General features: G+C 68.3%; 402 protein-coding genes, 5 pseudogenes and 3 riboswitches (1 of these 410 only partly in view). Of the genes and pseudogenes, 200 read left to right on the forward strand and 207 right to left on the reverse strand.

The window, feature by feature from the left end; all coding sequences use genetic code 11:
* The 4 genes from CFB41_RS23655 to CFB41_RS23670 all read right to left on the reverse strand — a co-directional run.
* Positions 1–714: the 5' portion of an ABC transporter ATP-binding protein gene (locus tag CFB41_RS23655; RefSeq protein WP_089458085.1), read on the reverse strand. Its footprint begins 354 nt before the window's first position; the window shows 714 of its 1,068 coding nt (coding positions 1–714); it begins with the start codon at positions 712–714; its stop codon lies off the left edge, out of view.
* Positions 707–2,479 (reverse strand): iron ABC transporter permease, encoded by a 1,773-nt coding sequence (locus CFB41_RS23660; protein ID WP_089458086.1) that lies wholly within the window; start codon positions 2,477–2,479, stop codon positions 707–709. The genes CFB41_RS23655 and CFB41_RS23660 overlap by 8 nt, the downstream gene beginning before the upstream one ends.
* 120 nt (positions 2,480–2,599) lie before the next feature.
* Positions 2,600–3,700, reverse strand: coding sequence for an ABC transporter substrate-binding protein (locus CFB41_RS23665; RefSeq protein ID WP_089458087.1), 1,101 nt, complete (start codon positions 3,698–3,700; stop codon positions 2,600–2,602).
* A 218-nt stretch (positions 3,701–3,918) separates the two neighbouring features.
* On the reverse strand, positions 3,919–5,409 hold the full coding sequence (locus CFB41_RS23670) for a PLP-dependent aminotransferase family protein (RefSeq protein WP_089458088.1): 1,491 nt from the start codon (positions 5,407–5,409) through the stop codon (positions 3,919–3,921).
* A 102-nt stretch (positions 5,410–5,511) separates the two neighbouring features.
* Between CFB41_RS23670 and CFB41_RS23675 the strand changes: the two genes are divergently transcribed.
* The 3 genes from CFB41_RS23675 (at position 5,512) to CFB41_RS23685 (ending at position 9,162) form a co-directional block, all read left to right on the forward strand.
* Positions 5,512–6,750, forward strand: coding sequence for a multidrug effflux MFS transporter (locus tag CFB41_RS23675; RefSeq protein ID WP_089458089.1), 1,239 nt, complete (start codon positions 5,512–5,514; stop codon positions 6,748–6,750).
* A gap of 131 nt (positions 6,751–6,881) precedes the next feature.
* Positions 6,882–7,562, forward strand: a complete 681-nt coding sequence (locus CFB41_RS23680; protein ID WP_089458090.1) for a response regulator — start codon at positions 6,882–6,884, stop codon at positions 7,560–7,562.
* Positions 7,563–7,743: 181 nt separating this feature from the next.
* Entirely contained in the window at positions 7,744–9,162 is a 1,419-nt protein-coding gene (locus tag CFB41_RS23685; protein ID WP_089458091.1) for a sensor histidine kinase, read from the forward strand.
* Between the two features lie 84 nt (positions 9,163–9,246).
* Here the strand turns inward: CFB41_RS23685 and CFB41_RS23690 are convergent, their stop codons facing one another.
* The 8 genes from CFB41_RS23690 to CFB41_RS23725 all read right to left on the reverse strand — a co-directional run bounded on the left by CFB41_RS23690 (position 9,247) and on the right by CFB41_RS23725 (position 17,391).
* Positions 9,247–10,113 carry an MOSC domain-containing protein gene (locus tag CFB41_RS23690; RefSeq protein ID WP_089458092.1) on the reverse strand — a complete coding sequence of 289 codons (867 nt, stop codon included), beginning with the start codon at positions 10,111–10,113 and terminating at the stop codon, positions 9,247–9,249.
* 88 nt (positions 10,114–10,201) lie between these two features.
* Entirely contained in the window at positions 10,202–11,155 is a 954-nt protein-coding gene (locus CFB41_RS23695) for an ABC transporter substrate-binding protein (protein WP_089458093.1), read from the reverse strand.
* 37 nt (positions 11,156–11,192) lie between these two features.
* Positions 11,193–12,377 (reverse strand): c-type cytochrome, encoded by a 1,185-nt coding sequence (locus CFB41_RS23700; protein WP_089458094.1) that lies wholly within the window; start codon positions 12,375–12,377, stop codon positions 11,193–11,195.
* A gap of 50 nt (positions 12,378–12,427) precedes the next feature.
* Positions 12,428–13,255 (reverse strand): ABC transporter ATP-binding protein, encoded by an 828-nt coding sequence (locus CFB41_RS23705; RefSeq protein ID WP_089458095.1) that lies wholly within the window; start codon positions 13,253–13,255, stop codon positions 12,428–12,430.
* Complete coding sequence (locus CFB41_RS23710) at positions 13,249–14,355, reverse strand: ABC transporter permease (protein WP_089458972.1); 1,107 nt, start codon at positions 14,353–14,355, stop codon at positions 13,249–13,251. The genes CFB41_RS23705 and CFB41_RS23710 overlap by 7 nt, the downstream gene beginning before the upstream one ends.
* A 4-nt stretch (positions 14,356–14,359) precedes the next feature.
* Positions 14,360–15,400 (reverse strand): ABC transporter substrate-binding protein, encoded by a 1,041-nt coding sequence (locus CFB41_RS23715; RefSeq protein ID WP_089458096.1) that lies wholly within the window; start codon positions 15,398–15,400, stop codon positions 14,360–14,362.
* Between the two features lie 32 nt (positions 15,401–15,432).
* Complete coding sequence (locus CFB41_RS23720; protein WP_089458097.1) at positions 15,433–16,272, reverse strand: class II aldolase/adducin family protein; 840 nt, start codon at positions 16,270–16,272, stop codon at positions 15,433–15,435.
* 33 nt (positions 16,273–16,305) lie between these two features.
* Positions 16,306–17,391 carry an LLM class flavin-dependent oxidoreductase gene (locus tag CFB41_RS23725; RefSeq protein ID WP_089442602.1) on the reverse strand — a complete coding sequence of 362 codons (1,086 nt, stop codon included), beginning with the start codon at positions 17,389–17,391 and terminating at the stop codon, positions 16,306–16,308.
* A 305-nt stretch (positions 17,392–17,696) separates the two neighbouring features.
* On the opposite strand from CFB41_RS23725, the gene CFB41_RS23730 reads away from it, so the two are divergent.
* Positions 17,697–19,049 carry an acyl-CoA dehydrogenase family protein gene (locus CFB41_RS23730; RefSeq protein ID WP_089458098.1) on the forward strand — a complete coding sequence of 451 codons (1,353 nt, stop codon included), beginning with the start codon at positions 17,697–17,699 and terminating at the stop codon, positions 19,047–19,049.
* A 73-nt stretch (positions 19,050–19,122) separates the two neighbouring features.
* On the opposite strand, the gene CFB41_RS23735 is transcribed toward CFB41_RS23730, so the two are convergent.
* Positions 19,123–20,097, reverse strand: coding sequence for a LysR family transcriptional regulator (locus CFB41_RS23735; protein ID WP_179250143.1), 975 nt, complete (start codon positions 20,095–20,097; stop codon positions 19,123–19,125).
* A gap of 17 nt (positions 20,098–20,114) precedes the next feature.
* Between CFB41_RS23735 and CFB41_RS23740 the strand changes: the two genes are divergently transcribed.
* Positions 20,115–20,681, forward strand: a complete 567-nt coding sequence (locus tag CFB41_RS23740) for a cysteine dioxygenase (protein ID WP_089458099.1) — start codon at positions 20,115–20,117, stop codon at positions 20,679–20,681.
* 116 nt (positions 20,682–20,797) lie between these two features.
* A complete protein-coding gene (locus tag CFB41_RS23745; RefSeq protein ID WP_089458100.1) occupies positions 20,798–22,426 on the forward strand; it encodes a rhodanese-related sulfurtransferase in 1,629 nt (542 codons plus the stop codon).
* A 64-nt stretch (positions 22,427–22,490) separates the two neighbouring features.
* Here the strand turns inward: CFB41_RS23745 and CFB41_RS23750 are convergent, their stop codons facing one another.
* Positions 22,491–23,633, reverse strand: a complete 1,143-nt coding sequence (locus CFB41_RS23750; protein ID WP_089458101.1) for a glycerophosphodiester phosphodiesterase — start codon at positions 23,631–23,633, stop codon at positions 22,491–22,493.
* A 375-nt stretch (positions 23,634–24,008) separates the two neighbouring features.
* Between CFB41_RS23750 and CFB41_RS23755 the strand changes: the two genes are divergently transcribed.
* Both CFB41_RS23755 and CFB41_RS23760 read left to right on the forward strand, forming a co-directional pair.
* Positions 24,009–25,073, forward strand: coding sequence for a phytoene/squalene synthase family protein (locus CFB41_RS23755; protein ID WP_089458102.1), 1,065 nt, complete (start codon positions 24,009–24,011; stop codon positions 25,071–25,073).
* Positions 25,074–25,563: 490 nt separating this feature from the next.
* Complete coding sequence (locus tag CFB41_RS23760; protein WP_089442597.1) at positions 25,564–26,778, forward strand: porin; 1,215 nt, start codon at positions 25,564–25,566, stop codon at positions 26,776–26,778.
* A gap of 224 nt (positions 26,779–27,002) precedes the next feature.
* Here the strand turns inward: CFB41_RS23760 and CFB41_RS23765 are convergent, their stop codons facing one another.
* The 8 genes from CFB41_RS23765 to CFB41_RS23800 form a co-directional block, all read right to left on the reverse strand.
* Positions 27,003–28,499, reverse strand: coding sequence for an efflux transporter outer membrane subunit (locus CFB41_RS23765; RefSeq protein ID WP_089458103.1), 1,497 nt, complete (start codon positions 28,497–28,499; stop codon positions 27,003–27,005).
* A gap of 10 nt (positions 28,500–28,509) precedes the next feature.
* Complete coding sequence (locus CFB41_RS23770; protein ID WP_089458104.1) at positions 28,510–29,664, reverse strand: ABC transporter permease; 1,155 nt, start codon at positions 29,662–29,664, stop codon at positions 28,510–28,512.
* Positions 29,661–30,620 (reverse strand): ABC transporter ATP-binding protein, encoded by a 960-nt coding sequence (locus CFB41_RS23775; RefSeq protein ID WP_089458105.1) that lies wholly within the window; start codon positions 30,618–30,620, stop codon positions 29,661–29,663. The genes CFB41_RS23770 and CFB41_RS23775 overlap by 4 nt, the downstream gene beginning before the upstream one ends.
* Complete coding sequence (locus CFB41_RS23780; protein ID WP_089458106.1) at positions 30,617–31,591, reverse strand: HlyD family secretion protein; 975 nt, start codon at positions 31,589–31,591, stop codon at positions 30,617–30,619. Before CFB41_RS23780 ends, CFB41_RS23775 begins: the two co-directional genes overlap by 4 nt.
* Positions 31,588–32,295: a TetR/AcrR family transcriptional regulator gene (locus CFB41_RS23785; protein ID WP_089442592.1), complete on the reverse strand. Its 708-nt coding sequence runs from the start codon at positions 32,293–32,295 to the stop codon at positions 31,588–31,590. Before CFB41_RS23785 ends, CFB41_RS23780 begins: the two co-directional genes overlap by 4 nt.
* 254 nt (positions 32,296–32,549) lie before the next feature.
* Positions 32,550–32,972, reverse strand: coding sequence for a cupin domain-containing protein (locus CFB41_RS23790; RefSeq protein ID WP_089458107.1), 423 nt, complete (start codon positions 32,970–32,972; stop codon positions 32,550–32,552).
* A gap of 10 nt (positions 32,973–32,982) precedes the next feature.
* Positions 32,983–33,420, reverse strand: a complete 438-nt coding sequence (locus tag CFB41_RS23795) for a carboxymuconolactone decarboxylase family protein (protein ID WP_089442590.1) — start codon at positions 33,418–33,420, stop codon at positions 32,983–32,985.
* Positions 33,421–33,515: 95 nt separating this feature from the next.
* Positions 33,516–35,000, reverse strand: coding sequence for a PLP-dependent aminotransferase family protein (locus CFB41_RS23800; RefSeq protein ID WP_089458108.1), 1,485 nt, complete (start codon positions 34,998–35,000; stop codon positions 33,516–33,518).
* A gap of 317 nt (positions 35,001–35,317) precedes the next feature.
* Between CFB41_RS23800 and CFB41_RS23805 the strand changes: the two genes are divergently transcribed.
* Positions 35,318–36,235, forward strand: coding sequence for a LysR family transcriptional regulator (locus CFB41_RS23805; protein ID WP_089458109.1), 918 nt, complete (start codon positions 35,318–35,320; stop codon positions 36,233–36,235).
* Between the two features lie 171 nt (positions 36,236–36,406).
* Entirely contained in the window at positions 36,407–37,156 is a 750-nt protein-coding gene (locus tag CFB41_RS23810; RefSeq protein WP_089458110.1) for an SDR family oxidoreductase, read from the forward strand.
* A gap of 97 nt (positions 37,157–37,253) precedes the next feature.
* Here the strand turns inward: CFB41_RS23810 and CFB41_RS23815 are convergent, their stop codons facing one another.
* Together CFB41_RS23815 and CFB41_RS23820 are read right to left on the reverse strand one after the other, a co-directional pair.
* Positions 37,254–38,891: a glycoside hydrolase family 32 protein gene (locus CFB41_RS23815; protein ID WP_089458111.1), complete on the reverse strand. Its 1,638-nt coding sequence runs from the start codon at positions 38,889–38,891 to the stop codon at positions 37,254–37,256.
* A gap of 151 nt (positions 38,892–39,042) precedes the next feature.
* Positions 39,043–40,641, reverse strand: a complete 1,599-nt coding sequence (locus CFB41_RS23820; protein ID WP_089458112.1) for a glycoside hydrolase family 68 protein — start codon at positions 40,639–40,641, stop codon at positions 39,043–39,045.
* Between the two features lie 172 nt (positions 40,642–40,813).
* On the opposite strand from CFB41_RS23820, the gene CFB41_RS23825 reads away from it, so the two are divergent.
* From CFB41_RS23825 to CFB41_RS23845, 5 genes are all read left to right on the forward strand, one after another.
* Complete coding sequence (locus tag CFB41_RS23825; protein WP_089458113.1) at positions 40,814–41,842, forward strand: substrate-binding domain-containing protein; 1,029 nt, start codon at positions 40,814–40,816, stop codon at positions 41,840–41,842.
* A gap of 404 nt (positions 41,843–42,246) precedes the next feature.
* Positions 42,247–42,933, forward strand: coding sequence for a type 1 glutamine amidotransferase domain-containing protein (locus CFB41_RS23830; RefSeq protein WP_089458114.1), 687 nt, complete (start codon positions 42,247–42,249; stop codon positions 42,931–42,933).
* A 142-nt stretch (positions 42,934–43,075) separates the two neighbouring features.
* Positions 43,076–44,185, forward strand: a complete 1,110-nt coding sequence (locus CFB41_RS23835; protein WP_089442582.1) for an NADH:flavin oxidoreductase/NADH oxidase — start codon at positions 43,076–43,078, stop codon at positions 44,183–44,185.
* Between the two features lie 128 nt (positions 44,186–44,313).
* Positions 44,314–45,384 carry an AI-2E family transporter gene (locus CFB41_RS23840; RefSeq protein ID WP_089442581.1) on the forward strand — a complete coding sequence of 357 codons (1,071 nt, stop codon included), beginning with the start codon at positions 44,314–44,316 and terminating at the stop codon, positions 45,382–45,384.
* A gap of 214 nt (positions 45,385–45,598) precedes the next feature.
* Positions 45,599–45,973, forward strand: a complete 375-nt coding sequence (locus CFB41_RS23845) for a hypothetical protein (RefSeq protein ID WP_089442751.1) — start codon at positions 45,599–45,601, stop codon at positions 45,971–45,973.
* A gap of 27 nt (positions 45,974–46,000) precedes the next feature.
* Here CFB41_RS23845 and CFB41_RS23850 read toward each other — a convergent pair whose 3' ends face one another.
* Complete coding sequence (locus CFB41_RS23850; protein WP_089458115.1) at positions 46,001–46,795, reverse strand: SDR family NAD(P)-dependent oxidoreductase; 795 nt, start codon at positions 46,793–46,795, stop codon at positions 46,001–46,003.
* A 175-nt stretch (positions 46,796–46,970) separates the two neighbouring features.
* On the opposite strand from CFB41_RS23850, the gene CFB41_RS23855 reads away from it, so the two are divergent.
* The gene (locus CFB41_RS23855; protein ID WP_089458116.1) at positions 46,971–47,816 is read left to right on the forward strand and encodes an AraC family transcriptional regulator; all 846 of its coding nucleotides are present in this window, start codon (positions 46,971–46,973) and stop codon (positions 47,814–47,816) included.
* Positions 47,817–47,826: 10 nt separating this feature from the next.
* Here the strand turns inward: CFB41_RS23855 and CFB41_RS23860 are convergent, their stop codons facing one another.
* The 7 genes from CFB41_RS23860 to CFB41_RS23890 form a co-directional block, all read right to left on the reverse strand.
* The gene (locus CFB41_RS23860; RefSeq protein WP_089442578.1) at positions 47,827–48,414 is read right to left on the reverse strand and encodes a LysE family translocator; all 588 of its coding nucleotides are present in this window, start codon (positions 48,412–48,414) and stop codon (positions 47,827–47,829) included.
* A gap of 104 nt (positions 48,415–48,518) precedes the next feature.
* Positions 48,519–49,958, reverse strand: a complete 1,440-nt coding sequence (locus CFB41_RS23865) for a heavy metal sensor histidine kinase (RefSeq protein ID WP_089458117.1) — start codon at positions 49,956–49,958, stop codon at positions 48,519–48,521.
* Positions 49,955–50,650 carry a heavy metal response regulator transcription factor gene (locus tag CFB41_RS23870; RefSeq protein WP_011355331.1) on the reverse strand — a complete coding sequence of 232 codons (696 nt, stop codon included), beginning with the start codon at positions 50,648–50,650 and terminating at the stop codon, positions 49,955–49,957. The genes CFB41_RS23865 and CFB41_RS23870 overlap by 4 nt, the downstream gene beginning before the upstream one ends.
* Positions 50,651–50,678: 28 nt before the next feature.
* Positions 50,679–52,199: an efflux transporter outer membrane subunit gene (locus tag CFB41_RS23875; protein ID WP_089458974.1), complete on the reverse strand. Its 1,521-nt coding sequence runs from the start codon at positions 52,197–52,199 to the stop codon at positions 50,679–50,681.
* 5 nt (positions 52,200–52,204) lie between these two features.
* A complete protein-coding gene (locus CFB41_RS23880) occupies positions 52,205–53,434 on the reverse strand; it encodes an efflux RND transporter periplasmic adaptor subunit (RefSeq protein WP_089442575.1) in 1,230 nt (409 codons plus the stop codon).
* 36 nt (positions 53,435–53,470) lie between these two features.
* Positions 53,471–56,638, reverse strand: coding sequence for an efflux RND transporter permease subunit (locus CFB41_RS23885; protein WP_089458118.1), 3,168 nt, complete (start codon positions 56,636–56,638; stop codon positions 53,471–53,473).
* 228 nt (positions 56,639–56,866) lie between these two features.
* The gene (locus tag CFB41_RS23890; RefSeq protein ID WP_179250145.1) at positions 56,867–57,622 is read right to left on the reverse strand and encodes a Crp/Fnr family transcriptional regulator; all 756 of its coding nucleotides are present in this window, start codon (positions 57,620–57,622) and stop codon (positions 56,867–56,869) included.
* 168 nt (positions 57,623–57,790) lie between these two features.
* Between CFB41_RS23890 and CFB41_RS23895 the strand changes: the two genes are divergently transcribed.
* Entirely contained in the window at positions 57,791–59,446 is a 1,656-nt protein-coding gene (locus CFB41_RS23895) for an acyl-CoA synthetase (protein ID WP_089458119.1), read from the forward strand.
* Between the two features lie 36 nt (positions 59,447–59,482).
* Here CFB41_RS23895 and CFB41_RS23900 read toward each other — a convergent pair whose 3' ends face one another.
* The 4 genes from CFB41_RS23900 to CFB41_RS23915 all read right to left on the reverse strand — a co-directional run bounded on the left by CFB41_RS23900 (position 59,483) and on the right by CFB41_RS23915 (position 64,062).
* Positions 59,483–61,465: a methyl-accepting chemotaxis protein gene (locus CFB41_RS23900; RefSeq protein ID WP_089458120.1), complete on the reverse strand. Its 1,983-nt coding sequence runs from the start codon at positions 61,463–61,465 to the stop codon at positions 59,483–59,485.
* Positions 61,466–61,623: 158 nt separating this feature from the next.
* Positions 61,624–62,055 (reverse strand): YqaA family protein, encoded by a 432-nt coding sequence (locus CFB41_RS23905; RefSeq protein ID WP_089458121.1) that lies wholly within the window; start codon positions 62,053–62,055, stop codon positions 61,624–61,626.
* A gap of 61 nt (positions 62,056–62,116) precedes the next feature.
* Entirely contained in the window at positions 62,117–63,292 is a 1,176-nt protein-coding gene (kch, locus tag CFB41_RS23910) for a voltage-gated potassium channel protein (protein WP_089458976.1), read from the reverse strand.
* A 122-nt stretch (positions 63,293–63,414) separates the two neighbouring features.
* Positions 63,415–64,062: a LysE family translocator gene (locus CFB41_RS23915; protein WP_089458122.1), complete on the reverse strand. Its 648-nt coding sequence runs from the start codon at positions 64,060–64,062 to the stop codon at positions 63,415–63,417.
* Positions 64,063–64,344: 282 nt separating this feature from the next.
* Between CFB41_RS23915 and CFB41_RS23920 the strand changes: the two genes are divergently transcribed.
* The gene (locus CFB41_RS23920) at positions 64,345–64,827 is read left to right on the forward strand and encodes an Lrp/AsnC family transcriptional regulator (RefSeq protein WP_021159229.1); all 483 of its coding nucleotides are present in this window, start codon (positions 64,345–64,347) and stop codon (positions 64,825–64,827) included.
* 848 nt (positions 64,828–65,675) lie between these two features.
* Here the strand turns inward: CFB41_RS23920 and CFB41_RS23930 are convergent.
* Positions 65,676–67,325, reverse strand: coding sequence for an IclR family transcriptional regulator (locus CFB41_RS23930; RefSeq protein ID WP_089458124.1), 1,650 nt, complete (start codon positions 67,323–67,325; stop codon positions 65,676–65,678).
* Positions 67,326–67,502: 177 nt separating this feature from the next.
* On the opposite strand from CFB41_RS23930, the gene CFB41_RS23935 reads away from it, so the two are divergent.
* The 3 genes from CFB41_RS23935 to CFB41_RS23945 all read left to right on the forward strand — a co-directional run bounded on the left by CFB41_RS23935 (position 67,503) and on the right by CFB41_RS23945 (position 71,416).
* Entirely contained in the window at positions 67,503–68,462 is a 960-nt protein-coding gene (locus CFB41_RS23935; RefSeq protein WP_089427583.1) for an MBL fold metallo-hydrolase, read from the forward strand.
* A gap of 179 nt (positions 68,463–68,641) precedes the next feature.
* Complete coding sequence (locus tag CFB41_RS23940; protein WP_089458125.1) at positions 68,642–69,991, forward strand: MFS transporter; 1,350 nt, start codon at positions 68,642–68,644, stop codon at positions 69,989–69,991.
* A gap of 87 nt (positions 69,992–70,078) precedes the next feature.
* Positions 70,079–71,416 (forward strand): MFS transporter, encoded by a 1,338-nt coding sequence (locus tag CFB41_RS23945; RefSeq protein WP_089458126.1) that lies wholly within the window; start codon positions 70,079–70,081, stop codon positions 71,414–71,416.
* A 34-nt stretch (positions 71,417–71,450) separates the two neighbouring features.
* On the opposite strand, the gene CFB41_RS23950 is transcribed toward CFB41_RS23945, so the two are convergent.
* The 3 genes from CFB41_RS23950 to CFB41_RS23960 all read right to left on the reverse strand — a co-directional run bounded on the left by CFB41_RS23950 (position 71,451) and on the right by CFB41_RS23960 (position 74,808).
* Positions 71,451–71,747 (reverse strand): hypothetical protein, encoded by a 297-nt coding sequence (locus tag CFB41_RS23950; protein WP_089458127.1) that lies wholly within the window; start codon positions 71,745–71,747, stop codon positions 71,451–71,453.
* 114 nt (positions 71,748–71,861) lie between these two features.
* On the reverse strand, positions 71,862–73,682 hold the full coding sequence (locus tag CFB41_RS23955) for a sensor domain-containing diguanylate cyclase (protein ID WP_256941149.1): 1,821 nt from the start codon (positions 73,680–73,682) through the stop codon (positions 71,862–71,864).
* 325 nt (positions 73,683–74,007) lie between these two features.
* On the reverse strand, positions 74,008–74,808 hold the full coding sequence (locus CFB41_RS23960; protein ID WP_089458129.1) for an SDR family oxidoreductase: 801 nt from the start codon (positions 74,806–74,808) through the stop codon (positions 74,008–74,010).
* A 136-nt stretch (positions 74,809–74,944) separates the two neighbouring features.
* Between CFB41_RS23960 and CFB41_RS23965 the strand changes: the two genes are divergently transcribed.
* Together CFB41_RS23965 and CFB41_RS23970 are read left to right on the forward strand one after the other, a co-directional pair.
* Positions 74,945–75,904, forward strand: coding sequence for a GlxA family transcriptional regulator (locus CFB41_RS23965; protein WP_089458130.1), 960 nt, complete (start codon positions 74,945–74,947; stop codon positions 75,902–75,904).
* A gap of 75 nt (positions 75,905–75,979) precedes the next feature.
* Positions 75,980–77,135, forward strand: a pseudogene (locus tag CFB41_RS23970) (epoxide hydrolase family protein).
* A 93-nt stretch (positions 77,136–77,228) separates the two neighbouring features.
* Here CFB41_RS23970 and CFB41_RS23975 read toward each other — a convergent pair.
* A complete protein-coding gene (locus CFB41_RS23975) occupies positions 77,229–77,720 on the reverse strand; it encodes a 2,4'-dihydroxyacetophenone dioxygenase family protein (RefSeq protein WP_047850045.1) in 492 nt (163 codons plus the stop codon).
* Positions 77,721–77,888: 168 nt separating this feature from the next.
* Here CFB41_RS23975 and CFB41_RS23980 point away from each other — a divergent pair, with 168 nt between their 5' ends.
* The 3 genes from CFB41_RS23980 to CFB41_RS23990 are packed head-to-tail and all read left to right on the forward strand — an operon-like array spanning position 77,889 to position 79,975.
* Complete coding sequence (locus tag CFB41_RS23980; protein WP_089458131.1) at positions 77,889–78,359, forward strand: MarR family winged helix-turn-helix transcriptional regulator; 471 nt, start codon at positions 77,889–77,891, stop codon at positions 78,357–78,359.
* A gap of 45 nt (positions 78,360–78,404) precedes the next feature.
* The gene (locus CFB41_RS23985; protein ID WP_089458132.1) at positions 78,405–78,740 is read left to right on the forward strand and encodes a hypothetical protein; all 336 of its coding nucleotides are present in this window, start codon (positions 78,405–78,407) and stop codon (positions 78,738–78,740) included.
* Entirely contained in the window at positions 78,737–79,975 is a 1,239-nt protein-coding gene (locus CFB41_RS23990) for an MFS transporter (RefSeq protein ID WP_089458133.1), read from the forward strand. Before CFB41_RS23985 ends, CFB41_RS23990 begins: the two co-directional genes overlap by 4 nt.
* 90 nt (positions 79,976–80,065) lie before the next feature.
* Here the strand turns inward: CFB41_RS23990 and CFB41_RS23995 are convergent, their stop codons facing one another.
* Positions 80,066–81,016, reverse strand: coding sequence for a LysR family transcriptional regulator (locus tag CFB41_RS23995; protein WP_089458134.1), 951 nt, complete (start codon positions 81,014–81,016; stop codon positions 80,066–80,068).
* A 105-nt stretch (positions 81,017–81,121) separates the two neighbouring features.
* On the opposite strand from CFB41_RS23995, the gene CFB41_RS24000 reads away from it, so the two are divergent.
* Complete coding sequence (locus CFB41_RS24000) at positions 81,122–82,477, forward strand: aspartate aminotransferase family protein (RefSeq protein WP_089442555.1); 1,356 nt, start codon at positions 81,122–81,124, stop codon at positions 82,475–82,477.
* A gap of 48 nt (positions 82,478–82,525) precedes the next feature.
* The gene (locus CFB41_RS24005) at positions 82,526–84,043 is read left to right on the forward strand and encodes a CoA-acylating methylmalonate-semialdehyde dehydrogenase (protein WP_089458135.1); all 1,518 of its coding nucleotides are present in this window, start codon (positions 82,526–82,528) and stop codon (positions 84,041–84,043) included.
* Between the two features lie 153 nt (positions 84,044–84,196).
* On the opposite strand, the gene CFB41_RS24010 is transcribed toward CFB41_RS24005, so the two are convergent.
* A complete protein-coding gene (locus tag CFB41_RS24010; protein WP_089458136.1) occupies positions 84,197–84,571 on the reverse strand; it encodes a hypothetical protein in 375 nt (124 codons plus the stop codon).
* A gap of 236 nt (positions 84,572–84,807) precedes the next feature.
* Positions 84,808–85,743, reverse strand: a complete 936-nt coding sequence (locus CFB41_RS24015) for an AraC family transcriptional regulator (protein WP_089458137.1) — start codon at positions 85,741–85,743, stop codon at positions 84,808–84,810.
* A gap of 87 nt (positions 85,744–85,830) precedes the next feature.
* Between CFB41_RS24015 and CFB41_RS24020 the strand changes: the two genes are divergently transcribed.
* Together CFB41_RS24020 and CFB41_RS24025 are read left to right on the forward strand one after the other, a co-directional pair.
* A complete protein-coding gene (locus tag CFB41_RS24020; RefSeq protein WP_089458138.1) occupies positions 85,831–87,261 on the forward strand; it encodes a cytochrome P450 in 1,431 nt (476 codons plus the stop codon).
* Between the two features lie 233 nt (positions 87,262–87,494).
* Complete coding sequence (locus CFB41_RS24025; RefSeq protein WP_089458139.1) at positions 87,495–87,806, forward strand: panthothenate synthetase; 312 nt, start codon at positions 87,495–87,497, stop codon at positions 87,804–87,806.
* An 81-nt stretch (positions 87,807–87,887) separates the two neighbouring features.
* Here the strand turns inward: CFB41_RS24025 and CFB41_RS24030 are convergent, their stop codons facing one another.
* Together CFB41_RS24030 and CFB41_RS24035 are read right to left on the reverse strand one after the other, a co-directional pair.
* Positions 87,888–88,358 carry a hypothetical protein gene (locus tag CFB41_RS24030; RefSeq protein WP_256941151.1) on the reverse strand — a complete coding sequence of 157 codons (471 nt, stop codon included), beginning with the start codon at positions 88,356–88,358 and terminating at the stop codon, positions 87,888–87,890.
* Between the two features lie 49 nt (positions 88,359–88,407).
* Positions 88,408–89,208, reverse strand: coding sequence for a helix-turn-helix transcriptional regulator (locus CFB41_RS24035; RefSeq protein WP_089458141.1), 801 nt, complete (start codon positions 89,206–89,208; stop codon positions 88,408–88,410).
* A 141-nt stretch (positions 89,209–89,349) separates the two neighbouring features.
* Between CFB41_RS24035 and CFB41_RS24040 the strand changes: the two genes are divergently transcribed.
* Together CFB41_RS24040 and CFB41_RS24045 are read left to right on the forward strand one after the other, a co-directional pair.
* Positions 89,350–90,756: an APC family permease gene (locus CFB41_RS24040; protein ID WP_089458142.1), complete on the forward strand. Its 1,407-nt coding sequence runs from the start codon at positions 89,350–89,352 to the stop codon at positions 90,754–90,756.
* 71 nt (positions 90,757–90,827) lie between these two features.
* A complete protein-coding gene (locus CFB41_RS24045; protein ID WP_089458143.1) occupies positions 90,828–91,937 on the forward strand; it encodes a P1 family peptidase in 1,110 nt (369 codons plus the stop codon).
* Between the two features lie 132 nt (positions 91,938–92,069).
* Here CFB41_RS24045 and CFB41_RS24050 read toward each other — a convergent pair whose 3' ends face one another.
* Together CFB41_RS24050 and CFB41_RS24055 are read right to left on the reverse strand one after the other, a co-directional pair.
* A complete protein-coding gene (locus tag CFB41_RS24050) occupies positions 92,070–92,282 on the reverse strand; it encodes a hypothetical protein (protein ID WP_089442544.1) in 213 nt (70 codons plus the stop codon).
* A gap of 137 nt (positions 92,283–92,419) precedes the next feature.
* Entirely contained in the window at positions 92,420–94,603 is a 2,184-nt protein-coding gene (locus tag CFB41_RS24055) for an FUSC family protein (protein ID WP_089458144.1), read from the reverse strand.
* A 200-nt stretch (positions 94,604–94,803) separates the two neighbouring features.
* On the opposite strand from CFB41_RS24055, the gene CFB41_RS24060 reads away from it, so the two are divergent.
* Complete coding sequence (locus CFB41_RS24060) at positions 94,804–95,751, forward strand: LysR family transcriptional regulator (protein ID WP_027791525.1); 948 nt, start codon at positions 94,804–94,806, stop codon at positions 95,749–95,751.
* 123 nt (positions 95,752–95,874) lie between these two features.
* Here the strand turns inward: CFB41_RS24060 and CFB41_RS24065 are convergent, their stop codons facing one another.
* Positions 95,875–96,177, reverse strand: coding sequence for a DUF4148 domain-containing protein (locus CFB41_RS24065; RefSeq protein ID WP_089458145.1), 303 nt, complete (start codon positions 96,175–96,177; stop codon positions 95,875–95,877).
* Positions 96,178–96,393: 216 nt separating this feature from the next.
* Positions 96,394–97,536, reverse strand: a complete 1,143-nt coding sequence (locus tag CFB41_RS24070; protein WP_089458146.1) for a porin — start codon at positions 97,534–97,536, stop codon at positions 96,394–96,396.
* Positions 97,537–98,037: 501 nt separating this feature from the next.
* On the opposite strand from CFB41_RS24070, the gene CFB41_RS24075 reads away from it, so the two are divergent.
* Together CFB41_RS24075 and CFB41_RS24080 are read left to right on the forward strand one after the other, a co-directional pair.
* Positions 98,038–99,372 (forward strand): chloride channel protein, encoded by a 1,335-nt coding sequence (locus tag CFB41_RS24075; RefSeq protein ID WP_089458147.1) that lies wholly within the window; start codon positions 98,038–98,040, stop codon positions 99,370–99,372.
* A gap of 209 nt (positions 99,373–99,581) precedes the next feature.
* On the forward strand, positions 99,582–100,904 hold the full coding sequence (locus tag CFB41_RS24080; RefSeq protein WP_089458148.1) for a TIGR00366 family protein: 1,323 nt from the start codon (positions 99,582–99,584) through the stop codon (positions 100,902–100,904).
* Between the two features lie 65 nt (positions 100,905–100,969).
* On the opposite strand, the gene CFB41_RS24085 is transcribed toward CFB41_RS24080, so the two are convergent.
* From CFB41_RS24085 to CFB41_RS24100, 4 genes are all read right to left on the reverse strand, one after another.
* A complete protein-coding gene (locus CFB41_RS24085; RefSeq protein WP_089458149.1) occupies positions 100,970–102,298 on the reverse strand; it encodes an MFS transporter in 1,329 nt (442 codons plus the stop codon).
* 222 nt (positions 102,299–102,520) lie between these two features.
* Entirely contained in the window at positions 102,521–103,453 is a 933-nt protein-coding gene (locus CFB41_RS24090; protein WP_089458150.1) for a 3-keto-5-aminohexanoate cleavage protein, read from the reverse strand.
* Between the two features lie 35 nt (positions 103,454–103,488).
* Positions 103,489–104,295 (reverse strand): SDR family oxidoreductase, encoded by an 807-nt coding sequence (locus tag CFB41_RS24095; RefSeq protein WP_089458151.1) that lies wholly within the window; start codon positions 104,293–104,295, stop codon positions 103,489–103,491.
* A 72-nt stretch (positions 104,296–104,367) separates the two neighbouring features.
* Positions 104,368–105,078, reverse strand: coding sequence for a GntR family transcriptional regulator (locus CFB41_RS24100; RefSeq protein ID WP_089458152.1), 711 nt, complete (start codon positions 105,076–105,078; stop codon positions 104,368–104,370).
* 290 nt (positions 105,079–105,368) lie between these two features.
* On the opposite strand from CFB41_RS24100, the gene CFB41_RS24105 reads away from it, so the two are divergent.
* Positions 105,369–105,869 carry a type VI secretion system amidase effector protein Tae4 gene (locus CFB41_RS24105; protein WP_089458153.1) on the forward strand — a complete coding sequence of 167 codons (501 nt, stop codon included), beginning with the start codon at positions 105,369–105,371 and terminating at the stop codon, positions 105,867–105,869.
* The gene (locus CFB41_RS24110; RefSeq protein ID WP_089458154.1) at positions 105,866–106,318 is read left to right on the forward strand and encodes a type VI secretion system amidase immunity protein Tai4; all 453 of its coding nucleotides are present in this window, start codon (positions 105,866–105,868) and stop codon (positions 106,316–106,318) included. The genes CFB41_RS24105 and CFB41_RS24110 overlap by 4 nt, the downstream gene beginning before the upstream one ends.
* A gap of 54 nt (positions 106,319–106,372) precedes the next feature.
* On the opposite strand, the gene CFB41_RS24115 is transcribed toward CFB41_RS24110, so the two are convergent.
* Positions 106,373–107,164, reverse strand: a complete 792-nt coding sequence (locus CFB41_RS24115; RefSeq protein ID WP_089458155.1) for an IclR family transcriptional regulator — start codon at positions 107,162–107,164, stop codon at positions 106,373–106,375.
* Positions 107,165–107,325: 161 nt separating this feature from the next.
* On the opposite strand from CFB41_RS24115, the gene CFB41_RS24120 reads away from it, so the two are divergent.
* The 5 genes from CFB41_RS24120 (at position 107,326) to CFB41_RS24140 (ending at position 111,717) form a co-directional block, all read left to right on the forward strand.
* Positions 107,326–108,102 carry an ABC transporter substrate-binding protein gene (locus CFB41_RS24120; protein ID WP_089442532.1) on the forward strand — a complete coding sequence of 259 codons (777 nt, stop codon included), beginning with the start codon at positions 107,326–107,328 and terminating at the stop codon, positions 108,100–108,102.
* 88 nt (positions 108,103–108,190) lie between these two features.
* Positions 108,191–108,847 (forward strand): amino acid ABC transporter permease, encoded by a 657-nt coding sequence (locus CFB41_RS24125; protein WP_089458156.1) that lies wholly within the window; start codon positions 108,191–108,193, stop codon positions 108,845–108,847.
* Positions 108,844–109,599, forward strand: a complete 756-nt coding sequence (locus tag CFB41_RS24130; protein ID WP_089458157.1) for an amino acid ABC transporter ATP-binding protein — start codon at positions 108,844–108,846, stop codon at positions 109,597–109,599. Before CFB41_RS24125 ends, CFB41_RS24130 begins: the two co-directional genes overlap by 4 nt.
* Positions 109,596–110,906, forward strand: a complete 1,311-nt coding sequence (locus tag CFB41_RS24135) for an FAD-binding oxidoreductase (protein WP_089458158.1) — start codon at positions 109,596–109,598, stop codon at positions 110,904–110,906. Before CFB41_RS24130 ends, CFB41_RS24135 begins: the two co-directional genes overlap by 4 nt.
* 79 nt (positions 110,907–110,985) lie before the next feature.
* Positions 110,986–111,717, forward strand: a complete 732-nt coding sequence (locus tag CFB41_RS24140; RefSeq protein ID WP_089458159.1) for a class I SAM-dependent methyltransferase — start codon at positions 110,986–110,988, stop codon at positions 111,715–111,717.
* 28 nt (positions 111,718–111,745) lie between these two features.
* On the opposite strand, the gene CFB41_RS24145 is transcribed toward CFB41_RS24140, so the two are convergent.
* Entirely contained in the window at positions 111,746–113,167 is a 1,422-nt protein-coding gene (locus CFB41_RS24145; protein WP_089458160.1) for a cytochrome-c peroxidase, read from the reverse strand.
* A gap of 95 nt (positions 113,168–113,262) precedes the next feature.
* Complete coding sequence (locus CFB41_RS24150; RefSeq protein ID WP_089458161.1) at positions 113,263–114,936, reverse strand: phospholipase C; 1,674 nt, start codon at positions 114,934–114,936, stop codon at positions 113,263–113,265.
* A 349-nt stretch (positions 114,937–115,285) separates the two neighbouring features.
* Between CFB41_RS24150 and CFB41_RS24155 the strand changes: the two genes are divergently transcribed.
* Positions 115,286–116,197 carry an EamA family transporter gene (locus CFB41_RS24155; RefSeq protein ID WP_089442525.1) on the forward strand — a complete coding sequence of 304 codons (912 nt, stop codon included), beginning with the start codon at positions 115,286–115,288 and terminating at the stop codon, positions 116,195–116,197.
* A 30-nt stretch (positions 116,198–116,227) separates the two neighbouring features.
* Here the strand turns inward: CFB41_RS24155 and CFB41_RS24160 are convergent, their stop codons facing one another.
* Positions 116,228–116,701, reverse strand: coding sequence for an Lrp/AsnC family transcriptional regulator (locus CFB41_RS24160; protein WP_039367332.1), 474 nt, complete (start codon positions 116,699–116,701; stop codon positions 116,228–116,230).
* A 319-nt stretch (positions 116,702–117,020) separates the two neighbouring features.
* Here CFB41_RS24160 and CFB41_RS24165 point away from each other — a divergent pair, with 319 nt between their 5' ends.
* The 6 genes from CFB41_RS24165 to CFB41_RS24190 all read left to right on the forward strand — a co-directional run bounded on the left by CFB41_RS24165 (position 117,021) and on the right by CFB41_RS24190 (position 121,399).
* Entirely contained in the window at positions 117,021–118,406 is a 1,386-nt protein-coding gene (locus CFB41_RS24165; RefSeq protein ID WP_089442524.1) for an amino acid permease, read from the forward strand.
* Between the two features lie 46 nt (positions 118,407–118,452).
* Positions 118,453–119,655, forward strand: a complete 1,203-nt coding sequence (locus tag CFB41_RS24170; protein WP_089458162.1) for an amino acid aminotransferase — start codon at positions 118,453–118,455, stop codon at positions 119,653–119,655.
* Between the two features lie 153 nt (positions 119,656–119,808).
* Entirely contained in the window at positions 119,809–120,207 is a 399-nt protein-coding gene (locus tag CFB41_RS24175; protein WP_089458163.1) for a DUF488 domain-containing protein, read from the forward strand.
* Positions 120,208–120,345: 138 nt separating this feature from the next.
* A complete protein-coding gene (locus tag CFB41_RS24180; RefSeq protein WP_089427535.1) occupies positions 120,346–120,636 on the forward strand; it encodes a DUF1488 domain-containing protein in 291 nt (96 codons plus the stop codon).
* Positions 120,637–120,652: 16 nt separating this feature from the next.
* Positions 120,653–120,892, forward strand: coding sequence for a UDP-glucose 4-epimerase (locus CFB41_RS24185; protein WP_089442521.1), 240 nt, complete (start codon positions 120,653–120,655; stop codon positions 120,890–120,892).
* 156 nt (positions 120,893–121,048) lie between these two features.
* On the forward strand, positions 121,049–121,399 hold the full coding sequence (locus CFB41_RS24190) for a metal ABC transporter ATPase (protein ID WP_089458164.1): 351 nt from the start codon (positions 121,049–121,051) through the stop codon (positions 121,397–121,399).
* A gap of 45 nt (positions 121,400–121,444) precedes the next feature.
* Here CFB41_RS24190 and CFB41_RS24195 read toward each other — a convergent pair whose 3' ends face one another.
* The 3 genes from CFB41_RS24195 to lhpI form a co-directional block, all read right to left on the reverse strand.
* Positions 121,445–122,224: a helix-turn-helix domain-containing protein gene (locus tag CFB41_RS24195; RefSeq protein ID WP_089442519.1), complete on the reverse strand. Its 780-nt coding sequence runs from the start codon at positions 122,222–122,224 to the stop codon at positions 121,445–121,447.
* Positions 122,225–122,240: 16 nt separating this feature from the next.
* Positions 122,241–122,645 (reverse strand): response regulator transcription factor, encoded by a 405-nt coding sequence (locus tag CFB41_RS24200; RefSeq protein WP_089442518.1) that lies wholly within the window; start codon positions 122,643–122,645, stop codon positions 122,241–122,243.
* Between the two features lie 168 nt (positions 122,646–122,813).
* Entirely contained in the window at positions 122,814–123,749 is a 936-nt protein-coding gene (lhpI, locus tag CFB41_RS24205; protein ID WP_089458165.1) for a bifunctional Delta(1)-pyrroline-2-carboxylate/Delta(1)-piperideine-2-carboxylate reductase, read from the reverse strand.
* A gap of 262 nt (positions 123,750–124,011) precedes the next feature.
* On the opposite strand from lhpI, the gene CFB41_RS24210 reads away from it, so the two are divergent.
* From CFB41_RS24210 to CFB41_RS24235, 6 genes are all read left to right on the forward strand, one after another.
* A complete protein-coding gene (locus tag CFB41_RS24210; RefSeq protein ID WP_089458166.1) occupies positions 124,012–124,749 on the forward strand; it encodes a FadR/GntR family transcriptional regulator in 738 nt (245 codons plus the stop codon).
* Between the two features lie 121 nt (positions 124,750–124,870).
* Positions 124,871–125,992 (forward strand): branched-chain amino acid ABC transporter substrate-binding protein, encoded by a 1,122-nt coding sequence (locus CFB41_RS24215; protein WP_089458167.1) that lies wholly within the window; start codon positions 124,871–124,873, stop codon positions 125,990–125,992.
* Positions 125,993–126,057: 65 nt separating this feature from the next.
* Complete coding sequence (gene lhpH / locus CFB41_RS24220) at positions 126,058–127,065, forward strand: trans-3-hydroxy-L-proline dehydratase (protein ID WP_089458168.1); 1,008 nt, start codon at positions 126,058–126,060, stop codon at positions 127,063–127,065.
* A 175-nt stretch (positions 127,066–127,240) separates the two neighbouring features.
* Positions 127,241–129,835: a penicillin-binding protein 1A gene (locus CFB41_RS24225; protein WP_089458169.1), complete on the forward strand. Its 2,595-nt coding sequence runs from the start codon at positions 127,241–127,243 to the stop codon at positions 129,833–129,835.
* A gap of 79 nt (positions 129,836–129,914) precedes the next feature.
* Entirely contained in the window at positions 129,915–130,805 is an 891-nt protein-coding gene (locus tag CFB41_RS24230; protein WP_089458170.1) for a PilZ domain-containing protein, read from the forward strand.
* Between the two features lie 222 nt (positions 130,806–131,027).
* Positions 131,028–131,357 carry a DUF4148 domain-containing protein gene (locus CFB41_RS24235; RefSeq protein ID WP_089458171.1) on the forward strand — a complete coding sequence of 110 codons (330 nt, stop codon included), beginning with the start codon at positions 131,028–131,030 and terminating at the stop codon, positions 131,355–131,357.
* A 132-nt stretch (positions 131,358–131,489) separates the two neighbouring features.
* On the opposite strand, the gene CFB41_RS24240 is transcribed toward CFB41_RS24235, so the two are convergent.
* From CFB41_RS24240 to CFB41_RS24250, 3 genes are read right to left on the reverse strand one after another with little or no spacing between them, the layout of a single operon-like run.
* On the reverse strand, positions 131,490–132,383 hold the full coding sequence (locus CFB41_RS24240) for a DMT family transporter (RefSeq protein ID WP_089458172.1): 894 nt from the start codon (positions 132,381–132,383) through the stop codon (positions 131,490–131,492).
* 8 nt (positions 132,384–132,391) lie between these two features.
* On the reverse strand, positions 132,392–133,180 hold the full coding sequence (locus tag CFB41_RS24245) for a DUF2182 domain-containing protein (RefSeq protein WP_089458977.1): 789 nt from the start codon (positions 133,178–133,180) through the stop codon (positions 132,392–132,394).
* Positions 133,181–133,203: 23 nt separating this feature from the next.
* On the reverse strand, positions 133,204–133,806 hold the full coding sequence (locus tag CFB41_RS24250; RefSeq protein ID WP_089458173.1) for a DUF1326 domain-containing protein: 603 nt from the start codon (positions 133,804–133,806) through the stop codon (positions 133,204–133,206).
* Between the two features lie 348 nt (positions 133,807–134,154).
* Here CFB41_RS24250 and CFB41_RS24255 point away from each other — a divergent pair, with 348 nt between their 5' ends.
* Entirely contained in the window at positions 134,155–134,559 is a 405-nt protein-coding gene (locus CFB41_RS24255) for a lysozyme inhibitor LprI family protein (RefSeq protein WP_089442510.1), read from the forward strand.
* A 99-nt stretch (positions 134,560–134,658) separates the two neighbouring features.
* Here the strand turns inward: CFB41_RS24255 and CFB41_RS24260 are convergent, their stop codons facing one another.
* Both CFB41_RS24260 and CFB41_RS24265 read right to left on the reverse strand, forming a co-directional pair.
* Positions 134,659–135,306 carry a response regulator transcription factor gene (locus tag CFB41_RS24260; protein ID WP_039367385.1) on the reverse strand — a complete coding sequence of 216 codons (648 nt, stop codon included), beginning with the start codon at positions 135,304–135,306 and terminating at the stop codon, positions 134,659–134,661.
* Entirely contained in the window at positions 135,303–137,411 is a 2,109-nt protein-coding gene (locus CFB41_RS24265) for a PAS domain-containing sensor histidine kinase (RefSeq protein ID WP_089458174.1), read from the reverse strand. The genes CFB41_RS24260 and CFB41_RS24265 overlap by 4 nt, the downstream gene beginning before the upstream one ends.
* A gap of 323 nt (positions 137,412–137,734) precedes the next feature.
* On the opposite strand from CFB41_RS24265, the gene CFB41_RS24270 reads away from it, so the two are divergent.
* From CFB41_RS24270 to CFB41_RS24295, 5 genes are all read left to right on the forward strand, one after another.
* The gene (locus CFB41_RS24270) at positions 137,735–138,205 is read left to right on the forward strand and encodes a universal stress protein (RefSeq protein ID WP_089442508.1); all 471 of its coding nucleotides are present in this window, start codon (positions 137,735–137,737) and stop codon (positions 138,203–138,205) included.
* Positions 138,206–138,573: 368 nt separating this feature from the next.
* Complete coding sequence (locus CFB41_RS24275; RefSeq protein ID WP_089442507.1) at positions 138,574–139,080, forward strand: cupin domain-containing protein; 507 nt, start codon at positions 138,574–138,576, stop codon at positions 139,078–139,080.
* Between the two features lie 186 nt (positions 139,081–139,266).
* Positions 139,267–140,292 (forward strand): DedA family protein/thiosulfate sulfurtransferase GlpE, encoded by a 1,026-nt coding sequence (locus tag CFB41_RS24280; RefSeq protein ID WP_041493311.1) that lies wholly within the window; start codon positions 139,267–139,269, stop codon positions 140,290–140,292.
* Between the two features lie 443 nt (positions 140,293–140,735).
* Positions 140,736–142,118: an amino acid permease gene (locus CFB41_RS24290; RefSeq protein ID WP_089458175.1), complete on the forward strand. Its 1,383-nt coding sequence runs from the start codon at positions 140,736–140,738 to the stop codon at positions 142,116–142,118.
* A gap of 218 nt (positions 142,119–142,336) precedes the next feature.
* Positions 142,337–143,272: a universal stress protein gene (locus CFB41_RS24295; RefSeq protein ID WP_089458176.1), complete on the forward strand. Its 936-nt coding sequence runs from the start codon at positions 142,337–142,339 to the stop codon at positions 143,270–143,272.
* A gap of 559 nt (positions 143,273–143,831) precedes the next feature.
* On the opposite strand, the gene CFB41_RS24300 is transcribed toward CFB41_RS24295, so the two are convergent.
* Complete coding sequence (locus CFB41_RS24300; RefSeq protein ID WP_089458177.1) at positions 143,832–144,266, reverse strand: hypothetical protein; 435 nt, start codon at positions 144,264–144,266, stop codon at positions 143,832–143,834.
* A 562-nt stretch (positions 144,267–144,828) separates the two neighbouring features.
* Here CFB41_RS24300 and CFB41_RS24305 point away from each other — a divergent pair.
* Both CFB41_RS24305 and CFB41_RS24310 read left to right on the forward strand, forming a co-directional pair.
* Positions 144,829–145,083 carry a DUF3562 domain-containing protein gene (locus CFB41_RS24305; protein ID WP_089442503.1) on the forward strand — a complete coding sequence of 85 codons (255 nt, stop codon included), beginning with the start codon at positions 144,829–144,831 and terminating at the stop codon, positions 145,081–145,083.
* Between the two features lie 341 nt (positions 145,084–145,424).
* Positions 145,425–147,224 (forward strand): methyl-accepting chemotaxis protein, encoded by a 1,800-nt coding sequence (locus CFB41_RS24310; RefSeq protein WP_089442502.1) that lies wholly within the window; start codon positions 145,425–145,427, stop codon positions 147,222–147,224.
* 30 nt (positions 147,225–147,254) lie between these two features.
* On the opposite strand, the gene CFB41_RS24315 is transcribed toward CFB41_RS24310, so the two are convergent.
* Positions 147,255–148,229 (reverse strand): sigma-54-dependent Fis family transcriptional regulator, encoded by a 975-nt coding sequence (locus tag CFB41_RS24315; protein WP_089442501.1) that lies wholly within the window; start codon positions 148,227–148,229, stop codon positions 147,255–147,257.
* Positions 148,230–148,687: 458 nt separating this feature from the next.
* Between CFB41_RS24315 and CFB41_RS24320 the strand changes: the two genes are divergently transcribed.
* A complete protein-coding gene (locus CFB41_RS24320) occupies positions 148,688–150,673 on the forward strand; it encodes an ATP-binding protein (RefSeq protein ID WP_089458178.1) in 1,986 nt (661 codons plus the stop codon).
* Between the two features lie 105 nt (positions 150,674–150,778).
* Positions 150,779–151,390, forward strand: coding sequence for a DUF4142 domain-containing protein (locus CFB41_RS24325; RefSeq protein WP_089458179.1), 612 nt, complete (start codon positions 150,779–150,781; stop codon positions 151,388–151,390).
* A 13-nt stretch (positions 151,391–151,403) separates the two neighbouring features.
* Here CFB41_RS24325 and CFB41_RS24330 read toward each other — a convergent pair whose 3' ends face one another.
* The 3 genes from CFB41_RS24330 to CFB41_RS24340 form a co-directional block, all read right to left on the reverse strand.
* Positions 151,404–151,919: a PRC-barrel domain-containing protein gene (locus tag CFB41_RS24330; protein WP_089458180.1), complete on the reverse strand. Its 516-nt coding sequence runs from the start codon at positions 151,917–151,919 to the stop codon at positions 151,404–151,406.
* 59 nt (positions 151,920–151,978) lie between these two features.
* The gene (locus CFB41_RS24335) at positions 151,979–152,410 is read right to left on the reverse strand and encodes a CBS domain-containing protein (RefSeq protein WP_089442497.1); all 432 of its coding nucleotides are present in this window, start codon (positions 152,408–152,410) and stop codon (positions 151,979–151,981) included.
* Between the two features lie 376 nt (positions 152,411–152,786).
* Positions 152,787–153,035, reverse strand: coding sequence for a hypothetical protein (locus tag CFB41_RS24340; protein ID WP_089458181.1), 249 nt, complete (start codon positions 153,033–153,035; stop codon positions 152,787–152,789).
* A gap of 141 nt (positions 153,036–153,176) precedes the next feature.
* On the opposite strand from CFB41_RS24340, the gene CFB41_RS24345 reads away from it, so the two are divergent.
* The 5 genes from CFB41_RS24345 (at position 153,177) to CFB41_RS24365 (ending at position 159,283) form a co-directional block, all read left to right on the forward strand.
* Positions 153,177–153,476: a hypothetical protein gene (locus CFB41_RS24345; RefSeq protein WP_089442745.1), complete on the forward strand. Its 300-nt coding sequence runs from the start codon at positions 153,177–153,179 to the stop codon at positions 153,474–153,476.
* 323 nt (positions 153,477–153,799) lie between these two features.
* Entirely contained in the window at positions 153,800–154,111 is a 312-nt protein-coding gene (locus CFB41_RS24350; RefSeq protein WP_089442496.1) for a hypothetical protein, read from the forward strand.
* 205 nt (positions 154,112–154,316) lie between these two features.
* Positions 154,317–155,195, forward strand: a complete 879-nt coding sequence (locus CFB41_RS24355) for a MipA/OmpV family protein (protein WP_089442495.1) — start codon at positions 154,317–154,319, stop codon at positions 155,193–155,195.
* Between the two features lie 96 nt (positions 155,196–155,291).
* Positions 155,292–156,986: a VRR-NUC domain-containing protein gene (locus CFB41_RS24360; protein WP_089458182.1), complete on the forward strand. Its 1,695-nt coding sequence runs from the start codon at positions 155,292–155,294 to the stop codon at positions 156,984–156,986.
* Positions 156,983–159,283 carry an ATP-dependent DNA helicase gene (locus CFB41_RS24365; protein ID WP_089458183.1) on the forward strand — a complete coding sequence of 767 codons (2,301 nt, stop codon included), beginning with the start codon at positions 156,983–156,985 and terminating at the stop codon, positions 159,281–159,283. The genes CFB41_RS24360 and CFB41_RS24365 overlap by 4 nt, the downstream gene beginning before the upstream one ends.
* 105 nt (positions 159,284–159,388) lie before the next feature.
* On the opposite strand, the gene CFB41_RS24370 is transcribed toward CFB41_RS24365, so the two are convergent.
* On the reverse strand, positions 159,389–160,159 hold the full coding sequence (locus tag CFB41_RS24370; RefSeq protein ID WP_089458184.1) for an IclR family transcriptional regulator C-terminal domain-containing protein: 771 nt from the start codon (positions 160,157–160,159) through the stop codon (positions 159,389–159,391).
* A 152-nt stretch (positions 160,160–160,311) separates the two neighbouring features.
* Here CFB41_RS24370 and CFB41_RS38735 point away from each other — a divergent pair, with 152 nt between their 5' ends.
* Complete coding sequence (locus CFB41_RS38735; RefSeq protein WP_256941154.1) at positions 160,312–160,461, forward strand: hypothetical protein; 150 nt, start codon at positions 160,312–160,314, stop codon at positions 160,459–160,461.
* Between the two features lie 87 nt (positions 160,462–160,548).
* On the opposite strand, the gene CFB41_RS24380 is transcribed toward CFB41_RS38735, so the two are convergent.
* Entirely contained in the window at positions 160,549–161,850 is a 1,302-nt protein-coding gene (locus CFB41_RS24380) for a UDP-N-acetylglucosamine 1-carboxyvinyltransferase (RefSeq protein ID WP_089458185.1), read from the reverse strand.
* A 217-nt stretch (positions 161,851–162,067) separates the two neighbouring features.
* The gene (gene shiA / locus CFB41_RS24385; RefSeq protein ID WP_089442492.1) at positions 162,068–163,375 is read right to left on the reverse strand and encodes a shikimate transporter; all 1,308 of its coding nucleotides are present in this window, start codon (positions 163,373–163,375) and stop codon (positions 162,068–162,070) included.
* A gap of 358 nt (positions 163,376–163,733) precedes the next feature.
* Between shiA and CFB41_RS24395 the strand changes: the two genes are divergently transcribed.
* On the forward strand, positions 163,734–164,861 hold the full coding sequence (locus CFB41_RS24395) for a 4-hydroxyphenylpyruvate dioxygenase family protein (protein WP_089458186.1): 1,128 nt from the start codon (positions 163,734–163,736) through the stop codon (positions 164,859–164,861).
* Between the two features lie 67 nt (positions 164,862–164,928).
* On the opposite strand, the gene CFB41_RS24400 is transcribed toward CFB41_RS24395, so the two are convergent.
* On the reverse strand, positions 164,929–166,164 hold the full coding sequence (locus CFB41_RS24400; RefSeq protein WP_089458187.1) for an NADH:flavin oxidoreductase: 1,236 nt from the start codon (positions 166,162–166,164) through the stop codon (positions 164,929–164,931).
* Positions 166,165–166,382: 218 nt separating this feature from the next.
* On the opposite strand from CFB41_RS24400, the gene CFB41_RS24405 reads away from it, so the two are divergent.
* Entirely contained in the window at positions 166,383–167,612 is a 1,230-nt protein-coding gene (locus tag CFB41_RS24405) for a DUF2252 family protein (protein ID WP_089458979.1), read from the forward strand.
* Between the two features lie 26 nt (positions 167,613–167,638).
* Here the strand turns inward: CFB41_RS24405 and CFB41_RS24410 are convergent.
* From CFB41_RS24410 to CFB41_RS24420, 3 genes and pseudogenes are all read right to left on the reverse strand, one after another.
* Positions 167,639–167,851 (reverse strand): annotated as a pseudogene (locus CFB41_RS24410) (type II toxin-antitoxin system HipA family toxin); the annotation flags it as partial.
* Positions 167,852–168,045: 194 nt separating this feature from the next.
* Positions 168,046–169,170 carry a bifunctional 3,4-dihydroxy-2-butanone-4-phosphate synthase/GTP cyclohydrolase II gene (gene ribBA / locus CFB41_RS24415; RefSeq protein ID WP_089458188.1) on the reverse strand — a complete coding sequence of 375 codons (1,125 nt, stop codon included), beginning with the start codon at positions 169,168–169,170 and terminating at the stop codon, positions 168,046–168,048.
* Positions 169,167–170,105, reverse strand: a complete 939-nt coding sequence (locus tag CFB41_RS24420) for an alpha/beta hydrolase (protein WP_089458189.1) — start codon at positions 170,103–170,105, stop codon at positions 169,167–169,169. The genes ribBA and CFB41_RS24420 overlap by 4 nt, the downstream gene beginning before the upstream one ends.
* 281 nt (positions 170,106–170,386) lie before the next feature.
* Here CFB41_RS24420 and CFB41_RS24425 point away from each other — a divergent pair, with 281 nt between their 5' ends.
* The gene (locus CFB41_RS24425; protein WP_069251570.1) at positions 170,387–171,577 is read left to right on the forward strand and encodes a LuxR family transcriptional regulator; all 1,191 of its coding nucleotides are present in this window, start codon (positions 170,387–170,389) and stop codon (positions 171,575–171,577) included.
* Between the two features lie 181 nt (positions 171,578–171,758).
* Here CFB41_RS24425 and CFB41_RS24430 read toward each other — a convergent pair whose 3' ends face one another.
* Together CFB41_RS24430 and CFB41_RS38270 are read right to left on the reverse strand one after the other, a co-directional pair.
* Positions 171,759–172,424, reverse strand: a complete 666-nt coding sequence (locus CFB41_RS24430) for a cation diffusion facilitator family transporter (RefSeq protein WP_089458190.1) — start codon at positions 172,422–172,424, stop codon at positions 171,759–171,761.
* A gap of 203 nt (positions 172,425–172,627) precedes the next feature.
* Positions 172,628–173,935: a hypothetical protein gene (locus tag CFB41_RS38270; RefSeq protein WP_179250147.1), complete on the reverse strand. Its 1,308-nt coding sequence runs from the start codon at positions 173,933–173,935 to the stop codon at positions 172,628–172,630.
* 34 nt (positions 173,936–173,969) lie between these two features.
* Here CFB41_RS38270 and CFB41_RS24440 point away from each other — a divergent pair, with 34 nt between their 5' ends.
* From CFB41_RS24440 to CFB41_RS24465, 6 genes are all read left to right on the forward strand, one after another.
* Positions 173,970–176,126: a hypothetical protein gene (locus CFB41_RS24440; RefSeq protein ID WP_179250149.1), complete on the forward strand. Its 2,157-nt coding sequence runs from the start codon at positions 173,970–173,972 to the stop codon at positions 176,124–176,126.
* Positions 176,127–176,363: 237 nt separating this feature from the next.
* The gene (locus CFB41_RS24445) at positions 176,364–177,437 is read left to right on the forward strand and encodes a hypothetical protein (protein WP_089458193.1); all 1,074 of its coding nucleotides are present in this window, start codon (positions 176,364–176,366) and stop codon (positions 177,435–177,437) included.
* A gap of 106 nt (positions 177,438–177,543) precedes the next feature.
* Complete coding sequence (locus tag CFB41_RS24450) at positions 177,544–178,017, forward strand: GNAT family N-acetyltransferase (RefSeq protein WP_089458194.1); 474 nt, start codon at positions 177,544–177,546, stop codon at positions 178,015–178,017.
* 679 nt (positions 178,018–178,696) lie between these two features.
* Positions 178,697–179,494, forward strand: coding sequence for a response regulator transcription factor (locus tag CFB41_RS24455; protein ID WP_089458195.1), 798 nt, complete (start codon positions 178,697–178,699; stop codon positions 179,492–179,494).
* A gap of 106 nt (positions 179,495–179,600) precedes the next feature.
* Positions 179,601–180,851, forward strand: a complete 1,251-nt coding sequence (locus CFB41_RS24460) for a hypothetical protein (protein WP_089458196.1) — start codon at positions 179,601–179,603, stop codon at positions 180,849–180,851.
* 58 nt (positions 180,852–180,909) lie between these two features.
* Positions 180,910–181,341 carry an outer membrane protein assembly factor BamE gene (locus CFB41_RS24465; protein ID WP_179250151.1) on the forward strand — a complete coding sequence of 144 codons (432 nt, stop codon included), beginning with the start codon at positions 180,910–180,912 and terminating at the stop codon, positions 181,339–181,341.
* Between the two features lie 37 nt (positions 181,342–181,378).
* Here the strand turns inward: CFB41_RS24465 and CFB41_RS24470 are convergent, their stop codons facing one another.
* Entirely contained in the window at positions 181,379–182,008 is a 630-nt protein-coding gene (locus CFB41_RS24470; protein WP_089458198.1) for a GNAT family N-acetyltransferase, read from the reverse strand.
* A 223-nt stretch (positions 182,009–182,231) separates the two neighbouring features.
* On the opposite strand from CFB41_RS24470, the gene CFB41_RS24475 reads away from it, so the two are divergent.
* Positions 182,232–183,086: a methionyl-tRNA formyltransferase gene (locus CFB41_RS24475; protein WP_089458199.1), complete on the forward strand. Its 855-nt coding sequence runs from the start codon at positions 182,232–182,234 to the stop codon at positions 183,084–183,086.
* A gap of 49 nt (positions 183,087–183,135) precedes the next feature.
* Here CFB41_RS24475 and CFB41_RS24480 read toward each other — a convergent pair whose 3' ends face one another.
* The 11 genes from CFB41_RS24480 to sctU all read right to left on the reverse strand — a co-directional run bounded on the left by CFB41_RS24480 (position 183,136) and on the right by sctU (position 192,363).
* A complete protein-coding gene (locus tag CFB41_RS24480; RefSeq protein ID WP_046547806.1) occupies positions 183,136–183,591 on the reverse strand; it encodes a CesT family type III secretion system chaperone in 456 nt (151 codons plus the stop codon).
* A 123-nt stretch (positions 183,592–183,714) separates the two neighbouring features.
* Entirely contained in the window at positions 183,715–183,918 is a 204-nt protein-coding gene (locus CFB41_RS24485) for a hypothetical protein (RefSeq protein ID WP_046547807.1), read from the reverse strand.
* A gap of 93 nt (positions 183,919–184,011) precedes the next feature.
* A complete protein-coding gene (locus CFB41_RS24490; RefSeq protein WP_046547808.1) occupies positions 184,012–184,242 on the reverse strand; it encodes a hypothetical protein in 231 nt (76 codons plus the stop codon).
* Positions 184,243–184,272: 30 nt separating this feature from the next.
* Complete coding sequence (locus CFB41_RS24495; RefSeq protein ID WP_144029961.1) at positions 184,273–185,382, reverse strand: secretion protein; 1,110 nt, start codon at positions 185,380–185,382, stop codon at positions 184,273–184,275.
* Positions 185,383–185,546: 164 nt separating this feature from the next.
* Positions 185,547–186,371: a hypothetical protein gene (locus CFB41_RS24500; protein ID WP_089458201.1), complete on the reverse strand. Its 825-nt coding sequence runs from the start codon at positions 186,369–186,371 to the stop codon at positions 185,547–185,549.
* 12 nt (positions 186,372–186,383) lie between these two features.
* Positions 186,384–186,647: a type III secretion system export apparatus subunit SctS gene (gene sctS / locus CFB41_RS24505; RefSeq protein WP_046547810.1), complete on the reverse strand. Its 264-nt coding sequence runs from the start codon at positions 186,645–186,647 to the stop codon at positions 186,384–186,386.
* A gap of 11 nt (positions 186,648–186,658) precedes the next feature.
* A complete protein-coding gene (gene sctR, locus CFB41_RS24510; protein ID WP_089458202.1) occupies positions 186,659–187,309 on the reverse strand; it encodes a type III secretion system export apparatus subunit SctR in 651 nt (216 codons plus the stop codon).
* Positions 187,293–188,459 carry a type III secretion system cytoplasmic ring protein SctQ gene (gene sctQ, locus CFB41_RS24515; protein WP_089458203.1) on the reverse strand — a complete coding sequence of 389 codons (1,167 nt, stop codon included), beginning with the start codon at positions 188,457–188,459 and terminating at the stop codon, positions 187,293–187,295. The genes sctR and sctQ overlap by 17 nt, the downstream gene beginning before the upstream one ends.
* A gap of 80 nt (positions 188,460–188,539) precedes the next feature.
* Positions 188,540–189,190, reverse strand: coding sequence for a type III secretion system protein SctP (gene sctP, locus CFB41_RS24520; RefSeq protein WP_089458204.1), 651 nt, complete (start codon positions 189,188–189,190; stop codon positions 188,540–188,542).
* A 9-nt stretch (positions 189,191–189,199) separates the two neighbouring features.
* Positions 189,200–191,293, reverse strand: coding sequence for a type III secretion system export apparatus subunit SctV (gene sctV, locus CFB41_RS24525; protein WP_089458205.1), 2,094 nt, complete (start codon positions 191,291–191,293; stop codon positions 189,200–189,202).
* 8 nt (positions 191,294–191,301) lie between these two features.
* The gene (gene sctU, locus CFB41_RS24530; protein WP_089458206.1) at positions 191,302–192,363 is read right to left on the reverse strand and encodes a type III secretion system export apparatus subunit SctU; all 1,062 of its coding nucleotides are present in this window, start codon (positions 192,361–192,363) and stop codon (positions 191,302–191,304) included.
* Between the two features lie 311 nt (positions 192,364–192,674).
* Here sctU and CFB41_RS24535 point away from each other — a divergent pair, with 311 nt between their 5' ends.
* The 10 genes from CFB41_RS24535 (at position 192,675) to sctC (ending at position 202,221) form a co-directional block, all read left to right on the forward strand.
* A complete protein-coding gene (locus tag CFB41_RS24535; protein ID WP_089458207.1) occupies positions 192,675–193,247 on the forward strand; it encodes an HrpB1 family type III secretion system apparatus protein in 573 nt (190 codons plus the stop codon).
* Between the two features lie 18 nt (positions 193,248–193,265).
* A complete protein-coding gene (locus CFB41_RS24540; RefSeq protein ID WP_046547815.1) occupies positions 193,266–193,658 on the forward strand; it encodes a type III secretion protein HrpB2 in 393 nt (130 codons plus the stop codon).
* 68 nt (positions 193,659–193,726) lie between these two features.
* The gene (sctJ, locus tag CFB41_RS24545; RefSeq protein ID WP_089458208.1) at positions 193,727–194,509 is read left to right on the forward strand and encodes a type III secretion system inner membrane ring lipoprotein SctJ; all 783 of its coding nucleotides are present in this window, start codon (positions 193,727–193,729) and stop codon (positions 194,507–194,509) included.
* Between the two features lie 3 nt (positions 194,510–194,512).
* The gene (locus CFB41_RS24550; protein WP_089458209.1) at positions 194,513–195,283 is read left to right on the forward strand and encodes a type III secretion protein HrpB4; all 771 of its coding nucleotides are present in this window, start codon (positions 194,513–194,515) and stop codon (positions 195,281–195,283) included.
* Entirely contained in the window at positions 195,268–196,116 is an 849-nt protein-coding gene (gene sctL / locus CFB41_RS24555; RefSeq protein ID WP_089458210.1) for a type III secretion system stator protein SctL, read from the forward strand. The genes CFB41_RS24550 and sctL overlap by 16 nt, the downstream gene beginning before the upstream one ends.
* On the forward strand, positions 196,113–197,459 hold the full coding sequence (gene sctN, locus CFB41_RS24560; RefSeq protein ID WP_089458211.1) for a type III secretion system ATPase SctN: 1,347 nt from the start codon (positions 196,113–196,115) through the stop codon (positions 197,457–197,459). The genes sctL and sctN overlap by 4 nt, the downstream gene beginning before the upstream one ends.
* The gene (locus CFB41_RS24565) at positions 197,459–197,974 is read left to right on the forward strand and encodes a hypothetical protein (protein ID WP_089458212.1); all 516 of its coding nucleotides are present in this window, start codon (positions 197,459–197,461) and stop codon (positions 197,972–197,974) included. Before sctN ends, CFB41_RS24565 begins: the two co-directional genes overlap by 1 nt.
* Positions 197,975–197,980: 6 nt before the next feature.
* On the forward strand, positions 197,981–198,808 hold the full coding sequence (gene sctT, locus CFB41_RS24570; protein ID WP_089458213.1) for a type III secretion system export apparatus subunit SctT: 828 nt from the start codon (positions 197,981–197,983) through the stop codon (positions 198,806–198,808).
* 134 nt (positions 198,809–198,942) lie between these two features.
* Positions 198,943–200,406: a helix-turn-helix transcriptional regulator gene (locus CFB41_RS24575; protein WP_089458214.1), complete on the forward strand. Its 1,464-nt coding sequence runs from the start codon at positions 198,943–198,945 to the stop codon at positions 200,404–200,406.
* Positions 200,407–200,445: 39 nt separating this feature from the next.
* Complete coding sequence (sctC, locus tag CFB41_RS24580; protein ID WP_089458215.1) at positions 200,446–202,221, forward strand: type III secretion system outer membrane ring subunit SctC; 1,776 nt, start codon at positions 200,446–200,448, stop codon at positions 202,219–202,221.
* A 57-nt stretch (positions 202,222–202,278) separates the two neighbouring features.
* On the opposite strand, the gene CFB41_RS24585 is transcribed toward sctC, so the two are convergent.
* Positions 202,279–203,163: a hypothetical protein gene (locus CFB41_RS24585; RefSeq protein ID WP_089458216.1), complete on the reverse strand. Its 885-nt coding sequence runs from the start codon at positions 203,161–203,163 to the stop codon at positions 202,279–202,281.
* Positions 203,164–203,526: 363 nt separating this feature from the next.
* On the opposite strand from CFB41_RS24585, the gene CFB41_RS24590 reads away from it, so the two are divergent.
* Both CFB41_RS24590 and CFB41_RS24595 read left to right on the forward strand, forming a co-directional pair.
* Positions 203,527–204,372, forward strand: a complete 846-nt coding sequence (locus tag CFB41_RS24590; RefSeq protein WP_256941158.1) for a phage tail tip lysozyme — start codon at positions 203,527–203,529, stop codon at positions 204,370–204,372.
* Between the two features lie 517 nt (positions 204,373–204,889).
* Positions 204,890–205,912: a DNA-binding protein gene (locus CFB41_RS24595; protein ID WP_089458217.1), complete on the forward strand. Its 1,023-nt coding sequence runs from the start codon at positions 204,890–204,892 to the stop codon at positions 205,910–205,912.
* 137 nt (positions 205,913–206,049) lie between these two features.
* On the opposite strand, the gene CFB41_RS24600 is transcribed toward CFB41_RS24595, so the two are convergent.
* Positions 206,050–207,621 carry a hypothetical protein gene (locus tag CFB41_RS24600; RefSeq protein ID WP_089458218.1) on the reverse strand — a complete coding sequence of 524 codons (1,572 nt, stop codon included), beginning with the start codon at positions 207,619–207,621 and terminating at the stop codon, positions 206,050–206,052.
* A gap of 305 nt (positions 207,622–207,926) precedes the next feature.
* On the opposite strand from CFB41_RS24600, the gene CFB41_RS24605 reads away from it, so the two are divergent.
* The 8 genes from CFB41_RS24605 (at position 207,927) to CFB41_RS24640 (ending at position 217,822) form a co-directional block, all read left to right on the forward strand.
* Complete coding sequence (locus tag CFB41_RS24605) at positions 207,927–208,547, forward strand: TetR/AcrR family transcriptional regulator (protein ID WP_089458219.1); 621 nt, start codon at positions 207,927–207,929, stop codon at positions 208,545–208,547.
* 234 nt (positions 208,548–208,781) lie between these two features.
* Positions 208,782–209,840, forward strand: a complete 1,059-nt coding sequence (locus tag CFB41_RS24610; RefSeq protein WP_089458220.1) for an NADP-dependent oxidoreductase — start codon at positions 208,782–208,784, stop codon at positions 209,838–209,840.
* A gap of 100 nt (positions 209,841–209,940) precedes the next feature.
* Positions 209,941–210,240, forward strand: a complete 300-nt coding sequence (locus CFB41_RS24615) for a putative quinol monooxygenase (protein ID WP_089458980.1) — start codon at positions 209,941–209,943, stop codon at positions 210,238–210,240.
* Between the two features lie 135 nt (positions 210,241–210,375).
* Positions 210,376–210,831: a (2Fe-2S)-binding protein gene (locus CFB41_RS24620; protein WP_043183740.1), complete on the forward strand. Its 456-nt coding sequence runs from the start codon at positions 210,376–210,378 to the stop codon at positions 210,829–210,831.
* A gap of 1 nt (position 210,832) precedes the next feature.
* Positions 210,833–213,055 carry a xanthine dehydrogenase family protein molybdopterin-binding subunit gene (locus CFB41_RS24625; protein ID WP_089458221.1) on the forward strand — a complete coding sequence of 741 codons (2,223 nt, stop codon included), beginning with the start codon at positions 210,833–210,835 and terminating at the stop codon, positions 213,053–213,055.
* A gap of 15 nt (positions 213,056–213,070) precedes the next feature.
* Positions 213,071–214,369, forward strand: coding sequence for a cytochrome c (locus CFB41_RS24630; RefSeq protein WP_089458222.1), 1,299 nt, complete (start codon positions 213,071–213,073; stop codon positions 214,367–214,369).
* A 152-nt stretch (positions 214,370–214,521) separates the two neighbouring features.
* Positions 214,522–215,967: an NAD-dependent succinate-semialdehyde dehydrogenase gene (locus CFB41_RS24635; RefSeq protein WP_089458223.1), complete on the forward strand. Its 1,446-nt coding sequence runs from the start codon at positions 214,522–214,524 to the stop codon at positions 215,965–215,967.
* 376 nt (positions 215,968–216,343) lie between these two features.
* The gene (locus CFB41_RS24640; RefSeq protein WP_089458224.1) at positions 216,344–217,822 is read left to right on the forward strand and encodes a diguanylate cyclase; all 1,479 of its coding nucleotides are present in this window, start codon (positions 216,344–216,346) and stop codon (positions 217,820–217,822) included.
* Between the two features lie 54 nt (positions 217,823–217,876).
* On the opposite strand, the gene tagH is transcribed toward CFB41_RS24640, so the two are convergent.
* Positions 217,877–219,340, reverse strand: a complete 1,464-nt coding sequence (tagH, locus tag CFB41_RS24645) for a type VI secretion system-associated FHA domain protein TagH (protein ID WP_089458225.1) — start codon at positions 219,338–219,340, stop codon at positions 217,877–217,879.
* 44 nt (positions 219,341–219,384) lie between these two features.
* Complete coding sequence (locus CFB41_RS24650) at positions 219,385–219,771, reverse strand: TssQ family T6SS-associated lipoprotein (RefSeq protein ID WP_089458226.1); 387 nt, start codon at positions 219,769–219,771, stop codon at positions 219,385–219,387.
* Positions 219,772–220,401: 630 nt separating this feature from the next.
* Here CFB41_RS24650 and tssJ point away from each other — a divergent pair.
* The 19 genes and pseudogenes from tssJ (at position 220,402) to CFB41_RS24745 (ending at position 249,930) form a co-directional block, all read left to right on the forward strand.
* Positions 220,402–220,917, forward strand: a complete 516-nt coding sequence (gene tssJ, locus CFB41_RS24655; RefSeq protein ID WP_089458227.1) for a type VI secretion system lipoprotein TssJ — start codon at positions 220,402–220,404, stop codon at positions 220,915–220,917.
* Entirely contained in the window at positions 220,914–222,332 is a 1,419-nt protein-coding gene (tssK, locus tag CFB41_RS24660; protein WP_089458228.1) for a type VI secretion system baseplate subunit TssK, read from the forward strand. The genes tssJ and tssK overlap by 4 nt, the downstream gene beginning before the upstream one ends.
* Positions 222,333–222,347: 15 nt before the next feature.
* Positions 222,348–223,670 carry a DotU family type VI secretion system protein gene (locus tag CFB41_RS24665; protein WP_089458229.1) on the forward strand — a complete coding sequence of 441 codons (1,323 nt, stop codon included), beginning with the start codon at positions 222,348–222,350 and terminating at the stop codon, positions 223,668–223,670.
* A gap of 1 nt (position 223,671) precedes the next feature.
* Entirely contained in the window at positions 223,672–227,298 is a 3,627-nt protein-coding gene (gene tssM, locus CFB41_RS24670; protein ID WP_089458230.1) for a type VI secretion system membrane subunit TssM, read from the forward strand.
* The gene (tagF, locus tag CFB41_RS24675) at positions 227,280–227,975 is read left to right on the forward strand and encodes a type VI secretion system-associated protein TagF (RefSeq protein WP_089458231.1); all 696 of its coding nucleotides are present in this window, start codon (positions 227,280–227,282) and stop codon (positions 227,973–227,975) included. Before tssM ends, tagF begins: the two co-directional genes overlap by 19 nt.
* Positions 227,976–228,047: 72 nt before the next feature.
* Positions 228,048–230,405, forward strand: coding sequence for a serine/threonine-protein kinase (locus CFB41_RS24680; RefSeq protein ID WP_089458232.1), 2,358 nt, complete (start codon positions 228,048–228,050; stop codon positions 230,403–230,405).
* Positions 230,392–231,507, forward strand: coding sequence for a type VI secretion system protein TssA (gene tssA, locus CFB41_RS24685; RefSeq protein WP_089458233.1), 1,116 nt, complete (start codon positions 230,392–230,394; stop codon positions 231,505–231,507). Before CFB41_RS24680 ends, tssA begins: the two co-directional genes overlap by 14 nt.
* 73 nt (positions 231,508–231,580) lie before the next feature.
* Positions 231,581–232,135, forward strand: coding sequence for a type VI secretion system contractile sheath small subunit (gene tssB, locus CFB41_RS24690; protein WP_011355191.1), 555 nt, complete (start codon positions 231,581–231,583; stop codon positions 232,133–232,135).
* On the forward strand, positions 232,128–233,636 hold the full coding sequence (tssC, locus tag CFB41_RS24695; protein ID WP_089442466.1) for a type VI secretion system contractile sheath large subunit: 1,509 nt from the start codon (positions 232,128–232,130) through the stop codon (positions 233,634–233,636). The genes tssB and tssC overlap by 8 nt, the downstream gene beginning before the upstream one ends.
* Before the next feature lie 70 nt (positions 233,637–233,706).
* Complete coding sequence (locus CFB41_RS24700; RefSeq protein ID WP_027791618.1) at positions 233,707–234,198, forward strand: type VI secretion system tube protein Hcp; 492 nt, start codon at positions 233,707–233,709, stop codon at positions 234,196–234,198.
* A 16-nt stretch (positions 234,199–234,214) separates the two neighbouring features.
* The gene (gene tssE, locus CFB41_RS24705; RefSeq protein ID WP_256941162.1) at positions 234,215–234,781 is read left to right on the forward strand and encodes a type VI secretion system baseplate subunit TssE; all 567 of its coding nucleotides are present in this window, start codon (positions 234,215–234,217) and stop codon (positions 234,779–234,781) included.
* Positions 234,782–234,785: 4 nt separating this feature from the next.
* Positions 234,786–236,657, forward strand: a complete 1,872-nt coding sequence (gene tssF / locus CFB41_RS24710; RefSeq protein WP_089458234.1) for a type VI secretion system baseplate subunit TssF — start codon at positions 234,786–234,788, stop codon at positions 236,655–236,657.
* Entirely contained in the window at positions 236,654–237,745 is a 1,092-nt protein-coding gene (gene tssG / locus CFB41_RS24715; RefSeq protein ID WP_089458235.1) for a type VI secretion system baseplate subunit TssG, read from the forward strand. The genes tssF and tssG overlap by 4 nt, the downstream gene beginning before the upstream one ends.
* A 12-nt stretch (positions 237,746–237,757) precedes the next feature.
* The gene (gene tssH, locus CFB41_RS24720) at positions 237,758–240,421 is read left to right on the forward strand and encodes a type VI secretion system ATPase TssH (protein ID WP_089458236.1); all 2,664 of its coding nucleotides are present in this window, start codon (positions 237,758–237,760) and stop codon (positions 240,419–240,421) included.
* Entirely contained in the window at positions 240,418–242,622 is a 2,205-nt protein-coding gene (tssI, locus tag CFB41_RS24725; protein WP_089458237.1) for a type VI secretion system tip protein TssI/VgrG, read from the forward strand. Before tssH ends, tssI begins: the two co-directional genes overlap by 4 nt.
* 15 nt (positions 242,623–242,637) lie before the next feature.
* Entirely contained in the window at positions 242,638–243,906 is a 1,269-nt protein-coding gene (locus tag CFB41_RS24730) for a hypothetical protein (RefSeq protein WP_089458238.1), read from the forward strand.
* A gap of 12 nt (positions 243,907–243,918) precedes the next feature.
* Positions 243,919–248,517, forward strand: coding sequence for an RHS repeat-associated core domain-containing protein (locus CFB41_RS24735; RefSeq protein ID WP_089458239.1), 4,599 nt, complete (start codon positions 243,919–243,921; stop codon positions 248,515–248,517).
* Between the two features lie 197 nt (positions 248,518–248,714).
* Positions 248,715–249,026, forward strand: a pseudogene (locus CFB41_RS24740) (helix-turn-helix domain-containing protein); the annotation flags it as partial.
* A gap of 10 nt (positions 249,027–249,036) precedes the next feature.
* Positions 249,037–249,930: a response regulator transcription factor gene (locus tag CFB41_RS24745; RefSeq protein ID WP_256941163.1), complete on the forward strand. Its 894-nt coding sequence runs from the start codon at positions 249,037–249,039 to the stop codon at positions 249,928–249,930.
* Here CFB41_RS24745 and CFB41_RS24750 read toward each other — a convergent pair.
* The 7 genes from CFB41_RS24750 to CFB41_RS24780 form a co-directional block, all read right to left on the reverse strand.
* Positions 249,897–251,939 carry a sensor histidine kinase gene (locus CFB41_RS24750; RefSeq protein ID WP_089458241.1) on the reverse strand — a complete coding sequence of 681 codons (2,043 nt, stop codon included), beginning with the start codon at positions 251,937–251,939 and terminating at the stop codon, positions 249,897–249,899. The genes CFB41_RS24745 and CFB41_RS24750 overlap by 34 nt on opposite strands.
* Positions 251,940–252,448: 509 nt before the next feature.
* Positions 252,449–253,498, reverse strand: a complete 1,050-nt coding sequence (locus tag CFB41_RS24755; RefSeq protein ID WP_256941164.1) for a hypothetical protein — start codon at positions 253,496–253,498, stop codon at positions 252,449–252,451.
* 89 nt (positions 253,499–253,587) lie between these two features.
* Complete coding sequence (locus CFB41_RS24760; RefSeq protein ID WP_089458243.1) at positions 253,588–257,838, reverse strand: DUF4132 domain-containing protein; 4,251 nt, start codon at positions 257,836–257,838, stop codon at positions 253,588–253,590.
* Positions 257,839–258,006: 168 nt separating this feature from the next.
* Entirely contained in the window at positions 258,007–260,244 is a 2,238-nt protein-coding gene (locus CFB41_RS24765) for an SWIM zinc finger family protein (protein ID WP_089458244.1), read from the reverse strand.
* A complete protein-coding gene (locus CFB41_RS24770) occupies positions 260,241–261,365 on the reverse strand; it encodes a VWA domain-containing protein (RefSeq protein WP_089458245.1) in 1,125 nt (374 codons plus the stop codon). The genes CFB41_RS24765 and CFB41_RS24770 overlap by 4 nt, the downstream gene beginning before the upstream one ends.
* Positions 261,366–261,465: 100 nt before the next feature.
* Positions 261,466–263,952, reverse strand: coding sequence for a DUF5682 family protein (locus CFB41_RS24775; RefSeq protein WP_089458246.1), 2,487 nt, complete (start codon positions 263,950–263,952; stop codon positions 261,466–261,468).
* A 144-nt stretch (positions 263,953–264,096) separates the two neighbouring features.
* A complete protein-coding gene (locus tag CFB41_RS24780) occupies positions 264,097–265,203 on the reverse strand; it encodes an AAA family ATPase (RefSeq protein ID WP_089458247.1) in 1,107 nt (368 codons plus the stop codon).
* Between the two features lie 309 nt (positions 265,204–265,512).
* Between CFB41_RS24780 and CFB41_RS24785 the strand changes: the two genes are divergently transcribed.
* Both CFB41_RS24785 and CFB41_RS24790 read left to right on the forward strand, forming a co-directional pair.
* Complete coding sequence (locus CFB41_RS24785; RefSeq protein WP_089458248.1) at positions 265,513–265,968, forward strand: VOC family protein; 456 nt, start codon at positions 265,513–265,515, stop codon at positions 265,966–265,968.
* A 42-nt stretch (positions 265,969–266,010) separates the two neighbouring features.
* On the forward strand, positions 266,011–266,595 hold the full coding sequence (locus CFB41_RS24790) for a hypothetical protein (RefSeq protein ID WP_089458249.1): 585 nt from the start codon (positions 266,011–266,013) through the stop codon (positions 266,593–266,595).
* A 27-nt stretch (positions 266,596–266,622) separates the two neighbouring features.
* On the opposite strand, the gene CFB41_RS24795 is transcribed toward CFB41_RS24790, so the two are convergent.
* The 6 genes from CFB41_RS24795 to CFB41_RS24820 form a co-directional block, all read right to left on the reverse strand.
* On the reverse strand, positions 266,623–267,531 hold the full coding sequence (locus CFB41_RS24795) for an ABC transporter ATP-binding protein (protein WP_089458250.1): 909 nt from the start codon (positions 267,529–267,531) through the stop codon (positions 266,623–266,625).
* Between the two features lie 45 nt (positions 267,532–267,576).
* Positions 267,577–268,551 (reverse strand): ABC transporter permease, encoded by a 975-nt coding sequence (locus tag CFB41_RS24800; RefSeq protein WP_089458251.1) that lies wholly within the window; start codon positions 268,549–268,551, stop codon positions 267,577–267,579.
* A 64-nt stretch (positions 268,552–268,615) separates the two neighbouring features.
* The gene (atzF, locus tag CFB41_RS24805) at positions 268,616–270,523 is read right to left on the reverse strand and encodes an allophanate hydrolase (protein WP_089458252.1); all 1,908 of its coding nucleotides are present in this window, start codon (positions 270,521–270,523) and stop codon (positions 268,616–268,618) included.
* A complete protein-coding gene (uca, locus tag CFB41_RS24810; protein WP_089458253.1) occupies positions 270,520–274,113 on the reverse strand; it encodes an urea carboxylase in 3,594 nt (1,197 codons plus the stop codon). Before uca ends, atzF begins: the two co-directional genes overlap by 4 nt.
* 128 nt (positions 274,114–274,241) lie before the next feature.
* The gene (locus CFB41_RS24815; RefSeq protein WP_089458254.1) at positions 274,242–274,898 is read right to left on the reverse strand and encodes an urea amidolyase associated protein UAAP2; all 657 of its coding nucleotides are present in this window, start codon (positions 274,896–274,898) and stop codon (positions 274,242–274,244) included.
* 13 nt (positions 274,899–274,911) lie between these two features.
* On the reverse strand, positions 274,912–275,667 hold the full coding sequence (locus tag CFB41_RS24820) for an urea amidolyase associated protein UAAP1 (protein WP_089458255.1): 756 nt from the start codon (positions 275,665–275,667) through the stop codon (positions 274,912–274,914).
* Positions 275,668–275,724: 57 nt separating this feature from the next.
* Positions 275,725–275,858, reverse strand: a riboswitch (guanidine-I (ykkC/yxkD leader).
* Between the two features lie 432 nt (positions 275,859–276,290).
* Positions 276,291–276,412, forward strand: a riboswitch (guanidine-I (ykkC/yxkD leader).
* Between the two features lie 143 nt (positions 276,413–276,555).
* Here CFB41_RS24820 and CFB41_RS24830 point away from each other — a divergent pair.
* The 3 genes from CFB41_RS24830 (at position 276,556) to pal (ending at position 279,920) form a co-directional block, all read left to right on the forward strand.
* Positions 276,556–277,578, forward strand: a complete 1,023-nt coding sequence (locus CFB41_RS24830; protein WP_089458257.1) for an ABC transporter substrate-binding protein — start codon at positions 276,556–276,558, stop codon at positions 277,576–277,578.
* Positions 277,579–277,810: 232 nt separating this feature from the next.
* Positions 277,811–279,022 carry a porin gene (locus CFB41_RS24835; RefSeq protein ID WP_089458258.1) on the forward strand — a complete coding sequence of 404 codons (1,212 nt, stop codon included), beginning with the start codon at positions 277,811–277,813 and terminating at the stop codon, positions 279,020–279,022.
* A gap of 406 nt (positions 279,023–279,428) precedes the next feature.
* Complete coding sequence (pal, locus tag CFB41_RS24845; RefSeq protein WP_089442439.1) at positions 279,429–279,920, forward strand: peptidoglycan-associated lipoprotein Pal; 492 nt, start codon at positions 279,429–279,431, stop codon at positions 279,918–279,920.
* Positions 279,921–280,056: 136 nt separating this feature from the next.
* Here the strand turns inward: pal and CFB41_RS24850 are convergent, their stop codons facing one another.
* Entirely contained in the window at positions 280,057–280,521 is a 465-nt protein-coding gene (locus tag CFB41_RS24850; RefSeq protein ID WP_089458259.1) for a hypothetical protein, read from the reverse strand.
* Between the two features lie 205 nt (positions 280,522–280,726).
* Between CFB41_RS24850 and CFB41_RS38275 the strand changes: the two genes are divergently transcribed.
* The gene (locus tag CFB41_RS38275; protein WP_179243732.1) at positions 280,727–280,897 is read left to right on the forward strand and encodes a hypothetical protein; all 171 of its coding nucleotides are present in this window, start codon (positions 280,727–280,729) and stop codon (positions 280,895–280,897) included.
* A gap of 88 nt (positions 280,898–280,985) precedes the next feature.
* On the opposite strand, the gene CFB41_RS24855 is transcribed toward CFB41_RS38275, so the two are convergent.
* The 3 genes from CFB41_RS24855 to CFB41_RS24865 are packed head-to-tail and all read right to left on the reverse strand — an operon-like array spanning position 280,986 to position 285,816.
* The gene (locus tag CFB41_RS24855; RefSeq protein ID WP_089458260.1) at positions 280,986–282,245 is read right to left on the reverse strand and encodes a cytochrome c; all 1,260 of its coding nucleotides are present in this window, start codon (positions 282,243–282,245) and stop codon (positions 280,986–280,988) included.
* Positions 282,242–282,943, reverse strand: coding sequence for a (2Fe-2S)-binding protein (locus CFB41_RS24860; protein ID WP_089458261.1), 702 nt, complete (start codon positions 282,941–282,943; stop codon positions 282,242–282,244). Before CFB41_RS24860 ends, CFB41_RS24855 begins: the two co-directional genes overlap by 4 nt.
* Positions 282,940–285,816, reverse strand: coding sequence for a xanthine dehydrogenase family protein molybdopterin-binding subunit (locus CFB41_RS24865; RefSeq protein ID WP_089458262.1), 2,877 nt, complete (start codon positions 285,814–285,816; stop codon positions 282,940–282,942). Before CFB41_RS24865 ends, CFB41_RS24860 begins: the two co-directional genes overlap by 4 nt.
* 486 nt (positions 285,817–286,302) lie before the next feature.
* On the opposite strand from CFB41_RS24865, the gene CFB41_RS24870 reads away from it, so the two are divergent.
* The 11 genes from CFB41_RS24870 (at position 286,303) to CFB41_RS24920 (ending at position 297,669) form a co-directional block, all read left to right on the forward strand.
* Positions 286,303–287,853, forward strand: coding sequence for a sensor domain-containing diguanylate cyclase (locus tag CFB41_RS24870; protein WP_089458263.1), 1,551 nt, complete (start codon positions 286,303–286,305; stop codon positions 287,851–287,853).
* Positions 287,854–288,104: 251 nt separating this feature from the next.
* A complete protein-coding gene (locus CFB41_RS24875) occupies positions 288,105–288,380 on the forward strand; it encodes a hypothetical protein (protein ID WP_089458264.1) in 276 nt (91 codons plus the stop codon).
* A 258-nt stretch (positions 288,381–288,638) separates the two neighbouring features.
* Positions 288,639–289,682 (forward strand): succinylglutamate desuccinylase/aspartoacylase family protein, encoded by a 1,044-nt coding sequence (locus CFB41_RS24880; protein ID WP_089458265.1) that lies wholly within the window; start codon positions 288,639–288,641, stop codon positions 289,680–289,682.
* 103 nt (positions 289,683–289,785) lie between these two features.
* Entirely contained in the window at positions 289,786–290,082 is a 297-nt protein-coding gene (locus tag CFB41_RS24885; protein ID WP_089458266.1) for a type II toxin-antitoxin system MqsR family toxin, read from the forward strand.
* A gap of 2 nt (positions 290,083–290,084) precedes the next feature.
* Positions 290,085–290,486, forward strand: coding sequence for a type II TA system antitoxin MqsA family protein (locus CFB41_RS24890; RefSeq protein ID WP_089442431.1), 402 nt, complete (start codon positions 290,085–290,087; stop codon positions 290,484–290,486).
* Between the two features lie 321 nt (positions 290,487–290,807).
* Positions 290,808–291,368 (forward strand): GNAT family N-acetyltransferase, encoded by a 561-nt coding sequence (locus CFB41_RS24895; protein ID WP_089442430.1) that lies wholly within the window; start codon positions 290,808–290,810, stop codon positions 291,366–291,368.
* A 53-nt stretch (positions 291,369–291,421) separates the two neighbouring features.
* Positions 291,422–292,369 carry an ABC transporter substrate-binding protein gene (locus CFB41_RS24900; protein ID WP_089458267.1) on the forward strand — a complete coding sequence of 316 codons (948 nt, stop codon included), beginning with the start codon at positions 291,422–291,424 and terminating at the stop codon, positions 292,367–292,369.
* A 63-nt stretch (positions 292,370–292,432) separates the two neighbouring features.
* Complete coding sequence (locus tag CFB41_RS24905; RefSeq protein WP_089458268.1) at positions 292,433–293,482, forward strand: LLM class flavin-dependent oxidoreductase; 1,050 nt, start codon at positions 292,433–292,435, stop codon at positions 293,480–293,482.
* A 7-nt stretch (positions 293,483–293,489) separates the two neighbouring features.
* Positions 293,490–294,842: an LLM class flavin-dependent oxidoreductase gene (locus CFB41_RS24910; RefSeq protein WP_089458269.1), complete on the forward strand. Its 1,353-nt coding sequence runs from the start codon at positions 293,490–293,492 to the stop codon at positions 294,840–294,842.
* A 66-nt stretch (positions 294,843–294,908) separates the two neighbouring features.
* Positions 294,909–296,699, forward strand: coding sequence for an amino acid ABC transporter permease/ATP-binding protein (locus tag CFB41_RS38895; protein ID WP_089458270.1), 1,791 nt, complete (start codon positions 294,909–294,911; stop codon positions 296,697–296,699).
* A gap of 34 nt (positions 296,700–296,733) precedes the next feature.
* Entirely contained in the window at positions 296,734–297,669 is a 936-nt protein-coding gene (locus tag CFB41_RS24920; protein ID WP_089458271.1) for an ABC transporter substrate-binding protein, read from the forward strand.
* Positions 297,670–297,765: 96 nt separating this feature from the next.
* Here the strand turns inward: CFB41_RS24920 and CFB41_RS24925 are convergent, their stop codons facing one another.
* A complete protein-coding gene (locus CFB41_RS24925; protein ID WP_089458272.1) occupies positions 297,766–298,860 on the reverse strand; it encodes an LLM class flavin-dependent oxidoreductase in 1,095 nt (364 codons plus the stop codon).
* A 52-nt stretch (positions 298,861–298,912) separates the two neighbouring features.
* Positions 298,913–299,878 (reverse strand): ABC transporter substrate-binding protein, encoded by a 966-nt coding sequence (locus CFB41_RS24930; protein ID WP_179243733.1) that lies wholly within the window; start codon positions 299,876–299,878, stop codon positions 298,913–298,915.
* A 300-nt stretch (positions 299,879–300,178) separates the two neighbouring features.
* On the opposite strand from CFB41_RS24930, the gene CFB41_RS24935 reads away from it, so the two are divergent.
* Entirely contained in the window at positions 300,179–301,096 is a 918-nt protein-coding gene (locus tag CFB41_RS24935) for a serine aminopeptidase domain-containing protein (RefSeq protein WP_089458273.1), read from the forward strand.
* A complete protein-coding gene (locus CFB41_RS24940; RefSeq protein WP_059240503.1) occupies positions 301,093–301,524 on the forward strand; it encodes a MarR family winged helix-turn-helix transcriptional regulator in 432 nt (143 codons plus the stop codon). The genes CFB41_RS24935 and CFB41_RS24940 overlap by 4 nt, the downstream gene beginning before the upstream one ends.
* Positions 301,525–301,575: 51 nt before the next feature.
* Here CFB41_RS24940 and adhP read toward each other — a convergent pair whose 3' ends face one another.
* The gene (adhP, locus tag CFB41_RS24945) at positions 301,576–302,604 is read right to left on the reverse strand and encodes an alcohol dehydrogenase AdhP (RefSeq protein ID WP_047849938.1); all 1,029 of its coding nucleotides are present in this window, start codon (positions 302,602–302,604) and stop codon (positions 301,576–301,578) included.
* 579 nt (positions 302,605–303,183) lie between these two features.
* On the opposite strand from adhP, the gene CFB41_RS24950 reads away from it, so the two are divergent.
* From CFB41_RS24950 to otsA, 3 genes are all read left to right on the forward strand, one after another.
* Positions 303,184–305,262, forward strand: coding sequence for a TonB-dependent receptor (locus tag CFB41_RS24950; RefSeq protein WP_256941166.1), 2,079 nt, complete (start codon positions 303,184–303,186; stop codon positions 305,260–305,262).
* Positions 305,263–305,728: 466 nt separating this feature from the next.
* The gene (locus CFB41_RS24955; protein WP_089442422.1) at positions 305,729–307,348 is read left to right on the forward strand and encodes a methyl-accepting chemotaxis protein; all 1,620 of its coding nucleotides are present in this window, start codon (positions 305,729–305,731) and stop codon (positions 307,346–307,348) included.
* A gap of 683 nt (positions 307,349–308,031) precedes the next feature.
* On the forward strand, positions 308,032–309,438 hold the full coding sequence (gene otsA, locus CFB41_RS24960; protein ID WP_089442420.1) for an alpha,alpha-trehalose-phosphate synthase (UDP-forming): 1,407 nt from the start codon (positions 308,032–308,034) through the stop codon (positions 309,436–309,438).
* 16 nt (positions 309,439–309,454) lie between these two features.
* Here the strand turns inward: otsA and CFB41_RS24965 are convergent, their stop codons facing one another.
* Entirely contained in the window at positions 309,455–309,922 is a 468-nt protein-coding gene (locus CFB41_RS24965; RefSeq protein WP_089458275.1) for an OsmC family protein, read from the reverse strand.
* An 83-nt stretch (positions 309,923–310,005) separates the two neighbouring features.
* The gene (gene ftsH, locus CFB41_RS24970) at positions 310,006–311,982 is read right to left on the reverse strand and encodes an ATP-dependent zinc metalloprotease FtsH (RefSeq protein WP_089458276.1); all 1,977 of its coding nucleotides are present in this window, start codon (positions 311,980–311,982) and stop codon (positions 310,006–310,008) included.
* A 480-nt stretch (positions 311,983–312,462) separates the two neighbouring features.
* On the opposite strand from ftsH, the gene CFB41_RS24980 reads away from it, so the two are divergent.
* The gene (locus CFB41_RS24980) at positions 312,463–314,127 is read left to right on the forward strand and encodes an acid phosphatase (protein WP_089458277.1); all 1,665 of its coding nucleotides are present in this window, start codon (positions 312,463–312,465) and stop codon (positions 314,125–314,127) included.
* A gap of 109 nt (positions 314,128–314,236) precedes the next feature.
* Here the strand turns inward: CFB41_RS24980 and CFB41_RS24985 are convergent, their stop codons facing one another.
* Together CFB41_RS24985 and CFB41_RS24990 are read right to left on the reverse strand one after the other, a co-directional pair.
* On the reverse strand, positions 314,237–315,733 hold the full coding sequence (locus CFB41_RS24985) for an FAD-dependent oxidoreductase (protein ID WP_089458278.1): 1,497 nt from the start codon (positions 315,731–315,733) through the stop codon (positions 314,237–314,239).
* A gap of 264 nt (positions 315,734–315,997) precedes the next feature.
* A complete protein-coding gene (locus CFB41_RS24990; protein WP_089458279.1) occupies positions 315,998–316,207 on the reverse strand; it encodes a hypothetical protein in 210 nt (69 codons plus the stop codon).
* A 461-nt stretch (positions 316,208–316,668) separates the two neighbouring features.
* On the opposite strand from CFB41_RS24990, the gene CFB41_RS24995 reads away from it, so the two are divergent.
* Genes CFB41_RS24995 through CFB41_RS25015 form a run of 5 tightly spaced genes read left to right on the forward strand, consistent with a single transcriptional unit; the run spans position 316,669 to position 320,584 of the window.
* The gene (locus CFB41_RS24995) at positions 316,669–317,085 is read left to right on the forward strand and encodes a nuclear transport factor 2 family protein (RefSeq protein ID WP_089458982.1); all 417 of its coding nucleotides are present in this window, start codon (positions 316,669–316,671) and stop codon (positions 317,083–317,085) included.
* Between the two features lie 3 nt (positions 317,086–317,088).
* A complete protein-coding gene (locus tag CFB41_RS25000; protein WP_089458280.1) occupies positions 317,089–317,946 on the forward strand; it encodes an SDR family NAD(P)-dependent oxidoreductase in 858 nt (285 codons plus the stop codon).
* 38 nt (positions 317,947–317,984) lie between these two features.
* Positions 317,985–318,743 carry an SDR family oxidoreductase gene (locus CFB41_RS25005; protein WP_089458281.1) on the forward strand — a complete coding sequence of 253 codons (759 nt, stop codon included), beginning with the start codon at positions 317,985–317,987 and terminating at the stop codon, positions 318,741–318,743.
* Positions 318,744–318,780: 37 nt separating this feature from the next.
* Positions 318,781–319,617 carry an SDR family NAD(P)-dependent oxidoreductase gene (locus tag CFB41_RS25010; RefSeq protein WP_089458282.1) on the forward strand — a complete coding sequence of 279 codons (837 nt, stop codon included), beginning with the start codon at positions 318,781–318,783 and terminating at the stop codon, positions 319,615–319,617.
* Between the two features lie 58 nt (positions 319,618–319,675).
* Positions 319,676–320,584 (forward strand): NAD(P)-dependent oxidoreductase, encoded by a 909-nt coding sequence (locus tag CFB41_RS25015; protein WP_089458283.1) that lies wholly within the window; start codon positions 319,676–319,678, stop codon positions 320,582–320,584.
* 96 nt (positions 320,585–320,680) lie between these two features.
* Here CFB41_RS25015 and CFB41_RS25020 read toward each other — a convergent pair whose 3' ends face one another.
* From CFB41_RS25020 to CFB41_RS25045, 5 genes are all read right to left on the reverse strand, one after another.
* A complete protein-coding gene (locus tag CFB41_RS25020; protein WP_089458284.1) occupies positions 320,681–322,546 on the reverse strand; it encodes a phosphoenolpyruvate carboxykinase (GTP) in 1,866 nt (621 codons plus the stop codon).
* A 524-nt stretch (positions 322,547–323,070) separates the two neighbouring features.
* Complete coding sequence (locus CFB41_RS25030; RefSeq protein ID WP_089458285.1) at positions 323,071–323,847, reverse strand: glucose 1-dehydrogenase; 777 nt, start codon at positions 323,845–323,847, stop codon at positions 323,071–323,073.
* A 112-nt stretch (positions 323,848–323,959) separates the two neighbouring features.
* Positions 323,960–324,715: an SDR family NAD(P)-dependent oxidoreductase gene (locus CFB41_RS25035; protein ID WP_089442408.1), complete on the reverse strand. Its 756-nt coding sequence runs from the start codon at positions 324,713–324,715 to the stop codon at positions 323,960–323,962.
* Positions 324,716–324,724: 9 nt separating this feature from the next.
* A complete protein-coding gene (locus CFB41_RS25040) occupies positions 324,725–325,591 on the reverse strand; it encodes an SDR family NAD(P)-dependent oxidoreductase (protein WP_089458286.1) in 867 nt (288 codons plus the stop codon).
* A gap of 55 nt (positions 325,592–325,646) precedes the next feature.
* Positions 325,647–326,147: a nuclear transport factor 2 family protein gene (locus tag CFB41_RS25045; protein WP_089458983.1), complete on the reverse strand. Its 501-nt coding sequence runs from the start codon at positions 326,145–326,147 to the stop codon at positions 325,647–325,649.
* A 211-nt stretch (positions 326,148–326,358) separates the two neighbouring features.
* Here CFB41_RS25045 and CFB41_RS25050 point away from each other — a divergent pair, with 211 nt between their 5' ends.
* Positions 326,359–326,871, forward strand: coding sequence for a nuclear transport factor 2 family protein (locus CFB41_RS25050; protein ID WP_089458287.1), 513 nt, complete (start codon positions 326,359–326,361; stop codon positions 326,869–326,871).
* Between the two features lie 51 nt (positions 326,872–326,922).
* Entirely contained in the window at positions 326,923–327,639 is a 717-nt protein-coding gene (locus CFB41_RS25055) for an EthD domain-containing protein (RefSeq protein ID WP_089458288.1), read from the forward strand.
* Between the two features lie 211 nt (positions 327,640–327,850).
* Here CFB41_RS25055 and CFB41_RS25060 read toward each other — a convergent pair whose 3' ends face one another.
* Complete coding sequence (locus CFB41_RS25060) at positions 327,851–328,216, reverse strand: hypothetical protein (protein WP_089458289.1); 366 nt, start codon at positions 328,214–328,216, stop codon at positions 327,851–327,853.
* Between the two features lie 233 nt (positions 328,217–328,449).
* Between CFB41_RS25060 and CFB41_RS25065 the strand changes: the two genes are divergently transcribed.
* Positions 328,450–328,869 (forward strand): NUDIX hydrolase, encoded by a 420-nt coding sequence (locus CFB41_RS25065; RefSeq protein ID WP_089458290.1) that lies wholly within the window; start codon positions 328,450–328,452, stop codon positions 328,867–328,869.
* Between the two features lie 189 nt (positions 328,870–329,058).
* Here CFB41_RS25065 and CFB41_RS25070 read toward each other — a convergent pair whose 3' ends face one another.
* Both CFB41_RS25070 and CFB41_RS38280 read right to left on the reverse strand, forming a co-directional pair.
* Positions 329,059–329,976, reverse strand: a complete 918-nt coding sequence (locus tag CFB41_RS25070) for an alpha/beta hydrolase (RefSeq protein WP_089458291.1) — start codon at positions 329,974–329,976, stop codon at positions 329,059–329,061.
* A gap of 47 nt (positions 329,977–330,023) precedes the next feature.
* Positions 330,024–330,755 (reverse strand): TetR/AcrR family transcriptional regulator, encoded by a 732-nt coding sequence (locus CFB41_RS38280; RefSeq protein WP_143329504.1) that lies wholly within the window; start codon positions 330,753–330,755, stop codon positions 330,024–330,026.
* Between the two features lie 372 nt (positions 330,756–331,127).
* Here CFB41_RS38280 and CFB41_RS25080 point away from each other — a divergent pair, with 372 nt between their 5' ends.
* The 4 genes from CFB41_RS25080 (at position 331,128) to CFB41_RS25095 (ending at position 333,741) form a co-directional block, all read left to right on the forward strand.
* Positions 331,128–331,631 (forward strand): YbaK/prolyl-tRNA synthetase associated domain-containing protein, encoded by a 504-nt coding sequence (locus CFB41_RS25080; RefSeq protein WP_089442400.1) that lies wholly within the window; start codon positions 331,128–331,130, stop codon positions 331,629–331,631.
* 57 nt (positions 331,632–331,688) lie between these two features.
* On the forward strand, positions 331,689–332,327 hold the full coding sequence (locus CFB41_RS25085; protein ID WP_089458293.1) for a transcriptional regulator: 639 nt from the start codon (positions 331,689–331,691) through the stop codon (positions 332,325–332,327).
* A 61-nt stretch (positions 332,328–332,388) separates the two neighbouring features.
* On the forward strand, positions 332,389–333,363 hold the full coding sequence (locus CFB41_RS25090) for a threo-3-hydroxy-L-aspartate ammonia-lyase (RefSeq protein WP_089458294.1): 975 nt from the start codon (positions 332,389–332,391) through the stop codon (positions 333,361–333,363).
* Between the two features lie 129 nt (positions 333,364–333,492).
* On the forward strand, positions 333,493–333,741 hold the full coding sequence (locus CFB41_RS25095; protein WP_089427404.1) for a hypothetical protein: 249 nt from the start codon (positions 333,493–333,495) through the stop codon (positions 333,739–333,741).
* A 35-nt stretch (positions 333,742–333,776) separates the two neighbouring features.
* Here CFB41_RS25095 and CFB41_RS25100 read toward each other — a convergent pair whose 3' ends face one another.
* From CFB41_RS25100 to CFB41_RS25120, 5 genes are read right to left on the reverse strand one after another with little or no spacing between them, the layout of a single operon-like run.
* Positions 333,777–334,601 carry an SDR family NAD(P)-dependent oxidoreductase gene (locus CFB41_RS25100; protein WP_089458295.1) on the reverse strand — a complete coding sequence of 275 codons (825 nt, stop codon included), beginning with the start codon at positions 334,599–334,601 and terminating at the stop codon, positions 333,777–333,779.
* 5 nt (positions 334,602–334,606) lie between these two features.
* Positions 334,607–335,482, reverse strand: a complete 876-nt coding sequence (locus CFB41_RS25105; protein ID WP_089458296.1) for an SDR family NAD(P)-dependent oxidoreductase — start codon at positions 335,480–335,482, stop codon at positions 334,607–334,609.
* A gap of 31 nt (positions 335,483–335,513) precedes the next feature.
* Complete coding sequence (locus tag CFB41_RS25110; protein ID WP_089458297.1) at positions 335,514–336,506, reverse strand: NADP-dependent oxidoreductase; 993 nt, start codon at positions 336,504–336,506, stop codon at positions 335,514–335,516.
* A gap of 49 nt (positions 336,507–336,555) precedes the next feature.
* Complete coding sequence (locus CFB41_RS25115) at positions 336,556–337,188, reverse strand: Dabb family protein (RefSeq protein WP_089458298.1); 633 nt, start codon at positions 337,186–337,188, stop codon at positions 336,556–336,558.
* Positions 337,178–337,522, reverse strand: coding sequence for a hypothetical protein (locus CFB41_RS25120; RefSeq protein ID WP_089458299.1), 345 nt, complete (start codon positions 337,520–337,522; stop codon positions 337,178–337,180). Before CFB41_RS25120 ends, CFB41_RS25115 begins: the two co-directional genes overlap by 11 nt.
* Positions 337,523–337,699: 177 nt before the next feature.
* On the opposite strand from CFB41_RS25120, the gene CFB41_RS25125 reads away from it, so the two are divergent.
* The 6 genes from CFB41_RS25125 (at position 337,700) to CFB41_RS25150 (ending at position 344,803) form a co-directional block, all read left to right on the forward strand.
* Entirely contained in the window at positions 337,700–338,758 is a 1,059-nt protein-coding gene (locus CFB41_RS25125; RefSeq protein ID WP_089458300.1) for an AraC family transcriptional regulator, read from the forward strand.
* An 89-nt stretch (positions 338,759–338,847) separates the two neighbouring features.
* Positions 338,848–339,041, forward strand: a riboswitch (cobalamin riboswitch).
* 338 nt (positions 339,042–339,379) lie between these two features.
* Positions 339,380–341,308, forward strand: coding sequence for a TonB-dependent receptor domain-containing protein (locus CFB41_RS25130; RefSeq protein WP_089458301.1), 1,929 nt, complete (start codon positions 339,380–339,382; stop codon positions 341,306–341,308).
* A 237-nt stretch (positions 341,309–341,545) separates the two neighbouring features.
* The gene (locus CFB41_RS25135; RefSeq protein ID WP_089458984.1) at positions 341,546–342,115 is read left to right on the forward strand and encodes a YdeI family protein; all 570 of its coding nucleotides are present in this window, start codon (positions 341,546–341,548) and stop codon (positions 342,113–342,115) included.
* Positions 342,116–342,229: 114 nt separating this feature from the next.
* Positions 342,230–343,075, forward strand: coding sequence for a GNAT family N-acetyltransferase (locus CFB41_RS25140; RefSeq protein WP_089458302.1), 846 nt, complete (start codon positions 342,230–342,232; stop codon positions 343,073–343,075).
* Positions 343,076–343,170: 95 nt separating this feature from the next.
* Positions 343,171–343,743: a TetR/AcrR family transcriptional regulator gene (locus tag CFB41_RS25145; protein ID WP_089458303.1), complete on the forward strand. Its 573-nt coding sequence runs from the start codon at positions 343,171–343,173 to the stop codon at positions 343,741–343,743.
* Positions 343,744–343,777: 34 nt separating this feature from the next.
* On the forward strand, positions 343,778–344,803 hold the full coding sequence (locus CFB41_RS25150) for an alpha/beta hydrolase (RefSeq protein WP_089458304.1): 1,026 nt from the start codon (positions 343,778–343,780) through the stop codon (positions 344,801–344,803).
* 31 nt (positions 344,804–344,834) lie between these two features.
* Here the strand turns inward: CFB41_RS25150 and CFB41_RS25155 are convergent, their stop codons facing one another.
* Positions 344,835–345,467, reverse strand: coding sequence for a LysE family translocator (locus CFB41_RS25155; RefSeq protein ID WP_089458305.1), 633 nt, complete (start codon positions 345,465–345,467; stop codon positions 344,835–344,837).
* 116 nt (positions 345,468–345,583) lie between these two features.
* On the opposite strand from CFB41_RS25155, the gene CFB41_RS25160 reads away from it, so the two are divergent.
* Positions 345,584–346,045, forward strand: a complete 462-nt coding sequence (locus tag CFB41_RS25160; protein ID WP_089442386.1) for an Lrp/AsnC family transcriptional regulator — start codon at positions 345,584–345,586, stop codon at positions 346,043–346,045.
* A 122-nt stretch (positions 346,046–346,167) separates the two neighbouring features.
* On the opposite strand, the gene CFB41_RS25165 is transcribed toward CFB41_RS25160, so the two are convergent.
* A complete protein-coding gene (locus CFB41_RS25165) occupies positions 346,168–347,379 on the reverse strand; it encodes a collagen-like triple helix repeat-containing protein (protein ID WP_089458306.1) in 1,212 nt (403 codons plus the stop codon).
* Between the two features lie 353 nt (positions 347,380–347,732).
* Here CFB41_RS25165 and CFB41_RS25175 point away from each other — a divergent pair, with 353 nt between their 5' ends.
* Entirely contained in the window at positions 347,733–348,197 is a 465-nt protein-coding gene (locus CFB41_RS25175; RefSeq protein ID WP_089458308.1) for a cupin domain-containing protein, read from the forward strand.
* A gap of 22 nt (positions 348,198–348,219) precedes the next feature.
* Here CFB41_RS25175 and CFB41_RS25180 read toward each other — a convergent pair whose 3' ends face one another.
* The 7 genes from CFB41_RS25180 to CFB41_RS25210 form a co-directional block, all read right to left on the reverse strand.
* Positions 348,220–348,519 (reverse strand): hypothetical protein, encoded by a 300-nt coding sequence (locus CFB41_RS25180; RefSeq protein ID WP_039350755.1) that lies wholly within the window; start codon positions 348,517–348,519, stop codon positions 348,220–348,222.
* A gap of 267 nt (positions 348,520–348,786) precedes the next feature.
* Entirely contained in the window at positions 348,787–349,035 is a 249-nt protein-coding gene (locus CFB41_RS25185; RefSeq protein WP_046547929.1) for a hypothetical protein, read from the reverse strand.
* 98 nt (positions 349,036–349,133) lie between these two features.
* On the reverse strand, positions 349,134–349,661 hold the full coding sequence (locus tag CFB41_RS25190) for a transferase hexapeptide repeat family protein (protein WP_089458309.1): 528 nt from the start codon (positions 349,659–349,661) through the stop codon (positions 349,134–349,136).
* Between the two features lie 3 nt (positions 349,662–349,664).
* The gene (locus CFB41_RS25195; protein ID WP_089458310.1) at positions 349,665–350,609 is read right to left on the reverse strand and encodes an electron transfer flavoprotein subunit alpha/FixB family protein; all 945 of its coding nucleotides are present in this window, start codon (positions 350,607–350,609) and stop codon (positions 349,665–349,667) included.
* Between the two features lie 16 nt (positions 350,610–350,625).
* Complete coding sequence (locus tag CFB41_RS25200) at positions 350,626–351,375, reverse strand: electron transfer flavoprotein subunit beta/FixA family protein (RefSeq protein WP_089458311.1); 750 nt, start codon at positions 351,373–351,375, stop codon at positions 350,626–350,628.
* 38 nt (positions 351,376–351,413) lie between these two features.
* Positions 351,414–352,202 (reverse strand): SDR family NAD(P)-dependent oxidoreductase, encoded by a 789-nt coding sequence (locus tag CFB41_RS25205; RefSeq protein WP_089427384.1) that lies wholly within the window; start codon positions 352,200–352,202, stop codon positions 351,414–351,416.
* 66 nt (positions 352,203–352,268) lie between these two features.
* Positions 352,269–353,105, reverse strand: coding sequence for an alpha/beta fold hydrolase (locus tag CFB41_RS25210; RefSeq protein ID WP_089458312.1), 837 nt, complete (start codon positions 353,103–353,105; stop codon positions 352,269–352,271).
* 137 nt (positions 353,106–353,242) lie between these two features.
* Here CFB41_RS25210 and CFB41_RS25215 point away from each other — a divergent pair, with 137 nt between their 5' ends.
* The 6 genes from CFB41_RS25215 (at position 353,243) to dmpG (ending at position 360,030) form a co-directional block, all read left to right on the forward strand.
* A complete protein-coding gene (locus CFB41_RS25215; protein ID WP_089458985.1) occupies positions 353,243–354,022 on the forward strand; it encodes an SDR family oxidoreductase in 780 nt (259 codons plus the stop codon).
* A 156-nt stretch (positions 354,023–354,178) separates the two neighbouring features.
* Positions 354,179–355,744 (forward strand): DUF1302 domain-containing protein, encoded by a 1,566-nt coding sequence (locus CFB41_RS25220; RefSeq protein ID WP_089458313.1) that lies wholly within the window; start codon positions 354,179–354,181, stop codon positions 355,742–355,744.
* 40 nt (positions 355,745–355,784) lie between these two features.
* On the forward strand, positions 355,785–357,167 hold the full coding sequence (locus CFB41_RS25225; RefSeq protein ID WP_089458314.1) for a DUF1329 domain-containing protein: 1,383 nt from the start codon (positions 355,785–355,787) through the stop codon (positions 357,165–357,167).
* 119 nt (positions 357,168–357,286) lie between these two features.
* Positions 357,287–358,069, forward strand: coding sequence for a 2-oxopent-4-enoate hydratase (gene dmpE, locus CFB41_RS25230; RefSeq protein WP_089458315.1), 783 nt, complete (start codon positions 357,287–357,289; stop codon positions 358,067–358,069).
* Between the two features lie 13 nt (positions 358,070–358,082).
* A complete protein-coding gene (locus CFB41_RS25235; protein ID WP_046547936.1) occupies positions 358,083–358,982 on the forward strand; it encodes an acetaldehyde dehydrogenase (acetylating) in 900 nt (299 codons plus the stop codon).
* Positions 358,983–358,998: 16 nt separating this feature from the next.
* On the forward strand, positions 358,999–360,030 hold the full coding sequence (gene dmpG / locus CFB41_RS25240; protein ID WP_089458316.1) for a 4-hydroxy-2-oxovalerate aldolase: 1,032 nt from the start codon (positions 358,999–359,001) through the stop codon (positions 360,028–360,030).
* A gap of 109 nt (positions 360,031–360,139) precedes the next feature.
* Here dmpG and CFB41_RS25245 read toward each other — a convergent pair whose 3' ends face one another.
* Entirely contained in the window at positions 360,140–360,388 is a 249-nt protein-coding gene (locus CFB41_RS25245; RefSeq protein WP_089458317.1) for a hypothetical protein, read from the reverse strand.
* Positions 360,385–361,632, reverse strand: a complete 1,248-nt coding sequence (locus CFB41_RS25250; RefSeq protein ID WP_089458318.1) for an alkaline phosphatase family protein — start codon at positions 361,630–361,632, stop codon at positions 360,385–360,387. The genes CFB41_RS25245 and CFB41_RS25250 overlap by 4 nt, the downstream gene beginning before the upstream one ends.
* A 317-nt stretch (positions 361,633–361,949) precedes the next feature.
* Between CFB41_RS25250 and CFB41_RS25255 the strand changes: the two genes are divergently transcribed.
* Complete coding sequence (locus tag CFB41_RS25255; protein ID WP_089458319.1) at positions 361,950–362,186, forward strand: alpha/beta fold hydrolase; 237 nt, start codon at positions 361,950–361,952, stop codon at positions 362,184–362,186.
* A gap of 176 nt (positions 362,187–362,362) precedes the next feature.
* Here CFB41_RS25255 and infA read toward each other — a convergent pair whose 3' ends face one another.
* The 24 genes from infA to CFB41_RS25380 all read right to left on the reverse strand — a co-directional run bounded on the left by infA (position 362,363) and on the right by CFB41_RS25380 (position 386,038).
* Complete coding sequence (infA, locus tag CFB41_RS25260) at positions 362,363–362,626, reverse strand: translation initiation factor IF-1 (RefSeq protein WP_011355053.1); 264 nt, start codon at positions 362,624–362,626, stop codon at positions 362,363–362,365.
* Positions 362,627–363,095: 469 nt separating this feature from the next.
* Positions 363,096–363,299 (reverse strand): cold-shock protein, encoded by a 204-nt coding sequence (locus tag CFB41_RS25270; RefSeq protein ID WP_006483056.1) that lies wholly within the window; start codon positions 363,297–363,299, stop codon positions 363,096–363,098.
* Positions 363,300–363,588: 289 nt separating this feature from the next.
* Entirely contained in the window at positions 363,589–364,668 is a 1,080-nt protein-coding gene (locus CFB41_RS25275) for a Rieske 2Fe-2S domain-containing protein (protein ID WP_089458320.1), read from the reverse strand.
* Positions 364,669–364,735: 67 nt separating this feature from the next.
* Positions 364,736–367,198, reverse strand: coding sequence for an RND family transporter (locus CFB41_RS25280; protein WP_089458321.1), 2,463 nt, complete (start codon positions 367,196–367,198; stop codon positions 364,736–364,738).
* Between the two features lie 55 nt (positions 367,199–367,253).
* The gene (locus CFB41_RS25285) at positions 367,254–368,225 is read right to left on the reverse strand and encodes a YCF48-related protein (RefSeq protein WP_089458322.1); all 972 of its coding nucleotides are present in this window, start codon (positions 368,223–368,225) and stop codon (positions 367,254–367,256) included.
* A gap of 150 nt (positions 368,226–368,375) precedes the next feature.
* Positions 368,376–369,581, reverse strand: coding sequence for an acetyl-CoA C-acyltransferase (locus tag CFB41_RS25290; RefSeq protein ID WP_089458323.1), 1,206 nt, complete (start codon positions 369,579–369,581; stop codon positions 368,376–368,378).
* 11 nt (positions 369,582–369,592) lie between these two features.
* Positions 369,593–370,078, reverse strand: coding sequence for a MaoC family dehydratase (locus tag CFB41_RS25295; protein ID WP_089458986.1), 486 nt, complete (start codon positions 370,076–370,078; stop codon positions 369,593–369,595).
* Positions 370,078–370,878: an SDR family oxidoreductase gene (locus CFB41_RS25300; protein ID WP_089458324.1), complete on the reverse strand. Its 801-nt coding sequence runs from the start codon at positions 370,876–370,878 to the stop codon at positions 370,078–370,080. The genes CFB41_RS25295 and CFB41_RS25300 overlap by 1 nt, the downstream gene beginning before the upstream one ends.
* The gene (locus CFB41_RS25305) at positions 370,875–372,077 is read right to left on the reverse strand and encodes an acyl-CoA dehydrogenase family protein (protein WP_089458325.1); all 1,203 of its coding nucleotides are present in this window, start codon (positions 372,075–372,077) and stop codon (positions 370,875–370,877) included. The genes CFB41_RS25300 and CFB41_RS25305 overlap by 4 nt, the downstream gene beginning before the upstream one ends.
* A complete protein-coding gene (locus CFB41_RS25310) occupies positions 372,074–373,312 on the reverse strand; it encodes an acyl-CoA dehydrogenase family protein (protein ID WP_089458326.1) in 1,239 nt (412 codons plus the stop codon). The genes CFB41_RS25305 and CFB41_RS25310 overlap by 4 nt, the downstream gene beginning before the upstream one ends.
* Positions 373,313–373,315: 3 nt before the next feature.
* The gene (locus CFB41_RS25315) at positions 373,316–374,194 is read right to left on the reverse strand and encodes an SDR family oxidoreductase (RefSeq protein WP_089458327.1); all 879 of its coding nucleotides are present in this window, start codon (positions 374,192–374,194) and stop codon (positions 373,316–373,318) included.
* A gap of 33 nt (positions 374,195–374,227) precedes the next feature.
* Positions 374,228–375,379, reverse strand: coding sequence for an acetyl-CoA C-acetyltransferase (locus CFB41_RS25320; RefSeq protein WP_089458328.1), 1,152 nt, complete (start codon positions 375,377–375,379; stop codon positions 374,228–374,230).
* Positions 375,379–376,446, reverse strand: a complete 1,068-nt coding sequence (locus tag CFB41_RS25325; RefSeq protein WP_089458329.1) for an acyl-CoA dehydrogenase family protein — start codon at positions 376,444–376,446, stop codon at positions 375,379–375,381. The genes CFB41_RS25320 and CFB41_RS25325 overlap by 1 nt, the downstream gene beginning before the upstream one ends.
* Before the next feature lie 35 nt (positions 376,447–376,481).
* The gene (locus tag CFB41_RS25330; protein ID WP_089458330.1) at positions 376,482–377,651 is read right to left on the reverse strand and encodes an acyl-CoA dehydrogenase family protein; all 1,170 of its coding nucleotides are present in this window, start codon (positions 377,649–377,651) and stop codon (positions 376,482–376,484) included.
* Positions 377,648–378,457, reverse strand: coding sequence for an enoyl-CoA hydratase family protein (locus tag CFB41_RS25335; protein ID WP_089458331.1), 810 nt, complete (start codon positions 378,455–378,457; stop codon positions 377,648–377,650). Before CFB41_RS25335 ends, CFB41_RS25330 begins: the two co-directional genes overlap by 4 nt.
* 24 nt (positions 378,458–378,481) lie before the next feature.
* Positions 378,482–379,570, reverse strand: a complete 1,089-nt coding sequence (locus CFB41_RS25340; protein WP_089458332.1) for a nitronate monooxygenase family protein — start codon at positions 379,568–379,570, stop codon at positions 378,482–378,484.
* Positions 379,567–380,499 (reverse strand): enoyl-CoA hydratase, encoded by a 933-nt coding sequence (locus CFB41_RS25345; RefSeq protein WP_089458333.1) that lies wholly within the window; start codon positions 380,497–380,499, stop codon positions 379,567–379,569. The genes CFB41_RS25340 and CFB41_RS25345 overlap by 4 nt, the downstream gene beginning before the upstream one ends.
* An 8-nt stretch (positions 380,500–380,507) precedes the next feature.
* On the reverse strand, positions 380,508–381,305 hold the full coding sequence (locus CFB41_RS25350) for a CoA-transferase subunit beta (protein ID WP_089458334.1): 798 nt from the start codon (positions 381,303–381,305) through the stop codon (positions 380,508–380,510).
* Positions 381,306–381,315: 10 nt separating this feature from the next.
* Positions 381,316–382,209 carry a CoA transferase subunit A gene (locus CFB41_RS25355; protein ID WP_089458335.1) on the reverse strand — a complete coding sequence of 298 codons (894 nt, stop codon included), beginning with the start codon at positions 382,207–382,209 and terminating at the stop codon, positions 381,316–381,318.
* Between the two features lie 9 nt (positions 382,210–382,218).
* A complete protein-coding gene (locus CFB41_RS25360; protein ID WP_089458336.1) occupies positions 382,219–383,115 on the reverse strand; it encodes a VOC family protein in 897 nt (298 codons plus the stop codon).
* A gap of 370 nt (positions 383,116–383,485) precedes the next feature.
* Positions 383,486–384,283: an FkbM family methyltransferase gene (locus tag CFB41_RS25365; RefSeq protein ID WP_256941179.1), complete on the reverse strand. Its 798-nt coding sequence runs from the start codon at positions 384,281–384,283 to the stop codon at positions 383,486–383,488.
* A gap of 170 nt (positions 384,284–384,453) precedes the next feature.
* A complete protein-coding gene (locus tag CFB41_RS25370) occupies positions 384,454–384,870 on the reverse strand; it encodes a type II toxin-antitoxin system VapC family toxin (RefSeq protein ID WP_256941275.1) in 417 nt (138 codons plus the stop codon).
* Entirely contained in the window at positions 384,857–385,093 is a 237-nt protein-coding gene (locus CFB41_RS25375) for a DNA-binding protein (protein WP_089442454.1), read from the reverse strand. The genes CFB41_RS25370 and CFB41_RS25375 overlap by 14 nt, the downstream gene beginning before the upstream one ends.
* A 261-nt stretch (positions 385,094–385,354) precedes the next feature.
* Positions 385,355–386,038, reverse strand: coding sequence for a hypothetical protein (locus CFB41_RS25380; protein ID WP_089458339.1), 684 nt, complete (start codon positions 386,036–386,038; stop codon positions 385,355–385,357).
* Between the two features lie 82 nt (positions 386,039–386,120).
* On the opposite strand from CFB41_RS25380, the gene CFB41_RS37720 reads away from it, so the two are divergent.
* The 3 genes from CFB41_RS37720 to CFB41_RS25390 all read left to right on the forward strand — a co-directional run bounded on the left by CFB41_RS37720 (position 386,121) and on the right by CFB41_RS25390 (position 388,974).
* Positions 386,121–386,552, forward strand: coding sequence for a hypothetical protein (locus CFB41_RS37720; RefSeq protein WP_143330860.1), 432 nt, complete (start codon positions 386,121–386,123; stop codon positions 386,550–386,552).
* A gap of 219 nt (positions 386,553–386,771) precedes the next feature.
* A complete protein-coding gene (locus tag CFB41_RS25385) occupies positions 386,772–387,437 on the forward strand; it encodes a class I SAM-dependent methyltransferase (protein ID WP_179243736.1) in 666 nt (221 codons plus the stop codon).
* Between the two features lie 301 nt (positions 387,438–387,738).
* Entirely contained in the window at positions 387,739–388,974 is a 1,236-nt protein-coding gene (locus tag CFB41_RS25390) for an acyltransferase (RefSeq protein ID WP_089458340.1), read from the forward strand.
* A gap of 76 nt (positions 388,975–389,050) precedes the next feature.
* On the opposite strand, the gene CFB41_RS25395 is transcribed toward CFB41_RS25390, so the two are convergent.
* The 7 genes from CFB41_RS25395 to CFB41_RS25430 form a co-directional block, all read right to left on the reverse strand.
* The gene (locus CFB41_RS25395; RefSeq protein ID WP_089458341.1) at positions 389,051–389,824 is read right to left on the reverse strand and encodes an SDR family NAD(P)-dependent oxidoreductase; all 774 of its coding nucleotides are present in this window, start codon (positions 389,822–389,824) and stop codon (positions 389,051–389,053) included.
* Positions 389,825–389,856: 32 nt separating this feature from the next.
* Positions 389,857–391,443, reverse strand: a complete 1,587-nt coding sequence (locus tag CFB41_RS25400; RefSeq protein ID WP_089458342.1) for a FadD3 family acyl-CoA ligase — start codon at positions 391,441–391,443, stop codon at positions 389,857–389,859.
* A 39-nt stretch (positions 391,444–391,482) separates the two neighbouring features.
* The gene (locus tag CFB41_RS25405) at positions 391,483–392,544 is read right to left on the reverse strand and encodes a ferredoxin--NADP reductase (RefSeq protein WP_089458343.1); all 1,062 of its coding nucleotides are present in this window, start codon (positions 392,542–392,544) and stop codon (positions 391,483–391,485) included.
* A 15-nt stretch (positions 392,545–392,559) separates the two neighbouring features.
* Positions 392,560–393,078 carry a flavin reductase family protein gene (locus CFB41_RS25410; protein WP_089458987.1) on the reverse strand — a complete coding sequence of 173 codons (519 nt, stop codon included), beginning with the start codon at positions 393,076–393,078 and terminating at the stop codon, positions 392,560–392,562.
* The gene (locus CFB41_RS25415) at positions 393,078–394,835 is read right to left on the reverse strand and encodes an FAD-dependent oxidoreductase (protein WP_089458344.1); all 1,758 of its coding nucleotides are present in this window, start codon (positions 394,833–394,835) and stop codon (positions 393,078–393,080) included. The genes CFB41_RS25410 and CFB41_RS25415 overlap by 1 nt, the downstream gene beginning before the upstream one ends.
* Positions 394,836–394,845: 10 nt before the next feature.
* Positions 394,846–396,039 (reverse strand): acyl-CoA dehydrogenase family protein, encoded by a 1,194-nt coding sequence (locus tag CFB41_RS25420; RefSeq protein WP_089442342.1) that lies wholly within the window; start codon positions 396,037–396,039, stop codon positions 394,846–394,848.
* A gap of 163 nt (positions 396,040–396,202) precedes the next feature.
* Positions 396,203–397,342: an LLM class flavin-dependent oxidoreductase gene (locus CFB41_RS25430; protein ID WP_089458988.1), complete on the reverse strand. Its 1,140-nt coding sequence runs from the start codon at positions 397,340–397,342 to the stop codon at positions 396,203–396,205.
* Positions 397,343–397,601: 259 nt separating this feature from the next.
* Between CFB41_RS25430 and CFB41_RS25435 the strand changes: the two genes are divergently transcribed.
* The gene (locus CFB41_RS25435; protein ID WP_011355015.1) at positions 397,602–397,952 is read left to right on the forward strand and encodes a VOC family protein; all 351 of its coding nucleotides are present in this window, start codon (positions 397,602–397,604) and stop codon (positions 397,950–397,952) included.
* Between the two features lie 51 nt (positions 397,953–398,003).
* On the opposite strand, the gene CFB41_RS25440 is transcribed toward CFB41_RS25435, so the two are convergent.
* Complete coding sequence (locus tag CFB41_RS25440) at positions 398,004–398,864, reverse strand: LysR family transcriptional regulator (protein WP_089458345.1); 861 nt, start codon at positions 398,862–398,864, stop codon at positions 398,004–398,006.
* 158 nt (positions 398,865–399,022) lie between these two features.
* On the opposite strand from CFB41_RS25440, the gene CFB41_RS25445 reads away from it, so the two are divergent.
* On the forward strand, positions 399,023–400,411 hold the full coding sequence (locus CFB41_RS25445) for a DHA2 family efflux MFS transporter permease subunit (protein WP_089458346.1): 1,389 nt from the start codon (positions 399,023–399,025) through the stop codon (positions 400,409–400,411).
* Between the two features lie 9 nt (positions 400,412–400,420).
* Here the strand turns inward: CFB41_RS25445 and CFB41_RS25450 are convergent, their stop codons facing one another.
* Positions 400,421–400,801: a DUF4377 domain-containing protein gene (locus tag CFB41_RS25450; RefSeq protein WP_089458347.1), complete on the reverse strand. Its 381-nt coding sequence runs from the start codon at positions 400,799–400,801 to the stop codon at positions 400,421–400,423.
* Positions 400,802–401,158: 357 nt separating this feature from the next.
* Between CFB41_RS25450 and CFB41_RS25455 the strand changes: the two genes are divergently transcribed.
* Positions 401,159–402,352, forward strand: coding sequence for a tyrosine-type recombinase/integrase (locus tag CFB41_RS25455; protein ID WP_089458348.1), 1,194 nt, complete (start codon positions 401,159–401,161; stop codon positions 402,350–402,352).
* A 46-nt stretch (positions 402,353–402,398) separates the two neighbouring features.
* Here CFB41_RS25455 and CFB41_RS25460 read toward each other — a convergent pair whose 3' ends face one another.
* The 8 genes from CFB41_RS25460 to CFB41_RS25495 form a co-directional block, all read right to left on the reverse strand.
* Complete coding sequence (locus CFB41_RS25460) at positions 402,399–402,797, reverse strand: lysozyme inhibitor LprI family protein (RefSeq protein WP_089458349.1); 399 nt, start codon at positions 402,795–402,797, stop codon at positions 402,399–402,401.
* 160 nt (positions 402,798–402,957) lie between these two features.
* Positions 402,958–403,176 (reverse strand): YXWGXW repeat-containing protein, encoded by a 219-nt coding sequence (locus CFB41_RS25465; protein WP_089458350.1) that lies wholly within the window; start codon positions 403,174–403,176, stop codon positions 402,958–402,960.
* 62 nt (positions 403,177–403,238) lie between these two features.
* Positions 403,239–404,396, reverse strand: a complete 1,158-nt coding sequence (locus CFB41_RS25470) for a DUF1501 domain-containing protein (protein ID WP_089458351.1) — start codon at positions 404,394–404,396, stop codon at positions 403,239–403,241.
* A 2-nt stretch (positions 404,397–404,398) separates the two neighbouring features.
* Entirely contained in the window at positions 404,399–405,793 is a 1,395-nt protein-coding gene (locus tag CFB41_RS25475) for a DUF1800 family protein (RefSeq protein ID WP_089458352.1), read from the reverse strand.
* A gap of 192 nt (positions 405,794–405,985) precedes the next feature.
* Positions 405,986–406,489, reverse strand: a complete 504-nt coding sequence (locus CFB41_RS25480; protein WP_089458353.1) for a periplasmic heavy metal sensor — start codon at positions 406,487–406,489, stop codon at positions 405,986–405,988.
* Positions 406,486–406,905 carry a hypothetical protein gene (locus CFB41_RS25485; RefSeq protein ID WP_089442332.1) on the reverse strand — a complete coding sequence of 140 codons (420 nt, stop codon included), beginning with the start codon at positions 406,903–406,905 and terminating at the stop codon, positions 406,486–406,488. The genes CFB41_RS25480 and CFB41_RS25485 overlap by 4 nt, the downstream gene beginning before the upstream one ends.
* Positions 406,902–407,666 (reverse strand): RNA polymerase sigma factor, encoded by a 765-nt coding sequence (locus CFB41_RS25490; RefSeq protein ID WP_089458354.1) that lies wholly within the window; start codon positions 407,664–407,666, stop codon positions 406,902–406,904. Before CFB41_RS25490 ends, CFB41_RS25485 begins: the two co-directional genes overlap by 4 nt.
* Before the next feature lie 241 nt (positions 407,667–407,907).
* Positions 407,908–408,207 carry a YXWGXW repeat-containing protein gene (locus tag CFB41_RS25495; RefSeq protein ID WP_089427339.1) on the reverse strand — a complete coding sequence of 100 codons (300 nt, stop codon included), beginning with the start codon at positions 408,205–408,207 and terminating at the stop codon, positions 407,908–407,910.
* Between the two features lie 323 nt (positions 408,208–408,530).
* On the opposite strand from CFB41_RS25495, the gene CFB41_RS25500 reads away from it, so the two are divergent.
* The 3 genes from CFB41_RS25500 (at position 408,531) to yddG (ending at position 411,753) form a co-directional block, all read left to right on the forward strand.
* Positions 408,531–410,216 carry a metallophosphoesterase family protein gene (locus tag CFB41_RS25500; RefSeq protein ID WP_089458355.1) on the forward strand — a complete coding sequence of 562 codons (1,686 nt, stop codon included), beginning with the start codon at positions 408,531–408,533 and terminating at the stop codon, positions 410,214–410,216.
* Positions 410,217–410,313: 97 nt separating this feature from the next.
* A complete protein-coding gene (locus CFB41_RS25505; RefSeq protein ID WP_089458356.1) occupies positions 410,314–410,601 on the forward strand; it encodes a hypothetical protein in 288 nt (95 codons plus the stop codon).
* Positions 410,602–410,808: 207 nt separating this feature from the next.
* Positions 410,809–411,753: an aromatic amino acid DMT transporter YddG gene (gene yddG, locus CFB41_RS25510; RefSeq protein ID WP_144029962.1), complete on the forward strand. Its 945-nt coding sequence runs from the start codon at positions 410,809–410,811 to the stop codon at positions 411,751–411,753.
* 73 nt (positions 411,754–411,826) lie between these two features.
* Here the strand turns inward: yddG and CFB41_RS25515 are convergent, their stop codons facing one another.
* Together CFB41_RS25515 and CFB41_RS25520 are read right to left on the reverse strand one after the other, a co-directional pair.
* Positions 411,827–412,456, reverse strand: coding sequence for a LysE family translocator (locus CFB41_RS25515; RefSeq protein ID WP_089458989.1), 630 nt, complete (start codon positions 412,454–412,456; stop codon positions 411,827–411,829).
* Between the two features lie 123 nt (positions 412,457–412,579).
* Positions 412,580–413,476: a LysR family transcriptional regulator gene (locus CFB41_RS25520; RefSeq protein ID WP_089458358.1), complete on the reverse strand. Its 897-nt coding sequence runs from the start codon at positions 413,474–413,476 to the stop codon at positions 412,580–412,582.
* A 321-nt stretch (positions 413,477–413,797) separates the two neighbouring features.
* Here CFB41_RS25520 and CFB41_RS25525 point away from each other — a divergent pair, with 321 nt between their 5' ends.
* Entirely contained in the window at positions 413,798–414,646 is an 849-nt protein-coding gene (locus tag CFB41_RS25525; protein WP_089458359.1) for a sulfite exporter TauE/SafE family protein, read from the forward strand.
* A 369-nt stretch (positions 414,647–415,015) separates the two neighbouring features.
* On the opposite strand, the gene CFB41_RS25530 is transcribed toward CFB41_RS25525, so the two are convergent.
* Positions 415,016–415,972, reverse strand: a complete 957-nt coding sequence (locus CFB41_RS25530) for a LysR substrate-binding domain-containing protein (RefSeq protein ID WP_179250229.1) — start codon at positions 415,970–415,972, stop codon at positions 415,016–415,018.
* 103 nt (positions 415,973–416,075) lie between these two features.
* Here CFB41_RS25530 and CFB41_RS25535 point away from each other — a divergent pair, with 103 nt between their 5' ends.
* The 3 genes from CFB41_RS25535 (at position 416,076) to CFB41_RS25545 (ending at position 418,278) form a co-directional block, all read left to right on the forward strand.
* Complete coding sequence (locus CFB41_RS25535; protein WP_089458361.1) at positions 416,076–417,401, forward strand: D-serine ammonia-lyase; 1,326 nt, start codon at positions 416,076–416,078, stop codon at positions 417,399–417,401.
* Between the two features lie 53 nt (positions 417,402–417,454).
* Positions 417,455–417,709 carry a hypothetical protein gene (locus tag CFB41_RS25540; RefSeq protein WP_027791787.1) on the forward strand — a complete coding sequence of 85 codons (255 nt, stop codon included), beginning with the start codon at positions 417,455–417,457 and terminating at the stop codon, positions 417,707–417,709.
* 269 nt (positions 417,710–417,978) lie between these two features.
* A complete protein-coding gene (locus CFB41_RS25545) occupies positions 417,979–418,278 on the forward strand; it encodes a DUF4148 domain-containing protein (protein WP_089458362.1) in 300 nt (99 codons plus the stop codon).
* Positions 418,279–418,388: 110 nt separating this feature from the next.
* Here CFB41_RS25545 and CFB41_RS25550 read toward each other — a convergent pair whose 3' ends face one another.
* From CFB41_RS25550 to CFB41_RS25560, 3 genes and pseudogenes are all read right to left on the reverse strand, one after another.
* Entirely contained in the window at positions 418,389–420,179 is a 1,791-nt protein-coding gene (locus tag CFB41_RS25550) for a sensor domain-containing diguanylate cyclase (RefSeq protein ID WP_089458363.1), read from the reverse strand.
* Positions 420,176–421,309 carry a PotD/PotF family extracellular solute-binding protein gene (locus tag CFB41_RS25555; protein WP_089458364.1) on the reverse strand — a complete coding sequence of 378 codons (1,134 nt, stop codon included), beginning with the start codon at positions 421,307–421,309 and terminating at the stop codon, positions 420,176–420,178. The genes CFB41_RS25550 and CFB41_RS25555 overlap by 4 nt, the downstream gene beginning before the upstream one ends.
* Positions 421,310–421,470: 161 nt before the next feature.
* Positions 421,471–421,749 (reverse strand): annotated as a pseudogene (locus CFB41_RS25560) (FCD domain-containing protein); the annotation flags it as partial.
* On the opposite strand from CFB41_RS25560, the pseudogene CFB41_RS37725 reads away from it, so the two are divergent.
* Positions 421,741–421,876, forward strand: a pseudogene (locus CFB41_RS37725) (mannonate dehydratase); the annotation flags it as partial. The pseudogenes CFB41_RS25560 and CFB41_RS37725 overlap by 9 nt on opposite strands.
* 184 nt (positions 421,877–422,060) lie before the next feature.
* On the opposite strand, the gene CFB41_RS25565 reads toward CFB41_RS37725, so the two are convergent.
* Positions 422,061–423,263, reverse strand: a complete 1,203-nt coding sequence (locus tag CFB41_RS25565) for an RNA-guided endonuclease TnpB family protein (RefSeq protein ID WP_089458365.1) — start codon at positions 423,261–423,263, stop codon at positions 422,061–422,063.
* A 90-nt stretch (positions 423,264–423,353) separates the two neighbouring features.
* Between CFB41_RS25565 and CFB41_RS38285 the strand changes: the two genes are divergently transcribed.
* From CFB41_RS38285 to CFB41_RS25590, 5 genes are all read left to right on the forward strand, one after another.
* Positions 423,354–423,626, forward strand: a complete 273-nt coding sequence (locus CFB41_RS38285; protein ID WP_256941278.1) for a transposase — start codon at positions 423,354–423,356, stop codon at positions 423,624–423,626.
* Positions 423,627–423,767: 141 nt separating this feature from the next.
* On the forward strand, positions 423,768–425,201 hold the full coding sequence (locus CFB41_RS25575; RefSeq protein ID WP_089458366.1) for a PLP-dependent aminotransferase family protein: 1,434 nt from the start codon (positions 423,768–423,770) through the stop codon (positions 425,199–425,201).
* 92 nt (positions 425,202–425,293) lie between these two features.
* Positions 425,294–425,689, forward strand: a complete 396-nt coding sequence (locus CFB41_RS25580) for a hypothetical protein (RefSeq protein WP_089458367.1) — start codon at positions 425,294–425,296, stop codon at positions 425,687–425,689.
* A 202-nt stretch (positions 425,690–425,891) separates the two neighbouring features.
* Entirely contained in the window at positions 425,892–427,676 is a 1,785-nt protein-coding gene (locus tag CFB41_RS25585) for a nitrite/sulfite reductase (RefSeq protein ID WP_089458368.1), read from the forward strand.
* On the forward strand, positions 427,673–428,107 hold the full coding sequence (locus tag CFB41_RS25590; RefSeq protein WP_089458369.1) for a DUF934 domain-containing protein: 435 nt from the start codon (positions 427,673–427,675) through the stop codon (positions 428,105–428,107). Before CFB41_RS25585 ends, CFB41_RS25590 begins: the two co-directional genes overlap by 4 nt.
* 50 nt (positions 428,108–428,157) lie before the next feature.
* Here CFB41_RS25590 and CFB41_RS25595 read toward each other — a convergent pair whose 3' ends face one another.
* From CFB41_RS25595 to CFB41_RS25605, 3 genes are all read right to left on the reverse strand, one after another.
* On the reverse strand, positions 428,158–429,438 hold the full coding sequence (locus CFB41_RS25595; RefSeq protein WP_089458370.1) for a virulence factor family protein: 1,281 nt from the start codon (positions 429,436–429,438) through the stop codon (positions 428,158–428,160).
* On the reverse strand, positions 429,435–432,029 hold the full coding sequence (gene mprF / locus CFB41_RS25600; RefSeq protein ID WP_089458371.1) for a bifunctional lysylphosphatidylglycerol flippase/synthetase MprF: 2,595 nt from the start codon (positions 432,027–432,029) through the stop codon (positions 429,435–429,437). Before mprF ends, CFB41_RS25595 begins: the two co-directional genes overlap by 4 nt.
* Before the next feature lie 402 nt (positions 432,030–432,431).
* Positions 432,432–432,812 carry a hypothetical protein gene (locus CFB41_RS25605; RefSeq protein ID WP_256941279.1) on the reverse strand — a complete coding sequence of 127 codons (381 nt, stop codon included), beginning with the start codon at positions 432,810–432,812 and terminating at the stop codon, positions 432,432–432,434.
* Positions 432,813–433,005: 193 nt separating this feature from the next.
* Between CFB41_RS25605 and CFB41_RS25610 the strand changes: the two genes are divergently transcribed.
* Entirely contained in the window at positions 433,006–433,488 is a 483-nt protein-coding gene (locus CFB41_RS25610; RefSeq protein WP_179250162.1) for a hypothetical protein, read from the forward strand.
* A 25-nt stretch (positions 433,489–433,513) separates the two neighbouring features.
* Here the strand turns inward: CFB41_RS25610 and CFB41_RS25615 are convergent, their stop codons facing one another.
* Genes CFB41_RS25615 through CFB41_RS25630 form a run of 4 tightly spaced genes read right to left on the reverse strand, consistent with a single transcriptional unit; the run spans position 433,514 to position 442,054 of the window.
* Positions 433,514–437,707, reverse strand: a complete 4,194-nt coding sequence (locus tag CFB41_RS25615) for a bifunctional nitrate reductase/sulfite reductase flavoprotein subunit alpha (protein WP_089458374.1) — start codon at positions 437,705–437,707, stop codon at positions 433,514–433,516.
* Positions 437,708–437,723: 16 nt separating this feature from the next.
* The gene (gene nirD / locus CFB41_RS25620) at positions 437,724–438,071 is read right to left on the reverse strand and encodes a nitrite reductase small subunit NirD (RefSeq protein WP_089432814.1); all 348 of its coding nucleotides are present in this window, start codon (positions 438,069–438,071) and stop codon (positions 437,724–437,726) included.
* 38 nt (positions 438,072–438,109) lie between these two features.
* Complete coding sequence (nirB, locus tag CFB41_RS25625) at positions 438,110–440,707, reverse strand: nitrite reductase large subunit NirB (protein WP_089458375.1); 2,598 nt, start codon at positions 440,705–440,707, stop codon at positions 438,110–438,112.
* Positions 440,708–440,728: 21 nt separating this feature from the next.
* Positions 440,729–442,054, reverse strand: a complete 1,326-nt coding sequence (locus tag CFB41_RS25630; protein WP_089458376.1) for an MFS transporter — start codon at positions 442,052–442,054, stop codon at positions 440,729–440,731.
* A 664-nt stretch (positions 442,055–442,718) separates the two neighbouring features.
* On the opposite strand from CFB41_RS25630, the gene cobA reads away from it, so the two are divergent.
* From cobA to CFB41_RS25670, 7 genes are all read left to right on the forward strand, one after another.
* Positions 442,719–443,489 (forward strand): uroporphyrinogen-III C-methyltransferase, encoded by a 771-nt coding sequence (gene cobA / locus CFB41_RS25640; protein ID WP_089458377.1) that lies wholly within the window; start codon positions 442,719–442,721, stop codon positions 443,487–443,489.
* Positions 443,490–443,645: 156 nt separating this feature from the next.
* Positions 443,646–444,242 carry an ANTAR domain-containing response regulator gene (locus CFB41_RS25645; protein ID WP_089458378.1) on the forward strand — a complete coding sequence of 199 codons (597 nt, stop codon included), beginning with the start codon at positions 443,646–443,648 and terminating at the stop codon, positions 444,240–444,242.
* A 5-nt stretch (positions 444,243–444,247) separates the two neighbouring features.
* Positions 444,248–445,300, forward strand: coding sequence for a CmpA/NrtA family ABC transporter substrate-binding protein (locus tag CFB41_RS25650; protein ID WP_089458379.1), 1,053 nt, complete (start codon positions 444,248–444,250; stop codon positions 445,298–445,300).
* 121 nt (positions 445,301–445,421) lie between these two features.
* Entirely contained in the window at positions 445,422–446,021 is a 600-nt protein-coding gene (locus CFB41_RS25655) for a uracil-DNA glycosylase family protein (protein WP_089458380.1), read from the forward strand.
* Positions 446,022–446,080: 59 nt separating this feature from the next.
* On the forward strand, positions 446,081–446,875 hold the full coding sequence (locus CFB41_RS25660) for a YkgJ family cysteine cluster protein (RefSeq protein ID WP_089458381.1): 795 nt from the start codon (positions 446,081–446,083) through the stop codon (positions 446,873–446,875).
* Positions 446,876–446,994: 119 nt separating this feature from the next.
* Entirely contained in the window at positions 446,995–447,936 is a 942-nt protein-coding gene (locus tag CFB41_RS25665) for a helix-turn-helix transcriptional regulator (RefSeq protein WP_089458991.1), read from the forward strand.
* Positions 447,937–448,061: 125 nt separating this feature from the next.
* Positions 448,062–448,760, forward strand: coding sequence for a fumarylacetoacetate hydrolase family protein (locus CFB41_RS25670; protein WP_089458382.1), 699 nt, complete (start codon positions 448,062–448,064; stop codon positions 448,758–448,760).
* A gap of 70 nt (positions 448,761–448,830) precedes the next feature.
* On the opposite strand, the gene CFB41_RS25675 is transcribed toward CFB41_RS25670, so the two are convergent.
* From CFB41_RS25675 to CFB41_RS38750, 5 genes are all read right to left on the reverse strand, one after another.
* The gene (locus CFB41_RS25675; protein WP_089458992.1) at positions 448,831–449,370 is read right to left on the reverse strand and encodes a DUF4303 domain-containing protein; all 540 of its coding nucleotides are present in this window, start codon (positions 449,368–449,370) and stop codon (positions 448,831–448,833) included.
* 148 nt (positions 449,371–449,518) lie between these two features.
* Positions 449,519–450,730, reverse strand: coding sequence for an MFS transporter (locus CFB41_RS25680; protein ID WP_089458993.1), 1,212 nt, complete (start codon positions 450,728–450,730; stop codon positions 449,519–449,521).
* 226 nt (positions 450,731–450,956) lie between these two features.
* Positions 450,957–452,549 carry a trypsin-like peptidase domain-containing protein gene (locus tag CFB41_RS25685; RefSeq protein ID WP_089458383.1) on the reverse strand — a complete coding sequence of 531 codons (1,593 nt, stop codon included), beginning with the start codon at positions 452,547–452,549 and terminating at the stop codon, positions 450,957–450,959.
* Positions 452,550–452,924: 375 nt separating this feature from the next.
* Positions 452,925–453,827 (reverse strand): hypothetical protein, encoded by a 903-nt coding sequence (locus CFB41_RS25690; RefSeq protein WP_089458384.1) that lies wholly within the window; start codon positions 453,825–453,827, stop codon positions 452,925–452,927.
* Positions 453,828–453,914: 87 nt separating this feature from the next.
* Positions 453,915–454,181: a hypothetical protein gene (locus CFB41_RS38750; protein WP_256941191.1), complete on the reverse strand. Its 267-nt coding sequence runs from the start codon at positions 454,179–454,181 to the stop codon at positions 453,915–453,917.
* On the opposite strand from CFB41_RS38750, the gene CFB41_RS38755 reads away from it, so the two are divergent.
* On the forward strand, positions 454,180–454,398 hold the full coding sequence (locus CFB41_RS38755; RefSeq protein WP_256941192.1) for a hypothetical protein: 219 nt from the start codon (positions 454,180–454,182) through the stop codon (positions 454,396–454,398). The two genes, CFB41_RS38750 and CFB41_RS38755, sit on opposite strands and share 2 nt — an antisense overlap.
* Positions 454,399–454,804: 406 nt before the next feature.
* On the opposite strand, the gene CFB41_RS25700 is transcribed toward CFB41_RS38755, so the two are convergent.
* Complete coding sequence (locus CFB41_RS25700) at positions 454,805–456,277, reverse strand: PLP-dependent aminotransferase family protein (RefSeq protein WP_089458385.1); 1,473 nt, start codon at positions 456,275–456,277, stop codon at positions 454,805–454,807.
* Between the two features lie 217 nt (positions 456,278–456,494).
* Between CFB41_RS25700 and CFB41_RS25705 the strand changes: the two genes are divergently transcribed.
* Entirely contained in the window at positions 456,495–457,697 is a 1,203-nt protein-coding gene (locus tag CFB41_RS25705) for a GNAT family N-acetyltransferase (protein ID WP_089458386.1), read from the forward strand.
* A gap of 24 nt (positions 457,698–457,721) precedes the next feature.
* Here the strand turns inward: CFB41_RS25705 and CFB41_RS25710 are convergent, their stop codons facing one another.
* Positions 457,722–458,201, reverse strand: coding sequence for a DUF3331 domain-containing protein (locus tag CFB41_RS25710; RefSeq protein WP_089458387.1), 480 nt, complete (start codon positions 458,199–458,201; stop codon positions 457,722–457,724).
* 38 nt (positions 458,202–458,239) lie between these two features.
* Entirely contained in the window at positions 458,240–459,451 is a 1,212-nt protein-coding gene (locus tag CFB41_RS25715) for a CynX/NimT family MFS transporter (RefSeq protein WP_089458388.1), read from the reverse strand.
* A 475-nt stretch (positions 459,452–459,926) separates the two neighbouring features.
* On the opposite strand from CFB41_RS25715, the gene CFB41_RS25720 reads away from it, so the two are divergent.
* Complete coding sequence (locus tag CFB41_RS25720; protein WP_069251765.1) at positions 459,927–460,991, forward strand: 2,3-butanediol dehydrogenase; 1,065 nt, start codon at positions 459,927–459,929, stop codon at positions 460,989–460,991.
* Positions 460,992–461,373: the final 382 nt, after the last annotated feature.

Below are 461,373 nucleotides of genomic sequence, written 5' to 3' on the forward strand. Positions count from 1 at the left end.
CTCGGCCGTATACAGCGAGCGCGGCGCGCCGTACAGTTCGGCCGGCGTGCCTTCCTGCTCGATGCGGCCGTTGCGCAGCAGCAGGATGCGGTCGGACATCGCCATCGCTTCGGTCTGGTCGTGCGTGACGCACAGGGCCGACAGCCCGAGCGACACGATCAGTTCGCGCAGCCACGCGCGCGCTTCTTCGCGCAGCTTGGCGTCGAGGTTCGACAGCGGTTCGTCGAGCAGGATCACCGGCGGGTTGTAGACGAGCGCGCGCGCAATCGCAACGCGCTGCTGCTGGCCACCCGACAGCTGATGCGGAAAGCGTTCCGCGAGATGGCCGAGGCCGAGCTGGTCGAGTGCGGACTGCACGCGGCGCTTCTGTTCGGCCGGTGCGACGCGGCGCAGCTTCAGCCCGTAGCCGACGTTGTCGGCGACGGTGCGGTGCGGCCACAGCGCGTACGACTGGAAAACGAGGCCGAGCGAGCGTTGCTCGACGGGCAGATCGACGCGCTGCGCGCCGTCGAAGAACACGCGGTCGTCGAGCTGGATGCGGCCGTCGGACGGCTGTTCGAGGCCGGCCACCGCGCGCAGCAGCGTAGTCTTGCCGCTGCCCGACGCGCCGAGCAGACACACGACTTCGCCGGCCTTCAGTTCGAACGACACGCCCTTGAGGATCGGATTGGTGCCGTAGCTGAGGTGCAGGTCGTCGACGATGAGCTTATCCATGAAGTTTCACTCCGAAACGCAGGGCCACGCCGAGACCGGCGCCGACCATCGCGATGTTGATGACAGAAAGCGCGGCGACCTGGTCGACGGCGCCGGTCGCCCACAGCGACACGAGCAGCGCGCCGATCACTTCGGTGCCGGGCGACAGCAGGTAGACGGCCGTCGAGTATTCGCGCTCGAAGATCATGAAGATCAGGAGCCACGCGGCGAGCAGGCCGAAGCGCACGAGCGGCAGCGTCACGTCGAGCGACACGCGGCTGCGCGTCGCGCCGACGCTGCGGCCGGCTTCCTCGAGCTCGGGGCCGACCTGCAGCAGCGCGCTCTGGATGAGCCGCATCCCGTACGCGAGCCACACGACCGTGTACGCGATCCAGATGCTCCACATCGAGTTCTTCAGCTCGCGCAGGCCCGGGACGAACAGGAAGATCCACAGGAACGCGAGACCGGCGAGCAGGCCGGGCACCGCGCGCGGCAGCAGCACCAGGTAGTCGAGCAGCTTGGTGGCCCAGTCGGGGCGGCGGTGGCCGGCGAACGCGACGAGCGAATAGAAGCCGATCGCGAGCGCGCCGCCGATCACGCCGATGCCGAGCGTATTGATGATCGCGCGCACCAGGTTGTCCTGCTCGAACAGTTCGATGAAGTTCGACAGCGTCAGCACTTCGGCGAGCGCGACGCCTTCGCCCCAGTTGGTCACGAACGCGCGCAGCACGATGCCCGAGATCGGCACGATCACGGTCAGCATCAGCCACAGCGCGACGATCGCGAGCGCGACCCAGCGCCAGACGCCGAGCGGCAGCACGGTCGCGCGGCCGGCCTTGCCCTTCACGGTGACGAAGCGGTTCGCGGTCTTCAGCAGGCGGCGCTGCAGCAGCACGAGCGGGAACGTGATCGCGACGATGCACACGGCGACCGCGGCCATCAGGTGATACGACGGCACGCCGAGCTTGTTGGTCAGCTTGTACAGGTAGGTCGCGAGCACGAGGTGGCCTTCCGGGTCGCCGAGCACGAGCGGCAGCCCGAACACCTCGAAGCCGAGGAAGAACACCAGCACGCCGGCGAACAGCAGCGCGGGCATCGTCATCGGCAGGCTGACGTCGAGCGCGACGCGGAACGGGCGGGCGCCGGTCACGCGCGCGGCTTCCTCGACGTCCGAGCCGAGGTTGCGCAGTGCGGCCGACGAGTACAGGTACACGTGCGGCACGTGCGTCAGGCCGACGATCACCGTGATCGCGAAGACCGAGTACACGTTCCAGGGCACGCTCTGCACCCCGAACAGTTCCTTGAACCACACCGAGTAGAAGCCGACCGGGCCGGCGGCGACCACGTAGCCGAACGCGAGCACCATCGGCGACACGAACACCGGCGTGAGCAGCAGCGGTTCGAGCCAGCGGCGGCCGGGCAGGTCGGTGCGCACCATCAGGAACGCGAGGATGCCGCCAAGCGGGATCGAGATGAACAGCATCCCGCCGGCGATGATGAACGAGTTCTTCACGGCCGACCAGAAATCGGGATCGCTGAAGACGAAACGGAAGCCCTCGATGCCGAGCGTCTTGTTCGCATCGAAGAACGGCGCGGACAGCAGGCTCTGGAACAGGATGAAGCCGAGCGGCAGCGCGACCGCGATGGTCAGTACCGCGACGACGATCCAGCGCAGCATGCCGGCGAGCGGCTGCAGGCTGCTGACCGGTAGCGCGGGGATCGCATCGCGCGGGCCGGTGGCGGGCGGAACGGCTGGCACCGATCCGCGTGTGCTGGTTGAAAGCATGAGTTCGCCCCTGCGGCCATCCGGATGGCCGCCTCTAGGAAGTCGGTATGGGGAAGGGGCCGCCCGCGCGACGTGGCGGGCGGCCATTGGCGGGCCGAAGCCGATCAGCGGATCAGCGGATCAGCCCTTGATCGCCTGCTGCCATTGCTTCAGGAACGCGAGCCGCTTCGACTGGTCCAGATAGACGAGCAGGCCGGTGCCGATCTGGATCGGCTTCAACGAATCGCCGAGTTCCTTCGTGAGGCCCGCGGCCGACGTTTCGCCGGTCACGTCCGTGCGGATCGCGTACAGGTTGGCCTGGTTCGCGATCAGCGCCTGGCCGCGTTTCGACAGCAGGTAGTCGACCCACAGCTTCGCGGCGTTCGGATTCTTCGCCTTCTTCGAGATGGTGGCGAGGCGGCTCACGACCTGCGTGTAATCCTTCGGAAACACGTAGCCGATCGACTTGTCCTTCTTTGCCTTCGCGTACGCGTACGATCCGAAGATGTTGTAGCCGATCAGGTTCTCGCCCGACGAGATGCGCTCCATCATCGCGCCCGTGCTCGACTGCAGCTTCGGGCCGGTCGCGCCGATCGCCTTCACGAGTTCCCACGTGACCTTCTCGTTCAGGTGCGCGTCCTGCGTCAGCGCATTGAAGCCGACGCCGGATTTCTCGACGTCGTACGTCGTGAGCTTGCCCTTGAACTTGTCCGGTTGCGACGCGAGCAGCTTGATCAGCTCGGCGCGCGTCTTCGGCACTTCGTTCTCGGGGATCAGGCGCTTGTTGTAGACGATCGCGAGCGGCTCGAACGTCGTGCCGTACGCCTGCTTCTGGTACTGCGCCCATTGCGGCAGGTTCGCGCTTTCGGGCGAATCGTAGGACGCCATCAGGCCGTCGTTGACGAGCTTGACCTGCAGATCCATCGCCGAGCTCCACAGCACGTCGGCGCTGGTGCTGCTCGCCGCGTTCTCGCTGATGTAGCGGTTGTACAGCTCGGTGCTGTTCATGTCGTTGTACTCGACCTTCACGCCGTACAGGCTTTCGAAGTCCTTGATCAGCGGACGTACGAGGCCCGTGTCGGTCGTCGAGTAGACGATCAGCTTGCCTTCCTTCTTCGCGGCGTCGATGACGCCCTGGTAGCTCCCCGGATACCCGGCCGGAACCTGCGCGGCGGCGCTGCCGGCGGCAGTGCCCAGAACGACCGCCAGCGCGGCGGCGAGGTGCTTCGGTGCAAACGGCATGTCTTCCTCCAGTTACGTCTAGGTGTTGTTCGAGTGGAGCGGATGTTAATTGCGGCGCACTTTCAGCTCGCTTTCATTTTGGTAAGCAATCGTGTCCATCGTGTCATGGATTTCCCGAGGTCGAAGCGGCGGCGGCCGCGCGTTTTGCAGCGCGCGGCACGGTCGGGCGAGGGCGAGCGGCGGGGTGCCGCGGGGCGCGGCAACGATGACAGGCGCGGCTAGGCCGGTTGCGCGAGCAGCTTGCCGAGCAGCCGGCCGCCATGCCGCGCGTGCGCGGCCGTCAGCGCGGAATACCCGACGACGACGCCCGCTTCGCACCGGGCGGTTCGACAGAATTCGCGGATCGGCTGCAATTCGATGCCGTCCGCCTGGGCTTGCGCGACATACGTCGCGTCGTCCATCCCGGGCGGCAGCCACAGTACGAAATGAAAGCCCGCGTGCTCGCCGGACACCGTGTAACGCCCGCCCGCGTGTTTCGCCAGCTGGTCGAGCACGAGGTCGCGCCGCTGGCGGTACGCGTGACGCGCGGCGCGCAGGTGCTTCGCAAAATCGCCGTGCGCGATGAAGCGGGCCAGCGCCAGCTGCGGCGCCACGCCGACCGAGCGCGCGGTCGCATGCCACACGGCCGACAGCGCCGGCCGCAGTTCCGCGGGCACGACCATGAAGCCGATCCGCAACCCCGAGAACAGCGTCTTGTTGAACGAGCCGCAGTAGATCACGCGATCGCACGCGTCGAGCGATTTCAGCGCGGGCAGTGGGGCGGTCTGGTAGCTGAATTCGCCGTCGTAGTCGTCCTCGATGATCCACGCGCGGGTGCGTTGCGCCCAGTCGAGCAGTTCGAGCCGGCGCGACACCGACATCGTGACGCCGAGCGGCGCCTGATGGGCAGGCGTCACGTAGGCTGCGCGCGCATCGGGATGCCGCTCGAGTGACGCCGTGTCGATGCCTTCCCGATCGACCGGAACGTCGACCACGGTCGCGCCCGCGATCGTGAAGATCTGCCATGCCGACGCATAGCCGGGATCTTCCATCAGCACCGTCGAACCGGGCGCGAGCAGCGTGCGCGCGACGAGATCGATCGAATGGCGGATGCCGGTCGTGATGAAGATGTCGCCGGCGTCGCACGGGATGCCGCGGTATTCGCGCAGGTACGCGGCGATTTCGTCGCGCAGGCTTTCGACGCCTTGCGCCGGCGTGGCACCGAGGTCGTGCGCGGTCGCGGCAAGCAGGCTGGCCCCAAGCGCCTTCTTCCATTGCTGCATCGGCAGCAGGCCGGGATCGGCAAGCCGCGCGACGAACGGCACGCCCGGGCGCACGCCTTGTTCCGGCGCGGCGTCGTCGGTCGGGCGTACTGAAGCGGGGCGTGCGTCGGAAAGGGGAAGGCCGGTGGTGTCGCGCGATTGCGCGGCCGCGCGCAGATAGCTGTCCGGCACCACCGCGCATACCCGCGACCCCGACCCTTGCGTGCGGGCGATGTAGCCCTCGGAGCACAGCCGGTCGTACGCCGCTTCGACGGTCCCCCGGGCGACGCCCCAGCGCGCGGCGAGCGTACGGCTGGACGGCAGCGGGCTGTCGCCGGGCAGCAGGCGCTTCAGGATCGCGTCGCGCAGCGCGTCGGCGATGCACTCCTGCTTCGACTGCGGACTGCCCGTGGACAGCCCGGCCGGGCAAGGCAGATCAAGCGGAATCGCGGCTTTGCCACGCGGCATAGTGGTCTATTCAGTTACGGATTTAATGGCCCTTCAGCTTATATCACTTTGACCTTAGATTGCTGTCGACCCCATCAATCCAACCGGAGACGAGCTCACCGCATGAAAACGCGTTCATTACCCCAGTGGGGGTGGCTGTTCCTGTTGATGCTCGTCGTGTGCCTGCCGCGAGTCACGATCGACGCGTACTTGCCGTCGCTGCCGGCAATGGCGGACGCGCTGCACGGCACCGACGCCCAGTTGCAGCTCACGCTCACCCTGTACATGGTCGGCTACGCGCTGTCGATGCTGGTGTCGGGGCCGTTGTCCGACCGTTATGGCCGCCGTCCTGTCCTGCTCGGCGGCTTGTGCCTCTACGTGGTCGCAAGCGTCGCCTGCGCGTGGTCGGCCAGCATCACGGCGATCGTCGCCGCCCGCATCTTCCAGGCGTTGGGCGGCTGCAGCGGAACGGTGATCGGCCGGGTGATCGTGCGCGAACGCTTCCCGACCGCGATGCAGGCCACGATGCTGGGCCGCATCTCGGCGGGCATGGCGCTGTCGCCGGTGATTGCGCCGCTGGCCGGCAGCGCGGTGGCCGAATGGCTCGGCTGGCGCGGCGTGTTCGGTTTGCTGGCGGCGGGCGGACTGGTCGCAACGGCGATGGTGCTGCGCTACCTGCCGGAGACGCGCGAACGCAACGCGCGGCCGGCATCGGGCGCGGGGCTTCTGCGGACGTACGCGGGCCTGCTGCGCGAGCGCAGTTTCCTGCGCTACTCGCTCGCCATCAGTTTCGCGTACTGCACGTACTACCCGTTCATCGCGGAATCGTCGACGCTGTTCCAGCGGCAGCGCGGCGTAACGGGCCCGGTGTATGCGGCGATCTTCGGCCTGACCGTCCTCGGCTACCTGATCGGTTCGAACCTGTTCGCGCGGACCGGCACGCGCTGGAAGGCCGATTCGGTCATTGCGGCAGCGGCGGGCGTCAATCTGGCCAGCGCCGCCGTGCTGTGGATCGGCGGCGCGATCGCGCCGACGGCGGTCGCGGCGCTGGTCGTCCCGATGTTCTTCGTGATGATCGCCGTCGGGATCGCGATTCCGGCCTGCCAGTTCGCGGTGATGCAGCCGTATACGACGATCGCCGGGACGGCGTCCGGGCTGTTCTTCTTTATCCAGATGGCGATCACGGCCGCGTGCGGCGGCGTGCTGGCGTGGCTGTCGGACGGCACCGCGCGCCCGATGATCGTCGTCACGGCCGGCGCGAGCGCCGCATTCCTGACGGTGGCGGTCGGCCTGCGCGAGCGGCGCCGGGCAGACGACGGTTCGCGCTTCGCGACGCGGAGCCGGCCCGCCGCCGAGCGCTGAGCGCTGAGCGACTGCGGGCGCGCCGGCCGACGCGCGCCCGCACGGGCGGCGCAACCCGTGTTTCCGCGAGGCGTCGCGATGGAAAGGATCATGTAATGTAGCGGCCTGTCGCTGACCTTACGGAATCCCCCATGCGTGTGCTGCTCGTCGAAGACAATCCGAACCTCGCCCAGTCGCTGAACGACGCGCTGAGCGCGGCGCGCTTCGCGGTCGACCACATGGCGGACGGCGAGGCGGCCGACCACGTGCTGCGCACGCAGGATTACGCGCTGGTGATTCTCGATCTCGGGCTGCCGAAGCTCGACGGGCTGGAAGTGCTGCGGCGGCTGCGCGCGCGCCGCAATCCGGTGCCGGTGCTGATCCTGACCGCGCACGGCTCGGTCGAGGATCGCGTGAAAGGGCTCGATCTCGGCGCCGACGACTATCTGGCGAAGCCGTTCGAACTGACCGAACTGGAGGCACGCGCCCGCGCGCTGATCCGCCGCAGCCTCGGCCACGAGCATTCGCGGGTCGAATGCGGGCCGCTTTCGTACGACAGTATCGACCGCAGCTTCCAGCTTGCGGGCGAGCCGCTGTCGCTCACGCCGCGCGAGCGCTCGGTGCTCGAGGTGCTGATCCTGCGCAACGGCCGCGCGATCAACAAGGAAACGCTGTCGGAGAAGATCTTCGGGCTCGACGAATCGGTGAACGCCGACGCGATCGAGATCTACGTGTACCGGCTGCGCAAGAAGCTCGAGAACACGAGCATCGCGATCGTCACGCTGCGGGGGCTCGGTTACCTGCTGGAAGCGAAGGCGGAGACGGCTGAATGAGCCGCCGCGGCGCTCACGATCTTTGCGCGGAACGGATGAGCACGTTGACGCGCAACGCCGGATCGACACGTTCACGGCCCGCCAACGACACGCACGCCATTCACGGCAGACCGAGCGGGCGCCGAGCGGTGCGGGGTGCTTGCTCCGCCATGCCCCACGGCCCTGCCTGTCAGGGGGCCGCGTGACCCGCACGAACCTGCGCACCCAGGTTGCGCTGTGGCTGCTGCTGCCGCTGCTCGGGCTGCTCGCGCTCGACTCGTGGCTCACGTACCAGCGCGCGATGAGCGCCGCGCACGTCGCGTTCGACCGCACGCTGTCGTCGTCGCTGAAGTCGATCCGCGAAGGCGTGCGGCTCAACGACGGCGAGATCGAGGTCGACCTGCCGTATCTCGCGCTCGAAATGCTCGAGTCGAGCGACGGCGGCAAGGTCTACTACCTGATCCGCGAGGACAACGGCCACACGATCACCGGCTACCCGGACCTGCCGCTGCCGCACGGGCGCGACGCAGGCGACGGCGCGCTGTTCGTCACGCGTTACTACGACGTCGTCTATCGCGGCGAGCAGTTGCGAATGGCCGCGCTGCGCATCCCGGTGCACGACGTGCCGACCGCGCAGTCGCGCATCGTGTGGGTGATGGTCGGCGAGACGATCGAGGCGCGCCAGGCGCTCGCGCGCGAGATCCTGGTGGGCTCGCTGCTGCAGGAAGGATTGCTCGTCGTGCTGGCGCTCGGCATCGTGTGGCTCGGCGTCGGGCGCGGGCTGCGGCCGCTGAACCGGCTGTCGGCGACGGTCGCCGCGCGCAGCGAGGACGATACGACGCCGCTCGATACCGGCGCGGTGCCGAGCGAACTCGCGCCGCTCGTCGAGTCGATCAACCAGTACATCGGCCGCACGCAACGGATGCAGGTCGCGCGGCGCCGTTTCTTCGCCGATGCGGCCCATCAACTGAAGACGCCGCTCGCGGCCGTGCAGGCCGGGGTCGAGCTCGCGTTGCGGCCCGACGAGCAGCCGCGCGCGAACGGGCACCTGCGGCGTGCGAACGGTGCCGTGCGGCAGGCCGCGAAGATCGTGCAGCAACTGCTGTCGCTGTCGCGGCTCGATTCGGACAGCGGCCATGCGGTCGCGCACAAGCCCATCGCGTTGCACCGGCTCGCGCGCAGCGTGACGCTCGACTGGTCGCCGGTCGCCCGCGCGCGCGACATCGATCTCGGCTTCGAGCACGAGGCCGATCTCGACGTGCACGGGCAGTCCGACCTGCTTGGCGAAATGATCGGCAACCTGATCGACAACGCGATCCGTTATGCGGGTGATCGCGCAGTGATCACGGTGCGTGTGTCGCGCGATGGCGAGCACGCGCGACTCGACGTCATCGACAACGGGCCGGGCATTCCGGCGGACGAGCGCGACGCGGTGTTCGAGCGCTTCCATCGCGGCAGCAAGACGCAGACGGTCGAAGGGACGGGGCTCGGGCTGTCGATCGTGCGCGAGATCGCACGCGTGCATCAGGGCAGCGTGACGCTGGCGGATGCGGCTGGGGGCGGGCTGGTCGTGACGATCTGGTTGCCGGCGGCGAACGACGCCGCGCCGCGCGCTGCGTGATGGCGAGCAGGGAGGCGGGAAGCGGTGGCTGTGAGCCGCGGCTTCCCGGCAGTGAAAGGGGGCGAGCGGCTCCGCGCGCCCGGCTCAATCGCCGAACCCGATCTCCGCTTCCAGCGACTGGCCGATTTCGAGCCACGCGCCCGCGCCCTCGACGACGATCGCATTGATGCCGAACGTCAGCTCGCCGTTGAAGTTCGGGTTCGCGCGATAGGTCTGCATCGTGTCGGTCGGCTCGTGCGGCCACGCCGGATCGGGCGCGCCGGTGGCCTGGTCGATCGTCGGCATCGGGCAGCGCGTGCACGGCTTCACGAGGCGCAGCCGCACGGGCGTCGCGCCTTCCGTGTCGAGGTGTTCGACGAAATCCTCTTCGAACGCGTCGAGATCCGACACCACGATATTCGGGCGGAAGCGGTTCATCGGGATCGCCGGCGCGCCCTTCGCGGCGAGCCGCGCGTTCAGGTCGTCGAGCGATGACTGGCCGATCACGAGCAGCGGGTAGCCGTCCGCGAACTGCGTGTGCGTATCGATCTCGCCGGTCCATTTGCGGTTGCAGCCGCGGCGCGCGTCGGGCGCGAAGCGCGCGAGCTTCGTGGGCGTGCCGAGGAATTCGGTGAGCCAGGCGGCCGTTTCGGCACCCGTGTCGATCGCGTCGACGGTGTCGCGCCACACGGTCGCGGCCATTTTCGGCGTGGCGGGCGATACGTCGCCGTCGAGCGGCGTGCGGATCTCGCGCATGCCCGGCGCGTTCAGCACGAGCGCATCGCTGTCGAGCGCCGTGCGGATCAGCGCGAGGCGCGGGTGCGTGCGCTGCGTGATCATCTGCCCGGCCGGGTCGGTGATCAGCCAGTGGCGGTCGTACGCGAGGCCCGTTTCGAGCAGTTGCGCGCGCGACAACGCGATGCCGGCACAGGATTTGATCGGGTAGACGAAGAGTTCGGCGATGGCTGGCATGACGCTGGCTGGAGGCGAATGGCGAGACTGCGATTGTGCCAGATCGTGCCGAAGCCGTTTGGACGGCTGCGCGCCGTCGCGCGGCCGGTCATGCGAGCGGGAAGCCGGAGTCGAACGTCGTGCGCACGTCGAGCGGCTGGCGCAGCAGTCCCGCTTTCAGATAGAAGTCGGCCGTGCGTTGTTGTTCCGCGATGACCGTCGCGTCGATCGGCAGCCAGCGCGTGTTGCGACGCTCGAACTGCAGCTTCGCGGCCGCCGGCGGAATGCCGATGATGCGCGCGAGTGCGGCGGAATATGCATCGACGTGGCGGTACGACCAGGTCTGCGCGCGGACGACGCGCCGCAGGAAATCGTGCAGCACGTCGCGCTTCGACGCGATCGCCGCGTCGGTCGCCGCGAGGTAGCTGAGGCCCGACCACAGCCCGCGGCCATTGACGAGCACGCGTGCGCGGCCGCTCGTTTCGGCGAGCGCGGTATAGGGTTCCCAGGTCGCCCACGCGTCGATCGAACCGGTTGCGAGCGCAAGCATCGTGTCGGCCGGCGGCAGGAAGCGGAACGACACGGCGTCGGGCGGCAGGCCGGCCGTATCGAGCGCCTTCAGCGTGACGAAATGGCCGATCGAGCCGCGCGTGGTACCGATGCGCTTGCCCTTCAGGTCGGCCGCGCCTTTCAGCGTCGCATCGGGCCGCACGAGCACGGCCGTGCCGTACGGGTCGGAACGGTTCACGCCGATCACCTTGATGCGTGCGCCCGACGCGAGCGCGAAGATCACCGGTGCATCGCCGATCGGGCCGCAGTCGACGGCGGCTGCATTCAGCGCTTCGGCGAGCGGCGCGGCGGCCGGGAACTCGGTCCACGCGATGTCGTACGCAAGGCCGTTCAGCTCGCCGGCCGCTTCGAGCAGCGCGCGCAGCCCGCCTTTCTGGTCGCCGGCGCGCAGCAGCGGCCGCGTGCCCGATTGCGCGTGCAGGGCGGCCGGGGCCGCGGCGATCGTGGCGAGAGCGCTCGCTTGCGCGAGGAAATGGCGTCGGGTCGGATTCATCGTGAAGCTCGGTTGGAAAAGAAGTTCGGGGATTCAGTCAATGCGGGAGCCCGGCCTGCACGTCGCGTACGGGTTCGGTGTCGACGCGCAGCAGCAGCGCGGTCAGCGGATCGCCGATCGGTGTCGGTCCGGCCGGTCGTGCGGTGGCGTCCGAACGGCACAGCAGGTCGGCATCCGACCAGCCGGCGCTGCCCGGCAACGCGCGTGCCCGCAGCCAACCGCGGCGATCGGCGAGGAGCTGCGTACCGCCGAGCGCGTCGGGCGGGACGCCGGCGATCGTTGCGAAAGCGCGCCACGCATCGGGCGTGGAGGCGACGCAATCGGCTCGCGCGGCGCCGGTTGCCTGCGCCACGGGCGCGCCGCGTGCCGTGATGAGCAAGGTTTGCCAGCGTGCGTCTTCCGGCGGCGGTGTCGCGCCCGGCGCGAGCGCGACGACGCGCACACGCTGGCCGTCGCGCCAGCGCTCGAGCGGCTGGGGCGCGGCGGCGCCGCAGCGCACGTCGAGCGCCGGCAGCGGGACCGGCACGGGCCATGCGCCTTCCGCCTGCGCGCCGCTGCCCGCGGCGAGCGCTTTCAGGTAGTCGAGCACGGCCCAGGTGTCCTGGGGGCCGAGCGTCGCGGCGAAGCCGGGCATCGTCGACGCGCCGTGCTCGTCGCGCGTGCCGTGGCGCACGCGCCAGAACAGTTCGCCGTCGAGACGTCGGGCGAGCAGCGTGCCGGCGAAGGTCGGCGGCCAGTGCGGGAGCGTGGCCACGAGCGGCCCTTCGCCGCGTCCGTCCGTGCCGTGGCATGCCGCGCAATGTTGTGCATACAGGTGCGCGCCGCGCATCACGTTCGATACCGAAAACGGCGCGGGATCGCGCTGGAAACTCGTCGGCACGGCGGGCGAGAGCCACAGCGAAGACGGCGGCCACGGCGCGAACCACGCAACCGCCAGCGCGGCGAGCGCGGACGCGACACGCCATTTGCGCGACACAAGTGCGATGCCCGCGAGCACGACCGCCAGCGCCGTCACCGCCATGGCGAATGCGAGTTGCCGCGTGAGTCCCGCGTCGATGCGCAGCGTTTCGAGCGCGATGCGATGGGCCCACGGCCACGCGGCTTGACCGTCGGCGTCGCCCGTCAGCCCGATCGCATGCAGCACGCGCGCCAGCGCGATTTGCGCGCGATACAGGCCTTGCAGAAACATGAGCGCCCAGTCGGCGAACGTCGGCGCGTTCATCGGCGACGGCCGCGCCGCGCGGCAACCCTTCGTCGAACGGCGCCGTGCATCTACCAGCTCGCATCGAGCCCGAGGTGCCGCAGCGCGTCGTGGCGCAGTTCGGCGAGGCGCGCGTCGCCGCGATGGCGCGGGTAGGGCAGGTCGACGTGCAACTCGGCGACGATCCGTGCGGGGCGCGGCCCGAACACGATCACGCGCTGCGCGAGGAACAGCGCTTCCTCGACATCGTGCGTGACGAGCAGCGCGGAGAAGCCGTCGCGTTGCCACAGCGCGGTGAGCTCGGCCTGCATCGTGAGCCGCGTGAGCGAATCGAGCTTGCCGAGCGGCTCGTCGAGAATCAGCAGGCGCGGATCGTTGACGAGCGCGCGTGCCAGCGCGACCCGCTGCGCCATCCCGCCGGACAACTGATGCGGAAATACGTTCGAGAATTCCTGCAGCCCGACGCGCGCGAGCGCATCGTCGACACGATGCTGCGACGCACGCGCCACGCCTCGCGCCTCGAGGCCGAGCGCGACGTTCGCGCGCACACGCCGCCACGGGTACAGCGTCGGGTCCTGGAACACGACGATGCGCGACGGATCGGGGCGTTCGATCGGCACGCCGTCCTGTGCGATCGTGCCTTGCCGCGCGGTGTCGAGACCCGCGACGAGGCGCAGCAGCGTCGACTTCCCGCAGCCGCTCGGGCCGAGCAGCGCGACGAATTCGCCGGCCGCGACCGACAGCGTGACGTCGTCGAGCACCGGCAGCGCGCCGCCGGGGCCGTCGAACGCATGGCTCACGCGGCGGATGTCGATGCGCGCACCGCGCGGCGCCGTGACTTTGGGCGCAGCGGCAGCGGACGATGCAACGGACGATTCGAGTACGGCGGCGCTCACCATTTGACGGTTCCTTTCTGCCAGGCGAGCACGCGGTCGCGCACCGCGAACAGCAGCGCGATCAGCCCGGAAAACAGCAGCGCCATCACGATCAGCGCCGCATACATGTTCACGTACGATGCCCAGCCCTGCGCCCAGCTCAGGTACCAGCCGAGCCCCGACTTGACGCCCATCATCTCGGCGACGACCAGCACCGTGAACGACGCGCTCAGCCCCATGAAGATGCCGACGAACACGTGCGGCAGCGCGGCCGGAATCGCGACGCGCAGCACGAGGAAGCGCGCGTTCGCGCCGAGCGTGCGCGCGACGTCGTAATACTGCTTGTTGACGCTCGCGACGCCCGACCACGTGAGCACGGCGACCGGGAAGCCGGTTGCGAGCGCGATCAGGAACGCGGCCGCCGAATAGCTTGACGGGAAGAAGTAGAACGTGAGCGGCAGCAGCGCGGTGGCCGGTACCGGGCCGAGCACGCGCAGCACCGGATGCACCCAGTAGCCGATCCGGCGCGACCAGCCGATCGACACGCCTACGGCAAAGCCCACCGCGACGCCGTACGCAAAGCCGAGCGCGAGCAGCTTCAGCGTGTTGCCGGCGCTGCCCAGCAGGCGCGGCCAGTCGTCGACGTAGACCTCGATCAGCGCCTGCGGCGGCGCGAAGAACGGCGTGGGCAGCCAGCCGGTTTTCGCGGTGACGATTTCCCACGCGGCGAGCACGAGCGGCAGCGCGACGAGCCACGGGCCGGCCGGGCGCACGCGCGCGAGCCGCGCACGCGACGCGGGAACGAGATGGCCGAGCGTTGCGGCGACGAGCAACAACGCGGCGATCGTCCACGCGCCGACGGCGAATTCGCCGGTGTACGCCCAGTCGCTGAAACCGACGACGCGGTTGGGCCACAGTTGCGTGAGGGCACCGAGCACGCCCCATGCGAGCGCGGCGGCGATGCCGGTCGGCCAGGTACGCGCGCGGCGGGCTTCGGCGGCCAACGTGGCTTCGCAGGCGATGCACGCGACGCCGGACGCGGGTGCGGGCGCGGATGCGGCGGCACTGTCGCCGGAAGCGGCGGACGCGGTGCGTGCGGCGGGCGCGTGTTCGATCGTCGACATCGCGTCACCCCAGCACGTTCGCATAGACCTGCTGCGCGAAGCGCTGCGGGTCGGTGCTCTTCTTCAGCACGCTGATGCGGCGGAAGTCGTCCGCGTAGAACGCGATTTCCTGCTGCAGGTCGACGTTGGTCGGGTGGTGGTTGTAGGTGAGCGTCGCGTAGAGCTTGCGCAGGTCATCGGGGTTGATCTTCGGCGAATACTTCGCGAACACCTTCGCGGCTTCGTTCGGGTTGTCGTGCGTGAACTCGGTGGCCTGCACGATCGAGCGCGCAAGCGCGGCGGCCGACGGCCGGTCGTTGCGCACGAGGTCGCCGCGCGCGCCGATCACGCAGCACACCTTGCGCGCGTATTCGCCGGACAGGTTCGTCGCCAGTTCGGTGTACGCACCGTTGCTGCGCTTTTCGAGCAGATAGAGGTTCGGGTCGCCGTCGGCGATCGCGTGGATCTCGCCCTTGTCGACCGCCACGCCGAGCAGGTCGGCCGGATACTGCCGCCACGTGATGTCGCGCTCGGGATCGATGCCGTTCTTCGCGAGCAGGATCGAGAAGAAATGCTTGCCGGGCGCGGCCAGATCGCTGACGCCGACCGTCTTGCCCTTCAGCGCCTGCAGCGTCGTCACGCCGGCCGCCTTCGCGCCGACGAGCCGCACGCAGCCGCCATGCGAGCTGCCGATGATCTTCACGTCGAAACCGGCTTCGAGCGGCTTCAGCCAGCGGTGGATCATCCCGACCGCCGCATCGGCCTTGCCGGTCGCGATCGATTCGAGCAGCTGGTCGGTCGAGCCGCTGTAGTTGATCAGATCGACCTTCAGGCCGTTCTTCTCGAAGAAGCCGCGCTCCTGCGCGACGACGATCGGCGTCAGGCAGAACGCGTTCTGGTTCCACGCGAACGTGAGCTTCTTCAGCGGCGGCGCGGACCAGGCCTTGCGGCCCAGCGTGATCGCGGGCGCAGCGAGCGCGACGGCGCCGGCCGCGCGCAACAGCTTGCGGCGCTTGTCGTCGTGCGCGTCGGCGGCCACGGGTGCGGGTGCGGTGGTTCGGGTCATGTGGTCTGGTCTCCGGTCGTGCGGAAAGGCGCTCAGTCGAGCAGGTCGGGTTCGTCGGCGACGACGCGCGCGAACAGGCTGTCGAATGCGTGCAGCGCGCCGTCGGGGCCGCCGATCTGGCCGTGCGTGTGGCGCGCGGTCGCGTGATCGATCGGTTGCGGCGTGCCGGCCGCCTCGGCCAGCAACTGCGTGTGCGCGGCGTTGTCGAGCGCGATGTACCACCACGCGGCGGCCTCGACCGTCGGGCCGGCGCTCAGGATCCCGTGGTTCTTCAGGATCGCGCCCTTGTGCGTGGTGCCGTCCGGCTTCGCGAGGGCCTCTGCGATCCGTGCGCCTTCGCTCGTGTCGACGACCATCCCCGTGAAGTCGTCGAACAGCGCGTGGTCTTCGTAGAACACGCAGGCATCCTGCGTGAGCGGATCGAGCAGGCGGCCGAGCGTCGACCACGCCTTGCCGTATGTCGAGTGCGTGTGCGCGGCGGCGACGATGTGCGGATGCGCTTCGTGGATCGCCGCATGGATCGCGAACGCGGCCTTGTTCAGCGGCCGCGTGCCGATCGCGGTTTCGCCGCGCGCGTTGACGAGCAGCAGGTCGGACACCTTGATCTGCGAGAAATGCACGCCGAGCGGGTTCACCCAGAAGTGGTCGGGCAGTTCGGGGTCGCGTGCGGTGATGTGGCCGGCGAGCCCCTGTGAGAAGCCGAAGCGGGCGAACAGGCGGAATGCGCCCGCGAGCCGTTCCTGACGGTGACGGCGCTCGGCGGCGACGTCGATGCGCGGTGCCGGCGGATCGAACCAGAAATGCTGGCGTGGCGCTTCGGCGAGTTCGAGACCCGATGTCGTACGGATAGGCGAGGCAAGGACGGCGGACATGATGGCGGATGGCTCCAGTAGGCTCCGTTGGGCTCAGGCCGCGCGGCGTGCCGCGTCGCGGGCGGCGACGGCGCTGCGCACGCGCGGAATCAGTTCGCGGCCGTAGTCAATCGCGTCTTCCAGCGGATCGAAGCCGCGGATCAGGAACGTCGTGACGCCGAGGTCGTAGTAGTCGAGCAGCGCGTCGGCGACCTGTTCGGGCGTGCCGACGAGCGCCGTCGAATTCGAGCGTGCGCCGGTGAGCTTCGCGATCTCGGTCCACAGCCGCTTGTCGACGCGCGAGCCGCGTTCGGCCGCGGCGAGCAGGCGGCGCGCGCCTTCGCTCTGCTGCGGGCCGCCGGCGCCGAGGCCGGCCGCTTCGCGCAGCCGGCGCGTTTCGTCGAGGATGCGATGCGCGCGCGCCCAGGCTTCGTCTTCGGTCGCGGCGAGGATCGGGCGGAACGACACGGAGAAGCGCACCTGGCGGCCATGCTTCGCGGCTTCGGCGCGCACGCGCGTGGTCAGGTCGCGCACCTGGTCGAGCGATTCGCCCCACAGCGCGTAGACGTCCGCGTGCTTGCCGGCCACTTCGAGCGCCGCTTCCGATGCGCCGCCGAAATAGATCGGCACATGCGGCTGCTGGAACGGTTTCACTTCCGAAAAGCCCTGTTTGAACCGGTAGTGCGCACCGTCGTGATCGAACGGCTGCGCTTCGGTCCAGATTCGTCGGAGGATGCCGAGGTATTCGTCGGTGCGCGCATAGCGCGCGTCGTGGTCGAGGAAGTCGCCGTCGCGCTGCTGTTCGCTGTCCGAGCCGCCGGAGATGAAGTGCACGGCGAGCCGGCCGCGGCTGAACTGGTCGAGCGTCGCAATCTGCCGCGCGGCGAGCGTCGGCGCGGTGAAACCCGGGCGATGCGCGAGCATGAAGTGAATGCGCTCGGTCGCGGCCGCGGCGAACGCGATCGTCAGCGTCGCCGACGGGCCGGTCGAGTGGTGCGGCACGAGGATCCGGTCGAAGCCGGCCGTCTCATGGGCGCGTGCGAAGTCGCGCACGTAATCGGGATCGACGACGGGGCCGGACGCCGGATGGATTTCCGACTGCTTCTGGCTCTGGATCATGCCGATGAATTCGACGCTCATCTGGGTCTCCGGTGCAGGGACGTCCCGGCGCGCGGCCGGGCAGGAATGGAGCGCAGGTTAACGCCGGGATCATGCGAAACGGAAATAATCAATCCCGAATTGAATATCAGATTTGCATGGTTTGGGCGAAGGTGCGCTGCGCATACGCTGTGGGCTCACGAAAGATCGGGCGCGCGGGCGCCAGCGAATCCGGCGCCGCGCGTGACGGATCGCCGACTTCATGAGAAACCGCGCCGCGTGGCGATCGATTGCCGCGATTGCCGCATGCCGTATTACTTTGCGTATTGCCCAGGGAATCCGTCTCGATGTCCGCCAGCCTTGCCGCTTCCTCGCCAGCGCCGCAGCCGCGTTCGCTGCGCCTCCTGTCCACCGACGATGCCGACGCCGACGACGCACGCGTCGCCGCGCTGCTCGACCGCCTCGCGCCGGAGCTGGCCGCCGACGCGGCCCGCAACGACGCTGACGGCCGCTTTCCGCACGAGAACTTCGCGCGGCTGCATCGCGCGGGGCTGATCGCCCAGGTCGTGCCGCGCGAGCATGGCGGCGCCGGAGCGACGCTCGTGCAGGCGAGCCGGATCGTGGCCGCCGTCGCGAGCGCCGACCCGGCGACCGCGCTGGTGCTGACGATGACGTACCTGCAGCATCGCGCGCTCGGCCGCGCCGACAACCGCTGGCCGGCGCAGGTTCGGCGGGCGGTATTCGACAGCGCGGTCACCGAAGGAGCGCTGATCAACGCGCTGCGCGTCGAGCCCGCGCTCGGTTCGCCGTCGCGCGGCGGCCTGCCGGAAACCATTGCACGGCGCGACGGCGACGGCTGGCGGTTGTCCGGCCACAAGCTGTACAGCACCGGAATTCCGGCGCTGCGCTGGCTGGCCGTGTGGGCGCGCACCGACGAGCCGGTGCCGCGAGTCGGCGTGTTTCTCGTGCCGCGCGACCGCGATGCGGACGGCGATCGCATCCGCGTGATCGAAAGCTGGAATCACCTCGGCCTGCGTGCGTCAGGCAGCCACGAGGTCGTGTTCGACGACGTGCGGCTGCCGGCCGATCACGCGGTCGACGTACGCGCACCGGACGCATGGGCCGTGTCGGCGGCGACCCATGCGGATGCCGACGCGCAGGCCGACCAGCAGGCATGGATGGTCGCGCTGCTCGGCAGCCTCTACGACGCGGTGGCGCGTGCGTCGCGCGACTGGCTGGTCGGGTTCGCGACGACGCGTGCGCCGAGCGGGCTGGGCGCGCCGCTGGCGACGCTGCCGCGCGTGCAGGAAGCGGTCGGCGAAATCGAGGGCTGGCTGCATGCGAACCGTGTGCTGCTCGACGATCACGTCGCGCGCACCGACGCGGGCCACGCACCGACGGTCACGACGAGCGGCCTCGTCAAGCGGACCGTGACCGAGCATGCGATCCGCGTGGTCGAGCAGGCGTTGAAGCTGTCGGGCAATCACGGGCTGAGCCGCGCCAATCCGCTCGAACGCCACTATCGCGACGTGCTGTGCAGCCGCGTGCACACGCCGCAGGACGATGCAATCGCGGTGGCGGCGGGGCGTGCGGTACTGGAAGCGGCGAGCCGGAGCGAGACGAAGCGCGCAGCGAACGGCGAGACGGAGACGCGCGGGGCGTCGGTCAACGAGACCGAACGCGGCCGCAACGATGCGTGACGGGAGCCGGGCGGGCGCGGTCGCCAATCGGGCGGCGCGGTTCCGACGATTCCGACGCCGCCCGGTGGTCCGGTCAGGCCGCCTTGCCGTGGGCCTGCTCCGGCAACGCGAACGCGGTGCGCGCATGCGCGGCAACGGCGGCGAGCGGCGCGTCGAAACGGGCCGCATCGTGCCGGCGCAGCAGCCACAGATCGATCTGCGGCTTGAAATCGGCGAGCGGCACGATGTCGAGCGCATCGCGCAGTGGGCTGCCTTCGACGAGCGGCAGCGGCATCAGCCCGATGCCGAGGCCGTTCGCGACGCTCTGCAGCTGCAGGTCGCGGCCGTAGGTGTCGAGCGTGACCGGCATCGGCAGGCGCTGCGCGTCGAGCGCGCGCCGCAAGCCCGCGCGAAAACCGCAGCCGTCCGGGTTGAGCACCCAGCCACGCGCGTGGCAATCGGCGAGCCGGTAGCTGCGGCGCGGCCAGTCACCCTTGCGGCCGACCGCGACGAGCCGCGTGGCCAGCAGCCGTTCGCCTTCGACCTGCGCCGGCAGCACCATTTCGCGCGCGAGGAACACCAGCGCCGCATCGAGTTCGCGCCGGGCGACGCGCTCGACGAGCATGCCGCCCCAGGCGGTCGTGACCTGCGTCGCGAGCGCGGGCCATTGCGCGGCGAGTTCGGCGATCAGCGCGGGCAGCATCAGCTCGCCGAGGCCCTGCGTGAGGCCGATCCGGAATTCGCCGGCAGGCGGCTGCTCGCCGGCCGTCAGCTCGCGCAGCGCATCGACTTCGCGCAGGATCGCGCGACACTGCTCGAATACTCGCCGGCCGATGTCGGTCGGGCGCGGCGGCTTGGTGTTGCGATCGAGCAGGGTCACGCCGAGCGCTTCCTCGAGATTCTGGACGCGCCGCGTGATCGCGGGCTGCGTCATCCCGAGCTCGGCCGCGGCCTGGCTCAGGGTCTGGCAGCGGACGACCGCTGCAAAAGCGTCGATATCGCTAATTTTCATGTTTGTTCTGCATGGTCTTTCAGGTGCATCATGACGATCCATCATATTCGGCATCATATTCGAGGAGTCAGCCGATGAGTACGCTTTCGTTGCATCAGACGCCGCTGCGGCCGTTCGTCGACGGTCTGGGCGCACTGCTCGCGTCCGGCGCGAACGAGGCGCGCATCCTCGACGAGGGCGGTGCGCTGCTCGCCGCGCTCGTCGAACACGACGACTGGTTGCCCGACGCATTCGCGCAGCCCGACCCCGCGCGCTATCGACAGTACCTGCTGCATCTCGACCCGGACGAGCGGTTCTCGGTCGTCAGCTTCGTGTGGGGGCCCGGCCAGACGACGCCGATCCACAACCACACGGTGTGGGGGCTGATCGGGATGCTGCGCGGCGGCGAGTTCTCGCAGCCGTACCGGTTCGACGCGGCGGGCAAGCCGGTGCCGGCGGGCGACGCCGTGCGGCTGCAGCCGGGCGAAATCGAGGCCGTGTCGCCGCGCATCGGCGACGTCCATCGCGTGACCAACGCGTTCGACGATCAGGTATCGATCAGCATCCACGTGTACGGCGCGAACATCGGCAAGGTCGAGCGCGCGGTGTTCCTGGACGACGGTACCGTGAAGCCGTTCGTGTCGGGTTATTCGAACGCCTGATGCCTGATGCAACGCCCGCACGCGCGGCCGGTTGCCGGCACGCGCCGGCCGGCCCGAGATTCAACCGTTCCGCTTTCTTCCCCGACTTCAACGCATTCAATCAACACAGAGACACCGTGACGCAATTCGCCGACTCCACCTCCCGCTTTCCCGTCGCGTCGTACCAGGACGTGCGCGCCCGCCTGCTGGCCCGCGACGAGATCGCGCTGATCGACGTACGCGAGGAAGATCCGTACGCGCAGGGCCACCCGCTGTGGGCCGCCAACTTTCCGCTGTCGAAACTCGAACTCGACGCGTGGACGCGGATTCCGCGCCGCGACACGCCGATCGTCGTGTTCGGCGAAGCGGGCGGCGAGGATCTCGCGCCGCGCGCGGCCGCCAAGCTCGCGCAGCTCGGCTACACCGACGTGCGGCTGCTCGACGGCGGCCTCGCGGGCTGGCTCGCCGCGGGCGGCGAACTGTTCATCGACGTGAACGTGCCGAGCAAGTCGTTCGGCGAATGGGTCGAGGCCGAGCGGCATACGCCGTCGCTGTCCGCGCAGGAGGTGCAGGCGCTGATCGATGCGAAGGCCGACGTCGTGATCGTCGACGCGCGCCGCTTCGACGAATACCAGACGATGAACATCCCGACGTCGACGAGCGTGCCGGGCGCGGAGCTCGTGCTGCGCGTGCGCGCGCTCGCGCCGAACCCGGCGACGCAGGTGATCGTCAACTGCGCGGGCCGCACGCGCAGCATCATCGGCACGCAGTCGCTCGTCAACGCGGGGCTGCCGAATCCGGTCGCCGCGCTGCGCAACGGCACGATCGGCTGGACGCTCGCGGGCCAGACGCTCGAACGCGGCGCCGCGCGACGCTTTCCGGACGACATCGACGCGACGCAGCGCGCCGACGCACGCCGGGCGGCGCGCGCGGTGGCCGAACGCGCGGGCGTGCCGCGCATCGCGCTCGCGGACGTCGCCGCGCTCGACGTGCCGGGCCGCACGCTGTACCGCTTCGACGTGCGCACGCCGGAGGAATACGAAGCCGGCCATCTGCCGGGCTTCCTGAGCACGCCGGGCGGCCAGCTCGTGCAGGAGACCGACCATCACGCGGCCGTGCGCGGCGCGCGGATCGTGCTCGCCGACGACGACGGCGTGCGCGCCGACATGACCGCGTCGTGGCTCGCGCAGATGGGTTGGGACGTGCGTGTCGTCGAACCGGAGGACGGCACGGCGAAGTTCGGCGAGCGCGGCCAGCCGCCGCGCGACGTGCCGGCGACGCCGGCTGTGAAGGACATCTCGCCCGCGACGCTCGCGGGCTGGCTGAAGGAGGCCGCGCCGGGCGAGCTGGCGATCGTCGACGTGACGGCCAGCGCGAACTACGTGAAGCGGCATATCCCCGGTGCGTGGTTCGCGGTGCGTGCGCAGTTGCGCGATGCGCTCGCGGCGATTCCGCCCGCGAAGCGCTATGTGTTCACGTGCGGGTCGAGCCTGCTGGCGCGGTTCGCGGCGGACGACGCCCGCGCGCTGCTGCCGGCTTCGGCCGAGATCTCGGTGCTCACCGGCGGCACGGCCGCATGGATCGACGCCGGGCTGCCGCTCGAAAGCGGCGAGACGCATCTGGCGTCACCGCGTGTCGACCGCTACCGGCGCCCGTACGAAGGCACCGACAACGCGGCGGCCGCGATGCAGGCGTATCTCGACTGGGAGTACGGATTGGTCGATCAGTTGAAGCGGGACGGCACGCATCACTTCAACGTGATCTGACCGATACGGTGCAACCGGGCGCGACGCGTCGTGGGTCATACGTGGCGCCCGGTCAGCGCGCAGGTCAGCGCTTGAACGTATCGACGGCCGTGCGGCCGACGGCCGGATCGTCGGTGAAGAAACCGTCGATGCCCGCGCGCAGGTACGCCTGGATCTCGCGCACCGAGCCGGCCGTGTTGCGCGTGGCCGGCGTGCCGCCATCCTTCAGCGATGCGGGCAGGAAGTTGTTCTCCGGGCGGAACGTGTACGGATGCACGACGAGGCCGGCCTCGTGCGCGTAGCGCACGTACGGCGTCGGCTGCTGCAGCGTGCCGTCCGCGGCGACCGCGATGATCGACGTCTTGTACGGGCCGACGCCGTTCGCGTAGGTCGCGATCTCGCGCATGCCGTCGCGCGTCGACAGGTCGCCGTAGGTGCGCTTGTCGTTCGCCTTCACGAAGTCGTACGGGCGCTGGCCGGCTTCGTCCATCAGCTGCACGAGCTTCCAGTTCGGCTGGCTCGACTTGATCCGGTTGCGGATCGTCTTCAGGTTCGCGACCTCGAACGACTGGATGTAGACGGTCGCCGTGCGCGCCGTGTACGTGTCCTTCAGCAGCGCATCGACGAGACGGTCCTCGAGCGGCAGGCCGATCGACTGGAAATAGGTCGGATGCTTGGTTTCCGGATACAGGTGGATCGTGCGGCCGGTCTGCGCGGACATCTGCTTCGCGAGCGCGACGATCTCGTCGAAGGTCGGGATCTCGAACTGGTCGTTGTACGCGGTGTTCGCGGGGCGCACCTGCGAAATGCGCTCGCGGGCGCGCAGCGTCTTCAGCTCGGCGAGCGTGAAATCCTCGGTGAACCAACCCGTCAGCTCCGCGCCGTCGATCGTCTTGGTCGCCTTGCGGCTCGCGAACTGCGGCAGCGTCGATACGTTCGTCGTGCCCGAGATCTCGTTCTCGTGACGCGCGACGAGCACGCCGTCGCGGGTCGACACGAGGTCGGGCTCGATCACGTCCGCGCCGTCCTCGACGGCCTTGCGATAGGACGCGAGCGTGTGTTCGGGGCGCAGCGCGCTCGCGCCGCGATGGCCGACCACCTGGACCTTCGCGGAAATCGGCCGGGTGGGATCGGACGCGACGTCGTCGCCGCCGCACGCGGCGAGCAGGAACGCGGCGGCACAGGCGAACGGAACGTAGCGCAGGGAGGTCGGGCGCTTGAAGAGCATGTCGATGAACCTTCGAAACGAGAGTCGGAAAGGGGCGATCGATCCGGCGGCGCGGCTGTCGTGGCGTGTCGCACGGCGTCGAATGGGACGCGATCGTCGCACCGAATAATTACATATGTATTACTTTTGCCTTTCCGTTCTCTATTTTCAGGGCGCGATGCCTGCGGCGGGGCGATGGATTGCAGTCGGGTGTGTGGCGCATTCCGGCCGTCTCGGGCAGGCCGGCCGCCGGATGCACTAAACTTGCGGGAATTTTGCATCGCCGCGCCGGGGCCGACGCCCGCCTGACGCGCCGATGCGGCGACTCGCGGGCCGGCGCGGGCGCCCGGCGCCCGTGTGCGTCCGGGGCCCGCGCCGGCCGATTTTTCCCGACCCATGACCACTCGAACCGATTCCGCTTTCCTGCTCGGCGACCTGCTGAAGAACGTTTCCCGCTCCTTCTACCTGACGCTGCGCGTGCTGCCCGACGGCATGCGCGACCCGGTCGGCCTCGCGTACCTGCTCGCGCGCGCGGCCGACACGATTGCCGACACGGCGCTCGTCGCACCGGATCGCCGGGCCGCGTTGCTGACCGACCTGCGCGACGAGGTCGAGCGGCTCGGCGACGGCGTTGCGCTGTCGCGCGCGCTCGAGGACGTGACGCGGATGCAGACCGATTCGCACGAGCACGTGCTGCTCGGCTCGATCGAGCCGATGCTCGCGCTGCTGCGCACGCAGCCGGACGCCGACCGCGCGTCGATCCGCAAGGTCGTCGCGACGCTGACGGCGGGGATGGTATTCGACCTGCGTACGTTCCCCGACGAGCAGTCGGGGCGCGTCGTGTCGCTGCCGACGCGCGGCGAACTCGACCGCTACACGTATCTCGTGGCCGGCTGCGTGGGCGAGTTCTGGACCGACATGACGGGCATGCACACGCGGGCCGCGCGCGGCTGGAACCTGCCGGACATGTGCGAGAAGGGCATCCGTTTCGGCAAGGCGCTGCAGATGACCAACATCCTGCGCGACTGCGGGAAGGACCTGCGCATCGGCCGGTGTTACCTGCCGGACGACGTGCTGGGTGTGCATGGGCTCGGCGTCGCCGACCTGATGGCGCCCGACGCGTCGGCGCGTGCGCGCGGCGTGCTCGTCGACCTGCTGCGCGTGACGCTCGACCAGTATCGCGACGCATGCCTGTATACGCTCGCGATCCCGCGCCGCTTCGTGCGGCTGCGGCTCGCGTGCCTGTGGCCGATCATGATCGGCCTCGAAACACTCGAGTTGCTGGCCGGCAACGATGCGTGGCTCGATCCGGCGAAGCCGGCCAAGGTGCCGAGAAAGCGCGTCTACCGGATCATGGCGTCGTCGCTCGCGCTGGTCGGCTCGAACGCCGCGATTCGCGCGCGCCTGACCGCGCTCGCCGATGCCGTGAGCGCGCATCTCGCACAACCGGCCGCGCGCTGATACGCACTGAACGATGCCGGCGCGACAGATGCCGGCATCGCCCCTCGGCCCGCGTTCGCCGGGCCATCACCGTCCGTCTCTTCGCGCCTCGACTAAAAACGTTTTCATTATTTCGTGTCGCGAAACGTGGGTGTCATGAACGTCAGCGATCCTTCGCGGCGGCGTGAATCGTGATGTCAGTCACGGTCGCGCTTTTGTAAGACGTATTTTGCCGAAGGCATCTGACGACATCCGACGGTCGCGTTGCACCCGTAAAAATGTAAAGCTAGGGTTTTCACCGGGAAATGCCGGAAGGGCCCGCCGCGTAAGCGTTTTCAGGTGTTATGTAACCGCTTGGTGAACCCGTGCGTTGCGTCGATCATACGATGACCGACTGCGCATGTTGGGAAATAATCGGTAATCCGTCAGAATCCCGTCGGCATGTACTCGCACATGTGTCAGTCATAAAACCACACCAGAAAAGAAATCATTCTTTGAGGACGGAGAATCAATGAAAAAGCGCGTCGCTTTCGCCATGACGGCAGTGGGCCTTGCAGCCGCTACCGCCGCCCACGCCCAGAGCAGCGTGACCCTGTACGGTATCGTCGACAACGGTCTGGCTTGGCAGAACAACTCGTCGGCCGTCGGTGCGACCACGGGTGGTCACTCGAAGGTGCAAATGTCCACCGGCGTGTGGGCAGGCAGCCGCTTCGGCCTGAAGGGCAGCGAAGATCTCGGCGGCGGCACGAAGGCGATTTTCCAGTTGGAAGCCGGCGTCAACACGGCTAACGGCTCGTCGCAGTGGACCAATGGCATCTTCACGCGTCAGGCGTGGGTTGGCCTGACCAACAGCACGTACGGTACGCTGACGGCCGGCCGCCAGTACACCGCGTACTACACGCTGCTGTCGCCGTACAGCCCGACGACCTGGCTGACCGGCTACTACGGCGCACACCCGGGCGATATCGACTCGCTGGATACGAGCTACCGTGCGAACAACTCGCTCGTCTACATGTCGCCGAAGTTCTACGGCTTCACGGTCGGCGGTTCGTACTCGTTCGGCGGCGTCGCAGGCGCGACGAACCGCGGCTCGACGTGGAGCGCGGCGATCCAGTACCTGAACGGCCCGGCAGGCATCGCGGTCGGCTACCAGAAGGTCAACAACGCGACGCTCGGCGGCGGCGTGTGGGGCGCGAACTCGACGGTCCAGAACGGCCTGACGGCATCGGGCGATGGCAACCAGCCGGCTGTTTCGTCGATCAACAACGGCTATGCCACGGCGCAATCGCAACAGCGTATCGCCGTGACGGCGGGCTACCAGTTCACGCCGGCATGGGACATCTCGGCATCGTACTCGAACGTCCAGTACACGCCGGGCACGGGTTCGGCGTTCCGCAACACGGCCATCTTCAACACGGCAGGCGCCGTGCTGCACTGGAAGGCAGCTGCTCAGTGGGACTTCGCAGCGGGCTACTCGTACACTGCAGCAACGCAGTCGAACGGCATCACCAGCTCGGCCAAGTACCACCAGGTCACGCTGTCGCAGTACTACAGCCTGTCGAAGCGCACGGGCCTGTACGCAGTTGAGGCTTACCAGCATTCGAGCGGCAACACGCTGAACGGCGGCAAGATCATCGCTGCAACGACGTCCATCGGCGACGGCGTGGGCGCAGGTTCGAAGCAGAACCAGATCGGCGTCGGCGTCGGCCTGATCCACCGCTTCTAAATGTCGCGCGGCGCGCGAGCGCCGCTCACGACATGCGGTTGAAGAACCGGCCTTCGGGCCGGTTTTTTGTTTGCGGTACGTATTGTGCGTATTCCGGTGCCGTCGCCGGCCGGCATCGACCGGATGCGGACGGCGACGAATGCCGCGCCTGACAAGCGCACCGCTGATGCGGTGCCCGGCGTGCAGACGGCAGCATCCGGCCCGTGCCAATGTCGTCCAGCCGATCACTCCGCCGCGCCATCCGTCCAGCTTCCCGCCAGTGCCTGAAACAACGCCGCCGTATCGGCGAGCCGGTCGGCCTGCGCGCGGGTACGATCGAGCGCCGTCTGCAGCGTCTGCCGCTGCGCGTCGAGCAGGTCGAACGTGCTGATTCCGCCCGCCGCGTAACGGTCGCCGGCAATCCGGTTGCTGGCCGCCGCTTCCTGCGCGGCGGTGTCTCTCGCCTGCAATGTCGCCGCGTCGTGCTCGACCGCGCGCATGGCGTCGGCTACCTGCTGGAGCGCCTCGAGCACGGTTTCCCGGTAGCTCGCGAACGCCGCTTCGTACGCCGCTTCGGCCGCACGTTTCTTCGCGCGCAGTTCACCGCCGTGAAAGAGCGGTTGCGTCAGCCCGAGGCCGACATTCCATACGTTGAGCCCGCTCACGAGATCCGCGATGCGCGTGCGCTCCGAGCCGATTCCCGCCGAAATCGACAAGCGCGGATACAGGTTCGCGGTGGCCACGCCGACGTTCGCGCTCGCCTGGTGCAGCATGGCTTCGGCCGCGCGGATGTCGGGGCGTTCGCGTGCGAGCGTCGACGGCAGCGCGATGGGCAGCGTGCGCGGTAGCGCGAGCGCATCGAGGGTGAGGTCGGGCAGCACGGCATCGGACGGCGCCACGCCGAGCAGGATCGCGAGCCGGTGGCCGGCCTGAGCAAGGCGGGCCTCGAGCGCTGGCAGCGACGCCTGCGTCTGTGCGAGCAGTGCGCGTTGTGCATGCACGTCGGCCTGCGAAACACCACCCGCCGCGAAACGCGCTTCGACGATGCGCAACTGCCGCGTTTGCGCATCGATCAGTTGCCGCGTGAGCGCGACCTGTTGCGCGAGCGATGCGCGCAGGATCGCGGTCGCGACGACGTTGCCCGCGAGCGTCAGGCGCGCCGCGTCGAGCGTGTACGACTGGTAGTCGACTTGCGCGCGCAGCGCTTCGAGCGCACGCCGGTTGCCGCCGAACACATCGAGTACGTACGACACGCTGACCGACGCGTCATACAGCGTGAACGGCCCCGGGCTCGGCACGTTGGCGGGCAGGCCGAACGCGGTCGTATCGACTTGCTCGCGCGTGGCCGACAGGCTCGTATCGACTTTCGGCAGCATCGTTGCGCCGGCTTCGGCCGCATGGTTCTGCCGCGCTTCGTCGAGTCGCGCACGGGCCTCGGCAAGCGTCGGGCTGTTGTGCCACGCGGTATCGACGAGCCGGTTCAGCGGTTCGGAGCCGAACTGCGTCCACCAGTGCTGCGGCGTATGCGTGGCCGGTGCGAATATCTGCGCGTCGCCGTTCGGGCCGGCGGTGGCGGTCGTCGTCGCGGGCGGCTCGCCGCGCGTGTAGTGCTGCGTGGCCGGCGCGTCGGGCGCGTGGAAATCCGGCCCGACCGCGCATCCCGCGACGAGCAGCGCGACGGCCAGCGCACAGCCGCGAGCAGCAGGGCCAACATGGAAGGGGCGACGCGAAGCCGGTTTCATCGTGCGGCGCCTAGTCGAGCGTACGTCGGTAGAAGCGCAGCGCGACGCCCATCACGACGACGGTGAACAGCGCGACCGGCCACACCGACGGCCACAGGTCGCTCCAGCCGTTGCCTTTCAGCAGGATGCCGCGCACGAGGCGGTTGAAGTAGGTGAGCGGCAGCAGGTTGCCGACGAACTGCGCCCACTTCGGCATCCCGGCAAACGGGAACATGAAGCCCGACAGCAGGATGTTCGGCAGGAAGTAGAACACCGCGAGCTGCATCGCCTGCAACTGGTTCTGCGCGAGCGACGACAGCGTGATGCCGACCGTCAGGTTCGCGGCGATGAACAGCAGCGCGGACAGGTAGATCGCGAACACACCGCCGACGAACGGCACGTCGAACACGAAGCGAGCCGCGGCGACGATGATCGACACCTGGATCAGCCCGATCAGCACGTACGGGACGATCTTGCCCGTCATCACCTCGAGCGGCCGCACCGGTGTGGCGAGCAGGTTCTCCATCGTGCCGCGCTCGCGTTCGCGCGTGATCGCGAGGCCCGTCATCATCACCATCGTCATCGTCAGGATCACGCCCATCAGGCCCGGCACGACGTTGTACTGCGTGATGCCCTCGGGGTTGTACAGCCGGTGCAGCACGATGTCGAACGCGGCCGGGCGGCCGTTCAGGTAGGCGAGCGGGCCCGTCAGGTCCTTGTTCGCGACGGGCTGCACGAGGCCCGGCAGCGCACCGATCGCCGACGCGGTCGCGACGGGATCGGTCGCGTCCGCCTCGACGAGCAGCGACGGACGCTCGCCGCGCAGCAGCCGCCGCGAGAAATCGGCCGGCACGCTCAGCACGAACTGCACGTCGCCGCGGGCGAGCGCATGCCGGCCGGCCGCCTCGTCGGGCAGCGTCGCGACGATGTCGAAGTACGCGGAATTACGCATCGCGGCGACGAAGCTGCGCGCGAACGGGCTCGCATCGGCGACGATCACCGCCGTGGGCAGGTGTTTCGGATCGGTGTTGATCGCGAAACCGAACAGCGTGAGCTGGATGATCGGCACGCCGACGATCATCGCGAACGTCACGCGGTCGCGCCGCAGCTGCAGGAATTCCTTCAGCACGATGCTCCACCAGCGGGCGACCGAAAACGCATCGCGCAAGCGAGCCCACGCGTTCATGACGACGCTCCGCCGGGCGGCCCGGATGCGCGGCCCATCATGTAGATGAAGACGTCCTCGAGCCCGGTGTCGATCGGCGCGACCTGCAGCGCGGCAGGCCCGTCGCCTTGCGCCGCGACCTGCGCGAGCGTCGCGTCGAGCCGCGCCTGATCGCGGCCGCTCACGTGCAGCGCCGAGCCGAACACGACCGTCTGCTCGACGCCCGGCATCGTGCGCAGCCGCGCGGACAGTTCGCTCAGATGCGCGCCGATGATCGCGCGGGTCGCGAGCCCCTGCGACGCGACGATCTCCGTCGAGGTGCCCTGCGCGAGCAGCTCGCCGTACGCGATGTATGCGAGCTTGTGGCAGCGCTCGGCCTCGTCCATGTAGTGCGTGCTGACGAGCACCGAGATCCCTTGCGCGGCCAGCCGGTGCAGTTCTTCCCAGAAGTCGCGGCGTGCGGCCGGATCGACGCCGGCCGTCGGTTCGTCGAGCAGCAGCAGCGCCGGCTCGTGCAGCATGCAGGCGGCCAGCGCGAGGCGCTGCTTCCAGCCGCCTGACAGCGCGCCCGTGAGCTGGTCCGCGCGGCTCGCGAGGCCGAGCCCGTCGAGTGCGCGCGCGACGGCCGCCTTGCGGTCGGGCATCCCGTACACGCGGGCGACGAAGTCGAGGTTCTCGCGGATCGACAGGTCTTCCCAGTACGAGAAGCGCTGCGTCATGTAGCCGACGCGCCGCTTGATCTGCGCGCTGTCGCGCACGATGTCGTAGCCGAGGCAGGTGCCGCTGCCCGAGTCGGGCGTGAGCAGCCCGCACATCATCCGGATCGACGTGGTCTTGCCGCTGCCGTTCGGCCCGAGAAAGCCGAAGATCTCGCCGCGCGCGACGCGCAGCGACACGTCCTTCACGACGTGCTTGTCGCCGAAATGCTTGTTCAGGCGATCGACGTCGATCGCATACGGTGCGGGCGGCGCGCTCATGGCACCCTCACGGCGACGGGCTGGCCCGGATGCAGCTTTGGCGCGTCGATGGTGGCCGGGCGCGCCTCGATCATGAACACGAGCTTGGTCCGGCTCTCGTTGCTGTAGATCACGGGCGGCGTGTATTCGGCCTCGCTCGACACGTAGGTGATGCGCGCGGGGACGTCGGTCGCACAGCCGTCGCAGTGGATCGCGACCGTGCGCCCGGGCGCGAGCGAGGCGATCGCGGCCTCCGGCACGAAGAAGCGCACCTTCAGGTTTTGCGGCGGCAGCATCTGCACGACCGGATTGCCGGCCTGTACCCATTCGCCGACGCGGTACAGCGTGTCGTACACGCGCCCGGCGGCGGGCGCGGCGACGCGCTTCTGGTCGAGCTTCCATTGCGCCTCGGCGACCGCCGCCTGTGCGGCGTCGACCTGCGCGGCCTGTGCGGCGACCTGCTGCGCGCGGCCCGGCAGGCGCGCGACGTCGACCTGTTTCTGCAGTTCGCGCATCTGCGCGGCAGTCGTTTGCGCGGACGTGCGCGAATCGTCGAGCTGCTGTTTCGACAGGCCGCCAGCGGCGTACTGGCTTTCATCGCGCGCGAGTTGCGCGGCGGCTCGCGCGGCCTGCGCGGTGGACTGCGCGAGCTGCGCCTGCGTGACCGCGATTTCCGGCGGGCGCTTGCCCGTTTGCAGGTCGGCAAGCTGCGCGCGGGCGGCTGCAAGCTGGTGCTGCGCCTGCAGCAGCGCGGCCGCTTCGCTGACGGCTTCGAGCGAGAAGGCCGGCGCGCCGGCGGCGAGGGTCTGGCCGCGCGCGACCGACAACTGCGTCAGCGTGCCCGACTGCGACGACGACAGGTACACGAATTCGCCTTCGACGTAGCCCTGGTAGGTCGTGCCGTGGCTCGCTGGCCGTCCGCAACCGGCGAGCAGTGCGAGGGCGGCGACGGCGGTGGCCAGCGCGGGCGGCCGCGCGCGGGGCGCGTTCATGACGGCCTCCGTGGCGAGGGCGAGCGGGCCCGTGCGTGCGGCGCGGCGGCCGGCGGCTGCATGCCCGAACCGAGCAGCGCGCGGACGTGGCGGTGCAGCACGTCGCGCTCGATCGGCGGCAGGCCGCCGCGCGCGCTTTGCCACAGTTTCGCGGTCGCGAGCGGCAGCATCACCAGCGCGATGATCGAATGGAACAGGAACGCCGGTTCGAGCGCGGGATTCAGCGTGCCGGCCTGCTGCGCGCCGCGGATGCGTTCGGCGAAGCGCCCGACATGTTCGAGCGGAATGCGGCGGACCATCCGCTCGCGCAGCAATCCGCCCTCATGAATGATCTCGCGCAGCCAGATCGATGGCAGCCATGGCATGCGGTGCGTGACGTCGAAGAAGCGGTCGACGAGTTCGGCGACGAGCGCGAACGGATCGTTTTCGATCTGCGGCTCGGTCGGCCGCCACACGAACGCGATGGCCTGCGCGAGCCGTTCCTCGACGATCGCATCGAGCAGTTGCTCGCGATTCGTGAAGTAGTAGTGAACCATCGCCGACGTGACACCGGTGGCGGCGGCGATCTGCGCGACGGTCGTCGCGGCGATCCCGCGCTCGGCGAACAGCTGCATCGCGACGTCGAGCATGTGGTCGCGCAGGTCGAAATCGTCGACCGACGGGCGGCGCCCGCGCGGCCTGGCGACGGTGGATTTCGCGTTCATGAAATCGACGCTAATTGATGCGTTAGTTAATTTCAAGGAAGGGTTTCCGTCCGGGTTGATCGCGATCAGGCGAGCGTCGAAAGGGGACGCGGGCGGGCGAGGAGGGGACGGATGCGGCGCGGTACGGCAAGCCCGTGGCGGAGTGTAGGGAGCAGCTAATGGAGAAACGGGAGGCGTGGCTGACCCACGGTATGGAAAACCGGTCGCGAAGCGGGGGCGTGTGCCTGGACGATCGCACGCCCCCCGGAAAGCGGTTACTGATCGATCGGCGATGTCAGTGGCACGTGTTCGCCGGTCAACCCGAATACGACGAGCTGAGCCGGCTCGGTCGCGCTCGCGTTGCGCGACACCGTGTGGCGCGAGCCGGGCGCCTCGTACCAGCCTTCGCCGGCGCGGTAGCGGTGCAGCGGGCCGCCGTTCACCTGCGACAGCACCGCGCCTTTCGACACGACCGCGAACACCGAGCCGAGGTGCCGATGGGCTTCGGAGGCCTGGCCGGGCGCATAGTCGACGGTCGCGACGACCGCGAGCTTGCCGGGCGCTTCGGGCACGGCCTGCTGCAGGATCGTGTGCACGTCGTCGCCGGTGTCGTGCGCCCGGGCAGCGGCCGGCAGCAGCGCTGCGCCGGCCGCGAGCGATACGCACAGGGCGGCGCGACGGAGCGTGGCGTCCATCATCGTCGTCTCCTTACTCGGGCATCTTGCGGAACGCGATCGCGAAGCGGTTCCACGAATTGATCGTCGCGATCAGCATCGACAGGTCGAACAGCTCCTCATCGGTGAAATGCGGCTTCACGGCTTCCCAGACGGCGTCGGGCACGTGGTTGCTGGCGACCAGCGTCAGCGCCTCGGTCCATTCCAGCGCTGCGCGTTCGCGCTCGGTGAAGAACGGCGTCTCGCGCCACGAGACGACGGTGGCCAGGCGGCGGTCGGTTTCGCCGCCCTTGCGCGCGTCGGTCGTGTGCATGTCGACGCAGAACGCGCAGCCGTTGATCTGCGACGCGCGCAGCCGGACGAGTTCGGCGAGCGGCTTCTCGATCGAGCTTTTCGCGAGGAATTCCTCGGCGTTGCGCATTACCTTGATCGCATTCGGGCTGGCGGCGTAGAAGTTCAGGCGAGGTTGCATGGCAGGTCCTTTTTCGGTTGGAGCGCGCGGGTGGCGCGACAGGACCCACTTTAAGACCGACGCTGGCCTGCTTGAATGGCCAATTTCTGGAAAATTCAGGTAACCAGTGCCGAGCCGCCGACGCCATCCGAACCCAGCAGGCCGGCCAGCGTCGCGAGCGCCGTGTCGATGCGCAGCGTGTCGATCCCGCCATAGCCGAACAGCAGCCCCGCACGCACCGGCACGCCGACGTGGAACGACGAGATGCCGTACAGGCCGATGTCCTGCGCACGGGCCGCGCGGACCAGCGCCGCTTCGTCGAGCCCCTGCTTCAGGTAGGCCGCGAGGTGGATGCCGGCGGTCGGCACGATCGCGTCGAACCACGGCGCGAGTGCGCCGCGCAGATGCGCGATCAGCATCTTGCGGCGCGCATCGTAGTGCTTCTGCACGCGCTTCAGGTGCCGCGCGAAATCGCCTTCGAGCATGAAGCGCGCAAGCGCCGCCTGCGTCAGCGTGCAGGTGTGCCAGTCGACGATCTGCTTCGCCTTGGTCAGCGCGCCGCGCAGCGCGCGCGGCGGAATCGCGTAGCCGATCCGCAGCTCCGGAAAGATCGTCTTCGAGAACGTGCCGACATACGCGACGAGGCCCGTGCGGTCGAGGCTCTTCAGCGATTCCACCGGCCGGCCTTCGAAGCGGAACTCGCCGTCGTAGTCGTCCTCGATGATCACCGCGCGGCGGCGCTGCGCCCATTCGAGCAGCGCGACGCGCCGGTCCAGCGTCATCGGCATCCCGAGCGGGAACTGATGCGACGGCGTCACGTAGACGAGGCGCGCGTCGTCGGGCAGCCGTTCCGTTACCAGCCCGTGCGCGTCGACCGGGACGCCGATCACCGTCGCGCCGAGCGACGCGAACACGGCGCGGGCGGGCGGATAGCCGGGATCCTCGACCGCCACCACGTCGCCCGGTCGCACGACGACGCGGGCGATCAGGTCGAGCGCCTGTTGCGCGCCTTGCGTGACGAGCACGTCGTCCCAGCCGCACGCGACCGCGCGGCTGAACGCGACGTAGCGCGCGATCGCGCCGCGCAATTGCGGATCGCCGGCCGGGTCGTGGTAGTGGGCGGGGCCGCGCATCTGCTGACGCAGCGCGTGATGCAGGCAGCGCCGCCACGCGTCGAACGGGAACAGCGCCTTGTCGGTCACGCCGCCGCGGAAGTCGAAGCCCGGCGTATCCTGCGGCGCGGGCATCGCGAGCGCGTCGGGCAGGTCGTCCCATAGGGCACGCGCGTCGACCGCGTCGATGCGCGGCGTGTATTCGACGAGGGAGGGCGCCGACATGGCCGCGGCGTGCGGCACGCGCGCGAGGCCGTCGGCGACGAACGTGCCGTCGCCCGCGCGCGTGGTCAGGTAACCCTCGGCGACGAGACGCTCGAACGCGTCGAGCGTCGTCTTGCGCGATACGCCGAGCTGTTTCGCGAGGTCGCGCGTCGACGGCAGCCGCGCGCCGCCGGCGAGCCGCCCGTCGACGATCGCGGTGCGCAGTTGCCGGAAGATCTGCCCCGTCAGGTCGTGACGGCCTTCGATGCGGATCGCGATGTCCATCGCAGTGGTTACCTCGATTGCTGAAATTTCGTGTCGATCAGCATACCGAAGGCGACGAAAGAATGGGTGGTTCCGCGCGGCGTGACGGCTCGCGGGTTGCGCTCGATGCACGAACCGGCCGCACGGTGCACGGCATCCCGGCAGGGCGACGCGGGCGGCCGGCGAAACGGTGCATCCTGCAACGCTGGCCCGGGGGCATCCGTCAGGAGTGACGGGCGTCGTCAGACGACGCGGCCCCGTCGCGCGATTGGACCTCGGCCCGCCGCTGCCTTACGATCCACGACAGATCCACGACAACCTCACACCGGAGCGTGCCCATGCTGTCCGAAGACGAACTTGCGCTGCTCGACGCGATCCGCGCCACCGGCAGCCTGTCGCGCGCGGCCGCGCGGCTCGGCAAGGCGCCGTCGACGGTGTCGCACGCGGCGCGCCAGCTCGAAACGCGCTTCGACGCACTGCTGTTCGACCGCCGCGGCTACCGGCTGCAGCTCACGCCGGCCGGCCAGTTGCTGACCGACGAAGCGGCGCGGCTGGCGCTGGACGTCGCGCGGCTGACGCAGCGCGTGCGGCAGGTCGCGAGCGGCTGGGAAGACCGGCTGTGGATCGTCAGCGACGAGGTGCTGGAGTTCGACACGCTGCTGCCGGTCGTGCGCGCGTTCGATGCGCTCGACTCGGGCGTATCGCTGCGTTTCACGCACGAAGTGCTCGGCGGAACCTGGGAAGCGCTGCGCGATGGGCGCGCGGACCTGGTGATCGGCGCGACCAACGAGCCGCCGGCGATTCCCGGTTTCAAGTGGTTCGAGCTGGGCGCGATGGAGTGGGTGTTCGCGGTGTCGCCGCGCCATCCGCTGGCCGCCGTGAGCGGCGCGCTGACGCGCGACGCGATCGGCGCGCACCGGGCCGTCGTCGTCGCCGATTCGTCACGGCGCGCGGCCGGTCGCGCGTATGGCCTGCTTGGCGGCCAGGCCGTGCTGGCGGTGCCGTCGATGCGCGCGAAGATCCTCGCGCAGCGCGACGGGCTCGGCGTCGGCTGGGTGCCGCGCCGGCGCGTGGCGTCGCTGCTCGCCCGCGGCGAACTCGTGGAAAAACAGACGGCCGATCCGCGCGAGCCGAACCTGCTGTATGTCGCGTGGCACGGCGACCGGGACGGCCGCGCGCTGCAATGGTGGCTCGAGCAATTGCGCGAACCGCGGCTCGCGCAGCGCCTGCTCGACGGCATCGACGTAGTCGGCTGACGCGGCGCGGAACAGGACGGAATGGGACGGAACGGAATGGGGCGTCCGAATCCCTCCGCCCAAACACGTTCGAAGATTTCGAACATGTTCGTCATGCCCGTCGTACGGCATGACCGGGCGCGGCGCGCATCCTGTGTTCACGGTCAACTCACCGGTTCAAAGGAGAACATCATGCAACGCTTCGAAGGAAAGACGGTCCTCGTCACGGGTGGCAACAGCGGTATCGGCCTGGCGGCCGCCAAGGCATTCGCGGCAGAAGGTGCGCGCGTCATCATCACCGGGCGCGATGCGCAAACACTCGAGGCCGCGCGGCAAACGCTCGGCGCGGACGCGCTGGCGATCCGCAACGAGGCCGGCAGCGTCGCGTCGGCCCGTGCGCTGGCCGATGCGATCGCATCGGCGGGGGCGCGGCTCGACGCCGTGTTCATCAACGCGGGCGTCGCGAAGCTCGCGCCGTTCGCCGACAGCGACGAGGCCATGTGGGATCTCGTGTTCAACACCAACGTGAAGGGCGCGTATTTCCAGATCCAGTCGCTGGTGCCGCTGCTGAACCGCGGCGCGTCGATCGTGATCAACGGCTCGATCAACGCGCACATCGGGATGCCCGGCTCGTCGGTGTATGCGGCGAGCAAGGCGGCCGTCAATTCGTTCGCGAAGACGCTGTCGACGGAGTTGCTGCCGCACGGCGTGCGCGTGAACGTCGTGAGCCCCGGGCCCGTGCAGACGCCGCTCTACGGCAAGCTCGGGCTCGACGCGGCCACGCTCGACGCAACGGCAGAGAAGATCAAGGGCCTCGTGCCGGTCGGCCGGTTCGGCACGCCGGACGAGATCGCGTCGACGGTGCTGCACCTCAGCGCGCCGGAATCCGCGTTCATCGTCGGGGCGGAGATCATCGCATCGGGCGGGATGGGCTTGCTCTGATCGGTGCGGCTCCGGCGGGGGCTGCAACCGGCCAGCGAGATGCCGGGCGGCAGCCCCCGTCAATTGTCGGACGGACGGCGTCCGCCCATCGCATCCATCATCTCGCCGCACGGTCGCCAGGCCCATCACCACCGGCTTCGAGCTGCGTCACCGTGAGCCCGGAGAACGTCGCGCGGCCGTGTTCGGCGAACACGGCGACGCGGTCCGCGTCGAGCGGCGGGAAGATCAGGTCGGTGAGCGCGACCCGGCCGCCGTTCGCGAACACTTCCACCGAACCGCGATCGACGACGATCTCGAGCCGCAACTGCCCATGCTCGAGCGGCAGGTCCACGATGTGCTCTTTGCTGAACGTGTCGGCGAAATGGGTTTCGCCGGACTGCGAGCGGTCGAGCGTCAGCGTGCGCTTTGCCGTGTCGTACACGATCCGGGTGCCGACCGAGCCATCTGCCGAGCGCCGGACGATCAGGCCGGCACGCGCCGCGTGCTGCGGTGCGAGCGTGACCGTGATGCGCTGGACGACGCCGCGCGTCGCGGCCGACAGCGCACGTATCGTGGAATCGACCGCGAGGTCGCCTTCGTGCACGGCGGGCCTGCCGTCCGCCCAGGCGTCGAACGCGGCGGCCGGTGCGACGACGAGCGTCGGTTCGCCGTCGATCGTTTTCAGCGACAGTTCGCGCGGCAGGGTCGTCGCGCCGCGCCACGGCGCGGTCGGCGCTTTTGCCGCGTAATCCCAGTTGCTCATCCACGCGATCGCGACCGGCCGTGAGCCGGGCGCGCCCGAGAAGGTGCCGGCTGCGTAGAAGTCCGCGCCATGGTCGACCCAGCGGAATTGCGCGGGATCGGAGCCGGCGGGCGCAATGCGGTCCGGTGTAAACGTGCGGCCGTCGAAGTCGCCGACGAAGTACATCGCGCCGGAGCCGCCGGCGATCGACCACGGATTGACGTTGACGATCATGACCCACCGGATGCGCGCGGGGTCGCCGTCGAGCGGCAGCGGCACGAGGTCGGGCATTTCCCACAGCGCGCCGTCGTGCGGCACGCCCGGCCGCGTGAAGTCGCTCAGGAAAGTCCAGTGGATCAGGTCGTCCGAGCGATAGAGCTTCACGACGTGCGCGTCGGCGACGACCGTCGTCATCAGCCAGTAGCCGCCCGGCGCATACCACGACACTTTCGGATCGCGAAATTGCTTCGATTCCGGATCGAGCGTCAGCACCGGATTGTGTGCGTACGGCTGCCAGCTCGCGCCTTGATCGAGGCTGTACGCCAGCGACTGCGCCTGGACGCCCGGCGCGTGACCGGAGCCTGCCTGGTACACGCTCGTGTAAAGCGCGACGAGCGGCGTGTGGCCCGGTTGGCCCAGGCCGGACGTGTTGAGCGTGTCGGCGACGATCGAGCCGGAGAAGATTTCCTCCGTCGCGTTCGCGCGCATCGCGACCGGCTGCTCGCGCCAGTGGAGGAGGTCGGTGCTCGTCGCGTGGCCCCATGACATGTTGCCCCAGTCGCGGCCGAGCGGATTGTATTGATAGAACAGGTGATAGCGGCCGTTGTCGTAGACGAGCCCGTTCGGGTCGTTCATCCAGTTGCGCTGCGGCGTGTAGTGGAGCGCGGGCCGCCATTGCGGCGTGCCATGTTCGGCCGGTACGTTGCAAGGCGCGGCAGCGGCCTGGGAGCAGGCCACGAAGGCGAGCAGCAACCGGGCGATGCGGACGGAAAAGAGGAAAGACGTCGATATCATGCGGGGTTTCGTGCTTCGTCGTGCAAAGCGGGAAAGGAGGGCGCATGCCGCTTTCAGCGGCGATGTGCGCGATGGATGGAAGAAAAAAAGAGGCGCGCACGCGACACGCGCGATACGCGCCTCCTTAACCCCGTGCCTTTACCAGCGTTCGTTATTGTTGGTTATCCTGATTGCCCTGGCTGTTGCCGCTATTGTGGCCGCCGCCGGTCGCGGGCAGGTTCGCCGGAATGTCGCCGTAGCCGCCGAGTCCGCCGCGTCCGTAGGCGCGATCGACCGCCGTCGACGCTCCGTTGATGTTGACCTTCACCGTCGGCGCGAGCGTGCCGCCGCGGCGCGGGCCGATCGCATCGATGAACGATTCGACGAGCCCGCCCGGCATCACGTAGTGCGAATACGACTGGAATTCGCGCGGGTTCTGGTTCGGATCCTGAGAATACGGTGCGCCGGCCGGCGCGGAGAAGTCCGTCGGGTTGCCGAGCACGAGGCCGCTGCCGCCGTTCAGCGGCAGGAAGTCGCTGCGGATGCCGTTGCCGACGAAGCCGTACACGCCGTCCGGCCCGTCGACGCCGGCCGCCATCGTCGTGCGGTGGCTGATCGTGAACAGGTAGTACTTGCCGTCCTTCAGGTAGATCTGCGGGCGCTCGGTCTGGTCGTCGACGCAGTTCGCCGACAGGATCGGCGGCAGGAATTTCCACTCGGTCAATTGCGGGTTCGTCGCGATCGCGAGGCCGACATTGGCCTTTTGATACACTGCGCCCGAATTCATCACCGCGTTGAGATCTTCCTTGTACGGATCGTTCGGCGCGTAGCCGAGATCCGCGTTGGTGCAGGTGCGTGCGCCGCGCGGGCCGCCCGTGTTGCCCTCGAAGACCATGTAGGTCTTGCCCGGGTGCGCGGGATCGGTGAACACGAACGGGTCACGGAACGAGAAGTAGGTGTTCTGCTGGCCGGACTGGTAGTAGTTGCCGTCCGGTTGCAGCAGCGCCTTGTGATCGTCGAAGCCGCTGAACCAGACGTGCGTGGCGTCGGCGTGGATATGGCCGTCGGCGCGCGTGATGATCGCCTGCGGCGGCGTGATGTCGGCGCCGCCGGGCGCCGAGCGGTTGAACGACGTCGCGGTGTAGTAGAGGCTGACGTTGTCACCGTGCGTGAGCCGCGCGGAGCCCGACCATTCGGCGTTGTTGGTCATCGGCGCGGTGCCGAACACCTTGGCGCTGGCGCCGTCGGGGAACAGGTGGCCGCCCCAGGTCCAGCCGCCGTTCGCGGGGCGCTGCGACGCGGGGATGCCCGCGCGACGGTAGAAGAAGCCGATGCGCGCATGGACGTGACGGTCGTCGAACGTGTAGCCCGCATGCGGATCGGCGGTGAGCGAGAAGATCACCTCCCAGCCCTTGTAGCTGAGCTGGTTCGCGCGCAGGTCGGCCAGCGGCCACGTGTCCCATACCCACACGTTCGAATTGATCAGCGGGAAATCCTGCGGGATGTCCGGCATCGTCAGCGCCTGCGGCAGCGAATTCTTGTCGGCACCGGCGGTATGCGACTGCGCGACGATCTGGCGGATGTCCGCCCGCGTCCAGCGCATCGTGAAGTTGCCCTCGGGATCGTAGGCCTGCTGCGTATGGGGCGTGGGCAGGGGCGCGCCCGTGCCGCCGGACTGCGCATGCGCGACGGACGCGAAGGCGGCGAGTACGCCGCCAGCGAGGAACAAGCGTTGGGCCGCCGTCGGGCGGAAAAGGGAAAAGTATGTCATCTCGTCGTCGTTTCCAGGGAAAGTGAAAGTGAACGGCTGAGTGGGCATCGATGTCCAAACCGGTTTGGATGCTATTTCAAACCGGTTTGGAACGCAAAAGATATTTATTTGACGGTAATCGCTACCGAGCGGAAACAATTGCCGCCCGCTGGCATGCCGTGTGGCACATGGAATGCGAGGAACGACGGTGAAGGTGAATCTGAAGGCGCTCTCGGACGCGCTCGGGCTGTCGCGGACGACGGTCAGCCGTGCGCTGAACGGTTACGACGACGTCAGCGAGGCGACGCGCGAACGCGTGGCGCGGGCTGCGCGGGAAATGGGCTATGTGGCGGATCCGACCGCGCGCCGGCTCGCGACCGGGCGGGCGGACGTGGTCGGGATCGTCTATCCGTTCGGCGCGGGCGATCTCGGCGATCCGCGTTTCGGCGAGGTCGTCGCGGGCATCACCGAGCGGCTCGCGGAACGCAATCTCGATTTCATCATCGCGTCGGCGCGACCGAATGCGGAACTGGACACCTATCGGCGCATCGTCGACGGCAAGCTCGTCGACGGGCTGATCGTCGCGCGCACGCGGGTCGACGATCCGCGTATCGCGTACCTGCAGGCGAGCGCGTTTCCGTACGTGGCCTACGGCCGGACGCAGGTGGCCGAGCCGTATGCGTGGTTCGATTTCGACAACGAGGCCGGCGCGCGGGACGCGGTGCGTCGGCTGACGGCGTTCGGGCACCGGCGCATTGCGATGATCAGCGCGCCGCTGGCGCTGAATTTCGCCGCGCAGCGCCGCGCAGGCTATCTGTCGGCCCTGAGCGAAGCCGGTATCGAGCCGGATCCGGCGCTGATGGTCGAGTGTCCGTTTACGCACGACGGCGGATGGCAGGCGGCGCGGGCGCTGCTCGCGCGCACCGAGCGGCCGACGGCGCTGCTGGTCGACAACAACATCGCGGGCGGCGGCGCGTTTCGGGCGCTCGTGGACAGCGGGCTGCGCCTGGGCGAGGACATGTCGCTGATCGTCTACGACGGCGTGCCGCCGAACCTCGCGCATCCGTATCGCGTGACGGCGGTCGTGCAGCCGACCGGCCACGCATCGGGGCGCGCACTGGCGGAACTGATGCTGCGGCTGCTGGGCGACGGGGTTCGCGAGCAGCGGCTCGAAGCACCGGCGATCGAGGCGGGTGACACGGACGGGCCGTTGCGCGGCTAGCCGCGGCCGCGCAGGTGAAGGGCGCGGGCCACGGCAGACGCCGGCGGATCGCGCGCCACCGAAAAGGCCATGACGAATGCAGGGGTTACTAGACGACCGGTCTAATCAGGGGCTATCATTCGTTCCCATGAATGCGACGACGTCCGCGGCGCAGGCAACGAAGACGCGAAATGCCATCTGAATGCCATTTCGCGCTGCGATGCTGGTGGTGCAGCGAGACGCCGTCGTTTTATTTCGAATAATTCTAGACGACTGGTCTAATAGACGCATGTCGCATTCGGATACACGGGTCGCACGTTGACGCGTCACAGCTGACTAACCCACAGGCGTGCCGCGCTGACCAGCCGGAGTTACCGGTCGAGCGGCCCCGTTCCCGTCATCCATTTTCGAAGGAGTATCCGATCATGAAGATTCTGGTTGTCCTGACCTCGCACGACACGCTCGGCGACACCGGCAAGAAGACCGGCTTCTGGCTCGAGGAACTGGCCGCGCCGTACTACACGTTCAAGGATGCGGGTGTCGAGCTGACGCTCGCGTCGCCGAAGGGCGGCCAGCCGCCGCTCGATCCGAAAAGCAGTGACCCGACGGCCCAGACCGACGCGACGCGCCGCTTCGACGCCGATGCGGCGGCCAAGGCCGAACTCGCGTCGACGCGCAAGCTGGCCGACGTGTCCGTGGACGACTACGACGCCGTGTTTTACCCGGGCGGCCACGGCCCGCTGTGGGATCTCGCCGAGGATCTGCATTCGATCGGCCTGATCGAGCGCGCGCTGGCGGCCGGCAAGCCGGTCGCGGCTGTGTGCCACGCGCCGGGCGTGCTGCGTCACGTGAAGAACCCGCAGACCGGCGAATCGGTCGTGCGCGGCAAGCGTGTGACGGGCTTCACCAACAGCGAGGAAGCGGCCGTCGAACTGACGGAAGTCGTGCCGTTCCTCGTCGAGGACATGCTGAAGACCAACGGCGCGGCGTTCGAGCGCAGCGCCGACTGGGCGCCGCATGTCGTCACCGACGGGCTGCTGATCACGGGGCAGAACCCCGCGTCGTCGGAGCCTGCCGCCGAGGCGCTGCTCGCGCAGCTCGGCCGCCGTTGAGCCCAGGGCGCCGGCCGGGCCGGCGCCATCCCGTATCCGTCGCCGGGCGCAGGCCGGCCCGTCGACGGCCCGAATCGTTCCGTCGCGCACGTTGCGCGACGCGTTTCCAGTCGTTTTGTAGAACCAAGCAAAGGAGCCGTGGATGTCTGCCCTGTTCGAACCGTTCAAACTCAAGGATGTCACGCTGCGCAACCGCATCGCGGTGCCGCCGATGTGCCAGTACGTCGCGGAAGAGGGCGTCGTCAACGACTGGCATCACGTGCATCTGGCCGGCATCGCGCGTGGCGGTGCGGGCCTCGTGATCGCCGAGGCGACGGCCGTGTCGCCGGAAGGGCGCATCACGCCGGGTTGCGCGGGGCTGTGGAACGATGCGCAGGCCGAAGCGTTCGCGCCGTCGGTCGCGGCGATCAAGGCGGCCGGCGCGGTGCCCGGCATCCAGATCGCGCACGCGGGCCGCAAGGCGAGCGCGAACCGTCCGTGGGAAGGCGACGATCATATCGCCGACGGCGATCCGCGCGGCTGGCAAACCATCGCGCCGTCAGCCGTGCCGTTCGGCGCGCACCTGCCGAAGACGCCGCGCGCGATGACGCGCGACGACATCGCACGCGTGCAGGCCGACTTCGTTGCGTCGGCGAAGCGCGCGCGCGACCTGGGCTTCGAGTGGCTCGAACTGCACTTCGCGCACGGCTATCTCGGCCAGAGCTTCTTCTCGGTGCATGCGAACCAGCGTGACGACGAATACGGCGGCTCGGCCGAGAACCGCGGCCGCTTCCTCGTCGAGACGCTGGCGGCCGTGCGCAAGGTGTGGCCGGAGCATCTGCCGCTGACCGCGCGCTTCGGCGTGATCGAGTACGACGGCCGCGACGAGGAGACGCTCGCCGAGTCGATCGCGCTCACGCAGCGGCTGAAGCGGGAAGGGCTCGACATGCTGAGCGTGTCGGTCGGTTTCTCGACGCCCGACGCGCAGATCCCGTGGGGCCCCGCGTTCCTCGCGCCGATCGCCGAGCGCGTGCGCCGCGAGGCCGGGCTGCCGGTGTCGTCCGCGTGGGGGATCGACACGCCGCAACTCGCGAACCGCGTGGTGGCGGAGGAGCAGCTCGATCTCGTGATGGTCGGCCGCGCGCATCTGGCCGACCCGCACTGGCCGTACTACGCGGCCAAGCAACTTGGCGTCGAGCGTCCGTCGTGGACGCTGCCCGCGCCGTACGCACACTGGCTCGAGCGTTACCGGAGCGCCGACAAGGTGGCCTGAGCGGGCGGGGTGCCGGGGCGGCGCGCGCATCCCATGCGCCGCCGATCCGGCGCCGATGGATAGAATGGCGGTTCGCGCAGGCCGGTTGCCTGCGCGAACCGCCATTTTTTCTTTTCGACAGAGGTGCCATGGCCGCACATGTCCCGTCGTCTCCCGAGCCCGCCGCACGGCCGCGCACGCAGCAGATCTCCCGCGCCGTGCTGGTGGCGGCGCTGCTGGTCATCGCGCTGTGGGTGATCCGCGATTTCATTCCCGCCATCGCATGGGCCTGCGTGATCGCCATCGCGATGTGGCCGATGCTGAAGCGCTTCGAATCGCATCGGCTGTTCCGCAACCGCCCGACGCTCACCGCGGTCGTCATCACGGCGGCGATCTCGTTGCTGGTCGTGCTGCCGGTGGCCGTCGCGGCGACCCAGGCGATCGGCCAGGTGCATGACCTGCGCGAGTGGCTGCGCACGATCCAGGAAAACGGCATCCCGGTGCCGGACGTGGTCGCGAGGCTGCCTTACGGCGCGGCGCAGATCACCGAATGGTGGCAGGCCAACCTCGCCCATCCGCTGCATGCGGCCACCGCGATGCACGGCGTCAACAGCGAGAAATTCCTCGCGTTCGGCCGGCAGTTCGGTACCAAGCTCGCGCACGCGCTGCTCGAATTCGGCTTCATGCTCGTCACGCTGTTCGTGATCCTGCGCGCCGGCCACAAGCTGTCGGGGGCATTGCTGCAGGGCGCACGGCGCGCGTTCGGGCGCAGCGGCGCGGAGCTGATCGAGCGGATGGTCGCGGCCGTGTTCGGCACGGTGACGGGGCTCGTCGTCGTCGGGCTCGGCGAGGGCGCGCTGCTCGGTATCGCGTATGCGCTGGCCGGCGTCCCGCATGCGGCGCTGCTCGGCCTCGTCACGGCCATCGCCGCGATGCTGCCGTTCTGCGCGCCTGTCGTGTTCTGCGGCGCGGCGCTGTGGCTGTTCGTGCAGGGCGCGACCATGTGGGCGATCGTGGTGGCCGTGCTCGGGTTCGTCGTCGTGTTCGTCGCCGAGCACTTCGTGCGGCCGGTGCTGATCGGCAGTTCCGCGCGGCTGCCGTTCCTGCTGGTGCTGTTCGGCATCCTCGGCGGTGCCGAGACGTTCGGGCTGATCGGGCTGTTCGTCGGCCCCGCGCTGATGACGGTGCTGACGATGCTGTGGGCCGAGTGGATTGCATGACGATGCGTGCCGAGGCGGCGGCATGAAGCGGCGGTACGGATGCGCGTTCAGGCGCACATCGGCCGCCGCGACGGGTGCCGATCACGCGTGTGCCGGAGCATGCAATGCAAGGATTCGGATAAAGATCTCTACATTTCTTTTCGATCCGGACCCAAAGGTCGAGTAGCATGGGGCTTTCGATTACGCCGGCATGGCGCGGCCGATTTTCCCAAGCATGCGATTGATTACGATGTCCCGTCCCGCAGCGACGCTGTCCCTGGCCGCCAGCTGCCTGATGTTGCACGGTTGCGCGTGGTTCGACTCGTGGCTGCCGTTCTCGTATTCGCGCACGCCGCTCGCGAGGGCCGCGTCGCGGCACGGCGCGACGCGCGCCGATGTCGTCCGGGCCGCCGGCAATCCGCGCAGCGTGTGGATGGTCCGCAACGGCAACGGCGTCTGCTACAACTACTTCATCGAGCACGGCAACGATCACCGCGAGTATTTCGTCGTGTTCGACAGGGCCGGTGTCGTCACGCAATACGGCTTCGATTCCTGCATGAACGCCGACCGCAAGGGCACGCTCCAGCCGGGCAAGGCCGCGTCGCGCTAGCGCGGCGGCGGCCTTGCCCGTTCGCCGTCACGCGATCGTGTCGACCACGCCACCGTCCACCCGCAACGCGGCGCCCGTCGTTGCCGACGCGAGCGGCGAGCACACGTAGACCACCAGGTTCGCGACTTCCTCCGGCGTCGCCGGCCGCTGGATGATCGAGCTCGAGCGCTGGCTGCGCACGAAATCCACGGCCACGTCCTCGACGCTGCGGCCGGTTTCGTCGGCCGTTTCCTTCAGCAGCGCCCGCACGCCGTCCGACATCGTCGGCCCCGGCAGCACCGAATTGACCGTCACGTTCGTGCCGGCCGCGAGCTTCGCGAGGCCGCGGGCGATCGACAGCTGCGCCGTTTTCGTGAAACCGTAATGAATCATGTCGACCGGGATGTTCAGGCCGGATTCCGACGAAATGAACACGACGCGCCCGGCGTTGCGTTCGATCATCCCCTTCAGGTAATGCCGCGCGAGGCGCACGCCGGACATCACGTTCATCTGGAAGTAATGTTCCCACTCGGCGTCGTCGATGTCGAAGAACGCCTTCAGGCCGTAGATGCCCGCATTGTTGACGAGGATGTCGGCCGCGCTCGTGTGCTGCGTGACGCGCGCAACGCCGGCGGCATCGGACAGGTCGGCCGCGACGCCGTCGAAGTCCGCATCGGGGACGGCGGCGCGCAGGTGCGCGAGCGCGGACTGCACCGACGCATCGCTGCGGCCGTTGACGACGACGCGCGCGCCGGCGCCCGCGAGCCCTTCGGCGATCGCGAGCCCGATGCCGGCGGTGGAGGCGGTGACGACCGCGGTCTTGCCTTTCAGATCGATATGCATGTGCGTGACGTGAGAGAAATGAACGGAATCGCTGCGCGTGCCGCGGCGGACGGAATTCAAAGCTTAGGCGAAACGGCGCGATCCGGCATGGAAGCTGCGATCCGCCGCGCCGGTTGCGCGGCACCGCACAGTCTTGTACGGTGAGCGTTCGCCGTCCGAACCGGGAGCCCGCCGCGTGAGCCGTACCGCCAACCGATCCGTCGTCCCGTCGCCGTTCTGGCGGGATGCCGCGCTGCCGTTCATCGAAGCGCGCACCGTCGACGACGGCCGCGCGATCTGTTACGCGAAGCACACGCACGACACGTTTTCGGTGGGCGCGATCGTCGGCGGCACGAGCACCTACGTGAACGGCGCGACGAACGCGCACGTCGGGCGCGGCGTGCTGGTGATCATCGATCCGGAACAGGTGCATGCGTGCAATCCGTATGGCCCCGACGCATGGGCGTACCGGATGGTCTATGTCGACGTGCCGTGGCTCGCGCGGCTTCAGCATTCGCTGGGCCGCGATCCGAACGGCGATTTTCACGGTTTTTCGCAGAAGTTGACGCAGCGGCACGACCTGTTCGCGCAATTTGGCGGCTTCTACCGCACGCTCGTCACATCCGGCGTCGATCCGCTCGGCAAGGAGAGCGCGGCGGTCGAGTTCTTCACGGCGCTGCACGGCGCGCTCGATCGCGACCTGCCCGGCCCGCGCGCCGGGGACGACAACGCCCGGCTCGCGCGCGCGGCCGACTACATCGCCGCGCATTGCCGCGAGGGCGTCACGCTCGATGCGATCTGCGCGGCGGCCGATCTGTCGCCGTCGTACCTGATCCGCGCGTTCAACGCCCGCTACGGGATGACGCCGCATGCGTTCCTGATCGATCGCCGCGTGCAGTACGGCCGCACGGAGCTGCGCCGCGGCCGGCCGATCGCCGACGTCGCGCTGGACGCGGGCTTCGCCGACCAGGCCCATTTCCAGCGCGCGTTCCGGCGGATCGCGGCCGCGACGCCCGGCCAGTATCGCAGCGCGACGAGCTGAACGTCACGCGCTACACGTCGAGCAGGAACAGGGCGCTGCCCGCGAGCAGCAGCGCCATCAGGCGGTTGAACACGCGCATGTGCCGCGCGTTCGCCAGCCGGTGCCGCAGCGACGCGCCCGCATACGACCAGCACGCGATCGACGCGAAACAGATCACCAGGTACAGCGCGGCGAACTGCCAGACCTGCGTGCGGTCGCCATCGGCCGCATACGCGCCCATCGCGGCCACGCACGCGAGCCACGCCTTCGGATTCAGCCACTGCATTGCGGCGCCGGCCGCCGCCGACGGGCCGGCCACGTCCGGGTCGGCCGACAGCCGCCCGTCATCGAGCGCGAGCCGCAGCGCCATATACAGCAGGAACGCGATCCCCGACCACTGCGTGGCCGTCGTCAGCACCGGCCAGCGCGCGAGCGCCGCGTGCAGCCCGAGGCCGATCAGCAGGAACAGCGCGACGAAGCCGAGCGTCGCGCCGGCCGCGTAGCGCAGGCTCGCGCCGAGGCCGTGGCGTGCGCCGGCACTGAGCGCGACGATGTTGACGGGGCCGGGGGTGATCGACGAGGCGAGCGCGAACGCGGCCATCGAAACCAGCATGCTCATTGGGTGTCTCCATGCGAAAGGTCGAAAGTCGCATCGAGACTACGGGCGCCGCGCGGGCCCGTATTGAAGAAAACTGCCCTCGTTGGACGGTCGCGCGGCCGCCGTCAGTGCAGCGCGCTCGGCGCGTGCGCCGGCCGGGTCTCGTGCCGGTCGGCCGGAGGCAGCGGGCCGCCGGCGCAGGGTTTCGTCGATACCGAGAAGCCGAACGTGTTGACGCCGCCCGAACACGCGACGAATACGCTGCCGCCGTGCATCTCGGCCACGGCCTTGACGATCGACAGCCCCAGCCCGTGGTTCTCCTTGCTGTTCGCGCGCGCTTCCTCGAGCCGGTAGAAGCGCTCGAACACGTGCGAGCGCCGGGCGGGATCGATCGGCTCGCCGGGATTCGCGACGGACACTTCGACCAGCGTGTCGCGACGCACGATCGTCACGCCGACCGTCGCGCCGGGCGCCGAGTGCTGGATCGCGTTGATCAGCAGGTTCGTCATCGCGCGGCGGAACAGCGACGGATCGACGGCCGCGCGCGCGTCGCCGTGCAGCTCGGCGCGCAACTGCGCTTCGTCGAGCGGGATTTCGAGGAAGTCGAGCATGCGCCGCACTTCGTCGGCGAGCGACACGTCCTTCAGGTCGGTCGCGCGTTCGCCGCGGTCGCTGCGCGACAGGAACAGCATGTCGTTGATGATCACGCGCAGCCGCTCGAATTCCTCGAGGTTCGACTGCAGCGTCCGCTCCATCCGCTCGACCGTGCGGTCGCGGCTCGTCAGCGCGACCTGGGTCTGGCCGATCAGGATGCTGATCGGCGTGCGCAACTCGTGCGCGACGTCCGCGTTGAACGCCTCGAGCCGCGCGTAGGTTTGCTGGATACGGTCGAGCGCACCATTGAACGACGTGGCGAGATCGCGCAGCTCGGGCGGCAGCGCGTCGGTCTGTAGCCGCTGGCGGCGATTCGCGAGGCTGATCGCGGAGGCGTCCTGCGACAGCCGGTCGAGCGGCGCGAGCCCGAAGCGGGCCACCGCGCGGCTCAGCAGCAGCGTGATGATCGTCGCGATCGTGATCAGCCCGGCGAGCGTCCAGCCGAAGCGGCGCAGCATCCGCTGCGTGCGCTCGCACGAGCTGGCGACGATCAGCTTCAGCGGGGGCCGCTCGCCGTTGCCGGCCACCGTGACGGTCTTCGTCATCACGTCGTAGGTGCTGTGGTTCAGCGCGTAGCGCTGGAACGCGCCGGACGGTGCGCCGACGGGCACGCCGTCGACGGGCGTGCCGAAGCGGAAATCCGGGTTCGGGCTGTCGACCTGGTAGTGCGTCGAGCCGTCGGGCGGTTCGAGGTCGGCGAGTTTTTCCTGCATGAGACGCCCGCGCATGGCCGTGGTCGCATGCGACACGATCATCTCGGCCACCTTGGTGCGCGTGTCGAGCGTCGCGCGCAGCTCGGCGAACAGCTGGCGCTCCATGATCACGAACAGCCCGCAGCCCACCAGCGTGAACACGAGCAGCGACACGATGCCGAACATCGCCGACAGCCGCAGGACGATCGAGCGTTTCATGCGGGCCTCTCGGTGTCGCCGTCCTCGCGCGCCTCGAGCACGTAGCCCATGCCGCGGATCGTGTGCAGCAGCTTGTCGGTGAACGGGCCGTCGAGTTTCGCGCGCAGGCGCTTGATCGCCGTTTCGACGACGTTCGCGTTGCTGTCGAAGTTCACGTCCCACACGAGTTCGGCGATGGTCGTCTTCGACAGCACCTCGCCGCTGCGGCGGGCGAGCACGCCGAGCAGCTGGAATTCCTGCGCGGTCAGGTCGAGCCGCGTGCCGTCGCGCGTGGCGCGGCGGCCGATCAGGTCGACGCGCAGGTCGCCGATCGAGATCAGCGTCGATTCCTGCACGCGCGCGCGGCGCGTCAGCGCGCGCAGCCGCTCGATCAGCTCGAGGAACGAGAACGGCTTGGTCAGGTAGTCATCGGCGCCGCCGCGCAAGCCCCGCACGCGGTCGTCGACGCGGTCGCGCGCGGTCAGCATGATGACGGGCGTCTGCTTCTGCGCGCGCAGTGCCCGCAGCACGCCGAAGCCGTCCAGCTTCGGCAGCATCACGTCGAGCACGACCACGTCGTAGTCGAATTCGACGGCTTTCCACGCGCCGTCCTCGCCGTCGAGGGCTGTGTCGACGACCCAGCCTTCCTCGGTCAGGCCGCTCTTCAGGTATTCAACGACTTTCGGTTCGTCTTCGACGATCAGGACTTTCATGTGCGAATCCGTTGTCCGGGTAATCCGGTTAAGGGCTCGGGGGCGCCGCGGCCGGGGCCGCCGCCGGCGCTGCCGTGGCGACCTCGGTCGATGCGGGGCCGCCCGCGGCATGGCCATCCCAGCCGCCGCCCAGCGCCTTCGCGAGAAACACGACGAGCGCTGCGCGCTGGCCCTGGATCTGCACGGCCTGCCGCTCGCTCGTCAGCAACTGCTGTTGTGCCGTCAGCACGTCGATGAACGGCGTCAGGCCGCCCGCGTAGCGATCCTGCGCGAGCGACACGAGCTTGCGCGCGTCGTCGACGGCGGCGGACGCCTGCTGCGCCGCCTCGGCGAGCACCGACAGGCCCGTGACCGCATTCTGCACCTCCTGGAACGCGGTGAGCACGGTCTGCCGGTAGCTGGCCTGCGCGGCGACGTAGCCGGCCTGCGCGAAATCGACGCCGGCTTTCAGCTTGCCGCCTTCGAACAGCGGCTGGCTGAGCGACCCGCCGACCGACCACAGCAACGCCGGCACGGTGAACAGGCCGGCGAAGCGCGTCGCGTCCCAGCCGATATCGGGCGACAGCGTGATGCGCGGGAAATACGCGGCGCGCGCGACGCCGATCTGCGCATTCGCGGCGGCCATCGCGCGCTCGGCCGACGCGACGTCGGGCCGCCGCTGCAGCATGTCGCTCGGCAGGCCGGTCGGCAGCGCCGGCGCGTTGATCGGCACGACGCGCGGTGCGATCGAGAAGGCGGGGGCCGGTGTGCCGACCAGCGTCGCGATCGCGGTTTCGACCTGCACGCGCTGCTGGAGCAGCAATTGCGCCTGCGTGCGCGTCGCGTCGAGCTGCGCGCGCTGCTGCAGCAGGTCGAGGCCCGACACCGCGCCGAGGTCGTGGCGCGCGCTCACGTAGTCGAGCGCCTTTTGCTGCAGGTCGATCGAGCGCTTGACGACGTCGATCTCGGTGTCGAATTCGCGCAGCGCGAAATAGCTCGACGCGAGATTGGCGGTCAGCACCAGGCGCGCGTTCGCGAAATCGTCGCCGGCCTGCTCGGTGCTCGCCTGCGCGGATTCAACGCTGCGCCGCACGCGGCCGAACAGGTCGAGTTCGTAGCTGACGGCCGCGCCGACCTGGATGTCGTTCTGCACGGTCGATGCACTTTTCGTCGCGTAGTTGGTTTGCGGCCGGTCGGCGGAGATCTTGAAGCGCTGGCCGCTCGCATTCAGGCCGACGGCCGGATACTGCGCCGAGGCGACCGACGCGAGCGTCGCCTTCGCCTGGTCGTAGCGCGCGGCGACGGCTTTCAGGGTCTGGTTGTTGCGCAGCGCGTCGGCTTCCAGCGCATCGAGCTGCGGATCGCCGAACGCGGTCCACCATGCCGGGTCGAGCGGCGCGCGGGCCGGCGCGGCCGGGTGCCAGTACGCATCCGCCGGGTCGAGCCGCCACGCGGCCGGCGTGTCGACGTCGGGCCGCGTGTAATCGGGGCCGACCGTGCAGCCGGCGAGCGCGGCGGCGAGCGCAATCGACGTGATGGAGACGGCGGCAGGCCGCCGGCGGGGGCGCATCGCGATCACGACTTCGCCTCCGCGGCGCCGGAGGCCGGCTTGGCGGCCGGCGCCGTGACGATCACCGGGTCGCCGTTCGCGAGCGCGTCGCTCGGGTTGGTGACCAGGCGGTCGTTCGGCGTGAGCGGGCCGTCGACTTCGAGCGTCTGCCCGATCGTGCGCACGACCGTCACCTGCTTCAGGCGCACCTGGCCGTTCGCGTCGACGGTGGCGACCGTCGGGCCTTCGGCGCGGAACAGCAACGTATTGGCCGGCACCTGCAGGCGGCCGACCGGTGTCATCGGCAGCGTCGCCTGCACGTACGCGCCGGGCAGCAGCCGGCCGTCCGGGTTCGGCAGCGTGATCTCGATCTGCAGCGAGCGCGTCGCGACGTCGATCGCCTCCGACGTGCGCGTGACCGTCCCGTCGAAGGTCCGGCCCGGCAGCTCGGCCTGCGCGACGCTCACGTGCTGGCCGACCTTCACCTGCTGCGCGTACGCCTGCGGCACCTGCACGTAGAGGCGCAGCCGGTCGGCCTGCACGACCGTGAACAGCGAGCGGCCCGCGTTGCCGGAGCTGACGAGATCGCCCACGTCGACGTTGCGCTGCGTGACGATCCCGTCGATCGGCGCGGCGATCCGCTGGAAGCCTTTCAGCTCGGTGAGGCGGCGCATGTTCGCATCGGCCGCGGCGAGGTTCGCGGTGCCCTGGTTGAACGCGCCTTGCCGGTCGTCGAGTTCCTGCTGCGAGACGGCATCGCGCTGGCGCAACTGCTGCGCACGGTCGAACGAGGTCTTCGCGAGCGCGAGCGCGGCTTGCGCCTGCTGGCGCTGCGCGGTGGCCTGCGCGAGTTCCTGGTTCAGCTCGGGCGTGTCGAGTTCGGCAAGCGTCTGGCCCTGCTTCACGTGCGCGCCGATGTCGGCCTGCCAGCGCAGCACGTAGCCGCTCGCGCGGGCATAGATCGGCGCCTCGACGAAGCCGCGCAGCGTGCCGGGCAGCGTCAGCTTGCCGCCGGTGGCCGCATCGACCGGATGCGCGATGGTCACGTACTGGCGCGTGTTCTGCTCGGCGACCGCGTCGAGCCGGCTGTGGTTCAGCACGTTGACGACGATCGTGCGCGCCGCGCCGGCGGCCAGCAGCACGCCGATCACGACCAGGACGATTTTCCCGCGTCGCGACACCGACGACCGTGTCGGCAGGTGCATGCCGTGTTCGTCCACCTGGATGCCGACGGCGCTGTGATGTTTCTCTTCCATGAATTCAACCAAATCAACCGGGTAGTGGGACGAAAGTCAGTGGCCGGCCTGGCGCGCACGCCGGCGGGCCAGCCGCGCATGCACGCCGCCGAACACCAGCGGCACGAACAGGAGGGTCGACACGGTCGCGAACAGCAGCCCGCCGATCACCGCGCGGCCGAGCGGCGCATTCTGCTCGGCGCCTTCGCCGAGACCGAGCGCCATCGGCACCATCCCGATGATCATCGCGAGCGCCGTCATCAGCACCGGCCGGATCCGCGTCGCGCCGGCTTCCAGCGCGGCGGTGAGCGGCGGCGCGCCGTCCGCGAGGCGCTGGCGCGCGAACGACACGACCAGGATGCTGTTCGCGGTCGCGACGCCCACCGTCATGATCGCGCCTGTCAGCGCGGGCACGCTCAGGTGCGTGCCGGTGATGAACAGCATCCAGACGATGCCGGCGAGCGCGGCCGGCATCGCGCTGATGATGATCAGCGGGTCGAGCCACGACTGGAAATTGACGACGATCAGCAGGTAGACCAGCACGATCGCCATGGCGACGCCCGCGCCGAGGCCGATATACGACGTGCGCATCGTCTCGATCTGGCCGCGCATCGTCAGCTCGGTGCCGCGCGGCAGCGTCGCGTGCGCATCCGACACGATGCGGTCGATCTCGCCTGCCACCGCGCCGAGGTCGCGGCCTTCGACGCTCACGTACACGTCGATCGCCGGGCGGATGTTGTAGTGCGTGATCACGGCCGGGTTCGCGGTGCTGCGCACCTGCACGAGGTTGCCGAGCAGCTGCAGCGGCATGCCCGTGCGGCCGCTCGCCGAGATCGGCGTGCCGAGCAGGTCGTCGACCGACGCGAGGTTGTATTGCGGGGTCTGGATCTGCAGCGGGTACTGGACGCCGGTGCGCGGGTTGATCCAGAACGACGGCGTGGTCTGGGAACTGCCGGACAGCGAGATCAGCATGTTCTGCGCGACGTTCTGCGCGGAGAGGTTGAGCTGCTGCATGCGCGTACGGTCCATGTCGGCCAGCAGGGTTGGTTCGTCGTTGCGTTGGAGCACGTGCACGTCGACGGCGCCGGGGATTTGCCTGATCTTTTTCATCAGGCTGCTCGCGATAGTCATGTTACTCGCGAGATCGTTGCCGAGCACCTGCAGGTCGATCGCGGCCGGTTGGCCGAAGTTGAGGATCTGCGTGATGATGTCCGACGGCTGGAAGAAGAACTCGACGCCCGGGAAGCGCTCGGGCAGCACTTTGCGCAGCGCCTGCACGTAGTGCTGCGTCGCGCGGTGGCCGGGCTTCAGCGCGATCAGCAGCTCGCCGTCGAGCGTGCCGATCGTGCCCGCGTTGCTGTACGACAGGTTGATGCCGCTCACCGGCAGGCCGAGGTTGTCGACGAGCGCGCCGAGCTCGTCGGGCGGCACGGTCTCGCGGATCACGCGCTCGACCTGGTCGGCGAGGCGCGCGGTTTCCTCGATCCGGTAGCCGGTCGGCGCGCGCATGTGCAGCCGGATGTTGCCGGAATCCGCATTCGGGAAGAAGTCGCGGCCGAGCACGAACACGAGGCCCGTCGACAGCACGCAGAAGCCGAGGAAGCACATCGCGTAGAAGCGGCGGCGCACCAGCAGGATGCTGAGCAGCACGATGTACCACGCCCGCAGCCGCTCGAACGCCGCGTTGAACGCGTGATGGATGCGCGCGAAGCGCGAGGTCGCATGGCCGGGGCCGGTGCTGGCCTGCTGCGGGCGGAACAGCAGCATCGCGAGCGTCGGCACCAGCGTGCGCGACAGCACGTACGACGCGAGCATCGCGAACACGACCGCTTCCGCGAGCGGCACGAACAGGAAGCGCGCGACGCCCGTCAGGAAGAACATCGGCACGAACACGATGCAGATGCACAGCGTCGACACGAACGCGGGCACCGCGATCTCGCCGGCGCCTTCGAGGATCGCGTCGTGCAGGTTGGTGCCGAGATGCAGGTGCCGCTCGATGTTCTCGATCGTCACGGTCGCATCGTCGACGAGAATCCCGACCGCGAGCGCGAGCCCGCCGAGCGTCATGATGTTGATGGTCTCGCCGAGCGCGGACAGCGCGATCAGCGACGTGAAGATCGACAGCGGGATCGAGATCGCGATGATCAGCGTGCTGCGCCAGTTGCCGAGGAACAGCAGGATCATCATCGCGGTCAGCACGGCGGCGATCAGCGCCTCGTGGATCACGCCCTGGACGGCCGCGTTGACGAACACCGACTGGTCGAACAGCGGCGTGATCGTGAGCCCTTCGGGCAGCGTCGGGATCACCTTCGGCAGCAGCGCCTTCAGGTCCGACACGACCTTGAGCGTCGACGCGTCGCCGCTCTTCAGGATCGAGATGAGCACGCCGCGCTGGCCGTTCTGGCGCACGACGTTGGTCTGCGGCGCGAAGCCGTCGCGCACCGACGCCACCTCGCGCAGGTAGGTCGTCGCGCCGTTGATGGTCTGGACCGGCAGGCTGCTGATGTCGGCGATGGTGTCGGCCGACGCGTTCGTGTCGATCCGGTATTCGGTCTGGCCCATCTTCGCGGTGCCGGTCGGCAGCACGAGGTTCTGCGCGTTGACCGCGTTGACGATGTCGGCGGGCGTGAGCCCCTTCGACTGCAGCGCCTGCGGATCGAGGTCGATCGCAACCACGCGCGTGCGGCCGCCGTACGGGAACGGGATCTGCACGCCCGGCACCGTGATCAGTTGCGGGCGCAGGAAGTTGAGCGCGATGTCGGCGAGCGACTGTTCGCTGAGCGTCTTGCTCGACAGCCCGAGCTGGATCACCGGGATGCTCGACGCCGAATAGGTGATCACGAGCGGCGGCGTCGCGCCCTGCGGCATCTGCCGCACGATCGCCTGCGCGGACGAGACCGTCTGCGCGATCGCCGTCTGCACGTTCGCGCCCGGCTGCAGGAACACCTTCACGACCGCGATGCCGGGCAGCGACGTCGATTCGACGTGCTGGATGTTGTTGACGGTCGTCGTCAGGATCCGCTCATGCACGGACGTGATGCGGTTCGTCATCTCGGTCGCGGAGAAGCCGCTGTAATTCCAGATGACGCTGATCACGGGAATGTTGATCGCGGGCAGCACGTCGACCGGCGTGCGCATCAGCGCAAGCGGGGTGGCCAGCACGATCATGATGGCCATCACGATGAACGTGTAGGGGCGCTTGAGCGCGAGATTGACGATCCACATGGAGGCAGCGGGACGGGCGGTGATCAGGCGTGGATAAAGGGAACCCGAATGATAGGCGTCGGCGTGGAACGGGTTACTGTCGCGAAACTGGCGGAATTGTCAGGTTGACGCATCGCGCGCGATGGCCGATTCAGCAGAGGAAACGCGGTGCGGCGTGACGACCGGAAAACGGCCGTGATACCGGATGGAAATGCTGCGTCGATGGCGATTCCGTTCATCGGCGCGCGCTCAGATCTGCTCCATCCCGACGCGCGCCAGCGCACCGAGATCGACGACGTCGATCTGGTTGTACGCGAGCCGCAGCGCGCCGAGCTTCTCGAGCTGCTGCAGCGCCTGGTTGATGCGCTGTCGCGATACGCCGACGAGCATCCCCAGTTCCTCCTGCGAGATCGACAGCGACGGGCCGGTGTCCGGGTACAGGGCGGGGTTGAAGAGCTGCGCGAGCGCCTGCGCGACGCGTGCGTCGACGTCCAGCAGCCGGCTGTTCTGGATCGACGCGATGAACTCGCCCATCCGGTTGTTCAGCTGGTGGATCACGAAGCGCGTGAACGGCAGGCTCGTGTCGAGCAATGCATGGAACGTGTCGACCGGCACGAACAGCACGGTCGAGCGCTGGATCGCGACGATCTCGTACTTGCGCAGCTCGCGCTTGATCACGCTGCCTTCGCCGAACCAGCCGCCCGACGGCACGCCGGAGAACGTGCAGCCGCGCCCCGACGCATTGAAGATCGCGAGCTTCAGCAGCCCGCGGTGCACGCCGATCCAGTATTCGGAGGGCGCGAGCCGATGCGCGATCACGTCGCCGGCCTCGCACTGCTCGACGCGCGACTGCGCGAGCACGAGCGCCTGGTGCTCGGGTGCGAGCGTGCGGAACCACGCGCACTGGCCGAACAGCGTGGCCAGCGCCGGCAGCGGGCCCGGTTCGGGCAGGGCGTCGGCCGGGTGGGCGGGCGCGTCGGGCGATGCGGCGAGAGGGTCGTGCATGGGTGCGGGTTTGCGAGGATAGGGATAACGCGCAGCGCGTGAAAGGCACTCTGTCGTTTCGATGACAGACGGCTCACAATAGCGCCCGTTAGGCTGTCGGCAATTGAACCACATCAAAACGATCCGGGGTGGCTGCGCCCCGGTCGACAGGACACGGGAGACAGGATCATGACGCAGATGTTCGAGGCCGGACTCGGCCGCCGCGACGCGAATTACGTACCGCTCACCCCGATCGACTTCCTGGTCAGGACGGCCGAAGTCTACGGCGAGCGCCTCGCGATCGTGCACGGCGACGTGCGCCGCACCTGGGCCGAAACCTACACGCGCGCGAAGCAACTGGCGAGCGCGCTCGCACGGCTCGGCGTCGAGCGCGGCGACACGGTCGCGGCGATGCTGCCGAACATTCCGGCGATGGTCGAGGCGCACTTCGGCGTGCCGATGGCCGGCGCGGTGCTGAACACGATCAACACGCGGCTCGACGTGTCGTCGGTGCTGTTCATGCTGCGCCATGGCGAGGCGAAGGTGCTGATCGTCGACACCGAGTATGCGGAGTTCGCGCATCGCGCGGCGCTCGAGGTGCCGGGGCTGAAGATCGTCAGCGTGGCCGATGCGATGCCGGCCGATCCCGCGCGCTTCGCGGGCGCAACCGACTACGAGGCGCTCGTCGCGAGCGGCGACGCCGACTACGCGTGGACGCCGCCCGCCGACGAATGGGAGGCGATCGCGCTGAACTACACGTCCGGCACGACCGGCGACCCGAAGGGCGTCGTCTACCACCATCGCGGCGCGTATCTCGCGGCGGTCAGCAACCTCCTCGAATGGGACATGCCGAAGCACGCCGTCTACCTGTGGACGCTGCCGATGTTCCACTGCAACGGCTGGTGCTTCCCGTGGGCCGTCGCGGCGCGCGCGGGCGTGAACGTCTGCCTGCGCAAGTTCGATGCGAAGACGGTGTTCGACCTGATCCGCCGCGAACGCATCACGCACTATTGCGGCGCGCCGATCGTGCAGAGCGCGATCGCGAATGCGCCGGCCGAATTCCGCGAAGGCATCGATCACACGGTGCACGCGATGGTCGCGGGCGCGGCGCCCGCGCCGGCCGTGATCGCGAAGATGAAGGAGATCGGCTTCGACCTGCTGCACGTGTACGGGCTGACTGAGGTCTACGGCCCGGCGACCGTGTGCGCGAAGCAGTCGCACTGGGAGACACTGAGCGACGACGAGCGCGCGCGGCTCAACGCGCGCCAGGGCGTGCGCTATCACCTGGAAGCGGGCGCGACGGTGCTCGATCCCGACACGATGGCGCCGGTGCCGGCCGATGGCGAGACGCTCGGCGAGATCATGTTCCGCGGCAACATCTGCATGAAGGGCTACCTGAAGAACCCGAAGGCGACCGACGACGCGTTCCACGGCGGCTGGTTCCATACCGGCGATCTCGCGGTGCTGATGCCGGACGGCTATATCCGGATCAAGGATCGCAAGAAGGACATCATCATCTCAGGCGGCGAGAACATCTCGAGCATCGAGGTCGAGGATGCGCTGTACCGGCACCCCGCGGTGGCGGTGGCGGCCGTCGTCGCGATGCCCGACCCGAAATGGGGCGAGGTGCCGTGCGCGTTCGTCGAGCTGCGTGAAGGCGCGAGCGTGACCGAGGCGGAGATCGTCGCGCATTGCAAGGCGCTGCTCGCGGGCTTCAAGGTGCCGAAGGCCGTGCGGTTCGGTGAACTGCCGAAAACATCGACCGGCAAGATCCAGAAGTTCCAGCTGCGCAATGCGGTGGGATCGGACAAGGCGATCGATCTGGCGGGCGACGACAAGAAGTAGGCGATGGGCCGGCCTTGGCCGGCCATCCGTGCTTCGTCACGCACTCCGCTCGAGCCGGAACACGCTGACCGCGTCCGACAGGTGCGCGGCCTGGTCGCGCAGCGCGACGGCCGCGCGTTCGGCATCCGAGATCAGCATCGCGTTCTGCTGCGTCGCGTCGCCGATCTGCGTGACCGCCAGGTTCACCTGCTCGATACCGGTCGACTGTTCGCGCGACGCGGCGCTGATCTCGCCGATCAGCGTGCTGACCTGGTCGACGCGCGCGACGATGTCGCGCATCGTGCCGCGTGCGGCCTCCGCGATCCGGTAGCCCTGTTCGACGGTCGTCGACGACTCGGCGCTCAGCGCGTCGATCTCCTTGACCGCCGCCGCACTGCGCTGTGCAAGTGCGCGCACTTCGGCCGCGACCACCGCGAAGCCCTTGCCGTGTTCGCCCGCGCGCGCCGCCTCGACGGCCGCGTTCAGCGCCAGGATGTTGGTCTGGAACGCGATGCCTTCGATCGTGCCCGTGATCTCGGCGATCCGGCGCGTCGCGCGGCCGATGTCGTCCATCGTCGCGACCACGCGCTGCACCGCGGCGTCGCCGTTCGTCGCGGCGGCCGACGCATCCGCGACCAGCGCATTGGCTTGCGCCGCGTGCTCGGCACTCTGCTGCACGGCGGCGGTGATCTGTTCCATGCTGGCGGCCGTCTGTTCGACGCTGCTCGCCTGCGTCGCGATCCGCGCGGCGATGTCGCTGCTGCCGGCGGCGATGTCGACCGTGCCGCGCGCGATGTCGGCGGAGCTGTTGCGCACCTGGGCGACGATCCGCGCGAGGCCGTCGCCGATCCCGTCGACCGCCTGCACGAGCCGGCCGATCTCGTCGTCGCCCGCCTGGCCGCGCGTGGCCGCGCCATCCCGGATGCGCACGCTGAGATCGCCCGCCGCGTAGCGCTCGGAGGCCCGTGCCGCCGCATCGAGCGGCCGGCTCACGACGCGGCGTACCACGATGACGAACAGCGTCGCGAACGCGGCGACGAGCACGGCGCCGATCATCAGGAAGCGGTTGCGGGTGGCGCGCATGGTGGCGAGCAGTTCGTCGTCGAGCGCGATGCCGCCGACGAGCCACTGCCATTGCGGAATCGTCGTGAACGACACGAATTTCGCGGTCGGGCCGCCATCGTGCGCGGCCGGGTCGGTCGACGTGTACGCGAGCCGCCCCTGGCCGGCCGCGAGCATCTGCGCATACGGCGCGCGCGTGTCGTCGGCACGCTGGCCGTCGGCATCCGGATGCACGACGAAGGTGCCGCGCGACGGGCCCTGCGACGCATCGAGCACGAAGTAGTAGCCGTTGTCGCCGATCTTCAGCGCGCGGATGCCATCCTCGACGAGCTTGAGTTCGGCGCCGATGTCGAGGCCGACGAACAGCGCGCCGATCACGCGGCCGGTCGCATCGGTCACCGGCTTGTACTGCGTGATGTACGGCCGGCCGAACAGCTTCGCGAGGCCCGTGTAGCTGCGTCCGGCGACGAGCGGTGCGTACGCGGGGCCGGCCCGGTCGAGTTTCGTGCCGACGGCACGCGCGCCGTCCTGCTTCTTCAGCGACGTCGTGATGCGCACGAAATCGTCGCCGTCGCGCGCGAAGATCGTCGCGATCGCGCCGCTTTTCTTCAGGAACTGGTCGGGAATCGAATAGTCGAGGTCGAGCGGCTGGCCGCCCGCGAGCAAGGTCGGCGCGGCGACGCCGCCGATATCGACGGTGCGCGCCGGGTCGAGCGTGAAATCGGGCGGCAGGAAGCTCGCGAACAGCGACATCGAGCGGTTCGCTTCGGCGGTCAGCGCCTTGTCGAACAGGTCGACCATTGCGCGGATCGACTGTTCCTTGTCGACGATCCGCATGTGGGCTTCTTCAGCCAGTTGCTGGCCGGCGAAATGGGCGAGCGTCCACGCGAACACGGTAAACAGCACGGCGACGAGTGCGCACGCCAGCGCCGCGAGACGCGCGCCGACGCTCACCCGGCCCAATTGAGTCAATCTCATGGAACATCCTGAGTGGGGAGGGAGAGGGGGCGGAACGCACGCGTCACCGCTAGTCGTCCGGTTAATACGGCAACTTCGGCGAAATCTTTAGCGGCGCGTCGTCGATGGCAACGTTAGCCGGTGCGGCTGCCGCGCGGGCGGGCGACGGGAAGCGGGTGTCAGTGCGTCACGAGCCACGCGATCGCGAGATACCGCGCGACCTTCGCGACGGTGACGATCGTGAGGAACGACGGCAGCGGCTCGCGCAGCACGCCGGCGATCATCGTCAGCGGATCGCCGATCACGGGCGCCCAGCTCAGCAGCAGCGACCAGCGGCCGTAGCGCGCATACCAGCGCTCGGCGCGCGCGAGCGCGGCGGGCTTGACGGGAAACCAGCGGCGCTCGCGGAAGTGCTCGATGCCGCGCCCGAGCGCCCAGTTGATCACCGAGCCGGCGACGTTGCCGATGCTCGCGACGAGCACCAGCGCCCACACGGGTTCGCGCCCGGCGAGCAGCAGGCCGGCGAGCACGGCTTCGGACTGGAGCGGGAACAGGGTCGCGGCGACCATCGACACGGCGAACAGGCCGCCGTAAGTGAGCAATTCGGACATCGCGCGATTGTACCGGGCACGCACCGGCCAATCCGGGGCTCAGGGTCGTGCGGTCACACGGTCATGCGGCGTCGGCCGTGCCGAACAGCAGGTGCGAGATCAGCGATTTGTCGACGGGTTCGTCGTTGAGCGTGCTGGCCAGCAGTTCGCCCGCCAGCTGCTGCGGCGAGAACACCATGTCGGGTTTCAGCAGGCGCAGCCGCTCGAGGTTGCGCTGCTGGTTCACGAGCGCGACCATGCGTACCGACGGGGCGATCTCGCGGATCGCGAGGATGATGAAGGCGTTCTCGGCATCGTCGGAACGCAGCGCGAGCACCGCCCGCGCGGTCGCCGCGCCGGCGCGTTCCAGCACCGCGTGGTCGGTCGCATCGCCGACGATCAGGTCGGTCGCGGCCGGATAGTTGTGCTCGACGCCGGCCGGCACGACGACGGTCACCGCGTAGCCGCGCTTGCGCAGCCCGTCGTGCACCGCATGCGCGACGGGTGTCGCGCCGACGATCAGGTAATGATGCTTGCGGATCACGTTCGAAATGCCTCCCTTGACGATCCGTTTCAGATTGCCGCCGATCACGGGGCCGACGACCGCGCTGATCGACGTCGCGAACACCGTGATGCCGAGCACGATCACCGACGCGGTGAACAGGCGTGCGGTCGGCGCGTGCGGGACGATGTCGCCGTAGCCAACCGTCGACATCGACACGATCGAGAAATAGACGGCCGTGGCGAGATCGTGGACGGGCGGCGTGAATTCGTCGCCGAGATACAGCACGCCGAAGGTCGCGTAGATCAGCAGCGACACGATGCTCAGCAACGCGAACAGGCTGCTTGCGGCGACGCTCGCGCGGTCGAAGTGCCGCCAGTAATACAGCAGCGCGACGACCAGCACGGCCGTGTAGACGAACACCGCGTGGCTGCGGTAGCCGCCGAGCACGCTGATCGCGGCGGCCGCGACCAGCAGCAGGATCGACAGCACCCACGCGACGCGGGCGCGCAGCACGATGCCGATGGCCATCGTCGCGAGGCCGGCCGCGACGACCACTTGCGGCAACACGACGAGCCCGGCGTTGTCGACGAGGTTCAGCGCATCGGCGAGCCACGCGTGATGCACGCCGAGCCTGGCATGCTCGATGACGGGGCGCAGCACCATGAGCGCGTCGAGCGCGAGGAGGAGAGCGAGATACCAGTGCAGGCCGATCGGCGCGAACAGGCGCCGCAGGCGGGGAGTGAGGGGCTTCATCCAGTCGCCCGGCTGGCCGGGCATGTCCAACGAAACAGCCGCTACCCTAAAGCATTCGGCAATCGGCTGCTTTTTCGAGGGGCGTGGCGGTGGCCGCGATGAAGCCGGCCGCCCGGCCGCTGTCAGTTCCAGCCGACCATGATCGCGCCCATTCCGACGAGCAGCCCGCCCGTCACGCGGTTCATCGCGCGCATCCTTGCGGGCCGCTGCAGCGCGCGGCTCAGCCGGTGCGAGAACAGCGCCATCGACGCGACGCCGCCCGCGAACAGCACCGCGAACGTCGCCGCGAGCAGCAGGAACTGCTGGTTCAGGCTCCAGTCGGCGCCGGGGCTGATGAACTGCGGAAAGAACGACGGGAAGAACAGCAGCGTCTTCGGATTCAGGCCCGAGGTCGCCACGCCGCGCCAGAACAGCGCGCGGTGCGAGTCGGTGTCGGGCACGGCCGTTCCGGCGGGGCCGGCCGAGGCGGCGGGTGCGCCGGCCGGCGTACGGCTGAGCCATTGCTTGCAGCCGAGCCACACGAGGTAGGCCGCGCCGGCCCAGCGCAGTACGGTCAGCGCGCGCTCGTCGAGATGCACGAGCGAATTCAGGCACAGCGCGGTCAGCGCGAGTTGCAGCAGCACGGCGAGCGTGCCGCCCCAGACGCACGGCAGCGCGCGGCGCCAGCCGGCGCGTAGCGCCTGGTTCATGGTGAGGAGGTTGACGGGGCCGGGGGCGTAGACGAGAACGGCGGAAGCCGCGAGAAACGAGAGGTAAAGCCTGAACGACATGACGGGTAGGGCAGGAACAGGAACACGGGCGCCGAAGCCGCGCGGCCGGATAGGCGCGCGGGCGGCGGGGAATCGCATGCCTGCCGGCCGGCACCGCAACTCGTGATTGCGGCCGTGCGTCCCGGTGCGAAGGGTTGTCGCGGGAACGTGCCGGACAGCAGGCATGGGTAAAAATATATCAAGGGGCCGGATTAAAAGGCTTCCGCTTTTCCACACAAACCGACACAAATCCGGAATGTCGTTCAGATAGAATCCCGGTTTCCAGTAGATGATTCTTTTGCCATGGCCACACGTGAACGCTCGCCGAAAACGCTCGACAGCCAGGACCGCAAGATCCTCGGCGCACTGCAGAAAAATGCGCGTCTGTCGAACGCCGAACTGGCCGAACAGATCGGCATGTCGACCACCGCGTGCTGGAACCGCACGCGGCAACTGGAGGTGGACGGCTACATCGACGGTTACGTCGCGCTCGTCAATCAGCGCAAGCTGGGCTATGCGGACATCGTGATTCTCGAAGTCACGCTCGATCGCCACGAGGACGACGCGCTCGCGCGCTTCGGCGAGGAACTCGCCGCGCTGCCCGAGGTGCTCGAGGCCTATCTCGTGTCGGGCGAGTACGACTACTGGATCAAGGTCGCGGTGGACGGCACGGCCGGCTACGAGCGGTTCCTGCGCGAAAAGCTGTACAAGATTTCGAGCATCCGTCACAGCCGCTCGATGTTCGCGCTGCGCTGCATGAAGGACGTGCCGTCGATTCAGGTGTGATGGGGGGCGGGGAAGCGTGTGCGGCCGTCGTTGAAACGACGGCGCATGGGGCTGCGCCTTAGCGCGGAGCAAGCCGGCAATCGGGAGAGGGGCCACGCAGAGGCGCGGTTCGGCGCCTGGGCCTGCCACGCGGATGAATCTTCCGTCCGTGATGATCCGGCGGATTTACGCGCTGGCGAGATAACAGTTGCCTGCCCGGGCAACCGGCAGACAAAACCGCGCCGAGGTTGATCGGCGCGGCATCGGCTTTAAAGCAGCTTTAAAGCAACTTCAACGCGCGCCTGAAACGGGGGGCGCGCATTCAACGAGACTACCCGGCCTGTTTCCGACGACTTCCCTTGCAACCCGTTGCCCGACGCCGCGACCTCATGGCGCGCGTCCGGGCAAGCGGATCAGGCGGGGCATCGTGCGGCCAGCGCGGCTGGCGGCCGGCCGAGCCGTTCAGTGCGGCAGGCGTGCGTGTGCTTCAGCGATGACTTCGCAGTTCTCGAGGTGGAGTGCCCAAGCTTCTGCAATCAGCTCGCCCATACGTGCGAGCCAGCCAGCGGATTCGGTGGAACGGTCGGAGGTGTTAGACGTTTGCATGACGAAGCCCCATATAGGTGGCGAGTTAGGGATAACCCTAATCATAGCGAAACACCTCCGCTTTGTGAAATGCGATTTCGTTATATGAGAATTCCTGACAGTTTATGTTGCCTTGATGCAACATGGATCGCGGTCGCGCGGGGCTTCATATCGATGTCACTTGATACGGCCATCCCGCCCCGGAAAGGCCCGGCGCGCACGCGTGACGAGGCGGCGCCTCGCGGCGCGGTCTGGCAGAGCGAAGAAGAGAAAAAAGGGGACGGCTATCCGCCGATCCACCCGAACCGCCACGACAGCCGCCGCGTCGCGGCGAGCAACGCCTGCGCGAGCTCGCTGTCCGGCCCGCGCGGGAAGCCGCGCGACGAGCCGATGATCGCGATCACGAGCCGGATGCTGCCGGTGTGATCGAACACGGGCGCGGCGACCGTCCCGATGCCCGGCACCGGCGCATCGAACGCGAAATCGAGTTCGTCCGCGCGGATCGTCGCGAGCCGCGCGCGGAAGGCCGCGTCGGCCGGCGCGGCGGCGCGGCCCGCGAGGCGCACGGGCTCGTTGGCGAGCAGGTCGGCCAGTACGTCGTCGGACATGCCGGCCGCGAAGATCCGGCCGATCGCCGTGTTGACGAGCGACATCACCGTGCCGACCTGCAGGCTCACGTGCTGCGGCCGCGCCGACTCTTCGAGGCGGATCACGGTCGGGCCGAGCGGCCCCAGCGTCGCGGCTGCGACGCTCATGTCGGTCGCGCCGGCCAGCGCGACGATCTCGGCTTCCGCGTCGCGCGTCGGCGACACGCGCTGCATCGCGATCAGGCCGAGCGCCTGCCCGAGCGGGCCGCCGCCGAAGCAGCCGGCGTCGTCGCGGCTCAGCAGGCCGATCTTCTGCAGGCTGACGAGATGCGGAAAGGCCTTCGCGGCCGGCATGCCGGCGGCCGCCGCGAGATCGCGCAGCGGCAGCGCGCGGCCCGCCGACACTAGCGCGAGCAGCAGTTCGCCGGTGCTGTCGAGGGCATTGATCCCGCGCTGCGCCTTCGCATCGTCGGCCAGTGCGGGCGGCACACGCGGGGTGGCCGGGGCCGGGCCGGACGCCGACGGAGGCGCATCGTGCGCCGCGCCGAGCGATGCGGTTGCCTGAAGAGCCGCGTCGCGTAACGCTGCCGCGATCGGGCCGTCCCAGTCGACGTCGATCGAGCCCGTCGAACCGATCACCGTCAACGCGAGTTGCAGCGTGCCGTGCTCGTCGAATACCGGCACGCTCATCGCGCTGACGCCGGGGCTCGGCAGGTCGACGCCGCGCTCGATACCGCGTGCGCGGATCGCGTCGAGTTCCTGCTGCGGCACGCCGGCGTCCGGCGCGGGCTGCTCGGCGCCCGCGAGCGTGGCGCCGGCGCCGGCCTGGCTGGCCGCCATCGCATCGAGTTGCGCGGGATCGCCGAACGCGCGGAACACGCGGCCGGTGGCCGTCGTGTCGAGCGACATCACCGAGCCCACATGCAGGTTCACGTGCAGCGGATAGCCGCCGTGCTCGATGCGCACGATCGTCGGCCCGAGCACGCCCGGCACCGACACCGCGACACTCAGGCCGACCGCTTCCGCGAGCCGCGCCGCGTGCGGCAGCGCCGCGCGATAGGCCGGCTGGCGCTCGATCGACATCAACCCGAGCCGCAGCGACAACGGGCCCGGCTCGTAGTTGCCGGTGATCGCGTCGCGCTTCACGAGCGCGAGCCGCGTCAGGCTGACGAGATAGGTGTGCGCCTGCGCGGTCGACAGGTCGGCCGCCGCGGCCAGCTCGGACAGGCCGAGCGGCTTGCGCCGGCGCGCGAGCGCGTCGAGCAGCCGGCCGCCGACCTCGACACTCTGGATCCCGCGCTGCGCCTTGGGCGGCGCGTCGTCTGCGCTGACTTCGTGGTTCTGCACGCGATGATTCTTCCGTTGACGAAACCCCGCATGGTATCCGACGCCATTTATCGCGCCAGCCCGCAGGTTTACCCGTATTAGACAATAGCAAGCGACTTTGTCATTGACAAATATTCGGCGCAGGAAGATGATCCGCTCACTCCCCTCAACACATGGCTCGCAGCCACGGAACGCAACATGGCCAAAGCATTCGCCTCCCAAGCCGATCTGGAAGAGAAGAAAGTCACCTGGACGAAGCTGTCCGAGAACGCCTACGCGTACACCGCCGAAGGCGACCCCAACTCGGGCGTGATCATCGGCGACGACAGCGTGCTGATCGTCGACACGACCGCGACGCCCGCGATGGCGCAGGACCTGATCGCGAAGATCCGCAGCGTGACCGACAAGCCGATCAAGCACGTGGTGCTGTCGCATTACCACGCAGTGCGCGTGCTCGGCGCGTCCGCGTATTTCGACGAAGGCGCGCAGCACGTGATCGCGAGCCGCGGCACGTACGAGATGATCGTCGAGCGCGGCGAAGCCGACATGAAGTCGGAGATCGAGCGCTTCCCGCGCCTGTTCGCCGGCGTCGAGACGGTGCCGGGCCTGACGTGGCCGACGCTCGTGTTCGAGCGCGAGATCACGCTGTTCCTCGGCAAGCTCGAAGTGAAGATCATGCACGTCGGCTCGGGCCACACGAAGGGCGACACGATCGTCTGGATTCCGTCGCAGAAGGTGCTGTTCTCGGGCGACCTCGTCGAATACGACGCCGCGTGCTACTGCGGCGACGCGCAGCTCGAGCAATGGCCGGCCACGCTCGAGGCGCTGCGCGCGCTCGGCGCCGAGAAGCTCGTGCCGGGCCGCGGCCCGGCGCTGCTGAACCCGGCCGACGTGAACAAGGGCCTCGACTACACGAAGGATTTCGTCACGACGCTGCTCGCGCAGGGCCGCAAGGCCGTCGAGCAGAAGCTCGACCTGAAGGCGTCGATGGCGCTCACGCGCGAAGCGATGGATCCGAAGTTCGGCCACGTGTTCATTTACGAGCACTGCTTGCCGTTCGACGTGTCGCGTGCCTTCGACGAAGCGAGCGGCATCACGCATCCGCGCATCTGGACCGCACAGCGCGACAAGGAAATGTGGGCCGCGCTGCAGGACTGAGCGGCTTGCACAGGCGGGGTGTCTGGCAGGGCGCTCCGCCTTTTTTCTGAAGCGGCGACGGGCCACGGCTTCCTGCCGGCTTTCCGTCCGCCGTATCCGATCTCACAAGAAAGCAGGGCGCACGTACGCCCTGGGAGACGGCTGCGCGCGCGAATCGCGCAGCCTGTTTGGAGAGAGACATGCCCCAATCGCTTCCCGCCGAAGCGACGCTCGCGCACGCGGGCGCTTCGGTTTCCGCTGCCGCCGCCACGGACGACGCGCTGCTGTTCCGCAAGATCGCGTGGCGAATCGTGCCGTTCCTGTTCCTCTGCTACGTCATCTCGTTCCTCGACCGGATCAACATCGGCTTCGCGCAGTTGCAGATGAAGCACGATCTCGGCTTCAGCGACGCGATGTACGGCCTCGGCGCCGCGGTGTTCTACGTCGGCTACGTGTTCTGCGAAGTGCCGAGCAACCTGCTGCTCGCGCGTTTCGGCGCGCGCCGCACCTTCACGCGGATCATGCTGTTGTGGGGCATCGCGTCGACCGGGATGATGTTCGTGTCGCAGCCGTCGCATTTCTACGTGCTGCGCTTCCTGCTCGGCGTGTTCGAAGCGGGCTTCTTTCCCGGCATCGTGCTGTACCTGACCTACTGGTTCCCCGCGAACCGGCGCGCGGCCGCGATCTCGGTGTTCTTCGCGGGCGTCGCGGTGGCCGGCGTGCTCGGTGGCCTGATGTCGGGCTGGATCATGCGCGACATGAGCGGCGTGCTCGGGCTGCACGGCTGGCAGTGGATGTTCGCGATCGAAGGCGCGCCGGCGATCCTGCTCGCGTTCGCCGCGTTCACGTTGCTGGTCGACCGGCCGCAGGACGCCACGTGGCTCACGGCGGATGAAAAAGCGCGGGTCGCCGCGCTGTGCGCCGACGGTGGCGGCCACGGCCACGCGCACGACGGGCGCAGCCTTGTGGCGGCGCTGTCGAACCCGCGCGTGTACCTGTTCGCGTTCATCTATTTCTCGCTGACCTGCGCGTCGCTGACGCTCAACTTCTGGATGCCGCTGATGATCCGCGACTTCGGCGTGACCGACGTCGTGGCCGTGAGCCTGTACACGGTGGTGCCGAACGCGGTCGGCGCGGTGGGGCTGATCCTGATCGCGCGCCGCTCGGACCGCACCGGCGAGCGCCGCAAGCACTTCGCGTGCTGCACGATCGGCGGCGGACTCGCGCTCGCGGCGCTGACGCTGCACCTGCACAGCTTCGCGGCGATGCTCGCGTGCCTGTCGGTCGCGGCGACGCTGATCTTCGCCGCACTGCCGATCTTCTGGGCGGTGCCGACCCGCTACCTGTCGGGCAACGCGGCCGCGGCCGGGATCGCGCTGATCAGCAGCATCGGGATCACGAGCGGGATCGTCAGCCCGTGGGTGATCGGGATGATCCGCACGCGCACCGGCAGCATGGATCTCGCCGTGTATCTGCTGGCCGCGCTGCTGGTGGCGAGCGGCGTCGCGCTGATGCTCGGCGTGAAGGGCGAAGCCGCGCCGCGCGACTGAGCGAGCCACGGCCGGTCGCTGCTCGCGGGCGGAGGCGACCGGCACGACGTGTGAGCCCCGCACCCGAATCCAGCGAGGAGACGATCGATGTCAGCCCCTCTTCAAGCGGACGCCGCGCGTGCCGTCGCGTCCGGTATCGCTTCAACGGACGACGCACTGTACCGCCGCATCGGCGCGCGAATCGTGCCGTTCCTGTTCTTCTGCTACATCGTGTCGATCCTCGATCGCAGCAACATCGGCTTCGCGCAGTTGCAGATGCGGCAGGATCTCGGCCTGACCGATGCGATGTACAGCCTCGGCGCGGTGCTGTTCTTCGTCGGCTATGTCTTGTTCGAGGTGCCGAGCAACGCGCTGCTGCGCCGCTTCGGCGCGCGCCGCACGTTCGCGCGGATCATGTTCCTGTGGGGCGCGGTGTCGGTCGCGATGATCACCGTCGACAGCGCGAAGCATTTCTACGTGCTGCGCTTCCTGCTCGGGCTGTTCGAGGCCGGGTTCTTTCCGGGCGTGGTGTTCTACCTGACGTACTGGTATCCGGCACGCCGGCGCGCGTCGGTGCTGTCGATCTTCTACGCGGGCGTCGCGGTGGCGGGGATGGTCGGCGGGCTGCTGTCGGGCTGGCTGATGCGCGGGATGTCGGGCGTGCTCGGGCTGCACGGCTGGCAGTGGATGTTCGCGATCGAAGGCGCGCCCGCGATCCTGCTCGGCGTGATCGCGTGGTTCTGGCTGTGCGATCGTCCCGAGCACGCAAAGTGGCTGTCCGACGCCGACCGCCAGCGGCTCGCGGCCGACCTGGCCGCCGACCGCGCCGGTGCCGAGACACCGGCGCCGCATTCGCTGCGGCAGGTGCTGGCCGAACCGCGCACGTACCTGTTCGCGTTCATCTATTTCTCGCTGACTACCGCGCTCCTGATGCTGCTGTTCTGGATGCCGCTGATGATCCGCGAATTCGGCATTCACGACGTCGTGCAGATCAGCCTGTTGTCGGTCGTGCCGAACGCGATCGGCGCGGCCGGCCTGATCGCGATCGCGCGGCGCTCCGACCGCAAGCGCGAACGACGCTGGCACTTCGCCGCATGCGCGTTCGGCGGCGCGGTGGCGCTCGCGCTGCTGACGCTGCACCTGTCGAGCATCGTCGCGATGATGGCGCTGCTGTCGGTCGCGGCGATGCTGATCTTCGCCGCGCATGCGGTGTTCTGGGCCGTGCCGTCCGCGTATTTCTCCGGCGCGGGCGCGGCCGGCGGGATCGCGCTGATCAGCAGCATCGGCGTGTCGAGCGGGATGATCACGCCGTGGCTCGTCGGGCTGATCCGCACCCGAACCGGCAGCATGGACCCGGCGATGCTGATGATCGCGGCGCTGCTGGCCGCGTGCGCGGTCGCGATGCTGCTGGGTGTGCGGGCGGCGCCGCGTGCGGAATCGGCGTGACGCGGGCGGCGGCGGTGCGGCTCGGCGGTGCGGGTCAGTGGAAGGACATGAACAGCCCGGGCAGGACGATCAGGCCGTGCAGCGCCAGCGCCCATTTGATCGTGCCGCCGCGCGCCTGCTGGTCGATCGACAGGCACGCGATTGCCGCGATGACCCCGATGGCCGACAGGCCGGCCGCCCAGAAGAGCGCGGTGATGAATACGCGAAGGCCCATGTACGGATCGTCCATCGAACTGGCGAACCCATAGCCGAACAGCAGCGCCAGCAGCTCGATGAGCGCGACGACGAGAAGACCTGACGCGAGACGCGCGGTCAGTTTGGAATTGTCCATGGCAAATCGTGGTGAGGTGGGCCCGGAGCGCTAGCCTACACGATCGGTCCCGAATATGTCGCTCAATGGAGGCGGCGGGACGCCAGGCGGGGGCGGACGTCGCGCGCCCGAACGCTACGCCCGATACACCTCGATCCGGTTGCGGCCGCGCTCCTTCGCGAGATAGAGCGCCTTGTCGGCGCGCGACAGCGGCTGGTAGGCGCCGAAGTCCGACGCCCGCATCGCGTCGATGCCGATGCTGACGGTCAGCGTGACCTGCTGGTCCTCGTGCATGAGCCGCGCCTGCATCGCGCGTTGCTGCACGCGCTGCGCGAAGGCCAGCGCGCGGTCGAGGTCCGCGCCCGGCAGCACGATCGCGAATTCCTCGCCGCCGACGCGTCCGACGATGCCGTCCGGCCCGGTTTCCGCGAGCAGCAGCCGCGCGAAATGCCGGAGCGCGCGGTCGCCGACCGGGTGCCCCCAGCGGTCGTTCAGCGCCTTGAAGTGATCGAGATCGAGCATCAGCACCGCGGCGGCCTGGCCGGTCGAGCGCACGGCGCGCAGCGCGGCTTCGCTTTGCCGCATGAACGCATGGCGGTTCGACAGCTGCGTCAGGTGGTCGGTCGTGGCCATCCGGTGCAGTTCGGCCTCGATGTGCTTGCGGTCGGTCGCGTCGGTGATGAAGCCGTGCCACACGGTGCCGCCGTCGGCCGTGCGCTGCGGGCGCGCATCGCCTTCGCGCCAGCGCAGGCCCTGGCCGGGCAGCAGCACGCGATATTCGAGGCGCCACGGCGTCAGTCGTACCGCCGAGTCGTGCAGCGACAGCCGGTAGGCGACCAGGTCGGCCGGATGGATGCGCGTCTCGACCGCCGCCGCGCTGCCGGCGAGCTGCTCGGGCGTCAGCTCGTAGATGTCGGCGACACCCGCGCTCGCGTAGGAAAAGAAGCGGCGCCCGTCGGGCGCCTGGCGCAGCTGGAACACGAGCCCGGGAACCTGGTCGGTGAGGTCCGTGACGAGCGCGGCCGAGTCGCGCAACCGCGCGGCGAGCTCGCGCAGCGCGGTGATGTCCGTGGTCGTCCCGACCATCCGGAGCGCGCGGCCGCGGCTGTCGCGGTCGATCACCTTGCCGCGGCTGCAGATCCATTTGTACGAGCCGTCCTTGCAGCGGATGCGGTGCTCGACCGCGTAATGGTCGGTGCGCTGCTCGAAGTGCGCGAGCATCGCGGCCTTCACGTCGGCGACGTCGTCCGGATGCAGCCGTTCGTATGCATCCTCGATCCGCGTGCTGAGCTCGTGCGGCGCGTAGCCGAGCAGCGCCTTCCAGGCCGGCGAGTAGTGGATCTCGCCGGTTTCCACGTTGCGATCCCACACGCCGGTGCCGCTCTCGGTGAGCGCCTGCGTGGTCAACGTGCTGTGTTCCTCGACGGTGCCGAGGCGCTCGCGCAAGGTCACGGTTTCGATCGCGCGGGCAAGCGTGCTTGCAGCCAGTGTGGCGAGGTCGCGCAGCGTCGTGCGTTGCGTCGCGTCGAGCACCGGGGTCTTGTCGTCCACGACGCACAGCGTGCCGAATGTCGCGCCCTCGGGCGTGGTGAGTTCGCAGGCCGCGACGATCCGCAGTGCGTGACGCGGGCCGTCGTTGCGTGGCCCGTTGGCGTGCGTGCTCCACGGGGCGAACCGCGAACCGGCGGCCGGCGTCGGCTCGGCTTCGGGCAGCCACGCATCGGCGGGCAGCGGGTCGGGAAGCCGATCGGGCAATGCGCCGTCGGCGGCCAGCACGCGTGGCGCATCGGCGTCGGCGCGCGCGATGAACGCGCCGGCGGCGCCGGCATGCACTCGCACGACACGGCAGAGGGTGTCCAGTTCAGGCAGCGGTGGGAGCGCGGGCAGACGGACGGCCGACCTGCGTGCGGAGGCCGGCGCGTCGCCGGTCTCGGTGATGAACATACGGGCCTGCATGGTCGAATTCCGCAACGGACGATTGCCCTCGTGATCGGACGAATGCCGGTCGAACGAGGTCGCTTGGGGACTGCAATCGCAGAGCTTACTGTTGCGCGGAATGCGTGGCAAGCCAACCGGAATCGTCGGTCGGCGCGCGACATTTATGCCAACCGGGAAATAATCCGGCGCGGGTTTCCGCAGACGAATTCATCGATCCGCATCGGCCCGGAAACGTGCCGCGGAACCCCGGATGATGACGGGCGATTCGCCATGTATCACCGTGTTGCGCGGCACCTCCGGGTTCGACGTGCCTGTTGCTTTCGACCTGCGGGATGCCGCGTGCTCAGCCTGCCGTCGAATAGCGCGGCGCGGGCGTGTCGGCCGACAGGTGCGGCGCCATCGTGCGGCGCGCGGCCTCGTACGCGGCCCATTCGTCACCCGCGTGCAGCGACGGGATCGTCACGCGTTCGCCGCGATCGAAGCCGACCAGCGCCGCGTCGACCATGTCGGTCGCCGCCATCACGATTTCCTTCGGCAGGTGCTCGAGCGGCAGGCCGCCCGTCTGCCAGAAATCGGTGGCGGTCGCGCCGGGCAGCACGGCCTGCACCTGCACGCCCTGGTCGGCGAGTTCGTGATGCAGCGACTGGCTGAACGCGAGCACGAACGCCTTGCTGCCGCCGTACACGCCGTTCAGCGTTTCCGGCGAGATCGCGACGATCGACGAAATGTTGATCACCGCGCCGTTGCCGCGGGCGACGAAGCCGGGCACCGCCGCATAGGTCAGGCGCGTGAGCGCGATCACGTTGAGGTCGATCATCCGCGTCATCGCATCGACGTCGCTGTCGAGCAGCGGCGTGTGCGTGCCGATGCCCGCGTTGTTCACGAGCAGCGTGATGCTCGCATCCTGCTTCAGCTTCGCTTCGACGGCGGCGAGTGCGGCGCGGTCGTTGAGGTCGGCGTCGATGATCTCGACGCTGCGCTGCGTGTGGTTCGTGATGCGGTCGGCGAGGGCGGCCAGGCGGTCGCGGTTGCGCGCGACCAGGATCAGGTCGTAGCCGCGGCGCGCGAGGCGGTCCGCGTAGACGGCGCCGATGCCCGACGAGGCGCCGGTAATGAGGGCGGTACCGCGATGTGCTTGCGTCATGATGTGCTCCGTTGCGAGGGAAATGGCCGGATGGCGTGAAGCCATTCTGGTCCCGAATCGCCGCGACACAAATGACGTAGATGGGTATGATTCAGGACATCGGGTCGACCCATTCGCCCGGGACGGGAGAACTCACATGCACCGCATCGGCTTTCTGATCAGCGACGGCTTCCAGATCATGGCGCTCGCCGCGCAATCGGTGTTCGAGTACGCGAACATGGGCATGAGCGAGCCGTTCTACGGGATGGCCAACTATTCGGTCGACGGCGGCGACGTGCGCTCGTCGCTCGGGCTGCCGGTCGCCACGCACGCGCTGCGTGGGCGGATCGCCGTCGATACGTGGATCGTCGCGGGCGTCAACGATCCGCTCGCTTCGCCGGCGCCGGCCGGCGTCGTCGCGTTCCTGCGCCGCACCCAGGCACGCGCGCGGCGGATCGCCGGCATCTGCACGGGCGCGTTCGTGCTGGCCGATGCCGGGTTGCTCGCGCAGCGCCGCGCGACGACGCACTGGGCGTTCGGCCGCGACATGCAGCGGTGCTATCCGGAGATCCGCGTCGAGGACGACCGGATCTACATCGTCGACGGCCCGATCTGGACGTCGGCCGGGATGACGGCCGGCCTCGATCTCGCACTCGCGATGGTCGAAAAGGATCTCGGCGCCGATGCGGCCCGCTCGGTCGCGCACAAGCTCGTGATGCACCAGCGGCGCGCCGGCGGCCAGTCGCAGCACTCCGAAATGCTGGAACTCGCACCGAAATCCGACCGGATCCAGAACGCGCTGAACTATGCGCGGCAAAATCTCGGCCGCGCGCTGACGGTCGAGGATCTCGCCGAAGCCGTCCACCTGAGCCCGCGCCAGTTCAGCCGCGTGTTCACGCTCGAAACGGGGCAGTCGCCGGCGAAGGCGATCGAGCGGCTGCGGCTGGAGGCGGCGCGACTGATGATCGAGCAGAGCCGCCATTCGCTCGACGTGATCGCGAAGGAAAACGGCTTTCGCGACCGCCGGCACATGCGCGAGGCGTTCGTGCGCGGGTTCGGCGTCCCGCCGCAGGCGATGCGGCGCGACGCGCGGACGGACGAGCGGGAAGCGGGCTGATGCCCGCGGGGCGACACGCCAGCGAGCGTCGGAAAAATCGCGCAGAATCTCCGGCACGCTTCGTGAGGAGACACCATGCACGCCGAGCCGTTCGAGATTGCGATACCCGATGACGCGCTGGAGGACCTGCGTCGGCGCCTGCGCGCCCGCCGCCCGCCGCCCGCCGTTGCTCACGCCCGCCGAGCCGTGGCAGCAGGGTGTGGACGGCGCGTGGCTGAGTGAGCTGACCGACTACTGGGCCGAGCGCTTCGACTGGCGCGCGGTGGAGCGTGCGCTGAACCGGTTGCCGCAGTTCGTCGCGGACGCCGGCGGGCAGCGCGTGCACTTCATCCATCGGCGTGGGGCGGGACCGAAACCTTATCCGCTCGTCATCACGCACGGCTGGCCGGGCTCCGTGTTCGAATTCGCCGCACTGATCGAGCGCCTGTGCGATCCGGCGGCATTCGGCGGCGATCCTGACGACGCGTTCGATGTCGTCGTACCGTCGCTGCCGGGCTTCCTGTTCTCGCCCGCGCCAGCGGCACCCGGCATGTCGGCATGGCAGGTCGCCGACTGCTGGGCGGCGTTGATGTCCGGCCTCGGCTATCGACGCTTCGGCGCGCAAGGCGGCGATCTCGGCGCAGGCGTGTCGATCGCGCTCGGCGCGCGGCATGCCGACCGGGTGGACGGCATCCACCTGAACTACCTGCCCGGCAGCTACGAACCGCCGGCCGACGCGGCCGTGCCGCTGACCGACGACGAACGGGCCTTCGTGACGCAGCGCGGCGAGTGGGCCGCGCTGGAGGGCGGATACGCGCACGTGCACATGACGAAGCCGCAGACGCTGGCCGTCGCGCTGAACGATTCGCCGGCCGGACTCGCCGCGTGGATCGCCGAGAAATTCCGCGCGTGGAGCGATTGCGACGGCGACGTCGCACGGCGGTTTTCGCACGACGCGCTGCTGACCGGCATCTCGCTCTACTGGTTCACCGGCTGCATCGGCTCATCCATGCAGACGTATTGGGAAAACCGCCTGCAGCCCATGCGCTTCGCGGCCGGGCAACGCGTGACGGTGCCCGTCGCGTTCGCGCGCTTTCCGAAGGAAATCAGCCGTCCGCCGCGCAGCTGGCTCGAACGTGTGTTCGACGTCGTGCAGTGGACCGACATGCCGAGCGGCGGCCATTTCGCGGCGATGGAAGAGCCGGATCGGCTGGCCGACGACATTCGGACATTGTTCCGGCGCTTTCGGTGACGATCGGGTCGGCCGGCGACACGCATCGGCGGTCATCCGGTCGACAGGGCGCGCGAGCGCCACGCGGATCGTGACGCGACGGTGGCGCCTGCGTTACCGCGTGACGAACGGCGCGGCGTCGTCCGGCGCGGTACGCGCATGCTTGCGCTGGCGCAGCAGCGCGACGCGGCAGTTCTCGCGCGCGGTTTCGCGGCCGTCGTCGTCGAGCAGCACGAGATCGCCGCGCATCACGTTGAGCGTGATCACGTCCTCACCCGGCGCACCGAGCGTTTCCGGCGTATGCACCGAGCCGGCCGGTTCGAGCACCGTCGAGCCGGCGTGCGCCACCCAGTCGTATTCGCGATAGCGCCACGCCCCCTGCAACGTATGGACGAACACCTCGCCTTCATGACGATGGCGCGGCAGCGTGCCGCCGGCCGGCATCTTCAGCAGCGCGGTGAGCGTGTCTTCGGCCGCATTGATATGCAGGTACTTGATCGCCAGCCCCGGCAGGTCGGCGCTCATCGGCAGCCACGGCAGCGCGTCGCCGGGCAGGCACGAGATCGGCGGCAGGTCGGTGGAGAGCGGGGCGGACGGCTGCGTCATGGCGGGCGGCGGAGCGGAAATGGGGAGCCCGCATTATCGCAGAGCCGGCTCGTGCAGCCGAACGGGACGTTTCGCATCGGCTCGGGCGCATGTGACGACACGCGCCTTACAGCTTGAAATGTGCAGTTAAACTGTACAGTTTTGCTGTATATCTGCTATCTTGATTTCATGAACACGCCATTGCCTCCCTCCGACGCGCTCCCGCTGGCCGGCCTTGCCGGCGAACTTCGCATCTCGGTCGGCAAGCTGATGCGGCGGATGCGGGAGCAAATCCACCCGAACGACCTGACGTCATCGCAGAAGTCGGTGCTGTTGCGGCTCGACCGCGACGGCCCCGCGACCGTGTCGGCGCTCGCGCGCGCCGAAAGCGTCCGGCCGCAGTCGATGCGCGTGACGGTCGCGACGCTCGAGGCGCTGGGCGCCGTCAGCGGCGAGCCCGATCCCTCCGACGGCCGGCAGACGCTGATCGCGCTCACGCCCGGTTTCCGCAAGGCGCTGCAGGCCAACCGCGCGGCCAAGGACGACTGGCTGTTCCGCGCGCTGCATGCGCAACTGTCGGAGGCCGAGCGGGCCGAGCTCGCGTCGGCCGTGAAACTGCTGCAGCGGCTCGCCGAATTCCAGGAACCGCCGCGTTCGTAACCCCTGTCGACCCGCATCGACCCGTTAGCCGAAAGGACAACCCGCATGAACCTCCCGCATCTCGTGTCGTATTTCTTCGGCGGCGCGTTTCTCGCGAACGTCGTGCCGCATCTCGTCAGCGGGTTGCGCGGCGAGCCGTTCCAGACGCCGTTCGCGAATCCGCCCGGGCGCGGGTTGTCGTCGTCCACGGTGAATGTCTTGTGGGGTGTCGCGAACCTCGTGATTGCCTACGTGCTGGTGTGCAGGGTCGGCGACTTCGATCTCCGCGTCACGGCTGACGCGGCGGCATTCGGCCTCGGCATCCTCGCGCTCGGCCTGTTTCTCGCGCGGCGCTTCGGCGAGCTGCACGGCGGCAACGAGCCCGACCGGGAGCGGCCATGAGCGTGCCGGCGGCGGGCGTCTTCCGCTCGCTGCGCAGCTTCAACTATCGCGTGTGGGCGATCGGCTCGCTCGTGTCGAATATCGGCACGTGGATCCAGCGCACCGCGCAGGACTGGCTCGTCCTCACGCAGCTCACGCATCACGATGCGTCAGCCGTCGGCATCGTGATGTCGCTGCAGTTCGGCCCGCAGCTTCTGCTGTTGCCGTGGACGGGTTACGCGGCCGACCGCTTCGACCAGCGCAAGCTGCTGATGGCGACGCAGGCGCTGATGGGCGGGCTCGCGCTCCTGCTGGGGCTGCTGACGGTGACCGGCGTCGCGCAGCTGTGGCACGTGTATCTGTTCGCGTTCCTGTTCGGCTGTGCGTCGGCGTTCGATGCGCCGGTGCGGCAGACGTTCGTTGCCGAGCTGGTCGCCGATCGGGAGCTGGCGAACGCCGTCGCGCTCAATTCGACGTCGTTCAACGCGGCGCGGATGATCGGGCCGGCGGCGGCCGGCTTCATCATCGCGTCGGTCGGCACCGGCTGGGCGTTCCTGCTCAACGGACTCAGCTTCGTGGCAGTGCTGGCGTCGCTGTCGATGCTGCGCGCCGACGAGCTGCGTGCCCATGCGCGGGCCGACCGCTCGCGCGGGAGCCTGCTCGACGGGTTCCGTTACGTGTGGCAGCGCCCGGACCTGAAAGCGATCCTCGTGATGCTGTTCCTGATCGGCACGTTCGGGCTCAATTTCCAGCTGTTCATCTCGACGATGGCGGCCAGCGTGTTCCACGTCGACGCGCGCGGCTTCGGCGTGCTGTCGTCGATGATGGCCGTCGGCACGATCACCGGTGCGTTGCTCGCGGCGCGCCGCGACCGGCCGCGCTTCCGCCATCTGTGGATCGGCGCGGCGCTGTTCGGGCTCGGCTGCACGCTGGCCGCGCTGGCGCCCGGCTACTGGCTGTTCGGCGCCGCGCTCGTGCTGACCGGGATCGCGGCGATCACCTTCATGAACTCGACCAACAGCCTCGTGCAGTTGTCGACCGAGCCGGCAATGCGTGGGCGTGTGATGGCGCTGCGTCTCGCGGTGGCGCTCGGCGGCACGCCGATCGGCGCGCCGGTGGCCGGCTGGGTCGCGAATCATCTCGGCCCGCGCTGGGCGCTCGGTGTCGGCGCGATGTCCGGTTTTGCGGCGGCGCTCGTCGCGACGCATTTCATGAAGCGGATGCGTGCGCAGACGGGCACGGGCGACGGGGCTTGACCGGCAGTAAAGCCGACGCAGGCTACCCGACCGTTCAGCCGTTCAGCCGTTCAGCCGTTCAGCCACTCAGCCACTCAGCCACGACGGCCGTTAAGCGACCGGCCGCGCCGCCGCATGCGCGGCTTCCAGACACGACTGAAACAGCAACGCAGCCCGTGACGGCCGCGGCGAGCGCCGCAACAGGCTCACGAACCGGCACCGGTAATTGAACCGATGCGGCGCGATCGGCTGCATCAGCCCCTTGTTTTCGAAGCTTTCCGCGTAATGGTCGGGGAGGAAGCCGAGATAGCGGCCGGACAGGATCAGCGTCGCGATCGACTCCTGGTCCGACGCGGTTGCGCTGCGCGTGAGCTTCGCGCGGTGGCTCAGCTCCATGTTCGGCGAATGGAAGCCGAGGCCCGCGAACGCATGGTTGCGGATCGTCGTCCACGTGAGCTTGCCGTGCGGCGCATCGTAGAGCGGATGCTGGCGGCCGCAGTAGAGCAGCATCCGTTCGTCGAACAGCTCCGAATACACGAGGCTGCCCGAATTGCGGTGCGCGGGAATGATCCCGACCTGATAGCTGCCGTCGATGATGCCGCGCTCGACCTCGTTGATCGACGCGACATGCAGGTTCAGCGCGACGTCGGGCGCTTCGTCGGCGAACTGGCGGATCGCGTCGCCGAGCCGTGCGTTCGCGTTGGTGGCCGTCTTGTCGAATACCGCGATGTGCAGTTCGCCGCCCATCCGGTCGTGAATGCCGTCGATCCTGCTGCGAAATGCTTCCATCGACGCGAGCAGCCGCAGCGTCTCCTCGTACACCGTCTGGCCCTCGGGCGTCAGCGTGAAGCCCGCGCGGCCGCGCCGGCACAGCACGAGGCCGAGGCGCGTTTCCAGATCCTTCACGTGCCGGCTGATCGTCGAGATGCCGATATTCAGTTCCAGTTCGGCCGCGGCCATCCCGCCGCACTGCACGACGCCCTTGAAGACCCGCAGCAGGCGGAGATCCATGTCGCTGAGCTGCCCGAGCAGCGCGCGACTCTTCGGTTTCTTTGCTTGCATAAATGTGCAAGTGAACATTGATATTGCGATATTCAAAAGACTAATTGGCCTCCCGACAATGCGCAATATCAACATAAGGAGGAGGGGCGCCCCGCGCCGACCGACATGACCGACATCACCACCGCCCAGCACGACGAAACCACCCTCCGCACCGACGCCGCGTGGCTCGACGCGCACTGGATGCCGTTCACCGCCAACCGTCAGTTCAAGGCCGATCCGCGCATGATCGTGTCGGGCAAGGGCGCGTATTACACGGACGCCGAAGGCCGCAAGATCTTCGACGGCCTGTCGGGTCTCTGGTGCACGGGCCTCGGTCACGGCCGCACGGAAATCGTCGAAGCCGTGAGCCGCCAGATCGCGCAGCTCGACTACGCGCCCGCATTCCAGTTCGGCCATCCGAAATCGTTCGAGCTCGCGAACAAGATCAAGGACCTGACGCCGGCCGGCCTCGACTACGTGTTCTTCACGGGTTCGGGTTCGGAAGCGGCCGATACCTCGCTGAAGCTGGCCCGCGCGTACTGGCGCGCGAAGGGCAAGGGCACGAAGACGCGCCTGATCGGCCGCGAAAAGGGCTACCACGGCGTGAACTTCGGCGGCATTTCGGTCGGCGGGATCGGGCCGAACCGCAAGCTGTTCGGCCAGGGCATCGATGCCGACTTCCTGCCGCATACGCAACTGGCTGAAAACAAGTTCTCGCGCGGGATGCCCGAGCACGGCGCCGAGCTGGCCGATCGCCTGCTCGAGCTGATCGCGCTGCACGACGCATCGAACATCGCGGCCGTGATCGTCGAGCCGTTCTCCGGGTCGGCGGGCGTGGTCGTGCCGCCGAAGGGCTATCTGAAGCGCCTGCGCGACATCTGTACCGCGCACGACATCCTGCTGATTTTCGACGAAGTCATCACGGGCTTCGGCCGGGCCGGCGCGATGACGGGCGCCGACGCGTTCGGCGTGGTGCCGGACATCATGAACTTCGCGAAGCAGGTCACGAATGGCACGCAGCCGCTCGGCGGCGTGATCGCGACGAAGGAAATCTACGACACGTTCATGGCCGCGGGCGGCCCCGAGTACATGCTCGAGTTCCCGCACGGCTACACGTATTCGGCGCACCCGGTGGCCTGCGCGGCCGGCGTCGCGGCGCTCGACCTGTTGGTGAAGGAAGACGCGGTGGCCCGCGTGCGCGACCTCGCGCCGCATTTCGAAGCCGCGGTGCACGGGTTGAAGGGCCAGCGCCACATCACCGACATCCGCAACTACGGGCTGGCAGCCGGCCTGACGATCGCGGCGCTGCCGGGCGAGCCGGCACGGCGCCCGTACGAGATCGCGATGCGCTGCTGGGCGAAGGGTTTCTACGTGCGCTACGGCGGCGACACGATCCAGCTGGCGCCCCCGTTCATCTCGGAGAAGCGCGAGATCGACAACCTGGTCAACGCGCTGTCCGACGCACTGAACGAAGTGGACTGAGCCGCGGCTTGCCCTGAGCGATAACCGAATTCACGAAAGAGCCTCACGATGAAACACGACAGCAACGTAACCTCCACCGTCGGCCACCTGATCGACGGCAAGCGCGTCGACGGCGGCAGCCGCGTCCAGCCGGTGTTCGACCCGGCCACCGGCGAATCGCACAAGAGCGTCGCGCTCGCCGACAAGCTGACCGTCGAAGCTGCGATCGCGTCCGCGCAGGCTGCGTTCCCGGCCTGGCGCAATACGCCGCCGCTGAAGCGCGCCCGCGTGATGAGCCGCTTCAAGACGCTGCTCGAGGAACACGCCGACGAGCTGTGCGCGTTGATCACGGCCGAGCACGGCAAGGTGCTCGCCGATGCGATGGGCGAACTGCAGCGCGGGATCGAGAACGTCGAATATGCGACCTATGTGCCCGAACTGCTGAAAGGCGAGCACAGCAAGAACGTCGGCCCCGCGATCGATTCGTGGAGCGAGTTCCAGGCGCTCGGCGTCGCGGCCGGCATCACGCCGTTCAACTTCCCGGTGATGGTGCCGTTGTGGATGTGGCCGATGGCCGTCGCGTGCGGCAACACGTTCGTGCTGAAGCCGTCGGAGCGTACGCCGTCGTCGACGTTGCGCATGGCCGAGCTCGCGCTCGAAGCGGGCCTGCCGCCGGGCGTGCTGAACGTCGTGAACGGCGACAAGGAAGCGGTCGACACGCTGCTGACCGACCCGCGCGTGAAGGCCGTGAGCTTCGTCGGCTCGACGCCGATCGCCGAATACATCTACTCGACCGGCTGCGCGCACGGCAAGCGCGTGCAGGCGCTCGGCGGCGCGAAGAACTTCGCGGTCGTGATGCCGGATGCGGACATCGGCAACGCGGTGAACGCGCTGATGGGCGCCGCGTACGGTTCGTGCGGCGAGCGCTGCATGGCGATTCCGCTGGTCGTCGCGATCGGCGACGAGACGGGCGACCAGGTCGTCGCGGGCCTGAAGGCCGAGATCGAGAAGATGAAGGTCGGCCCGGGCAACGGCGCGGGCGTCGACATGGGCCCGCTCGTCACGCAGCAGCATTTCGAGAAGGTGACGGGTTTCGTCGAAGCCGGTGTGGCAGCGGGCGCGACGCTCGTCGTCGACGGCCGCGGCGTGAAGGTCGACGGCCACGACGGCGGCTATTACCTCGGCCCGTGCCTGTTCGACAACGTGAAGCCCGGCATGCCGATCTACCAGCACGAGATCTTCGGGCCGGTGCTCGGCGTGATCCGCCTGAAGTCGCTCGACGAGGCGATGGCGCTGATCGACGCGCACGAGTACGGCAACGGCACCTGCCTGTTCACGCGCGACGGCGAGGCCGCGCGCTACTTCAGCGACAACATCCAGATCGGCATGGTCGGCATCAACGTGCCGCTGCCGGTGCCGGTTGCGTACCACTCGTTCGGCGGCTGGAAGCGTTCGCTGTTCGGCGACCTGCACGCGTATGGTCCGGACGCCGTGCGCTTCTACACGAAGCGCAAGACGATCACGCAGCGCTGGCCGTCGGCCGGCGTGCGCGAAGGCACGGTGTTCAGCTTCCCGTCGAACCGCTGACGCGCCCCGGCTGCATGCGTCGTCCGCCTGCCTGATGGCGGGCAACGCGACGCAATGCGGCCGGCGTGACTGCGAGGAGGCCCGCCCGGACCGGCGATCCGCGCGGGCTTTTTTACGTCTGTTCGGCGAGCGCGGAAGATGGCGGAAGGACGCTTACGGCGCGACCACGTGCCACATGTCGTTGAAGTTGTCGCCGTTGCGGTCGCCCTGTTTCATGTCCTTCGAGAAGAAGTAGAGCGGCTTGCCCTTGTAGGCCCATTGCGGGCTGCCGTCGTCGCGCTTGACGATCGTGTAGGGCCCGACCGGAACGTCGGTCGCGCTGGCCTTGTACGGTGGCCAGAAGGATTCGCATTGGCCCGTGCACGCACTGGTGCCGGCGTTGGCCTTGTCCTTGTCGAACGTGTAGACGGTCATCCCGTTCGCGGCGACGAGTGAACCGTTTTCGACTTTCGTGATCGAGCCTTGGGCCGACGCCGAAGCGGATGCGATGGCGAGCAGGGCGGAGCTGACGAGCAGCGCGGCTTTCATGGGGGCCTCCTGTAATCCGGTGGGCGGCCGCGATCGTGCACGGGCGAGCGTGCGCCGGGATCGCGATGAATGGTGCCGGAACGCGGTGCCGTTACCGCCGGTGCGGCGACGCAGGGTCGAATGGCGGTGAACGGGGCGCTCCATTCACGATAGGCGGTTTTTGGCGGGGCTGCGAGGAGATCGGGGGCGTATCGGCCGCGCGTGGGCGTCACGCAACGGTGGGGTGCTACCGTGCGTCACACCCACAGCCGATACATCCAGAACGACTCGTCCTCGATGAAGCGTTGCGTGAATTCGCTCGGCGAGAAACCCGTGATGCGCTTGACCTCGCGGCTCAGGTGCGCCTGGTCGGCGAACCCTTCGTCCAGCGCCAGCGTGGCCCAGTTGAACGCGGCGCCGGCTTCGTACCGGTCGCGCGCCGCGAAGAATGCGCTTTCCGTCCTGACGAGCGTTTGCCATTCGCGCAGCGATCGGCCGCTGTAGCTCTTGATCCGCCGCTCGACCTGGCGCGGGCTATGGGTATGCCGCCATTCGCGCGCCTGCAGCGCGAGGCGCTCGACCCAGCTGCGTCCCGCATTGCGTAGCGACGACAGCGGCGTCGTGGGCCGCAACGCCTGCCAGCGACGCGCAAGATGACGTTCGATCGCCGCCAGCGCATCGGCATCGCGTTCCGCGCCGACCAGCGTGTCGAGCAGCGGATGCCAGTCGTCGCCGAGGCACGCATGGGCGTCGAGCACGCGATCGTGGATGTCCGCCAGCGCGATGCCGAACAGCGCCCGCGCCGCATCGGCGGTGAAGCAGATCATGCCGATCCGTCCGCCCGTCGGCGCCCAGGCCACGGTAGGGGCCGAGTGGCTGCCCGACAGCGTTACGGCTGCACCGAAGGGGCGCCACCGGGGCCCGTCGGCCGTGGATTCGACGAAGCCCACGTCGAGATCCCGATACCACGACACGCACACGAGCGGCGTGGCCGGAAAATGCGAGAGCCGCTGCGCGTCGCTCAAGGCGACCCCGCGCGTGTCGTGCAACACGATCGCGACCACCGCACCCTGCAGCGCCGCCGGCGCGGGGTACAGCCGTCCACGCGGCGCCCGCCCGTCGCTCGGCGCGCGAGGGGCGCGTGCGAGCGGATCGGGGCACGACAGCGGGATCGATGACGGGGCGGAGCACATGACGCTGGAGTATAGGGAGCGGCCCGACGCGTGTCGATGTCGTTTGCGTTCAAGACCGCCGGCATGCCGGTGCGGACAATCCGTCCCATGAACACGCGATCCACATCCTCATGTCCATTCCATACGGGCGCTGCCGCGGCGGCGCCCGTGCTTCACCCGCCCGGCGTATGGCCGCCGGGGCCGCCTGCCGGCCTGACGGGTTGGGGGCTGCTGCGCGCGATGTCGCGCGACCTGCTCGGCACGCTGGCCGGCTGGCAGCGCGCATACGGTGACGTCGTGCACGTGCGCGTGTGGCCCGAGCATGCGGTGGTCGTGACCGATCCCGCGCTCGTGCGCGAACTGCTGGTCACGCATCACGATGCGCTCGGGCGCTGGGAGCGTGCCGTCCGCGTGTTTGCGCAGGTCCACGGCCATAGCGTGCTGATCGCCGAAGGCGACGCGTGGCGCGACAAGCGGCAGGCGTTGCAGCCGAATTTCATGCCGAAGGCGGTACAGACGTTCGTGCCGTCGATCGCGGCGACGGCCGGACATGCGCTCGCGCAGTGGCCTGCGCGCGATCCGGACTGGCCGATCGAAAGCGCGCTGACGTCGCTGGCGATGGACGTGATCATGCGCACGATGTTCTCCGACGCGATCGGCGACGACGCACGGGCGGCCGAGGAAGCCGTGCGCGCGGTGAGCGCGGCGGCCAACGCCGATTTTTACTGGCCCGCGAGCACGCCGGACTGGGTGCCGTGGAAGCGCGGCAAGGCCCGGGCGATGGCCGTGCTGAACGGCCTGATCGACCGGCAACTGCATGCGCGTCTCGACCTGCCGGCGCGTGCGTGGCCCGACGATCTGCTGTCGCGTTTGTTGCGGCTGCATCGGGACGACGCGCGGCGATGGCCGTTGCAGGCCGTGCACGACGAATGCATGACCGCGTTCCTCGCGGGCCACGAGACGACGGCCGGGGCACTGACCTGGTGGGCGTGGTGCATGGCGACGAATCCGGCGGCGCAGGCCGCCGCGCGCGATGAAGTGTCGCGTGTGCTGGGCGGTTGCGCACCGTCCGCCGAGACGCGCACGTCGTTACGCTACCTGACGCACACGCTCGAGGAAACGCTGCGCCTGTATCCGTCGGCGCCGATCCTGATCAGCCGCCGCGCGTCGCGGCCGATCGTGCTGGGGCCGTGGCAGTTTCCCGCGCGGACGCTGTTCATGCTGCCGCTGCAACTCATGCAGCGCGATGCGCGATGGTTCGACGCGCCCGACGTGTTTCGCCCCGAGCGTTTTGCCGACGACGCGCCGGCCGCACCGCGCGGAACCTACATGCCGTTCGGCACGGGCCCGCGCGTGTGTCTCGGCCAGCATCTGGCGCTGACGGAAATGACGGTCGTCGCGGCGATGATCCTGCAGCGCTACGCGTTGTCGGCGCCGCCCGGCAGGGTGCCGCCGCGGCCGGTGCTGAACGTGACGCTGCGGCCGGACCGGCCGCTGCATCTCGCGATCGCGCCGGCGGCGGATGGGGGTTCCATGTGATGCGGTCGACGCGGCCGCGCGAGCGGGCCGCTGAGTCGACGACCGATATCGAACGCGACGGCACGCTCGGCTGATTCGCGTGTCGCGCACGCTTGCCGTTCGCGACACGCAACGCAATCGAATCGTCGGAATTTGAATGCGTGCCGGCCGCTGCGTTCGGCGCCACTGGCGCGGCATCGCGCAGCACCTATGCTTGAAGGGCCCAGGTCGGGCTCAGTTCAAGGAGGCGGGTCATGCGCATGCTTCTCAACATACGAATCCCTCACGAGCCGTTCAACACGCTGGTGCGCGACGGCAGCGTCGGCGACGTGATCGGGCGAATACTGGAAGCGGTCAAGCCCGAGGCCGTGTATTTCACGGAGCAGAACGGCGGGCGCGGGGCGGTCGTGATCGTCGACCTGAATGATCCGTCGCAGATCCCGGCGCTCGCGGAGCCGTGGTTCCTGATGCTGAATGCGGACTGCGAGTTCCGCGTGGTGATGTTGCCGGACGATCTCAAGCACGCCGGGCTCGCGCAGATCGGCGCGACGTGGAAGTCGACATAGACGTAGCGGGAATCGGCGCATGACGATACCCCTGCTCGAAACCCGGGCAGGCGGTTTGGCGCGCCGTCGTTCGCGTGCCGGCTATCGCGCGGGCTGCGACGGTTCGGCGTTCGCTGTTTGCCCGTCTTTCGGCCGCACCAGCAACAGCAGGCCGCTCAGTGCCGCGGCAGCGACGAACACGAAAAAGCACTGTTCGTTCCATCGGCGCAGGCTGTCGGACGCCACGCCGCCGTGACTCCCGGCCGAGGCGCCGGCTTCCAGCAGGAACGTGAAGACGGCCGGCACCGGCGCTGAACCGAGGTAGGCCAGGAACGCGAACTGCAGCCGGCCGCGGGTCAGGATCGACCAGACGTGCTTGCCCCTCAGGCAAGCGACCAGTATCACCGGCGGGATGAGCACGATCGATGCGGCACTGATCGCGCACAACAGCAGCCAGCCAAGTCCGATGATCGGAATGAGCGACATGAAGCGGGTTTCCTGTTGTCGGGCAATCGTGTTGTCGAAGGCATCCGCATCAGCGTTACCGGATGACCCCGGCAAGCGGCGCTTCACGGAGTGTGCCCGATTCCCTGCCGGTTGCCATCCACCGAGATCGATTCAGTCATCCGGCCGCATCTTCCCCCAGCGCCTGGATGAAGCGCGAAAACAGCTCGGGCTGCGACGCAATCCCAAGCTTCGCGTACAAATGCCGCCGGTGCACCTTCACCGTTTCGGGGGAGATCGCCAGCCGCTCGGCAATCGCCTTCGACGAATTGCCGCGCAGCACCATTCGCGCGATCGACATCTCCCGATCGGTCAGCACGCCCGCGCCGAAGCGGGCAAGCGCCTGCTCGACCCGCGCGCCGAGATCGGCATCGGGCGTCGCGCGCGCCGCGTCGCCCACCAGCCGCCAGTGCTGCCGGATCGCCGCGAGCACCCACGGCATCGCGGCCGTCAGCTTGCCGAGCGGCTCGACGTCGAACCGCGTGCCCGCTCCGAGCGACAGCGACAGCAGCGTGTCGGCGTTCGGCCGCACGAGAATCTGGATCTCGTCCTCGCCGACCGCGTCGCGGAAGTAGCTCAGGAAATATTCGCTCTGTCGGAACAGGTCGGGCGCGACTTCCTCGAGCCGGTAGCAGCCGTCGGCGAGCCCGTCGTGCGCGGCCTGCAGGAACGGGTCGAGCAGATACAAGCCGTTCAGGTAGAGCGGCACGGGCGACGCGGCGTCGGTGCCGCCCGTGTCGTATTCGTCGAGCACGAGCGGCACGCCGTCGCGGCCGATCGCGGTCGCGAGCGCGTTGTCGAACGGCGCCATTTCATTGAGCAGCAGCACCAGGAACCGCCAGAAGCGCGGCTGGCCGAGATGATCGATTGCGCGGCCGAGCGCCTGGTGCATCGCGATTTCGGAAAAGAGACGATCCATACCACCACCGGAAGGGCGTAACACGAAGGGGGAATAGCGGTCCTGAAATTGGCTTCCTAGACTGCCACGCAATCAATCGGGCCCGAGTATGGGCGTTCAAAAAAAAGTGGCAAAGGATCGACCCAAGCACAGGAGAACGAAATGGCGATGATGTCGGAATCGACGGGCACGCTGCAAGCGGCGCCTGCAACGGAAGACGCGCCGCGCGCGCTGTCGCAGACGCTCAGCGTGCGCGATGCGGTGATGATCACCGTGTCGGGCGTGACGCCCGCGAGCTCGATCTTCGTGATCGCGCCGTTCGCGATCCAGCAGGCCGGCAGCGGCGCCGTGCTGTCGTTCCTGCTCGGCGGCGTGCTCGCGCTGGCGTTCGCGCTCTGCTATGCGGAGCTCAGCGCCGCGCACCGCAGCGCGGGCGGCGAGTACGTGATGGCCAAGCGCGTGTTCGGCACGCTGCCCGGCTACCTGACCTTCATCACGGTGCTGTCCGTCAGCGTATTCATCCCGGCCGTGCTCGCGAGCGGCGCCGCGCCTTACCTGAACAACGCGCTCGGCACGCATTTCAGCAACCAGTCGGTCGCGCTGACGATCGTGCTGCTCAGCTACCTGCTCGGCATGCTGAACATCAAGACGAACGCGTGGATCACGGGCGCGTTTCTCGTCGTCGAGATCGGCGTGCTGATGCTGATCGCGGGCCTCGGCTTCGGGTCGCCGCATCGCGGCGCCGACGCGCTGATCGCGCCCGTCGTCGCGAGCGGCAACGCGCTCGTGCCGGCGACGCTCGCCGCGATCGTCCCGGCGATCGGCACGGCGATCTTCTGCTACAACGGCTTCGGCTCGGCAGCCTATCTCGCGGAAGACCTGCGCGGCGGCAACCGCAATGTCGCGAAGGCGGTGATCTACTCGCTGCTCGTGATCCTCGTCGTCGAACTGATTCCGCTCACGGCGATCGTGCTCGGCGCACCGTCGCTGACCGAGCTGACGAAGAGCGCCGACCCGATCGGCTACGTCGTGCGTTCGCTGAGCAACCCGGCGGTGTCGCGCGTAGTCAGCGGCGGGATCTTCCTGTCTGTGTTCAATGCGATCATCGCGATCGTGATCACGATGGGCCGGCTGCTGTACAGCAGCGGCCGGCACGCGCTCTGGTCGCGCGCCTGCAACCGCGCCTTCTCGACGATCCATCCGCGCTTCGAATCGCCTTGGCTTGCGACGATCGCGCTCGCGGTGCCGTCGGCCGGGCTCGTGTTCGTGTCGAGCCTCGACGAGCTGACCGCATTCACGGTCGACCTGCTGCTGCTGATCTATCTGGTCGTCGGGCTGGCCGCGCTTGCGAGCCGCTTCGTGCGTCGTGACGTCGAGCATCATTACCGGATGCCGTTGTGGCCGGTGACGCCGCTCGTCGCGGTGGTGGGCGCCGCGTATACGCTCTACACCACGCTGGCGACGGCAACGAAACCCACCGACCTGATCATCATCGCGGGGCTGCTGGTCGCGGCGCTCGTGATGTATGCGGTCTGGGCGCGCCACAGCGAAGCCTTCCGCACGCTTTGAGCGGCGGATCAAGGCTTGCCGTATCGATACACTGACACACCGAACCATTGAAAGACTGGAGGAATTGCATCATGCGCACGAGGGATCTCGGCATCCGCATCGGACTCGGCACGCCGGGCCGCTTCAACGCGATCACGGACGTTCCGGGCGTGCGGGTCGGACATTGCACGCTGAACGTCGAGAACGGCGACGCATCGATCCGCACCGGCGTCACCGTCATCGAGCCGCGCGCGGGCGCCGCGCACGATTCGCCGTGCTTCGCGGGCGTGCACGTGCTGAACGGCAACGGCGACGCGACGGGGCTCGAATGGATCCGCGAGGCCGGCCTGCTGACCACGCCGATCGCCTATACGAACACGCACAGCGTCGGCGCGGTGCGCGATGCGCTCGTCGCGAACGAGCGCGAAGCGGCGGCCGGCCGCGTGTACTGGTGCATGCCGGTCGTGATGGAAACCTACGATGGCTTGCTGAACGACATCTGGGGGCAGCACGTGAGCGCCGCGCACGTGCAGCGCGCGCTGGCCGCCGCGCAGTCGGGGCCGGTTGCCGAAGGCGGCGTGGGCGGCGGCACGGGGATGATCTGCCACGAGTTCAAGGGCGGCATCGGCACCGCGTCGCGCGTGCTCGCGGCCGATGCGGGCGGCTGGACCGTCGGTGCACTCGTGCAGGCGAACTACGGCGTGCGCGAAATGCTGCGCGTGGCCGGCTACCCGGTCGGCGAAGTGCTGCGGCACGTGCCGTCGCCGTTCCGCGCGCCAGGCGCGCAAGGCGAGGCCGGGATGGGGTCGATCGTCGTGACGATCGCGACCGACGCGCCGCTGCTGCCGCACCAGTGCACGCGTCTTGCCCAGCGCGCGAGCGTCGGGCTGGCGCGGGCAGGCGGCGGTACGGAGGATTCGAGCGGCGACATCTTCCTGGCGTTCGCAACGGGCAACGACGGCCTGCCGGCGGCGAACTACGGTAGCAAGGGCACACCGACCACCGGCGTGAAGATGGTCAACAACGATCATATTTCCGCGCTGTTCGTCGCGGCGGCGGAAGCGGTGGAGGAAGCGATCGTGAATGCGCTCGTCGCGGGCGGCGACGTCGAGTCGCGCGGGGCGCGGGTCGAAGGGCTGGGGCAGGCGCGCTTGCTGGATGCGTTGCGCGAGGTGGGCTGGCGGCCGGGGCGCGGCGCCTGAAACGGCATGCGCCGCTTCAATCGAAGCGGCGCGGAGAGGAGCGGCGATGCGGCGATCGGCCGGGCCGCCGCTCGCCCGCGCGAGCGATGCTGCGGGCGGTGCGGGCCTGGCCGTGACGACGCGGCGTCATGCTCAGCTGCCGAAGTAGATGTTGCAGAAGCTGACGGGGCCGACACACGCGTTCGGGTCTTCCTGCTTCGATTGCGAACGATCGACCCGGCCTGCGGTCGCGACGGCTTCAGCGCGGTTCGCCGGTTGCTTTGCGGCGTCTGCCGGTGCCGGCTGTGCGTGAGCAACAGCAGCGGTGAGCGACAGGGCAACGAGGGCGAGGTGCAGCGGCTTCATTTGGGTTTCTCCTGGGTGGGTGCCAGTCTCGCTGGCAGTGAGGAAACTATAGGCTCGCACTGCTTAAAGATTAATCACCGCGGCTGTAGAGCTTATTTCCATCCGGAACAAGGATCCCGTTGCGCGCGCACCGATCGTCAATGGCGGTGCCGGTTGAACGGCGCATCCTTGTCGAGCAGCGCGCTGCGGATGAAGTGCAGGCAGCCGACGATGCGCTGCATCCGGTGCCGCTCGTCGGGCACCGCGTACCACGCCTGCAGCGTGTGCTGCGCCGCGCGGATCGCCAGGTTCACCGATTTCAGCGTGCGCGCGTGGTGGCCGGGCGTCGGATCGTCGAAGAAGCGCGGCAACTCGTGCAGCACCGCGTCGATCGAACCGGTCCAGCGCAGCGTTTGCGGCGGTTTCGATGCGCAGAACGCGTTCAGTTCGTCGCGCAGGTCGATCACAGCGTGGCCGACCTCGAGCGTCGACAGCATCCAGCGCAGCGCGTCGCGATGCTGTCGCGTGCGCCGCACGAGCAGCGTGCGCAGTTGCGCCATCAGGTCGTGCGTGCTCGACTGGAAGCGCTGCGCGAGGCGCTCCGTCGGCCCTTCGCACGCCAGCGTGACCTGACGGCGCAGGTCGTGCGCGATGCGGCCCGTGAGCCACGGCATGTGGGTGGGGAACACGACCGCGAACACGAGCGAGCACGCGAGCATCGCGACGACGATCGCCAGGCCGTTGTTGATCAGCACCTCGGGCGTATACGCGATCGTGTTGTCGGGCCCCGCGAGCAGGCAGAAGAACACCGCGAAGCCGATCCCGTAGCCGGACAAGCCCGGCCGCATCGCGAGAAACGCGCCGAGGCCGAGCACCGGCGCGAGCGCGGCGCACAGCAGCGGGAAGCCGTCGATGTTCGGATACACGTAGCACAGGAACACGTAGCCGACCGCGGTCGCGAACGCCGCGCCGACGCTCATCTGCGCGACGAACTTCGGCGCGCGCGGCGACGTCGAGCTGAGCGCGCATGCAATCGCGGTGGCGATCACGGCGAGCGGGCCGCTCGGCCATTCGGACGCGAGCCAGAACGCGCTCATCGCGCCGACGGCGACGATCGTGCGCAGGAACGCGAACCCGACGAAGAACGAATTGGTCTTCACCGCGTAGTGCGTGACCGAGCGCTCGAACGCGTGATCGTCCTGGTCGAGCGATGCATAGGTGTCGGCATAGCCGAGATATTCGCCGATGAAGCGGTACAGCAGCTCGATCGCGGTATCGAAGTCGAGCAGGCCGCCGGCAGCGTGCGCCTCGATGGTTCGCCGCGATGCCCGCGCGGCTTTCGGCAACGCGCTGTGAAAGCGGCGCAGTTCGAGCAGTGCGCCGGTGGCCGGCGCGATGCCGCGCTGCCGCTCGTCGCGCAGTGCGGCGAAGCGCTGCGCGAGCGCGTCGACGTGCGGCGCCAGCGCAGCGAGCACTGCGTCCGAGCCATTGGCGCGCAGCCGCTTGACGAGCTGGTGCAGCGCATGCAGCCGCGTGCACGCGTTCATGAACTCACTGTTCAGCCGCGCGAGGCGGCGGCTGCGCGCGCGAATGTGCGGATCCTCGAACGACGCGAACGCGCGGTTGGCCTCGAAGCCGACGATGTCGTCGACGAAATCGGCGAAGCGCCGCTCGAAATCGCCACGGGCGACGTCGCCGGCGAGTGCGCCGGCCGTGAACGCCGCGAACGTCGCGTGGCGCGTGCCCAGCGAGCGCATCAGCGCCTTCGCGGAGCTGAGCGGCAGGATCAGCGCGCTGACCGCACCCGAGCACGCGATGCCGAGCGCGACTTCCGCGGCGCGCGTGAGCGCGGACTGGAACAGCGTCTGCGGGGTCATCACGGACGGCAGGCCGATCAGCGCGGCCGTGTAGCCGGCGAGCACGAAGCCGTACCAGCGGAAGTGGCGGTTGCGCACCGCGAGCGCGATACAGGTGCCGATCCACAGCGTGATGCCGGCCATGTACAGCTCGGGCTGCTGCGCGAACAGCCCGCCGAGCGCGAGCGCGGCGACGAGGCCGGCCGCCGTGCCGAGCACGCGGTAGAAGCTCTTCGCGAACACCATCCCCGACAGCGGCTGCATCAGCACGAACACGGTCGTCATCGCCGTGCGCGGTTGCGACATCTCCAGGCGCATCGCGATGCCCATCGCGAGGAGCGCCGCGAACACGGTTTTCGCGAGGTGCAGCCAGATCAGCCCGTCGCTCGCGGCCCAGTCGCGCGCCGCGTCGCCGAGTGGATCGAGCGAGGTTCTCCATCGTGCCGGTTCGATGGAAGGGCGCTCGATCGCAGGTGGTGGCTTCATGAAAAGAGGGGGCCGGTACGGGGCCTGGCGAGGTGCCTGGCGCGTCCGAACGGGTCCGTTCGACTGTTGAGGCGCCGATTGTAGGAGTGCGGCGCCCCCGCATTAACGCAGCTATGGGGAAACGATAGTTGCAGCCGGAGTAACAATCTGTCGCATCCCGTGGAGGAAAATAGCGGCTCCGCTACAGGTTGCTCACAGGAATGGATACCCTACAAAACATGCGGGTGTTTTCGCGCGTCGTCGAGACGGGCAGTTTCACCGCCGCCGCGCAATCGCTGAATTCGACGACGGGCGCGATGTCGCGCGCGGTGTCGGAACTCGAGGCGCGCCTGCGCACCCGTCTGATGAATCGTTCGACGCGCCGCCTCGCGCTCACGTCGGCCGGCGAAAGCTATCTGCGGCGCTGCCGCCAGATCCTCGCCGACGTCGACCGCGCGGAAGAAGAGGCGAGCTGCGCGCACGAACGGCCGGCCGGCGTACTGCGCATGCACAGTTTCGCGAGCGTCGGCCATCACTATGTGTTGCCTGCGCTGACGCGCTATCACGCGCAGTTCCCGGACGTGTCGATCGAACTGTCGCTGTCACAGCGCATGCCCGACCTGTTCGACGGCACGAGCGACATGGCCGTCGTGACCGCGTCGTCGCTGCCCGATTCGGAACTCGTGTCGCACCTGCTCGGCTCGACCTTCAGCATCCTGTGCGCGTCGCCCGATTACGTGAAACGCCACGGCGCGCCGGCCCGTCCGCAGGATCTCGCGGCGCACGCATGCCTGACGCTGTGCACGCCGGCGTTCCCGACGCACGAATGGGTGCTCGAAGGGCCGGAAGGCGTCGAGCAGATCCACGTCGCGGGGCCGGTGCAGACCAATACGGCCGAATCGCTCGCGCTTGCCATCCGCGATGGCATCGGGATTGGCATGCTGCCGCTTTACTCGGCGATCGACGCGCTGCGCGACGGCACGCTTGTCCGCGTGTTGCCCGCGCATATCCTGCAGAAGATGAACGTGTACGCGCTGTATCCGTCGCGCCGCTTCGTCGATGCGAAGGTGCGGACCTGGGTCGAGATGCTGCGGGCCCAGGTGCCGGGGATGATCGCGCGCGACGTCGAGATGTTGAACGCGATCGATCGCGAACCGCAGGCTGCCTGAGCGGCGGGCGCGCACCGGCGCATGGCCAGCTGCCGGCGCCTTCTCTTCAAGCCAATCAAGCGAACGCAACCGCGCCGCGCCTGCATGACATCGTTCACGCGGGCGCGGCGCTTCGTCATGCCGTTACAGCGCGGGCTTGGTCGCCACGCCCGATTCCGTCGTCGGTGCGCCGGCGTGGCCGTAGGCGGCCTGCGCGGCCTTCTGTTCCGCGAGACGCTTTTCGTGGAGTCGTTCCTGGGCCGCCATGATGTCGTCCGGATAGTTGTTGACTTCACCGCGCGCCGGGTTGTAGCCGACCGACTCGAGATCGATCAGCTCCTGCAGCACTTGCGCACGCGTGACGGGCGACTGGGCCGACTGGGCGAAAGACAGGGCCGGTGCAACGAGCAGGACGGCAGCGGCGGCGGTAACGACGAGCGATTTCACGAGGTTCTCCTGGGGACGGGGTGGGCGGCCGGTTCGACGCGCGATGCGTGACCGCGACCTTTGCAGGCAGTCTACGCAGCGCCCCCGCGCGTAAAAACCCCGATTCCAGGCAGGCTGCCTTCCAGATGGCACAACATTGATCGACGCCGCCCGCGGCCGGCGAACCCGCGTGCGAACGCAGGTTCGTGGCCGGCGGGCGGCGACGCATCGCGCCGGTCAGAAGCGCGTGCGCATGCCGATCGTGCCGACGATCTGGTTCGCCGTGCTCGATGCGCCGCCCGAGCCGTTGATGAACGCCTGGTAGCCGCGGCCCGCTGCGTGCTGATACATCGCTTCCGCGTAGACGTCCGTGCGGCGCGACAGCTTGTAGACGGCCTGCAGGTCGACCTGGTGCCACTTCGGATCGGTGCCGTGCTTGCTGTCGGGGTTCGACACGCTGGCGTCCGTGTACACGTAGGCCGCGCCGAGGCTGACGGCCGGCGTCACCGCATAGCGCACGTTCACGTCGTAGTTGTTGAACGCGACCTGGCCGGTCGAGCCGAACGAGCCCGTGTTGTCGTACTGCGAACGCGTATAGACGAAGCCGACGGTGGCCGGGCCGAACCCGTAGCTGATGCCGCCGCCGTACGAACGCATGCGGTCCGAGCCGATCGACCAGCCGCCCTGGTTCAGGCTCTTTGCTTCGGCCGTATCGGTCGCGCCGGGGCTCGCGCTCGTCGAGCCCTTCGTGCCGTTCATCTGCAGATACGCGCCGGCCAGTTTCAGCGGGCCGTTCGTGTAGCTCGCCGCGACGCTGTACGCGCGGTTCGCGCCGAAGTTGGTCGCGTTCGAGAACGCGTACATCGCGCCGACCTTGAAGCCCGCATAGGTCTCGCTCGTGTACTTCACCGCGTTGTTGATGCGCAGCGAGTGGTTCAGGTTGTCGTTGTCGAACGGGTGCGCGAAGCTCGCGTCGCCGAAATCGCCGGCCGTGGCCGACAGCGGCGCGACGAAGTCGACCATCGTGTCGTACTGGCGGCCAAGCGTCAGCGTGCCGTAGCCGTTCTCGCTCAGGCCGACGTACGCGTGGCGGCCGAACAGCTTGCCGTCCTGCCCGAGCCCGCCGTTGTTCACGTTGAAGCCGTTCTCGAGCACGAACAGCGCCTTCAGGCCGCCGCCGAGATCCTCGGTGCCGCGAAACCCGACGCGGCTGCCGTTGACGGTGCCGCTGTTCAGGCGCCACAGCGACGCGCCGTTGGCGTTGTTGGTATAGACGATGCCGGCATCGATCAGGCCGTACAGCGTGACCGAACTCTGTGCGTGAGCGAGCGGGGCGAACAGGGCGGCGACGCATGCGCCGGCGATGAGGGTTTTTTTCAAGTCAAGGCTCCTGCGTGTGGGACTGGGAACGAAAGTTCGGCGCAAGTGTAGGGGCGCATCGCGCGCGCAAGGCCGCCGGGGCGGCGAGCGGACCTTTCCGGATCCCGCAAGAGTCCTTCACAAAACTGACACGATGTGCCGCGCGCACCGAACGCCGGCGGTTTTTGCGCGATCGTGCGCGGGTGGCATTCGCGCCTCCGTGACCGGCTGTCGTGTCGTTGCAACATGCGCGGGGCGCTGCACGGCGGTTGATCGGCGTGACCGGTGCGCGGCGGATGGGGCGCTCACGCCGACGACGGGCGTCACACGCGTATCCGTGATTGACGCGGACTTTGTCGCAGGCGGCGGGTGATCCCGGTCCCGGCCATTGCTATGTATTCATGAAATGCATCAGTCGATTAGAAAAATACGTTTGTCTCATGATGGGCGCCGGCCTACGATGCGGTCCTGACGGCGGCGTGCGTGTTGCGCGCCGTCTTTTCGATTCCATTCGCCGACCCCATGCGCCCTGATCTCCCGTCCGCCCCCGCATCCTCCTCGCCGGCCAGTAGCCCGTTCGCGCGCGTGGCCATCGTCACGATCCTGACCGGCGTCGGCGCGGGCCTCGGCGGCATGCTGCTCGCACTGCTGCTGCATGCGATCCAGCATGTCGCGTACGGCTACAGCATCGCGCACGTGATCGGCACCGAGAGCTTCCTCACCGGCGTGACCGGCGCCGATCCGCTGCGCCGTCTCGCGGTGCTGGTCGTCTGCGGGATCGTCGCCGGCGGCGGCTGGTGGGCGTTGTACCGGTATGGCCGGCCGCTCGTCAGCATCCGCCGCGCGGTGCGTGCAGCCGATCCGCGGATGCCGTTCATCAGCACGACGGTTCACGCGCTGCTGCAGATCGTCACCGTCGCGCTCGGCTCGCCGCTCGGCCGCGAAGTCGCGCCGCGCGAGATCGGTTCGCTGCTTGCCGGGCGGCTTGCGCATGCCGCAGGGCTCACGCCCGACGACTGCCGGCTGATGGTCGCGTGCGGTGCCGGTGCGGGGCTCGCTGCCGTCTACAACGTGCCGCTCGGCGGCGCGATCTTCGTGCTCGAAGTGCTGCTCGGCACGTTCGAACGGCGTGCGCTGGTCGTGGCGGTCGCGACGTCGGCGATTGCAGCAGCCGTTGCGTGGATCGGCCTCGGCAACGAACACCAGTACACGGTGCCGCCGTTCGTGCTGAGCACGCCGCTGATGGCATGGTCGATCGTCTGCGGTCCGCTGTTCGGCCTTGCCGCGTACTGCTTCGTGCGGCTCACCACACGTGCCCGGGCGAACGCGCCGAAAGACGGGCGGTTGCCCGTGCTCGCGCTGATCAACTTCGCGATGATCGGCGTGCTCGCGATGGGGTTTCCGTCATTGCTCGGCAACGGCAAGGGCCCGGCGTCGCTGGGCTTCGACGGCACGTTGACGATCGGTCTCGCCGCTGTGCTGCTCGCGCTGAAGGTGCTGATCGAGGCCAGCAGCCTGCGGGCCGGTGCGGAAGGCGGCCTGCTGACACCGGGCCTCGCGAACGGTGCGCTGCTCGGCGTCGTGCTCGGCGGGCTGTGGAGCCTCGTGTGGCCGGGCGCGTCGATCGGCGGGTGCGCACTGATCGGCGCGACCGCGTTCCTCGCCGCGTCGATGCAGATGCCGATCACGGCGGTCGTGCTGCTGCTCGAATTCACGCGCGCGGATCACGACAGCCTCGTGCCGATGCTGCTTGCCGTGGCCGGCTCGCTCGTTGCGTACCGGTTCGCGCAGCGGCTGGTCGAGCGGCGGGCGAATCCGGTTGCAACCATGAGCACACCTGCGACCGCCGTGCGCTGACGCACACGCTTCCGTCCTTTTTAACGGCGGTGCCGATCGCACCGCCGGTCGCCGTTTTCCTCTCCCGTTTCCCCATCCGCGCCAGCACGCGATCGTAGCCGCGTGCTTCAAAGCGCGTCCGCCGGTTCTGTGCAAGAATCCGCGCGTTTCCGCGCCTCAACCAACAACGACACGCGCGGACGTCCCTATCAGGAAACGAGGAGCTCAAGTTGATTCAGCGCATTTCCCAATTCTTCACGCAGGTGGTCCACCGCGTGTTGCCCGACCCGTTGATTTTCGCGATCCTGCTGACGATCGTCACGTTCGCGCTCGCGTTCGGCCTCACGCCGAATACGCCCGTCCAGCTCACGACGATGTGGGGTTCGGGTTTCTGGAACCTGCTCGCGTTCTCGATGCAAATGGTAATGATCCTCGTCACCGGCCACGCACTCGCGAGTTCGCCGCCCGTGAAGCGCGTGCTCGTCGCGCTTGCGAGCACCGCGCGCACGCCGGGGCAGGGCGTGATGCTCGTTGCATTCGTCGGAGCGCTCGCATGCGCGATCAACTGGGGCTTCGGCCTCGTGCTCGGCGCGATGCTCGCACGCGAAGTGGCGCGCCGTGTCGCCGGCAGCGATTACCGGCTGCTCGTTGCGTCCGCCTACATGGGCTTCCTGAGCTGGCACGGCGGCTTGTCAGGCTCGGTCCCGCTCGTCGCGGCCACGAAGGGCAATCCGATGGAGAAAACCATCGGGCTGATTCCCGTGTCGGAGACGATCTTCACCGGCTACAACGCGTTCATCACGATCGGCCTGATCGTGATGCTGCCGTTCCTCGCGCGCATGATGATGCCGAAGCCGGGTGACGTCGTCAGCGTCGATCCGGCGCTGCTGGCCGAGCCGCCAAGCGTCGAGCGCCAACTCGGGCCCGACGCGACGTTTGCGGAACGGCTGGAGGAAAGCCGCCTGCTGTCGGTTTTCGTCGCAGCGCTGTGCGCGGCGTTCCTCGTGCTGAAGTTCGTGCAGAAGGGCTTCGCGCTCGATATCGACACCGTGAACCTCGCGTTCCTCGCAGCCGGCATCCTGCTGCACCGTACGCCGATGGCCTATGCGCGCGCGGTGGCCGGCGCGGCGCGCGGCGCATCGGGGATCATGATTCAGTTTCCGTTTTATGCGGGCATCCAGGCGCTGATGGATCACTCGGGGCTCGCGGGCGTGATCACGAAGTGGTTCGTCGATATCGCGAACGTGCACACGTTCCCGTTGCTCGCGTTCCTGAGCTCGGCCGTGATCAATTTCGCGGTGCCGTCCGGCGGCGGCCACTGGGTCGTGCAGGGCCCGTTCGTGATGCCGGCGGCCCAGGCGCTAGGCGCGGATCTCGGCAAGGCCGCGATGGCGATTGCGTACGGCGAGGCCTGGACCAACATGGCGCAGCCGTTCTGGGCGCTGCCCGCGCTGGCGATCGCCGGGCTCGGCGTGCGCGACATCATGGGGTATTGCGTGACGACGCTGCTGTTCTCGGGCGTCGTGTTCGTCGCGGGGATGTATCTGTTCTGACGGGGCGACGCGAGAGACGGGCGGCGTACACGTCCGCCTCTCGCGATCCCGAATCCGGCCTGCCGTCAGCCGTGCGACCGCGCGTCCGGCCGCTCGTGCCCGTGCCGCAACGCGAGGCTGGCGAACGCCGCGATGACGAGCGCGGCCGCCAGCAGCGTCAACCCGTTCTTCGCATTGCCGGTGGCCTGTTCGATCGCACCGACGACGGTCGGTCCGACGAAGCCGCCGAGCAACCCGCACGTATTCACCAGTCCGAGTCCGCCGGCCAGAGCGTTACCGGCGAGCCGCGACGCGGGAAACGTGAAGACGATCGACTGAACGACGAAGAACATGAATGCGGCCACGCACACGCACAGGAGCCCCGCGGCAGGCGACGCATGCGCGGCGCCGACCATCCCGGCCGCCATCACGACCAGCCCCGCACACAGCATCCGGCGCGAATGCCGCGACTCGCGCGCAAAGCGCGGCAGCGTGGCGGCGCCGCAGGCGGCGGCGAGCCAGGGCAGCGCGGTCAACATCCCGACCGCGAACGGCGAGAAGCGTCCCGATGCGCCGATGATGCCCGGCAGGAAGAAAATCACCGTGTAGATGGTCAACTGGTGGCAGAAGTACACGAAGATCGCGAGCCAGATCTGCGGATCGCGCAGCGCGGCGCCGAACGCATGGCCGCCGTGCGCGCCGGCGCCCGCATCCTGCTCGGCGGCCAGCGTGCGTTCGAGTGCGCGCCCGGTTTCCGGGGAGAGCCACGGCGCGGTGCTCGGACGATCCGGCAGCCGTGTCCACACGACGAATGCGAGCAGGATCGCCGGAATGCCTTCGACGACGAACAGCCATTGCCAGCCGTGGAAGCCGAGCGTGCCGTCGAGCTCGATCAGCGCGCCGGCCAGCGGCCCGCCGACGATGTTTGCGATGCACACGCCCAGCAGGAAATAGCCGGTTGCGCGCGCACGCTCCTCGCGGCCGAACCAGTACGTCAGGTACAGCATCGCGCCGGGAAACAGGCCGGCTTCGGCGGCCCCGAGCAGCAGGCGCATCACGTAGAACGACGTCTCGCCGCTGACGAATGCCATCGCGACCGACAGTGCACCCCACGTGATCATGATCCGCGTGATCCAGAAGCGCGCGCCGACGCGATGCATGATCAGGTTGCTCGGAATTTCGAAGAGCGCATAGGTCAGGAAGAACAGGCCCGCGCCGAGTCCGTACGCGGCCGACGAAATGCCGAGATCGACCCCCATCGAATGTTTGGCGAACGCAATGTTGGTGCGGTCGAGGAAGCTGATCACATACGCGGCGATCAGCAGCGGCAGGAGTTTACGGAACAGCAGCCGGTTCAGCGACGCGCTCGCGTCGCCGGCGGCGGAAGACAGGGCCTGGGCGTGATGAGTGGACATGCGGACGACTCCGGTAAGGGCGAACCGGCGCGCACGGCAAGCACGGTGCGCCGCGTTCGGCAGATGCCGCTGCGATGCATGCAGCGGATGGGCAGACGACGGAGCCGCGCCGGCAGCGCTCGAACGGAGCGGGGCGATGATGGGCGTCCTGGCGCCGGCCGGCTCGGGCCGGCGCCTTGTCACTGCGCTTGCGGATTCTGGTGTTGGGGCGTTACCCGGCGATCAGAAATTCACCGCGTCGCCGCCCTTGAGTGCGAGCATCGTGCGCGCCTCGGCCGGTGTCGCGATCTCGAGCGACAGGCCTTCAAGCACCTGTCGCATTTTCAGGACCTGCGCGGCGCTCGATTCCGCGAGCTTGCCCGGCGCGATCCACAGCGAATCCTCGAGCCCGACACGCACGTTCGCGCCTTGGGCCGCCCCGATCGTCGCCAGCGGAATCTGGTTGCGGCCGGCGCCGAGGATCGACCACACGTAATCGCTGCCGAACAGGCGGTCGGCCGTGCGGCGCATGTGCATCAGGTCTTCCGGGTGTGCGCCGATCCCGCCGAGCAGGCCGAACACGCTTTGCACGAAGAACGGCGGCTTCGCGAGCCCGCGGTCGACAAAATGCGCAAGGTTGTACAGGTGCGAGATGTCGTAGCACTCGAATTCGAAGCGCGTGCCGTTCGCCCCACAACGCGTGAGGATCGTTTCGATGTCGGCGAACGTGTTCTTGAACACGAGGTCGCGGCTCTTCTCGAGATGTTCGCGTTCCCACGGATGCCTCAGCTCGCGAAAGCGCTCGAGCATCGGGTACAGCCCGAAGTTCATCGAGCCCATGTTCAGCGATGCGACTTCGGGCTGGAAATGCAGGGCGGGCTGGAGGCGTTCGTCGACCGTCATGTGCGGGCTGCCGCCCGACGTGAGGTTGATCACCGCGTCGGTTTGCGCCTTGATGCGCGGCAGGAATTCGGCGAACACGGCCGGATCCTGGGTCGGCTTGCCGTCGGACGGATTGCGTGCGTGGAGATGCAGGATCGCTGCGCCGGCCTCGGCGGCCGCGACGGCGGCCGTTTCGATCTCGTGAGGCGTGACAGGCAGGTACGGCGACATCGACGGCGTATGGATCGCGCCGGTCGGCGCACAGGTGATGATGACTTTGCGAGCGTTGGCCACGGGTGGATTCCTTTCGGTGAACGATGCAGGGTGCGTCAGAGCACTTCGACGTTGCCGCAGACGGAGATCGCTTGGCCCGTGATGCCGTGCCCGCCCGGCGAGCACAGGAACAGCGCGGTCGCGGCGATCTCGGCCGGATCGGTCATGCGCCGCAGCGAGATCTTCTCGAGATAGCGCGCCTCCATTTCGTCGTAACCGATGCCGAGCTGCTGCGCACGTGCCTGGATCACGCGGCGCATCCGCGGGCCGCGCACGATGCCGGGTTGAATGGCGTTCACGCGAATGCCGAGCGGGCCGAGTTCGATCGCGAGGCTCTTCACGAGGCCGACCACGGCCCATTTGGTTGCCGCATACGGCGTGCGGAACGCGTAACCGAGCCGGCCTGCGACCGACGACAGCGCGATGATCGCGCCGCCGTGTTTCGCGTCGCGCAGCAACGGCACCGCGTGGCGCGCGAACTGGAATTGCGCGGTCAGGTTGATCGCGACGGTTTGTTCCCACTGCACCGGGTCGATTTCGTCGATGCCGCCGGTCGGACCGGCGATGCCGGCATTGTTGACGAGCACGTCAAGGCCGCCGAGCGTGGCCGATACGTCGGCGAACACGCGTTCGACGGCGGCCGGATCGGAGACGTCGGCCAGCGTCGCACCGATCGCGCCGGCTCCGGCGCGCGACGGCCGGTCGGCGAGCGCTGCAATCGCGGCTTGCGACGCGTCGCATACATGCACGTGTGCACCGCATTCGGCGAATGCGTCCGCGATTTCAAGACCGATGCCCGATGCGCCGCCCGTCACGAGGACGCGCAGGCCGTCATAGGGTTTCAGCAGGTCGGAAGCTGTCATGCCGGGTTGTCTCCATCGTTGATGTAGTCGGATCGCGGACGCTCGCGACCGGGCGCCCGCGGCAGGCGGCCGCTACGACTTCGCGTTCACGGTCCGCGGGGTCTGTTCCGCCCGCAGCGTCTCGGCGAGATCGTGTGCCGCGCCGCCGATGTCGAGCGCGATGCCTGCGCGCACGCCTGCGCCGTCGCGCCGTTCGAGCGCATCGACGATGGCGCGGTGCGCGTCCATCGAGCGCCGCATGTGCGGGATGTCGAGCGCGACCATGTTGAGGAAGGGGCCGACGCGCATCCACAGGTTCTCGACGATTGCGAGCGTGCTTTCGCTTGCACCGTGCGCATAGATCGCGCTGTGGAACGCGAAATTGCTTTGCAGGTAAGCGCGCGAGCGGCCTGCCTCGACGTGCGCCTGCATCGTCTCGCAGGTCTTGCGCACGGCCACGATCTGCGCGTCGCTCATGCGTCCGCAGGCACGTTCGGCGATGCAGCCTTCCAGTGCGATACGCACGTCGCGCAACTCGTCGAGCATGTCGAGCGTCATCGGCGGCACGACAAGCGCGCGATTCGGGCCGTCGACCAGCGCGCGCTCGGCGTGCAGCCGGGTGAGTGCGGCGCGCACGGGCATCGTCGACGAGCCGACCGCCTCGGCGACGCTGCGCAGGCTCAAAGCCTGGCCGGGCGCGAAACGGCCGCTCATCAGCGCTTCGCGCAGTTGCTGGTAGACCTTGTCGGCCATCGTTTCCTGTTCAACGGCTTTCAGTGCGGGCGTGACGATACGAGGCGCCAAGAAGAGTTCTCCGAGGTTTTATCTGTGATGTGTGATCACACTTGCAATGTGCGAAGTGTTGACGATCGAAGGCATCGAGTCAAGTCGAACGGGATCGGGGAAAACGCGGGGGAGGAGGTGTGAAGCGGCTGTCAGGCCGATGGCAGGACGCACCATCCTTACAACTTACTTTCGTATCAGGCATGATGACGTGCTGGTTCGAGGGGCTCGCGGGAATTCGGGAATGTTGGTCAGTTGCGATTCTCCGATGCGCCCTCCAGCTGAATCCATTTAAACGACAAGGGGCTAAAGTGAACCGACCGTCATTTGCCGTCGCATGGGCGGCATCTCAGCGAATTTTCGATCCGGCGAACACCGGTGCGCGCGTTGCGAAAGTCATTGGCGGATATGTCGAGAAGAACGTCAACAATCCAAGTCCGACAGAGCGATGGAGCAATACGTGCGCGGTGAGGATGAGTTATATCCTCGGCGAAGCCGGTATGGTGATGCCGCGGATCCCCGGGCAAACGGTATCGGGAGGAGACAATCGGCAATACTTCTTTCGTGTCCGGGACTTGATTCGTTTTCTCGAGCAACGGTGGGGGAAGGCAGACGGTGTCAAGTATCCGCCGTCAAACGGCGGGCCACTGGCGGGGCGACAAGGTGTCATCCTGTTCGAGGTGTCGGGATGGAGTGACGCGCAGGGCCACGCCACGCTGTTCAATGGACGGACGTGTTACGACCATTGCTATTTCAACGAGCCGGGCGCGCGGTATCGTACCGATCGCGCAAATTTCTGGAGTCTGTCATGAGGAGAGCCTGGATCGCCGCCGTGTTGACGTGCGTCGCACTTCAACCTGCGATGGTGTCGGCGAACGATGCAGCGCAAGCATCGCCCGAAGCCGGCTCAAGGACCAACCTCCAGAACTTCAAGGACATGGTGCTCGCGGAGTGCCTGGCTACCGCGTACAAGCAGGAGCCAGGCGTGGGCAAGGATATCGGCAGCAGCACCAGCGCGTTGCGCGACTGGACCTACTACGACATGGAGCGTGCACCGGATGCCATTCACGCGCTGGTGGCGAAGTATCTTGGTCGCGACTACCGGAATCCGGTTGTCGAACCGGAAGTCCGGGACGTGAAATTCGACTTCCTGAAGTGCGTCGACCTGTACCACGGCAAGGAACTGGATATCGCCGCGAAGCAGCTCGTGTTCCGCCCCAACCGGACTTATCGGAGCGAGACTTCGCGGAAGTTGCGGTAGCAATCAGATGCCGTCGCGCAATGCAATGATGCACCGTCTGCCATTCCACGCGTACTACTCGAGCGTCCGGATCGAATTGCTGATGCCGCGCGCGCAGTCGATCACGGCCGGCGCGAGCTTGCGGCGCGCGTCGTCGAACGTCCAGCGGCTCGTCGGCGCCACCACGTGCACGGCCGCCACCGGCTGTCCCTGGCTGCCGAGCACGGGCGCGGCAATCGACATGTCGCCGATGAACAATTCCTCCTGGTTGGTGGCATAGCCTTCGAGCCGCGCGCTGTCGAGCAGTGCGACGAGTTCGTCGAGCGCCGTGATCGTGCGCGGCGTGTGCAGCGGACGCGCCATGCCGTCGAGACGCGCGCGCGCGTCGCCGGGCGGCAGCGCGCTCAGGAATGCACGGCCGGAACCGGTGCAATACATCGGGATGCGGCTGCCGATCGGCATATGGATCGGCACGAACTTCGTCGACACGAAACGCGCGACGTACACCATTTCGTCCTCGTCCGGCTCGGTGAGGTTGGTGGTTTCGCCGGTCAGGTTCGTGAGTTCGGACAGGAATGGATTGGCCACGTCGATCAGCGTATCGGCCGCGAGATAGTTGAAGCCGATCCGCATCACGTGCGGCGTGAGCTGATAGCGCCGCGTAACCGGATGCTTGCGGATGTAACCGAGCTTCTCGAGCGTATAGACCATCCGCTGCGCCGAGCTTTTCGTCATGCCGGCCGCGTCGGCCACTTCCGCCAGCGTCATCGTGCGCCGCTTCGCGCTGAACGCGCGCAACACGTTCAGCCCTTTCTCCAGCGACTGGTTGAACAGCAGGTCGATTGACTGATCGGGCGACGTTTCCATGGGCAAGGGGCCGAATCGATTCGATATCGCATCATAGCGTATCGCATATCGATACACAAAAATCTTTTTGCGATATTTTTGATTCGTTTTAAGATCGGGTCATCGTCGCAGTGTCGATCCGCGACCGGCCGGCGCACCGAAGTATCTGAGAAGGAGACACCATGGTTTCGTTCATCAAGCGGTTCGGCGCACTGGCCGCCGGTTTCGCCACCTGCATCGCGCTCTCCACGGCATCGGCCGGCGCCAGCGCGGCCGAGCCCACGCTGAGGGTCGGCGCGACGGCCACCGGCGTGCCGTTCACGTTTCTCGACGTCAAGAGCAATTCGATCCAGGGGATGATGGTCGATGCGATCACCGCGGCCGGGAAGTCGGCCGGGTTTCGCGTCGACGTGCAGCAGACCGTGTTCTCGGCGCTGATCCCGTCGCTCACCACGCAGAAAATCGACATCATCTCGGCCGCGATGCTGAAAACGCCGGCGCGCCAGCAGGTCGTCGATTTCTCCGACACGGTCTATACGTTCGGCGAAGGCCTGATCGTGAAGGCGGACGACCCGGGCCGCTATACGTCGATGGACGACTTCAAGGGGCAGGTGGTCGGCGCGCAGGTCGGTACGGCGTTCGTCGACGCACTCAACAAGAAGGGCATCTTCAAGGAAGTCCGCACCTACGATTCGATCGCCGACATCATGCGCGACGTCGCGCTCGGCCGCATCAAGGCCGGCTTCGCCGACCAGCCGATCGTCGCGTATCAGATCGAACACGGCGTCAACCGCCAGGTCCGGCTCGTGCCCGAATACCAGAGCGTCGTGAAGGGGCAGGTCTGCTTCATCGTGCGCAAGGGCGACACGGCGACGCTTGAGCAGCTCAACGGCGCGATCCGGAAAATGAAGGGCGACGGCACGCTGCAGCAGATCCTGCAGAAGTGGCACATGAGCTGAGCGCGCGCCCGGTATTCCCGAGCGGTATCGCCCGCGCATCGCGGGCATCCACCGCGACGTGCCGCCGGGCCGTCGCATAGGAGACCTCATGTTTTTTCAGAACGCGATCGATTTCCTGCCGATCCTGCTGAAGGGGGCGGTGGTCACGATCGAGATCACGGCATGCGCGTTCGTGCTCAGCTCGGTGCTCGGGCTGATCCTCGCGTTGCTGAAGGTGTCGCCCAACCGGGCCGTGTCGACGGCGGGGAGCACGATCGTCAACGTGATCCGCGGCCTGCCAATCATCGTGCAGCTGTTCTATATGTACTTCGTGTTGCCCGATCTCGGCATCCAGCTGTCGGCATTCCAGGCCGGGGTGCTCGGTCTCGGCATCGCGTATTCGGCCTACCAGGCGGAAAACTTCCGCGCGGGCATCGAGGCGATCGACCGTGGCCAGATCGAAGCCGCGCACGCGATCGGCATGCGCGGGCCGATGATCATGCGGCGCGTGGTGCTGCCGCAGGCGTTCCGCATCGCGCTGCCGCCCTACGGCAACACGCTGGTGATGCTGCTGAAGGATTCTTCGGTCGCGTCGACGATCACCGTCGCGGAGATCACGCGCGCCGGACAGCTGATCGCGTCGTCGACGTTCCAGAACATGAGCGTCTATACGCTCGTCGCGTTGCTGTATCTCGCGCTCGGCCTGCCGCTGATGTTCGGCGTGAACCGGCTCGGCAAGCGGCTCTCGCTGAGGAGAGGCGCATGATCCGGATCGATGCGATACACAAGCGCTTTCAGCAACACGCCGTGCTGAAAGGCGTCAGCCTCGACGTGCAGCAAGGTGAGGTCGTGTGCCTGATCGGGCCGTCCGGCTCGGGCAAGTCGACCGTGCTGCGCTGTATCAACGGCTTCGAGACTTACGACGAAGGATCGATCACGATCGACGGCGTGAAGGTCGACGCGCATTCGAAACGGATCCACGAGTTGCGGATGCGGGTCGGCATGGTGTTCCAGCGCTTCAACCTGTTCTCGCATCGCACGGCGCTCGAGAACGTGATGGAAGGGCCGGTCCACGTGCGGCGCACGCCGGCCGCGCAAGCGCGCGAGCAGGCCCGCGCGCTGCTCGACAAGGTCGGGCTCGCGCACCGGATGAATGCGTACCCGTCCGAGCTGTCGGGCGGCCAGCAGCAGCGCGTCGCGATCGCACGCGCGCTCGCGATGGAGCCGCAGGCGATCCTGTTCGACGAACCGACGTCGGCGCTCGACCCCGAACTCGTCGGCGAAGTGCTCGGCGTGATGCGCGGCCTCGCGCGCGACGGCATGACCATGGTAGTCGTCACCCACGAAATGGCATTCGCGCGCGAAGTGGCCGATCGTGTGTGTTTCCTGCACGACGGCACCATCTGCGAAAGCGGATCCGCGCGCGACGTACTCACGCAGCCGAAGCATCCCCGCACGCAGGAATTCCTGCGTCGACTGCTGGCGTCGGACGACGCCCCCAACCCGGATCGAACATGAGTGCAAGGAACGCGGCACCCGGATGGCCCGACGCCCAGTGGCCGGATTCGCTGTGGGCGGCGACCGCCGCGCCGGCGCCCGATACACCCGCGCTCGACGCTTCCGCGTCGTGCGACGTGGCGATCGTCGGTGCCGGCTTTACGGGCCTGTCGACTGCGCTTCACCTGGCCGAACGCCGCGTGAACGTGCGCGTGATCGACGGCGCGCAGCCGGGCTGGGGCGCGTCCGGCCGCAACGGCGGGCAAGTGATCCCCGGCCTGAAATACGACCCCGACGAATTGATCCGCCGGTTCGGCGACGAAGCCGGCGAGCAACTTGCCGCCGTGGTCGGCGGTGCGGCCGACACGGTATTCGACCTGATCGCGCGGCACGCGATCGACTGCGATGCGCGACGCCACGGCTGGATCCAGCCGGCGCCGACTGCCGCGATGCTCGACACGGTCGCCCGGCGTGCGCAGCAATGGGCCGCGCGCGGCGCACCGGTCGATCTGCTCGGTCGCGACGAGGTCGCGCGCCGGCTCGGCACGCATGCGTACGCGGGCGGCTGGATCGATCGCCGCGCGGGCAGCGTGCAGCCGCTCAGCTATACGCGCGGCCTCGTGCGCGCCGCGCAGGCGAGCGGGGCGGTCGTGCACGGGCTGACGCGCGCCGTCGGGCTGACGCGTGCCGACGGCCGCTGGCAGGTCGCGACGGCTGGCGGTGCGACGGTATCGGCGGACCGCGTCGTGATCGCGACCAACGGGTACACGGACGGGCTGTGGCCGGGCTTGCGCCAGTCGGTGATCGCCGCGAACAGCTTCATCGTCGCGACGCAACCGCTCGCGCCGGAACTCGGTCGCGATATCCTCGCCGGCGGCGAGGTCGCATCGGATGCGCGGCGCCTGCTGCTGTACTTCCGGCGCGATGCTGCGGGACGCCTGCTGATGGGCGGCCGCGGCCCGTTCGCGGAACCGCGTGCGACGAGCGACTGGCGACATCTCGAACGTGCGACGACGCTGCTGTATCCGCAACTGAAGGGTGTCCGGTTCGAGTACCGCTGGGCCGGGCGCGTCGCGATCACCGCGGATTTCATGCCGCACGTGCACGAGCCCGTGCCGGGCGTGACGATCGCGCTCGGCTACAACGGGCGCGGCATCGCGATGGCGACGACGCTCGGCAAGCATCTGGCCGCGCACCTGTCGGGCGATGCGCAACTGCCGCTGCCGTTCCGGCGCACGCCGATCCGGCCCATTCCGTTTCACGGGCTGCAGCGCTTCTACATCGCGGCCGGCGTGGCCTGGTATCGGCTGCTCGACAGCCTGTCGTGATGCAGGCGAGACGTCGAGTCGCCACCCGCCGGCGGATCAGGCAGAATCGGCTCCCCCCGTTTCTATCGAAGGAGTCCGCATGACCGATCCGAACGAACCACCCGGCCGCCGCGCTTACGCGAGCTTCGCGCAACGCTACGCCGACATCGCGCCGACGAAGGCGCACAACGCGCTCTACGAACGTCCGGCGACGATGGCGCTGCTCGGCGACGTCGACGGCCTGACGGTGCTCGACGCCGGCTGCGGGCCGGGCATCTGCAGCGAACACCTCGCACGCCAGGGCGCGACGGTGCATGCGTTCGACGTCACGCCGGAGATGGTCGCGCTGGCGAGAACGCGCTGCGAGGGCCTCGCGGTCGACATCGTGGAGGGCGATCTGGAGGGGCCGCTCACGTGGTTGCCCGACGAAGCGTTCGACAAGATCGTCTGTTCGCTCGCATTCGACTACGTGCGCGACCTTGCGTCGACGCTGCGTGAATTCCGGCGTGTCGCACGGCCGGGCGCCACGCTCGTGTTTTCGATGGCCCATCCGATGCGCGACTGGATGGACGAACGCACGCGCGGCGAGGGCACCTATTTCGATACGTCCCGCTTCGGCTGTCACTGGTCGGGTTTCGGCGAACCGAAACCCTATGTCGAAGCGTGGCGGCGGCCGCTTGCCGACATCCTGAACGCCGTGGCCGACAGCGGCTGGCGGCTCGACCGGTTCGTCGAGCCGAAGCCGCTGCCGGAGATGAAGGCCGCATCGGAGCGGCTTCATGCGGAGCTGTCGCTGGCCCCGGCGTTCCTCTGCATCCGCGCGCGCCGCTGACACGACGCGCGCGGCGGTCATCCCGCACTCAATGCCGCACCGGCTCGTCGTTCAGCGTACCCAGGAATGCTTCGATATCCTTGATGTCCTGCGCCGTCATCGCGGGCTGGTCGCCCGGCTTGCGATCGAACGGCGCATCGGTCACGTCGACGTTCGCGCGATACTTCGGCGGGATGTCGTCGTATTCGTCGACCTTGCCGTCCGCGCCGCGCGAATAGAACTTCTGCGGCGAGATGCTGCGTTCGTTGTAGAACGCCATCACCTGGTCGAGCGTGTGGAATACGCCGTTGTGGAAGAACACGTGGCGTGTCGCCGAATTGCGCAGCGTCGGCGTCAGGAACATCCCGCAATACTGCGTCTGGTCCTTCAGGTCGTCGCGGAACGGCCCGCACACGCCGAGATCGTAGAACGCCGGGTTGCGGTTCTGCGCCAGCTCCTTGTTGCGCGGCGCGCCGAGCGCCTCGTACTGGTAGTCGGTCAACATCGGCGGCAGCCCGTCCTTGCCGGGTTTCGACAGATGGCAGCCCGCGCAATTCGCCTTGTCCGGATCGTTGAACAGGCGCAGCCCGCGCAGTTCGGCCTGCGTGAAGCGCGCACGGCCTTCGAGCCAGCGGTCGTACTTGCTGTTGTACGGATGGAACGACGGATCTTCCACCTGGTAGCGCGCGATCGCGAACATCGCCTCCGACACCGCGAGCTGCGGGCTGTCGAACACGCGCCGGCCGAACAGTTGCTCGAGCTGCGCGCGGTGCGACGACTGCTTGAGCTTGCGCGCGACGTCGTCGACGCTCGCGTTCGCCATCTCGACCGGATTCAGCAGCGGGCCGAACGCCTGTTGCTGAAGCGTATCGGCGCGGCCATCCCAGAACAACCCGCCCTGCGGCACGAGTTGCGGCGCGGCCGACGTGCCGGCCACCTTCTGCGCCTTGACGACGCCGGCCGCGGATGCAGCCTGCTGCGCGACGCTCGGCGCGGCGTCGTTTTCACCGGCATCGGGGCCGATGCTGAAGTTCGGCTGACGGTACAGGTACATCAGCGACGGCGGCGGGCGATAGCCCTGCTGCGTCATCGCGAGGCCGCCCGGCTGCACGTCTAGCGCATTCGGCGGACCGTACGCATGATCCGGGCTGTGGCACGACGCGCACGACTGCTTGCCCGACGCGGACAGCGACGGATCGGCGAACAGCGCGCGGCCGAGCTGCGCGACCGCCGACAGCGGTTGCGCGACGGGCCGCTGCAGCACGACCGGATGCGGGTTCGCGCCCGTCCAGTCGGCGACGACGGTGCCGATCGCCGCGGGCACCTGCGCGGGAAACGCGATCGCGAACGCGCCGTAGCCGAGCACGGCGGCGCCGATCACGAACGCCGCGCGGCGCAGCAGGCGGGAAGGGGCACGCGGCGCGGGTGTACCGGCGGCATCGGGAGACGGAAACGCGGGGCGAGCTGTCATGCTGTCGGTCGAAAAACGGGCGTCGCACGAAGCGACGCGTTGAAATGGAAACGGCCGGCGCGTGCTGCGCCGGCCATGCGGTCACGACGTACCGGTCAGATCGCCGGCGCCGAGCTCAATACGGTGCCGAGCGTCGGGTCGAGGTACAGCGGCGCCGTGTTCGGCTTCGACGTGAAGTCGAACAACGCGCGCAGGTCGCCCGCCGTCGCATCGAACGAGCCGCCGCCGATGCGCTGGCCGCCGAGCCAGTTGTCCTCGATGAAGCGCACGACGGACGCCTGGTCGAGCATCGTGTGGTCGACGTAGTTCTGCTTCGCGTACGGCGAGATCACGACGAGCGGAATGCGCACGCCCGGGCCGCAGCGGCCGTTCACGGTCGCGCCGTTCACGCCGGTGGTGCCGCCGGTGCCGCACTTGCCGCTGCCGTTGACCTGGTCGACCGGGTCCGACGATGCGTGCGTCGGCGCCGTGTACACGTGGTCGTACCAGCCGTCCGAGTCGTCATAGGTGACGATCACGGCCGTGTTCTGCCAGTCCGGCTGCTGCTGCAGGAAGTTGACGACCTTCGTCACGAACGCCTGCTCGTCGAGCGGATCCGAATAGCCCGCATGCCCGTCCTGCGCCGCCGGCGCCTTCAGGTAGCTGACCGACGGGAAGTTGCCGGCCTTCACGGCGGCGAAGAAGTCGTCCGTGTCGTACTGGTGGTTCGCCGGTTCGGCGGTCTTGCCGTCGGTCTGGAAGCTCGAACCGATCGCGGCGACCGAGCTCGGGCGCGTGTGCTGCGGGTTCGCGGTCGACGCGTAGTACTGGAACCAGTTGTGGTGCGGGATGTAGTCGGCCGTCGCGGCGTTCACGGCGGTGGCGACCGTGCTGCGCGCGCAGCCCGTGGTGCCGTTGCCGTTCGTCGTCGACAGGTTGAAGCCGCCCATGAAGCCGCCCCACGTGATCTTCGCGCTGTTCAGCAGGTCGCCGATGTTCTTGCCGGTCATCATCGCCTGGTCGGTCGTGCTCGAGCACACGTCGAAGCCCGGGTCGACGTCGTTGATCATCGTGAAGCCGCCCTGGCCGTCGTTGATGTAGTACGAGGTCGCGGCGAGCGTCGACGGCTGCTTCGACGTCTTGACGATCTGCATCCCGTTGGTCTGGCCCGACACGACGTTCAGCGCGCCCGGCGTCGACGGGCCGTAGACCGTCGTGAACGTGTTGTCGCTCATCGCGAAGCGCTGCGCATAGTTCCACAGTGCCGTCACGGTGTTGCCGTCGAAGTAGCCCATCACCTGGCCCTTCGTGCCGAACGCGCCGGCGCCGCCGGACGAGCCCTTGCCGGTGTATTTCGGGAACAGGTCGGCGAGGCCGTTGTCCTCGGCCTGCTGCTCGGCCGTGTATGCGTGGTTCTGGTCCGCGGTCGCGGCCTGCGTGCGGTCGAGGCGGAACGGGTTCGCCGCGTCGGTACCGTTGGCCGTGTTCGTGAAGTTCGGGTTCGCGGTGAGCAGCGTGCCGGTCAGCCCGTTGATCGTCGGCGTGTCGGACTTGGCGGTGAACGCCGGTTCGCCCGACGGGTTCGTCGCGTTCGGGTACGTGCCGAAGTAGTGGTCGAACGAGATGTTTTCGCCGTAGATCACGACGACGTGCTTGATCGGCGTGGCGGTCTGCAGCGCATCCTGCGACGACACGGCAGGCGTCGACGTGGGATCGTCGCTGCCGCCGCAGGCGAACAGCGCCAGCGCCGCGGCTGCGCAGGCGGTGACGAGCAAGGCTTGACGGAACATCGGGAAACTCCAGGTAAGGTCTTCGATGGTGGAGAGCGGCCCCGTCGCCGTGTCGGTTCGGCGCGAAGCTCTTGAGCGAGCACGCGCATTGGAACAGCCCCGTATGAAGATATGGGGACGGAGTGGTTTCGTCGCGATTGCGCTGCGGTATCGATTTCATTACGGCGGAATGTGATGCGAAAGTGAACGGAAAGGGGCGGACCGCATGCCACCTTCGCGTCACATCTCGCGGTGCGTGGGCCGGTTGCCGCGGATGCCGCGCGGGGCGGGCGAAAGGACGTGATCGACCGGTGGGCGCACGGTGCGCTGCAGCGCCCGTTTTTTGACAATCGGATGACGTATTCCTACGATGAACGCCCTGCGGCGACGATTTCGCGTGGCCGACCGTCAGCGAGTATTCAGCGTGCCGATTCCCGTTCTGTTTGCCGTCCTGTGTGCGGCGTTCCTGCACGCGTCGTGGAATGCGCTCGTCCGCAGCAGCGGCGACCGGCTGCGGTCGGCCACGGTGCTGCAGATCGCGATCGGGCTGTTCGCGCTGCTGTTCCTGCCGGCCGCGGCGCCGATCACGCCTGCGAGCTGGGCGTGCGTCGTCGCGTCGGCCGTGCTGCACGTCGTCTATACGCTGCTGCTGGTGCGCGCATACGAGCACGGCGACCTCACCGTCGCGTATCCGGTCGCACGCGGCACCGCGCCGCTGCTCGTCACGCTCGGTGCGGCGGCGTTCGCGGGCGAGCGGCTGAACCTGGGCGCGCAGGCAGGGCTCGTGCTGATCTGCGCGGGCATCCTGGCGATCGGCCTGGAGCGCGGGCGCGGCGCGAAGCACCGGATGATGCAGGTGCTGCCGACCGCATTCGCGACCGGCGTGTCGATCGCGGCCTACAGCGTGGTCGACGGGATCGGCGTGCGGGAGAGCGGCAATACGGTCGGCTATACCGCGTGGATGTTCGTGCTGACGGGCGCGATGATGGCCGCGTACTACCGGCTGCGGGCGGGGCCGCTGCGGCTGACGCAGGAGGCCGGGGAAACGGCGAAGGCCGCGTGCGGCGGCGTGTTCGCGGCGCTCGCGTACGGCATCGTGATCTGGGCGATGGATCGCGCGCCGATGGGGCCGGTGTCGGCGTTGCGCGAAACGAGCGTGGTGTTCGCGGCGCTGATCGCGCGCGTGTATCTCGGCGAGCGGCTGACGCCGCGCCGGGCGGCCGGTTGCGCGGTGATTGCGGCGGGGGCGTTGCTGATCAGTGCGTTTGAAGCGGTGAGATAACGGGGCCGGCCTGGCGCGCGGCCCGCCGAATCAGGCCTCGACCGGCATCGCACTCGTGCACTTGATCTCGTCGAGGCACACGCTCGAATGCACGCCGCTCACGCCGGGAATGCGCATCAGCGTCTCGAGCAGGAATCGCGACAAGCCCTTCAGATCGTGCGCGACGACCTTCAACACGTAGTCGATGTCGCCCGTCACCGAGAAGCACTCCTGGATCTGCGCGAGATCGGACACCAGTTTCTGGAACTTCGACAGGTCGCGGATATGCCCGCGCTCCATCGTCACGTGCACGAAAGCGGTCACGCCGAAACCGAGCGTGTCGGGGCACAGCCGGGTTTCATAGCGACGGATCGCACCGATTTCCTCCAGCCGCCGGTGGCGGCGCAGCGTCTGCGCGGGTGACAGGCCGACGGCCTTCGCCAGGTCGAGGTTCGACGCGCGGCCGTTCTCCTGCAGGATCGCGAGCAAGTGGCGATCGAGGCGATCCAGAACCGGTTCATGCATTTTTGTTTCCTCATCTGTCTCCCGGATGCAATCTTATCTCATAATGTAGGGTTTGCATGAACGGGTTACGAAACCCGATTTCGCCGTCGCGACGCTAAACTGACGCCGGATTTTCGTGTGCGAGCGCAGCAAGGCGGGCGCGGCGACGGTCGGCGGCCGGTCTGGCGGACACGCCGACGCGAATCGGGCGCCGCCACGCGAAGATTGCAGTCCCCAACCCGGCGGCTCCACGAACGGCCCCGGCACACCAAAACAGCGCCCGGCACACCGAGGCGCGCCGCACCCCGCTGCAGGCGGGCGCGGACAGAGTGGAGAAGACATGGTTTCTGGAAACGAGAGCGACGGCCTGAAGCGCGGGCTGAAGAACCGGCACATCCAGCTGATTGCGCTCGGCGGCGCGCTCGGCACGGGGCTGTTCCTCGGCATCGCGCAGACGATCAAGATGGCGGGCCCGTCCGTGCTGCTCGGCTACGCGGTGGCCGGCATCGTCGCGTTCTTCATCATGCGCCAGCTCGGCGAGATGGTCGTCGACGAGCCCGTCGCCGGCTCGTTCAGCTACTTCGCCAACAAGTACGTCGGCCACTTCACCGGCTTCCTGTCGGGCTGGAACTACTGGGTGCTGTACATCCTCGTCAGCATGGCCGAGCTGTCGGCCGTCGGGATCTACGTGCAGTACTGGTGGCCGGGCGTGCCGACCTGGGTGTCGGCGCTGGTCTTCTTCGTCGCGATCAACCTGCTCAACCTGGCCAGCGTGAAGTCGTACGGCGAGACGGAATTCTGGTTCTCGATCATCAAGGTCGCCGCGATCGTCGGGATGATCGGCTTCGGCGGCTGGCTGCTCGCGAGCGGCCATGCAGGGCCGGAGGCGAGTGTCCGGAACCTGTGGCAACACGGCGGCTTCTTCCCGAACGGCGTGTCGGGGCTCGTGATGTCGATGGCCGCGATCATGTTCTCGTTCGGCGGGCTGGAGTTGATCGGCATCACCGCGGCCGAGGCCGACGATCCGAAGCGCAGCATTCCGCGCGCGACCAACCAGGTGATCTACCGCATCCTGATTTTCTACATCGGCGCGCTCGCGGTGCTGCTGTCGCTGTATCCGTGGGAAAAGGTCGTCACCGGCGGCAGCCCGTTCGTGCTGATCTTCCACGCGCTGAGCAGCAACCTGGTGGCCAACGTGCTGAACGTGGTCGTGCTGACGGCCGCACTGTCGGTCTACAACAGCGGCGTGTACAGCAACAGCCGGATGCTGTTCGGCCTCGCGCAGCAGGGCAACGCGCCGAAGGTGCTGTGCTCGGTGAACAAGCGCGGCATTCCGCTCGCCGCGCTCGGCGCGTCGGCGCTCGCGACCGGCGTGTGCGTGCTGGTCAACTACTTCATGCCGGGCAAGGCGTTCGAGGTGCTGATGGGCCTCGTCGTGTCGGCGCTGATCATCAACTGGGCGATGATCACTCTGATCCACCTGAAGTTCCGCCAGGCGAAGCGCGCAGCCGGGGAGGAGACTTCCTTCCGCAGTCTGGGCTATCCTTTCACGAATTACCTGTGCCTGGCATTCATGGCCGGCATTCTCGTCGTGATGTACCTGACGCCGGATCTCCGCCTGTCGGTGTACCTGATCCCGGTATGGCTCGCGGTGCTCGCGGTCGGGTATCGCTTCCGTCAGAAGAATGCAGGCTATGCGGTGCACGACGGCGCATCCGCACGCTGACGCAGGCCACGACCGACCATTCTTCCAAACGAGACCGATTCAAGCCATGTTCGAACACATCGACGCGTACCCGGGCGACCCGATCCTGACGCTCAACGAGAACTTCCAGAAAGATCCGCGCGACCAGAAGGTCAACCTGAGCATCGGCATCTACTTCGACGCCGAAGGCCGGATTCCGGTGATGGGCGCCGTGCGCGAAGCCGAAACCGCGCTGCAGCGCGACAGCGGCGCGAAGCCGTACCTGCCGATGGTCGGCCTGGCCGCGTATCGCGACGCCGTGCAGGCGCTCGTGTTCGGCGCCGATCACCCGGCCCGCGCGGCCGGCCGCATCGCGACGCTGCAGACGCTCGGCGGCTCCGGCGCACTGAAGGTCGGCGCCGATTTCCTGAAGCGCTACTTCCCGGATGCGCAGGTGTGGCTCAGCGATCCGAGCTGGGAAAACCACCGCTTCATCTTCGAGCGCGCCGGCTTCACGGTGAACACGTATCCGTACTACGACGAGGCGACGGGCGGCCTGAAGTTCGACGCGATGCTCGCGGCGATCGACGCGCTGCCGGCGCGCAGCATCGTGCTGCTGCACGCGTGCTGCCACAACCCGACCGGTGTCGACCTCGACGAAGGCCAGTGGGAGAAGCTGATCGACGTGATCGAGGCGCGCGGGCTGCTGCCGTTCGTCGACATGGCGTACCAGGGCTTCGGCGCGGGCCTCGACGCGGACGCGTTCGCGGTGCGCGAACTGGCCCGCCGTGGCGTGCCGGCGCTGGTCGCGAACTCGTTCTCGAAGAACTTCTCGCTGTACGGCGAGCGCGTGGGCGGCCTGAGCGTCGTCTGCGAGGATGCCGCCGCGGCCGAGCGCGTGCTCGGCCAGCTGGCCGGCGCGGTGCGCTCGAACTACAGCAACCCGCAAACCTACGGCGCGAAGGTCGTGGCAACCGTGCTCGGCACGCCTGCGCTGCGCAAGCAGTGGGAAGAGGAACTGGCGGCGATGTGCCGCCGCATCGCGCGGATGCGCCAGTCGATCCATGACGGCCTGCGCGACCACGTCAGCGGCGAGGCATTGACGCGCTACGTGAAGCAGCGCGGGATGTTCACGTACACGGGCCTGACCGAATCGCAGGTCGACGCGCTGCGCGAAGTGCACGGCGTGTACATCCTGCGTTCGGGCCGGATGTGCGTCGCGGGCCTGAACGACTCGAACGTCGCCATCGTCGCGGATGCCATCGGCAAGGTGCTGAAGAGCGGCGTCTGAGCGCGGCGCGCAACTCGGCTGGCCGAACCGGCTGTCTCCGCAAGGGGGCAGCCGGTTTTTTCGTCGTGCGGCCGCAAGGTGCGCCACCCGGCTGACGCGGGGCCACGCACGGCGGTACGATCACGGCATCCCACGCAACTCGGAAGGAAGCACATGGGCATCCGGATCATCCAGCTCGGCACGCCGCGCGCGGCCGGCGAGGGCCTGCGGATCGGCACGGTGCGGCGGCCGCCGCGCGGCGTGCCGAAGGCGGAATTCGCGTCGCGCAACTACTATGATGTATGGCTGCCGACACTGTCGCCGAGCCCGGAACTCGTCGCGCAAGCGCAGGCCGCCGCAACCGATGCCGAATGGAACGCGTTCCGGCGTCACTTCCGTGCGGAGATGGCGCATGGCGACGCGCCGAAGGTGCTCGACCTGCTGGCGGCGCTGTCGGCGACCACGGCGTTTTCGATCGGCTGCTATTGCGACGACGAGCGCCGTTGCCACCGCAGCGTGCTGCGCGAGCTGCTCGCGGAGCGCGGCGCGACGATCGAGCCCGACGCAGGCTGAAAGCCGTTTGTAGCGGCATCGCGCAGCCGCGCCGGCACGCTGGCGCGCCGTTATCGTGCGGTGCAGCGAACCGGTTGACGTGGGTCAAGCGTGCGGACGCGCGCGCCACTATGCTCTTGTCATGGAGCCATCACGACGATGACAGGCCGACAGATGCAGATTGTTTTCCCGCCGGAGCCCCCCGAATATTGCGCACGCGACCTGGTCGTGGCGTTTTCGGCCCTGGTCGACGGACGGTGCGTGCAGTGCGCGGTCACGGCCGAGGCGCTGGAGGATCATTTCGGCGCGCCGTCGCTGCTCGAACGCGACCTGCTGGCCGCATTCGACGCGCACCGGTCGGCGATCGAGGCGATGGCACGACGCATGCTCGAGGAAATCGGCGGCCGGCCGGTGCTGCTGCACAGCGGCCACTTCCGGCTCGGAGACTGATATCGCAGGAGGGCGCATGACACTGCAGGGCAACATTCACGAACGCGACTGGTCCGTCGAAGTCGAGACGCGCCCGTGCGAATCGGGCGAATTCCGCTGCCGCGTGTCGGTCGAGCACGGCACCGGCGCCGCGCGTTTTCATCATACGTTCGAGCACAGCCATGCGTATCAGACCGAACGCGAGGCGATGATCGAAGGGCTGCGGGCCGGCATGACGTGGATCGAGATGAAGACGTCGCAGACCTTCAACGTATGAACGGACCCGCGCCGGCGACGGCACGGGCAGACTATCGGCCGGGCAGCGATCGCAGAAGTCGCGCCGTGCCACGGGCAACAGGTGCCGCCGCCTTTCGGTGCGGGCGGCACATGCAAGGCGGTCGACGAGCGGGCGGCCCCGTCAGGGAGACACGACATGGGCGTGGGCATGCAGATCGCCTGCCTGGGATTCGCGGCGACCGCCGCGGTCGAAGCCGAAGCCGGCGCGCAGCTGGTGCGGCTCGAACGGTTTCGCGCGCTGATCGACGGCTGTTACCTCGCCATTGAAGCGAGCGCCGACGCCGGCGGCGTTCGCGTGTACGACGTGCGGCTCGACCTCGTGACGCACGACACGGCGCGCTGGCCGCTGCCGCCGTGCGTCGGCGGCAACCTGGACGACGCGCTGCGCCGCGCGTTCATGCAGGCCGAACAGGCGCTGCTCGCGTGCCAGGCGGCCGGTGCAAGGGTGGGGCTGCGCAACGCGGCGGCCGATGGCGCGATGCGCTGATGCATCGCGCGCGGCGCCGTCAGGCGCAGCCCGGGTTCCGGCTCGTCAGACCCGGGCGAGCGCTTGCGAATCGATGATGCGCACGCGCTTGCCGCGCGTTTCGACCAGCGCTTCGCGATGGAACCGCGAGAACATCCGGCTCACGGTTTCGAGCTTCATCCCGAGATAGCAGCCGATTTCCTCGCGCGTCATCCGCAGGTTGAATTCCGTCGCCGAATAGCCGCGCGCCTCGAAGCGCGACGACAGGTTCAGCAGGAAATGCGCGACGCGCTGCTCGGCCGACATCGTGCCGAGCAGCAGCATCTGGCTCGATTCGCGGACGATCTCGCTGCTCAGCATCTGGTAGAGGAAGTGCTGCATCGGCTTGATCTCGCGGCACGCCGCTTCGAGCGCACCGAACGGGATGATGCACACGACGCTGTCCTCGAGCGCGATCGCGTCGCAGCAATGCTGGCCGCTGCCGATGCCGTCCATCCCGAGCGTTTCACCGGCAATCTGGAAGCCCGTCACATGCTCGCGGCCGTCGCGATGCATCATCACCGTCTTGAACGAACCCGCGCGCACCGCATAGATGCTCTGGAACGGATCGTCGGTGCGGAACAGCGCGTCGCCCTGGCGCACCTGCCGGGTGGTGCAGATGATCGAGTCGAGGCGGCCGTATTCGGCCGCGGTCAGGTGCGGCGGCAGGCACATCGAGCGCATCGCGCACACCGAGCAGCGCGCGGCGGGATGCTTGGCGGCGTCGGCGCGCGTGACCGCGCGAAGCGGAATCGTCGGCCGGGGTGTGAGGGATACGTCGGCGGCGCAGGGGGTGGCTGTGGACATGAGTCACTCCGGCTCGTCAGGGGTGGTGCACGCGAGCGTGCACCAGGGATTCGATGACCTGGCATGCGGCGTCGAATTCGACGGTCTTGTCGAAGAAGTAGTCGGCTCCGGCCAACGCGCATGCCTCTCTGAATGCCGGCGCCGAGTGATTCGTCAGCACGATCGTGACGATGCGCGGCGCGGCCTTCGACAGCGTCCCGATCAGCTCGAGGCCGCTGCCGTCCGCCAGCCGCAGGTCGACGATCACCACGTCCGCCTGGCTGCTGCGGATATGGGCCCACGCGTCCTGGCCGTCTTCCGCTTCGCCGACGACGGCGACACCGCGGATCGCGCCGACGAGCAGCGCGATCCGCTGCCGGACGGCAGCGGCATGATCGACGAGAAACACCCGGAGCGCGGCGGGTAACTGGCTGGCATTCATGCCGGCAGTATCGTGTTGCGCCGCCGAAATTGAAATCGGCCGAATTGGAAGTTGATGTAGGCCGCTGCGACGCGTTGTAGGGCGATTCCTACAACGCGTACGGGAAATCGCCGGGTCGGCTCCGGGTTGGCGATGCCGCGAGCGCGGCTGATGGGGGACGTTGCAGGGTCACCCAGCCTGGCGCGCAGCCAGCGCATCGCGCGCGGTGCGGCACGCGGCGAGATCCCACGCCGCACAGCCGACGCTCTTGAACAGCAGCGGCCCGGTGCGGTCGAATGCGCCGGCGAGCACGTCGGCGAGCGACGCGACGTGCTGCCAGTCGACCTGCGCGACGATCAGGTCGCCGGCCTCGTGGCGCGCGCCGGCCGGATCGTCGACGACCAGCCGGCTCGCGCGCACCGTGTTCGCGTCGATCTCGGCCGCGTCCGCGGTGAACGCGCCGACGCCGACCACGAGCCGGCCTTCGCGCGCGGCCTCGCGATAGACGGGCGTGCGGCTCGTCGTCAGCGTGACGACCACGTCGATCGCATCGGGAATCGCGTCGCCGTCGAGCGGCACGAGGCGTGGCGCCTGCGCGCGGTGTGCGGCACACAATGCCGCTGCGCTGTCGGCGCTTGTGCCGCGCACGTGGAGGCGCGCTTCGGGAAAGATCGCGGCGAGCGCTTCCGCGTGATTGGCCGCCTGTTTCCCGGTGCCGATCAGCAGGATGTCGCGCGGCGCGGCGCCATGCAGCGCCTGGATGCCGAGCGCGGTGATGGCCGCCGTGCGGCGCCCGGTGACCGTCGGGCCGTCGAGCGCGAAGCGCATCTCGCCGGTGGTCGCGTCGTAGGCGGTGACCTGGCCGAGGATGGTCGGCAGCGCGCGCGCGCCGTTGCCGGGGCACACGTTCACGAGCTTGTGGGCCGCGAGGTCGCGCGCGCTCGACGGCATCGACAGCATCACGCCGCCCGCCTGCAGCGGCACGACCAGGCGTTCGGGGCTGACAATCTCGCCCGCCGCATAGTCGGCGACGGCTTGCCTGAGGGTGGCGAGCAGCGCCGGGTAGTCGAGCAGCGCGGCCGTGCCGGCCGCATCGAAAACGGGAATCGGGGAAAGAGCGGTCATCGTGTACGTCGCATGCGTCGGTGAGCGTGGACGACGGGCGCATGCCGCGCCCGCCAAGAGCTGCCGGATACCGTGACACAGGGCAGTGTGGATCGAATCTATACCACTTGCTGGCCCGGCCGCAACCCAGAAAATAAAGCGCCTCGCCGGTTTTGGTTCTAATATCTGTCCAGAAGGGCCGCCATGGCCTCGATGCCGGCGCGCTCCGGTATAGTGCGAACCCATTCCAGATTCACGCCCGCGACCGGGCAGGAGCCATACGATGATGTCCGCGCGTCCCGACGCACTCGAAGGCGGTTTCAGGCCGCTGCAGATCTACGAGCAGGTGGCCGAGAAGATCCGCGACGAAATTCGCGCGGGGCGCTATGCCGCCGAGTCGCGGCTGCCGTCCGAGCGCGAGCTCGCGGGGCTGTTCCAGGTCGGCCGGCCGGCCGTGCGCGAGGCGCTCGGCGCACTGCAGAACGAAGGGCTCGTGTTCACGAAGCGCAATTCGGGCACCTACGTCGTCGCGTCGCCGCTCGACGTGCTCGCGGCGCGCGGCGACACGCACCGCGCGTCCGAACCCGATTTCAGCCCGACGTCGACGCTCGACGTGCGGCTGATCCTGGAGCCGGCGATCGCGCGCCTCGCGGCTGCGCACGGCCGAGCCGACCCCGGCGCCGAACGCTATCTGGCCCAGATGGAAACCATTACCGACGTCGACGATCCGCATCAGCGCGCGCTGTGGAACGAGAGCGACCGGCTGTTCCATCGCCAGCTGGCGCTGATGACCGGCGACGCGCTGATCGTGAAGATCGCGGACGAAGTCGCGAAGACGATGGACCAGCCGTTGTGGAAGCGGCTGAAGGACGACGGCATCTACGATGCGGGCCGGATCCGGCTCTACGTGTCCGAACACCGGCTGATCTACGAGGCGATCGTGTCCGGCGACGCCGACGCGGCGGCGTTCTATGTCGAGCAGCACATCCGCCGCGTGCGGCGCGACATCACGCCGAAATGACCGTGCATGGCTCGTTCTGGTCTGAAAAATGACCAGAATCGACATTTTTATTTTTAAATTGCTTGCATGGTGACCACGCGTATCCTACATTGGTTTCACACAAAACCAATCAGGAGACATCATGCGACACCTCGTTACCGCGCTCTCGGTGGCCCTCGCCGCCGGCGCGCTGACTTCCGCGCACGCGCAGGAAGTCGTCATGATCGGCCATTCGGCGCCGCTGACCGGCCCGCAGGCCGCGAACGGCAAGGACAATGAAAACGGCGCGCGCCTGGCCGTCGACGAACTCAACAAGGCCGGCATCAAGGTCGCCGGCAAGACCGTCACATTCAAACTGGTCTCCGACGACGACCAGGCCGATCCGAAGGCCGGCGTGCAGGTGGCGCAGAACCTTGTCGACAAGGGCGTGGTCGCGGTGCTCGGGCCATACAACTCGGGCGTCGCGATTCCGGCCTCGCGCGTGTACTCGAGCGCCGGCGTGCCGATGCTGCCGGTCGCGTCGAACCCGGCACTGACCAAGCAGGGCTTCAAGAACATCTTCCGGATCGGCGCGAGCGACGAGCAGCTCGGCGGCACGATGGCGACCTTCGCCGCGAAGACGCTGAACGCGAAGACCGCCGCCGTGATCGACGATCGCACCGCGTACGGGCAGGGCGTGGCCGAGCAGTTCATGAACGTCGCGAAGGCGAACGGGATCAAGATCGTCGACCAGGAATTCACGAGTTCGTCGGCCACCGACTTCCTCGGCATTCTCACCAAGATCAAGGCCAGCAACCCCGACGTGATCTTCCTCGGCGGCTATGCGGCACAGGGCGCGCCGATGGCCAAGCAGATGAAGCAGCGCGGCCTGCGCGCGAAGCTGCTCGGCGGCGACGGCATCTGCTCGGCCGACATGGGCAAGGTCGCGGGCGAGGCGGCGTCGATCGTCTACTGCGCGCAGGGCGGCGTCGCGCTCGAGAAGACGGCGGCCGGGCGCGAATTCCTGAAGAAGTACCACGACACGTATCACACCGATACGCAGGTCTACGGCGTGAACTACTACGACGGGATGAAGCTGCTCGCCGACGCGATGGTCAAGGCCGGCACGACCACCGACAAGGCGAAGCTGATCGCCCAGCTCGCGAAGTCGAACTATCAGGGCGTCGCGGGCACCTATTCGTTCGACGCGAACGGCGACCTGAAGGGCGCGCCGACCACCGTCTACGTGATCCGCAACGGCCTGCCGCAACCGTACGCGAAGTAACGGCCAGCCTGCCATCGGACGGCGGCGCGGCCGCCGTTCTTCGTTTCAACGCTTGCGATTCCCCCATGAAAATTTCCCGATCCCTTTCCACCGTCGAAGTCCATACCGGCGGCGAAGCGTTCCGCATCGTCACGAGCGGGCTGCCGCGCGCGCCCGGCGACACGATCGTCCAGCGCCGCGCATGGCTGAAGGAGAACGCCGACGAGATCCGCCGCGCGCTGATGTTCGAACCGCGCGGCCATGCCGACATGTACGGCGGCTACCTGACCGAGCCCGTGTCGCCGAACGCGGATTTCGGCGTGATCTTCGTGCACAACGAGGGCTACAGCGACCATTGCGGGCACGGCGTGATCGCGCTGTCGACCGCGGCGGTCGAGCTCGGCTGGGTGCAGCGCACGGTGCCGGAAACGCGGGTCGGCATCGATGCGCCGTGCGGCTTCATCGAGGCGTTCGTCAAGTGGGACGGCGAGCACGCGGGGCCGGTGCGCTTCGTCAACGTGCCGTCGTTCATCTGGCAGCGCGACGTGTCGGTCGAGACGCCGTCGTTCGGCACCGTGACCGGCGACATCGCGTACGGCGGCGCGTTCTACTTCTACGTCGACGGTGCGCCGTTCGACCTGCCGGTGCGCGAAGCGGCGGTGGAACGGCTGATCCGCTTCGGCGCGGAAGTGAAGGCCGCCGCGAACGCGAAGTACCCGGTCGTGCATCCGGAGATCCCGGAAATCAACCACATCTACGGCACGATCATCGCGAATGCGCCGCGCCACCCGGGCTCGACGCAGGCGAACTGCTGCGTGTTCGCGGATCGCGAGGTCGACCGCTCGCCGACGGGCTCCGGCACCGGCGGCCGGGTCGCGCAGCTCTACCAGCGCGGGCTGCTCGCGGCCGGCGACACGCTCGTCAACGAATCGATCGTCGGCACGGTCTTCAAGGGGCGCGTGCTGCGCGAAACGACGGTCGGCGACATCCCGGCCGTGATTCCCGAAGTGGAAGGCAGCGCGCATCTCTGCGGGTTCGCGAACTGGATCGTCGACGAGCGCGATCCGCTGACCTACGGTTTTCTCGTGCGCTGAGTTTCGGCGTAGATCGGCCGCGCGTCGCACGGCCGCCCGTTTGTCGTACCAGGCTTGGCGCGTCGTTCCCGTTGCGGGGCGCGCGCCTTTTTTGCGTGGGGACCGCCCGCGCAGGCGCCACGGGTAGGTCGCCGCCAGGCCATCGCCGTCCGGCGGCCCGCGCGAGTTTGGTACGATGCACCCTTTTCAGCCGAGCTCCACCCGCGTGAATCGCCGAAACGTGTCGTCAGTGCGTGCCTTCTGTGCCAGATGGGTCGCGCGCGCCCAACCCGTCGCGGCTGCCGCCGTCGCGCGGGTCAAGCCTCTCGCCGCCACCGCGTGGCACCATGTCCGTCACCCGACGCGCCGCGGCGTGCTGCTCGCTGGCGCCGCCGTGCCGGCGCTGTTCGTCGTGTACGTGGTCGTGCTCATCCCGTTCACGCCGGGCATCGGCGACATCCGCAAGGCACGCGTCGACCAGCCTGCCCAGGTGCTGTCCGCCGACGGCAAGCTGCTGGCCGAATTCAAGCCCTCCAACCGCGAGTGGGTGCCGCTCAAGCAGATCTCGCCGCACATGGTCGACGCGCTGATCGCGACCGAGGATCACCGTTTCTACGAGCACCACGGCCTCGACTGGAAGCGCACGGCGTCGGCCGCGCTCCACACGTTCTCGGGCAGCCGCCAGGGCGGCTCGACGATCACGCAGCAGCTCGCGCGCAACCTTTACCCGGACGAGATCGGCCGTGCGCCGACGCTCACGCGCAAGGTGAAGGAGGCGATCACCGCGCTGAAGATCGAGGCGGTCTACAGCAAGGACCAGATCCTCGAGACCTACCTGAACACGGTGCCGTTCCTGTACAACGCGTACGGCGTCGAGATGGCCGCGCGCACCTATTTCGACAAGTCGGCCGACGAGCTCGACGTGCTCGACAGCGCGACGCTGGTCGGGATGCTGAAGGGCAACAGCTACTACAACCCGGTGCTGAACCCCGAGCGCGCGCTGCAGCGCCGCAACACGGTGCTCGGCCAGATGGTGAAGTACGGCAAGCTGTCGCCCGCGCAGTTCGCGCAGTTGCAGCGTCGGCCGCTGCGGATCGACTTCGAGCGCCAGAAGGAGCCGCCGGGGCCGGCGCCGCACTTCGCGCAGCAGCTGCGCAAATGGCTGATCGCGTGGGCCGACCGCAACGACTACAACATCTACTCGGACGGCCTGATCGTGCGCACGACGATCGACGCGCGGCTGCAGCAGATGGCGACGCAGGCGCTCACGCTGCAGGGCAACCAGTTGCAGGGCATCGCGAACAGCGCGTGGAGCGGTCGCGACGGCTGCGGCACCGACAACGAGGTGTTCCGCACCTTCATGCGCGAGTCGCCCGAGTACAAGGCCGCGCAGGACGCCGGCAAGAACGACGCGGCCGCGATGAAGCTGCTCGCGGCCGACCGCGGTTTCATGCGCGCGCTGTGCAAGGCGAAGACCGACGTGCAGGCCGGCTTCCTCGCGATCGATCCGCGCGACGGGCAGATCCGCGCGTGGGTCGGCAGCCGCGACTTCACCAACGAACCGTTCGACCACGTCGCGCAGGCGCGGCGCCAGCCGGGCTCGACGTTCAAGCCGTTCGTCTATGGCGCCGCGTTCGCGAACGGGATGAAGCCGGACGATACCTTCATCGACCAGCCGGTCGAGATCCCGTTGAAAGGCGGCGAGATCTGGCGGCCGAACGACGACGTGCCGCCCACCGGCAAGCCGATGACGCTGCGCGACGCGGTCGCGCTGTCGCGCAACCGGATCACCGCGCAGGTGATGGAGAAGGTCGGCCCGGCCGCCGTGGCCCGACTCGCACGCGACATGGGCGTGCGCGAAAGCCCGCTCGAACGCGTGCCGTCGCTGGCGCTCGGCACGAGCCCGGTCACGCTGAAGGAGATGGTCGCGTCGTACGCGACGATCGCGAACGGGGGGCTGTACGTCGAGCCGCAGATGGTGACGCGCATCGAGAACCGTCAGGGCGACGTGCTCGCCGAATACGCGCCGGCGCCGCCCGAGCGCGCGCTCGACGCCGAAACCGACAAGACGCTGCTCAGCGTGATGCGCGACGTCGTGACGCGCGGCACGGGCGGCAGCATCCGCACGCGCTTCGGGATCCGCGGTGACGTGGCCGGCAAGACGGGCACGACGCAGGACAACGCGGACGGCTGGTTCATCCTGATGCAGCCCGGTCTCGTCGCCGGCGCGTGGGTCGGTTTCGACGATGGCCGCGTGACGCTGCGCAGCGATTACTGGGGGCAGGGCGCGCACAGTGCGCTGCCGATCGTCGGCGATTTCTTCCAGCGTGCGCAGCGCGCCCGGATCATCGATACGAAGGCGAAATTCGATACCGAGCCGTCGCCGGGCTGGTTCGCGTCGCTGCGCGAACGCGCGACGGACCTGTTCGATACGTGGTTCCCGCCCGACACGAAGAAGGCGCCCGCACCGGTCAGGACGCAGCGGGTGGAGCGGGCGCCCGAGGCGGATACCGGCGAGGCGTCGGCCGCATCGGCTGCCTCGGCGCCCGAAGCCGCATCCGGGGGCATCGTCGAGGAATGGGTGCCGGCGTCCGAAGTGGCCGCGTCGGCCGCCGCGCTGTCGGCGGGGGCTTCGCAGCCGCAGTGGCAACCCGCGCAGCCGCCCGCGGGGGCAAGCGCGGCGGGCGGAGGCAGCGCGGGCCTCGGCGCCGCACCGGCGGCCGCTCCTTCGACCGCACCGTCCCAGGCGCCGGTACCGGCCGCGCCCGACGCGAGCGGCGCATCGCAGTAACGGAACCGTTCAGAATGCGCGCGATGCTGCCGTAATCAAGTTGTCATGACAGCACGCGCGGTCGCTCCGCGCCTCCCCGATGAGGCTATCTCCCGACTACGTCACGCTCGCGCGTGACGATCTCGCCGCCGGCGTCCCGCTCGGCTTCGATCTCTACGATGCCGACGGCGCCGCGCTGCTGCCCGCCGGCACGACGCTGCGCGATGCCGCGCAGCATGCCTTCCTGTTCGACCATTTCCGGCCGGTACGGCGGCGCGATGCCGCCGAGGCCACCGAGGTCGCGGCCGAGCCGCGCGTGCCCGACGGGGTGCTGCACGCCACGCGGATGGGGTTGTCGGCGGGCACGTCGATCGGCATCCGCCGCCGGGTCGGCACGACGCGCGCGCTGCAGCGTTGCCGGCTGATCGGCATCGCCGCGTCGGGCGCGCTGTTCGTCGAGCCGCAGCCGTCGGTTGCGCTCGACTTCGCGCGTGGCGACGATATCGAGGCCGTGGCGATCGGCCGGGCCGCGGTGTCGCGTTTCGGCGCGACGGTCGAGTCGATGCAGACGTCGGGCGGTGCGCAGTTCCTGGTGCTGTCGCCACCCGGTTTCGTCGACCGGCTGCGCACGCGCGCGGAGCCGCGCGTGCCGGTGCGGATCGCCGCCTGTTGCGCGGGCGGGTCGGAGGAGGCGGAAGGCATCGGGATGGTGCATGACATCAGCTTGAGCGGCCTGTCGATTGCCGTCGACCGGCCGATCGCCGCAATCGGCGAACCTTTGCGCGTGCAGCTTCCGTACGCGGCGGGCGACCGGGTCGAGCTGCTGGCGCTCGACGGCACGGTGCGGGCCGTCCATGCCGACCCGGCCGCGCCCGCGCTGACGCTGCATCACGCGGCGTTCGGCGCGACCGGCGCTGACGACCTGATCCGCCTCAAGGCGCTGCTGTTCGACCGGATGATGGCGTCGTCGGATACCGATCGGCGGCGCTGATGCAGGGCTAGACGCACGGGCACCGTTCTACGGTATTCAGTACGTGAATGCCGATAATCATCTGATGATTCGGTGTATTCCGTCGCGATTGTATGGTTTCCGTCAACAGTGAATTCGCGATTTAAGTATTTACCCTGATAGCGTCGACTCCTAGACTTCTACTCATGCGCAACGACCCCGAGTCCGAAGCGCCCGACAAAACAATTCTGGAGGTAACGCATCATGAAATCGCTGATCAAGGCAGTTGCACTGGCCGCCCTGGTGGCCGCCCCGGTCGTCTCGTTCGCCCAATCGAACCAGCAACCGCTGACGCGCGCGCAAGTGCGCGCCGAGCTGGTCCAGCTCGAAAAGGCCGGCTACAACCCGAACGACTGGATGAACTACCCGGAAAACATCCAGGCCGCACAGGCAAAGATCGCCGCCGCGCAGAACACCGGCGCGCAAGCTGATGCAACGGGCTACGGTTCGAACCCGGCCGCGGCGTCGCAATCGGGCCAGCGCGTGGTCGTGCCGGCCGCCACCGACCGTTCGTCGGTGTACTTCGGCCACTAAGCCGGGCCGCGCCCGCAAGGGCGCCCGGTTTGCCGTTTCATCCGAAACCCGTGCACGGTATCCGTGTACGGGTTTTGTATTTGGGCCGGTGGAATGGGCGGGGCTGCGTGAGCGTGCCGCGCCTGACGGTCATCACCGCGTGCTGCCCGCCCGCCGGGCCCGCGTCGCGAGCACGGTCGCGACGCCGCCGAGGATCGCGGTCGATGCGAGCGCGAGCCGCCAGGTCGGCTGTTCGGACAGGAGCAGCACGGCGCCGCATGCGGCGATGGGTGGGACGGACAACTGAACCGCCGCGGCGCGCATCGCCGTGAGGTGCCGTAGCGCGGCATACCAGACCACGTAGCCGAGGCCCGACGTCAGCGCACCGGAAAGCGCGGCGAGCGCGAGGCCGGCCGGCGTGACGTGCACGCGGGCGGCGAGTGCGACGCTCAGCGCGAGTGCCAGCGGCGCGGCGCGCAGGAAGTTGCCGGCGGTAGCCGCGACCGGATCGACGGGCCGACGGCCCCGGATCGAATAGATCCCCCATGCGATGCCGGCTGCCGTCATCAGCGCGGCGCCGCGCGGCGTCGGCGCGGCGAGCCCGGGCGACACGAGATAGACCAGCCCGCCGAGCGCCGCGCCGAACCCGGCCCAGCCGGTCGCGGCAAACCGCTCGCCGGCGTGCCATCCCGCCGCGAACATCGTCAGTTGCACCGCGCCGAACAGGATCAGCGCGCCGGTGGCCGCGCTGACGGTCAGATACGCGAACGAGAAGCACGTGACGTACACGAACAGCATCGCCGCAGCCGGCCAGTCGGCGGGCGGGGCGGGTCGTCGTGCGCCCGCACGCGCGACGATCGCGAGCATCAGCGCGCCCGATACGAGGCGCAGGCTGCCGAAGCTGGCCGCGTCGATCCGTCCGGCCTGCAGCGCGAGCCGGCACAGCAGCGAATTCGATGCGAACGCGAGCATCGCGATCGACGTCAGCGCAACGGCGCGCATGCCCGGCCGGACATGCAGCACGAGGGCGGGCGCGGGCGGTCGCATCGCGGGCCTCACGCGTGACTGGCGACGATCAGCACGGCCGCGCCGAACAACGCGGCGCCGAGCGGCGCCGTGAGCGCCTGCCCCCACGACGCGTTCTTCTCGAGGGCCATCAACGCGGCGAGCGCCAGCATCCAGCCGAGACTGCCGGCGCCGACGACGAACATCAGCAGCATCAGCGCCCAGCAGCAGCCGACGCAGAAGAGCCCATGGCTGACGCCCAATGCAAACGCATGACGCATCGGCGTGCGGCCGCGCCAGCGGCTGATCACGAAACTGAAGGGGGTGCGGCACCGGTCGAGGCAGTGCGTCTTCAGTCCGCTGAACTGGAACGCGCCGGCGAGCGCGAAGACGGCCGCACCGATCAGCCAGCCGCGCCACGCGAGCGCCGGCACCCGTGCGACACCCGTCAGCAGCAGCCCGTGCAGCCCATGCGCGACGAGGCCGAAGGCGCTCCACGTGGCGACGTAGCCGAGGCCGACGAGCGTGAGCAGGCGCGTCTGGTCGGGGCGGTTCGCGACGACGCGGGCGAACGCGTCGAACAGCGACAGCGTCGTCGGCAGCATCATCGCGAGGATCATCAGCGTCCAGCCGGCCGCGGCGAGCGCGGCCGGCAGCCACAGCGCGCCACCGGGCAGCGCGCGGCAAAGCGCGCTGAACGGTTCGGGCGACGCGCCGTCGCCGTGGTCGAGGTAGCGCCCGTAAGGACTGCGCGTCCACGCCCACAGGGTGAGCCAGGCGAACGCGACGAGACTCGCGAGCACGAGCGGAAACAGGCGCCGGTGCAGCGACGCAGCCATGATCGTCGGCGTGCGATCGCGCGTCACGCGTCGAACCGGAACGTGCTCTGCAGCGCGTTGTGATTCTTCAGGTCGACGTCGATGCCGATCGCCGCATTCTTCGACCGGTAGACGGGCGCCTTGCCGACGAACACCGGCGCGCCGGGCACCGTCGAGAACACGGTGTCGGTTAGCGTCGTCTGCGCGCCGCTCGGGCCGAGGTACGGCTCGAGTTCCGCGTGGTAGTCGGTGCCGATCGACAGCGTGCCGCGAGCCCCTTCGACATTGAACGTGATCGGCGCGCGTTCGATCGACACGACCGTGCCGATCAGTTTCGCGAGTTCGGCGATCGGGCCGCCGGCCTGGCCCGTGTAGACCCTGAGGAGCGCCTGCTCCTGCGCTTCGGACGCCGTGTCGCTGACGTAGATCGCAGCCGTCCAGTTGCCTTCGAGGATGTTGCCGGGCACCCGGCACACGGCGGCGATCGTGTTGCCGCCCACGTCGACGCCGTCGACGGTGCCCTTGTCGACATGCCACGCGACGATCGTGTCGCAGACGCCGAAATCGGGATCCTCGCCGATCCAGCACGGGCAGAGTACGCGACAGTTGCAGACCTCGAGCAGACGGCCTTCAAGGTGATAACTCATGATTCCCTCCAGGGGGCGACGGCGCAGGCACGTTGGGCTGGGGGGAGGAGGCTGGCAGACGAATCGTCACCCCGCTCGGCGATGCGAACGCGAAATGCGCTGAGGAATGCGCGGAAGCGGAGACGGGATGGATGCGATAGCGCGGGCCTGAAGCGGCGTATCGATTTTCAAGTGTAGGTGCGAAGGGGCGATATGCAAGCCGTCGCAGGCTGCGACACCGGCTGACAAGCCGGCGCGCGTGCGCTAGCATCGCGATCGGTGTCGCCACGAGAGACGGCGGCCGATGCGCGACAGCGCGGCAAGCCCGGCACCGGGTTCCACGAATTCAACGAACAACAAGGAGCATCCATGCGTGTCATGACCGGTCTGTTGTGCTCGCTCGCACTGGCGGCGAACCTCGCCCACGCGCAGGCGAATTGTGCCGACGCGACGGATCAGGCGGCGATGACGGCGTGCGCCGATCGCGCGTACAAGAAAACCGACGGGGAACTGAACCGGACGTACCAGGCCGTCACCGCGCGCCTGCGCGACGCGCGGCCGCTTGCCGACAAACTCGTGAACGCGCAGCGTGCGTGGATCGCGTACCGCGATGCCGAATGCAGCTTCTCCAGCGCGAACGCCGAGGGCGGCAGCGTGTATCCGATGGTCGTGTCGACCTGCCTCGACGATCTGACGAAAGCCCGTACCGAAACGCTGAAGGGCTATCTGTCCTGCGAGGAAGGCGATCTCGCGTGCCCCGTGCCGGCCAAGTAAGCGGGTAAGCGGGGGGCGCCGCCCGGCCGGCGCATGTGGTGCGGCCGGCGGCACCTGCCATCCAGCCGAGGCCGGGCGTCTTCCGCTACACGTTGTCCGTTACACGTCGTCCGTTTCGTCGAGCAGCTTGTGCCGCATCGCGTACCGCACCAGCGCCGCTTCGTGCGGCATCTGCATCTTTTCCAGGATCCGCGTCTTGTAGGTGCTGACCGTCTTCGCGCTCACGCACAGCGCGTTGGCGATCTCGGTCAGCGTCTGGCCGGCGGCGATCCGCCGGAACACGTCGAATTCGCGGTCGGACAGCCGCTGGTGCGGCAGCGTCTCGGCCGGCTCGTTCAGGCTCTGCGCGAACTGTTCGGCCATCGCGAGGCTCACGTAGACGCCGCCTGACGCCACCTTCGTGACCGCGCCGACCAGCTCGGCGCTCGCGCTTTCCTTCGTCAGATACCCGGACGCGCCGGCGCGGAACGCGCGCACCGCGTATTGCTGCTCCGCGTGCATCGTCAGCACGAGGACGCGCAGTGCGGGTTTCTCGTCCTTGATCTGCTTGATCAGTTCGACGCCGTTGCGGCCCGGCATCGACAGGTCGAGCACGAGCACCTGCGCGGGCGTGGCGCGTATGAGCGCGATCGTCGACGGGCCGTCGCAGGCTTCGCCGGCCACCTCGAATCCGGTGGCGTTCTGGAGGATGTGCCGCAGACCGTCGCGTACGAGCGTATGGTCGTCGGCGATGAGTACCTTGATCATGTAGTGGGCGTTTCCTGTTGGACGGTACTGAGCGGGAACGCGACGGTGATCGAGAAACCGCGCGCGAGCGCGGTGTCGATCGTCACGGTGCCGCCCAGCATGTGGGCGCGTTCGCGAATGCCGATCAGGCCGAACGATTTGTCTTCATGGGCCGGGCCGCCGGGGGCCGAGCCGCGGCCGTTGTCCGCGACACGCAACACGCAGAAGCCCTCCTCGACGTCGAGCCGCAGCGCGACGCGCGTCGCATCCGCGTGGCGCGCGACGTTCGTCAGCGCTTCCTGGACGATCCGGAACAACGTGGTCGCGCCCGCGCTGGTGAACGTGAGCCCGCCGGTTTCGACGTGCCGCTCGACATCGATCCCGTAGCGGTTCGTGAAATCGTTCGCGAGCCATTCGATCGCGGGCACGAGGCCGAGATCGTCGAGCATCACGGGCCGCAGGTCGGCCGCGATGCGCCGCACCGACGCGACCGTCGCGTCGATCAGCCGCCGCATGCCCTGCAGGTGCGTCTGCACGTCTTCGTCGGGTTGTGTGCGACCCGGCACGCGCAACTGCTGTTCGACCACCGACAGATCCATCTTCAGCGCGGTGAGCTGCTGGCCGAGGTCGTCGTGCAGTTCGCGCGCGATGCGGGTCTTTTCCTCTTCGCGCACGTTCTGCAGGTTCGCCGACAGTTCGCGCAATTCCTCGCGCGACTGCTTGAGCGCGTTATCGGCACGCTGCCGCTCGGTGATGTCGCGCAGCATCACCGTATAGAGCTTGCCCGACGCGTCGCGGATCTGCGAGATCGACGCCTCGATCGGGAATTCCTCGCCGTTGGCGCGCAGCCCGAACAGCACCCGCTGGCGGCCCATCTGCCGCTCGGACACGCCCGTCACGCCGAACTGGTCGACGTGCTTCGCGTGCGCGGCGCGGAACCGCTCGGGGATGAAGCGCGACAGCGGCGCACCGATCGCCTCCATCGCGGACACGCCGAACACCTGCTCGGCCATCGGATTGAAGATCACGACCGTCTGTTTTTCGTCGATCGTGATGATCGCTTCCATCGACGAACGGATGATGCCCATCATCCGCGCCTCGTTGAGGATGCCGCGGCTGCTCGCGCCCGGATCGGCGGCGGAGCGGCCGCGCAGCAGCGCATGGATCAGCACCGCGAACGCGATCGACGCGATCAGGCCCGCGGCGAGCACGGTGCCGGCCGCGCGCTGCGCGCCGGTGGCGCTCGGGCGGCCGTCCGCGGAATACGCGAGCGTCAGCACGGTGCCGCCGAAATTCAGTTCGTCGGTGCGCCGCATCAGGTCGGGCGATGCCGACGCCTCGTCGGTCGTCGTTTCGACGCTGACGATCGCGCGCCGGTCGCCGCCGGCGGTGATCCACACGTCGATCCCGCGTTCCGCGTCGAGCGCGCGCTCGACCAGGCGGCGCGGGCTCAATGCCGCGAACAGCACGCCGTCGCCGCCGGTTTCGCGCGGGCCGGGCGGTGCGGCGGCCGCTCGCGGCGACGCGGCAACCGGCAGGAACAGCGTGAAGGTGCGGGCGTCGCGGGACGTGTCGTCGTCGGCCGGGTGGACGCCGAGCGCGACGTCACCGGTCTGCAGCGCGCGCGCGAGCGGCGCCGCATCGGACGCGCCGAAGCGCACGACCGGTGAATTCGACGCCGGTGCGCTGAGCGCGGCGGTCGCGAGCGTGCCGGCCGGCATCGGCTTCGCGCCGGCGAGAGCGGTGCGCGTCGCGGGCGGCAGCGGGGCATAGCCGATCTGGCGAACCGGCGAGCGCCCGCTGTCGAGGTCGAGCATCTCCGCATACCGGCGCCATTGTTCGGGCGTCATGCCCGGGACGAGGTTGAACGCGCCGCGCGCGCCTTCGAGCACGGCCGCGCTGGATTGCAGCTCATGGCGGAGCATCGCCGTCACATGCGTCGTGCGGCGTTCGAAACGCGTATGGACGGCGCCTTGCCACTGCTCGCGCACGAGCAGCGCGACGCCGAGCGACAGCACGGCGCCGGCGCACAGGGCAACGACGCTGGCCGCGAGCGGCTGGCGTAACATGGTCGGGAGGCGCGTGGGCCCTCGGGTGTCACGCGTCGGGGTTCCACTTGCGGTCATTCGATTGGCATTCTGTTGTCAGGGGCCGCCCCCTGGCACCGGGAGCGGCACAGCAAGACCGGGCGAAACTCGCACCGGCTGCGCGCAACGTCTAATTTCAAGATGAAATTGTGCGCGATTTACATGTTTTTTGTAATGGGGTCACTGGAAATTGCGGCAACCGGCGTGAAGCAGCGGGCGCGCCGGCCCCGCTTGACGCGCATCAACGGGCGCGTCGGCACGTGGGGCAGACTGTTCGGCAGGCCATCCGGCATCGGGCCGGGTGGCGATGACGGGCCGCCGTCGCGCGACGCGCGATGCGTGCCCGGTCGGAGGGACGGACCATGTACAAGCGGATTTTCGTCGGGCTCGACGGCAGCCCGAGCGCGCGTCTCGCGCTGAACGAGGCGATCCGGATCGCGGCGGCGTCCGGCGGCGACGTGACCTGCGCGTATGTCGTCGAGCACCGGCCGCAGCTCGTCGACGTCGATGCGGGCTTCGCCGCCGCGCGCGAGGGCGATGCGGCCGCGACCGATGCCGTGACGCCGGCGCTCGACGAGGCGAAGGCCGTGCTCGCGCAGGCGCACGTGTCGGGCACCGTGCGCGCGCTCGACGCGTACGGCGAGGATGTCGCCACCGTGCTGATGCGCACGGCGGCCGAAGCCGATGCCGACCTGATCGTGATGGGCACGAGCGGGCGGCATGGCCTGCGCCGGCTGCTGCTCGGCAGCGTCGCCGAATCGCTGCTGCGCGCGGCCGACCGGCCCGTGCTGCTGGTGCGGCACAGCGAGCCCGGCACGCCGGCGGCTGCGTGACGCACGCGGCAACGCACCGACGTTGACGCACGGGCGCTGCGGGCGGCGGCCGTCTCGCGTATTCGTCGGACGACGGCGTGATGAGACGGACGCGCCCGGCGCACGGCGGGTGAGCGCGACTGCCGCTGCCGACACATCGACCGCGCGAGGGCGGCACGCCCGGTGTACGCCACGCGCGCAATCGCGTGCCGGCGGTTGCATCCCGACATGCAGTTCTGGCAGCATCGACCGGTGTCCGCTTGTTCGCCGCGCGCATGGCCGCGGCGATCGACGCAGCCGCATCCGGCGACAGTCGACCGCGTTCGCGATGAGCGAAGCGACGCCGTCCGCCGGGTGCCCGGTTCCTTACCTTACCGACGTCATCCGCCATGCCGATCTCCGCTCCCGACCTGATTCGCCAGTTCGACCTGCAGCCGCATCCCGAAGGCGGCTATTTCCGCGAAACCTACCGTGCGCCCGATTCGGTCGTGCGTCCGGCCGACGGCGCGTCACGCGCCGCGTCGACCGCGATCTATTACCTGTTGTGCGACGGCGCGTATTCGTCGTGGCACCGGATCCGTTCCGACGAAGTCTGGCATTTCTACGCGGGCGACCCGATCGAAGTGTGGGTGCTCGACGAGCGCGACGGGCTGACGATCCACCGGCTCGGCAACCCGCTCACGCACCCGGGCACCGTGTTCCAGGCGGTCGTGCGGGCCGGGAGCTGGTTCGGCGCGCGCTGCGCGCTGCCGGAGCATGTCGCGCTCGTCGGCTGCACGGTGGCGCCGGGCTTCGAGTTCGCGGAATTCGAGCTGGCCGACGCGGCCGCGCTGGCCGCCGCGTTTCCCGATTACGCGGAACACGTCGGGCAGCTTGCCCAGCGCACCGACATGTGACTGTCACGGCGGTGCCACCCAGCGCGCGAAGCCCGCGCCGATGGCGTGTGTTCCGCGCGGTCGCGGCCAAACCCGTTTAGAATGCCGTGGTGCATCGGGTCGGCCGCGGGCGTGCCGCGGCGGCCGTTGCCCCAGCCGTGCCGACGGCCCTCGTCGCACGGCTGCACGCCTTCCAGGAGCGCCGCCGTGTGGCACTTTCCCATTGCTATTCCATCGTCGCTCGGCCCCTGGGCAGTGTTCGCGAGCGTGTTGATCACGCAGCTCGGCGTGCCGGTGCCGGCCGTGCCGATGCTGATTCTCGGCGGCACGATGGCGGCAATGGGGCAGGCGTCCTGGGTCAGCATGTTCGCGGCGGCGATCGGCGCGACGATGCTGGCCGATTCGCTGTGGTTCTTCATGGGCCGCACGCGCGGCCGGCGCCTGCTGAACGGCCTCGTGCGCTTCTCGCTGTCGCTCGACACGACGCTGCGTTTCGCACGTAACGTATTCGAAAGATACGGCGCACCGCTGCTGGTGCTGTCCAAATTCCTGCCGGGCCTCGGCCTCGTGTCGGCGCCGCTGCTCGGCACGACCGCGATCGGCGTCGGCGTGTTCCTGTTCTGGGACCTGGCCGGCGCATCGCTGTGGGCCGCATTCTGGCTGGTCGGCGGCGCGGCCATTCATGACCAGATCGTCCAGTTCGTGCTGTGGGTGCGCGCGAGCGGCGGCACGATCCTCGATGCATTCCTCGCGATCTTCATCACGTTCCTGCTGTACCGATGGGTGCGTCGCGTGCAGTTCCGCCGCTATCTCGCGCAGGTGCGCATCTCGCCGCCGCAGCTCGTCGAAATGATGACGTCGGACGAGCCGCCGCTGATCTTCGACGCGCGGCCGAAAGCGATTCGCGAGCGCGAACCGTACCGGATCGCCGGCGCGGTGCCGGTCGATCTCGATTCGCCGGACCTGCTCGATCCTGAAATGCTGAAGCGGCCGATCGTCGTGTATTGCGTCTGCCCGAACGAAGCGACCGCGAAGCGCCTGATCGCGAAGATGCAGCGCAAGAAGATGATCCACAACATCCGCGCGCTGAAGGGCGGCCTCGATGCGTGGGAGAAGCACGGCTATCCGGTCGAGCCGATGCCGGCCGATCTCGATGCGTCGCGTTATTTCGTGCGTCCGGATCACGGGGCGATCGAAGGCGAATATACAGTGCGCGCGACACTGTCGAAATAAATCCGTGCGCGGGCGTCGCGCGCATTCGAATTCCACTACCGGTTTCACGCCCCGCGATTTTTACTAAAATCGACTGGCGTGAAACGGCTTATCCTCCCTATAATCCCGCCTGCATATTGCGTGCGCCTGATCGCGCACCTTCGACGCGTGTTCGTTCGCGCCGAAAGCGATTGATCCCGTCGCCGTCCGTTACGCGCACAGCCGCGTCACACGGGCCGCGCGGGCGTATTCCGTGAAAGGCCCGATCCGTTTTCCGGATTGTTCCGGAACATACGGATAATCGGCGGCGATTCCCATCGGATTGACGCAATATCCGTGTCGTTTCTAATTCAGAAAACGACAGCGGAGATTATTTCGTTTTCGGCATGCCGGGATCGGCATGAACGGTCGCGCATTGATATCGACAATGACGGCGGCCCATTCGCGGCTGCCAGGAGACGGACTTGAAACAACCAGAAGACCAGTTGCATCGAGGGCTGGAAGAGCGGCACATCAACCTGATGGCGCTCGGCGCGACGATCGGCGTCGGCCTGTTCCTCGGCTCGGCCAGCGCGATCCGCGTCGCCGGCCCGGCCATCCTGCTGACCTACCTGCTGGGCGGCATCGCGATTTTCCTGATCATGCGCGCGCTCGGCGAGATGGCGATCGCCAATCCCGTCGCCGGCGCGTTCAGCCGCTACGCACGCGACTACCTCGGGCCGCTCGCCGGCTACCTGACCGGCTGGACCTATTGGTTCGTGTGGATCGTCACCTGCATGGCGGAAATCACGGCGGTCGGCGTCTACATGCACATGTGGTTCCCCGGCGTGCCGAACTGGATCTGGGCGCTCGCGGCGCTCATGGCGATGGGCTCGGTGAACTTCATCGCGGTCAAGCTGTACGGGGAATTCGAGTTCTGGTTCGCGCTGATCAAGATCGTCACGATCGTGCTGATGATCATCGGCGGCGGGTTGATGATCGCGTTCGGCATCGGTAACGGCGGTGTCGCGATCGGCCTGTCGAACCTGTGGGCGCACGGCGGTTTCATGCCGAACGGCCTGAACGGCGTGGTCGCCGCGTTGCCGATCGTGATGTTCGCGTATCTCGGCGTCGAGATGCTCGGCCTCACCGCCGGCGAGGCGCGCAACCCGGAGAAGTCGCTGACGAAGGCCGTGAACTCGGTGTTCTGGCGCGTGCTGATTTTCTACATCGGTGCGCTGTTCGTGATCATGTCGCTGTATCCGTGGGACCAGATCGGCACCCAGGGCAGCCCGTTCGTGATGACGTTCTCGCGGCTCGGCATCCCGGCGGCGGCCGGCATCATCAACTTCGTCGTGCTGACCGCGGCGCTGTCGTCGTGCAACAGCGGCCTGTTCAGCACCGCGCGGATGCTCTACAACCTCGCGCAGCAGGGCCAGGCGCCGAGCAAGCTCGGCCAGGTCAATCGCAACGGCGTGCCGGTGTACGGCGTGATCGTGTCGGTCGCGCTGCTGCTGATCGGCGTGCTGCTCAACTATCTCGCGCCGCAGCACGTGTTCACGTGGCTCACGTCGGTGTCGACGTTCGGCGCGATCTGGACGTGGTGCGTGATCCTGATCGCGCAGATGCGCTTTCGCCGCACGCTGTCGGCCGACAAGATCGCGCGCCTGCCGATCCGCGTGCCGTTCTATCCGCTCGGTTCGTTCGTCGCGCTCGGCTTCCTCGTGCTGGTCGTCGTGCTGATGGCGTTCACGCCCGACACGCGCGTCGCGCTCGTGATCGGGCCGGTGTGGATCGTGCTGCTCGGCATCACGTATGCGCTGTTCTACGCGAACCGGCCGGCGGCATCGGTGCCGACGAAGTCGTAAGCAGCACCGGCCGGGGCCCGCGTGACCTTGATCACGATCATGCACGCGCGGGCCGGACGACCTATGCTGGACGAATCGATCGTCCGCGCTTCGCGTGGCAACCCGCCGATCCCCGTGACCGCCCGCGACCGCGGCGGTGGTCCGGCCGCCGTGCGCCGCTTGCGCGCGAAGCTCCCGTCGTCGTTCCGCGGCGACGCGCACGCACGGAGGCCTTCGCCATGCAGCCTGCCCAGCCCATCCCGACGCTTGCGCGGATCGCGCTGGCCGTCGATCCGACGCCCGAATCGCTGTCCGCCGCGCGCTATGCGCGCACGCTGCTGCGCCCCGGCATGCGATTGCGCATCGTCTGCGCCATCGACAACCCGCGCCTCGTATTGCCCGACATCCCGCGCATCGACGCACTGCTGACGTCCGCGCGCGAGGACCTGATGCGCGACGCGCAAGCCATCAACGAACGGATCGCGGCGTTGTTCGCCGACAGCGGCATCGAAGTCGAGCAGGCCATCATCGATACGTCGGTGACGGGCGGCTCGGTGGCCGATGCCCTGGTGAGCGATACGTCGGCATGGAACGCGGACGTGCTGGTGGTCGGCGCGAATCCGCATCACGGGCTGCTGCGGCTCGTCGAAGGCGCGATGTCGGACACGTTGACGACACGCGTGCGCTGCGCGCTGTTGATCGTGCCTGCCGCCTACGCACGGCCGTCAGACGGGGGCTTGCAGCGGCTGATGTTCGCGGTCGACGGCAGCGAGCCGTCGCTGCACGCGGTGCGCGTCGGGCTCGGCTTCGCGACGCCGACGACGTTGCTGTACGCGGCCTACGTGATCGATCGCGCGGTTCGTCTGACGGATATCGTGCCGGTGCGCGCGCTCGAGGATGCGTATCGCGCGGAGGGCGAGGATGCGCTCGCGAAGATCGGTCCGCTGTTCCATGCGACCGGGAACCCGAGCAAGCGCAGCGTCGTCGAAACCCGCCCGACCAGCGACGACGTGGCCCATGCGCTGATGCGCGACGCCGTGCACTGGCGCGCCGAACTACTGGTGGTCGGCACGCATGGCAGGCGCGGCATCGCCGCCTGGCTGATCGGCAGCGTGGCGCGCCGCATTGCGCATCTCGCACAGGTGCCGGTGCTGCTCGTGCGCGATAGCGAATAATTCGCACGGTGTCGCGATCGAAGCACGCTTGACTTGACCTGCATCAGAAATCGCGCGCTTCGCGCGTGAGACATTGACGGAACATCCGGCAACCCAGCCGGTCTGTCGTGCATGTACCGCACGGCCACGCCGCGACACGCACGCGGGTTGATGGCCGTGATCGACGGTGCATGCACAGCGGTGACATCAATTTCCGGAGCCGCAACGTGCGATGCACGGTGCGTCATCCGACCGGGAACTCTCTGGCACGAGGGTAGGCAACCACGGTTGCCTTGGAGGACGGGCGGGGTGCAAGTCACCCCGTCCGCTTTCCGCGTTCGTGTTGTAGTTGGCCCCGTCTGATTTGCCATCCCCGCAGGTATCGTCGTCATGGCGGCCGTGTCGAACGGCGCGTCATGACGCGCGATGGCGCGCGGTGGCGCCGATGCGGATCGGTGACGCTCGCGGCAGGCGCGCCGCTCGCTGTGGTACAGGCGCGGCGTGCGGCAGGCGTTGCCGGCGTCGTGAGATGCTCAGCGCGTTGCGCGCACGGCGTGCCGCACAACGGCTGCCTGCATGCTCAGGTGAAGCGAAGCACCGACCGCAGGTCGTGCCGCCGGCCGGGCGCACGGCGCACCTGCTGACGCTGACGCCCGACATGCAGTGGCGCGCACGCGCCGCACGTGCGGTTGCGCAGGCGGTTCGCGTGCGGCCAGCCGGGGCGCGCCTTGCGACGTGGCTCGGCATCGGCCGGCGCGGCGGGTGCGGCCCGCGCGCAGAGTGCCGCGGCGAACCGTTGCAACGCGAGCACCGAGCCTGCGACGCTCTGGTACTTTTCACGGCCGATCTGCCCGTCGAGCGTCACGAGCAATCCGGCTTCGCGTGCAAGCGCGAGCAAGGTGTCGATATTGTCGGCCGGCCGATTGCCCGCCGATACTGCCTGGGCGGGCAGGGCGCGCGCTTTGCCCGACGCGCGCCGCTGGCCGTCCCGGCCCGGTAAGTTGCGATGTGCCATGGTTGGTCTCCTGCGCCAGGCCCCGCATGCCGGCTCGACGGCCGGCTGAGCGATGACCCGTATGAACGTATCGTCCATGTCACCAGTATCGTGTCGCGCCCGTGCGCTGCCAAGCAGCGCGCGCTGAAGTCGCTGTCAGGTATTGCGCGGCGCCTATCGGAATCCGCTGACACGCCGATCGGCAGATCGGCACATCGGCCGTCCCGGCGACGCGCCGGCCGTTCGTTCGGACGAATGGGAGCGCGTGGAGGAGATCGCTTGACGCATGATTTCGGCCGGTCTAACTTCGTCAATGCATTGGCGTCGGGCGGCGTTCCATCGTCAGCCCGTGTCAGCCGGTGCCGCGCCCCGGGGTGGCGTGGCAGGACTTTCAGTCTCGTTCGCGGGCAGTTTGCGCCGCGAACCTTGCGCGGCCGGTTCGGGGACGGATCGGCATGGCGGCATGCAACGTGCCGTTGATCGCGCACAAACATGCGCCGGCGCATCGCACGCCGTGCCGCCGTTCAGCCTTTAAGCTTCCGGTACCTTCTTCTTTTCGTTCCTCGCCGTCAGGAGTCCGTCGATGTCCAAGGACAGTTTGCTCGATTCACTCAAGGAAGCCGCCAAACAGCGCGCGATCGGTTCGGATCAGTTGCGTGCGATGCTCGAGGACGAAGTCCGCGTGCTGTCGTCCGACGCGCGGGTGCACGACTACATCCACGTATTCGCGATCCGGCACCTGCGCGAACGGATGCGCCGGCAGGACGATCTCCACGACGATACGCGTGCCGACGCGCCATCCGCGGACGCCGATCCGCGTCCGAGCCATCGCCTGTGACGGGCGAGCGCCGCGGCAGATGCCGCGGACATGACACGATCCGTCGCCGGGCCAAGGCCGGATCCTGATCGACATTCATGCTTGGGTCGACAGCGAACCGGCCCGTTTCAGCGCTTCTTGATCGCCGTGCCTGGGGCCGACGGTGCCGTCGTCGCGTCCGGGCGCGGTGCGCGCACGGCGCCGGTGCAACTCGGCCATCCTGACGAGCCGCTGACAACCGGCGTTGCGTTTCGTCATACTTTCACTGAATTGTCACAGCGGCCTCAAGTAAGCGGCGCGATTGCCGTTTACCCGGTGAATTCGTCCACCGGGCGTTCGCGCTCCCTTACCGAGTCGTTGCCATGTTCTCGTCCATCCGCGCCCGCATCCTTGCCGCGTGCGTCGCCATTGTCGTATTCGCGCTGGTCGCCACCACGCTCATCAACTATTTCATCGCGCGCTCGTACAACAACGATGCGATCGACCGCAACCTGACCTCCGTCGCCAGCGGCCACGTGGTCGGGATCGCCGACTGGGTCGCCACCCGGAGCCGGATGATCGCGTCGCTGCAGGATGCCGCGCTGACGCCCGATCCGTTGCCGGTGTTCAAGCAGATGGCCACGGCCGGCGGTTTCACGAACGTCTACGCGGGCTACGCCGACAAGACGTTCCACTTCTCCGACCCGACCGGCATTCCGCCCGACTACGATCCGACCGGCCGCCCGTGGTACAAGCAGGCCGCGCAGGCCGGCAAGCCGGTCGTCACGCCGCCGTACGTCGACGCCGGCACGGGCAACCTCGTCGTCACGTTCGCGGTGCCGATCCTGCGTGACGGCGCGGTGAAGGGCGTCGTCGCAGCGGACGTCGCGATGGACACCGTGATCGCGAACGTGAAGTCGATCCGTCCGACGCCGGCGAGCTTCGGGATGTTGATCGACAGCACCGGCCACGTGGTTGCCCACCCGGACCCGAAGCTCACGCTGAAGCCGGTCGGCGACGTGTCGCCCGAACTCGGCGCGACGAATGGCGCGACGATCGCGGCCGCGGCCGCGCCCGTCGAGGTGACGGTCGGCGGCGACGCGAAGCTGGTGCGCGCGCGCCCCGTGCCGGGCACGGACTGGTACGCGCTGGTCCTGCTCGACAAGAACGAGGCGACGGCCGGGATGCGCTCGCTGCTGACCGCGTCGCTGATCACGCTGCTCGTGATCGTCGGCGTGGCGTCGCTGATCATCGGCGCGATCACCGCGACCGCGTTCCGCCGCCTGTCGCAAGTGCGCCAGGCCATGGCCGCGATCGGCTCGGGCGCCGGCGACCTGACGCAGCGCCTGCCGGCCGACGGACGTGACGAAGTGGCCGACATCGCCCGCTCGTTCAACAGCTTCGTCGACAAGCTGAACGACGTGATGCGACAGATCCGCGATGCGAGCGAATCGGTGCGCACGGCCGCGAACGAGATCGCGGCGGGCAACCAGGACCTGTCGTCGCGCACCGAATCGGCGGCGGCGAGCCTCGAGGAAACGGCTGCGTCGATGGAAGAGATCACCGCGACGGTGGGTCAATCGGCCGCCGCCGCCGGCCAGGCCGACGAACGCGCGGCGGCCGCGTCGCGGATCGCGTCGCACGGCGGCGTGGTCGTGTCGGACGTGGTCGCGACGATGGAGAAGATCGAGGAAGCCTCCGGCCGCATCGGCGACATCATCGGCGTGATCGACGGGATCGCGTTCCAGACCAACATCCTCGCGCTGAACGCGGCCGTCGAAGCGGCGCGCGCGGGCGAGCAGGGCCGCGGCTTCGCGGTCGTCGCGCAGGAAGTGCGCAGCCTTGCGCAACGCAGCGCGCAGGCCGCACGCGAAGTGAAGGTGCTGGTCGAATCGACGGTCGCGAGCGTGTCGGCCGGGTCCGGGCAGGTGCGTCAGGCGGGCGACACGATGCGCGAGATCGTATCCAACGTGGCGAACGTGACGACGATCATCTCCGAGATCACGCACGCGGCGAACGAGCAGACGCGCGGCATCCAGGAAGTGAATCGTGCGGTCACGCAGCTCGACGAAATGGTGCAGCAGAACGCGGCGCTCGTCGAACAGTCGACCGCCGCCGCGACGGCCTTGCAGTCGCAGGCGAACGCGCTGGCGACCACCGTCGGGCGGTTCAAGGTCGCTTGACGCGGCGCGGGGGAAAGACGGCCGCGCCGCTCAGGAGTGGCCGTTGTCGCGCATCAGCGCGAGCCGGTTGTAGAGCGTTTTCAGGCTGATCCCGAGCGCTTTCGCGGCGCGCGGCTTGTTGCCGTCGAAGTGGCGCAGCGTGGCCGCGATGAAGCGCTGCTGCGCATGGTGCAAGGTCGCGCCGAGCGGCAGCGCCATCGTGTTCTCCGACAGGCGCTCGGGCGGCATCGCCGGCTTCGGCAGCGTGACGTCGATGCCTTCATCCGCTAGGATGTACGCGCGCTCGATCGTGTTGTGCAGCTCGCGGACATTGCCGGGCCACGAATACGCGCGCAGCGCGGCGATCGCCGCGTCGGTCAGCCGCTTGTGCGCATGGTGCCGCGCGTTGAGCGCGTCGACGAATTCCAGTGCGATCGTCTCGATGTCGCTGTCGCGCTGGCGCAGCGGCGGCACGTACAGCGCAAACGCGGCGAGACGATAGAACAGGTCCTCGCGCAGCCGGCCGTCGCGCACGGCTTCGGCCGGGTTGTGGCGCGTGGCCGACACGATGCGCACGTCGAGCGCAATCGGCTCGGTGCCGCCCACCCGGACGATCACGTTCGATTCGATCGCCCGCAGCAACTTCACCTGCAATGACGCGGGCATTTCCGCGATCTCGTCGAGCAGCAGCGTGCCGCCGCGCGCGGCTTCGAAGAACCCTTCGCGCTGCGCAATGGCACCCGTGAAGCTGCCTTTCTCGTGCCCGAACAATTGCGATTCCGCGATATCGGGTGGAATCGCGCCGCAGTTCACGGGGACGAACGGGCCGTCGCGCCGGGCACTGAGATCGTGCAGCCGGCGTGCGACGATATCCTTGCCGACCCCGCTTTCGCCGGCAATCATCACGCTGGCGCGGGTCGGGGCGATCTTCTCGATGCGGCCGAGCAACGTGCGCATCGCGGCGGACCGGCCGGACAACTGGCGGCCGTCTGCACGTTGCTTCGACCGGTTGGCGGTTTCTCCCATTGGCATGGATCGGTATTGGCGGTGCCGTTTTGAAAATCGGCACCACGCACTCCGTTGATTGCAATATTTTCATCGACAGCAAAACGACCACGAAGGTGCCGCGAAATAGAAATTTCCAATGCGCGCGGCGGGGACAGAAGAGACAGACCATCGACTCCTGACGCGCATCGCGGCCTCTCCGTGTCATCCAGGGTCGTATCGGTGCTTTTTTACAGAATTCCGATGAAAAATCCGGTCGTGACTATTTTGCGTTGATGCGGCGCGCGACACCGGCCGGTGCTCAGCCTGTTACGGCGCACCCGACAGCCCGGGAGTCAGCCTGGCGGCCAACCATGGCCCGCGCCGGGCATGCCGCTTGCGGATGCCGCCAGGCTCGCCCGGCACGCTCGACGGCAGGCCGGATGCTCGACTTGCGGCATGACGCCGTGCGACCGGAGCCGGCGCGAGGCAAGGATGCAATGAGGACCCTGACCCGTGAGCTGTTACGGCAGGGTGCATGGATCGTGCTGGCCGTCGGGCTGGCGTCCGCGCTGCAGGCGTGGGCGGTTCGCGTCGTCGGCGAGCACGCGCCATTTGCGCCGCTGCCCTTTTATGCAGGCGTTGCGGCTGTCGCTTGGCTGACATCGTTCGGCGGTGGGCTGGCCGCGGCCGCGTTGAGCGTGGCCGTGATCGGCACGCTGTGGTGGCGTGATGCGCCGCTGGCCGCGTTGCTCGTGCAGGCCGGCGCATTCGTCGCGATCAGCTTCGTCGAGTGCGTGCTCGTGACGGCCGTGAAGCCGCTGCTCGCGAACGATCGTCTGCGCGAACCCGATGACGACGCTGCTGCCCGCGAGCCGCATCGCGAGCCGGCGCCGGCCGCACGCGTGCCGGTACCCGACGAGCGCCTGCTGCGCCGTGTGGTCGACGCTTCGCCCGATGCGATCGTCGGGGTCGATGTCGCACGCCGGATCACGAGCTGGAATCCGGCCGCTCGGCGGATCTTCGGCATCGACACAACGCAGGCCGCCGGGCGCGACGTCGCCGCGATGATCGCGCCGCGCTGGTTGCGGCGCCATCCGTTGCCCGCGTCGTTCGCGAACCTGCACGCGCCGGTCGGTCCGCTCGACGTGCTGTGCGTGCGACGCGACGGGAGCCGTTTTCGGGCGACCTTCGCCGCTTCGCCGATGGTCGATGCGCAGGGCAACTGCACGGGCCTGTCGATGACGCTGCGCGACGCGCACGAACGACGCCGCGGCGAGCGGCGCAACCTGCGCTCGCTGCGCGGCGCGCGCGACGCACGCGCCCAGGCGGACACGTCGAACCGGCTGAAGGACGAACTGCTGGCCACGGTGTCGCACGAGCTGCGCACGCCGCTGAACGTGATCTACGGCTGGGTCGAGGTGCTGCGCAACGTCGACGGCCAGGGGCTCGCGCAACAGGCCGTCGACGCGATCGACCGCAGCGCGCGGTCGCTGTCGCACATGGTGGCCGACCTGCTCGATGCGTCGTCGCTCGCGACCGGCCGGTTGCGCCTCGAGCGCGTGCCGGTCGATCTCGTGCGGGTCGTGCGCGATGCCACGCGTGAGCTCGACGCGACGGCACGGGCGAGCGGGCTCGAGCTGTCGACCGAATGCGCGATGCCGGCCTGCGTGATTCCGGCGGACCGCGAGCGCGTGCGCCAGCTCCTGTCGAACCTGTTGTCGAACGCGATCAAGTTCACGCCGCCGGGCGGGCGCATCGTCGTGTCGCTGGCCCGGGCCGGCGAGCGCGTGCGGCTGTCGGTCGCCGATACGGGGCAGGGCATTGCGCCGGAATACCTGCCGCACCTGTTCGAGACGTTCAGCCGGCCCGAACGCGCATTCGCGTCGCCGGAGCGCGGCCTCGGGCTCGGCCTGTCGATCGTGCGCAACATCGCGCAACTGCACGGTGGCGATGTCGTGGCGACGAGCGCGGGTACCGGGCGCGGGACGACCGTCACGGTCACGCTGCCGGCTGGCTGGGACGTTGACGATCCGGCCGACAACCTGCTGCAGGCAGCGGGCACGCCGGACCCGGTGACGCTCGACGGCCAGCGCGTGCTCGTCGTCGACGACGACGCGACATCACGCGCGAGCCTCGCCGCGGCCCTCGAGACGATGGGCGCGCAGGTATCGACCGCGCAGTCGGGGCACGACGCGCTCGACGCGGTGGAACGGCAGGCGCCGAACGTCGTGCTGTCGGATCTCGCGATGCCGGACGGTGACGGCTTCTGGCTGCTCGACCGCATCCGTCATTTGCCGGGCAGCAGCGGGCATCTGCCTGTCGTCGCGGTCACGGCCCACGCCGGCAACGCCGACCGGCACCGCGTGATGGCGGCCGGGTTCGACGCGTATCTGCGCAAGCCGGTGGACATGCCGACGCTGGCGAGCGTGATCGCCGATGTCGCGCCGGACGCCGCGCACCATCGGAAAGGGCGCGGCCGGTAGCAGCCGGCGTGGCGGCTCGCCGGGTCACGACGAAGGGAGGCGGCGCGATGGACGCAACGGCGCCCGCGCGGTCGGCTCGCTCCGTCGCGACACACGGAGGTTCGAATGAAAACGAATCGGATTCATCGGCCGGCGGCGATCGTGCTGGCCGCGAGCGTCGGCGCATCGATCGCCGTACTCGCCCATGAGCAGGCGTTACCGGCTTCGTCGGCCCAGGTCGCGCCGGGTGTCATCCGCCCCGGCACGACGCCCGACGAGGCCGGCATGACCCAGCGGCCGACCGGTGTCGATGCGGAATTCGTCGACAAGGCCGGCATGATCGGCAAGGTGGCGCGGCAGGCCAGCCAGCTCGCGCTCGACCGCTCGTCGAACCCCAACGTGAAGGCGTTCGCGCGCCGGCTGGTCGACGATCACGGGCGGCTCGCCGACGAATTGCGGCAGCTTGGCGCGACCAAGGGCGTACCGGTTCAGTCGCGGATGCTCGTCGATCCGGCCGTGACCGCGTTGCGAACCAAGGAAGGGCATGCGTTCGACACGGCCTATGTCGCGGTGGCAGGCCCGCGCGCGCATGAAGATGCGATTCGGCTGTACGAAACGGAAGCGCGCGACGGCCGCGATCCGCAGCTTCGCGCGTTCGCGGCCCGCGCGTTGCCGACGCTGAAGGCGCACCTGGCCGCCGCACGGCAACTCGCGCAGACGGTGGCGGCCGCACACTGAGCGCCGATTCGCGCTACCGCTTGCCGCCGTCGGGGCTTTCAGGCGCGTCGGGGCCGCCCGGCGACGCCTCGTAAGGCGGGGAGTCGAGCGCCGTTTCTCCTTCCTCGATCAGCCAGTACGGCGAACTGCCGTAGTACGCATGCAGCGCCTCGGCCCACGCCGGATCGGCCATCGCGGGCCAGCGGTTCCTGTCGAAGCCGGGGGCTTCGCGCACGCGTTCGGTGGGGACGGGCAGCACGAAGCATTGGCGCTCGACGTCGAGCACCAGCACGTTCCACGGCACCGCGAGCAGCTTGTCGCCGCCCCCCGGCGCGCTGCCGGACGACACGACCGCATACGCGATCCGGCCGGCGCGCACGTCGAGCATGATGTCGGCGACCTGGCCGATGTCGTCGCCATCCATCGTCAGCACGCGATCGCCTTCGAGCGTGCGGGCGGCCATCACGTCGGGCCCTGGCCCGCCGCCTGCGGTGCGGCGGTTGCTGCCGACGATGCGCGTGTCGTCACGCGACGGTCTGTCCGTTGTCATCGAACACCTCCTGGTCGAAGCGGCACCCGGGCGGGCCACGTGGTATCAACGGGCGCCGGTCAGCGCCGGCGCGGCAACGACACGTCCTCGAGCGTATTGGCCAGCTCGTCGCGCTCGGGGCCGCCCGCGCGCGTCGCGATGTCGCCGAGCGACACGATGCCGACCAGCCGCCGGTTGCGGTCGAGCACCGGCATCCGATGCAACTGCACGTCGGCCATCCGCTGCTGGACGTCGCCGACACCGTCGTCCTCGACGCACCACTGCACCGGTTGGGACGCGACCGCCTGCACGGGCGTATCGGACGAATGGCCGTGCGACAGTCCGCGCACCGCGAGGTCGCGGTCGGTCACGATCGCGACGAGTTCGGCGCCGTCGCAAACGGGCAGCACGCCGATATCGAAGCGCCGCATCAGTTCGGCCGCGTGGCGAATCGTGTCGGTCGGCGCGACGCACACCACGTCGCGCGACATGATTTCGGTGACGCGATACATGAACGTCTCCTTCGTGAGCAAGACTATCGGGGAGCAGATGGCGTGCCGCGCGCGGGTCGCACACGCCGAGCCTCGGCAAATGCAGGCCGCTATCAGCGTGAACGGGCCTCGCCGGCCAGGCGACGGAGAAATTTGCCAGCCCGCTTGTACATCTTCCACGGCCGCCGCCGCGAACGGGCGGGGTACGACGTCAGTGGCCGATGCCCGTCATCGCGACGATCGCGAGCACCACCGCGCTTTCGATCGCTGCCAGCGCGGCGACGCCGGCGGCGCCGCTGACTTCATGCCATCTGCGTTCAAGGCGTTTCATCAGATCAACTCCGGATTGCTCCGGCACGCCGCTGCGCCGCTGCGCAGCGCGGGCCGGGTGCCGCCGTCAGCCGTGATCGCGGGGCGGTGAAGGGGCGTGCGGCGAGCGGCGTTCGTGCTCGCCGGACGGCTTGGCAGGATCGATACGGGTCGCGCCGCCCACGGCGGGCGGGTCGCTGGCCGGAAACGTCTCCTCGAGGCCCTCGTCGATGCGCTCCTCCGTCTTGTCTTCGGACGGCGGGCGCGACGTGGCGAGCCAGAGCAGTCCGGCAGCCGGTGACACGGCGTCGTGGCGGCCGGGGGCGTGAACGGTCATGGTCGAACCTCCTTGGTCATGGATACACGCGCAAGCGCCATGCCCGCGCGGGCCGACGGCACGACGCTTGCGCGTGGGCGACACCGCACGGGGCGCGGCGCAACCACGCTGCGCCGTCGGCGTGGACAAGAGGACATCGTGATGAATGCAGCCAGGGAAAGGATACGTTACGACGCGAACGTATGCGGCGGCGATTTCGCCCACGTGCGCGAGCGTTTCGACACGTGGAAGCGCGAGTCGCTGGTCTATCGGCCCGAGCGGCGCATGTTCGACGGCAAGGACGAGGTACGCGAACTGAACGACACCGTCTACGACGGCCCCGAGCGCGCGCAGCGGGCGCTCGTCGCCGAATGCAGGCCGTCCGACCGGTTCGCGCTCGCGGCACGGCTGACCGCGGAAGGCCGCACGATGTGGCTGGTGATGGCGGCCTACGACGACTGAGCGCACGACGGCGTCCGGCCGGAATGGGCAACCGGGCGCGCAGGAGCGGGCACGCCGCTTGCGCACGGTGCCGCCGCCATCGAGATGCGCGCGCCGTCGCGCAGGAGAGACATGAACACGCCATCCAAGCTGCATCGCCCCGAGCCGACGACGCCCGATGTCGACCCGGACCCGCCGCCGCCCGGGCACGACGATCCCGTCGATCCGCCCGTGCCGGATGGGCTGCCGCAAGGCGACCCGCCGTCGCAGCCGCCACCGATGCGGATGCCGGGAGGCGGTGCATCACAACCGTCCGCGCGAACACTGAAAAAAGGAGGACCCTCATGGACATTCACGTGCAATCGCCAGACAAGCGCGCGATCGCTCAGGTGCTGGGCCGCTATTTCGAGTCGCGCTCGCTGCACTATCACATCGAGGAATTGCCGGGCGGCGTGCTGCAGATCGGCTTTCGCGCCAGCGGCCGCCCGGCCGCCGTCACCGTGTCGTTCGACGATGCCGCGTACGACACCTATACGCACTGGGATGCAAGCCAGAAACAGCTCGCGCTCGGTCGGCTCGCCGACGGCTTCTCGCGGATGATGTCGACGCGCAGTCCGGCCGCGCTGGCCGGCGACTATCACGTCGAGCGATTCTGATTCCGTCACGCTTCACCGGACTGTCCCGCGTACGGCAAAGTGCCCGCACGCAGCGGGCGCTTTGCGTCCGTGCGTGTGTCGCGTAGGATGTCCGTTAATTCAGCGCACGCTACGTTCGCGCCGCAGGCTGCCAGCCGCTGCAGCCGAAGAGGCGCAATGCGCTCCTTTACTTCGGGTTCGTTTCGCGCAACCGACGGGGACCTTGATGACTGTTGCTCGCTCTTTGCTGTCACCCGGCGCACGCCGGTTCGTTTCCGCGGTGTCGGCCAGCGCGGCGCTTGCCGCTGTTGGCGCCCGCGACGCGTCGGCCCAGACGCCTTCACCGCTCGGCGAGTGGCAATACTCGGCGGGCGTGCCGCTCCAAAAACTGTTCGAGCCGAATGTCTCCACCTGGGATATCAGCATGGGCGCCGCGATGACGCTGCAGCCACGCTATGCGGGCTCCGATCGCTATCGCGTGATGGGCGGCCCGACGGTCGATATCCGCTATCGCGACCTGTTCTTCCTGTCGACCGGCGAAGGGCTCGGCGCGAACGTGCTGCGCGGGCCGAACTGGCGCGTGAGCCTGTCCGTCGGTTACGACCTCGGGCGCCGCTCGGCCGACGACATCCAGCACCTGAACGGCCTCGACAACATCAACGCGGCGCCGGTGATGAAACTGGCGGCCGATTACGTGATCTCGAAGGAATTTCCGCTCGTGCTGCGCGCGGATGTCCGGCGCAGCATCGGCGGCTCGAATGGCTGGGTCGGCGATTTTTCCGCATACATGCCGCTGCCGGGCAGCAACGAGCATTTCTTCTGGTTCGCGGGGCCGACCGTGTCGTTCGCCGATTCGCGCTACATGAACAGCTGGTTCGGCGTGAGCCCGGGCGCTGCCGCGCGTTCCGGGTTGCCGGCCTATTCGTCGGGGGCCGGGCTCAAGTCGGTCGGCGCGGGCGTGACGATGGCCTGGTTCGTGAACAAGCACTGGTTCGTGACGATCGACGGCGCGCTCGAGCAACTCGTCGGCCGCGCCGCGCACAGCCCGATCACGCAGCAGAGGACCAACGGCGTGTTCGACATGTCGGTGAATTACCAGTTTTGAGCGGGGGCCGGGGGCCAATCGCCGACGGGGCGTGCGGCAGTTGCCGTCACATTTGATATGATTCCGACCTGTACAAATGTACAGTGATCGATCCCCGTGACACCTGCATCGCCGACGCCCCCGGCGTTTTACTACCTGACCAATTTCGAACGCGCGCTGGCCTGGCTCGGCGCGCGTTACGGCGACCTGTTCGACGCACACGAGCACGCGTTCGTCCGCCAGTTCGCGACACTGCCGCAGGCGTCGCGCGCGCTGCTCGTGCGGATGCTGATGCGCAACGGCTCCGACTTCCGCGCCAGCAAGCTCGTCTACGACGAAATCGGCTGCGCGCTCGACGCGGTCGCGCCACTCGTCGCACTCGGCTGGGTCGATCCGGCGCCTGCGCTGACGCTCGACGAACTGTTCGCGCTGTCGACCAAGGCCGATCTGCTGCGCATCTTTCCGGCACTCGCCGCGCATGCGGGCGAGCGCAAGCCCGAATGGCTCGAGCGGCTGCGGCCCGCGCACGACGTCGCGCAACCGCTCGACGCGTGGTGCGCGCAGGCCGGCGACCGCGTGTTGCGCGTGACGGTCGGCGCGCTGTGCGACCGGCTGCGCCTGATGTTCTTCGGCAATCTCCATCAGGACTGGAGCGAGTTCGTGCTCGCCGATCTCGGCGTGTTCCAGTACGAAAGCGTGCCGATCGCGCCGTCGTCGCGCGCGTTCCAGCAACGCGGCGACGTCGACGCGTATCTCGCGCTGCAGACCTGTCGCGACGCGCTCGACGCGTGGCCCGACGATCTGCCGTTCGACGACCTGATGCGCGCGATCGACGCGGTCGGTTGCGGCCAGCCCTGGCTCGCGACGCGTCGTGCGAAGCTGCTGTTCGCGCTCGGGCAGACGTGTGAGCGCCGGGCCGACTGGGACGGCGCGCTCGACGCGTATGCGCGCAGCGCGTGGCCCGGCAGCCGCCATCGGCGCATCCGTGTGCTCGAACGCTGCGGGCGTGACGACGAGGCGCTCGCGCTGGCGCTCGATGCGCGCTGCGGCTTCGAGAGCGACGAGGAGCGCCAGCGTGTCGAGCGGATGCTGCCGCGCCTGCAGCGCCGGCTCGGCCAGCGCGTCGAACGGGCTGCCGCGGCGGCCGACGTGCCGCGCGAGACGCTCGTGATCGCGCGCCCCGATGCGTTCGTCAGCGTCGAATTCGCGGTGCGCGACCATCTTGCGCAACCGGCTTCGCCGGTTCACTACGTCGAAAACACGCTGATCAATTCGCTGTTCGGGCTGCTGTGCTGGGAGCCCGTGTTCGCCGCGGTGCCCGGTGCGTTCTTCCACCCGTTCCAGCGCGGCCCGGCCGATCTGCACGCACCCGATTTCGTCGCGCGTCGTGCGGAAGCGTTCGCCGCGTGCTTTGCGCAGCTCGATTCGGGCGCCTATCGCGACACGATCCGCCGGCATTTCGCGACGAAGGCCGGGCTGCAATCGCCGTTCGTGTTCTGGGGCGTGCTGACGGACGCGTTGCTCGACGAGGCGCTCGCGTGCCTGCCGCCCGAGCACCTGCGGCTGTGGTTCACGCGCCTGCTCGCGGATATCCGCAGCAACCGCTCGGGGTTGCCCGATCTCGTCCGTTTCTGGCCCGGCGAGCGCCGCTACGAACTCATCGAGGTGAAAGGCCCCGGCGACCGCCTGCAGGACAACCAGACGCGCTGGCTCGCGTACTGCCTCGCGCACGGCATGCCGGTGCGCGTGATCGATGTCGAGTGGGCCGGCGAGGGCGTCGCGCACGCCGAAGCGGCGGGGCTGTCCGCATGAGCTATGTCGTCGCGGTGCGGGCGATGTGCGAGTTCACCGCGCGACGCGGCGACCTCGACCTGCGCTTCACACCTGCGCCGACCGCGCTCGAAGGCATCGCCGGCCACGGTGCGGTCACGTCGAACCGCGGCGCCCGCTACGAAACCGAGATCGCGCTGACGGGCACCTGGGGTACGCTCACCGTGCGCGGCCGCGCGGACGGCTACGACCCGGTGGCGAATCGTCTCGAGGAAATCAAGACCTATCGCGGCAGCCTCGATGCGATGCCTGACAACCACCGCGCGCTGCACTGGGCGCAGGCAAAGGTCTACGCGCACCTGATGTGCGACGCCCGCAGCCTCGCCGAAATCGACGTCGCGCTCGTCTATTTCGACATCGTGTCCGAGCGCGAGACGGTGCTGACGCAAACGCTGGGCGCGGCCGAGCTTGCGACGTTCTTTGCCGAGCAGTGCGCGTGCTTCGTCGGCTGGGCCGAGCGCGAGACGGCCCATCGGGCGGCGCGCGATGCGGCGCTGCGCGCGCTGGCGTTTCCGCACGGTCAGTTCCGCAGCGGCCAGCGCGAGCTGGCGGTGGCCGTCTATCGCGCGGCACGCGACGAGCGGTGCCTGATGGCGCAGGCGCCGACCGGCATCGGCAAGACGCTCGGCACCGTGTTTCCGCTGCTGAAGGCCTGCGGCGAGGGCGAGCTCGATCACGTGTACTTCCTGACCGCGAAGACACCCGGCCGCGCGCTCGCGCTCGAAGCGGCGACGACGCTCGGCGCCGGCACGCCGGCGCTGCCGCTGCGCGTGCTGGAACTCGTCGCGCGCGACAAGGCGTGCGAGCATCCGGACAGCGCATGCCACGGCGAATCGTGTCCGCTCGCGAAAGGCTTCTACGACCGGCTGCCGGCCGCGCGCGATGCGGCCATCGAGGCCGGGCTGCTCGACCGCGAGACCGTACGCGCAGCGGCGCTCGCGCACGACGTCTGCCCGTACTACCTGTCGCAGGAGCTCGCGCGCTGGTCCGACATGGTGATCGGCGACTACAACTACTACTACGACGGCAGCGCGATGCTGCACACGCTTGCGCAGCAGAACCAGTGGCGTGTCGGCGTGCTCGTCGACGAAGCGCACAACCTGCTCGATCGCGCGAGGAAGATGTACAGCGCGTCGCTCGATCCGTTCGCGTTCGCGGCGGCCCGCGAGATTGCGCCTGCAGCGCTGCGCAAGGCGTTCGACCGGCTAGCCCGCGCCTGGGGTTCGGTCAGCCGCGCGCAGGCCGAGCGCTATGCCGCGTATCCGGAGATCCCGGGCCCGATCGTGTCGGCCGTGCAGAACCTCGTCGCGGCAATCGGCGAACACCTGGCCGACGCGCCGCGCGCGAACGGCGATGCACTGCTGCGGTTTCATTTCGAGGCGATCCAGTTCGGCGTGCTGGCCGAGGCGTTCGACAGCGCGTCGATCTTCGACGCGACGCTGCACGGCGAACCGATGCCGCGCCAGCCGGCGCTGGACGGCGCGGCGTCGGCCGGCCGCCGGCGCCGCGTCCAGTCGACGCTGTGCGTGCGCAACGTGATTCCGGCCGGCTTTCTCGCGCCGCGCTACGAAGCCGCGTGCGCGACCGTGCTGTTCTCGGGCACGCTGAGCCCGTTTCATTTCTATCGCGACACGCTCGGGTTGCCCGGCGACACGGGCTGGCTCGACGTCGACGGGCCGTTCCGCGCCGAGCAACTCACGGTGCGCGTCGCGAGCCACGTGTCGACGCGCTGGCGCGACCGCGACCGTTCGCTCGAACCGATCGCCGATCTGATCGCCGCGCAATACGCGACGCGGCCCGGCAACTACCTCGGCTTCCTGAGCAGCTTCGACTACCTGGGGCGCGTGGTCGCGCTGATGCAGACGCGGCATCCGGACGTGCCCGTCTGGGCGCAGGCGCCCGGCATGGCGGAAAGCGAGCGCGACGCCTTTCTCGCCCGCTTCGACGCTGGCGGGCGCGGCGTCGGCTTCGCGGTGCTGGGCGGGGCATTCTCGGAAGGCGTGGACCTGGTCGGCGAGCGCCTGATCGGCGCGTTCATCGCGACGCTCGGGTTGCCGCAGGTCAACGACGTCAACGAGCAGATGCGGCGCGCGATGGAAGCACGCTTCGGCAACGGCTACGACTACATGTACCTGTACCCGGGCTTGCAGAAGGTCGTGCAGGCGGCCGGGCGCGTGATCCGCACCGAGCACGACGAAGGTGTCGTACACCTGATCGACGACCGTTACCGGCGGCGCGAAGTGCGCGACCTGCTGCCGCGGTGGTGGCGGATCGGGTGAGACGGACGAGGCGCTGCCGGCAGACTGCGGATTCCGGCAGGTGAGCGCCATCCGTCGCGTAGCGAGATCGGGCGGCCGCGGACGCGGCCTGGGTGAGTGCTGCCGCTACAGCACATTCAGCATCGCGAGCGCGGTTTCCTGCAGATGCGGCAGGACGCGCCGCACGGCCGCGTCGGTCGTCTCCGCGCCGATCGGCATGTTGGTGCTCAGCGCAGCGACCACTTCACCATGACGGTTCTTCAGCGGCACCGCGATCCCGCGCACGCCGACCTGCAATTGCTGTTCGATCGCCGCGAAACCGGCGTCGCGTGCCTGGTCGACCTGTTCGAGCAGGCGCGCCTTGTTGGTGATCGTGTGCGGCGTGAACGGCGGCAGTTCGGTGTCGTCGAGCCACGCGCGCACGGCTTCGCGATCCGGATGATGGGCGAGCAGCACGACGCCGGGCGACGTCAGCGGCGCCGGCACGCGCGCGCCGAGCACGAAGCCGGTCGTCATCACCCGCGACACGCCGTTGCGCGCGATGAACACGAGTTCCCAGTCGTCGAGCACGCTCACGTACGCCGACTCGTTCAGCGATGCGCTCAATTGCTGCAGATAGGGCTGGACCGTGCGCGGCAGGCGGGCCGAATCGAAGTACGACCAGCCGACCCGCAGCACGCGCGGCGTGAGACCGTACAGCTTGCCGTCGGTGTACACGTAGCCGAGTGATTCGAGCGTCAGCAGGTAGCGCCGCGCGGCCGTGCGCGTGAGGCCGGTGCGCGCGGCGGCCTGGGTGGGCGTCATGCGCGCATGCTGGCTGTCGAACGCCTCGAGGATCGCCAGGCCTTTTTCGAGGCCGGCAATCCAGTCGCGTCGGTCGAGTTCAGGCTTTTTCATCGTCGTGAGCAGGCGTCGGAATGCGCGGTAATCGCGCGTGAATGGGCGATTATCGCGCACTTTAAGCGGACGTACGCAAGGCGTTCGGGCTGCCGCGCGCGGACGGGAGCAAGCTGACCGAAGCGGAGTTGCGCTCGGAGCCGGGCAACCTGATGGACACGAGTGTCCAGTATCCGTCGTCTCCGCTCGACGAAAGCCTGGCGAAACGCCCAAGCAATTCCGCGCGCGGCACGACGGCCGTGATGCTCTACGGCTTCGACCACATGGGCGGCGGTGATGTCGATTGCGGGGGAGGCGAGTAAAGCAGGAGGGAGCGACCGGCGCAGGCGCCGGCCGGGTGTGGCGGGTGGTACGGCCGCTCGCAGCGCGTGCGCCGTACCGTCAGGGCTTTATTCGCTGCTCGTCCACTCGACGTTCGCGCCCACCGAGCGCAGGTTCTCGACGAAGTGCGGGTGCGCGCGGCGGATCGGCAGCGCGTTCATGATTTCCGAGCGGCCTTCGATACTCGCGGCCACCATCAGCAGCGCGATCGCGACACGGATGATGTACGGGCTCTCGACGCGCGCCGGCGTCAGTTGCAGCCCGCCGAACGTGATCAGCCGGTGCGGATCGGACAGCAGCACGTGCGCGCCGAACTTCGACAGTTCGCCGGACCAGCCGAGCGCGCCGTCGTACACCTTGTTCCAGAACATCGCGCTGCCTTCCGCACGCACGCCGAGTGCGATGAAGATCGGCAGCAAGTCGACCGGCAGGTACGGCCACGGCGCGGCTTCGACCTTGGTGAGGATGTTCTGCGTGAACGGCCGGCGCACACGCAGCGGGCCGTCGCGTTCCGCGCGCGACCAGCCGTCGCGGTGCGTGACGGTCACGCCGAACTTCGCGAACGTGCGGTCGATCAGCGGGAAATGTTCGGGCGACGAGTTGCGCACCGTGATGTCGCCGCCGGTGATCGCGCCGAGCGCGAGGAACGTCGCGATCTCGTGGAAATCCTCGGCGAAGCGGAACTCGCCGCCGCCGAGCTTGCCGCCGCCCGTCACACACAGCCGCGACGTGCCGATGCCCTCGATCGCGACGCCGATCATCGCGAGGAACTGGCTGAACTCCTGCACATGCGGCTCGGACGCGGCATTCATCAGCGTCGACGTGCCGTTGGCGGCCGTCGCGCACAGCGCGAAGTTCTCGGTGGTCGTCACCGACGCATAGTCGAGCCAGTGGTCGTTGGCCGTCAGCGGGCCGTCGGTGCGGACGATCAGCGAATCGGGCGTGCGCTCGATATGCGCGCCGAAGCGCTCGAACACCTCGACGTGCGGATCGATCTCGCGCACGCCGAGCGTGCAGCCCTTCACGTCGTTCTCGAGGCGCGCGACGCCGAAGCGCGCGAGCAGCGGCGGGATCAGCATGATCGACGAGCGCATCGCTTCCGGCAGCCGGTGGACGGCCGGATCGAATTTCGTGTTGCGATGGTGGAGTTCGAGCAGGCCCGTCGTGAAGTCGACCGACACGTCGCTGCCGAGCGTGCGGAAGATGTCGAGGATCTTGCGCACGTCGGTGATGTCCGGCACGCCGATGAGGCGCAGCGGCTGATCGGTCAACAGGGTGGCGCACAGAATCGGCAGGACGGCGTTCTTGTTCGCGGACGGCTTGATGTCCCCGCGCAGCGGAGTGCCGCCGTGGACGATGAGATTCGACATGATATGGGGGCGTATCGGTGACTGACGTAGGCCCATATGATGCCATTGGTCGGCGGGCGGCGTGGAATGTTCAGAGGGGAAAAGGGGGAATCGACGTGCGTAACTGACAGTGTTTGACGTCGTGCGCCCGAACGCGACGCAGTGGCGCCGTTGCAGGTCATCGTCGAGCCACGCGGGATGGCCGGCCGCGCATCGGGCCGGCCATCCGGTCAGGGTGTTACTGCGCCGCCCGCATCCGCGCAGCGACCACCAGCGAGATCAGGCAGCCCACCGCGAGATAACCGGCGACGAGGTGCCACGAGCCACCGGCGACGCTGACGAGGCCGACCGCGATGAACGGCGTGAACCCGCCGCCGACCACGCTCGCGAACTGGTAGCCGACGCCCGCGCCGCTGTAGCGGTACTCGGCGCCGAACAACTCGGTGAACAGCGGCTGCTGGACGCTCACGACCATGTCGTGCGCGGCGTTCGCGAGCAGGATCGAGAAGATCACGATCCACGCGACCGACCGCGCTTCCAGCGCGACGAAGAACGGCACCGCGGACGCCAGGCCGATCAGCGCGCCGATCAGGTAGATGCGGCGCAGGCCGTAGCGGTCGGCCAGCCACGCGAAGCACGGGATCGTCACGCAGCTCACCGCGCCCACCAGCAGGCCGATGTTCAGGAACAGGTCGCGCGACATGCCGAGGTTCGTCGTCGAATAGCTGAGCGCGAACGCGGTGACGATATACATCGTGAACAGTTCGGCCAGGCGCAGCGCGATGATCAGCAGGAATGCCTTCGGATGGCGCGTGAGCGCTTCCAGCACCGGCAGGCGCAGCTTGCGGTTACCGTGTTCGACTTTCTCGACGAACTCCTGCGATTCGTCCATGTTCTTGCGCACCCACAGCCCGATCAGCACGAGCACGATGCTGAACACGAACGGCAGGCGCCAGCCCCACGACTTGAACGCGGCCTCGCCGAGCGTGTGGCTCAGGATCGACACGATGCCCGTGGCCAGCACGAGGCCGACGCCGTAGCCGACCTGCACGCCGCTGCTGTAGAACGCCTTCTTCTGCTTCGGCGCGCTTTCGACGGCCATCAGCGCCGCGCCGCCCCATTCGCCGCCGACCGCGAAACCCTGGATCGCGCGCATCAGCACCAGCAGCACGGGCGCCCACCAGCCGATCGTCGAGAACGCCGGCAGCAGGCCGATCGCGACCGTCGACAGCCCCATCAGCATCACGGTCAGCACCAGCATCCGCTTGCGGCCGAGCCGGTCGCCATAGTGGCCGAACACGACGCCGCCGAGCGGCCGGAACAGGAAGCCGACGCCGAAGGTCGCGAACGCCGCGAGCGTGCCCATCGTCGGACTGACTTTCGGGAAGAACTCGGAATTGAATACGAGCGCGGCGACGATCCCGTACAGCAGGAAGTCGTACCAGTCGACGACGGCGCCGACGAAGCTGCCGATCGCGGCCTTGCGGGCCTGGCTGCGCGCGCGGGCGCCGGCTGCGGCGTCGAGGGTGTCGAAGGTTGGGGTCATGGTGATGTCTCCTGGCACGGCGCATCGTGGAATCGTGGCGGCGCCGCGTCCGATGCTGCATTGAAGTCGATGAGTGAACGGAGAATAGGGCGCGCGCCGCACGGCGGCAATTGGCCAATCGGACAGAGTGCGCGATTATCGTTCAAGTCCGTGCGATTATCGAACGCTTTTCGGGTTTGCACTAGGCGGCGTGACGATATCCCGTTTGGCCAGGGTGTGCCGCCGTGAACGAACTGGTTAAAATTGGCGGCATTGAAAACTCGCCCGTTCGGGGTAGGATGCCCGGTCGCCACGCTGGCCGCGCCTTCCGCACGCGACGGGCGCCATCCCCATCGACCGCATGCCCCCGGAGACTGGAATGCCCGGCAATTCCCACCCCCTGTCCAGCGATACGCCGCCCGTTGCCGATCCGGCTGCCAATCCGCTCGGGATGGCCGGCCTCGAGTTCGTCGAATTCGCGGCGCCCGTGCCGGAGGCGCTCGCGCAGCGCTTCGAGCAGTTCGGCTTCAAGGCGATCGCACGGCACGTCAGCAAGAACGTCACGCTCTACCGGCAAGGGCAGATGCACTTCCTGATCAACGCCGAGCCCGATTCGTTCGCCGCGCGCTACGCGGAGGAATACGGAATGGGTGTCTGCGCGATCGGGCTGCGCGTGGCCAGCGCCCGGCGCGCGTTCGAGCGGGCGATCGAGCTCGGCGCGTGGGCGTTCGAGGGCGAGAAGGTCGGCGTCGGCGAGCTGAAGATCCCGGCGATCCAGGGCATCGGCGATTCACACCTCTATTTCGTCGACCGCTGGCGCGGACGCGACGGCCAGCGCGGCGGCGTCGGCGATATTTCGATCTTCGACATCGATTTCCGGCCGATCGACATCGCAACCGCGCATACCGACCTCGACTGCGTGGGTGTCGGGCTGCAGCAGGTCGATCATTTCACGCAGACCGTCGGCGCAGGGCGCATGCAGGAGTGGCTGGATTTCTACCACGACCTGCTGCATTTTCGCGAGATCCACGAAATCGACGCGCACTGGCACGTGTCGGAGGAATCGCGCGTGATGGTATCGCCGTGCGGCGCGGTGCGGATTCCGGTCTATGAGGAAGGCACGCGGCGCACCGAGCTGATGCATGCGTACCTGCCCGACCACCCCGGCGAGGGCGTGCAGCACGTCGCGCTGGCCACCGACGACATCCTGTCCTGCGTCGATGCGCTGCGGGCGAACGGCGTCGAATTCGTCGAGCCGCCGGCCCGCTATTACGACGACGTCGGCGCACGGCTGCCGGGGCACGGCGTCGACCTCGACGCGCTGCGCCGTCGCGCGGTGCTGGTCGACGGCGAGATCGGCAGCGACGGCGTGCCGCGCCTGTTCTTCCAGACCTTCGTCAAGCGCCGGCCCGGCGAGATCTTCTTCGAAATCGTGCAGCGCAAGGGGCACCACGGGTTCGGGGAAGGGAATCTCGCGGCACTCGCCCGCGCGCGCGACGCCGGCTGAGCGGCCGCGGCGCCCGCATCAGGCGTCAGGCATCGGGCGTCGGGCATCACGCGTTACACGTCAAGCCTCACGCGCCAGCGGCCGGCACGCGGTTCGGCGCGGGGTCATTCGGCTCGCGCAGCACGCACGCGGTGCCGCCCGGCGTGTACATCGACACGACACAGCGGTTGCACGACGTGCAGCCCGACTGCGCGAGCCGGCCGTCGCGCAGCCCGTTGACGAAATCGGGCTCGAACACGAGCGCGCGTGCGAGCGCCACCGCGTCGAACCCTTCGCGCATCGCCCGCTCGACGTTCGCGCGTGAACGCACGCCGCCGAGGTAAGCGAGCGGCATCCTGACGGCCGCGCGCACCTTCCTCGAGTGCTCGAGGAAATACATCTCCCGAAACGCGCCCATCTTCGGCTCGGTGAGCTTCTGCAGCGCCATTGCCGCGCGCACGATCGCGTTGTCGGCATTCGCGCGCGCATCGCCGGGCAACGGGCGGCCGAACAACTGCCACACCGATTCGACGTTCATCCCGCCACTGAGCACGAGCAGGTGCGCGCCTTCGGCTTCGAGCCGCCGCGCGACTTCGCAAGCGTCGTCGGCCGTGCCACCGCCGCGCACGCCCTCGGTCACGCCGAGCTTGCAGACGACGGCGAGGTCGCGGCCCACCGCATCGAGCACGCGGCGCAGCACCTCGACCGGGAACGCGGCACGCCGCGCCGCGTCGCCGCCATATGCATCGCGGCGGCGGTTGTACAGCGGCGACAGGAACTGGCTGAGCAGATAGCCGTGCCCCATGTGGATCTCGACTGCATCGAAGCCGGCGTCGCGCGCATGGCGTGCGGCCTGCGCGAATTCATCGGCGATGAGCGACATCTGGTCGCGCGTCATCGCCTGCTTCAGGAAGCGGCCGCTCATCACGCCGACCTTGTTGAAGCCGCCCGACGCGCTCAATGGCCGTTTGGTCGACAACGACGGCAAGAACGTGAAGCATCCGCCGTGCGTGATCTGCGCGGATGCGGCGGCGCCGTGGCGATGGACGGCGTCGGTCAGCGCGCGGAACTGGCGGACCGTCGGCGCGTCGAGCCGCGCCTGGTGGATGAAGGTGCGGCCGTCGTCGCTGATCGCGCAGTACGCGACGGTCGTCAGCGCGGCGCCGCCTTCGGCGATGCATTCGTGAAACCGGACGAGCGCGCGCGACGGCACACCGTTCGGCGTCATGCCCTCGTTGGTGGCGGACTTGATCAGGCGGTTGCGCAGCGTCAGCGGGCCGATCTGCAGCGGGCTGAACGCGGGGGACGGTTCGGTGGGTTCCATGTCGGGGAGACGTCGGGAATGGGTTCGACGGTCATTGTGCGCAACCCGCACCGGCGCGCATCGTCCAGGTGGATGGCCCCGATCGGGCCGAATGAAGCATGAGACGGCAAGCCGGGAGTTCGGGCATCGGCGACGCGGCCGGTTTGCAGAAAGGCACCGATCGATGGCATCGTGACGAAGCGGCATGCCGCACACGACAGGAACATCCGGAGAACCGCATGAGCAGCCAGTCACAACCGAAGCAGAAACAAAAGCAGAAGCGCATGCCGAAACCCGCCGGGCGCCAGGCGATCCTGACCGAACAGCGCCGCCGGAAGATGGCGCGTTCCCCCCACGCGTACGTGCGCGGCAATACGGCGCGTTTCTACGAATGGCTCGTCGAGACCAACGGCAGCGCACTGCCGCACGGGCCGTCGATCTGGATCTGCGGCGACTGCCATACCGGCAATCTCGGCCCGGTCGCGAACAGCGAAGGGAAGGTCGACGTGCAGATCCGGGATCTCGACCAGACGGTCATCGGCAATCCCGTTCACGACCTGATCCGCCTCGGGCTTTCGCTGGCGACGGCCGCGCGCGGGTCCGCACTGGCCGGCCTGACGATCGTGCACATGATGGAGGCGATGACGGCGGGTTATGCATCGGCATTCGGCAGTCGCAACGCGAAGCTGCCCGAACGGCCCGAGCCCGTGCACCTCGTGATGAAGCAGGCCATGCGCCGCTCGTGGCGGCAACTCGCGGTCGAGCGGATCGAAGGGCTCGCGCCGACGATTCCGCTTGGCCGTCGCTTCTGGCCGCTGAGTGCGAAGGAGTCCCGTGCGATCGGCAAGCTGTTCGGCGACGAGGCGATCGCGACACTCGCGACGAGCCTCAAGGGCCGCAAGGACGGGGGCAAGGTCGACGTGCTCGACGCGGCGTACTGGGTGAAGGGCTGCAGTTCGCTGGGACGGCTGCGCTACGCGGTGCTGCTCGACATCGACGGCGACGTGAGCGACGGCGACGACCTGTGTCTGATGGACATCAAGGAGGGCGTGACGGCCGCTGCACCGCGCGACGAAACGGCCACGATGCCGCGCGACAACGCCGAGCGCGTCGTGGAAGGCGCACGGCATCTGTCGCCGGCCCTCGGCGAGCGGATGCGGGCCGCGCGCCTGCTCGACCGCGCGGTCGTGATCCGCGAACTGCTGCCGCAGGACCTGAAGCTCGACATCGATCTGCTCGCCGAGGACGATGCCCGTGACGTCGCGCGCTATCTCGGTGCGGTGGTCGGCGCGGCCCACGCGCGCCAGATGGACAAGCCGACACGCGCGGCGTGGCGCACCGAACTCGGCCGCAACCGCGCGAAGACGATCGATGCGCCGATGTGGCTGTGGAACAGCATCGTCCAGCTCGTGAGCAGCCATGAGGCAGGGTATCTGGAGCATTGCCGGCGCTTCGCCGCCGGCGCGTAGCGTATCGCCGCGGGCGACGGCCGAGACTACCCGGCCGCGCCCAGCTTGCGGGCCTGCCGTCGCATGCCATCGAAGATCGCATCCGCCACGTCCGCCGGCAACTCCGCCGGGATCTGCGCTGCAGCCCCGGCGATCGCGGGTTCCGTGCGCGCAACGACGGCTGCCATCGCGGCGTGCATGTCGTCTCCGGTCAGGCCGACGCGCCGGCCCTGCGCGATCCAGTGCCGTGGCTCGATCTCGTCGCCCTATGCGCGCCGAGCCGTGCTCAGCACCTTGAAGCGCCGCTCGATGCGGGCTCCGACGGGAGAGCACGATCGCTGCGGGACGCCGGACGGGCGGGAGGCGTTGTCAAAATACAAACCAAAGACTGTCTCCGCCAAAAACAAGCGATAGCCTGTCAGGCGTAAAGCCGCCCCCATCCCGCGTCGACACCTCACGCCGCCCGCAGCGGATTCGCCTGCACGCTCCGTGCGCTTTCCGGATCGTCGTCGCCGAGCGGAATGAACGCCATGATCTCGAGGTCGTGCCCCGACAGCGCCGGCAGCCGGAACGGACTCGACAGCACGTTCAGGCGCCGCACGCCGAGCTCGCGCAGGATCTGCGAGCCGATCCCCGTCACGCGTCCGTCGCGGCGCGCATGGCCGGTCGGCATCCGCAATGCGTCGCCACGCATGTCGCAGTCGAGCAGCACCGCCACTCCGCAGCCGGCCGCGTCGATCCGTTGCAGCGCGGCGTGCAGCGGCCACGAATGCGCGGACGGCTCCGCATCGAGCAGGTCGAGCAGCGAATGGCATTCGTGCACGCGCGTCAGCACCGGCGTCGACGGATCTGGCTCGCCGCGCACGAGCGCGAGATGCGGCGCGCCGTGCACGGTGTCGCGATACTCGATCGCGCGGAATCGGCCCCAGGGCGTATGCAACGGCCGCTCGCCGACGCGTTCGACGAGCGATTCGTGTTCGCGCCGGTAATGGATCAGGTCGGCGATCGTGCCGATCTTCAGCCCGTGATGCGCGGCGAACGCCTTCAGCTCGGGCAGCCGCGCCATCGTGCCGTCGTCGTTCATCACCTCGCAGATCACCGACGCGGGCGTGAGCCCCGCGAGCGCCGCGAGATCGCAGCCGGCCTCGGTGTGTCCCGCACGCACGAGCACGCCCCCCGGGCGCGCGGCGATCGGGAACACGTGGCCGGGCTGCACGAGGTCGTCCGGGCGGGCGCCGGCCCGCACCGCCGCACGGATCGTGTGGGCGCGATCGGCCGCCGAAATGCCGGTCGTCACGCCTTCGGCCGCCTCGATGCTGACGGTGAACGCGGTGCCGAACGGCGTGCCGTTACGATCGGCCATCGGCGGCAGCTTCAGCTGTTCGCAGCGCTCGGCGGTCAGCGTGAGGCAGATCAGCCCGCGCCCGAAGCGCGCCATGAAATTGATCGCGTCGGGCGTGACGTGATCGGCCGCGATCACGAGATCGCCTTCGTTCTCACGATCCTCTTCGTCGACGAGCAGGACCATCCGGCCCGCCCGCAGTTCGTCGACGATCTCCAGCGTGCCGGCGAGCGTCATCGTGCCTCCGTCACATCGAACGCGCGGCGCAGCGCGTCGGCGCCGAAGGTCAGCGCGCGGTCGGCGGCATCGATCGCGCCGAGCATGCTCGCGAAACCGTGAAGCTGGCCCGGCCAGCGCACGAGCGTCACCGGGGTGCCGGCCTGCGCGAGACGCAGCGCATACGCTTCGGCCTCGTCGCGCAGCGGATCGAATTCGGCGCTGATGATCGTCGCCGGCGCCACGCCGGCGACGTCCGGCGCGGCGAGCGGGCTCGCGAGCGGCGACGCGCGATCGGCGCCGTCGTCGAAATAGTGGTGCTTGAACCAGCGCATCGCGTCCGCCGTCAGGAAATAGCCGTTGCCGAGCGTTTCGTACGACGGATGCTCGGTCGCGCAATCGACGACCGGATACAGCAGCAACTGGTGCGCGATCGCGATGCCCGAGCCGCGCAACTGCAGCGCGGCGACGGCCGCGAGATTGCCGCCGGCGCTGTCGCCGGCCACGGCGATCGCCCCGGCGCGCGCGCCGAGATCGCGCGCACTGGCGGCTGCCCAGCGCACCGCGTCGCATGCGTCGTGCGCGGCCGCCGGGAAGCGCGCCTCGGGCGCAAGCCGGTAGTCGACCGACAGCACGAGCGTGCGCGCCCGGGTTGCAAGGCTGCGGCACAGGTTCGCATGCGTATCGATTCCGCACGACACGAAGCCGCCGCCGTGGAAGAACACGGTCAGCGGCAACGGCCCATCGGCGGCGGGCCGATACAGCCGTGCGGACAACTGACGGCCCGACAGCGGAATCCGCCAGTCCTCTTCGGCGGCGACGGCATCGCCCGGGGCAAACGCGCCGCCGGCGGCAAGGCTCGCGCGATACGCGGGAACGGTCAACTGCGCGAAATCGATCGCGGGTGCCTGGGCGAACGCGGCGAGCAGCGCCTGCGCCTGTGGGTCGAGCGGCATGGGGACTCCTGTCTGAATCGGATGCGTTTTGAATCAGGTAAACCCGTGTCGCGGTTTTCCCTGAGTCCGCGCCGGACGCTTGCCGGCACGGCCTGACGGCCATTCCAGCGCAGCGGGCAGGGCGCCACATCATCCGATCGGACGATGGTTCGTTCGCACGGATAGCCAATTCTCACCATTCAGTGAATCTCCCGATGACGCCGGAATTTAGACGCGTCTTAATCATGGCGGCGCGGTTGGGTCGCGCCGGAAACATGTCGTATGGAGGATGGAGCGTGCTGATGGAGACGAGATGGGCTCCGCAAGAGAGCCAGGCAACCAGTGACGAGGCCGACATCGGCGTCGCGGATTTCAGCGAACTGATGGCGCGCATCTACCAGGGGCCGCTGGAGACGCCGCCGTGGGCCGGCGCGCTCGAACTGGTCCGGCGCTGGCTGCAGGCGAACTACGTGACGCTGATCCTGCGCGCGGCCGCGAGCGACCGCCGCGCGCCGCTGTCCGTGCACGCGTCGGAATTCGGCCCGGTGGTGCCGGGCGACGGCGAGGCGTCGTACAACAACTACTACTATTCGCTCGACCCGTTCGTCGGCCTGCCGGCCGATCGCGTGGTCACGGTCGACGACGTGTTCGGCGACACCGGCTGGCTGTCGAGCGAGCTGTACAAGCAGTTCCTGAAGCCGCAGGACGTGCGCTATATCCTCGGCGCCGACCTGCGCACGGCGTCGGGCGTCGAGTGCCGCTTCCGCGTGTGCCGCAACCATGCGTCGAAGCAGTTTTCCGCGCGCGACAAGGCGATCTGCGCGCTGCTGCTGCCGCACCTGAAACGCGCGGTGGAATTGCATTCGCGGCTCGACACGGCCGAGGTCGAACGCTCGATCTATGCGAATGCGATCAACCGGATGCAGATCGGCACGATCACGCTCGACGAGAACGGCACGATCATCGACCTGAACAGCGTGGCCGACGAGATCCTCAAGCAGAACAACGGTCTGACGATTGCGCGCGGCACGATCGAGGCGACCGATGCGCAGGAGAACCGCACGCTGAAACGGCTGATCCGCCATGCGGTGATGGGGCACCACGGCACGGCCGCGGCAACCGTCGAGGCGATGCCGATCACGCGCAGCTTCGACAAGCCGCGCCTCGGGCTGCTGGTGCGCACGGTGCTGCTGTCCGACTGGTCGGAGGACAACAAGCGGCGGCCTGCCGTCACGCTGTTCCTGCGCGATCCCGACCGCAAGCCGCAGGGCGCGCAGGAGATCATCCGCAAGCTGTTCGACCTGACGCCCGCCGAGACGTCGCTCGCGCTGCTGCTGACGAACGGGCTGACGCTCGAGGAAGCCGCGGAGGAATCGGGGATCAGCAAGAACACGGCGCGCACCCATCTGCGCGCGATCTTCTCGAAGACGGGTGTCACGCGCCAGGCGACGCTCGTGCGGATTCTGCTCGGGAGTGTCGTGCCGCTCGGGTAAGCTACCATCAAGGTCGATCCATCGGAACCGGCCGCATTCGTCTGGCGATACATCGACAGGGGCGACGCGTCGCGTATAGCACGATGAGGGCGGCGACCTCATGCAAAAGAGGCTCGCACCGCGCGAGCCTCTTCGTCATTCATCGCCGATAGCGGCTAATGCAGGTCGATGCCCGCTGCGTTCACGAACCGCGCGTCGACCGATCGGCCCATGCCGACAGCGCCGGCCACTGCGCACAGCCGCGCCGGATGAAACCCACACCCGTGCGGATCACGAGTGCGCCGATCGCCAGCGCGGCCAGATCGTCGAGACGACCGAAGCCGACCCATGCCGCGCTCATCGCGAGCGCCGCCAGCAACGACGACAGCGCATCGGTCCGCACATGCCAGCCGCTCGCCTCGAGCAGCGCGGAGCCGGTCTCGCGCGCCTTGCGCAGCATCCAGTGCGACAGCCCGGCCTTGCCGGCGAGCGTGAGCGCGACGAGCGGGAGCGTCGCCGCGCCCGGCTGCACGACGGGCGGCAGCGCGAACCGGTTCGTCGCATGCCAGATCATCTGCGCGCCGGTTACCACGAGCAACGCACCAAGGCCCGCGAGCGCGAGCGGTTCGTAGGTCGGGCGCCGCGCCGGCGGCAGGCGTGCGTCGAGCCGGCACGCGACGAGAATCAACGCATCGGCCGCGAGATCGATCGCCGCGTGGGCGACGTCCGCGAGCAGCCCCGACGAATGCGCGGACCACGCCGCGACCGTCTCCACGGTGAGCAGCAGCAGGTTGATCGCGAGGCTGACGGCGAGGGCGCGGGAGGTGGCCGCATAGACGTGGGGCGTGGCGCGCGACGTGCGCTGCATGGCGAATTCGTCTGTCGATAGCGTGGATCAGAGACCCGAACGCTACCGATCGACGGTGGCAGATCCGTGACAGCGGTGCAATCGTGGGAACGGCCACGCGCAGCGGTGTTGCCGTGTGTCGGGCGCGTCGCCGTCAACGCGCCGATCTGCTCGCCGGCGCTGCCCGACCGGATCGGGCAGGGAACCGGTTGCCGGTACGCGGCTTACTTGTCGTACCAGGTGTGGATTTTCGATGCACCCTGTTGCTGCAGGTATTGCTGAAGCTCCTGCTCGTTGCGGACCGATGTGGTCTGGTTGATTTGACGGTCGGTGATGTCGAGACGGTCGCCGACCCGTTTCGCGGACACCAGGTGACCGATGCCCGAATCGCGTTGCATGCCGAGCGCGAACTGGTGACCTTCGGGGAATTGCGCGAGCCCCTTGACGAGATCGTCGGCGCTGCCCTGGCGATGCTCTACGTTGCCGTTGTTGATGTGCTTGAACGCGGCGGTCACCGTATCGGGCTGCATGCCGTGCGCGCTGATGTCTTTCACGTCCTGCTCCGACAGCCCGAGCTTCTGCACCACGGTGGGTTCGGACCAGCCGGTGAGGGACGCGATGGTGTGCAGGCCGCAATCGTTCTGCGTGCCGGCGTGAAACGGCGTCGTGCCGTTGTCCGCGCCCATCGTGGCACTCGTTGCACCTGCGCCGCGCTTCGGGCGCGCCATCGACGACAAGTCGGATAGCTTTCCCAACGATGCCGCAGGCGCCCGCGGCTTTCCTGCGGAAGGCTCGATCGGGCTGTCCTGCGTGTGTTCGGAAACGGCACCGCTGCGGGCAGACGAAATTTTCATGGTGGAAGTGCTCCAGGGAGAATCGGGAGGACGCCGGCGGCCCCGGTCAGGCAACGGTGTAACGGTGTTCCGGGGAAGATGCGACGGTCGCCGGACAGGTCGAACCGAGTGTAGTGGATGCGTCATGCCTGAAACCGTGACGCATTCGGATCCCCGAACGTCTTTTCGCATTCGCCGCGCAACGCCGCTGTCGGCATCCGTGCGCGGACGAGCCTGAACGGCCTTCGCGAAAGTGGCGCTCGCTTCGTATCGCTGCCGGATCCGCGCCCGCACTATGCCAACGTAGCGCGCAATACGATCCTGCCGCGAGATCCCCATGTTCCGAAAGATCAGCAATGCCGTGCTCGAGCGGCGGCAGCCCGACCCCTCGACGACGTCCGGCGAACGCAAACCGCCGGAAACCGGCAAGCAGAAGGCTTCTCCGGTCGCGACGCCGCCACCGCAGCTTGCCGGGCTGGATACGCGCTCGCCCCGGAAGTCGGCGGAGACGCCGCGGGAATCGCCGTCCGACTGGGGCGCGGAAACGCTGAGGGCGCTGGATGGCGTCGCGCGGCCCGGCGCGCTGCCGGGCAGCGAGCGCGCGACGGGCTTCACCGTCAGGAAATCGCCGTCGCTACGCTCGAACACGTCGCTCGCTTCGCTGAAATCGAAAAGCCGGCCCGCATCGATCACGGACAAGACGAGCGAGGTCGAACCGTCCGAGCCCCGGCATGTGCCGGCCGTCGTCGCGGCCACACTGCACGAGACGGAGACCGGGACGACACCGGTCGCGAAGGCCGCCAAGACGCCCGAGACCGCGGATCCGCCCGCAACGGGCGACCATGTGGCGCGTCTCGGTCGCGTATTCGACACGTATTTCGGCGAAGCCGCCGGCGTCGACACGCCGGCCGTCACGCCGCCGTCCGTCAAACCGCCTTCCGGCAAGGACAAGCACACGCCGGTGGTCGCCGATGTGCCGCAGGCAGCGCGCAACGCACAGCTCGACGCGACTCGCGCGTCCAACGAGCGCTTCGAGCGGTCGCTGGCCGGTCAGGACATGCAGCCGATCCGCAACAGCGGCCGCGACAACAACTGCTCGATTTACGCGCTCGTGCAGTGCGCGAGGCCGGACCTCGACGGTCCGGCGCTGGACCAGGCGGTGAGCGAGATCCGCGCCGGCTTCGACGCGCAGCACCCGGACGAGAGGGGCAGGATGCTGCTGCTGGACACCAACGAAGGCGGACACGGCGCGGCACTCGTCTCGCTGGTGAACGAGAAGTTCGGGGTCGACATGCAGGTCGGTGTCGTGCAGGCGGGGGTCGACGACACGCATCCGGTCACGACGCTCGGCCAGTTTCACGGCAGCCAGCATCGCGCGGGACAGGTGCCGACGCACCGTGTCGTCGTCTGGGACCAGCACGGGCACTTCGAGGCGATTACCAGCACACCGGGCAAGGCAGCCGGCAGCGGGATCGACGCGACGAAACCGAAGCCGGCGTCGCCGACCCCGACCGTCACGACCCCGCCGCCGGCCGACCTGGCCACGGGCAAGCGCGCCGACGACCCACCCAAAAAGACGGACGCAACGACGAACACCGGGAAGAAGGAAGCCGCGCCGCGCCCGCATGGCGAAGCACTGGGCCAGCTCGTGCCGAACGCCTCCGTCGGCGCGAAGGCGCTGCGCAGATTCGGGCGATGGATCAAGGTCGACAACGAGAACGCGCTTCCCCAACTGCTGAACAGGACGAAACCGGAAGGCGGGATCGTGCAGGGGCTGACGAAGGCGCATCTGACCGCCTCGCCGGCGTCCGCGCTGGCCCTGGCGCACGAAGGCGTGAATACGGTCTACGCGGCGCAGGAACTGGGCTCGTCCGCGCTGCGCAAGAGCCGCTACCAGAAGCAACTGGGGAACTGGCCGGCTTCCGCCGACGAGCCGAAGGTCGCGACGGGCGGCCACGAGGTGCCGTTGTCGGAAGTCGCGGGAAAGACCGACTTCCAGTCCCGCTACGATCTCAAGGTGGCGATCCTGAATCAGCCCGAAGGCCCCCAGCGGGAGAAGATGCTCGACGTGCTGACCGGGCGCTACATCGCCGAGGTCCAGGGCAAGAACCGCGTGGTCCGGTCAGCGATCAAGACGACCATGTCGGCCGTGGGGATCGGGGCCGGCGTCGGTCTCGCGGTCGGCACGCATGGCGCCGCGCCGGCGGCGATCGCAGGCGGCGCGATCCTGTCGGGGCGCGACCTGCTCGACAACCGCAAGGCCGCCCACTCGCTCAAGCAGCACTACCGCGACAAGAAGATGGCCGCCATCGCCGATGGCGCGATGCGCAACCGGCTGGAGAAACGGTTCGACGGCGAGCCGGGCGCGACGGAAAAGGGCGATTGGGACGGCATTCGCAACACCGTCAACCAGCAGCGCATCGGGCGCTTCCTGCCGCTCAAGTTCGACCTGTTCGACGAGAACAAGTCGACCGACAACAAGAAGCAGGAAGTCGACCTCGTGAAGAAGCATGCGGCCGCGCGCGTGGTCGGCATGCTGGAGGAAAGCCACGGCCGCCAGTCGCTGGCGCCCGCCTATCTGCAGGCGAGCGGCGGCGTGCGACACAAGGATTTGAAGGCGTTCTATCGCAAGGCGGTCGACGACGACCGGCGCGCCGACGGCGGCAGCGACATCGCATCGGCATTGCAACTGATGCGCGATCTCGGGATGTCGAAGATGGAGGCGATCGCCCACCTGAGGACCGCGGCCGGCGGTGTCGCGCAGAAGCCGCTCGACGAGGATCAGGCCAAGCAGATGAAGGACGATCCCGATCCGATCGTCAGGCTGATGGCGCAGTCGCCAACCGACCGTCTCGAATCGGCACTCGGTTCAGCGATGGGGCGGCGCTAGGGTCGCGGTAATCGCCGGCGATCGGCGAAGAAGCCGGTAATTGCAGAGGAGGCGGTCAATTTTTCATGATCGCGATTTTGAGTCAGGTAATTATGACGCGTTGCAATCGATATTTCGCTTCGTATTTATGCGCGTCGATACGTGCCGGTTCCCGTGTCGTGTCATCCACTCACCTATATTGACCGCACGAAATGCAAGCCGGGTAAATACTTCCAATCAAAGACAGGAGTGTCCGATATGGCCGCGAATATCACGATTACCGTCAGTCCGTCGACGACCACGCCGACCGACTTCGGCAATTCAGGCGCCAATGGTGCATCGTCGGCGAACCAGCCGGTGAACCTCACGCTGGACGCCGGTTCGCTGGCCGCGCTCCTGAAGCCGCCGGCCGGCGGTAACGGTGGCGTGAACGGCCTCGGTGGCGCGGGCCAGGGGCTGCACAACGTCAAGCTGAGCTCGGACAAGGGTACCGTGCAGGTGCAGATGGACAGCCAGGGCAACCTCTACGACAAGAGCGGCAAGAGCATCGGCAAGCAGAACCCGGACGGCTCGTTCACCTTCGACAGCGGCAAGAGCCCCGAGGCCGAAATCCTGAATACCGGCTCGGCGAACGGCAAGCACCAGCCGCAAGGCCGTGAAACGATGGACGCATCCGACGTCAGCGTGTCGGCGGGCGATCTCCGCGGCCCGAACGGCAACGGAAACGGCAGCCCGGACGCCGGTTCGACGATCCCGGTGAACTACCCGCAAAACAACGGCGGCAACAGCGTGCCCGGTGGCGGCCAGAACGCCAACTTCGGCACGGGGAATGCGCCGACCGGCGGCCAGACCATCACGATCACGCTCGGGGACGGCTCGTCGCCGAACGGCAGCGTGCCGCAATCGGGCAACTCGCCGTATGCGAACGGCGGGCTACCGGTCGGCCTGAGCGGCTCCGGACAGGCCGGCCAGGGGCTGCACAACGTGAAGCTGAGCACCGACAAGGGCACGGTGCAGGTGCAGATGGACGATCAGGGCAATATCTACGACAAGAGCGGCAAGAGCATCGGCAAGCAGAACGCGGACGGCTCGGTCACGTTCGACAGCGGCAAGAGCACCGCAGCCGAGATCCTGAACACCGGCTCGACGAACGGGAAGCATCAGCCGCAGGGCCGCGAAACGATCGACGCGTCCGATGTCAGCGTGTCGGCGGGCGACCTGCGCGGCAGCCAGGGCGAAGCGCAGGATGCGGCGACCGGCAAGGAAGTCGAAAAACTCAGCCAGTTGGGGCTGGGACCAGTGGATCCGCAGGGGCAGACGGTCACCGTCTGACGCAGCGGGCACGGCCGGGCCGGCAGCGGCAATCCGCCGTCGGCCCGGATACGACGGACAACGCGGCAGGCGCGACGCGCCTCGCCGCATGGCACTCGCAATTGGCATGAGACGGCTCATTCTGGATCGAAGCGAGGACGTGATGCAGTTCGTGGCGTCCTTGACGGGGGAAGCGCGTTACCCCAACTACGACGACGCGATCGGCCTCGAGAAAGATGGCCGACTCGTGGCCGGCGTCGTGTATCAGGCCTACAACGGCCCCAACGTGGCGATGCATTTCGCGGTGGCCGGCTCGCCGCACGTCATCACGCCCGGATTCGTCTGCGCGGCGTTCCGCTTCCCGTTCATCCTGTTGCGCTGCAACCGGATCAGCGGCTACGTCCGCGCCGACAACCCGGCCGCGCAGCGGCTCGACGAAAATCTCGGCTTCCGGCGCGAAGGGGTGATTCGCGAGGGGGCGTCCGACCGGACCGACTTCATCCTCTACGGCATGCTGAAACACGAGTGCCGGTTCCTCGAGGGCCGCTACCTGGCGGCGATGAACCGCGACCTCGCACAACCGGAAGCGGTCGTGCCTTGAAACGGGTGAACCGATACCATCAATCGACGCGCGATGAATGGAAGGCGCACTTCATGAAAAATCGGCATAAATCGACACAATAGAATCATTGCGGATTTAATCGAATCGACATAAAAGATTGTCGCCAGCGCAATCGGTCGATATTAATTTGTTTACACATCAAGATAAACAAATCAAGGTGAAATCAGCAAGAGAAGCCTCATTGACAATTCGTTACAGATAAGCGCAATACGAAAGTTTGCCGGATGCAGCATAATCTCATCGCATTGCGGTTTTCTTGGGGTCCGCATAACAATTTGCGCGACACGATCAACTCATTTTTCATTGATTTGTTTACCGATTAAGCTAAACGAATTCAAGCGAATTCAATGATGGGAATGGCATTGAAAATCAATACCAATGTTCCCCGCGTGGCTATTTTTCAGGTGACACCATTCGCGTATAGCTGCGGCGTATTCCGCTGATTTCGCCTGACATTCTCCCTTTATCGATCCGGCTCCCTTGCCCGGGGTCGTATGTAGCATTCATCGCATCCGCCTTCGACGACGCAGCCCGTCGCCGTCGCCGGAGCATCCAGTTGCCGCAGTCGGAACCATGACATCGCTCCTCGCATGAAGCCGCCCGCCGGCCGGCATGGACGACGCCTTTCCTGCCTGCTCATACAGGGAACGAGCTGATAATGAATCTTGCGGTTTTCTCCAAAGACATGACGCGGCGCGATGCAATCTGCAGCCATCTCGCCGCGAACGGCATCGCCGTCGACCGGTTCGACGACGAAACGACCTTCGCCCGCGCGCTCACGCGTCGCGAGTTCGATGCGATCCTGATCAGCATGGAGCGGGGCATCGATCCGCAGCATCCCGTGCTCGTCCATCGCGCGTGCCACGGCGTCCAGCGCGCGCCGCTGATCCTGATCTGCTCGCCGGTCGACAGCATGGACGCCGTCGACCTTCTTGACTACGAGACGGACGAGATCGTGCTCGCGCCGATCAGCCTGCCGGAACTGTTGCTGCGTCTGCGCCTGACCAGCCGCCGGCTCCAGTGCACGCGCAGCAGCGTGGACCGCGAACGCTTGACGTGCGGCCCGTACCGGCTGGATCGCCACGCGTCGGCGGTCAGCGTGGCCGGCGACGTGATCCGGCTCACGTCGCGCGAGTTCGCGATCGCATGGATGCTGTTCTCGCAGTTCGACAAGTACGTCGCCCGCGGCGAGATCGCACGGACGGTGTGGGGCAGCCCGGAGGACGTCGTCAGCCGCTCGCTCGAACAGCACATCTACAAGCTGCGCAAGAAGCTCAGCCTGAACGGCGAGCACGGCGTCTACCTGCGCACGATGTATGCCGTCGGCTACCGCATCTTCATCCAGACGAGCGAACACCGCGTCGCGCCGGTACGGCAACGCACGACGATGCCGGTGCCGGCGTATGCCGACGACATCGATGCGCCGGTCGCGCGGCACGCGGCCGGCGGGCGCTGACGCATGACACGGGCAAGCGCGACGATCGATCGAGCCGGGGCACGTTGCCTGCCGTGGCTTCGCCGGATGGAAGCGCGCGCCATCCCGTTCGCCCCGGTTCGCTCCCATGTCTTCGCACATTCCCTCACACCGCACGGCAACTGAGGCCGCCCGGACCGACGACGCGCGCGGGCCCGACGGCGCGACGCCGGATGCGGCGCGCGATGCGGTGCATCTCGACGGCGATGTCGTGCTGAGCCTGCTCGCGGTGATCGGCGGCGGGGGCGCGGAACTGAAGGACGCGGCCGGTGGCGGGCAGGGCCAGGGGCGGCCCGCGGACACGGCGCCCGCGCCGGCACGTGACGGCGTACCGTGGCCGCGCACGGGGCCCGGTGCGCTTGGTGTGCCCGGCATACGCGGGGGCGCGACAGGGCCGGTGGCGTCCGGCACGGGCCCTGCACTCACTGGAAGCGCGCAGGCAGGTGGCAACGCGGTATCGGGCATCGTGCCCGACGAAGGCGGCGACACGGCCCAGCGGCAGGAACCTGATCTGGCCGCGCCCGAAGGCGCGCTGCCACTTCCGTCGGCACCGGAGGGCGACCTGTCTCCTCGGTCCGGTGCAGGTAACGCCCGGGCATCCGCGGCCGATACGCAGCCGGCGCTGCACACCGCAGGTCGGGACGACGTCGGGCCGCACGCCGACGGCGCGGCCGGCGAAACGGCGCGGGTGCTGGCCGGAACGCCGGTTTTTGCCGGACCGGCAGGGCCACTCGCAGCGCCACCGCGTGCCGGTGCCGGCGCCGTCGCGCAAAACGAGCCGTTCACTCCAGCACGCGGTCATGCACTGCCAGATACCGAACCGCGAGCGTCGACGCTGCCCGTCACCACCACCGCCACGACGCAGAGGCTTACGGCGCGACGCGGCGTAGCAGCACCGACTGCCCGCTCCGCCCCCGACGTCATCGCCGATGCAGCCGGCACGGCCGGCCGCTACGCGAGCGCGACCATGCGCCGCGCAGGCATGCTCGCGGCCGCCACGGGACGTTCGCTGGCCGCGCATGGCGCGGCGCTGCCGGGCGTGCGCGCACTGGAGGCCAACCTCGTCGAACGCGGGTGGCTCGCCCGTCGTACGCGGTCGTCCGTGCCATCGGACGAAGCCGGCATCGGTACCGGTGCCGGCACGGATGCGGGCGATCCGTCGTCCGTCGCGTCGGGCAACGAAGCCGCCGGCGTGGTGAACGTCGTGCGGTTCGTGGTGCAGGCACGCGAATGGCTGGACGAGCGACGCCCGCGCACGCCGGCGGGCGGCTGCCCGCATCGTCGCAGCCTGCGTTGCCGCTGGCACTGCCGCGCGGGATGCACACGGCGCGGCTCATGAGCGTGCACCGCCTCGTTCCTTTTCAACCGACCAACCGACGGGGATGACCCGCTTCGACATGAGAATCGACACGATGCAGGGCGCGGCGATCGCGCTGCTGGGCAGCATGCTGCTCGCGGGTTGCAGCACGCCCGCACCCTCCGCGGCAAACGGCACGCCGGTGTTCCCCGATCCGGGTGTGGCATGGGTTGCCGGCGGCGCCCGGGTCAGTGCGCGCGACCTGCGGCAGGTCGTGCCCGGCATCACCGAGAACCAGGTGTACCTGCTGATTCATGAACCGCATTTCAGCGAAGGCACGTACGGCGTCCGCGCGTGGAACTACCTCTTCAAGCTGCCGACCGGCCGCCCCGGCGAATACGCGACGTGTCAGTACCAGGTGCAATTCGACGCGCACCGGCTGGTCCAGGCGACGTACTGGAAAGACCCGGTGTGCGCGCAATACGCGACGCCGGGCGCGACCGCGGCGGCGATCCCGGCCGACGCGCCGTAGTGCGGCTCAGGCGGCGCGGCGGGTCGCACCGCCTGCGTCACAGGCGCGCGCGGCCGCCGGACGAATCGCGCAGCAAGTCGCGCAGCCAGGTGCCGGCATCGGGCGCCGGCGCGGCCGGACAAGCGTGCCGGGTCAACACGTAAAGCAGGCAGTCCGCTGCGTCCAGATCGCGATTCGGCTGCGGCTCGTGACGTTTCAGCACCGCTTCGCAGCGGAAACCCAGGCGCTCGATGCAGTGACCGGCCGGGCTGCCGGCCACGCAATGCGCATGGATCCTTTGCACGCCGCGCTGGCCGAGCAGCCAGCCGAGCAGTTCCTGCAGCGCCATCAGGCACGCGCGCCGGCGCCGTGTGCCGCCGCGCTTCGCGATCATCACCGACAGGCGAACGCCGGGCAGGTCGGGGGTGAGTTCGATCACGCCCGCGAGCTGCCCGGTGGCGCGGCACTCGCACACATAGCGGATCAGCGTCCGGTTACGCCAGCCGCGGCGGGCTTCGGCGATATACGCGTGGGTTTGCGCGAGATCGCCGTGACGCCCGATCGGCAGGTACTTCATCGTTTCGGGGTCGCTCAGCATCTGCTCGAAGAGCGCGGGCGCATCGCCGGGCACCAGCGGGCGAAGTATCAGCCATTCGGTTTCGAGGTGGGTCAACGGGGGCAGTCGCATGATGATCGCTCGTCATCGATCGGTCGGATCAGTGTTGCGCAATGGCGTGCGCCGCGGCGCGAATGCGCGAACCTGCACGTGCGTCACGGAATGTCTTCGCATGGGTGGCGCCGGGTTCGTCGCACCGCACGGGTAGCGCGGCGCGCCGTGACATGCTGGCGGATGCGCGGCGCCGCGTGGCAGGCAGCACCGGCCGCCGCCGTTCCCTCGATGGAGATACCGCATGCGTTTCGCACTCGCAGGATTCGATCTGTTTCATGGGGTACTCGAGACATTCGCGAGCGCCGGATGGACACCCGTATCGCTGTTCAGCTTCGTGACCGACGACCGTGTGAATTCGAATGCGGAGATCGTGTCGCATGCGACGCGGCACGGGCTGCCGCTGCAGCTGTCGCGAATCGACGAAGCCGCGCTGCGCACGCTGCGCGATCTCGATTGCGACGTGCTGGTGGTGGCCGGGTATGGTTGGCGGATTCCGGACTGGACGCCGTACGTGCGGCACGCGATCAACTTCCATCCTTCGCTGCTGCCGCAGGCGCGCGGCCCGTACCCGCTGATGCGCGCGATCCTGGATGGCCATCGCGAATGGGGCGTGACCTGCCACCGGATCGCACCGGAATTCGACGCCGGCGAGATACTGGCCCAGGAGCGCTTCGCGCTCGCCGCCGACGAGTGCCACGAAAGCCTGCAGCTCAAGGTGCAGATGGCCGGCTGCCGGCTCGCGCAGCAGGTCGCGTACCGCTTCGACGCGCTGTGGGCCGCGCGCGTGCCGCAGGCGGGCGGCAGCCATTGGCCGATGCCGTCGCAAACCGACCGCACCCTCGATTTCACGCAGCCGGTGGATCGCGTGATGACGCAGGTCCGGGCCAACGGGCTGCACGAATGCATCGCGCACGTCGGCGGCAGCGTGCTCTACGTGCGGCGTGCGGTCGGCTGGCACGAACGCCACGCGTGGGAACCGGGCGCGATCGCGCACGTCAGCGGTCGCCGGTATGTGATCGCGGTGCCGGACGGTTTCGTCGCATTGCTCGAATGGAGCGCGCTGAGCCTGGCCCGTCGCGCGGACATCGGGCCGTGATCCGCTGGGCGCGGCGCGTACGGGCGGCGCGATTCGGCCGGTCACGGGGTCACGCCCGCAGCCAGAAGAATTCGCCGGAAGCGATGCCTTCGAACATCTCGTCGCTCGACTCGATGATGTTCTGCCGCCAGTAGCGGCCGTGGTCGGCATAGTGAACCAGCAGGTCCGCGAGATCCGCACCGCTGAAATCGGGATCGAAGGGCAGCCGCAGGATCAGGACGATCGAGCCGGTGTCCGCGTCGATGCCGAGTTGCGCCTGGTCCTGCGCATAGATCAGCAGGTTGGCCTCGAGCATCAACCGGAAAATGTGCAGCGTGCGGCCCGCCGTGACGGTGCCGAAGTGGAAGTTCGCGTAGATCGCCTCCTGGTCGCGCTCGACGTGCTCGAGGCGCACCTCGAACCCTTCGACCTCGACCGAACCGGTTTCCTGCACGTAGTCGACGTCGTGAAGCCCGACTACCGCGCAAAACTGGGCCACGAGTTCGAGATAGCGGGGATCGTTCATGAGCGGGACGACGCGACGAAAGCGGGAATGAGAAGAGGCCGGCGCGCCGGAGCCCGCCGGATGACCGGGTCGGGCTGGCCTGTCGCGCCGGCGGTGGCGCCGCGGTGCGGCGTGCGAAGCGCGTTACTGGTTCTTCGCGATGTCCTTGAGCGAACCGGTTGCCGAATTGGTGGCGTTGGCTGCCGCCGTCGCCGCATTCAGCTGTGCGTTGTTCGATGCCTGGGCGGTGGCTGCCGCCGAGCTCGCCTGCGTGATCGCGGTCTGTGCCGCCGTGGATTGTTCAATGCTCGCGACTGCTGCACCTGCACCTGCCAATGCGCCTGCCATGGTAATTCTCCTTGTGAAGTGACGACGGTTACTGCGGATAAACCGTTCTCGAGCGGCAAGGGCCGCAGCGGAACAGAACGGAAGCGGGCCGCGCTACGCCCGCCGGATCTGCTGGATCACGCGCGTGGCGGCCAGCAGGCCGCGGTAGAGCGTCGCGCGATTCCGGTTGTCGATCTCGGCGCCCGGCGTGGCGTTGTTCACGTTCTCCGCGATCTCGGCGAGCGCGCGCTGGATCCCGTCGATCGTCGGCGCCGCGTTCGGATCCCTGACGACCGCGGAAAGGTTGTCGAACTGCTTGGCGTAGGGCGTAATCGGTTCGTACATGTCGGTGGTCCTGTCGAGGTCGGTGGAAAGTCAGGAGTCCGGCGCAGCCGGGCGGGGCGCAGCATGCACCTGCTCCGCGCTGCGCACGATCGTGCTGCTGTCGACGGACGGCAGCGCCGGGCCGGAGGCGACCGGCACGCCGGACGCCGGCACCGGATCAGCCGGTGCGTCCGTCATGTAGATGTGCTTGACGCCGTCCGGCGTCTGCGTGTACTGCACCGTGTCCGACGACACGATCTCCGAATACTGTCCGGTCACGGGCGCGGCGTGACCGGGATGCTCGACCGCCTGCACGACGAGCCGCCGGATGTTCGAATCGAGGTCGGCGCGCACGCGCGTGACGGCCTTGTCGAGCGCGTCCTTGCTGTCGACCGTGCCGGTGATCGCGAACTCGCCGTTGCCGAGGTACTTGACGCGCACGCCCGCGATGCCGAGTGAATCCTCGATGCTGTGCACTGCGTTCTGCGCGACGTCGTAGCTGCGCACGGCGTCCTTCGATGCGATCTTCGCGAGCGTCGAGCGGACGAGCTGATCGTCGGCGAGATTGGCGACCATGCCCGTCACGACGCTCGTGTTCCCGACCGTGCGCACCTGCAGCTCGGTCATGTGCGCGGCCGCGAGCGCGTCCTGGATGCGGGTGGTCCGGTAGTCGGCGCCGTGTCGCAGCGCGGCCTCGCTGTCGGGCGCGGTGGTCAGCAGCACGGCGGTGCCCGCGACGATGCCGATCGCGATGCACGCGACGAGTGCGCCGTAGTAGCGTCGCCGCTTGCGCCGCTCGGCATCGACCCGCGCATCGGCAGGCCGGGTCAGCAGTGTCGACAGCAGGTCGAGATCCGACGGCCACGGCACGTCGTCAGGACCCACGCACAGGATCGTCTCGCCGAACCGCATCGGCACGAAATCGACCAGGATCACCGTTTCCGGTTCGGCCGCGGTATCCGCGGGCGTGGTATCCGGCGCGTCGATACGCGTGATCGCACGCACGACGCCGGACGGATCGACGTCGAGCGCCACGTCCGGGCCGCTCCAGTCCGTCAGACGGATATCCGCATCGGCCCCGCCATGAACCCGATGCTGACCCGGCGCGAGCTGCAGCATCGCGCCCGCATGGAATCCCGTCAGTATCCGTAGCTGTTTCATGAGCGAAGCGTTCAATCGATATCAGGTCCGTATGCCGAATCGGCGGTGCCGTGCACGACGGGCGCGCATCGTCCGTCTCGCTGTGAATGTAGAGGCTAAAAACGCGCTGCCGGCCCCGGATGCGAAGACTTCGCGTGTCGAACGAAGCATCGGGCGCCGCCGCGCTACGGCATGCGCCGCAGCGCGCGCAACGTGTCGAGCGCGTCCGCGGACTGTCGCGGTGTGCGCGGGCGGTCGAACTGGCGCAGCAGCAGGCCGGCCAGCACGTTGAAGTCGCGCGCCGCTTCCGGCAGCGGCGCCGCCCCCCGCTGCGGCGGCGGCTGCATGCGCAGCATCTCGAGATCGGCCTCGGGCAGCGCGACGCCGGACTGCTGCACGCGCAACCAGCGCGCCGACCACGCGTGCACGTGCGCGGCGATGCCGGCACCCGGCTGCACGGCGAGCGCGCGTGGCAGCGCGAGCAGTTCGCGGGCGCACGCGTCGCGCAGCGCGCGCGGATCGAGGCCGGGCGCAGGGGCAGGTGGCGATTCCGCGGCGCGCGTCGATGCGGCCGGCCCGGCCGTGGGCCTGCGGCCGGTCTTGAACGTGGCCGTGGCGACGCGTTCCGTTTCGTTCGCATCGTCCTGCTCGTCGCCCTGGCTGTCGCGCCCGCCGCCGTTTCCGCCTCGGCGTTCGTGCTCGTCGCCGGATACCTCGAGTTCCGGCGGTTCGCCGGCGGTGTCGGCGCCGTCCACCCCGTCGAGCGAACCGGCGCCACGTTTGCCGCGTGCGGTGCGGCGGCGCCGGGCGAGCCGCGCGGCCATTTTCTTCGCGCGCTGCATCTGCGCGGCATTCTGCTGTGCCTGCATGCCGCCGTGCGCGAAGCGAGTGCCGCGATACAGCGTCGCGAATTGCCCGGCCGGCTTCGTACGCGACGGTTTCGCCGACTTCCGGTGCGCGGCCGCCGCCTGCTGGGCGAGTGCGGCGGTGTGGGGTCCGATACGTGTCATCGCGGCCTCGCGTCAGTTGGGAAACGCCGTTCGCATCATCTCGTTCGCGAAATGCAGGATCGCGGCGCAGGACAGCGGGGCGGCGATCACCAGCACGATCGTCACGGCGATCAGCTTGACCGCGAACGGCAGCGCCTGGTCCTGCAGCGACGTGATCGCCTGGACGAACGACACGGCGAGCCCGACCGCGGCGGCCGCGATCACGAACGGCAACGACACCGTCAGGCACAGCAGCATGCCCTGGGTGGCGGCGTGAACCAGCGAATCGACGTCCATGGCGGCTCCGGTCACTTGTAGGTCAGCACGAGCCCGTGGATCAGCGCCGACCATCCGTCCATCACGACGAACAGCAGCAGCTTGAACGGGATCGCGACGTTGGTCGGCGACACCTGGTTGAGCCCCATCGACAACAGCACGTTCGCGATGATCAGGTCGATCACGATGAAGGTCACGTACAGCAGGAAGCCGATCTTGAATGCGTCGGTGAGCTCGGTCAGCGTGAAGGCCGGCGCGAGCACGATCAGGTCGGTTTCCTTCAGCGACTGCGCCTCCTCCTTCGGCCACACGATCGACGCCGATCGCATGAAGAAGCGCTTCTCGCGCTCCTGCGTGTGCTTGATGAGGAACTGCCGGAACGGCTCGCGTGCCGCGTCGGCCGCCTGGATCACGGCCTGCGACGATTGCGGCGAGATCGTCTGGCTGCTCAGCGTCTTCGCCGCCATCATGCCGATGGGCGCCATCACGTACACCGACACGAGGATCGCGATGCCGTTGAGCACCATGTTCGGCGGCACCTGCTGCACGCCGAGCGCGTTGCGCAGCAGGCCCAGAACGACGACCACCTTCGCGTACGACGTCACGACCATCGCGACGAACGGCAACAAGCCGATCGCAACGACGATCAGCAGCAGGCCGGACAGGTCACCGTACTGAACCATGCTCGTGCGCCATGCGGAGAATACGGATGCCGACGTGTTCGCCGATGCCGACCAGTTCGCCGTAGCCGATCACCTGGCCGTGCGCGACGAGCTTGAGCGTCAGGTCGGCGATCGCGGTCGGCAGCTCGATCACGTAGCCGGGCGCGAGCGACGACACCTCGTCGATCGTCAGCGCAACGGTATCGGCGACGAACTGCACGGGCAGCTCGAGTTCGCCCACTTCGACGGCTTGCTCGGCATCCGGCGCATCGAGTCCGGCGTCCGGCGTGTTCAGGACGGTGGTTTCCGTCATCACGGGTTCCTTCAACAAAGTGATCGTTCGGGTTTGCACGGCCACCGCGGCCCGGCCATGCGCGAGGCCCGCGCTGCCCCAGGTCGCGAAGGCGACGGGGTGCAGCGCGGTGTCCGCACGGGCGCCGGCGCCGTGCAGCCACGCGGCGTCGAGCGACGGATCGAACACGCGCAGCAGGATGTCGCCGCCGCGCAGGCTCTGCAGCGTGTCGATCGACAGCGCCTTCACGCCGAGCACGAGGCTGCCCGGCACGCGCAGCGACGCGTCGAACCAGCCGGCGCGCGCGGTGCGCGCCAGGCACGCATCCAGCCACTCGATGCAACGGCCCGGCAACTGTACGAGCGCGTCGTGCCGCCGGTCGCGCAGCGTCAGCGACAGTGCGACGGTCACGCTGTGCGGGCGCGGCGCCGGCCACGCACCGCGCCGGACCGCGACGACCTGCGCGCAGGTCAGGCCGAGCGTATCGAGACAGCCCAGCAGCGGCCCGCACAGCACGTTCGCGACGGCGTTGCGCAGTGTCAGTTCGGGGCTCGTGCGCCGGTCGGCAGCCTGGGCCTCGGACCACGCGCAGACCGACAGTGCGGGGTAGCGTTCGAGATCGAGCAGCAGATGCGCGCTCACGGGGCCGGCCGGCGTGTCGATCCGCAGCTCCGCGACGGCCGGGTCCGCATGGTCCGGCGCATCGGCCACGAAGCCGCAACGAAAATCGCGCACGCCGAGCGTGTCGTGCAGGAACACCGGCAGGCGCGCATCGAACAGCCGGCGCGACGCATGCGCGCTCGCCGGATCGAGCGGCGGCAGGACGAGCGGCGCGCACGGCGCGTCGCCGGGGGTGATCGAATGCCGAATCAGTTTCATCCGTGGCCGGAAAATGCCGCCGTTGGCCCGCGCAGGCCGCCCGCCGGGCGTCGTGCTCGAGGCAATTCACGCGGGGCCGGCTACCACACCGTGAGACGGACGGTCCGCGGCTGCCCCCATGCCCGCAGCATCGTGTCGAGTTCCTGTTCGAGCGCGACGCTGTGGGCCAAGAGTAACTGTCGTGCTTCGCGATCCTGCGTTTCGAACCGAAGCTGCAGGTCGAAATGCGAAAGCGACACGTGCAGTTCGGTGGCCGCGACGATCCGGTCGCTCAGCACGACGTGCGCTTCCCACTGCCCGCCGGCCGCGACCGCGGGATCGCCGCAGAACGCCGCGATCTCGCGCGACAGCACGCCGAGCAGCCCGAGGTGGTCGCGCTGCTCCTGCAGCGTGAGCGTCGCGATCGGTGCGGCGGCGCTTGCGATGCGCGCGGCGATGGCGCGACACTCGGCCAGTTCGGCGGGCGTCGGCGCCGGGTCGGAAGCGGGCGCGTCGCGCTCGTTCGAGATCAGCGGGAACGGCTCCGCACGGCCGGACGACGGATCGGCTTCATCGGACGGATCGTTCTGCTGGCGCGACGCGGGCGGCGCATCGGATACCGGGCGCGCCACGGTGCGGCGCGTGGCCAGCAGCGCCGCGTAGTCGAACCGGCGCGCGCCGCGCGCGGTCCGCGGGGGCGCGTCGTCCGGGGGCGGCAGCGCTCGCGCGTCGCGGCTGTCGATGCGGGGCACGGCGCGGCGTCAGACGGTGATGCGGCCGATCGGGCGCAGATCGACGTGCTCGCCCAGTTCCTGGTACGAGTACACCGCCAGCCAGTCGAGCTTCGCCTCGATCATCCGGCGCACGTAGCGGCGGATGTCCATCGACGTGACGAGTGCGACGCCGTCGGTCGGCTGCGGCCCGACGACCGCCTGGATCTTGTCGATCAGCAGGCCGATCTCGTCCGGTGCGAGCGCGAGGAAATTGCCGGTCGGCGTCTGCTTGATCGCCTGCCGGATGTGCTGTTCGATCGGCAGGTCGAGCAGCACGGCCGACAGCGTGCGCTGGCCGCGCGTCGCGCGATGCGCGATGAAGCGCGACAGGTCGCCCCGCACGTACTCGGTCAGCATCAGCATGTCCTTTTCCTTCGGCCCCCACGCGATCAGGCTTTCCATGATGGTCCGCACGTTGCGGATCGAGATCTGTTCCTCGAGCAGGCGCCGCAGCACGTCGGCGATCCGCTGCGGCGGCAGCACCTTCTGGACTTCCGCGACGAGCCCCGGATGATCCTCGCCGAGCTGCTCCAGGATCCACTGCACCTCCTGGATGCCGAGGAACTGCGTCGCATGGTGGCGCATCAGCGCGACCGACGCGTGCGCGACGACCTGCTCGGGGCCCCACGCCGGGATCCGCGCCTGGGCCTCGCGTGCGTCGACCCAGTGGGTCGGCCGCCCGCCGGGATCGATCGGCGGCCGCGATTCGCCCTTCGCCACCAGCGCGTCGCGCTGCTGCACGTCCTCGGCTGACAGCGGGGTGCCCGTCGCGACGCGCTCCGGCTCCGGCAGCATGACCATGCCGGCCGGCAGCTCGACCAGCAGATGCGGCACGTCGTGAATCAGGATCTCGGCGTGCATCGCGGGCAGGCCCGCATGGGTCCACATCGTGATGCCGGGAAACGGCAGCCCCAGTTCTTCCTGCAGCCGAGCACGCTCCGCGCCGAACGACTTGTCGAGCACCGGCAGCACCAGCCGCTGCATCAGGTCGGGGGCGACGCGCACGCCGATCGGGCAGGCGAACTGCGGCGCCCGCGTCATGATCGCGGGCGTATCGGCCTTCGCGCCCGAACGCTGCATCGCCTGCAATCCGTCCTGGGCAGGCCCTTGCTGCGGCTGCCGGTCGTTCAGCTTGTACGCGATGAACGCGAGGATCGCGGACAGCAACAGGAACAGCACGACCGGAAAGCCCGGCACCAGCGCGAAACCGAGCAGCAGCAGCGCGGCGAAATACAGCGCGCGCGAACTCGAGCCGAGCTGGCGGCCGATTTCCTCGCCGAGCGAGCGCGGCTTGTGGCTGCGCTCGTCCGCGACCCGCGTGATCATCACGCCGGCCGCGACCGACAGCAGCAGCGACGGAATCTGCGACACCATCGCATCGCCGACCGACAGCACCGAGAAGCGGTTCGCCGCTTCGCCCGCGCTCATGCCGTGATAGGCGACCCCGACCGCGATGCCCGCGACAATGTTGATGGTCGTGATCAGCAGGCCGGCGATCGCATCGCCTTTCACGAACTTCATCGCGCCGTCCATCCCGCCGTGCAACTGGCTCTCGATGGCCAGCGTCGCGCGGCGGTGCCGCGCTTCCTCGGGGCTCAGCAGGTTCGCGCGCAGGTCGGCGTCGATGCTCATCTGCTTGCCCGGCATCGCGTCGAGCGTGAAGCGCGCGCCGACCTCGGCCACGCGCTCCGAGCCTTTCGCGATCACGATGAACTGCACGGTCGTGATGATGATGAACACGACCAGCCCGACGACGAGGTTGCCGCCCACCACCAGCTTGCCGAAGCTGTCGATGATGTGGCCGGCCTCGGCGTGCAGCAGGATCGACTTGGTGGACGCAATGTTCAGCGACAGCCGGTAGAGCGTCGTGAACAGCAGCAGCGATGGAAACGCGGACAGCGACACGATGTCCGGCACGTACATCGTGACCATCAGCAGCGTGACGCTGATCGTGATGTTGATCGCGAGCAGGATGTCGATCAGCTCGGGCGGCAGCGGCAGGATCATCAGCGAGATGATCGCGGTCACCAGCAGCGCGATGCCGATTTCGCCGCCTGCCGGGAACTTGAGGGCCTTGAACATCTGAACGCTCAGTGAAGGGGTGGGGTGGAGGGCGAGCCGATCGCGTCGACCCAGCGCAGGATCGCGGCGACCGTCTCGAACAGCTCTTCCGGTATCGGCTGGTTCAGCGTGACCTTGTACAGCGCGCGCGCGACGGGCGGGTTGCCGATGATCGGCACGCCCGCGTCGCGCGCCGCGCGCCGCAGCGATGCCGCGTCCGCATCCATGCCCTTCGCGATCACGACGGGCAGCGGGTGTTCGTCGGGCGCATAGCGTACCGCGACCGCGAAGTGGGTCGGATTGACGACCAGCACGTTGGCCAGGCCGACGCGCGGCTTCGGCGGCGTGCTCGCCAGCTCGCGCGCGAGGCGGCGGCGCTCGCCCTTGAGTTCGGGACTGCCTTCCTGCTCCTTGTGCTCGCGCTTCACCTCGTCCTTGCTCATCTTCATCTTCTTGATGAACAGGAAGCGCTGCAGCTTGATGTCGACGGCGCCGACCAGCAGGAAGATGCCGACGGAGATCGCGCCGAGCTTCGCCAGCATGTCCCAGAACATCAGCGACAGTCCGCCGAGCGGCTGGTAGATCGAGCCGACCACGAGCGGGAACAGCCACTTGATCGACTGCCACATCACCCAGCCGAGGATGATCGCCTTGACGACCATCTTCGCGCAGTCGATCAGGCTCTTCGCGGAAAAGATCCGCTTGATGCCGCTCGCCGGATTCACCGTCTGCAGGTTCGGCGTGACCGGCTTGGTCGCGATGCGGAAGCCCGCTTGCGCGACGGAGCCGGTCGTGGACGCCAGCGCGGCGGCGAACACGCAAGGCACGATCAGCTTCAGCGCGGTGGCGCCGAGCCGGAACAGGTCGGCGTGCATGCGCTCCAGCGTGCGGTCCTGCGCGACGAACGACAGCGGGATCGACACGAGCTCGTGCAGCCCGTCGCGAAACAGCGGCACCGTCGCGACCAGCGCGATCAGCGCACCGGCCATCGACAACGCGTCGGCGAAGTCGGTGCTGCGCGCGACTTCGCCGTCCTTGCGCGCATCCTCGAGTTTCTTGTCGGTGGGCTGTTCGGTCTTTTCGTCGCTCATGAATGGGCCCGCGGCACATCTCGGCCGGATCGGATCAAAAGGGGCGCGCATTCGCGCCGCTGCGATGACCTTAGCGCCGGCCGCGCGCGGCCGGCGGGCGCGATGCGAAGCGGCGCGGCGCGTGCCGAAGCGAGCGGCCGGCCGGCGCGACCCACCGGGCCCGCTTCGCCTCGCGCGTGCTGGCTTCGCATGCGCGCCGGCCGGCCCGGGCGGAATTGCTATGTTGGCAGACGTCGGCATGCATCCGGCGGCGAGCCGCCCGCCGCACGACCGGCCGGACCGTTTTCCTCTCATCGCAGGAGTGCATTGCCATGACCGTAGACACGCCGGAGTACCTGAACTGCAGCCCGGAATTCATTGGCGGGCTGATCGAGACCGTCTCCGTGGCGCTGCTGGACAATTTCCCGAATACGCCCGTCGACTTGTTCGACATCGAGCAGGTGATCGACGCGCTGCGGCTGCTGCGCCCGCGCGTGGTCGAGATCGATGCGCTGGACGGCCTCCTTCGCATGGCGAAGGGACAGTGGCAGGAAGCGAACCAGGTCCTGCTGCGGGTCATCGAGATGCGTCCGCAGTTCGGCTATGCGAAGGCGCTGCTGGCGTTCTCGCTGTCGTCGATCGGCGACCCGTCGTGGCGGCAGATCGCGACCGAGGCGCTCGCGGACGACCCGCACAACAAGGACACGCGCGCGCTGGTGCGGGCGCTCGAAGTGAAGGACGAGGTCGATCGCGCGATCCGCGAGCATCGTCCGGGCCAGCCGTTCGTCGCACCGGCGTCGCTCGAGGAAGCCGGCGCACGCACCGACGCACCGCAGGACACCGTGCAGCACGCCCCCGCGCCGGCGGCCGAGATGTTCCACGGCGGCGCCTTCCTGCGCGCGTGATTCAGAGGAGGCACCGACATGTCCATCGATCCCGTCAGCCAGCTCGCACCGGCCGCCCTCGACGCAACGGCGGCGACGCCCGCGGCCGCATCCCCCGCGACGACCGAGCTGGGCGACAAGTTCACGGCGCTGATGGCCCGCGCGCCGATGGCGCCGCCCGAGCACGCGGGCAGCCATCTGTCGTCGTCGGTATCGAAAGCGATCGAGGCGCAGGACGTGCAGTTCCGGCACACGATCGAGGATGTCGGCAAGCTGACGGCCGACCTGCCGGGCATGTCGATGACGGAGATGACCCAGCGCACGATCCAGATGATGTACGAGATGACCAGCATGCAGATGAACATGCAGGTCAAGATGAGCCTCGCGGAATCGTCGAAGTCGTCGGTGCAGACGCTGATGAAGAACCAATGAGCCCCGCGGTCCGCCGGCGTGCGGAGCGGAACGTCGCGAACGGCAGTGCCCGAAGGGGTTGCAATCCCATGAAGTCTAATCGTCGCGCGGCACGCATTGCAGTCGTCGCGCTGTGCATCGCGCTGCTCGGCGGATGCAAGAAGGAGCTGTACGGCAATCTCACCGAGCAGGACGCGAACGAGATGCTCGTCGCGCTGCTGGAGCAGGGCGTGTCCGCGAGCAAGGACAGCCCGGACGGCGGCAAGAACTGGACGCTGGACGTCGACGACGCGCAGGTCGTGCGCGCGATGGAGGTCCTGCGCTCGCGCGGGCTGCCGCACAGCAAGTTCAACGACCTCGGCGAACTGTTCAAGAAGGACGGCCTCGTGTCGACGCCGACCGAGGAGCGCGTGCGCTTCGTGTACGGCATCTCGCAGGAGCTGTCGTCGACGCTGTCGAAGATCGACGGCGTGCTCGTCGCACGCGTGCAGATCGTGCTGCCGAACAACGACCCGCTCGCGCAGGACATCAAGCCGTCGTCCGCCGCCGTGTTCATCAAATACCGGCCGGACGCCGACATCAACACGCTGATCCCGCAGATCAAGACGCTCGTGATGCATAGCGTCGAAGGGCTGACCTACGACCACGTGAGCGTCACGACGGTCGCGGCCGATCCGGTCGAGCTGTCGAAAGCGCCGCCCCCCGTGTCGAGCCCGTGGTGGATGATCGCGCTCGGTGCCGCCGTCGCGGCCCTGCTGGCGGGCGCGGGCTTCGCCGCGTACCGGTTCGGCTTGACACGCGGCGCACCGCCGCTGCAGGGCTGGCTCGACGCCTTTGCCGGGCGCTTCCGGCCGGCCCGCAAGGAGCCGTAGGCGATGGCGGGTTTCGTTGCGCCAGCCGGGCTCGAGGCCGGCGTGCCGGCCGTGCGCGTCGCAACGGCGCTCGACCGTCATCGCGACAACGTCGATTGCGTCGCCGACTGGGTGCACCCGTCGTGGATCGCCGCATCGCTCGGCGTGCCCGAAGCGCACCTGCGCGACTGGCGGGCACTGCTCGCGGGGGCACCGACGAGCGCCGCCGTACGGTGCTCGCGCGCGCTGGTTCGCGCGCTCGGCGTGACGCCGCCGGGTTTCGTCGAATTGTCGCAGGGCGGTTTCGCCAGCATCGGTGCGGCCGTCGCGCCGCAGCCGAACGCGTGCCTGCTGGATGTCGCACCCGCGCCGCTGACGCTGCGGATCTGGCGGATGCGGGCGCTGCTGCTGCGCCGCGGCGAGGTGCGGCGGCTGATCGACCGGCATGCGCAACGGCGGCTCGCCGACTGGACGGGGCTCGACGTGGACGTGCTGATGCGCGGCCCGAACACCGACAGCGCGAACGACGCGGCACGTCTTGCCGCCGTCGCGATGCCGCCGCTCGCGTCGCTGGATGCGCAGGCGCTCGCGATCGAAGGGATGCTGCTGATGCTGCGCGACCTGAAAGGCGCGGCCGGGCTGCCGTTTCCGCTGTCGCGGCTTGCGTTGCCGCGCATGATCGACGTGCCCGCCTGGCTCAACGCGTTGCCGACGCAGCACGACGAAGCGGGTACGGCCCGGCTGTTTCGTCGTCTGCCTGAATTGCTTCGGGAGTGGGCATGGTTATTTGGCTGAACAGCAGCCGGCTGACGGCCGGCACCGGCGACGCGGGCGAGGACGGCCCGACGGTGCGGTTCGGCGTGCACGGCGACGTGGTCCGGCGCGAGACGTTCGGCCATCTGCTGTCGATCGCGGACGCTTACGCGCAGCTCGACGCCGACCGGGCGCGGGTGCTCGAGGACGCGCAGGCCGAGGCCGCCGCGATCGTTGCGGCAGGCGAGGAACAGGCCGAGCTGCTGCTCGACGCCGCGCGCGACACTTACGAAACCGCTGAACAGCGCGGCTTCCGCGAGGGTTCGAACCGCGCGCTGTCGGAATGGATGGAGCGGCTCGCCGATGCGACCGACGCGCAGAGCCGCCTGCAGGTCCGCATGCGCGAGCGGCTGGCGGACATCATCGCGTCGGCGGTCGAGAGCATCGTGCATAGCATGGATCGCGAAGCGTTGTTCGAGCGCGCGCTGTCGACCGTCGACCGGATCATCGACAATTCCACCTACCTGCGTGTCGCGGTGAATCCGCAGGATTACGAAGCGGCACGTGCCGCGTTCGACCAGCTCGCGGCGAAGTGGCGCGACCTCGGCCGGCCGATTCCGGTGTCGATCGTGGCCGACCGGCAGCTCGAGCCCGGCGCGTGCGTCTGCGAGACCGATTTCGGCTCGGTCGACGCGAGTCTCAACACGCAGCTGCGGGCGATGCGCAGCGCCGTCGCCCGCGCACTGAAGCGCTCGATCTACCTCGACGCGGCCGACGCGAGCGGCGCGGCGGACGATCCCGATGATGCGGCGGCCGCCGGCACCGGCGACGAAGCGGAAAACGGCGATGCGGCGGCGGCCGAGGTGTCGCGATGAAGGACGGCTGGTTCGACCGGACGCTCGGCTTCGAGCGCCTGACCGACGAGATCGAGCGCGAGATCCTCGCGCGGCCGGGGGTGCTGCGTACCGGCAAGGTGATCGAGGTGATCGGCACGCTCGTCAAGGTCGGCGGCCTCGACGTATCGCTGGGCGAGCTGTGCGAGCTGCGCACGCCGGCCGGCGCGCTGCTGCAGCACGCGGAAGTGATCGGTTTCACGCGCGACTGCGCACTGCTGTCGCCGTTCTCGCGGCTGACGGACATCTCGCGCTCGACCCAGGTGGTCGGGCTGGGCCGCTCGCTCGCCGTCAAGGTCGGCGACATGCTGCTCGGGCGCGTGATCGACAGCCTCGGCAATCCCGTCGACGGCGGCCCCGAGATCGAGTCCGACACGCTGCAGCCGGTGTTCGCGTCGCCGCCCGAGCCGATGAGCCGGCGCATGATCGATACGCCGATGGCCACCGGCGTGCGCGTCGTGGACGGGATGATGACGCTCGCGGAAGGGCAGCGGATGGGCATCTTCGCACCAGCAGGCGTCGGCAAGAGCACGCTGCTCGGCATGTTCGCGCGCGGCACCGACTGCGACATCAACGTGATCGCGCTGATCGGCGAACGCGGCCGCGAGGTGCGCGAATTCGTCGAGCTGATTCTCGGGCCGGCCGGCATGGCGAGATCGGTCGTCGTCTGCGCGACGTCCGACCGTTCGTCGATGGAGCGCGCGAAGGCGGCCTACGTGGCGACGGCGATCGCCGAATACTTCCGCGATCGCGGGCTGCGCGTGCTGCTGATGATGGATTCGCTCACGCGCTTCGCGCGCGCCGGGCGGGAAATCGGGCTGGCCGCCGGCGAGCCGCCGGCCCGGCGCGGCTTCCCGCCGTCCATCTTCGCGGAACTCCCGCGCCTGCTGGAGCGGGCCGGGATGGGCGCGACCGGCTCGATCACCGCGCTCTATACGGTCCTCGCCGAAGACGAGAGCGGCAGCGATCCGATCGCGGAGGAAGTCCGCGGGATTCTCGACGGGCACATGATCCTGTCGCGCGAGATCGCCGCGCGCAACCAGTATCCGGCCATCGACGTGCTGGGCAGCCTGTCGCGCGTGATGTCGCAGGTGATGCCCGCGCCGTACGTCGACGCGGCCGCGCGGGTGCGCGCACTGATGGCGAAGTACCGCGAGATCGAGATGCTGCTGCAGATCGGCGAATACAAGCCGGGCGCGAATGCGCTCGCCGACGAGGCGATCGCACGGCACGACGCGATCAACGCGTTCCTGTCGCAGCCTACCGACGAAATCGTCGCGCTGGCCGACACCGAGGCGCGACTGCATGCACTGACGGCTGCCTGATGGCGGACGCGAACCGTCACCGCATCGCCGCGCTCGCACACGCGAATGCGCGGCGCACGCGCGAGATCGATGCCTGGCGCGGCGCGCTCGCCGCGCGACACGACGAACGCGCGGGATTGCTCGCGCGCCGCGCGGCGAAGGTCGCGCAGATCGACGGCGAGACGCGGGTGATCGACGGCTACCAGGCCCGCGTCGCGCAGATGACGGGCGGCAGCGACGGCTTTTCGATCGACGCGTTCAACCAGTGCGTGCGGTACATCGGCGTCGTGACCGACCGCCGGCGCGCGATGGTCGCGGAACTGGCCCAGCTCGACGGCCTGATCCAGGGCGTGGACAGCGAGATCGCGCTGATTCAGCGCGACATCGCGCGCAACACGCAGCGGATCGACCAGTGCAGCGAACGGATCGCGACGATCCGGCAGGCGATCGATCTCGCTCGCGAGGACGCGCAGGACGAAGAGAACGAGGAGATCGCCACGTCCCGGTTCATCCGGGCGCGTGCCGCCCAGGGATGACACCGGATGACCCAGACACTCGAACCGCTCGTCGGCCTGCATGGCCTCTTCATCGGCTACCTGACGGTGACCGGCGTCTGTTCGCTGCGGCTGTTCGTGCTGATGTTCGTGTTCCCGCCGACCGCGGACGGCGTGATCCAGGGCACCGTGCGCAACGCGATCGCGATCGTGTTCAGCGCGTATGTCGCCATGGGCCAGCCAATTGCGTTCATCGAAGCGCTGCACGGCCTGTTTCTCGCCGAAGTGATGCTGCGCGAGGCGGCGATCGGGCTGGTGCTCGGCTATGCGGCGTCGACCGTGTTCTGGGTCGCGGAAAGCGTGGGCGTCTATATCGACGACCTGACCGGACACAACAACATCCAGATCACCAATCCCGCCAGCCAGGAACAGAGCACGCCGGTCGGTACGTTGCTGCAGCAGGTGGCGATCATGGCGTTCTGGGCGCTCGGCGGGATGACGTTCCTGCTCGGCACGCTGTACGAATCGTATGGCTGGTGGCCGGTATCGACCGGCGCGCCGATCGCCGGCGACATCGTGGCGTCGTTCGTGCTGCGGCAGACGGACACGCTGATGCAGTCGATCGCCAAGCTCGCCGCGCCGCTGCTGTTTATCCTGGTGCTGGTCGACGTCGCGTTCGGCTTCGTGTCGAAATCGGCGTCGAAGCTGGATATTTCCAGCCTGAGCCAGCCGGTGAAGGCCGCGGTTGCGATCGCGATGCTCGCGATCTTCATCGGCGTGTTCGTCGACCAGGTGCACGGACAACTGGCCCTGAATTCCCTCGAGGCGCAATGGAATGGAATTTTCTCAAATCGTGGGAAAGCAGATAATCATTAGTTTACTAATTCATTTCAAACTCAATCTTTCTCAAAAAATGGCCAAAGATTAGATTAATTGAGTTTCTTCATACTTCATTCCATTACGCTGTTCTCCAAGGCGGCCTGACAAGCCGGCACGCACTGGAGTCAGTTATGTTTTCGACACTTTATTTCCCGCTTGCTGCCTATCTGGGAACCCCGGATTTCGCCGCAGGGCGCGAACGTTTCGGCGCCATGCTGTTCAACGGCGACATCGGCGTCGCTCGCCAGCTGGCAAGCCGCTGGGCGGACGAGGCCGATGCGCCGCGCAATCCGCCGTACGCGCTGCAACTGCACGCCGACATGCAGCTGCTCACCGGCGGCGACGTGGAAGCGGAAGAAACCTATCGGGCCGCGCAGCGCCTGAGCCACGCATCGCGCCAGGCAATGCGGGCGGAATCCTGCCGCAACACCGCATGGCAGGCGCTCTTTCGCTACCGGCTCAATACGGCGCTGGCCTGCTTCGGCCGCGCAGCTGACGAGGACGACATTCCGATCGACCGTGTGCTCGAAGTCCGCGTCGGCATCGTCTGCGTGCTCTACGAACTGGGCCGCGTGAGCGAAGCGATCGGCGAACTGGATGAACTGCGCGAACTGGCTCGCGAGGCACCGGAACCGACCATGCCGGCCTGGCATGAGCTGCTCGCGGCGCTGAAGCTCGACATCGCGATGCAGTGCACGCTGCGTTCGTCGGCCTCGCTGCAGGATCACGTCTACTGGCAGTCCGGCTTGATGCACGGCCGCTCAGCGCGGGCGTCGCTGCACGCGTACCTCGACAGCGCGCAAAGCAGGATCGATCTCGCGAGCGTGCATATTCCCGTGCTGCGCTCACGCGTCGATTACCTGTGCCAGTTGCGCGACGCGACCGGCGCCGACCGGAATGCGGTCGACGGGCTGCTCAGGCACGTGAACTGGGCACGTGATCACAACCTGCGCGACTACCAGCGCACGCTGCGGCTCGAGATTGCGCTCGCGATGCTGGCATGCGATGCCGCCCAGGTCGCCGACATGATCCTGGAGCCGCTGTACGGCGCCGCGCAGTCGGGCGTCGGCGGACACCGGCAGATCGAATACCTGTACTGCGTGGCCAAGACGCGCCAGGCGCAGGGGCGGCTGAAGGACGCGCAGCAGTTCTACAGCCGCTATGCGCTGACCTCGATGGAGTGCCTGCGTGAAGCGCTGTCGGCACGCGTGCCGTTCCTCGAGCGCAAGATCCGCGAGACGTCCCAGCTCGACGACATCGGCGCGCGCTTGCCGGCCCGTTACCGGCGCGCCTACACCTTCTTGCTCGAGAACCTCGAGCACGCCGACCTGTCCGTGCGCGACATCGCCGCGGAAGTCGGCGTGACCGAGCGGGCGCTGCAAAGCGCATTCAGGAAATTCCTGAACATGTCGCCGACCGAGCTGATCCGCCGTCAGCGGATGGAGCGCATCCGCTCCGAGCTCGTGGACGGATCGGCGTCCGACGGCGGCGTGCTCGCCACCGCGAGCCGCTGGGGCGTGCAGAACCGCTCGACGCTGATCAACGGCTATCGAAAGCAGTTCGACGAAGCGCCGTCGCACACGCTCGAACGATAACGAACCGAATTTTCCCTCCGTAACGGGTGTGCGACAGCGATGAGATCGAAGGCGATATTTTGCGCGGCGTGGGCCGTGTGGGTGATCGGCATGGGCGCGACGGCGACAGCGCATGCGGACGCGGTGCGCTGGCGCAGCGGCGTCGCGCACGTGACGGCCGAAGGCAAGGATCTGAAGGATGTGCTGCGCGACCTGCTCGCGAGTCAGGGCGTGACGGCGTCGATTGCGGACAACGTCACCGGAACCGTGACCGGGCGCTTCGACATGCCGCCGCAACGGATCCTCGACACGCTCGCCGCGACGTTCGGCTTCGTGTGGTTCTACGACGGCAGCGTCATGTCGATCAGCAACGCGAACGACGTCACGCGCCAGATCGTCCGGCTCGACAACGCGTCGATCGCCGATCTCAACGCCACGCTGCGCGGCATGCGGCTCGACGACAAGCGTTATCCGCTGACCTACGACAGCAGCGCACGCACCGTGATCATCAGCGGGCCCCCGCAGTACGTGCAGATGGTGGCCGGCGTCGCGAAGCATCTCGACGAGAACATGCAGCGCTCGAACGGCACGGTGGTGCGCGCGTTCAAGCTCAGCAGCGCGTGGGCGGCCGACCACAAGGTGCAGCTCGACGGCAAGAACGTGGTCGTGCCGGGCGTTGCGACGGTCGTGTCGAAGCTCTATCACCCCGAGCAGGGCGGCTCGACGGGCAACCCGTCGGCGCAGACGATCGGCGGCATGCAGCGCCTGTCGCCGATGGCCGACGCGAGCGGCGGCACCACCGGCGGCTCGCCGGTCCCGCCGCTGCCGCCGGGCATGGCGGGCGGCGACGCGTCGCGCAGCCTGGTCAGCGGGCTGTTCGGCGGCGGCCAGTCGGGTAGCGGCAAGAACGGCGCGGTGTCGGACGGCACGCAGGGCGGTGCCGCGGATCCCGGGCCGGGCGACCCAAGCCTGCCCGTCGTGGAAGCCGACCCGACCACCAACACGGTGCTGGTCCGGGACACGCCGCAACGCATCGGGCTCTATGCGCCGCTGATCGAGAAGCTCGATGCGCGCCCCAACCTGATCGAGATCGAGGCGCACATCATCGAGATCAACGACGACCTGCTGCGGCAGATCGGCGTGGACTGGCGCGCGCACAACAGCCACGTCGACCTGCAGACCGGCTCGGGCACGCTGCAGCAGAACGGCTACAACGGCAACATCAACCCGAATTTCGGCGTGACGACGCTGGCCGACGGCACCACGTCCGTCGCGGCCACGCCGGTCGGCGGCGCGATCACGGCGGTGCTCGGCAATGCCGGGCGCTATCTGCTCGCGCGGATCACCGCGCTCGAATCGACGTCGCAAGCGCGGATCGACTCGAGCCCGAAGGTCGCGACGCTCGACAACGTCGAGGCGGTGATGGACAACAAGACGCGCTTCTTCGTGCGCGTGCAGGGTTATACGTCCGGCGATCTCTATTCGGTGTCGACCGGCGTGTCGCTGCGCGTGCTGCCGATGGTCGTGCAGGACAAGAACGACGGCACGACGCGGATCAAGCTCGACGTGCACATCGAGGACGGCCAGCTCACCGGCGACAAGGTCGATACGCTGCCGGTCATCACCAGCAGCGAGATCAACACGCAGGCGTTCGTCGGCGAGGGGGAGAGCCTGCTGATCGCCGGCTACAGCACCGACAACGATTCGAACGGCGTCGCACAGGTGCCGTGGGTGTCGAAGATCCCGCTGCTCGGCGCGCTGTTCCGGAATACCGACCGGTCGCACAAGCACATGGAACGCGTGTTCCTGCTGACGCCGCGGATCATTCACTTCTGACCCGGCGGATATGCGCGGCGCCGTCGATGCCGGCGCCGCCGCATGGGCGGGCGCACGTCAGGCCGGGTTCCGGTCGGACATCACGATGTTGACCGTCTTGCTCGGATCGCCCGCGAGGCCCATCGCGGCCGCATCGTCGGTCGAATACAGGTACGGGCGGATCGCGTCGCCGTCGCCGGCGGTGCGCCCGTCGGACAGCGTCACGGTCATGTTCTCGTCGTGACCGGCGAAATCCTTGTCGCCGTCGACCTTGCTCACGTCCGGATTGCCCGCGCCGGACGCCTGCCCGTTGTCGGCCCCGCCGTCTTCGTACAGCACCTCGTCCGGATGCGTATTGCCGTTCGCATCGGATGGCGAGATCCGCACGCCGATGTCGTGCGAACCGCCGACGAAGGTGCCGGTCTGGCCCGGTGCGAGCGTGAGGGTCGCCTTGTTCTGGCCTTGCACCGCGTACGTGAACGACTCGGGCCGGTTCGTATTGTTGGTGACGTTGAAGGTCTTGTCGTCGCCCGTACCGGTGTGGACGGTTTGCGTCGACGTCGGGGCGATACCGTCGATCGCGCCGGCCTGCGCCACACCGCCCGCGTTGGTCGACAGTTTCGCCGGGCTGCCGGAGGGCGCGCCGCCAACCGGCGGATTCTGGTCGTTCCGGGTGCGCGGCGTGTTCGGATCGACCGGCGCATTCGGGCCGTTCGACGGGAATGTCTGCGGCTGGACCTCATGGTTGGCCAACGGCGGGGCGGACCGGCTCGTGCTTCCCACTGGTGGCGAGGAGCGCGAGTCGTTGCCGTTTTGCCCCGACAACAGGCTTTTGAGCTCCGCCATCAATGCCTGGATGATCTGCGCGATCTGTTGCGAACCGGGGCTGTCCGCCGATCCCGCGTCGCGCGCGGGGTCGGTCCGGGAAATCGGGGTGTTGCCCTGGACGGTGATGGTGATCATGAGCGCCGTTCTCCGCGGGGAGTGATCGGGGGAGGCGCGCTCGTCGACCGGCGCGCGTCGCCGTTTGCGCCGGCCGGACTGCGTCAGGCCCGCGTCGTTTGTCGTTTGCCGTTGGTCGCTTGCCCCTGGCAGCATCGTAGGCCCTTCGACTGTATGCCTCGGCGCAGCGCCCGGGCGGCCCGACACGAAACACCGGCGCGCGATACGAAGTGCCGAAGCGCAGCGTGGCGAAGCTGGCCGGTGGCGGCATCGTTCCGATTCGCAAACCCGTCGCCCGCTTCGCGCCGGCCGCACGCGTCATCCGCCATGCGGCCTATAGTCGGTCGAGGTGGCCCGTCCAGCGATTCCCGGAAGGAGGCAGTCATGTCCTTGACAGTGAGTTTGAATTCCACCGGGTCGACGAACTTCGACCCTTCGCAGGATTCCGGTTCGAACCAGGCGCAGATCACGCAGGTGCTGGCCCAACTCGAGCAGATCCTGCAAGCGGTGTTCGCCGCGCTCAAGCAGGCGTCGGCCGCTGACGGAACGCAGCCAGCCGGCAATGGAAACGGAGGCGGGATGCCGTCGATACGGCTGGCGAGCGGCGACGGCGGCGGCAACGACGGCACACCGCTTTCGTTCTCGCTGAACGGGCCGTCGTCGAACAACGCGACGCCGGCCGGCAGCGCACCGCCCGCGAACGCCGGTATCCCGCCAGGCGGGCAGAGCGACGGGCAGACGCATGGCCAGAGTGGGTCGACGCTCCCCGCGAACACGGGCGGCAGCGCGGCACATGCGATCGCGGACGACCTGCGCAGCCGCTACGGGCTGAATGATACGCAGATAGCGGGCGTGCTCGGCAACCTGCAGCAGGAAAGCGGCCTGAAGCCGAACGTCAACCAGGGCGGCGCCGAAGGCGCGCCGTCGGGCAACTTCGCGGACGACAACGCGAACGGCTGGGGGCTCGCGCAGTGGGGCGGCACGCGCAAGCAGGGCGAGATCGCGTATGCGCAGCAGCACAACCTCGATCCGGGCAGCCTCGACGCGAACATCGGCTACATGAACCAGGAACTCGACGGCCCGTACAGCAAGACGATTTCCGACCTCAAGAACACGACGAACGTGGCGCAGGCCGCCCAGGTCTGGGACACCGACTACGAGCAGGCGACCGATCCGCAGATGGACAACCGGCTCCAGTACGCACAGAACTTCCTGAGCGAAGGGCTCTGAGCCCTATCCGCCGCCCGGCGCGTCAACGCGGGGCGGCGGCCCGCATTCCCGCTGGCTCCGTACCGCGGCCAGCGACGGCACACCTGCAGCTATCGCGACTGGCAGCGTGCCGGCGGCATGATGCCTGGGCGCGCATTGGCGCCGCACGACACATCACCCGCATCGTCCGGTAGATCGGCGGCACGCGTCCGGACGGCGGGCGCACGCGACACGGTCCCGCTCGACAGCGACGGGAGGAATACGCGTCCCGGCGTCGCCCCCGGCGATTCGACAGCGCCCCGGGCGCCCACACCGCCTGATGTTTCCCCTCGCTCGCCCTCCCTGTCGCTACGGCAACGTATGCCCGCACACGCCCCCGGTCCTGCCTGGCCCGGCGTCGTGTGCGAGTGCACCGTACGCGACATGGCGATCCATCAGGCTCGACATTATAGAAATAATGTCAAATTAAAAGGCGTGATGAATTGGATATTTAACGATTTACGTTATATTATTTACGAAATCACCAGCCCATCTCACCATGTCCGATCTCGCTGCCGACGAATCCCGCCTGACCGCCGAAATCGAGCGCCTCAAGGCCGACTTCCCGAAAACCCGCGAGCTGTATCGCGAAGCCTGCGCGCTGCTGTTCTTCCGCTTCGGCATCACGCCGACCGCGAACCGCCTGTACCAGCTCGTCCGCAAGGGCAGCATGAGCACGCCGACGGCCGTCCTCGGCGAGTTCTGGGCCGAGCTGCGGGAAAAGAGTCGCGTGCGCATCGAGCATCCCGATCTGCCGGCCGATCTGCAGGCGGCCGCCGGCGAACTGGTGGCGGCGCTATGGAATCGGTCGAGCGCCGCCGCGGCCGGCGCGCTCGACGCATTGCGCGCGGAGGTCGAGGCCGAGCGGGTAGCGGCGAAGGCGGAAGTGGCAGCAATGCAGGCCGAACTGACCCGCACCGAAACCGCGCTGGAGCAACGCACGGCCGCGCTGCTGGCCGCGCAGGTGCGCATTCAGGAACTGGAACAGGCGAGGGCGGCGGACGACGCGTTGCGGCAAGCGTTGCAAGCGGACATCGAACGCCTCACGGCCGACAACGCGGAAGGCGACCGCGCGCTTGCGCAGGCACGCGCGGATTTCACCACCCAGCTCGACCGGCTGCGCGACGATGCCGGCCGGGCCGAGGAGCGCTTGCGCGCGTCGGAGAAGCGGGCGCTTCAGGAGATCGATCGCGAGCGGCTCGCAGCCGCGCGGCTGCAGAAGGAACTCGAGGCAGCGGCATTGCGCATGGAGCAGCGCGATGCGCAGCAGCGCAAGGAGGTGGCCGCGCTGCAGGCGCAACTCGGCGACGCACTGCATCGATGCGGCGTGCTTCAAGGGCAGCTCGACGGTGCGCAGGCGACCGAGGCCGCACGGGTCAAGGAACTCGATGCGCTGCGGCGCGAAATGACGGCGCTCTCGCGCCGGTCGGCGCTGCGTGGCGCCAAGGCAGCGCCAGCCGCACAACGGGACGAGCGGAGGGCGCGCACGCGAAAGCGCGCGGACGAAGCGCTGCCGCGCTAACGGCGAAACCACGAGCGTGCGTCAGCCGAAAGCGACGCACGCCTGAAGCCCGAAGCCCGAAGCCCGAAGCCCGAAGCCAGCAGGCAAGCGACCGAGCCCCTCACACCCCCGATCGCCCACCCATCCGCCGATACCGATCAACTCGACACATACCGCGACGGCAACGCCGGCGCATCCGCCGGAATCGTGACGAGCGACGTATTGAGCCAGCCCTGCGGCGACCCATTCGACTGCGCATAGGCGCCGACGTACGGCATCATCCGCGTCGTCTGATAGACCTGCGGCGTCCACCCGGCCGGTGCGAGGAAGATCGACGTCGCGCGCTTTTCGCTATACGCGGACGCCCCATACGTCGAGATGTTCCACAGCGTCTGCTGATACGTCGCATAGTCCGCGTTGTGCCGCGAACCGCCGGCCTGCCAGCCTTCGAGCTGGATGAACGTGTTGTACGTGCCGGCGCCCGCGAGCAGGTTGTTCACCGTGCGCCCGTACAGGAACGACAGGATCAGCCCGCAGTTCGCCGGCGCGAAATCGCTGCCGACGCTCAGGTAATAGCGGCCCGTCGTGTTCAACACCGACGCGTAGTGCGAGTTGCCGATATCCGTCGACGTCGTCAGCCCGCTCGCCCCCATGAAGCTGTCGAACGCCTGCATCGTGACGCCCGCCAGCAGGTCGTTCGTCGCGCTGATCGCGACGATATGCGAGCCGGCCGCCAGCAGCGTCAGGAACGCGGACAGCGTGCTCGCGTTCCAGTTGCCCTGCGCATCGACGAACGGAAACGCGCGATAACCCGTCAGCGCGAACACGGCCGGATCGGAACCGGCCTGCCACGCGATCTGCGGCACCCACATCGTCAGCGGGCCGGCGTTCGACGCACTGGATACGTACTGCTTCAGCGCGTCGACGAGTTGCGCATCGGCAGCGGGCAGCACGCCATAGGCCGCACCGCTCTGCCAGCGCTGCACCCATTGCGCGACGAAGCCCGCCAGCTGGCCGCCGGTGAAGTCGGCGGGCGGCACGTAGCCGAGCGGGCCGGTGCTTTGGTACGCGGACTGGATGGCCGCGGCCGTGCGCACGTTGCTGCCGAACATGCTGTTCGCGAAATCCTGGCAGTTGTTGGCCGGCGGCGTCGCGAGCTGCGCGAGCGGGACGACCCACGCGCCGTTCGCGGTCGCGACGCCGCGATACAGCGTGAGATTCGCGACCGAGTCGTGACCGGGAAACGTGGCGGCGTCGGCGCCCGACACGTAGCCGGCCGACGGCGTGACGCTGACCGTGGTCGGTTGCGACCCGAACGGATGCGTGTACGAAACGGCAAACGAGGCGTCGCCGCCGGCAAGGCTGAACGATCCCGTGCAGTCGCCCCAGCTGTTCGACGCGCTGACGGCGGTCGATTGCCCGGTCGCAACCTGCGTTTGCGACGCCTGCGGCAGCGAGCCGCTCTGGCTCGCCGCGTTGCCGTACGCGAGCGTCGTCGACGGAATCGCGTTGACGACGTTGATCGTGATCGAGCGGTCGGCGATGCCGTAGCTGCGCGCGGAGGCATCCGCGGCGCCGGCGGCGGCGAACGACGACGCGGACGTCGGGTTGCCGTCGCCGCCGCAGGCAGCCAGCGAGCCGACGAGCGGCGACAGGGTCAGCGCGGCGCCGCGCTGGATGAAGCGCCGGCGGTTCGGCGCGGACGGGCGTTCGGGTTTCGAAGCGGTCATGGGCGTTCCTGGTCACGGGTTCGGGAGGCGACAACGACGGTCCGGCGCATTGCACACGTGTGCAATGCCGGCCGAAACGGATCGATCACCGGCACATGCGCCGCGCGTATTTATGCGGGAGATCGATGAAACGCCTGCGACGAAACCGAGTCGGGCGTGTGACGCCGCACGCTCGGCGGAGCGGGAAGGGGAAGGTATGCAGGCGCGACGTTTGGGCGCCGGGCGGGGATCGGGTAAAGTGCCGCTCAACATGCCGGCTCGACGTTACTAGACGACCGGTCTAATCGTTGCTACCATACGCCATCATGAATGCATCTTCGGGCGCGGAAGTCCGCCAGCACATCCTGAATATCGCCAAGCCGATCATGCTCCACAAGGGGTTTTCGGCGGTGGGGCTGAACGAGATTCTCGCTGCGGCGGGCATCCCGAAGGGCTCGTTCTACCATTACTTCGGCTCGAAAGAGGCATTCGGCGAAGCGCTGCTCGAATCGTATTTCGACGGCTATCTCGCGCACCTCGACAACCTGTTCAAGCATCAGGTCGGCACGGGCGCCGAGCGCCTGATGACGTACTGGCGCAACTGGCTGCACACGCAATGCGCCGACGATCCGGAAGGCAAGTGCCTCGCGGTGAAGCTCGGCGCGGAAGTGTCGGACTTGTCGGAAGCGATGCGCGCGGTGCTGCGGCAGGGCACGAGCCAGATCATCGAGCGGCTCGCGGGCGGCATCGAGGCCGGGCTGGCCGACGGTTCGCTGAGCGGGGTCGCCGATCCGTCGCATACGGCCGCGATCCTGTACGAGCTGTGGCTGGGCGCGACGCTGCTGGAAAAGATTCACCGCAATCGCCAGCCGCTCGAAAGGGCGATGGTCGAAACGCGGCGCATGCTGAACCTGCCGCCGCTCGAGCGGGGCGGCGCGCAGTCGTAACGCGGGCGCGCATCGGCGCGCCTTGTTTTTACCCTGATTCTAGACGACTGGTCTACTCAACTTCGCATGACGAACGTGCCACGCCGCATTACGCTGTTCCGATTGATTCAACTGCATGCACGCGGCCGCGACGGCCTGAGCGCCGCCGCCGCCGCCCGCATGCCTCTCCCGCTGGTCCATCCCTGATCCGATCGTGCCCACGAAGCACGTCCATTCCTGTTGACGGAGACTCACATGCCGCAAAGCAAGACCGCTAATCGCCAGATCATCCTGAATTCGCGCCCGGTCGGCGCGCCGACGCCGGACAACTTCCGCGCCGAATCCAGTGACGTGCCGACGCCCGGCGCCGGCCAGGTGCTGCTGCGCACGGTCTGGTTGTCACTCGACCCGTACATGCGCGGCCGGATGAGCGACGCACCGTCCTATGCGCCGCCGGCCGAACTCGGCCAGCCGATGGTCGGCGGCACGGTCAGCCAGGTCGTCTCGTCGAACCTGCCGGCGTTCCGCGAAGGCGACCTGGTGGTCGCAGGCGCCGGCTGGCAGGACTATGCGTTGTCCGACGGCCAAGGTCTGATTCCGCTCGGCCGCGACTTCGCCCATCCGTCGTACGCGCTCGGCGTGCTCGGCATGCCGGGCTTCACCGCCTATACCGGCCTGCTGACGATCGGCGAGCCGAAGGCCGGTGAAACCGTGGTCGTTGCGGCGGCGAGCGGTGCGGTCGGCGCGGTGGTCGGCCAGATCGCCAAGCTGAAGGGCTGCCGCGTGGTCGGCGTCGCGGGCGGCGCCGACAAGTGCGCGTACGTGACCGATACGCTCGGCTTCGACGTGTGCGTCGACCACCGCGATCCGGCATTTGCCGCGAAGCTGAAGGAAGCGTGCCCGAACGGCATCGACATCTATTTCGAGAACGTCGGCGGGGCCGTGTTCGACGCGGTGTGGCCGCTGCTCAACGACCATGCGCGCGTGCCGGTGTGCGGGATCATCGCGCACTACAACGACGCGGCCTACGACGACAAGGCCGTGTCGACCGGCCGCGACCGCGTGCCGGCACTGATGGGCACGATCCTGCGCAAGCGCATCCGGATGCAGGGTTTCATCATCATGGATCACTATGCAACCGGCTATGCGACGTTCATGAAGGACATGAGCGAATGGGTCGCGCAGGGCAAGGTGAAGACGCGCGAGGACGTCGTCCCCGATCTCGCCGATGCGCCGGAAGCGCTGATCGGCCTGCTGGCCGGCAAGAACTTCGGCAAGGTCGTCGTGCGCGTGGGCCCCGACGAACTGGCCTGACGCGTCCGCACGACGACACACGACGATTGCACGCCGGCGTCATGCGACGCCGGCTTGTGGCATGCTCGACCCCACCATCGACGACAAGGAGAGTGACAAGATGGCGCTGCACGTAATTGCTTCCCTGTTCCTGAAGCCCGAACACGCGGCGGCCGCCGAGGCCGAACTGCGCAGCATGGTCGCGAAGACGCGCACCGAACCGGGCAACCGGCGCTACGACCTGTTCCGTGAGCAGGACGGCTCGCCGAACCTCCACCTGTACGAAATCTACGACGACCAGGCTGCGTTCGACGCGCACCTCGCGAGCCCGCATTTCGGCGAATTCCGCGCGAAGTCGGCCGACTGGTTCACCGCGCCGCCGGTCATCAAGGTGCTGTCGGGCATCGACGTCGCCGAGTAACCCCGCCGTACGCCCGTCGCGGCGCGCTCCCACCCGGGCCGCACGGCACCCGCCGCACCGCATGCGGCGGCGATGACAACACCACGCGGCGCATCGTTCGCGCCGCTTCCCCAATACACCGGCCCCGGAGGCTGAATGATCACCCTCAACATCAACGGCGAAACCCGCTCGGTCGACGCCCCCGACGACATGCCCTTGCTCTGGGTGCTGCGCGACGTCGTCGGTCTCACCGGCACGAAGTTCGGCTGCGGGATCGCGCAGTGCGGCGCGTGCACGGTGCATCTCGACGGCGTTGCCGCGCGCTCGTGCGTGCTGCCGGTCGCGGCCGTCGCCGGCCGCAAGATCACGACGATCGAAGCCGTCGGCGCGACGCCGGCCGGCCACAAGGTCCAGCAGGCGTGGCGCGAGCTCGACGTCGTCCAGTGCGGTTACTGCCAGTCGGGGCAGGTGATGGCCGCCACCGCGCTGATCGCGTCGAACCCGAACCCGAGCGACGCCGACATCGACGCGGCGATGGCCGGCAACATCTGCCGCTGCGGCACGTACAACCGGATTCGCGCGGCCGTGAAGCAAGCCGCGAAGGAGGCATGACATGTCACGAGGACTGATCGAAGCCGGTCGGGCCGGCGCGGGCGTGTCGCGCCGTTCGTTCCTCAAGCTCGGCATGTCGCTGGGCGCGGCGGCCGGCGGCGGATTGCTGCTCGGCTTCAGCATGCCGGCCGCGGGTGACGATGCGCGTCGTTCGGTGATCGGCGGCGACGCCGCCGAACCGGCTCAACCGGGCGTGTTCGCACCGAACGCGTTCGTGCAGATCGACCGCGCCGGCAAGGTCACGCTGGTGATGCCGAAGGTCGAAATGGGGCAAGGCGTCTATACGGCGCTGCCGATGCTGATCGCGGAGGAACTCGAAGTGCCGCTGTCGAGCGTGACGCTCGACCATGCGCCGCCGAACGAGAAGCTGTTCCTCGATCCGCTGCTCGGCGGCCAGCTCACCGGCGGCTCGACGTCGGTGCGCTATGCATGGGAGCCGCTGCGGCGTGCGGGCGCGACCGCGCGCACGCTGCTGGTCGCGGCGGCCGCGAAGCAATGGAACGTCGATCCGGCAGCCTGCCGCGCCGCGAACGGCGAAGTGCAGCATCCGCCGAGCGGCCGGCGCGCGTCGTACGGCCAGCTCGCCGACGCGGCGGCGAAGCTGCCGGTGCCGAAGGACGTCGCGCTGAAGCAGCCGGCGGATTTCAAGCTGATCGGCACGCCCGAGAAGCGGCTCGATTCGCCGGAGAAGGTCGACGGCACCGCGCAGTTCGGGCTCGACGTCCGCTTGCCCGGCATGCTTTACGCGGTGATCGTGAACAGCCCGGTGTTCGGCGGCACGGTCGCGAGCGTCGACGACACGGCCGCGAAGAAGCTCCCCGGCGTGCGCCAGGTCGTGCGCGTCGACAACGCGGTGGCGGTGGTCGGCGATCACACGTGGGCCGCGAAGCGCGGCGCGTCGGCGCTGGTCGTGAAGTGGAACGAGGGCGCGGGCGCGAAAGTCTCGACGAAGGATCTGTTCGCGGATCTCGCGCAGGCGGCGGCGAACGGCAAGGGCGCGGTCGCACGCAAGGACGGCGACGTCGACAAGGCGTTCGCGAATGCGAAGACGCGCGTCGACGCCGTCTACGAACAGCCGTTGCTCGCACACGCGACGATGGAACCGGTGAACTGCACGGTGCACGTGCGCGGCGACGGGTGCGAGATCTGGGTCGGCACACAGGTGCCGACGCGGGCGCGCGATACCGTGCAGCAGCTCACGGGCCTCGCGCCCGACCGGATCGTCGTGCACAACCATCTGCTCGGCGGCGGCTTCGGCCGGCGGCTCGAGACGGACATGATCGGCCAGGCCGTGAAGATCGGCAAACAGGTCAACGCGCCGGTGAAGGTGATCTGGACGCGCGAGGAAGACGTGCAGCACGACATGTACCGCCCGTGCTACCACGACAGGATCTCGGCCGGCCTCGACGCGAACGGCAAGCCGGTCGCGTGGCAGCACCGGATCGTCGGCTCGTCGATCATGGCGCGCTTCGCGCCGCCGGCGTTCCAGCACGGCGTCGATCCCGATGCGGTCGAAGTCGCGGCCGAGCTGCCGTACGACCTGCCGAACCAGTTGGTCGACTACGTGCGCCAGGAGCCGCGCCACGTGCCGACCGCGTTCTGGCGCGGCGTCGGCCCGACGCGCGGCACGTTCGTGGTCGAGAGCTTCATCGACGAACTGGCCGCGCAGACCAAGACCGACCCGGTGCAATACCGCCGCGCGCTGCTCGGCAAGACGCCGCGCGCGCTCAACGTGCTCGACGTCGCGACGAAGGCGGCCGGCTGGGGCGGCCCGGCGCTGCCGACGGGGCAAGGGCGCGGCGTCTCGGTGATGCACGCGTTCGGCAGCTTCTTCTCGATCGTCGTCGATGTGGCAGTGGACAACGGCGATGTGCAGGTGAAGCGTGTCGTGTGCGCGGTCGATTGCGGGATGGTCGTCAACCCGAACACGATCGAGGCGCAGGTGCAGGGCGGCATCATCTTCGGGATCACCGGCGCGCTGTATGGCGAGATCACGATCGAGGAGGGCCGCGTCGTGCAGAGCAACTTCACCGACTACCGGATGCTGCGGATCAACGAGACGCCGCCGATCGAGGTCCATCTGGTGAAAAGCGGCGAGGCGCCGGGCGGGATCGGCGAGCCGGGTACGGCCGCGACCGCCGCGGCGGTGGCGAACGCGATCTTCGCGGCAACCGGCAAGCGACTGCGCAAGCTGCCGGTCGGCGACCAGCTGAAGACGGCTTGAGGGGAGGAGACGACCATGAAAAACCTCACCCTGAAGACGCTCGGCACGTCGTTGCTTGCCGTGTCCGTACTGCTGGCCGGCACGGCCGCATATGCCGCGCAGGCGGCGCCGGCCGACAGCGCGCTCGTCGCGCGCGGCGCGTATCTCGCGAAAGCGGGCGACTGCGTCGCGTGCCACACCGCACCGCGCGGCACGCCGTTCGCCGGCGGCCTGAAGATGGTCACGCCGATGGGCGCGATCTACACGACCAACATCACGCCCGATCCGGAGACGGGCATCGGCGGCTATACCGAAGCCGACTTCGAAAGCGCGTTGCGCAAGGGGGTCGCGAAGGACGGTCACAACCTGTATCCGGCGATGCCGTACCCGTCGTACGCGAAGCTGAAGGACGACGACGTGAAGGCGCTGTACGCGTATTTCATGCACGGCGTCGAGCCGGTGAAGCAGGCGAACCGGCCGTCGGACATCCCGTGGCCGCTCAACATGCGCTGGCCGCTCGCGTTGTGGAACAAGGTGTTCCTCGACACGACGCCTTATGCCGACAAGCCGGCCAAGGATGCGATGTGGAACCGCGGCGCGTATCTCGTGCAGGGGCTCGGGCACTGCGGGTCGTGCCACACGCCGCGCGGTGTCGGCTTCCAGGAGAAGGCGCTCGACGAAGGCGGCGCGGCGTTCCTGTCGGGCGCGCCAATCGACAACTGGTTCGCATCGAACCTGACCGGCGAGCCCAACACGGGGCTCGGCCGCTGGAACGAGGCCGAAGTCGCGCAGTTCCTGAAGACCGGCGCGAACCGCCATGCGACCGCGTTCGGCTCGATGGTCAGCGTGATCAACCACAGCACGCAGGCGCTCACCGACGACGATCTGACCGCGATTTCGCGTTACCTGAAATCGCTGCCGGCGGCGGGCGGCACGGGCGCGCCGCCGTACAGCTACGATCCGAAGGCGACGCAGGCCGCGCTGGGCCGGCCGGCGGCCGATCCGGGCGCGAAGGTGTATAACGCTTACTGCCTGCATTGCCACGGCGCGGACGGGCGCGGTTACGCGCCGCTGCTCGCGCCGCTCGCCGGCAATCCGAACGTGCTCGAAGCCGATGCATCGTCGCTGATCAACGTGACGTTGAACGGCAGCGACACGCTCGTGATCGATGGCGTGCCGTCCGCGTATCCGATGCCGGCGTTCTCGAACCAGTTGAACGACCGGCAGATCGCCGACGTGCTGACGTTCATGCGCGCCGGCTGGAACAACGGCGCGCCGGCCGTGCAGGCGGCGGACGTCGCGAAACTCCGCAAGGCGACGGCGGCCGCGCGCTGAGCGCGGCCCCATGCGGAACGAGGGCGGGCCGGCGTGCCCGCCGTCACTGCCGCCGGGTGCGTGCCTGCGCCGGCGGCGTGGCTTTTTCTGTCAACCGGCGCGCGGCCGTTCGCGGCAGCGCGCGTTTATCGACGCAATGTAGGGGTGTCTGGATGGCTAACGTGACTTATACGGATACGCAACTGCTGATCGACGGCGAGTGGGTCGACGCCGCGAGCGGCAAGACGATCGACGTCGTGAACCCGGCGACCGGCAAGCCGATCGGCAAGGTGGCCCACGCGGGCATCGCCGATCTCGACCGCGCGCTCGCCGCCGCGCAACGCGGCTTCGAAGCCTGGCGCAAGGTGCCCGCGCACGAGCGCGCGGCGACGATGCGCAAGGCGGCCGCGCTGGTGCGCGAACGCGCCGACGCGATCGCGCAACTGATGACGCAGGAGCAGGGCAAGCCGCTCACCGAAGCGCGCGTCGAAGTGCTGTCGGCGGCGGACATCATCGAATGGTTCGCGGACGAAGGCCGCCGCGTGTATGGCCGGATCGTGCCGCCGCGCAACCTCGGCGCACAGCAGACGGTCGTGAAGGAGCCGGTCGGCCCGGTCGCCGCCTTCACGCCGTGGAATTTCCCGGTCAACCAGGTCGTGCGCAAGCTGAGCGCCGCACTGGCCACCGGCTGCTCGTTCCTCGTGAAAGCGCCGGAAGAAACCCCGGCCTCGCCGGCCGCGCTGCTGCGCGCGTTCGTCGACGCAGGCGTGCCGGCCGGCGTGATCGGCCTCGTGTACGGCGATCCGGCTGAAATCTCGTCGTACCTGATCCCGCACCCGGTGATCCGCAAGGTCACGTTCACGGGTTCGACGCCGGTCGGCAAGCAGCTCGCCGCGATGGCGGGCCTGCACATGAAGCGCGCGACGATGGAACTGGGCGGCCATGCACCGGTGATCGTGGCCGAAGATGCCGACGTCGTGCTCGCGGTGAAGGCGGCCGGCGGCGCGAAGTTCCGCAACGCGGGGCAGGTCTGCATCTCGCCGACGCGCTTCCTCGTGCACAACAGCATCCGCGACGAATTCACGCGCGCGCTGGTCAAGCATGCGGAAGGGCTGAAGGTCGGCAATGGCCTCGAGGAAGGCACGACGCTCGGCGCGCTCGCGAACCCGCGCCGGCTGACCGCGATGGCGTCGGTCATCGACAACGCGCGCAAGGTCGGTGCGAGCATCGAAACCGGCGGCGAGCGGATCGGCTCGGAAGGCAACTTCTTCGCGCCGACCGTGATCGCGAACGTGCCGCTCGAAGCGGACGTGTTCAACAACGAGCCGTTCGGCCCGGTCGCGGCGATTCGCGGTTTCGACAAGCTCGAAGAGGCGATCGCGGAAGCGAACCGTTTGCCGTTCGGTCTCGCCGGCTACGCGTTCACGCGTTCGTTCGCGAACGTGCACCTGCTCACGCAGCGCCTCGAAGTCGGGATGCTGTGGATCAACCAGCCGGCGACGCCGTGGCCGGAAATGCCGTTCGGCGGCGTGAAGGACTCGGGCTACGGGTCGGAAGGCGGGCCGGAAGCGCTCGAGCCGTACCTCGTCACGAAGTCGGTGACGGTGATGGCCGTCTGACGGTCGTCGATATCGATCGCATGCGCGGCGCTTGTTGGCGTCGCGCATGCGATCGGCGCGGGCCGGGCGGGGCGCCCGGTCTATTGCCAGCGTCTCACTCCCGCCGTTCATTCGAACGGCACCCCCTTCGGTATTTCAATATGTGTGTCACTGCGGGCGGATCGTTTCAATTCCGTCACCGGCAACGACGCGTGCCGCATCCGTCGGTGAATTGACGTCGGCGCCTTCCGCCCGATACCGTTCGGCTCACGTGACCCGCAACCTGGCAAGTACGGACTGCCCCTCGTACCCGGACGTCACACTTTTTGGTATAGCTTATCCAGAAGAAACCAGAACAACCGGTGCGTCAGCGTCGGCCCAACCTGAGAGGACACGGATGCATCCGCGGTCGGCAGCGCCGTATTACGTTGTGCTGGCAGGGACCTTGATAGCGTGCGCGCTGATGGGCCTCTGCGTGTTGCAGTTGTTCCAGAGCCGTCACGACGCGCTCGACCGCGCACGCGAGACGTCGCGAAACCTGGCGCTCGTCGCCGAGCGCGACATCGAGCGCAATATCGAGTTGTACGGCCTGTCACTGGAGGCGGTGATCCAGGGCCTTCGGCGGCCGGACGTCATGGCGGCCACGCCGGCCCTGCGGCGCGGCGTCCTGTTCGATCATGCGATGACCGCGCAATTTCTCGGCTCGATGCTCGTGCTGGATGCGGCCGGCAACATCATCCTCGATTCGGCGAACGACGTGCCGCGCCAGGGCAATTTCGGCGACCGCAAGTACTTTACGGTTCACCGGGACAATCCGAACGCCGGGCTCTACATCAGCGATCCGTTTGCATCCCGCCTGCGCGGCGGCTCGCTCAGCGTGGCGCTGACGCGCCGCGTGTCGAATCCGGACGGCTCGTTCGGCGGCATTGCACTGATCGCGGTCAATCTCGAGTATTTCCACACGCTGTTCGCCGGCCTCGCGCTCGGCTCGCACGGCGCGATCTCGCTGGTCGGCCGGGACGGCATCATGTTCATGCGCCAGCCGTACGACGAACACACCATCGGCCGCGACATCAGCCAGGCGGCGACGTTTCGCCACTTCATGACGGCGCCGGAAGGCTCGTTCACCGAGACCTCGACGATCGACCACGTGCGCCGCCTGTACTACTTCAAGACGCTGCCGCACCTGCCGCTGATCATCATGGTCGCCGAGGCGGAGCAGGACATCTACGCGGCGTGGCGGCGGCGCGCGATCATGATCGGCGCGCTGGTGGCGACGTTTGGCGCGGCGTTCATCGTGCTGTCCTTCTTGCTGGGCACCCAGCTGCGGCGCAGGATGCGGGCCGAATCGGAGCTGGTGATGCTCGCGCGCACCGACGGCCTCACCGGGCTCAACAATCGCCGCTCGTTCGGGGAAGTGCTGGACCTCGAATGGCGCCGCGCCCGCCGTGCCCGTTCGGTGTTTTCGCTGCTGTTCGTCGACGTCGACCGCTTCAAGGCCTTCAACGACACGTATGGTCACCAGGCCGGCGACGACGCGCTGGCGGCGGTTGCGCGATGCATCGGCGAGAACATCCGGCGTCCCGCGGACACCGCCGCCCGCTATGGCGGCGAGGAATTCGTCGTGATCCTGCCCGATACGCCGGCCACGGGCGCGACCGAGATCGCCGAACGGATTCGCGCGGCCATCGACGGGCTCGCGATCGAACATGCGGAAAGCGAATTCGGGCGCGTCACCGCGAGCATCGGCGTGGCAAGCTGGGATCCCGGGCAGGAAGGGGAGGTCGAGTCGGTGATCAAGGCGGCCGACCAGGCGCTGTACCACGCGAAGGAAACGGGGCGAAACAAGGTGGCCTCGCATGAAACGGGCATCTGACGCTACCGCCGGCACGCGCCGCCCGCCACCGGCGGCGGGCGTGCCGTTCGACGCTCAATGCCGGCCGCTGCCGCGGTAGCTTTCCACTTCCGCGTCGTACGCGGCCAGAAACGCCTTGCCGAACACCGACGCGAAATCGTCCTCGATCGCGAACACCGTGTCGCGATGGGTCGCCGCGTAGCGATCCCACATCCTCGCCTTGTACAGCACGGGCACGCGCTTCTCGTACCAGCGCATCGCGTCGTCGCGCTCGCGCAGCCGTTGCGGCGAAAAGCGCGTCAGCAGGTCCATCAACGCGGCGCGCATGCCGGCGACCATGCCGATCTGGTGCGCATGCAGATCCTGGAACGCGTCGCTCACCGCGCTCTGCGGCGACATGAAGCCCGGCAGCGGCAGCCCGAACATCTGCCGCAGCACGGCACCGCCGTCCGGCAGCAGCTTCAGCGGGTTGTTCTCGCGATCGAGCAGCATCGTCATGTGCGCCTTCACCTCGCGCTTCAGGATGCTGCGCGACGACAGCAGCTCGACCGTGCCGTTCGCGAACAGCGCCAGCAACTGGCCCGCGATGTACAGCTGCTCGGCCGACCACTGATGCGACTCGGCGGCCGTATCGAGCCCCGCGCCTTCGAAGAACGCGCTCAGCAGTTCATCGGGCGTCGGCGCGCGCGCGGCAGGCGGCGCCGGTTCGTCGGCCGGCTGCGTAGGCGTATCGGCCGCGCGCGCGGCAGCGGGCTGCACCCGTACGTGTTGGGTCCACTCGGGCGCATGGTCGGCCTGGGTCGCGGACGACGCTTCGCGTGCCGTGTTGCCGCGCTCGGCATGCGATGCCGTGCCCGATGCGCCCGATGTGCCGATATCGCCCGACGGCTGCGCGAACAGGTCGAGCGGATCGGTCGACAGCTGGTGCAGGTCGCGCTGTGAAGGGGCGGGCGGTACGGTTTGCGCCGCGCGATTCGCCGGCTGCGCAGCATCCGCCCGTGCGGGGCCGCCGGGTCGCGTACCGGTGTCCGCCGCCTTGCCGCGGGGCGCGAGACGATCCTGGAGCAGCCCCCACAGCCGGTTGCCGGCGCCTTTCGTATCGATCCGCGAAGACGATGCGGGCGAGGGTGCCGCCGACGTTCGCGCCTGCGGCGGCGGATCGACGTGCACGCCGGTCTCGGTCGCCATGTCGATGACCGGCGCATCGTCGCCAGAGCCGCCGTCGTCACGTTCGGCGCGCAGCACGTACGGCCCGATGCGGATGATGTCGCCGGTATTGAGCGGGCGCTCCTGCGCATAGCCGACCGGCTCGCGGTTCACCTCGATCGTCGAGACGCTGCTCAGGTTCTTCAGCAGGCACGCGTCGTCGCCGACCTGCAGCAGCGCCTGCAGCCGCGAGATCTGCCGGGTGTCGTCGCGCAACACGAGATGGTTGTCGCTGGCCCGGCCGATGGTGCCGCCGGGCGGATGAAACACGACGGCGTCGTAGGAGTCGTTTTCGACCGGCTCGCCGGCATGTTCGATCACGATCAGTTGCATGTCATACGTCGCTCGGTGAAGCGCTCGCGTGGACGCCGGTTCGTTCAGGATGACGACGCATGCCTGCGGCGCGCGAATTCGAACGCGGGCCCCCAGATCGGATGCCCCTTCTCGGCAGGGGACAAGTCGAAGCGCGGGTTGAGGTCGAGAATTTTCGAGAACTCGGCGCGGCACGGCGTGATGCGGTTCGTCACGCAATAGCTGAACGCGAGAAGCTTGTGCGCGGCCACCTGCGTGTCGGGGTCGGCGCCGTCGATCTCCTTCGCATGGCTCAGCAGTGCGATCGTGCGCCCGTAGTCGCCGCCGTCGTATGCGGCGCGCGCGCTGTCGAGCGTCGCGCGTGCAGCCGACTGTGTCGGGGACGTACTGCACCCGCCGGCCCCCAGCAACAGTGCGCCGAGAAAAAGAACGAGCGATGAACGACCTTTCATTATTGAAATTAAAAATTGGCGTAATTGGAAGGTGGCACACAAGCGCTGTTGGATTCTAGTGCCAATCATCGGCACCCAACCGGCCGTTACGTTTTGTTTCATTTCGGCAATCCGCTTCCACCTGAATGCAGAATCGACTACGAATCTCCGTGCTTGTGAAACCGGAAAAACGGCCTATAGTTCGCTGTGTTTTTCGGATTCATCAGTTGTTTGGTCAGCGCACGTCAATGCACGAAAAACGGTGCCGTCCGTTCGTGCGAAACGAATAGCCTGCCACACCACCTCCGTCGCGAGCGTCCCTTGCCCGGCGGGTGGCTGGCTTGCGCCCCGCGTCCATCCGACAGGTGTCCACGCCATGGAACCGGGCCGCCCGCGTGCACCGGCCGGATTAACTTTTGCCATTAATTTACCAATCCCGATTCAATTGCCCATCATCTCGCCAAAGCGACTTTCAAAAATCATTAATGATATGACCCGGCTTTTTACAAGAATAATTTGCCGACACGAATTGCAATGGATGGATATGCCGGTTACACAATTACCGATCAATTAATTGTCCCTTTTTCAATCAGGTCATCCGGTTTCGAAGTCGAAAACCGGCGCACGGCTATTGGGTGGCGAGGGTGGAATATGCAATGGCGGTCGAGCAGTTTCATCGTATGGGGATGCGTGATGCTGTTGCCGGGGTGCGGTGCGACGGAGCACGCCGCGGCGGTGCCGTACGCGATCACCGTTGACGTTGCGCCGGACGTCAACCCTGACCTGAACCGCAAGCCTTCGCCGATCGTGCTGAAGGTGTTCCAGCTCCGCGCGGCGGCGTCGTTCGACAGCGCGGATTTCTTCTCGCTGCAGGACAAGCCGGAAAACGTGCTCGGCGCGGACCTGCTCGGCACCGACCGCGTGATCCTGCGGCCGGGCGAATCGCGCACGCTGCACTATCGCGGCAACGTCGAGGCCGGCGCGATCGGCGTGGTCGCCGAATACCGGATGCTCGACAAGAACCGCTGGCGGCTGACGGTGCCGCTGCCGCGCGCGAAGCAGCTCAATCTCTACAAGTTCTGGCAGACGTCGCCGGGCGAGCTGAAGCTGTCGATCGCCGTCCGCAACGGCGGCGTCGCGCTGAACGATGCGAAGGGGCGCCCATGACCGAACCGACGATGTCCGCGACGCCGGTCGCGGCGCTCCGCCAGCGGGTGGTGTGGACCGAGGGGATGTTCCTGCGGCCGCAGCATTTCCAGCAGCTCGAACGGCACTGGGAACGCTACGTCGCGCTGCGCTGCCTGCCGCTGCAAGGCTTCTACTGGGGCTTCGACACGCTGGAACTCGATCGCGAGCAACTGGCGCTCGGCAAGGTCGCGCTGCGCACCGCATCGGGCGTGATGCGCGACGGCACGCCGTTCGACCTGTCCCATCCGGACGATCTCCCCGAGCCGCTCGACGTGCCGGCCAATGCGAAGGACCAACTCGTCGTGCTTGCACTGCCGCTGTGGCGTGGCGGCGGCGAGGAGGTGTCGTTCGGTGCGGGTGCACGTGCAAGCGGCGCCAATGCCGCGAGCGGCGCAAGCGGTGCAAATGGCAGCGCCGACGTCGCGCGCTACGTCGTCCGCGAATACGAAGTGGCCGACGCGAACGCGGTCGCGCTCGGCCCCGCGCTGCTGCAGACGGGCCGCCTGAACGTGCGGCTGATGCTCGACGCCGAGCTGACCGGCGACTGGCACGCGCTCGGCGTCGCGCGGATCGTCGAGCGGCGCACCGACGCGCGGCTGCTCGTCGACGACGGCTACATTCCGCCGCGCCTCGTCGCGCAGCACGACGCCGTGCTGCTGGCGTATGCGCGCGAGCTGCACGGGCTGCTCACGCAACGCAGCGAAGCGCTCGCGGCGCGGCTGTCGGAGCCCGGGCGCGGCGGCGTGTCGGAAGTCGCGGATTTCCTGCTGCTGCAGCTGGTGAACCGCTATCTCGCGCTGACCTGGCACGCGCAGCAGCACGTGTCCACGCACCCGGAGGCGCTGTTCTGCGACTGGCTGAAGCTCGCCTGCGACCTGAGCACGTTCACGGCGGCCGGCCGGCGCCCGCAGTCGCTTGCGGTCTACGTGCACGACGACCTGCGCACGAGCTTCGCGGAGCTGATGACCGAGCTGCGCCGGTCGCTGTCGACGGTGCTCGAGCAGAACGCGATCCAGATCGAGCTGCGCGATGCGGGCAACGGCATCCGCGTCGCGACGCTGGCCGACCCGGCGCTGCGCGACACGGCCGGCTTCGTGCTCGCGGTGCGCGCGGACGTGCCGGCCGACAGCCTGCGCGCCCGGTTTCCCGCGCAGGCGAAGCTCGGGCCGGTCGAGCGGATCCGCGATCTCGTGCAGCTGCAGCTGCCGGGCATCACGATGCGCCAGTTGCCGGTCGCGCCGCGGCAGATCCCGTATCACGCGGGCCATACGTACTTCGAGATCGACAAGGGCAGCGACCTGTGGAAGCAGCTGGCGCGCTCCGGCGGTCTCGCTTTCCATTTCGCCGGCGAATTCCCTGGGCTCTCGATGGAATTCTGGGCGATACGCGGGTAAGGGCGGGGCGACGCGATGAATTCCTCCTCCGATTCGATCTCCCCCGGCGCCGGCGGATTCGTGCCGCCGAATCCGGGCGGCATGCATCCGGCCGCGGCGGGCGCGGCCGGCCCGACCGCGACGCAGCCGCGCCCGGGGCGCTGGGCCGCGAGCGGCACGAACCCGCTCGTCGCGGCCGCAAATCCGTTGCTCAATCTGGTGCCGCAGATCCGCTCGACCGTCCATCACCCGAACCCCGCGTGGCTGCGCGAGCATCTGGTGGTCGAGATCCGCCAGTTCGAGGCGCGGGCGCAGGAGGCCGGCGTGCCGTCGGAAGCGATCATCGGCGCGCGCTACTGCCTGTGCACGGCGCTCGACGAGGCGGCCGCGCTGACGCCGTGGGGCGGCAGCGTGTGGTCGTCGCACAGCCTGCTCGTGTCGTTCCACAACGAGACGTGGGGCGGCGAGAAATTCTTCCACCTGCTCGAACGCCTGTCGCAGCAGCCGCGCCAGCATCTCGACCTGCTCGAGTTGCTGTATTTCTGTCTCGCGCTCGGCTTCGAGGGCCGCTATCGCGTGCTCGACAACGGCCATGCGCAGCTCGACGCGCTGCGCCATCAGCTCGCGCTGACGATCCGTTCGGTGCGCGGCGAATTCGAACCGGCGCTGTCGCCACACTGGCGCGACGTCGTCACGCGCGATGTCGCGCGCCGCTTCGGCGTGCCGCTGTGGGTGTGCGTGGCGCTCGCGCTGCTGATCGGCTTCGGCGTGTTCGTCGGGCTGCGGATCGCGCTCGCCGGGCATTCGGATCGGCTGTTCGCGTCGATCGACGCGCTGCACGTGCCGAAACTGCAGCCCGCGCAGGCGCCGCCGCGCCCGGCCCAGGCGCCGCGCATCGCGAAGTTCCTGGAACCGGAGATCGCGGCCGGCCTGGTGGCGGTGCGCGACCAGGCCGACCGCAGCGTGATCGTGCTGCGCGGCGACGGGGTGTTCAAGTCCGGCTCGACGTCGGTGATCGACCGCTACGTGCCGGTGCTCGCGCGCGTGGCCGATGCGTTGAACAAGGTGCCCGGCAACGTCCGCGTGACCGGCTATACCGACGACACGCCCGTGCATACGGCGCGCTTCGCATCGAACTGGGACCTGTCGCGCGAACGCGCGGAAGCCGTGCGCGGGATGATCGCCGCGCGGCTCGACCATCCGGAGCGGCTCGCGGCGGAAGGGCGCGGCACGCTCGATCCGGTCGCGCCGAACGATTCGCCGGCGGACCGCGCGCTGAACCGCCGCGTCGAGATCACGCTGCTGCCGGCGCCCGGCAATGCCGCCGTCGGCGCGAGCGCCACGCAGGGAGCCAACTGACATGAACCAGGCTGTCGCGCGTTTCGTCCGGCCGTTGCCGTCGCGGGAGATCTGGACCTTCGCCGGTCTCGTCGTGCTCGCGTGCTTCGTGTGGCTCGCGGGGCCGCTGTTCGCGTTCGCCGAAGCCCGGCCGCTCGAAAGCGGCTGGGCGCGCGGGCTCACGATCGCGGTGCTGTTCATCGCGTGGGGCGCACGCGTCGCGTGGCGCAGCTGGCGCGCCGGCCGGCTCAACGCGCAGTTGCTGAACCAGCTGCGCGAGGCCGCGCCCGGGCCGGCCGTCGCCGACGATCCGGCGAAAGCGCAGCTCGACGAGTTGCGCAGCCGCTTCGACGAAGCCGCTTCGCTGCTGAAGAAAGTGCGCTTCGGGCAGGCCGATACCGTGCGCAAGGGCTTGCCGCGCTGGTTCGACCGGATGTCGCGCCAGTATCTGTATCAGTTGCCGTGGTACGTGTTCATCGGCGCGCCGGGCTCGGGCAAGACCACCGCGCTCGTGAATTCCGGGCTCAGTTTTCCGCTGGCCGAGCAGTTCGGCCGCGCGGCGATCCGCGGCGTGGGCGGCACGCGGCATTGCGACTGGTGGTTCACGAACGACGCGGTGCTGATCGACACGGCCGGCCGCTACACGACGCACGAGGGCAACCGCGCGCTCGACGAGGCCGAATGGAAAGGCTTCGTCGACCTGCTGAAGAAGTACCGCACACGGCAGCCGCTGAACGGCGCGATGCTGACGATCAGCGTGGCCGACCTGCTCGGCGCGTCGGAAGCCGAACGCACGCAGCACGCGATGGTGCTGCGCAAGCGGCTGCTCGAGTTGCGCGCGCAGCTCGGCATCCGCTTTCCCGTGTACCTGCTCGTGACGAAGGCCGACCTGCTCGCGGGCTTCGCCGAATATTTCAGCCACTACGGCCGCGCCGAATGCGCGCAGGTGTGGGGTTTCACGTTCCCGCTCGCGCAGAGCGAGGCGCCGGGCTTCGACCTGCGGGCGGCATTCGACCGCGAATACCGGCTGCTGCACCAGCGGCTGAACGACGGGCTGCCCGAACTGCTCGCCGCGCAGACCGACGCGCGCCAGCGCGAGATGACCTACCTGCTGCCGCAGCAGATCGCCGACCTGCAGGACATGCTCGGCCAGTTCGTCGCCGAGGTGTTTTCCGTGTCGAGCTACGAGCCGATGCCGATGCTGCGCGGCGTCTACCTGACGAGCGGCACGCAGGAGGGCACCGCGTTCGATCGCGTGATGAGCGGCATCAAGCGCTTCCTGAAGATCGAGGGCGTACCGCCGGTCGCGCAGGTCGGCTCGACCGGGCGCAGCTTCTTCCTGAAGTCGTTGCTGCAGGAGCACATCTTCCGCGAGGCCGCGCTCGCCGGCAGCGACCTGCGCTGGCACCAGAAGCGGCGCGTGCTGCAGATCGCCGGCTACGTACTGCTCGCGCTGGCGTGCGTGGCCGTGCTGTTTGCGTGGCTGCGCAGCTATTCGAACAACCGCGCGTATCTCGACCAGATCGGCGCGCGTGTGCCGGCCGTCGATGCGCAGATCGCCGGCGCGAAATTCTCCGATGCGGCCGACGTCGCCCGCCTGCTGCCCGTGCTCGACGCGCTCGGCAACCTCGCGAATGCTGGCGGCGTCGACCTGCAGCATCCGCCGCTCGCATACCGGTGGGGGCTATTCCAGGGCGAGAAGATCGACGAAGCCGTCGACGCCGTGTACCGGCGCGCGCTCGAAGACGTGCTGCTGCCGATCGCCGCGAGCCGGATGGAGGCGGCGCTGCGCGACGCACGCCCCGACGAGACCGAATACGCGTATGCGGCGCTGAAGGCGTACCTGATGCTGTACGACAGCGCGCACTACGATCCCGCGTTCGTGCAGGCCGTCGTCGACCTCGAGATGGAACGCGCGCTGCCGCCCGATTTCTCGCCGGCCGAACGCGCCGCGCTGCGTGCGCATCTTGCCGCGCTGTTCGGCAACCGGGTCGCGGTGTCGCCGTATCCGATGAACGAGCGGCTCGTGGCCGACGTGCGCGACCGGCTGCGCCAGGTGCCGTTCTCGCAGCGGCTGTACCGTCAGATGACGATGACGCTGCGGCCGGCCACGGCCGCGTTCGACTTCAGCGTCGCGCGGGCGGTCGGCCCCGACGCATCGCTGGTGTTCCGACGGCAGAGCGGCAAGCCGCTGTCGGAAGGCGTGCCGGGGCTCTATACGCGCAACGGCTATCGCAACGTGTTCGCGCCGCGCCTGGCCGGCGAGGTCGACGCGTACGGGCGCGAGGAAGTGTGGGTGCTGAACCTCGGGCTGTCCGAGATTCCCGGCCCGAACGACGCGGCCGCGTGGGCGCGCGATATCCGCCAGCTCTACCTGAACGACTACCTGAAGATCTGGGACGACTATCTCGCCGACATCAAGCTGCAGCGCACCGCGACGCTCGCACAGAGCATCCAGGTGGCGCGCGCGCTGTCGTCGGCCGATTCGCCGCTCACGCGGCTGATGGTGGCGCTCGCACGCGACACCGCGCTCGGCGATGCACCGGGCGGGGCGCGCAATCTCGCGGCGCAGGCGCAGGACAAGGTCGACGAGGCGCGCAGCTCGCTGTCGCAGATCTTCGCGGGCCAGGGCAGCAATGCGAGCGCGTCCGCGGCGGCGCCCGCGAGCGCCGAGCAGATCGTCGACAGCCACTTCGCCGGGCTGCGTGCGTTCGCGCCCGGCAGCGGCGACCAGGCGTCGGCATTCAACGACGTGCTGAAGTCGATCGACGCGCTGTACACGTACCTGACGGCCACCGACGACGCACTGAGGAGCGGCGCGCAGCCGCCGCCGTCCGATGCGCCCGCGAAGCTCCGTGCGCAGGCCGGCCGCCTGCCGACACCGTTCCGCGAAGTGCTCGACGACCTGTCGAACGTCGCGAACGGCAGCGTGGCGACCGTCGAGCAGCGCAGCGTCGCGACCCGGGCCGGTGCGAACGTCGGCGACTTCTGCCGGCAGGCGATCGCGGGCCGCTATCCGTTCGCGCGCGGCGCGTCGCGCGACGTCGCGCCGGCGGATTTCGCGCAGATGTTCGCGCCCGGCGGCCTGATGGACGACTTCTTCCAGAAGAACCTGCAGTCGATCGTCGATACGTCGTCGCACCCGTGGCGCTTCGCGAACCGCAATGCGGACGCCGATCCGTCGGCCGCCGCGATGCTGGCGTCGTTCGAGAAGGCGGCGGTGATCCGCGACGTCTACTTCGGCGGCGGCGCGCGCACCGCCCAGCTGAAGGTACAGATCCAGCCGCTCGAAATGGACCCGTCGATCACGGAGATGGTGCTCGACGTCGACGGACAGATCGTCCGCTACGCGCACGGCCCGCTCGTGCAGAGCGCGGTGAACTGGCCGGGCCCGCGCGGCAGCAACCAGGTGCGGCTGCAGGTGTCCGGGCAGGCGGGCGCGACCGACGGCTTCTCGACCGACGGGCCGTGGGCGCTGCACCGGCTGTTCGACCGCGCGGGGGTGTCGGCCGGACGCGGCTCGGACCAGATGATTGCGCGCTTCACGGTCGACGGCAAACCGATCGTGCTGCAAGTGAATGCGGGCAGTGTCCGCAACCCGTTCAGGCTGCCCCAGATGGAGTCCTTTACATGCCCGCCGAAGCCATGAGCCCGACACCGCCGTTCACGCGTACCGACGGCGATGCGCCGGCCTGGTACGGGAAGATTCCCGGCGCCGGCGACTTCGTCAACAGCCGGCTGCCGCATGCGCTCGCGCTGTGGTGGGAGCGCTGGCTCCAGCAGGGCATGGCCGCGATGCGCCAGCGCGGCGCGGACGAGATCGAGCGCCACTACACGGTCGCGCCGGTCTGGAATTTCCTGATTCCGGCGGGCGCGGGGGCGTCGTGCATTCAGCCGGGCTGCCTCGCGCCGAGCTGCGACCGCGTGGGGCGCTACTACCCGGTGATCGCCACGCTGCCGATGCGCGCCGCCGATTACTGGAACGGGCTGCCGGATGCTGCCGACACTTTCTACTGGCAGGTCGGCCAGGCGCTGCTCGACACGATCCGGCATGCCCGCGCGCCCGGCGATCTCGAGCAGATGCTGGTGCGCGTGCGGCTCACGCCGGGTGACGACACCTACGCCGACATCGTCGACGGCATGCCGGCGCCGCCGCCGGAACGGCCGGCCCCGGCCGCGTGGCCGGGACTGTCCGGCTATTTCGATCCGCACGGCGGCACCAGTTTCTGGTGGACCAACCGCGCGGACGGATCGCCGCTGCGCACGCACGCGCATACGGGCACGCCCGACAACGCGCTGTTCCTGACGCTGTTCGGCGGCAACTAGCGACCCGGCTGACGGACGGCGGGCCGCCGGGTGCGGCGGGTGGAAAGGACGCGGTTTCGAGAGGTGGTGGAGATGAAGGACGCTGGATCGAGAGACAACGAGCACGACACGGCGACACGCGGCGACGCATCCGAATTCACGGTGCGGCCGCTGCCGCTCGGCCATCGCCTGGGCGAACTGCAGCTCGACGAGGTGCTGGGCATCGGCGGCTTCGGGATCGTCTATCGCGCATTCGACCGCACGTTGCGGCGCGCGGTCGCGATCAAGGAATACATGCCGTCGATGCTGGCCACGCGCGGCGGCGACTACACGGTGTCGCTGCGCTCCGAGCGGTTCGCGCAGGCCTTCGACGCCGGTCGCGGCGCGTTCCTCAACGAAGCGCGCCTGCTCGCGCAATTCGATCATCCGGGGCTCGTCAAGGTCCTGCATTTCTGGGAAAGCCACGGCACCGCGTACATGGTGATGCCGTTCTACGAAGGGCGCACGCTCAAGCAGCTGCTCGACGGCGGGATGCGGATCAGCGAGACGCAGTTGCGCAGTATCGTCGCCGCGCTGCTCGGCGCGCTCGACACGCTGCATCGCGCGCAGTGCTTCCATCGCGACGTCGCGCTCGACAACGTGCTGATCCGCCCGAACGGCAGCGCGATCCTGCTCGACTTCGGCGCGGCGCGCAAACGGATCGGCGACCTGGTCGACGACGGCGCGATGATGATCAAGCCCGGCTACGCGCCGATCGAGCAGTACACCGACGATCCCGCGTTCAGCCAGGGGCCGTGGACGGACCTCTATGCGCTTGGTGCGGTGATGCACGCGATGATCACCGGCGAGCTGCCGCCCGCGGCCGTCGTGCGCAGCATCAAGGACACGTACCGGCCGCTCGCGACGCGCGAGCTGCCGGCCGGCGAGGTGTACAGCCCGGCGTTTCTCGCGGCGGTCGATCATGCGCTGCAGTTGCGGATCCCGGATCGGCCGGAATCGGTCGCGGCGTTCGCGGCGGAGCTCGGGTTGCGGGATGTCGGCACGGGGGGCGGGTATGGTGCGGCGGTCGTGCCGCCGGTGGGTGATGCGGGCAGGAGCGGGGACGGGAAGGGTGAGGCGTCTGCTGCGTCCGGCTTGGCGTCCGCTGCTGCTGCGGCTTCGATCGGCGCGGGCGGGACCGCTTCGGGCAACGCTGCGCCGGATGGGCGGGCGTCGACAGCCGGTGGTGCGGATCATGGGTCTGCGCCTAAGGATACGGCATCCGCATCGTCTGGCGTGTCCGGCGCCGAGCTGGAGGCCGATACGCGTTCGACGTCCAGAACCGTCGCGCAAGGCGCCGCCGTTGCGGCTGCAGGCTCGCTCGCAGCGTCTGCTGCATCGCATGCGTCTCAATCGTCTGCGAAACCGGTTGAAAAACCGGTCGAATCCGAAACGCCGACCGGAGACGTCGAACGCGCGAAAGAAGCGCCCGCTGCACGAACCGACACACACGACGCAGCCGGTACGCGATCAGCGAATACGGCCTCGGACATCGGCGCGCAAGGTGCAGCCGGTTCCGGCAACGCGAACGCATCCGCGGCTGCCGGCGCCGCCGCCTCGACCGCACCGCATCCCGCCGCATCGGCGTCGTCATCCGGCGGCGCATCCGGGCCGACCGGCGCCCAACGCGGCCACGCTCCGCCTGGATCGCGCCACCGCCGCGTGCCTGTCTACGTCGGTAGCGCGCTCGTTGCGTTGATCGCCGTCGGTCTCGCGGCGACTTATCTGTCGCGTCCCGCCCGCGTCGCCGACGAAGCCGCACCGGTCGCGAGCCAGCCGCAGGCCGGCACGTCACCGCCCGCGAGCACGCCGGGCGCCACGCTGGCCCAGCAAGGGCCGACACCGACCGTCGTGCCGCCGTCCAGCCTGCCGGCCGGATCGTCCGCGCAGGTTCCGCCGCCCCCCGTCGCCGCAGCGCCGGCCAGCGCGCCTGCCGTCGAGGCCGCCACGCCCGCGCCGCAGGTTGCGACCACCGTAACGAACCCGGCTCCGTCGCCGTCGGGCTCCAGCTCGGGCATCGCCCCCGCCGGCAGCCTCGATTCGTCGGAACGCGTCGTCAACGTGCCGCCGTCGGAAGCGGCAGCCACACCGGCGACTGCGCCCACACCAGCACCGAAGGCGCCGTCGGAGGCCGCGACTGCCGTCGCCACCGTCAACGCACCAACGGTCGAGTCGCAGCCGCGTCCGCCGAAGGCGCAGGAAACCGTGCAGGTGCGTTTCAACGTGCGGCCATGGGGCGACGTCTACGTGAACGGCGCGCGGCGCGGCGCAAGCCCGCCGCTGCGTTCGGTATCGCTGACGCCGGGCGTCTACGTGATCGAGATCCGCAACGGCACGCTGCCGCCGTTGCACCGCACCGTGGCGATCGACTTCGGCAGCAAACCGGTCAACATCGACTATGCATTCGAATGACGTCAGCCAGGCGGCGCTGGCCGCCGCCGCATATGCCACGGTGCCGCCCGGCCTGCCGGCGACGCCGCGTGCCGACCTGATCGGCCAACTGCTCGCGGATGTCGCGCCCGATGCGCCGTGCGGCGCGAATCTCGAATACGACGCCGAGTTCCTGCAACTGCAGGAGCGCGCGACGCCGCGTGCCGAGCAGCAATACGGCGACACCGTGATCCCGGCCGAAGCGCCCGACTGGCGCGCGGTCGAGCGGCTCGCGCTGGCGCTGTCGGCGCGCACGAAGGATCTGCGCGTCATCGCCTGTCTCGCACGAAGCTGGATCGAGCAACACGGTATTCCAGGCTACGCGGACGCGCTCGCGCTCGTCGCAAACCTGCTCGAACGCCGCTGGGACGACCTGCATCCGCGGCTCGACGCGGACGGCGAACCGGACCCGACATTGCGGATGAACGCGCTCGCCGAGATAGCCGGCGCACATGACTGCGCGCGCGCGGCGCGCCGCCAGCCGCTGTTCGACGGCGGGCCGAGCGTGCGCGACGCCGAGCGGCTGCTCGACGGCCGCGACGACACCGGCAGCCCCGTGGCGGGCAGTCGCGACAGCCTGCTGGCTGCGCTGTCGGCCGCGGGCGGCGACGGCACGACGCCGCTCGACGCGGCGCGCGCGGCACTGCGCTCGCTGGAGGCGATCCGCGTGGGCGTGACGGACAAGCTGGGCCGCGAATGGGCGCCCGACGAAGGCGATGCGGAGAAAGCGCTGCAACGGATCGTGCGCGAAGTGCCGCGGCCCGAGCCGCAACCGGCGTCGCCCGACATGCAGCAGGCCGCGCCCGGCGACACGTCGCAGCCCGGCACGGCCGCAACCGCGCCGGCGGCCATACCGAACGCGCACGCGTGGCGCGATGCCGAGGTCACGAGCCGCGACGACGTGCGCATCGGCCTCGACAAGATGTGCCGCTATTTCGAGCAACACGAGCCGAGCCATCCGGCGCCGCTGCTGCTGCGGCGCGCGCAGCGGCTGCTCGCGCTCGACTTCTACGAAATCATCCGCGAGCTCGCGCCGGAGAGCCTGCCGAAGCTGGATCTGCTGAGCGGCGAGCGGAGCGAATGAAACGAGTGAGCGCCGCCGCGACGCGGGCGGTGACGACGAACTGCGCAACCTGATCGATGTGAAGGAGTGGACGATGACGGACAGAACCAAGGCGGCAGGCAGCGGACAGAAGTTCATCGCGCGCAATCGGGCGCCGCGCGTGCAGATCGAGTACGACGTCGAGACCTACGGCGCGGAACGCAAGGTGCAGTTGCCGTTCGTGATGGGCGTGATTTCCGACCTGGCGGGCAAGCGCGCCGAGCCGTTGCCGGACTTGCCGGAGCGCAAGTTTCTCGAGATCGATGTCGACAACTTCGACGAGCGGATGAAATCGGTCGCGCCGCGCGTCGCGTTCCAGGTGCCGAACACGCTGACCGGCGAAGGGATGCTCAACGTCGACATGACGTTCGAGCAGATCGACGATTTCTCGCCGGCCGCGATCGCGCGCAACGTCGACGCGCTGCGCCGGCTGCTGGAGGCGCGCACCGAGCTGTCGAACCTGCTGTCGTACATGGACGGCAAGCACGGCGCCGAGCAGCTGATCGAGCGCGCGATCAACGATCCCGACCTGCTGAAGACGCTCGTGCGCAACCCGCACGAGCCCGCGCAGGGCGGCGACGCGACCCAACCGGAGGCCCGCGATGAATGATCCCGTCCAATCCCGTGCGGACACGCGCGACGCCGCGCAACCGGCCGTCGCGCACGACGAATTCGCCGCACTGCTGCAGAAGGAGTTCAAGCCGAAGACGGCCGAGGCGCGCGAGTCGGTCGAGCGCGCGGTGCGCACGCTCGCGCAGCAGGCGCTCGAACACACGGTCGGCATGACGACCGATGCATATGGCAGCGTGAAGCAGATCATCGCGGAGATCGACCGCAAGCTGTCCGAGCAGATCAACCAGATCCTGCATCACAACGAGTTCCAGACGCTCGAAGGCGCGTGGCGCGGGCTGCACTACCTCGTCACGCACACCGAGACCGACGAGCTGCTGAAGATCAAGGCGCTGCCGGCGTCGCGCAACGAGGTCGCGCGGGTGCTGAAGCGCTACAAGGGCGTCGCGTGGGACCAGAGCCCGCTGTTCCGCAAGATCTACGAGGAGGAATACGGGCAGTTCGGCGGCGAGCCGTTCGGCTGCCTGGTCGGCGATTTCCATTTCAACCACAGCCCGCCGGACGTCGAGATGCTCGGCGAGCTGTCGAAGATCGCGGCGGCCGCGCACGCGCCGTTCATCGCCGGTGCATCGCCGGAGCTGATGCAGATGGATTCGTGGCAGGAGCTGTCGAACCCGCGCGACCTGACGAAGATCTTCCAGAACACCGAATACGCGGCGTGGCGCAGCCTGCGGCAGTCGGAGGATTCGCGCTACATCGGCCTCGCGATGCCGCGCTTTCTCGCGCGGCTGCCGTACGGCGCGCGCACCAACCCGGTCGACGAATTCGACTTCGAGGAAGACACCGACGCCGCGAACCACGACCGCTACACGTGGGCGAACTCGGCGTATGCGATGGCCGCGAACATCAACCGCTCGTTCAAGCAGTTCGGCTGGTGTTCGTCGATCCGCGGCGTCGAATCGGGCGGGGCGGTCGAAGGGCTGCCGAGCCACACGTTCCCGACCGACGACGGCGGCGTCGATCAGAAATGCCCGACCGAGATCGCGATCAGTGACCGCCGCGAGGCCGAGCTCGCGAAAAACGGCTTCATGCCGTTCGTACACCGGAAGAACTCGGATTTCGCGGCGTTCATCGGCGCGCAGTCGCTGTACCAGCCGGCCGAGTACCACGATCCCGACGCGACCGCGAACGCGCGGCTGTCCGGCCGCCTGCCGTACCTGTTCGCGTGCTGCCGCTTCGCGCATTACCTGAAGTGCATCGTGCGCGACAAGATCGGCTCGTTCCGCGAACGCGACGACATGGAGCGCTGGCTGAACGACTGGATCATGAACTACGTCGACGGCGACCCCATCAACTCGTCGCAGGAAACCAAGGCGCGCAAGCCGCTCGCGGCCGCGCAGGTGGTGGTCGAGGAGGTCGAGGACAACCCCGGCTACTACACGTCGAAATTCTTCCTGCGGCCGCACTACCAGCTCGAAGGGCTCACGGTGTCGCTGCGGCTCATCTCGCGGCTGCCGACCGCGAAGGCGGCCAACGAGTGAGGGCAGAGCAAGCAACGATCGGCATTCAACGCGGCATTCATCCTGACATCGCACTGAAACGGAGACGGCAATGGGCGTGGCAATGTTTATGAAGGTGGACGGCGTGACCGGCGAATCGGCGGACGCGCAGCACAAGGGCTGGACCGACATCCAGTCGTTCACGTGGGGCGCGAGCCAGCCGGGCGCGATGGCGAGCGGCAGCGGCGGCAACGCGGGCAAGGCGAGCTTCAACGATCTCGTCGTCGCCGCGTACATGGACAAGGGCGCGCCCGCGATCATCAAGAACTGCGCGAACGGCAAGCATCTGTCGTCGGTCGAGATCTCCGCGTGCAAGACGGGCGGCACGCAGGTCGAGTTCATGCGCGTGACGCTGCAGGAGGTGCTCGTCACGTCCGCGCAGGTCGCGGGCATCGATCCGGGCGACGTCGCCGACCGGCTGATGATGCATTACGGCTTCCAGGCCGCGAAGGTGAAGAAGCAGTACTGGCAGCAGAACGACAACGGCGGCAAGGGCGCGGAGGTGACCGTCGGCTGGAACATCAAGGAAAACACCGAGATGTGACGGCGCGGAGATGACGATGGACGACCCGCGAACCCGCGATGGCGGCAGCGGTCGCGATGGCCGGGAAGGCAGCCTGCGCGACCGGCTCCAGCCCGCGCTGCTCGACCGGCTCACCGACGACAAGCCGCAGCGCGCCGCCGAAGCGCCCGGCGCGCAGTGGATCGGCACCGAACGCCTGCGTGCGGCCGTGCTGCGCGATCTCGCGTGGCTGCTCAACACGCGCAACGCCGAGGACGGCTTCGTCGACTGGTCGGCGTTCGCGCACGCGCAGGCATCGGTGCTCAACTACGGGATGCGGCCGCTCGTGGGCAAGCCGATGTCGGGCGTCGAGCGGATGTCGGTCGAGGCGTCGATCCGCGACGCGATCCTCCGCTTCGAGCCGCGCATCGCGCCCGACAGCGTCGAAGTCCGCAGCGTGATCGACGCGGCCGGCGGCCGCGCCGGCGAACGGCGCCACAACGTGTTGCTGTTCGAGATTCGCGGCACGCTGTGGTCGATCCCGCATCCGCTCGAATTCGTGCTGCGCTCCGACCTCGATCTCGAGACGGGCGCGATGTCGCTGCAATCGATGGCGGGGGCCTGACGCGATGGATACGCGCCTGCTCGACTACTACAACCGCGAACTCGCGTACCTGCGCGAGCTCGGCGGCGAATTCGCGCAGCAGTTCCCGAAAGTGGCCGCGCGGCTGCGGCTCAACGAATCGGGGCCGCCCGATCCGTACGTCGAGCGGCTGCTCGAAGGCTTCAGCTTCCTCACCGCGCGCGTGCAGCTCAAGATGGACGCCGAGTTTCCGCGTTTCACGCAGGCGCTCCTCGATGCCGTGTATCCCGGCTATATCGCGCCGCTGCCGTCGATGGCGATCGTGCGGTTCGCGCCGCTGCTGAACGAAGGCAGCCTTGCGCAAGGCTGGCGGCTGCCGGCCGGCACCGCGTTGCGCGCGCGTCCGGCCGCGTCCGAGCAGACCGCGTGCGAATTCCGCACCGCGCACGACCTGACGCTGTGGCCGCTCGAACTGACCGATGCGACCGTCACCGGCGCGCCGTCGTGGCTGCCGCGCGGCGCGTTCGCCGCGCGGCAGGACGTGCGCGGCGCGCTGCGCATCCGGTTGGAGGCGCGCGGCGGTGCCAAACTCGCCCAGTTGCCGCTCGACCGGCTGACGTTTCATCTCGCCGGCCCCGAGCGCGACGCGCTGCACCTGCTCGAACTGATCGCCGCGCATGCGCTCGGCGTCGTGTGCCACGATCCCGCGCAGCCGCCGCGCTGGCTGCATACGCTCGACGCCGACGCGATCGTCCACGAGGGCTTCGATCCCGCCCAGGCGATCCTGCCCGACGACGGCCGCAGCTTCCACGGCTACCGGCTGCTGCGCGAGTATTTCGCGTTTCCGGCGCGCTTCCTGTTCTTCAGCATCGGCGGGCTGCGCGCCGCGCTCGCGCGTGCGACCGGCGACGCGTTCGAACTGACCGTGCTGTTCGATCGCCACGATGCGGCGCTCGAAGCGGCCGTCAGCGCGAAACACCTCGCGCTGAACTGCACGCCGGCCGTGAACCTGTTCGCGCGCCGCGCCGACCGCATTCCGCTGCAGCCGGGCGCGCGCGAGCACCATGTCGTCGTCGATCGCAGCCGGCCGCTCGACTATGAGGTCTATGCGGTGCAGCGGCTCGCGAGCGAGCAGCGTGACGACGGCCAGTCACGCGAATTCCGGCCGTTTCACGCGTCGTTCGCGAGCGACGACGGCAACCATGGCGCGTACTACACGGTGCGGCGCGAACCGCGGCTGGTGTCCTCGCAGGCACGCGCGAACGGCACGCGCACCGGCTACGTCGGCAGCGAGACCTACGTGTCGCTCGTCGACAGCCAGTGCGCGCCGTACGATGAAACGATGCGCTACCTGGCGGCCGACACGCTGTGCACGAACCGCGATCTCGTGCTGCTGCAGCCACCCGGCGACGCGAACACGTTCACGCTGCGCGTGTCGGCTCCGGTCGAAAGCATCGTCGCGATCCGCGGCCCGTCGCGGCCTCGGCCGCCGATCGCCGATGCGCAAACCGCGTGGCGGCTGATCCGCCATCTCGGGCTCGCCCGGCACACGCTGACCGATCTCGACGACGACGAGGGCGCGCATGCGCTGCGCGAACTGCTCGGCCTGCATGCCGACCCGGCCGATGCCGCGATGCGCCGGCAGATCGACGGCGTGCTGCGCGTGGCGTTCTCGCCGGTGTTCCGCCGGCTGCCGGCGTCCGGGCCGCTGATGTTCGGGCGCGGCGTGCAGGTCGACGTGACCGTCGACGATCATGCGTTCTCCGGCGACAGCCCATTCCTGCTCGGCGCGGTGCTCGAACAGTTCTTCGCGCGCCACGTGTCGATCAACGCGTTCGCCGAATGCGTGATGACCAGTGCGCAGCGCGGCACGCTCGCACACTGGCCGGCGCGCATCGGCAGGCGGCCCGCGATATGAAGCGTGATATGTCTCCGGCCGCCGAAGCCGCACGCCGCGATGCGTGGTGGGCACGCCTGCGCGCCGCGCCGCACGGCTACGACCTGTTCCAGGCGCTGCGCTGGCTCGATGCGCTGTCGCCCGGCCGCGCGCCGCTCGGCCATGCGACGCGGCCGCGTGACGAGCCGGTGCGGCTCGGGCAGCAGCCGTCGCTCGCGTTTGCGGCGTCGATGCTGGCCGGCGTGAGCGGCGAGGGCAGCGGCATGCCGCCGCGCATCGCGATCCACGGGTTCGGGCTGTTCGGCCCGAACGGGCCGCTGCCGACGCACCTGACCGAATACGCGCACGAACGCGCGGCGCAGCACGACGACCCGACGTTCGCCGCGTTCGCCGACCTGTTCCATCACCGTCTGATCCTGCTGTTCTACCGCGCGTGGGCCGATGCGCAGCCGACGGTGAGCCTCGATCGCCCGGAACGCGCACGGTTCGACGGTTATGTCGCGAGCCTGATCGGGCGGGCGGCGCAGGGCGACAAGCCCGTCACGAAAGCCGCCACTCACGCCGACGCCGACACGCTCGCGCCGCATGCGCGCTATTTCCACGCAGGCCATCTCGTGCGCCACACACGCAACCCGGAAGGGCTCGTGCAGATCCTGCGGCGGCATTTCGGTGTCGAGGCGCGCATCGTCGAGCACGTGCCGCAGTGGGTCGCGATCGAACGTTCGCAGCGCTGCACGATCCGCGCGACGCGGCCGACGTTGCGGGTCGGCGCCGTCGCGCTCGGCGTCGCGGTGCGTGATGCGCAGTCGCGCTTCCGGATCGTGCTCGGCCCGCTGTCGCTCGGTGCCTACCGCCGTTTCCTGCCGGGCGGCCCGCATGCGCGGCAGCTCGCGCAATGGGTGCGCGAATACGTCGGCATCGAGTTCGACTGGGACGTGCAGCTCGAACTGGCGGCCGACGCGGTGCCGGCGATCGCGCTCGGCGCGGCGCAGGGCATCGGCCGCACCGCGTGGCTCGGGCAACGGCTCGACCCCGGCCCCGCGCGCGACCTCGTCGTCCGCTACGACGTGCGGCGCGGCGGCGCCCCCCTTCATCGCGAAACCGCCTAAACGGGAACCGTCATGTCCGATATCGGCCGCGCCAACGTGTTCGGAAAGCTGAATCCGTTCCTCTACGAGACGCTCGAGCAGGCGACCGGCTTCTGCCGGCTGCGCGGCAATCCGTACGTCGAGCTCGCGCACTGGTTCAAGCAGATGCTGCAGCGGCCCGACGGCGACCTGCCGCGCGTGCTGCGCCACTTCGGCGTGGACGACGCCGCGCTCGACCGCGGGCTCGTTACCGCGCTCGACAAGCTGCCGCGCGGCGCGGGCTCGGTGTCGGATCTGTCCGTGCACATCGACGATGCGGTCGAACGCGCGTGGGTCTACGCGACGCTGAAGTACGACGCGACGCGCATTCGCGGCGCGGTGCTGCTGCTCGCGATCCTGAAGACACCGCAGTTGCGCAACGTGCTGCTGGCGATCACGCGCGAATTCGAGCGCATCGTGCCGGACGTGCTAGCCGACGAACTCGCGTCGATCGTCGAAGGCTCGCCCGAAGCGCCACCGGCCGGGCACACGGCGCCGGGCGGCGACATGACGATGCGCGGCGCGACCGCCGCCGCCGCCGACGGCTCGGCGCTCGCGCGCTTCGCCGTCGATCTGACCGCCCGCGCACGGGCCGGCGAGATCGATCCGGTGATCGGGCGCGATCCGGAGATTCGCCAGATCGTCGACATCCTGCTGCGACGCCGGCAGAACAACCCGCTGCTGGTCGGCGAGGCCGGCGTCGGCAAGACGGCGGTCGCCGAAGGCTTCGCGCTGCGGATTGCCGCCGGCGACGTGCCGCCGTCGCTGCAGGACGTCGCGCTATACCTGCTCGACATCGGGCTGCTGCAGGCCGGCGCGAGCGTGAAGGGGGAATTCGAGAGCCGGCTGCGCGGCGTGATCGACGAAGCGATGTCGTCCGAGCGGCCCGCGATCCTGTTCATCGACGAAGTCCACACGCTCGTCGGCGCGGGCGGGGCCGCCGGCACCGGCGACGCCGCGAACCTGCTGAAGCCCGCGCTCGCCCGCGGCCTGCTGCGCACGATCGGCGCGACCACGTGGTCCGAGTACAAGCAGTACATCGAGAAGGACCCGGCGCTGACGCGACGCTTCCAGCTCGTGCACGTCCATGAACCGGAGGAAGCGGCCGCGCTGGCGATGCTGCGCGGCCTCGCCGGGAAGCTCGAGGCCCATCACCGCGTGCTCGTGCTCGACGACGCGCTGGAGGCCGCCGTCGCGCTGTCGCACCGTTACATTCCCGCTCGCCAGTTGCCGGACAAGGCGATCAGCCTGCTCGATACGGCCTGCGCGCGCGTCGCCGTCAGCCAGCACGCGGTACCCGCGCCGATCGAAGACGCGCGGCGCCGCATCGACAGCCTGCGCGTCGAACAGGAGCGGATCGGACGCGAATGCGCTCTCGGCACCGGCGATACCGCGCGGCGCGATGCGATCGAGCACGACATTGCCGTCGCCCGGACCGAACTCGACCGGCTCGACACCCGCTGGCAAACCGAACGCGACGCCTTGACCGCGATCGTCGATGCCCGTGCGTTGCTGCTCGACGACGATCCGCCCCACGCACTCGATGCGGATGCACGCGCTACGGCACAAACCCGTCTCTCGGCCGCGCAGCAGGCGCTGGCCGACCTGCAGGGCGATGCGCCGCTCGTGCTGCCCGCCGTCGACCCACACGCGGTGGCCGCCGTCGTGGCCGACTGGACCGGCATTCCGCTCGGCCGCATGGTGCGCGACGAAACGCAGGCCGTGCTGAAGCTCGCCGATACGCTCGGCGAGCGCGTCGTCGGCCAACAGCACGCGGTCGAACTGATTGCCGAGCGCATCCAGACCGCGCGCGCCAAGCTCGACGATCCGAAGAAACCGCATGGCGTGTTCCTGCTGTGCGGACCGTCCGGCGTCGGCAAGACCGAGACCGCGCTCGCGCTGGCCGACACGCTGTACGGCGGCGAACACAACGCGATCACCATCAACATGAGCGAATTCCAGGAGGCGCATACGGTGTCGACGCTGAAGGGCGCACCGCCCGGCTACGTCGGCTACGGGCAGGGCGGCGTGCTCACCGAATCCGTACGCCGCCGCCCGTACAGCGTCGTGCTGCTCGACGAGATCGAGAAGGCGCACCGCGACGTGCACGAGATTTTCTTCCAGGTATTCGACAAGGGCTGGATGGAGGACGGCGAGGGGCGCGACATCGATTTCCGCCACACGGTGATCCTGCTGACCTCGAACGTCGGCGCCGATCGCGTGATGCAGCTGTGCCGCGACCCCGAGCGCCTGCCCGACGTGCAGACGCTCGCCGATGCGCTGCGCGCGCCGCTGCTCGACGTCTTTCCCGCCGCGCTGCTCGGGCGGTTGACCGTCGTGCCGTACTACCCGCTCACCGACGCGACGCTCGCGCGGATCGTCGCCTTGCAATTGCGGCGGATCGCGCAGCGGATCGACGCGCACCACGGCATCCGGCTGCGCTGCACCGATGCGGCGAACGCGCTGGTCGTCGAGCGTTGCCGGACGATCGAATCCGGCGGCCGGATGGTCGACGCGATCCTCACGCACACCGTGATGCCGCGCATCGGCCGCGCGATCCTGCAGGCCACGCTCGAGGGCCGCACGCTGTCGTCGATCGAGCTGAGCGCTGCCGACGGCGAATTCACGTACCGGTTCGACGAGGAGGAAACGACTTGAATCGCGTATTCACACTCGACACCCCGCACGGCGACGGCCTCAAGTTCCATACGCTCGACGGCAGCGATGAACTCGGCCGCCTGTTCGAATACCGGATCGAGGCGCTCGCCGACAGTCACAGCCTGTCGCTGAAGGACCTGCTCGGCAAGCCCGTGACGGTGCGGATCGAACAGCAGGACCTGTCGACCCGCTACCTGAACGGGATCGTTGCGCGCGCATCGCTGTCCGGCCGGCGCGCCGAGCGCTACTACGGCTACGAACTGATCGTGCGCCCGTGGCTGTGGCTCGCGACGCGCCGCTCCGATTGCCGGATCTTCCAGAACAAGACCGTGCCCGAGATCGTGCAGGAGGTGCTGTCGACGTACGGTTTTCCGATCGAGAACCACCTCGCCGAATCGTATGTGCCGCGCGACTATTGCGTGCAGTACAACGAGACCGATGCCGCGTTCGTGTCGCGGCTGATGGAGTTCGAGGGGATCTACTTCTGGTTCCGGCATGCGGCGGACACGCATACGCTGATGCTCGGCGACGCGATGTCGTCGCATACCGTGCTGCCCGGCTACGAGACGATTCCGTACATCGCGCGCGACCGCACCGCGATCGCCGACGAGGAGCACATCGACGGCTGGCTGCCGGCGCAGGCGGTGAGCGTCGGCCGGCACCAGACCACCGACTACGACTATACGAAGCCGCGCGCCGATCTTTCGTCGCAGAAGGTCGATCCGCGTGGGCACGATCACGACAGTTTTGCTTCGTTCGAGTGGCCGGGGGGATATCGCGACGATGCGCCCGGAGCGCATTACAGCCGCGTGCGGCTCGAGGAACAGCAGGCGGAACATGAGCGGGCGAACGCCGATACCGATGTGCGGGGTGTCGCGCCCGGTTATCTGTTCACGCTCGAACATTGCCCGCGTGCGGACCAGAACCGCGAGTACCTGATCGTGCGGTGCCAGTACCGGTTTCAGGAGAACGCGTATGCGAGCGACCAAGGCGCGGAGGCTGTCGTCCATCAGACGATGATGCTCGTGCAGCCGACGAGCCTGCCTTACCGGTCGCCGCGCGAGACGCCGCGGCCACGCACCAACGGGCCGCAGACGGCCACCGTCGTCGGGCCGCCGGGAGAGGAAATCTGGACCGACCAGTATGGGCGCGTGAAGCTGCAGTTCCGCTGGGACCGGTACGGGCAAAGCAACCAGGATTCGTCGTGCTGGGTGCGGGTGTCGAGTCCGTGGGCCGGAGGTGGGTTCGGGGGTGTGCAGATTCCGCGGGTGGGCGATGAGGTGGTGGTCGATTTTCTCAATGGCGATCCCGATGAGCCGATCGTCACCGGGCGGGTTTTCAACGGCGAGAAGATGCCGCCGTGGGGGTTGCCCGGAAGTGCGACGCAGAGCGGGCTGTTGTCGCGGTCGTCGCCGGGTGGAACGACCGACCACGCCAATGCATTCCGGTTCGAGGACAAGAAGGGCGCCGAGCAACTGTGGATGCATGCCGAGCGAAATTTCGATGCGGAGACGGAGCTCGATCATTCGCTGTCCGTCGGGAACAACCATACGCATACGGTCGGGAACGACGAAACGATGCAGGTGAAGAACAACCGGCAACGGAGTGTCGGGCAAAACGAGACGGTGAATATCGGGCAGAACCGGGTCGCGCAGATCGGGGCGAATGAGACGCATGGCGTTGTCGGCAACCGGACGAGGACGGTCGGGCAGAACGAAACGGTGACGATCGCCGCGAATCGCGACGCGACCATCGGTGGCGTGCATACCGAGACGGTCGCCAAAGCCAAGACCGAAACGATCGGCGAGGGCAAGACGTTGAGCGTCGCGCAGCTTTATCACACGACGTCTCAGGACATGAAGACGCAGGTCGCGTCCACGCATACCGAGGAAATCGGCACGCGAACGTCGACGATCTCGAACGCCCATACGCACACGGTCGGCGGCGAACACACCGTCAACGTCGGTGCGAGCCATACCACGAACGTGCAGCATCAGGTGACCGTCAACGCCGGCGACCAGCTTTCGCTCGTCTGCGGGATGTCCAGCATCGTGATGAAGCGCGACGGCACGATCACGATCCAGGGCGTCAAGGTTGCATCGACCGGCTCCGAAAGCCACAGCGTGCGCGGAACGACGGTGACGTCGTCGGCCACGGGCGAGCACACGGTCGAAGGCACCGTCCTGAAACTGAACCCGTGACGGAGGTCCACACGAATGCAGCAGAACTGGCAGCCGACCAATCCGGTAGAGCGCAGGTTCATGGATGCGCATACGGACTGGATGCGTTTCGCGAAAGACAAAGCCGCGCGGTTGATGGTGTGGCACACGAACGAAACGGATTCACCGCTTGTGCGGTTGTATTTTCAGGCGCAGGAAGACACGTCGTGTGCGGTTCGAACCATGCGCACGGCGTTCGTGGCCGAAGCGCAGTATGCACAGGCGCTGGCCGACGAGCTGATCACCTTCTACGATAGCCGCCGGGATGCTTCCGACGCAGCGGGGATCCGGGCCGACTGGCAGCCGCCGTTTTTCGACGGTGCCGATCCGGTGCATTACCTGCTTACCGTGGCCGCCAGCCTGATCGAACATCATCCGGAGGTGTTTCCTGCGCTGGTATTCGTGCTTGCGCCGTCCCGGACGGATGACGAACCCGCATGGATGCGGTGGATGGATGGCCTGCTGTCGACCCTCGCTGCGACCCCGCGGCTCGGTGAACGCGTGCGCTTCGTCGTGCCGCGCACGGATATTGGACAGGTCGCACCACTGGTTCAGCGTCACCCGAAGCTCGTCAGCATCGTCCATGGCCGGTATTCGATGGCGAGCGTGCCGCGCGAACTGCTCGCGGAATCGGGCGAACGCGGATCGAGCGGCGAATTCCGGCGACTGTTCATCACGATGAGCGAGACGGTCAAAGACGGCAATCCCACCCGCCTGGAGGAACTCCGCGCGGCGGCGCTGAAGGTGGCCGAGCGTGAGAAGTGGTTCGACCAGTGCGTCGTCGTGCATCTGATTGCCGGTGCCGCGTATCTGAAATGGTGCGATCGCGAGCGTGCCGTCGATGCGTATCGGCAAGCAGCAGAAAGCGGCACGCATGCGGTGAACGCCGGACATCCGGCCGGCTGGAAGCTCGTCGCCAACGGATTGTTCGGCGAGGCGAGCGTGCATCTGATGGTGAAGGATCATGCGCGCGCCGCTTACTGCTACGAGCGGGCGGCCGCGTCGACGGCCGCCGCGCAGGATGCGTTGATGACCGTCGAAGCGTGGCGCATGAGCGCCGTATGCTGGGAGCGGGCAGGGGAGCGCGAGCACGCGCTGGAAGCCGGCTTCAATGCACTTGATGCGGGCTTGACGCTGGACGACGCGACACGCCTGAACAGCAACCTGCAGCTCGTCGTCGAGTGGATGGTGTCGCAGGTCGGGGCGTTCGACCGGCGTCGCGCCGAACTCCGCGAGAAAGTCGCCGCCTTGCGCGGCGGCCGCTGAACGGAGACGCCCATGGGATTGCCCGCGGTCAAACATCTCGATCCGGTCGTCGGTGTCGACCTGCATTCGGTATTGGTGGCGCCGAGTCCGACACCGGTATTCCTGCCGCATCCCCATGTCGGGTTCATGCTTGACCTGCGCGAATATGTGAACGCTGCATTGGGCGTCATTGGTGCGATCGCCTTCACGATCATCGAGGAAAAGGCGGTTGAATATCTTGAAGACCATCCGGACGACGCGAAGAAGCTCGAGGACACAGCCCATGCCGTTTCCGGCGAGCTTCAGAAACTGGCGAAGGATCCCACTGTTGCCCAAGCGTTGAAGGGAGCAAAGACTGCGGGCGATATCGCAAACGCGGTGGGGGCGGGCGTCGGGATGGGCAGCATCGCGGGTCGGCCGATCTTCGTAAACGGGATGCTGCGGGCGACCGCGGGTACGCATGCATTCCATGCGCCAGCGCTGCATTTTCCGCTCGGCGAATCGTTCGCGCCACCCGATCCGGACCCGTCGAACGACGCGGAAGCTTACATGGGCAGCAAGACCGTGCTCGCGAACAACGACCCGCTGGCGTTCCTGGCGCTGCCGGCGATGAGTTGCTGGGCGGTCGGGCTGGAGCCGCCGACGCACAACGGCGCGCATACGAAGCGCGAGCATCTGTCTCTGCCGACGTCGTTCATGCTGCCGATTCCGACCGGACGCCCCGTGCTGGTGGGCGGGCCGCCCATCGTCAACATGGTGGCGCTGGCGAAGGGATTGTTCAAAGCGTTTCGCGGATCGGAATGGGCGAGGGCGCTGGCGGACAAGCTGCATTTGAAGCCGGGGTTCTTGCGATGCAAGGTGCTGGGCGCCGATCCGGTGGACCTGACCACTGGAGAGGTCGTCATGCAGCAGCTCGATTTCACTATTGCGGGACGCCTGCCGCTCGTCTGGGACCGCCATTACTCCAGTCACGATAGGCGGTGCGGTACGGTGGGCTGGGGCTGGCAAACCCCTGCCGATATCCGGGTCGAGTTGATGCAGCACGCCGGCACGGTGGGGGTAGCGGCCTATTTCCCCGATCAAGCGACGGCCTTTGAGGTCGTGCCCGCTGATGCAGGCTGGCCCGCTCGGGTGTACGACGGGCGAAATGGTCATGTGCTCTATCGCAGAAGCCGCCTGCTGGTACTTCGCACGCGCATTGGCGTCGAGTATGAATTCACGTTGCCGGCACACTGGCAACATGGAATGGCGACACTCGCGGAAGGTGCTTCGTTCGCGCTGCCGGTCGACCGGATGACCGATCTCAACGGCAATGCATGGGTATTCGAGCGCAGATCGGACGGCACCCTGGCGCGGCTGACCGAGTGGAAGGGCGAAGAAGCAAGCGGGCGCGTGATCGAGTGTGAGGCCGAGGCGGGCGGCCAGGTCCGCGGTCCGGACCTGCTTGCCGCGCTGACGCTGGTCGATGCCGACGGCCACGTTCATCGGCTCGTCAGCTATGAGCACGACGACGACGGGAACCTGACAGCCGCGATCGATGCCATGAACCAGCCGCATCGATTCGCCTATGCCGACGGGCATCGGATGATACGGCACACGAACGCCAGTGGGATGTCCTTTCACTATAGCCATCGATGGCATGACGATGAGTCATGGCGAGTCGAGCATGCATGGGGAGACGAGGGCCTCTTCGATTACCACTTCGTCTACGATCTCGTGCATCGCGAAACCCGGATGACCAATTCTCTGGGACACACGACGATCCTGCAGACGAACGAACGCCGCATGCCGGTCTCTCGAGTCGATCCCCTTGGCCGTGTGTCGAGCTACCAATACGACGTGCATGGACGCACCAGCTCGGAAACCAACCCCGCCGGGGGCCGTACTGTCTGGGAGTACGACGCGCGCGGCAATCTGCTTGCCAAGACGTTGCCGGACAAGAGCGTCGTGCGTGTCGAGTACGACTCCGACTGTCAGCCGCTGTGCGTGACGGCATCCGGCGGGCGAACATGGCGCTACGCGTGGGATGAACGCGGCAACCTGCGGCGGCAAACGACGCCTTCTCAAGCCAGCATGCATTACGAGTACGATCAGCATGGTCAGCTCGTGGCGCGTACGGCATCCGACGGCGCGGTGACGCGCTTCAGCTACGATCGCGACGGCAATACTGAAACCGTAACCGATGCGCTTGGTCACCAGACCCTGTACACGCACGATGCACGATCCAATGTCACGCAGATCATCAGTGCATTGGGCGATCGGAGTCGCTACGAATACGATCGAAACGGCAACCTGACTCGAGTGATCGAGCCGACCGGGCGGGAGATCTTTTGCACCTACGATGCCAATGGCAATTTGACACGCTGCCTCGACGCGAACAGCTTCGTCACACGACTTGAATATTCGGCGCTGGGGCGAATCAGCAAACGGCTGACACCGGACGGAGCCGTGGTTGAATATCGCTACGACACCGAAGGGCAACTCGTTGGTGTGCTCGACGAGTGCGGCAAACTGTATCGACTCGTGCGTGATGCGCTGGGGAGAATTATCGAGGAAATCGATTACTGGGGACAATCGCACCGCTACGAATACGGAGTGATCGATGAGTTACGACACAGCACCGATCCGCTGGGACAGACCATCGATTACGAAACGGACGCGCTTGGTCGCATCTCGAAGAAGCACGTGCTGGATCCAAGGCGCCCCGATGGAATCCATACCGAGAAATATTCGTATGATGATGCCGGTAACCTGATCGTCGCGGAAAATCCGGATATGCGGATCGAGTTTCGATACGACGCCGTGGGCCGTATCGTCGAGGAAAAGCAGGGCGACTGCTTCGTGATTGCGAATACCTATGACGGGGTAGGCAATCGTATCGAACGTCGAAGCCGTTTCCAGGGGGATGCAGCAACGATCGCGCATACCGTCCGCTTTGCCTATGACGCTCTTGGCGCAGTCAGTGCGATCCAGATTGACGACGCCGCGCCGATGACGCTCACACGTGACGCACATGGGCGGATTCAGGTCGAACATCTTGCCGCCGAGTTGCGACACGAGTTGTCGTATACGTCGGACGGGCGGCTCGCCAAACAAAAACTGCTGAACGACACGGGTGCGTTGTTCGCGAGTGAATATCTTTATGACGCCAATGGCCAACTGATCGAGAAGCGTGACTCGCGACTTGGCGTTGAGCGCTATCAATACGATCCGGTGGGCAGGTTGACCGGACATCTCGATCCAACCGGCAAGTTGCATCGATTCCTGTCCGATCCGACCGGCGACCGATTGAAAACGCGCATCCTCAAGGAAAAACGGATCGATGTGTTCGACCACGAATCACCGGACGACACATGGATTCGGGAAGGCAGACTCGACGACTGTTACTACGCATTCGACATGGCCGGGCGTCTATTGCTGAGACGGGATCCGCAACAGGATCTAAGGCTACGGTGGAGCAACGACGGACTGTTGATCGAGACGTTAGTGGCGAACTCGATCAATGGCGCGTCGAGCATTCGCACATGCTACGTATATGACGCGTTTCATCGTCGCGTGAAGAAGGACACCTGGGTACAGCACGTACCTGGCGCACGCCTAGGCTCCACCTCTCCTTGCTCGACGTTGTCACGTACCAGTTATTTCTTCTGGGAGGGCGACGTGCTCGTAGCCGAGGTCTCGACAAGCGTTCAGGAAACCAACGAATCCGTGTCACAGATCATGTCGGTTCCGCAGCCATGCGAAGCAAAGGAGTGGATCTACTATCCAGGAACGGCTCAGCCGCTGGCGGGAATTCGTCTCGGCATTGCCGCGACGACGAAACACCTACCGCTCGATCCAGTGCCCGTCGTCGAGCAGACTCCCGCTGAATTGCATTTCTTTTCGACCGATCCCAATGGAGCACCAACAAGAGTCGTCAATAATGTCGGAAAGGTCGTCTGGGAAATGAGCCATCTTTCGGTAGAGGAGAGCACCGGCAACGGAATTCCAGTCGGGTTCGATCAGCCACTTCGTTTCCAGGGACAGTATCGCGATACGGAAACGGGGCTTCACTACAACAGGTTCCGCTATTTTGATCCCGTGATGGGCTGCTTCATCACACCGGATCCAATCGGGCTTGCCGGAGGGATCAATGTGTTTGCGTATGCACCTAACCCTCTAAACTGGGCGGACCCGCTGGGACTGACTCCGCATGTGCTGCAGGCGTGGATCGAACGTGGTGACAGGGTGCTTACTTCGCATATGTGGCAAGTCCAGAGCGGTGGGCTTACCCGGGAACAAGCCGGCCCGTGGGGGCTACGCTCACACACGGAGCCGGGCTACCTGGAACTGCACGACATCAGAATGGCGGTGCAGGAAGGAGACACCATCAGAATGGTAGGCACACTCGACCCATGCGAGCCTGGTTGTCGTCCCTATCTACGAGATATCGTATTCCGGGATCAAGTGACCGTCATCTATGACGCGACGGATACCAATTTGCGATGGACTTTCCGGCCAGCGCGCTTTGGCGAATTCGGCAGACGTCGCGCTGATGTTGTCGTAGAGGTGGAAAACCTGATCACCCACGAAACGACAACGCGGCGCCACTGGCTAAGTAACGCACTTAAATGGACGAGTGCGGGTTGCTGATGACGGGACTCAGTCAGCGCTTTGGAGAAGACCGTCGTTTGCCGTCCGCTCGGTGCGGTTCATATTTTACATAACGTGAATTATCGCTTGATTTGGTTGTAGTAGCTTTTTAGAAATGTCGTGTTCTAGCCATTTAGAAATGTCGCGTTTGGACCTCGGTAAGCTTGCCGGCTCCACGTCAGATCATGGAGCCGGCGATGCACCGAACAGCACTGGTGACATTGAACATGAGAGAACTCGACCGTCTGAAGGTAATCCAGGCCGTAGTGGATTTGGGCGTGAAGCCTGGCCGCGCGGCCGAACGCCTGGGCCTGACGGTCCGGCAGATCGAACGGCTGGTGATTCGATACCGGGAGTCTGGCGCGGTGGGCCTGACCTCGCGCAAGCGTGGCGGTCCCGGCAACCGGCGGCTGGATGCGGAGTTGGCCCAGCGGGCCCTGACGATCATCCGGGATCGCTACGCCGATTTCGGCCCGACGCTGACCTGCAAGAAGCCCTGGGACTGCCACGACAAACCTGGTGGCGCTCTACAGCGCCAAGTACAGCGTGTTTCGCAATAAAACGCCGGGCAAGATTGCCCCTAACCACGATCACAGCGGCCCCGGTCGGCTAAAATCCCCGCGCTTGCCAGGCGCAGGCGAATCCGGGGCCGATGACGGCGGCATCGCGCTACCCAGCGCGGCATTGCCGCCGATCTCGGCGGAAACAAAAGGCAGACCCCGCAACCACACAACGCGGATCCAAGGTAGCAGTATGGCCAAAGTGCTGTTGCTCGACGATGAAGTCGAGTTGCGCGAGGAAATCGCCGCGTTTCTGGAAAAACGCGGCTGGACGGTCGATCAGGCCGGCACGATCGCGGAGTTCCAGGAGCGGGCGTCGGATCTCGCATTTGCGATCATCGACGTGATGCTGCCCGACGGGAGCGGTTTCGACGCGGCCGTGTGGCTCAGAGCCCGGCATCGCGATTGCGGCATCGTCATGCTGACCGCACGCGGAGACACGCAGGACAAGATCGACGGCCTGATCGGCGGCGCCGATCACTATCTGGTCAAACCGGTGAAACTGCTCGAACTCGACGCCATTCTCCAGGCACTCGGCCGCCGGGTGGCGAACGACTGGCGGCTCGACTGTCAGGCCCGCGCACTGTCTGCGCCGGGCGGCGGCCGGCTCGATCTGTCGGCGAGCGAGATCGCCCTGCTCGCGCTGCTGGCGCGGCATCCGTCCAAGGCCGTCAGCCGGCGACAGATCGCGGAGGATTTCGGTTTCGACTGGGTCGACTACGACGAGCGCAGGCTGGAAACGATGGTCAGCCGCCTGCGGCAGCGCTGGCGAAGCGAGACGGGCTCCGAACTCCCGCTGAAGACCGTCCATCGCACCGGCTACACGTTCGCCGCGCCACTGATGCTCGCCTGAACGGCTACGGGCGCCCTGTCCGCGTTCGTGGGCAAAAAGACCGTCGCCCGGCACCCGTACCCCGCCTCGCTGACCAGATTCAACGTACCGCCCTGCATCTCGACCATGCGGCGCGCCAGCGGGAGGCCGAGGCCGGTACCCGGCTTGCGGCCCACGTTGCGGCCGCGATAGAACCGCTCGAATACATACGGCAGATCCGCCGGCGCGATGCCGGGGCCGTCGTCCTCGACTTCCAGCTCGACACCGCCCGGCACACGCCGCCCGCGCAACACGATCCGGGTGCCGCCAGGTGTGTATTTGACGGCGTTGTCGGCGAGCGTGCGCAGCACGAGACGCGTGAGGCTGCCGTCGCACACGAAGATCTCCGGCAGGTGTTTCGCGTCGATTTCGAGGCGGTGGCCGTCGGACAGCGCGCCGGCAGCCGTGGCCGCATCGTCGAGCAGCGCCGCCAGCCGGGTGTCGCCGATGCGGGTTCCGCGTCGCAGCAGCTCGAACCCGTCCTCGTGCAGCGAGTCATTGATCAGCACCGTCAAACGCTGCGTCGCGCGCAGGATCTTCTGGTAGCGCGACGACGTCAACGGATCGGCGCGGGAGTCGTCGAGGTCGAGATTCTGGGCAGTGGCGTCGATGACGGCCAGCGGCGTCCGCAGCTCATGCGACACGGTTGCCAGAAGCTGGCGCTGCTCGTCTTGCGCACGCTTTTCCAGCGCGAGCGACGCTTCCACCTGCTCCATTGCCTCCCTCAGCGCCTGGGTGCGCAGCGCGACCTTGGCTTCGAGATCGCGCTCGGCCTGGCGCGCGACACGCAATGCATCGGCCTGCGCCGCTTCCATCGCATTGCGCATCGCGTTGTAGCGCGAGCTGATCGCCGAATTCATGACGAGCATGAACGCGAGCATCCCCAGGTATCCGGCGTTGTCGGCGAGCAGCCCCGGCGGGATCCAGCCGACGTTGCGCGCAACACGCAATGCGCTGCCGGCGAGCAACAGCAACAGCACGAGCACGACGATGCGTGCGTGCCGGTATCCGCGGGCGGTGAGCCAGAGCGCAACGCCCATCGTGACGAGAATGACCGCCATCTGCCAGAACAGGTAGAGCGGTCGCACCCACCAGACATTGATGATCAGCATCAGCGGCGCGACAGCCAGCGCCACGACGATCGTCAGTGCGGCAAAAGCGATCGTCGGGCGCCGCCAGCGCCCGTTGAACAGGCCGAGGTAGTGCATCGTGAACAGCGTGCCGACCGGCGTGCTGAGCAGCCAGCTGATCAGGTAGACCGCATTGCTCGCGGCCGGAAAGCCCGGCAGCAGGTACTGATAGATGTAGCCTTCGGCGCCGAGCGCGGTGAGCAGGTTCACGACGACGCTCAGCGCGTAGAGCCCAAACGATACATCGCGCGTCACCCGGAACAGCCACAGGCTCGAGACGAACAGCACGAGATGCGCGGCGTCCAGCAGCCCGAACAGCAACGACTCCTTGCTCGTCGCGGAGATGAACGCGTCTGGCGACCACAGCGCCATCGAGAAACTCATGGTGCTGGTGCTGTGGATTCGGAGATAGAGCGTGACCGGCTGGTCCGCCGGAAGGTCCAGGCGAAATACGGGGTTGCGGTACGCAATGTCGCGTTGTTCCACCGGCTTGCGATCGCCTGCGACGTGGCGCTGGTATCCGCCGCCCGGCTTGGGCATGTACAGCGTGACGTCGTTCAGCAGCGACGACCGCAATTCCAGCAGCCACATCGGCGGTGCGCTCGCCGGGCGCATCACGGTCACGCGCAGCCACACCGCGCCGTTGACATAGCCGAGCGCGGGCTCCGACGTCTGGCCGACGAATGCGCGCGCGATCTCGGGCTGGGACATGCGCTCGACCGTGAGCGTGTTAGCCGGATCGCGCAACAGATCCCAGCCGTTCCGGATGCCGACCTGCCCTCCGTCCGGCAACGTAATCGGCGTTGCCGCGAAGGCCCCGGAGGCCCAGGTAATCAGGATGAGGAAGATGAGCCGGAGCATCGCGCGATTCGTACTGGTGTCTGCAATCGGGCGACACTATAACCGAACATGCGACGCCCGCCGGCACGCCGTTGACGTCCGCGCTCCGGATGTCAGAACTTGTCAGTTTTCGCTGCGCACGCTCATTTAAGATGCACGCCAATCAAGGAGGCCGGGCACGGTTCGCCGCCAGTGAGTGCCCCGACACCCTTGACCAGCAACGCTACCCTTGCCTACGCCCCGCACGACGACGGCGCATCGACGCCGACAACAACGATATGGCCGGGCTGGCGGCGGCATTCCGACGAGCAATGACAATAAATCAGGCACGAGGCGCTCGTTGGACGGCATGCCGTCGCCGTCGACCGACTGTCGGCAGGATTTGGCGGGCTTTCGTGGTGTTGCGCGCGACGATGGCGGGCAGTGGCTCGCCTTTCTCCAGCCTCGTCTGGCCCAATGGGGCCGGGCGGGGCCGGACGCGCCGCGGTGCCCGCCCGCTCGACCGTCCGAATTCGGATGATGCCGACGCGTCAAGCCAGATAATCGGCGACCTCGTCCGGCGTCAGGAACCGCACCAGCGTCACGGACGGATCCTGCGCCGGATGGAACACGGCATTGAAGCCGTTCCAGCTTCGCTGGATACCCTCTTCCGTCTCCAGTGCGATCAGCACGCATTTGCCGTGCTTGCGGTGGCTGCGTAGCGGCGCTTCCCCCCAGGCGAGCGCCAGGTTATTGACGAGTACGCCGTTCGAGTACGCATGCGCCTGCAGCCAGTGAAACTCGGAAGTGTCCTGATCTTCGTCACCCCTCCTCAGCGCGATCGGCTTGCCGACGCGCAGCGTCTGCGCGTGTTCGCCGATCAGGCGCTGCAACAGCGTGAACGCGTGGAACGTGTTGTTGACCGCATGCACGCTGGCCACGAAGCCGGTGCCGGAAGCCGGCAGCACGACGACGCACTCCGGTTCGTTGCTCATCGCCGACGCGAGGCACAGAAAGTACAACTGGTCGAACGGCAAACTGCCGTTGTCGGCCATCCGGTCAAGCAACGACTGCAACGCGGTATCGGCGACGAGATCGCGGTGATTGTCGCAATCGCGCATCAGCATCGCCATCAGCGGCAGGACGAGCGTATCGACCGCGTCCCGCAGCGCATCGACTTCCCGACTCTGCTGCGCGCTCAGTGCATCGAGCCGTTGACGCGCCACTTGCCAGTCGCGCCGTTCGTCATCGGTGGCTTCATCGTCGCCCTCCTCGACTTCCGTCGCGCAAAACGGCGCGAGTTCGGGCAGCCACGCCGCCAACCTCGCCTGCGCGGCCGGAAACAGGATGCGCGGATCGGCCCCGCGCTCGACGATCGCGCCACCCAACAGCGCGAGCAATGCCGCGCGATTCGGGTGCAGCGTCGGCAGTTCGGCTGCGCACGCGTGCAGGATCGCGTCGGCGCGGGCAGGATCCTGTGCCTGCTCACGCAATTCGTCGACTTCGGGCAGCGCGAAGAAATCGTCCATCGTGAAGAGATCGGCTTCGTCGAGTATGGGCCGGCGCAGGACGGCAAGGAATTCGGGTGTCAGTAACGTCATGGCTGGTGTTGTAGCAAGGAAGAACGTGCGATGTCGGAGAGGTCGAAGCGGACGGCGCAACGCTCGGCCGCTTCGGTGGCGCGCACGCGTTACTCGCGCATCCCCTCCAGATCGCGAATCAGCTCGCTCGCCGAGATCTCGTCGAGCGTCGACCACGCATCAGCCTCGCGAATGCTGCCCCAGTTCGACGGCGAACCGGCCTGCAACGCACCGAGCTCCTGGTCCGGATACATGTCGACGGCCCCGACGATGATCCCCGGATCGAGCGACAACTCGATCACCTTGCCCGCGCCGAGCGGCTTCGTGAAATACCAGATGCAGCCGGCGTCTTCCACCTGGCCGCGGCGCCAGCCCTTGTTGACGAGCCCGAGCACGCGGCCAGTCGGTACCTTGACGCCCTTCCAGCGTTCCAGCAGCCGCCCGTTGCGCTCGTCGTCGGTGAGCCGGTACACGTCGCGGCCAAGCTGCGCAAACGGCTGCAGCAGTTCGTAGTCGGCGAACACCTGCCCGAACGCGGCAGCGTCGGCCGGCGCGATTTCCAGTGCATGCGGCACACCGATGCGGATCGTCACGCCGTCCGGCAACGTGAACGCATCGTCGTCGGCCGTGGCCGCGGTGCCGTCTTCCGCCACGCGGAAGCAGGCCTTCAACGTGCCGCCGAAGTTGCCGCCATCGTCGACTTCGTATACGCCCCAGACGAGACGCTGAACCAGGTGGCGCACCAGCGGATGCTCGGCGAGAAACGTGCGGAACACTTCGGGCGTCCAGCGGCGACGGCTGCACATCGCCACCTCGAGCCGCGCGAGCTGCTGGCTCGCGATAGTGCGCGCATCCTTCTTCAGCAGCTTGAAGCGCTCGACCGCATCCTTGCCCTTCACGGGATCGTCGGTCTTCTTCGGCTTCGGCAGATCCGCGAGCCGCGCACCGGCCGCGCCGTCGGCGCCGGTCTCGCGCACATACGGCTTGAGCGTCTCGTCGAAGCCGACCCGGAACGCGCGCGGACCGAAGTCGAGCAGCATCGTGCCTTGCGCGTCCAGCCCGAGATCCGGCGCGAGACGATCCTCCAGTTCCTCCGACGACAGCCCGCGCGCTTCCGCGATCGCCTCGATCTTTTCTCGCGCGCGGTCCTGCAGCGCACGGAACTTGACCTTCTGCGCGATGCCGTTCAGCAACATCAACGCGACGTCGCTGCCGATCGAGGCCAGCACGTCGAGGCCGGTCGCCGCGCGTGCATGCGCCGACTCGCCGGGCCACGTGCGGATCAGCGGCGTCAGCTTGCGTGCGGTGTCGTCGTTGCCGAACAGGCCCAGCGCGGTCAGCGCCCAGCCCTCCTTGCCCGGCGCGCCCGCATCGAGCCATGCGTTGAAGCAGTCCCACGAGAAGTCGGCCAGCGACTCCGCCGTGCACGCGTCCTTGACGATGTCGATGCCGCCATAGATTTCTTCGCTGGTCGGGAACGTCAGCATCTGGCCGAGGTGGTCGAGCGCCTCGTCCGGCAGCGCCTTGCCGTTCTTCAGCACCGGCCGGCGCCAGCCGCGCGGCTGCCAGAATTCGGGCAGCTTGCTGCGCTTGGTCGGGAACCGGTCGAGCGGACTCTCGTCGAGTACCGCGCGCACGGCCTGCGGCACCGCGGCGTCGGCATAGCGCGCGGCGACGTCCATCAGCAGCGCCTCGTGGCCGTTCGCCTGCAGCAAACGCAGCGCGGTGCCGGCGCAGTCGCGCGCTTCGCCCGGCTTGCCGAGCGACGGCGCGATCAGGCCGCTGGCCGCATGCTCGGGAAACTTCAGCAACCACGCCCGGCCGTCGTCGCGCAACGTCTTCAGCTTCGCGAATGCGCGGGCCGCGATCGGCGCGCATTCGACCGCGCCATAGTTCAGCGCGTAGCTGAAATTCTCCGTCGGCTTGTTGCGCACGGTTGCGATGAGGCCGGGCAATGCGGGCAAGCCGAACGTCGCCATCAGCATGTCGACGCCGGTCGTGCTGTAGTCGCCCGCAATCGCGTTCCAGATGTCGACCGCCACCGCCGCCGGCAGCAGCGTCAGGTACTCGGCGCGCAGCGAGTACCAGAAGTACCGCTCGCGATTGCGCTCGTCGATCATCGCGCGCCACGCGGCGACGAACGCCGGCGCATCGCCTTGCCGGATCGCCTTCGCCGCGGTCTCGCCGAGCGGCCCGTAGTACTTCTTGCTCGCGTCGAAGCCGAGGCCGGCGACCAGCGTCAACGTGTTCTTCGCCGCCTCGGCGAGTCGCTTCACCTCCCACTGGTCGGGCGTTTTCGCCTGGGTGCGCTTCGCTTCGTCCCAGCTTTCGACCGGCGCCAGCTCGAGCGGCTCCAGCGTCAGTGCAGCGGCCTTCTTCTGCCGCGCGGCCAGCCATGGCGGCGCCGCGAGCACGCCCGGCAATTCGTCTGCCGAGGCGACCTCGGCCGGGCCGGCCAGCAGCGCGAGCAGCTTGTCGATCACAGCCTGTGCCGGCGCGTCGAGCCAGGGCCGCAGCCCGTCGACGTGCGCCGCATGCGCGCGCAGCAGGCGCGTCAGGCTCGGCGTCAGCAGCCCGGCATCCTTGCCGCCCGCGGCCACGAGCCGCGACAGCGCGACCATGCCCGCCACCGGCCAACGATCGAGCGCGAGCGACAGGCGCGCGAGCGCGCCCTTCGAGCCGCTGGCGACCTTGGCCAGCGCGGCCACCGCGTCGGGCGTGCCGATCGCGGCGAGCCCGTCGCCCGCCGCATCGTCTGCGGCGCCGCGTTCGAGCACGTCGAACGCCGCGGCACCGCGTTCGCGCAGCGTGGTTGCGACCATCCGCGACATCCCCCAGAACGAATGGCCATAGCTGTCCGGCCGGATTTTCGCGGCGATCGCGATCGCATCGGGATCGGTCGCGGTCAGCAGCATCCAGTGCAGCGTCTCGGGCACGTCGCGCTCGGCGCCCAGCCGGCGCGCCAGTGCATTCGACACGTGCGGCGCATCGGGCAACAACAGTGCGGGAACGGGCTGGCGAGTCGGATGCAGCGTCGGCAATGCAGCCTCGATCCGGTCGACGCAGGCCTGCCAGTCCGCCTCGCTCGCGGCGGCGAGATGCTCGCGCAGCGCGGCTTCGCTGCCGACGATCGGCCCGCGCCAGTTGCCGCGCACCGGGCCGTCGACATGCGTCGTGAAACGATGGACGCGACGCTGCGCCTGACGGTCGTAGTCGGCGTGCACCTGGATTTTCAACGCATCGAGCAGCACGTCGATCGTCCCGGTCAGGCCGTATTGCGCGACGAGGTAGTCGACGACCGGGCGGCCGATCGTGGTTTCGCCGTGATAGTCGCCGACGGTCATGGCCAGCGCGAACAGCGCGGCATCGGCTTCCGCATCGGCCACCGGCCCGGCGATCGGCGTGCGCGCGGCCAGCCGGTCGAGCATCCGCTGGACGGCCGGGCGCAGTGCCGCATCGGTCGCGCCGATGTCGATCGAGTAGCCGTCCTTGCCTTCGATTTTCAGCCACGCGGCACGCACGTCGAGCGCCGCCACCTCGACGGGAAAGCGCCGCGACGCATAGGCTTCGCGCTGCATCTGCGACGACAGGCGCACGGGGTCGCCGTGCGCCAGCCACGGCGGCGTGCCGGTGTCGGCGACGACGGGCGCGGCCGGCGCCGGCGCGGCAGCCCCGGTCGCCACCGACTCGCCGAGCGCGACGGCGGTCGCCTGCGCGTGGTCGTGCACGGTTGCCGACGTTCCCCAGCCAACCAGCAGACGGCGCGACTTGAGCAGGTCGAACGCCATCGCGGCGCCCTGGTCGCCGACGTTGTAGCGGCGCTTGATCACGGCGGCCGTCAGCCGCTCGCCAGGCTTGACGTCGCCGTTCGCGATCTGCGCGCGCAGGGTCTCGAACACGCGCTCGCACTGGGCATCGAAACTTTCGGCGGCGACGGGCGGCACCGGTGCGGGGGCCGCGGTTGAAGCGGCCGTCGAAGGCAGCATCGATGCGGCCGGCTGGCCCGACGGCGCGGGTGGCTCACCACTCGCGACATTCAGCGCGGCGGGTTGCGCGCTCGCGTCCGCGGCCCCCTGCGGCGCGGCGGACGAGCTTGACGACGGCGCGGCGGCCGGCGGCTTCGCGGCGCTCGCGCCGATGCTGGCGCCGGCCGCCACCGCCACTTCCGCATAGCCCTTGCCGGTCTTCTCCTTGACGAGCTTGTCGAGCGCGGCGCGCGCCTTCGCGTCGTCCGCGAACGCCTTCGTCTGGCTCTGGCCCGCGGTGCCGATGCGGCCCCAGCGGATATTGAGCCCGGAGCCGTCCTGCTCCACTTCCCAGAACTTGCTGGAATTGCCTTCGATCAGTTCAAAACGACGCATCCGTTCCCTCTCACTCGGATCGACGACGCAGCACGATGCCGCGCCTGCTTGCCGTGGCCGCCTCGCAGCCACGACGCCCTCTCGTTCATTCATCCCGCGATCCGTGCAGCCTGCACGGCGACTCGCGATGTCGGGCGCTGCCTGCTCGCCCGGTCGACGGTCATGCCGTCATTGCTCGACGATGCCCAGCAGCAGCAACGTCAGCGAACCCAGTTGCGCCAGTAGCGACGCCGCTTGCGCGGCACGCAGGCCATCGGCCAGCGCGCGCAACAGTTGGCCCGCGTGAGCGAGGCCTGCCCGCTCCAGTCGCGCGGCCTGCGCCAGCGCCCGCTCGACCGCGCCGCCTCCCTGATGGCGCATGCCCTGGCGCAGCCACTCGGCCAGCAGCGCCAGGGTGTCCTCCGCGAGCGCGACCAGCTCGGGCAACGACTCGCGCCCGCCCGCCAGCGGCAGCGGTTGCGGCGCCGCCGCTTCGGTCTGCAGGACGACGGCGCGCTGCGCGGTCAGCACAGCCAGCGGCCGCATCACGGCCATGCCCGCATGCAGGCGCACGGTGCCCGCCAGCGCGCGCAACGCGCCCCATTCGCCGGACAGCGCGCGCGCCAGCGCATCGACTGCGCCAGGCGCCACGGCGCGATGCGGCAGCGCGAGGTGCAACACTTCTTCGCCGGCCGTGTCGGCTTCGCCCTGTGCGAGCCGCGCGTGCAGCACCTGCGCGGCGGCATCCCAATGGACCGACCGCACGACCATCGGCTCGAACGCAACGACGTGCAGCGACCCGGCCGCGCCGGCCGCCGCGCCGTTCGCCGCCTGCCGCGGCCGCACGAAATCGGGCAGCTCGTCACGCAGGTGCGCGACGAGCGCCGCGATGCCCGGCTGGCGGATCGGCGCGGCGAGATCGTCCCAGGATTTCAGTGACAGCGGCAGCACGCCCGTCTGCCGTACGCCGGCCGCGATGTCGACCGCGCAGTTCGCGCGCCGCTTCGCGGTTTTCGTGACGACCTGCCCGGCCGCGATCTGCCGTAACGGAAAACCCGCGACGCGGCGGCCGGCCAGATCCGGTGCCCGGCCGCCGGCCGCGACATCGGCGGCACGCGGCCAGTTTCGCGTCAGCACCATCACGGTCTGCGTGTCGGGATCGGCAAACAGCACGCTCGCCCCCTCCTCCGCTTCGTCGGCCCACAGCTCGACGCCGAGCGACACCAGCCGCAGATGATCGAGCTCGACCTCGCCCTTCACGCCGATGCCGAGCATCTGGCGGGCCGGCACCGGGGCGCCGTCGCGCTGCGTCGCGGCCGTCATCGCCGCGCGCAGACGCGCCCACAGTTCGGCCAGCACGCGCACGAGCCGCAGCGGCTCGAAACGGCTGCTGCGCGCATGCTGCGCGTGCACCAGTTGCCAGGCTTCGTCGAGCGCGTCGTCGACCCACTGCCAGCCGCGCTCGCGCAGCCGGCCTCGTAGCGACGCCACGCGCGCGGCCAGCGCGATCGCCGGCTGGCTCGAACCGTCCAGCCACAGCGCGTGCACCAGCTTGTCGAGATCGGCAATCAACGCGCGCGCCGCGTCGTCGCGCAACGGCGACCGGTCGTCGTCGCGCTCGCTTTCGTCACCGGCCGGCGGACGCACCTCGACGATCGTCTCCGATACGCCATCGTCCGGCGCGCCGGCCTGGCGAAACGCCCAGACGGCGACCAACACGTGCGCGCAGCCGCTGCCCTGTCGGCAATCGCAGCGTGCATGTGCCAGCGAGCGTCGCGAGAAGAACCGCACGGTGCACATCGGCAGTCGTGCAACCGGGGCCCCTTGCGCACCGACCCGCCGCTGCACGGCCACGACGGGCCGCGCAGCCGCCATGCGCGCGGCCTGCTCGAGCACCGACGGCGCGAAACTCTCCGCCAGCACGGCATCGTCGAAATCGGCCGGGCTCCATGCGCGATCCGCGGACGATGTGTCGTTCGTGTCGTGATCCGGTAGTGCATCGTCCACGCCGCCGCGCGTGGCGTCGCTCGCCTCGTCACGCGGATCGCAGGTCGCGTCGTCACGCGTATCCGATTGCCCCGTCTTGCCGTCTGCGCCTGCACTCGGATTGCCCGAATCAGCCGCATCGACCGCTTCGCTCGCCTGCATCCTCGCCTGATAGGCCAGCACCAGCATCACGCGATGCCGGCACATGCCGCTCGCCGTGCAACTGCACGTCGCGTCACGCAAGGTCCGGTCCGGCGGCAGGCTGGTCCGCACGCCGTCGTCGAACGACGCGTGCACCGTGCCGTCGCCGTCGACAGCCAGTGCCGGCACCGCGCCGGCCGCGACATCCTTCTGCGCCCGCTTCACGAACCCGGCGTTGGCGAGCGCGGTCAGCGCCTCCGGCGTCAGTTCGAGCAGGTCGTCACGCAACGGCGCGCTCATCCCTGCACCTTCTCGGCGAGCCACGCGGCCAGTTGCCCGGGCGTCATCGCGCCGACTTGCGCGCCGGCGTTCACGAGCCGCGCGGCCATCTCGCGGTCGTACGCGGGTTCGGCCGCCGAATCGAGCGCGGCCAGCCCGAGCACGCACGCGCCGCTCTCGGCCAGCGCCTTCACGCGACGCACGAGCTCATAGCCGCTGCCGCCTTCGTAGAAGTCGCTGACGAGCACGACGACGGTGCGTGCAGGATTCGCGACGCAGGATTGCGCATACGAGACGGCCTTCGCGATATCCGTGCCGCCGCCGAGCTGGACCTTCATCAGCAGCTCGACCGGGTCGGATACGTCAGCGGTCAGGTCGACCACCGACGTATCGAAGGCCACGAGCCGCGTGCGCATGCCCGGCAATTGCCACAGACACGCGGCCATCACCGCGCTGTGGATCACCGAGTTGACCATCGACCCGCTCTGATCGACGAGCAGCACGATGTCCCACGGTTCGACCTGGCGTCGCGTGCGACTGTTGAAGACCGGCGTGTCGAGATACAGCTTGCGCCGCTCGGGATGCCAGTGGCGCAGGTTCGCGGCCAGCGTGCGCGTGTAGTCGAAGTTGCGCGCGATCTTCATCCGCGAGCGCCGGCGCCGGTCGCGCGTGCCGCTGAACGCTTGCCGCACCTCGGTCGCCAGCCGCTCCATGATGCGCCGGACCACCTCGGCAACCAGCCGCCGCGCGGCCGCCAACACCTCGGGATTCATCAGGTGCTTCGTGTGCAGCACGGCGCGCAGTAGCGACTCGGACGGCTCGATCCGCTCCAGCACGTCGAGGTTCGTGACGACTTCGTCGATGCCGAAGCGCTCGACCGCATCGCGTTCGAGCCGGTCGATCACCTCTTTCGGAAACAGCGTGTGGATCGTGTTGATCCAGTCCGGCGTGCTCAGCGCGGACGGCCCCAGGCCGGCGCCGCGCTCGCCACGCTTCGCGCGATCGTCGTCGCGACCGTACAGCCATTCGAGCGCCGCATCGGCGGCCTGCGCGTCGGCGCCCGGCGTGCCGCACGCGGCTTCGGCCGGTTCGCCGAGCAGCAGGCGCCAGCGTTCGAGCGGACCGGGAATGTTCAGCGGCATGGCAGGACTCGCGGAAACCGCATCGCGCCGTGCCGGGACGGCGCGACATCGTGGTGAAGGAGGAACAAGCGGCGCGCGTGGCGGCCCGTCGATCGATGGATCACGACGCCTCCGGATCGGGCGTGAGCCCCCAGCGCCTCAGGCGACCCAGCACCTGCGCCTCGATGCGTGCGGCGTGCGCGGCGGCCTCGGGCGATGCGTCTTCCGCGTGCCGTTCCGTCAGCACGCGTCGCGACAGGTGCGTCGCCTGGTGCAGCGCGAGTACCTGGTCGGCGAGCCGCCCGCGCTCCTGCGGCGGCAACCACGCGAACGCGCCGCGCAGCCCCGGTAGCGCGAGCACGAAATCGGCGTCGTCGAGCGCGCGCACGGTCGCATCCATGCCCGCGACGAAGGCAGGGGCACTCGCCAGTGTCTCGCGCGCCAGCGCAAGCAGGCCGCCGAGCGCATCGCCGAGCGCGGCGGCCGGCATCGCCTGCAGCAGCGCCATCGCATCGTCGATACCGGCGACGGGTCGACCGTCGTCGGTGCTGGCATGCGCGGCGAGGCCGAGCAGTGCCCCGAGCGCCGCGCCGCGACTCGCGGGCGCCGCCGCCGTATCGGCCGCCTTGCGCCGCCAGACGGCCAGCGCGCGCAACGGCTCGATCGCGAGCGGCGCGTGGCCATCCGCATCGACGCCGGCCAGCCCATCGGCCACGATCCGGCGCAGCGCGACGTGCCCCTGCACATGCGTATCGAGATCGGCCGGCGCCAGCGTGACGGCCGGCTCCAGCAACCAGAGCGCGCGATCGAAACCGGCCTCGACGACGATCCGCAACACCGGCGCATCGTTCATGCCGAGCAGATGGCCGTGACGCAGCAGCGTATACAGGTTGTCGAGCGCCGGCGCGAGCGACTCGAAGCGCTGCTCGCGCGCGACCGCATCACGCAACGTATCCAGCAACGTGTCGCTCAATGCCGCCAGCCCGGCCCACGCGGCGCGGTTCAAGCCCTCCGCGAGCGGTGCGATGCGACCGCCGGCCTTGCGTAATTCATCCTCGAGCCGGGCGCGCGCCGCATCTGACAGCGTCGCGCCCCACGCGCCGGCTTCGATCAGCGCGGCCTGCTGCTCGAGCGGCTCGCCGAGCTGCCACACCTCGTCACGCTCACCGGACATCGCCAGCTGCGGGCCCTGGTGGCGCACGATGCCGGGCACGCGCAACAGCGCCAACCGGTGCAGCACACGGCTGCGCGCGCGCCCTTCGTCGGTCAGCAGATCGAGCGTCAGCGTGCCGCGCAGCACGATGCCGAGCGCGGCCAGCTCGTCACGCACCGCGGCGACGAGCGGCGGTTGCGGCGTGCCGGGCGCGAGTTCGCCCGCCACATCGCCGGCCAGTGCATCCATCGCCTCGACCAGCACCGGGTCGGTGCCGGCCCGCAGCGGCCCGCGATAGGTCCACGGCAGCGGCGCGTCGAGCGCCTCCTTCACGAGCGCGCCGGCCAGTGCATCGAGCCAGTCGCAGCGCAGCGGCCGCCGGTGGCCACGCAGGCGCGCCAGCCCCTCGGCCCGCACGTGCACGGCAATCAGGTCGGCCGTCGAGACGGGAAGCTTGCGCGCGCGCAGCCGCTGCATCACGTGCTCGAGCACGCGCCGCGCGGCCGCTTCGGCACCGTGCGCCCAGACCCACTGGTAATAGGCCGGCGAGGGCATGCCCGATGCGTAGCCCGCGAACGCGTCGAGGCGCTTGAACGTGTAAGGCACGAGATACGAACCGTAGCGGACGCTGTGCGCGGCTTCGCCGGCGGTATTCGAATCCGCATCGGGCACGCACGCGTCGCTCGACTGTCCGTCGAACATGGCGCCGGCGCCGCCGTCGATCGAGCCGGGTTCGGGTGTATCGGGCAACGCGGCCGGCAGCGTGCGCCAGAGCCGCGCCAACGCCGGCGCGTGATAGCCGCCGCAGACGACCAGCACGTCGTCCGCCTGCCCGCCGGCTTCGGCAACCGCCCACGCGATCCAGCGGGCCATCATCCGTTCGCGCGCCCGGTTGCCGAGCGAGCCCGGATCGTCGTCGCGCAGATGCGAGAAGTAGGTCGACAGGCGCTCCGCGAGTTCGTCCAGCGCGTCGGGCGTATCGCCGACGTCCTCGAACAGGTGATCCCACACCGCATCGCGGCCCTGCACGGCAAGCGTGTCCGCCAGCGCACGCTCGTAGGCGTCGGCGCGTGCCTCGTGTTCGGCGTCCGCGACATCGGCATAGCGGTTCTCCAGCCGCGAGAATGCCGCGTGCCACGCGGGCAGGTCGATGAAGCGCACCGTCGCGCCGACTTCGCGCCCCGCCTGCAACGCCTGCCATTCCGGCGAATGCTCGGCGAACGGCGTCCACGAGCCGTAATGCGCGGCATCGCCGGACAGATAGCTGTAGATCGCGATCGGCAGGCGGTGAGGACGATACAGTTCGTCGAGCCGGTCGTTGAAATCGGCCGGCCCTTCGATCAGCACGTAGCGCGGCCGCCGCGCACGGATACGCTCGGCCACCAGCCACGCGCAGGCGGGGCTGTGATGCCGGATGCCGACGATGTGAGGGGGGCTGGACGTGTCGGTCTGCATGCGGCGCCCGTCAGTCGACGTCCATGCATGCGGCGCTGGAGCGCGCGACCGACCTGCCCGCGTCGCCGTGCGCGCCGCGCTCGTCACGCACCTCACGTCGCGGCCCCGGCATGCCGCCGTGAACAGTCGCCTTCATGTCGGGCGTCACGGCAGGCGGTGGCGCGCCGCGTAGTACGCACGCCAGTGCGCCCCTTCGCGCCGAGCGGCCTTCTGTTCGAAGTAGCGGCGCAGCTTCGCGCGATCGTCGGCGTTGTCCTTGACGACGGTGCCGGCGATGCAGTCGACCAGATCCTGCGGCGACCCTTCGCGCTGCTCGAGAAACCATGCGCGCACCCCGACCGCATGCGCGACGTTCACGGCTTCGGCCGTCGACATCACCGCCGTCAGCCGGTCCATCGCGCCGTCGCTGCCCGTCGCGTCGCCGGCCCCGCCGCGCAGATCGCGAAACGTGGTGACCAGCAGTTCCAGCACCGGCTGCGGCACCGCCGCCGGAATGCCGCTGCCGGCCAGCAGGCGTGCGCTGGCTTCGCGCACGAGCGCGAGCTCGCTGTCGAAGTCGAGAATCGGAAACACGGTTTCGAAATCGAAGCGCCGTTTGAGCGCAGCGCTCATCTCGTTCACGCCACGGTCGCGCGTGTTCGCGGTCGCGATGATGTTGAAGCCTTCGCGCGCATACAGCATCCCGTGTTCGCCATGCAGTTCGGGCACCGCCATCACGCGGTCCGACAGCATGCCGAGCAGGCAGTCCTGCACTTCCAGCGGCGCACGCGTGATTTCCTCAAAACGCACGATCCTGCCGTCGTGCATGCCCTGGTACAGCGGCGCGGGCACGAGCGCACGCGGGCTCGGCCCTTCGTTGATCAGCAACGCGTAGTTCCAGCCGTACTTGATCTGGTCTTCGGTGATCGATGCGCCGCCCTGGATCGTCAGCGTCGACGTGCCGCTGATCGCGGCCGCCAGCAGCTCGGACAGCATCGATTTCGCGGTGCCGGGCTCGCCGACCAGCATCAGCCCGCGGCCGGTGGCGAGCGTGACGAGCATGCGCTCGATGCTCGCGATCGGTGCGACGATCTTCGGCGCGATGCCGAGCGCACGATCGCCGGCGATGAATGCGCGGGCGGCCGTCAGGCTCAGTTGCCAGCCCGGCGGACGGGGTTGGGCGCCGTCCTGCGCCTTCAGCTCGGCGAGCTGATCGGCATACAGGACTTCAGCGGGCGGACGCTGCAATGCATGCGGTTGAGACGGGGCCATGTCTGCTTCTTCTTGTCTTGTATTCGCGGTTGGGCTCGAAAGCCCTCGGAGCGCGAATTATATCGCCGCGCGGCGACAGGATCCGTCAACATGCATGGTGATGATCGACGATCTTGACGCCGCCTCCTGTCCGGCGCCCGCCGCCGCACCGCCGCCCTTGCCCCATTCACACGATTCGTTTGTAGAATCAGCGCGTTAGCCGTTCACGACACGGCAAAATCCTCGGCCACCGCCCCAGCGAAGTCACGACGCGCCCCGCGAGGCCCGACAGGTTCGAGCGACACCCACACCCCCAAACCGGAGGGCACCATGGCGATTCACGAAGTCTTTCCCTATTTGCGCGCCAAACATGCGGACGACGCCATCGCGTTCTATGCGAGGGCGTTCGGCGCACAGGAGAAATTCCGTCTCGTGGAGCCGTCGGGACGCATCGGCCACGCGGAATTGCAGCTCGGGCCGTGCACGCTGATGATCTCGGACGAGTTCCCCGAATACGATATCTTCGCGATCGACCCGGATGGCAAGGCGCCGATGTCGCTTCACCTGCATGTCGACGACGCCGACGCGACGATCGCCGCCGCGATCGCGGCCGGCGCACAGCTGACACGCGCGATCCAGGACCAGTTCTACGGCGAGCGTTCCGGCAAGATTCGCGACCCGTTCGGCTACGATTGGCTGATCGGGCATACGATCGAAGCGGTCGAACCCGATGAAATGCAGCGGCGTTACACCGCGCTGCTGTCCGGCGACCCGCCGAAAACCTGAACGGCGCACCGCGCGCGCCGGTCGACCACCCCGACATTCGCGATGCACTATCACCCCGACGACATCCACCGGCTCTACCGAAGCGTGCCGACGCTGCTGCTGAATCGTCCCGCGCCGGCCGAACGGTTTCTCGCTGCTGCCGTCGAGACCGGCGCCGAACTCGGGCACGTGCTGCGCGACTACCCGCGGGTCCGCTACCAGCCGCTCGACTTCCACTACCTGTGCCGGCAAAGCCTGTCCGTGCTGGACGACGCGCTGCTGGCCGACCTCACGTGCGACGACGAACACGGATGGCGCGGCGCGCAATGGGCCGCGCTGTTGATCGCGTTATCGGGCGACGCGCGCCATCTGCCGCACCTCGACGCAGTCAGGCGCCATCGCGGCGGCGAGTGGACGGCCGGGCTTGCCGATGCCGCCGTCCGCCCGGAAGCCGCGTCCGACGGTTTTCGCTGCTGCCGGCTGATCGTCGACCTGCGGACTCAGCTCGCATCGCTACCGCGCGTCGCCGTGCGTCTGCGAGAGTCACCGCCGCCGGAAGTCATCGCGGCCACGACGGCAGCCGTTCGGGCCGCGTATCGCCGCGGCGATGTCGCGACGGCGCTGGCGCTCGCCCGCGCCTGGACGTAGCGACCGTCCGCCCGTTTTCATCACCGCTTACTCGACGTTGTCCGACACATCCGTCATGCGGATCATGTGCGGCCGCACGCCGTCGTCGATGGCCACCACCTCCTTCGGATGGATCAGCGCCTCGAGCCGCGCCTTCGTCGCGATGAATTCGGGCGTATTGACCTGCGCATAGTCGCGCGGCCGTGGCACGGGCACCTCGATCAGTTCCTGTACCGCCCCCGGGTTCGCCTTCAGCACGAGAATCCGGTCCGCCAGGAAGATCGCCTCGTCGAGATCGTGCGTGATGAACAGGATCGTCACGTCGATGTTGCGCCAGATGTCGAGCAGGTGCGTCTGCATCCGCGCCCGCGTCTGCGCGTCGAGCGCGCCGAACGGCTCGTCCATCAGCAGGATGCGCGGCCGGTTCGCGAGCGCGCGGGCAATCGCCACGCGCTGCTTCATCCCGCCCGACAACTGGTGCGGATAGACATCCGCGAAACGCGTGAGTCCGACCAGATCGAGCCACTGCAGCGCTTCGCGCTCGGCCTGGCCGCTGCTGCTGCCGTTCATCCGGAGTCCGAACATCACGTTCTTCTTCACGGTGAGCCACGGAAACAGCGTGTAGCCCTGGAACACCATCCCGCGATCGGCACCCGGCCCCTGCACGGGCTTGCCGTCGAGCAGCACCTCGCCGCTCGTCTGTGCGTCGAGCCCGGCCAGGATGCGGATCAGCGTCGACTTGCCGCAGCCGGACGGGCCGATCACGCACACGAATTCGCGCCGGTAGGTACGGAAACTGATGTCGTCGAGTGCGGTGCACTCGCCCTGCGGCGTCGCGAAACGCTTGCCGACATGACGCACGTCGAGTATCACGTCGCGGGTTTTCAGGCGCGCGAAGCGCTCGCGCACCGCGTCGGACTGCATCAGGTAATCGGGAACGGCTTGCGGGTTCTGCATGATGGTCTCCGCGGAAATCGGTCGATGGGTGGGCGTCAACGGGCGTCACGCGTTCAGCGTGCGATCCCACGGAAACAGCCGGCGGCCAAGCAGCCCGAGCACGATGTCGGTGCCGAGGCCGATGATCCCGATCATCAGGATCGCCGCATACACGTTGTCGAAATGCTGGTAGCGCGCCTGCTGGCTGATGTACCAGGTGATGCCCGAGCTCGTGCCGACGAGTTCGGCGACGATCAGGTAGGTCCACGCCCAGCCGAGCAGGATGCGCTGGTCGCGATACAGGTCCGGCAGCACGCCGGGGATCACGACGTGCGTGAGCAGCTTCAGCTTCTTCGTGCCGAGTGTCATCGCTGCTTCGAACAGCCCGTATTCGAGCTTGCGCGTCGTGTTCGCGATGATCAGCACCTGCTGGAACAGCGTCCCGATCACGATGATCGCGACCTTCGGCGCATCGTAGATGCCGAGGATCGCGACCATCAGCGCGCCGAACGCGGGTGCCGGCAAATAGCGGAAGAACTCCAGGAACGGCTCCTGCAGCCGCGCGAGCACGCTGAAGGTGCCGCAGACGATGCCGAGCGGCACGCCGATCGCGGATGAAATCACGAAGCCCCAGAAGATGATCCGGATGCTGTGCCACAGGCTCTCGTGCAGCCAGACGCCGTCACGGGATGCCGGCGGAGTCGTGAACGCCGTGTAGAACGCGCGCAGCACCTGGTGCGGCGCGGGCAGGTACACCGGGTTCGCGCGCACGCCTTCGGGCACGGCCGCGTGGGTCGCTCGCGCATGGGCGAGTTCGTCGTCGAACACGTCGCGATCGATCTGCATGCCGGTCTGGAAGTAGTCGACGCTGCCCGGATTCGTGACGCGCATTTGCGGATGCCAGATGAACGGCACATAGCTGATCAGGCACCAGACGGCGAACGGCAGCAGGAAGGACGCCACGCCGAGCGTCCATTTTCCGCGGGTCGTCAGCTCGCGGCGCACGGCGAGCCATCCGGTCGTGTTGCGGGTCGTTGGCATGTCAATCTCCGTATCGTTTCAGGTACCGGTCGCGCGCATGCCGGAGCGCCGCGCGACCGGACGTTCATTGCAATGCGCCTGCGCCGGTCGCGCCGCTCGCGCGGTAGGCACGCCAGCCGCCGAAGTACGTGATGTCGTGCGCGCCGGCCAGCGCCGCGCTCTCGCACAGGAAGCCCTGCACCCGAGTGCCGTCCGCGAGCGTCAGCGTGCCGATGCCGAGCGGGCCGGCAATGCCGGCGACGAAGCTGCCGTAAGCGTCGACCGGCATCTCCCAGAGCTCGACCGCGATCGACGCGCCGCCGTCCGGCACACGCACGAGGCCCGGCTTGGCGACGCCGCCGGATGCCGCCTCCGACAGCGCGTAGAGACGATAGGCGGGCGCCGTCGTCGTCGCAGCGACGAAACGTCCGCCTCGCTGCGTGAGCTGCCAGTTCAGCGGCTCACCGCTCAGATGCGCGCCGACGACCGCCACGCGCACGACGCCGGATGACGCGCCGGGCACCGGTGCCGGCGTTGCGAACGCGTCGTCTGCGACGTCCGTCTGCAGGCCACCGCCCTCCCCGCCGCCGCGTTCCTCCGCGTCACACCACGCCTGCGCAAGATCGAGCAGCTGCGCGTCGTCGTGCGCGCGCCCGACGAACGTGATGCCGAACGGCAGCCCGGCATGCGGCCCGGTTTCGCAGCGACCGGCGGGCACCGCGATCGCCGACAGGTCGAGCAGGTTGACGAAGTTCGTGTAGTAACCAAAACGCGAATTGACGCCGATCGGGTCGGCTTCGAGTTCGCTGACGGTCGCGGTTGTCGCCGAAGTCGGCATGAAGATCGCGTCCAGTCCGTCCCACACGCGGCCGGCCTCGACGCGCAGCGTCGCGAGCGTGTCGAACGCGGTGAACGCATCGGCCGCGCTGAAGCGCGCCGCGCCGCCGACGATTTCGCGGATCACCGGATGCAGCGCGTCCGGTTCCCGCGCGGCGAACGCACCGATCGCGGCGAGCCGTTCGGCGACCCACGGGCCTTCGTAAAGCAGCCGCGCGGCAGCCAGGAACGCACTGAAATCGATCTCGACGATCGTCGCCCCGGTCGCGCGCAGGCGATCGAGCGCGGCACGCCACGCCGCGCCATACGATTCGTCGCCGAAGAATTGCAGCTGGTCGGCGCGCGGCGTGCCGAAGCGCAATTGCCCGAACGGTCGCGCCGGTTGCGCGCGTAGCCCGTCCGCACCCAGCAGCGGCTGCCATGCGCGCCCGTACGGATCGCCGTCGGTCACGCCGTGCGCGGCGGCGAACACCGTGCGCGCGTCGGCCGCCGAGTGCGCGAACACCGACACGCAATCGAGCGACCGGCAGGCCGGCACGACGCCGAGCGTGCTCAATACGCCCTTGGTCGGCTTGAGCCCGACGAGCCCGTGGAACGCGGCCGGCACGCGCCCGGAGCCGGCCGTGTCGGTACCCAGCGAGAACGACGCGACGCCGAGCGCCACGGCCACCGCCGACCCGGAGCTCGAGCCGCCCGATGCATAGCGCGGATCGAGCGCATTGCGGCACGCGCCATGAGGCGAGCGCTGGCCCGACAATCCGGTCGCGAACTGGTCCAGGTTGGTCTTGCCGATCGGGATCGCGCCGGCCGCGATCAGCCGCTCGACGACGGGCGCGCTGCGCGCCGGCGTGTACGCATAGGCCGGGCAGGCTGCCGTGGTCGGGATGCCGGCGAGATCGATGTTGTCCTTGATCGCGAACGGCACGCCGTACAGCGGCATTGACGCGAGGTCGCGCCCGGCCAGCGCGTCGGCGTAGGCCGTCATCTCGCCATGCGTCAGCGGCCGGATCCACGCATGATGCGGATCGCCCGCGGCGAAATGCGCGGCGATCGCGTCGACGAGCGCGTGCGGCGTCAGGTCGCCCGCCGCATAGCGCGCACGCAGCGCGGCGATCGAGCGGACGCCGGGCACAATCGAACGTTCCGTCGTGCTCATGCAACCTCCTCGGCGGCGCCCGCCTTCATCACCATCAGCCGCTGGCCGGCCACCACCGCCGCGCCCGGCGCGCAATCGATCGTCTCGATCGTGCCGTCTTCCGTCGCCGTCACCGCGACCTCCATCTTCATCGACTCGACGATCGCGACGACCTGCCCTTCGGTCACGCGCTCACCGGCTTCGACCAGCACCTTCCACACGCTGCCCGATACGTCCGCGGCAATCGCGCGCTGCGTATCGGCGAGCGCGCCGGCTTCCCGCGCGGCATCCGCGTCGCCCTGCGCCGCGTCGCCGACGTATTCGGCATGCCCGGCCACCCGCCACCGTTCGCGCTCCGCTTCGAACGCCGTCTGCTGCGACGCCTTGAACGCGGCGATCGAATCGGCCTCGTCACGCAGGAAACGGTTGTATGCGCCGAGATCGAACACCGATTCCTCGATCTTCAGCCCGGCACGCCCCGCGACGAAATCCGCGCGCAGTTCCGCCAGCTCCGCCTCGCTGACTTCGTAGAAGCGAATCTCGTCGAAGAAGCGCAGCAGCCACGGCTTGCCGGCTTCGAACTCACGGGTGGTGCGGTGACGGTTCCACATCTGGACGGTGCGGCCGACGAACTGGTACCCGCCCGGCCCCTCCATCCCATACACGCACAGATACGCGCCGCCGATGCCGACCGCGTTCTCCGGCGTCCAGGTGCGCGCGGGGTTGTACTTCGTGGTGACGAGCCGGTGGCGCGGATCGATCGGCGTCGCGACCGGCGCACCGAGGTACACGTCGCCGAGGCCCATCACCAGATAACGCGCGTCGAACACGATGCGCTTCACGTCGTCGATGCCGGCCAGGCCGTTGATCCGCCGGATGAACTCGATATTGCTCGGGCACCACGGCGCATCGGGCCGTACCGACTGCATGTAGCGCTCGATCGCGACCCGCGTCGACGGGTCGTCCCACGACAGCGGCAGATGCACGATGCGGTTCGGCACGCGCATGTCGGCGACTTCCGGCAGTTCGCGCTCGGCCGTCTGCAGATGCGCAAGCAGCGTGTCGAGCGGCAAGGTCCGCGCGTCGAACTGCACCTGCAGCGAACGGATGCCCGGCGTCAGGTCGAGCATGCCGGGCAGACGGTGCGCGTCGAGCCAGCACATCAGCGCATGCACGCGAAAACGCAGGTTCAGGTCGAGCACGAGCGGCCCGTATTCCACCAGCACGTTGCGGTCGCCCGAGCGCCGGTAGACGACACCGATGCCGCCGCCGGCCGACGGGTCGCGATGCAGCACGCAGTCGTCCGGCGCGCTGGTGGGTGCCGGACGCGCAACCACCGTGTCGGCGGAGCGCGTGGTCGACACACGGGCACGCACGAACTGCACGGTATCGCCCGGCCGCAGTTGCCCGAGCTTCCACAATTCGTCATGCACGACCGTCACCGGACACACGAAGCCGCCGAGGCTCGGGCCGTCCGGGCCCAGGATCACCGGCATGTCGCCGGTGAAATCGACCGCGCCGATCGCGTACGCGTTGTCGTGGATGTTCGACGGATGCAGGCCGGCCTCGCCGCCATCCGCGCGTGCCCACTGCGGCTTCGGGCCGATCAGCCGGATGCCGGTGCGGCTCGAGTTGTAATGGACCGTCCACTGCGTGCCGTACAGCATCGCGATGTCGTCCGGCGTGAAGAAATCCGGCGCGCCGTGCGGGCCGTCGAGCACGCCGAGCGTCCACGCGTGCGTCAGCGCGGGGATCTCCGCCGCGGCCAGCGTGGCGCCCGCTTCGCCGCGTCCGGCTGTCGCGTCCAGATGCAGCACGTCGCCCTTGCGCAGCGCACGCCCCGCATGGCCGCCGAACTGGCCGAGCGTGAAGGTCGCCTTGCTGCCGAGATAGTCGGGCACCTGCAGCCCGCCCTTCACGGCCAGGCACGCGCGCACGCCGGCGCCCGTCACGCCGCCCAGCTTCAGCACCGCGCCTGGCCTCGCACGCAGCACCTGCCAGAACGGTGCGGACTCGCCATCGAGCGATGCCGCGAGCGGCGCACCGCCGAGCACGAAGAGCGTCTCGGCGTTGAAGCGCAGCGTCGCGCCGACCATCGTGAATTCCAGCCCGGCTGCGTCGCGCGCGTTGCCGAGCAGCGCGTTGGCGAGCGCGAACGCGCGATCGTCCATCGGCCCGGACGGCGGCACGCCGACGTTCCAGTAGCCGACGCGCCCGGGCGCCTGCTGCACGGTGGTCTGCACGCCGCCATCGAGCACGTCGATCGTGTGCGGGGCGAACGCGAAGCGCGACAGGAAGGCGGTCGTCGATGCGCCGCGCGCGAAGGTATCCGAACCGGCAATCGCGCGCAGATAGTCGAGGTTGGTTTCGATGCCGTACAGTTCCGTATGCGCCAGTGCGCGCTGCAGCGCGGCCAGCGCGTCGCCGCGCGTCTCGCCGTGCACGATCAGCTTCGCGAGCAGCGGATCGTAATACGCACTGATCTCGGTGCCCCCCTCGATCCAGCCGTCGACGCGCACGTCGTCCGGAAACGCGACGTGCGTCAGCAGCCCTGCGCTCGGCAGGAACTGCTTGTGCGGATCCTCCGCATAGAGCCGCACCTGGATGCTCGCGCCGCGCGGTGCAACGGCAAGCGTGTCGAGCGGCGGCAGGTCGCCCTCCGCCTGCAGGATCATCCATTCCACGAGATCGATGCCCGTCACTGCCTCGGTCACGCAATGCTCGACCTGCAGCCGCGTGTTCACCTCGAGGAAATAGAACTGGCGCGTCGCCGCGTCGAACACGAATTCGACCGTGCCGGCCGACGCATAGCCGACCGCGCGGGCCAGCCGCACCGCACTCGCGTGCAACGCGGCGCGTTCTTCATCGGTCAGGCCCGGTGCAGGCGTTTCCTCGATCACTTTCTGGTTGCGGCGCTGCACCGAGCAATCGCGTTCGCCGAGCGCGATCGCATCGCCGTGGCCGTCGCCGAAGATCTGCACTTCGATGTGCCGCGCGTGCTCGACGAATTTCTCGAGATACACGCCCGCATGCGCGAAGTTCGCGGCGCCGAGCCGCACGACGGAATCGAACGCCGCTTCGAGCTGTGCGGCATCGCGGCACAGGGACATGCCGATCCCGCCGCCGCCCGCGGTGCTTTTCAGCATCACCGGATAGCCGATCGCGTCGGCTTGCGCGAGCGCCGTCCGTGCATCGTCGAGCAGGCCCGTGCCCGGCAGCAGCGCGACGCCCTGTGCGGCGGCGAGTTCGCGCGCGGTGTGCTTGAGCCCGAACGCGCGCATCTGGTCGCCGCGCGGCCCGATGAAGCGCAGGCCCGCGGCTTCGCATGCGTCGGCGAAACCGGCGTGCTCGGACAGGAAGCCGTAGCCGGGATGCACGGCTTGCGCGCCCGTCTCGCGTGCGGCGGCGAGAATCGCCGCGACGTTCAGGTAGCTGTCCGCCGCCGGCGCGGGGCCGACCCGCACGGCTTCGTCGGCGAGCGCCACATGGCGCGCATCGCGATCGGCGTCGGAGTAGATCGCGACCGACGCGATTCCCAGCCGCTTCAGCGTGCGGATCACGCGGCACGCGATTTCGCCGCGGTTCGCGACGAGGATTTTCTTGAATCTCATGTTGCCTCCCGCCGGGCCGCCCCAAGGAAGGCAACCGCCCCCTCGGGGGGGCAGCGAACGTGTCGGCCCGGAGTAGCGCTTCAGCGCGTACTCCGGCCCCATGCAAAGCAAGTGAGCGTGGGGGTCGTTCATTCCACCTCCCAGATCGTGAGGCGCACCGGCGTCGGGTTGTACCCGTTGCACGGGTTGTTGAGCTGCGGGCAGTTCGAGATCAGCACCGTGACGTCCATCTCCGCGCGCATCTCCACATACTTGCCCGGTGCGGAAATGCCGTCCTCGAAGGTCAGCCCGCCGAGCGGCGTGACGGGCACGTTCATGAAGAAGTTGACGTTGCCGACCAGGTCGCGCTTGGTGAGCCGCGCGCCCGCGCCGCACGTGCAGTGGGTGATCGCGTTGAGGAAGCTGTCGCGGCAGTTGTGCATGTGCCGCTTGTCGAGCGCATAGCGCACGGTGTTGCTCTCGGCCGCGCACGCGCCGCCGAGCGTGTCGTGACGGCCGCAGGTATCGGCGACGATCGTCACCATCGGGTTGCCCCGGCTCGACAGCAGCACGCTGCCCGCGCTCAGGTACAGGTTGCGCTGCGCGCGGATCGTGTCCTGCGCGCTGTAGCGCTCCTCGGGGTCGTCGGACCGGTAGAACAGCGTGTCGACGGCCTGGTTGCCTTCGAGGTCGAGGATGCGGAAGACCTGCCCGCGCTTCAGGTCGCGCAGCCACGGTTCGCCCGCGTTCAACGTGGTGTCGTGAATGGCATCGCGTGGGTCGAGACGGCTTTCGATGATCGGCATGGCTCGGCTCTCCTTACGCAAACAGGCGATCGGTGTTGGCGAAGCCGCGCACGTTCTCGGCGCACGCGCGGCGGCACGGATCGTCTTCCGGCGCGGCCCCGTCCGCCGGATACGCGCGGTACGCGATCAGCTTCACGGCCGTCGGCGCGTAGTCGGGGTGCGGATCGAGCGGATGCGGCGCGGTCGAGAACGCCGCCAGCGTGTTCATCTCGAAGCGCAGGTCGAGCATGCTGCCGGCCGGCGAATGTCCGGCAACGAAATCGAGCGCGCCGTCGTCGCGGGTGTCGAGCTTGCTGAAGAAATTGACGTTCGCGACGAGGTCGCGCGCCGACAACCCGTATTTCGCGAGTTCGAGCACGAGGCTGTCCCGGCCGTTGCGGATCATCGCGTTGCGATCGGCCTGGTACGACGTCGTGCCGTACTTGTGCGCGAACAGCCGCGCGTCGCCGACGCCGCCGAGCGGGTCGTGCCAGCCGAGCGTGTCGGCCGTGATCGACGCGATCACGCGCCCCATGTCGGTGTACAGCGCATGGCCGCGCGTGAGATGCGCAGTGTGCTGCGCCTTCAGCGTGTCGGCCATGTTGTAGCGTTCGAGCGGGTCTTCCTGGCGATGAAACACCGCGGACAGGTTCGCGCCGCCGTCGACGTCGACGACGCGCAGCGCGAGACCGCGGCGCAGGATGCCGGACCAGTGGGTTCCGGCGGGAATGAGCGTTTCCCACACGACGTGTGGCGGCGGGGCAAGGACGGCTTGGGGGCGCGGCGACATGGCGGCTCCGTGGTCGGTTGGACAAAAGGCGTGAGAGGGCGACCGAACGACATCGCGACCTCCCGGGCTTTTATCCCTCCGTGGAGCCTCGCCGTTTCCTCGAAACGAGGAGAAGACAAGACCGGATTGCTCTCGGACCAGCCATCGCGCGACGCGAACGCCGCACGACCGGAACCCTAGCGATCCTGAAGATGATGCAAATTGCTTCGCACCTCTCGGGCACTGACTAAGCGAGTTGCGTGCCAGCGTGTGAGGAATCGCGGTGCCACGCGGCTTTCCGGCATGCGCGCGCTGACGGACACCGCACCGGATGCGGACGGCCGCGCTCGCGGCGGGCGTGCCGCGCACCATGCGAACGCGCGCCCGCACCGGCGCAGTGCGCGCCGCGCCCGCCGGCACGACACGATCGGCAATGGCATGGGCATTGCTCGATGCATGCACCTTCACTCGATACGCGACACCTCATGAACAAGCTCGACCTGCTCCGGCGCGCGCTGAGCGCGCTCTTCTCCGCCCGCTTCATCGAACTGCAGCGCAGGTCGCGCCGCCCCTGAGCCGCCCCGCCGCGTGCCGTTGGCACGCTTCTCGCTCGGCATGACGCCGAGAGGTGCGGCGGCGTCGCATCTTAGGGGTGCTAGGGTTCCGGTTCATCGAACGTCTGGTCCGAGAGCAGCCCGGCGCGGGTGCGTCCGATCGCGAGACCGGACGCGCACGCGCTACACGGCGGGACAAAAGCCCGGGAGATTGGCGATGGCAACGGCCGTCGCGCCTCTCCGTGGCCGCTTCATTCGTTCCGCATCCGCAGGAACCGGCCACGCGGCCGGACCGCGCACGAGCACGCGCACGGTCCGTATCGACGATCCCGATCCCGGTCTCCTGGAGAAAACGATGACCCGTCCCGCCCTGGCGCTCCGCCGCCTGCTGTCCCGCCGTTCCGTCCGTCACGCCTTGGGGGCCGCCGCCGCGGCCGCCACGCTCCTCATGACGCCCGCCGCGCACGCGGCAGCGCCGCTCAAGATCGGCTACAGCGACTGGCCCGGCTGGGTCGCGTTCCAGGTCGCACTCGACAAGGGGTGGTTCAAGGAAGCCGGCGTCGACGTCGATTTCGAATGGTTCGATTACTCGGCATCGCTCGACGCGTTTTCGGCAGGCAAGCTCGACGCGGTCGCGGCGACGAACGGCGACGCGCTCGTCACGGGCTCGGCCGGCGCGAAGAACGTGATGATCCTGCTCACCGACTATTCCGCCGGCAACGACATGATCGTCGCCAAGCCGCCGCTGCGCAGCGTCGAGGCGCTGAAGGGCAAGAAGGTCGGCGTCGAACTCGGCCTCGTCGATCACCTGCTGCTCGAAACCGCGCTGCAGAAGCACGGGCTGAAGGACGGCGACGTGACGCTCGTGAACGCGAAAACCAACGAACTGCCGCAGGTGCTCGGCTCGTCGACGGACATCGCGGCGGTGGCCGCCTGGCAGCCGAACGCGGGCGAGGCGTTGAAGCGCGCACCGGGCGCCCGTGCGATCTTCACGTCGGCGGATGCGCCGGGGCTGATCTACGACGCCATTACCGTCGCGCCGGCCAGCCTCGCCGCGCGCCGCGCCGACTGGGCCAAGGTGATCAAGGTCTGGTACCGCTGCGTCGCCTACATCAACGATCCGAAGACGCAGGGCGACGCGGTCCGGATCATGTCCGCGCGCGTCGGCCTGGCGCCGGAGCAATACCTCCCGCTGCTGAAGGGCACGCACCTGCTCGACGAAGCCGCCGCGAAGCGCGCGTTCCGCAAGGGCGACGGGCTCGATTCGATCTACGGCTCGACGCGCAACGCGAATGCGTTCAACGTGCGCAACGGCGTATACAAGCAGTCGCAGGACATCGACGCGTATATCGATCCGCGCCTCGTGATGCCGCATTGACGGGCGCAGGGCCGGGCTTCGGGCACCGGCCCCTCGCGCTCGCTTCCCCCCAAACCCGGCCGCGTCGATGCGCGGCCGCGGCCGCCCCTCTCCTCGCCCTCACCTCGCCGCGATTCCACGCGATTTTGCAGAGGACCTTTCCTGTGCAACGCCTTAATCGAGCGCCGCACGATCTCCAATAATGGCCGCTCGATCCGCCGGCCACCGGGCCGCAAAAACGATAAAAACTCCTATGCATTCCTACAAGATGAACCAGCACGCCAGCACTCGACTCGCGGGGACCGCCATTGCCGCCTGCCTGACCGCTCTCGCATCGGGCGAGGTACACGCACAGAGCAGCGTGACGCTGTACGGCCTGATCGACACGTCGATCACCTACGCGACCAACCAGCGCACGCACGGCGCCGGCTCGCCGGGCAGCGGCGCCGTCGCGATGACGAGCGGCGCACTGAACGCGTCGCGCTGGGGGCTGCGCGGCCGCGAGGATCTGGGCGGCGGGACGGCCGCGGTCTTCACGCTCGAGAACGGCTTCTCGGGCACCACCGGCGCACTGTCGCAGAAAGGCGTCGACCTGTTCGGCCGTCAGGCATGGGTCGGCCTGAGCTCGAAGACGGCCGGCACGCTCACGTTCGGCCGCCAGTACGACCTGATCCTCGATTTCGTGACGCCGCTCGGCGCGTCCGGCCCCGGCTGGGGCGGCAACCTCGCGGTGCATCCGTACGACAACGACGATTCGAACCGCAATCTCCGCATCAACCACGCGGTGAAGTACACGAGCCCGACGTACCGCGGGCTGACGTTCGGCGCGATGTTCGGGTTCTCGAACACGGCCGGCCAGTTCTCCAACAACGCGGCGTGGAGCACGGGGGTGTCGTATGCGAACGGACCGCTGAAGCTCGGCGCCGGCTACCTGAAGATCAGCCGCGACCGCAATGCGCCGAACCCGAACGGCGCGCTCAGCACGGTCGACGGTTCGGCAACGATCACCGGCGGCAACCAGCAGATCTGGGCCGCGGCCGGCCGCTATGCATTCGGGCCGCATTCGGTCGGCGCCGCATGGTCGCACTCGACCACCGACGGCGTGACCGGCGTGCTCCAGGGCGGCGGCATCGCGCCGCTGAAGGGTGAATCGCTGGTGTTCGACAACTTCTCGATCGACGGGCGCTACGTCGTCACGCGGGCGTTGAGCCTCTCGGCCGCCTACACGTACACGATGGGCCGCTTCGACACGCGCACCGGCCAGACGCGCCCGAAATGGAACCAGGTCGTGGCGCAAGCCGACTATGCGCTGTCGAAGCGCACCGATGCGTATCTCGAAGGCGTCTACCAGAGCGTGAGCGGCGGCAACGGCAATCCCGCGTTCAACGCGACCGTCTGGACGCTGACGCCGTCGGCGAACAGCAACCAGGTCGTCGTCGCACTGGGGCTGCGGCACAAGTTCTGACGACGCAAGACGGAGCGGTGCGGCGCAACGCGGTTGCGCCCGCCGTGTCGGGCATGCGTTTCCAGCTCCGCCCGATCGTCATGTCCCGAACTGGAATGGCCGCGCCCGTGCGCGGCCTTTTCGCTGTGGCTTCGCCCGGTGCAACAGCAAAAATGCGGCCCGGACTGTCGTATCGGCGCAAAAAAATGCGGAGAAACTGGTCACGCTGTGACATTTTTCCTAATCTGTTTGCAGCGACGCCGAGATTTGGCGTTCCGGTCGCGACACTCTTTCATATGGCGCACCACCGGCTTACGAACGTGCTTCACGTCGTGCGTGCCGGACCTTTCGCGCCATGCCGGCCGGATACGGGCGTGCCGGTCGCACGCCCCACGCGTTCAACGCAGTCAACCGCTGGAGACGAACGATGAGCAAAACGAATCGATTTGCAGTCCTGGCAACCTTCGTGCTGCTGGCCGGTTGCCACAATGCGGCGAAGACGCCCGAGAATGCCGGCACGGAGCCAACACCGTCGAGCGAAGCCGTCGCAACGGTGACGGCCGACGATCTCGATAATCCGAACAGCCCGCTCGCGAAGCGCAGCATCTACTTCGATTTCGATCAGTACTCCGTCAAGCCCGAATACCAGTCGCTGCTGCAGGCGCATGCCGACTACCTGCGCAGCCATCCGGCGCGGCGCGTGCTGATCCAGGGCAACACCGACGAACGCGGCACGTCCGAATACAACCTCGCGCTCGGCCAACGCCGTTCGCAGGCCGTGATGAGCGGGCTCGAAACGCTCGGTGTGCCGGCCACGCAACTCGAGGCGGTCAGCCTCGGCAAGGAAAAGCCGGTCGCGCTCGGCCACGACGAGGATGCGTGGGCGCAGAATCGCCGCGCCGATCTCGTCTATCGTTGATCACAGGCCGCCGCGCCGGCGGCATCCGCTTCAGGAGCAGCATCCCGGCCCGCTGGCCGCGAAAGCGGCCGCGCGGTTCCGCCCGCTGCATGCTCGCGAGCAACGACACAGCGCCCGATGACGCGCCGCGCCGCGTTCAACGCCGGCGTGCGAGCCGCCGATGCAGCCAGTACGACAGCACGGCCGACGTCACGATCGCATCGAGCGTGGCGATCGCGTCGATGTCGCCGACCTTGTCGGATTTCAGCAGGTAGGCCACGAGTTCGACGAAGCCGATCATCGCGCCTGCCCCGACGATCATCCCCAGCAGCACGAACCAGCGCCGCCGGATTCGCGTGCCGATTGCACCCATGATGCCGCCCGCCACGGCCGCCGGCACGAAATAGCCGAACAGGAACGATGCGAAGAAGATCAGCGGCACCATGCCGGCGCTGACCTTCAGTACCTCCCACGACGGACCGTCGATCAACGACCACGCGATCAGCATCACGGCCGGCCAGACGAGCGATGCGACCAGCGGGCCGCCGACGGCAAACGACATGCAACCGAACACGACGGGATGGGACGGACGCGACGGCGGACGTTCTGCGGTAGCACTCATGTTTTTGTAGTCGGAATCGGAATGGCGGCTGCCGGAGTGTACCAAGGCGGCAAGATGCATCCGGTCCGCCCCTTCGCGTTCAGCGATCCACAAAATGCATGGAATAACCCGCCCGCCCGAAACGTTTCATGTTCCGTCAGCACGCAGACGCGCGGTTCACGCGAACCGGCCTTTCCAGCGTCCCGCGCGTGGCAAGGAGGCGGACATGAAATCGGCAAGGTGGGCCGCGGCGTTGATCGCCGCGCTGGTGCTCGTGCTGTCGGCGGGCTGTATGTCGTCGGGTAGCGGCCCTGCGCAGGGGCCGGGCATGAGCCGGTATGGCGGTGGCGGCTCGGGAGGCAGCGGAGGCGGAGGCGGAGGTGGTAGCGGCTACTGAAGCGCCGCCGAAAAAATCGGACGACGCGTCGCCCACGAGCACCGGAAACCGGCTGACTCGCGCGCGACGCGCCGCCCTGCGGCACGACTTAACGCATGGCCTTCACGTCGGCCGGCGTGACGCTCGCGGGCTGGCCGCCCCACGTCGCACGCAGGTAGTTCGCGAGCTGCGCGAGTTCGTCGTCGCTCAGCGTGTGCGCGAAACCGGGCATCGGCTGCAGGTTCTCGAACCCGGCAAACTTCTGCTCGCCGATGCCGTCGAGCATCGCGACCAGCAGGTTGCGCGGGTCGCCCTGGCGCACCGTCGAATTGCCGTTCATCGGCACCGCCACGTGCGGCTTGCCTTCACCGTTGAAACCGTGACAGCCCGCGCAGACCGCGAGATACACCGAGCGGCCTGCCGCAAGCTGCGCGGCGTCGGCCGATACCGGCTTCACCGGTTGCGGCGCGGGCGGCGTATCGCCCAGCAGGTACACGGACAGCGCGCGCAGGTCGTCCTTCGTCATGGTCTGCGTGCTCAGGTGTACGACCGGGTACATTTCGCCGAACGCCGAGCCTTGCGGCGCGATGCCGACGCCGAAGAACGTCTGCAGGTCGGCGCCCGTCCAGCCGCGCGCGGCGAGGCCGGCCGGCGTGATGTCGGGCGCGGCCACACGGCCGAGCGCGGCGCCGGCGAACGGCTTCGCGCTATCGAGCTGGCCCGTGAACGCGCGCGGCGTATGGCATTCCGCGCAATGGCCGAGCGCACCCGCCAGATAGCGGCCGCGCTGCCAGTCGGCGGACTGGCCGGTCGACGCATCGGGCAGGCTGTCCTTCAGGAACACCATGTCCCAGAAGACCATCCCGAAACGCAGGTTGTACGGGAACTTCAGCGCGTGCTCGCGGTTTTCCAGTGCGACCGGCTTGACGGTCTTCAGGTATGCGTACATCGCGTCGGAATCGGCGCGCGTGAGCTGACGGTACGACGTGTACGGCATCGACGGATACAGGCGCTTGCCCGGCGCCTTGCCGTCATGCAGCGCGGCGTAGAAATCGTCCGCGCTCCAGTTGCCGATCCCGTGATCCTTGTCGGGCGTGATGTTCGAACCGTAGAACGTGCCGAACGGCGATTCGAGCGGCGCGCCGCCGGCGAACGGCGCGCCGTCCTTCGCGGTGTGGCACGCCGCGCAGTCGGCGGCCTTGACGAGGTAGCGGCCGCGCGCGATCGGATCGGCACCCGGTGCGCCGGAAGCCGCGTTCGAGGCCGGCGCGTCATGGCCGCCGCACGCGGCGAGCAGCAGCGCGCAGGCGGCCGCGAGCGCGGGCAAGCCCGCAGCCCGCGCGACACGATGAGCGAATGTGCGTTTCATGCGGCGTCCTTCACGAGTCCCGGCGTCGTCAGCACCACGTCCTTGACGGCTTCGTAGTAGCGGACATAGCCCGTGCAGCGGCAGAGGTGCGCATCGAGCGCCTCGGTGATCGTGCGCTCGACGTCGGCCTTCGCGACCGGCTCGCGCTTCAGGCGTTCGATCAGCACGGTCGCCGCGTTGACGAAGCCCGGCGTGCAGTAGCCGCACTGGAAGCTGAAATGCTCGAGGAACTTCTGCTGGATCGGCGACAGCTCGACCACTTCGCCCGCTTCGTTGCGCTTCGCATGGCCTTCGATCGTGCGGATCGAGCGGCCGTGGAAGAAGTGCGCGCCGGTGATGCAGGTGCGCATTTCCTCGCTCGTGCCGTCCGGCTTGTCGACGATCACGACGCACGCGTGGCAGATGCCCTGCCCGCAGCCGAGCCGCGAACCGGTGAGGCCCGCGTATTCGTGCAGGAACTCGATCATCATCAGCCCTTCCGGCACCTGCATCGGGCCGACGGACTTGCCGTTGATATTGATCGACAGCGGCTTCGACTGGAACCGGACGAGCGGACGCTCGACGGCGGCCGGGGCCGAAGCCGGCACGGCCGCGGCCTGTGCCGATGCCGGTGCGGCCGAAGCCGCGCTCGGCGCGGAAGCGCCGGTCGCAGCGGCGCTAGCGCTCGCGGCCGAAGCCGCGGTTTGGGCGGTCGTCATGCGAGCACCTCCTGAATCTTTTGCGGGGTCACCGGCAGGTCGGTGAAACGATGGCCGATCGCGTGCGCGATGCCGTTCACGATCGCGCCGACGACGGGAATCATCACCACTTCGGCGACGCCCTTCGGCGGATCGGTCTCGGACAGCGGCGGCAGCACGTCGCCCGTCTGGGTCCAGACGGCAACGTCGGACGCGCGCGGCAGCTGGTAACGGTTGAAGTTCCACGTGCCGTTGCCGGGGCCGTCTTCATACAGCGGCAGGTACTCGTGCAACGCGTGGCCGATGCCCATCGCGAGACCGCCCTGCAACTGGCCCGACACGAGCTGCGGCGAAATCTGGTTGCCGCATTCCATGATCGAGTGATGCGTGAGCAGCTCGACCTTGCCGGTCGCTTCGTGCACGGCCAGCTCGACCAGCGTGCCGACTGCCGTGTAGTACGTGACGGCCGCGTTGTTGCGGCTCGTCGGCGGGATGAACACGCGCTTGCGGTCCAGCACGCGGTAGCCGTTCGCGGTCGGCGCCAGCGTGCCGCGCATCGTGGTCGCGCCGGCCGGTGCGGCGGTGCCGGGCACCGGGCCGTTGTCGCCCGTCTTCGGCGCGCCGACGCGCAGCGACAGCCCGTCGATCGGCAGGCGCTCGACCGTGCCGCCCACTTCGAACTCGGCGTCGGTCCACTGCCAGCGGTTGAACACGTGCACCACGGCGCCGGTCGGCAGGCCGAGCGCATGGGCCTGCTTCGCGAGCTGCTCGAACGACAGCGGCTCGAGCCCGTCGGCGGTCAGCTTGCCGTCGACCCAGCGCGCGTCCTCGATGCGGATCGTGTACGGCGCGGCCTGGCCGCCGCCGAGGCCGCGCGTCCAGATCGACATCGCCGCCGGCCACAAGCCGTAGCGGAACACCGCGCGCGCGGCTTCGCGCGTGCTGTGCGTGAAGTAGTACGCGGAGTTCGTCGCGCTCGACGGCGACGCATAGCTCGGCGACCAGCGCGGGTTCGCGCTCAGGCGATCCTGGTCGGCCTGCGACATGAGATACGGATCGCCGCTGGTCTCGACCGGCAGGTCCGGCCATTCGGTCACGGCCACGCGCACGTCCGTGGCCGGACTGCCCAGCCATTTCGCGACCGCGACGGCCTGCGACGTCGACATCCCGGTGCCGATCTCGGCCGCCGTATGCTGCAGCGACACCTTGCCGTTCTCGTCGAATTCGACCTTCGCGAACGACGCTTCCGCGCCCGTGCCGAAATCCTTCTGCACGCATGCGAAGCCGACGCCGTAGCGCTTGCCCGGGTTCGCAGCCTCGTATTCGGCCTTGCGCGCGGCGCGGCGCGTCCACAGCGGATGCTGCCTCGAGCGCTCGAGCACCTCGTCCACGCGCAGCGCGCCGGCGGGAATCGCCCCCTGCGTGTTCTTCATCCCCGAGCGCAGCGCGTTGCGCAGGCGGAACTCGATCGGATCGATGTTCAGCTGCGCGGCGATCTCGTCGACCGCCATCTCGGTCGCCGCCATGCTCTGCAACGTGCCGTAGCCGCGTGCGGAACCGGCATCGATCGCGCGCGACGCGATCGCGACCGCGGCCAGGTCGCTCTTCGGGAAGTAATAGATCGATTGCGCGGCCGTCGCCCCCACCATCGCCACCGACGGCGAGAAGTTCGAGCGCCCGCCGCCGTTCGCCTCGAAGTCGCCCTTGAACGACTGCAGCAGGCCCGTGTTGCGATCCACCGCGATCCGGTAATGCATCTTGAACGCGTGACGCTTCAGCGACGTCTGGAACTGCTCGTAGCGGTCGTTCGCGAAACGCACCGGGCGGCCGTCCGCGTACAGCGCGCAGACGAGGCCGTAGAACGGCACGTTGAAGTGATCCTTAGAGCCATAGCCGACCGTGTAGCACGGATGCACGAACAGCTTCTTCACCGGGAAGCGGCACTTCGCGACCATCGCGGCCGCGTTCTCGGCCACTTCGAGCGGCGACTGGGTCGGCACGACGAGGTGCAACGACTGCGTCGCGGTGTCGTACCAGCAGTTCGCGTTGTCCGGTTCGAGCGCGGACGTGTCGACCGACTGCGTGTTGTACTCGCGGTCGAACACGAGCCAGTCGGCCGACGGATGGTCGAGTTCGCTGGCGATCTGCCCGGCGAGGAACATGCCCTGCTCGTCGAGCTTGCCGTGCTCCTTGCCGTCCGGCCACACCGGCAGGTGCTTGCGCATCATGCTCGGGAAGATCGGCGCGTCCTTCAGGCTCGAATAGACGTCGTCGTCGTAGGCCGTCTTGCCGCCCACGCGCACGTAGCGGAAGGTGCCCCACGGATCGCGCTCGAGCGGGCCCGTGACCGCGCCGTAGCGGATCACGTCGTCGCGGAACTTGAGCGCGTTCTTCGCGAAGCGGAAGCGCGCGAAGTCGTGATAGATGAGGATCGCGACCGCATGGCCGAGATACGCGGGCGTCTTGCCGGCCGGCAGCAGCATGTCGTCGCCGTAGAACGCCGGGAACGCGACGCCGTCGCGCACGAGATCGTCGGCCGTGACCACGCGGTCCGGCTTCAGGTCGTCGCCGAGCAGCGACAGGTCGAAGCCTTCGTAGATCCGGTCGGCCTGCGTGACGCGCAGGATCAGCGCATGCGACTGCTGCTGCGGCCAGTGCGGCATGTCGGCGGCGCGCACGTCACGGGCGAACACTTTCGAGCCGGTGACCTTCGCGATGCCGTCGATGCGGAATTGGGGGATGCCGGTGACGCTATCCCATTTGACGGGGGTGAGGAGTTTTTCTTCGAAGAGCGCCGCGAATGCGCGGCTGCCCAGGGGCGCGACATACACCGCGACACCCGCCAGCACGCTGGCTTTCAGAAAACCCCGCCGTGACAGGCCGTGGTTTTTCATTTGGGGGGAACCTCCTGATGCGGCTCGGACGGCGATCGGGTGTCGCGACGTTCGGAGCGGCGCGCATTCTGGCATTGTTTTAGATATATCGCCTATAGTATTTCCCGCATGAAATACTTATTGAATTTCTTATAACGGTATTCAGCCGGGCTGCGGCAGCCGGTCGCGGGGGTTGATCCGACCGCGTCGCGTGCCCGGTTACGGCAGTTTCGATCGTGTCGACCGAGCCCGGCAGGTGCGCGCGCTGTGTGCGGTGACCGGTCTCCTGCCCGTCGCCGAGCCGCGTTCCGTTCGCCACGATGCTGCCCCCGGCGCCCACGAATGCGCAAGCCATTCGCGGGCGGGGTTAACGACTAATGGCCTGCGCAGCTAGCGGTGCCGCCCGTGTTTCATGGTAATGTCGTGCGCATCCGGCCTGGCCGGGCGCCCGCCATGTGCCGTGCGGGCGCCGCCAGCCATCGCGACATCGTGTCGAGGTTAAAAACCATGGCAGTCAGGGCATCTCTCCTGCACTCCGTTCTCGCCACTCCCCCCTCCGGCAACCACCGTGTGACGGCCGCGCTGCGCCCGTCGATGCTCGTTACGCTGTTCGAAGACGTCCGACCGATGGCGCTCTCCGGGCTCGCGAGCGGCTTCGTCGCGGCCGTCGCGCTGATCCGGCTGCAGCAGCTGTGGTGCCTCGCGTGGCTGATCGCCGACGTCGGCCTCCTCATCGCGCGGCTCTCGATCGCGCGCGCGTACACCGTTCAACGCAACGCCGGCGCCGACCGCGCCGAATACTGGGCGTTGCGCTATGCACCCGTGTCGCTCGTCGCGTGCTTCGTGCTCGGCCTCGGCGTGATGGGCTGCGTGCAGGCCGTCGACGTCGAGCTCGGCACGCTGTCGGTGATGGTCGCGGGCGGCGTGTTCGGCGGAATCGCGTCACGCAATTCGGCGCTGCCGCGGCTCGCGATGATGCAGGTCACGCTCGGCGTGCTGCCGATCGGCGTCGGTGCGCTGCTGGCCCACCGGTCGGGCGCGTGCCTGCTCCTGCCGCCGCTCGCGATCTATCTCGCCGCGATGCGCACGGTCGTCCAGCGTCACTATCGCGTGCTCGTCGCGCTGATCGCCGCGCGCCAGCGCAACGCCGAACTCGTCGCGCGCTTCGACGCCGCGCTTACCTACATGCCGCACGGCCTGTGCATGATCGACGGCGAGCGCCGCGTGATCGTCGCGAACCGGCGCACCGCGCAACTGTTCGGCTCGCCGCGCGAGATCATGCTCGATACGCCGTTGCCCGCCGTCGTCGCGGCGCTCGGCGCGAACGACGCGACCGATCCCGGCGGCGCCGGTCTCGCCGCGCAGTGCGAACTCTGGCTGGGCTGCGACGAACCCGCGCCGCTCGACGTCGTGCTCGCCGACGGCCGCCAGCTCGAACTGACGCGCCACCGCGTGCCCGACGGCAACGCGGTGATCATCGTCGAGGATGTGACCGCGCGCCGCCGGACCGAGCAGCACATCCGGCATCTCGCGCGGCACGATGCGCTGACGGGCTTGCCGAACCGTCATGAACTGCATGCCGAGCTCAAGCGGATGCTCGCGCGCCGGCCGCGCGCGCCGGGCCCCGCGCTCGCCGTCATGTATCTCGACCTCGACGGCTTCAAGGCGATTAACGACCGGTTCGGCCACCAGGCCGGCGACGACGTGCTCACGCAGGTCGCCGTGCGGCTCGGCAAGACGCTGTCGTCCGGCGAGCTGGCGGCCCGCATCGGCGGCGACGAGTTCGTCGTCGCGATCGACGACACGACGATGCACACGTGCTCGCTCCTCGCCGCGCGCATCATCCGGCAGATCTCCGCGCCGTACACGCTGTCGATCGGCGAGACGGTGAGCCTCGGGATCAGCATCGGCATCGCGCTCGACGACGGGCACGGCTCCCCCGACGAACTGATCCGGCAGGCCGACAGCGCGCTGTACGAAGCGAAGTCCGCCGGCAAGGGCATCTACCGCTTCTATTCGAGCGGCAGCAGCCGGGTCACGCCGGTCACCGCGAGTTGACCCGGCGGCACACACCCGCCTTCCCCCGCCTCCGTCTCCGTCTCCTTCCGACGATTCAATTCCGAAACGCTTTGCGTGGCCGCACGTGACGTCGCGCGTTCGCGTGTCACGTGACGTGTTCCGTAACATCGCCGCCCGCCACCCGTCACGTTGGCTGCAGAAGCCGGCACGATCGAGGCAAAGCCAGGCTTTTCGAACCTGGCACTCTTATTGCTCCCTGTCAGGGAAACAGGTTGTCAGGGAGACCCAACATGAATACCGTCGAAGTCCTCAGCCGCAGCGAAACCGTCGACGCACTGGACGTGATCGACGGCGAATCGCTGATCCGCCGGCTCGTGTCCGAACGCCGCATGCCGGCCGCACGCGAGGCCCGATGCGTCGACAATCCGCCGCTGACGCTGTACGGCGCATTTCGCCAGGGCATCGCCGATCACGGCGCACGCCGCGGGAATCCGTATCGCGCCGGCAGCCGTTTCTGGGCGCTGTGGGAAGAAGGCCGTCTCGAAGCCGAAACATCGGGCCGGTAAGGCGGCCGCACGCGCCGGCCCTGTCGCGGCAAGGGGCGGCGCGAAACATCCCGCCGAATGCAGCCGGCCGACCGACCGGCATGCGTTCATCGCTGCAACATCGCACGGGGTCTCGCGTATCGGCTGCCGTGCAACTGGCCGTACCCAAGATCCATGCGTGTGCCGATTGATGGCGTTCGGCGTTGCGCGCATCGGGCACGGCGCGCGGCAGTCGTTTCCCGATAAGATGGCGAATTCCGTTCATCGAACGATGCCGCCATGACCGCCTCTTCTTCCTCGCACCGCAATCCCATCCACTGCGAAATCGATCTCGACGCACCCGGCAAGCACGCGGGCTACCTGCGGCTGCCGCATTCCGTCCACCGCTCGGCGTACGGCTGGCTGCCGATCCCGATCGTGTCGATCCGCAACGGCGACGGCCCGGTCGCGCTCGTGATGGCCGGCAATCACGGCGATGAGTACGAAGGCCAGATCATCGTGTCGCAACTGATGCGCGAGATCGAGCCCGAGATGGTCAGCGGGCAGTTGATCCTGCTGCCGATGGCGAATTTCCCGGCGGCGGATGCCGGCCTGCGCGTGTCGCCGCTCGACGCAGGCAACCTGAACCGCAGTTTCCCCGGCGACCCGACCGGCACGCCGACGCAGATGATCGCCCACTACATCGAGCATGCGCTGCTGTCGCGCGCGCAGTATCTGGTCGACCTGCACTCGGGCGGCAGCTCGCTGCTGTACCAGGGCGGCAACATGCTCGCGATCGATCCGCTCGACGCCGACGAAGCCGAGAAGCTCAACGGGCTGCTGGTCGCGTTCGGGCTGCACAATGCGTTGCTGCACGCGCCGAATCCCGTGCATTCGGCGTCGGCCGCGCGCCGCCAGGGCGCGATCTCGATCGTGACCGAACTGGGTGGCGCGGGCATGGCCGATCCGTCGCTGATCCGCATGGGCCGCCACGGGCTGCTGCACTACCTCGGCCATATCGGGCTGCTGCACGGCGCGCTCGTGCCCGATGCGCCGCCCACCGTCACGCGCTTCATGCGGGTCGACGGCGAGCGCCACTTCGTCTACGCATACGAGCGCGGGCTGTACGAGCCGCTCGTCGAACTCGGCGACCAGGTGAAGGCCGGGCAGCCGGCCGCGTGGGTGCATTTCCCCGATACGCCGCTGCGCGAACCGGTGCTGCACCGCTTCAAGGGTGACGGCGAAGTGGTGTGCAAGCGCGTGCCCGCGCAGGTGCAGCGCGGCGATTGCCTGTTCCAGCTGGCGGAGTTGTCGGCGCCGCCGAGCATCGGCCAGACGGCCTAAATCCGGACCTCTCTCCTTTCCTTGCTGTCTGCCAGTCATGGCGGACGGCATGCGTTCGTCATTAACCAACTTGACAAATTAACTTACTTGGTTATGATCGCAGATGGAAAAGAGAACGCCTCATTGCAAGCTGCTGCGCGTGAAAGCGCTCGTCGAAACCGGCCAGGTCCGGCTAACGACGAGCGCGGTACTCGGCGCCCGGCTATTGGGTTTCACGGAACGGGAGGCGCTCGGTGTCGTGCTGTCGCTGACCGATCTCGACTTCCACAAGAGCATGACGACGTACGCCGACCACACGATCTGGCAGGACGTCTACCGACCTTTGACGGTGCGCGGCGACGTGTACCTGAAACTGACGGTGATCGACGATGTGCTGATCGTGTCTTTCAAGGAGCGTTGAACATGAAGTGCCCTGCCTGCGGTGCCGCCAAGCTGGTCCGCGACACGCGAGACATCCCCTATACCTACAAGGGCCGGTCGACTGTCGTTCGCGATATCACCGGCGATTTCTGCCCGGCCTGCGGGGAATCGGTGCTGGATCTCGACGAGGCGACCCGTCTCGGCGAAGCGATCACCGAATTCAACAAGCAGGTGAACGCCACCCTCGTCGACCCGAAGTACATCGCGAAGGTGCGCAAGAAGCTGAAGCTGGATCAGCGCGAGGCGGCCGAGCTCTTCGGCGGCGGCGTCAACGCGTTCTCCCGTTACGAAACGGGCAAGACGAATCCGCCGCTTGCCCTCGTGAAATTGCTGAAGCTGCTGGATCGTCACCCCGATCTGCTCGCCGAAGTGCGAGCGGCCTAGGCGCTCGCCTGTCGGCATCACGCGCATGCGTCAAGCACCGGCTTCGACGCATGCGCACTCCCCCCGCCACACCCCACCCCATTCCCGCTGCAAGCCTTCTGACGTCCGCCGCGAAATCCTTATCGAAATTGCTTCGTTCGTCTTTGCCGGCCGCGCCGCTAACGTGTTCAAAACGGCGGCGGCCCGCCATCCGCATCCCGGCAGGATACGCACCGGCCGCCGCCATCACGACAACCGCGCCGCGATAACGGAACAGACCGGACGGGCCGCGTGCCCGCACCCCGCCAGGAACGTCCGCATCGCGCGCCCTTCGCGATGCCCATGGCCACAACCGACCGCATCATCGACACGACGCCACTCGACGTCCGCGCGCAACCGCTGATCGACGCGTTGATCGACGAGTATTCGACCCGTTACCACGCGTATCGGCCCGACAGCCAAGCGTCCGCCCGCGAAGAACTCGCACGCTACCCGGCCGAAGTGTTCGCGCCGCCCGAAGGCGCGTTCGTGCTGCTGCTGCGCGACGGCGAAACGATCGGCGGCGGCGCGTTCAAGCGCTACGACGCGCAGACCGCCGAGCTCAAACGGATCTGGACCCGCTCGGACCTGCGCCGCCAGGGCCTCGCCCGCGTCATCGTCGAGGCGCTCGAACTGCGTGCCGCGCAGCAAGGCTATCGCCGCATCTACCTGACCACCGGTTTCCGCCAGCCCGAAGCATGGGCGCTGTACGACCGCACCGGCTATACGCGACTGTTCGATTCGTCGATCGACCCCGAAGCGTATTTCCACCTGCGGTTCGGCAAGGATCTCGCCGATCCGTCGCGCACATCGACGCTGGCCGACCTGTGGGCGCCCGTGCCCGAACCGGTGCTGTCGCGCTGACCGCGACGGTCCCGCTTCCCTCCGATTTCCGCTTGCCACTTCAGGACGCTTTCATGCAACGAGCCGTACCGCTTTCCTCCCGTGCCGTGCGCACGCTGGCCGCCGCGCTGATCGGCCTGACCGCGTTCGCCGCAGCTGCGGCCGCCGCCACGTTCGACCTGAGCCCCGAGCAGCGCGGCCGCCCGCGCGGCGTGGCCGATGCAGCCGTCGAGCGCGCGGTGCCCGCGTCGTTCAAGTTCGCCGAACCCGGCACGCTGACGATCGGCGTTGCGCCGAGCCTGCCGCCGATCAGCTCGTATGCGACCGACGCGCGCACGGTGATCGGCTTCGACGCCGATGTCGGCCAGCTCGTGTCCGACAGCCTCGGCCGCAAGCTGAAGATCGTCGCGCTCGCGTGGGCCGACTGGCCGCTCGCGCTCGAATCCGGGAAAGTCGACGCGGTGATCTCCAACGTCACCGTCACCGAGGAGCGCAAGCAGAAGTTCGATTTCTCGACCTATCGCAAGGACCAGGTCGGCTTCTACGTGCGCAACGACAGCAAGATCCAGGCGATCCGCGAGCCGAAGGACGTCGCGGGGCTGCGCATCGTGACCGACGCCGGCACCAACCAGGAAAAAATCCTGCTCGCGTGGGATCGCGAGAACGTCGCGCACGGGCTGAAAACCGTGCAGATCCAGTACTACGACGACCAGGCGATGCGCATCGTCGCCGTACAGTCGGGCCGCGCCGATGCGGTGTTCAGCGTGAACTCGGTGCTCGCGTACCAGAGCGCGCAGCAAGGCAAGACGCGCCTCGTCGGCGCGATCAGCGGCGGCTGGCCGCGTACCGCCGACATCGCGATCGCGACACGTCGCGGCAGCGGGCTCGCCGATCCGCTCACCGTCGCGCTGAACGGGCTGATCAAGAACGGCCGCTACCAGCAGGTGCTCGACCGCTGGAACCTCGCATCGGAAGCGATCGACCAGTCGCGCACGAATCCGCCGGGGCTGCCGAAGAGCTGAACGCCGCGCACGCTCGCCGCCCCTTCACGCCCACGCCACGCTCACGCAGGAACGCCGCTCACCATGTCTTATTCGCTTTCGTTGCTGGACAAGAGTCCGATCGCCGACGGCGCGAACGCCGCCGACGCGCTGCGCTTCACCACGACGCTCGCGCAGCGCGCCGAACAGCTCGGCTACGAGCGCTTCTGGGTCGCCGAACATCACGGCACGCCGGCCTTTGCAAGCTCCGCGCCGGAGGTCGTCGTCGCGCACCTGCTCGCGCACACGTCGCGCATTCGCGTCGGCTCGGGCGGCGTGATGCTGCAGCACTACAGCCCGTTCAAGGTCGCCGAAACCTTCAAGGTGCTGGCCGCGCTCGCGCCGGGCCGCGTCGATCTCGGCATCGGCAAGGCGCCCGGCGGGCTGCCGCTGACCACGCGCGCGCTGCAGTGGTTCCACGACAAGGCGCGCAAGCCGGACTTCGCGGGCCAGCTCGCGGAGCTCGACGCGTTTCTCGGCTGGGGCGTCGCCGAGGATCATGCGCTCGCCGGTGCCGTCGCGCTGCCCGTGCCGCCGCAGGCGCCCGAACGCATCCTGCTCGGCGGCTCGCCGGACAGCGGCGCGCTCGCCGCGCGCAACGGCTGGCGCTTCTGCTACGCGGGGCATTTCAACGGCGACGACGCGAACCTCGAACGCTCGCTGGACGCGTACCGCAGCGCTGGCGGCACCCGGCCGCTGGTCGCGCTGTACGCGGTGGCCGCGCCGACGCGCGACGCGGCCGAGCAACTGATCGGGCCGCTGAAGATCTTCAAGCTGCAGTTCGCGGGCGGCCAGAGCTTCAATCTCGCCAGCGCGCAGGCGGCCGCCGAATTCGCGCGGCAGAGCGGCGCATCCGACTACCGGATCGACGAGTTGCGCCCGACGGTGCTGGCCGATACGCCCGAGCGCATCCACCGCGCGCTCGATGCACTGAGCCGGCGGCTCGACGTCGATGCGTTCGTGATCGATTCGCCGGTGACCGACTACGCGGCGCGGCTCGCATCGGTCGAATGGCTCGGCGGCGCGCTGTCGGCCACGCCGGTGCAAGCGGCCCTCGCGGCCGACCGCTCCCTCTCCCCTGACCAGAACATGTGACGCTCCCATGACGACCCGACGATCGATTCCCTTCGGCCTGATGCTGCAAGGCGCAGGCAGCCACATGAACGCATGGCGGCACCCGAGCAACCCGCCGGACGCGAGCATCAACCTCGATTTCGCGATCGGCATCGCGCGCAAGGCGGAAGCCGCCGGCATCGCGTTCGCGTTCGTCGCGGACGGCCTCTACATCAACGAGAAGTCGATCCCGCACTTCCTGAACCGCTTCGAGCCGCTGACCGTGCTGTCGGCGCTCGCGGTCGCGACGAACAAGATCGGGCTCGCGGGCACGATCTCGACGTCGTACAGCGAGCCGTTCACGGTCGCGCGCCAGCTCGCGTCGCTCGATGCGATCAGCGGCGGGCGCGCGGGCTGGAACGTCGTGACGACGCCGCTCGAAGGCACCGCGAAGAATTTCGGCAAGGCGCATCCCGATCATGAACTGCGCTACGAGATCGCCGACGAATACCTCGACGTCGTGCAGGGCCTGTGGGACAGCTGGGACGACGACGCCTTCGTGCGCGACCGCGCGACCGGCCGCTTCTTCGACCGTGACAAGCTCCACACGCTCGACCACCACGGCCGCTTCTTCCAGGTCGCGGGCCCGCTCAACATCCAGCGCTCGCCGCAGGGGCAGCCGGTGATCTTCCAGGCCGGTTCGTCGGACACCGGCATCGCGCTCGCGGGCAAGTATGCGGATGCGGTGTTCACGCATTCGCCGTCGCTCGACGAAACGGCCGCGTTCACGCGGCGCGTGAAGCAGAGCGCGATCGAGCACGGCCGGCAAGGCAGCGACGTGAAGATCTTCCCCGGCATCGGGCCGATCGTCGGCCGCACCGCGGCCGAGGCCGAGGACAAATACCAGGCGATCCGCAACCTGCTGACGATCGACGAAGCGCTCGCGTATCTCGGCCGCTATTTCGATCACCACGATTTCACGCAGTACGCGCTCGATGCGCCGTTCCCGGAACTCGGCGAGCTCGGCCGCAACAGCTTCCGCTCGACCACCGACCGGATCAAGGCCGAAGCGAAACAGAAAGGCCTGTCGCTGCGCGAGACGGCGCTCGCGGTCGCCACGCCGCGCCCGAACTTCATCGGCACGGCCGAGCACGTCGCCGACGAGCTGATCCGCTGGCACGACGCCGGCGCCGGCGACGGTTTCATCCTCGGCTTCGCGGTGCAGGCGCAGGGCGTCGAGGATTTCATCGAGCTCGTGATTCCGGTGCTCGAGGCGCGCGGGCGCTACAGCCGCGACCTGCCCGGTGCGACGCTGCGCGACCACCTCGGGCTGCCGCGCAAGGCCAGCCGCTACGCGGCGCCTGGCGCGCCGCACGAAACGGCCGCCGAAGCGCACGCCTGACACCCGCCGCCGCGCCGCCCGTGCGCGGCGCCCGCCCGACCGACCGATTCGAGGATTTCCACCGACATGAGCGACACGACCCACCTCGGCGGCGCGCTGCCGCCGCTCTCTCCCCCCGGCGCGCGCGACGCCGGCACGCGTTTCCGGATCGTGCCCGCGCGCCACCGGTCGCGCACGGCCGGCACCGTGCTCGCCATCGCGCTGATCGCGCTCGTCCTGCACTCGATTCTCGGCAACCCGCAATGGGGCTGGCCGGTGTTCGCCGAATGGTTCCTGTCGCCGCCGGTGCTGTCGGGGCTCGCGCGCACGCTGGTGCTGACGCTGCTCGGCGCGGTGTTCGGCCTCGTGCTCGGCGCGTTCGTCGCGCTGGCCCGGCTGTCGCGTTCGCGGCTGCTGTCGGCGAGCGCGTGGGCCTTCGTGTGGCTGTTCCGTTCGATTCCGCTGATCGTGCTGCTGCTGATCCTGAACAACCTCGGCTACCTGTACGAGCACGTGCGGCTCGGCGTGCCCTTCACCGACATCGTCTGGTTCGACACGCCGACGACCGACCTGATCAGCCCGTTCCTCGCGGCCGTGCTCGGCCTCACGCTGAACCACGCGGCGTTTTCCGCGGAGGTGATTCGCGGCGGCATTCTCGCGGTCGACCAGGGCCAGCTCGAAGCGGCCGCCGCACTCGGGCTGCCGCGCGGCCGCCAGACCACGCGAATCGTGCTGCCGCAGGCGATGCGCGCGATCCTGCCCACCGCGTTCAACGACCTGATCTCGCTCGCGAAAGGCACGTCGATGGTCTACGTGCTCGCGATGCCCGAGCTGTTCTATACGGTGCAGGTGATCTATCGCCGCAATCTCGAAGTGATTCCGCTGCTGATGGTCGCCACCGTCTGGTACCTGATCATCCTGACCGTGCTGTCGGCCATCCAGGTGCAGGTCGAGCGGCACTATGCGCGCGGGGCGCTGCGCAATCCGCCGCCGTCCGTCATCACGTTCGCGCTTGCGCGTATCGGCGGGCTGTGGCGGCGTGTCACGTCCCGTCGCGCGGCATCGGTCGCGCAGGCTCACGGCGATAGCGACGCGGCGACCGCCGTCGCACCGCGCGCCGGCGGCGAAGTGGCCGTGCATGGCGTGTCGAAGCAGTTCGGCATGCAGCGCGTGCTCGACAACGTGTCGTTCGTCGCGCCGCGCGGCAGCGTGACCGCGATCGTCGGGCCGTCGGGCTCGGGCAAGTCGACGCTGCTGCGCACGATCAACCATCTCGAACGCGTCGACGACGGCTACATCGACATCGACGGCGAACTGATCGGCTATCGCCGCGACGGCGACGTGCTCTACGAGCTGAAGGAGCGCGACGTGCTGACGCGGCGCACGGCCGTCGGGATGGTGTTCCAGAACTTCAACCTGTTCCCGCACCTGACCGTGCTCGAGAACCTCGTCGAAGCGCCGGTCGTCGTCGGCGGCATCACGCGCGACGCCGCCGAACGCATCGCCCGCACGCTGCTCGCGCGCGTCGGCCTCGCGGACAAGGCCGATGCGTATCCGCGCCAGTTGTCCGGCGGCCAGCAGCAGCGCGTCGCGATCGCGCGGGCGCTCGCACTGCGCCCGAAGGTGCTGCTGTTCGACGAGCCGACGTCGGCGCTCGATCCCGAGCTCGTCAACGAGGTGCTCGACGTGATCAAGGAACTTGCCCAGTCGGGCACGACGCTCGTGATCGTCACGCACGAGATCGGCTTCGCGCGCGAAGTCGCGGACAACGTGCTGTTCATGGAGCGAGGGCGCATCGTCGAAGCCGGGCCGCCGGCCGTCGTGCTCGACGCGCCGTCGCATCCGCGCACGCGTGCGTTCCTGTCGCGGGTGCTGTGATGCGCGCCGCTGCCTACCTGCGAGGTGCCGCACGATGACCGACCGACGCCAGTTCATGACCGCCGCGCTGATCGCGGCAGCGGGCAGCCTTCCATGGCATGCGGTGCACGCAGCCGCCGCGACCGCCGACCTCGATCCGCGCCAGGCCGGCCGCCCGCGCGCGCAACCCGACGACGCGGCGATCCGCGCGGCAGCCGGCTACCGCTGGGTTCGCGACGGCGCGTTCACGGTCGCGATTTCACCGCACGCGCCGCCCGTATCGACCTACGCGACCGACGCGCGCACCGTGGTCGGCGCCGATCCCGACTATGCGCAGCTCGTCGCCGACGCACTCGGCCGCACGCTCGTGCTGCTGCCGATCGCGTGGGCCGACTGGCCGCTCGGGCTCACGTCCGGCAAGTACGACGCGGTGATCTCGAACGTCGGCGTGACCGAGAAGCGCAAGGAGAAATACGATTTCACGACCTACCGGCTCGGGCTGCACGGCTTCTACGTGCGCACCGGCAGCCCGATCGCGAAGCTCGCCGAGCCGCGGGATATCGCCGGCCTGCGCATCATCACCGGCGCGGGGACGAGCCAGGAGCGCATCCTGCTCGAGTGGAACAAGCGCAACGTGGCGCAGGGGCTGAAGCCGGCCGAGCTGCTCTATTTCGACGACGATGCGGCGGCGCGCGTCGCGCTGCTGTCGGGTCGCGCCGATGCGGAGCTGAACCCGAACGCATCGCTCGCGTACGAGGCCGCGCGCACGGGCAAGATCCGCCGCGTCGGCGTCGTCAATGCGGGCTGGCCGGCCAACGCCGACGTGGCGATCGCGACGCGACGCGGCAGCGGGCTCGCGCCCGCGCTGACACTCGCGACGAACGGGCTGATCGGCAACGGCCGTTACGGGCAGGCGCTCGCGCGCTGGGGTCTGCAGAGTGAGGCGATTGCACGTGCGGAAACCAATCCGCCGGGGTTGCCGTCGTTTTGACGTCGTCGATCGGGCGATGCCCGACGTGACATCGCCCCGGCATTGCACGATGGCCATGCCGGGGCGCGTCGAAGCAACACCGTTGGCTGCAGGAGGCTACGCCGTCACCGCCGCGTGATGCCGGTCGAGTTCCGCGACGTGCGCATGAATCGCCGGAATCAGCTCGCGCCCGTAATCGAGCGCATCGTCCAGCGGATCGAACCCTCGAATCAGGAACGTCGACACGCCCAGCCGGTAATACGCACCGAGCGCCCGCGCGACCTGTTCCGGCGTGCCGACCAGCGCGGTCGAATTCCAGCGCGCGCCGGTCAGGTTCGCGACACCCATCCACAGCCGCTCGTCGAGCACGTCACCCTGCGCGGCCGCCGCCATCAGCCGTTGCGAACCCGCATTCTGCGGCGCATGGCCGGCGATCGGCTGGCCGTTCGCGAGCCGCGCCGCGCGCACGCGCTCGCGGATCGCCTCGGCCTTTTCCCACGCCGCCGCCTCGGTATCGGCGACGATCGGCCGGAACGACACGCTGATGCGCGGCGCCCGCCCGAACGGCGCGGCGGCTTCACGCACGCGCGCGATCTGCTCGCGCACCGATGCGAGCGGCTCACCCCACGTCATGTAGACGTCGGCATGCTCGCCCGCGACCGCCAGCGCGGCCGGCGACGAGCCGCCGAAATAGATCGGCACGTGCGGCTGCTGGGCGCACTTGACGACCGGCGACGCGCCGCGCAGCCGATAGAACGCACCGTCATGGTCGACCGGCGCGTCGGCCTGCCAGATCCGTTTCAGCACGTCGAGATATTCGCCGGTACGGCGGTAGCGCGCATCGTGCGGCACGAAATCGCCGTCGCGCTGCAGGTCGGCATCGTCGCCGCCCGACACGACGTTCAGCGCGAGCCGGCCGCCGCTGAATACGTCGAGCGTCGCGATCTGCCGCGCGGCGGCCGACGGCACGATCACGCCCGGCCGGTGCGCGAGCAGGAGGCGGAGGCGCTCGGTCGCGGCGGCCGCGAACGACGCGACGATGAAGCCGTCCGCCGCGTTGCTGAAATGGCCGACCAGGATCTGGTCGAAGCCGGCGGCCTCGTGCGCCTGCGCGAAGCGGCGCACGTAGTCGGGCTGGACGGCCGCGCCGCCCGGTACGTCGACCTCCGCGCCGGGTGTCGCGGTGATCATGCCGATGATGTCGACTGGCATGTCGGAATGTCCTTGGGGTACTTGATCGAAAATCGCGGCGGAGGCAGCCCGCTTACTGCGCGGCGGCCGTCTTCTGCGCCGGCGCCGCGAACGCGCCCGCATACGAGCGGTCGAGCAGCTTCGACGTGTCGTACGCGACCGGAATCACGCCGGCCTTGTGCAGGAAGTCGGCCGTGTTCTGCGCGTCCTTCGCGGCCGTCTCGTCGACCGGGCCGACGCGCTGCTTCGCGTTGTTGAGCCAGCGGTACGCGACATCGGGTTCGAGCTTCGCGCGCTTCGCCCACAGGTCCGCGTACTCGCGCGGGTGGTTGTCGACCCACTGGCGAGCGGCCACCACGCGCCGCAGGAAATCGGTGATCTCGGCGCGCTTGCCGGAGACGGCCTGCTCGTTCGCGGCGACGAAGCTCAGCGCCGGCATCAGCCCCTGCGCGGTCGTCACGGGCCGCGCGCCCTGCCGCAGCGCAAGCGTGCTGACGAACGGCTCCCACAGCGACACGGCGTCGACCGAGCCGTTCGCGAGCGCGTTGGTCGCATCGATCGGCATCAGGTACGCGTACTTGACCGAATCCGCGCGCAAGCCCGCGTGTTCGAGCGCGCGCAGCACGAGCTGCTGGCTCCACGCGCCGCGCCAGACGGCGATGGTCTTGCCCTGCAGGTCGGCCACGGTGCGCACCGGCGAATCCTTCGGCACGAGGATCGCGACGCCGTCGAGGCTCTGCCGCGACACCGCGACGACCTTCACCGGCGCGCCGCGCGCGGCCAGCGTGAGCAGCGCGGAATCGCCGAGAAAGCCGACGTCGATCGCATTGCCGTTCAGCGATTCGGCGACGGGCGCCGCGGCCTGGAAATGCTTCCACTCGATCGTGTAAGGCAGGTCCTTCAGCACGCCGGACGCCTCCATCGACGCCTGGATGTTGAAGTAGTTCTGTTCACCGACGCGCAGCGTGACGGTGTCCTTGGCCATGCCGGGCTGCGCGGCAAGCGCCAGCAAGAGTGCCGTGACGATTCGACTCAACAACGTGATCTCCCGTAGGGTTGGCAGGCGGCCGCGCGAGGGCGGCGCCCGGTGGTCCGCCGTGCACGGTGGCCGGCGGAACGGATGGAACCGCTGAAGATACGTCGATCTTCATCATGAAACAAACGCAATATTCTTCTATGGAAAGATGCAAATGTTTTATGACATGACAGACGTCGCCGGATGCCGTCGGCCGCGCACGCGGGAACCCGGTTCGAGTGAATCCTCGACAGATATTTCGTGCACGAAATAAATCACGGACTATATTTCGCATACGAAATAACTACCGTCACGAGGACAGCCATGACCTCCGAGCCCATCGAGTTTTCCGCCGCCGACGGCTACGCGCTGCACGGCACGCTGTGGTCGCCGGACGCGCCGCCGCGCGCGCTGGTGCTGGTCCATCCGGCAACGGCCGTGCCGGAGCGGCTGTATGCCGGCTTCGCGCGCTTCCTGACCGAACGCGGCTTTGCGGCGCTCACCTACAACTATCGCGGCATCGGCGCGTCTCGCCCCGCGCGCCTGGGTGCGTTGAAGGCCCGCATGCGCGACTGGATGGAACTCGACGTGGGCGCCGCGACCGCGTGGGCGCGGCAGGCGTATGAAGGCTTGCCTCTGCTGGCGGTCGGGCATAGCGTCGGCGGGCACGCGATCGGGCTGTCCGCCGCGACGCCGCACCTGCGCGCGGCCGTGCTGGTCGCCGCGCATGCGGGCAGCACGCGGCTGATCACGCAGGCGGCCGAACGCCTGAAGGTGCGGCTGATCCTGCGCGTGCTCGGCCCGCTGATGTCGGCGCTGCTCGGCTACGTGCCCGGCAAGCGGCTCGGGCTCGGCGAGGACATGCCGGCCGGCGTGTTCCGCGAATGGAGCCGCTGGACCACGCTGCCGCACTATTTCTTCGACGATCCGACGCTCGGCGCGGCCGAGCGTTACGCGAAACAGCAGTTGCCGATCCTCGCGCTCGGCTTCGACGACGACCCGTGGGCGAACCCGCCTGCGATCGGGCTGCTGGTAAGCTATCTGACCCGCGCGACGGTCGAACGCCGCCAGATCGATCCGCACGCGGCGGGCAGCGGCCCGGTCGGGCACATGGGCTTCTTCCGCAGCCGCCCCGGCACCGTGCTGTGGCCCGACGTGGCCGACTGGCTCGCGCAGGCGCTCGACACGACGCGAACCGCGGGCCGCCCCTCCCTTTCCATTGCAGCCGGGAACCCAGCTTGAGCGAAGACCGACGACTGTTTTTCATGTTGAACATCGGCCAGCGGCGCGTGCAGCGCTGGATCGACCGCAAGGCGGAGACCGAGACGCGTGCGAGCGCCGCGCAGGCCGGTGCATTGTTCTGTCTCGCGAAACAGGACGGCGCGCTGATCGGTGAAGTCGGCGCCGCGCTGCAGCTCGCGCCGTCCGCGATGACGGGGCTCGCCGACCGGATGGCGAAAGCCGGCCTCATTACGCGTCACGCCGATTCGGACGACGGCCGCGCGACGCGCCTGTACCTCACCGATGAAGGCCACGCCGCGCTCAAGCGTGCGCGCGTGCTGCTGCGCGAACTCAACGGCAAGCTGTGCGACGGGTTTTCCGACGACGAACTCGATGTCGTCGCGCGCTGGCTGCATGCATTGCAGGAGCGGTTTCCGGCAGAGCGTTGAGCAGCGTGGTGCCGTCGCTCCATTGACGGCACGTGCGCGGCGCGCATCACGTCAATGCATGTCCGTCAGCACGATGCGTCCATCGACCTTGCCTTCGCGCAGCTTTGCGAACACGTCGTTGATGTTGCCGAGCCGGTCGCGATGGATATGCGCGCGCACCAGGCCGTCGGCCGCGAAGTCGAGCGATTCCTGCAGGTCGCGCCGCGTACCGACGATCGACCCGCGCACGGTGATGCCGTTCAGCACGGTCGAGAAGATCGGCAACGGGAAATCGCCGGGCGGCAAGCCGTTGAGTGCCACCGTGCCGCCGCGCCGCACCATCCCGAGCGCCTGCGCGAATGCACTGCGCGACACGGCCGTGACGAGCACGCCATGCGCACCGCCGATCTCCTTCTGGATCACCTTGGCCGGATCGTCGATCGACGCGTCGATCGTCAGTTCCGCGCCGAGCTGCCGCGCCAGCGCGAGCTTGTCGGGTGAAATGTCGATGGCCGCGACGTGCAGGCCCATCGCACGCGCATACTGCACGGCCACATGGCCGAGGCCGCCGATGCCGGAGATCGCGAGCCACTGGCCCGGGCGCGTATCGGTGACGCGAATGCCCTTGTAGACGGTGACACCCGCGCACAGGATCGGCGCGATCTCGTCGAACGCAACCTGCGCGGGCAAATGACCGACGTAGTCGGGATCGGCCAGCACGTATTCCGCGTAGCTGCCGTTCACCGAATAACCGGTGTTCTGCTGGCCGTGGCACAGCGTTTCCCAGCCCGTGTGGCAGTACTCGCAATGGCCGCAGGCCGTGTAGAGCCACGGCACGCCCACGCGATCCCCCTCGCGCACGTGCGTGACGCCCGCACCGACCGCCGCGACGATGCCCACGCCTTCATGCCCCGGAATGAACGGCAACGTCGGCTTGACCGGCCAGTCGCCATCGGCCGCGTGCAGGTCGGTGTGGCACACACCCGATGCCTTGATGTTGACGAGGATCTGGCCGGGCCCCGGCGTCGGCACGGGCACTTCCTCGATGCGCAGCGGTTCGCCGAATGCGTGCACGACGGCCGCTTTCATGGTTTGGGTCATGGGTCGCTCCTGCCTGGTCAATGAGCGATCCAGTATCCGGTTTCGGAATCGAACGACGTTGATACGCATCAACACGCGGGCAATGCACGGCGATGGCCACCGCTACAAGACGTCGCACCGTCGCGCGACGCAGCATCGCGCTGGCTCCCGACCCAGGAGCGGAGGGCCGCGCCCGCTGCATCGATCAGCGCAGGGCTGCTTCCGGCGGGCCGCTTCGACGGACACCAAACGCAGGCAACACGCACCTGGCCCGCGTATCGGCAACGCGTCGGCGTGCGCATCGCGTCGTCGGGTCCAGGCGATCGTTCCGAACACCGCGCAGGCGGTTTCCACTCCCGCCGCCATTTCATCCATCCGACAGAAACCCGACAGGATCCCGCCATCCGGCTTGGATTTTGAAATGATATAACATATCATTTCGCGTGCTCGTCCGCCTGACGCCGTTCCACTGTGGGTGGCCGAGCCTCGCCGAGCCATGTTCCAACGGGTCACTGCGCGCCACTGACGCAACAATATATCGTATCCGGCCGTGACCTGCATCGCTCGTTATCCGATCCGATTCCAACCGATTCACCGACCATGCGCGACCTCCCTCGTCTACCGCTTCGCCCGCTCTCGTCCCTTTCGCTGATGCTGTTCGCCGCCGTCGCGCACGCGCAGACCGAACCGGCCGCCGTGTCCGGCACGCCGCCGACCACCACGCTCGCCCCGATCTTCGTGACCGCGAACCCGCTCGGCGACAACGAACTGATCGCGCCGACCGCCCAGCTTTCCGGCGATGCGCTGACGCGCCGCCAGGCCGATTCGCTCGGCGAAACGCTGAACGGGCTGCCCGGCGTGTCGACCACCACCTACGGGCCGATGGTCGGCCGCCCGATCATCCGCGGGATGGATGGCGACCGGATCCGGCTGCTGCAGAACGGCGTCGCGGCATACGACGCATCGTCGCTGTCGTACGACCATGCGGTGCCGCAGGACCCGCTGTCGATCGAACGCGTCGAGATCGTGCGCGGCCCGGCCGCGCTGCTGTACGGCGGCAATGCGGTGGGCGGCGTCGTCAACACGATCGACAACCGGATTCCGCGCGAAGCGATCGAGGGCGTGACGGGCGCGCTCGACGCGCGCTACGGCGGCGCGAACTCGGTGCGCGCGGGCGCCGCGCAGGTCGAAGGCGGCAACGGCCGCTTCGCGTTCCACGTCGACGCGTTCGACCGCGAGACGAGCAAGCTGCGGATTCCCGGCTACGCGCGCAGCAGCGCGCAACGCGCGATCGACGGCCCCGATGCGCCGCAGCCGTACGGCAACGTGCCGAACAGCGACGGCCGCGTGCACGGCGGCGCGGTGGGCGCGTCGTACACGTGGGCGGACGGTTTCGCGGGCCTGTCCTACAGCGGCTACGAATCGAACTACGGCTCCGTCGCGGAAAGCGACGTGCGGCTGCGGATGCGCCAGGAGCGCCTCGCGCTCGCGTCCGAGGTGCGCAACCTGAGCGGGCCGTTCACGAAGCTGAAATTCGACTTCGCGTACACCGACTACCGTCACAAGGAAGTCAACAACGGCGAAACCGCGACCACCTTCCGCAATCGCGGCTACGAGGCCCGCATCGAGGCAACGCATCGCAAGATCGGCCCGTTCGAAGGCGCGATCGGCGTGCAGTTCGGCCAGAACACGTTCTCCGCGCTCGGCGACGAATTGCTCGTGCCGTCCACGCGCACCAACAGCGTCGCGCTGTTCGGCCTCGAGGAATGGCAGGTCGTCCCCGCGCTGAAGCTGAGCCTCGGCGGCCGCTTCGAACACGTGAAGGTCGATCCCGATCCGGCCGGCGTCGAGAAATTCGCGGGGGCGCAGCCGCGCGAATTCAACGCGGGCAGCCTGTCGGCCGGCGCACTGTTCTCGCTGACGCCCGTCTGGTCGGTGGCGGTCAACGTCGCGTACACCGAACGCGCGCCGACCTTCTACGAGCTGTATTCGAACGGCCCGCACGATGCGACCGGGCAGTTCCTGATCGGCAACCCGAACGCGTCGAAGGAAAAGGCGGTGTCGACCGACCTGTCGCTGCGCTACGCGAGCGGCCCGAATCGCGGCAGCGTCGGCGTGTTCTACAACCGCTTCTCGAACTACCTGACCGAGTACAACACCGGCCGCGTCGTGGACGGCGACGACGAGCCCGTCGCGCCCGGCACCGACGGCGCGCTGAACGAAGCGATCTATCGCGGCGTGCGCGCCGAGTTCTACGGCATCGAGCTGGACGGCAAGTGGCGCGCGTTCGCGCGGCGCGGCCACACGGTCGACCTCGAACTGACGGCCGACTACACACATGCGCGCAACGTGGACACGGGCCAGCCGCTGCCACGCATCGCGCCGCTGCGCGCGACGCTCGCGGCCGACTACGGTTACGGCCCGTTCGGTGCGCGGGCGCAGGTCACGCATGCGTGGTCGCAGCATCGCGTGCCCGACAACGATTTCTCGACGGACGGCTACACGTCGCTCGGCGTGATGCTGACGTACAAGTTCCGCGTCGGCCCGACGCACTGGCTCGCGTACCTGCGCGGCGACAACCTGACGAACCAGGAAATCCGCTATTCGACCTCGGTCGTGCGCGGCTTCGCGCCGCAAGGCGGCCGCAGCGTGATGGCCGGGCTGCGCACCACGTTCTGACCGTCTCATGGTCCGCGGCGCCCGCCGCGGGCCTCGCTCCGGCGCCCCCTCTGCGCCGCGAGTTTCCGTTGATCCGCGATAACCGCCAATCGTGCGGCATTCGCCGTCGACGCTCACCGGTTCCCTCCCCAATTAAATCGAAACCAATCCCGATATTCATCCATAAATCGAAACAGATTCATCAGACAATTATTAGCAAAACGACGGTTTTTGTTTCACCCACGAAAACCGGTTTCAAATTCCACGTATAAACCTTTTAATCACGGGCACTCCGCCGATTTTTGATCAAAATCAGGAGAGCCCTACTGGCAACGATTCCAGCGCGAAAAAAACTAATATCAGGGTTTTCGAAGGGTAAAGAATCATCCCGTATACCCGTTAATGCCGACACGAGCCCGTATCTGGTCGAACAATAAATTCAATTCGTCAACCACACGCACAGAGGCACACTGTGAAAATCGCCAGAATGAGCATCAAAACAAAACTCCTTGGCGGCTTCGGCCTGCTCGCCGCGGTCGTCGTGATCGTGTCGGGCATGGCACTCAAGGCGCTATCCGATACGAACGCCGAATTTTCCCGCTACATGAGCGGCATCAATGCACGAGCGACCGTTTCCGCGCAAATCCGCACCGCGGTCGACCGGCGCGCGATCGCCGCGCGCAACCTCGTGCTCACGACCAAACCGTCCGACCTCGAGCTTGAACTGGCCGAGGTGAACCAGGCGCACAAGGACGTGCAGGATCGCCTCGCGAAGCTCAAGGACCTGATGGCGAACGCCACGGACACCTCCGATCGCGCGCGCGAACTGGTCGCCGACATCGTGCGCATCGAAGCCAGCTACGGGCCCGTCGCCCTGCGCATCGTCGGGCTCGCGCAGGCCGGCAAGAAGGACGAGGCGATCGCCGACATCGACGACAACTGCCGGCCGTTGCTCGCGCAACTGGTGCGCGCAACCGATGCATACGCAACCTATACGCATGAACGCGAGCTCGCGATCGCGCAGCAGTTCGCGGATCGCTATGCGATGGAACGCAACCTGCTGGCCGGCATCTGCCTGATCGCGGTCGTGGTCGCGGCATCCGGCGGCCTGTGGCTGACGCGCAAGATCACGGTGCCGATCGGCTCGGCCGTGGACGTCGCGCGCACGGTCGCGAACGGCGATCTCGGCAGCCGCATCGACGTGAGCGGCAACGACGAGACGCGCGATCTGCTCGACGCGCTGCGAACGATGAACGAGCGGCTGATCGGCATCGTCGGCCGCGTGCGCGATTCGTCGAACAGCATCGCGCATGCGGTCAGCGAGATCGCATCGGGCAACCTCGACCTGAGCCAGCGCACCGAGGAACAGGCCGCGTCGCTGCAGGAAACCGCCGCGACGATGGAGGAATTCACGTCGACGGTGCGCCTGAACGCGGAGAACGCGCAACAGGCCAGTTCGCTCGCCGCGAACGCATCGGACGTCGCGCAGCGCGGCAGCGCGGTGGTCGGCCGCGTGGTCGACACGATGACGGAGATCGGCCACAGCTCGTCGAAGATCGCGGACATCACGGGCATCATCGAAGGCATCGCGTTCCAGACCAACATCCTGGCGCTGAACGCGGCCGTCGAAGCCGCGCGTGCGGGCGAACAGGGTCGCGGCTTCGCGGTGGTTGCAAGCGAGGTGCGCAGCCTCGCGCAACGTTCGTCGACGGCGGCGAAGGAGATCAAGGAACTGATCTCCGCGTCGGTGCAGACGATCCGCGACGGTTCCGAACTCGCGGGCGAAGCCGGCAAGACGATGTCGGACGTCACGCAGGCCGTCGCGCGCGTGACGGACATCATGGGCGAGATCGCGGCCGCGTCGGCCGAGCAGAGCCGCGGCATCGACCAGGTGAACCTGACGATCACGCAGATGGACGAGACGACCCAGCAGAACGCGGCGCTCGTCGAGCAGGCCGCGGCCGCATCGAAGTCGCTCGAGGCGCAAGGCCGCGAGCTGTCCGAAACGGTGGCCGCGTTCCGGATGCCGTCCGGCACGCACGGGGCGTCGCCGGGCGCGTACGCGCAAGCGCCCGCCGCGCATCACTGGCAACCGGCCACGGCGTAACCGCGGAACTGCGGAACTGCGGAACTGCATAATCGATACCGCACCGGGACGACGATGCGCCCGCTGCTCCGCAGATCCGCTTGCGTCGCGCTTGCGCGCACTGCGCGATGCGCGGCCGCACGCGGCACGCGGCACGCGGTGCAGCTACGTATCGTCACCGTCCGACGCGGCCGGTTCTCATGCGCGACGTCGCGCTGCACCGATTCGCATCACGCGTGCGCAGCACGCATACGCGTCGCTCGGTGCCGCTCGCACGTCGGCACCGCCACGGCATCGCCGGTCGCTTCCGCCGACCGGCGCGGGCCGCGTGCGCACGTCATGAAACGCACATCGTCACGCTCGATTGCGCGTGACGTGCCCGCCTCCTCATCACACGACGCACGCTGAATGGGCAGCGCTGCGCAAGATTCGGTCCCGCCCATAATTCTCACGCTGCCACACCGGCGTCATGGAAATCGCGCCGCATTCGCACGCGCGTCGCGCGCCGATGCAGACTTTTAAAACAGCCGAATGACGAGTATGCTTAAAAAAGCACTCCGCAATCGGACAGCGAGTCGCGTGCCCTGACCCCCGTCCGATCGCATTGCGGCCCTGTCGCTGCGCGCACCGCGCATCGATGGCGGCGTCTGCTTCTCGCGCCACGGCCGCACGAACCTTTCCCTCAACAATCGTCAGGAGAGCTGGTGAGCCGACTCGTCGTCGTATCCAATCGCATTGCAGATCCCCGTAAAGCCGCGGCCGGCGGGCTCGCCGTCGCCGTGAAGGACAGCCTGCAGGAATCCGGCGGCGTCTGGTTCGGCTGGAGCGGGAGGTTACGCGGCGGCGACGACCAGCCTGCGCACGGCGACGAGGTGCAGATCCAGAACGTCGGCGGCATCCAGCTCGCGACGATCGATCTCGATCCGCAGGATTACGACGCGTACTACCTCGGCTATTCGAACAACGTGCTGTGGCCGGTGTTTCACTACCGCCTCGATCTCGCGCAGTTCGACCGCCGCTTCGCCGACGGCTACCGGCGCGTGAACCAGCTGTTCGCGCGCAAGCTGCGCACGCTGCTGCGCCCCGACGACACCATCTGGGTCCACGACTACCAGCTGATTCCGCTCGCCGCCGAGTTGCGTGCGATGGGCTGCACGAACCCGATCGGCTTCTTCCTGCACATTCCGATGCCGCCGCCGCCGATCATGGCCGCGATCCCGGAGCACGAATGGCTGATGCGGTCGCTGTTCGCCTACGATCTCGTCGGCTTCCAGACCGAGTCGGACCTGCTTCACTTCGAGCATTACGTCGAAGCGGAAGCCGGCGCCGCGCGGCTGCCCGACGGCCGCCTGCGCGCGTTCGGCCGCACGCTGTCGGCCGGCGCATTCCCGATCGGCATCAACGTCGACGAGTTCGAATCGCTCGCCCGCGATCGCGACGGCCTCGACATGTTCGAGCGGATGCGCGATGAATACTCGCGCCGCCAGTTGCTGGTCGGCGTCGACCGCCTCGACTACACGAAGGGGCTGCCGCAGCGCGTGAATGCATTCCGCCAGTTGCTCGAGCAATATCCGGAGAACCGCAACCGCGCGACGCTGATCCAGATCGCCGCGCCGAGCCGCGAGGATCTCGGCGCGTACGACGACCTGCGGCGCGAGATGGACAGCCTCTGCGGCGCGATCAACGGCGACTACGGCGAACTCGAATGGATGCCGATGCGCTACATTCACCGCACCGTCGCGCGCAAGCGCTTGCCGGGCCTGTACCGCGCGAGCCGCGTCGCGCTCGTCACGCCGCTGCGCGACGGGATGAACCTCGTCGCGAAGGAATTTCTCGCGGCGCAGGATGCCGCCGATCCGGGCGTGCTCGTGCTGTCGCGTTTCGCCGGCGCGGCCGAGCAGTTGAAGTCGGCACTGCTCGTCAATCCGTACGACACGCAAGGCACCGCGCAGGCGATCCAGCGCGCGCTCACGATGCCGCTCGAAGAACGCCGCCAGCGTCACGCGGCGCTGATGGCAATCGTGCGCAAGACCGACGTGCACTGGTGGCGCACGCGCTTTCTCAACGCGCTCGCCGAGGCAGCCGAAGTCGCGGCCGCGGCCGAATCCTGACCCGCCTGACGCGCGCTCACGCGTGCGTCGCCGCGTGTTCGAGCGCCGCGCCGTTCACGTCGCACAGGTCCACCGACACCGGAATGCCTTCGCGCAGGCTCTCCGTCAGTACGCAGTACGCATCGAACTGATCGAGCACGCGCTGCGCGGCTGCGAGATCGGCCCACGTCTTGCCGATCGACAGCCGTACCGACATCGCGCCCACGCGCACCCTGCCCGCATCGTTCTGCACCATGTCGACGTCGATATGCGCGGCAATCGGCTGCGGATCGACCTGCTGCTTTTCCAGCGCGAACTGCAGGCTCGCCGCGAGACAGGTCGCGACGGCCGCGGCCAATAGCCGGATCGGGTTCGGCCCGCGTCCGTCGCCGTGCGGAGGCGGTTCGTCGGTGAGCACCGGCGCCAGCGTCGTGCCGGCGAATACCACTTCGAAACAGAAACGCGCCTGCTGCGCGACATCGACCGATACGTGCGCCTCGCTCATGGCGACTCCGTGGAGATCAACGGGGAAAGGAATGACGGCACGCAGTCGCTTCGACGCGCGCCGCTCGCAGGTTCATGGGATCTTCAGCGCTCGGGTTCGCGTGGCGGCCCGTACGCGACGAAATCGCGCTCGACCGCGGACGCCTGCTCCGTCTCGACCGTGCCGCCGCGTGCGCCGGCTGCGTCGTCCGGTGGCGGCGTCGTGGCGGCCGGCGGTTCGACGCGCCCGTCGATCAGCGCCTGCAGCGCGTCGCGTTCGAGCACCTCGCATTGCAGCAGCCGACGCGCGATGCGTTCGAGCGCATCGCGGCGTTCGCCGAGCGTTGCCGCGACGCGCGCGTGCGCGTCGGCCAGCAGCGTGCGCACCTCGTCGTCGATCATCCGTGCGGTGTGCTCGCTGCAGCGCCCGTCGCCCGCATGCCACGCGCCCGGCATGCCCTGGCGCGCATCGCCGTCGTCGAACGTCGCGAGCCCGATCTTCTCGCTCATCCCGTACTGCATGACCATGTGGCGCGCCATCGCGGTCGCGCGCTCGAGATCGTTCTGCGCGCCCGTCGACACGTCGCCGAACACGAGCTCTTCGGCCACGCGGCCGCCAAGCAGCGCATCGATCCGGTCGAGCAGCTCGCTTCGGCGCAACACGTAGCGATCCTCGGTCGGCACCTGCTGCGTATAGCCGAGCGCCGCGACACCGCGCGGAATGATCGACACCTTCTTCACCGGATCGCAATGCGTGCGGCTTTCCGCGACGAGCGCGTGGCCGGCCTCGTGATACGCGATGGTCAGCTTCTCCTGCGCGTTCATCACGCGGCTCTTGCGCTCGAGGCCCGTCAACGCGCGGTCGATCGCCTCGTCGAAATCGGCCATGCCGATCGCCGGCTTGCCGAGTTCGGCCGCATGCAGCGCGGCCTCGTTGACGACGTTCGCGAGATCCGCGCCGACGAAGCCCGGCGTGCGCGACGCGAGTTCGCCGAGATCGACGTCGGCCGCGAGCTTCACGCGCTTCACGTGCACGCCGAGGATCTGCCTTCGGCCATTCACGTCGGGCCGGTCGATCGCGATGTGGCGATCGAAGCGGCCCGGCCGCAGCAGCGCGGGATCGAGGATCTCCGGCCGGTTCGTCGCGGCCATGATGATCACGCCGGAGCCGGCCTGGAAGCCGTCCATCTCGACGAGCAACTGATTGAGCGTCTGCTCGCGTTCGTCGTTGCCCGACATCGGGCCGACGCCGCGCACCTTGCCGAGCGCATCGAGCTCGTCGACGAACACGATGCACGGCGCCTTCTGCTGCGCCTGCTCGAACAGGTCGCGCACGCGCGCCGCGCCCACGCCGACGAACATCTCGACGAACGCCGAGCCGCTGATCGAGAAGAACGGCACGGCTGCCTCGCCGGCCACCGCGCGCGCAAGCAGCGTCTTGCCGGTGCCCGGCGCGCCGACCACGAGCACGCCCTTCGGAATCTTGCCGCCGAGCCGCTGGTAACGGTCGGGGTTGCGCAGGAACGCGACGAGCTGCTGCAGCTCGGCCTTCGCTTCGTCGATGCCCGCGATATCGTCGAACGTGATGCCGGTTTCCTGCTGCACGTACACCCGCGCCCGGCTCTTGCCCATCCCGGTGAAATCCTGCAGCCCGCCGCGCCGGCGCACCATCATGTTCCAGATGAACACGAACAGCACGAGCGGCAGCAGCCACGACGCCAGCGATGCGATCCAGCTCGTGTCGGACGCACCGTGATAGCGGATGCCGGCGGCGGTCAGCGTGTCGGTCAGGTGCTCGTCGGTCACGCGGTTGGTCGTGAAGCGCCACGGCGCGCCGGCCTGCCGCACGGCCGCGGCTTCGGACGCCGGCAGCAGCGTGCCGGCCTGCGGCATCTTCAGCGTGCCTGAGATCGATACGGGGCCGATTTCGAGATCGTCGACGAGCCGGGCAGCGACGAGCTGGTGGAAATCGCTGTACGCGATCGGCGCCGACGTCGGGCGCAGCATCAACAACTGCGCGGCGAACAGCACGAAGAAGCCCGCCGCGATCAGCAATCCCGGGTAGTCGAATTTCCTGTTCATGGCAGCGGGCCGGACGTGCGCGCTACGCTTGCGTTGCGCGGCACGGCGGACGGGTGCGGGCACGCGCCCAGCCGGCGCGCGCCATCGGCGGCCATGCGGAAGCGGCATTCATGCGCGCCATCGTCGCCTCGCTTCATCGCCTCGTTCGTCGCATCAATGGCTCCGCGGCGACGCCGTGAGCCGGCGCCGCCGGGCAACCCTCGCCCGGGCGGCACGCTGCGACGCGCCGCCCCTGATTCCAGTCTAGTTCTCGCGCGGGCGTCGCGCATGACGCGAGACGCACGTCGAATCGTCCGACAAACACCTTTCACCCACCCCGTTGCCGCGTTATAGTCGCGTTCGTGACATTTTTGTGACAGATGAATCGCGCCGGTCCAGCCGTAACCGGGGCCGTTGCTTTCCATCCCGCCGCGCGGCAGCCTGTGCGACGCCGCCGCGCATCACGCCCCCGTCCACCCGCCCATTCGAGGAGCCCACGACGTGAACGACACCCCCGATCGCCCCGACACCCTTCCCGCCGATCCCGACCGCCGCCGCGTGCTCGGCGGCCTCGCCGCGCTCGGTGCGGGTGTCGCGCTCAGCGGCTGTGAAACCACGGCGGGCAGCGCACCGCGTTCGGCCGCCGACCTGCGCATCGACGAAGCGTTGCGCCAGCGCGTGCGGCACATCGTCGTGATCTATGCGGAAAACCGCAGCTTCGCGAATCTGTACGGCGATTTCCCGGGCGTGCGCCATCCGCTGAGCGAGGTGCGCGCCGAACACGCGCAGCAGCTCGATCGCGACGGCAAGACGCCGCTGCCCGTGCTGCCGAAGATCTGGGGCGGGCTCGTGCCGCAGGCACAGGAAGTGGACGGCAAGCGCTACGCGATCGCCGAGCGCGACATCGACAAGCTGCCGAACGCGCCGTTCCTGATCAAGGATGCACAGGGCAACGCGCTGCCGAACGGCGTGATCACGCGCGACCTGTGGCACCGCTTCTACCAGAACCAGATGCAGATCGCGGGTGGCCGCAACAACCAGTTCGCCGCGTGGGCCGATTCGGGCGGCCTCGTGATGGGCCACTACCGCAATTCGGCCGACACGCTGCGGCTGTGGAATCTCGCGCGGCAATACACGCTGTGCGACAACTTCTTCATGGCGGCCTTCGGCGGGTCGTGGATGAACCACATGTTCCTGATCTCCGCGCAGCCGCCGCTGTATCCGGACGCGCACAAGCATCCGCATGCGGCGAAACTGCTGTCGAAGGTCGAAGGCGACGATCCAGCCGGTACGCGCCTGAAGCTCGCCGATAATTCGCCCGCGTCCGCGCTCGACGGCCCGCCGAAGTTCGTGGCCGACGGCCCGCTGACGCCGGACGGCTACGGCGTGAACACGATGGCGCCGCCGTACCAGCCGAGCTACGTGCCGCCGCCCGATCCGGGCAACGCCGCGTATGCGGATCCCGCCGACCATCGCGTGATGCCGCCGCAGGGCTATGCGACGATCGGCGATCGCCTGTCGGAAAAGAACGTCGACTGGGCGTGGTACAGCGGCGCATGGCAGTACGCACTCGAGCATCGCGACACGGGCACCGTGCCCGATTTCCAGTACCACCACCAGCCGTTCAACTATTTCGCGAACTACGCGCCGGGCACCGACGCGCGCCGCAAGCACCTGCGCGACGCGGGGCTCGGCGACGAGCCGTCGACCAACCACTTCATCGCCGACATCGACGCGGGCCGCCTGCCGGCCGTCACGTTCTACAAGCCGCAGGGCAACCTGAACATGCATGCAGGCTACGCGGACATCGAATCGGGCGACCGTCACATCGCGACCGTGATCGACCATATCCGGCGCGGGCCGCAATGGGACCACACCGTGATCGTGATGACGCACGACGAGAACGGCGGCTGGTGGGATCACGTCGCGCCGCCGGAAGGCGACCGCTGGGGGCCGGGTTCGCGGATTCCGGCGCTCGTGATCTCGCCGTTCGCGAAGAAGGGCTTCGTCGATCACACGCTTTACGACACGAACTCGATCCTGCGCTTCATCAGCCGCGTACACGGGCTCGCGCCGCTCGACGGCGTGGTCGCGCGCAACAAGGCGTTCGCCGCGCGCGGCGCGACGCCGCCGGGTGATCTGACGAATGCGCTCGATCTCGGCTAAGGGTCGCCCAATCTGAGAGGTTGGCTGCCTGGCCGCCTGGCTGCTTGAAACGACGACGCCCCGGGCGATGCGATTGCCCGGGGCGTCGTTCATTTCCGGCCTGAAAACGCTAAGCGGCGCGGCGCACCGCGTCGCACTCCACCTGCGCGGCGTGGCGCCCGGCCTGCCGGCCGAAGAACGTCGCGTCGGCCAGCGACAGCCCCGAGCTGTACCCGGCGCCCCAGCGCGGCAGCCCGCAGGTCGTGCGGCCCGCCGCATAGAGCCCCGGCACCGGCGCGCGTGTTGCATCGACCACCTGCCCGGTCGGCAGCGTATCGAGCCCGCCGAGCGTGAAGTGCGGATAGAACGCATAGTCGATCCGGCAATCGAGCGCGACGAACGGCGGCTCGATCAGCGGCTGCAGCCACTTCTTCGCCTTGTGGAACAGCGGATCGGTGCCGTCGGCCGCATGGCGGTTGTAGACGTCGACGGTCGCCGCCAGCGTGCCGGCCGGCATCTGCAGGTCGCGTTCGACTTCCTCCCACGTTTCGCCGGCCGCCGCGATGCCGATTCGCGCGATCGCGGGCGGCTCCTGGTAGGTGGCCTGATCGACGAGCAGGTAGATCCGGTCGTCGGCCTGATGGAACGCGTGATGGCCCGTGCGACCGTGATAGCCGTCCTCGTTGATGAAACGCTGGCCGCGCGCGTTCACGAAGATCCCCTTGATCAGCGATTCGGGCGCGTAGAACGGCAGGCTGACGAAGCCTTGATCCATGTGAATCGCCGCGCCGCCCGCGCTCTGGCCGAGCAGGATGCCCGAGCCATCGTCGCCGGGGCTGCCGATCGGTTCGTCCGAGCGCAGGAACTGCGGCGCATGCCGGCGCACCATGTCGCGGTTCATCGCGAAGCCGCCCGCGCACAGGATCACCGCGCGACGCGCCCGGACGAATGCCGTCTCGCCATAGGCGCGCAGCACGACGCCGCGCACCGCGCCGCCGTCGTCGACGATCAACGCGAGCGCGCGCGTGTCGTAGCGCGTCGCGACGCCGAGCGCCGCCACACGTTCGGCCAGCACGCGCATCAGCATCTGTCCGCCGCCCCAGCCCGGCCATTGCGGCGTGTGCCCGCGCGGGCACGGCTTTGCGGCCTCGCTGAACGGCCAGGCTTCCTCGCTGCCCGACCAGATCAGGCAATCGTCGGTTTCCGGTTCGACGATCCGCTCGGCGATGAACGTGTTCTTGTAGGTCAGGCCCTGCGCGACGAGCCAGTCGTGGTGCGCCAGGCTGTCGTTCGCGTAGAGGCGCACCTTCGCCTCGTCGGCGTCGCGGCCGCCGGCCAGCATCAGGTAGCGGTACAGATCCTCGGTGTCGTCGGTAAAACCGGCCTGCCGCTGCGCGGGCGTGCCGCCGCTGCCGCCGAGGTAGATCTCGCCGCCCGACAGCGCGCTCGTGCCGCCGTAGCTCGACGCACGTTCGACGATCAGCGTGTCGGCGCCGGCGCTCGCGGCCTCGATCGCCGCGCACGCGCCGGCCGCGCCGAAGCCGACGATCACGACATCGTGTTCGGCATCCCAGCGATGCACGTCGCGGGTATTCAGGGGGTGAGTCAGGGAATAGTCGGATGACATGACGAATGGGTCAGCGTTTGGAAATGTGCGGAAAACGACGGAAGTGGCGAAGGTCTGACGCGGACGTCACCGCGTTGCCTCGTTGCCGAGACGGACGTGCAACGGGGCGCGTGCAAGACGCCCACCGTCTCACGCCCGGTTGAAGTCGAATCACGTGAAGCGCGATCGGCGCGCGGTGATTCCACCGTGGTCGTAGCGGAAGGCATCCGTACGCCATCGCGCCGCCATGCCTTCCGCGCTGCGCGGCGCGCGGCCGCGCCGGTGTCACATGCCGCGCATCGCGGCGAAACCGAAGTGCGACGGATCGATCGGCACGCAACCGGCCGGCAGGCCGTTCACGTCGACCGAACGGCATTGCAGGATGCCGGCCGCATACGGCGGCGACGGGACCTGATCGGCGCCGTATCGCGCCATCGCCATGGCAGCGAACGTGCCTATCGCCAATACGCACAGCTTGCGAGTCGTCAGTCTCATGATCGTCGTCCCCTCCGGTTGTCCGCTGGTGCGGTTCGTGTCCGGCGTGCATCACATGCGGCGCCGGATGACTGCACGGTAGCCAGCGCCCGGCCGCCGGCCATCGTCCATTTCGACTAGGGGCAAACGCTGAGCGGACGATGCGCGGCCTGACGCATCGCAACATCACGCGCCACGGCTTCGCCCACGCGGAGCAAACGCGGCACGTCGCGCGCCTGCCGCAGCCGGCCGCACGAATCGTCAGACGCATCTCGCGCATGGGTCGCTGCGCCGCACCATCCCTGCGCCCTCACGTGATGCGTAGCGGCCTGCCCCGGTGTTTTCCCCGACCCGCGCCCTGCTCCGTATGGACGATGAATCCCGGCCTGCGCGATGCGAACCTGCGCGTCGACGTCGCACTGCCGTCGCGTCGGCCCGCCTTGCGCGGCCCACGCGTTCCGTTCTTCCACGGGAGCCCACGCATGACCGATTCCAATCCCCGCCACGCGCTGTACGAACTGGCGTGCCGCTACGCGCAAGCCGTCGACCGGCGCGACTGGCCACGCCTCACCACGCTCTTCACCCCCGATGCCACGCTGGCCGGCCCCGGCTTCCGCTTCGACAACCGCGACGCGATCGTCACGGGCATGCGCGTGATCGAGCGCTACGAAGCGACCCAGCATCACGTGCACAACCAGCTCGTCACGCTCGACGGCGACGAGGCCGACGTCGAGACCTACGGCGTCGCCTGCCACGTCTACGTGCGCGACGGCGTGAAGCGCAAGCTCGACTGGGGGCTGCGCTATCGCGACCGCTGTGTGCTCGACGGCGGCACGTGGCGCTTCGCCGCGCGCACGCTGCACGTCGACTGGGCGCAAGACCTGCCGCTGGAGGGCTGAACGATGCGCACCTCCGCTCCCCTCAACGGCCGCACTGCGCTCGTGACGGGCGGCGCCGGCGGCATCGGCGCGGCCTGCGCGCACGCGCTCGTCGCCGACGGCGCAGCCGTCGTGCTGATGGGCCGCCGCCACGACGCGCTCGAACGCACGCAGCGGCACCTGACCGACGCCGTGCCCGGCAGCCGCGTCGCGATCCATGCGGGCGACGCCTGCGACGAAGGCGACCTGCAGGCCGCCCTCGACTGCGCGTGGGCGCTCGACCAGCGCCTCGACATCGTCGTGCCGACGGTCGGCGGCGCGGGCTTCCGGCCGCTGCTGCTGCACGACGCCGACACCTTCCGCGCGGAAATCGACCTGAACCTGCACAGCGCGTTCGCCGCGATCCGTCATGCCGCGCCGCGGCTCGCCGACAGCGGCGGCGGCGCGATCGTCTGCATTTCGTCGACGGCCGCGCAGATCAATTTCCGCTGGCTGTCCGCGTACTGCACCGCGAAGGCCGCGCTCGAAGCGCTCGTACGCGGCGCGGCCGAGGAACTGGCCGGCGCGAAGATCCGCGTGAACGCGGTGCGCCCGGGCCTCACGCGCTCGGAAGCGACCGCGCCGATGTTCGAGGACCGCGCACTCGTCGACAGTTTTCTCGAGCACATCCCGCTCGGCACGCTCGGCGAACCCGACGCGATCGCGCATGCGGTGCGCTATCTCGCCGGCCCCGAGTCGGGCTGGGTGACCGGCCAGAGCTTCGCGGTCGACGGCGGCCACGAGCTGCGCACCAACCCGCGCGTGGACGACACGATCGCGCAGATCTACGGCACGGCCGCGCTCGACGCGATCAAGGCCGGTCGCGTACCGGGCGCCGCATGAGCGCGCCTTCTTTCAACGTCAAGGGAATCCGACCGACCATGAATCGAGTCGCAAACAAGATCGCGCTGATCACCGGCGCGGCAAGTGGCGTCGGCCGCGCGGATGCGCTGCTGCTCGCCGCCGAAGGTGCGCGTGTCGTGCTGACCGACATCGACGAGGACGCGGGCCGTGCGCTTGCCCGCGAGATCGGCGACGCGGCACTGTTCGTCTGCCACGACATCGCCGACGAAGCCGGTTGGCAGCAGGCGATCGCATCGACGCTCGAGCGCTTCGGCCGCCTCGACGTGCTCGTCAACAACGCGGCGATCTGCCCGGTCGGTTCGATCGAGGACACGAGCCTCGACACGTGGCGGCGCGTGATGCGGACCAACGCCGACGGCTATTTCCTCGGCTGCCAGCACGCGATCGGCGCGATGAAGGGCAACGACACGCCAGGCTCGATCGTGATGATGTCGTCGGTCGCCGCGCTCGGCGGGTTGCCGATGATGTGCGCGTACACCGGGTCGAAAGGCGCGGTGACGGCGCTCGCGCGCAGCGTCGCCGTGCACTGCAAGCGCAGCGGCTACCGGATCCGCTGCAATTCGATCCATCCGGACGGCATCTGGACGCCGATGACGCAGGCGCTGATGCCCGATCTCGACCCCGCCGCGCTCGGCATCGGCAGCGATCCGATGGCGCGCATGTGCGACCCGCAGGACGTCGCGAATCTCGTGCTGTTCCTCGCGTCCGACGAATCGCGTTTCGTGAACGGTGCGGAGCTGCGGATCGACAACGCGCAACTGGTGTCGTCGCTGTGACGCCGCCCACTGCCTTCCGGTTCAAAGGAGCCCATCGATGATTTCATTCACCGGCAAGGCCGTGCTGGTCACCGGCGGCGGAGCAGGCATCGGCCGCGCATGCGCGGAAGCGTTCGGCGCGGCCGGTGCGCGCGTCGCGGTAGCCGAGATCGACCCGGCCCGCGCGCAGGACGTGCGTCACGCACTCGAAGCGGCAGGCGTCGACGCGCTCGTCGGCACCGTGGACGTCACGCGCCGCGACGAGGTCGAAGCATTCGCGCGAAGCGTCGACGCGCGCTTCGGCGGCCTCGACGTGCTCGTCAACAACGTGGGCGATTTCCTGCAGATCGCGAAACCGTTCGACGACTGCACCGACGACGACATCGCACGGCTGTTCGACGTGAACCTGCGCCAGGTCTTCCTCGTCACGCGCGCGATGCTGCCGCTGCTGCGCAAGCGCGGCGCGGGCAGCAGCATCGTCGGCGTGTCGTCGATCGAAGGCTTTCGCGCGATTCCGAACTGCACCGTGTACGCGTCGTTCAAGGCCGCATTGACCGGCTTCACGAAGAGCCTTTCGCTCGAACTCGGGCCGGCCGGCATTCGGGTGAACCAGATCGCACCCGAAACCACCGAGACGCCGCAGGTGCCCGTCAGTGCGATGGTCGCGGCCGAGCATCACGGGCACATCCCGCGCTGGATCCCGCTCGGGCGCTTCGGCGCGGCCGGCGATATCGCGGGCGCCGCGCTGTTCCTCGCGAGCCCGCTCGCCGCGTGGGTCACCGGCACGACGCTGCATGTCGACGGCGGCGCGCTCGCGGCGGCCGGCTGGTATCGCGACCCGAACGGCGTCTGGACCAACCTGCCCGTCGTCACGGGCAACGGTTTCAATTTCTGAGCGGCACCGCTTGCCTGTTCATTTCACGCGGCGACATTGCGCCGCTTTCGGAGACATCATGAAGATCCTGATCGTCGGCGGCACCGGCCTCATCGGCGGCCATGCCGCGCTGCACCTGCATGCGCAGGGCAACCTCGTCACGCTCGCCGCGCGCAAGCCGCCCGCACCCGGCAGCGCGCTCGCGCAGTTCGACGTGCTGCTGCGCGATTACGTGGCCGGCAACTTCACACGCGACGACCTCGCACCGTTCGACGCCGTGGTGTTCGCGGCCGGCAACGACATCCGCCACCTGCCGCCCGGCACCGACGAAGCCGCGCACTGGGAACGCGCGAACGTCGACGCGGTGCCGCGCTTCTTCGCGCTGGCGCGCGAGGCAGGCGTGAAGCGTGCGGTGCTGGTCGGCAGCTTCTATCCGCAGGTCGCGCCGGCGCTGGTCGACACGGTGCCGTACGTGCGCTCGCGCCATCTCGCCGACGAACGCGTACGCGCGCTCGCGACGCCGTCGTTCGCAGTGTGCAGCGTCAACGCGCCGTTCGTCGTCGGGTCGGTGCCGGGGCTGCGCAACGAGATGTTCGCGGCGTACACCGGCTACGCGCAGGGCCAGTTCGCGGGGCTGCCCGTGTTCGGGCCGGCCGGCGGCAGCAACTTCATCTCGACGCAATCGCTGTCGGAAGCGATCTGGGGCGCACTGCAGCGCGGCGAAGCGGGCAAGGCGTACCTCGTCGGCGACGAGAATCTCAGCTTCGCCGACTACTTCGCGGCGTTCTTCCGCGCGGCCGGCAATCCGCGGGACGTGCCGTCGCTCGACCAGGAGCATCCGCTGTTGCCCGACATCGCGATCTACACGGGGCGCGGCAACGTCGTGTCGTACGAGCCCGATCCGGCCGACAGCGCGCTGCTGCGCTACCGGCGCGGCGACGTGCAGCGCGCGGTGGACGAAGTCGTCGCGCATTGCCGCGCGCAGTAGGCGAACGGCGCGTGTGGAGCGCCGATGCAAAACGTCCCGCCGCCGGCGATGCATGCCGGCGGCGGGACGTCAGGATGACTACGCGAATGCGAACCGTCAGGCGCCGATGCGCTGCTCGATCTTCTTCATCGTGTCGGTCATTTCGGCCGGCAGGCGCAGCTTCAGCATATCGAACAGCGCCGCGTGCAGCTTCAACTCTTCGCGCCATTCATCCGCGTTCATCGACGTCACCGCATCGAACTGATCGCGCGTGAAATCGAGGCCGTCCCAGTGCAGGTCCTCATACGCGGGCGACACGCCGAACGCATGCTCGCCGCCACCACCAGTGCCTTCGAGACGATCGAGCATCCACTTCAGCACGCGCATGTTCTCGCCGAAGCCCGGCCACACGAACTTGCCGTTCGCATCCTTGCGGAACCAGTTCACGCAGTAGATCTTCGGCAGCTTCGCGCCCGCGCCTTCGAGCTGCTTGCCGAGCTTGAGCCAGTGCGCGAAATAATCGCTGACGTTGTAGCCGCAGAACGGCAGCATCGCGAACGGATCGCGGCGCACGATGCCCTGCTGGCCGACCGCGGCGGCGGTCGTCTCCGAGCCCATCGTCGCGGCCATGTACACGCCTTCGACCCAGTCGCGCGCCTCGGTCACGAGCGGCACGGTCGTCGAACGGCGGCCGCCGAAGATGAACGCATCGATCGGCACGCCGGCCGGATTCTCCCAGTCGTCGTCGATCGAAGGACACTGCGCGGCCGGCGCCGTGAAGCGCGAATTCGGATGCGCGGCCTTGCGGCCGGTTTCCTTGGCCGTTTCAGGCGTCCACGGGTTGCCCTGCCAATCCGTCAGCTTCGCGGGCGGCGTGTCGGTCAGCCCTTCCCACCACACGTCGCCGTCTTCCGTCAGCGCGACGTTCGTGAAGATCACGTTTTCGCTGAGCGTCGAGATCGCGTTCGGGTTGGTCTTCACGCCGGTGCCCGGCGCGACGCCGAAGAAGCCGGCTTCCGGGTTGATCGCATACAACCGGCCGTCGCGACCCGGCTTCAGCCACGCGATGTCGTCGCCGATCGTCGTGACCTTCCAGCCTTTGAAGCCCTGCGGCGGAATCAGCATCGCGAAGTTGGTCTTGCCGCACGCGGACGGGAACGCCGCCGCGACGTGATACTTCTTGCCGGCCGGCGACGTCACGCCGAGGATCAGCATGTGTTCGGCGAGCCAGCCCTGGTCGCGGCCCATCGTCGACGCGATACGCAGCGCGAAACACTTCTTGCCGAGCAGCGCGTTGCCGCCGTAGCCCGAACCGAAGCTCCAGATCTCGCGCGTTTCGGGGAAATGCACGATGTACTTGACCGGGTTGCACGGCCACGGCACATCCTGCTGGCCGGCTTCGAGCGGATGGCCGACGCTGTGCACGCACGGCACGAACTCGCCGTCCTCGCCCAGCACGTCGTACACCTCACGACCCATGCGGGTCATGATCCGCATGTTCACGACGACATACGGGCTGTCGGACAGTTCGACGCCGACGTGCGCGATCGGCGAGCCGAGCGGGCCCATCGAAAACGGCACGACGTACAGCGTGCGGCCGCGCATCGAGCCGCGGAACAGGCCGTTGAGCGTCTCGCGCATTTCGGCGGGTTCGATCCAGTTGTTGGTCGGGCCGACGTCGTCGCGCGAGGCCGCGCAGATGAACGTGCGATCCTCGACGCGCGCGACGTCGGACGGATCGGATTGCGCGAGATACGAGTTCGGGCGCTTCGCCGGGTTCAGGCGCTTGAGCGTGCCCTGATCGACCATCGCCTGGCACAGCGCGTCGTTTTCTTCCTGCGAACCGTCACACCACACGACGCGCTCGGGCTCCGTCAGCGCCGCGATGCGCGACACCCAGTCGATCAGCTTGCGATGTTTGACGAAAGCCGGCGGAGCGATCAGCGGGCCGTGTGTTGCTTCGGCCAGATTGTTGTGCGACATGAAGTGTCTCCAGATTATTGGGCGAGGATGGGGGTTGCGGGGCGAGCCCGCGAGATGGGGGATGCGATTGGAGCGCAGGGTGCGGCGGCGCGCAGGACGGGACGCGCGAGCGGAGCGCGCGTCAATGCCGCGATGCGTGCGAGAGAAGGTGATGTCTCTTTAGTAATTGCGAACGCGAGTTTCGCCATACAAGCAACCTGCCGTACAACTCCATGACGGCCAGCATACCATCGCCGTTATTCGGCAAACGTTGCGTTGCAACAAGAAACAACTATGTCGGCGCGCCGGCACGCCGGTTGCATGTGCGTGCTTTTTACCGCGCCATGGCGCGCGCTTTGGGGACGAAACGGCCAGGACGGCCGTCCGGCAAGGGTTTCGCGGAAGCGGCAAATTTGGCGCGCCGCTCCCGCGTGAGGCCCACGCGAGCGCGGGCCGGGCGAATTCAGGTTTTCGCTACTCAGGCAAACCCTGAATTAGGTTGCGTACACAAACATCTGACGTGAGCGTGTCGCAGGCGCCCCTGCTCAAAACGGCGCGCCGGGCAATCCGGGATAATACGCGCCTGCGGCCATCCCGCCGTCGACGGCCAGTTCGGCGCCGTTGCAGTACGACGCTTCGTCGCTCGCGAGGAACAGCGTCGCGCGCGCGATTTCCTCGGGCAGGCCGACGCGTTGCAGCGGCACGTTCGCATAGTGCTGGTTGATTTCCTCGAGCGGCGCGCCGGTCGGGTTCGACATCACGGTGTTCACGCCGCCCGGATGAATCGAATTCACGCGCACGCCCTGATGGCCGAGTTCGAGCGCCGCGACCTTCGTCAGCCCGCGCACGCCCCACTTGCTCGACACGTACGCGGCCAGCGCGTTCACGCCGCGCAGCCCGTCCACCGACGAGATGTTGACGATCGACCCGCTCTTCTGCGCGATCATGCACGGCGCGATGGTCCGGATGCCGACGAACGTTCCGACGAGGTTGATCGACACCGCGCGCTCGAAATCGCGTTTCGACAACTCGGTGATGCCGCCGAACGTCAGCACGGCGGCATTGTTGACCAGTACGTCGATCCGGCCGAACTGCGCCATCGTCGCTTCGGTCACGCGCACCCAGCTCGCTTCGTCGGCGACGTCGAGCCGCATGAAGCGCGCCGCGTCGCCGAGCGCGCGCGCGAGCGCTTCGCCCTCCGCCTCGAGCACGTCGCCGATCACGACGCGCGCGCCTTCCTCGACGAACAGCCTGCACGTTGCCGCGCCCATGCCACGCGCACCGCCCGTGACGATCGCTACCTTTCCTTCCAGTCGACCCATGTCGTCCTCGCTTCGATTCCGGTTTGCCGGCTGCCGCGCTACGCCCATGCGCGGATTTGCCGTCCCATGATTCGCGCGCGGCTCCCGTGCCGCGCGCCTTCGATTCCCGCCTTCAACCCCAGTAAGCCTGGCCACCGTCGAGCGGCAGCGTCGCGCCCGTCAGGTATGCCGCGTCGCGGCTCGCCAGAAACACGATCGCGCGCCCGATGTCCTGCTCGCAGTCGCCGACGCGGCCGAGTGGAATCGTGCGGAAAAACGCCGCAGCCTCCTGCGGATTCGCGTCGACCCAGCCTTTCAGGCCCGGCGACAACGCGTGCGGCGCGACCGCGTTCACGCGGATGCCGTCCACGCCCCATTCGCAAGCCGCCGCGCGCGTCAGCGCACGAATCGCCTCCTTGGTCGCCGCATACGCGCCGTAGCCGGACGCATCCCAGCGCACCGCGGCCGACGACGCGAAATTGACGATCACGCCGTCACCCTTCAGATGCGGATGGCACGCGCGCATCATGCGCAGCGTCGCGATCGGCCCCGATTCGAGCCCCGCCAGGAAGCTCGCGTCGGTCACGTCGAGCAAACGGCCGAGCGGCACGACCTGCGCGTTGTTGATCAGGATCTGCACGCCACCGAACCGCGCGACGACGTTGTCGACGCATTGCGCGATCTGCTCCGCGTCCATCACGTCGCACACGAACGGCTCGGCCACGCCGCCGCGCGCGCGGATCGTCTCGCAGGTCGCGAGCAGTTTGTCGAGGGTGCGGCCGACCACCGCGACGTGCGCCCCTTCCGCCGCGAGCGCCTGCGCGACGCCTTGGCCGACGCCCTGCCCCGCGCCCGTCACGAGCGCGACCTTGCCTGTCAGGATGCCCATGCGTGCTCCTCAGGCGACGATCGCCGGATGCGCTTGCACGGGGCCGCCGAGCAGTTCGCGGTAGGAAGGCGGCTGCTTGCCGTCGAGATCGGCGATGCCGTAGCGCAACGCGGCTTCCGCACCGACGAGCACCTGCCCCGACAACGCCATGCGCTGCGCATCGCCGTGGATCGCGTGAATCACGCGGCCCGTGAATTCGGGGCTTTCCGCGACGAGCGAGAATTCCTTGTAGAGATCCGGGTGTTCCTCCCACACGCGCGTCGTGCGCTCCGTGCGCAGCGGCCCCATCCAGATCGACACGGCCGCGACGTCGAACGGCTTCAGGTCGACGGCCATGTCCTTCGCGAACTTGTCGACGCCGGACTTCTGCGCGCCGTACGCCGCGCCGTGCATGTAGCAGCTCGCGCCGAACGACGACGTGAACGCGATCAGCCCGCTGCGGCGCTGCGCCATCAGCCGCGCCGCGTGCCAGCTCGCGACATAGGCCGAGCGCAGCCCGACGTCGAGGATGTTGACGAGATCGAGCGACTTCTCCCAGAACGGGCCCGGCAGGATCAGCTGATCGTGCAGGTAGGTCGCGTTGTTGACGAGGATGTCGAGCCGCCCGCTTTCGCGTTCGACACGCTCGAACAGCGCCTGCACCTGTGCGTCGTCCGCGTGGTCGCAGGCCACCGCGATCCCGCGCCCGCCGAGCGCATCGATCTCGCGTGCGGTCTCGTGGATCGTGCCGGGCAGCGGCGCATCGCCTTCGTTCTGCGAGCGGCCCGTCACATACACGGTCATGCCGGCCGCGCCGAGCGCGCGCGCGATGCCCTTGCCCGCGCCGCGCGAGGCGCCCGTCACGACGGCGACCGGCGCCTCGTGGTTCTGTGTCATGTTCGATGTCTCCTGTGGAATGGGCTGAGCGCCACGTGGATGGCGTTCGCGTGCGTCACGCGCCCGGCGGCTGCGTGCCGGCTAACAGCACGCCCGGCGCATCGCCTTCGTAGCGGGCCGACAGCGTCGACGTGACGACGCAGCGCGTGCCCACGATCTTCCATTCGCCGTCGACCTTCCGGTATGCGTCGTCGTAGTACGCGCCGAGCTGCGTGAGCGTGCGCGCATTCGTGTCGATCATCTGGTAGTGCAGGCCCCACGTGCCGCGTGCATGCGTCGCGTCGAGCACGTCGATCTCGGGATTCACGCCGTGGTGCATCTCGACGATGTGCGGATGGCAGCCGAGTTGCGCGAAGACGTCGACGAGCGCGTCGCGTGTATCGAACCTGCCGATCCGGCCGTAGTCGATCTGCACGGGGCCGGGCGCGAAGCAGTCACGCATCCCTTCCGGATCCTTGCGGTCGCAGCAGGTGAAGTAGCGCGCCTTCAGCCGGCGGATCGCGTCGGCGTCCTCGAGCCGGCGCACGCGCGCTTCCAGCGATTCGATGAGGGTCATCCTGTCTCCTTGTTCGGTACCGGCGCGGTTCGAACGCCGCGTCGATGCCACGTTACCGCCGCGCGATGCGTCGGCCATCACCCGTTCGGATGAAACCGCGAATCGTTTCGGCACCGGTGTTGACGAGTGTCTGCCGCGTTCGTCCGAACAGACGATGTGATGCAGGCGGCTTCGTTCCTACCATCGAACGACACCACCACGAGACCCGGCGATGGACGACACGACCCGCACGCTCCACGAGTACGAGCAGATCCGACAGCTGAAGTACCGGTATTTCCGCGCGGTCGACACGCACGACTGGGCGCTGCTCGCCGATTGCCTGACGGAAGACTGCGAAGCGCGGTTGTATGGCGGCCGCTATGCGTACGACGGTCGCGACGCGTTCGTGTCGAGCCTGCGTGCGCTGATCGGCAAGCCGACCTTCCTGACGATGCATCACGGCCATCACCCGGAGCTCACGCTGGTGTCGGCCGATCACGCGTGCGGCGTGTGGTTTCTCGAGGATCACGCGATCAATCTTGAGGATAACTACCTGCTGCACGGCACCGCGTTCTACGACGACCAGTACGTGAAACGCGATGGCGTGTGGCGCATTCACGCGACGCGCCACGAGCGGCTGTTCGAAACCGTCACGTCGCCGATTCCGCCGTCGTTCACGCTGACCGCGAACCGGTTCGCGCCGGATGCGCATCAGACGGCCGGATCGACTGAAGCCGCTTCCTGAATCCCGGCGGCAACGCCGCCGATCCCGTCATTTCCTTCTGGAGCCGGAGCAATGGAGAAAGTCATTTATGTGTTGTGGCGCGATACGCAGGCCGCGCCCGATCAGTGGAGCCGCACGGTGCGCGCGCAGCTCGCCGACAAGCTGCTGTCGCTCGGTGCGCACGGCGTGCAGGTGAACGTCGCCGATGCGGATGTCGCGCCGGCTGCCGGCCTGAAGCAGACCAACACGCGTCCTGGCATCGACGGGATCGTCGCGGTGTGGGTCGATAGCGCGAATGCGATGTTCCGTCAGCCGTTCGACGACGCGGTGCGCGCCGTGGTCCCGCACATGGCGGCGTATCTCGTTACCGAGTCGCAGCCGATTCCGAATACGCGCTTTCCGGCGCGGCCGGGCGAGCGCACGACCGGATTTTCGCAGCTCGCATTTTTGAAGCGGCCGCCGCGGCTGACGCACGAAGCGTGGCTCGATGTGTGGCACGGGCATCACACGCGCGTCGCGATCGATACGCAGGACAACTTCCTGTATGTGCAGAACGTCGTCGTGCGGGCGCTCACGCATGCGGCGCCGGGGTACGACGCGATCGTCGAGGAGTGCTTCCCCGCTGCGGCGATGACCGATCCGCATGCGTTCTTCGATGCAGTCGGCGATGACGAGAAATTCCAGCGGAACGTGGCGGAGATGATGGACAGCTGCGGGCGCTTCATCGATTTCGACAAGATCGATGTGGTGCCGACGAGTCAGTATGTGGTGAAGGCTGTGCGGGGGTGAGGTCGGGGGATCGCCTTGTGCGGTCGCCTACGCCTGGATTGATTGCGGTTTTACGTTGCGGGCCGGTGGAGCGCTTGTGCGCATCGCCGGCTTGATTTTTGCTGCTTTGCGAATTTCCGCGGTTGGCGTTGATCGAACTGGAATGGTCCGTGCTGGCCACGGGGAGCCGCCGTTCGTCGTGGTTACGCACGCTTTCCCGGCCCTCTTCAACTCACTCGAACCTGCTGAAATGCACGTCTTCCTTGACGAACTTTCGCGTCGACAGGAGTGCGCTTTCGACGTCCGCGACGACGCGCGCGTTGTCGAACGTCGCCGTGACGAACAATCCCCAGATATCGTCGTCTATTTCGTAGTTGCCGCGGGAATACGCCCAGTAGCTGAAGTAACGGTCCTGAGACAAGGCGACCTCGGGTTCATCAAGGCCATCCGGATGCGAAACCTGGACCGAATGCAGCGCGTCTTGCAGGATCGCGGCGACGTCTGGAAAATCCGCCGTGCGATGGTCGTCGAGTACCTCGACCAGAAGATCGCTGCCGTGAAATACCGGTCGAACGCGGAATCGAATCAGGTTTGTCATGGTTCATTTTTCTGTTGCCGTCCACCGATCGACACCCATTGGCCGCTTTTTATAGAAAGAGTCTTCATAACAGGCGGATTCATCGCTGGATGGTTTCAAGCTGACGAGCGGTAGCAGCCGTAGCGCGCTCTGTCATCGTTGTCGTACCAGACGGATGCTTATATTAAATCGAGCGAACGCGCGGATGCCGAGAATCTACAATGACAACCCCGCTTCCACGATATGGATCATGCATGGAATCGCTCGCCCCCTTCAGTGGTTCGAAAATCGCACTCTTCAAGGACCGGGAAATCCTCGTCTATCGACGCGACGACAAACCCGACATACCGTTTCCCGGTCAGTGGGACCTGCCGGGCGGAGGCCGGGAAGGGGACGAGACGCCCGAAGCTTGCGTGCTGCGTGAACTCCATGAGGAATTCGGCGTGACGATACCGGGCAGCCGGATCAGTTGGTCGCGGGTCTATCCGTCCAGTCGACCGGATCGCCTGCCACACTGGTTCTTCGCCAGTTGGTTGAGCGGAGCGGAAATCGCCGCGATCCGTTTCGGCAACGAAGGCCAGGAATGGACACTGATGGATGTCGATGCGTATCTGCGGCTCACCGACGCAATCCCGCACCTGCAGGCGCGCGTAACAGATTATCTGAGTCGCTGACGCGGCACGATTTCCGGCGATTTCGTTTGCCCGTCGAATCTCCCCTGCCGCCGGCTCCCGCTCAATGCGTTCGGCCCGGGCCAGTTGATGCGGTCCCGCCCGCTTGCGGACGGCAGACGCTCGACGTCATCCAGCGCTTACTCGCCGTGGCACAAGCCGCCACGAAAGACGAACCGGATTCGGCCGAGACTAGGCCCGATTCAATGCCGATGCGTGCACGAACGCTGAAATAGCCTCCACGACACCGTCCGCGAGTGGCAGATCCGGGTTCGAATAAGCAGCGAGGTTTTCTTGCAGATCCGCCGTGCGGACGGCCTTGAGAACGTGATTGGCGTCGGCGATCAGCGCCATTTCGGCCTGCGGATTTGCTCGCTGTAACAGTTCCGCGTCCTGCACGGCAACCTGGATATCCCGCGCGCCCTGCACGATGAGCACGGGTTTCGTGTAACCGGCCAGCAGCGCTGCCGGGTCGATGGTCAATTCGCTCATCAGGAAGCGCTGGACTTGCGGCCTGAACGCCGGCATGAGTACTGGATCGATGCTGGCTGCGTCTACCCGATCCCCGGCTTCCAGGGAATCGAGGATCGAAAGTGCATTGTCCAGGATCGGCGCATTGGCAGGGTTCGATTGCAGTTGCTGCCGCAATACGGGCCCGAGCGGACGCCCCGCCGCGGCAACCAGGATCAGGCCGGCAATGTCGGTCGATTGCCGCGCCGCCAGCAACGCCACCAAACCGCCCTCGCTGTGCCCCAACACCCATACGCTGGAAGCACCTGTCCGCGCGCGGATGGCGGCTACCCACGAATGGACGTCCGCCGCGTAGTCGTCGATCACGACATCATTGGCATCCGGTATCGCCGACGCGCTGCCGTACATGCCGCGCTTGTCGATTCGAACCGACGCGATGCCTTCTTCGCACAATCGTTCCGCGAGCAACCGGTACGTCGACGCCTGAAGCCAGCTCGGCGCGTTGCCATTTCTGTCGGTCGCGCCCGAGCCCGGCACGATCAGCACCACCGGCATGTCGCTGGTGTCCGGGGACAAGAGCGTGCCCTTCAACGGGCCAGATGGGCCCGGCGCTTCGATTTCCGTCTGCGTGGTGTGCAAAAGCCCTCCTGGTAATGAGCTACCGACAATCGCTCCAACCCTGCCGCTCACGGCGCCTTGGCCAATGCCAGAATAGCCGTCACCGCATCGTCCTCGATTCCCTTGATATCCGACGGGAACCGATTCCTTTGCGGTATCAGCACGATGAGCCCCTCGATCTGCGCCGTAACAAGCGCCGCGCGCCGGATGCGTACCGCTTGCGGCAGCGCCGGGTTCACGGCTTCGATGAGGCCGGCGATCACGCCGCGTTGAAATTCATACCCCTCTTCAAGCATCTTCCGCGCGAACTCTTGCGTTTGGGCCAGTGCCCAGAAGTTCACGAACAGGCTTTGGGTCCTGGGCTGCTTGCTGTCTTCGAGCAACAGCCGGACCACTTTCTCCAGCCGGCCCTCGGGTGTCAGCGACGTGTCCGCGTGCACGCCGTCGTACGTATTGGCGTATGCCTCCCGCGTCACGGTAAGGATGGCCGCGAAGATGTCCTCGCGCGTGGGAAAGTAGTGCTGCAGGTTCGACAGCGCCAATCCCGCCTTGGCCGCGACCTTTCGCATGGTCAGCCCGCCATAGCCTTCGTCCACGAAGATCTCGATCGCACTGGCCATAATCTTGTTCACAGCGTTCTTGCCGCGTTCGGTCAAGACGCGTCCGTTATCGAGAGCCGCCCTCTTCAAGAATTCCTCCTGCTGCCCCGTGAGCGCATGCCCGGGGCGATGATGCCGATAACGCGCCAGCGCCGCTGATGCCCGGTCGCAGACCACACGCACCGTATCTGCTTGATGCACAGGGAGTGGCGATATAGGTTGGTCGACCGGATTTCGAAAAACTTCGATGCCTGACTCAGGGTCGTGTCGGTTCCACTGCAGAGACCGAAAGGCCGAACCCGACGGCGACATTCTACGCAGGATTGGAAATCCGGGGAGAGGCACCGATGTCGATTGGCGGACGTACAAACGACTTGTTCGATACCCGTCACAAAATGGGTCGACCGACACATTCTCGTCGATGCGTCCGAACGCCCTTGACTCCTCGCTCGCCCGTCCCTTTGCCACGCCCATGACAAAACGTCTATACTTGGACAATCCATCGACTGGCACGCCAAAGCATACGAACCCGAGCGCGCCCTCGATTCCCCGGCCCAATTTGCCCGGAGCGACATGAGCGACTACCCCGTTTTCGACACGCTTTGCGATCTGCTGAACACGTCCGGCGCGCGGTTCCGCGTGCTGGAGCATCCGGCCGAAGGGAAATCCGACGCAATCGCCGCGCTGCGCGGCACGCGCCCCGAACAGGGCGCGAAGGCGATGCTCTGCACGTTCAAGGATGGCGGCGACACCACCGCGCTCGCGGTGATTCCCGGCCACCTGAAGATCGATTTCCGCAAGGTCGCCGATGCGCTCGGCCGCCGCAAGGCCACCCTCGCGTCGCCCGACCTCGCGGCCACCGTCACGCGCTGTGTGATGGGCGCCGTGCCGCCGTTCGTGTTCGACGCCAGCGTGACGCTCGTCGTCGATCCCGCCCTGGTCGAACGCAACACCGAGATCGCTTTCAACGCGGGCCGCCTCGACCGCTCCGTCGTGCTCGACGCGGCCGACTACGTGCGGATCGCGCAGCCGCTGCTCGCCGACATCACGCGGCCGGAAGCCGCGGACGGCGAGTAATACGCCGGTTGCCCCCGCAGCCGTCGCATCGATCCGAAACCTGACCGCGAAACCATCATGACCTTCACCCGGAAACCCGTGCTGTCCGAACAGGCGTCGCTGATCGAACAGGTGCAGCGCATCGCCGAAGGGCTCGGCGCGATGTTCGCGCCGTTCACCGAGGTCGTGGTTCACGACCTGCGCACGCCGAAGCACGCGATCCTCGCGATCCACAACAACCTGTCGGGGCGCGCAGTCGGCGATCCCGCGACCGAGCTCGGCCTCGCCCGCATCGCGGACGACGATTTCCCGCCCGTGCTCGCGAACTACCCGAACCGTTTCGCCGACGGCCGCACCGCGAAAAGCACGTCGATCGGCATCAAGGATTCGACCGGCCGCTATGTGGCCGCGCTGTGCCTGAATGCCGACGTCACGCTGTTCCGCGGCTTCCAGGGCATGCTGAACCAGTTCTGCAGCACGGACGGCGACGCCGTCGCGGAAACGCTCGATCCGGCCGGCGCGGACGCGATCCGCCAGCGCATCGACGCATTCGCGATGCGCCTCGCGACGACGCCGCGCGAACTGAAGACCGACCAGCGCCGCGAGTTGATGCAGCAGCTGAAGGCCGACGGTTTCCTCGAGGTGCGCCGCGCGATGGAAATCGTGTCGCAACATCTCGGCGTCTCGCGCGCGACCGTCTACAACGATGCGAAATGACGCAGGCGCGCTACCCGCGCCGCTTTCCCGCTGACCGATTCCTACGACCACCGGATAACCCATGAACGCTCCGACTCTCCCCACCTACGACGACGTGGCCGCCGCCGCGGCCCGGCTCGAAGGCCATGCGCACCGCACACCGGTGATGACCTCGCGGACGATCGACGAAGCGCTCGGCGCGCACGTGTTCTTCAAGTGCGAGAACCTGCAGCGCATGGGCGCATTCAAGTTCCGCGGCGCGTTCAACGCGCTGTCGCGCTTCGACGCGGTGCAGCGCCGCAACGGCGTCGTCGCGTTCTCGTCCGGCAACCACGCGCAGGCGATCGCGCTGTCGGCGCGCATGCTCGGCATTCCCGCGACGATCGTGATGCCGCAGGACGCGCCGGCCGCGAAGATGGCCGCGACGCGCGGCTACGGCGGCAAGGTCGTGACCTACGACCGCTACACCGAGGATCGCGAGCAGATCGGGCGCGATCTCGCCGCGCAGCACGGCCTCACGCTGATCCCGCCCTACGACCACCCGGACGTGATCGCCGGCCAGGGCACGGCGGCCAAGGAACTGTTCGACGAGGTCGGCCCGCTCGATGCGGTATTCACGCCGCTCGGCGGCGGCGGGCTGCTGTCGGGCACCGCGCTCGCCACGCGCGCGCTGTCGCCGCACGCGACGCTGTACGGCGTCGAGCCGGAAGCCGGCAACGACGGCCAGCAATCGTTCCGCTCCGGCGCGATCGTGCATATCGACACGCCGCGCACGATCGCCGACGGTGCGCAGACGCAGCACCTCGGCAACCTGACGTTCCCGATCATCCGGCGCGACGTCGACGACATCCTGACCGCTACGGACGCGGAACTGATCGACTGCATGCGCTTCTTCACCACGCGTATGAAGATGGTGGTCGAGCCGACCGGCTGCCTGTCGTTCGCCGCGGTGCGACGGATGAAGGACGCGCTGCAGGGCAAGCGCGTGGGGGTGGTGATCAGCGGCGGCAACGTCGATCTCGAGAACTTCTGCGCACTGGTGTCGGCGCCGGCATGAACGTCGCGGCGCGCATGAACATTCCGTCATCCGCGCCGCATCGCTCCTTCACGTCGCGTTAAGTTTCGCGCCCTAGACTGATGACGTTGTCCCGCAGTCAGTCGCGCAGTCAGTCGTGAAGGAGCCACCATGAAATCGCACGCGATCGTCGCCGCCGCCCTGGCGGCCGCTTCCCTTTCGGCGTTCGCTCAACCGGGCGTGACGTCATCCGGTTTTCCCGCCGCGTCGCCGCACGACGCCGTCGCGCAAGCGACGCACCGCTCGCCCGGCGCGTTGCCGCACGCCGGCTTCGTGCTCGCGAAGATCGATCAGAACAATACGCCGCCCGATCGCGGCGGCGACCCGAGCGGCCGCTCGCACTCCGGCATGCGCATGTGACGGCACACGCAGGGCGTGGCAGCCGCGCCCTGCCGTCAGAACGACGGCAGCGACGGATCGCGTGAAGCGAGGATGTCGTCGGTGCGCCGCTGCAGCGCGCCGTCGATCGTCTCCGGTTGCGGAATCAGCCAGTAGCGCCCTGCCCGGATGCCGTCGAACACCCGCGCGGCGAACGCGTCGGGCGTGAGCCCGTGCGCGTTCAGCATCGCGCGCATCGTGTCGACGAAGCCGCGCACCTCGGGCCGGTCGTGCACCGCGCCAAACGGGTCGTTGAAGATGCCCGACTGCACGGGGCCCGGCGCAAGCAACGACACGCCGACCGGCGCGCCCAGCATCTTCAGTTCTCCGTACAGCGATTCCGTCAGCGCGACCACCGCGAATTTGGTTGCCGAGTAAGGCGACATCAGCGGGCTCGGCAGGAACCCGCCGACCGACGCGGTATTCACGACGCGCGCCGGCACGTTGCGCTCGAGCATCCGCGGCACGAAGCTGCGGATGCCGTTCAGCACACCGTGCACGTTGATCGCGAAGCTGCGCTCGAAGCGTTCCGGCGTGATTTCCCAGCTGAAGCCGGTCGCCATTACGCCCGCGTTGTTGAACAGCAGGTCGACGCCGCCGAAGCGCTGCCACGCGGCTTCCGCCAGCGCGTCGACGGCTTCCGGCCGGCTGACGTCGGTCGGCACGCACAGGACGTCGGTGTCGAGCGTCGCGGCGAATGCGTCGAGCTTTGCCGGGTCGAGATCGGCCAGCACGACGCGCATGCCGAGCCCGGCGGCGTGGCGTGCGAGCCCGCTGCCGATGCCGCTGGCCGCGCCGGTGATCACGGCGGTGCCGCCGTCGAAGCGAATCGAGTTCGTCATGTCAATCAAAGTCCTGTCGGGTCGATGTGGGGATGCGCATACGCGGGAATCACCGGAGGCGGCAGCACCGTGCGGCCGTCGAGCGAGCGCACCGCGAGTTGCTGCGCGCGCGGGAAATGCAGGCTGTGCGTGACGAGGCCCGTGCGTTCGCGCGCCGGCAGGCGGCACAGCGCGAGCGCGGTCTCGGCGAGATACGCGACGTCCTCGGTCGGATAGCCTTCGGGGATGTAGCGCGCGGCGCCCGGCGTGCGGATCGCCGTGCTCGGCGCGACGAGATTCACCGCGATGCCGTCGGCTTCGAGTTCGGCCGCGAGCCCCTGCGTGAAGCGCGACAGCGCCGCCTTCGCCGCCGCATAGACGGTCGCGCCGCCCAAACGCGAGAAATCGTCGAACGGCCGCAGCGGCGGCAGCGCCGTCACCGAGCCGACGTTGACGATCCAGCCGGCGCCGCGGGCGCGCATCAGCGGAATCGCGGCCTGCGCCAGCGCGAACGGAATCCGCAGATAGTGTTCGATCGTCGTGTCGAACATCGTCATCGGCATCGCATCGACGCACGCGTAGTCGGCCACGCCCGCGTTGTTGACGAGGATGTCGAGGCCGCCGGCGGCTTGCGCCGCGCGCCCGACGAGCGTATCGCGCTCGGCTGCGTTCGACAGGTCGGCCACGAGCGCAATGGCGCGGCCGCCAGCCTGCTCGATCAGCGCAACCGTTTCGGCGAGCGTGCCGGCGGTCGTCGCCGATGGCGTGAGGCTGCGCGCCGTCACGACGACGGTCGCGCCTTCGGATGCGAGGCGCTGCGCGATCGCACGGCCAATGCCGCGGCTGGCGCCCGTCACGAGCGCGCACTTGCCGGCCAGTACGCCGGTTCGGGTATCGGTCATCGTTGTCTCCTGTAATGGGCGTGCGGACCGCTCAGCGGGCGATATCCGCAACATGAAGCACCAGCTTCGTTTTCGCCTCGCCCGTTTGAACGAGATCGAGTGCGCGGGCCGCCTGTTCGAGCGGGAAACGGTCGAAACGCGGCACGCGCAGCGCGCGCGTGTCCAGTTGCGCCGCGATCCGGCCGAGCGTGCCGCCGCTCGGCATCCGGCTGTAGGTCATCGCGGTGCGCAGGCCGCGTCGTGCGGCAACGGCCGCCGTCGCGGCGAGCCGCTCCGCATCGCCGGCCGCGAGCGTCATGATGTTCACCAGCGTGCCGCCCGGCGCCAGCAGGTCGAGCGCATTGGGCAGCGTGTCGCCGCCGACCGCGTCGAGTACGAGGTCGACGCCGCCAGGCGCCCAGGCGCGCAGCGACGCGGCGATGTCCTGCGCGCGATAGTCGATGCTCGCCGCCGCGCCCAGCGATTCGACCGTCTCACGGTTGCGCGCCGAACACGTCGCCACGACGCGCGCGCCGGCCTGCACGGCCAGCTGGATCGCGAACGTGCCGACCGCGCCCGCGCCGCCGTGCACCAGCACGGTCTGGCCCGCCTTCAGCCCGCCGTCGTCGAACAGGCCGGCCCATGCCGCGAGCGCGGGCGTCGGCACCGTGGCGGCTTCCGCCAGGCTCACCGCGTCGGGCACGCGCACGACCGAGTCGTGACGCACCGCGACGTATTCCGCAAACGCACCCCAGCGCCCCGCGCCGACGTCGGTCTGCGCGAACACGCGCATGCCGGGCGCGAACCCGTCGACGCCGTCGCCGACCGCTTCGACCACACCCGCCGCGTCGAAACCGATCACGAACGGAAACGTGTATTGCATGAACGCGCCGAGGTAGCCTTCGCGGCATTTCCAGTCGGCGGGATTGATGCCCGCGTAGGCCACGCGGATCAGCACGTCGCCGGGGCCCGGCGTCGGGGCCGGCACGTCGGCCATGCGCAAGGTGTCGGAATGACCGACGCGGTCGATCAACAGGGCTCGCATCTTCGTGTCTCCAGGGTTGGTTTGATGTCGGCTCGATGCGGGCGGCGCGTTACGCCGCCGTGTCGGCCAGCAGGCTCGACGCGAGTGGACAGAACGCATGCGAGATCGCATCGACCGTCCAGTCGGGGCTTTCGGCGTCGAACCGGCGGTCGACCCAGCCCCAGTGATACGGATGCATCAGGTATTCGCCGACGAGATCGCCGACGTGCGCGAATTCCTGCTGCCACACGTGCGTCCACGCGCCGGGCGTCTCGATCCGGCTCAAGCGCCAGTTGCGGATGCCGGGCATGAACGCGGGCATCCGCAGCAGTTCGCGTTCGAGCGCGGCGATCTGCGCTGCGCTGGCCTGCGGCCGCACGCGCAGCATCAGCGTGCGCCACACGCCGTCGCGCAGCGCCGGTTCGCGCAGGCCGCCGCCGATCGCGCGGCATTCGGCGCCGTCGATGCGCTCGATGCCCGGCAATTGAGCCAGCGCCGCGAACTCCGCCGTGCCGTCGGCCGCCGAATCGTCACGCAGCACGTCGAGCGTGTAGTCGCCCGCACCCCAGCTGCCGTCCAGATTGCGTGCCAATGCCACGCGTGTCGTGCCGGCCAGCGCGTGCGCGGCTTCGTGCAACGCACGCTCGATCGCGCCCGCATCGCAATCCGCGGACACGAATACCTGTGCCGTGTCATGCCGCATGGTCGACCTCCGTCAGCGCGGGCAGCGGCGCATCGGCGTCCGTCATTACATGGCGGCGGCGCATGTCGCACAGCGCGTCGACCGCCATCCAGAATCCGACCACGTCGGCATCCGTCAGCGCCCGCATCCGGTAATAGGCCGACGCGTCGGCCACCTGCCAGGTCAGCCACAGCGTGCTCGGCTGCCCCGGCACCGCGACGGGCGGCGATACCCGGCGGCCGGCCGCCGCCAGCCCGCGCGCCGCGTGGCCCGGCAGGTAACGGTCGCGCAGCAGTGCAAGCACGTCGGGAATGCGCTCGGGCGCGAGCGTGATTTCGTCTACGATCTGGATCATTCGCGTGTCGTCCGGGGTCGTTCGTGGTCGTTCGTGTCAGGGACGCGCAGCCGGCCTACGCCGTTCCGGCGAGGCCGAAGGCGGTCGGCGTGGATAGCATTCTTGCGTGGTGACGATTCGCAGACCCCTACCGGCCCGCTCACCGCCCCCTGTCGCAACGATCAGATCGGGAAACTCATGAAACAGCGCGCCATGCCGGCCCGCGGCCGCGTCCTGCCGGGCCTCGGCGCGCGCCTGCTGAGCGAACTCACGCGCAGCGGCGCGCCGCCGGCCGACCGCGATGCGCAGCCGCCGCCACCGGCAGCGACGCCGGGCGATTTCGTCGCGCTGTACCGCGACGCGATCGAACGCCTCGAGGCGCAGGTCGCGCGCGGCGACGGCCACCCGCCGATGCGCAAGCGCGAGGTCGACCTGATGTGCCGCTGTCTGCTGAGCTGCGCGACGCTGGCCGACGCGATCCGCTGTGCGCGCGAATTCGGCGAGATGCTGACGCCGCGCGCCGGCGCGTTGTCGCTCACCGTGCGCGACGGGCGCGCGACGTTCCGGATGGATTCGCTGCGCCGCACCCGCAGCCCGGCCGCGTGCCTCGTCGACCTGACGGGGTTGTTCTGCTATCTGCAACTGTTCGGCTGGCTGATCGGGCAGCCGCTGCGGCCGACCGACGTGTGGCTCGGCCATCCGCGCCGCGACGACGCGATGCCGTTGCTCGGCTTGTTCAATGCGCCGGTCGAGGTAGGCCGCAAGACTTACGGCTTCGCATTCGATGCGGCGCGGCTCGCGTGCCGCGTGGTGCGGCAGCCGGCGGAGCTCGACGCGTTTCTCGTCGATTTTCCGTTTCGCCTGATCGATGCGGCGCCGGCCGTCGTGTCGTGGGCGCAGCAGGTGCGCGGTTTTCTCGACGCGGCGCTCGCGCACGAGCAGGCGTTGCCGGCACTCGCCGAGCTCGCCGCGTGGCTCGGCGTCAGCGAGGCGACGTTGCGGCGGCGGCTGGTGGCCGAAGGCAGCGGTTATCACGTGCTGCGGGAGCAGTGTCTCGCCGAGGCCGCGCAACGCTGCCTGCGCGAGTCGGACTGGCCGGTCGCGCGGATCGCCGCGCATCTCGGGTTCGGCGGCGAGGAAGCCTTCCGCCGCGCGTTCGTCAGGTGGACGGGCGTCGCCCCGAGCCGGTTTCGGCGCGATTGCATGGCGGCACACCACGCCATTTCATCAGACATGAAACGCGCCATCGACGCATGAAAGACAGGATTTCGAAAGTTTTGGCACCTCGATGACGTTTTTTCGCATCCGGGCGCTACCCGACAATTGACGCGCCGGCGCGCACGCCATTACCCTTGCGCGCTGATGGTTCCCGGAGACGGGATCAAAAGGGAACGCAGGCGAGGCAGTGCCTCGAATCTGCGGCTGCCCCCGCAACTGTGAGCGGCGAATCCGTGCCACTGCATGCCACTGGGAAACCGGGAAGGCCGGCACGAATCAGGACCCGCGAGCCAGGAGACCTGCCATCGACCCGAGGTCCAAGCAGCCGCACCGGGCGGGGTGTCCCGATGCGCCAGCACCGCCTTTGGCGGTGCCCGTTGCATGGACGGCCCGACCTCAGGATCCGCCCGATGTCCACTGTTACCGCACCCGCTTCCTCACCGGAAGCGTCGCGCCGGCACACCGCCGGCATGCACGGCCCGCCTGCTCGCGCGCGCCGTTCCCTGTCGATCGCGTCCGCCGGCATGTGCCGCGCCGATGCCCGGGTCTGCAGCCCGCTCGGCCCGGTCGCGCGATAACCCAATCACCGATAACAAAACCGGCGCTGCCCGCCGCGCTCCCCGATCGACGCATGCGCAGCCCGACCACAACGACAGCCTCATGAAGATTCGACACCTCCTTGCCACGTCCGCCGCGACTGCACTGCTCTCGCCGCTCGCCCACGCAGCCGGCGACACCGCGGTTGCACAACCGGCCCCGGCCGCCGAAAGCGCCGACCTGCCGACGATCAACGTGACCGACACGCATCGGCTGCCCGAGTCGTTCGACCAGCGCTATGCGACGACCCAGGTGCTCACGCGTACCGATCTCGACCGGCTGTCGCCGAGCGACCCGAGCATCACGCAGGCGCTCGCGACGCTGCCCGGCGTGACCGTCTCGCAGAACGGCGGTCCGGGCTCGTCCGCGTCGGTCAGCATCCGCGGCTCGTCGGCCAGTCAGGTCGCCGTGTTCATCGACGGCATCCGCATCGGCTCGCCGACCACCGGCATCGCGCCGTGGGCGGACCTGCCGACCGAATCGTTCGAACGGGTCGAAGTGATCTCGGGGCCGGCCGCCGCGTCGTTCGGCGCCAATGCGATGGGCGGCGTCGTGCAGCTCTTCACGCGCCGCGCGGCCAACCAGCCGAACCAGACCACCGTGTCGTTCGGCGGCGGCTCGAACAAGACGTTCGACACGCAGTTGCGCACGTCCGGCACGGTGCCGTCGACCGGGCCGCTCGCCGCGCTCGGCGGGCTCACCTACTCGCTCGGCCTGCATTCGTACAACACGGCCGGCATCGACGCGACGCGGCCCTTCGCGTATGGGCACGAGGCGGGCCGCAACCCGTACCACGCGCAGGATCTCGATGCGCGCCTCGGCTACGCGCGCGACAACTGGTCGATCTCGACGTTCGCGCTGTATCACCGGTCCGATCTGTCCTACGACAACCGCGGCTATGCGAATCGCCAGCTCGATCATCAGCTGACGACCGGTATCGCGTTCCACCTCGACATCACGCCGGACACGCAGTTCGACCAGTCGTTCGGTTATGCGAACGATCGCGGGTTCATCTACGCGAGCGATCCGACCATCCCGACCGACCAGATCAATTCGCAGCGCATCAGCACGTCGACGTCTTTGACGCACCAGGCGCGCGGATTCCATCTGTTCGGGCTGCCGCTGTCGGGCGAAACCAAGCTCGCCTACGACTTCACGCGCGAGCAGGCATTCCTGCCGGTCGACATTCCGGACGGCGTGCCGACGCGCAACGATTCCGCGTTCTCGCTGCATCAATCGGCGACGCTCGGCAGCGTGACGATGTTCCTCGCGGGGCGTCATGAAATCATCGCCGGGCAGTCGGTGAATACGGGTAACGCGGCGCTGTCGTGGGCGATCACGCCGGTGTACACGGCGCGCGTGTCGTACGGCAATGCGTTCAAGCTGCCGTCGTTCAACGACCTGTACTACCCCGGCTACGGCAATCCGAACCTCAACCCGGAACGCAACACGTCGGTCGAGGCCGCGGTCGATGCGAACACGTCGTACGGTACGTTCACGGCTGCGATCTACGATACGCGCGTCAGCAACCTGATCGCGTACAACCCGGCGACGTTCTCGCCGATGAACATCGGCCGCGCGCATATTCGCGGCATCGACCTGTCGTACAAGGGGACGATCGGCCGCTCGACGCCGGTGAGCGTCGCGGTCGGGATCCTGAATCCGCAGGACGAGACCAATGACTCGTGGCTGAACCGCCGGCCGCGCCAGACGGTCAGCCTCAACATCGATCACACGTGGGATGAACTGCACCTGCATGCGTTGAGCACGGGGGCGTCGCTGCTTTATGGCGGCACGACGTTCGACGATCCGGCGAATTCGACCTATCTGCCTTCGTATCTGACGGCGGGGCTGCGTGCTTCGTACCGGATCAATTCGCACCTGACCGTGTCAGCGACGGTGTCGAACCTGTTCGATCGCCAGTACATGACCGCATATGGGTACAACACGCTCGGGCGGACGGCGTTCGGGAAGGTCAGCTACACGTTCTGACGGGGATGGGGAGGCTTCGGCCGGATCGCTGGCGAAGCCTCCCATTTGAAATCGTGCGTCCGATGCCTGCGCCACCGGATGCTTGAAACGGGTGATGCCGCCCTCAAACCAAGCGACAGACTGACGGCTGACGAGCCGCCGGCCTTTCGTCGCACTGCGCACATTGCTGTCCGTATCAACACTGTTAGACTGCGGACGCCCTCCCCGCACGTGTACCCCACCATTCAGGACAGTGACATGACCGAATGCGCGCTAACCTTTACCAGTCAGGTCGAATGGGAAAACTGGTTAGAGCAAAACGGCACCACTTCGACCGGAGCATGGCTGCGTCTGGCGAAAAAAGGGACCGGGCAGCGAACCCTCACCTACGAACAGGCGTTGGAAAGCGCCCTCTGCCATGGCTGGATCGACGGTCAAAAACGGGCCGAGAGCGAGCAATACTGGTTGCAACGCTTCACCCCGCGCTCCGCAAGAAGCATCTGGTCCAAACTCAACACGGACCGGGCTGAAGCGCTGATCGCCGCAGGCAGAATGCGCCCGCCCGGCTTGTGCGAAATCGAGAAAGCCAGAAAGGACGGCCGCTGGCAGGCTGCCTATACGTCGGCCAGCAACTCGATCGTGCCGGACGACCTGCAGGCGGCTTTGGACGCCAATCCGGAAGCCCGCACGTTTTTCGCGACACTGAACAGCCGTAACCGTTATGCCATCCTGTATCGGATACAGCATGCCAAGAAACCGGAAACACGGGCGCGCAAAATCGGGGAATTCATCGACATGCTGAATCGCGGCGAAACCATCCATCCATAGATTTTTCGCTGACGGGAATAGCGCGAAACGGGGCAACTCGTCCTTCACTGCGGCTTCGGCTCGGCAGCCGGTAACGCAACGCGCAATCATGAACGCGGCGACTGGGGGTGAACCATGGACCAAGGCGGAGACTTCATCGTGCGCACCATGTCGGCCGACGAGGTCGCCATGGCGGTCGAATGGACGGCGGCAGAAGGCTGGAACCCCGGCCTGCACGATCCTTCCTGTTTCAGGGCGGCGGACCCGGCCGGGTTCTTCGTCGGCATCTGGCGCGGCGAGCCGGTCGCGTGCATTTCTGCGGTCGCCTACGACGAACGTTTCGGCTTCATCGGCCTCTACATCGTAAAACCCGGGTTTCGCGGCAAAGGCTTCGGTATCCGAACCTGGCAGCACGGCATGCGTTACCTCGGAGACCGCAACATCGGGCTCGATGGTGTCGTGGCCCAGCAGGCGAACTACAGGAAGTCCGGATTCGAGCTTGCTTACCGCAATATCCGCTATGAGGGGCGCGTGGACGGCATCGGGTGCGCGCACGTGGTGGCAGCGGCCGACGTGCCCATCGAGCAGTTGCTTGCCTACGACCGCGCGTGCTTTCCGTCGGCGCGCGAGCGTTTCGTCTCCACCTGGATCGCGCAGCCGGATGCCGTTGCGCTCGCGACGATCGACGCCGGCCGTGTCGCCGGCTACGGTGTCGTGCGCCGTTGCAGGACGGGCTGCAAGATCGGCCCGCTTTTCGCCGACGACACGGGCGTCGCCACCGGGCTGTTTCGCGCGCTGGCGGCGCGCATGCCCGGCGAGGTCATCGTGCTCGACGTGCCGGAAACGAACCCTGCGGCCGTCGCGCTGGCCGAGCGGCACGGCATGACGAGCGTGTTCGAAACCGCACGGATGTACACGAAAGACCCACCGGCGATTGCGATCGATCGCGTGTTCGGGGTGACGTCGTTCGAGCTGGGGTGATCGTCACGCACATGGCGGTCGGCGAATTCGGGAAATTGACATCGCCACCAAAACTAATAGAATTAGGTTTTTGACTAATTCGAGTAGCATCCACCATGGCACGCGCCGGCATCACCCTGGACAAACTCGTCGAAGCCGGCGCGCAACTCGCCGACGAAACCGGCTTCGAGCACCTGACCGGCGCGGCGCTCGCGCGTCACTTCGACGTCAAACTGGCCAGCCTGTACTCCCACATCCCGAGCTTCGACGACCTCAAGAGCCGCATCGCACTCTTCGCGCTGAAGGAGCTCGCCGATCGCGCGACCGACGCCTTGGCCGGCCGCACCGCCAAGGACGCGCTCACCGCGCTCGCCAACGTCTATCGCGACTACGCCCGCGAGCACCCCGGTCGCTTCGCGGCAGCACGCCATCCGGTCAGCGCCGAACGCGCCGCCGAAAGCGCGGGCGGCCGGCTCGTCAGGATGACCTCGGCCGTGCTGCGCAGCTACGCCATTCCGGAAGCCGAGCAGGCGCATGCGATCCGTCTGCTCGGCGGCTTTTTCATGGGCTATGTCACGCTCGAAAGCGCGGGCGGTTTCGCGCACAGCGCACCGGCTTCCGACACGTCGTGGTCGCGCAGTCTCGATGCGCTGGACGTGATGCTGCGCCATTGGCCTGCTGCCGCATGACGCGCCCAACGTCCAACGGAACGGAACCGAATCGATGAAAGACCACCCCGACGGCGTCGCCCTGCCGAGCCGCGTCGTCCCCTTCCCGACGTCGATCAGCGACGAAGCGCGAGCCGCGTTGGAACGACTGGTCGGCAGCGACGGCGTGCCGCTGAACGCGCTGCACGTGATGCCGCCGGCGGACGATTTCGATGCATGGATGCGCGTAAAGGCAGCCGCCGACGCGCACTACGCGGCGGCCATCGAGCAGCTCGGCGGCTATCTGCGTTCGAGCGTGGAGACGATCCGGGCCGGCGCGGCGGACGTGCATGTCGCCACGCCCGAAGCTGCGGCGTCCGACGAATGCGCGTACATCGAGCTGCACGGCGGCGCGCTGGTGCTCGGTGGCGGCGCCGCGTGCCGCGCCGGCGCGCAGATGCAGGCCGACCGGCTCGGCATTCGGTGCTACGGCGTCGACTATCGCCTGCCGCCCGAGCATCCGTATCCGGCCGCGCTCGACGATTGCATCGCGACCTATGCGTACTTGCTGGAGCGCTACGCGCCGGAAAACATCGTCATCGGCGGACGCTCGGCGGGCGGCAACCTCGCCGCGGCGATGGTGCTGCGCGCCCGCGACGAAGGCTTGCCGCTGCCGGCCGCGCTGGTGCTGCTGTCGCCGGAAGTCGACCTGACCGAATCCGGCGACAGCTTCGAAACCAATCGCCTCGTCGATGTCGTGCTGCCGGCGTCGCTGATGCCGAACAACCTGCTCTACGCGAACGGCGCGGATCTCGCGCATCCGTATCTGTCGCCGCTGTTCGGCGATTTCTCCGCCGGTTTCCCGCCGACCTTCATCCAGAGCGGCACGCGCGACCTGTTCCTGTCGAACGCGGTGCGCCTGCATCGCGCGTTGCGGCGCGCACAGGTGCCGACCGAGCTTCATGTATTCGAAGGGATGCCGCATGGCGGCTTCATGGGCGCGCCCGAAGACAGGGAGCTGAGCGAGGAGATCGCGCGTTTCGTGCATGCGCATTTGCCGGCATCGGACGTCGAATTGAATCCGTCGAGCGTCGACCGATGAACGGGCAACGCGATCCGCACGACGCATCGGCCTAGATGACCCCGCGCACGCCCGCGACCACCTGAAGCACGCCGAATACCGCGATCACCGCGGCCGACACGCGCGACAGCCCGTGCATGAACGCGAACGACATCTTCGTGCGCAGCGCGGCGGTCGTGCCGCTCAGGCATAGCCACCACGTCGCGGAACCGATGAACACACCGGCGACCATCAGCGCCACGGCCGGCCACACCGCCCCTTGCCGCGCCCCCGACAGCGGGCCGAGCGCCGCGAAAATCCCGACGAACGACAGGATCGTCATCGGGTTCGACAGCGTCAGGCCGAACGTCGTCACGAAATCGCGCAGGACGGTCGTGCGCGGCAGGTCGCGCTGCGCCGTCGACGCGGCCGGCGCCTGGCGCGCGATGGTCCACGCCAGCCACACGAGAAACGCGCCGCCGCCGATTTTCAGGCCGACGGTCTGCATCGGGAACGCCGTGACGATACCGGCGATGCCGAGCGCGCCGAGCAGGCCGTAGATCGCATCGGCGCACGCGGCGCCGATGCCCGTCGCGAATCCCGCCTGAAAGCCGCGACTCAGGCTGCGCTGGATGCACAGCATGCCGATCGGCCCGACCGGCACCGCGATCGATAGCCCCATCACGACGGACTTGATGAACAGCATCGCCTGCTCCTTGCGACATGTAACGTGTTGAACAGGCATCGTAGGGAAAGTCCCGTCATTGCTGAATGCGGTTTTTAAGGAAAAATGGCCGCTCCGCCTTAAAAAATCTCGCCGCAATGGACGATCTGGACTGGAAGGTAGTGACGCTGCTGCAGGCCAACGGCCGCATCAGCTACACGGAGCTGGCGCGCCAGGTGCACCTGTCGGTGCCGGCGGTAACGGAGCGCGTGAAGCGCCTTGAAGCGGCCGGCGTCGTCGAGGGCTACACGGCCCGGATCAATCCTGCCGCGGCCGGCTATCCGGTCAGCGCACTGATCGGCATCACGGTGCCGCAACCGGCAAAAGCAAAATTCCTCCGGTTGCTGGAAACCATTCCCGAAGTCGTCGAATGCCATCACGTGACGGGCGCGGACTCGTACATGATGCGGCTCGCCGCGATCAGCATGACCCATCTCGAACAACTGATCGAACGCATCAACCTGTACGGCGAAACCCGCACGTCGATCGTGATGTCGACGCCGCTGCCCGCACGCGGGCTGGCGCGGCCGCCGTCGCAGCGCGACGTCGTTCGCGATTGACACATCGAGTGGCCCCGTCCGATCCGCTTCCCGCAGGGGATCATCAAGCCATTCTGGTTGGCGGTAACCGGAGACCGATTGTCGGTTCGCCGGTTACCGCCGTGACGATCTCAATCGATCGGCTACTTGCCCAGGCCACCCAAGCCGCCCAGCAGGCCGCCCACCAGCCCCGTGACGGGTGCGAGCGGGTTGGAGAGACCACCCAACGGTGAGCCGCCGCCCGTGCCGCCCGTGCCCGTCGTGGAACCGTTGTGGACGATCGCCGTATTACCGCCGACCACGCTCGTCACCAGGCCCGCGACCGGCACCGCGCCGTTCGCACCGCCCGGGTTCACGAGGCCGCCCGCATTGGTCACGGTGTTGCCGACCGCGCGCACGACGTCGCCGACGCCGCCGACCAGCGGCTGGGGCGACGTGGACGTCACCTTCCATCCCGCCGACGTGATCGCGCCGCCGATCTGTCCGAGCAGGCCCGCGACGGGCTGCCCGAGGCCGGTCGCCGTGCCGACCTGCTGCGTGACCTGGCCGACGGTCGTGACGAGCGGCGTGATCGCCGTGCTGATCGCCTGCGTCGTCTGCTGGACCGGGCCCGACGACAGCGCCGCGCCGAGCATGGTGCCGCCCGTCTTGAGGCCACCGGCGACGGTGTCGAGCAGGCCGCCGACCGGCGTCGTGAGCGGCGCCAACGGTGACAGCGGGCCGGTGCCGAGCGCCTTCACCGTGTCGCTGAGGCCAGTGACCGGGTTGCCGGTCGAGCCGACGATGGAGCCCAGCCCGGCGACCGTCGTGCCGACCGGGTTCGCCGTGAAGCCGATCTGACCGATGCCGTTGCTCACGGCGTTCGACGTGTCGCGGATGATCGTGCCCGCGCCCGCGACCGTGTTGCCGAGGCCGGTGGTCACGCCCTTGGTCGGTCCCGGCGGGCTCTCGCCGGAAATCGTGGCGCCGGCGTCGATGACGACCGCGCCGACGGCGCTGACGATGCCGTTCGTGCCCGGGGTGCCGCTTGTACCGCTTGTGCCACCGATTCCGCTCGTTCCGCTCGTTCCGCTCGTTCCGCTCGTTCCACTCGTGCCGCTGGTTCCACTCGTGCCGCTGGTTCCACTCGTGCCGCTGGTTCCGCTGGTTCCGCTGGTTCCGCTCGTCCCGCTCGTCCCGCTCGTGCCGCTCGTACCGCTCGTGCCGCTGGTTCCGCTGGTCCCACTCGTACTCGTCCCGATGGTGTTACCACCCGGCTTCGGCGCCGTAACATCGCTGCCGCCGCACGCAGCCAGCGCGCAAGCCGCGGCAATGGCGGCGAGCGCAACGTTCGCCTTGATGAAATGATTTTGCATGGAAGCCCCCGTTCGCTTTTCAGCTCGATCATCCAGACAAGCACCTATCGTGCCATTGCGATCGGCATCAACGACGACTTCACACACACGCCGGACGGCCGCATCCAGACGGCCTTCCCGGGCGCGATGCAGGGCATCCGGGCCAGACCTCATGACCGTGACCACGCCTTGCGTCCCGGGTAACGCGTGCGTAACACGAGGCCCGGCGTTACGTAGCATCGCGCGGCGACAGACACCGCCCTGCCCTGTATCGCCATCATCCAGGCACGCGAAACTGCGCTGCCGCCGACACCCTCCCCCATAATTCACACTCGCCGCACGAGTGGCGCCCCGATTCCCGGAGAAGACAAACGATGGACACCCCGCGTGAAGTGCTGAAAGCCGCCGACATCGCGGCAATGGAACCGGAGCATTCCGTCCATCCGTTGAACGAGAATGCCGTCCGCCTGAAGCGCGCGCTTGGGGACGCAACCGGACTGACGCAACTCGGCGTCCATCTGATGACCTTGATGCCCGGACACGAATCCACCGAATACCACCGGCATCTCTACGCGGAGGAATGCGTCTACGTGCTTTCAGGATCGGGCGAAGCAATCGTCGATGGCCGGACCCATGCGATCGGCCCGGGCGACTTCATGGGATTTCCACGCGGCGGCGCCGCACACTCGATGCTGAACACCGGCGATCTGCCGCTGGTCTATCTCGTGGCAGGCGACCGGCCCGAACACGACGTGTGCGACTATCCGAAGCTCGGCAAGCGGCTGTACAAGGCAGGCACCCACAAGGTCTTCGTGGATCTCGGCACCACCCCCGAGTGATGCCCGCATCGCCTGACGAAGCTCACACGACCAGCGACGCGACGATCGCACACCACAACGCACTCGCGCCGCACAGAAACACGCGCCGCGCGACGAGCATCCGCGATTCGTCGTCGGGGGTCTTCATCGGCGACGTAGCGAGAAACGGCACGCTGACGAGGCACGCGAACCCGGCCAGCGCCGGCAGGATCACGACGTAGTCACCGAACCGCCAAGGCAGCGGCTCGTGCCAGCCCCAGTAGCCGAGAAACAGCATGCCCATCGAAAACATCGTCGCGGCAGCCGAGCTGAGCGCGACCACCGATCCCGTCGGAAATTGCATGGCAGCCTCCCCTCGCGCGGCGTGCGCGACGCCGGGTCATTATCCGGGCACGACAGCAAAAAGCACAACGACGGCCGACGGATGGCAACGCTCATCCCGACGTCGACGCCGACCAGCACGTCGAACGAGCGCAGCCCGATCCCGGTGGCCGGTTACGCCTGCGGCGCGGGGATACGGAAGAGGCACGGACGATTGCGGCGATGCCGCATGAATGATCGTCGTCACGGATTGACGGCGATCGGCTTCAGGTGAAGGAAGCGCCCGCCTTCAACCCGGCTTCTTCGCGGCCTGCATGACGGAGATCCAGCCCACCACCGCCGCGGCGACCCAGCAGCACGCGATCATCAGGTCGAGATCCATCCAGCCTTCGAAGTTCGTGCTGTTTTCGAAACTGCAGCGCTGATGGCCCCTGACCCACACGCAGCCATTGATGAACTGCTGGATGTGCATATAAACGCTGTAGACGGCAAAGGCCGACGCAATGACTGTGAGCCGCAAACGGACGTGCTTTTTCATGTGACGCGGGTGCCGGTGGGAAAGCCTGTGCCGATCTTACGGCAACGGCAAGCCACCCGGCAATCCGTCACACCCTGGAGCGCCCGGATGCCCGCTGCTCACCCGTCGATCGGCCTGATCGTCCTCAGGCAGTCCGCCGCCAGTTGCTGATAGATGCGCGTGCCGTTCGCCTTCGCGTCGATCTCCGCGTCGCTCAGCCGCCGCACGACGCGCCCCGGCACGCCCGCGAGCAGCACGCCGCGCGGCACGTCGTAGCCGGCCTTCACGAACGCGCACGCGGCGACGATCGTCGTCGCACCGATCGTCGCGCCGTCCATCACGACCGCATTCATGCCGATCATCGTGTCGGGTTCGAGCGTCGCGCCATGCACGATCGCGCCGTGGCCAACGTGGCTGTTGACGCCGAGCCGGCACGTCTCGCCGATCCCGACGTGCAGCACGCAGCCGTCCTGCACGTTGCTGCCGTCTTCGACGACGATCGCGCCGAAGTCGCCGCGCAGGCTCGCCTGCGGGCCGATGTAGCAGCGCGCACCGATCGTCACGTCGCCGATCACGACGGCGCTCGGGTCGACATACGCGGACGGGTCGACGCGCGGCCGCATCCCGTTGAATTCGAACAGCGGCATCGGTCAGAGTGCCGCGGCCGCTTCCGGCACGAGCGTAAACAGGTCGCCGACCACGCCGTAGTCGGCCACGCTGAAGATCGGCGCGTCCGGGTCCTTGTTGATCGCGACGATTACCTTCGAATCCTTCATGCCGGCCAGGTGCTGGATCGCACCCGAGATGCCGACCGCGATGTACAGCTGCGGGGCGACGATCTTGCCGGTCTGGCCGACCTGGTAGTCATTCGGTACGTAGCCCGCGTCGACTGCGGCGCGCGAGGCGCCCAGTGCTGCCGAGAGCTTGTCGGCCAGCGGCTCCAGCACCTTCGTGTAGTTCTCGCCGCTGCCCAGACCGCGGCCGCCCGACACGATGATGCTCGCCGACGTGAGTTCCGGCCGGTCCAGCTTCGTCACTTCACGGCTCACGAACTGCGACTTGCCCGCATCGGCTGCTGCTTCGATCTTCTCGACCGTGGCGCTGCCGCCTTCCGTTGCCACCGGATCAAACCCGGTCGCACGCACCGTGATGACCTTGACTGGATCGCCCGACTGCACCGTCGCGATCGCGTTGCCCGCGTAGATCGGGCGCTCGAACGTATCGGCCGACACCACCGCCGTGATCTCGGAGATCTGTGCGACATCCAGCTTCGCGGCAATGCGCGGCGCGATGTTCTTGCCGTAGGCCGTTGCCGGCGCAACGATGTGCGAGTAGCCGTTCGCGACGGTCATCGCCGTCGCTTCGACGTTCTCGGCGAGACCGTCAGCCAGCTGCAGCGCATCGGCCAGCAGCACCTTCGACACACCCGGGATCTTCGCGGCTGCGTCTGCTGCCGCTTGCGCATGGTGTCCGGCAACGAGCACATGAACGTCGCCACCGCCCGCCGCATTGAGCGCCTGTGCGGCCGCGACGGCATTCAGCGTCGCGGCCTTGATCGACGCGTTGTCGTGTTCCGCAATCACCAGAATCGTCATTTCTTTCCGCTCCCTGTCACAGCACCTTGGCTTCGGTCTTCAGCTTCGCGACCAGCGTCTGCACGTCCGGCACCTTCACGCCGGCTGCGCGCTTCGGCGGCTCGTTCACCTCGAGCACTTTCAGGCGTGGCGTCACGTCCACGCCGAGGTCGCCGGGCTTCATGGTGTCGAGCGGCTTCTTCTTCGCCTTCATGATGTTCGGCAGCGTCACGTAGCGCGGCTCGTTCAGGCGCAGATCCGTGGTGATGACGGCGGGCAGTTGAAGCGACAGCGTTTCCGCGCCGCCGTCCACTTCGCGTGCGACCGTCGCACGGCCGTCAGCCACCACGACCTTCGATGCAAACGTCGCCTGCGGGAACCCCGCCAGCGCGGCCAGCATCTGGCCGGTCTGGTTCGAATCGTCGTCGATTGCCTGCTTGCCGAGGATCACCAACTGCGGCTGCTCCTTGTCGACCAGCTCCTTCAGCACCTTCGCGACAGCGAGCGGCTCGACGCCTTCATTCGATTCGACGAGGATCGCGCGATCCGCGCCGATCGCGAGCGCCGTGCGCAGCGTTTCCTGCGCCTGCGCCACGCCGACCGATACGGCGACCACCTCTGTCACGACGCCAGCCTCCTTCAACCGCACGGCCTCTTCCACCGCGATCTCGTCGAACGGGTTCATCGACATCTTCACGTTCGCGATGTCGACGCCCGTCCGGTCGGATTTCACGCCGACCTTCACGTTCGCGTCGACCACGCGTTTTACTGCCACGAGCGCTTTCAACTGCCTGTCTCCTGTTCCGTTGCGTACGCCGCGCCGCGTCAGCGCGCGGTAAAGCCGCCGTCGATCACGAGCTCCGCGCCCGTCACGTAACGGCCTGCCGGCGACACGAGATACAGGATGCCGGCCGCGATGTCGCGCGGGCTGCCGATCTTCGCCATCGGCACGTTGGTCTGCATGTACTCGAAAGCGCGATCGGGGTCCTGCCCCATCTGGCGGAACGCGTCCTCGAGCATCGGCGTGCGGATATAGCCGGGATGCACCGAGTTCGCGCGGATGTTCTTCGCCGCGTACAGCATCGCATCGACCTTCGCCATCATCCGCACCGCCGCCTTCGACGCGTGATACGCGGGCACGTCGGGCCCGCCGACGATCCCGTACATCGACGACAGGTTCACGATCGAGCCGCCGCCGGCCGCGTCGATATGCGGAATCGCCGCACGCGTGCACAGGAACACGCCGTTCACGTTGACGTCCTGCACGCGCTGCCACTGCGCGAGCGTGAGCTCGTGCGTCGGCACGTTGTGGCCTTCGATGCCCGCGTTGTTCACGAGCACGTCGAGCCGCCCGAAGCGCGCGACGATCTCGCCGAATACGCGCGCCACGTCGGCTTCGTGCGTGACGTCGAGTGACCAGAACGCGGCCTGGCCGCCCTGCGCGCGGATTTCCTCGACCAGCGCTTCCGCAGGTTGCGACAGCACGTCGAGAATCGCGACGCTCGCGCCAGCGGCCGCCAGCGTGCGCGCGGTCTCCGCGCCGATGCCGCGCGCGCCGCCGGTGATCGCGGCCACCTTGCCGCGCAGGTCGAACAGGTCTTCGATGAGCTTCATGTCGTCTCCAGGGTTTTGTTCAGACAGGCCGCCCGCATCGAGGCCGGCCATCAGGTGCATCCGGCGTTATCGCGTATTCCGCGTCGCAAGGAAATCGAGGCATTCCCGATTGAAATAGTCGGCGTGTTCCACCATCACCCAGTGGCCGCACCGGTTCATCAGCACGAAACGCGCATCGCGGCAGCGTTCGAGGAATTTCAGCGCGCCGCCGACCGGATTGAAGCGGTCGTCCGTGCCCCAGAAACCGAGCACCGGCGTACGCAGGTCGCCGAGCGCGTCGGTCAGGTTCGGCACGCTCATCGTCGACAGCACTTCGGTCGGCTGTTCGACACACACCTTCATCCGCTCGGCGACGAGCGCGTCGGTGACGATCGCCGGATCGTGCACGAGCAGCGTCAGCAGCTCGCGCATCGTGTCGTCATTCATCTGGCGGTGGGTGAACAGCTGCACCATCCGCTGGATGCCTTCCATCCGGAAATAGGTGTCGCGATCCTCGACGCCGCCCGGCGCCATCATGATCAGCCCGTCGACTTCGTCCGGGTAGTCGAGCGCGTACTTCAGCGCGATCGCGCCGCCGAGCGAGTTGCCGAGCAGCACGGCCGGGCCGAGCCCGAGCGCGGTCAGCTGCGCATGCAGCGCGCCGACGAAGAAATCGAGCGTATAGGCGACGTCGGCGGGCTTCGACGACTGCCCGTAACCGGGCAGGTCGACGACGATCGCGCGATAGCCGGCCGCCGCGAACGCGGGCACGTTGTGTTTGAAGTTGCTGAAACCGCTGGCGCCCGGGCCGCTGCCGTGGATGAACACCACCGGCCGGCCTTCGCCCGCCTCGTAGTGGTGCAGGCGCAGGCCGCCCGGCACGTCGGTGAAGATGCCGGCCGGCGGCGTCGTGGGGATCGTCATCGCGGGTTGTCTCCTTCGTCGTTCGATGGCTGTCTGCCACGATGATTGCGCCGCCGGCGCCGGCCGGCATCATCCTTTCAGACTACGAAGCCGCGCGCGCTTCTTCCTATCATCGGCCCACCGAAACGGAGGCAACGATGAACGGATTCGACTACAGCGGCAAGACGGTGCTCGTGACGGGCGGCACCAAGGGCATCGGGCGGCGCATCGCCGAACGGTTTCTCTCGGCAGGCGCGCGCGTATTCGTCTGCGGACGCAGCGCGCCCGACACGCCGCCGTCGGCCGGCGGCCGCACGGCGACCTTCGTCGCGGCCGACCTGCGCGACATCGAACAGGTCGACGCGATGCTCGCAACGATTCGCGGGGCGGCCGGCCGCCTCGACGTGCTCGTCAACAACGCGGGCGGCTCACCGTTCGCGCTCGCGGCCGATGCATCGCTGCGCTTCACCGAATCGATCGTGCGGCTGAACCTGATCGCGCCGCTGCAGCTCGCGCAGCGCGTGAACGCGCTCATGCAGCCGCAGCCCGAAGGCGGCGTGATGCTGTTCATCGCGAGCGTCAGCGCGTCGCGGCCGTCGCCGGGCACGGCCGCGTACGGCGCCGCGAAAGCCGGCCTCGTCAACGCGGTCACGTCGCTCGCGGTCGAGTGGGCGCCGCGCGTGCGCGTGTGCGCGATCAGCCCGAGCCTCGTGCAGACGGAATCGGCCACCGAAGGCCACTATGGCGACGGCGATGCGCTCGACGCCATTCGCGCGACGATTCCCGCCGGCCGGCTCGCGACTCCCGACGACGTCGCCGCCGCGTGCCTGTTCCTCGCGTCGCCTGACGCGTCGTACACGTCGGGCGCCAACCTGCGGCTCGACGGCGGCGGCGAGCGGCCCGCGTTCCTGTCGGCCGCGCAGGCGGCCGCGCGTTGATGCACGCATGGCCAGCCGTCCGGTGCGAATCGTTGCCAGTCCTAGGGAAGTCATCTAGTTCATTTTGACGATTCCCTGCTACCGCGATCTCCCTACTCTGCCTCTCACGACAACACACACAGTCGACCGTCGTCGATACCCCCAAGAGGAGACACCATGCATCAACGGATTTCGCGCCGTACCGACAAGCGGGCAACCGCCACGCTGTCGACGCTGGCCGCCGCGCTGCTCGCGTGTGCCGCTCCCGGCGCACACGCAGGCAGCACGATCGAGCTGGGCGCCGACACGACGCTGGACTACACGTTCACGCTCAGTTACGGCCTCGGCATGCGCACCCGCGCACCGAGCGGCAATCTCCTCACGCCGGCGAACATCAACGGCGACGACGGCGACCGCAACTTCGCGAAGAACAAGCTGATCGAGAACCAGGTCAGCCTGCTCGGCGAAGTGAACCTGAAGCACGACGACTGGGGCGTGTTCGTGCGCGCCGACACGTTCTACGACCAGGCGTATCGCCGCCCGAACTACAACGACGCGCCGGGCACCGTGAACCAGTCGGGCCAGTACAACAACTTCACGAGCGACGCGCGCTACTGGTCGGGCGGCCACACGACGCTGCTGGCCGCGTATGCGTACAACACGTTCAGGATCGGCTCGACGAGCCTGAACGTGAAGGTCGGCGACCAGGTCGTCGCGTGGGGCGAAAGCCTGTTCTTCCCGAACATCGCCGGCGCACAGGGGCCGTCCGACGCGACCAAGTCGTACATGGCCGGCGCCGAAGTGAAGGACATCCTGCTGCCGGTGCCGCAGATCTCGACGCAGTGGCAGATCACGCCGAACTTCAGCCTGCTCGGCTACTACCAGTTCTCGTACCAGCAGAACCGGCTGACCGCACCCGGCACGTACTGGAGCTATTCGGACGTCACGGGCCCCGGCGCCCAGTTCATCATCGGCCCGGGCGGGATGATCATTCCGCGCGGCCCCGACGACAAGCCGAGCGCGCGCAACCAGTGGGGGATCGGCGCGCGCTTTCGCGTGCTCGGCGACACCGAGCTCGGCCTGTACCACCTGCACTACAACGACATGAACCCGAGTGTCGTCACGACCTACTTCCCGACGCTCCAGTACCAACAGACCTACTTCAGCAACATCAAGCTGACCGGCGCGAGCTTCTCGACGCAGGTCGGCCCGGTGAACGTCGCCGGCGAAGTGTCGTACCGCCAGGGCGCGGCCGTGCTCGTCAACACGCCGACCGGCCCGCAGTCGACCCGCGCGAACGTGCTGCAGACCAACCTGTCCGGCATCTACTCGATCGGGCCGAGCTTCCTCGCGAATTCGCAGTCGCTGATCGGCGAACTCACGTACGTGCATGCCGGCAGCATCTCCGAGCTCGACGGCTCGACCACGCTCGCGAATTCGCGCAATGCGCTCGCGATGGAGATCGCGTGGACGCTCAGCTACAAGAACGTGTTCAACGGCTGGGATCTCGACGTGCCGCTGACCTACACGCACGACCTGACGGGTACGTCGCCGCTCGCGGGCGCGCTCGGCTCGCTGACCGGCCAGGGCGACCACCGCGTGACGGCCGGCGTGACCTTCACGCGCCTGAGCAACCTGCAGCTGTCGCTCGTCTACGCGAAGTTCCTCGGCTCGCCGAACCCGGTCACGCGCCCGCTTGCCGATCGCGACTACGTGCTGGCCACGGCGACCTACCACTTCTGAGCGGCCCGGCCGCTCGTCATTCAGCACTATGAGGATCGATATGAAACGCATTCATCTCCCCCTCCTGCGCGCGTCGGTGATGGCCGCGTGCGCGGTCGTCGCGACGGCGTCGTACCCGAAGGTCACGCCGGACGACCTGAAGGCGCTCGACGGCCCGCTGACGCCGATGGGCGCGGTGCGCGCCGCGAGCAAGGACAGCGGCGTGCCCGAATGGTCGGGCAAATGGCTCGGCACGCCGCCGGACGTGCAGTACAAGCGCGGCAGCCGCTACCCCGATCCGTTCGCGAGCGAGAAGCCGGTCGCGACGATCACCGCGGAAAACATGGCGCAGTATGCGGAGCACCTGACCGACGGCCAGAAGGCGATGTTCAAGCGCTACCCTGCGACGTTCAAGATCAACGTCTATCCGAGCCATCGCGACTTCCGCTACGCGGATGCCGTGTACAAGGACATCCGCACGTACGCACCGGATTCGACGATGACCTCCGACGCGAACGGCCTCACGAACGCGCCGCCGACCGTGCCCTACCCGATCCCGAAAACGGCCGCCGAGCTGCTGTGGAACCAGCGCTTCTCGTCGGCGATCGGCGCCGAGCAGGCGACCTACGACCAGGCGGTCGTGTACTCGGACGGCAACATCGCGTGGGGCAAGGTGCGCTACGACATCTACTCGCCGCGCAACGCCGGCAAGTACGACGTGAAGAGCGACCTGAACAACCGCACGTACTACCGCAACGCGACGGAGCTGCCGCTGTCCGACCGCGGCTCGCTGATCGTCGGCTTCACGAACTGGGACAAGGCCGGCGCGGACAACTCGTCGCGCACCTGGATGTACAACCCCGGCACGCGGCGCGTGCGCCAGGCGCCCGAGTACGGCTACGACCAGCCGCAGGGCCCGGGCGGCTTCCGCACCGTCGACGACGACCGCCTGTACAACGGCCCCGGCGACCGCTACGACTGGAAGATCGTCGGCAAGCGCGAGATCTACGTGCCGTACGACAACTACAAGGCGATGGACAGCTCGGTGAAGTACGCGGACCTGCTGACCAAGGGCCACGAGAACCCGTCGTATATCCGCTACGAGCTGCATCGCGTGTGGGTGCTGCAGGCGACGCTGAAGAGCAACTACCGCCACCAGTACGCGAAGCGCGTGCTGTACATCGACGAGGATTCGTGGATGACGCTGCTCGCCGACAATTACGACGCGCGCGGCCAGCTGTGGCGCACCAACGTGGCGACGACGCTGTACGCGTATGACGCGAAGGTGTTCTACCCGGGCGTCGTGTTCTTTCACGACCTGATCTCCGGCGCGTACATGGCCGACCGCCTGACCAACGAAGGCCCGATGCCGAAGCTCGACAACAGCCCGCAGTTCAACGAGGCATACTTCTCGCCGGACGCGATCAGAAGTTCGGGCAACTAAGCAACCCGCCGACGCGGCACGCCCGCGACCCACGCGCCGGAGCCTCCGCTCCGGCGCCCGACGCCGCCCGCGACGGCGGCCCGTTCCATTCGATTCATTCGAGACTCGAGGGCTCTTTCATGTCTTCCCGCCTGCATACGACGCTCGGCGACGAGCTGTACGCCGCATGGCACGCGCGTGCGCCGGTCGCGCCGCTGTCGAGCCGCCCGCGCCGCCTGTCGCTCGACGACGCGTACCGCATCCAGCAGCGTTTCATCGAACGCCGCATCGAACACGGCGAGGCCGTGGTCGGCAAGAAGATCGGCGTGACGAGCCAGGCCGTGCAGGACATGCTGAACGTGCGCCAGCCCGATTTCGGCATCCTGCTGTCGGGCATGCACTACGCGGCCGGCGAAGCGATCGCCGCCGATTCGCTGATCGCGCCGCGCGCCGAAGGCGAGATCGCGTTCATTCTCGCGCGCGACCTGCGCGGCCCCGGCATCGACCGCACCGACGTGCTCGCCGCGACGGCCGCCGTCACGCCCTGCTTCGAGATCGTCGATTCGCGCATCCGCGACTGGGCGATCCGCATCGAGGACACCGTCGCCGACAACGCGTCGTGCGGCGTGTACGTGCTCGGCGATGCACGCGTCGATCCGCGCACGCTCGATCTCGCCGCATGCGAGATGACGATCGACAAGAACGGCGAGCAAGTCGCGCAAGGTCGCGGCGACGCGGCACTCGGCCACCCCGCCGACGCGGTGGCGTGGCTCGCGAACACGCTCGCCGCGTACGACGTGCCGCTGCTCGCCGGCGAGATCGTGCTGTCCGGCTCGCTCGCGAAACTGATTCCGGTCACGGCCGGCGACGCGCTGTCGATGCACATCTCCGGCATCGGCAGCTGCGACGTCCGCTTTATCTAAAGGAACAATCCTGATGAAGAAAATCAAATGCGCACTGATCGGGCCCGGCAACATCGGCACCGACCTGCTCTACAAGCTGCGCCGCTCGCCGGTGCTCGAACCCGTGTGGATGGTCGGCGTCGATCCGGCGTCCGACGGCCTCGCGCGGGCGCGCGAGTTCGGCCTCAAGACCACCGACAAGGGTGTCGACGGGCTGCTGCCGCACGTGGCCGCCGACGACATCCGCATCGCGTTCGACGCGACCTCGGCCTACGTGCACCGCGACAACTCCGACAAGCTCACCGCGCTCGGCGTGAAGATGATCGACCTGACGCCCGCCGCGATCGGGCCGTACTGCGTGCCGCCGGTGAACCTCGACGCGCATCTCGACAGCGCGCAGGCGAACGTGAACATGGTCACGTGCGGCGGCCAGGCGACGATCCCGATGGTGTACGCGGTATCGCGCGTGCAGCCGGTCGCGTACGGCGAGATCGTCGCGACGGTGTCGTCGCGCTCGGTCGGCCCCGGCACGCGCAAGAACATCGACGAATTCACGCGCACGACCTCCGGTGCGATCGAACAGGTCGGCGGCGCACGCAAGGGCAAGGCGATCATCGTGATCAACCCGGCCGAGCCGCCGCTGATCATGCGCGACACGATCCATTGCCTGACCGACGGCCCGCCCGACGTCGACGCGATCACCGCGTCCGTGCATGCGATGGTCAAGGAAGTGCAACGCTACGTGCCCGGCTATACGCTGAAGAACGGCCCGGTGTTCGACGGCAATCGCGTGTCCGTCTTCATGGAAGTCGAAGGGCTCGGCGATTACCTGCCGAAGTATGCAGGCAACCTCGACATCATGACCGCCGCCGCGGCCGCCACGGCCGAGCGTTTCGCCGAACAGATGCTGGCCGCGACGGCCGCCACCGCTTGAGTCGAGGAGTCACACGATGTCACTAGCAGGCAAGAAGATCACCGTCCACGACATGTCGCTGCGCGACGGGATGCACCCGAAGCGCCACCAGATCACACTCGACCAGATGCGCAACATCGCGCGCGGGCTCGACGCGGCCGGCGTGCCGCTGATCGAGGTTACGCACGGCGACGGGCTCGGCGGCGCGTCGGTCAACTACGGGTTCCCCGCGCATACCGACGAGGCGTACCTGAGCGCCGTGATTCCGGAGCTCAAGCAGGCGAAGGTGTCGGCGCTGCTGCTGCCCGGTATCGGCACCGTCGAGCATCTGCGCATGGCGCACGCACTCGGCGTCGGCACGATCCGCGTCGCGACGCACTGCACCGAGGCGGACGTGTCGGAGCAGCACATCGGCCTCGCGCGCACGCTCGGGCTCGATACGGTCGGCTTTTTGATGATGGCGCACATGTCGTCGCCGGCGCAGCTCGTCGTGCAGGCGAAGCTGATGGAGTCGTATGGCGCGAACTGCATCTACATCACCGATTCGGCCGGCCACATGCTGCCCGACGACGTGACCGCGCGCATCAGCCAGGTGCGCGACGCGCTGAAGCCGGAGACGGAGCTCGGCTTCCACGGCCACCACAACCTCGCGATGGGCGTCGCGAACTCGGTCGCGGCGGTTGCCGCCGGCGCGAACCGGATCGATGCGGCCGCGGCCGGCCTTGGCGCCGGCGCGGGCAACACGCCGATGGAAGTGTTCGTCGCGGTGTGCGACCGGATGGGGATCGAGACGGGTGTCGACGTGTTCGCGATCTCGGACGTCGCCGAGGATCTCGTCGTGCCGATCATGGACGCGCCGATCCGCCTCGACCGCGACGCGCTGACGCTCGGCTACGCGGGCGTCTACTCGTCGTTCCTGCTGTTCGCGAAGCGCGCGGAAGCGAAGTACGGGATTCCCGCGCGCGACATCCTCGTCGAGCTGGGGCGGCAGCGGCTCGTCGGCGGGCAGGAGGACATGATCGAGGACGCGGCACTGACGATGGTGCGGGCGCGGGCGGAGGCGGCCTGAACGTAAGCGGCCGGCAATCGTGCTGACGCAGCGGGAAACGGGACGCAGGCCCCGTTTTCATTTCGGATGCGCGGATCGAGTCACCTCGATCACGCATCGCCCGCCGACTTCAGCGATGCTTCCCGCCATGCCGCTTGCGCCGATGCGCTTCACGCGCCTGCAACAGCGACGGCATCAGTTCCTCGATGTATTGCCGCGCCTGGCCGCGCGTCACGATCTCGCTGAAGCGCTGATGGGCCTTGTCATGGCCGACCAGCGCCGCATGCGCTTTCTTCAGGATGTGCAGAAACGCGATCAGGCTCGTGCCGTCGCGCACGGGCAACGCATCGCGCGGGTCGAACGTCGGTGTCGTACTCATGATCCGATCCTTTGCGGGCAGTCGGTGCGGCACGTCGGGGAAACGAGCGCCAGTAGGTCGTTCGCGAGGCGGTCGCGATCCGTCAGCGGCGCGAGGCCGAACAGCCGCTCGAGTGTCGCGGCAACCGATGCGTGATCGTACGGCGTATGGTCGACCTGCCCGGCCGCGACCCACGGCGAGATCACGATCGCCGGCACCCGCACACCGTACACGTCGAACCCGAAGCCGCTCGCGTTCAACGTCGCCGCCGCGCCATCGTTCGGCGGCGGCGCGGCGCCCGGCCTGACCGAATCGTAGAAGCCGCCGTGCTCGTCGTAGCAGATCACGAGCAGGCTGCTGTTCCACACCGGCGAATAGCGGATCGCGTTGTACACGCGCGCGGCGAGCTGGTCGCCGCCGGCGAGGCCGTCCATCGGGTGTTGCGAGCTGCCGTTCTGGTAAGTGCCGTGCACGATGTCGCCGTAACCGGGCTCGATGAACGTGTAGCGCGCCGTATAGCCGGCCGCGAGATCGGCCTCGAAATGCGCGAGGTCGTCGATGTCGAAGAAGCTGATGCCCTTCAGCGACGCGACCTGGGGCACGTGGCCGAGCGGGTCGCCGGTCTGGTCTTGGTAGATGCGCCAGTTGCCGTCCCCGAGCGCGGCGAAGATCGAACCCTTCGGATACGGAAAGCCGTCGAACGCGTCCCATCCGGCCATTTCCTCCTTGGTCGGCGAATGGTCGAGCCCGGCCGACGACGCGCCGTGCAGGAAAAAGCGGTTCGGCCAGGTCGGCCCCGGCATCGACGCATGCCACGCGTCGCACAGCACGAACGCGTTCGCGAGCGCGTGCAGCGACGGCGCCTGCGTCGCGATATCGACGCCCTGCATGATCTTGCCCGCGTCGGCCGGCTGCGGCGGCGTGCCTTCGGAATGCGAGGTCGCGTAGTTCGACACGAACCCGGTGTTGACGACCGGCGGATAAGGCTGCCCTTTCACGAACGGCACGCCCGCGCCGCACAGCTGCTCGAGCACGTCGGTGAATTCGTGGCACGGATCGGTCGGCATCCGGTCGGGCGCGCCGCCGCCGAACGGATAGACCGCATCGCCATACGCGTTGCTGTTGCCGGGCGACGCGGCGACGATGTCGGGATAGCCCGACAACGCGAACAGGTGGTCGAAGGAGCGGTTCTCGAGCATCAGCACGAACACGTGCTGGATGCGGTCCTGAACCGACGGGGATGCGGGGGCTGCGTCTGCACTCATGGCGCCTCCTGGCGTCGCGCGACGAAAGTCCTGCTAGCACGGTCGTCGGCCCGCTGAAAGCGGCTGAAGGGATTGAAAGCCGTGGCGCGGGCCGCGAATTGCCGATGAGTGTACGACCGCCCCGGCCCGCGCGTAAAGTCGCATACGAACCGTGTTGTGACGACGCGCGCGCCGTCTTGCAAGTACGACCGTCAACGACGATGCGTTTCGCCGGCTCGTGCGATTCGTGACGGGGGGATTGTCGGCGCGCTGGGCCGACGTGAAGCTGCGGCAGAACCGCGCGCGTGGCGCCGGCTTGCCGGCTCCCGTATCTCGACATGCTGACCGGCACGGATTTCGTCGACGACATCCGCGGGCTCGACACGCGCTTCCTGGTGATCGTCGGCGACAAGGATCCGGGGCTCGACGCAGCAGCGATGCAGGCGACGTTCCTCGCGTGGCATCCGAACGCGCGGCTCGTGACGATACCGAATTGCGGGCATGACCCGATGCAGGAATGTCCGCAGTATTTCGCGATGATCGTCGAGGATTTCCTGCGGGACGCGGCCGCCTGAGCGTTGCGCACGCGCGGCGGCCGGTGAAGGCGGGATTGGCCGCCGCGGCATGACGATGCCGCCGGCGACCGGTGAACGGCACGCGATGTGTCGTCCACCCGGTTCGTCCGGCTTCGTCGGCCGGACGGGATTCGATCGGCGAGGCGGTACTGCATGCCCGCGCCGATCGTTGCCGCTTAACGGCGCGGTTGGCCGGTGCGCGGCGGACGCGGGGAGTTCGCGTCCTTGTGACGGAAGTTGATGCGGCCCTTGGTGAGGTCATAGACCGACAGTTCCAGCGTCACGCGATCGCCCGCAAGAATGCGGATGTGGTTCTTGCGCATGCGGCCCGACGCGTACGCGCCGACCACGACGCCGTTTTCCAGCGTGACACGGTATTTGCTGTCCGGCAGCACTTCGTCGACGATTCCGTCCAGTTCCAGCAGTTCTTCTTTTGCCAAACCAATTCCTCCAGACAAGGTAATTGACCGCGGCCGCGGCGATCTGCCCGGCGCCGTGCCCCACAACGGGACGGCGGCCGGCAGGCTGCCGGGGATCGGTTCGTTCAGACGGGCCCAGGGCCTGTCTTGCGATCGGAGCCCGGCGCGTTGCGGCGTTCAGGCGGTCGGTGGCGGCGGCGCATGGAGCGCCGCGCAAGTCGGGACCGCGCCTGCAACGGCATGGCGGCGGTCTGCTCGGGTTGATGCGTTGAAGCGGTGATGCGCTCGCGAAGCGACGGGCGCTTCACGAAGGCGTTGCGTCGCACGCGGGTCGCGCATGCGATGAGGGAGGCGTCACGACCGATGCATCGTGGATGTCGCGATGCATCGGTCGTGCGCATCGGAAACGCGCCGGCTGCCGCCCAAGCGGCGCCCTGCGCGCCAATCCATCCGGCAGCGGCCACCGCATGGCGGCCGTTGCCGATGCGACTTACTGCGGCGTGATGTTCGACGCTTGCAGACCCTTCGGGCCGCGCTTCACTTCGAAGCTGACCTTCTGGCCTTCGGCCAGGGTCTTGAAGCCCGTGCCGCGAATTTCCGAGAAATGGGCGAACAGATCGTCGCCGCCGTTGTCCGGGGAAATGAAACCAAAGCCCTTGGTTTCGTTGAACCACTTGACGGTACCGGTATCCACAAATACTTCCTTAATACAAATGACGAATAATTGAACATGCGCCCGCGACGGGCACATAAAGAATCAAAAGAGGGAGAGACCAACGACCGCCGCACGGAGTGCGGCCAATGATGAGCAATCGAACTTCTTGGACACTTCGACCACGGACACTACGCGCGAGTGGCCGTTTCGTCAAGTCTTTTTGATGCGGCGCACAAGCCCCCCGCCGGGTGCGCCTTACGCAGCGGGGGTTGCCGGCCGACGGCAGGTATTTCGATGCGCCCCCTTTTTCGGCCGGCCCGCCGGGTTTTTACTGCGGTTCGAACACGTGATGCAGCGCCGGCGGCGCGTCGCCTTCGCGAATCCGCATTTCGAATGCCTTGCGCGCGACGCTCGTCGGCCGCACGTCCGCCACGTCCAGGTAGAACTGCGAATACCAGTCGCGCATCTGGTACAGCGGCCCGTCGCCTTCGCACAGCAGCGGGTTGTCGATCCGCGTCTTGCTGTGCCAGATGTCGACGTCCTCGTAGAACGCGCGCTGCGCCTCCTTCACGTATGCGTTCGCGATCTCCATGTTCTGCGCGTCGGTCAGCCCCGCCACCTTCTTCACGATCACGCCGTAACGCAGCTCGAAGCTGTTCATGTCGATCGGCACGTGGCAGTTCAGCAGCACCGAGTGGATCGGCTGCCCACAGCTCTGCCCCGTCATCTGCGTGATGTGCACGGCCGGCCCGAAATACGTCGACAGCGCGGTCAGCGCATCGCCGCCGAGCTTCTCGCTGCGGCCGACCATCAGCTGCGTCGCCTTGTGATCCTCGAACAGGTTCGCGAAATAGTCGATCGGCGCGCGGTGCACGGTCGCGAAGTGCGCGACGTCCGAGATGTTGTCGACCAGCTCGCGGCAATTGGCCTGGATCACCATCGTGTCGACGACCCAGTCCGACCATTCGTCGGAGAAGCACACGTCGAGGCGCGGAATCGCGACTTCCGGCGGCGGCGCGTTGCCTTCCGGGTCGTTCCACACGAACAGCAGGTGGTTTTCCTCGCAGGTCGGCCAGGCGCCGATGCGCGCCTTCGGCGGGATCCGCTTGCAGTACGGAATCGATGCGCACTGCCCGTCGCCGCTCCACGCCCAGCCGTGGAACGGGCACACGAGGTGGTCGCCCTGCACCGTGCCGAGGCTCAGGTCGGCGCCCATGTGCGGGCAGTACGCGTCGACGACGTTGACCTTGCCGGTCGAATCGGCGAACACGGCGAGCTTGCGGCCGAACGCGTTCAGCGTGTGCGGCTTGCCGTCCTTGAAATCGCGGGCGAGCCCGAGGCAGTGCCAGCCGCGCGCATAGCGCTGTGCGAGCGGCTGGGCTTCGATCTTGTAGGGGCGTGCGGACATGTGGGTTGACTCCTCTTGTGGAGAGCGCGCGGCGGCCGGCCGCGCGCGGGGAAAATGGGGGCGCCGGTCAGCGCATCGGGTTGCCGGATTCGAGCGCGGGCGACGGCTTCAGCGATGCCGGGGCCGCCGGCGACGGCGACTGCCGGTGCGCCACGCGGCGCTCGGCCCGCTCGACGCCGAGCCATGCGGCGAGCGCCGGCAGCAGGAACACCGCGCCGAACAGGTTTACGAGGAACATGAACGCGAGCAGCACGCCCATGTCGACCTGGAACTTCAGCGCGGAGAACGCCCACGTGCCGACGCCGATGAACATCGTGACGGCCGTGAACAGCGCCGCCGTGCCGCGCTGGCGCATCGCGTCCGCGAACGCGTCCGGCAGCGTCGCGCCGTGGCGGATGTCGTGCTGCAGGCGCTCGTACAGGTAGATCCCGTAGTCGACGCCCACGCCCACGCCGAGCGTGATCACCGGCAGCGTCGCGACCTTCAGCCCGATGCCGAGGCGCGCCATCACCGCGTTGCACAGGATCGACACGAGCGTGAGCGGCACGATGATGCACAGCACCGCGCGCCACGAGCGGAACGTGACCGCGCAGAGCAGCGCGATCGCGCCGAAGATCGACAGCAGCATCGCGATCTCCGCGTCACCGACGGCCTCGTTGGTCGCGGCCATCACGCCAACGTTGCCGCCCGCGAGCCGGAACGCGACGTTCGGCGTCGGGTTCTCGGCCGCGAAGCGCTTGATCTCGTCGACGATGTGCGCGATGGTCGTGCCTTCGTGGTTCTTCGTGTAGATCAGCACCTGGATCGCCTTGCAGTTCGCGGTGTTCATCCCGTTGTCGGGGTCGAACGCGTTGGAACCCTGCGTGAGCCCGTCGCTGGAGCGCGGCAGCGCGGCCCAGCGCGGATTGCCCTCGTTGAACGCGGCGATGAACACCTTGCCCTGCGACGACACGCTCGTCACCGACTGCACGCCGGCCACGCCGCGCATGTTCATCTCGAACTTCTCGATCGCGCTCATCACCGGGTAATGCAGGCACGCGTCGTCGAAGCCGGTCGTCTCGACGATCACCGACAGCACGTCCACGCCGATGTTGTACTGGTGCGTGATCGCCGCGTTGTCGAGGTTGTAGCGCGAGTTCGCGCGCAGCTCCGGCGCGCCGGTGCCGATGTCGCCGATCTCCAGCTTGCGCGATTCGAGCGTGCCGCAGGCGAGCAGCGCGAGCGCCACCGCGAACACGCCGAGCGCCGGTGCCGGCCGGGCGAACACCGCGAAGCGCGACCACATCCGGCTGCCGCCGGCCGCCGCCGTGTGCTGCGCACGCGCCAGCGTGCCGCGCTCGAGGCGCGTGTACGACAGCAGGATCGGCAGGAACACCTTGTTCGTCACGATCATCAGCAGCACGCCGAGGCACGCGGTGATGCCGAGTTCGCGCACGATGTCGATCCTGATCCGCATGATCACCATGAAGCCGAGCGCGTTGGTCAGCAGCGCGACGGTGCCCGGCACGAACAGCTTGCGGAACGCGTCGCGCGCGGCATCGGCCGACGACGCGCCGCGCACCAGCGCCTGCTTCCACGCGTTCGTCATCTGCACCGCGTGCGACACGCCGATCGAGAAGATCAGGAACGGCACGAGGATCGACATCGGATCGATGCCGAGGCCGAGCAGCGGCAGCGCGCCGAGCAGCCACACGACCGGCAGCAGCGCGACGACGAGTGCCAGCACGGTGGTCTTCAGCGAACGCGTATAGGCGAACAGCAGCGCGGCCGTCACGAGGAACGCGAGCGCGAAGAACGCCATCACGCCCGCGATGCCGTTCTCGACGTCGCCCACCAGCTTCGCGAAGCCGATGAGGTTCACGTCGATGCCCTGCTTCGCGTACTTCGCGCGGATCTCCTCCAGCTGGCGCGCGACCGCGCTGTAGTCGAGCCGCTTGCCGGTGGCCGGATCGGTCTCGCGCAGCTCCGCGCGGATCAGCGCCGACTTCAGGTCGTTGCCGACGAGGCGGCCGATCTGCCCGGAACGCGCGACGTTGCGGCGCACCTTCGCGAGATCGTCCGGGCTCGCGCTCGAGAACTGGCCCGGCACGACCACGTCGCCACGAAAGCCCGCCTCGGTCACCTCCGTGTAGTGGACGTTCGGCGTGAACAGCGAGAACACGCGCGAGCGGTTCACGCCGGGGATGAAGAACACGTCGTCGGTCGCGTGGCGCAGCCCGTCCATGAACGTCTGGTTGTAGATGTCGCCGTCGCCCTTCCAGCGCAGGCTCACGAGGATCGTGTTGGCGCCGGGGAACGCGCCCGCATAGCGCTCGAACACCTGCATGTACGGGTGCTGCATCGGGATCATCTTGTTGAAGCCCGGATCGAGCTTCAGCCGCGTCGCGGACAGCCCGAGCGCGAGCGTCACCGCAACGCACAGCAGCATCAGCAGCTTGCGCCGGCGGATGATCGTGTCGGCGCAGCGCTCGACGAACGCGGCGAGGCGCGACGCGGGAACGGCTTCAGGGGGGCGTGACAGGTCGTTCATGGAATTCTCTTGTCGATGCGAAACGAACGGGAGCAGGCAGCAGGACGGCCGCGCGTCAGGACGGCGTTGACGCAACCGCGCCGGCGAGCGGCGCGACGCCGGCTTCGCCGCCGAGCAGCAGCGCGCCGTGGCCCATGTCGAGCACGGCCGCGAGGCTCTGCACGCCGCCGAGCTTGCGCACGTCGAAGGTCAGCCCGCCGTCGCGCGACGCGACGATCGCGCCGCCCTGGCCCACCAGCACGAGTTCGCCGTCGGCGAGCTGGGTCGCGCCGAAGTACGACACCGGCACGTGGCTGTCGACGTGCGTCCAGGTCGCGCCGCGATCGGTGCTGCGCACCACGTTGCCGCGCATTCCATACGCGACCCAGTCGCCGTTCGCGAGCATCAGCGCGCCGAACAGCGAACCGGCGTACGGCGACGGCAGCTTGTCCCACGTCGTACCGTTGTCGGTCGAGCGCAGCAGCGTGCCGCTCTCGCCCGCGACCAGCAGGTTGCCGTGGCCGTCGCCTACGATCGCGTTCAGGTGACGGTCGCCGGCCGGCGTCTTCACGGTCTGCCACGTGAGGCCCGCGTCGTCCGAGCGCAGTAGCTGGCCGAAGCTGCCGGCCGCGAACAGCGGGCCGTTGGCCGCACCCCATAAGGACAGCAGCGGATCGGAATGCGCATGGTCCATGTGCACGTCGCGCCAGTGCAGGCCGGCGTCGTCGCTGCGCACGATCCGGCCGTCGTGGCCGACCGCGATGCCGAGCGTCGGCGTGATGAAGCGCACCTGCGTGAGTGTCGATGCCTGGTCGGGTGTGGTCGACGCCGGTCGCCAGTGGGCGCCCGCGTCGTCGCTCAGCAGGATCACGCCGCGTTCGCCGACCGCGACGATGCGCGCGCCGGCCCGGGCGAGCCCGTTGATCTGCAGCCGGTCCGCATGGATCGCCGTGACCGGGAACGCCGGCAGCGGGCGCGGCGAAAACGCGAACAGCGCGGCGCCGAGCACGAGCGCCGACATCGCGAGTCCGGGCAAAGTTCGTTTCATCGCTTGTCTCCTGTGTCTGCGTGCGACGACGGTTCGCGCCCTCGCGCCCACCGCCGCCGCCTGCATGTCTCCGGGCCGTCGGTCGTTGCCGTGGCCTCGAATGGTCCTGAATGGCGGGCCGCTCGTACCGCGCGGCCCGTCCGCGCGCCGCTACGCGCCGACTTCGAACAGCGCGGCGGCACCCATCCCGCCGCCGATGCACATCGTCACGACCGCGTGCCGCACGCCGCGCCGCGCGCCTTCGAGCAGCGCGTGCATCGTCATCCGCGTACCCGACATCCCGAACGGATGGCCGAGCGCGATCGCGCCGCCATCGACGTTCAGCCGGTCGTCGGGAATGCCGAGCGTGTCGCGGCAGTACAGCGCCTGGCACGCGAATGCCTCGTTCAGCTCCCACAGCCCGATGTCGCCGACGGTCATCCCGAAGCGCGCCAGCAGCTTCGGAATCGCGAACACCGGGCCGATGCCCATCTCGTCGGGCTCGCAGCCGGCCACCGCGAGGCCGCGAAACGCGCCGAGCGGCGTCAGGCCACGGCGCACCGCCTCGCTGCGCGACATCACGACCACGGCGGCCGCGCCGTCCGACAGTTGCGACGCATTGCCGGCCGTCACGAACTCGCCCTGCTCGACGACCTTGCCGCCGCTCCACGACGGCTTCAGCCCCGCGAGCCGCTCGGCCGTCGTGTCGGCACGCACGCCTTCGTCGCGCGCGGCGCCTACATCCTCGAAGCCGGCCGGGTTGCCTTCCTTGTCGAACAGCGCGCGCCGCACGTCGAGCGGCGCGATTTCCGCGTCGAAGCGGCCGGCCGCCTGGGCTTCAGCCGTGCGCAGGTGGCTCTGCAGCGCGAATTCATCCTGTGCGGCACGCGAGATCCCGTAGCGGCGCGACACGATCTCGGCCGTCTCCATCATCGCCATGTACGCGGCCGGCTGGTGGTCGAGCACGGCCTGCGAGCGCGCGCGATACGCGTTCTTGTGCTTGTTCTGCGTGAGCGAGATCGACTCGACGCCGCCCGCGACGACGATCCGCGCATCGCCCGCGCCGATGCTGCGCGCGGCGCTCGCGATCGACATCAGGCCCGACGAGCACATGCGGTCGATCGCCATGCCGGGCACCGACGCCGGCAGCCCCGCCGCCGCGGCCGACAGGCGGCCGATGTTGTAGCCCTGCGTGCCCTGCTGCGCGGCGCAACCGATCAGCACGTCGTCGACGTCGGCCGGCGCGACGCCCGCGCGTTCGAGTGCGGTGCGCACGACGTGGCCGCCCAGCACCGGCGCCTCGGTGTCGTTGAACATGCCGCGAAACGCCTTGCCGATCGGCGTGCGTGCGACGGAAACGATGACTGCGTCTTCCATGTGTCTGCTCTCTAGAAGTAGTAACGGCTGATCGTGTCGGCCACGCAGCCGGGCTTCGCTTCGCCTTCGATCTCGACGGTCACACGAATCCAGGCCTGCACACCGCCGTCGAGCGGCTCGACGCGCAGCAGCTCGCCGACGCCGCGCACGCGCGCGCCGACCTTCACCGGCGCCGGGAAACGGATCCTGTCGCAGCCGTAGTTGACGCCGAGCCGCGCGCCGTCGATCCGCACGATCTGCGGCAGGAAGTGATTGACGAGCGACAAGGTCAGGTAGCCGTGCGCGATGCACACGCCGAACGGGCCGTCCTTCGCGCGCACCGGGTCGACGTGCACCCACTGGTGGTCGCCCGTCGCATCGGCGAAACCATCGATGCGGAACTGGTCGATCGCGAGCCATGCGCTCGCGCCGAGCGTGTCGCCGACGGCCGCCGCGAGTTCGCCGGGATGCGCGAACACGCGAGGCGTCGCGTGCACGGGGTCGAGGGTCGTGCTCATCATGCGTGCTGGCCGCTGACCGACAGCACTTCGCCAGTCATGTACGACGCGTAATCGCTTGCAAGGAACACCATCACGTTCGCGACCTCCCAGACTTCCGCGGCGCGCCCGAAGGCTTCGCGCGACGCCAGTTGATTCAACAAATCGGCCGGGGCCGACTTCTTCAGAAAATCGTGCATCGCGATGCTCGGCGCGACCGCGTTGATGCGCACGCCGTACGGCGACGCCTCGAGCGCCGCGCAGCGCGTGAGCGCCATCACGCCCGCCTTCGCCGCCGCGTAGTGCGCCTGTTCCGCTTGCGCGCGCCAGCCGAGCACCGATGCGTTGTTGACGATCGCGCCGCGGCCTCGGGCCTGCATGTGCGGCAGCATCGCGCGCGTCATCCGGAACGTCCCGGTCAGGCTAATGTCGATCACGCGCGACCATTCGGCATCGTCCATATCGACGATGCGGGTCGACCCGCCGAGCCCGGCGTTGTTGATCAGCACGTCGACGCCGTCGAGCTTGTCTTGCGCTTGCGCGACCAGCGCCTGCACGTCGGCCTCCACCGCGACGTTGCACAGGCGGCCGTAGACCTGTTGCAGCCCCGTTTCGGCGCGCAGCGTCTCGACCGCCTGTTCGAGGCGCTTTTCGTGGATGTCGGAGATGAACAGCGCGCGACAACCTTCTTCCGCGCAGCGACGCGCGGCCGCGAAGCCGATGCCGGCGCCGGCGGCGGCCGTGATCAGCACCGATTTGCCGGCGAGCAGCTGGTGGCCCGGCACGTAGGCCGGCGCTTTCTGGATGGTGGGTTCGGTCATGCTGTTCCTCTCGCTTCCCTGGGCATGCCGAGCCCGCGCTCGGCCATGATGTTGAGCTGGATTTCGTTGGTGCCGGCGTAGATCGTGTCCGCGCGGGAGAACAGGAACACGCGCTGCAGATGAGTGAGCTTTTCGTCGGCCGGGTCGATCACGTTCGCGCGCGGGCCGAGGGCATCCATCGCGAGCTGGCCGAGGTCGCGGTGCCAGTTCGACCAGAAATACTTGTAGATCAGCGCCTCGCGACGCAGCGGCGTACCGGCGCCGGCATCGGTGTCGTCCGCGCCGGACAGCATCCGCAGCGCGTTGTAGCGCATCACGCGCAGCCCGGCCCACGCGCGGCCGATCCGCTGGCGCAGCACGGGATCGCGATCCGCGCCCGATTCGCGCGCGGCGTCGATCACCCATTCGAGTTCGCGGACGAACTGCATCTGCTGGCCGAGCGTCGACATCCCGCGCTCGAAGCCGAGCAGCGTCATCGCGATCCGCCAGCCGTCGCCGGGTGCGCCGACGAGGTCGCGGGCTTGAGCGCGTGCGCCGTCGAAAAATACTTCGTTGAATTCGGCACCGCCGTTGAGCTGTTTGATCGGCCGGATCTCGATACCCGGCTGGTCGAGCGGCATCAGCAGGAACGACAACCCCTTGTTGCCCTTCGACGCGGGATCGGTGCGCGCCAGCACGAAGATCCAGTCGGAATCGTGTGCGAGTGACGTCCAGACTTTCTGGCCATAGACGCGCCACGTGCCGTCCGCATCCTGTTCGGCGCGCGTGCGTACGTTGGCCAGGTCGGAACCCGCGCCAGGCTCCGAATAGCCCTGGCACCAGAACTGTGTGCCAGCGAGGATGCCGGGCAGGAAGCGCGCACGCTGGTCATCGGTGCCGCACGCAACGAGCGTCGGCCCGAGCAGCCCTTCGCCGATATGGCCCATCCGCCCGGGGCCGCCCGCGCGTGCGTATTCCTCGTGGAAAATCACCTGCTCGGCGACCGAGAAGCCGCGCCCGCCGGCATCCGTTGGCCAGCCGAGGCCGGTCCAGCCGCCCTTCGCCAGTTCCTGCTCCCACGCCTTGCGCAGCTCGGGCCACGCTTCCTCGTCGCCGGGGCCACCGCGGTATTTCAGGCATGCGAAGTCACCGGTCAGGTGCGACTGCACCCAGTCGGCCACTTCGTGCCGCAATTGCTGTTCGCGCGTTTCGCTGTTCATTGCAGGGCTCCTGCGCGTGCGGCCGATGGACGCGATGCCAACGCACTGGCGGGTGCGAATGCGGCGTCGCGATGCGATGCGCCGCCGTCGATCGCATGGGACGCGATCCATTCGAGCAGTTGCGGCGTGCTGCCGAACTGCGCCCCCGACGCCTGTGCGCGCTTGAAATAGAGATGCGGGTCGTATTCCCACGTAAAGCCGACGCCGCCGTGCAGCTGGATCGCTTCCTGTGCGCAGAACGCATACGCGTCGTTCGCAGCGGATTTCGCGGCGGCGATGTCGGCACGCAATGCGTCGCTCGGCTGCGTGTTACCGGTTTCGGCATCCCACGCATGTGCAGCCCCGAGCACGGCCGAGCGCGCCGATTCGATCAGCACCATCATCTGTGCGCAGCGGTGCTTGACCGCCTGGAACGATGCGATCGCACGGCCGAACTGCACGCGCTGGCTCGTGTAGTCGAGCGTCAGGTCGAGGCATTGCTGGGCGCCGCCGAGCTGTTCGGCGGCCAGCGCGAGTGCCGCGAACCAAGAGGTGCGCTCCAGCGCCTGCACCGCCGCCGTGCCGCACGCCAGCAGCGCGTCGCGGCTCACGCGGGCTTCGTCGAATACCACGCGCGCGATCGGCCGTGTTGCATCGAGCGTGTCGAGCGGCGTGACTTTGATCCCGGATGCCGTTGCGACGTCGATTGCGAACAGGCCGATCGACTGCCCTTCGTTCGCGATCCGCGCGGGCACCAGCAGCAGGTCGGCACGCGCGCCGTCGATCACCTGTTCGATCGTGCCGGACAGCGCGTAGCCGCCCGCCGTCTCTTCCGCGACGACCGGCAACGACCGCACAACGGTCGGGAGATCGAACGGCAGCGCCAGCGTCGCGCTGCACGCGCCTTCTCCGACCCTTGCCAGCCAGTCTTTCGCCAGCGGCGTCTCGGCACAGCCCGCGAGCGCGGTCGCCGCGAGGCACGCCGTCGAAAAATACGGCACGCACGCAATGCGCCGGCCGAGCTGTTCCATCAGTACCGTCTGCTCGACTGCACCCAGCCCCAGCCCGCCGGCTACCTCGGGCAATGCGAGCGCATTCCAGCCGAGTTCGCCGGACAGCGCGGCCCACAACGCATCGTCGCGGCCGGCCGACTGCTCGAGCGAGCGGCGCACGTCGGCGGACGCGCTGCGCTCGGCAAGCACGTCGGCCGCCGCGTCGCGGATCATCGCCTGTTCGTCGGTGAGCGCCAGATCCATTTCTCAGCTCCCGTACACGCGCTGCGCGGGGCGCGCAGCGGCGAGCAGCTGTGCCACCGCCGGGCCGACCTCGGCCGCCGCCCAGCGCGCGCCGCGATCGACGCTCGGGCCGGTGCGCCAGCCTTCCGCGACCGCGATCATCCCGCCCGCGACCTCGAACACCTGGCCCGTCACGTCGGCCGACAGCGCGCTGCCGAGCCACACGACCAGCGGCGCGACGTTGGCCGGATCGAAATAGTCGAAGCCGCCGTCCTCGGGCTTCTTCATCATGTCGGCGAACACGCCTTCGGTCATCGACGTGCGCGCGGCCGGCGCCAGCGCATTCACGCGCACGCCGTAACGCTGTAGCTCGGCTGCCTGCATCAGCGTGAGCGCGGCGATGCCAGCCTTTGCCGCGCCGTAGTTCGACTGGCCGATCGAGCCTTGCAGCCCGGCGCCCGAACTCGTGTTGACGATCCGCGCGTCGACCGGGTTGCCGGCCTTCGCCGCGTCGCGCCACACGCGCGCCAGCACGCTCGACAGGCAAAAGTGGCCGCGCAGGTGCACGCGCATCACGTCGTCCCAGTCGGTTTCGGTCATGCTCGTGAACATCTTGTCGCGGCAGATGCCCGCGTTGTTGACGAGCACGTGCACGTCGCCGAATGCTTCGCGTGCCGCGTCGACGATCCGCTGCGCGGTGTCGACCCGCGTGATGTCGTCCGCATTGGCAAGCGCGCGACCGCCGCGCTGTGCGATCTCGTCGACGACCGCTTGCGCGGCATCGTGCCGGATGTCGTTGACGACGACCGCCGCGCCTTCGGCCGCGAACGCCAGCGCGTATGCGCGCCCGAGCCCGCCGCCCGCGCCGGTGATGATGACGGTGCGTCCGTTACAGATTCCCATGCTGGTGCCTCGTGGATCGTGAAGGGGGCGCGCTCACAGGCGCTCGATGATCGTGACGTTCGCGAGGCCGCCGCCTTCGCACATCGTCTGCAGCCCGTAACGGCCGCCCGTGCGCTCCAGTTCGTGCAGCAGCGTCGTCATCAGCCGTGCGCCGGTCGCGCCGAGCGGATGGCCGAGCGCAATGCCGCCGCCGTTCGGGTTGGTCTTTTCGTGCGGGAACCGCGTGTCGGCAAGCCAGGCCTGCGCGACCGATGCGAATGCCTCGTTCATCTCGACGACGTCGATCCGAGACCAGTCGAGGCCGCTCTTCTTCAGCGCCGCCTTCGTCGCGGGAATCGGCGCGGTAAGCATCCACAGCGGATCGTCGCCGAGCACGCTCAGGTGATGGATGCGTGCGCGCGGCGTGAGACCGTAGCGCTTCAACGCCTCCTCCGACACGATCAGCAGCGCGGCGGCCGCGTCGCAGGTCTGGCTCGCAACGGCGGCCGTCAGCGAGCCGCCCGGCGTCAGCGGTTCGAGCGTCGCCATCTTCTCCAGCGACGTGTCGGGGCGTGGCGTTTCGTCATGCAGCACGCCTTCGAGCGGCACGATTTCCCGCTTGAAATGCCCAGCCTCGATCGCCGCCACCGCGCGGCGGTGGCTTTCGAGCGCATAGCGCTCCATTGCGTCGCGCGACAGGTTCCAGTGATCGGCGATCCGCTGCGCGGCGACGAACTGCGACACCGGCGCGTCGCCGAAGCGCGCGCGCCAGCCGGTGCTGCCCGAGAACGGATCGTTGAAGCCGAGCGGCGCCGCGCAGGTCATCGCGGACGAGATCGGGATCTGCGTCATCGTCTGCACGCCGCCGGCCACCACCACGTCCTGCACGCCGCTCATCACGGCCTGCGCGGCAAAATGCACGGCCTGCTGCGACGAGCCGCACTGGCGATCGACCGTCACGCCCGGCACCTGTAGCGGCAGCCCGGCCGCGAGCCAGCAGGTGCGCGCGATGTTGCCCGCGAGCGGGCCGATCGTGTCGACGCAGCCGAACACCACGTCGTCGTATTCATCGGCGGGAATCGCGTTGCGCTCGACCAGCGTCTTCAGCACGAAGCCGCCGAGGTCCGCCGCATGCACGTGCGCGAGCCCGCCCTTGCGACGGCCGGTCGGCGTGCGCAGCGCGTCGACGATATAGGCTTGTTTCATCAGTTCGTTTCCTTGAAGTCGAAGGTCTGCGCGGGGCCGATCGGCAACGCGTCGCCGAGGATCGCGTCGGCCACGCGGGCCTTGTGGAGCGCGCTGTCGCCCCAGCTGCCGGACAGCGCCCAGATGCGTTTCATGAAGATCTGCAGGTCGAGCTCCCACGTGTAGCCGATCGCGCCGTGCACCTGCATCGAGTGGCGGGCGGCGAGCTGCGCGGCCGACGTCGCCGCGAGCTTCGCGTGCGACACGAACACCGCGCGCTGCGGGTGATCGTCGGCGATCGCCTGCGCGGCGCGCGCGACCACCGGCCGTGCGAACTCGTAGCGGATCGCGACATCGGCGAGCAGGTGCTTGAGCGCCTGGTACGAGCCGATCGCCTTGCCGAACTGCTTGCGCTGCGCGCTGTAGTCGATCGCGACGTCGAGCACGCGCTGCGTGAGGCCGAGCAGTTGCGCGGCCACCGCGAACGCGCCGTGGTCGAGCGCGCGGTTCAGCAGCGGCGCGGCTTCGTCGGCGCTCGCGATGCGGGTGGCCGCCGACGGCTCCCAGTCGAGCGTGAACAGCCGCCGCGACGGGTCGACGCTGTCGACCGCACGCCACGCGCACTGCGCGGGGTCGACGCGGTGCAGCTCGCCGCGGTGCTCACACAGCAGCGTCTGCGCGACATGCACGTCGGCCGCATACGGGTTCACCGGATGCACGAGCGCGACGCGCGCGCGCCCTCCGGCGATGTCGCGCAGCAGCGCGTCACGCCAGTCGCTTGCCGGCAGCCGCGCCAGCACGCCGGCCGACACGAGCGCCGTGTCGAGCAGCGGCTCGGGGCTGCCGAAATAGCCGTAGGCCTGCGCGAGGAGCGCCCATTCCGCTTCGGTCAGGCCGAGGCCGCCGTGCGCCTCGGGCACCGACACGGCGGTCAGCCCCTGCGACGCGAACAGCGCCCACAGGTCGTCCGAGCGCCCGGTCGGCGTGGCCCACAGCTCGCGGATCAGCTCGGGCGTCATCTCGGTCATCAGCAGGCGCTTCACGCTGTCCGCGAGCGCTTCCTGGTCTTCATCGAATACGAAATCCATACGATGTCCGTTCTGTAAGAGTGGCGCCGACGCGCTTACGCGCGCGGCATGCCGAGCATCCGTTCGGCGACGATGTTGCGCTGGATCTCGTTGGTGCCCGCGTAGATCGTGCCGGCCTGCGCGAACAGGAAGCCGTCGAGCCAGTGGCCAAGCGTCGCGTGCTGCGCGGCCGTCTGCGGGACGACCTCGCCGTGCGCGCCGAGGATGTCGAGCGCGGTCTGGTGCATGCGCAGATCGAGTTCCGACCAGAACACCTTGTTGGTACTCGACTCCGCGCCGATATGACCGCCCTTCAGCAGCCGGCTCGCGGTCGCGTAGGTCGACAGCGCATAGGCCTGCGCATCCATCCATGCCTGCACCACGCGTTCGCGCAGCGTCGGATCGCGATCGGCACTGTCACGGTGCGCGAGATACAGGTCGCGCAGCGCCTGCGCGGTGCGCTGGAAGCGTGCAGGCGAACGCAGCATCAGCCCGCGCTCGAACCCGGCCGTCGCCATCGCGACCTGCCAGCCCGCGCCTTCCGCTGCCAGCCGGTTCTCGATCGGCACGCGCACGTCGTCGAAGAAGATTTCCGCGAAGCCGGTCTGCCCGTTCAGTTGCCGGATCGGCCGCACCGTGATGCCCGGCGCGGACAGCGGCACCATCAGGAACGTGAGCCCGTGGTGACGCGACGATTCGGGATCGCTGCGGAACAGGCCAAACAACCAGTCGGCCCACACCGCGCGCGTCGACCAGATCTTCTGGCCGTTCAGCACGTATTCGTCGCCGATGCGGGCGGCCGTCGTGCGGATCGCGGCCATGTCGGAACCCGCGTTCGGCTCCGACCAGCCCTGCGCCCACACGTGCTCGCCGGCCGCCATCGCGGGCAGGAAGCGCGCCTTTTGCTCCGCCGTGCCGAAATCCATCAGCGTCGGGCCGAGCAGGAAGATGCCGTTCTGGTTCACGCGCATCGGCGCGTCGGCACGCCAGTACTCTTCCTCGAAGATCAGCCACTCGATCAGGTCGCAGCCGCGCCCGCCCAGCTCGCGCGGCCACGTGACCATGCTCCAGCGGCCGGAGTGCAGCGTGCGCTCCCATTCGCGGTGCGCGGCGAAGCCTGCCTCGGTGTCGAAGCTCGGCAAGCGCTCATGCGGCACGTGCGCCGCGAGCCATGCGCGGATCTCCGCGCGAAACGCCTGTTGTTGCGGCGTATAGGTCAGGTTCATGCGCGTGCCTCCCCGGCGGTTGCCTGCGCATCGAAACGCGCATCGCGCTTCTCGACGAACGCGGCCCGCGCTTCCGTCGAGTCGTTCGTCATGTACGCCTGCAGCGTAAAGCCCTGCTCCCAGCGGTACTTGTCCTCGAGATCGCCGTCCTCGACGCCGTTCAGCGCCTCCTTCGCGAGCCGCACCATCGCCGGGCTCTTCTCCGCGATCTTGCGAGCGATCGCCAGCGCCGCGTCGCGCAGCGTGTCGCGCGTCACGACCTGCTCGACCGCGCCGAGCCGGTACGCTTCGGCCGCGTCGATCATGTCGCCGGTGAAGTACATCGCGCGCACCTTCTGCACGCCGAACAGCCGCTGCAGGTGCGCGCCGCCGCCCATCGCGCCGCGGTCGATCTCGGGCACGCCGAAACGCGCGCAGTCGGCCGCGACGACGATGTCCGCCGCGCCGCAGATGCCGATCCCGCCGCCGAGCACGAAGCCGTGCACGGCCGCGATCACCGGCTTCGGGTTGCGGTGCACCGCACGGAACGTCTCGTAGTTGCCCGCGTTGACCGCGACGATCCGCTCGGGATGCGCGGCCAGTTCCTTGATGTCGACGCCCGCGCAGAAGCCGCGCCCTTCGCCGCGCACGACGATCACGCGCACGTCGTCGTCCTCGCCGAGCGTGTCGAGTGCGCGTGAGAGCGCATGCCAGCCCTGCGCGTCGAGCGCGTTCACGGGCGGATGGGCGATCACCAGTTCGGCGATGCCGTCGGCGCGATCGATCCGGAACGGCGTTGCGCCGGCCGGTTGGTTGGATGTTGTCATCTCCAAAACCTCCCTGTTATGTTTTCACGCGGCCTGTGCGGCCGGCGCGCCGCGCAGCGCGGCCAGTGCGTCGAGCCGCTCGCCCGCTTCCGCGACGATCCGTGCGATCAACACGTCGCACGATTCGATCGCGCCGATCATCGCGGCCGCCTGGCCGCTCGGCAGCACGCCTTCATCCGGGCGGCCCTCGACGATCGCGCGCTGGATCAGGAACGGCGCGTTCGCCGCCATCAGCGTCTGGCTGGCCGTGTAGTCGTGCGAGCGCAACGCCTTGAGCGCGAGGCCGAGCATGTCGCCGGTGCTCAGGCCGTTCTGGCGCCGCCAGGCCTCCGCCGTCTTCAACGCGAACCACGTGCGGCGCAGCGGCCCGAAGCGTTCGAGCTTCAGCAGGTACGGGTTGTCGATCATCCGTTGCGGCAGCCCGTCGAGCGCGTCCGATACGCGGATGCGCGCCGGGTCGCCCACCGCGACGTAGCTTTCGAGCGTCTCGCGCGGCACCGGCGATTCGGCGCTCATCAGGAAGCGCGTGCCCATCGCGATGCCGGCCGCGCCATACGCGAGCGCGGCCGCCAGCCCGCGCCCGTCGAAGAACCCGCCGGCCGCGACCACCGGCACGCGCACCGCGTCGAGCACCTTCGGCAGCAGCAGCGTGGTCGGCACCGCGCCCGTGTGGCCGCCGCCTTCCGCGCCCTGCACGGTGACGATGTCCGCACCGAGTTCGACCGCCTTCGCCGCATGCTTCGGCGCGCCGACGGTCGGCATGCAGACGATGCCGGCCTCCTTGAAGCGGCGGATCGTCTTCGCATCGGGCCCGCGGCCGTAGCTCACCGCGCGCAGCCGGTGCTTGATCGCCAGTTCGACGACCTGCTGCGCGTTCTTCTGGAACATGTGGAAATTGATGCCGAACGGCTGGTCCGTCAGCGACTTCACTTTCAGGATCTCGGCCTCGACCTGGTCGGGTTCGAGCGTCGCTCCAGCGAGGAAGCCGAAGCCGCCCGCGTTGCCGGTGGCCGCGACGAGCCGTGCATCGGCCACCCAGCCCATCGCGGTCTGCACGATCGGATAGCGGCAGCCGAGCAGGTTGCACAAAGGCGTATGCAGCGTCGTGCTCATGCGGCGGCTCCGTTGACTGCAACCGGTGCCTGTGTCTGAGCCTGTGTATCGCCGCGGTCCGCGCCGTTCGGCTGGCGCTGCGAGCTGGCCATGCTGCGTGCGTCGTAGCCGCCGAGACGGTCGCCGCTCACCAGCTCGTTGTGCGCATGCGCGAAGTGATGCCACGCGAACGCCGCGTCCATCGCCGCGCGCTTGCCCTGCAGCTCCTCGACGTGGTTCAGCGCCTGCTTGGTCAGCGTGAGCCCGAGGCGCGGCATCGTCGCGATCTTCGCGGCGATCGCGTAGGTCGCGTCGCGCAGCCGCTCGCGCGGCACCACGCGGTTGACCATCCCCATCTGGTACGCGCGCTCGGCCGGCATCCGCTCGCCGAGGAACAGGAATTCCTTCGCGATGCGCGGGTTCAGCTCGTACGCATGCGCGAAATACTCGACGCCCGGAATCCCCATCCGCACGACCGGATCCGCGAAAAATGCATCCTCGGACGCGACGATCAGGTCGCACACCCACGCGAGCATCAGCCCGCCCGCGATGCACGCGCCCTGCACCATCGCGAGCGTCGGCTTCGGCAGGTCGCGCCAGCGCCGGCACATCCCGAGGTACACCTCCTGCTCGCGGGCATAGAGGAATTCGCCGCCCTCCTTGTCGACGTGGTCGTACCACAGCGACGCGCGATCGAACGACTCGTGGATGTCGCGGCCCGGCGTGCCGATGTCGTGGCCCGCCGAGAAATGCTTGCCGGCGCCCGCGAGCACGATCGCCTTCACCGCGTCGTCGTGCGCCGCGCGCCGGAACGCCGCGTCGAGCGCATACGTCATCTTCGAGTTCTGCGCGTTGTGATACTCGGGGCGGTTCATCGTGATCGTCGCGATGCCATCCTCGACCGCGTAGTCGACGACACCGTCGCCGAAGGTCACCTGGGTCGCTTCCATGTCGTGCCTCATCCCCGGCGCGGCGCCGGATTGTTGCGCACGATCGCCGCGCGCAGGTTGTGCGGATCGAGCGCGCGGACGATGCGCAGGTCTTCCGCAGTCGGCGGGGCCGTCGTGCCGAGATCCGGTGCGGCGAGCAGCGGGAAGCCCGTCGCGTCCTGCACCTCGTCGAAGCTCACGCCCTGATGCAGCGAACGCACGCGGATCGCATGGTCCGGCCCGCCGAAATCCATCACGCACAGATCGGTGACGATGCTGCGCAGGTCGACGAAGGTCTTCATCCCGGGCAGCCGGCGCGCCGGGTTGTAGCCGACCGTGCACACCATGTCGACTTCGCTCTCGACGAACGTGCGCTTGCCGTGGCCGCTGACGAAGAACGAGTTCGCATGGTTCGTCGTGTTGCCGGGGAAGCCGCGCGCGCCGAGCAGCTGGGTTTTGGGGCGCGCGTAGTCGTCGCCGAGCCACGAGATGTTGGCCTGGCCGAAGCGATCGATCTGCGTCGGCATCACGAGTGCGTGGCGGCGGCCGTGCCACAGGCAGTCGAACACGCGCTCGTAGGTCATCCAGCCGCTCGCCTTCACGCGATAGCCGTCCGGACGGGGCCCAAGCGGCACCGGCTCCTCGACGAGATACGCTTCGCCGTCGGTCAGCATCAGCCCGTTGTTGTATGCGAGCCGTGCGAGGCCGGCCGCGAGCCGCGGGCCCGTGCCGATGCCGGTCGCCAGCACTTCGCCGTCGTCGCGCCAGAGTCGCGCGGACGCGACGATCATCAGTTCCGCGAGGGAATGGTCGAGAGATTCGCTCACAGGCGCTCCTTTACAGAATCGGCAACGGCAGCGTCGTCACGTGCGACAGGCCGCCGACGCCTTCGAGGTACTGGCGTTCGTCCTGGCCGACCACGTCGCGCAGGTACGCCGTCGTTTTCGCGTCGTCTTCCGCACTCGCGCAGTACGCACGCAGGTGCGGCAGGTCCCAGCCGTAGGCCGGCCCGCACGACGTCGGGTGCGCGCCGCCCGGCGCAGGCACGACGCCGGTGACGAGCGAGCGCTCGAACGGGTTGCGTTTGGCCGCATCGAGGTCTTCGCTCGCGAGCGATGCGTCGACCGTTTCCGCCGACACGTAGCAGCGCCGTGCGGCCCGCGCCATCCACGCATCGAAGAACGGATCGGGGCCGTCGATGCGCGTGTTGCCCATCCGGTCGGCCGCGTTCACGTGCAGCAGCGCGACGTCGAGTTCGATCGCGGGCATCGCGAGCAGCGTCTCGCCGTCGTCATACGGCGATTGCACGGTGCGCAGTTGCGGCGCGTGATCGAGCAGCGCGGTGCCGAGCCCGGCGCGGGTCGGCAGGAACGGCAGGCGTGCGGCAGCCGCGCGCAGGCCCAGCTGCAGCATCCCTTCGTCGAGTTCGAGCACGTCAACGCGGCCGTGCTCACGGGCCCGGCGGAAATGCGGTTCGAGCGGAATCACATCGAGCGACACGAAGCCGAACACCACTTTGCGCACCTTCCCGGCCGCGCACAGCAGGCCGACATCGGCGCCGCCGTACGCGACGATCGTCAGGTCCTTCAGGTTCGAGCGCGCGATCTCGCGCACCAGTGCCATCGGCTTGCGCCGCGGCCCCCATCCGCCGATGCCGATCGTCATGCCGTCGGCGAGTTGCGCGACCACGTCGCGCGCGAACATCGTCTTGTCGAGAGGTTTCATCGTCATCGTGCTGGCTTACCGGTATCCGATGCTGAAATCGTGGCCCCACTGGCTCACCTTCGTGGCCTCGAACACCGCGTGCTTCGACCAGTCGACCGTGAGGCCGCCGAAGCCGTATTCGAGATCGAAGCCGCCGGGGGTCTTCATGTAGAAAGAGATCATCTGGTCGTTGCAGTGACGGCCGAGCGTCGCGGACAGCTTCACGTCGTGCGCGGCCACGCGATCGAGCGCGCGGCCGACTTCGTCCATCGAGTCGACTTCCGCCATCACGTGCACGCAGCCCGACGGCACGGCCATCTCGAACAGCGCGAGGCTGTGATGGCGCGCGTTGCGGCAGTGCATGAAGTGGATGCGCTTCTCCGGTTCCGCCGGATCGGGCGTGAACTTCACGCGAAAGATGTCGGACAGCTCGAAGCCGAGCACGCCGCGCACGAACGCGTCGGTCGCGTCGAACTGCGGCGCGGGCAGCACCGCGTGGCCGAGCCCCATGTCGCCGGTGACGAAGTGCGGGACACCCAGCGGCGACACGAAGCGGCGGAAGTCGCAGCGCGCGCCCCAGTACAGCTCGTGGCGGTTGCCGGACGGGTCGGTGCACCACGCCATCGCCTGCACGCGGCGCAGCGCGGCTTCGTCGCGGGTGGCGCGCACCGGCTCGACGCCCGCGCGCTGCAGGGCCGCCAGCGCGGCGTCGAACGCGGCGCCGTCGGGCAGTTCCCAGCCCGACGCGAAATAGCGGTCGGCCTGGCCGGGGACGATCACGTAGCGGAAATCGCGTTCGTCCATCTTCAGGTACAACGCGCCGTCGGGCGCGTCGAGCGCCTGCATGCCCAGCACGTCTTCGGCGTAGCGGCGCCACGCATCGACGCGAGTCGCCTCGACGACGACATAGCCAAGCGCACGGACATCGATCATGTCGGCCTCCTCCTCGTTCAGAATCCGTTGTTCGTGAAAGGATTCTGGCCGGTCGGGGGTGGTGTTACATCGTCTGTTGGGACGAGAGGCGGCGGGGAACGGGAGGTTCGCGAAAGCCCGGCTGGACGGCGCGGGCATGCGGAAGGGCCGGGAAAACCCGGATGGCTTGCCGTCGGGTTGTTGCCGGGTTGTTGCCGGGTTGTTGCTGGATTCTTGCGAACCGGAAAGGGGATCAGTTCATCGACTGTCTGACCCGGGCATTCGCAGCGGCAGGAAAGTCATTACGCGCACGCCGGTGCGGCCTTCGATACGCATCCGGCGGTCGACATGGGGAGCCTGCGGCGCAACGCCCGGATCCCCGCGCTGCGCTTCATGCCGGCGCGAACCGCACGCGCCGCCACGTATCCGGATCGACGCACACGCCTTCGTTGTCGGGCGTCACTTCGACGAGCCCATGCATTTCGCCGCGTTCGCGTGGAATGCACACGAGGTCGAACGACCAGATGCCGTCGAACACGTTCTCCGGATTGCCGAGGAAGTTGAGGCGATTGAACACGGGCGTGATGAAATACCAGACGCGGTAGTCGAGCGTCGCGAAGCTCTCGAGAAACGCCTTCGAGCCGTCACCCGTGTAGTGATTCAAGTATTCCAGATAGACGATCGGACGATGCCGGCGGAGTGTGTCGCGCGCGCCGCGGATCAGGTTCGGCTCGAAGCCTTCGACGTCGGCCTTCAGGAAATCGACCCGCGGCAAGTCGAGCGAGTCGAGTGTGCGCAGCGGTACCGGTTCGGTGTCGAGATTCGCGCCGAGCAGCGACGACGCGCCGAAGTTGTTCGGCGAACGCGGATCGAAGACCGGGAACGACACCGTGCCTTCCGCATCGCCGACCGCGCACTGCAGCGCGCGGACGTTCAAGCGCTGGTTCAGCGCGAGATTCGCGCAGAGCAACTGGAACGTATGACGCTGCGGCTCGAGCGCATACACGGTGCCGCGCTCCCCGACCGCCCGGGACAGCATCACCGTGTGCGAGCCGATATTCGCACCTGCCTCGACGACCGTGTCGCCTTCGCGGACCACTTGCGCGAAGAGGAACGGCTCGGGCTCGGACCACTCGCCGTACAACGACAGGCTGCGCCCCACGAACTCGTCATTGGAATTGAACAGCATCGTGCCGTATCGGCATCGTTGTTGTGCGTAAAGCGTCATCGCGACCCCGTTCGTTTTGATTGATTTTCCGCGCGATTATACGAGGTGGAAAGAAACGGTTCCGATGGGTCGCTCGACGGCCTTGCGAAACGCCTGCATGCGGAGGCCGACACCCGATGACCGCTGCGCGGCTAGTCGAACGGATTCAGCAACCGCACGCCGGTGCGCGAGAAATCGTCGATGTTGCGCGTCACCACGATGAGATCGTTGATCAGCGCGGTGGCCGCGATCAGCTTGTCGAGTTCATGCGTCGGATCAGGCACGCGCAAATGGCCCCACATCTGGCTGATCTCGATGTCGACCGGCAGGATGTTCGGTGCATAGCCGGCGAGAATCGTCGCCATCCATGCCTCGAGCGCGGACGCCTGTGGGTGATCGCCGCGATGACGAATCAGATCGACGCCTCGGCGAAGTTCAGCAACCGTTACGACGGACAGATAAAGCGGACTCGCATCCGCTGCGGCCTGCTCGAAGAACGCCCGCACGCCACGGTTGGTTCGCTTGCCCTTCCTGATTTCGCTGATGACATTCGTATCAATCAAATACACGCCTGGCCTCGCCGGAATCCTGAACACGTTGAAAATCCGCGTCGTCCCCCACATCGGGCATGCTCATCAACACTTGCGCAAATGTCTTTCGCTTCGGGCGGCCGAGCGCAGCGGCCAGAATGGCCCGGTGTTCGGCCTCGGCACTCCTGCCATTTGCCGCAGCCTGCTCGCGCAGGCTCTGAACGATACTGTCATCCACGTTACGCACCAGTAGATTTGCCATGATTCCCCCATCCAGGTTGATATCAATGATAGCGCCGTAACGGCCAATTGCAATCATTGCTATCACATCCGTTGACAGAGGAAGGACGGTGGTTGACCTCGGCGAACGGCAACGGGCCGCGTGAATCCTTTCGGCATGCGCCGCACGTCCGACACGTCGAACTGCTGGGTGCAAGGTAAGCTGGATCGGTACGACGGGAAAGACAGCCGATCGGCTAGTCATCCCATCCGTCGAAGGCACACGCAACGGGAGCGCAACCGCTCAGAACCGATACGAAATCCCGATCTGCAACACCGGGTACCACCGATAGCGCGACATCACCTGCCGCAGCGAATCCAGCCCGCTCGAGGCCAGGATCTGGCTCTTCGCCGGCCCGGCCGCGGCCGCCAGTTCCGGCGACAGCGTGTACGAACATTTCGGTATCCCGTACGCCACGCCGAGGTCCGCAACGAAGCCCAGCCCCTTCGACGCCGGCCGGTGCCCGTAGCCGATCCCGAAGTACGGCATCACGGTCGGATAGCGCGCTTCCGCCACCGCGTTCATCCCCGGCATCGCCGGATAGTGCTTGCCGCCGAACACGTAGGTGCCGTTGGTCGGCACCGATACGCCGCGCAGATCGTCGTCGTTGAAGCGCAGACCGAGCGTCGCGCGGAAGCCGCTACCTCGCCACGGAAAGATGTCCGCGTACAGGCCGCCCTGGCGCAGCTTCAGGTCGTCCTGATAGCGATTGCCCGCCACCGTGAAGTCATGCGAAAGATCGATCGCGTTGAAGTCCGCGTGCGCGCCCAGCATCGAATTGAAACTCAAGGCCGCGCCGATGCCGACGCCCTGCGTGCCGCCCTGCAGGTAGATCTCCTGCGCAACGACATGCATGCTCGCAGCGCACGTCACCACGACCGCTGCCCATTGGTTCACCGTCATTTTCACGGGCGCCTCCCCCGACATGTGCCGGGCGCGCCTCGCCAACGCATGCGGCCTGTGCCGCCACGCGTGACGCGAACCCCGGCACGACACCTCGCAAGCACGCTTGCTGTTCGACGAATCGGGAACGCGTTGCCTCTTGCGCACGGCCGATACGACATGCGCGGCGTCCGCGACCCGATCCGATTCCCCGTTTGTTTCGATGTCGTTACATGCCGCCGATGCCCTGATCGTTCTGGCGAGATTCGTCTGCACTGACGGCACCGGGTCCACCGCAAGGCACGTGCCATGCCACGCCAATCGACGCGCAGCAAGCGTCGCAGCCAAACGCTCGCCGTCGTGCAGGGCGGAATCGGGAGAAATGTTTCAGGAACGCATCGATATTCGGCACGAGACACCGCAGCGCGCGATTGTGTGCGCACGCATCGATATCGCGATGCACGCCGAACAAGGCCTGCCGGGCGTCAGCGCACATCCGCCTCCGCTACCGTCGATCGGGTGTGGCCGCATGCTTCGAAGAAACGTTGCAAAGGTGTGACCTCGCACAGGGCGCGTGCGAGGCCGATACACAAGCGTGACCGGCAAGTCAGGGGGAATACGGATGCCGGTTCACGCATGCTGCGCGAAAGGGTCGTCGTGTGAGCAGCGGCCGGTCAGTACACCGCACCGATCCCCGCATCGCCCGAAGTTTCGTCGACCGATGACAGCCTGCCGGCGGATGATAGAATCGACCGTCCATACCCTCTGGACGGACACAATGCAAAAACTGCAGTGGTCTAGCGGAATCGATAACGAAATCGAATTCTGGTCGAAGTGGTTGGATACGAAGGGCGGTCCGTGGCCGGAAGATTTTCAGTTCCGCATCAACCCCGATACCGAAGTACATCCGTGGATAGCCGAGCTGCTGAATGGCATTCCGAATCCGAAGATCCTCGACGTGGGCGCCGGCCCGATGACGGTGCTGGGCAAGAAGATGAACGGCATGCCGCTGGACATCACCGCCGTCGATGCGCTGGGCGATCTGTACAGCCGCCTGGATTTTCCCTCGGGGCTTCCCCTCATCAAAACCCGGCAGTGCGAAAGCGAATGCCTGACCACGATGTTTCCGGCAAACACGTTCGACCTGACCTATGCGAAAAACACGCTTGACCACAGCTACAATCCGGTCGAAGCGTTTCGGCAAATGGTCGCCGTGACGAAACGCGGTGGCTTCATTGCGACCGAGCATGCGGCGAACGAGGCGCTGAACGAGAACTGGGAAGGCTTCCACCAATGGAACTTCCACGTCGACGGGCGCGATTTCCTGATCTCGAATCGAAGCGAGACGTTCAGTATCTGCCGTGAAATCGAGGGCCTGGCGACGATCGAAACGCTCTCCCCTGATCGCGCTGACCATATTGGTTGCGTGATGCGCAAACTCTGATCGGCGACGCGGGTGCGGCTATTCAATTCAGTCGCACCCATCGGAACGATTCACCACTCGCGCATTCCTGCCCCCTGAATTCGACAGTCCGAACCGGTCGGTCGGAATCGCGGCATGGTGACCGCAATCGGACATTGCTACCGCCTCCCGTGCAGATCCGGCAACGTTTTCCGGATGCAGCCATGCGTTCGATCCAGGTGCGAACCCGCATCGTCATGGCATCGCAGTTCCTTCTGGGGACCCAGCGTTTCTGACCGCCAGGTTGATTTACACTTCGGCGTCCAACCCACCTACGTTACCGATGACGAAGTCCGCTCCGCCCCCCAATAGTCAGCGCGTATTCGGGCTAGATATACTGCGCGCGCTCGCGGTCCTCCTCGTTCTGGCCAGCCATACCGTGGCGCACGGGGCGCCGCCGGCGTGGCTGCGATGGTACTTCTCGGCACAGGGAACGATCGGCGTAGAGATCTTTTACGTTCTGAGCGGGTTCCTGATCGGCAGCGTACTGATCCGGTCCCGGAAAGCGGGCAAGCTCAAGGCCCCTGGCGATGTGCTTGATTTCTGGAAGCGCCGCTGGGCACGCACGCTCCCGCTCTATGCCTTCTTCCTGCTCGTCTATCTACGATTCGACTACCACGGCCCGGCATCGCTCGACGTCGCCTGGCCGTTCTTCCTCTTTCTCCAGAATCTGGCGTGGCCGATAGGACCATTCTTCGAGCACTCGTGGAGCCTGGCCGTCGAGGAATGGTTCTACCTGTTGCTCCCGTGCGTATTTCTCGCCGCCGCAGGCATGCTGAAGTCGAACGGACGTGCGATGCTCGCAACGTGCGCCGTGTTCATCGTTGGCCCGCTTGTCGCAAGGATCGTTTTTGGTTGGCATGCCCAGTCGCTATCGGATGTCGATCGTCATGTTCGATCCATCGTCTTGTGCCGGCTGGATTCCCTGTTCATTGGGGTAATCGTTGCGTATATCCGCATCGAACGACCGAAACAGTTTGCGCGTCTTGCATCGCACTGGAAATTTGCGTTGCCGATTTTTGCCGCCCTGACGCTCTACTTCGCGTGCGGTGCGCCTTATCTCGTCACCAACGCCATCGTCCGCACCATGGCATACCCGATGCTGTCCGTCGTCATCGCAGCGTTGCTTCCCGCAGCGATGACCATTCGCACGTCGGGCAGTCGTCTGCTGGATCGTTTCATCAACTGGACCAGCCGGATTTCGTACTCCCTCTACCTGGGACACATCTGTATGCTGACACTGGTGCTCGGCATGTTTGCAAAATACGGATGGTCAATCGAAAGTCATCGCACGACACTCATCCTGTATGTCACCCTCGCCGGCTTCTATTTCGCATTCGCACATCTGACATACAGGTTCGTCGAACAGCCCTACATCCGGCTTCGCGACAAGGTCATGGGGAACAGCGATGAGCGGAGCGGGTGCAATGCTGTGAGCGCTCCCTCAGTCCGGCCGGAAACCCCGGCAAAGCGTTATCCGGAAGTGTTTGCGAAGGTGCAACACATCGAGCATCGGTAGCAGGGCCGTCAGGCGAATCGGAAATGCAAAGGCCGCTCGCAACGAGCGGCCAGCCCGTCACGTTCGGTCGGCCGAATTACAACCCATACCCTCCTGACACATTCAACTGCTGCCCGGTGATGTAATTGGCCCGGTCCGACGCCAGGAACACCGCCGCCCGCCCGACGTCGTGCGCCTTCCCCCAGCGCTTGAGCGCGAGCATCTTCTGCGTCTCGTCGATCCACGCCTGGTCGAACTGCCCCTGTTCGAGCAGCACCGGAAACATCCCGGCCTCGATCACGCCGACCAGGATCGAATTCGCGCGAATGTCGTAACGCCCTTCCTCGCGCGCCAGCCCTTTCACCAGCGCCTCGTTCGCCGCCTTCGGCGCGACCGACAGTCCGTCGCGATCCGGCCAGCGCAGGTGCCCGGCCGAGCCTAGCGTCACGAACGATCCGCCGCCCGACGCGCGGAAGTGCGGCAGCGCAGCCTTCGCCGCCACGAAGAAGCCGACCGTCTCGACGTCGATCGCGCGGCGCCAGTCGTCGTGCGTCATGTCGCCGATGTGACGCTGGTTCACGAACGGCCCGGCCGCCCAGACGACCGTGTGCACGCGGCCATGCGCGCCGATCGCCGCCGCGAGCGCGGCCTCGACCTGGGCGGGATCGGTCACGTCCACGCCGTGCGTGGTGGCCGCGACACCTTCGCCGCGAATATCGCGCGCGACGCGCTCGGCCACGTCGGCCTTGCTCCGATAGCCCAGCGCGACCGGCACGCCGGCACGCGCAAACTCGAGCGCGACACCCTGCCCGATCCCGCCGCTGCCGCCGAACACCAGCACCGCGCCCTGCGGAAACCCGTTCTCGTTCATGCGTTCACCCCGTTCATGTGATGCATCGGCGCTCAGGCCGCCGCGTCGATCCCTGCCCGCAGGCGGTACTTCAGCACCTTCCCGGCCGCGCTCGTCGGCAGTTGCTCGACGAACGTGAAATGCCGCGGCACCTTGTAGTTCGCCATGTTGCGGCGCGCCCAGTCGTTCAGTGCGTCGGCGTCGGCATGCGCGCCCGGCCGCAGCACGACATATGCATGCCCGACTTCGCCGAGCCGCGTATCGGGCACGCCGACCAGCGCGACCTGCGCGATCGCCGGATGCGCGGCGAGCAAGCGCTCGATCTCGGCCGGATAGCAGTTGAACCCGCCGACGATGAACATGTCCTTGATACGGTCGGTGATCTTCAGGTTGCCGTTCGCATCGACGCAGCCGAGATCGCCCGTATGCAGCCAGCCGTCCGCGTCGACGGTCTCGCGCGTCGCGTCCGGCTGGTTGAAGTAGCCGCGCATCACGTTGTAGCCGCGCACCCAGATTTCGCCAGTTTCCTCCGGGCCGAGCGGTTCACCGCCTTCACCCGCGATGCGCAATTCGACGTCCGGCATCGGACGCCCCGACGTATAGGCAACCGTCTCCGCATCGTCTCCTTGGCGGCACAGCGTCGCGAAGCCGCACGATTCGGTCAGCCCGTAGCCGGTCAGCACCGTCTCGAAGCCGAGCTCCGCGCGCATCCGCTCGATCAGGCTCGGCGCGATCGCCGCCGCGCCCGTCACCGCGATCCGCAGCGACGACAGGTCGCGCGTCGCGCGATCGGGTGCGTCGAGCAGCGCGTAGTACAGCGTCGGCGGGCCGGGCAGCACCGACACGCGATCGTCGGCGACGCGCCGCAGCACGTCGGCCGGCTGGAACACGAGATGCGGCAGCACGGTCGCGCCGCTCGACAGCGCGGCGAGCCAGCCGGCCTTGTAGCCGAACGTGTGGAAGAACGGATTGACGATCAGGTAGCGGTCGTCGGCGCGTACGCCGGCGATCGTCGCCCATGCCTGCGCGGCGCGCAGGTTCTGGCCATGCGCGGTCATCACGCCCTTCGGGCGGCCCGTCGTGCCGGACGTGAACATCAGGTCCATCACGGTGTCGGGCGTGACCTGCGCCTCGCGTTCGCGCACCGCGCCCAGCGGCACCTCGGCGCCGCGCGCGAGGAACGCGCTCCAGGTCTCGTCGCGCGCGCCTGAAGGCGGCTCGCCGTCGAACACGACGACGCGCTCGAGCGTCGCGGGCCGGTGCGGCGCGAGCATCGCCGGATAGGATTCGCCGAGGAAGGTGCCGCAGCAGAACAGCAGCCGTGCGCCGCCGTCGTGCAGGATGCCGCCCACCTCCATCCCCTTCATCCGCGTATTGACCGGCACGAGGATCGCGCCGACGGTGTGGATCGCCAGCGCGGCGACGATCCATTCCGGCAGGTTCGGCGCCCACACCGCGACGCGGTCGCCTGTCTCGATACCGCTCGCGAGCAGCGCGCGGGCCGCGGCGACGCGCGCCGCGTCGAGTTCCGCGTAGGTCAGCCGGCCATGCTCCGACTCGATCGCCGGATGCGCGCCGTGGCGCGCGGCTGCCCGGGCGATCAGCGCGGGCGTGGTCAGGATTTCGTTGTCCATCGTCATAGATCAGGGTGGCCGTGCGCGCCGCCGGCGCGCGACAGCTCAGTCGGGAAACACGACGCGCAGCGCGTCGCTCGCGGGCCGCGCGCAACAGGCGAGCGTCCAGCCGGCCGCGATCTCGTCGTCATCGAGCACGTGGTTGCTGTCGAGCGCGACCTCGCCGCGCTCGATCCGGCACATGCACGCGCCGCATTGCCCCATTCGGCAGGAATTCGGCGCCGGCACGCCCGCGCGCAGCATCGCGTCGAGCAGCGTTTCTCCAGGGGCGCTGTCGAACGCGAACGCATCGCCATCGAGCACCGTTTCGATCGACGCGCCATCGCCGGATGCCGAGACCGCCGCTGCGACAGTTGACGCCGTCGTATCAGCCGACGCCGACGCCTGCGCCGGCGCATCGGGCAGCGATGCAAAACGCTCGACATGGACCCGCGAACGCGGCAGCCCGAGGCCGAGCATCGCGGCCAGCGCATTCTCCATGAACAGCGCGGGCCCGCAGATGAACGTCTCCTGCTGGCTGAACGGCCGCGCGAGTTCCTCGAGATGGCGTTGCGGCGGGATGCCCTGCACGCTGTCGAGCCAATGAATCACGCGCACGCGGCCCGGATGACGCTGCGCGAGCTGCTGCAGCTCGGCTCGGAAAATCACCGAGCGTTCGTCGCGGTTCGCGTAGATCAGCGTCAGCATCCCGCGGCCGTGCACGAGCGCCGATTTCAGGATCGACAGCACCGGCGTGATGCCGCTGCCGCCCGCGAACAGCAGCAGGTCGCCATCGAGCGAGCGCGGAGTGAACACGCCGGCCGGCGGCAGCACGTCGAGCGCATCGCCCGCCTTCACGCGGTCGCACAGCCAGTTCGACGCGCGGCCGTCGCGCACGCGCTTGACGGTGATCTTCGGCGCGGCATCGATGCCGGGCGCGCTCGACAGCGAATAACAGCGCGTGACGGTGGCGTCCGCGCACGGCACGTTCAGCGTCAGAAACTGGCCGGGCCGGTACGCGAAGGCGTCGCGCAACGCGGCCGGCACGTCGAACACGAACGAGCACGCGTCGTCGCTTTCGGCAATCACGTCGGCCACGGTCAGCCGATGGAAGCGCGAATCGCTCATGTCCGGCTCCCCACGTCACGCGGCCGCACGGGCCGCCGGCGCGCCGGGCGTCGTGTAGGCGCCGTCGAGATAGACGAGCGGATCGACGTCTCCGCTCATCAGCACCTCGCGGATACGCCCGATGAACACCGTGTGCGTGCCGTATTCGAAGCGGCCGTCCTGCTCGCACACGAGGCTCGCCTGCGCGTCGCGCAAATACGGCACGCCGAGCGTCGACGTGTGCCAGTCGCCGGTCGTGAAGCGTGCCTCGCCCTTCAGGCGACCGCTGCAGTCGATCGCGATGCCTTCGTGCGCCGCCGACAACACGTTCACGCAGAACCCGGCGCCCGCGTCGAGCGGCGGATACAGCGACGCACTGCGGTTGATGCAGATCAGCAGCGAAGGCGGATCGGTCGACAGCGAATCGACCGCCGTCGCGGACATCGAGTAGCGCCGGCCGTCGTGCGCGCTGCTGATGACCGTGACGGAGCGCGCGAGGCGGCGCATCGCGAGCAGCATGTCGGTGCGCAGCGGATGGGGGGTGAGATCGCTCATCATTGGACTCCGTCAAGTTCAGTCGTGGAGGGCCGGGCGGATTGGCCGCCGGCGTCGGCCGCGCGCGCAGCCAGGTGGTCGGCGGCGAGATACCCGAAGGTCATCGCCGGACCGAGCGTCGAGCCCGCGCCGGGGTAGCTCGCGCCCATCATCGAGGCGCTGGTGTTGCCGATCGCGTACAGGCCGTCGATCGGCTCGCCGTCGGCGCGCAGCACGCGGGCATGCACGTCGGTGACGAGCCCGCCCTTCGTGCCGATGTCGCCCGCGTCGATCCGCACCGCGTAGAACGGCGCCTGGTCGACCGGCCCCAGGCACGGGTTCGGTTGGTTCCGCGGATCGCCGTAGTACGTGTCGAACAGGTTGTCGCCCTTGCCGAACGCTTCGTCGATCCCGGTGGCCGCATAGCGCGCCATGTCGCGCAGCGTGTCATGCAGGCCGGCGGCATCGACGCCGATGCGCGCAGCCAGCGCGTCGATCGTGTCGGCCTTCACGATCACGTCGAGGAATGCGGCCGGAATCCGTGAATCGGGCATCATCGACGCCGGCATGATCGGCCCGCACGGATATTTGCGGCGAAACCGCGCGTCGAACACCATCCAGGCCGGCACGTTCGCGCCGGTGCGCGCATGGTCGCGATACATCGCCGGCACGAATTCGGAATACGGCGCGGCTTCGTTGACGAAGCGCTTGCCGAGGCGGTTCACGATCACGCAGCCCGGCAGGTTGCGTTCGACGAACAGCGCGCGCTGTTTCTCCTCGCCGGCGACACCGACCGTCGGCGCGCCCCACACGTGCGCCATCAGCGCCAGCGCGCCGCCGAGCCGATGGCCTTCGGCGATCGCGTCGCCGGTGTTGGCCGGCGGCGTCGCGCTCCACTGCGCCTGCGTCGGCTGCGGCAGGTAGCGCTCGCGCATCGGCTGGTTGCGCTCGAAGCCGCCCGCGCCGAGGATCACGCCATGCCGCGCGACGATCGTCACGAGCTGCCCGAAGCGCTGCGCGCGCACGCCGGTCACGCGGCCGTCGACGTCGAGCAGGTCGCGCATCGGCGTGTCGAGCCACACGGGTACGTTACGGTCGAGCAGCGCACGGCGCAGCCCGCCGATCAGCGCGTTGCCGAGTGTCAGTCGCCGGTCGCGCCGCGTGCGGCGGCGCATCCCGAGATCCAGCCAGTAACGGCCGAACTGCGCGATCGCGAGCTTCATGAAGCCGGGTCCGCGCGAGAACAGCGTATGTGCCTCCTTCGACGTCACCGCCACGCGCCCGCCGATCAGCGTGCCGGGCGACGCCGGCCGCAGCCGGTCGAGTTCGTCGCCGAGCAGCCCGCCGTCGAACGGCATCGGATCGAGCGCGCGGTAGCCCGGCATCGCGCCCGGCACCTTCTGGAAATAGTCCGCGTATTTCGGCAGCGACTGGTAACGCACCGGCGTTTTCGTTTCCAGGTAGCGCAGCATCTCCGGCGCGCGGTCGAGATAGGTGTCGATCTTCTCGGGCGTCGATTCGCCGGCCACGCAGGCTTCGATATAGCCGCGCGCGGCCTCGCGCGAATCGGTCACGCCGAGTTCGGCGATGTGGTGGTTGCACGGCACCCAGATGCCGCCGCCGGAAACAGCCGACGTGCCGCCGTACAACGCCGTCTTCTCGATCACGACGACGGACAGGCCGCGGTCGGCCGCGCGGCACGCCGCGAGCAGCGCGCCCGCGCCCGAACCGACGACCACCACGTCGAACACGTATTGCGGTGCTTGCGGGTCGTTCATCGCGGCCTCGTCAGATGAAGAAGTCGGTGTTCTCGCGGCCGAGCATCACGGCGCCGAGGTTCTGGCCGAAACGGTCCACGTTGTTCGCGTAGTGCGCGCGGGCCGCATGCAGGTCGAGGAAGCGGCGCACCAGCGGATTGCGGTGATAGATGCCGTTGCCGCCCGCGTAGCGCAGCAACGCGTTCGCCGCCTGCGCGCAGCGCTCGGCGACCTGCGCGGACTGGTAGCGGAAATGCACGCGGCGCTCGATCGACACGGCCGGGCCCCCGGTGACGGACGCCATCAGTTCCGCGAAATTGCGCTTGAGCAGCACCTGCATCTCGTCGATCGCGACGGCCGCGTTCGCGCAGGCGTTCTGCGCGCCCGGATCGTCGGTCGTCTTCGCGCCGCTGTTGGCCGACACGCGCGTGGCCGCATAGCCGGTGAAATCGTCGAGCGCGCCCTGCAGCGCGCCGATGCACGACGTGCACACCGCGCGCACGAAGATCTGCGCGAACGGCAGCTTGAACAGCGGCGCGTCGTTGACGGTGAGGCCCGGGCTCGTGCCCATCATCCCGTCGATCGCCTTGTGCGTGCGGTACGCGGGCACGAACACGTCGTCGACGACGATGTCATGGCTGCCGGTCGCGCGCAGGCCGAGCACGTCCCAGTCCTGCTGGATCCGGTAGTCGGCTTTCGGCAGCAGGAAGGTGCGGTATTCGGGCGGCTGGCCGGCAACGGCTGGCGGCACCAGCGCACCGAGGAACACCCATTCGCACAGTTCGCTGCCGCTCGAGAACTTCCAGTGGCCCGACAGGCGGAAGCCGCCGTCGACCGGCGTCACGCGGCCCACCGGCATGTAGGTCGACGCGATCAGCGTGGACGGATCGTTACCCCACACGTCCTGCTGCGCGCGTTCGTCGAACAGCGCGAGCTGCCAGTTGTGCACGCCGACGACGCCGTACACCCACGCGGTCGACATGCAGCCGCGCGCGAGCGCCATCTGGATGTCGAAGAACGCCTGCGGATCGAGCTCGTAGCCGCCGTAGCGCTTCGGCTGCAGCACCTTGAAGAAGCCGGCGGCCTGCATGTCGGCGATCGTCTCGGCCGGGATGCGGCCCTGCGCGTCCGCCTGCGCGGCGCGGCCGGCCAGCGTCGGCGCCAGTGCCTCGGCCCGGGCGATCAGCGTGGCGGCCAGTGCGTTCGAATCGTTGTCGCGATGCACGAATGTCTCCTGTGAAGCGGGTGATGCGCCGCGGCGCGGGCCCCGCTCTCGTTCAAAGTTGTCCGGCGCGGCCTGGCCGCGGGCGATGCTCGCCACCACCGATGGTCGGCTTCGCGCGAGCGCGCCGCATCGTCCGACCGGACGACGGGCGCGGCCCGGTGCATCACGCGCAGGCGCGCGCCTTCTCGCGGTTGAAGAACGGGATCACGTGCTCGCCGATGTTGCGGATCGTCTCCATCTGAGCGTCGTGCGGCACCGTGCCCATCTGGCACAGGAACAGCACTTCGTCGACGCCGGCTTCCTGCAGGCGGCCGACATAGCCGATGCAGTCGTCCACCGTGCCGTACGCGTGGTTCGGGTTCATCATCGCGAGCGCCGGGTCGGCGAAGTTCACGACGACTTCCTCCGACGCGAAGCGCGAGCGGATCACCATCTCGCCGGTGTCGGCCTGCACGAGGTCGTCGCCCCACTTCGCCGGGTCCGGACGCTCGCCGCCCGTGTACCAGTACGCGAGCGATTCCATGAAGTAGCGCTGGCCGCGGATGCCGATCTTGCGGGCGGCCTGGCCGTCGGCCATCACGACCGTCGGGCACAGCGCGGCAAGGTGCTGGGTCGGGCGGAAGCCGACCTGGTCCTCCGGCTTGCGGTTCGCCCACGCTTCGCGATACACGGCATTCTTCTTCGCGACTTCGTCGGGGCCGCCGAAGCCGAGCACCAGCGCGCCCATCCCGCGCTGGCCGGCACGCAGCAGCGCGTCGGTGTTGGTACACGCGAGGTACATCGGCGGATGCGGATCCTGGAACGGCTTCGGATGGATCGGACGCTTCGGAATCTTGATGTACTTGCCGTCGTGCTCGATCTCGTCCTGCACGAACATCTTCGGCACGAGGTACATCGATTCGTCGATCATCGGCTGCAGTTCGTCGAGGTCGTAGCCGAACGCGCCGGCTTCCTGCTGGCTGCCGCCCTTGCCGACGCCGAAGTGCACGCGGCCGCCGGACAGGATGTCGAGCAGCGCGACGCGCTCCGCGACCTTGATCGGGTGGTTCATCGCCGGCGGCAGGCACACGACGCCGTGGCCGAGGCCGATGCGCGTCGTGCGGCCGGCCAGGTACGCAAGGAAGGTTTCCGGCGCGCTCATGTGCGCATAGTTGGTCAGCGACGTGTGCTCGACGCACCAGATCGTGTCGAAGCCGACCTGCTCGGCGAGCAGCGCCTGTTCGACCGTCTCCTTGAATACGCGGTGGTCGCCCTCGCGCGATGCGTCGGTGGTCTGGGCTTCGTAGATGAGGGAAAACTTCATTGCGTGCGTCTCCATGGTTGTTGGACGAGTCGGGGTCGTGCAGGCCGCCCGCACGATACGGACGAAGCGCGACGGTCCACGAATGGAAGTGTCGGCGCGCGCACGGACGCGGGCATCGTCTGTTCGGAGTACCGGCGCGCCCGCGGGGACAGAGGGGTTTCACCGTCATCCGATCGGACTGCGTGAGCGCGCAGACGGCGCGCTAGCATCGAACGGCGGGCGCGTGGCGCGCACCGACCAACGACAACGGAGAGAGGGAATGAAGGTATCGATGCTGCTGTATCCGGTCGACGACATCGACACGGCGCTGCCGCTGTTCGTCGACGGACTCGGCCTGAACGTGAAGTTTCGCGACGGCGACCGTTATTGCGCGCTCGACGGCGGCCCGCTGACGATCGCGCTGGTCGCGGGTGACGAGCAGATCGTCGAGCGCGCGGCGCTCACACTGCGCGTCGACGAGGACGACGACCTGTATGCGGCGATGGCGCGGGTCGTGAAGGCCGGCGCGTCGGTGCGCGTGCCCGTGCAGGCCGGGCCGCACGAATACCGCGCGGTGCTGGAGGACAAGAACGGCGCGCTGCTCGTAATTTCGCAGAAACGGGCCGCGTGACCGCACGTCGCACGGGCGCCGGATGCGGGCGCCGCGTGCGCGGCGAGTTGGCTAGGCGTGCGCGCCCGGCGTGCTCAGGTCGCTCGCTTCGAGCAATTCGAGCAGCGTGCGCGCCGGCTGGCTGAGCCGCTTCGCGGCCAGCGCGATGAATTCGATGTCGGGCAGCACCGGCAGCGCGTCGCCGTTGACCAGCGGCGCGAGCCCGCGCGTCGACAGATAGTGCGACGTCGCGGTCAGGCCGAGCCCCGCGCGCGCCGCCGCGATGCAGCCCGGCTGGCTGCTGCTCGAACACACGACTTCCCAGCCGATCCCCTTCTCCGCGAGCGCGTTCAGGACGATCGCGCGCGTCACGCTCGGCTCGGCGACCAGCACGAGCGGCAGCGGCCGTTCCGGATCGACGACGGTGCCGAGCCGCGCGACCCATTCGAGCCGCGTGCGCAAGAGCGGCGTGCCGCGCCGTTCGCCGAGCCGCCGCTTGCCGATCATCAGGTCGAGCGCGCCCGCGTCCAGCCCTTCATAGAGCCGGCTCGTCATGCCGGTGGTGATTTCCAGCGCGACGTCCGGGTGCGCGGCGCGAAACCCGGCGAGCACGTCCGGCAACGCGACGAGCGCGAGGTCGTCCGGCGCGCCCAGCCGCACCCGCCCTTTGAGCCTCGGCTTGCGAAACTGCGATTCCGCGCGGTTCAGCGCCTGCAGGATCACGTTCGCATGCACGAGCAGCGCCTCGCCGTCGGTCGTCATCGCGATCGAATGCGTGTCGCGCACGAACAGCCGCCGGCCGACGCTCTCCTCGAGACGACGGATGTGTTCGCTGACGCTCGACTGGTTGAGCCCGAGCTGCCGGCCCGCTTCGGTGAAGCTGCGGCAGTTCGTGACGATCGCGAACGTGTTGAGCCAGACGGGATTGAGCATGGCGCATTGTCATCGGCAATACCGATGACAGTCAACGCCTTCAGGCAGCTTCCCGATGACCATCGTAATCGGTACCATCGTGCGCTTGGAGACCGGCAGGTGCCGCGCAACCGCGCACAGGCGCCTCCCGCGCCGGCCTTTGCCCCACCGATTTCGCCATGTCCCGGGAACCCACACACTCCGCGCTGCTCTGGATCGTCGCCGCTGCCTTCTTCATGCAGTCGCTCGACACGACGATCGTCAACACCGCCCTGCCTTCGATCGCCCAAAGCCTGCATGCGTCGCCGCTCGCGATGCAGCCCGTCGTGGTCGTCTATACGCTGACGATGGCGATGCTCACGCCGGCGTCCGGGTGGCTGGCCGACCGGTTCGGCACGCGCCGCGTGTTCTCGCTCGCGATTCTCGTGTTCGTGCTCGCCTCGATCGGCTGCGCGGCGTCTCATACGCTCGGCCAGCTCGTCGCCGCGCGTGCGCTGCAGGGCATCGGCGGCTCGATGCTGCTGCCGATCGGGCGGCTCGCCGTGCTGCGCCGTGTGCCGGGCGAACAGTACGTCGCGGCGATCGCGTTCGTGTCGATCGCCGGCCAGCTCGGCCCGATCGTCGGGCCGACGCTCGGCGGCTGGCTCACGCAGGCGATCTCGTGGCACTGGGTGTTCATCGTCAACGTGCCAGTCGGCGTGGTCGGCTTCGTCGCCGTGCAGCGCTACCTGCCGCACGACCAGGCGCACCAGCCGCCGCCGTTCGACTTCGTCGACTGTGCGCTGCTGTCGGTCGCGATGATCGCGCTGTCGCTCGCGATCGACCCGCCGATGCCCGCGCATCGAGCCGCCTGGGCGGCCGGGCTCGCCGTGGTCGGGCTGGCGAGCGCGCTTGCGTATCTGCCGCACGCGCGGCGCCGCGCGCAGCCGCTGTTCCGGCTCGGGCTGTTCCGTGAGCCGAACTTCGGCTCGGGGCTGCTCGGCAACCTGCTGTGCCGGATCGGCACGAGCGCCGTGCCGTTCATGCTGCCGCTGCTGATGCAGGTGCAGCTCGGCTATACGCCGCTGCAGTCGGGGCTGATGATGCTGCCGGCTGCGATCGCGGGCGTCATCGCAAAACGCTGGATCGCGCCGCTCGTGAAGCGGTTCGGCTATGCGGCATTTCTGGTCGTGAATACGGGGATCGTCGGGTGTGCGATCGCGGGGTTCGCGCTGGTGTCGGCGCGGCCCGCGCCGCTGCTGGAAGGCGCGCTGCTGATCGTGTTCGGCGCGGCGAATTCGATGCAGTTCGCGGCGATGAACGGCGTGACGTTGAAAGGGCTGTCGCATGCCGACGCCGGCAGCGGCAACAGCCTGTTCACGATGATGCAGATGCTGGCGATGGGGCTTGGCGTGTCGATCGGCGGCGGCCTCGTCAACCTGTTTGCCGCCTATTGGGGCTCGATGGCGCACGGGTTCATGCTGTCGTTCACGTGCATGGGCGTGGTGACGCTGCTGTCGTCCGTCGTGTTCCGGCGGATCGATACGGCCGCGCCGCCGGCCCGCGCGGCCGCGCGCCCGTCCGCGTGAGCGCGGCCGTCAGTTCGCCTGGCGGCGCTCGACGACGCGCTTGAGCACCCAGCGGATCGACGAACCGTCGGCCGGCGGCTGCGCGACGCGGTACTCGTCGATTTCGAGCGTGTACAGGTAACCGGGCTGGTATGCGAAGCCTTCGATGCCGGCGTACCACAGGCTCCACGGCTCGTTGGGGCTGTTGCGCACCTGCAGGCACTCCATCGGCGCGACGCCCGTGCAGCGCGCCGATTGCGGCGCGACATACACGGTCCTGGTCACCGGCTTGCTGTCCGCCGGGCGCACCGCGTTCGGCTGCGTGGCGACCGCATCGGTCTGGCATCCGGCGAGGAGCGTGCTGCCGGCAATGACGGCCGCGCCGAGCAGTGTTCTGGATGGGCGAATCATCGGATGTTCCTCTGGAAGCGTTGAAGGGCCGATTAGAGGCCCCCACGACAAGAAAGTTCACAAATAGCTTACAGAAAGCAATCCGCCACGTTCCTTCGACGGATATCGCGCGCAAGTCGACACGTTACCGTGTTCCGGTTCGGCCGCACGTGTCGTCGCCGGCGGGTCGCCCATGCAGCGGTTCTTGCGCTGATCGGCATCACATGACAGGCGATGCTCGTCGGGACGTTGCCGAACGACATCCCGCCGGCTGAGCGAAGCGATCGTGTACCATCGGCGCTTCCCGACATGCCTGATCGCGTTGTGTCCGTCCGCCCTTTCACGTGCGTACGATCCGCGCAGCGCCCCCCGCTTCGCATGACCTCACCCGTTCCGTCCGACACCGCGTTGCGCCCGCTGCCCATCGATGCGCTGACCGTGCCGGCCGCGCTCGACGGACGCTCGGGCACCAACCGCTCGAGCAGCGCGCATCCGCAGATTGCCGCGACCAACGACCTGGACGCGGTGCGCGCGTGGCTCGCCCGCTTCGTCGATACGCCGACCACCTTCCAGAACTACCGCAAGGAAGCCGAACGCCTGCTGCTGTGGGCCGTGATCGCTTGCGGCAAGCCGCTGTCGTCGCTCACGCACGAAGATCTGGTCGTCTACCGCCAGTTCCTGCTCGCACCCGCGCCGGCCGAGCTGTGGTGTGCGAACGGCGGGCGCAAGCATCCGCGCGACGATCCGCGCTGGCGGCCGTTCTACGGGCCCCTGTCGGCGGCCAGCCAACGGCAGGCGCTGGTGATCCTGAACGTGATGTTCTCGTGGCTCGTGCAGGCCGGCTATCTCGCCGGCAATCCGCTCGCGTTGTCGCGCCAGCGGCAGCGCCGGCCCGCGCCGCGCGTCACGCGCCATCTCGGGCAGCCGCTGTGGCAGTCGGTCAAGGATGCCATCGCCGCGATGCCGCGCGACGACGCGCGGGCACGCTTCCATGCCGATCGCGCGCGCTGGCTGTTCACGCTGCTGTATCTCGGCGGGCTGCGCATCACCGAAGCGGCCGACACGACGATGGGCCAGTTCTTCTGCCGGCGCGACGCGGACGGGTGCGACCGCTGGTGGCTCGACGTGACGGGCAAAGGCGGCCGGCAGCGGCTCGTGCCGGCCACCGACGAGATGATGGCCGAGCTGTCGCGCTACCGGCGCGCGCACGGCCTGCCCGCGTGGCCGTCCGACGGCGAGGCCACGCCGCTCGTGCTGCCGGTCGGCCGCGCGCGCAAGCCGCTCACGCGCGCCGCGCTGCACCGGATCGTGAAGCAGGTGTTCCGGCACGCGGCCGACCGGCTGCGCGCGAACGGCGAAGCCGGCGAGCAGCAGGCGCGCGTGCTCGAACAGGCGTCCGCGCACTGGCTGCGCCACAGCGCGGGCTCGCACATGGCCGACGGCCGCGTCGACCTGCGGCTCGTGCGCGACAACCTCGGCCACGTGTCGCTCACGACCACGAGCCAGTACCTGCACGCGGACGACGACTGGCGGCATCGCGAGACGGAGGAGAAGCACCGGATCGGGTGGTAGGTGTGCGCCGATCCGACGGGGCGCGGCTCGTGCGACGCGTCCGCGTTCAGCGAGCGAGTTCGAGCCCGCCGAGACCGCCGTTGCTACGGCATTTCGCGTGGTCGCTTTCGGCCGGCACGTCGATCTGCCCGCACAGCACGTCGATGCGCTTGCGGTAGCTGTCGATCAGGCACTGCGTCGTCGTGCAGCGGTTGCGCGCCTTCAGCCACGCCTTCTGGCTGGCGATGAACCGGTGATATTCGGGCGGATCCTCGACCGGGTAGTTGGCGAAGTCATCTACGACGTGCTGGTAATCCGCGTTGAGCGCATCGTCGAGACGCGACAACGCCGGATGGGTGCAGATTTCGCGCTCCACGAACGTGGAGGCTTTCGCGCAGTTGAACGACGCGGCGTACGCGCCGGTCATGCCGGCCGCAACCGCCAGCGCAACGAGCCATGCTTTCATGGGGGTGCCGTAACGAGGAAAACGGTGGCCGCGGATCGGCTCGCCGTGACGGGCAAACGGACATGCCCGTGGCCGCGATCCCGAAGCTTAGGTCAACGCATGTCGCATTTCAATACGCTGCCCGGCACCTGCGCCACGCGGCACGTCACACCGCGCGCGATCAGTACACGCCCACCCAGTGCCCGGGCACCCATGCCCAGTGATTGCCGGCCCACCGGTAATGCCCCCTCGCCCAGCGATAGCCCGGCGCCGGCATCGGCGGCGGCACCTCGACGACGGGCGCCGGCTGCGGCGGCCGCACGGGTTCGACCACGCATGCGGACATCAGCGCCGCACTGGCCGCGACCAGCATGGCGAGCGAAACGGATCGGATCTTCATCGTCTTGCATTCTCCCTTTTGTGTAGTGGATGGATTCATTGCCGACGCGGCAACGCCGCGCCTCACGCGGTTCCGCGAATCAGCCCGCTCATCGGCCGCGTCGCACCGCTTTCCGCAAACAGCGCGGACGCGGTACGGTGCGGATCGAGCCGCAGGCTGTCGGCGGCGGCGCCCGAAATCAGCGCGTCGAGCGACGCGGTCGGTTTCAGGTCGCGCCCTTCGTACAGGTCGCCCGGCCGCAACCCCGGCCAGTCGGCAATCACGCGGCCGCCTGCGACCGCGCCGCCCGCCAGCATCGCAACCGACGCCTGCCCGTGATCGGTGCCGCCCGTGCCGTTCGCGGCCGCCGTGCGGCCGAACTCGGTTGCGACCAGCACCGTGGTTTGCTGCCACGCGGGCCCGAGGCCATCGCGCAGCGCGGCGAGCATCGTGTCGAGCGCCTTCAGCTGATTCGCGAGCCGTGCGTTCTGCGCACTGTGCGTGTCCCAGCCGCCCGTCTCGATCATCGCGATGCGCGGGCCGTCGTCGCGCGCGAGGAACGTCGCGGCGAGCTTGCCGACGCCCGCCGGATCCTGCCGCGCATGCGCATCGCCGGCGAGGCCGCGCGCGTCCATCGCCGACTGCCACAACGGGCCGAGCTGCGCGTCGGCTTCGTAGAGCGCCGACACGCGTGCGAGCAGGTCGTCCGGCGCGGCCGGCAAACCGGACGGCGCGTACGACGCGGCCTGCACGGTGCCGCGCAACGCGAGCGGCACGGTCGGCGCGAACGCGATCGCGCTTTCGCGCGTGGCCGGCAGCAGCGCGGCGAGCCGGTTCAGCCAGCCGTCCTTCACCTGGTACGGCGCGCGGCCACCCGTCTCGAGCACGTTCTGCCCGTCGAAATGCGAGCGGTCGCGATACGGCGACGCAATCGCATGAACGAACAGCGCCTGCCCGTCGCGGTACAACTGCGCGGTCTGCACGAGGGACGGATGCAGTGCGAACGTGCCGTCGAGCCGCGTCGCGGCCGACGTGTCGATCGCGAGCGGGCCGCGCAGCGACGCATACGCGGGCTCGGCATAGGGCACGACGATGTTCAGGCCGTCGGCCGCGCCGCGCTGGATCACGAACACGAAGCGGCGATCGGTCTCGACGTTCGCGAACACGATCCGCGGCGCGACGAGGATCGCGCCTGCGCCGGCGGCGGCCACGCTCAGGAATTGTCGGCGGGACAGTGCCATGGTCATCTCCGTTGGAAATCGGGTGAGACGAGCAGCAGCGCGAGCGACGTGGTCGCGCTTTCGGCGCGCGACAGCGCGGCCGCCGTCGGCGCGCTCAACGAACCGGCGAGCAGCGTGTTGCCGAGCGTGCGCGGGTCGAGCCGGTCGCCCGTGCGGGCGGCCAGCCGCTGCGCAAGCTCGACACGACGCACGAGCGCATCGGGCGCGGCCCAGCTCGCGGCAATGTCGTCGTAACCGGCCGGCGAGCCGGGCCGCCACACCGGCTGGCCGAGCTGCGCGAGCAGCGGCGCGGCCTTCAGGTCGCCCGTGTCGCGCCAGCCGAGCCCGCGCAGCGACGACACGGCCCACTCCCACGGCGTCTTGAACTTGCGGTTGACCGGCGACCACGCCTCGGGTGCATCGACGAGCGCGCGATAGACGGTCGGCAGATCGCCGCCGCTTGCGTCGAACGCGCGCGCCAGCCGGTCGGTCAGCGCCGGCGGCGGATTGTCGGCAACGAAATGACGGGCCAGCTGGAACGCGATGTGCCGGCCGGTCGCCTCCGAGTGCGCGAGGTCGTGCAGGATCGCGCGCGCCTGCGCTTCGCCCGGCTGGTCGTAGCTGCGCCCCATCACGGTCCGCACGCCGGGCTCGTGCAGATTCGGGCGAAACACGAACGCACCGGGCGCCGCATCGCCGGGCTGCGGGCCGCGCCCGCCGGCGATGCTCCAGCCGGTCAGCGCACGCGCGAATTCCGTCACGTCGGCCTGCGTGTATCCCGTGCGTACGCCGAGCGTGTGCAGCTCCATGATTTCGCGCGCGAGATTCTCGTTCAGCCCGCGTTTGGCCGACGGATTGCGGGCTTCGGCACGCAGCGCGGCCGGGCTGTCGGGGCCGACCGAGCGTGCTTGGTCGAGGAAAAGCTGCATCGCGGGATGCTGTTCGACGGCGACCAGCATGTCCTCGAAACGGCCGAGCACGTGCGGGCGGATCGCGTCGCGTTCGAACGCGCCCGCATAGGCCGCCACCGGCCCCTTGTCGACCGATACCGCGAAATGATTCGCCCAGAAATGCACGAGCCGCTCGACGAACGGTGCGGGCGTATTCAGCGCACTGTTCGTCCGCGCGACGACGGCGCTGCGATACGTGTCGTTGCCGTCGCGCCGGATCGACTGCTCGGTCGCGCGCTTCGTTGCCGGATCGTTGGCCGTCATCGCATTGCGCGCGTTCGCGAAGCGCGTCGCGAGCGCGACCGCGTCCGGTTCGCCGGCCCATGCGGCCGGCCGTGCGTCGTAACGGTCGAATTGCGCGACGAGCGCTGCCTTCGGGTCCGCCGGCGGCGCTTCGTCGGCGCGCGCGCCGAGACCGAAGCGGTTCAGCGCGATGGCGGCCGGTGTGATGTCGTTCGGGTGGTCCATGACGAGTACTCTCGCGATGCGTACTCGTGTTGAACGTCGGTCAGCGGAAAATCCGTCGCCGGACGGCCAAGTATTTTCCGGACCGGGGGGATGCGGCACATCGGACGCGGTGCCGTGCGGACCCGGTGCGTATCGGCCAGGGCCGATCGCGCAGGTCGGCCGGCCCCGTGCGCGCGGGCTGCGCGCTCGCGCTTACTGACTCGCCGCGTCGCCCCGCTTCTTCTGCCACTTCGGCGGCAGCCGCCAGTTCCCGCTACGCCGCAATCCGTCGACGAACTTCGCGCGCTCGTCCGGCGTCAGCGTCGCCGCGAAATCGACGACACTGCGCTCGACCTGCGCACGCAGCGCCGTATCGGCCGCACGCGTGCGCTCGAGCGCCGCGTCGATCGCCGTGCGATCGAGTTGCGGCGCGGCGAGCAGATCCAGCACGGTGATCCGGTCGTCGCGCCCTTCCCGCGCGAAATCGCGGCCGTCCTTGCGCGCCGCCTTCAGCGCCGCATCGAATTCCTGCTGGCGCGCGTCCGGCAATTCGTCCGCGGCGAAACGCAACGCGGTGTGCGACGCCGGTGCGCCCGCCGCCCGCAGGTCGCGATGCGTCGAAAACCACTGATACGCACCGCCGCCGATCGCGCCGAGCATGAATACGTTCAGCACGACCGAGCCGACGAGGATGAATTTCCAGCCACGTTCAGTCATTCATCACTCCAGTCCACGCTCGGCCCACCGAACGTCGTCGTCAGATAGCCCGGTTCATGCTGCGACGTCGGCACGCCGCCGAGCATCAGCATCGACACGGCCACCGCACCCGCGAGCGCGCCGGCCAGGCCCACGCCCGCGAATGCCGCGCCCGACCACCACACGGCGCCCCGCCGCCGCGCGCGCCGCGGGGCGGGCGCCGTCGCGACGATGCGCTCGACGAGCGCCGGCGCGGGCGGTGCGACCGTATCGTTGGCGAGCCACGCATCGAGTTCGGCGGCATCGTCCAGCGCGGCCAGTGCGTCGCCCGGATGCGCGCGCGCCCATGCCTCGGCGGCCGCGCGCTCGCCGTCCGGCCAGCGCCGCGCATCCGAGCCGTACGCGGCGACGATGGTACGAAATCGTTCGGGTGTCATCGGATGTCCTCGCTAGGTGAGTCGCCCGCCAGTTGCGCGCGCAAGTTTCGCCGCGCACGTGCAAGCAGGCTTTCCAGCGCGTCGACGGTAATGCCCATCAGGTTGGCCGCCTCCACGTTCGACATTTCCTGATAGTACTGGAGCACGAGCGCTTCGCGCTGCCGCGCCGGCAACGCCGCGAGCGCCTGCCGCACGCGCGCGTCGCGCGAGCGGGTCTCCGCGCGCGTGGCCGGCTCCGGTTGCGGATCGGGCACGTCGGGCAACACGTCGACCGGTTCCTCGCGGCGGCCGCGCAAGCGGTCGTAGCACAGATTCAGCACGACGCGATGCAGCCACGTGTCGAACCGTGCCTCGCCCTCGCGCCAGCCCGGCGCCTGTTTCCAGATCCGCAAGAACGTCTCCTGTGCGACGTCCTCGGCTTCCGTGCGGTCGCCGAGCATGCGCGTCGCGAGTGCGAGCAGCCGCGGCAACTTGCGCGCGACGAGCATGCGCACGGCCGACGCGTCGCGCGCGCCGACCCGTGCGACCAGCGCCGCATCCGGATCGCCGTCGCTCAACGCGGGGCGCTCCAGCGCATCGCGCGTCTGGGCCGCGGCGCGATCGTTGACGCGCCCGCCGGCAGACTGAAACTCATCGTCGTGCTCTCCTTGCATGCGCCGCGCCATTACCCGGCCCCGCCCCAGTGGCGGTTCAAGATCGCCGCGCGCATCGCGCACGGCCTCGGCAAGGTCCGTTTCATCGGCATCCGTTTCAGGCTGCATGGCGATCGGGTCGATCGGGCGCCGGCCGCCCGTTTGCGCGAGCGGCGGCCGGCGTGCTCAATATACGACGACCGGCGCGGGCCGGTAATAGGCCGGACGCGCCGGCACCACGACACAGCCGGCCAGCACGACAACTGCGGCCGCGAGTATCACCACGGTTCGAAAAGGCATAGCTGCGCCTCGTGACGTTGCGGGAAAGCGCCACCGCACCGGCACCGCGTGCCGTGCGGCGGCATGCGCATCAGGCCCAGTGACCCGGCACCCAGCGCCAGGCCGGGCCGCGCGCGGCCCAGTGGCCCGGCACCCAGTGATAGCCGACGCGAACCACTTGCCAGTGGCCCGGAATCCACACGTAGCGGCCCTGCCGCCAGTGCCAGTGGCCCTGGTCCCACACGTAGCCCGCGCGCGGCGCCGGCATCACTTCGACGCGAGGCGCCGGCGGCGCGTAAGGCGCGACGATGACGGCCTGCGCGAAGGCGGCCGACGCCGCCAGCGCGGCCACGCATGCCGCGGCGAACCGCAATGGAATGGAAAGCTTCATGCAAGACTCCGAAGTAGCGGGTATCGACCGGAAGCGGCCGTTCATGCGTTAAACGGCGCGGGCGAACGGAATCCGTCGCGGTGTCTGCAAATAAATTTCGGTCGCCACGGATGCGCGCCGGCACGGGCCGGATACCGTGACGCGCACGCTCGGACAGGCGCCTACACTCGCGCGGGGTCGCCCTGCTGTCACAACCCGGCAAAACTGCCCTTCGACAATGTCTCGCACCGGGATCCCGCTCGTTTCCGGCTCTCGCACTGGTCACGCTCGCGCACGGCCAGGCGGTTCCACATCTCGCGTCTCCACCCACGAAAACACCGACCATGTCGAACCAGGACAACTCCCCGATCCAGCCGAACGAGCCGGCCGCGTCCGTCTCGCGTCGCGGCTTCCTGAAACTCGCCGGCGTATCCGGCCTCGCCACCGCCGCCGGTGGCCTCGCGGCAGCCCGGGCCGCCGCGTCGAACCCCGACGGCACGCCCGAACAGGTGCACCTCACGTGGGGCAACGACCCGACGTCGGAAGTCGTGATCTCGTGGGCCTCGCTCGCGTCGGCCGTCAATCCGCGCGCGCGCATCGTCGCCGACGGCGAGCCGGCGCGCACCGTGCACGGCGTCCAGCGCGTGTACACCGACGGCCTGAACGGCGAGACGGTATTCGCGTACCACGCACGCGTGCACGGGCTGAAGCCGAATACGCGCTACCGCTACGAGATCACGGCCGACAACGACAGCAACGCCGCGCAGCCGTTCTCCGCGCATTTCTCGACCGCGCCGCGCGGCCGCGCACCGTTCCGCTTCACGAGCTACGGCGATCTCGCGACGCCGAACGGCGCGTGGGTGCTGTCGTCGCCGCAGAGCCGCTTCGCGGTGCAGGCTGTCGAGCAGTTCCAGCCGCTGTTCCACCTGCTGAACGGCGACCTCTGCTACGCGAACCTGAACCCCGCGCACCAGCCCGAGGTGTGGCGCGATTTCGGCAACAACAACCAGACCTCGGCCGCGAATCGTCCGTGGATGCCGTGCCCGGGCAATCACGAGATCGAGTTCAACAACGGCCCGCAGGGGCTCGACTCGTATCTCGCGCGCTATACGCTGCCGGAGAACGGCACGCGCTTCCCGGGCCGCTGGTACAGCTTCCGCGTGAGCTCGGTGCTGTTCGTCTCGCTCGATGCGGACGATGTCGTGTACCAGGACGCCGCCGCGTTCGTCGGCGGCCCCGCGCCGCTCGTGCCGGCCGCGAGCACGGGCCGCCCGCCGATCGAGCCCGGCACGTCGTTCTACGTGCGCGGCTATAGCAACGGCGAGCAGACGCGCTGGCTCGAACACACGCTGCGTCATGCCGCGCATGACGACGACATCGACTGGATCGTCGTGCAGATGCACCAGGATGCGCTCAGCTCGTCGAAGACGGGCAACGGTTCCGACAAGGGCATTCGCGAAGCCTGGCTGCCGCTGTTCGATCGCTACGGCGTCGACCTCGTGCTGTGCGGCCACGATCACGACTACGAGCGCAGCTACCCGGTGCGCGGCTGCAATCACCGCGCGGGTGTCGATGCGACGACCGGCGAAGTCGTCGAGACGCTGCAGCCGCGTCCGGTCGGCTCGAGCGACCCGGACCGCACGACGTTCGACACGAGCCACGGCACGATCCACCTGATCCTCGGCGGCGGCGGCACCAGCGCGCCGCTCGACGTGTACGGCGAAAACCCGGCCACCGGCTTTGCGCGGGCGAAGGTGTTCACGAAGCCGAACCGGCCGGTGCCGGGCACGGCGCCGAATACGTTCGTGCGCGCGCCGGCCGATGCGCTCGAGGATGCGATCTGGTCCGCGCGCCGCGATACGGGCACCGGTTACGGGATCGCGGTGTTCGACCACGACCCGGGCAAGCCGGGCGGGCACACGACGATCACGATGCGCTACTACCACGCGCCGGGCGCCGACCAGCACCCGACCGCCGATTACGAACTGTTCGAGACGATCGAGCTGAGCAAGAAGCGGCGCGAGCGGTGATCGGGCGGGCGCCCGTTGCGGCGGGCGCCTGATGCGCTGCCGTCAGGGCGGGTGGCGGCTTGGCACGCGCCAGACTGCCCGCCTCGCCCACCGGCCCATGAAGATGTGTTTCGAATACCGCATCCACACGACGCCGTCGGCCGACGCATTCGATGCCATCGCGAATGCGTTGCGGCAAGCGCATCACGCCGTCGACATCGATTCCAACCGACGACACCTTGAAGTCCGCGGCGACGCCGGCGGCTGGCCGCTGATCGCCCTGTCGACCGACGAAGACGGTTTCTTCCCGGTCACGACGCTCGGGCCGACGCGGGACGCGATGCTCGACTCGATTGGCCGCGCGTTGTCGGCAAGCGGCGCGGCCTGGCGCATCGACGACGCGTGACCGGTAGCCGCGTGACGCCCATGCGCCCGGATCAGCCTCAAGCGCCGGGCGAATCACCGCCGACGCCGCTGCTCGTTCTCCGTCTCCCCGTTAAACTACGCGTTTTCGCCGGCAATGGCCGTCCCGCATGCCGAATGCGCGCGCGGTGCATGCAGGCGGAACCGAATCATCCGAATGTGCATTGGCATGTTGAAACAGGCAGGAAGCATGAAGCGCAAGAACAAGGCCACGCTCGCCGGGCTCGGCGCGGTGTTGTTGTGGGCCTCCGTGGTCGCCCTCGTTCGTGGCGTGAGCGAAAGCCTCGGCGCGACCGGCGGCGCCGCGATGATCTATACGGTGGCATCCGCGCTGCTGCTGTTCACGATCGGCTTCCCCGATCTCAGCAAGTTCCCGAAAAAGTATCTGCTCTGGGGCGGGCTGCTGTTCGTCGCGTACGAGCTGTGCCTGGCGCTGTCGATCGGCTATGCCAGCAACGGCCAGCAGGCGATCGAAGTCGCGATGGTCAACTATCTGTGGCCGAGCTTCACGCTGGTCGCGGCGATCGTGTTCAACAAGCAGCGCGCCAACCTGCTGGTCGTGCCCGGCGTCCTGCTGTCGATGCTCGGGATCTGCCGGGTGCTCGGCGGCGACCGGGGCCTCGATCCGGCCGGCATGCTGCACAACGTCACGGACAATCCGCTGAGCTACGGCCTCGCGTTCGTCGGCGCGCTGATCTGGGCCGGCTATTGCACGGTGACGGCGCGCCTCGCCGACGGCAAGAACGGCGTCACGCCGTTCTTCATGCTGGTGGCGCTGGCGCTCTGGATCAAGTTCGCGATCGAGGGCGGCGGCGGCATGACGTTCAGCCTGCATGCGGTGATCTATGTCGTGCTGGCAGCCTCCGCGCTGGGGTTCGGCTATGCGGCCTGGAACACCGGCATCATGCACGGCAACGTGACGGTCATCGTCGGCGCGTCGTACTTCACGCCGGTGCTCGCCGCCCTGCTCGCCGCGACGCTGCTGCACGCGCCGCTGTCGATCGAATTCTGGCAAGGCGCATCGATGGTGTGCGGCGGGTCGATCCTGTGCTGGCTCGCGACGCGCAGCCGGCGTCGTGAACAAGCCGTGCCCGTCCGGGTCGGCAACGAAGCGCAGGGCAACTGCCAGGGCTGACGATGCCGGGCGCTTGCGTTGCGATGCCGCTTGAAAGCCCTCCGGTGGCCGTGCATACCGCCAACCATGCGCGCTAGCGCGACTCCAGTGCGATACGCACGGCAAGCCCGGCCAGCACCGTACCCATCAACCAGCGCTGGGCCGACGCCCAGACCGGCCGCCCCGCCAGAAAGCCCGCGATGCCGCCTGCCATGCAGGCAATCAGCGCATTCACGCTGACACTCACGGCGATCTGCACGCAGCCGAGCGCCAGCGATTGCGCGAGCACGCTGCCGTGTCCCGGCGAGATGAACTGCGGCAGGAGCGACAGATACATCACCGCGATCTTCGGATTCGCGAGGTTCGTGACGAAGCCCATCGTGAACAGCCTGGCCCGGCTGTCGTGCGGCAACTGCCTGACCTGGAACGCCGAGCGGCCGCCCGGCTTCAGCGCCTGCCACGCCAGGTACGCCAGATAAAGCGCACCGGCGATACGCAGCGCGTCGTACGCATACGGCACGGCCATCACCAGCGCGGTGATGCCGAGCGCCGCACACACCATGTAGAACACGAACCCCAGCGCGACGCCGCCGAGCGACACCAGCCCGGCACGGCGGCCCTGGCAGATCGAGCGCGACACCAGGTAGATCATGTTCGGCCCGGGCGTCAGCACCATGCCGAGCGACACGAGTCCGAAAGCAAGCAAGGTGGGCAAGGCCGGCACGGCAATCTCCTTCGGGACGAAGCGGTCAGGGGCGAGTTCGAACACTGTATTGCATCTCGACTGCCATCGGCTTGAATAAACTTCAAGTCGCCCATGAGCGCTGTTCATCGCTGAAGTCGCTCGTTACCTGGCCTTTCTCGCGCGCGTGTTGACCGCCTTCGCCGCCTTCGCGCGTTGCGCGTCGACGAGCCGCACGAACTCGTCTGCGATCGCGTTGCCGGCCGTATTCCACGACAACCGCACCGAGCGATGCAGCCTCGGCGACAACTCCAGTACGCGGCCGCCGAACGGCGTGTACGTGAGCGTGATGCGCGGCACGATCGACACGCCCATGCCGGCCTCGGCCATCGACAGAATGGTGCGCATCTCGACCACGTTGAACGCGGCCTGCAGCGGCACCCCGCCGCGCGCGAAGTAATCCGCGATCACCGGCCCGCACCCTGCCTTCGAGAAGATGAACGGCGCCGTGGACAACTGCTTCGCCGACACGCGCTTGCGGCCGGCGAACATGCCGTCGGCCGCCACCGCGACAAAATCCTCGTCGAGCAGCGGCAGATTGTGTGCAAACGTCTTCGTGCCGGCCACCACGCCGATATCGGCCGTACCGTCGTCGATCCACCCTTCGACTTCGCTGTCCGTGCCTTCGAGCAGCACCGCCGATACGCCCTGGTGCATGTCCTTCAACGCCTCGAGCGCGGGCACGACGAACGCCAGCGACACGCTCGGCAACGACGCGACCACCAGCTTCCCTTCGAGCTTGCCGCGCGACAGGCTGAACTGCTGGCGCAGCAGCTGCACTTCCCGCACCACGTTCTGCACGTACGGCCACAGGCGTTCGCCCGCCGCCGTCAGGACGACCGGCTGCCGGTCGCGCCACAGCAGCTTGACCTCCGTGAGGTCTTCCAGCTCGGTCAATGCATGACTGATCGCGGACTGACTGCGGCTCAACCGGTCGGCCGCAGCCGTGAGCGAGCCGAGTTCGACCACGGCCGCCAGGGCCTGCAATTGGGCCAGCGTCATCGACGTCTCCTCGTTAAAATGTATGAAAACTGCACATGAAACGCTAAACCATCATGAATTATATTGAACGGCAAAAATGATCACATCGACGCGCCCCATGGCGCGCCACGGCCAGTGCCGACTGTCCTTCGCAATGCTCGGGTAAGATGCACCGTCGAACCGCCTGTCGATTGCCTGCGGCCCCGGCCGCACAATGGCGCGGCGCCACGCGATCGACTTCCGGTTCGAGCCAATCCAGAACACATGCGTGCCAGACACACGCGACCGCCACGTGCGCCATCGACAGCGCTCGCTGCCGGATATGCCGCGACATGCCAATCCATGATGCATTTCAATCTGACTGAAGGGGTGCTGGTCTCCAGCCTGCAGACGCTCAGCGCGTTCGAGCTGGCCGGCATCGCCATCGCGCTATTGCTCGGCGGCATGGCCAAGGGGATCACGGGCATCGGCGTGCCGCTGATCGCGATGCCGATACTCAGCCAGTTCCTGCCGATCCGGCATGCGGTGCTGCTGCTGTCGATGCCGATCATCCTCGGCAACATCCCGCAGGCGCTGGAAGGCGGCCAGTTGCTGGCGACGGCACGCAAGATCGCCGCGCCGATCGCGGGCACCGTGATCGGCAATATCGTCGGCGTGGCGATCCTGCTGTCGCTCAATCCGGGGCATGCGCAGGCGGCGTCCGGCGCGCTGTTGATCGTCGCCGCGGCGCTGATGCTCGCCGCGCCGACACTCAACCTGCCGGCAGCATGGCAGAAGCCCGTCGGCTTCGTGCTCGGCTTCGGTGCGGCGCTGATGGAGAGCATCGCGTCGGTTCCCGGCCCGCTGCTCGCCACCTACCTGATTTCGTCCGGCGCGACCGGGCGCGTCTTCACGAAGCAGATCGCGATCATCCTCGTGGTGTCGATCGTCACGCTGATCACGACGTTCAGCGGCGCAGCGCACGCAAGCGGCGCCGACCTCGCGATCTCGGCGGCGGCGAGCCTGCCGGCAATTGCCGGCATGTGGCTCGTTCGCCCGCTGCGGGACAAGATGTCGCCGCGCCTGTTCAGGATGGTCGTGCTGCTGTTCGTGCTCGTCGCGGCATCGCAGATGATCTGGAAATCGGGTGTGTTCCCCCACGGCGGATCGCATGTCACCCAGACGGTCGACACGCACGCGGGCAAGAACTAGCAGGCGGCGCACCGCCATCGATCGCGCATGCGTTCTGAAAGCTGCGAAGCGTAGTATTCGCGGACCCGGCGTATCGCCCCGCCCGACGGGCCGGACGATACGTCACCGACCTGGCTGCTCGCTCGCGGATGCCCGCATCGGCGCGGCCACGCTTTCAGAGGCATGACATGGAAACCTACGTATTGCTCGGCTGCGGACTCGGCCTTGGCCTGTTGATCGCCGTCTGGGGCATCTGGCAACTCAAGTAACGCTTGCCGGCCCCGTCCACACGCAAGCCATCCGTATGGAGACGGACGGGAAAATGTAGTTTGCGTCCGCATTCGTCACCCAACTACTTCGCACTCCGATTCAGCTATCCGACGGCGTCGGCTACCCGCGTCCGCTTCCGTTCGAAAGCAAGCGTGAACGCGCGGCATCGAAGCGCGTGCACTCGGCCTTGAGCCAGTCCGAAAACGCCTCGGTACGCGGATCGTCGGGATGGCGTGACAACAGCATGTAGCGCGCCGGCGCACGCACGTGCCTGCCGAAGACATCCACGAGCCGCCCGCTCGCAATCTCGTCATGCACGAGCGCGGCACGCCCCATCGCGACACCCTGATGGTTCAGCGCGGCCGTGATTGCCAGGCTGGAGAAATTGAACTGCGGGCCGTCAAGATCGGCCGCCCACGCCGGACGGACTTCCTCGAGCCACGTGCGCCACTCCACGAACTCGGGCGCGCCGCCCCACGGCGCGGCGTCGTGCAGCAGGACGACGCCGTCGAGCGACTCTCCGCGGGCGAAGGCTGGATGCTGCGCCAGATACGCCGGCGTGGCGACCGGAAACAGGATTTCGTCGAGGATGGCCTCGGCATGCAGCCGATCGTATTGCACGGGGTCGTAGCGCACCGCGACATCGATGTCGTCGGTCTCCATGGTCTGGCGATCCAGCACCTGAAACTCGGCCTTCACGCGAACCGGCACGTTCGGCCGTTGCCGGTGAAATTCGGACAGGCGCGGCATCAGCCACTGCAGCGCGAGCGACGGCAGGCAGCTGACCTGCAGCGGGGCATCCGACATGCCGAGCGCCTGAAGCGTGCGATTGATGTCGACGAACGCGCTCGACATCGTCCCGAGCAGGATTCCGCCCTTCTCGGTCAGCTTCAGTCCGCGCGCCTGGCGCACGAACAGCGGATAGCCGAGCCGGTCCTCCAGGTTCCGGATCTGCTGGCTCACGGCGCTTTGCGTCAGGTTGAACGCCTGGGCCGTCTTCGTGAAGCTCAGCAACCGGCCGGCCGTTTCAAAGCAGAGCAACGCACCCAGGATCGAACCGTCGAGTCGCATAGATATCAGTCAGGCTAATGGATTCATTAGAAATCGGCGCTTTCGCGCAGGCGTCCCGGATCGTAGCATTCCGGCGAACTCTCTCAATTATCCCGCGCAAGGCCGATCCATGACCATCACGCTCCAGCCCGCCGATCTATTAGCCCAACTGCAATCCCGCCATCCTCTGCTGTGGCTGAATCCCCATGCCGGCACCCCGTTACCGCACGACGCGCCCGGGCTCGGCGCCATTGCGATGGCCGAAGCACGGCTGGCGCGCTGCGAACCGCTGATGGCCGCCCTGTTTCCCGAACTCGCGGCAAGCGCGGGCAAAATCGAATCGCCGCTGATGCCGGCAGACGACCTGCCGCGCATGCTGTCGCTCCCGGCAGGCGCACACGGCGCCTGGTTCATCAAGCGCGACGACGCATTGCCGATCGCCGGTTCGATCAAGGCGCGCGGCGGCTTTCATGAAGTGCTCGCGCTCGCGGAGTCGATCGCGATAGAACACGGATTGCTCGACCCCGCGGGCGACCGGCGGATCCTCGCATCGGCTGCCGCACGCGAACGGTTTGCCGCGCACACGGTCATCGTCGGCAGCACCGGCAATCTCGGCCTGAGCATCGGCGTGATGGCCGCCGCGCTGGGGTTCGAATCAGTCGTGCACATGTCGACCGACGCGAAGCCGTGGAAGAAGGCGCGCCTGAGAAAGCGCGGCGTTCGCGTGATCGAACATGACGGCGACTATGCGCAGGCCGTCGCGGCCGGACGCGCGCAGGCACGCGATCAGCCGCGCAGCCACTTCGTCGACGACGAAGGCTCGCTGATGCTGTTCCTCGGCTACGCGGCCAGCGCCCGGCATCTCGCTGCGCAGCTCGCCGACGCGGGCCGCCGCGTGGACGCGACGCATCCGCTCTTCATCCATATCCCGTGCGGGGTCGGCGGCGCACCGGGCGGCATCGCGTATGGCCTCAAGGCGCTGTTCGGCGAGCATGTGCATTGCTTCTTTGCCGAACCCGTCGCGTCGCCGTGCATGCTGGTCCAGCTGGCCGCCGGCCCCGGCAAGCCCGTGTCCGTCTACGACGTGGGCCTCGACAACCGGACCGAGGCCGACGGCCTGGCCGTCGCACAGGCATCGCACCTCGTCAGCCCGCTGATGGCTTCGCTGCTGTCGGGCGTGTTCACCGTCAGCGATGCGCAGCTCTACGCGCAGTTGCTCGCAGTTCAGCGCGCGACGGGCGTGGAACTCGAACCGTCGGCCGCTGCTGCCGTCAGTGGCCCCGGCTGGCTGACGGCGTCCCCGGCCGGCCGCGACTACGTGCATCGCCACGCGATCGACCTGCGCCGGTCGACGCACGTCATCTGGGCGACGGGCGGCTCGCTCGTGCCGCCGGAAGAGCACCGACGCTTCCAGTCGCATGCGCAAGCGCTCGCCGGTGCCGCAGCCAACCCGTGACGCAGCGGGGCAAGCGTTCAGCCCCGCTCGCGAAGACGCGTTAGACTGTCTCGATGGAACAATGCCGTTATTGCCAGAGAATCCGCGATGAATGGGATTGCCACGGTGACGAATGCCGCCGGGCAATCGCCAAGGCGCTGCGCCGGCAGCGCGCGGGCCTGCCCATGGTGCCCGATCGCATCCGCAACGAACTGCCGTCCGGCGCGCCGACCCAGCAGGTGATCGCCGTGCTGTCGCGCCAGCGCCTGCGCGCGCGCCGCGGCAACGAGGAACGCCGCGAACGCAAGGAGATCGACGACGACGTCTGATCCGGCAGCGTCGCAGTTCGCCCCACTCTCCGCCCGCGCCTGCGCCGCGCGCGCCCGTCCGTGCATGCGCGCGCGTCCGCCTCCCTTTCCCTTGCAAATCCGGCAACGTCGATTAGGGACGGAAGGCATTTATCTCGAAATTATTGTCCCGACTGCAACGATCTTTCGCCAAAACTCACGTTTACCCTAGGTCGACCGGCGCCTACGATGTAATCAACCGCTTACGACATGGTGTCGAACGCGGAAAGCCAAAAACATCGGAGGTCATCATGAAATCGCTCGTTTCCGCAGTCGTTGCCGCTGTCGCCCTGTCCGCCTCGTTCGGCGCCTTCGCCCAAAGCACCGTGACCCGCGCTCAAGTGCGCAATGAACTGGTCCAACTCGAAAGCGCCGGCTACAAGCCGAGCCAGTCGAGCCCGTACTACCCGGCCGACATCCAGGCCGCGCAAGCCCGCGTGCAAGGTGCCGACAACAGCGGCTACGGCGCGCAACCGGCCGCGACCGTCGAAGGTGGCGCACCGGCCGTGAAGATGCAAAATCCGCGCGACTCGGTCTACTTCGGCCACTAAGCAAGCCTGAAGCTGCGCGCCTTCGCTCGCAGTCCGCACCCGCGACGAGCCCGTCTTGCAACGGGCTCGTGGCGTTTGCAACGCGCGGACGGGCGACCGGCCATCACCGGTCACCGGCCGCCGCCCGACGCAACCCGGCCGGCCGCCTCGTCCGTCCCGCTGCCGGCGCCGCTCCCGTTGCCGAGCAGTTCCTGATAGCGCACGAACGCGCGCTGGGCGGACGCCTTCGCCGCGTACATCGCCGCATCGGCCTTGACGAGCAGTTCCTCGGCCGACGCGCCGTCAGCCGGAAACTCGCTGACGCCGATACTCGCGCCGACCGCCACGCGCCGGTCGCCGAACTCCAGTTCCTCGTCCATCACGCGCTGGATGCGCGACGCGACCTCGCCGATCGCCGCCGGTGAGCGCACGTCCGTAATCAGCACGATGAATTCGTCGCCACCGAGCCGCGCGACCATGTCGCCGCCGCGCAGCACGAGGCTCAACCGCTTGGCGACCGCGACGAGCGTGCGGTCGCCGGCCGAGTGTCCGTGCTGGTCGTTGATCTGCTTGAAGCGGTCGAGGTCGACGAACATCACGGCCAGCCCTTCGTGCATCGCGGCCGCACGCCGGATCGCGGCATCGAGATGCTCCATGAACAGCAGGCGATTCGGCAGTTCGGTCAGCGCATCGTGTCCGGCGAGGTGCGTGAGCTCCAGCTGCTTCGCTCGCAACATCGCGACCTGCGTGCGGATCTCGACGCGCATGCTGTCGAAACAGCGCGCGAGCACGCCGATCTCGTCGGCACGCCCGACCGGCAACTGCTCGGTGGCCGGATCGTCGAACACGTGCGTCGCGGCGCGCGCGAGCGTCTGCAGCGGCCGCGTGATCGCACGCGCGAACAGGATCGCGAGGATCACCGCCATCAAGCTCGACACCAGCACCATCCGGACGATCCGCTCGCCAAGCATGCCGGCCGGCGACAACACGTCCGCCAGCGGGCGCCCCATCCCGAGCACGACGAAGCGATTGCCCTCGTCGTGCCCGAACGGCGTGCGCACGAACGCGAACATCTGCCCCGGCGCCGCGGCGGGGTCGGCCAGGCCATCGAGGGTCACGTTCGTGCGCGCGCTGTCGAACAGCGCACGCGTGACGGCGAAGCGGTCCTGCATCAGCACGCGCCGGCCGCGATCGAAGCCGAACGTCTGCGCCGGATCGGGATGCACGAGAAAATCGCCCCACTCGTTCGCGAGGTACACCGCGTAGTCGTCCGGCAGATCGCGTTCGAGCCGGTCGAACACGCGCGATAGTTCGACGTCGACGACGAGCGCCCCCACCGTCTGACCCGACGCGTCGACGACCGGCGTGCCCACGCGCAGGATCGGCAGCCCTTCGGCCGCGTGCGCCCCCGTCTCGTGGTTGATCACGATCGGCGACAGATAGATATGACCGGGCGCCGTGGCGAGCGTATCGAATACGTAGGAAAACTGTCCTTTCTCCTGCAACGCGCTGTCCGGCAGGACGACGATGCCATGCGCATCGCGATCGACGCGGATGCGTTCGAGGCCGAATTCGCCGCGTGCGATCAGGCGGATCTGCAGGTACTCCGGGTGATTTCTCATGAAGCTGTAGAACACCTGCTCGAGCCGCGCGCGTGGCGCGCCATCCCGGTTGTCGCCGGCCGCGACCCGCGCACACGACGGCAACTGCGCGAGCACGAGCGCATCGTCCGAGACGTCGGACAGCGCCGTGGTGAAGCGCTGCCCGAGCAGTTGCGTCGACATCAGCAGGCTGTGCTGCGCTTCCTGCACGAGCATCGTGCGGTTCGCACGATACGCGTAATAGCCGGTCGTGCCGGAAGCGATCACGCCGATGCAGGCGAACAGCACCGACAGTTTCGACGTAAGCCCGAGCCGGATCATTTTCCGAACCGCTCCGGCCGGTCGCCCGACACGATGCGGCTCCACAGCGATTCGCGCCGCGCGATGTCCTCGACGGGCTGGAGCCAGACGAGATGCGGGTGCCCGGCGTCGAGCCCCGGCGGCGACGCGAGCGTGTTCGCGAGGCCCTGGCGTTCGGTCAGCAGCGCGCCGATCGCCGGTTCGAGCATGTAATTGATCCACGCGAACGCGAGCGCCGGATGTTGCGCGCCGCGCGTGACGGCCCAGCAGTCGAGCCACGCGAGCGCGCCTTCCTCCGGGATCACGTAGCCGACGTCCGCGCCGGCCCGTCGCAGCAGTTCGACCTGTTGGGTGCCGTAATTGCCGAACATCAGCGCCGCACGATGCTGGACGAACAACGCGGTCGCCTCTTCAGGGAGCGTGTAGTACGTCAGCAGGTTGCGGCGCAGGTCGATCAGCTTGCGCGCGACGGCGAGCGTCTGCGCGGGCGACAGGCGAAACGGATCGGGATAGCCGAGCGCCAGCGCCGCGAACGAAAAATTGTGCTGCGCGCTGTTGAAGTCGAGCACCTTGCCGCGATAGCGCGGATTCCACATCTCCCGCATCGAGCGCGGCGCGGCCGGCACCTGCTTGCGGTCGTAGATCAGCCCCATCGACGAATACGTGAACGGAATCGCATACGTGGCGCCCGCTTCAACGAGCCCGTCGATCGCCGCGAGTTGCTGGAAGTTCGGCAACTGCCGCCGTCGGTTCGGGATGCGCGACAGGTCGATCGGCGCGAGCAGGCGTTCGTGCGCATAGCGCTGGATCTCGGCCGTATTCGCGGCCAGTACGTCGTACGGCGGTGGCGCCGCGCTGTGCATGCGCGTCCACAGTGCTTCGTCGGAATCGACGAACGTCACTTCGACGCGCGCGTGAAATTGCGCCTCGAACGCACTGACGACATCGTCGTCCGCATAACCGGGCCATGCGAGCACACGCAGCACGGTGTCGTTGACGGTTTCGGGAGAAGCGGCGAACGCCGGGGGAAGCACGGAGGCAAGTAAGCCCGCCGTCAAAATGACAAGCAGCCGGCGCACGGCGAACCGTACGCGCGTACGTCCGCCGATTCCCCTGATCAATTGGACCCCGTGTGAATCGCCCGGCTGCATTCGACTGTCCTTTTTCGAGTCGATGCGATATCCCGCAACGAGACCATAAAACCTACGGTCGCGCAATCGGAAGAAGCCGTACAACGGGCGCGCGGGCGCCGTTGCTCACCGCCGTATGACGGTAACGTGACGCCGGCCTGTCTGCTCCGACGGAACGCGCGTCAGCGCCACGCCTGCGTGAATTCCGCGATCACGCGCGACAGGTGCGCACGCATCGCGTCGCGTGCCGCAGTGGCGTCGCGCGCCATGATCGCCGCGAAGATCCGCTGGTGATCTTCCTGCGATGCCTCGCGCAGCGCGGTCGAGTGAAAATGCTCCTCGATCTTGTCCCACAGCGGATCGCTGCGCGCGCAGTCCCACATCGCCGTGACCATGTGCAGCAGCACCGTGTTGCCGGTCGATTCCGCGATGCGCAGGTGGAACTGGCGATCGGCCGTATTATCTGGGGCGAGATGGGCAAGCCCTCGCTACGGCCTCTACGACCGCACGCTCGGCACGGTCTACCTGAACGGCCTGTGGGAAGCGCTCGCCAAGTTCGACCGCACGCCGTCGCAAGCCACGCGATAACCCGCCCATCGAGGCCGCCCGCGCTACGGATCGCAGGCAGGCCGTCACGGCATTCCGCGCGGGACACCGCATGCCATGTATCCGATAGGCCATGATCCTCATGTGCTTCCTGGCCAACGTCTTGACATCCTCCCCCGCCTGAAGAGGGGGGATTCCTACCGCGCCTGAAACGATAACGCTTTTCTCAGATCGCCTCGGCGGGTTCCTGCTTCACGGAGCGGCCCGACTGCACCGGCTCTCCACAGGCTGCAACGCGGTGTCCCCGCGCCAGGATGTTCAGAGCGCCGACAACATCGGCGTTCTCCTCGTAACTGCATTCGATACAGGCGAATTTTTCCTGCGTGGTCCGGTTGTCCGTACTCAGGTATCCGCAAGCCGGACACGTCCTGCTTGTATTCGCGGGCGGAACCGCCACCAGCCAGCCGCCATTCCAGGCCAGCTTGTATTCCAATTGCCGCCTGAACTCGAACCACCCTTGATCGAGGATGGCCTTATTCAGACCGGACTTGGCCCGAACATTTTTGCCAGGCGCATCGATGCTGCCTGCCGCCGACCTGGACATATTCCGAACCTGCAAGTCCTCGATACACACCATCGCGTGGTTTTTGCTAATCGTGGTCGTGACCTTGTGCAGGTAGTCGCGGCGAGCATTGCCGATGCGCGCATGGATGCGCTGGACTCTGGTCTTGGCTTTTTTCCAGTTATTGCTGAACTTGACCTTGCGGCTCATCGCACGTTGGCATCGGCGCAGACGAGCCTCATGTTTCTTGAAACTGTTGAGCGGTGCGACAAACGTGCCGTCGCTCATCGTGGCGAAGCGGGCAATGCCCACATCGATGCCGATCACGCTGGTGGCATGGGGCACCGGCTGCTCGACCCCGCGCTCGGTCTGGATCGATACATACCACTTGCCCGAGTTGAAGCTGACCGTTGCATTGCGCAGCTCGCCCAGCACGGGGCGCGACAGCCTCAGCCGCATCCAGCCCAGCTTGGGCAGGAAAATGCGCCCATTGGGTTGGTCGAGCTTGAATTGCTTGGGATCCGGGTAGCGAAAGCTGTCGCGCTGGCAGCGCTTCTTGAACTTCGGAAACGCCGCTCGCTTGGCGAAGAAGTTCTTGTAGGCCCGCTCCATGTCCTTGAGGGCGTGTTGCAACGGGTGAACGGGGGCATCCTTGAGCCATGGCGTTTCGCCTCCGTTACGCCACTCAGTCAGATGCCTGGCCATTGCTACGTAGCCAATGAACTTGCCGCCCGCCTCGTAGTTCTCCTTCTGAAACGCCAGTGCCTTGTTGTAGACGAACCGGCACGATCCGGCGAAGCGGCGCATATCGCGCTGCTGCTCGCCGTTCGGCATCAGTTCGAACTTGAAGGCCTGGAGTCGTCGCATCGGACGATTGTATCTCTGGCCCACAAGCGAGAGTCAAGCCATTCGACGCGGTCGCCATTACGTCTTTCTGATGTAGATCCCTTGGTCTTCGTGACCGAATACCGGTGCGACGCGTTCATCATCGAAATCCTTGACGACATGTGTGGCGTCTTTTCAGGTGTGTGCCGCAATTTCGCAGCCGAACGAGTGGAGTTCGGCGACGAGGACGATCACGTGCACCTGCTGGAGGACTATCCGCCCAAGGTTGCCAGTCAGTGGATTCAGGCGCGTCTCAAGTCGCATGATCCGACAGGCAAGGTCGAGCCGTTGCCGCCGCTGCGCGGCGCCGCGAACCGGCAGAACGTCGAGCCGAACGCGGCCTGACGCAGCCGGAAAGCGCGGCCCGCCTTGAACTGACCTCGCCTGCGCTTTCCTTTTCGGGCCGCGCATCGGACAATGAGCCGCGCCCGCCGGCGCGGCGCCACTCCGGCCCGCGCGTGGCGATGGCGCGCGCCACCCTCGCCGATGAAACGCTACGAAACCCTCGCCCACACGATCGCCGACGACATCCGCAACGGCAACCTCGCCGTCGGCACGCGCCTGCCGTCGCTGCGGCAGATCATCGCGCAGCACGGCGTGAGCCAGTCGACGGTGTTTCGCGCGTATTACCTGCTCGAACAGTGGGGGCTGATCCGCGCGCGCGAACGCTCGGGCTACTACGTCGCGCCGGGCGCCACGCCGCAGGCAAGCCCGGCCGCCAAGCGCCAGGCAAACCGCGCCGGCGTCACGCGCAAGGTCGACATCAGCAGCCTCGTGTTCTCCGTCCTCGACGCGGCGACGCAACCCGGCATCGTGCCGCTCGGCTCCGCGTTTCCATCGCCGCAACTGTTTCCGCTGCCGCGTCTCGCGAAATCGCTCGCGCAGGCCACGCGGCTCGTCAGCCCGTGGAGCACGGTGGTCGACCTGCCGCCCGGCAACGAGGCGCTGCGCCAGCAGATCGCGCGGCGCTATCTCGCGACCGGCATCTCGCAGCCGATCGACGAGATCGTCGTCACGAACGGCGCGCTCGAAGCGCTGAACCTGTGCCTGATGGCCGTCACGCGGCCCGGCGACGTCGTGGCCGTCGAAGCACCCGGCTTCTATGCGGCGCTGCAGGCGATCGAGCGGCTCGACCTGCGCGCGGTCGAGATTCCCGTCGATCCGCGCACGGGCCTCGATCTCGATGCGCTCGCGAACGCGCTCGACCGGCACGACATCCGCGCGTGCTGGTTCATGACCAACTTCCAGAATCCGACCGGCGTCACGCTGTCCGTCGAAAAAAAGCGCGCGCTCGTCGAGTTGCTCGCCGCGCGCGACGTGCCGCTGATCGAGGACGACGTGTACGGCGAGCTGCACTTCGGCCCCGACTACCCGCTGCCCGCGCGTGCGTTCGATCGACACGGCCTCGTGATGCATTGCAGCTCGTTCTCGAAGACGCTCGCGCCCGGCTACCGGATCGGCTGGGCCGCCGCCGGCCGATTCGCGGAGAAGGTGCAGCGGCTCAAGCTGATGACGACGCTGTCGGCCAGCATTCCCGCGCAGGTCGGCATCGCGAACTATCTCGAGCACGGCGGCTACGACCGGCACCTGCGCAAGCTGCGCGGTGCGCTGCACACGCAGCTCGACCGGATGGACGACGCGCTGCGGCGCTGGCTGCCGGCCGGCGTCGAATGGGTGCGACCCGAAGGCGGCTATTTTCTGTGGCTCGCGTTTCCCGATGCGATCGACGCGATGGAGCTGCATCGCCAGGCCATCGCACGCGGGATCAGCTTCGCGCCGGGGCCGCTGTTTTCGGCCGCGCACGGCTTCGAGCGTTGCGTGCGTGTGAACTTCGGCCATCCGTGGAGCCGCGACATCGAGCGCGCGATCCGCGTGCTCGGCGAGCTCGTCGCGCAGCCTTCCGTCCGCAAGGGCGGTTGAATTTCACCCGGTGCGCACCGCCGGCGTCACGGTGATGCGCGCAAGCCGCACGCGGGTTACAGTGCTGATCCCGCCGCCCTTCACGATTGCCCATGAGTCAACTGCCCTACCTCGATCACGACGCGCTGTTGAAACTGACCGCTGAAGCCGCGCACATCACGCAGTCGTGCATCTGCACGAAAACGCCGCTCGCCGGATGGACGACCCTGCCGCTGTCGCTGCAGGACGCGCAACTGACCGAAGTCGCCACGCTCGCGCCACCCGGCGACGCGGAGCCGACCTACGCCGAATATCACCCGGCCGGCACACGCTACGCGTCGGACGACGCACCAATCGCACTGCGCCATTTCCCGTACAACCGCTGCACCGTCAACCGCTGCCGCTCGTGCGGCCGCCTGTTCCTGCGCTACCAGGAAGGCGGCGGCTACTTCATCGATCAGCGCATCCGCGCGCTCGATCCGGCGCTCGTCGTCGACGCCGCCGCATAAACGCCCGCCCCCGGGCATGCACGCACGCATGCCCGAGCCGCGCCGGGCTCACGCCGGCGATCTGCTGCGCCCTTTTCGTCCCCATCTGCTGCTTGTCCCGCCCCATCGCGTTCCCTACGCTGTCTTCGGTTGCCTGACACCCGTCGCAACGTCTGTCCCGAGCCGAGCGCTCCGCGCCACGGCTCCTCTCGCGTATCACGTCATGTATCGATATACCGCTTTCGACCGGGCGCTCGTGCATAGCCGCGCCGCCCAGTTTCGCGACCAGCTCGAGCGCTGGCAACACGGCACGCTGAGCGAAGACGCGTTCCGGCCGCTGCGCCTGCAAAACGGCTGGTACGTGCAGCGCCACGCGCCGATGCTGCGCGTGGCCGTCCCGTACGGCGAACTGTCGAGCGCGCAGCTGCGCGTGCTCGCGCGGATCGCCCGCGACTACGACGTGCCGGACGACGCCACCTACCGCGCCGCATCCGACGAGCAGGCCCTGCTCGGCACGCTGCGTCTGCCGACCCGCAGCGCGCACTTCACGACGCGCACCAACGTGCAGTTCAACTGGATTCCGCTCGACAAGGCCCCCGACGTGATGGACCTGCTCGCGACCGTCGACATGCACGGCATCCAGACGAGCGGCAACTGCATCCGCAATATCTCGTGCGACGAGCGCGCGGGTGTCGCGCCGGACGAGATCGTCGATCCGCGCCCGTTCGCCGAAGTGATGCGCCAGTGGACCACGCTGCACCCCGAGTTCGCATTCCTGCCGCGCAAGTTCAAGATCGCGATCACCGGCGCGACCGAAGACCGCGCGGCCACCGACTGGCACGACGTCGGTCTCAAGCTCGTGCGCAACGATGCAGGCGAGCTCGGCTTTCGTGTGAGCGTCGGCGGCGGAATGGGCCGCACGCCGATGATCGCAACGCTGCTGCGCGCGTTCCTGCCGTGGCAGCACGTGATGAACTACATCGAGGCGATCGTCCGCGTGTACAACCGCTACGGACGGCGCGACAACAAGTACAAGGCGCGCATCAAGATCCTCGTGAAGACCGAGGGGCAGCGCTACATCGACGACGTCGAGGAAGAGTTCCGCCAGATCGTCGATCACGACGGCGGGCTGCACACGATTGCCCAGGTCGAGTTCGACCGCGTCGCCGCATCGTTCGTCCCGCCGCGGCTCAAGCCGCGCACGGTCAGCCTGCGCGACGCGAACCTGCGCGTGTCCGCCCAGGCGGCACGCCATCCGGCCTTCGCGCGCTGGCTCGCACGCAATGTGGCCGACCACCGCGATCCGGCGCTGCGCATCGTCACGCTGTCGTTCAAGCGCCGCCTGCAGGCACCGGGCGACGCGTCGCCGGACCAGCTCGACGCGCTCGCCGATCTCGCCGACCAGTTCTCGGCCGGCGAGGCGCGCGTCACGCACACGCAGAACGTCGTGCTGCCGTGGGTGCATGTCGACGACCTGTTCCTGCTGTGGGAACACGCGCGTGCGGTCGGGCTCGCGAGCGCGAACGTCGGACTCCTGACGGACATGATCGCGTGCCCGGGCGGCGACTTCTGCGCGCTCGCGAATGCACGCTCGATCCCGATCGCCGATGCGATCGCCGAGCGCTTCCAGGATCTCGACATGCTGCACGACGTCGGCGACATCGACCTGCACATCAGCGGCTGCATCAACTCGTGCGGCCATCATCACAGCGGCCACCTCGGCATCCTCGGCGTCGACAAGGACGGCGCCGAGTGGTATCAGGTCACGCTCGGCGGCTCGGACGGCTCGGCCGCGAGCGGCCCCGCGCGGCCGGGCAAGGTGATCGGCCCGTCGTTTTCGGCGGACGAGATCGTCGATGTCGTCGACGCGATCGTCAACGCGTATCTCGACGCGCGCATCGACGACGACGGCCGCAGCGAACGATTCATCGACACCGTCCGCCGCATCGGCACGGAACCCTTCAAGGCGGCCGCGAACGACGCGCGCCATCAGGTGGAGCACGCATGACGCACGACGAGCATCCGACCGCACGCATCCGGCTGCTGACGCCGGCCGAACACGCCGGCGACACGCAGCAGCACGGCACGGCGACGCTGACGATCGGCAACGACGAGGAACTGCCGCCGCTCGCCGAACGCATCGCGCGGGCCGCGCGCATCGACCTCGCGTTTCCGTCGTTCACCGATGGGCGCGCGTACAGCCAGGCGTACCTGCTGCGCAAGCGCTACGGCTTCGCCGGCGACCTGCGCGCGACCGGCGAGGTGCTGGTCGACCAGTTGCTGTTGATGGAGCGCACGGGGTTTTCGAGCGCGGTGCTCGGCGACGGCACGGACATCGCGGCCGCGCGGCGCCAGCTCGACCGGTTTCCCGGTTTCTACCAGCACGATGCGCGAACGGCGATGCCACAGCCGAACGTGGCAACGCCCGCCGGAAAATGAAACGGGCGGCCCGCAGGCCGCCCGTACGATGAACCGGAAGCTCCCGGCGTTCAGCGCGCCGCGACCGGCTTGCCGAACGCGCCGAGAATCTTCTTCTCGAGCGCGATGTAGTCGCGGCCGAAGTGGTGATCGCCCTGCGTCTTGATCACGTCGGCGCCCGTGTTCACGAGTGCCGGACACATCGTGTCCTTCTCTTCCGCGCCATAGAAGCACTGCACGAGCTGCGGCGGCACCTTCGCGATTTCCGGCGCGACCTTCAGCGCCTTGTCGCTTGCGGGCATGCCGAGCCAGCCCGTCACGCGGATCTGGAAATCGGCGGCCGGCGCGAAGCCGAGCAGCGACATCACGGCGACCTTGTCGCGCAGGTCGGCCGGCAGCCGGTTGTACGCGAACGGCATCACGTCGGCGCCGAACGAATAGCCGACCAGCGCCACGCGGTTCGCATGCCAGCGCGCCATGTAGGTGCGCATCACGCGCGCGAGATCGCGGCTCACTTGCGCCGGCGGCTTCTCGCTCCAGAAATAGCGCAGGCTGTCGATGCCGACTACCGATACGCCGTCGCGCTGCAGCGCCTCGGCGATCGTCTTGTCGAGATCGCGCCAGCCGCCGTCACCCGAGATCACGATCGCGAGCTGGCCGTTGCCGCCCTTGGCCGGCAGCTCGATGAGCGGCAGGTCCGACACGTCGAGTTCGTCGCCGCTGGTGGTGTCCCGCAGATGCGACGTGACGAGCGACACGAGCTTCGCGGAATCGCCCGTGGCCGCCGTGTCGACGAAGCCCGGCATCGCGCGGCGCACGATCGTCGGATCGGGCGGGCACGGCTTGAAGCGCGGATCGAGCTTGGCAGCGGGATCGACCGAGACGACACCGGCGATCGTGTTCTCCGGCGCCATCGACAGGATCTGCTTCGCGATCGCGCCGCCCTGGCCCACGCCCGCGACGATCGGCGTGAAATAGCGCGACGACTGTGCGAGGCGCTCGAGCTGGTGACTGACCGCTTCGGCATCGCCGTCGAGGTGATGGCAGGTCTCCTGCTTCGCGGCGAGATTCATCGCGTACCGCTCGGAATCGACGCCGACCGTCATCGCACCGGCCTTCGCGAGCGCATCGGCGGCCTGCTGGTCGGCCGCATTCCAGCCGGCCTCGCGCGAGAACAGCACGACGAAGCCGCGCAGCGGCCCGCTGGGTTTGGTCACGGTCACGGGCCCGTAGCGGCCGCCCGATACGGTTTCGGCCTTCATTGCGGCTGGCTGGGTGGCGCACGCGGCGCCGGCCAGCATCATTCCCGCGCAGGCGGCTGCCGCCCGCGCGATTCCCTTCTTCAACATCATGAACGCCGACCTCCAGCCAGCAATGACAGATCCGCCAGCGTGACGAACACGCCGACCGTGCCCGAGGCCGCGAGGTAACGCGGCTCCCAGTGCGGTTCGAACTTGCTCTTGAATGCGCGCAAGCCGCGGAAGTTGTAGAAGCGGCCGCCGAAGCGCCAGACCATCAGGCCGATCCGGTGCAACGGCGACGGCATCTTCGCCGCCCCCATCCCCGAGAACGGCGCGATGCCCAGGCTCAGCTTGCGGAAGCCCGCTTCCTTCAGATGCAGCGCGAGCTGCGTAAACAGATATTCCATCGCGTACGGCGATGCGTCCGGCAGATGGCGCATCACGCCGACCGTCGCCTCGGTGTTGAGGTCGGTCGTCATGAACGTGACGAACGCGATCGGCTTGTCGGCCTGCCGCACCAGCATCACCGACTGCGTCGCCAGATAGCCGTCGTGGAACGCGGCGACCGAGAAGCTCTTCTCGCGCGCGTCGCGGCTGTCGAGCCAGCCGTCCGAGATGTCGCGCAGCGCCGGCAGCGCGGCCGGCACGTCGCTCGGCGCGATCACCTCGACCGTCAGCGCGTCCTTGTCGCCGCGGCGCAGCGCGTAGCGCAGGTGCGAGCGGTTCGAACCCTTCAGGTCGAACCGGTCGAGCGCAATATGCGCTTCCTCGCCGAGCTTCATCAGCGTGAGCCCCGCGTCGAGATACAGCGGCAGCGCGTTCGCGCGCACCTGGTAGAACGCCGCACGGCCGCTATGCGCGTGGGCGAGCGCGATGAACTTGCTGATCAGCGCCGGCCATTCCTCGCGCGGCCCGACCGGGTCGTGCAGCGCTGCCCACGTGCGGCCGTTCTTCGCGTACATCAGGAAGGCCCGGCGGGACTCCGAGAACAGGAACGACTTGTCGCCCATCAGCGCGAGGCCTGCATCGCTGCACTCCTGCGCGCGGATGATTCGTTCGGCATCCGACAGGTCCTGCTCCGCGGGCTTCACGAAACGGCCCGGCGCCGGGCGCAGCAGTTGCCACAGCGCGAACAGCGCGACGAATACGCCGGACGCGAGCGTCGCGCGCAGCGCCCGCGGCGCGCGCGCGTCGAACGAGAAATGCGACCACAGCTCGCGCGTGTACGGCACGTCGCGGAACGCGAAGAACAGCACCCACACGGCCAGCATCAGCACCATCGCCACCGACACGAACCAGCTCACCGTGAAGCGCTCGGCCAGCAGCGACGAATGGCGGTTGAAGCGGCGACGGCTGACGAGCAGCAGCACCAGCAGCGTGCCGAGCACGCCGGCCTCGACGAACGCGAGGCCCTTCGCCAGCGACAGCGCGAGGCTGGCGAGCGTCAGCGCGAAGGTCATCCACCAGGCACCGTCGAGGCGGCGCAGCAGCCCGCGCGCGACGAACAGCAGCGCCACGCCGAGCACGCTGCAGATCACCTGCGAGCCTTCGAGCACCCACAGCGGCACGAGGTGGCGCAGGATCGCGATCCGGTGCCAGAACGCGGGCGTCGCGCTCGAGATCACCAGCATCCCGCCGACCGCGAACGTCACGAGGCTCAGGAACACCGGCGCGAGCTGCGACACGCGCACGGCCTGCCGCGTCACGAGCCGGCGGCGCAGCGCGCGGCCCTCGAAACCGGCCAGCAGGCCGGCCGACAGCACGAGCGGCACGCCGAAATAGATCGCGCGATACGCGATCAGCGCGGCGACCATCGCGTGCGGCGGCACTTCGCGGCCGAGCGTGAAGACCATCGCCGCTTCGAACACGCCGATCCCGCCCGGCGTATGGCCGATCATCCCGAGCAGCAACGCGGCGGCGTAAACCGTAATGAAGGTCGGGAAGCCGACCGGCGCGGCCGGCAGCAGCACCCACAGCGTCAGGCCCGCCGCGACGACGTCGAGCACCGCATAGACGACCTGCGCGACGAGATCGCGCCGCGCCGGCACGTCGAACGACAGCCACTTGAAGCGCGTGACGACCGGGCGCGCGGTGTTGCCGCACATCACGACCATCGCGGCCAGCACCACCAGCAGCGCAGCGCCGGTCCACGTCAGCACGCCGGGCGCGACGTGCAGCATCGCGGCGAGCGCCTCCGGCATGCACACCATGCCGACTGCCGTCATCAACACCATCGCGAGCGCCAGCGTGCCGCTCGTGAACACCGTCATCCGGCCGATCTGCGCGGGCGTGACGCCCGACACGCCGTACACGCGAGCGCGCACCGCGCCGCCCGTCAGCGCGCCGAAGCCGGTCGCGTTACCGAGCGCGGACCCGGCGATCGCGCCGATCCACAGCGCGACGCGCGGCACCTTCGCGGCGACGTAGCGCAGGCCGACCGCATCGCGGGCGACGAGCGCGAGATAGCTGAGGGCCGTCGCGGCCAGCGACGCGCCCCACTCGCCGGCGGACATGTGACGCAGTTGGCGGATCACCGACCGGTAGTCGACGGATTCCGACAGGTGCTGGAAAACCACGATCAGCAGCAGGCCGATGCCGAGCGCAAGCAGCGGCGACAGCACGCGCTCGTTGCGGATCAGCGCCCGGGCACGGGCGATCACCGCCGCGGCACGACCAGGCGAACCAGAGTGGCGGGAAGACATAAGTTGTTCAGTGGTGGTGCATAGCGTGTCGCGGCGCGGGTTGGCCGGGCGGCGACGTATCTGTGGTTGTTCTGCGTGGGCGGCCGGCCGAAGACGGGCTCGGAGGCGCCTGGGTCAGAACTTACGAGTATACGGAATTTATATTACAGAATCTTTCACGTCGGCTTTGTGCGTATTTGTGGTATCTCGTCCATCAAAAACGCATAAAGAGACAAGGCGTCCTGCAACGCAAGGTGCGCATCATACCGGGAACCGGCATGGTTTTTTCATCTGATGAATGACTTCTGATGCATTTGGGAAAAAATCGCCGGGCGCGCCCGCGCGGCCAGGGACAAATGCGCAATGCCGCGCGGCTTTTCGGGGACGGCACGCGCCGATCCTAGGCAAGCATCCCACTTCCCGTCACTTCGCCCGCTCATGCTCCCCCAACCCGATCGCCTTGTAGTCGTAAGTCGGATAGAACTCCGTCCGGTACGCGCCCCACGCCGTATCCTCGAGCACGCGATTGACCTCGCGCAGCCGCGACGCCGGCAGCCGCAACACGACGATCTGCCCGATCCCCATCGTCACGGTCCAGCTCACCACTTCGACACCCGGCGGCGGAAACGCCTTGTAGAACCCCTGCTTTGCGAGCTGCGCATTCAGCTCGGCCAGCGGGCGCGACTGATCGTGTTTCAGGAATACCGTGAGCAGTATTGCGTTGTCGGGGGTCGCGGCGGCCGAACCGACGGGCGACGACGTGCCCTGCGCGGCAGCGGGCAGGTGCCATGCCGCTGCCGCCATCAGGATGCCGATGGTCGCGGCCCGGGCCGCCGCCCTGACGAATCTCGTCTTCATGTTTGCTCCGGTCGATCGTGAAGGAAGGTGTGCGCCGGCTGCGGAACGAACCGGCCGTTGCCGGCGCCGACGCCTGTGCTACGATGCGACGATCGATTCCCGCCTGCGGCCGCGACGCCGCCAGCCGAGCGCAAGCGGCATGCCCGCCGCCGCGAAGGAACCCATCGGAATGAAAATGACTTCGCTGAAGAATATGCCGATTTTCGGCGGAGATACGCCGGAAACGGTCCGGGTGGCCGTCACGCTGCTGGCTGGCGCGTGGTGCATCTTCTCGTACCGCGTTGCCATTTTCGAGTCGGCCATCGTTCCGGCCCTGCTCGACCGCGTCTCGGGCGACGCGTTACGCGTCAGGATCGTCCAGATGCTCGCGGCGGCCTTCATCGCGATCGCCCTCGTCCTCGCGCTGCTCGTCGTGCAGATCGCGCGCCGGAAGAACTGGGCGCGCGTCACGATGATCGGGCTGGTCATCGCCATGCTCGCATTGATGGCCTTTACGGCCGCCCATCGGCCGGCCGATTTCCTGAGCGCCGTCTACTGCCTGTTCACGCTGGCGACCTTGCTGTTGCTGTCGCGCTCGAGCCGGCAGTGGTTCGGCCGGCCGCAACCGGACGATCACGCGTAACCCGCCGGGCCCGCGCCGCCGACGTTCAGTACACGTCCCGCACGTAGCGCCGCGCCTTCGAAAGCCGCGCGACATAATCGTTCGCGGCTTCATCCGACATCCCGCCGTGCTCCGCGACCACCGCCTTCAGCGCCGTGTCGACATCCTTCGCCATCCGCGCGGCATCGCCGCACACGTAGAAGTGCGCGCCTTCCTCCAGCCACGCGAACAGCTCGGCGCCCTGCTCGTGCATCCGGTCCTGCACGTAGATCTTGTCGGCCTGGTCGCGCGAGAACGCGAGGTCGAGCCGCGTCAGGAAGCCACTGTCGTGCATCGCACACAGTTCGTCACCGTAGTAGAAGTCGGTCTGCGCGTGCTGCTCGCCGAAGAACAGCCAGTTGCGCCCGCGCGCGCCGCGTGCCTGCCGCTCGTGCAGGAAACCGCGGAACGGCGCGACGCCGGTACCGGGGCCGATCATCACGATCGGCACGTCGCCGTTCGCCGGCGGCCGGAAATGCGCGGACTTCTGCACGAATACCGGCACGCGGCCGTCGTCCGCGCGGTCGGCGAGGAACGTCGACGCCACGCCTTTGCGCGCACGCCGGCCGTTGTGATAGCGCACGGCCGACACGGTCAGGTGGATCTCGCCCGGGTGCGCGCTCGGGCTCGACGCGATCGAATAGAGGCGCGGCTGCATGCGCTTGAGCATCCCGACCAGCTCCGTGCCCGACAGCTCGACCGGAAACTCGTGCAGCACATCTGCAAGCTGCTGCCCCCACAGCCATTGCTTCAGGTCGCCCTTGCGGTCGTCGGCCAGTAGCGACTTCAGCGCGCCGTTCGCGCTGCGCGATGCGATGAACGCAAGCGTGTCCGGATGCGGGCGCGTGATGTCGAAGTGGCGTGCGAGCGCGTCGCCGAGGCGCACGTCGCCGACGCCCGCCACCGACACCGGCGCATCGGCCTTCAGCGCGGTGACCGACAGCAGCTCGTCGACCAGCTCCGGGCAGTTGGTCGGCCACACGCCGAGCGCGTCGCCGGCTTCGTATTCGAGGTTCGCGCCTTCGGTCGACAGCGACACGTAGCGCGTGTCCTTCGCCGCGCCCGGACGGTTCAGCCGCAGGTTCGCGACGAGCTTCGACGGCGCCGGATATGCCTTGGTCGGCAGCAGCCCCGACGGGCTGATCCCGCCGCTCGGCACCGCGTGCAGCGCGGCATCGGCGTCCTTGATCCGCGCGACGACGCGTTCGAGCCACTGGTCGGCATCGTGCTGGAATTCGACGTCGCAATCGACGCGTGCGCACAGGCGCGCTGCGCCGAGCTCCGCAAGCCGTGCGTCGAGCCGGCGGCCGTGGCCGCAGAACTGGTCGTAGTTGCGATCGCCGAACGCGAGCACCGCGAAGTGCACGCCGTCGAGGCGCGCGGCGCTGCCGGCCCGCAGCGCGTCCCAGAATTCGCTGCCGTTGTCGGGCGCATCGCCGTCGCCGAACGTGCTGGTCATCAGCAGCACGTATTGCGCGCCGGCCAGCGACGCCACCGGATAGTCGGACATGCATGCCGTGCGGATCTCGAAGCCCGCGTTCATCAGTTGCGTCGCGTAATCCTCGGTCAACGATTCGATGTTGCCGGTCTGCGATGCCCACAGCAGCACGACCTTCGGCCGCGCGCGCACGATCCGCACGCCGCCCGACGCAGCGGCATCGGCCGTCGGCGCAGGCGCCGCGGCACCCGGCACGCGCGCCGGCAGCGAGCGGCTGAACAGGCCGGCCAGCATGCCGTCGAGCCAGAACCGCACCGGTGGCGTGAGCGGCGCGCCGGCCGGCAGCACGGGCACGCCGCCCTCGCGCCGGCCGGCGCTCGCCTTCAGCCCGCTGACGAGGCCGGCCACGTACAGCCGTTCGGTGTCCGTCAACGGCGGCGGCGCGAGGTCGGCCACGCCGAGCGCGGCCGCGAAAGTGTCGAGGTCTGCCATGTCGGATTCCTGTGAAGCAAGCGCCTGCGCCGTCGCCGGCACGGGCTGCGTGTCGTCGGCGCGTGCATCGGGTTGCGCGGTCGCTTCATCGGCGGACGCGAACGCATCGGTCTCGACGCGCCGCAGCGCGACCGCGCAGTATTTCAGTTCGGGTTGCTGCGATTCGGAATCGATCGCGTCGTTCGTCACCGCGTTGATGCACAGGTCGTCGCCGTACACGTCGTTCCAGTGCATCGGCGCGAAGCAGTTGCCGCGCCGCACGCGCTCGGTCACGACCGCCGGCAGCACCGCGCGGCCGCGTGCCGAACGGATCTCGACGCTGTCTTTCGCGGCGATGCCGAGCGCGCTCGCATCGTCCGGGTGCAGCTCGACGAACGGGCGCGGGTTGAGCTTGTTCAGCATCGCGACCTTGCCCGTCTTCGTCATCGTGTGCCATTGATGCTGCAGCCGCCCGGTGTTCAGCACGATCGGGAACGTGTCGTCGGGCCGCTCGGCCGGCGCGACGTGCGGCCGCGCGAAGAAGCGTGCCTTGCCCGACGGCGTCGGGAACGCGAGGCGCGGCGCGTCGGTCGCGTCACCGTCGCCCGCCGCGCGCAGCGTCTGGCTCACGCCGTCGTTCAGGTAGCGGATCGGGTGCCGTTCGCGCGCGGTGCCCGGCGCGACCGGCCACTGCACGGGCCCGTCGCGCAGCACCGCATGGCTCGCGCCGCGCAGGTCGTAGCCGGTCGCCGGATTCGAGAAGCGCACGATCTCGTCGAACACGTCGGCCGCCGACGCATAATCGAACGCATCGCCGAAGCCCATCGCACGCGCGACGTCCGCGACGATGCGCCAGTCGGGCAGCGCGTCGCCCGGCGGCGCGACCGCCGCGCGCATCAGCGTCATGTTGCGCTCGGAGTTGACCATCACGCCGTCGCCTTCCGCCCACAGCGCGCCGGGCAGCAGGATATCCGCATAGCGGTTGGTCTCGGTGTCGAGGAAGGCATCCTGCGCGATCACGAGCTCGGCGGCCTGCAACCCGGCGATCACGTTCTGCCGGTTCGGCACCGTGGCGACCGGGTTCGTGCAGATGATCCAGCAGGCCTTGATGTCGCCGGCCGCCATCCGCGAGAACATGTCGACCGTGCCTTGCCCCGCCTCCTTGCGCAGCGTGCCGGCCGGCACGCGCCACAGGTTCTCGACGAAACGGCGATCGTCGTCGGACGCCACCGAGCGCTGGCCCGGCAGCCCGGGGCCCATGTAGCCCATCTCGCGCCCGCCCATCGCGTTCGGCTGGCCGGTCAGCGAGAACGGGCCGCTGCCGGTGCGGCAGATCTTGCCCGTCGCGAGATGCAGGTTGCAGATCGCATTGGTGTTCCACACGCCGTGCGTGCTCTGGTTGAGCCCCATCGTCCAGCAGCTCATCCACTCCTGCGCGTCGCCGATCCACTGCGCGGCCGTGCGCAGATCGGCTTCCGCGAGCCCGGTGATGTCGGCGACACGCTCGGGCGTGTAGTCGGCGAGGAACGCGGGCATCGCGTCCCAGCCTTCGGTGTACGCGTCGATGAATGCGGCATCCGTGCGGCCGTTCGCATGCAGCAGATGCAGCAGCCCGTTGGCCAGCGCGAGATCGGTGCCCGGCCGGATCTGCAGGAACAGGTCGGCCTTGTCGGCCGTGCCGGTGCGGCGCGGATCGACGACGATCAGCTTCGCGCCGGCCTTCACGCGATCCATCATCCGCAGGAACAGGATCGGATGACAGTCAGCCATGTTCGCGCCGATCACGAAGAACAGGTTCGCGCGATCGAAATCCTGGTACGACCCGGGCGGGCCGTCCGCGCCGAGCGACTGCTTGTAGCCGGTGCCCGCGCTCGCCATGCACAGGCGCGAATTCGACTCGATGTTGCGGGTGCCGACGAAGCCCTTCGCGAGCTTGTTGACGAGGTATTGCGCCTCGATCGACATCTGCCCCGATACGTAGAACGACAGCGCGTCGGGCCCGTGCGTATCGAGCACCGCGCGCAGGCGGCGCGCGGTATCGGCGATCGCGTCGCGGGCCGGCAGCGGCACCAGGTCGTCCTCGCGCGCCCGCCGCACGAACGCGCGGTCGAGCCGCCCCGAGCGGCGCAGCGCGACGTGCGCCGACGCGCCCTTCGTGCACAGCCGCCCGAAGTTGGTCGGATGGTCGGCGTCGCCGGACACCTTGACGACTTCGCCTTCCTCGACGTGCAGCACCATCCCGCAGCCGACGCCGCAGTACGGGCACACGCTCTTGACGGGGGTGGCGGTCATGCGCGCTCCGGGGCGGTCAGGCCGCGATCCACACGAAACCGTCCTCGACCCGCGACGGATACGCGCTCACCGACTGCTCGGGCGCCTCGAGACATTCGCCGGTGCGCAGGTCGAAGTGCTGCTTGTACAGCGGCGACGCGACGACCACGCGCTCGCCGAGGCTGCCGATCAGCCCGCGCGACATCACGGCCGCCTGCGACACCGGATCGACGTTGTCGATCGCGAACACGCCGCCGGCTTCGGCATGCGCGACGTGAAAAACCGCGACCTGCTCGCCGTTGACGAGCGCACACACGCCGGTGTTGGGCACGATGTCGTCGAGCGCGCACACGCGGGTCCAGGACAGCGGAAGACGATCGTTCATGATGGACTCCTTGGAAAAAACGCGGGTGTCGGTCAGGGTCAAACGGTAGCGGGTTCGGTGGCGGCTTGCGTCACGCCTTCAGCGACGACGGGAATCGACACCGGCTTGCCGCCCGCCCGTTCGCCGGGCGTCGCGGGCCGGATCTGGCCGCGCGTCTCGACGAATTCGATGGTCGTGTCGGGCGCGTCGCTGTTCACGAAATGACGGAAGCGCTTGCGCGTGTCGGGATCGGTCACGGCCTTCTTCCATTCGCACTCGTAGGTGTCGACCACATGCTGCATGTCGGCTTCGAGTTCGGCGCCGATCCCGAGCCGGTCGTGCACGACGACGTCGATCAGGTAGTCGAGGCCGCCTTCGAGGTTGTCGCGCCACACGCTGGTGCGTTGCAGCCGGTCAGCGGTGCGCACGTAGAACATCAGGAGACGGTCGATGTAGCGGATCAGCGTCGCGCGGTCGAGATCGGACGCGAGCAGTTCCGCATGACGCGGCTTCATCCCGCCGTTGCCGCACACGTACAGGTTCCAGCCCTTCTCGGTCGCGATGATGCCGACGTCCTTGCCCTGTGCCTCCGCGCACTCGCGCGTGCAGCCGGACACGCCGAACTTGATCTTGTGCGGCGCGCGCAGCCCCTTGTAGCGGTTCTCCAGGTCGATCGCGAGGCCGACCGAATCGCCGACGCCGTAGCGGCACCACGTCGACCCGACGCACGACTTCACGGTGCGCAGCGCCTTGCCGTACGCGTGGCCCGATTCGAAGCCGGCCGCGATCAGTTCTTCCCAGATCGACGGCAGTTGCTCGACGCGCGCACCGAACAGGTCGACACGCTGGCCGCCGGTGATCTTCGTGTACAGGCCATACTTTTGCGCGACCTGGCCGACCGCGATCAGCCCTTCCGGCGTGACTTCGCCGCCCGGCATGCGCGGCACGACCGAGTACGTGCCGTCGCGCTGGATGTTCGCGAGATAGTAGTCGTTCGAATCCTGCAGCCCCGCGTGCTCCTTCTTCAGCACGAATTCGTTGAAGCACGACGCGAGGATGCCCGCCACCGCCGGCTTGCACACGTCGCAGCCAAGGCCGTGGCCGTGCTTCGCGAGCAGTTCGTCGAAGGTCGTGATGCGCTCGACGCGGATCAGGTGGAACAGTTCCTGGCGCGAATGCGGGAAGTGCTCGCACAGATGGTTGTTGACCGCGAGGCCCTGCTTCTTCATCTCGGCCTTCATGATCTGCGTGACGAGCGGCACGCAGCCGCCGCACGACGTGCCGGCGCCCGTGCACGTCTTCAGCGCGCCGAGGCTCGTCGCGCCGTCGGCGACCGCCGCGCAGATCTGCGACTTCGACACGTTGTTGCACGAGCAGATCTGCGCGGCCGCCGGCAGCGCCTCGACACCGATCGCCGGCTTCGCGACACCGTCCGACGACGGCAGGATCAGGAATTCCGGCGACTCCGGCAGCTCGATGCGATTCAGCATCATCTGCAGCAGCGTGCCGTACTCGGCCGCATCGCCGACCATCACCGCGCCGTGCAGGAACTTGCCGCAGTCGGACACCACGAGCTTCTTGTAGACCTGGCGGCGCTCGTCCGCGTACTGGTAGGTGCGGCTGCCGGCGGTCGTGCCGTGCGCGTCGCCGATGCTCGCGACATCCACGCCCATCAGCTTCAGCTTCGTGCTCATGTCGGCGCCGGCGAAGGCGGCTTCCGCTGCCCTGTTCGCATCGCCGCCGAGCTGCTTCGCGACCACGCGCGCCATGTCGTAGCCGGGGGCGACGAGGCCGTACACCATGCCGTTCCAGGCCGCGCATTCGCCGATCGCGTAGATATCGGCATCGCTCGTGCGGCACGCGTCGTCGATCGCGACGCCGCCGCGCGGGCCGATGTCGAGACCGCACGCGCGGGCCAGTTCGTCGCGGGGGCGGATGCCGGCCGAGAACACGATCATGTCGGCGTCGAGGTGCGAGCCGTCGGCGAACGCCATCCGGTGCGTGCCTGCCTCGCCATCGACGATTTCCAGCGTGTTCTTGCCCGTATGCACGGTCACGCCGAGCGCCTCGATCTTCGCGCGCAGCATCCGGCCGCCGCCGTCGTCGACCTGCACGGCCATCAGCCGCGGCGCGAATTCGACGACGTGCGTGTCGAGCCCCATGTCGCGCAGCGCCTTCGCGCATTCGAGGCCGAGCAGCCCGCCGCCGACCACGACACCGCGCTTCGCGTGCGTGCCGCACGCCTGCATCGCTTCGAGATCCTCGATCGTCCGGTACACGAAGCAGCCGTCACGATCGTGCCCCGGCATCGGCGGCACGAACGGGCGCGAACCCGTCGCGAGCACCAGCTTGTCGTACGCGAGCGTTTCGCCGGACGCGAGCGTGACCGTATGCGCGGCGCGGTCGATCGACGCAACTTGCGCGTTCAGGCGCAGGTCGAATTGCGGATGACGCGCGAAGAAGCCGGGTTCGACGAGCGACAGGTCGTCCGCCGACTTGCCCGCGAAGAATTCCGACAGGTGCACGCGATCGTACGCCGGACGCGGTTCCTCGCCGAGCACCGTGACCTGCAGCACGCCCGCGGCGCCCGCCTCCGCCGCGACGCATTCGAGGAACTTGTGGCCGACCATGCCGTGGCCGATGACGATGAGTTTCATGGTGACGTTTCCTTCGGTCGATCAGTTCGCGACGCCGCTGGCAGCCAGCGCGCGGTCGCGCAGCTCGGCTTCGCGCGCCTTGTGTTCCGCGCTGAAGCGCACGGCCATCGCGCACAGCGCGGTCGCGGTGACGGCCAGCCCGAGCAGGCTCAGCGTGTGCTGCACATCGCCGACACCCTTCAGCAGGAAGCTCGCGGCCACCGCGCCGACGTTGCCGCCCGCGCCGACGATCCCCGCCACGCCGCCGAGTGCCTTGCGGTCGATGAACGGCACCAGCGCGTAGGTCGCGCCGCAGGCCATGTGCGTGAAGAGGCCGAACGTGAGCATCGCGACGAGGGCGATGCCGACGCTTTGCGCATGCGAGAACCAGATCAGCCCGAGCCCTTCGCCGATGATCAGCGCGCACAGCAGCGTCGCGCGCACGTCGAGGCTGCGGCGCGCGGCGATCTTGTCGGACAGCCAGCCGCCGAGCGCACGGGCAAACAGCGCGAGCAGCCCGAACAGGCCGACCGCGAACCCGGCGTCCTTCAGCGACAGGCTGAAGTGATCGACGTAGTACAGCGCGGCGATGTTGTGGATGAACACCTCGACGCCGAAGCACGCGCCGTACGTGACGAACAGCATCCACACGCGATAGTTGCCGCAGGCCGCGAAGAAGCTCGCCCAGCCGCCCTTCTTGCCGCTGTCGACCGTCACGCCCGCCTGGCGCAGCGCGATGATGTCGCCTTGCGGGCAGTCCTGCGTGAAGCGCCAGTACGCCCAGGCCATCACGAGCATCGCGACGCCCGGCACGACCAGCGCGATGCGCCACGACGAATCCTCGCCGAAGCCGAGCATCAGGCCGGCGGCGACGAGCAGCGGCATCAGCGCCTGCGTGGCGCCTGCGCCGGCGTTACCCCAGCCGGCCGTCGTCGCGTTCGCGGTGCCGACCACGTTCGGCGCGAACATCACCGACGTGTGGTACTGCGTGATCACGAAGCCCGCGCCGATCGCGCCGATGCCGAGCCGGCAGATCAGGAACGACAGGTAGTCGTGCGTGAACGACACCGCGAACACGGGGATCGCGCCGAGCAGCAGCAGGCCGACGTACACGCGGCGCGGGCCGAAGCGGTCGCACAGCGGGCCGACCAGCAGCCGCACGGCGATCGTCGCGGCCACCGCCGCGATGTTGATGTTGGCGACCTGCGCGGCCGTCAGGTGGAATTCGCGTGCGATCAGCGGCATCAGCGGCGCGCACGCGAACCACGCGAAGAAACACACGAAGAACGCCATCCACGTCAGGTGGAACGCGCGCATCGGCGCGGTGCGGAAGCTGAAGAGATCGATACGGGTAGCTTTGTCGGTCATGTCATCCGCCAAACGAAAAACGGCGTCCTGCGCACCCGGTCTCGTCGAGACCCGATGCGTAGGACGCCGTTGCCCATGAAGCCCGTTGCCGGGCGCGTCGGTAATCGGTACTGCCGGACGAATCGCCATTGATCCGCCCGATCCTCCCAACGCAAACGCCGTGCCATGTCGTCGCGAATCGGGCCCACAGCCGCGCCACGCAAGGCTCGTCGGGCGTTGCACGACGCGCGTCTTCGTGCGACCCAGGATGCGTCGTGAGGCAGCGAGGCACAGATGTGGTGCGATGCAGCACTGTCGCCGTGCGACATCGCGGTGCGCGCCGACGGGGCACGATGCACGCCGATTCGGCATGGCGGCTGCTTTGGCGCGACGACTGCATGGGCACGCGCGGCCATCGCGCGGCGCAACGCGCGCCGTTGCCGCCGCCGCGACGCGACGCGTCATGCCGGTTGGCCCGGATATTGCTGAATCCGCTGATGACACCGGCAACGGCGCCGGTGGGCAGTCCCCGCAACCCATGCCCGTCATTCCGGCGGGCCGATCAGGACAACGGCGTCCCTCCGTGCGCGGCACGGCCGGATGCCGGTGCGTTTCGACCGCCCGCCGCCGCCGCGCAACACAACGCGCTATCGACCGCCGCCTGCCGGCGGCACTGGAACACGACATGACGACAGGCAAAGTCACGCTGCTGGGCGCCGGCCCCGGCGATCCCGATCTCCTCACGCTGAAGGCCGCGAAGGCGCTGGCCGCCGCCGACGTGCTGCTGCTCGACGATCTCGTCGCGCCCGGCATCGTCGAGCTCGCGCCGCAGGCACGCGTGATCCGCGTCGGCAAGCGCGGCGGCTGCCGCTCCACGCCGCAGGCATTCATCGAGAAGCTGATGCGCCGCTGCGCGCTGCGCGGCGCCCACGTGGTGCGCGTGAAAGGCGGCGATGCGCTGCTGTTCGGGCGCGCCGGCGAAGAACTCGCGACGCTGCGCGCCGCCGCGATCCCGGTCGAGATCGTCAACGGCATCTCGTCGGGCTTCGCGGCCGCCGCGAGCCTCGGCATCTCGCTCACGCACCGCGCGCATTGCCACGGCGTCACCTTCGTCACCGCGCACCGTCAGGACCACGGCGAACCCGACTGGGCGCGTCTCGCGTCGAGCGGCACCACGCTCGCGATCTACATGGGCATGAGCCGCGTCGACCGCATTGCCGTCGGCCTGCTCGCCGTGCTGCCGCCCGCGACGCCGGCCGCGGCCGTGCAATGGGCCGGCACGCCCGACGAACGCCGCTGGACCGGCACGCTCGGCGGTCTCGCGCGCGGCATCGACGCCGCGCGGCTCGGCAGCCCGGCCGTGATCCTCGTCGGCGGCGCGATCGGCGAAGCCGCCGTGCAGCACGTGCCGGACGCGGGCGCCGCGATCGAAACGGCCTTGTCCCGGGCCGCGTAGCATGCGCGACGCCACGCGGCACCAGCCGCCCACCTATCATGAAGACAGCGGCGCCGGCCGCCGGGCCATCGCGCGCGGCACCGACCCGATGTCCGCACGGGGCCGCCGCCCCCGATCCGCCCATCGCGCCACGATTTCGCCGCCGCCGGCCGCGTCATGAGTCCGTCTGCTTCTACCCCCCGCCTGCGCGTGCTGCTCGTCACCGACACCGACAAGCCGATCGGCGAGCTCGGCGAGGCGCTCGCGCACCTCGGCTACGAGATGCTGAACGACGTCGCGACGCCCGCGCGCCTGCCGGCCGCCGTCGAGGAGCAGCATCCCGACGTCGTGATCATCGATACCGATTCCCCGTCGCGCGACACGCTCGAGCAGCTTGCCGTGATGCACGCCACCGCGCCGCGCCCCGTGCTGATGTTCAGTCACGACGCCAACCAGTCGCTGATCCGCGCGGCGGTCGGCGCGGGCGTCAGCGCGTATCTCGTCGAAGGGCTGTCGGCCGAGCGCCTCGCGCCGATTCTCGAAGTCGCGCTCGCCCGCTTCTCGCACGACGACGCGCTGCGCCGCCGGCTGGCCGACGTCGAGCGCGAGCTCGCGGAGCGCAAGCTGATCGACCGCGCGAAGCGCCTGCTGATGGACGAGCGCAAGGTGTCCGAACACGACGCCTACGCGACGCTGCGCAAGCGCGCGATGGATCAGGGCCTGCGCATCGTCGACGTCGCGCGGCAACTGCTCGACGCGTCACCCCAGTCATGAATGCCATGGATACCTCTTCTCCCGCCGCGCCGGAACGCGCACATCTTCGCCTCGGGTTCGTCGCGCTGAGCGACGCGGCCCCGCTGATCGTCGCGCAGCGCCTGAACCTCGGCGAACGGCACGGCCTCACGCTCGAGCTCAGCCGCCAGCCGTCGTGGGCCACCGTGCGCGACAAGCTGCTGAGCGGCGAGCTCGACGCCGCGCATGCGCTGTACGGGCTCGTCTGCGGATTGCAGCTCGGCATCGGCGGCCCGCAGGCCGACATGGCCGCGCTGATGGTGCTGAACCGCAACGGCCAGGCGATCTCGTTGTCGCGCGGCCTCGCCGACGCATATCGCGCCAGTGGCAGCGTGCGCGATGCGTTCGCGACGCTCGGCCGCAAGCCGCTCCTCGCGCAGACGTTCCCGACCGGCACGCACGCGATGTGGCTGAACCACTGGCTCGCGTCGCACGACGTCGATCCGCTGCGCGACGTGCGCAGCGTCGTGATCCCGCCGCCGGAGATGGTGGCCGCGCTCGCCGGCGGCGAACTCGACGGCTTCTGCGCCGGCGAGCCGTGGCATGCGGTGGCCGAGGCCTGCGGCGCGGGGCGGACCGTTGCCGTCACGAGCGAGATCTGGCCCGATCATCCGGAGAAGGTGCTCGCGGCCCGGCGCGATTTCGTCGCGCTGTATCCGGCCACGGCCCGCGCGCTGATCCGCACCCTCGTCGATGCGTGCGCCTGGCTCGACAACGCCGCGCACCGTCGCGAAGCGGCCGACTGGCTCGCGTCGCCCGATGCGCTGGGTGTGCCCGCCCGGCTGATCGCGCCGCGCCTGCTCGGTGACTACGGCTCCGGCCCGTTCGCCGTGCCGCCGCTGCCGATCCGCTTCCACGACGGCGGCGCCGTGAACCGCCCCGATCCGCGCGAAGGCGAGTGGTTCCTGTCCCAATACCGGCGCTGGGGCATGCTCGACGGCGCGCACGACGACGCGGCGATCGCCCGGGCGATCGCGCAAACCGCGTTGTATGATGCTGCCGTCGCCGAAAGCGGCGCATCGGGCCTGTCGCCGGCGTGATGCGCACCGCGTGATGCAGGCGGCGCGCGCTCCCGCGCCTTGCCTGTCCGGGCCGCCTGCCGGCGTCCGGCACGCGGCCCCGGGTGACGCCGCATGACCCCTCCGTCCCCGATCCGATTCGATGCCGAAACCCACGCGCGCGCCGCTCGACGTGCTGCTCACCGAAATCCGCGCGTGCCGTGCCTGCGAAGCCGACCTGCCGCTCGGCCCGCGCCCCGTCGTGCGGGCCCATCGCGACGCGCGCATCCTGATCGTCGGGCAGGCGCCGGGCGCCCGCGTCCATGAGAGCGGCATCCCGTGGGACGACGCCAGCGGCAAACGGCTGCGCGGCTGGCTCGACGTCGACGCCGACACGTTCTACGACGAGACGCGCTTCGCGATCGTGCCGATGGGCTTCTGCTACCCGGGCCGCGGCGCCAGCGGAGACAACCCGCCGCGCCCCGAATGCGCGCCGCTCTGGATCGACCGGTTGCTCGCCGAGTTGCCGTCGATCCGGCTCACGCTGCTGGTCGGCCAGTACGCGCAGCGGCATTTCCTGCGCGAGTCGCGCAAGGCCTCGCTGACCGACACCGTGCACGCCTGGCGCGACTATGGCCCCGACGTGTTGCCGCTGCCGCATCCGTCGCCGCGCAACCAGGCGTGGTTCAAGCACCACCCGTGGTTCGACGCCGACGTCGTGCCCGAGCTGCGGCGCCGGGTCGCGCCTTTGCTCACTGGGTAAACGAAACCGCTGCCACTTCGCGACGCTTCACGCCCCCCGTTACCCGTACCGAATCAAGCATGAACGACACCCCCACCGACCTCGACTTTGCCTGCAACGGCTGCGGCGGATGCTGCCACGACCTGCGCATTCCGCTGACGATTGACGAGGCGACAGCATGGTTGCAGCGCGGCGGTCACGTGGAGCTGCTGTGCGATGCGATGCCGTGGCTCGTCGAGCCCGAGCCCGACAACGGGTTCGCCGCGTACAAGCGCGTGCGCTCGAGCGCCGCGCTCAGCGGCTCGCTGCCCGTGCGCATCACGGTCATGCTCACCGCGACCCATGCCGGGCCGTGCCCGAACCTCGGCGATGACATGCGGTGCGCGATCTACGACGCGCGTCCGCTCGTGTGCCGGATCTATCCGGCCGAAGTGAATCCGTTCGTGCCGCTGGTGCCGGACGGCAAGCAATGCACGCCCGATGCGTGGCAGCAGGCGCCGTTCGTCCGCGGCGGCACGATCGTCGACGCGGCCACCCGCGAGAACATCGCGCGCTCGCGTGCGGCGAGCGAAGCCGAGACGCCACTGCGGGCGCGGTTGTGCAAGGTACTGGGGATCGATACGGCGGCGGTGGCCAACGAAGGGTTCGCGGTCCATGCGCCGCCGGCTGCCGCGCTGCTCGCCGCGCTGACGGCTTTGACGGCGCAGCGCGCGTCGGACTCGGCCCCGGCCGGCGCCGACGACACCATCGCCTGGACGCTGGTGTCGAACCGTACGTCGACGCTGGATGCGCTCGGGTCGGTCGGCGCGGCAAGCCAGCGTGCCGGTAGCGCCAACCCGCACGCCAGTTATCTCGGCTTCCATCCGGACGAGTGATCGCCGCGCGGCACGCCGCGAGCGACACCGGGCGAAGCCATGCGGCCGCACAGATCGCCGTCCCGCCCGGTTCGCTGTACCATCGCGGCTCAACCGCGTCACGAACAGCAGAATCCTTCATGCCCTCCATCGCCCCGCCGCGCCTGTACGGGATGCCCGAACGCAGCGACCGGCTCGACTTCTACATCCGCGACCAGGCGTCGCGCCAGGCGATCACCGAGCCGCACCGGCACGCGTATTTCCAGATCCAGTTCAATCTCGGCGGCGACACCGAGCAGCGGATCGGCGGCGTCACGCGGCCGTTTCCGCGCGGCGCGCTCGCGTTCGTGCTGCCGCATCGCGAGCACCTGATCCCGCATCCGGAAGGCGCGCACTTCATCGTCATCAACTTCAGCCAGGCGTTCCTGCGCGCCGATCTCGACGTCGACCCGCTCGATCTCGAAGACGTGCCCGCGCACCGCTTTCCCGAGCTGACGCCGTTCCGCTTCCAGGAACACCTCGACTTCATCCTGACCGGCGACACCTACGAAGAAGCGCGCCGCCTCGCGCTGTGCATGCTCGACACCGATCGCGTGCGCACGTTCGGCTCGACCACGCTGCTGCGCGGCTACCTGCTGCAGCTGATCGGGCTCGTCTGCACGCAGTACGCGGGTGCGCTCGACAAGCTCGCGCAGCGCGGCGCCCAGCGCGCGGGCCGGCGCGACGCGCTCGCGCGCGTGCTGCGCCACGTGCGCGCCAACCTGACCCGCGAAGACCTGACGCTCGCCGCGACCGCCGAGGCCGCGTTCCTGTCGCCCAACTACCTCGCGCACCTGGTCCGCAAGGAAACCGGCAGCACCTTCACCGATCTCGTGACCGAACGCCGGATCGCGCTCGCGCAGTCGCTGCTGGCCCATACCAGCCGGCGCATCGCGGATATCGCACGCTCGGTCGGCTTCCGCGACGAAGGGTATTTCGCGCGGCGCTTCCGTGCGCGGGTCGGCGTGTCGCCGAAGGCGTACCGCGACGCGAACGCCGCGCTGCCGGACGGCGACGACGCACCGGCGGCGGCCGACGCGTAGTTTTGTCCCGGTAAAACGCAATTGCGTCGCATCCGGCCACTCGGCTGTCGGGTATCGTTGCACGCATGCCGGCCCGTGCACTGCGCGGACGCGGCATCCGTCTTATCACCGAACGAGGCCATCCGATGTCCGCTTATGTCATCGACGCTGCCGAGCGTCCTTCCGTCCAAGTCGACCAGTCGTCCGCGCGCTTTCCGGTGCGCCGCGTCTTCTGCGTCGGCCGCAACTATGCCGACCACGCGCGCGAAATGGGCGCCGATCCCGACCGCGAACCGCCGTTCTTCTTCACGAAGCCAGCCGACGCGATCGTCCCGGCCAGCGGCACCGTCGCCTATCCGCCGCTGACGAACGACCTTCATCACGAAATCGAGCTGGTCGTCGCGATCGGCAAGGACGGACGGTCGATCGACCCGGCCGACGCGCTGTCGCACGTGTGGGGCTACGGCGTCGGCGTCGACCTCACGCGCCGCGACCTGCAGGCCGAAGCGAAGAAGCTGAGCCGTCCGTGGGACTGGGCGAAAGGCTTCGACGCATCGGGCCCCGTAACCGCGCTGCGCGCGGCAACGGCCACCGGCCACCCGGCGACGGGCCGCATCTGGCTCGCGGTCAACGGCGAAACACGCCAGCAAGGCGACCTGGCCGACATGATCTGGGCCGTGCCCGACGTCATCGCGTATGTATCGCGCTCGGTCGAGCTGAAGGCAGGCGACCTGATCTTCACCGGCACGCCGGCGGGTGTCGGCGCGCTGCAGCCTGGCGATCACGTCACAGGCGGCGTCGACGGCGTCGCAACGTTCGAATTCGTCGTGGGCGCGAAGCCGTAAGCCGTCACGCAACACGCAGCACGCATGGCGGTCGCCCGTCCGGGGCCGCCGTGCGATATCCCGATTTCGGTCAGCCGTAGCGGCGCAGGAATGCGTCGGCGACGGCCGGCGGATTCAGCACCTTCGCCGATTCGTTTTCCAGCGCCTCGGCCGCATCGTCGTCGCTGATCGACACGAACAGCGTGATCGCCGCCCTTTCGTCGCCCGTGCCGAACAAACCTTCGCGGTCGAGCAGGCGCAACGCCGCGATCATGTCGGCGTGCAGTTGCCGCACATGTTCCGGGAATCTCGAGCGGACGAACTGCGGGCTCAGCACGTCATCGGCGAGCTTGCCGCAGATCGCGTTGAACGGCGACGCTTCCGCCGCCGCGTACGCCCATTCGGAGAAACCCCACGCATACCACGGGTCGTCGTCCGGGACGGCCTGTTGCTCGCGGATCCGGCGCAGCCCTTCGACCGAATTGGCCGCCGGCACCACCGTCATCGCACCGCTATCGGTATATAGCGCGAACGCGTAGAAATGCTCGTCCGGGTGCAGCGCCCGCAGCGCCCTGAATGTCGCTCTCGCGGCGTCGGCAATGTCTCGCTGGAAATCAGAAAAGTCGCTCATCGCATCCTCGTCCAGTCGCCCTGCTCGCGTCGGCGCATGCCCGGCGCGCGGCGGGTTCGTCGTCTCCCGATAATCGGTCGATTGTCCGCCAATCGTCCACGGCACGGTAGCCGTGCCAGCCCCCATGCCCGATGCCCCGCGTCCGCCTTCACCGCCCGGCGTCGCGCGCATCGAACACCCGCACGCAGACGGCCGCCACCAGTGCGATCGCCGCCGACAGCAGCATCATCGCGAGCGGCGCATAGCCCGCGTTGCCGGCCGTCAGCACCGCCCCCGTCAGCGACGAAAGCGCGGCCCCGCCAGCGATCGTCATCGCGCCGGCCAGCCCCGACGCGCTGCCCGCCAGCGCCGGGCGCACCGACACCGCGCCGGCATGCGCGCCGGGATTCGTCAGCCCGTTGCCGATGCCGACCAGCACGCACGGCCCGAACCACGCGATCGCCTGCGTCACGCCGCCGAACCTCAGCGCGAGCCCGATCAACGGCCCCGCGCACGCGACCACCCGTCCGAACAGGATCGTCGTGGCCAGCGCGTAGCGGCGTGCGTATCGCGCGGCCAGGAAGCTGCCGAACACGAAACCGGCCGTGATGGTCCCCATGTAGAAACCGATCTCCGCCGGCGCGATGCCTAACACCGTTTGCGCGGCGAGCGGCGCGCCGGCCAGGAACGCGTAGAACGAGCCGGTCGAAAACGCCATGCAGAGCGCATAGGCCCAGAAACGGCGCGCGCGGAGTAGCGCCGGATACGCGCGAAGCTGCTGCCTGAGGCTCGACGACCGGTTCGCATGGGTTTCGACGAGGTCGAACGCACACCAGACGAACAACGCGATGCCCACCACACCGAGCAGCCAGAAGCTCGCGCGCCAGCCCAACGTCTGGTCGAGCACGCCGCCGAGCGTCGGGCCGAGCATCGGCGCGAACGCGGCCGCCATCGCCGCATAGCCGATCCGGCTCGCCGCGCGCGCACCGCCGCCGGTGTCCCGGATCGTCGCCATCGACACGGGATAGACCGACGTGATCGCCGCCTGCATCAGCCGGCATGCGAGGAATGCACGAATATCGGTCGCCATCGCGCAGCCGAGCGAGCCGAGCGCGAACACGCCGACGCTCGCCAGTACGACCGGCCGCCGCCCGAACCGGTCCGACAGCGGGCCCATCACGAACTCCAGCGACGCGGCCACCGCCGCGTAACCGCCGAGCGACAGCGCGACGAGCGCATAGTCGGCGCGCAGGTCGCGCGCGATGGCCGGCAGCGACGGCAGGAACAGGCTCAGCGGCAGTACCGAGCACGCACACAGCAGGATCAGCGTCGCGAGTCTCGGCGACGCCCGTTCGGAAGCGATCGGCAGGTTCGATTGCAAGCGGATGCCCTCCATGCACGTGCCGCACGGCCGTGCGCAATGCAAAAAAAGCCCCCGAACGAGTCGGGGGCGCATGGGTGCCGGTGCGGTGCCGCTACCGGACCCTGCGCCTGTGGACTACTACGATGATGAATGCTGCTTTCATGCCGGATGGCTCCTGATTGCCTGGCTGACTGCGTGCGATGTCGGACGATGGTAGGCGGACGATACCGACCGCGTCAACGCCCTAACGCGCACGCACCGACACGAATTTCCGGGCGTTGTTGCGCTGGATCAGCACCGCGATCACGCTGCCGTTCGCTTCGAGCGTCGGTATGTCATCGGGCGTCTCGAGCAGCGTGTCATTGAGCTCCAGCACGACGTCGCCCGGCTGGATGCCGGCCTTGGCTGCCGGGCCGTGCACCGCGTCCACCATCATCCCGACGGCGAGCCCCGTCGAGCGGCGCTCGTCGTCGCTGAGCGCATGCATCGTCAGCCCGAGGCGGTCGCCGCCGTCGGCAGCCGCTGCTCCCGCCGCCGGTCGTGCTGCCGCCTTCGGCGCAGCCATGCCGACGGTCGCGCCCGCGCTGCCGGCGGCCTCGTCGGCGCCCGTGATCGTCAGCATCACCGGCGCGCGGTTGCGGATCAGCCGCAGCGGCGTCTTCTGGCCCGGCGGCAGCGCGGCGGCCAGGTCGTTCAGCTCGGCCGAACGGCCGATCGTCTTGTCGCCCAGCTTCACGATCACGTCGCCGGGCTTCACGCCAGCCGCGGCGGCCGGCGAGCCGGGCGCGACCCCGTTGACGAGCGCGCCCGCCGGACGCGGCAGCCCGAACGCCGCGGCCAGCCCGATGCCGACATCCTGCACGTCGACGCCGATCGCGTTGCCGGACGACGCATCCGGCGCCTGGGACTGCTGTGCCTGCGCCTGCATCTGCTTCTGCAGTTGCGCCCGCACCTTTGCGGCGAACGCGATCGGGATCGCGAACGTCGTGCTCGCGTAGCGGTCCGGGCCCGTATAGACCTGCACCGCGATGCCGATCACGTCGCCCGCGCGATTGAAGACGGGGCCGCCCGAGTTGTCGGGGTTCGGCGCGATGTCGGTTTCGAAGAACGGAAACGCGCTGCCGTCCGGCATCCGGTGGGACGTGGCGCTGACGATGCCGGCCGTGACCGTGTTGCCCGATCCGTCCGGCGCGCCGATCGTCATCACCGGCTCGCCCGCGCGCACCTTCGACGAATCGCCGATGCGCACGAACGGCAGCTTCTTCCCGTCGATCCGTAGCACCGCGACGTCACTTTGCGGGTCGACAGCCAGCACCGTCGCCTTGAATTCGCGGCGGTCGATGAGCCGTACCGTCACGTCGGTCGCTTCGTCGACCACATGCGACGACGTGAGGATCAGGCCGTCGGCGCTGACGATGAAACCCGAGCCGCTGCCCGATACCGCGCGCGGCAACATCTCGGGTGCCTGTGCCTGTGCGCCTTGTGCCGGTGCGCCTTGTGCCGATGCGCCTTGTGCCGACGCCGGTACGTCATGCCGGAAGAACGCGGCGAGCGGATCGTCGGGATCGAGGATCGCGAACGACGGGCCGCTCGCCTGCTGGTCGGGTGCGGCGGTCATGACGGTCACGACGGCCGGGCCGTAGCGGTCGACGATCGCCGGAAAATCGACCGGCATCGCGTAAGGCGCGGCAGCCGGCCGTTGCTTCATCAGGTGCGGCGTAACGGGCGGCGAGAGGGTTCCGGCAAGGACGGCCGGCGGGGCCGGCAAACAGCCGGCAAACACGCCCCCGATCAACGCGGTGCGAAGCACGGCGCGAGCAAGCGTCTGGCGAACCACGGTGCACCTCCCCCGGGAGTCACGGCGCCGACATGCGCGAGACGCGCAGACGCTCGACAAGGCCCGGTACACCCATCCATTTATAGTCCACGCGGCCTGTTCGACCATACGAATCGAAACCCGAATGCCGGGCGGCGCGGCAGGTGCGGAGCCGCGACGGTGGCCGTTTCGAACAAAGTGCGCGGTTCGTCAATCCGCACATCCACCACGCATCGACACGTGTACAGGTGGAAAATCGTTGCCGTCCGTGGCAAGTGTCATCATCGCGGTCTGCCGCGGATCGTCCGCCTGTCGCGCGTCACGGGCAGGTAACACGTTCGCCTCGGCGTGTCCGTTATCGGCCGCCGTCCGTCTGCTCGCCTGCGCCGGCCTTGTTCAGTGGCACGAGAGGATCACCACCCCGCCCACCCCTTGCGTGTTCGGCAACGCAGCCGTGTAACCCACCGCCACCAGCGGTTGTGTTACGTCATGTCCGATGACGATGGACTGAATCGACGCGGGCCCGGTGGTCGTCAACACACCGTTCAACGGCACCTGTGTGTACGTCAGCCCGTATTGAGTAGTCGCCAGCTTGATCGACAGGTTCAGCGTGGTGAGCAGGCGCGTGGCCGGATCCAGCGTGGCCGAACTCGAAACGAGCGTACCGGCGGTGCTGCCGTCGTTGCTCGCCACCGTGTCGGCAATCACCTGGGTACACGCAAGCGGACCGCCCGTTGCGGGTAGCGACAGCGATGTACCAACCGCGTAGTGAACGCCTTGCGTATCGGTATAGGTATTGCCATCGGTATCCATCGCGCGATTCCAGCGGCCGATCGCAACATCGGTGCCGACGCTCTGGATGTCGGTAACGGCGCCGTGGTCGAGCCCAAGACAGTCGGTGGCCGACGACGACGATGCGAGCGTCGTAAACGCGCCGCTTGGCTGCTGAACCAGGCTCGCCGCGGGCACATTAGCCGCCGTCATGTTGCGGTTCTTCGCGTATTCGCTCGGCAGATTCGGTACCACGAGCACCGCCAGTTGGCCGTTGTTCGCCGTGACGGGCGGCGCCGAACCCGAATAGCTGAAGCTGCCGTTCGGGCGGCATGCCGCCTGAACCGACGGTTGCGTCGAAGATCCCGTCGGCGGAGCAGCCGGCGACGTGGCCGTCGGCGTCCCGGCCGTATTGTCGTTCGATGCGCTGCTTCCCGTATTGACGGTACCGTCATCGCCGCCGCCGCATGCCGTCAGCAGCAACGCCGTGCTTGCCACACTTGCCAACCAGACCTGCTTTCCCCACATGACTTACCTCGTTTTCTCGTTTTGGATAATTACCGCGCAACAACAGCATTCAGTGAACTCACCGGAATGCTTGCCAACACAACGTTCTCAATGCTGGCCATTGCTGCCTGACACGCTTGCTTGAGCTCGAAACAGCATTTCCTCAAGTAGCGGCGCAATGATGCGGGTCAACACGATCAGGCCAGGCCCGCCGTTCGTGTACACCTCGCGGGCGTCATATCCGCTTCCGCCCCACGGGAAAAACTGCCCAACGCCGACTTCGATCACGCTGACAGTCACGATTAATCGCGGAGTCATCAGCAGATGGTGGGAAAAGTCGCCGGAGTGTCGATCGCCAGGAATCGACGCTGGCATGCAGCAGGCTACGGTAGGTCAATTTGCCGTGGTCAAGCAGCACTTTAAATACGAGCCCGTTCGCGAGAACACGGCCGATGCTGGCAATCGCCATAAGTTGAAGCCCCGCGCTTCGGCTGATCGACCGGACGATTGGATCCATCAGGTACTCGACCATAATCAGCGCGACGATAATGAAAAATTCATCCAGCAAATTCGGGAAGCAGTAGCGACTTGAATCGGATCTCATCGATATTGATATAGTTTTACGAACGGCATCCGTGATGACCGCGATCTCGGTTATCTGCCGCCGACCTCGCGACGATCGGTATTATTCATGCTCCGGGCACACCGCCAACTTGACTCGTCACTACCGCTCAGATCATCGCCCCCTGGAATCCATTGAGTCGACGCGAGCGATCGCTCATTATTCTGCGAAAGTAACCGTTTGTTACAGTAAATTCATCGTCGCTCATCCCAATAGGACTTGCAAGCACCGTTGACCATTCTTGACGATCAAAACCGCCACACATTCAGCTCGGGAAGTGAGGCGGAGAATCGATGAATATCAACGCGATTTTTATAAATTTAATATTTAAAGGGTTTGCGCAATACACTCTAGCGATTGACCGACGAGTCGCCCGTCAATCCCCACCCACCCGCTCCGCGATCGCCGACAGCATCCGCAACATCGGCTCGAACGCGTCGGCCGACGTATTGCCGAAACCGAGCACGAGCCCGTTACCCGCCGATCCCGCATCGATCGAAAAACCCGACAGCGGAAACGGCCCGATGCCATGCGCACGCGCGGCGTCGACGATCGCGCGATCGCAGTAACGCGCCGGCAGCCGCAGCGCGAGATGCAGCCCGCACGGCCCGCCCTCGATCTGATGCGGCACGCTCAGGTTGCCGTCCAGCGCGGCCAGCAGCAACCGCCGCCGGTCGCGGTACAGCCGGCGCATGCGGCCGAGATGGCGGCCGTACTCGCCCGTCTCGATGAAATCGGCCAGCGCGAGCTGCACGTGGCGCGTCCCGCCGCGCAGCATCTCCGGCAGCACCGGCCTTACCGCGGCCAGCAGCGCGTCGGGCAGCACGAGAAACCCGATCCGCAACGCCGGAAACATCGTCTTGCTGAACGAGCCGAGATAGACGACGGGCGAATCGGGCGCGAGCCCGTGCATCGCGCCGATCGGCTCGCCGGTGTGGCGGAATTCGCTGTCGTAGTCGTCCTCGATGATCCACGCGCGATGCCGGCGCGCGGCGTCGATCAGCGCGAGCCGGCGCGAGATCGACAGCACGGCGCCGGTCGGGAACTGGTTCGACGGCGTCGTATAGACGAGGCGCGGCGTCCGCTCGCGCCAGTCATCCTCTTCGGCACGCAGCCCTTCCGCGTCGACCGGCATCGGCACGACGTCGAGGTCGGCGGCCTGCATCGCGGTGCGCGCGCCGCGATAACCGGGCTCCTCGACCCACACCGTATCGCCCGGGTTCGTCAGCAGCTGCGCGCACAGCGCGATCGCGCCCTGTGCGCCTTCCGTGATCACGATCTGCTCGGGATCGCAGCGCACGCCGCGCGTCACGGCCAGGTGGCGCGCGATCGATTCGCGCAACGCGGGCTCGCCGAGCGGGTCGCCATAGCCGAGCAGGTCGCGACCGGCGCGGCGCAGCGCGCGGTCGATCGCGTGGCGCCATGCGTCCGCAGGGAAATGCGTCAGCGCGGGGACCCCGGGCCGGAAGCCCTCCGATTCACCGGTGCCGATGCGGCTCGGTCGAATCCGGCCGAGCCGCTGCGCGACGGCCGGCGGCGCGGCACGCCGGCGCGGCGGCGCCGGCCGTGACAGCCCGACCACGCGCGTACCGCGGCGGTCCGACTGCAGGAAGCCTTCGGCGACGAGCTGCTCGTAGACGGCCGCCGTCGTGTTGCGCGACACGCCGAGCGTCTCGGCCAGCGCGCGCGTGCCGGGCAGCCGCGTGCCGGCCGGCATCGCGCCGCCGAGGATCGCGTCGCGCACGCGGCGCAGCAACTGGCGCTGCAGCGAAGGCGCGCCCGGCGTGCGCGCCAGCGGCGCGTCGAGCGGCAGCAACGGCGCATCGCCGGAAGGAAGGACAGTCGTCATCGGAACATCGCAGCGTGAAAATGTCGAATGGTGGCGCACGGCTAGTGGCGGACGGCGCGAGGCACTCGGCAGGTGAACGACGGCTCGCCGGTTCAGCCCCTGAAATCCGTGGCACCATAAATTTGCCGATCACTGGCGCTTCTCATGGTACCTCGTCGCGACTACGATCATCTGCATGCCGGCATGTCGCCGGCCGCCAACCGAAGCGAGATCGACCTTGTCCACGCTCACCAACGCTTTCCAGCAACCCATCGGCCACCCCGTTCCCGACTGGTCCGCGCGCCCGCGCCCGGAGCGCATCGTGCTCGAGGGCCGCTACTGCCGGCTCGAACCGCTCGACGCCGAGCGCCACGCGGCCGACCTGCACGCCGCGTACTCGCAGGCGCCGGACGGCAGCGACTGGACCTATCTCGCACACGGCCCGTACGCCGACGAAGCGAGCTACCGCGAGTACGCGCGTACCGCGCAGGCGAGCCCGGATCCGCTGCACTACACGGTGATCGACCGCGCCACCGGCCGCGCGGTCGGCACGCTCGCGCTGATGCGCATCGATCCGGCCAACGGTGTGATCGAGGTCGGCTCCGTCACGTTCTCGCCGCTGCTCAAGCGCACGCCCGTTTCGACCGAAGCGCAGTTCCTGCTGATGAAGTACGCATTCGACACGCTTGGCTACCGGCGTTACGAATGGAAGTGTGACGACCTGAACCTCCCGTCGCGCAAGGCCGCCGCACGGCTCGGCTTCCGCTACGAAGGCACGTTCCGGCAGGCGATCATCTACCGCGGCCGCAATCGCGACACCGCGTGGTTCTCGATCATCGACGGCGAATGGCCGGATGTGCGCGCCGCGTTCGACGCGTGGCTCGCGCCGGAGAACTTCGACGCTCGGGGCGAGCAGCGCCGGTCGCTCACCGCGATCCGCCACGCGCAGGCCAGCGCGCGCGATGCGGCCAGCCGCGCGAACGATGCCACCCGCGTCACGGTGCGCCCGCTCGTGGCCGCCGACGAAGCCGCGTGGCGCCCGCTGTGGCAGGGTTATCAGAAGTTCTACGACACCGCGCTGAGCGAGGCGGTGTTCGCGACGACGTGGGCCCGCCTGATGGATCCCGCCGAGCCGATGTTCGTGCTCGGCGCATTCGACGCATCGGGGGCGCTGGTCGGGATCGTGCATGCGATCTACCACCGCTCGTGCTGGACCGAAGGGCCGTACTGCTATCTGCAGGACCTGTACACCGCCCCCGACGCACGCGGGCAAGGCGCAGGCGGCGCGCTGATCGAGGCCGTGTACGAACATGCGCGTGAAGCCGGTGCGAGCCGTGTGTACTGGCTCACGCACGAAACCAACACGACGGCACGCGCGCTGTACGACAAGCTCGCGAACAACGCCGGGTTCATCCAGTACCGGCACGACGTGAAGAAGTAACGCGGCATCGCAGCCGGCCGGCGTTCAACCGGAAACGTCGGCCGGCTCGCGCGCGTCGTCGCCCTCCGGGGCGGCGTCACGTGCCAGGCCGGCCGCACCCGGCACCGCCGCCGGGCAGATCATCTCGTCGCCGTTGGCCGGCACGGGCCGCCGCACCGGCCGGAACACCGGCTCGCCCGGCTCGATCGGCTGCCCCGAGATCGCGCAGCGGCCCGGCTGCAACGCGACGCGCAAGCGCCAGCGCTGCTCGCCGTAATGGCACCGGCCGCTCTCGACCCAGCGGATCAGCAACGCATGGTCGTCGGCCTCCAGCACCGTGACGAACAGTTGCGGGCGCAACGGCGAGACGGCCGCCGCCGCGTGCTCGGGAACCGGCGCCCGGCCGATCGTCCCGAGCGGATGCGCGACGCCGCCACGTTGCGGCATCGCATCGTCTTCGACCCATGCCGGCGCATCGCACGGCGGGTCTGCTTCGCAAATCAGGCTTTCCATGGTGTTGAGCATGCTTGACGGATTTCCGTGCAGGTTGAACGGCGCCGCGCTCAGCGCCGGCCCATCGGTTCGCGCAGCAGCGACAGGCCGATCGCCGCCCCGGTGACGGCAGCCGCGAGCATCAGCCCGATGCCGCCCGACCAGCCGAATGCGCCGACGATCGAGCCGATCGCGAGCGGCCCGATCACCTGCCCGAGATAGTTGCCTTGCACGACCCAGCCGATGCTGAGCGGCGCGAGAGACGGCGTCGGTGCGGAGCCCGGTGCGCACGCGAGGATCGTCGCGGGCAGTATCCCGGCGATCGCCGAGAACGCAAAACCCAGCGCGACCGCGAGCGGCGCCGGCGTGGCCGCGCTGAAGAGCCCCGCGCCGGCCGCGCCGATCGCGACCGACGTCGCGGCCATCACGATCCCGGGCCGTGCGCCGCGCGACAACAGCCAGCCGGCCGTCAGGTTGCCGATCACGCATGCGGCGACGATCGCCGCGCTGATCAACCCTGCGGCGCCGACCGCGACGCCGAGGCGCTGCATCAGGAACACCGGCAGGAACGTCATCGCCGCGAAGAACTGCACGTTGTAGGTGGCGAACCCCAGCGCCAGCAGCGTGGTCGAGCGCGACGCGAGCACGTCGCGCAGCGCGGGCCCGATACGCGGCGCGCCGGCCTGCCGCGACGGCGCATCGGCCGACGTCGTGACGGGCACCGCGGCCGCCGCGACGAGCGTCAGCGCCGCGGCCGCGAGCCAGCCGTTGCGCCAGCCGCCGAGCAGCGGCCCGACCAGCATCGACAACGCCATGCCGGCCGGCATGAACGTGCTCCACAGCCCGAATGCGAAATTGCGCCGCTCGGGTGGCGTGACGCGATTCAGCACGGCCGGTGCAGCGACCACCACGATCACGAAACCGAGCCCTTCGACGAAACGCGTGGCCAGCAACAGCGCGAAGCTGTCGGCCCATGCGCCGGCGACACTCGACAGGCCGAGGACGACGAGGCCCGCGATCAGCAGCAACCGGTCGCCCCAGCGTCGCACCAGCAGGCCGGCTGCCATGCCGCCGAACACGCCGACGAACGGAAACACCGACATGATCCCGCTCAGCGACGCGAGCGAGCCGCCGAATTCGTGCTGGAGCGACGGCAACGCGATCGTCGCCTTGCCGACGTGCAGCGCCGACACGATGCTCGCCAGCACGACGTTCGCGACGGCGGCCCGATAGCTGCGCGACGGCAGCGTGGCGGCATCGGCCGCGACAGGCGATTCGGTCATCTCCCCCTCCGTTGAAACCGCCGCGTGCAACGGGATGCGTCACGCGTCCGCGATCGGACTGGCGCACATGATACAAATTGAAGTTAACTTCAAGTAAAGGGGTAATGTGCGCAACGATCCGTTCCACCGATCGCGGCAATGGATCGGCGTGGCAGCGCGCGTCTCGCGATTCGTCTCATTGCGCTGAGACGAACGTCCCAGCGTCTCACCCCGCCGGAGCTTTTGCTTTTGCAGCAAATCTCACCACCCTCCTCCGTCAAATCGTTTCCCGTCAAAGAGCCGGCAAATGGTGCATCGCATCGCGCCCATCCCGTCCGATCGCCGTCCGGCGCCCCCACTCGAGCTGGCCCCGTTCCTGCATACCGGTCGTTCGCGCACTCGCGCGACGGGCGCACCGGCAGCCACGCCTCGCGCCCGACGACAACCCGATGGAGACAGCAACGTGAGTACACCGGCAACGACCTCAGCTCCCAGCATGAAAGCCGCCGTCTGGCACGGCCGCCACGACATCCGCGTCGAACAGGTTCCCGTTCCCGAGCGCCCGCCGGCAGGCTGGGTGACGATTCGCGTGCATTGGTGCGGGATCTGCGGCTCCGACCTGCACGAATACGTCGCGGGCCCCGTCTTCATCCCGGTCGATGCGCCGCATCCGCTGACGGGCCTGAAGGGCCAGTGCATCCTCGGCCACGAGTTCAGCGGCGAGATCGCCGAACTCGGCGCGGGCGTGACGGGCTACGCGGTCGGCGATCGCGTGACGGCCGACGCCTGCCAGCATTGCGGCACCTGCTGGTATTGCAAGCACGGGCTGTACAACATCTGCGAGAACCTCGCGTTCACCGGGCTGATGAACAACGGCGCATTCGCCGAATACGTGAACGTGCCGGCCGAGTTGCTGTACAAGCTGCCCGACGACTTCCCGACCGAGGCCGGCGCGCTGATCGAACCGCTCGCGGTCGGGCTGCATGCAGTGAAGAAGGCCGGCAACATCGTCGGGCAGACCGTCGTCGTGGTCGGCGCGGGCACGATCGGCCTGTGCACGATCATGTGCGCGAAGGCCGCGGGCGCCGGGCGCGTGATCGCGCTGGAAATGTCGGCCGCGCGCAAGCAGAAGGCGCTGGAGGTCGGCGCGAGCGTGGTCATCGATCCGAAGACGTCCGACGCGATCGCGGAAGTCAAGGCGCTGACCGGCGGCTACGGCGCCGACGTGTCGTTCGAGTGCATCGGCCACACCACCACCGCGAAGCTCGCGATCGACGTGATCCGCAAGGCCGGCAAGTCGGTGATGGTCGGGATCTTCGAGGAGCCGGCGCCGTTCAACTTCTTCGACATCGTGTCGACCGAGAAGGAAGTGATCGGCTCGCTCGCGTACAACGGCGAATTCGCGGACGTGATCCGCTTCATCGCGGACGGCCGCATCGACGTGCAGCCGCTCATCACCGGACGCATCGCGCTCGGCGACATCGTCTCGCACGGCTTCGAGGAACTGGTCAACCACAAGGACCGGAACGTGAAGATCATCGTCCAGCCCGCCATCGCCTGACCGCACGCGCGTGCCGCGGCAGCGATTCGCGCCGCGGCACGCGGGCTGCAAGCGTCACCCTGGCGCATCGCCCGTGCACGGGCGGTGCGCCTGCCTGTCGCCCCCTTCCAGCACGGCCTCCTTGCCGCCGTCGTCCGTCGCGACCGTCGTGCCGCGCACCGATCGGACACGACGACCAGAAACATTCGCAATCCGAACCATCCGTCGTAACGCGCCACCGGTCCGATGCACACTCAGGGTTTCTCCCGATCAATCGCGACTCGTCCGATGTCGACAGGACACTGACGCAAGGTGATCCTGTGCAAGGCACGATCCGGCCTCCCTGCGAGGATCGTTACCGCCCCCTAGAAGGCGGCCCCGCCCCCCACAAAACCTTACGGTG

Source organism: Burkholderia sp. AU33803 (assembly GCF_002223095.1).
GTDB lineage: Bacteria > Pseudomonadota > Gammaproteobacteria > Burkholderiales > Burkholderiaceae > Burkholderia.

Bases quoted from the DNA above. Each gene is read 5' to 3' on its own strand.
- CFB41_RS25020 (WP_089458284.1), bottom strand. From the start codon at position 322,546: ATGTCGCACAACAATCTGGCCGAAGCAACACACGGCCCGCTGATCGCT.
- CFB41_RS24995 (WP_089458982.1), top strand. From the start codon at position 316,669: ATGACCGATTCCAATCCCCGCCACGCGCTGTACGAACTGGCGTGCCGC.
- CFB41_RS25110 (WP_089458297.1), bottom strand. From the start codon at position 336,506: ATGCGAGCCCTGTTGATCGACCGCGTCGGTCATTCCGACACCTTGCGC.
- CFB41_RS23980 (WP_089458131.1), top strand. From the start codon at position 77,889: ATGAACACGCCATTGCCTCCCTCCGACGCGCTCCCGCTGGCCGGCCTT.
- CFB41_RS23820 (WP_089458112.1), bottom strand. From the start codon at position 40,641: ATGACATACTTTTCCCTTTTCCGCCCGACGGCGGCCCAACGCTTGTTC.
- CFB41_RS25665 (WP_089458991.1), top strand. From the start codon at position 446,995: ATGCCCTCCATCGCCCCGCCGCGCCTGTACGGGATGCCCGAACGCAGC.
- tssE (WP_256941162.1), top strand. From the start codon at position 234,215: ATGGACGACCCGCGAACCCGCGATGGCGGCAGCGGTCGCGATGGCCGG.
- CFB41_RS25540 (WP_027791787.1), top strand. From the start codon at position 417,455: ATGGAACAATGCCGTTATTGCCAGAGAATCCGCGATGAATGGGATTGC.
- CFB41_RS23660 (WP_089458086.1), bottom strand. From the start codon at position 2,479: ATGCTTTCAACCAGCACACGCGGATCGGTGCCAGCCGTTCCGCCCGCC.
- CFB41_RS25100 (WP_089458295.1), bottom strand. From the start codon at position 334,601: ATGACGAACTCGATTCGCTTCGACGGCGGCACCGCCGTGATCACCGGC.
- CFB41_RS24880 (WP_089458265.1), top strand. From the start codon at position 288,639: ATGACCGCCTCTTCTTCCTCGCACCGCAATCCCATCCACTGCGAAATC.
- CFB41_RS24865 (WP_089458262.1), bottom strand. From the start codon at position 285,816: ATGAAAAACCACGGCCTGTCACGGCGGGGTTTTCTGAAAGCCAGCGTG.
- CFB41_RS24590 (WP_256941158.1), top strand. From the start codon at position 203,527: ATGTCCTTGACAGTGAGTTTGAATTCCACCGGGTCGACGAACTTCGAC.
- dmpG (WP_089458316.1), top strand. From the start codon at position 358,999: ATGTCACTAGCAGGCAAGAAGATCACCGTCCACGACATGTCGCTGCGC.
- CFB41_RS24480 (WP_046547806.1), bottom strand. From the start codon at position 183,591: ATGAACGATCCCCGCTATCTCGAACTCGTGGCCCAGTTTTGCGCGGTA.
- CFB41_RS24430 (WP_089458190.1), bottom strand. From the start codon at position 172,424: ATGCAGCGCACGTCGCGCGCCACGCCCCACGTCTATGCGGCCACCTCC.
- CFB41_RS24770 (WP_089458245.1), bottom strand. From the start codon at position 261,365: ATGCCGCTGAACATTCCCGGTCCGCTCGAACGCTGGCGCCTGCTGCTC.
- CFB41_RS23775 (WP_089458105.1), bottom strand. From the start codon at position 30,620: ATGAGCGCGCCGCCCGCACCGTATGCGATCGACGTCGATCGCCTGAAC.
- adhP (WP_047849938.1), bottom strand. From the start codon at position 302,604: ATGACCCAAACCATGAAAGCGGCCGTCGTGCACGCATTCGGCGAACCG.
- shiA (WP_089442492.1), bottom strand. From the start codon at position 163,375: ATGACCCCAACCTTCGACACCCTCGACGCCGCAGCCGGCGCCCGCGCG.
- CFB41_RS24170 (WP_089458162.1), top strand. From the start codon at position 118,453: ATGTTCGAACACATCGACGCGTACCCGGGCGACCCGATCCTGACGCTC.
- CFB41_RS24025 (WP_089458139.1), top strand. From the start codon at position 87,495: ATGCGCATGCTTCTCAACATACGAATCCCTCACGAGCCGTTCAACACG.
- CFB41_RS24330 (WP_089458180.1), bottom strand. From the start codon at position 151,919: ATGACAACGGACAGACCGTCGCGTGACGACACGCGCATCGTCGGCAGC.
- CFB41_RS25375 (WP_089442454.1), bottom strand. From the start codon at position 385,093: ATGGCAAATCTACTGGTGCGTAACGTGGATGACAGTATCGTTCAGAGC.
- tssA (WP_089458233.1), top strand. From the start codon at position 230,392: ATGCATTCGAATGACGTCAGCCAGGCGGCGCTGGCCGCCGCCGCATAT.
- CFB41_RS23750 (WP_089458101.1), bottom strand. From the start codon at position 23,633: ATGCTCTTCAAGCGCCCGACCTCCCTGCGCTACGTTCCGTTCGCCTGT.
- CFB41_RS24900 (WP_089458267.1), top strand. From the start codon at position 291,422: ATGCAACGAGCCGTACCGCTTTCCTCCCGTGCCGTGCGCACGCTGGCC.
- tssF (WP_089458234.1), top strand. From the start codon at position 234,786: ATGGATACGCGCCTGCTCGACTACTACAACCGCGAACTCGCGTACCTG.
- CFB41_RS38895 (WP_089458270.1), top strand. From the start codon at position 294,909: ATGAGCGACACGACCCACCTCGGCGGCGCGCTGCCGCCGCTCTCTCCC.
- CFB41_RS23825 (WP_089458113.1), top strand. From the start codon at position 40,814: ATGCGAGGAACGACGGTGAAGGTGAATCTGAAGGCGCTCTCGGACGCG.
- CFB41_RS24925 (WP_089458272.1), bottom strand. From the start codon at position 298,860: ATGCCAGTCGACATCATCGGCATGATCACCGCGACACCCGGCGCGGAG.
- CFB41_RS25220 (WP_089458313.1), top strand. From the start codon at position 354,179: ATGCATCAACGGATTTCGCGCCGTACCGACAAGCGGGCAACCGCCACG.
- CFB41_RS25310 (WP_089458326.1), bottom strand. From the start codon at position 373,312: ATGGATCTGGCGCTCACCGACGAACAGGCGATGATCCGCGACGCGGCG.
- CFB41_RS24120 (WP_089442532.1), top strand. From the start codon at position 107,326: ATGGTTTCGTTCATCAAGCGGTTCGGCGCACTGGCCGCCGGTTTCGCC.
- CFB41_RS25440 (WP_089458345.1), bottom strand. From the start codon at position 398,864: ATGCTCAATCCCGTCTGGCTCAACACGTTCGCGATCGTCACGAACTGC.
- CFB41_RS25610 (WP_179250162.1), top strand. From the start codon at position 433,006: ATGCCCGCCGCCGCGAAGGAACCCATCGGAATGAAAATGACTTCGCTG.
- CFB41_RS25085 (WP_089458293.1), top strand. From the start codon at position 331,689: ATGACCTTCACCCGGAAACCCGTGCTGTCCGAACAGGCGTCGCTGATC.
- CFB41_RS24305 (WP_089442503.1), top strand. From the start codon at position 144,829: ATGTCCAAGGACAGTTTGCTCGATTCACTCAAGGAAGCCGCCAAACAG.
- CFB41_RS23860 (WP_089442578.1), bottom strand. From the start codon at position 48,414: ATGAGCATGCTGGTTTCGATGGCCGCGTTCGCGCTCGCCTCGTCGATC.
- nirB (WP_089458375.1), bottom strand. From the start codon at position 440,707: ATGAAACTCATCGTCATCGGCCACGGCATGGTCGGCCACAAGTTCCTC.
- yddG (WP_144029962.1), top strand. From the start codon at position 410,809: ATGAAGCGCAAGAACAAGGCCACGCTCGCCGGGCTCGGCGCGGTGTTG.
- CFB41_RS25390 (WP_089458340.1), top strand. From the start codon at position 387,739: ATGACGAAGTCCGCTCCGCCCCCCAATAGTCAGCGCGTATTCGGGCTA.
- CFB41_RS24905 (WP_089458268.1), top strand. From the start codon at position 292,433: ATGTCTTATTCGCTTTCGTTGCTGGACAAGAGTCCGATCGCCGACGGC.
- CFB41_RS23995 (WP_089458134.1), bottom strand. From the start codon at position 81,016: ATGCAAGCAAAGAAACCGAAGAGTCGCGCGCTGCTCGGGCAGCTCAGC.
- CFB41_RS25590 (WP_089458369.1), top strand. From the start codon at position 427,673: ATGACGCACGACGAGCATCCGACCGCACGCATCCGGCTGCTGACGCCG.
- CFB41_RS25345 (WP_089458333.1), bottom strand. From the start codon at position 380,499: ATGGAAGCGACCCAGGTGACCTTCGGCGACGGTGTCGTCGACTACGCG.
- CFB41_RS24955 (WP_089442422.1), top strand. From the start codon at position 305,729: ATGAGCATCAAAACAAAACTCCTTGGCGGCTTCGGCCTGCTCGCCGCG.
- CFB41_RS24040 (WP_089458142.1), top strand. From the start codon at position 89,350: ATGGCGATGATGTCGGAATCGACGGGCACGCTGCAAGCGGCGCCTGCA.
- CFB41_RS23795 (WP_089442590.1), bottom strand. From the start codon at position 33,420: ATGCAACCTCGCCTGAACTTCTACGCCGCCAGCCCGAATGCGATCAAG.
- CFB41_RS25195 (WP_089458310.1), bottom strand. From the start codon at position 350,609: ATGACGATTCTGGTGATTGCGGAACACGACAACGCGTCGATCAAGGCC.
- CFB41_RS25135 (WP_089458984.1), top strand. From the start codon at position 341,546: ATGACCGAATGCGCGCTAACCTTTACCAGTCAGGTCGAATGGGAAAAC.
- CFB41_RS24075 (WP_089458147.1), top strand. From the start codon at position 98,038: ATGCGCCCTGATCTCCCGTCCGCCCCCGCATCCTCCTCGCCGGCCAGT.
- CFB41_RS24680 (WP_089458232.1), top strand. From the start codon at position 228,048: ATGAAGGACGCTGGATCGAGAGACAACGAGCACGACACGGCGACACGC.
- CFB41_RS25405 (WP_089458343.1), bottom strand. From the start codon at position 392,544: ATGAGCGATTCGCGCTTCCATCGGCTGACCGTGGCCGACGTGATTGCC.
- CFB41_RS23735 (WP_179250143.1), bottom strand. From the start codon at position 20,097: ATGATGCCGAATATGATGGATCGTCATGATGCACCTGAAAGACCATGC.
- CFB41_RS23765 (WP_089458103.1), bottom strand. From the start codon at position 28,499: ATGAAACCGGCTTCGCGTCGCCCCTTCCATGTTGGCCCTGCTGCTCGC.
- CFB41_RS24855 (WP_089458260.1), bottom strand. From the start codon at position 282,245: ATGAAACGCACATTCGCTCATCGTGTCGCGCGGGCTGCGGGCTTGCCC.
- CFB41_RS25105 (WP_089458296.1), bottom strand. From the start codon at position 335,482: ATGACCGATACCCGAACCGGCGTACTGGCCGGCAAGTGCGCGCTCGTG.
- CFB41_RS25140 (WP_089458302.1), top strand. From the start codon at position 342,230: ATGGACCAAGGCGGAGACTTCATCGTGCGCACCATGTCGGCCGACGAG.
- CFB41_RS23770 (WP_089458104.1), bottom strand. From the start codon at position 29,664: ATGAACGCGTGGGCTCGCTTGCGCGATGCGTTTTCGGTCGCCCGCTGG.
- CFB41_RS25575 (WP_089458366.1), top strand. From the start codon at position 423,768: ATGAAACGCTACGAAACCCTCGCCCACACGATCGCCGACGACATCCGC.
- CFB41_RS23740 (WP_089458099.1), top strand. From the start codon at position 20,115: ATGAGTACGCTTTCGTTGCATCAGACGCCGCTGCGGCCGTTCGTCGAC.
- CFB41_RS24665 (WP_089458229.1), top strand. From the start codon at position 222,348: ATGAATTCCTCCTCCGATTCGATCTCCCCCGGCGCCGGCGGATTCGTG.
- CFB41_RS25300 (WP_089458324.1), bottom strand. From the start codon at position 370,878: ATGACCGAACCCACCATCCAGAAAGCGCCGGCCTACGTGCCGGGCCAC.
- dmpE (WP_089458315.1), top strand. From the start codon at position 357,287: ATGTCTTCCCGCCTGCATACGACGCTCGGCGACGAGCTGTACGCCGCA.
- CFB41_RS25645 (WP_089458378.1), top strand. From the start codon at position 443,646: ATGAGTCCGTCTGCTTCTACCCCCCGCCTGCGCGTGCTGCTCGTCACC.
- CFB41_RS38755 (WP_256941192.1), top strand. From the start codon at position 454,180: ATGCAGCAGGCTACGGTAGGTCAATTTGCCGTGGTCAAGCAGCACTTT.
- CFB41_RS25320 (WP_089458328.1), bottom strand. From the start codon at position 375,379: ATGAAACAAGCCTATATCGTCGACGCGCTGCGCACGCCGACCGGCCGT.
- CFB41_RS24145 (WP_089458160.1), bottom strand. From the start codon at position 113,167: ATGACAGCTCGCCCCGCGTTTCCGTCTCCCGATGCCGCCGGTACACCC.
- CFB41_RS24140 (WP_089458159.1), top strand. From the start codon at position 110,986: ATGACCGATCCGAACGAACCACCCGGCCGCCGCGCTTACGCGAGCTTC.
- CFB41_RS24950 (WP_256941166.1), top strand. From the start codon at position 303,184: ATGCGCGACCTCCCTCGTCTACCGCTTCGCCCGCTCTCGTCCCTTTCG.
- atzF (WP_089458252.1), bottom strand. From the start codon at position 270,523: ATGAGCACGACGGAACGTTCGATTGTGCCCGGCGTCCGCTCGATCGCC.
- CFB41_RS25430 (WP_089458988.1), bottom strand. From the start codon at position 397,342: ATGAAGTTTTCCCTCATCTACGAAGCCCAGACCACCGACGCATCGCGC.
- CFB41_RS24445 (WP_089458193.1), top strand. From the start codon at position 176,364: ATGGCCGCGAATATCACGATTACCGTCAGTCCGTCGACGACCACGCCG.
- CFB41_RS25215 (WP_089458985.1), top strand. From the start codon at position 353,243: ATGAACGGATTCGACTACAGCGGCAAGACGGTGCTCGTGACGGGCGGC.
- CFB41_RS25545 (WP_089458362.1), top strand. From the start codon at position 417,979: ATGAAATCGCTCGTTTCCGCAGTCGTTGCCGCTGTCGCCCTGTCCGCC.
- CFB41_RS25410 (WP_089458987.1), bottom strand. From the start codon at position 393,078: ATGAGCGATCTCACCCCCCATCCGCTGCGCACCGACATGCTGCTCGCG.
- CFB41_RS25490 (WP_089458354.1), bottom strand. From the start codon at position 407,666: ATGCAGCCTGAAACGGATGCCGATGAAACGGACCTTGCCGAGGCCGTG.
- CFB41_RS24460 (WP_089458196.1), top strand. From the start codon at position 179,601: ATGTCTTCGCACATTCCCTCACACCGCACGGCAACTGAGGCCGCCCGG.
- CFB41_RS24835 (WP_089458258.1), top strand. From the start codon at position 277,811: ATGCATTCCTACAAGATGAACCAGCACGCCAGCACTCGACTCGCGGGG.
- tssG (WP_089458235.1), top strand. From the start codon at position 236,654: ATGAAGCGTGATATGTCTCCGGCCGCCGAAGCCGCACGCCGCGATGCG.
- CFB41_RS25475 (WP_089458352.1), bottom strand. From the start codon at position 405,793: ATGGACCACCCGAACGACATCACACCGGCCGCCATCGCGCTGAACCGC.
- CFB41_RS23755 (WP_089458102.1), top strand. From the start codon at position 24,009: ATGACCACTCGAACCGATTCCGCTTTCCTGCTCGGCGACCTGCTGAAG.
- CFB41_RS25095 (WP_089427404.1), top strand. From the start codon at position 333,493: ATGAAATCGCACGCGATCGTCGCCGCCGCCCTGGCGGCCGCTTCCCTT.
- CFB41_RS24110 (WP_089458154.1), top strand. From the start codon at position 105,866: ATGAGGAGAGCCTGGATCGCCGCCGTGTTGACGTGCGTCGCACTTCAA.
- cobA (WP_089458377.1), top strand. From the start codon at position 442,719: ATGACGACAGGCAAAGTCACGCTGCTGGGCGCCGGCCCCGGCGATCCC.
- CFB41_RS24395 (WP_089458186.1), top strand. From the start codon at position 163,734: ATGCCCGGCAATTCCCACCCCCTGTCCAGCGATACGCCGCCCGTTGCC.
- CFB41_RS24345 (WP_089442745.1), top strand. From the start codon at position 153,177: ATGAATGCAGCCAGGGAAAGGATACGTTACGACGCGAACGTATGCGGC.
- CFB41_RS25415 (WP_089458344.1), bottom strand. From the start codon at position 394,835: ATGAACGACCCGCAAGCACCGCAATACGTGTTCGACGTGGTGGTCGTC.
- CFB41_RS25455 (WP_089458348.1), top strand. From the start codon at position 401,159: ATGACCTCACCCGTTCCGTCCGACACCGCGTTGCGCCCGCTGCCCATC.
- CFB41_RS25355 (WP_089458335.1), bottom strand. From the start codon at position 382,209: ATGACGATGAAACCTCTCGACAAGACGATGTTCGCGCGCGACGTGGTC.
- CFB41_RS25055 (WP_089458288.1), top strand. From the start codon at position 326,923: ATGGAGAAAGTCATTTATGTGTTGTGGCGCGATACGCAGGCCGCGCCC.
- CFB41_RS24325 (WP_089458179.1), top strand. From the start codon at position 150,779: ATGAAAACGAATCGGATTCATCGGCCGGCGGCGATCGTGCTGGCCGCG.
- CFB41_RS24215 (WP_089458167.1), top strand. From the start codon at position 124,871: ATGCGACACCTCGTTACCGCGCTCTCGGTGGCCCTCGCCGCCGGCGCG.
- CFB41_RS24240 (WP_089458172.1), bottom strand. From the start codon at position 132,383: ATGCGACCGCCCGCGCCCGCCCTCGTGCTGCATGTCCGGCCGGGCATG.
- CFB41_RS24300 (WP_089458177.1), bottom strand. From the start codon at position 144,266: ATGGCACATCGCAACTTACCGGGCCGGGACGGCCAGCGGCGCGCGTCG.
- CFB41_RS23870 (WP_011355331.1), bottom strand. From the start codon at position 50,650: ATGAAAGTCCTGATCGTCGAAGACGAACCGAAAGTCGTTGAATACCTG.
- CFB41_RS24935 (WP_089458273.1), top strand. From the start codon at position 300,179: ATGACCTCCGAGCCCATCGAGTTTTCCGCCGCCGACGGCTACGCGCTG.
- CFB41_RS24315 (WP_089442501.1), bottom strand. From the start codon at position 148,229: ATGGGAGAAACCGCCAACCGGTCGAAGCAACGTGCAGACGGCCGCCAG.
- CFB41_RS25595 (WP_089458370.1), bottom strand. From the start codon at position 429,438: ATGATGTTGAAGAAGGGAATCGCGCGGGCGGCAGCCGCCTGCGCGGGA.
- CFB41_RS24630 (WP_089458222.1), top strand. From the start codon at position 213,071: ATGAAAAACCTCACCCTGAAGACGCTCGGCACGTCGTTGCTTGCCGTG.
- CFB41_RS24340 (WP_089458181.1), bottom strand. From the start codon at position 153,035: ATGACCGTTCACGCCCCCGGCCGCCACGACGCCGTGTCACCGGCTGCC.
- CFB41_RS24295 (WP_089458176.1), top strand. From the start codon at position 142,337: ATGCAGCCTGCCCAGCCCATCCCGACGCTTGCGCGGATCGCGCTGGCC.
- CFB41_RS25550 (WP_089458363.1), bottom strand. From the start codon at position 420,179: ATGATCCGGCTCGGGCTTACGTCGAAACTGTCGGTGCTGTTCGCCTGC.
- CFB41_RS25495 (WP_089427339.1), bottom strand. From the start codon at position 408,207: ATGAAGCTTTCCATTCCATTGCGGTTCGCCGCGGCATGCGTGGCCGCG.
- CFB41_RS23975 (WP_047850045.1), bottom strand. From the start codon at position 77,720: ATGACGCAGCCGTCCGCCCCGCTCTCCACCGACCTGCCGCCGATCTCG.
- lhpI (WP_089458165.1), bottom strand. From the start codon at position 123,749: ATGACCGCTCTTTCCCCGATTCCCGTTTTCGATGCGGCCGGCACGGCC.
- CFB41_RS25165 (WP_089458306.1), bottom strand. From the start codon at position 347,379: ATGCAAAATCATTTCATCAAGGCGAACGTTGCGCTCGCCGCCATTGCC.
- CFB41_RS24615 (WP_089458980.1), top strand. From the start codon at position 209,941: ATGGCGCTGCACGTAATTGCTTCCCTGTTCCTGAAGCCCGAACACGCG.
- CFB41_RS25580 (WP_089458367.1), top strand. From the start codon at position 425,294: ATGAGTCAACTGCCCTACCTCGATCACGACGCGCTGTTGAAACTGACC.
- CFB41_RS25115 (WP_089458298.1), bottom strand. From the start codon at position 337,188: ATGCGGCATGACACGGCACAGGTATTCGTGTCCGCGGATTGCGATGCG.
- CFB41_RS25525 (WP_089458359.1), top strand. From the start codon at position 413,798: ATGATGCATTTCAATCTGACTGAAGGGGTGCTGGTCTCCAGCCTGCAG.
- CFB41_RS24200 (WP_089442518.1), bottom strand. From the start codon at position 122,645: ATGAATGCCAGCCAGTTACCCGCCGCGCTCCGGGTGTTTCTCGTCGAT.
- CFB41_RS25185 (WP_046547929.1), bottom strand. From the start codon at position 349,035: ATGAAAAAGCACGTCCGTTTGCGGCTCACAGTCATTGCGTCGGCCTTT.
- CFB41_RS24760 (WP_089458243.1), bottom strand. From the start codon at position 257,838: ATGCGTCGTTTTGAACTGATCGAAGGCAATTCCAGCAAGTTCTGGGAA.
- CFB41_RS25325 (WP_089458329.1), bottom strand. From the start codon at position 376,446: ATGGATTTCGTATTCGATGAAGACCAGGAAGCGCTCGCGGACAGCGTG.
- CFB41_RS25010 (WP_089458282.1), top strand. From the start codon at position 318,781: ATGATTTCATTCACCGGCAAGGCCGTGCTGGTCACCGGCGGCGGAGCA.
- CFB41_RS23680 (WP_089458090.1), top strand. From the start codon at position 6,882: ATGCGTGTGCTGCTCGTCGAAGACAATCCGAACCTCGCCCAGTCGCTG.
- CFB41_RS23835 (WP_089442582.1), top strand. From the start codon at position 43,076: ATGTCTGCCCTGTTCGAACCGTTCAAACTCAAGGATGTCACGCTGCGC.
- CFB41_RS25435 (WP_011355015.1), top strand. From the start codon at position 397,602: ATGAAGGTATCGATGCTGCTGTATCCGGTCGACGACATCGACACGGCG.
- CFB41_RS24985 (WP_089458278.1), bottom strand. From the start codon at position 315,733: ATGTCATCCGACTATTCCCTGACTCACCCCCTGAATACCCGCGACGTG.
- CFB41_RS24860 (WP_089458261.1), bottom strand. From the start codon at position 282,943: ATGACGACCGCCCAAACCGCGGCTTCGGCCGCGAGCGCTAGCGCCGCT.
- CFB41_RS24965 (WP_089458275.1), bottom strand. From the start codon at position 309,922: ATGAGCGAGGCGCACGTATCGGTCGATGTCGCGCAGCAGGCGCGTTTC.
- kch (WP_089458976.1), bottom strand. From the start codon at position 63,292: ATGAAGCCCCTCACTCCCCGCCTGCGGCGCCTGTTCGCGCCGATCGGC.
- CFB41_RS25445 (WP_089458346.1), top strand. From the start codon at position 399,023: ATGTCCCGGGAACCCACACACTCCGCGCTGCTCTGGATCGTCGCCGCT.
- CFB41_RS23920 (WP_021159229.1), top strand. From the start codon at position 64,345: ATGGCCACACGTGAACGCTCGCCGAAAACGCTCGACAGCCAGGACCGC.
- CFB41_RS24475 (WP_089458199.1), top strand. From the start codon at position 182,232: ATGCGTTTCGCACTCGCAGGATTCGATCTGTTTCATGGGGTACTCGAG.
- CFB41_RS25500 (WP_089458355.1), top strand. From the start codon at position 408,531: ATGTCGAACCAGGACAACTCCCCGATCCAGCCGAACGAGCCGGCCGCG.
- CFB41_RS24500 (WP_089458201.1), bottom strand. From the start codon at position 186,371: ATGACACGTATCGGACCCCACACCGCCGCACTCGCCCAGCAGGCGGCG.
- CFB41_RS24365 (WP_089458183.1), top strand. From the start codon at position 156,983: ATGAGCTATGTCGTCGCGGTGCGGGCGATGTGCGAGTTCACCGCGCGA.
- CFB41_RS25045 (WP_089458983.1), bottom strand. From the start codon at position 326,147: ATGACCCTCATCGAATCGCTGGAAGCGCGCGTGCGCCGGCTCGAGGAC.
- CFB41_RS24490 (WP_046547808.1), bottom strand. From the start codon at position 184,242: ATGTACGAACCGATTACGCCCTACGCCAAGCAGTTCGACAACCTTTCC.
- CFB41_RS24000 (WP_089442555.1), top strand. From the start codon at position 81,122: ATGACCGACATCACCACCGCCCAGCACGACGAAACCACCCTCCGCACC.
- CFB41_RS24830 (WP_089458257.1), top strand. From the start codon at position 276,556: ATGACCCGTCCCGCCCTGGCGCTCCGCCGCCTGCTGTCCCGCCGTTCC.
- CFB41_RS23730 (WP_089458098.1), top strand. From the start codon at position 17,697: ATGTCCGCCAGCCTTGCCGCTTCCTCGCCAGCGCCGCAGCCGCGTTCG.
- sctL (WP_089458210.1), top strand. From the start codon at position 195,268: ATGGTTATTTGGCTGAACAGCAGCCGGCTGACGGCCGGCACCGGCGAC.
- lhpH (WP_089458168.1), top strand. From the start codon at position 126,058: ATGAAAATTTCCCGATCCCTTTCCACCGTCGAAGTCCATACCGGCGGC.
- CFB41_RS25335 (WP_089458331.1), bottom strand. From the start codon at position 378,457: ATGACAACATCCAACCAACCGGCCGGCGCAACGCCGTTCCGGATCGAT.
- tagF (WP_089458231.1), top strand. From the start codon at position 227,280: ATGCCCGCCGAAGCCATGAGCCCGACACCGCCGTTCACGCGTACCGAC.
- tssB (WP_011355191.1), top strand. From the start codon at position 231,581: ATGACGGACAGAACCAAGGCGGCAGGCAGCGGACAGAAGTTCATCGCG.
- CFB41_RS25505 (WP_089458356.1), top strand. From the start codon at position 410,314: ATGAAGATGTGTTTCGAATACCGCATCCACACGACGCCGTCGGCCGAC.
- CFB41_RS25450 (WP_089458347.1), bottom strand. From the start codon at position 400,801: ATGATTCGCCCATCCAGAACACTGCTCGGCGCGGCCGTCATTGCCGGC.
- CFB41_RS24185 (WP_089442521.1), top strand. From the start codon at position 120,653: ATGACACTGCAGGGCAACATTCACGAACGCGACTGGTCCGTCGAAGTC.
- CFB41_RS25285 (WP_089458322.1), bottom strand. From the start codon at position 368,225: ATGAAACGAACTTTGCCCGGACTCGCGATGTCGGCGCTCGTGCTCGGC.
- CFB41_RS25280 (WP_089458321.1), bottom strand. From the start codon at position 367,198: ATGAACGACCTGTCACGCCCCCCTGAAGCCGTTCCCGCGTCGCGCCTC.
- CFB41_RS24885 (WP_089458266.1), top strand. From the start codon at position 289,786: ATGGAAAAGAGAACGCCTCATTGCAAGCTGCTGCGCGTGAAAGCGCTC.
- CFB41_RS25585 (WP_089458368.1), top strand. From the start codon at position 425,892: ATGTATCGATATACCGCTTTCGACCGGGCGCTCGTGCATAGCCGCGCC.
- CFB41_RS23810 (WP_089458110.1), top strand. From the start codon at position 36,407: ATGCAACGCTTCGAAGGAAAGACGGTCCTCGTCACGGGTGGCAACAGC.
- CFB41_RS24755 (WP_256941164.1), bottom strand. From the start codon at position 253,498: ATGACGTTACTGACACCCGAATTCCTTGCCGTCCTGCGCCGGCCCATA.
- CFB41_RS25535 (WP_089458361.1), top strand. From the start codon at position 416,076: ATGACCATCACGCTCCAGCCCGCCGATCTATTAGCCCAACTGCAATCC.
- CFB41_RS25000 (WP_089458280.1), top strand. From the start codon at position 317,089: ATGCGCACCTCCGCTCCCCTCAACGGCCGCACTGCGCTCGTGACGGGC.
- CFB41_RS25160 (WP_089442386.1), top strand. From the start codon at position 345,584: ATGGACGATCTGGACTGGAAGGTAGTGACGCTGCTGCAGGCCAACGGC.
- CFB41_RS24610 (WP_089458220.1), top strand. From the start codon at position 208,782: ATGCCGCAAAGCAAGACCGCTAATCGCCAGATCATCCTGAATTCGCGC.
- CFB41_RS23725 (WP_089442602.1), bottom strand. From the start codon at position 17,391: ATGAGCGTCGAATTCATCGGCATGATCCAGAGCCAGAAGCAGTCGGAA.
- CFB41_RS24190 (WP_089458164.1), top strand. From the start codon at position 121,049: ATGGGCGTGGGCATGCAGATCGCCTGCCTGGGATTCGCGGCGACCGCC.
- CFB41_RS25150 (WP_089458304.1), top strand. From the start codon at position 343,778: ATGAAAGACCACCCCGACGGCGTCGCCCTGCCGAGCCGCGTCGTCCCC.
- CFB41_RS24625 (WP_089458221.1), top strand. From the start codon at position 210,833: ATGTCACGAGGACTGATCGAAGCCGGTCGGGCCGGCGCGGGCGTGTCG.
- CFB41_RS24750 (WP_089458241.1), bottom strand. From the start codon at position 251,939: ATGCTCCGGCTCATCTTCCTCATCCTGATTACCTGGGCCTCCGGGGCC.
- sctR (WP_089458202.1), bottom strand. From the start codon at position 187,309: ATGGTTCAGTACGGTGACCTGTCCGGCCTGCTGCTGATCGTCGTTGCG.
- CFB41_RS25395 (WP_089458341.1), bottom strand. From the start codon at position 389,824: ATGAACGAGAACGGGTTTCCGCAGGGCGCGGTGCTGGTGTTCGGCGGC.
- CFB41_RS24050 (WP_089442544.1), bottom strand. From the start codon at position 92,282: ATGAAGCCGCTGCACCTCGCCCTCGTTGCCCTGTCGCTCACCGCTGCT.
- CFB41_RS24270 (WP_089442508.1), top strand. From the start codon at position 137,735: ATGTACAAGCGGATTTTCGTCGGGCTCGACGGCAGCCCGAGCGCGCGT.
- tssK (WP_089458228.1), top strand. From the start codon at position 220,914: ATGACCGAACCGACGATGTCCGCGACGCCGGTCGCGGCGCTCCGCCAG.
- CFB41_RS38275 (WP_179243732.1), top strand. From the start codon at position 280,727: ATGAAATCGGCAAGGTGGGCCGCGGCGTTGATCGCCGCGCTGGTGCTC.
- CFB41_RS23665 (WP_089458087.1), bottom strand. From the start codon at position 3,700: ATGCCGTTTGCACCGAAGCACCTCGCCGCCGCGCTGGCGGTCGTTCTG.
- sctV (WP_089458205.1), bottom strand. From the start codon at position 191,293: ATGTTCAAGGCCCTCAAGTTCCCGGCAGGCGGCGAAATCGGCATCGCG.
- sctJ (WP_089458208.1), top strand. From the start codon at position 193,727: ATGAAGTCTAATCGTCGCGCGGCACGCATTGCAGTCGTCGCGCTGTGC.
- CFB41_RS24135 (WP_089458158.1), top strand. From the start codon at position 109,596: ATGAGTGCAAGGAACGCGGCACCCGGATGGCCCGACGCCCAGTGGCCG.
- CFB41_RS24765 (WP_089458244.1), bottom strand. From the start codon at position 260,244: ATGAGCGCGCCGTTGCGTGACGACCTGCTCGAACTGACGCCGGAGGCG.
- CFB41_RS24800 (WP_089458251.1), bottom strand. From the start codon at position 268,551: ATGCCAACGACCCGCAACACGACCGGATGGCTCGCCGTGCGCCGCGAG.
- CFB41_RS24815 (WP_089458254.1), bottom strand. From the start codon at position 274,898: ATGCCGATCATCGAAAGCCGTCTCGACCCACGCGATGCCATTCACGAC.
- CFB41_RS24370 (WP_089458184.1), bottom strand. From the start codon at position 160,159: ATGAAAAAGCCTGAACTCGACCGACGCGACTGGATTGCCGGCCTCGAA.
- CFB41_RS24160 (WP_039367332.1), bottom strand. From the start codon at position 116,701: ATGCATGAACCGGTTCTGGATCGCCTCGATCGCCACTTGCTCGCGATC.
- CFB41_RS24155 (WP_089442525.1), top strand. From the start codon at position 115,286: ATGAACGCCCTGCGGCGACGATTTCGCGTGGCCGACCGTCAGCGAGTA.
- CFB41_RS25700 (WP_089458385.1), bottom strand. From the start codon at position 456,277: ATGACGACTGTCCTTCCTTCCGGCGATGCGCCGTTGCTGCCGCTCGAC.
- CFB41_RS23885 (WP_089458118.1), bottom strand. From the start codon at position 56,638: ATGTGGATCGTCAATCTCGCGCTCAAGCGCCCCTACACGTTCATCGTG.
- CFB41_RS24335 (WP_089442497.1), bottom strand. From the start codon at position 152,410: ATGTATCGCGTCACCGAAATCATGTCGCGCGACGTGGTGTGCGTCGCG.
- CFB41_RS24495 (WP_144029961.1), bottom strand. From the start codon at position 185,382: ATGAAACAGCTACGGATACTGACGGGATTCCATGCGGGCGCGATGCTG.
- CFB41_RS23815 (WP_089458111.1), bottom strand. From the start codon at position 38,891: ATGATATCGACGTCTTTCCTCTTTTCCGTCCGCATCGCCCGGTTGCTG.
- ftsH (WP_089458276.1), bottom strand. From the start codon at position 311,982: ATGAACAGGAAATTCGACTACCCGGGATTGCTGATCGCGGCGGGCTTC.
- CFB41_RS24380 (WP_089458185.1), bottom strand. From the start codon at position 161,850: ATGTCGAATCTCATCGTCCACGGCGGCACTCCGCTGCGCGGGGACATC.
- CFB41_RS23905 (WP_089458121.1), bottom strand. From the start codon at position 62,055: ATGTCCGAATTGCTCACTTACGGCGGCCTGTTCGCCGTGTCGATGGTC.
- CFB41_RS24790 (WP_089458249.1), top strand. From the start codon at position 266,011: ATGCACTATCACCCCGACGACATCCACCGGCTCTACCGAAGCGTGCCG.
- CFB41_RS23705 (WP_089458095.1), bottom strand. From the start codon at position 13,255: ATGGTGAGCGCCGCCGTACTCGAATCGTCCGTTGCATCGTCCGCTGCC.
- ribBA (WP_089458188.1), bottom strand. From the start codon at position 169,170: ATGACGCTCGCCGGCACGCTGGAGATCGTCGACGAACTGCGGGCGGGC.
- CFB41_RS24575 (WP_089458214.1), top strand. From the start codon at position 198,943: ATGTTTTCGACACTTTATTTCCCGCTTGCTGCCTATCTGGGAACCCCG.
- CFB41_RS23695 (WP_089458093.1), bottom strand. From the start codon at position 11,155: ATGAATCCGACCCGACGCCATTTCCTCGCGCAAGCGAGCGCTCTCGCC.
- CFB41_RS24320 (WP_089458178.1), top strand. From the start codon at position 148,688: ATGAGGACCCTGACCCGTGAGCTGTTACGGCAGGGTGCATGGATCGTG.
- CFB41_RS23720 (WP_089458097.1), bottom strand. From the start codon at position 16,272: ATGTCCGCCGTCCTTGCCTCGCCTATCCGTACGACATCGGGTCTCGAA.
- CFB41_RS24600 (WP_089458218.1), bottom strand. From the start codon at position 207,621: ATGACCGCTTCGAAACCCGAACGCCCGTCCGCGCCGAACCGCCGGCGC.
- CFB41_RS25155 (WP_089458305.1), bottom strand. From the start codon at position 345,467: ATGCTGTTCATCAAGTCCGTCGTGATGGGGCTATCGATCGCGGTGCCG.
- CFB41_RS24355 (WP_089442495.1), top strand. From the start codon at position 154,317: ATGACTGTTGCTCGCTCTTTGCTGTCACCCGGCGCACGCCGGTTCGTT.
- CFB41_RS24910 (WP_089458269.1), top strand. From the start codon at position 293,490: ATGACGACCCGACGATCGATTCCCTTCGGCCTGATGCTGCAAGGCGCA.
- CFB41_RS23830 (WP_089458114.1), top strand. From the start codon at position 42,247: ATGAAGATTCTGGTTGTCCTGACCTCGCACGACACGCTCGGCGACACC.
- CFB41_RS25690 (WP_089458384.1), bottom strand. From the start codon at position 453,827: ATGTGGGGAAAGCAGGTCTGGTTGGCAAGTGTGGCAAGCACGGCGTTG.
- CFB41_RS25130 (WP_089458301.1), top strand. From the start codon at position 339,380: ATGAAGATTCGACACCTCCTTGCCACGTCCGCCGCGACTGCACTGCTC.
- CFB41_RS25090 (WP_089458294.1), top strand. From the start codon at position 332,389: ATGAACGCTCCGACTCTCCCCACCTACGACGACGTGGCCGCCGCCGCG.
- CFB41_RS25120 (WP_089458299.1), bottom strand. From the start codon at position 337,522: ATGATCCAGATCGTAGACGAAATCACGCTCGCGCCCGAGCGCATTCCC.
- CFB41_RS23690 (WP_089458092.1), bottom strand. From the start codon at position 10,113: ATGCCAGCCATCGCCGAACTCTTCGTCTACCCGATCAAATCCTGTGCC.
- CFB41_RS24540 (WP_046547815.1), top strand. From the start codon at position 193,266: ATGTCCATCGATCCCGTCAGCCAGCTCGCACCGGCCGCCCTCGACGCA.
- CFB41_RS25040 (WP_089458286.1), bottom strand. From the start codon at position 325,591: ATGACACAGAACCACGAGGCGCCGGTCGCCGTCGTGACGGGCGCCTCG.
- CFB41_RS24425 (WP_069251570.1), top strand. From the start codon at position 170,387: ATGGAGACGAGATGGGCTCCGCAAGAGAGCCAGGCAACCAGTGACGAG.
- CFB41_RS25470 (WP_089458351.1), bottom strand. From the start codon at position 404,396: ATGGCACTGTCCCGCCGACAATTCCTGAGCGTGGCCGCCGCCGGCGCA.
- CFB41_RS25035 (WP_089442408.1), bottom strand. From the start codon at position 324,715: ATGGGCATCCTGACAGGCAAGGTCGCGCTCGTGACGGGCGCGGGGCAG.
- CFB41_RS24730 (WP_089458238.1), top strand. From the start codon at position 242,638: ATGCAGCAGAACTGGCAGCCGACCAATCCGGTAGAGCGCAGGTTCATG.
- CFB41_RS24780 (WP_089458247.1), bottom strand. From the start codon at position 265,203: ATGGCCCCGTCTCAACCGCATGCATTGCAGCGTCCGCCCGCTGAAGTC.
- CFB41_RS24420 (WP_089458189.1), bottom strand. From the start codon at position 170,105: ATGCCGCTCGACCCACAGGCGCAGGCGCTGCTCGCCGCGTTCGCCCAG.
- mprF (WP_089458371.1), bottom strand. From the start codon at position 432,029: ATGTCTTCCCGCCACTCTGGTTCGCCTGGTCGTGCCGCGGCGGTGATC.
- CFB41_RS24775 (WP_089458246.1), bottom strand. From the start codon at position 263,952: ATGCAGACCGACACGTCCAGCCCCCCTCACATCGTCGGCATCCGGCAT.
- CFB41_RS23670 (WP_089458088.1), bottom strand. From the start codon at position 5,409: ATGCCGCGTGGCAAAGCCGCGATTCCGCTTGATCTGCCTTGCCCGGCC.
- CFB41_RS25225 (WP_089458314.1), top strand. From the start codon at position 355,785: ATGAAACGCATTCATCTCCCCCTCCTGCGCGCGTCGGTGATGGCCGCG.
- CFB41_RS24550 (WP_089458209.1), top strand. From the start codon at position 194,513: ATGGCGGGTTTCGTTGCGCCAGCCGGGCTCGAGGCCGGCGTGCCGGCC.
- CFB41_RS24265 (WP_089458174.1), bottom strand. From the start codon at position 137,411: ATGACCGCAAGTGGAACCCCGACGCGTGACACCCGAGGGCCCACGCGC.
- CFB41_RS23800 (WP_089458108.1), bottom strand. From the start codon at position 35,000: ATGGACATCGCGATCCGCATCGAAGGCCGTCACGACCTGACGGGGCAG.
- CFB41_RS25295 (WP_089458986.1), bottom strand. From the start codon at position 370,078: ATGAGCACGACCCTCGACCCCGTGCACGCGACGCCTCGCGTGTTCGCG.
- CFB41_RS25655 (WP_089458380.1), top strand. From the start codon at position 445,422: ATGCCGAAACCCACGCGCGCGCCGCTCGACGTGCTGCTCACCGAAATC.
- tssJ (WP_089458227.1), top strand. From the start codon at position 220,402: ATGCAATGGCGGTCGAGCAGTTTCATCGTATGGGGATGCGTGATGCTG.
- pal (WP_089442439.1), top strand. From the start codon at position 279,429: ATGAGCAAAACGAATCGATTTGCAGTCCTGGCAACCTTCGTGCTGCTG.
- CFB41_RS25330 (WP_089458330.1), bottom strand. From the start codon at position 377,651: ATGAACCTGACCTATACGCCGCAACAACAGGCGTTTCGCGCGGAGATC.
- CFB41_RS23890 (WP_179250145.1), bottom strand. From the start codon at position 57,622: ATGCACGACCCTCTCGCCGCATCGCCCGACGCGCCCGCCCACCCGGCC.
- CFB41_RS24020 (WP_089458138.1), top strand. From the start codon at position 85,831: ATGAACACGCGATCCACATCCTCATGTCCATTCCATACGGGCGCTGCC.
- CFB41_RS25080 (WP_089442400.1), top strand. From the start codon at position 331,128: ATGAGCGACTACCCCGTTTTCGACACGCTTTGCGATCTGCTGAACACG.
- CFB41_RS24850 (WP_089458259.1), bottom strand. From the start codon at position 280,521: ATGAGTGCTACCGCAGAACGTCCGCCGTCGCGTCCGTCCCATCCCGTC.
- CFB41_RS23850 (WP_089458115.1), bottom strand. From the start codon at position 46,795: ATGCATATCGATCTGAAAGGCAAGACCGCGGTCGTCACCGCCTCCACC.
- CFB41_RS23965 (WP_089458130.1), top strand. From the start codon at position 74,945: ATGCACCGCATCGGCTTTCTGATCAGCGACGGCTTCCAGATCATGGCG.
- CFB41_RS24010 (WP_089458136.1), bottom strand. From the start codon at position 84,571: ATGAAAGCCGCGCTGCTCGTCAGCTCCGCCCTGCTCGCCATCGCATCC.
- CFB41_RS24085 (WP_089458149.1), bottom strand. From the start codon at position 102,298: ATGTCCACTCATCACGCCCAGGCCCTGTCTTCCGCCGCCGGCGACGCG.
- CFB41_RS23785 (WP_089442592.1), bottom strand. From the start codon at position 32,295: ATGAACGCGAAATCCACCGTCGCCAGGCCGCGCGGGCGCCGCCCGTCG.
- CFB41_RS25715 (WP_089458388.1), bottom strand. From the start codon at position 459,451: ATGACCGAATCGCCTGTCGCGGCCGATGCCGCCACGCTGCCGTCGCGC.
- CFB41_RS24640 (WP_089458224.1), top strand. From the start codon at position 216,344: ATGCATCCGCGGTCGGCAGCGCCGTATTACGTTGTGCTGGCAGGGACC.
- CFB41_RS25670 (WP_089458382.1), top strand. From the start codon at position 448,062: ATGTCCGCTTATGTCATCGACGCTGCCGAGCGTCCTTCCGTCCAAGTC.
- CFB41_RS23790 (WP_089458107.1), bottom strand. From the start codon at position 32,972: ATGATGGACGCCACGCTCCGTCGCGCCGCCCTGTGCGTATCGCTCGCG.
- CFB41_RS23940 (WP_089458125.1), top strand. From the start codon at position 68,642: ATGCCCCAATCGCTTCCCGCCGAAGCGACGCTCGCGCACGCGGGCGCT.
- CFB41_RS24175 (WP_089458163.1), top strand. From the start codon at position 119,809: ATGGGCATCCGGATCATCCAGCTCGGCACGCCGCGCGCGGCCGGCGAG.
- CFB41_RS25060 (WP_089458289.1), bottom strand. From the start codon at position 328,216: ATGACAAACCTGATTCGATTCCGCGTTCGACCGGTATTTCACGGCAGC.
- CFB41_RS25720 (WP_069251765.1), top strand. From the start codon at position 459,927: ATGAAAGCCGCCGTCTGGCACGGCCGCCACGACATCCGCGTCGAACAG.
- CFB41_RS25245 (WP_089458317.1), bottom strand. From the start codon at position 360,388: ATGAGTACGACACCGACGTTCGACCCGCGCGATGCGTTGCCCGTGCGC.
- CFB41_RS23760 (WP_089442597.1), top strand. From the start codon at position 25,564: ATGAAAAAGCGCGTCGCTTTCGCCATGACGGCAGTGGGCCTTGCAGCC.
- CFB41_RS23960 (WP_089458129.1), bottom strand. From the start codon at position 74,808: ATGACGCAAGCACATCGCGGTACCGCCCTCATTACCGGCGCCTCGTCG.
- CFB41_RS25235 (WP_046547936.1), top strand. From the start codon at position 358,083: ATGAAGAAAATCAAATGCGCACTGATCGGGCCCGGCAACATCGGCACC.
- CFB41_RS24565 (WP_089458212.1), top strand. From the start codon at position 197,459: ATGGCGGACGCGAACCGTCACCGCATCGCCGCGCTCGCACACGCGAAT.
- CFB41_RS25005 (WP_089458281.1), top strand. From the start codon at position 317,985: ATGAATCGAGTCGCAAACAAGATCGCGCTGATCACCGGCGCGGCAAGT.
- CFB41_RS23945 (WP_089458126.1), top strand. From the start codon at position 70,079: ATGTCAGCCCCTCTTCAAGCGGACGCCGCGCGTGCCGTCGCGTCCGGT.
- CFB41_RS25205 (WP_089427384.1), bottom strand. From the start codon at position 352,202: ATGAAGCTCATCGAAGACCTGTTCGACCTGCGCGGCAAGGTGGCCGCG.
- CFB41_RS24165 (WP_089442524.1), top strand. From the start codon at position 117,021: ATGGTTTCTGGAAACGAGAGCGACGGCCTGAAGCGCGGGCTGAAGAAC.
- CFB41_RS24130 (WP_089458157.1), top strand. From the start codon at position 108,844: ATGATCCGGATCGATGCGATACACAAGCGCTTTCAGCAACACGCCGTG.
- CFB41_RS23845 (WP_089442751.1), top strand. From the start codon at position 45,599: ATGCGATTGATTACGATGTCCCGTCCCGCAGCGACGCTGTCCCTGGCC.
- CFB41_RS24535 (WP_089458207.1), top strand. From the start codon at position 192,675: ATGACCGTAGACACGCCGGAGTACCTGAACTGCAGCCCGGAATTCATT.
- CFB41_RS24650 (WP_089458226.1), bottom strand. From the start codon at position 219,771: ATGAAAGGTCGTTCATCGCTCGTTCTTTTTCTCGGCGCACTGTTGCTG.
- uca (WP_089458253.1), bottom strand. From the start codon at position 274,113: ATGAGATTCAAGAAAATCCTCGTCGCGAACCGCGGCGAAATCGCGTGC.
- sctS (WP_046547810.1), bottom strand. From the start codon at position 186,647: ATGGACGTCGATTCGCTGGTTCACGCCGCCACCCAGGGCATGCTGCTG.
- CFB41_RS24920 (WP_089458271.1), top strand. From the start codon at position 296,734: ATGACCGACCGACGCCAGTTCATGACCGCCGCGCTGATCGCGGCAGCG.
- CFB41_RS24875 (WP_089458264.1), top strand. From the start codon at position 288,105: ATGAATACCGTCGAAGTCCTCAGCCGCAGCGAAACCGTCGACGCACTG.
- nirD (WP_089432814.1), bottom strand. From the start codon at position 438,071: ATGAACGATCGTCTTCCGCTGTCCTGGACCCGCGTGTGCGCGCTCGAC.
- CFB41_RS25385 (WP_179243736.1), top strand. From the start codon at position 386,772: ATGCAAAAACTGCAGTGGTCTAGCGGAATCGATAACGAAATCGAATTC.
- CFB41_RS25030 (WP_089458285.1), bottom strand. From the start codon at position 323,847: ATGGGTCGACTGGAAGGAAAGGTAGCGATCGTCACGGGCGGTGCGCGT.
- CFB41_RS23700 (WP_089458094.1), bottom strand. From the start codon at position 12,377: ATGAACGCGCCGACGTTCGCCGACTGGGCGCTCATGTTTCTGCAAGGC.
- tagH (WP_089458225.1), bottom strand. From the start codon at position 219,340: ATGCAACTGATCGTGATCGAACATGCCGGCGAGCCGGTCGAAAACGAC.
- CFB41_RS24015 (WP_089458137.1), bottom strand. From the start codon at position 85,743: ATGTGCTCCGCCCCGTCATCGATCCCGCTGTCGTGCCCCGATCCGCTC.
- CFB41_RS24310 (WP_089442502.1), top strand. From the start codon at position 145,425: ATGTTCTCGTCCATCCGCGCCCGCATCCTTGCCGCGTGCGTCGCCATT.
- CFB41_RS24700 (WP_027791618.1), top strand. From the start codon at position 233,707: ATGGGCGTGGCAATGTTTATGAAGGTGGACGGCGTGACCGGCGAATCG.
- CFB41_RS25175 (WP_089458308.1), top strand. From the start codon at position 347,733: ATGGACACCCCGCGTGAAGTGCTGAAAGCCGCCGACATCGCGGCAATG.
- CFB41_RS24470 (WP_089458198.1), bottom strand. From the start codon at position 182,008: ATGCGACTGCCCCCGTTGACCCACCTCGAAACCGAATGGCTGATACTT.
- CFB41_RS25015 (WP_089458283.1), top strand. From the start codon at position 319,676: ATGAAGATCCTGATCGTCGGCGGCACCGGCCTCATCGGCGGCCATGCC.
- CFB41_RS25180 (WP_039350755.1), bottom strand. From the start codon at position 348,519: ATGCAATTTCCGACGGGATCGGTGGTCGCGCTCAGCTCGGCTGCCGCG.
- CFB41_RS25465 (WP_089458350.1), bottom strand. From the start codon at position 403,176: ATGAAGATCCGATCCGTTTCGCTCGCCATGCTGGTCGCGGCCAGTGCG.
- CFB41_RS25555 (WP_089458364.1), bottom strand. From the start codon at position 421,309: ATGCAGCCGGGCGATTCACACGGGGTCCAATTGATCAGGGGAATCGGC.
- CFB41_RS24585 (WP_089458216.1), bottom strand. From the start codon at position 203,163: ATGATCACCATCACCGTCCAGGGCAACACCCCGATTTCCCGGACCGAC.
- CFB41_RS24255 (WP_089442510.1), top strand. From the start codon at position 134,155: ATGCGTGTCATGACCGGTCTGTTGTGCTCGCTCGCACTGGCGGCGAAC.
- CFB41_RS24195 (WP_089442519.1), bottom strand. From the start codon at position 122,224: ATGTCCACAGCCACCCCCTGCGCCGCCGACGTATCCCTCACACCCCGG.
- CFB41_RS24250 (WP_089458173.1), bottom strand. From the start codon at position 133,806: ATGAGTTATCACCTTGAAGGCCGTCTGCTCGAGGTCTGCAACTGTCGC.
- CFB41_RS24115 (WP_089458155.1), bottom strand. From the start codon at position 107,164: ATGGAAACGTCGCCCGATCAGTCAATCGACCTGCTGTTCAACCAGTCG.
- CFB41_RS25630 (WP_089458376.1), bottom strand. From the start codon at position 442,054: ATGACCGACAAAGCTACCCGTATCGATCTCTTCAGCTTCCGCACCGCG.
- CFB41_RS23895 (WP_089458119.1), top strand. From the start codon at position 57,791: ATGACGCAGATGTTCGAGGCCGGACTCGGCCGCCGCGACGCGAATTAC.
- CFB41_RS24275 (WP_089442507.1), top strand. From the start codon at position 138,574: ATGCCGATCTCCGCTCCCGACCTGATTCGCCAGTTCGACCTGCAGCCG.
- CFB41_RS23950 (WP_089458127.1), bottom strand. From the start codon at position 71,747: ATGGACAATTCCAAACTGACCGCGCGTCTCGCGTCAGGTCTTCTCGTC.
- CFB41_RS24095 (WP_089458151.1), bottom strand. From the start codon at position 104,295: ATGACAGCTTCCGACCTGCTGAAACCCTATGACGGCCTGCGCGTCCTC.
- CFB41_RS24245 (WP_089458977.1), bottom strand. From the start codon at position 133,180: ATGGCTGCGTCGCTGCACCGGCGCCTGTTTCCGCTCGTGCTCGCGAGT.
- CFB41_RS25305 (WP_089458325.1), bottom strand. From the start codon at position 372,077: ATGAACAGCGAAACGCGCGAACAGCAATTGCGGCACGAAGTGGCCGAC.
- CFB41_RS25675 (WP_089458992.1), bottom strand. From the start codon at position 449,370: ATGAGCGACTTTTCTGATTTCCAGCGAGACATTGCCGACGCCGCGAGA.
- CFB41_RS23935 (WP_089427583.1), top strand. From the start codon at position 67,503: ATGGCCAAAGCATTCGCCTCCCAAGCCGATCTGGAAGAGAAGAAAGTC.
- CFB41_RS25315 (WP_089458327.1), bottom strand. From the start codon at position 374,194: ATGGGAATCTGTAACGGACGCACCGTCATCATCACCGGCGCGGGCGGC.
- CFB41_RS23675 (WP_089458089.1), top strand. From the start codon at position 5,512: ATGAAAACGCGTTCATTACCCCAGTGGGGGTGGCTGTTCCTGTTGATG.
- sctQ (WP_089458203.1), bottom strand. From the start codon at position 188,459: ATGAAACTGATTCGGCATTCGATCACCCCCGGCGACGCGCCGTGCGCG.
- CFB41_RS25710 (WP_089458387.1), bottom strand. From the start codon at position 458,201: ATGCTCAACACCATGGAAAGCCTGATTTGCGAAGCAGACCCGCCGTGC.
- CFB41_RS23875 (WP_089458974.1), bottom strand. From the start codon at position 52,199: ATGCGCCCCCGCCGGCGGCCTGCCGCCGTCTCCATCACGTCGATTGCG.
- CFB41_RS24455 (WP_089458195.1), top strand. From the start codon at position 178,697: ATGAATCTTGCGGTTTTCTCCAAAGACATGACGCGGCGCGATGCAATC.
- CFB41_RS24485 (WP_046547807.1), bottom strand. From the start codon at position 183,918: ATGGCAGGCGCATTGGCAGGTGCAGGTGCAGCAGTCGCGAGCATTGAA.
- CFB41_RS25255 (WP_089458319.1), top strand. From the start codon at position 361,950: ATGCTGACCGGCACGGATTTCGTCGACGACATCCGCGGGCTCGACACG.
- CFB41_RS25250 (WP_089458318.1), bottom strand. From the start codon at position 361,632: ATGAGTGCAGACGCAGCCCCCGCATCCCCGTCGGTTCAGGACCGCATC.
- CFB41_RS23715 (WP_089458096.1), bottom strand. From the start codon at position 15,400: ATGACCCGAACCACCGCACCCGCACCCGTGGCCGCCGACGCGCACGAC.
- CFB41_RS24635 (WP_089458223.1), top strand. From the start codon at position 214,522: ATGGCTAACGTGACTTATACGGATACGCAACTGCTGATCGACGGCGAG.
- CFB41_RS24465 (WP_179250151.1), top strand. From the start codon at position 180,910: ATGAGAATCGACACGATGCAGGGCGCGGCGATCGCGCTGCTGGGCAGC.
- CFB41_RS24405 (WP_089458979.1), top strand. From the start codon at position 166,383: ATGAGCAGCCAGTCACAACCGAAGCAGAAACAAAAGCAGAAGCGCATG.
- CFB41_RS25065 (WP_089458290.1), top strand. From the start codon at position 328,450: ATGGAATCGCTCGCCCCCTTCAGTGGTTCGAAAATCGCACTCTTCAAG.
- CFB41_RS24890 (WP_089442431.1), top strand. From the start codon at position 290,085: ATGAAGTGCCCTGCCTGCGGTGCCGCCAAGCTGGTCCGCGACACGCGA.
- CFB41_RS24225 (WP_089458169.1), top strand. From the start codon at position 127,241: ATGCACCCTTTTCAGCCGAGCTCCACCCGCGTGAATCGCCGAAACGTG.
- CFB41_RS25565 (WP_089458365.1), bottom strand. From the start codon at position 423,263: ATGCGACGACTCCAGGCCTTCAAGTTCGAACTGATGCCGAACGGCGAG.
- CFB41_RS24055 (WP_089458144.1), bottom strand. From the start codon at position 94,603: ATGAAGCCACCACCTGCGATCGAGCGCCCTTCCATCGAACCGGCACGA.
- CFB41_RS25145 (WP_089458303.1), top strand. From the start codon at position 343,171: ATGGCACGCGCCGGCATCACCCTGGACAAACTCGTCGAAGCCGGCGCG.
- CFB41_RS25660 (WP_089458381.1), top strand. From the start codon at position 446,081: ATGAACGACACCCCCACCGACCTCGACTTTGCCTGCAACGGCTGCGGC.
- CFB41_RS38735 (WP_256941154.1), top strand. From the start codon at position 160,312: ATGGACACGAGTGTCCAGTATCCGTCGTCTCCGCTCGACGAAAGCCTG.
- sctC (WP_089458215.1), top strand. From the start codon at position 200,446: ATGAGATCGAAGGCGATATTTTGCGCGGCGTGGGCCGTGTGGGTGATC.
- CFB41_RS24735 (WP_089458239.1), top strand. From the start codon at position 243,919: ATGGGATTGCCCGCGGTCAAACATCTCGATCCGGTCGTCGGTGTCGAC.
- CFB41_RS23915 (WP_089458122.1), bottom strand. From the start codon at position 64,062: ATGTCGTTCAGGCTTTACCTCTCGTTTCTCGCGGCTTCCGCCGTTCTC.
- CFB41_RS24595 (WP_089458217.1), top strand. From the start codon at position 204,890: ATGTCCGATCTCGCTGCCGACGAATCCCGCCTGACCGCCGAAATCGAG.
- CFB41_RS24060 (WP_027791525.1), top strand. From the start codon at position 94,804: ATGGATACCCTACAAAACATGCGGGTGTTTTCGCGCGTCGTCGAGACG.
- CFB41_RS24400 (WP_089458187.1), bottom strand. From the start codon at position 166,164: ATGGAACCCACCGAACCGTCCCCCGCGTTCAGCCCGCTGCAGATCGGC.
- CFB41_RS25650 (WP_089458379.1), top strand. From the start codon at position 444,248: ATGGATACCTCTTCTCCCGCCGCGCCGGAACGCGCACATCTTCGCCTC.
- CFB41_RS24605 (WP_089458219.1), top strand. From the start codon at position 207,927: ATGAATGCATCTTCGGGCGCGGAAGTCCGCCAGCACATCCTGAATATC.
- CFB41_RS24895 (WP_089442430.1), top strand. From the start codon at position 290,808: ATGGCCACAACCGACCGCATCATCGACACGACGCCACTCGACGTCCGC.
- CFB41_RS25125 (WP_089458300.1), top strand. From the start codon at position 337,700: ATGAAACAGCGCGCCATGCCGGCCCGCGGCCGCGTCCTGCCGGGCCTC.
- CFB41_RS25380 (WP_089458339.1), bottom strand. From the start codon at position 386,038: ATGTCGGGGGAGGCGCCCGTGAAAATGACGGTGAACCAATGGGCAGCG.
- CFB41_RS24260 (WP_039367385.1), bottom strand. From the start codon at position 135,306: ATGATCAAGGTACTCATCGCCGACGACCATACGCTCGTACGCGACGGT.
- CFB41_RS38750 (WP_256941191.1), bottom strand. From the start codon at position 454,181: ATGCCAGCGTCGATTCCTGGCGATCGACACTCCGGCGACTTTTCCCAC.
- sctT (WP_089458213.1), top strand. From the start codon at position 197,981: ATGACCCAGACACTCGAACCGCTCGTCGGCCTGCATGGCCTCTTCATC.
- CFB41_RS24795 (WP_089458250.1), bottom strand. From the start codon at position 267,531: ATGCAGAACCCGCAAGCCGTTCCCGATTACCTGATGCAGTCCGACGCG.
- CFB41_RS24235 (WP_089458171.1), top strand. From the start codon at position 131,028: ATGAAATCGCTGATCAAGGCAGTTGCACTGGCCGCCCTGGTGGCCGCC.
- CFB41_RS24180 (WP_089427535.1), top strand. From the start codon at position 120,346: ATGACAGGCCGACAGATGCAGATTGTTTTCCCGCCGGAGCCCCCCGAA.
- CFB41_RS25210 (WP_089458312.1), bottom strand. From the start codon at position 353,105: ATGACGATCCCCACGACGCCGCCGGCCGGCATCTTCACCGACGTGCCG.
- sctN (WP_089458211.1), top strand. From the start codon at position 196,113: ATGAAGGACGGCTGGTTCGACCGGACGCTCGGCTTCGAGCGCCTGACC.
- CFB41_RS24990 (WP_089458279.1), bottom strand. From the start codon at position 316,207: ATGAGACTGACGACTCGCAAGCTGTGCGTATTGGCGATAGGCACGTTC.
- CFB41_RS24035 (WP_089458141.1), bottom strand. From the start codon at position 89,208: ATGGATCGTCTCTTTTCCGAAATCGCGATGCACCAGGCGCTCGGCCGC.
- tssH (WP_089458236.1), top strand. From the start codon at position 237,758: ATGTCCGATATCGGCCGCGCCAACGTGTTCGGAAAGCTGAATCCGTTC.
- CFB41_RS24620 (WP_043183740.1), top strand. From the start codon at position 210,376: ATGATCACCCTCAACATCAACGGCGAAACCCGCTCGGTCGACGCCCCC.
- CFB41_RS25340 (WP_089458332.1), bottom strand. From the start codon at position 379,570: ATGAGCACGACGCTGCATACGCCTTTGTGCAACCTGCTCGGCTGCCGC.
- tssM (WP_089458230.1), top strand. From the start codon at position 223,672: ATGAACCAGGCTGTCGCGCGTTTCGTCCGGCCGTTGCCGTCGCGGGAG.
- CFB41_RS23865 (WP_089458117.1), bottom strand. From the start codon at position 49,958: ATGAAACGCTCGATCGTCCTGCGGCTGTCGGCGATGTTCGGCATCGTG.
- CFB41_RS23805 (WP_089458109.1), top strand. From the start codon at position 35,318: ATGCTGTCCGAAGACGAACTTGCGCTGCTCGACGCGATCCGCGCCACC.
- CFB41_RS25400 (WP_089458342.1), bottom strand. From the start codon at position 391,443: ATGACGATGGACAACGAAATCCTGACCACGCCCGCGCTGATCGCCCGG.
- CFB41_RS23780 (WP_089458106.1), bottom strand. From the start codon at position 31,591: ATGAACGCGCCCCGCGCGCGGCCGCCCGCGCTGGCCACCGCCGTCGCC.
- CFB41_RS23880 (WP_089442575.1), bottom strand. From the start codon at position 53,434: ATGGAAGAGAAACATCACAGCGCCGTCGGCATCCAGGTGGACGAACAC.
- CFB41_RS24005 (WP_089458135.1), top strand. From the start codon at position 82,526: ATGAAACACGACAGCAACGTAACCTCCACCGTCGGCCACCTGATCGAC.
- CFB41_RS24820 (WP_089458255.1), bottom strand. From the start codon at position 275,667: ATGTCGCCGCGCCCCCAAGCCGTCCTTGCCCCGCCGCCACACGTCGTG.
- CFB41_RS24150 (WP_089458161.1), bottom strand. From the start codon at position 114,936: ATGTTCCGTCAAGCCTTGCTCGTCACCGCCTGCGCAGCCGCGGCGCTG.
- CFB41_RS23985 (WP_089458132.1), top strand. From the start codon at position 78,405: ATGAACCTCCCGCATCTCGTGTCGTATTTCTTCGGCGGCGCGTTTCTC.
- CFB41_RS24125 (WP_089458156.1), top strand. From the start codon at position 108,191: ATGTTTTTTCAGAACGCGATCGATTTCCTGCCGATCCTGCTGAAGGGG.
- CFB41_RS25360 (WP_089458336.1), bottom strand. From the start codon at position 383,115: ATGATCGATGTCCGTGCGCTTGGCTATGTCGTCGTCGAGGCGACTCGC.
- CFB41_RS25365 (WP_256941179.1), bottom strand. From the start codon at position 384,283: ATGCTGTTCAATTCCAATGACGAGTTCGTGGGGCGCAGCCTGTCGTTG.
- CFB41_RS25190 (WP_089458309.1), bottom strand. From the start codon at position 349,661: ATGCCGCTGTTCGAATTCAACGGGATGCGGCCGCGCGTCGACCCGTCC.
- tssC (WP_089442466.1), top strand. From the start codon at position 232,128: ATGAATGATCCCGTCCAATCCCGTGCGGACACGCGCGACGCCGCGCAA.
- CFB41_RS24230 (WP_089458170.1), top strand. From the start codon at position 129,915: ATGAGGCTATCTCCCGACTACGTCACGCTCGCGCGTGACGATCTCGCC.
- CFB41_RS25050 (WP_089458287.1), top strand. From the start codon at position 326,359: ATGGACGACACGACCCGCACGCTCCACGAGTACGAGCAGATCCGACAG.
- CFB41_RS24210 (WP_089458166.1), top strand. From the start codon at position 124,012: ATGATGTCCGCGCGTCCCGACGCACTCGAAGGCGGTTTCAGGCCGCTG.
- CFB41_RS24785 (WP_089458248.1), top strand. From the start codon at position 265,513: ATGGCGATTCACGAAGTCTTTCCCTATTTGCGCGCCAAACATGCGGAC.
- CFB41_RS24870 (WP_089458263.1), top strand. From the start codon at position 286,303: ATGGCAGTCAGGGCATCTCTCCTGCACTCCGTTCTCGCCACTCCCCCC.
- sctU (WP_089458206.1), bottom strand. From the start codon at position 192,363: ATGAGCGACGAAAAGACCGAACAGCCCACCGACAAGAAACTCGAGGAT.
- CFB41_RS25485 (WP_089442332.1), bottom strand. From the start codon at position 406,905: ATGACACCCGAACGATTTCGTACCATCGTCGCCGCGTACGGCTCGGAT.
- CFB41_RS25290 (WP_089458323.1), bottom strand. From the start codon at position 369,581: ATGGAAGACGCAGTCATCGTTTCCGTCGCACGCACGCCGATCGGCAAG.
- CFB41_RS23710 (WP_089458972.1), bottom strand. From the start codon at position 14,355: ATGTCGACGATCGAACACGCGCCCGCCGCACGCACCGCGTCCGCCGCT.
- CFB41_RS24450 (WP_089458194.1), top strand. From the start codon at position 177,544: ATGAGACGGCTCATTCTGGATCGAAGCGAGGACGTGATGCAGTTCGTG.
- CFB41_RS24350 (WP_089442496.1), top strand. From the start codon at position 153,800: ATGGACATTCACGTGCAATCGCCAGACAAGCGCGCGATCGCTCAGGTG.
- CFB41_RS25460 (WP_089458349.1), bottom strand. From the start codon at position 402,797: ATGAAAGCATGGCTCGTTGCGCTGGCGGTTGCGGCCGGCATGACCGGC.
- CFB41_RS25520 (WP_089458358.1), bottom strand. From the start codon at position 413,476: ATGACGCTGGCCCAATTGCAGGCCCTGGCGGCCGTGGTCGAACTCGGC.
- CFB41_RS25480 (WP_089458353.1), bottom strand. From the start codon at position 406,489: ATGACTGAACGTGGCTGGAAATTCATCCTCGTCGGCTCGGTCGTGCTG.
- CFB41_RS25615 (WP_089458374.1), bottom strand. From the start codon at position 437,707: ATGACCGCCACCCCCGTCAAGAGCGTGTGCCCGTACTGCGGCGTCGGC.
- CFB41_RS25605 (WP_256941279.1), bottom strand. From the start codon at position 432,812: ATGGCGGCAGCGGCATGGCACCTGCCCGCTGCCGCGCAGGGCACGTCG.
- CFB41_RS23955 (WP_256941149.1), bottom strand. From the start codon at position 73,682: ATGCAGGCCCGTATGTTCATCACCGAGACCGGCGACGCGCCGGCCTCC.
- CFB41_RS23840 (WP_089442581.1), top strand. From the start codon at position 44,314: ATGGCCGCACATGTCCCGTCGTCTCCCGAGCCCGCCGCACGGCCGCGC.
- CFB41_RS25275 (WP_089458320.1), bottom strand. From the start codon at position 364,668: ATGTCCGCACGCCCCTACAAGATCGAAGCCCAGCCGCTCGCACAGCGC.
- CFB41_RS23990 (WP_089458133.1), top strand. From the start codon at position 78,737: ATGAGCGTGCCGGCGGCGGGCGTCTTCCGCTCGCTGCGCAGCTTCAAC.
- CFB41_RS24045 (WP_089458143.1), top strand. From the start codon at position 90,828: ATGCGCACGAGGGATCTCGGCATCCGCATCGGACTCGGCACGCCGGGC.
- CFB41_RS23900 (WP_089458120.1), bottom strand. From the start codon at position 61,465: ATGAGATTGACTCAATTGGGCCGGGTGAGCGTCGGCGCGCGTCTCGCG.